Source organism: Stenotrophomonas sp. AS1, from assembly GCF_048957655.1.
GTDB lineage: Bacteria > Pseudomonadota > Gammaproteobacteria > Xanthomonadales > Xanthomonadaceae > Stenotrophomonas > Stenotrophomonas bentonitica_A.
The window spans coordinates 1-451,225 of the sequence record NZ_JARVXM010000007.1 but is presented as its reverse complement, the minus strand read 5'-3'; the positions used below and the strand labels follow the sequence as shown (position 1 = coordinate 451,225).

The 451,225-nt window shown below is 64.4% G+C and carries 431 protein-coding genes, 10 tRNA genes, 3 pseudogenes and 1 riboswitch (1 of these 445 cut by a window edge); of the genes and pseudogenes, 202 read left to right on the top strand and 242 right to left on the bottom strand.

Features of this window, described 5'->3' with window-relative positions; genetic code table 11:
- On the bottom strand, positions 1–1,347 hold the 5' end (the start) of the coding sequence (locus PV764_RS13930) for a YadA-like family protein (RefSeq protein WP_421116881.1). It extends 3,237 nt beyond the left edge of the window; 1,347 of the gene's 4,584 nt are visible here — the first part of the coding sequence; its start codon is at positions 1,345–1,347; its stop codon lies off the left edge, out of view.
- A 212-nt stretch (positions 1,348–1,559) separates the two neighbouring features.
- Positions 1,560–2,549 (bottom strand): helix-turn-helix domain-containing protein, encoded by a 990-nt coding sequence (locus PV764_RS13925; protein WP_399617643.1) that lies wholly within the window; start codon positions 2,547–2,549, stop codon positions 1,560–1,562.
- A gap of 808 nt (positions 2,550–3,357) precedes the next feature.
- Between PV764_RS13925 and PV764_RS13920 the strand changes: the two genes are divergently transcribed.
- From PV764_RS13920 to PV764_RS13855, 14 genes are all read left to right on the top strand, one after another.
- A complete protein-coding gene (locus PV764_RS13920) occupies positions 3,358–3,546 on the top strand; it encodes a Flp family type IVb pilin (RefSeq protein ID WP_019184693.1) in 189 nt (62 codons plus the stop codon).
- Positions 3,547–3,646: 100 nt separating this feature from the next.
- Positions 3,647–4,192 (top strand): A24 family peptidase, encoded by a 546-nt coding sequence (locus PV764_RS13915; RefSeq protein WP_019184694.1) that lies wholly within the window; start codon positions 3,647–3,649, stop codon positions 4,190–4,192.
- Entirely contained in the window at positions 4,189–4,677 is a 489-nt protein-coding gene (locus tag PV764_RS13910) for a pilus assembly protein TadE (RefSeq protein ID WP_019184695.1), read from the top strand. The genes PV764_RS13915 and PV764_RS13910 overlap by 4 nt, the downstream gene beginning before the upstream one ends.
- Before the next feature lie 19 nt (positions 4,678–4,696).
- A complete protein-coding gene (gene cpaB / locus PV764_RS13905) occupies positions 4,697–5,734 on the top strand; it encodes a Flp pilus assembly protein CpaB (RefSeq protein ID WP_046273549.1) in 1,038 nt (345 codons plus the stop codon).
- 19 nt (positions 5,735–5,753) lie between these two features.
- Entirely contained in the window at positions 5,754–7,121 is a 1,368-nt protein-coding gene (locus PV764_RS13900) for a type II and III secretion system protein family protein (protein ID WP_019184697.1), read from the top strand.
- A 25-nt stretch (positions 7,122–7,146) separates the two neighbouring features.
- Complete coding sequence (locus tag PV764_RS13895) at positions 7,147–8,424, top strand: AAA family ATPase (RefSeq protein ID WP_421116880.1); 1,278 nt, start codon at positions 7,147–7,149, stop codon at positions 8,422–8,424.
- Positions 8,409–9,761, top strand: coding sequence for a CpaF family protein (locus PV764_RS13890; protein WP_019184699.1), 1,353 nt, complete (start codon positions 8,409–8,411; stop codon positions 9,759–9,761). Before PV764_RS13895 ends, PV764_RS13890 begins: the two co-directional genes overlap by 16 nt.
- Before the next feature lie 2 nt (positions 9,762–9,763).
- Entirely contained in the window at positions 9,764–10,705 is a 942-nt protein-coding gene (locus PV764_RS13885; protein ID WP_284129197.1) for a type II secretion system F family protein, read from the top strand.
- Between the two features lie 30 nt (positions 10,706–10,735).
- Complete coding sequence (locus PV764_RS13880; RefSeq protein ID WP_019184701.1) at positions 10,736–11,686, top strand: type II secretion system F family protein; 951 nt, start codon at positions 10,736–10,738, stop codon at positions 11,684–11,686.
- 5 nt (positions 11,687–11,691) lie between these two features.
- Positions 11,692–12,600 carry a Flp pilus assembly protein TadD gene (locus PV764_RS13875; protein ID WP_284129196.1) on the top strand — a complete coding sequence of 303 codons (909 nt, stop codon included), beginning with the start codon at positions 11,692–11,694 and terminating at the stop codon, positions 12,598–12,600.
- A complete protein-coding gene (locus tag PV764_RS13870; RefSeq protein ID WP_284129195.1) occupies positions 12,597–13,055 on the top strand; it encodes a DUF3613 domain-containing protein in 459 nt (152 codons plus the stop codon). Before PV764_RS13875 ends, PV764_RS13870 begins: the two co-directional genes overlap by 4 nt.
- 4 nt (positions 13,056–13,059) lie before the next feature.
- Positions 13,060–15,231 carry a TadG family pilus assembly protein gene (locus tag PV764_RS13865; RefSeq protein WP_421116879.1) on the top strand — a complete coding sequence of 724 codons (2,172 nt, stop codon included), beginning with the start codon at positions 13,060–13,062 and terminating at the stop codon, positions 15,229–15,231.
- A 92-nt stretch (positions 15,232–15,323) separates the two neighbouring features.
- A complete protein-coding gene (locus PV764_RS13860; RefSeq protein ID WP_026070082.1) occupies positions 15,324–16,043 on the top strand; it encodes a DUF2968 domain-containing protein in 720 nt (239 codons plus the stop codon).
- A 120-nt stretch (positions 16,044–16,163) separates the two neighbouring features.
- Positions 16,164–17,543, top strand: a complete 1,380-nt coding sequence (locus PV764_RS13855) for a serine hydrolase domain-containing protein (RefSeq protein WP_019185092.1) — start codon at positions 16,164–16,166, stop codon at positions 17,541–17,543.
- A 17-nt stretch (positions 17,544–17,560) separates the two neighbouring features.
- Here PV764_RS13855 and PV764_RS13850 read toward each other — a convergent pair whose 3' ends face one another.
- The 7 genes from PV764_RS13850 to PV764_RS13820 all read right to left on the bottom strand — a co-directional run bounded on the left by PV764_RS13850 (position 17,561) and on the right by PV764_RS13820 (position 24,786).
- Positions 17,561–17,995: a hypothetical protein gene (locus PV764_RS13850; protein WP_019185091.1), complete on the bottom strand. Its 435-nt coding sequence runs from the start codon at positions 17,993–17,995 to the stop codon at positions 17,561–17,563.
- Between the two features lie 127 nt (positions 17,996–18,122).
- Positions 18,123–18,590, bottom strand: a complete 468-nt coding sequence (locus PV764_RS13845; RefSeq protein WP_019185090.1) for a GNAT family N-acetyltransferase — start codon at positions 18,588–18,590, stop codon at positions 18,123–18,125.
- A 106-nt stretch (positions 18,591–18,696) separates the two neighbouring features.
- Positions 18,697–21,420: a TonB-dependent receptor gene (locus PV764_RS13840; protein ID WP_019185089.1), complete on the bottom strand. Its 2,724-nt coding sequence runs from the start codon at positions 21,418–21,420 to the stop codon at positions 18,697–18,699.
- A gap of 197 nt (positions 21,421–21,617) precedes the next feature.
- A complete protein-coding gene (locus PV764_RS13835) occupies positions 21,618–22,385 on the bottom strand; it encodes a SapC family protein (RefSeq protein WP_019185088.1) in 768 nt (255 codons plus the stop codon).
- A 301-nt stretch (positions 22,386–22,686) separates the two neighbouring features.
- Complete coding sequence (locus PV764_RS13830) at positions 22,687–23,463, bottom strand: CDP-diacylglycerol diphosphatase (RefSeq protein ID WP_421116946.1); 777 nt, start codon at positions 23,461–23,463, stop codon at positions 22,687–22,689.
- 98 nt (positions 23,464–23,561) lie between these two features.
- Entirely contained in the window at positions 23,562–24,191 is a 630-nt protein-coding gene (locus PV764_RS13825; RefSeq protein ID WP_421116878.1) for a decarboxylase, read from the bottom strand.
- 100 nt (positions 24,192–24,291) lie between these two features.
- Positions 24,292–24,786 carry a DUF1543 domain-containing protein gene (locus PV764_RS13820; RefSeq protein WP_019185085.1) on the bottom strand — a complete coding sequence of 165 codons (495 nt, stop codon included), beginning with the start codon at positions 24,784–24,786 and terminating at the stop codon, positions 24,292–24,294.
- 170 nt (positions 24,787–24,956) lie between these two features.
- Here PV764_RS13820 and PV764_RS13815 point away from each other — a divergent pair, with 170 nt between their 5' ends.
- On the top strand, positions 24,957–25,262 hold the full coding sequence (locus tag PV764_RS13815) for a hypothetical protein (protein WP_019185084.1): 306 nt from the start codon (positions 24,957–24,959) through the stop codon (positions 25,260–25,262).
- A gap of 126 nt (positions 25,263–25,388) precedes the next feature.
- Here PV764_RS13815 and PV764_RS13810 read toward each other — a convergent pair whose 3' ends face one another.
- The 8 genes from PV764_RS13810 to PV764_RS13775 all read right to left on the bottom strand — a co-directional run bounded on the left by PV764_RS13810 (position 25,389) and on the right by PV764_RS13775 (position 33,381).
- The gene (locus PV764_RS13810; protein WP_284129189.1) at positions 25,389–26,000 is read right to left on the bottom strand and encodes an SMI1/KNR4 family protein; all 612 of its coding nucleotides are present in this window, start codon (positions 25,998–26,000) and stop codon (positions 25,389–25,391) included.
- Between the two features lie 84 nt (positions 26,001–26,084).
- The gene (dld, locus tag PV764_RS13805; RefSeq protein ID WP_284129188.1) at positions 26,085–27,797 is read right to left on the bottom strand and encodes a D-lactate dehydrogenase; all 1,713 of its coding nucleotides are present in this window, start codon (positions 27,795–27,797) and stop codon (positions 26,085–26,087) included.
- On the bottom strand, positions 27,794–28,954 hold the full coding sequence (gene lldD, locus PV764_RS13800) for an FMN-dependent L-lactate dehydrogenase LldD (protein ID WP_019185082.1): 1,161 nt from the start codon (positions 28,952–28,954) through the stop codon (positions 27,794–27,796). Before lldD ends, dld begins: the two co-directional genes overlap by 4 nt.
- Positions 28,955–28,957: 3 nt before the next feature.
- Positions 28,958–29,722 (bottom strand): transcriptional regulator LldR, encoded by a 765-nt coding sequence (gene lldR / locus PV764_RS13795; RefSeq protein WP_046272586.1) that lies wholly within the window; start codon positions 29,720–29,722, stop codon positions 28,958–28,960.
- 67 nt (positions 29,723–29,789) lie between these two features.
- Positions 29,790–31,448: an L-lactate permease gene (lldP, locus tag PV764_RS13790; RefSeq protein WP_421116877.1), complete on the bottom strand. Its 1,659-nt coding sequence runs from the start codon at positions 31,446–31,448 to the stop codon at positions 29,790–29,792.
- A 185-nt stretch (positions 31,449–31,633) separates the two neighbouring features.
- Complete coding sequence (locus PV764_RS13785; protein WP_019185079.1) at positions 31,634–32,068, bottom strand: VOC family protein; 435 nt, start codon at positions 32,066–32,068, stop codon at positions 31,634–31,636.
- Complete coding sequence (locus tag PV764_RS13780) at positions 32,065–32,523, bottom strand: MgtC/SapB family protein (RefSeq protein ID WP_019185078.1); 459 nt, start codon at positions 32,521–32,523, stop codon at positions 32,065–32,067. The genes PV764_RS13785 and PV764_RS13780 overlap by 4 nt, the downstream gene beginning before the upstream one ends.
- A 99-nt stretch (positions 32,524–32,622) precedes the next feature.
- Positions 32,623–33,381, bottom strand: a complete 759-nt coding sequence (locus PV764_RS13775; RefSeq protein WP_070470785.1) for an SDR family NAD(P)-dependent oxidoreductase — start codon at positions 33,379–33,381, stop codon at positions 32,623–32,625.
- Between the two features lie 208 nt (positions 33,382–33,589).
- Between PV764_RS13775 and PV764_RS13770 the strand changes: the two genes are divergently transcribed.
- Entirely contained in the window at positions 33,590–34,684 is a 1,095-nt protein-coding gene (locus PV764_RS13770; RefSeq protein WP_266084432.1) for an alkene reductase, read from the top strand.
- 100 nt (positions 34,685–34,784) lie between these two features.
- Here the strand turns inward: PV764_RS13770 and PV764_RS13765 are convergent, their stop codons facing one another.
- From PV764_RS13765 to PV764_RS13755, 3 genes are all read right to left on the bottom strand, one after another.
- Positions 34,785–36,680 carry a CocE/NonD family hydrolase gene (locus PV764_RS13765; RefSeq protein ID WP_421116876.1) on the bottom strand — a complete coding sequence of 632 codons (1,896 nt, stop codon included), beginning with the start codon at positions 36,678–36,680 and terminating at the stop codon, positions 34,785–34,787.
- 99 nt (positions 36,681–36,779) lie between these two features.
- On the bottom strand, positions 36,780–37,175 hold the full coding sequence (locus PV764_RS13760; protein ID WP_421116875.1) for a hypothetical protein: 396 nt from the start codon (positions 37,173–37,175) through the stop codon (positions 36,780–36,782).
- Positions 37,172–38,527, bottom strand: coding sequence for an MFS transporter (locus tag PV764_RS13755; protein ID WP_421116874.1), 1,356 nt, complete (start codon positions 38,525–38,527; stop codon positions 37,172–37,174). The genes PV764_RS13760 and PV764_RS13755 overlap by 4 nt, the downstream gene beginning before the upstream one ends.
- Before the next feature lie 106 nt (positions 38,528–38,633).
- On the opposite strand from PV764_RS13755, the gene PV764_RS13750 reads away from it, so the two are divergent.
- Positions 38,634–39,530: a LysR family transcriptional regulator gene (locus PV764_RS13750; RefSeq protein ID WP_046272568.1), complete on the top strand. Its 897-nt coding sequence runs from the start codon at positions 38,634–38,636 to the stop codon at positions 39,528–39,530.
- Between the two features lie 38 nt (positions 39,531–39,568).
- Here the strand turns inward: PV764_RS13750 and PV764_RS13745 are convergent, their stop codons facing one another.
- Both PV764_RS13745 and PV764_RS13740 read right to left on the bottom strand, forming a co-directional pair.
- Positions 39,569–42,397: a beta-glucosidase gene (locus PV764_RS13745; RefSeq protein ID WP_080341473.1), complete on the bottom strand. Its 2,829-nt coding sequence runs from the start codon at positions 42,395–42,397 to the stop codon at positions 39,569–39,571.
- A gap of 268 nt (positions 42,398–42,665) precedes the next feature.
- Entirely contained in the window at positions 42,666–43,109 is a 444-nt protein-coding gene (locus PV764_RS13740; RefSeq protein WP_019185070.1) for a winged helix-turn-helix transcriptional regulator, read from the bottom strand.
- Positions 43,110–43,184: 75 nt separating this feature from the next.
- On the opposite strand from PV764_RS13740, the gene PV764_RS13735 reads away from it, so the two are divergent.
- The 6 genes from PV764_RS13735 to PV764_RS13710 all read left to right on the top strand — a co-directional run bounded on the left by PV764_RS13735 (position 43,185) and on the right by PV764_RS13710 (position 50,895).
- Positions 43,185–44,525: an MFS transporter gene (locus PV764_RS13735; protein ID WP_284129186.1), complete on the top strand. Its 1,341-nt coding sequence runs from the start codon at positions 43,185–43,187 to the stop codon at positions 44,523–44,525.
- Positions 44,447–44,881 carry a VOC family protein gene (locus tag PV764_RS13730; protein WP_088433435.1) on the top strand — a complete coding sequence of 145 codons (435 nt, stop codon included), beginning with the start codon at positions 44,447–44,449 and terminating at the stop codon, positions 44,879–44,881. The genes PV764_RS13735 and PV764_RS13730 overlap by 79 nt, the downstream gene beginning before the upstream one ends.
- Positions 44,882–45,137: 256 nt before the next feature.
- A complete protein-coding gene (gene imuA, locus PV764_RS13725; protein WP_019185067.1) occupies positions 45,138–45,755 on the top strand; it encodes a translesion DNA synthesis-associated protein ImuA in 618 nt (205 codons plus the stop codon).
- A gap of 9 nt (positions 45,756–45,764) precedes the next feature.
- On the top strand, positions 45,765–47,180 hold the full coding sequence (locus PV764_RS13720) for a Y-family DNA polymerase (protein ID WP_421116873.1): 1,416 nt from the start codon (positions 45,765–45,767) through the stop codon (positions 47,178–47,180).
- A complete protein-coding gene (locus PV764_RS13715) occupies positions 47,177–50,278 on the top strand; it encodes an error-prone DNA polymerase (RefSeq protein ID WP_421116872.1) in 3,102 nt (1,033 codons plus the stop codon). The genes PV764_RS13720 and PV764_RS13715 overlap by 4 nt, the downstream gene beginning before the upstream one ends.
- Before the next feature lie 110 nt (positions 50,279–50,388).
- Entirely contained in the window at positions 50,389–50,895 is a 507-nt protein-coding gene (locus PV764_RS13710; protein WP_019185064.1) for a hypothetical protein, read from the top strand.
- On the opposite strand, the gene ptsJ is transcribed toward PV764_RS13710, so the two are convergent.
- A complete protein-coding gene (gene ptsJ, locus PV764_RS13705; RefSeq protein WP_421116871.1) occupies positions 50,862–52,190 on the bottom strand; it encodes a transcriptional regulator PtsJ in 1,329 nt (442 codons plus the stop codon). The two genes, PV764_RS13710 and ptsJ, sit on opposite strands and share 34 nt — an antisense overlap.
- Positions 52,191–52,278: 88 nt before the next feature.
- Here ptsJ and PV764_RS13700 point away from each other — a divergent pair, with 88 nt between their 5' ends.
- Together PV764_RS13700 and PV764_RS13695 are read left to right on the top strand one after the other, a co-directional pair.
- Complete coding sequence (locus tag PV764_RS13700) at positions 52,279–53,046, top strand: YggS family pyridoxal phosphate-dependent enzyme (RefSeq protein WP_019185062.1); 768 nt, start codon at positions 52,279–52,281, stop codon at positions 53,044–53,046.
- Positions 53,043–53,279, top strand: coding sequence for a hypothetical protein (locus PV764_RS13695; RefSeq protein WP_019185061.1), 237 nt, complete (start codon positions 53,043–53,045; stop codon positions 53,277–53,279). Before PV764_RS13700 ends, PV764_RS13695 begins: the two co-directional genes overlap by 4 nt.
- A gap of 271 nt (positions 53,280–53,550) precedes the next feature.
- On the opposite strand, the gene PV764_RS13690 is transcribed toward PV764_RS13695, so the two are convergent.
- Positions 53,551–54,453 carry an AraC family transcriptional regulator gene (locus tag PV764_RS13690; protein WP_019185059.1) on the bottom strand — a complete coding sequence of 301 codons (903 nt, stop codon included), beginning with the start codon at positions 54,451–54,453 and terminating at the stop codon, positions 53,551–53,553.
- A gap of 160 nt (positions 54,454–54,613) precedes the next feature.
- On the opposite strand from PV764_RS13690, the gene PV764_RS13685 reads away from it, so the two are divergent.
- Positions 54,614–55,684 (top strand): aldo/keto reductase, encoded by a 1,071-nt coding sequence (locus PV764_RS13685; protein ID WP_019185058.1) that lies wholly within the window; start codon positions 54,614–54,616, stop codon positions 55,682–55,684.
- A gap of 3 nt (positions 55,685–55,687) precedes the next feature.
- A complete protein-coding gene (locus PV764_RS13680; protein WP_037553735.1) occupies positions 55,688–56,212 on the top strand; it encodes a nuclear transport factor 2 family protein in 525 nt (174 codons plus the stop codon).
- Between the two features lie 61 nt (positions 56,213–56,273).
- On the opposite strand, the gene PV764_RS13675 is transcribed toward PV764_RS13680, so the two are convergent.
- The 3 genes from PV764_RS13675 to PV764_RS13665 all read right to left on the bottom strand — a co-directional run bounded on the left by PV764_RS13675 (position 56,274) and on the right by PV764_RS13665 (position 58,916).
- Positions 56,274–57,260 carry an MDR family oxidoreductase gene (locus PV764_RS13675; RefSeq protein ID WP_421116870.1) on the bottom strand — a complete coding sequence of 329 codons (987 nt, stop codon included), beginning with the start codon at positions 57,258–57,260 and terminating at the stop codon, positions 56,274–56,276.
- Positions 57,261–57,496: 236 nt separating this feature from the next.
- Positions 57,497–58,360 (bottom strand): S1 family peptidase, encoded by an 864-nt coding sequence (locus PV764_RS13670; protein ID WP_019185054.1) that lies wholly within the window; start codon positions 58,358–58,360, stop codon positions 57,497–57,499.
- 70 nt (positions 58,361–58,430) lie between these two features.
- Positions 58,431–58,916, bottom strand: coding sequence for a MarR family winged helix-turn-helix transcriptional regulator (locus PV764_RS13665; protein WP_421116869.1), 486 nt, complete (start codon positions 58,914–58,916; stop codon positions 58,431–58,433).
- A 47-nt stretch (positions 58,917–58,963) separates the two neighbouring features.
- Here PV764_RS13665 and PV764_RS13660 point away from each other — a divergent pair, with 47 nt between their 5' ends.
- Positions 58,964–60,448, top strand: a complete 1,485-nt coding sequence (locus tag PV764_RS13660) for an FAD-dependent oxidoreductase (RefSeq protein ID WP_421116868.1) — start codon at positions 58,964–58,966, stop codon at positions 60,446–60,448.
- Between the two features lie 7 nt (positions 60,449–60,455).
- Here PV764_RS13660 and PV764_RS13655 read toward each other — a convergent pair whose 3' ends face one another.
- The 5 genes from PV764_RS13655 to PV764_RS13635 form a co-directional block, all read right to left on the bottom strand.
- Complete coding sequence (locus PV764_RS13655) at positions 60,456–61,136, bottom strand: L,D-transpeptidase (protein ID WP_026070074.1); 681 nt, start codon at positions 61,134–61,136, stop codon at positions 60,456–60,458.
- 156 nt (positions 61,137–61,292) lie between these two features.
- On the bottom strand, positions 61,293–61,562 hold the full coding sequence (locus PV764_RS13650; protein ID WP_019185050.1) for a membrane protein: 270 nt from the start codon (positions 61,560–61,562) through the stop codon (positions 61,293–61,295).
- 346 nt (positions 61,563–61,908) lie between these two features.
- Positions 61,909–63,183, bottom strand: a complete 1,275-nt coding sequence (locus PV764_RS13645) for a hypothetical protein (protein WP_421116867.1) — start codon at positions 63,181–63,183, stop codon at positions 61,909–61,911.
- A 300-nt stretch (positions 63,184–63,483) separates the two neighbouring features.
- On the bottom strand, positions 63,484–63,687 hold the full coding sequence (locus tag PV764_RS13640; RefSeq protein ID WP_019185047.1) for a hypothetical protein: 204 nt from the start codon (positions 63,685–63,687) through the stop codon (positions 63,484–63,486).
- A 7-nt stretch (positions 63,688–63,694) separates the two neighbouring features.
- A complete protein-coding gene (locus tag PV764_RS13635) occupies positions 63,695–63,892 on the bottom strand; it encodes a hypothetical protein (protein WP_421116866.1) in 198 nt (65 codons plus the stop codon).
- A 225-nt stretch (positions 63,893–64,117) separates the two neighbouring features.
- Here PV764_RS13635 and PV764_RS13630 point away from each other — a divergent pair, with 225 nt between their 5' ends.
- From PV764_RS13630 to PV764_RS13615, 4 genes are all read left to right on the top strand, one after another.
- Positions 64,118–64,495, top strand: coding sequence for an H-NS family nucleoid-associated regulatory protein (locus PV764_RS13630; RefSeq protein WP_046272557.1), 378 nt, complete (start codon positions 64,118–64,120; stop codon positions 64,493–64,495).
- Positions 64,496–64,505: 10 nt separating this feature from the next.
- Positions 64,506–64,862, top strand: a complete 357-nt coding sequence (locus PV764_RS13625) for a bleomycin resistance protein (RefSeq protein ID WP_019185044.1) — start codon at positions 64,506–64,508, stop codon at positions 64,860–64,862.
- 46 nt (positions 64,863–64,908) lie between these two features.
- Entirely contained in the window at positions 64,909–65,835 is a 927-nt protein-coding gene (locus PV764_RS13620; protein ID WP_421116865.1) for a hypothetical protein, read from the top strand.
- Positions 65,836–66,026: 191 nt separating this feature from the next.
- Complete coding sequence (locus PV764_RS13615; RefSeq protein ID WP_421116864.1) at positions 66,027–68,081, top strand: TonB-dependent receptor domain-containing protein; 2,055 nt, start codon at positions 66,027–66,029, stop codon at positions 68,079–68,081.
- Positions 68,082–68,129: 48 nt separating this feature from the next.
- Here the strand turns inward: PV764_RS13615 and pnuC are convergent, their stop codons facing one another.
- The 5 genes from pnuC to PV764_RS13590 form a co-directional block, all read right to left on the bottom strand.
- The gene (gene pnuC / locus PV764_RS13610; protein ID WP_019185041.1) at positions 68,130–68,726 is read right to left on the bottom strand and encodes a nicotinamide riboside transporter PnuC; all 597 of its coding nucleotides are present in this window, start codon (positions 68,724–68,726) and stop codon (positions 68,130–68,132) included.
- Complete coding sequence (locus PV764_RS13605) at positions 68,723–70,888, bottom strand: TonB-dependent siderophore receptor (protein WP_421116863.1); 2,166 nt, start codon at positions 70,886–70,888, stop codon at positions 68,723–68,725. The genes pnuC and PV764_RS13605 overlap by 4 nt, the downstream gene beginning before the upstream one ends.
- A gap of 67 nt (positions 70,889–70,955) precedes the next feature.
- Positions 70,956–71,051: riboswitch (TPP riboswitch) on the bottom strand.
- 40 nt (positions 71,052–71,091) lie between these two features.
- Positions 71,092–72,228 (bottom strand): phosphotransferase enzyme family protein, encoded by a 1,137-nt coding sequence (locus tag PV764_RS13600; protein ID WP_421116862.1) that lies wholly within the window; start codon positions 72,226–72,228, stop codon positions 71,092–71,094.
- A 103-nt stretch (positions 72,229–72,331) separates the two neighbouring features.
- Positions 72,332–74,530, bottom strand: coding sequence for a hypothetical protein (locus PV764_RS13595; protein WP_046272553.1), 2,199 nt, complete (start codon positions 74,528–74,530; stop codon positions 72,332–72,334).
- Between the two features lie 72 nt (positions 74,531–74,602).
- Positions 74,603–74,992: a RidA family protein gene (locus PV764_RS13590; protein ID WP_421116861.1), complete on the bottom strand. Its 390-nt coding sequence runs from the start codon at positions 74,990–74,992 to the stop codon at positions 74,603–74,605.
- 141 nt (positions 74,993–75,133) lie between these two features.
- Between PV764_RS13590 and PV764_RS13585 the strand changes: the two genes are divergently transcribed.
- On the top strand, positions 75,134–76,051 hold the full coding sequence (locus tag PV764_RS13585; RefSeq protein WP_421116860.1) for a LysR family transcriptional regulator: 918 nt from the start codon (positions 75,134–75,136) through the stop codon (positions 76,049–76,051).
- A gap of 35 nt (positions 76,052–76,086) precedes the next feature.
- On the opposite strand, the gene PV764_RS13580 is transcribed toward PV764_RS13585, so the two are convergent.
- On the bottom strand, positions 76,087–76,464 hold the full coding sequence (locus PV764_RS13580) for a hypothetical protein (RefSeq protein ID WP_421116859.1): 378 nt from the start codon (positions 76,462–76,464) through the stop codon (positions 76,087–76,089).
- A 184-nt stretch (positions 76,465–76,648) separates the two neighbouring features.
- Between PV764_RS13580 and PV764_RS13575 the strand changes: the two genes are divergently transcribed.
- The gene (locus tag PV764_RS13575) at positions 76,649–77,773 is read left to right on the top strand and encodes a sensor histidine kinase (protein ID WP_421116858.1); all 1,125 of its coding nucleotides are present in this window, start codon (positions 76,649–76,651) and stop codon (positions 77,771–77,773) included.
- Positions 77,770–78,546 (top strand): LytR/AlgR family response regulator transcription factor, encoded by a 777-nt coding sequence (locus tag PV764_RS13570; RefSeq protein ID WP_421099809.1) that lies wholly within the window; start codon positions 77,770–77,772, stop codon positions 78,544–78,546. Before PV764_RS13575 ends, PV764_RS13570 begins: the two co-directional genes overlap by 4 nt.
- A gap of 29 nt (positions 78,547–78,575) precedes the next feature.
- Here the strand turns inward: PV764_RS13570 and map are convergent, their stop codons facing one another.
- The 9 genes from map to PV764_RS13525 form a co-directional block, all read right to left on the bottom strand.
- The gene (map, locus tag PV764_RS13565) at positions 78,576–79,343 is read right to left on the bottom strand and encodes a type I methionyl aminopeptidase (RefSeq protein WP_421116857.1); all 768 of its coding nucleotides are present in this window, start codon (positions 79,341–79,343) and stop codon (positions 78,576–78,578) included.
- Entirely contained in the window at positions 79,340–79,552 is a 213-nt protein-coding gene (locus PV764_RS13560; protein ID WP_019185031.1) for a ParD-like family protein, read from the bottom strand. The genes map and PV764_RS13560 overlap by 4 nt, the downstream gene beginning before the upstream one ends.
- A gap of 137 nt (positions 79,553–79,689) precedes the next feature.
- Positions 79,690–80,592, bottom strand: a complete 903-nt coding sequence (locus tag PV764_RS13555) for a cation diffusion facilitator family transporter (RefSeq protein WP_421116856.1) — start codon at positions 80,590–80,592, stop codon at positions 79,690–79,692.
- 28 nt (positions 80,593–80,620) lie between these two features.
- Positions 80,621–82,909 (bottom strand): Orn/Lys/Arg decarboxylase N-terminal domain-containing protein, encoded by a 2,289-nt coding sequence (locus PV764_RS13550; protein WP_046272549.1) that lies wholly within the window; start codon positions 82,907–82,909, stop codon positions 80,621–80,623.
- Between the two features lie 21 nt (positions 82,910–82,930).
- Positions 82,931–84,280: an arginine/agmatine antiporter gene (gene adiC / locus PV764_RS13545; protein ID WP_019185028.1), complete on the bottom strand. Its 1,350-nt coding sequence runs from the start codon at positions 84,278–84,280 to the stop codon at positions 82,931–82,933.
- Between the two features lie 51 nt (positions 84,281–84,331).
- The gene (locus tag PV764_RS13540) at positions 84,332–85,765 is read right to left on the bottom strand and encodes a DcaP family trimeric outer membrane transporter (RefSeq protein ID WP_019185027.1); all 1,434 of its coding nucleotides are present in this window, start codon (positions 85,763–85,765) and stop codon (positions 84,332–84,334) included.
- 473 nt (positions 85,766–86,238) lie between these two features.
- Positions 86,239–87,060, bottom strand: a complete 822-nt coding sequence (gene dsbG / locus PV764_RS13535) for a thiol:disulfide interchange protein DsbG (RefSeq protein WP_421116855.1) — start codon at positions 87,058–87,060, stop codon at positions 86,239–86,241.
- Between the two features lie 41 nt (positions 87,061–87,101).
- Complete coding sequence (locus tag PV764_RS13530; protein WP_019185025.1) at positions 87,102–87,902, bottom strand: redoxin domain-containing protein; 801 nt, start codon at positions 87,900–87,902, stop codon at positions 87,102–87,104.
- Between the two features lie 114 nt (positions 87,903–88,016).
- Positions 88,017–89,081 (bottom strand): GlxA family transcriptional regulator, encoded by a 1,065-nt coding sequence (locus tag PV764_RS13525; protein WP_019185024.1) that lies wholly within the window; start codon positions 89,079–89,081, stop codon positions 88,017–88,019.
- A gap of 211 nt (positions 89,082–89,292) precedes the next feature.
- Between PV764_RS13525 and PV764_RS13520 the strand changes: the two genes are divergently transcribed.
- The 10 genes from PV764_RS13520 (at position 89,293) to PV764_RS13475 (ending at position 93,300) form a co-directional block, all read left to right on the top strand.
- Positions 89,293–89,691: a heavy metal-responsive transcriptional regulator gene (locus PV764_RS13520; protein ID WP_019185023.1), complete on the top strand. Its 399-nt coding sequence runs from the start codon at positions 89,293–89,295 to the stop codon at positions 89,689–89,691.
- Positions 89,688–92,021 carry a heavy metal translocating P-type ATPase gene (locus PV764_RS13515; protein WP_421116854.1) on the top strand — a complete coding sequence of 778 codons (2,334 nt, stop codon included), beginning with the start codon at positions 89,688–89,690 and terminating at the stop codon, positions 92,019–92,021. Before PV764_RS13520 ends, PV764_RS13515 begins: the two co-directional genes overlap by 4 nt.
- A gap of 81 nt (positions 92,022–92,102) precedes the next feature.
- Positions 92,103–92,178, top strand: a tRNA-Ala gene (locus PV764_RS13510).
- 53 nt (positions 92,179–92,231) lie between these two features.
- Positions 92,232–92,307: transfer RNA gene (locus PV764_RS13505), tRNA-Glu, on the top strand.
- A 144-nt stretch (positions 92,308–92,451) separates the two neighbouring features.
- A tRNA-Ala gene (locus tag PV764_RS13500) sits at positions 92,452–92,527 on the top strand.
- Between the two features lie 52 nt (positions 92,528–92,579).
- Positions 92,580–92,655: transfer RNA gene (locus PV764_RS13495), tRNA-Glu, on the top strand.
- Between the two features lie 139 nt (positions 92,656–92,794).
- Positions 92,795–92,870 (top strand) — tRNA-Ala (locus PV764_RS13490).
- A 49-nt stretch (positions 92,871–92,919) separates the two neighbouring features.
- A tRNA-Glu gene (locus PV764_RS13485) sits at positions 92,920–92,995 on the top strand.
- Between the two features lie 104 nt (positions 92,996–93,099).
- A tRNA-Ala gene (locus PV764_RS13480) sits at positions 93,100–93,175 on the top strand.
- A gap of 49 nt (positions 93,176–93,224) precedes the next feature.
- A tRNA-Glu gene (locus PV764_RS13475) sits at positions 93,225–93,300 on the top strand.
- 41 nt (positions 93,301–93,341) lie between these two features.
- On the opposite strand, the gene PV764_RS13470 is transcribed toward PV764_RS13475, so the two are convergent.
- Positions 93,342–93,767 (bottom strand): GNAT family N-acetyltransferase, encoded by a 426-nt coding sequence (locus tag PV764_RS13470; protein WP_421116853.1) that lies wholly within the window; start codon positions 93,765–93,767, stop codon positions 93,342–93,344.
- A 114-nt stretch (positions 93,768–93,881) separates the two neighbouring features.
- Between PV764_RS13470 and PV764_RS13465 the strand changes: the two genes are divergently transcribed.
- Positions 93,882–94,838, top strand: coding sequence for an SOS response-associated peptidase family protein (locus PV764_RS13465; protein ID WP_421116852.1), 957 nt, complete (start codon positions 93,882–93,884; stop codon positions 94,836–94,838).
- Positions 94,839–94,845: 7 nt separating this feature from the next.
- Here the strand turns inward: PV764_RS13465 and PV764_RS13460 are convergent, their stop codons facing one another.
- Positions 94,846–95,226, bottom strand: a complete 381-nt coding sequence (locus tag PV764_RS13460) for a response regulator (RefSeq protein ID WP_399617469.1) — start codon at positions 95,224–95,226, stop codon at positions 94,846–94,848.
- Positions 95,227–95,350: 124 nt separating this feature from the next.
- Here PV764_RS13460 and PV764_RS13455 point away from each other — a divergent pair.
- A tRNA-Leu gene (locus PV764_RS13455) sits at positions 95,351–95,437 on the top strand.
- Positions 95,438–95,755: 318 nt separating this feature from the next.
- Here PV764_RS13455 and PV764_RS13450 read toward each other — a convergent pair.
- Genes PV764_RS13450 through PV764_RS13420 form a run of 7 tightly spaced genes read right to left on the bottom strand, consistent with a single transcriptional unit; the run spans position 95,756 to position 100,705 of the window.
- Positions 95,756–97,246, bottom strand: coding sequence for a tail fiber domain-containing protein (locus PV764_RS13450; RefSeq protein WP_421116851.1), 1,491 nt, complete (start codon positions 97,244–97,246; stop codon positions 95,756–95,758).
- Between the two features lie 9 nt (positions 97,247–97,255).
- Positions 97,256–97,999 (bottom strand): hypothetical protein, encoded by a 744-nt coding sequence (locus PV764_RS13445; protein WP_421116850.1) that lies wholly within the window; start codon positions 97,997–97,999, stop codon positions 97,256–97,258.
- Positions 97,999–99,207 carry a hypothetical protein gene (locus tag PV764_RS13440; RefSeq protein WP_421116849.1) on the bottom strand — a complete coding sequence of 403 codons (1,209 nt, stop codon included), beginning with the start codon at positions 99,205–99,207 and terminating at the stop codon, positions 97,999–98,001. Before PV764_RS13440 ends, PV764_RS13445 begins: the two co-directional genes overlap by 1 nt.
- Positions 99,207–99,680, bottom strand: coding sequence for a lysis system i-spanin subunit Rz (locus PV764_RS13435; RefSeq protein WP_421116848.1), 474 nt, complete (start codon positions 99,678–99,680; stop codon positions 99,207–99,209). The genes PV764_RS13440 and PV764_RS13435 overlap by 1 nt, the downstream gene beginning before the upstream one ends.
- A gap of 1 nt (position 99,681) precedes the next feature.
- Positions 99,682–99,900 carry a hypothetical protein gene (locus PV764_RS13430; RefSeq protein WP_421116847.1) on the bottom strand — a complete coding sequence of 73 codons (219 nt, stop codon included), beginning with the start codon at positions 99,898–99,900 and terminating at the stop codon, positions 99,682–99,684.
- Positions 99,897–100,223, bottom strand: a complete 327-nt coding sequence (locus PV764_RS13425; RefSeq protein ID WP_421116846.1) for a hypothetical protein — start codon at positions 100,221–100,223, stop codon at positions 99,897–99,899. Before PV764_RS13425 ends, PV764_RS13430 begins: the two co-directional genes overlap by 4 nt.
- Positions 100,223–100,705, bottom strand: a complete 483-nt coding sequence (locus tag PV764_RS13420) for a glycoside hydrolase family 108 protein (protein ID WP_343313700.1) — start codon at positions 100,703–100,705, stop codon at positions 100,223–100,225. Before PV764_RS13420 ends, PV764_RS13425 begins: the two co-directional genes overlap by 1 nt.
- 120 nt (positions 100,706–100,825) lie before the next feature.
- Between PV764_RS13420 and PV764_RS13415 the strand changes: the two genes are divergently transcribed.
- Positions 100,826–101,107 (top strand): hypothetical protein, encoded by a 282-nt coding sequence (locus tag PV764_RS13415; RefSeq protein ID WP_421116845.1) that lies wholly within the window; start codon positions 100,826–100,828, stop codon positions 101,105–101,107.
- Between the two features lie 78 nt (positions 101,108–101,185).
- Here PV764_RS13415 and PV764_RS13410 read toward each other — a convergent pair whose 3' ends face one another.
- Positions 101,186–101,356: a hypothetical protein gene (locus PV764_RS13410; RefSeq protein WP_421116844.1), complete on the bottom strand. Its 171-nt coding sequence runs from the start codon at positions 101,354–101,356 to the stop codon at positions 101,186–101,188.
- 130 nt (positions 101,357–101,486) lie between these two features.
- Here PV764_RS13410 and PV764_RS13405 point away from each other — a divergent pair, with 130 nt between their 5' ends.
- A complete protein-coding gene (locus PV764_RS13405) occupies positions 101,487–101,741 on the top strand; it encodes a hypothetical protein (protein WP_421116843.1) in 255 nt (84 codons plus the stop codon).
- Positions 101,742–101,982: 241 nt separating this feature from the next.
- On the opposite strand, the gene PV764_RS13400 is transcribed toward PV764_RS13405, so the two are convergent.
- The 5 genes from PV764_RS13400 to PV764_RS13380 form a co-directional block, all read right to left on the bottom strand.
- Entirely contained in the window at positions 101,983–102,423 is a 441-nt protein-coding gene (locus tag PV764_RS13400; RefSeq protein WP_421116842.1) for a hypothetical protein, read from the bottom strand.
- Positions 102,420–103,058, bottom strand: a complete 639-nt coding sequence (locus tag PV764_RS13395; RefSeq protein ID WP_421116841.1) for a hypothetical protein — start codon at positions 103,056–103,058, stop codon at positions 102,420–102,422. Before PV764_RS13395 ends, PV764_RS13400 begins: the two co-directional genes overlap by 4 nt.
- A gap of 16 nt (positions 103,059–103,074) precedes the next feature.
- A complete protein-coding gene (locus PV764_RS13390) occupies positions 103,075–103,365 on the bottom strand; it encodes a hypothetical protein (RefSeq protein ID WP_421116840.1) in 291 nt (96 codons plus the stop codon).
- 67 nt (positions 103,366–103,432) lie between these two features.
- Positions 103,433–103,906, bottom strand: a complete 474-nt coding sequence (locus PV764_RS13385) for a hypothetical protein (protein ID WP_421116839.1) — start codon at positions 103,904–103,906, stop codon at positions 103,433–103,435.
- On the bottom strand, positions 103,903–104,058 hold the full coding sequence (locus tag PV764_RS13380) for an Arc family DNA-binding protein (RefSeq protein ID WP_421116838.1): 156 nt from the start codon (positions 104,056–104,058) through the stop codon (positions 103,903–103,905). Before PV764_RS13380 ends, PV764_RS13385 begins: the two co-directional genes overlap by 4 nt.
- A gap of 111 nt (positions 104,059–104,169) precedes the next feature.
- Here PV764_RS13380 and PV764_RS13375 point away from each other — a divergent pair, with 111 nt between their 5' ends.
- Both PV764_RS13375 and PV764_RS13370 read left to right on the top strand, forming a co-directional pair.
- Positions 104,170–104,538, top strand: a complete 369-nt coding sequence (locus PV764_RS13375; RefSeq protein WP_421116837.1) for an Arc family DNA-binding protein — start codon at positions 104,170–104,172, stop codon at positions 104,536–104,538.
- Positions 104,539–104,588: 50 nt separating this feature from the next.
- On the top strand, positions 104,589–105,002 hold the full coding sequence (locus PV764_RS13370) for a hypothetical protein (protein ID WP_421116836.1): 414 nt from the start codon (positions 104,589–104,591) through the stop codon (positions 105,000–105,002).
- A gap of 146 nt (positions 105,003–105,148) precedes the next feature.
- On the opposite strand, the gene PV764_RS13365 is transcribed toward PV764_RS13370, so the two are convergent.
- The 30 genes from PV764_RS13365 to PV764_RS13220 all read right to left on the bottom strand — a co-directional run bounded on the left by PV764_RS13365 (position 105,149) and on the right by PV764_RS13220 (position 129,500).
- A complete protein-coding gene (locus PV764_RS13365; protein ID WP_421116835.1) occupies positions 105,149–106,876 on the bottom strand; it encodes a hypothetical protein in 1,728 nt (575 codons plus the stop codon).
- Entirely contained in the window at positions 106,876–108,078 is a 1,203-nt protein-coding gene (locus tag PV764_RS13360; protein ID WP_421116834.1) for a hypothetical protein, read from the bottom strand. The genes PV764_RS13365 and PV764_RS13360 overlap by 1 nt, the downstream gene beginning before the upstream one ends.
- Position 108,079: 1 nt before the next feature.
- Positions 108,080–108,751: a hypothetical protein gene (locus tag PV764_RS13355; RefSeq protein WP_421116833.1), complete on the bottom strand. Its 672-nt coding sequence runs from the start codon at positions 108,749–108,751 to the stop codon at positions 108,080–108,082.
- Positions 108,748–109,194 (bottom strand): hypothetical protein, encoded by a 447-nt coding sequence (locus tag PV764_RS13350; protein ID WP_421116832.1) that lies wholly within the window; start codon positions 109,192–109,194, stop codon positions 108,748–108,750. The genes PV764_RS13355 and PV764_RS13350 overlap by 4 nt, the downstream gene beginning before the upstream one ends.
- Positions 109,194–109,808, bottom strand: a complete 615-nt coding sequence (locus tag PV764_RS13345; RefSeq protein WP_421116831.1) for a hypothetical protein — start codon at positions 109,806–109,808, stop codon at positions 109,194–109,196. The genes PV764_RS13350 and PV764_RS13345 overlap by 1 nt, the downstream gene beginning before the upstream one ends.
- The gene (locus tag PV764_RS13340) at positions 109,805–110,314 is read right to left on the bottom strand and encodes a hypothetical protein (protein WP_343313677.1); all 510 of its coding nucleotides are present in this window, start codon (positions 110,312–110,314) and stop codon (positions 109,805–109,807) included. Before PV764_RS13340 ends, PV764_RS13345 begins: the two co-directional genes overlap by 4 nt.
- Positions 110,315–110,353: 39 nt before the next feature.
- Complete coding sequence (locus tag PV764_RS13335; protein WP_421116830.1) at positions 110,354–110,845, bottom strand: hypothetical protein; 492 nt, start codon at positions 110,843–110,845, stop codon at positions 110,354–110,356.
- Positions 110,846–110,902: 57 nt separating this feature from the next.
- The gene (locus PV764_RS13330) at positions 110,903–113,419 is read right to left on the bottom strand and encodes a hypothetical protein (RefSeq protein ID WP_421116829.1); all 2,517 of its coding nucleotides are present in this window, start codon (positions 113,417–113,419) and stop codon (positions 110,903–110,905) included.
- Positions 113,419–114,165: a hypothetical protein gene (locus tag PV764_RS13325; protein WP_343313671.1), complete on the bottom strand. Its 747-nt coding sequence runs from the start codon at positions 114,163–114,165 to the stop codon at positions 113,419–113,421. Before PV764_RS13325 ends, PV764_RS13330 begins: the two co-directional genes overlap by 1 nt.
- Complete coding sequence (locus PV764_RS13320; protein ID WP_421116828.1) at positions 114,162–114,899, bottom strand: hypothetical protein; 738 nt, start codon at positions 114,897–114,899, stop codon at positions 114,162–114,164. The genes PV764_RS13325 and PV764_RS13320 overlap by 4 nt, the downstream gene beginning before the upstream one ends.
- A 71-nt stretch (positions 114,900–114,970) precedes the next feature.
- Positions 114,971–115,468 (bottom strand): hypothetical protein, encoded by a 498-nt coding sequence (locus PV764_RS13315; RefSeq protein ID WP_421116827.1) that lies wholly within the window; start codon positions 115,466–115,468, stop codon positions 114,971–114,973.
- Positions 115,468–115,791 carry a hypothetical protein gene (locus PV764_RS13310; RefSeq protein ID WP_343313664.1) on the bottom strand — a complete coding sequence of 108 codons (324 nt, stop codon included), beginning with the start codon at positions 115,789–115,791 and terminating at the stop codon, positions 115,468–115,470. The genes PV764_RS13315 and PV764_RS13310 overlap by 1 nt, the downstream gene beginning before the upstream one ends.
- A gap of 46 nt (positions 115,792–115,837) precedes the next feature.
- A complete protein-coding gene (locus tag PV764_RS13305; protein WP_343313662.1) occupies positions 115,838–116,899 on the bottom strand; it encodes a phage major capsid protein in 1,062 nt (353 codons plus the stop codon).
- Between the two features lie 213 nt (positions 116,900–117,112).
- The gene (locus tag PV764_RS13300) at positions 117,113–117,358 is read right to left on the bottom strand and encodes a hypothetical protein (protein ID WP_421116826.1); all 246 of its coding nucleotides are present in this window, start codon (positions 117,356–117,358) and stop codon (positions 117,113–117,115) included.
- 129 nt (positions 117,359–117,487) lie between these two features.
- Positions 117,488–118,570: a hypothetical protein gene (locus tag PV764_RS13295; protein ID WP_421116825.1), complete on the bottom strand. Its 1,083-nt coding sequence runs from the start codon at positions 118,568–118,570 to the stop codon at positions 117,488–117,490.
- 12 nt (positions 118,571–118,582) lie between these two features.
- A complete protein-coding gene (locus PV764_RS13290; protein ID WP_421116824.1) occupies positions 118,583–120,634 on the bottom strand; it encodes a hypothetical protein in 2,052 nt (683 codons plus the stop codon).
- Positions 120,631–121,989 (bottom strand): phage terminase large subunit, encoded by a 1,359-nt coding sequence (locus PV764_RS13285; protein ID WP_390330002.1) that lies wholly within the window; start codon positions 121,987–121,989, stop codon positions 120,631–120,633. Before PV764_RS13285 ends, PV764_RS13290 begins: the two co-directional genes overlap by 4 nt.
- Positions 121,976–122,476: a terminase gene (locus PV764_RS13280; RefSeq protein ID WP_421116823.1), complete on the bottom strand. Its 501-nt coding sequence runs from the start codon at positions 122,474–122,476 to the stop codon at positions 121,976–121,978. Before PV764_RS13280 ends, PV764_RS13285 begins: the two co-directional genes overlap by 14 nt.
- Positions 122,476–123,090, bottom strand: coding sequence for a hypothetical protein (locus PV764_RS13275; protein ID WP_421116822.1), 615 nt, complete (start codon positions 123,088–123,090; stop codon positions 122,476–122,478). Before PV764_RS13275 ends, PV764_RS13280 begins: the two co-directional genes overlap by 1 nt.
- 30 nt (positions 123,091–123,120) lie before the next feature.
- Positions 123,121–123,696 (bottom strand): hypothetical protein, encoded by a 576-nt coding sequence (locus PV764_RS13270; RefSeq protein ID WP_421116821.1) that lies wholly within the window; start codon positions 123,694–123,696, stop codon positions 123,121–123,123.
- Between the two features lie 142 nt (positions 123,697–123,838).
- Positions 123,839–124,165 carry a hypothetical protein gene (locus PV764_RS13265; protein WP_421116820.1) on the bottom strand — a complete coding sequence of 109 codons (327 nt, stop codon included), beginning with the start codon at positions 124,163–124,165 and terminating at the stop codon, positions 123,839–123,841.
- Complete coding sequence (locus tag PV764_RS13260; RefSeq protein WP_421116819.1) at positions 124,162–124,443, bottom strand: hypothetical protein; 282 nt, start codon at positions 124,441–124,443, stop codon at positions 124,162–124,164. Before PV764_RS13260 ends, PV764_RS13265 begins: the two co-directional genes overlap by 4 nt.
- A complete protein-coding gene (locus PV764_RS13255) occupies positions 124,440–124,967 on the bottom strand; it encodes a hypothetical protein (protein ID WP_421116818.1) in 528 nt (175 codons plus the stop codon). Before PV764_RS13255 ends, PV764_RS13260 begins: the two co-directional genes overlap by 4 nt.
- Positions 124,952–125,332 carry a Ref family recombination enhancement nuclease gene (locus tag PV764_RS13250; protein ID WP_421116817.1) on the bottom strand — a complete coding sequence of 127 codons (381 nt, stop codon included), beginning with the start codon at positions 125,330–125,332 and terminating at the stop codon, positions 124,952–124,954. Before PV764_RS13250 ends, PV764_RS13255 begins: the two co-directional genes overlap by 16 nt.
- A gap of 196 nt (positions 125,333–125,528) precedes the next feature.
- Entirely contained in the window at positions 125,529–125,771 is a 243-nt protein-coding gene (locus PV764_RS13245) for a hypothetical protein (protein WP_421116816.1), read from the bottom strand.
- Positions 125,768–126,238, bottom strand: coding sequence for a recombination protein NinB (locus PV764_RS13240; protein ID WP_421116815.1), 471 nt, complete (start codon positions 126,236–126,238; stop codon positions 125,768–125,770). Before PV764_RS13240 ends, PV764_RS13245 begins: the two co-directional genes overlap by 4 nt.
- Positions 126,235–127,698: a replicative DNA helicase gene (gene dnaB, locus PV764_RS13235; protein WP_421116814.1), complete on the bottom strand. Its 1,464-nt coding sequence runs from the start codon at positions 127,696–127,698 to the stop codon at positions 126,235–126,237. Before dnaB ends, PV764_RS13240 begins: the two co-directional genes overlap by 4 nt.
- Positions 127,695–128,537 (bottom strand): hypothetical protein, encoded by an 843-nt coding sequence (locus PV764_RS13230; protein WP_421116813.1) that lies wholly within the window; start codon positions 128,535–128,537, stop codon positions 127,695–127,697. The genes dnaB and PV764_RS13230 overlap by 4 nt, the downstream gene beginning before the upstream one ends.
- A gap of 78 nt (positions 128,538–128,615) precedes the next feature.
- Complete coding sequence (locus PV764_RS13225) at positions 128,616–128,984, bottom strand: hypothetical protein (protein WP_421116812.1); 369 nt, start codon at positions 128,982–128,984, stop codon at positions 128,616–128,618.
- Positions 128,985–129,275: 291 nt separating this feature from the next.
- On the bottom strand, positions 129,276–129,500 hold the full coding sequence (locus PV764_RS13220; protein WP_421116811.1) for a hypothetical protein: 225 nt from the start codon (positions 129,498–129,500) through the stop codon (positions 129,276–129,278).
- An 84-nt stretch (positions 129,501–129,584) separates the two neighbouring features.
- Between PV764_RS13220 and PV764_RS13215 the strand changes: the two genes are divergently transcribed.
- The 24 genes from PV764_RS13215 (at position 129,585) to PV764_RS13100 (ending at position 140,477) form a co-directional block, all read left to right on the top strand.
- Entirely contained in the window at positions 129,585–130,016 is a 432-nt protein-coding gene (locus tag PV764_RS13215; protein WP_421116810.1) for a helix-turn-helix domain-containing protein, read from the top strand.
- Positions 130,016–130,336 carry a hypothetical protein gene (locus PV764_RS13210; RefSeq protein WP_421116809.1) on the top strand — a complete coding sequence of 107 codons (321 nt, stop codon included), beginning with the start codon at positions 130,016–130,018 and terminating at the stop codon, positions 130,334–130,336. The genes PV764_RS13215 and PV764_RS13210 overlap by 1 nt, the downstream gene beginning before the upstream one ends.
- 157 nt (positions 130,337–130,493) lie before the next feature.
- Positions 130,494–130,715, top strand: a complete 222-nt coding sequence (locus PV764_RS13205) for a hypothetical protein (protein ID WP_421116808.1) — start codon at positions 130,494–130,496, stop codon at positions 130,713–130,715.
- A 3-nt stretch (positions 130,716–130,718) separates the two neighbouring features.
- Positions 130,719–131,069: a hypothetical protein gene (locus PV764_RS13200; protein ID WP_421116807.1), complete on the top strand. Its 351-nt coding sequence runs from the start codon at positions 130,719–130,721 to the stop codon at positions 131,067–131,069.
- Positions 131,066–131,290 carry a hypothetical protein gene (locus PV764_RS13195; protein WP_421116806.1) on the top strand — a complete coding sequence of 75 codons (225 nt, stop codon included), beginning with the start codon at positions 131,066–131,068 and terminating at the stop codon, positions 131,288–131,290. Before PV764_RS13200 ends, PV764_RS13195 begins: the two co-directional genes overlap by 4 nt.
- A gap of 109 nt (positions 131,291–131,399) precedes the next feature.
- Positions 131,400–132,167 carry a hypothetical protein gene (locus PV764_RS13190; RefSeq protein ID WP_343313626.1) on the top strand — a complete coding sequence of 256 codons (768 nt, stop codon included), beginning with the start codon at positions 131,400–131,402 and terminating at the stop codon, positions 132,165–132,167.
- Positions 132,164–132,352 carry a hypothetical protein gene (locus PV764_RS13185; RefSeq protein ID WP_421116805.1) on the top strand — a complete coding sequence of 63 codons (189 nt, stop codon included), beginning with the start codon at positions 132,164–132,166 and terminating at the stop codon, positions 132,350–132,352. The genes PV764_RS13190 and PV764_RS13185 overlap by 4 nt, the downstream gene beginning before the upstream one ends.
- Positions 132,342–132,758 (top strand): hypothetical protein, encoded by a 417-nt coding sequence (locus tag PV764_RS13180; protein ID WP_421116804.1) that lies wholly within the window; start codon positions 132,342–132,344, stop codon positions 132,756–132,758. The genes PV764_RS13185 and PV764_RS13180 overlap by 11 nt, the downstream gene beginning before the upstream one ends.
- Positions 132,758–133,018 carry a hypothetical protein gene (locus PV764_RS13175; RefSeq protein ID WP_421116803.1) on the top strand — a complete coding sequence of 87 codons (261 nt, stop codon included), beginning with the start codon at positions 132,758–132,760 and terminating at the stop codon, positions 133,016–133,018. Before PV764_RS13180 ends, PV764_RS13175 begins: the two co-directional genes overlap by 1 nt.
- A gap of 161 nt (positions 133,019–133,179) precedes the next feature.
- Positions 133,180–133,713 (top strand): hypothetical protein, encoded by a 534-nt coding sequence (locus tag PV764_RS13170; protein WP_421116802.1) that lies wholly within the window; start codon positions 133,180–133,182, stop codon positions 133,711–133,713.
- A 92-nt stretch (positions 133,714–133,805) separates the two neighbouring features.
- Positions 133,806–134,225, top strand: a complete 420-nt coding sequence (locus PV764_RS13165) for a hypothetical protein (RefSeq protein WP_421116801.1) — start codon at positions 133,806–133,808, stop codon at positions 134,223–134,225.
- 90 nt (positions 134,226–134,315) lie between these two features.
- Entirely contained in the window at positions 134,316–135,209 is an 894-nt protein-coding gene (locus PV764_RS13160) for an ATP-binding protein (protein WP_390330026.1), read from the top strand.
- A gap of 2 nt (positions 135,210–135,211) precedes the next feature.
- The gene (locus PV764_RS13155; RefSeq protein WP_421116800.1) at positions 135,212–135,802 is read left to right on the top strand and encodes a hypothetical protein; all 591 of its coding nucleotides are present in this window, start codon (positions 135,212–135,214) and stop codon (positions 135,800–135,802) included.
- Positions 135,802–136,023: a hypothetical protein gene (locus tag PV764_RS13150; protein ID WP_102789481.1), complete on the top strand. Its 222-nt coding sequence runs from the start codon at positions 135,802–135,804 to the stop codon at positions 136,021–136,023. The genes PV764_RS13155 and PV764_RS13150 overlap by 1 nt, the downstream gene beginning before the upstream one ends.
- Entirely contained in the window at positions 136,020–136,253 is a 234-nt protein-coding gene (locus tag PV764_RS13145; protein WP_421116799.1) for a hypothetical protein, read from the top strand. Before PV764_RS13150 ends, PV764_RS13145 begins: the two co-directional genes overlap by 4 nt.
- On the top strand, positions 136,250–136,456 hold the full coding sequence (locus PV764_RS13140; RefSeq protein ID WP_421116798.1) for a hypothetical protein: 207 nt from the start codon (positions 136,250–136,252) through the stop codon (positions 136,454–136,456). The genes PV764_RS13145 and PV764_RS13140 overlap by 4 nt, the downstream gene beginning before the upstream one ends.
- Positions 136,453–136,674, top strand: a complete 222-nt coding sequence (locus PV764_RS13135; RefSeq protein ID WP_421116797.1) for a hypothetical protein — start codon at positions 136,453–136,455, stop codon at positions 136,672–136,674. The genes PV764_RS13140 and PV764_RS13135 overlap by 4 nt, the downstream gene beginning before the upstream one ends.
- A complete protein-coding gene (locus PV764_RS13130; protein ID WP_421116796.1) occupies positions 136,671–136,928 on the top strand; it encodes a hypothetical protein in 258 nt (85 codons plus the stop codon). The genes PV764_RS13135 and PV764_RS13130 overlap by 4 nt, the downstream gene beginning before the upstream one ends.
- Entirely contained in the window at positions 136,925–137,506 is a 582-nt protein-coding gene (locus PV764_RS13125) for a hypothetical protein (protein ID WP_421116795.1), read from the top strand. The genes PV764_RS13130 and PV764_RS13125 overlap by 4 nt, the downstream gene beginning before the upstream one ends.
- A complete protein-coding gene (locus tag PV764_RS13120) occupies positions 137,503–138,057 on the top strand; it encodes an HNH endonuclease signature motif containing protein (RefSeq protein WP_421116794.1) in 555 nt (184 codons plus the stop codon). The genes PV764_RS13125 and PV764_RS13120 overlap by 4 nt, the downstream gene beginning before the upstream one ends.
- Positions 138,050–138,214, top strand: coding sequence for a hypothetical protein (locus tag PV764_RS13115; RefSeq protein WP_421116793.1), 165 nt, complete (start codon positions 138,050–138,052; stop codon positions 138,212–138,214). Before PV764_RS13120 ends, PV764_RS13115 begins: the two co-directional genes overlap by 8 nt.
- A gap of 100 nt (positions 138,215–138,314) precedes the next feature.
- Entirely contained in the window at positions 138,315–139,139 is an 825-nt protein-coding gene (locus PV764_RS13110) for a DNA cytosine methyltransferase (RefSeq protein WP_421116792.1), read from the top strand.
- Positions 139,140–139,200: 61 nt separating this feature from the next.
- Positions 139,201–139,446, top strand: a complete 246-nt coding sequence (locus PV764_RS13105; protein WP_390330042.1) for a DUF4224 domain-containing protein — start codon at positions 139,201–139,203, stop codon at positions 139,444–139,446.
- Positions 139,447–139,448: 2 nt separating this feature from the next.
- Positions 139,449–140,477 carry a tyrosine-type recombinase/integrase gene (locus PV764_RS13100; protein WP_421116945.1) on the top strand — a complete coding sequence of 343 codons (1,029 nt, stop codon included), beginning with the start codon at positions 139,449–139,451 and terminating at the stop codon, positions 140,475–140,477.
- A 230-nt stretch (positions 140,478–140,707) separates the two neighbouring features.
- Here PV764_RS13100 and PV764_RS13095 read toward each other — a convergent pair whose 3' ends face one another.
- The 11 genes from PV764_RS13095 to PV764_RS13045 all read right to left on the bottom strand — a co-directional run bounded on the left by PV764_RS13095 (position 140,708) and on the right by PV764_RS13045 (position 152,853).
- On the bottom strand, positions 140,708–142,564 hold the full coding sequence (locus tag PV764_RS13095; RefSeq protein ID WP_421116791.1) for a methyl-accepting chemotaxis protein: 1,857 nt from the start codon (positions 142,562–142,564) through the stop codon (positions 140,708–140,710).
- 279 nt (positions 142,565–142,843) lie between these two features.
- The gene (locus PV764_RS13090; RefSeq protein WP_019184943.1) at positions 142,844–145,051 is read right to left on the bottom strand and encodes a PAS domain S-box protein; all 2,208 of its coding nucleotides are present in this window, start codon (positions 145,049–145,051) and stop codon (positions 142,844–142,846) included.
- A gap of 251 nt (positions 145,052–145,302) precedes the next feature.
- Positions 145,303–147,678: a Tex family protein gene (locus PV764_RS13085; protein ID WP_390330047.1), complete on the bottom strand. Its 2,376-nt coding sequence runs from the start codon at positions 147,676–147,678 to the stop codon at positions 145,303–145,305.
- 206 nt (positions 147,679–147,884) lie between these two features.
- On the bottom strand, positions 147,885–148,100 hold the full coding sequence (locus PV764_RS13080) for a hypothetical protein (RefSeq protein WP_019184137.1): 216 nt from the start codon (positions 148,098–148,100) through the stop codon (positions 147,885–147,887).
- 132 nt (positions 148,101–148,232) lie between these two features.
- On the bottom strand, positions 148,233–148,667 hold the full coding sequence (locus PV764_RS13075) for a hypothetical protein (protein ID WP_051010514.1): 435 nt from the start codon (positions 148,665–148,667) through the stop codon (positions 148,233–148,235).
- Positions 148,668–148,699: 32 nt separating this feature from the next.
- The gene (locus PV764_RS13070) at positions 148,700–148,903 is read right to left on the bottom strand and encodes a PspC domain-containing protein (protein WP_070425344.1); all 204 of its coding nucleotides are present in this window, start codon (positions 148,901–148,903) and stop codon (positions 148,700–148,702) included.
- Between the two features lie 47 nt (positions 148,904–148,950).
- Positions 148,951–149,334, bottom strand: a complete 384-nt coding sequence (locus PV764_RS13065; protein WP_421116790.1) for a YfeK family protein — start codon at positions 149,332–149,334, stop codon at positions 148,951–148,953.
- 61 nt (positions 149,335–149,395) lie between these two features.
- Positions 149,396–149,911, bottom strand: coding sequence for an SMI1/KNR4 family protein (locus tag PV764_RS13060; RefSeq protein ID WP_421116789.1), 516 nt, complete (start codon positions 149,909–149,911; stop codon positions 149,396–149,398).
- A 62-nt stretch (positions 149,912–149,973) separates the two neighbouring features.
- A complete protein-coding gene (gene phaC / locus PV764_RS13055; RefSeq protein ID WP_421116788.1) occupies positions 149,974–151,044 on the bottom strand; it encodes a class III poly(R)-hydroxyalkanoic acid synthase subunit PhaC in 1,071 nt (356 codons plus the stop codon).
- Positions 151,041–152,186 carry a class III poly(R)-hydroxyalkanoic acid synthase subunit PhaE gene (gene phaE / locus PV764_RS13050; protein ID WP_421116787.1) on the bottom strand — a complete coding sequence of 382 codons (1,146 nt, stop codon included), beginning with the start codon at positions 152,184–152,186 and terminating at the stop codon, positions 151,041–151,043. The genes phaC and phaE overlap by 4 nt, the downstream gene beginning before the upstream one ends.
- Before the next feature lie 52 nt (positions 152,187–152,238).
- Positions 152,239–152,853: a CDP-alcohol phosphatidyltransferase family protein gene (locus PV764_RS13045; protein WP_421116786.1), complete on the bottom strand. Its 615-nt coding sequence runs from the start codon at positions 152,851–152,853 to the stop codon at positions 152,239–152,241.
- Between the two features lie 377 nt (positions 152,854–153,230).
- Between PV764_RS13045 and PV764_RS13040 the strand changes: the two genes are divergently transcribed.
- Positions 153,231–153,884 (top strand): class I SAM-dependent methyltransferase, encoded by a 654-nt coding sequence (locus tag PV764_RS13040; RefSeq protein WP_399622577.1) that lies wholly within the window; start codon positions 153,231–153,233, stop codon positions 153,882–153,884.
- A gap of 73 nt (positions 153,885–153,957) precedes the next feature.
- Here PV764_RS13040 and PV764_RS13035 read toward each other — a convergent pair whose 3' ends face one another.
- The 3 genes from PV764_RS13035 to ppsR form a co-directional block, all read right to left on the bottom strand.
- A complete protein-coding gene (locus tag PV764_RS13035; RefSeq protein ID WP_026069931.1) occupies positions 153,958–154,446 on the bottom strand; it encodes an NUDIX hydrolase in 489 nt (162 codons plus the stop codon).
- A gap of 56 nt (positions 154,447–154,502) precedes the next feature.
- Positions 154,503–155,012 carry a DUF1249 domain-containing protein gene (locus PV764_RS13030; RefSeq protein ID WP_019184147.1) on the bottom strand — a complete coding sequence of 170 codons (510 nt, stop codon included), beginning with the start codon at positions 155,010–155,012 and terminating at the stop codon, positions 154,503–154,505.
- 144 nt (positions 155,013–155,156) lie between these two features.
- On the bottom strand, positions 155,157–155,978 hold the full coding sequence (gene ppsR / locus PV764_RS13025; protein ID WP_019184148.1) for a posphoenolpyruvate synthetase regulatory kinase/phosphorylase PpsR: 822 nt from the start codon (positions 155,976–155,978) through the stop codon (positions 155,157–155,159).
- 143 nt (positions 155,979–156,121) lie between these two features.
- On the opposite strand from ppsR, the gene ppsA reads away from it, so the two are divergent.
- A complete protein-coding gene (gene ppsA / locus PV764_RS13020) occupies positions 156,122–158,500 on the top strand; it encodes a phosphoenolpyruvate synthase (protein WP_421116785.1) in 2,379 nt (792 codons plus the stop codon).
- Between the two features lie 244 nt (positions 158,501–158,744).
- Positions 158,745–159,212 (top strand): REP-associated tyrosine transposase, encoded by a 468-nt coding sequence (locus tag PV764_RS13015; RefSeq protein WP_421116944.1) that lies wholly within the window; start codon positions 158,745–158,747, stop codon positions 159,210–159,212.
- A 227-nt stretch (positions 159,213–159,439) separates the two neighbouring features.
- Here PV764_RS13015 and PV764_RS13010 read toward each other — a convergent pair whose 3' ends face one another.
- The 5 genes from PV764_RS13010 to mntR form a co-directional block, all read right to left on the bottom strand.
- Positions 159,440–160,552, bottom strand: coding sequence for an alkene reductase (locus tag PV764_RS13010; protein WP_421116784.1), 1,113 nt, complete (start codon positions 160,550–160,552; stop codon positions 159,440–159,442).
- 117 nt (positions 160,553–160,669) lie between these two features.
- The gene (locus PV764_RS13005; RefSeq protein WP_046273417.1) at positions 160,670–161,539 is read right to left on the bottom strand and encodes an EcsC family protein; all 870 of its coding nucleotides are present in this window, start codon (positions 161,537–161,539) and stop codon (positions 160,670–160,672) included.
- Between the two features lie 105 nt (positions 161,540–161,644).
- Positions 161,645–162,214: an oligoribonuclease gene (orn, locus tag PV764_RS13000; protein WP_019184153.1), complete on the bottom strand. Its 570-nt coding sequence runs from the start codon at positions 162,212–162,214 to the stop codon at positions 161,645–161,647.
- A gap of 99 nt (positions 162,215–162,313) precedes the next feature.
- Entirely contained in the window at positions 162,314–162,838 is a 525-nt protein-coding gene (gene tadA / locus PV764_RS12995; RefSeq protein WP_070425351.1) for a tRNA adenosine(34) deaminase TadA, read from the bottom strand.
- On the bottom strand, positions 162,831–163,289 hold the full coding sequence (gene mntR, locus PV764_RS12990) for a manganese-binding transcriptional regulator MntR (RefSeq protein ID WP_019184155.1): 459 nt from the start codon (positions 163,287–163,289) through the stop codon (positions 162,831–162,833). Before mntR ends, tadA begins: the two co-directional genes overlap by 8 nt.
- Positions 163,290–163,529: 240 nt before the next feature.
- Here mntR and PV764_RS12985 point away from each other — a divergent pair, with 240 nt between their 5' ends.
- From PV764_RS12985 to PV764_RS12975, 3 genes are all read left to right on the top strand, one after another.
- The gene (locus PV764_RS12985; RefSeq protein WP_341987297.1) at positions 163,530–164,144 is read left to right on the top strand and encodes a peroxiredoxin family protein; all 615 of its coding nucleotides are present in this window, start codon (positions 163,530–163,532) and stop codon (positions 164,142–164,144) included.
- 123 nt (positions 164,145–164,267) lie between these two features.
- On the top strand, positions 164,268–164,447 hold the full coding sequence (locus PV764_RS12980) for a hypothetical protein (RefSeq protein ID WP_019184157.1): 180 nt from the start codon (positions 164,268–164,270) through the stop codon (positions 164,445–164,447).
- A gap of 60 nt (positions 164,448–164,507) precedes the next feature.
- Entirely contained in the window at positions 164,508–164,690 is a 183-nt protein-coding gene (locus PV764_RS12975; RefSeq protein ID WP_019184158.1) for a hypothetical protein, read from the top strand.
- Positions 164,691–164,736: 46 nt separating this feature from the next.
- Here the strand turns inward: PV764_RS12975 and PV764_RS12970 are convergent, their stop codons facing one another.
- The 4 genes from PV764_RS12970 to PV764_RS12955 are packed head-to-tail and all read right to left on the bottom strand — an operon-like array spanning position 164,737 to position 170,370.
- Entirely contained in the window at positions 164,737–165,855 is a 1,119-nt protein-coding gene (locus tag PV764_RS12970; protein WP_019184159.1) for a hybrid sensor histidine kinase/response regulator, read from the bottom strand.
- The gene (locus PV764_RS12965; protein WP_019184160.1) at positions 165,852–166,436 is read right to left on the bottom strand and encodes a chemotaxis protein CheB; all 585 of its coding nucleotides are present in this window, start codon (positions 166,434–166,436) and stop codon (positions 165,852–165,854) included. Before PV764_RS12965 ends, PV764_RS12970 begins: the two co-directional genes overlap by 4 nt.
- Entirely contained in the window at positions 166,436–167,284 is an 849-nt protein-coding gene (locus PV764_RS12960; protein WP_172838023.1) for a CheR family methyltransferase, read from the bottom strand. The genes PV764_RS12965 and PV764_RS12960 overlap by 1 nt, the downstream gene beginning before the upstream one ends.
- Positions 167,257–170,370: a response regulator gene (locus PV764_RS12955; protein WP_019184162.1), complete on the bottom strand. Its 3,114-nt coding sequence runs from the start codon at positions 170,368–170,370 to the stop codon at positions 167,257–167,259. The genes PV764_RS12960 and PV764_RS12955 overlap by 28 nt, the downstream gene beginning before the upstream one ends.
- A 153-nt stretch (positions 170,371–170,523) precedes the next feature.
- On the opposite strand from PV764_RS12955, the gene PV764_RS12950 reads away from it, so the two are divergent.
- From PV764_RS12950 to PV764_RS12935, 4 genes are all read left to right on the top strand, one after another.
- Positions 170,524–171,681: an ATP-binding protein gene (locus PV764_RS12950; RefSeq protein ID WP_019184163.1), complete on the top strand. Its 1,158-nt coding sequence runs from the start codon at positions 170,524–170,526 to the stop codon at positions 171,679–171,681.
- On the top strand, positions 171,674–172,042 hold the full coding sequence (locus PV764_RS12945; RefSeq protein ID WP_019184164.1) for a response regulator: 369 nt from the start codon (positions 171,674–171,676) through the stop codon (positions 172,040–172,042). Before PV764_RS12950 ends, PV764_RS12945 begins: the two co-directional genes overlap by 8 nt.
- A 112-nt stretch (positions 172,043–172,154) precedes the next feature.
- Complete coding sequence (locus PV764_RS12940) at positions 172,155–173,939, top strand: bifunctional diguanylate cyclase/phosphodiesterase (protein ID WP_046273397.1); 1,785 nt, start codon at positions 172,155–172,157, stop codon at positions 173,937–173,939.
- Positions 173,940–174,008: 69 nt separating this feature from the next.
- Positions 174,009–174,248, top strand: a complete 240-nt coding sequence (locus PV764_RS12935) for a DUF1653 domain-containing protein (RefSeq protein WP_019184165.1) — start codon at positions 174,009–174,011, stop codon at positions 174,246–174,248.
- 28 nt (positions 174,249–174,276) lie between these two features.
- Here PV764_RS12935 and PV764_RS12930 read toward each other — a convergent pair whose 3' ends face one another.
- On the bottom strand, positions 174,277–175,281 hold the full coding sequence (locus PV764_RS12930; protein ID WP_235318930.1) for a GAF domain-containing protein: 1,005 nt from the start codon (positions 175,279–175,281) through the stop codon (positions 174,277–174,279).
- A gap of 211 nt (positions 175,282–175,492) precedes the next feature.
- Between PV764_RS12930 and PV764_RS12925 the strand changes: the two genes are divergently transcribed.
- The 3 genes from PV764_RS12925 (at position 175,493) to PV764_RS12915 (ending at position 179,990) form a co-directional block, all read left to right on the top strand.
- Positions 175,493–175,720, top strand: a complete 228-nt coding sequence (locus tag PV764_RS12925) for a hypothetical protein (RefSeq protein ID WP_046273396.1) — start codon at positions 175,493–175,495, stop codon at positions 175,718–175,720.
- A gap of 163 nt (positions 175,721–175,883) precedes the next feature.
- Positions 175,884–177,098, top strand: coding sequence for an MFS transporter (locus tag PV764_RS12920; protein WP_019184168.1), 1,215 nt, complete (start codon positions 175,884–175,886; stop codon positions 177,096–177,098).
- Between the two features lie 144 nt (positions 177,099–177,242).
- A complete protein-coding gene (locus tag PV764_RS12915) occupies positions 177,243–179,990 on the top strand; it encodes a UvrD-helicase domain-containing protein (protein ID WP_421116783.1) in 2,748 nt (915 codons plus the stop codon).
- 16 nt (positions 179,991–180,006) lie between these two features.
- On the opposite strand, the gene PV764_RS12910 is transcribed toward PV764_RS12915, so the two are convergent.
- From PV764_RS12910 to PV764_RS12870, 9 genes are all read right to left on the bottom strand, one after another.
- Positions 180,007–180,795: a CHAD domain-containing protein gene (locus tag PV764_RS12910; protein ID WP_421116782.1), complete on the bottom strand. Its 789-nt coding sequence runs from the start codon at positions 180,793–180,795 to the stop codon at positions 180,007–180,009.
- Between the two features lie 55 nt (positions 180,796–180,850).
- Positions 180,851–182,791 (bottom strand): response regulator, encoded by a 1,941-nt coding sequence (locus tag PV764_RS12905; protein WP_019184171.1) that lies wholly within the window; start codon positions 182,789–182,791, stop codon positions 180,851–180,853.
- Entirely contained in the window at positions 182,778–183,638 is an 861-nt protein-coding gene (locus PV764_RS12900) for a sensor histidine kinase (protein WP_019184172.1), read from the bottom strand. Before PV764_RS12900 ends, PV764_RS12905 begins: the two co-directional genes overlap by 14 nt.
- The gene (locus PV764_RS12895; RefSeq protein WP_421116781.1) at positions 183,635–184,651 is read right to left on the bottom strand and encodes an ATP-binding protein; all 1,017 of its coding nucleotides are present in this window, start codon (positions 184,649–184,651) and stop codon (positions 183,635–183,637) included. Before PV764_RS12895 ends, PV764_RS12900 begins: the two co-directional genes overlap by 4 nt.
- A complete protein-coding gene (locus tag PV764_RS12890) occupies positions 184,642–185,043 on the bottom strand; it encodes an anti-sigma regulatory factor (protein WP_019184174.1) in 402 nt (133 codons plus the stop codon). The genes PV764_RS12895 and PV764_RS12890 overlap by 10 nt, the downstream gene beginning before the upstream one ends.
- Complete coding sequence (locus PV764_RS12885) at positions 185,040–185,411, bottom strand: STAS domain-containing protein (RefSeq protein WP_019184175.1); 372 nt, start codon at positions 185,409–185,411, stop codon at positions 185,040–185,042. The genes PV764_RS12890 and PV764_RS12885 overlap by 4 nt, the downstream gene beginning before the upstream one ends.
- 1 nt (position 185,412) lies before the next feature.
- A complete protein-coding gene (locus PV764_RS12880; RefSeq protein WP_046273390.1) occupies positions 185,413–186,273 on the bottom strand; it encodes an STAS domain-containing protein in 861 nt (286 codons plus the stop codon).
- Positions 186,274–186,628: 355 nt separating this feature from the next.
- Positions 186,629–187,669: a hypothetical protein gene (locus tag PV764_RS12875; RefSeq protein ID WP_046273389.1), complete on the bottom strand. Its 1,041-nt coding sequence runs from the start codon at positions 187,667–187,669 to the stop codon at positions 186,629–186,631.
- 117 nt (positions 187,670–187,786) lie between these two features.
- The gene (locus PV764_RS12870; RefSeq protein WP_421116780.1) at positions 187,787–188,593 is read right to left on the bottom strand and encodes a hypothetical protein; all 807 of its coding nucleotides are present in this window, start codon (positions 188,591–188,593) and stop codon (positions 187,787–187,789) included.
- A 112-nt stretch (positions 188,594–188,705) separates the two neighbouring features.
- Here PV764_RS12870 and PV764_RS12865 point away from each other — a divergent pair, with 112 nt between their 5' ends.
- From PV764_RS12865 to PV764_RS12820, 10 genes are all read left to right on the top strand, one after another.
- Entirely contained in the window at positions 188,706–190,046 is a 1,341-nt protein-coding gene (locus PV764_RS12865) for a peroxiredoxin family protein (protein WP_421116779.1), read from the top strand.
- A 113-nt stretch (positions 190,047–190,159) separates the two neighbouring features.
- Positions 190,160–190,741, top strand: coding sequence for a YceI family protein (locus tag PV764_RS12860; RefSeq protein ID WP_421116778.1), 582 nt, complete (start codon positions 190,160–190,162; stop codon positions 190,739–190,741).
- Positions 190,738–191,187, top strand: a complete 450-nt coding sequence (locus tag PV764_RS12855; protein ID WP_421116777.1) for a protein-disulfide reductase DsbD domain-containing protein — start codon at positions 190,738–190,740, stop codon at positions 191,185–191,187. Before PV764_RS12860 ends, PV764_RS12855 begins: the two co-directional genes overlap by 4 nt.
- A gap of 14 nt (positions 191,188–191,201) precedes the next feature.
- Positions 191,202–192,203 carry a cytochrome-c peroxidase gene (locus PV764_RS12850; protein WP_070474589.1) on the top strand — a complete coding sequence of 334 codons (1,002 nt, stop codon included), beginning with the start codon at positions 191,202–191,204 and terminating at the stop codon, positions 192,201–192,203.
- On the top strand, positions 192,200–192,736 hold the full coding sequence (locus tag PV764_RS12845) for a TlpA disulfide reductase family protein (RefSeq protein WP_284129153.1): 537 nt from the start codon (positions 192,200–192,202) through the stop codon (positions 192,734–192,736). The genes PV764_RS12850 and PV764_RS12845 overlap by 4 nt, the downstream gene beginning before the upstream one ends.
- A gap of 137 nt (positions 192,737–192,873) precedes the next feature.
- Complete coding sequence (locus tag PV764_RS12840) at positions 192,874–195,432, top strand: TonB-dependent receptor plug domain-containing protein (protein ID WP_421116776.1); 2,559 nt, start codon at positions 192,874–192,876, stop codon at positions 195,430–195,432.
- Positions 195,433–195,608: 176 nt separating this feature from the next.
- A complete protein-coding gene (locus PV764_RS12835) occupies positions 195,609–197,846 on the top strand; it encodes an ATP-binding protein (protein ID WP_421116775.1) in 2,238 nt (745 codons plus the stop codon).
- Positions 197,843–198,316 carry a response regulator gene (locus PV764_RS12830; RefSeq protein ID WP_019184186.1) on the top strand — a complete coding sequence of 158 codons (474 nt, stop codon included), beginning with the start codon at positions 197,843–197,845 and terminating at the stop codon, positions 198,314–198,316. Before PV764_RS12835 ends, PV764_RS12830 begins: the two co-directional genes overlap by 4 nt.
- Positions 198,309–200,711 (top strand): PAS domain-containing protein, encoded by a 2,403-nt coding sequence (locus PV764_RS12825; RefSeq protein WP_421116774.1) that lies wholly within the window; start codon positions 198,309–198,311, stop codon positions 200,709–200,711. Before PV764_RS12830 ends, PV764_RS12825 begins: the two co-directional genes overlap by 8 nt.
- A gap of 166 nt (positions 200,712–200,877) precedes the next feature.
- Positions 200,878–201,258, top strand: a complete 381-nt coding sequence (locus PV764_RS12820) for a response regulator (RefSeq protein ID WP_046273383.1) — start codon at positions 200,878–200,880, stop codon at positions 201,256–201,258.
- Between the two features lie 15 nt (positions 201,259–201,273).
- Here PV764_RS12820 and PV764_RS12815 read toward each other — a convergent pair whose 3' ends face one another.
- Positions 201,274–204,156: a PAS domain-containing protein gene (locus PV764_RS12815; RefSeq protein WP_421116773.1), complete on the bottom strand. Its 2,883-nt coding sequence runs from the start codon at positions 204,154–204,156 to the stop codon at positions 201,274–201,276.
- A gap of 370 nt (positions 204,157–204,526) precedes the next feature.
- On the opposite strand from PV764_RS12815, the gene PV764_RS12810 reads away from it, so the two are divergent.
- The 3 genes from PV764_RS12810 (at position 204,527) to PV764_RS12800 (ending at position 206,634) form a co-directional block, all read left to right on the top strand.
- Positions 204,527–205,486 carry a cation diffusion facilitator family transporter gene (locus PV764_RS12810; RefSeq protein WP_046273381.1) on the top strand — a complete coding sequence of 320 codons (960 nt, stop codon included), beginning with the start codon at positions 204,527–204,529 and terminating at the stop codon, positions 205,484–205,486.
- A gap of 85 nt (positions 205,487–205,571) precedes the next feature.
- Positions 205,572–206,315, top strand: coding sequence for an SOS response-associated peptidase (locus PV764_RS12805; RefSeq protein WP_052727526.1), 744 nt, complete (start codon positions 205,572–205,574; stop codon positions 206,313–206,315).
- Positions 206,316–206,463: 148 nt separating this feature from the next.
- Positions 206,464–206,634 carry a CsbD family protein gene (locus PV764_RS12800; protein ID WP_019184192.1) on the top strand — a complete coding sequence of 57 codons (171 nt, stop codon included), beginning with the start codon at positions 206,464–206,466 and terminating at the stop codon, positions 206,632–206,634.
- A 237-nt stretch (positions 206,635–206,871) separates the two neighbouring features.
- On the opposite strand, the gene PV764_RS12795 is transcribed toward PV764_RS12800, so the two are convergent.
- A complete protein-coding gene (locus PV764_RS12795; protein ID WP_421116772.1) occupies positions 206,872–207,795 on the bottom strand; it encodes an NAD(P)/FAD-dependent oxidoreductase in 924 nt (307 codons plus the stop codon).
- 250 nt (positions 207,796–208,045) lie between these two features.
- Here PV764_RS12795 and PV764_RS12790 point away from each other — a divergent pair, with 250 nt between their 5' ends.
- Both PV764_RS12790 and PV764_RS12785 read left to right on the top strand, forming a co-directional pair.
- Entirely contained in the window at positions 208,046–208,969 is a 924-nt protein-coding gene (locus PV764_RS12790; protein WP_421116771.1) for a DUF6624 domain-containing protein, read from the top strand.
- 137 nt (positions 208,970–209,106) lie between these two features.
- Positions 209,107–211,461 (top strand): arylsulfatase, encoded by a 2,355-nt coding sequence (locus PV764_RS12785; RefSeq protein WP_399621638.1) that lies wholly within the window; start codon positions 209,107–209,109, stop codon positions 211,459–211,461.
- A 120-nt stretch (positions 211,462–211,581) separates the two neighbouring features.
- On the opposite strand, the gene PV764_RS12780 is transcribed toward PV764_RS12785, so the two are convergent.
- The 7 genes and pseudogenes from PV764_RS12780 to PV764_RS12750 all read right to left on the bottom strand — a co-directional run bounded on the left by PV764_RS12780 (position 211,582) and on the right by PV764_RS12750 (position 219,520).
- Complete coding sequence (locus PV764_RS12780; protein ID WP_421116770.1) at positions 211,582–211,920, bottom strand: helix-turn-helix domain-containing protein; 339 nt, start codon at positions 211,918–211,920, stop codon at positions 211,582–211,584.
- Positions 211,921–212,090: 170 nt separating this feature from the next.
- Positions 212,091–212,507 (bottom strand): hypothetical protein, encoded by a 417-nt coding sequence (locus PV764_RS12775; RefSeq protein ID WP_421116769.1) that lies wholly within the window; start codon positions 212,505–212,507, stop codon positions 212,091–212,093.
- Positions 212,508–212,669: 162 nt separating this feature from the next.
- Complete coding sequence (gene fabF / locus PV764_RS12770) at positions 212,670–213,947, bottom strand: beta-ketoacyl-ACP synthase II (protein ID WP_421116768.1); 1,278 nt, start codon at positions 213,945–213,947, stop codon at positions 212,670–212,672.
- Positions 213,948–213,983: 36 nt separating this feature from the next.
- Positions 213,984–217,048: pseudogene (locus PV764_RS12765) on the bottom strand (efflux RND transporter permease subunit).
- A complete protein-coding gene (locus tag PV764_RS12760; protein WP_421116767.1) occupies positions 217,045–218,157 on the bottom strand; it encodes an efflux RND transporter periplasmic adaptor subunit in 1,113 nt (370 codons plus the stop codon). Before PV764_RS12760 ends, PV764_RS12765 begins: the two are co-directional and overlap by 4 nt.
- A gap of 62 nt (positions 218,158–218,219) precedes the next feature.
- Positions 218,220–218,849 carry a TetR/AcrR family transcriptional regulator gene (locus PV764_RS12755; protein ID WP_037553434.1) on the bottom strand — a complete coding sequence of 210 codons (630 nt, stop codon included), beginning with the start codon at positions 218,847–218,849 and terminating at the stop codon, positions 218,220–218,222.
- Between the two features lie 89 nt (positions 218,850–218,938).
- Complete coding sequence (locus PV764_RS12750; protein ID WP_421116766.1) at positions 218,939–219,520, bottom strand: TetR family transcriptional regulator; 582 nt, start codon at positions 219,518–219,520, stop codon at positions 218,939–218,941.
- 176 nt (positions 219,521–219,696) lie between these two features.
- On the opposite strand from PV764_RS12750, the gene PV764_RS12745 reads away from it, so the two are divergent.
- The 5 genes from PV764_RS12745 (at position 219,697) to PV764_RS12725 (ending at position 225,486) form a co-directional block, all read left to right on the top strand.
- The gene (locus PV764_RS12745; RefSeq protein ID WP_421116765.1) at positions 219,697–220,794 is read left to right on the top strand and encodes an alkene reductase; all 1,098 of its coding nucleotides are present in this window, start codon (positions 219,697–219,699) and stop codon (positions 220,792–220,794) included.
- Between the two features lie 58 nt (positions 220,795–220,852).
- Entirely contained in the window at positions 220,853–221,635 is a 783-nt protein-coding gene (locus tag PV764_RS12740; RefSeq protein WP_421116764.1) for an SDR family NAD(P)-dependent oxidoreductase, read from the top strand.
- The gene (locus tag PV764_RS12735; RefSeq protein WP_421116763.1) at positions 221,632–222,630 is read left to right on the top strand and encodes an NADP-dependent oxidoreductase; all 999 of its coding nucleotides are present in this window, start codon (positions 221,632–221,634) and stop codon (positions 222,628–222,630) included. Before PV764_RS12740 ends, PV764_RS12735 begins: the two co-directional genes overlap by 4 nt.
- 171 nt (positions 222,631–222,801) lie before the next feature.
- The gene (locus tag PV764_RS12730; protein ID WP_421116762.1) at positions 222,802–224,940 is read left to right on the top strand and encodes a TonB-dependent siderophore receptor; all 2,139 of its coding nucleotides are present in this window, start codon (positions 222,802–222,804) and stop codon (positions 224,938–224,940) included.
- Between the two features lie 183 nt (positions 224,941–225,123).
- Complete coding sequence (locus PV764_RS12725; protein WP_421116761.1) at positions 225,124–225,486, top strand: hypothetical protein; 363 nt, start codon at positions 225,124–225,126, stop codon at positions 225,484–225,486.
- A 5-nt stretch (positions 225,487–225,491) separates the two neighbouring features.
- Here the strand turns inward: PV764_RS12725 and PV764_RS12720 are convergent, their stop codons facing one another.
- Both PV764_RS12720 and PV764_RS12715 read right to left on the bottom strand, forming a co-directional pair.
- Positions 225,492–226,175: a thermonuclease family protein gene (locus PV764_RS12720; protein ID WP_421116943.1), complete on the bottom strand. Its 684-nt coding sequence runs from the start codon at positions 226,173–226,175 to the stop codon at positions 225,492–225,494.
- A 139-nt stretch (positions 226,176–226,314) separates the two neighbouring features.
- Positions 226,315–227,559 carry an MFS transporter gene (locus PV764_RS12715; RefSeq protein ID WP_421116760.1) on the bottom strand — a complete coding sequence of 415 codons (1,245 nt, stop codon included), beginning with the start codon at positions 227,557–227,559 and terminating at the stop codon, positions 226,315–226,317.
- Between the two features lie 104 nt (positions 227,560–227,663).
- Here PV764_RS12715 and PV764_RS12710 point away from each other — a divergent pair, with 104 nt between their 5' ends.
- Complete coding sequence (locus tag PV764_RS12710) at positions 227,664–228,629, top strand: AraC family transcriptional regulator (RefSeq protein ID WP_421116759.1); 966 nt, start codon at positions 227,664–227,666, stop codon at positions 228,627–228,629.
- Between the two features lie 815 nt (positions 228,630–229,444).
- On the opposite strand, the gene PV764_RS12705 is transcribed toward PV764_RS12710, so the two are convergent.
- On the bottom strand, positions 229,445–231,598 hold the full coding sequence (locus PV764_RS12705; protein ID WP_421116942.1) for a peptidase domain-containing ABC transporter: 2,154 nt from the start codon (positions 231,596–231,598) through the stop codon (positions 229,445–229,447).
- A gap of 20 nt (positions 231,599–231,618) precedes the next feature.
- Positions 231,619–232,497: an HlyD family efflux transporter periplasmic adaptor subunit gene (locus PV764_RS12700; RefSeq protein WP_421116758.1), complete on the bottom strand. Its 879-nt coding sequence runs from the start codon at positions 232,495–232,497 to the stop codon at positions 231,619–231,621.
- A gap of 697 nt (positions 232,498–233,194) precedes the next feature.
- Here PV764_RS12700 and PV764_RS12695 point away from each other — a divergent pair.
- From PV764_RS12695 to PV764_RS12685, 3 genes are read left to right on the top strand one after another with little or no spacing between them, the layout of a single operon-like run.
- Positions 233,195–233,368 carry a hypothetical protein gene (locus PV764_RS12695; protein ID WP_183073662.1) on the top strand — a complete coding sequence of 58 codons (174 nt, stop codon included), beginning with the start codon at positions 233,195–233,197 and terminating at the stop codon, positions 233,366–233,368.
- Between the two features lie 53 nt (positions 233,369–233,421).
- Positions 233,422–234,546 carry an ATP-grasp domain-containing protein gene (locus PV764_RS12690; RefSeq protein ID WP_421116757.1) on the top strand — a complete coding sequence of 375 codons (1,125 nt, stop codon included), beginning with the start codon at positions 233,422–233,424 and terminating at the stop codon, positions 234,544–234,546.
- Positions 234,543–235,175 carry a DUF6624 domain-containing protein gene (locus PV764_RS12685; RefSeq protein ID WP_421116756.1) on the top strand — a complete coding sequence of 211 codons (633 nt, stop codon included), beginning with the start codon at positions 234,543–234,545 and terminating at the stop codon, positions 235,173–235,175. Before PV764_RS12690 ends, PV764_RS12685 begins: the two co-directional genes overlap by 4 nt.
- 582 nt (positions 235,176–235,757) lie before the next feature.
- Here PV764_RS12685 and PV764_RS12680 read toward each other — a convergent pair.
- The gene (locus PV764_RS12680) at positions 235,758–236,264 is read right to left on the bottom strand and encodes a hypothetical protein (RefSeq protein ID WP_421116755.1); all 507 of its coding nucleotides are present in this window, start codon (positions 236,262–236,264) and stop codon (positions 235,758–235,760) included.
- A 533-nt stretch (positions 236,265–236,797) separates the two neighbouring features.
- On the opposite strand from PV764_RS12680, the gene PV764_RS12675 reads away from it, so the two are divergent.
- The 6 genes from PV764_RS12675 to PV764_RS12650 all read left to right on the top strand — a co-directional run bounded on the left by PV764_RS12675 (position 236,798) and on the right by PV764_RS12650 (position 245,681).
- Entirely contained in the window at positions 236,798–238,069 is a 1,272-nt protein-coding gene (locus PV764_RS12675; RefSeq protein ID WP_421116754.1) for an anti-CBASS protein Acb1 family protein, read from the top strand.
- Positions 237,966–238,361: a hypothetical protein gene (locus PV764_RS12670; RefSeq protein WP_421116941.1), complete on the top strand. Its 396-nt coding sequence runs from the start codon at positions 237,966–237,968 to the stop codon at positions 238,359–238,361. The genes PV764_RS12675 and PV764_RS12670 overlap by 104 nt, the downstream gene beginning before the upstream one ends.
- A gap of 48 nt (positions 238,362–238,409) precedes the next feature.
- Positions 238,410–238,649: a hypothetical protein gene (locus PV764_RS12665; protein WP_421116753.1), complete on the top strand. Its 240-nt coding sequence runs from the start codon at positions 238,410–238,412 to the stop codon at positions 238,647–238,649.
- Between the two features lie 1,080 nt (positions 238,650–239,729).
- Positions 239,730–242,183 carry a TerB N-terminal domain-containing protein gene (locus PV764_RS12660; protein WP_421116752.1) on the top strand — a complete coding sequence of 818 codons (2,454 nt, stop codon included), beginning with the start codon at positions 239,730–239,732 and terminating at the stop codon, positions 242,181–242,183.
- The gene (locus tag PV764_RS12655; protein ID WP_421116751.1) at positions 242,180–243,478 is read left to right on the top strand and encodes an ATP-binding protein; all 1,299 of its coding nucleotides are present in this window, start codon (positions 242,180–242,182) and stop codon (positions 243,476–243,478) included. The genes PV764_RS12660 and PV764_RS12655 overlap by 4 nt, the downstream gene beginning before the upstream one ends.
- Before the next feature lie 4 nt (positions 243,479–243,482).
- Positions 243,483–245,681: a DEAD/DEAH box helicase gene (locus PV764_RS12650; protein WP_421116750.1), complete on the top strand. Its 2,199-nt coding sequence runs from the start codon at positions 243,483–243,485 to the stop codon at positions 245,679–245,681.
- Between the two features lie 917 nt (positions 245,682–246,598).
- On the opposite strand, the gene PV764_RS12645 is transcribed toward PV764_RS12650, so the two are convergent.
- The 3 genes from PV764_RS12645 to trkA all read right to left on the bottom strand — a co-directional run bounded on the left by PV764_RS12645 (position 246,599) and on the right by trkA (position 250,021).
- The gene (locus PV764_RS12645; protein WP_421116940.1) at positions 246,599–247,036 is read right to left on the bottom strand and encodes a BLUF domain-containing protein; all 438 of its coding nucleotides are present in this window, start codon (positions 247,034–247,036) and stop codon (positions 246,599–246,601) included.
- Positions 247,037–247,112: 76 nt separating this feature from the next.
- Positions 247,113–248,519: a TrkH family potassium uptake protein gene (locus tag PV764_RS12640; RefSeq protein ID WP_421116749.1), complete on the bottom strand. Its 1,407-nt coding sequence runs from the start codon at positions 248,517–248,519 to the stop codon at positions 247,113–247,115.
- Positions 248,520–248,632: 113 nt separating this feature from the next.
- On the bottom strand, positions 248,633–250,021 hold the full coding sequence (trkA, locus tag PV764_RS12635) for a Trk system potassium transporter TrkA (RefSeq protein WP_421116748.1): 1,389 nt from the start codon (positions 250,019–250,021) through the stop codon (positions 248,633–248,635).
- A gap of 255 nt (positions 250,022–250,276) precedes the next feature.
- Here trkA and PV764_RS12630 point away from each other — a divergent pair, with 255 nt between their 5' ends.
- From PV764_RS12630 to PV764_RS12620, 3 genes are all read left to right on the top strand, one after another.
- Positions 250,277–251,530, top strand: a complete 1,254-nt coding sequence (locus tag PV764_RS12630) for a DUF2254 domain-containing protein (protein ID WP_421116747.1) — start codon at positions 250,277–250,279, stop codon at positions 251,528–251,530.
- 483 nt (positions 251,531–252,013) lie between these two features.
- The gene (locus PV764_RS12625; RefSeq protein ID WP_421116746.1) at positions 252,014–253,114 is read left to right on the top strand and encodes a hypothetical protein; all 1,101 of its coding nucleotides are present in this window, start codon (positions 252,014–252,016) and stop codon (positions 253,112–253,114) included.
- Between the two features lie 46 nt (positions 253,115–253,160).
- Positions 253,161–255,137 (top strand): BCCT family transporter, encoded by a 1,977-nt coding sequence (locus tag PV764_RS12620; protein ID WP_421116745.1) that lies wholly within the window; start codon positions 253,161–253,163, stop codon positions 255,135–255,137.
- Positions 255,138–255,213: 76 nt separating this feature from the next.
- Here the strand turns inward: PV764_RS12620 and nhaA are convergent, their stop codons facing one another.
- A complete protein-coding gene (gene nhaA / locus PV764_RS12615) occupies positions 255,214–256,386 on the bottom strand; it encodes a Na+/H+ antiporter NhaA (RefSeq protein ID WP_421116744.1) in 1,173 nt (390 codons plus the stop codon).
- 444 nt (positions 256,387–256,830) lie between these two features.
- A pseudogene (locus PV764_RS12610) lies at positions 256,831–257,313 on the bottom strand (chloride channel protein); the annotation flags it as partial.
- A 156-nt stretch (positions 257,314–257,469) separates the two neighbouring features.
- Here PV764_RS12610 and PV764_RS12605 point away from each other — a divergent pair.
- The 7 genes from PV764_RS12605 (at position 257,470) to PV764_RS12575 (ending at position 264,969) form a co-directional block, all read left to right on the top strand.
- A complete protein-coding gene (locus PV764_RS12605; RefSeq protein ID WP_421116743.1) occupies positions 257,470–258,363 on the top strand; it encodes a M15 family metallopeptidase in 894 nt (297 codons plus the stop codon).
- Positions 258,364–258,475: 112 nt separating this feature from the next.
- On the top strand, positions 258,476–259,102 hold the full coding sequence (locus tag PV764_RS12600; RefSeq protein WP_421116742.1) for a fimbria/pilus periplasmic chaperone: 627 nt from the start codon (positions 258,476–258,478) through the stop codon (positions 259,100–259,102).
- A complete protein-coding gene (locus PV764_RS12595) occupies positions 259,102–261,261 on the top strand; it encodes a fimbria/pilus outer membrane usher protein (protein WP_421116741.1) in 2,160 nt (719 codons plus the stop codon). Before PV764_RS12600 ends, PV764_RS12595 begins: the two co-directional genes overlap by 1 nt.
- 76 nt (positions 261,262–261,337) lie before the next feature.
- Positions 261,338–261,856 (top strand): hypothetical protein, encoded by a 519-nt coding sequence (locus tag PV764_RS12590; RefSeq protein WP_421116740.1) that lies wholly within the window; start codon positions 261,338–261,340, stop codon positions 261,854–261,856.
- Between the two features lie 112 nt (positions 261,857–261,968).
- On the top strand, positions 261,969–262,343 hold the full coding sequence (locus tag PV764_RS12585; protein WP_421116739.1) for a hypothetical protein: 375 nt from the start codon (positions 261,969–261,971) through the stop codon (positions 262,341–262,343).
- Positions 262,340–264,385, top strand: a complete 2,046-nt coding sequence (locus PV764_RS12580; protein WP_421116738.1) for a YadA-like family protein — start codon at positions 262,340–262,342, stop codon at positions 264,383–264,385. The genes PV764_RS12585 and PV764_RS12580 overlap by 4 nt, the downstream gene beginning before the upstream one ends.
- 155 nt (positions 264,386–264,540) lie before the next feature.
- On the top strand, positions 264,541–264,969 hold the full coding sequence (locus PV764_RS12575; RefSeq protein WP_421116737.1) for a hypothetical protein: 429 nt from the start codon (positions 264,541–264,543) through the stop codon (positions 264,967–264,969).
- A gap of 18 nt (positions 264,970–264,987) precedes the next feature.
- Here PV764_RS12575 and PV764_RS12570 read toward each other — a convergent pair whose 3' ends face one another.
- From PV764_RS12570 to PV764_RS12510, 13 genes are all read right to left on the bottom strand, one after another.
- Complete coding sequence (locus tag PV764_RS12570) at positions 264,988–265,485, bottom strand: type II secretion system protein (RefSeq protein WP_421116736.1); 498 nt, start codon at positions 265,483–265,485, stop codon at positions 264,988–264,990.
- A complete protein-coding gene (locus PV764_RS12565) occupies positions 265,482–265,679 on the bottom strand; it encodes a hypothetical protein (RefSeq protein WP_421116735.1) in 198 nt (65 codons plus the stop codon). The genes PV764_RS12570 and PV764_RS12565 overlap by 4 nt, the downstream gene beginning before the upstream one ends.
- A 106-nt stretch (positions 265,680–265,785) precedes the next feature.
- The gene (locus PV764_RS12560) at positions 265,786–266,292 is read right to left on the bottom strand and encodes a hypothetical protein (RefSeq protein WP_421116734.1); all 507 of its coding nucleotides are present in this window, start codon (positions 266,290–266,292) and stop codon (positions 265,786–265,788) included.
- 61 nt (positions 266,293–266,353) lie between these two features.
- Positions 266,354–269,176 carry a MobF family relaxase gene (gene mobF, locus PV764_RS12555; RefSeq protein WP_421116733.1) on the bottom strand — a complete coding sequence of 941 codons (2,823 nt, stop codon included), beginning with the start codon at positions 269,174–269,176 and terminating at the stop codon, positions 266,354–266,356.
- A gap of 91 nt (positions 269,177–269,267) precedes the next feature.
- On the bottom strand, positions 269,268–270,632 hold the full coding sequence (locus PV764_RS12550; protein WP_421116732.1) for a type IV secretion system DNA-binding domain-containing protein: 1,365 nt from the start codon (positions 270,630–270,632) through the stop codon (positions 269,268–269,270).
- A gap of 478 nt (positions 270,633–271,110) precedes the next feature.
- A complete protein-coding gene (locus PV764_RS12545; protein WP_421116731.1) occupies positions 271,111–271,740 on the bottom strand; it encodes a hypothetical protein in 630 nt (209 codons plus the stop codon).
- Positions 271,737–272,348, bottom strand: a complete 612-nt coding sequence (locus tag PV764_RS12540; RefSeq protein ID WP_421116730.1) for a hypothetical protein — start codon at positions 272,346–272,348, stop codon at positions 271,737–271,739. Before PV764_RS12540 ends, PV764_RS12545 begins: the two co-directional genes overlap by 4 nt.
- Positions 272,349–272,754: 406 nt before the next feature.
- Entirely contained in the window at positions 272,755–273,261 is a 507-nt protein-coding gene (locus PV764_RS12535) for a hypothetical protein (protein ID WP_421116729.1), read from the bottom strand.
- Positions 273,262–273,364: 103 nt separating this feature from the next.
- Positions 273,365–276,175 (bottom strand): type IV secretion system DNA-binding domain-containing protein, encoded by a 2,811-nt coding sequence (locus tag PV764_RS12530; RefSeq protein WP_421116728.1) that lies wholly within the window; start codon positions 276,173–276,175, stop codon positions 273,365–273,367.
- Positions 276,175–276,717 (bottom strand): hypothetical protein, encoded by a 543-nt coding sequence (locus PV764_RS12525; protein WP_062167816.1) that lies wholly within the window; start codon positions 276,715–276,717, stop codon positions 276,175–276,177. The genes PV764_RS12530 and PV764_RS12525 overlap by 1 nt, the downstream gene beginning before the upstream one ends.
- Positions 276,718–276,733: 16 nt before the next feature.
- Complete coding sequence (locus PV764_RS12520) at positions 276,734–277,552, bottom strand: hypothetical protein (protein WP_421116727.1); 819 nt, start codon at positions 277,550–277,552, stop codon at positions 276,734–276,736.
- 43 nt (positions 277,553–277,595) lie between these two features.
- Complete coding sequence (locus tag PV764_RS12515; RefSeq protein WP_421116726.1) at positions 277,596–278,207, bottom strand: hypothetical protein; 612 nt, start codon at positions 278,205–278,207, stop codon at positions 277,596–277,598.
- A gap of 14 nt (positions 278,208–278,221) precedes the next feature.
- A complete protein-coding gene (locus PV764_RS12510) occupies positions 278,222–278,668 on the bottom strand; it encodes a hypothetical protein (RefSeq protein ID WP_154329515.1) in 447 nt (148 codons plus the stop codon).
- Positions 278,669–279,051: 383 nt separating this feature from the next.
- Between PV764_RS12510 and PV764_RS12505 the strand changes: the two genes are divergently transcribed.
- On the top strand, positions 279,052–280,128 hold the full coding sequence (locus PV764_RS12505; RefSeq protein WP_421116725.1) for an HNH endonuclease signature motif containing protein: 1,077 nt from the start codon (positions 279,052–279,054) through the stop codon (positions 280,126–280,128).
- Here the strand turns inward: PV764_RS12505 and PV764_RS12500 are convergent.
- From PV764_RS12500 to PV764_RS12470, 7 genes are all read right to left on the bottom strand, one after another.
- Positions 280,118–280,876, bottom strand: coding sequence for a DUF4942 domain-containing protein (locus PV764_RS12500; protein WP_082746559.1), 759 nt, complete (start codon positions 280,874–280,876; stop codon positions 280,118–280,120). The two genes, PV764_RS12505 and PV764_RS12500, sit on opposite strands and share 11 nt — an antisense overlap.
- 66 nt (positions 280,877–280,942) lie before the next feature.
- The gene (locus PV764_RS12495; protein ID WP_065868166.1) at positions 280,943–281,266 is read right to left on the bottom strand and encodes a hypothetical protein; all 324 of its coding nucleotides are present in this window, start codon (positions 281,264–281,266) and stop codon (positions 280,943–280,945) included.
- Positions 281,267–281,441: 175 nt separating this feature from the next.
- Positions 281,442–281,957: a hypothetical protein gene (locus tag PV764_RS12490; RefSeq protein WP_421116724.1), complete on the bottom strand. Its 516-nt coding sequence runs from the start codon at positions 281,955–281,957 to the stop codon at positions 281,442–281,444.
- 4 nt (positions 281,958–281,961) lie between these two features.
- Positions 281,962–282,786: an abortive infection family protein gene (locus PV764_RS12485; protein WP_180845979.1), complete on the bottom strand. Its 825-nt coding sequence runs from the start codon at positions 282,784–282,786 to the stop codon at positions 281,962–281,964.
- Between the two features lie 12 nt (positions 282,787–282,798).
- Complete coding sequence (locus tag PV764_RS12480) at positions 282,799–282,978, bottom strand: hypothetical protein (protein WP_421116723.1); 180 nt, start codon at positions 282,976–282,978, stop codon at positions 282,799–282,801.
- A 126-nt stretch (positions 282,979–283,104) separates the two neighbouring features.
- Positions 283,105–283,935, bottom strand: coding sequence for a hypothetical protein (locus PV764_RS12475; RefSeq protein WP_197649817.1), 831 nt, complete (start codon positions 283,933–283,935; stop codon positions 283,105–283,107).
- A gap of 102 nt (positions 283,936–284,037) precedes the next feature.
- The gene (locus tag PV764_RS12470; protein WP_421116722.1) at positions 284,038–284,775 is read right to left on the bottom strand and encodes a hypothetical protein; all 738 of its coding nucleotides are present in this window, start codon (positions 284,773–284,775) and stop codon (positions 284,038–284,040) included.
- Between the two features lie 185 nt (positions 284,776–284,960).
- On the opposite strand from PV764_RS12470, the gene PV764_RS12465 reads away from it, so the two are divergent.
- The gene (locus PV764_RS12465) at positions 284,961–285,344 is read left to right on the top strand and encodes a hypothetical protein (protein ID WP_421116721.1); all 384 of its coding nucleotides are present in this window, start codon (positions 284,961–284,963) and stop codon (positions 285,342–285,344) included.
- Positions 285,345–285,429: 85 nt separating this feature from the next.
- On the opposite strand, the gene PV764_RS12460 is transcribed toward PV764_RS12465, so the two are convergent.
- From PV764_RS12460 to PV764_RS12450, 3 genes are all read right to left on the bottom strand, one after another.
- Positions 285,430–285,783, bottom strand: coding sequence for a hypothetical protein (locus tag PV764_RS12460; protein WP_197649814.1), 354 nt, complete (start codon positions 285,781–285,783; stop codon positions 285,430–285,432).
- 13 nt (positions 285,784–285,796) lie between these two features.
- Positions 285,797–286,015, bottom strand: coding sequence for a hypothetical protein (locus tag PV764_RS12455; RefSeq protein WP_197649813.1), 219 nt, complete (start codon positions 286,013–286,015; stop codon positions 285,797–285,799).
- 91 nt (positions 286,016–286,106) lie between these two features.
- Positions 286,107–286,340, bottom strand: coding sequence for a hypothetical protein (locus PV764_RS12450; RefSeq protein ID WP_197649812.1), 234 nt, complete (start codon positions 286,338–286,340; stop codon positions 286,107–286,109).
- A 344-nt stretch (positions 286,341–286,684) separates the two neighbouring features.
- On the opposite strand from PV764_RS12450, the gene PV764_RS12445 reads away from it, so the two are divergent.
- Entirely contained in the window at positions 286,685–287,920 is a 1,236-nt protein-coding gene (locus PV764_RS12445; protein ID WP_421116720.1) for a hypothetical protein, read from the top strand.
- 51 nt (positions 287,921–287,971) lie between these two features.
- Here the strand turns inward: PV764_RS12445 and PV764_RS12440 are convergent, their stop codons facing one another.
- The 5 genes from PV764_RS12440 to PV764_RS12420 all read right to left on the bottom strand — a co-directional run bounded on the left by PV764_RS12440 (position 287,972) and on the right by PV764_RS12420 (position 291,833).
- Positions 287,972–288,868, bottom strand: a complete 897-nt coding sequence (locus tag PV764_RS12440) for an ankyrin repeat domain-containing protein (protein WP_197649810.1) — start codon at positions 288,866–288,868, stop codon at positions 287,972–287,974.
- A gap of 192 nt (positions 288,869–289,060) precedes the next feature.
- Entirely contained in the window at positions 289,061–290,062 is a 1,002-nt protein-coding gene (locus PV764_RS12435; protein ID WP_421116719.1) for a hypothetical protein, read from the bottom strand.
- A gap of 116 nt (positions 290,063–290,178) precedes the next feature.
- Positions 290,179–290,691, bottom strand: a complete 513-nt coding sequence (locus PV764_RS12430) for a hypothetical protein (RefSeq protein ID WP_421116718.1) — start codon at positions 290,689–290,691, stop codon at positions 290,179–290,181.
- 384 nt (positions 290,692–291,075) lie between these two features.
- Positions 291,076–291,666 carry a ParA family protein gene (locus tag PV764_RS12425; RefSeq protein WP_197649805.1) on the bottom strand — a complete coding sequence of 197 codons (591 nt, stop codon included), beginning with the start codon at positions 291,664–291,666 and terminating at the stop codon, positions 291,076–291,078.
- Positions 291,663–291,833 carry a hypothetical protein gene (locus PV764_RS12420; protein WP_197649804.1) on the bottom strand — a complete coding sequence of 57 codons (171 nt, stop codon included), beginning with the start codon at positions 291,831–291,833 and terminating at the stop codon, positions 291,663–291,665. The genes PV764_RS12425 and PV764_RS12420 overlap by 4 nt, the downstream gene beginning before the upstream one ends.
- A 150-nt stretch (positions 291,834–291,983) precedes the next feature.
- Between PV764_RS12420 and PV764_RS12415 the strand changes: the two genes are divergently transcribed.
- Entirely contained in the window at positions 291,984–292,130 is a 147-nt protein-coding gene (locus PV764_RS12415) for a hypothetical protein (RefSeq protein ID WP_161771324.1), read from the top strand.
- Between the two features lie 476 nt (positions 292,131–292,606).
- On the opposite strand, the gene PV764_RS12410 is transcribed toward PV764_RS12415, so the two are convergent.
- Entirely contained in the window at positions 292,607–293,527 is a 921-nt protein-coding gene (locus PV764_RS12410; protein WP_414486262.1) for a hypothetical protein, read from the bottom strand.
- A 491-nt stretch (positions 293,528–294,018) separates the two neighbouring features.
- Here PV764_RS12410 and PV764_RS12405 point away from each other — a divergent pair, with 491 nt between their 5' ends.
- A complete protein-coding gene (locus PV764_RS12405; RefSeq protein ID WP_197649802.1) occupies positions 294,019–294,483 on the top strand; it encodes a hypothetical protein in 465 nt (154 codons plus the stop codon).
- Positions 294,484–294,516: 33 nt separating this feature from the next.
- Positions 294,517–294,756: a hypothetical protein gene (locus PV764_RS12400; protein ID WP_180846041.1), complete on the top strand. Its 240-nt coding sequence runs from the start codon at positions 294,517–294,519 to the stop codon at positions 294,754–294,756.
- A gap of 55 nt (positions 294,757–294,811) precedes the next feature.
- Here the strand turns inward: PV764_RS12400 and PV764_RS12395 are convergent, their stop codons facing one another.
- The gene (locus PV764_RS12395; protein WP_180846042.1) at positions 294,812–294,997 is read right to left on the bottom strand and encodes a hypothetical protein; all 186 of its coding nucleotides are present in this window, start codon (positions 294,995–294,997) and stop codon (positions 294,812–294,814) included.
- Positions 294,998–295,218: 221 nt separating this feature from the next.
- On the opposite strand from PV764_RS12395, the gene PV764_RS12390 reads away from it, so the two are divergent.
- Genes PV764_RS12390 through PV764_RS12380 form a run of 3 tightly spaced genes read left to right on the top strand, consistent with a single transcriptional unit; the run spans position 295,219 to position 297,022 of the window.
- Positions 295,219–295,437 carry a hypothetical protein gene (locus PV764_RS12390; protein ID WP_284129459.1) on the top strand — a complete coding sequence of 73 codons (219 nt, stop codon included), beginning with the start codon at positions 295,219–295,221 and terminating at the stop codon, positions 295,435–295,437.
- Entirely contained in the window at positions 295,434–296,474 is a 1,041-nt protein-coding gene (locus tag PV764_RS12385) for an ArdC family protein (RefSeq protein WP_421116717.1), read from the top strand. The genes PV764_RS12390 and PV764_RS12385 overlap by 4 nt, the downstream gene beginning before the upstream one ends.
- Entirely contained in the window at positions 296,471–297,022 is a 552-nt protein-coding gene (locus PV764_RS12380; RefSeq protein WP_421116716.1) for an ankyrin repeat domain-containing protein, read from the top strand. Before PV764_RS12385 ends, PV764_RS12380 begins: the two co-directional genes overlap by 4 nt.
- Positions 297,023–297,025: 3 nt before the next feature.
- On the opposite strand, the gene PV764_RS12375 is transcribed toward PV764_RS12380, so the two are convergent.
- The 7 genes from PV764_RS12375 to PV764_RS12345 all read right to left on the bottom strand — a co-directional run bounded on the left by PV764_RS12375 (position 297,026) and on the right by PV764_RS12345 (position 302,671).
- Positions 297,026–297,853, bottom strand: a complete 828-nt coding sequence (locus tag PV764_RS12375) for a hypothetical protein (protein ID WP_421116715.1) — start codon at positions 297,851–297,853, stop codon at positions 297,026–297,028.
- Positions 297,854–297,945: 92 nt separating this feature from the next.
- Positions 297,946–299,610, bottom strand: coding sequence for an ATP-dependent nuclease (locus PV764_RS12370; protein WP_421116714.1), 1,665 nt, complete (start codon positions 299,608–299,610; stop codon positions 297,946–297,948).
- Between the two features lie 72 nt (positions 299,611–299,682).
- On the bottom strand, positions 299,683–300,207 hold the full coding sequence (locus PV764_RS12365) for a DUF6988 family protein (RefSeq protein WP_421116939.1): 525 nt from the start codon (positions 300,205–300,207) through the stop codon (positions 299,683–299,685).
- A gap of 204 nt (positions 300,208–300,411) precedes the next feature.
- A complete protein-coding gene (locus PV764_RS12360; protein WP_421116713.1) occupies positions 300,412–300,891 on the bottom strand; it encodes a hypothetical protein in 480 nt (159 codons plus the stop codon).
- Positions 300,888–301,832: an SOS response-associated peptidase family protein gene (locus tag PV764_RS12355; protein ID WP_421116712.1), complete on the bottom strand. Its 945-nt coding sequence runs from the start codon at positions 301,830–301,832 to the stop codon at positions 300,888–300,890. Before PV764_RS12355 ends, PV764_RS12360 begins: the two co-directional genes overlap by 4 nt.
- Positions 301,833–301,835: 3 nt before the next feature.
- A complete protein-coding gene (locus PV764_RS12350) occupies positions 301,836–302,414 on the bottom strand; it encodes a hypothetical protein (RefSeq protein WP_164084983.1) in 579 nt (192 codons plus the stop codon).
- Between the two features lie 32 nt (positions 302,415–302,446).
- Positions 302,447–302,671, bottom strand: coding sequence for a hypothetical protein (locus PV764_RS12345; protein WP_164084982.1), 225 nt, complete (start codon positions 302,669–302,671; stop codon positions 302,447–302,449).
- A 215-nt stretch (positions 302,672–302,886) separates the two neighbouring features.
- Between PV764_RS12345 and PV764_RS12340 the strand changes: the two genes are divergently transcribed.
- The 5 genes from PV764_RS12340 to PV764_RS12320 all read left to right on the top strand — a co-directional run bounded on the left by PV764_RS12340 (position 302,887) and on the right by PV764_RS12320 (position 309,177).
- On the top strand, positions 302,887–303,264 hold the full coding sequence (locus PV764_RS12340) for a LexA family protein (protein WP_062171583.1): 378 nt from the start codon (positions 302,887–302,889) through the stop codon (positions 303,262–303,264).
- Complete coding sequence (locus tag PV764_RS12335; RefSeq protein ID WP_414486228.1) at positions 303,264–304,148, top strand: hypothetical protein; 885 nt, start codon at positions 303,264–303,266, stop codon at positions 304,146–304,148. Before PV764_RS12340 ends, PV764_RS12335 begins: the two co-directional genes overlap by 1 nt.
- Before the next feature lie 2 nt (positions 304,149–304,150).
- The gene (locus PV764_RS12330; protein WP_421116711.1) at positions 304,151–305,413 is read left to right on the top strand and encodes a Y-family DNA polymerase; all 1,263 of its coding nucleotides are present in this window, start codon (positions 304,151–304,153) and stop codon (positions 305,411–305,413) included.
- A gap of 119 nt (positions 305,414–305,532) precedes the next feature.
- On the top strand, positions 305,533–308,352 hold the full coding sequence (locus tag PV764_RS12325; protein ID WP_421116710.1) for a class I SAM-dependent DNA methyltransferase: 2,820 nt from the start codon (positions 305,533–305,535) through the stop codon (positions 308,350–308,352).
- A 45-nt stretch (positions 308,353–308,397) separates the two neighbouring features.
- Positions 308,398–309,177: an NYN domain-containing protein gene (locus PV764_RS12320; RefSeq protein WP_421116709.1), complete on the top strand. Its 780-nt coding sequence runs from the start codon at positions 308,398–308,400 to the stop codon at positions 309,175–309,177.
- 97 nt (positions 309,178–309,274) lie between these two features.
- Here the strand turns inward: PV764_RS12320 and PV764_RS12315 are convergent, their stop codons facing one another.
- The 7 genes from PV764_RS12315 to PV764_RS12285 all read right to left on the bottom strand — a co-directional run bounded on the left by PV764_RS12315 (position 309,275) and on the right by PV764_RS12285 (position 315,979).
- Complete coding sequence (locus tag PV764_RS12315) at positions 309,275–310,441, bottom strand: hypothetical protein (RefSeq protein WP_421116708.1); 1,167 nt, start codon at positions 310,439–310,441, stop codon at positions 309,275–309,277.
- Positions 310,442–311,136: 695 nt separating this feature from the next.
- Positions 311,137–311,862 (bottom strand): hypothetical protein, encoded by a 726-nt coding sequence (locus PV764_RS12310; RefSeq protein WP_421116707.1) that lies wholly within the window; start codon positions 311,860–311,862, stop codon positions 311,137–311,139.
- Positions 311,863–311,982: 120 nt separating this feature from the next.
- Positions 311,983–312,657 (bottom strand): hypothetical protein, encoded by a 675-nt coding sequence (locus PV764_RS12305; RefSeq protein WP_421116706.1) that lies wholly within the window; start codon positions 312,655–312,657, stop codon positions 311,983–311,985.
- 56 nt (positions 312,658–312,713) lie between these two features.
- Positions 312,714–313,088 carry an H-NS family nucleoid-associated regulatory protein gene (locus tag PV764_RS12300; RefSeq protein WP_311182132.1) on the bottom strand — a complete coding sequence of 125 codons (375 nt, stop codon included), beginning with the start codon at positions 313,086–313,088 and terminating at the stop codon, positions 312,714–312,716.
- A 103-nt stretch (positions 313,089–313,191) separates the two neighbouring features.
- Positions 313,192–314,655, bottom strand: coding sequence for a DUF6538 domain-containing protein (locus PV764_RS12295; protein WP_421116705.1), 1,464 nt, complete (start codon positions 314,653–314,655; stop codon positions 313,192–313,194).
- A gap of 87 nt (positions 314,656–314,742) precedes the next feature.
- Positions 314,743–314,832, bottom strand: a tRNA-Ser gene (locus PV764_RS12290).
- Positions 314,833–314,986: 154 nt separating this feature from the next.
- Complete coding sequence (locus tag PV764_RS12285; RefSeq protein WP_019184298.1) at positions 314,987–315,979, bottom strand: LysR substrate-binding domain-containing protein; 993 nt, start codon at positions 315,977–315,979, stop codon at positions 314,987–314,989.
- A gap of 126 nt (positions 315,980–316,105) precedes the next feature.
- Between PV764_RS12285 and PV764_RS12280 the strand changes: the two genes are divergently transcribed.
- On the top strand, positions 316,106–316,687 hold the full coding sequence (locus PV764_RS12280) for an FMN-dependent NADH-azoreductase (RefSeq protein ID WP_019184299.1): 582 nt from the start codon (positions 316,106–316,108) through the stop codon (positions 316,685–316,687).
- Positions 316,688–316,788: 101 nt separating this feature from the next.
- Here PV764_RS12280 and PV764_RS12275 read toward each other — a convergent pair whose 3' ends face one another.
- Positions 316,789–317,433, bottom strand: a complete 645-nt coding sequence (locus PV764_RS12275; RefSeq protein ID WP_421116704.1) for an OB-fold protein — start codon at positions 317,431–317,433, stop codon at positions 316,789–316,791.
- Between the two features lie 320 nt (positions 317,434–317,753).
- Between PV764_RS12275 and PV764_RS12270 the strand changes: the two genes are divergently transcribed.
- Positions 317,754–318,113, top strand: a complete 360-nt coding sequence (locus PV764_RS12270) for an SH3 domain-containing protein (RefSeq protein ID WP_019184301.1) — start codon at positions 317,754–317,756, stop codon at positions 318,111–318,113.
- A gap of 127 nt (positions 318,114–318,240) precedes the next feature.
- Here PV764_RS12270 and serS read toward each other — a convergent pair whose 3' ends face one another.
- Entirely contained in the window at positions 318,241–319,521 is a 1,281-nt protein-coding gene (gene serS / locus PV764_RS12265; RefSeq protein WP_046273366.1) for a serine--tRNA ligase, read from the bottom strand.
- A gap of 112 nt (positions 319,522–319,633) precedes the next feature.
- On the opposite strand from serS, the gene PV764_RS12260 reads away from it, so the two are divergent.
- Together PV764_RS12260 and PV764_RS12255 are read left to right on the top strand one after the other, a co-directional pair.
- Positions 319,634–320,269 carry an energy transducer TonB gene (locus PV764_RS12260; RefSeq protein ID WP_019184303.1) on the top strand — a complete coding sequence of 212 codons (636 nt, stop codon included), beginning with the start codon at positions 319,634–319,636 and terminating at the stop codon, positions 320,267–320,269.
- A gap of 148 nt (positions 320,270–320,417) precedes the next feature.
- Positions 320,418–320,996: an energy transducer TonB gene (locus PV764_RS12255; protein ID WP_421116703.1), complete on the top strand. Its 579-nt coding sequence runs from the start codon at positions 320,418–320,420 to the stop codon at positions 320,994–320,996.
- Positions 320,997–321,156: 160 nt separating this feature from the next.
- Here PV764_RS12255 and aroA read toward each other — a convergent pair whose 3' ends face one another.
- From aroA to PV764_RS12235, 4 genes are all read right to left on the bottom strand, one after another.
- Positions 321,157–322,470, bottom strand: coding sequence for a 3-phosphoshikimate 1-carboxyvinyltransferase (aroA, locus tag PV764_RS12250; RefSeq protein WP_019184305.1), 1,314 nt, complete (start codon positions 322,468–322,470; stop codon positions 321,157–321,159).
- A 116-nt stretch (positions 322,471–322,586) separates the two neighbouring features.
- A complete protein-coding gene (gene pheA / locus PV764_RS12245; protein WP_266085721.1) occupies positions 322,587–323,783 on the bottom strand; it encodes a prephenate dehydratase in 1,197 nt (398 codons plus the stop codon).
- 51 nt (positions 323,784–323,834) lie between these two features.
- On the bottom strand, positions 323,835–324,920 hold the full coding sequence (serC, locus tag PV764_RS12240) for a 3-phosphoserine/phosphohydroxythreonine transaminase (RefSeq protein WP_421116702.1): 1,086 nt from the start codon (positions 324,918–324,920) through the stop codon (positions 323,835–323,837).
- A 136-nt stretch (positions 324,921–325,056) separates the two neighbouring features.
- On the bottom strand, positions 325,057–325,857 hold the full coding sequence (locus PV764_RS12235) for an FHA domain-containing protein (RefSeq protein WP_070425432.1): 801 nt from the start codon (positions 325,855–325,857) through the stop codon (positions 325,057–325,059).
- A gap of 121 nt (positions 325,858–325,978) precedes the next feature.
- Here PV764_RS12235 and PV764_RS12230 point away from each other — a divergent pair, with 121 nt between their 5' ends.
- The 3 genes from PV764_RS12230 (at position 325,979) to PV764_RS12220 (ending at position 328,173) form a co-directional block, all read left to right on the top strand.
- The gene (locus PV764_RS12230; protein WP_019184309.1) at positions 325,979–326,254 is read left to right on the top strand and encodes a polyhydroxyalkanoic acid system family protein; all 276 of its coding nucleotides are present in this window, start codon (positions 325,979–325,981) and stop codon (positions 326,252–326,254) included.
- Positions 326,255–326,353: 99 nt separating this feature from the next.
- Positions 326,354–326,848: a phasin family protein gene (locus PV764_RS12225; RefSeq protein WP_070425433.1), complete on the top strand. Its 495-nt coding sequence runs from the start codon at positions 326,354–326,356 to the stop codon at positions 326,846–326,848.
- Positions 326,849–327,123: 275 nt separating this feature from the next.
- Positions 327,124–328,173: a restriction endonuclease gene (locus PV764_RS12220; RefSeq protein WP_421116701.1), complete on the top strand. Its 1,050-nt coding sequence runs from the start codon at positions 327,124–327,126 to the stop codon at positions 328,171–328,173.
- Positions 328,174–328,176: 3 nt separating this feature from the next.
- Here PV764_RS12220 and hutC read toward each other — a convergent pair whose 3' ends face one another.
- Entirely contained in the window at positions 328,177–328,920 is a 744-nt protein-coding gene (hutC, locus tag PV764_RS12215) for a histidine utilization repressor (RefSeq protein WP_421116700.1), read from the bottom strand.
- Positions 328,921–328,932: 12 nt separating this feature from the next.
- On the bottom strand, positions 328,933–330,309 hold the full coding sequence (locus PV764_RS12210) for a formimidoylglutamate deiminase (RefSeq protein WP_421116699.1): 1,377 nt from the start codon (positions 330,307–330,309) through the stop codon (positions 328,933–328,935).
- 63 nt (positions 330,310–330,372) lie between these two features.
- Here PV764_RS12210 and hutI point away from each other — a divergent pair, with 63 nt between their 5' ends.
- The 6 genes from hutI to PV764_RS12180 all read left to right on the top strand — a co-directional run bounded on the left by hutI (position 330,373) and on the right by PV764_RS12180 (position 339,551).
- The gene (gene hutI / locus PV764_RS12205) at positions 330,373–331,572 is read left to right on the top strand and encodes an imidazolonepropionase (protein WP_421116698.1); all 1,200 of its coding nucleotides are present in this window, start codon (positions 330,373–330,375) and stop codon (positions 331,570–331,572) included.
- A 23-nt stretch (positions 331,573–331,595) separates the two neighbouring features.
- On the top strand, positions 331,596–333,137 hold the full coding sequence (hutH, locus tag PV764_RS12200) for a histidine ammonia-lyase (RefSeq protein ID WP_421116697.1): 1,542 nt from the start codon (positions 331,596–331,598) through the stop codon (positions 333,135–333,137).
- A complete protein-coding gene (gene hutG / locus PV764_RS12195) occupies positions 333,134–333,967 on the top strand; it encodes an N-formylglutamate deformylase (RefSeq protein WP_019184316.1) in 834 nt (277 codons plus the stop codon). Before hutH ends, hutG begins: the two co-directional genes overlap by 4 nt.
- The gene (hutU, locus tag PV764_RS12190; RefSeq protein ID WP_421116696.1) at positions 333,964–335,631 is read left to right on the top strand and encodes a urocanate hydratase; all 1,668 of its coding nucleotides are present in this window, start codon (positions 333,964–333,966) and stop codon (positions 335,629–335,631) included. Before hutG ends, hutU begins: the two co-directional genes overlap by 4 nt.
- 117 nt (positions 335,632–335,748) lie before the next feature.
- The gene (locus PV764_RS12185; RefSeq protein ID WP_421116695.1) at positions 335,749–337,182 is read left to right on the top strand and encodes a serine hydrolase domain-containing protein; all 1,434 of its coding nucleotides are present in this window, start codon (positions 335,749–335,751) and stop codon (positions 337,180–337,182) included.
- 236 nt (positions 337,183–337,418) lie between these two features.
- Complete coding sequence (locus PV764_RS12180; protein WP_421116694.1) at positions 337,419–339,551, top strand: TonB-dependent receptor family protein; 2,133 nt, start codon at positions 337,419–337,421, stop codon at positions 339,549–339,551.
- Between the two features lie 42 nt (positions 339,552–339,593).
- On the opposite strand, the gene PV764_RS12175 is transcribed toward PV764_RS12180, so the two are convergent.
- Both PV764_RS12175 and PV764_RS12170 read right to left on the bottom strand, forming a co-directional pair.
- Positions 339,594–340,370, bottom strand: coding sequence for an SGNH/GDSL hydrolase family protein (locus tag PV764_RS12175; protein WP_399621425.1), 777 nt, complete (start codon positions 340,368–340,370; stop codon positions 339,594–339,596).
- Between the two features lie 43 nt (positions 340,371–340,413).
- Positions 340,414–340,989 carry a TetR/AcrR family transcriptional regulator gene (locus PV764_RS12170; protein WP_421116693.1) on the bottom strand — a complete coding sequence of 192 codons (576 nt, stop codon included), beginning with the start codon at positions 340,987–340,989 and terminating at the stop codon, positions 340,414–340,416.
- An 81-nt stretch (positions 340,990–341,070) separates the two neighbouring features.
- Between PV764_RS12170 and PV764_RS12165 the strand changes: the two genes are divergently transcribed.
- Positions 341,071–341,610: an acyl-CoA thioesterase gene (locus PV764_RS12165; protein WP_421116692.1), complete on the top strand. Its 540-nt coding sequence runs from the start codon at positions 341,071–341,073 to the stop codon at positions 341,608–341,610.
- A 31-nt stretch (positions 341,611–341,641) separates the two neighbouring features.
- Here PV764_RS12165 and PV764_RS12160 read toward each other — a convergent pair whose 3' ends face one another.
- The 5 genes from PV764_RS12160 to PV764_RS12140 all read right to left on the bottom strand — a co-directional run bounded on the left by PV764_RS12160 (position 341,642) and on the right by PV764_RS12140 (position 348,182).
- A complete protein-coding gene (locus tag PV764_RS12160; protein WP_421116691.1) occupies positions 341,642–342,313 on the bottom strand; it encodes an HAD family hydrolase in 672 nt (223 codons plus the stop codon).
- Between the two features lie 14 nt (positions 342,314–342,327).
- Positions 342,328–342,651, bottom strand: a complete 324-nt coding sequence (locus PV764_RS12155) for a hypothetical protein (RefSeq protein WP_421116690.1) — start codon at positions 342,649–342,651, stop codon at positions 342,328–342,330.
- 85 nt (positions 342,652–342,736) lie between these two features.
- Positions 342,737–345,034, bottom strand: coding sequence for a patatin-like phospholipase family protein (locus PV764_RS12150; protein ID WP_421116689.1), 2,298 nt, complete (start codon positions 345,032–345,034; stop codon positions 342,737–342,739).
- Between the two features lie 93 nt (positions 345,035–345,127).
- On the bottom strand, positions 345,128–345,574 hold the full coding sequence (locus PV764_RS12145; protein ID WP_421116688.1) for a hypothetical protein: 447 nt from the start codon (positions 345,572–345,574) through the stop codon (positions 345,128–345,130).
- 136 nt (positions 345,575–345,710) lie between these two features.
- Complete coding sequence (locus PV764_RS12140; protein ID WP_421116687.1) at positions 345,711–348,182, bottom strand: prolyl oligopeptidase family serine peptidase; 2,472 nt, start codon at positions 348,180–348,182, stop codon at positions 345,711–345,713.
- A 185-nt stretch (positions 348,183–348,367) separates the two neighbouring features.
- Here PV764_RS12140 and PV764_RS12135 point away from each other — a divergent pair, with 185 nt between their 5' ends.
- Both PV764_RS12135 and PV764_RS12130 read left to right on the top strand, forming a co-directional pair.
- On the top strand, positions 348,368–349,144 hold the full coding sequence (locus PV764_RS12135; protein WP_421116686.1) for a HipA family kinase: 777 nt from the start codon (positions 348,368–348,370) through the stop codon (positions 349,142–349,144).
- The gene (locus tag PV764_RS12130; protein WP_019184334.1) at positions 349,122–349,514 is read left to right on the top strand and encodes a DUF3037 domain-containing protein; all 393 of its coding nucleotides are present in this window, start codon (positions 349,122–349,124) and stop codon (positions 349,512–349,514) included. Before PV764_RS12135 ends, PV764_RS12130 begins: the two co-directional genes overlap by 23 nt.
- Before the next feature lie 29 nt (positions 349,515–349,543).
- Here PV764_RS12130 and PV764_RS12125 read toward each other — a convergent pair whose 3' ends face one another.
- The 8 genes from PV764_RS12125 to ligA form a co-directional block, all read right to left on the bottom strand.
- A complete protein-coding gene (locus PV764_RS12125) occupies positions 349,544–349,858 on the bottom strand; it encodes a hypothetical protein (protein ID WP_284129073.1) in 315 nt (104 codons plus the stop codon).
- A 121-nt stretch (positions 349,859–349,979) separates the two neighbouring features.
- On the bottom strand, positions 349,980–352,472 hold the full coding sequence (locus tag PV764_RS12120) for a membrane-bound PQQ-dependent dehydrogenase, glucose/quinate/shikimate family (RefSeq protein WP_421116685.1): 2,493 nt from the start codon (positions 352,470–352,472) through the stop codon (positions 349,980–349,982).
- Between the two features lie 200 nt (positions 352,473–352,672).
- A complete protein-coding gene (gyrA, locus tag PV764_RS12115; RefSeq protein ID WP_019184337.1) occupies positions 352,673–355,372 on the bottom strand; it encodes a DNA gyrase subunit A in 2,700 nt (899 codons plus the stop codon).
- A 217-nt stretch (positions 355,373–355,589) separates the two neighbouring features.
- Complete coding sequence (gene mtnA / locus PV764_RS12110; protein ID WP_019184338.1) at positions 355,590–356,651, bottom strand: S-methyl-5-thioribose-1-phosphate isomerase; 1,062 nt, start codon at positions 356,649–356,651, stop codon at positions 355,590–355,592.
- A gap of 43 nt (positions 356,652–356,694) precedes the next feature.
- A complete protein-coding gene (locus tag PV764_RS12105; protein WP_019184339.1) occupies positions 356,695–357,417 on the bottom strand; it encodes a DUF3011 domain-containing protein in 723 nt (240 codons plus the stop codon).
- A gap of 110 nt (positions 357,418–357,527) precedes the next feature.
- Positions 357,528–358,472: an EF-P lysine aminoacylase EpmA gene (epmA, locus tag PV764_RS12100; RefSeq protein WP_421116684.1), complete on the bottom strand. Its 945-nt coding sequence runs from the start codon at positions 358,470–358,472 to the stop codon at positions 357,528–357,530.
- On the bottom strand, positions 358,469–358,954 hold the full coding sequence (locus tag PV764_RS12095) for a GNAT family N-acetyltransferase (protein WP_046273336.1): 486 nt from the start codon (positions 358,952–358,954) through the stop codon (positions 358,469–358,471). The genes epmA and PV764_RS12095 overlap by 4 nt, the downstream gene beginning before the upstream one ends.
- 14 nt (positions 358,955–358,968) lie before the next feature.
- On the bottom strand, positions 358,969–361,431 hold the full coding sequence (ligA, locus tag PV764_RS12090) for an NAD-dependent DNA ligase LigA (protein WP_421116683.1): 2,463 nt from the start codon (positions 361,429–361,431) through the stop codon (positions 358,969–358,971).
- Positions 361,432–361,557: 126 nt separating this feature from the next.
- On the opposite strand from ligA, the gene PV764_RS12085 reads away from it, so the two are divergent.
- Complete coding sequence (locus tag PV764_RS12085; RefSeq protein WP_421116682.1) at positions 361,558–362,679, top strand: pyridoxal phosphate-dependent aminotransferase; 1,122 nt, start codon at positions 361,558–361,560, stop codon at positions 362,677–362,679.
- Positions 362,680–362,707: 28 nt separating this feature from the next.
- Here PV764_RS12085 and zipA read toward each other — a convergent pair whose 3' ends face one another.
- Both zipA and smc read right to left on the bottom strand, forming a co-directional pair.
- On the bottom strand, positions 362,708–363,445 hold the full coding sequence (gene zipA / locus PV764_RS12080) for a cell division protein ZipA (RefSeq protein ID WP_421116681.1): 738 nt from the start codon (positions 363,443–363,445) through the stop codon (positions 362,708–362,710).
- 47 nt (positions 363,446–363,492) lie between these two features.
- Positions 363,493–366,996, bottom strand: a complete 3,504-nt coding sequence (gene smc / locus PV764_RS12075) for a chromosome segregation protein SMC (RefSeq protein ID WP_421116680.1) — start codon at positions 366,994–366,996, stop codon at positions 363,493–363,495.
- A gap of 911 nt (positions 366,997–367,907) precedes the next feature.
- Here smc and PV764_RS12070 point away from each other — a divergent pair.
- Positions 367,908–368,342, top strand: coding sequence for a hypothetical protein (locus tag PV764_RS12070; RefSeq protein WP_019184346.1), 435 nt, complete (start codon positions 367,908–367,910; stop codon positions 368,340–368,342).
- 126 nt (positions 368,343–368,468) lie between these two features.
- Here the strand turns inward: PV764_RS12070 and rplI are convergent, their stop codons facing one another.
- From rplI to PV764_RS12050, 4 genes are all read right to left on the bottom strand, one after another.
- Positions 368,469–368,921: a 50S ribosomal protein L9 gene (rplI, locus tag PV764_RS12065; RefSeq protein ID WP_019184347.1), complete on the bottom strand. Its 453-nt coding sequence runs from the start codon at positions 368,919–368,921 to the stop codon at positions 368,469–368,471.
- Positions 368,922–369,077: 156 nt separating this feature from the next.
- On the bottom strand, positions 369,078–369,308 hold the full coding sequence (gene rpsR, locus PV764_RS12060) for a 30S ribosomal protein S18 (protein WP_002804494.1): 231 nt from the start codon (positions 369,306–369,308) through the stop codon (positions 369,078–369,080).
- An 11-nt stretch (positions 369,309–369,319) separates the two neighbouring features.
- Positions 369,320–369,760, bottom strand: a complete 441-nt coding sequence (rpsF, locus tag PV764_RS12055; protein ID WP_019184348.1) for a 30S ribosomal protein S6 — start codon at positions 369,758–369,760, stop codon at positions 369,320–369,322.
- A 168-nt stretch (positions 369,761–369,928) separates the two neighbouring features.
- A complete protein-coding gene (locus PV764_RS12050) occupies positions 369,929–370,267 on the bottom strand; it encodes a HesB/IscA family protein (RefSeq protein ID WP_019184349.1) in 339 nt (112 codons plus the stop codon).
- Positions 370,268–370,396: 129 nt separating this feature from the next.
- On the opposite strand from PV764_RS12050, the gene asnS reads away from it, so the two are divergent.
- The 11 genes from asnS (at position 370,397) to PV764_RS11995 (ending at position 380,124) form a co-directional block, all read left to right on the top strand.
- The gene (gene asnS / locus PV764_RS12045; RefSeq protein ID WP_019184350.1) at positions 370,397–371,791 is read left to right on the top strand and encodes an asparagine--tRNA ligase; all 1,395 of its coding nucleotides are present in this window, start codon (positions 370,397–370,399) and stop codon (positions 371,789–371,791) included.
- Positions 371,792–371,814: 23 nt separating this feature from the next.
- Entirely contained in the window at positions 371,815–372,120 is a 306-nt protein-coding gene (locus PV764_RS12040) for a hypothetical protein (RefSeq protein ID WP_019184351.1), read from the top strand.
- Positions 372,117–372,431, top strand: coding sequence for a hypothetical protein (locus tag PV764_RS12035; RefSeq protein ID WP_046273331.1), 315 nt, complete (start codon positions 372,117–372,119; stop codon positions 372,429–372,431). Before PV764_RS12040 ends, PV764_RS12035 begins: the two co-directional genes overlap by 4 nt.
- A 6-nt stretch (positions 372,432–372,437) precedes the next feature.
- Positions 372,438–373,076, top strand: a complete 639-nt coding sequence (locus PV764_RS12030) for an FMN-binding negative transcriptional regulator (protein ID WP_421116679.1) — start codon at positions 372,438–372,440, stop codon at positions 373,074–373,076.
- Positions 373,077–373,150: 74 nt separating this feature from the next.
- Positions 373,151–373,813, top strand: a complete 663-nt coding sequence (gene can / locus PV764_RS12025) for a carbonate dehydratase (protein ID WP_019184354.1) — start codon at positions 373,151–373,153, stop codon at positions 373,811–373,813.
- Positions 373,814–373,837: 24 nt separating this feature from the next.
- Positions 373,838–374,365, top strand: coding sequence for a 3-hydroxyanthranilate 3,4-dioxygenase (locus tag PV764_RS12020; protein ID WP_019184355.1), 528 nt, complete (start codon positions 373,838–373,840; stop codon positions 374,363–374,365).
- Positions 374,366–374,683: 318 nt separating this feature from the next.
- Positions 374,684–375,961, top strand: coding sequence for a kynureninase (gene kynU / locus PV764_RS12015; RefSeq protein WP_421116678.1), 1,278 nt, complete (start codon positions 374,684–374,686; stop codon positions 375,959–375,961).
- Positions 375,962–375,991: 30 nt separating this feature from the next.
- Complete coding sequence (locus tag PV764_RS12010; protein ID WP_019184357.1) at positions 375,992–377,359, top strand: FAD-dependent oxidoreductase; 1,368 nt, start codon at positions 375,992–375,994, stop codon at positions 377,357–377,359.
- The gene (gene sbcB / locus PV764_RS12005) at positions 377,359–378,798 is read left to right on the top strand and encodes an exodeoxyribonuclease I (protein ID WP_421116677.1); all 1,440 of its coding nucleotides are present in this window, start codon (positions 377,359–377,361) and stop codon (positions 378,796–378,798) included. Before PV764_RS12010 ends, sbcB begins: the two co-directional genes overlap by 1 nt.
- Entirely contained in the window at positions 378,795–379,481 is a 687-nt protein-coding gene (locus tag PV764_RS12000) for a DUF2461 domain-containing protein (RefSeq protein ID WP_421116676.1), read from the top strand. The genes sbcB and PV764_RS12000 overlap by 4 nt, the downstream gene beginning before the upstream one ends.
- A gap of 61 nt (positions 379,482–379,542) precedes the next feature.
- Positions 379,543–380,124 (top strand): DUF2939 domain-containing protein, encoded by a 582-nt coding sequence (locus PV764_RS11995; RefSeq protein WP_019184360.1) that lies wholly within the window; start codon positions 379,543–379,545, stop codon positions 380,122–380,124.
- A gap of 74 nt (positions 380,125–380,198) precedes the next feature.
- On the opposite strand, the gene PV764_RS11990 is transcribed toward PV764_RS11995, so the two are convergent.
- The 3 genes and pseudogenes from PV764_RS11990 to PV764_RS11980 form a co-directional block, all read right to left on the bottom strand.
- Entirely contained in the window at positions 380,199–381,146 is a 948-nt protein-coding gene (locus PV764_RS11990; RefSeq protein WP_026069966.1) for a 5'-nucleotidase, read from the bottom strand.
- Between the two features lie 79 nt (positions 381,147–381,225).
- The gene (locus PV764_RS11985) at positions 381,226–381,996 is read right to left on the bottom strand and encodes an NAD kinase (RefSeq protein ID WP_046273326.1); all 771 of its coding nucleotides are present in this window, start codon (positions 381,994–381,996) and stop codon (positions 381,226–381,228) included.
- Positions 381,997–382,327: 331 nt separating this feature from the next.
- A pseudogene (locus tag PV764_RS11980) lies at positions 382,328–387,223 on the bottom strand (NAD-glutamate dehydrogenase); the annotation flags it as partial.
- A gap of 374 nt (positions 387,224–387,597) precedes the next feature.
- Between PV764_RS11980 and PV764_RS11975 the strand changes: the two are divergent.
- The 3 genes from PV764_RS11975 to PV764_RS11965 are packed head-to-tail and all read left to right on the top strand — an operon-like array spanning position 387,598 to position 392,693.
- The gene (locus PV764_RS11975) at positions 387,598–388,227 is read left to right on the top strand and encodes a TetR/AcrR family transcriptional regulator (RefSeq protein ID WP_019184364.1); all 630 of its coding nucleotides are present in this window, start codon (positions 387,598–387,600) and stop codon (positions 388,225–388,227) included.
- Positions 388,227–389,504, top strand: a complete 1,278-nt coding sequence (locus tag PV764_RS11970) for an efflux RND transporter periplasmic adaptor subunit (RefSeq protein WP_019184365.1) — start codon at positions 388,227–388,229, stop codon at positions 389,502–389,504. Before PV764_RS11975 ends, PV764_RS11970 begins: the two co-directional genes overlap by 1 nt.
- A 15-nt stretch (positions 389,505–389,519) precedes the next feature.
- A complete protein-coding gene (locus PV764_RS11965; RefSeq protein WP_046274306.1) occupies positions 389,520–392,693 on the top strand; it encodes a multidrug efflux RND transporter permease subunit in 3,174 nt (1,057 codons plus the stop codon).
- 244 nt (positions 392,694–392,937) lie between these two features.
- Here PV764_RS11965 and PV764_RS11960 read toward each other — a convergent pair whose 3' ends face one another.
- Both PV764_RS11960 and PV764_RS11955 read right to left on the bottom strand, forming a co-directional pair.
- Positions 392,938–393,237 carry a hypothetical protein gene (locus PV764_RS11960; RefSeq protein WP_284129062.1) on the bottom strand — a complete coding sequence of 100 codons (300 nt, stop codon included), beginning with the start codon at positions 393,235–393,237 and terminating at the stop codon, positions 392,938–392,940.
- A 134-nt stretch (positions 393,238–393,371) separates the two neighbouring features.
- Complete coding sequence (locus tag PV764_RS11955; RefSeq protein WP_390330509.1) at positions 393,372–394,556, bottom strand: acyl-CoA dehydrogenase family protein; 1,185 nt, start codon at positions 394,554–394,556, stop codon at positions 393,372–393,374.
- Between the two features lie 111 nt (positions 394,557–394,667).
- Between PV764_RS11955 and PV764_RS11950 the strand changes: the two genes are divergently transcribed.
- The 5 genes from PV764_RS11950 (at position 394,668) to PV764_RS11930 (ending at position 402,200) form a co-directional block, all read left to right on the top strand.
- On the top strand, positions 394,668–395,597 hold the full coding sequence (locus PV764_RS11950) for an ArsR/SmtB family transcription factor (RefSeq protein WP_284129061.1): 930 nt from the start codon (positions 394,668–394,670) through the stop codon (positions 395,595–395,597).
- Positions 395,598–395,606: 9 nt separating this feature from the next.
- On the top strand, positions 395,607–396,713 hold the full coding sequence (locus tag PV764_RS11945) for a homocysteine S-methyltransferase family protein (protein ID WP_284129060.1): 1,107 nt from the start codon (positions 395,607–395,609) through the stop codon (positions 396,711–396,713).
- A 6-nt stretch (positions 396,714–396,719) separates the two neighbouring features.
- Positions 396,720–399,461: a methionine synthase gene (gene metH, locus PV764_RS11940; protein ID WP_265183210.1), complete on the top strand. Its 2,742-nt coding sequence runs from the start codon at positions 396,720–396,722 to the stop codon at positions 399,459–399,461.
- A gap of 90 nt (positions 399,462–399,551) precedes the next feature.
- Positions 399,552–400,757: an MFS transporter gene (locus PV764_RS11935; RefSeq protein ID WP_421116675.1), complete on the top strand. Its 1,206-nt coding sequence runs from the start codon at positions 399,552–399,554 to the stop codon at positions 400,755–400,757.
- Positions 400,758–400,829: 72 nt separating this feature from the next.
- Entirely contained in the window at positions 400,830–402,200 is a 1,371-nt protein-coding gene (locus tag PV764_RS11930; protein WP_343312607.1) for an amidohydrolase family protein, read from the top strand.
- Between the two features lie 16 nt (positions 402,201–402,216).
- Here the strand turns inward: PV764_RS11930 and PV764_RS11925 are convergent, their stop codons facing one another.
- The 6 genes from PV764_RS11925 to PV764_RS11900 all read right to left on the bottom strand — a co-directional run bounded on the left by PV764_RS11925 (position 402,217) and on the right by PV764_RS11900 (position 408,348).
- On the bottom strand, positions 402,217–404,301 hold the full coding sequence (locus PV764_RS11925; protein ID WP_284129057.1) for an acyltransferase family protein: 2,085 nt from the start codon (positions 404,299–404,301) through the stop codon (positions 402,217–402,219).
- Between the two features lie 67 nt (positions 404,302–404,368).
- A complete protein-coding gene (locus PV764_RS11920) occupies positions 404,369–405,061 on the bottom strand; it encodes a DUF2058 family protein (RefSeq protein WP_421116674.1) in 693 nt (230 codons plus the stop codon).
- 9 nt (positions 405,062–405,070) lie between these two features.
- Positions 405,071–405,310 (bottom strand): SlyX family protein, encoded by a 240-nt coding sequence (locus PV764_RS11915; protein WP_019185948.1) that lies wholly within the window; start codon positions 405,308–405,310, stop codon positions 405,071–405,073.
- Entirely contained in the window at positions 405,303–406,652 is a 1,350-nt protein-coding gene (locus PV764_RS11910) for a UDP-glucose dehydrogenase family protein (protein WP_070425477.1), read from the bottom strand. The genes PV764_RS11915 and PV764_RS11910 overlap by 8 nt, the downstream gene beginning before the upstream one ends.
- 22 nt (positions 406,653–406,674) lie before the next feature.
- Positions 406,675–407,655 (bottom strand): FKBP-type peptidyl-prolyl cis-trans isomerase, encoded by a 981-nt coding sequence (locus tag PV764_RS11905; protein ID WP_019185946.1) that lies wholly within the window; start codon positions 407,653–407,655, stop codon positions 406,675–406,677.
- A gap of 84 nt (positions 407,656–407,739) precedes the next feature.
- Positions 407,740–408,348 carry a glutathione peroxidase gene (locus PV764_RS11900; protein WP_284129056.1) on the bottom strand — a complete coding sequence of 203 codons (609 nt, stop codon included), beginning with the start codon at positions 408,346–408,348 and terminating at the stop codon, positions 407,740–407,742.
- 465 nt (positions 408,349–408,813) lie between these two features.
- Between PV764_RS11900 and PV764_RS11895 the strand changes: the two genes are divergently transcribed.
- From PV764_RS11895 to PV764_RS11865, 7 genes are all read left to right on the top strand, one after another.
- Complete coding sequence (locus tag PV764_RS11895; RefSeq protein WP_026070209.1) at positions 408,814–409,068, top strand: hypothetical protein; 255 nt, start codon at positions 408,814–408,816, stop codon at positions 409,066–409,068.
- Positions 409,069–409,070: 2 nt separating this feature from the next.
- A complete protein-coding gene (locus PV764_RS11890; protein WP_019185943.1) occupies positions 409,071–409,433 on the top strand; it encodes a GntR family transcriptional regulator in 363 nt (120 codons plus the stop codon).
- Positions 409,430–410,305 carry an ABC transporter ATP-binding protein gene (locus PV764_RS11885; RefSeq protein ID WP_019185942.1) on the top strand — a complete coding sequence of 292 codons (876 nt, stop codon included), beginning with the start codon at positions 409,430–409,432 and terminating at the stop codon, positions 410,303–410,305. Before PV764_RS11890 ends, PV764_RS11885 begins: the two co-directional genes overlap by 4 nt.
- Positions 410,302–411,330: a hypothetical protein gene (locus tag PV764_RS11880; RefSeq protein ID WP_019185941.1), complete on the top strand. Its 1,029-nt coding sequence runs from the start codon at positions 410,302–410,304 to the stop codon at positions 411,328–411,330. Before PV764_RS11885 ends, PV764_RS11880 begins: the two co-directional genes overlap by 4 nt.
- Positions 411,331–411,358: 28 nt before the next feature.
- A complete protein-coding gene (locus PV764_RS11875; protein ID WP_070470545.1) occupies positions 411,359–412,240 on the top strand; it encodes a DUF4097 family beta strand repeat-containing protein in 882 nt (293 codons plus the stop codon).
- Between the two features lie 28 nt (positions 412,241–412,268).
- Positions 412,269–412,877 (top strand): DUF2884 family protein, encoded by a 609-nt coding sequence (locus tag PV764_RS11870; protein ID WP_019185939.1) that lies wholly within the window; start codon positions 412,269–412,271, stop codon positions 412,875–412,877.
- Positions 412,878–412,972: 95 nt separating this feature from the next.
- On the top strand, positions 412,973–413,398 hold the full coding sequence (locus PV764_RS11865) for a hypothetical protein (protein ID WP_046273903.1): 426 nt from the start codon (positions 412,973–412,975) through the stop codon (positions 413,396–413,398).
- A gap of 167 nt (positions 413,399–413,565) precedes the next feature.
- Here PV764_RS11865 and PV764_RS11860 read toward each other — a convergent pair whose 3' ends face one another.
- Positions 413,566–414,978: a class II fumarate hydratase gene (locus tag PV764_RS11860; RefSeq protein ID WP_421116673.1), complete on the bottom strand. Its 1,413-nt coding sequence runs from the start codon at positions 414,976–414,978 to the stop codon at positions 413,566–413,568.
- Between the two features lie 295 nt (positions 414,979–415,273).
- Here PV764_RS11860 and PV764_RS11855 point away from each other — a divergent pair, with 295 nt between their 5' ends.
- The 7 genes from PV764_RS11855 to lpdA all read left to right on the top strand — a co-directional run bounded on the left by PV764_RS11855 (position 415,274) and on the right by lpdA (position 426,228).
- Positions 415,274–416,596 carry a hemolysin family protein gene (locus PV764_RS11855; RefSeq protein ID WP_019185936.1) on the top strand — a complete coding sequence of 441 codons (1,323 nt, stop codon included), beginning with the start codon at positions 415,274–415,276 and terminating at the stop codon, positions 416,594–416,596.
- A 37-nt stretch (positions 416,597–416,633) separates the two neighbouring features.
- Complete coding sequence (gene purB, locus PV764_RS11850; RefSeq protein ID WP_026070207.1) at positions 416,634–418,001, top strand: adenylosuccinate lyase; 1,368 nt, start codon at positions 416,634–416,636, stop codon at positions 417,999–418,001.
- 63 nt (positions 418,002–418,064) lie between these two features.
- On the top strand, positions 418,065–419,468 hold the full coding sequence (locus PV764_RS11845) for a cupin domain-containing protein (RefSeq protein ID WP_284129054.1): 1,404 nt from the start codon (positions 418,065–418,067) through the stop codon (positions 419,466–419,468).
- A gap of 11 nt (positions 419,469–419,479) precedes the next feature.
- Positions 419,480–420,388, top strand: a complete 909-nt coding sequence (locus PV764_RS11840) for a GNAT family N-acetyltransferase (RefSeq protein WP_421116672.1) — start codon at positions 419,480–419,482, stop codon at positions 420,386–420,388.
- A gap of 184 nt (positions 420,389–420,572) precedes the next feature.
- Positions 420,573–423,404 (top strand): 2-oxoglutarate dehydrogenase E1 component, encoded by a 2,832-nt coding sequence (locus tag PV764_RS11835; protein WP_284129053.1) that lies wholly within the window; start codon positions 420,573–420,575, stop codon positions 423,402–423,404.
- Between the two features lie 43 nt (positions 423,405–423,447).
- Complete coding sequence (gene sucB / locus PV764_RS11830) at positions 423,448–424,656, top strand: dihydrolipoyllysine-residue succinyltransferase (RefSeq protein ID WP_343312616.1); 1,209 nt, start codon at positions 423,448–423,450, stop codon at positions 424,654–424,656.
- A 135-nt stretch (positions 424,657–424,791) separates the two neighbouring features.
- On the top strand, positions 424,792–426,228 hold the full coding sequence (gene lpdA / locus PV764_RS11825; protein ID WP_019185930.1) for a dihydrolipoyl dehydrogenase: 1,437 nt from the start codon (positions 424,792–424,794) through the stop codon (positions 426,226–426,228).
- Between the two features lie 211 nt (positions 426,229–426,439).
- Here lpdA and PV764_RS11820 read toward each other — a convergent pair whose 3' ends face one another.
- The 8 genes from PV764_RS11820 to PV764_RS11785 all read right to left on the bottom strand — a co-directional run bounded on the left by PV764_RS11820 (position 426,440) and on the right by PV764_RS11785 (position 440,913).
- Positions 426,440–426,655, bottom strand: coding sequence for a hypothetical protein (locus PV764_RS11820; RefSeq protein ID WP_102787997.1), 216 nt, complete (start codon positions 426,653–426,655; stop codon positions 426,440–426,442).
- A gap of 162 nt (positions 426,656–426,817) precedes the next feature.
- A complete protein-coding gene (locus tag PV764_RS11815) occupies positions 426,818–432,466 on the bottom strand; it encodes a fibronectin type III domain-containing protein (protein ID WP_284129051.1) in 5,649 nt (1,882 codons plus the stop codon).
- Positions 432,467–432,697: 231 nt separating this feature from the next.
- Positions 432,698–434,122, bottom strand: coding sequence for a replicative DNA helicase (locus tag PV764_RS11810; RefSeq protein WP_019185928.1), 1,425 nt, complete (start codon positions 434,120–434,122; stop codon positions 432,698–432,700).
- 215 nt (positions 434,123–434,337) lie between these two features.
- Complete coding sequence (locus PV764_RS11805) at positions 434,338–434,898, bottom strand: NADPH-dependent FMN reductase (protein WP_421116671.1); 561 nt, start codon at positions 434,896–434,898, stop codon at positions 434,338–434,340.
- 165 nt (positions 434,899–435,063) lie between these two features.
- Positions 435,064–437,007, bottom strand: coding sequence for an asparagine synthase (glutamine-hydrolyzing) (gene asnB, locus PV764_RS11800; protein ID WP_421116670.1), 1,944 nt, complete (start codon positions 437,005–437,007; stop codon positions 435,064–435,066).
- A gap of 3 nt (positions 437,008–437,010) precedes the next feature.
- Positions 437,011–439,290, bottom strand: a complete 2,280-nt coding sequence (locus PV764_RS11795; protein ID WP_421116669.1) for a thiamine pyrophosphate-dependent enzyme — start codon at positions 439,288–439,290, stop codon at positions 437,011–437,013.
- A 109-nt stretch (positions 439,291–439,399) separates the two neighbouring features.
- Positions 439,400–439,951 (bottom strand): GNAT family N-acetyltransferase, encoded by a 552-nt coding sequence (locus tag PV764_RS11790; RefSeq protein WP_046274182.1) that lies wholly within the window; start codon positions 439,949–439,951, stop codon positions 439,400–439,402.
- A gap of 131 nt (positions 439,952–440,082) precedes the next feature.
- Positions 440,083–440,913, bottom strand: coding sequence for a glycine zipper 2TM domain-containing protein (locus PV764_RS11785; RefSeq protein ID WP_019185923.1), 831 nt, complete (start codon positions 440,911–440,913; stop codon positions 440,083–440,085).
- Positions 440,914–441,072: 159 nt separating this feature from the next.
- On the opposite strand from PV764_RS11785, the gene PV764_RS11780 reads away from it, so the two are divergent.
- A complete protein-coding gene (locus tag PV764_RS11780; RefSeq protein ID WP_046274184.1) occupies positions 441,073–441,297 on the top strand; it encodes a DUF6116 family protein in 225 nt (74 codons plus the stop codon).
- On the top strand, positions 441,294–442,055 hold the full coding sequence (locus PV764_RS11775; protein ID WP_421116668.1) for a TatD family hydrolase: 762 nt from the start codon (positions 441,294–441,296) through the stop codon (positions 442,053–442,055). Before PV764_RS11780 ends, PV764_RS11775 begins: the two co-directional genes overlap by 4 nt.
- 19 nt (positions 442,056–442,074) lie before the next feature.
- Here PV764_RS11775 and PV764_RS11770 read toward each other — a convergent pair whose 3' ends face one another.
- Entirely contained in the window at positions 442,075–442,887 is an 813-nt protein-coding gene (locus tag PV764_RS11770; protein ID WP_019185920.1) for a tRNA threonylcarbamoyladenosine dehydratase, read from the bottom strand.
- A 96-nt stretch (positions 442,888–442,983) separates the two neighbouring features.
- Between PV764_RS11770 and PV764_RS11765 the strand changes: the two genes are divergently transcribed.
- A complete protein-coding gene (locus PV764_RS11765; protein ID WP_019185919.1) occupies positions 442,984–443,424 on the top strand; it encodes a cytochrome c in 441 nt (146 codons plus the stop codon).
- A 118-nt stretch (positions 443,425–443,542) separates the two neighbouring features.
- Complete coding sequence (locus PV764_RS11760) at positions 443,543–444,028, top strand: glycine zipper 2TM domain-containing protein (protein WP_421116667.1); 486 nt, start codon at positions 443,543–443,545, stop codon at positions 444,026–444,028.
- Between the two features lie 85 nt (positions 444,029–444,113).
- Here the strand turns inward: PV764_RS11760 and PV764_RS11755 are convergent, their stop codons facing one another.
- Positions 444,114–444,317, bottom strand: coding sequence for a cold-shock protein (locus tag PV764_RS11755; RefSeq protein WP_019185917.1), 204 nt, complete (start codon positions 444,315–444,317; stop codon positions 444,114–444,116).
- A 232-nt stretch (positions 444,318–444,549) separates the two neighbouring features.
- Between PV764_RS11755 and PV764_RS11750 the strand changes: the two genes are divergently transcribed.
- The 3 genes from PV764_RS11750 to arsC all read left to right on the top strand — a co-directional run bounded on the left by PV764_RS11750 (position 444,550) and on the right by arsC (position 446,708).
- On the top strand, positions 444,550–445,035 hold the full coding sequence (locus tag PV764_RS11750) for a DUF456 domain-containing protein (RefSeq protein ID WP_046274186.1): 486 nt from the start codon (positions 444,550–444,552) through the stop codon (positions 445,033–445,035).
- A gap of 153 nt (positions 445,036–445,188) precedes the next feature.
- Positions 445,189–446,355: a phospholipase A gene (locus PV764_RS11745; RefSeq protein WP_046274187.1), complete on the top strand. Its 1,167-nt coding sequence runs from the start codon at positions 445,189–445,191 to the stop codon at positions 446,353–446,355.
- Complete coding sequence (gene arsC, locus PV764_RS11740) at positions 446,355–446,708, top strand: arsenate reductase (glutaredoxin) (protein WP_421116666.1); 354 nt, start codon at positions 446,355–446,357, stop codon at positions 446,706–446,708. Before PV764_RS11745 ends, arsC begins: the two co-directional genes overlap by 1 nt.
- Before the next feature lie 117 nt (positions 446,709–446,825).
- On the opposite strand, the gene PV764_RS11735 is transcribed toward arsC, so the two are convergent.
- From PV764_RS11735 to PV764_RS11725, 3 genes are all read right to left on the bottom strand, one after another.
- Complete coding sequence (locus PV764_RS11735) at positions 446,826–447,209, bottom strand: hypothetical protein (RefSeq protein ID WP_046274189.1); 384 nt, start codon at positions 447,207–447,209, stop codon at positions 446,826–446,828.
- A gap of 56 nt (positions 447,210–447,265) precedes the next feature.
- On the bottom strand, positions 447,266–447,901 hold the full coding sequence (locus tag PV764_RS11730) for a glutathione S-transferase family protein (RefSeq protein WP_284129045.1): 636 nt from the start codon (positions 447,899–447,901) through the stop codon (positions 447,266–447,268).
- A gap of 149 nt (positions 447,902–448,050) precedes the next feature.
- Positions 448,051–449,568: a fumarate hydratase gene (locus tag PV764_RS11725; protein WP_019185911.1), complete on the bottom strand. Its 1,518-nt coding sequence runs from the start codon at positions 449,566–449,568 to the stop codon at positions 448,051–448,053.
- A 154-nt stretch (positions 449,569–449,722) separates the two neighbouring features.
- Between PV764_RS11725 and PV764_RS11720 the strand changes: the two genes are divergently transcribed.
- On the top strand, positions 449,723–450,619 hold the full coding sequence (locus PV764_RS11720; RefSeq protein ID WP_284129044.1) for an RNA polymerase sigma-70 factor: 897 nt from the start codon (positions 449,723–449,725) through the stop codon (positions 450,617–450,619).
- Positions 450,620–450,654: 35 nt separating this feature from the next.
- A complete protein-coding gene (locus PV764_RS11715) occupies positions 450,655–451,098 on the top strand; it encodes a carboxymuconolactone decarboxylase family protein (RefSeq protein WP_026070203.1) in 444 nt (147 codons plus the stop codon).
- Positions 451,099–451,225: the final 127 nt, after the last annotated feature.

The following is a 451,225-nucleotide window of genomic DNA, read 5'->3' as shown; positions in this document are numbered from 1 at the left end:
CGTGCCGACCGGGCTCAGGTTGACCACCGGCAGGCCCAGCACGTTGGTGACCGAGTAGGTCTGCATCACGTTGGCGCTGCTCACCGCCAGGTTGCCATTGCGCACGTAGCCGTCGCCACCCAGCAGACCCTGCGCGGTGGGCCCGACCAGCTGCGAGAGCGAGCCGACCAGGCCACCGGTACCGATGATCAGGCCAGCGTTCGGATCGGCCGGGGCCGGTCCTTTCGGACTGCCCGGCGGCAGCGACGTCGGTGCCGGGAACACGGTGCCCAATATCGGCGTGGTGACCGCGCCAACCGCGCCGAGCACGGGCGTCGTGATCGCACCCACTGTCGTGCCGACGCCATCAAGGAGGCCGCCGACCGCACCACCGACACCGTTCAACAACCCTCCCAGTGCGTTGCCCAGCCCGTTCGGCGCCAGCGCCATCGAACTGGTCTGCACGGCGCTGACGCCGGCATCGACCAGCTTGGGATTGCGATCGGCCGCATCGACCACGTGGCCCAGTGCATCCACGCGCACACCACCGGCGACATTGCTGGCCAGCGACGCCTGGACCGCATCCGGGGCATCGGGCGTGACCGTGGCCTCGGCGATCAATGCCGCCTTGGCCTGCACCTCGGCGGCCGCAAGGCGCGCCTGGGCAGCCGCATCGACCTTGGTTTCCAGCGCCGCCTTGAGCGGGGCCGGCGCAGCGGCAACGGCCACGTTCGCTGTCGCGTTCGCATCGGCCCTCACGGCCAACCTGCCATCGGCGGTGGCAGCCAGTCGCGCATCCGCCTTGACCGGCGCCTGCACCGCTGCTGCCGACGGTGCCTGCGTGGCCACGGCGTCGACGGCGGCGTGTGCGTTCAGTGCTGCTCCGTTGCCGGTGCCGCCTGCAAGACCCAGGTCGGCCAACGCCGCCACCTGTGCGGTTGGTGCAGCGACGCGCCGGGGCAGCTCCGCACTCAACTGTGCGGCGGTCTGCACCTGCAGTGCCGGCCGACCGTGGGCCGCCTGTGCACCCAGGTTGAGGTTGACGTTGGTATCCACGCTCAACAGTGGCGTGGTGCCACGATCACGTGCGGCCGCCGCCAGCGCCACTTCTGCATCGAGCTTCACCGGCAACGGCGCGGTGTACTTGGCAGCCAGTGCCTGCAGGTCGTTGAGTGTCTGGTTCTCGCCTGCCCATGCACTGCCCGTGCACAGCGCCAGCGACAGACCCAGCGAGAGCACCGACATCGGCACCTTCAGGTGCACCACCACCGGCCCGGCGGCCAGGCTGCCGCGCGCAGTGGCGATTTCGGACACGACCACCAGGGCATTCAGCCGGTGGCTCCACACCAATCGAAAGATACGGTTCATCAGGTATTCCCCCGTGTACGGACGCGTTGAACATCACCGGTGCCTGACGGCACGTGGATGTCATTACAGTCGAGGGGTCAAACCGCGAGCACTTCATTCCGGCAGCGCAAGCGTGCGTTCCGGCAAGAAGACGGCGAAAACCGGCAGCGGCATGGACAATTTCGGCAGCTTGCCGAATATGTGCAGGGCAGACGGACGGATCGCGTCTCCAGTCAGGCCGGGCTGCCCATCTGCGCCGGTGCGCGCATCAGCGTATCGCGGGGGAGCTCGCCGAATACCCGGCGATAATTATCGGCAAACCGCGACAGGTCCCATAGCCCGCAACTCAATGCGATCGCCTTGACCGACTTGCGGCTGGCATCGGCCATCGACAGGCCGCGGCAGGCCGCGCACAGGCGCAGCATCGAGAGATAACGGTTGGGCGAGGTACCGAAAAGGTCTTCGAAGGCATACCGCAACGCGCGCTCGCTGACCCCGGCCGCGTCACAGATTTCATTCATATAGATATAACGACGCAGATTGAGCCGCATGAAATTCTCGGCGCGCTGGGCGATCAGATAATGCGTGCGCCGGCCCCGGCTGCAGGTGGGATGGTCATCGCTGCCGGCGCCCAGCAGCGCCTGGATATGGTCGTGCAGCAAGGTGTCCACGGCGTCGGCCGGCAGCGGCCCGCCCTGTCCAAGAAGTGTTTGCTGGACCTCACCGTAGCGTTGCACCAGTCGCGCTGCGTTGCTGCCCGCGCCGGCCTGGAACAGGGAAAGGGCCTGGCCCGAGGGCAAGGTGCTGCGCAGGCTCAGCTCGGTCAGCTTGCGCTGCACGCGCTGCATCGGCGCGAGCAGCAACGTCAGGTGGGTGCCGGCACTGAGCGTGAACTCGCTGATGCCCTCCGGCAGCACGGTCAACGCCATCCCGGCGGCCAGCGGCATGCCATGGCACCAGCTGACGTTCTCATCGGTGGCGTGGATCAAGCCGAGCAGGCACCAGTCCTGGGGCAGCATGAAACGACCGCGGAAATGAAACCCGCTCACCGCGGTGCAGAACAATGCCTCGTCGTGCACCTGCGATTCGATCGCGGCACGCGGGCCGTTGCCATCGAGCAGCACCATCTCCAGATCGCACACGCGCAGCACACCGCTGAGCGAGGCCAGGTCGAATGCCCGCAGCCCGCTGTCGATCTGGTCTTCCACCACACCATCTACCATGACAGTGATGCCCCCTTTGGCCTGGTTACCCGGTGCCTGCGCCGCATGGCCACCGGGTGCGCACTCCTGCGTTTGCTGCTGCGCATTCTGTTACGGCCAACCCGCCGTGGCGATGCCCGCCAGCCCGCCCAACCCATCGTTCGTGACTGCAGCTAAATCGTTCACTGATCGCAGCTAAATCATTCAGCCGATGCGGCAGCGATTGTCGGCGAAGCTTTCGATGCGCATTTTGGCAAGTATGCCCGAACTGGACGCCAGGTAAACAGAATCATAATCGCCGTCACAAATGTGTCCGGATCCGTTGAAACCCAACGTTGAAGCGCGCTCGCATGCTGTCAAACAATTGACATCACATCGCCCTCACATAATTTCTACCCGCACTTCACTTTGCCGCCATTACATCAGGCTCATGCAAGGCGGTCATGCGGTGCGAAGTTTCTAAAGTTGAAACCGCGCCTGCCGATTTTGTGTATTGGATCCCACGTGATTCGTCGAGCATCGTATTCAGGACGCGCGGCGATACCGTCGCGGCGATTGAAAGACAAGGGGAACGCCATGGACAGCAATCTTCGTACGCACTGCCCTCATTGCCGATGCCGCGCTTCGGCGGCAATGACCGCACTGTCCAGCGCGATCCGCCTCCAATGACGTTGCCGGGCTTGGCCCGGTCGATAGCGCAGGCCTGCAAGGGCCGCACCGCGCAGGACGCGCGGTCGGGATGGAGGTCCTGGCGGAGCCAGGCAACACCATCGGTACCAGGGGCTGTATCCGCCCGTTCGGGCTCTGATTGGGAAATGGAGAAACCGTCATGAATGCATCCGTTCGCAAGTTCCTCGTTGAAGAAGATGGCGTGACCGCGCTCGAGTACGGCCTGCTGGCTGCCGTGATCGCGGGCATCCTGGTGGCGGTAGGTAAGGACCAGATCACCGGATTCTTCGAGAATCTGTTCACCAAGCTGGGTGAAGTGGTCGACGACGCAACCGCAGCGGCGGCCTGATCGACTGTCGTTGACTGCCTGCGCTGTCGCCCGGCTCTCCCCGCGGCGACGGCATGGCACGCAAGTGTGTCGTACGACCGATTCGGGGGACATAACGCATATGGAACTCCTTCCCCTGGTGGCATTGCTGCTGGGCGTACAGGTCGCCATCCATGACCTGTACGCCCGACGGGTGTCCAATCGCGGGTTGCTGTTGGCCACGGGCGTGGCGCTGGTCGCGCTGGCGTGGCAGTGGTGGATGGCCGGCCGCGGATTTCCGGGCACGCACCTGCTCGGCTTCGTACTGGGATTGCTGTCGCTGCTGCCGTTCTATGCCATCGGCTGGATGGGTGCCGGTGATGTGAAGTATTTCGCCGTGCTCGGCCTGCTGCTTGGCGCGGCGCCATTGCTTCCGATCTGGATCATCGCCAGCCTGCTCGCCGGTGCACATGCCACATGCGTGATCGTCGCGCGGCGCATCGCGCCTGCGTTGTCCCATTCCGGTCCGCGTCCCGAGACGGACAATGCGGTCTCGCGTCGCCTGCAGCCGGTGATCGCGCAGTGGCGGCAGGCGCGCCAGGGCCGGGTCGGCATTCCCTATGCGGCCTACCTGGCCTTCGCCAGTATGTGGTGGGTCCTGCAGCAGCCATCCGGAGGTGCCGCATGAGCATCACCGCCGGCCACCTCGGCCGCCTGAGGCGCCAACGCGGCATCGCGACCCTCGAATTCGCGCTCATGCTGCTGTTCGGCCTGTTGCCGCTGCTGCTGGTCACCTATTCGGGCGTGATGATCATGGCCGCGCAGCAGACGCTGTCGGCAGCGTCTGCGGAAGGCGCACGTGCTGCGTTCCGCCATGCCACCCCGACCGAACGCCGTACCGCCGCCTGCGTGGCCGCGCGACGCTCCATGCAGTGGCTGCTCACGTACGCCAGGCAGACGCCCGATTGCGCCGCGGCTGGCGCGCCCCCGATCACCGTCTCCACGCCCGCGCCCTGCGCCGACCTGCCGGCCGCACAATGCATCCGCGTGGAGGTGAGCTACGACTACCGCGCCCACCCCTTCCTGCCCGGCACGGGGCGCGTGTACGGCTGGGTAATGCCAAGGGCGCTGCGCAGCACCGCGGTCGCCCAACTCGACCTCGGCGGCAACTGATGACCCTCCGGAGAACCGCATGCTCAAGTTGACCCGCATCGCCGCGATCCTGTTGATCGGCCTGGCGGTGATCCTGGCCATTGTCGCCTTCAGCGTGAGCCGCCGCGCCAGCGAGGCGCCGCCGGGCACGCCGGCGACCGCCACTGCTCCCGCACAACCTGCCACCTGGCCGGTGGTCGAGGCGGCCGGCGCCTTGCCGGCCGGGCGACCGATCACGGCCGAGGACCTGCGCATCGCCGGCCATCCGCAACGCCCGGTGGGCGCCTACACCTCGATCAACGCCCTGGTCGGCGCGGTACCGACCCAGGACATCCCGGCCGGCACCCAGATCCAGACCGCGCAGATCGCACAGGGCTTTTCGCTGCGCCTGAATCCCGGCGAGCGCGCACTCGCGGTGCCGGTGGACGAACTGGTGGCTGCAGGCAATCGCATCCAGCCGGGCGATTTCGTCGATGTGTTCCTCAACCTGCGCGCGTCGGGCGGGTTGCGCGACGACGGTGACGCGCAGACACGGCTGCTGTTGTCGCGGCTGCGCGTGCTCAGTTATGGCGCCGATGATCTGCAGAGCGTGGCCAGCGTACCCGCCGATGGCAGCGCGCCTGCGCCCGCCGACAGCCGCGCACAGGACATCACTGGCGCAAACGCGTCGGCCGGCGCATCACGCAATGATGGAACCACGCCACCGGCACGCAGCGCGGTGCTGGCGGTGCCGGTCGCCGAGGCGAACCGGCTGCTGCTCGGCGCCCAACAGGGGAAGCTGTTCCTGGCGTTGCGCAACCCGGCCGACATCGCGCTGCCGGACCAGGCCTTGTTCCCCACGCCCGGCCGCGTGCTCAGCCCGCGCCGCGAGCTGTCCGCCGAGGAGCGCCTCGCCCTGCAGCGCCCGGAAAACGATGCCTACGCCGGCATCGACACCGACGCCCTGGCCGGACGCGGGCGCAGTTCCACCGCGGCACTGCCCGTTCCCGGCAGCGCACCGCGGCGCGCGGCACCGCGCCCGGACCGCGGGATTGAAATCATCCGTGGCGACATTTCCTCCCACAGCGGGTCGCGTTAAGCCCATGCCGAGACAGCCCATGACCGAACGCCCCACCCTCACGCGCCGCCTTTGCCACGCCCTGTCACGCTGCCTGCTGGCCGGCGTGCTGATCGGCAGCCCGTTGCTGGCCAGTGCCGACGCAGAGCTGGTACTGCAGACGCGTGAGCAGCGACCGTGGTCGTTGCCGGCCAACCTGGAACGGGTCGCCATCGCCGACCCCAGCGTAGCCGACGTGGTGATGCTGCGTGGCCGCGAGGCACTGCTGGTCGGCAAGGCACCCGGCAACACAACGCTGCTGCTGTGGCGCAACGGCAATCGCGAGCCGGAACGGCTGCAGGTGGAGGTGCGCAGTGCCGTGCAGGGTGCGTTGACCGCCCAGGGCGGTGGCACCGGGCTGGTCGTGCAGGACGGCCAGGGCCTGCTGCAGGGCCTGAGCCCTTCGTTGCTGGACCACCAGAACAGTATCAAGGCCGCGGCGATGGCCGTGGGCAAAGAGGGCCAGCTGGCCGATATCTCCACCATCGCCACGGGTGGCGTGGTCCAGGTCGAGGTGAAGATCGTCGAGTTCAACAAGTCGGTGCTCCGCCAGATCGGCATGAGCTTCGGCAACAAGAACTTCAACCGCAACAACGGCTTCTATTACGGCATCACGCGCCCCGGCGCGACCCTGCCCGGCGTGCTGCCGGCGGGCGAATCGGCGGGGCCCGACGACGTCATCATCACCAACCCGCTGTCGTCGGCCTTCGGGCTGGTGTTCAAATCCCTCACCCATGGCTGGGACGCCAACATCGACCTGCTGCAGAGCAACGGCATGGCCCGCGTCCTGGCCGAACCGACCCTGGTTGCGTTGTCCGGACAGAGCGCCAGCTTCCTGGCCGGCGGTGAGCTGCCGATCCTGGAACCACAGGGGCTGGGCACCACGACGGTCACCTTCAAGCCGTTCGGCATCGGCCTGACCGTCACCCCCACCGTGCTCGGCCCGAACCGCATCGCACTCAAGGTGGCGCCGGAAGCGAGCGACCTGAACTACGCCGCCGGCATCACCTACAACGATGTGCAGGTGCCGTCGATCACCACCCGCCGCGCCGACACCACGGTCGAGCTGGGTGACGGGGAAACCTTCGTGATCGGCGGGCTGGTCAGCAACAACGTCAGCTCCAACGTGGACAAGGTGCCCCTGCTCGGCGATCTGCCGATCATCGGGTCGTTCTTCCGCACCCTCAATTACAAGAAGGAAGAAAAGGAGCTGGTCATCATCGTCACCCCGCGGCTGGTGCAGCCGTTGGCCCAGGGCACCGAGGTGCCGCTGCCGGGCCAGCGCGAGGCATCGCCGAACCTGCCGGTCTGGGGCGCCTGGCTGTTGAGCCCGGCATCGTCGGACCAACTGCCCGGATTCTCGCGCTGAGCCCAATGCCAGGAACCTTCCCGCCATGTCCGCCACCCTGCAGCTGGTCCAACCACGGGATGCTTCAATGAAGCTCGTGCTGTTTGCGCCGGACCGCGAACTGGCCACCCTGCTGTCGGCCTTGTTGCCGTCGCTGGGCACGGTGCAGTGGCTGGACAGCGCAGCGCCGGCCTCGGCGCTGGAACCGCTGCGCGACACCGGCTGCGTGGTGCTGCTGGACTACCGGCACGAGAACGCCGCCTTCTCCGCGGCCCTGACCCGGCAGCTGCAGGCCCAGGCCCCGGAGCTGCCGCTGGTGGCGATCGGCTCCACCCACGTCGATCACATGGACGGCGTGGTCGCCGCGTTGCGCGCCGGCCTGCGCGATCTGCTCGACCTGGACAGCGCACCACAGGACATGGAAGCAGTGCTCCGTCGCGCTGCCGCGCTCGCCGCGCAGGGCCGCAGCAGCGTTGCGGTGGCGCCGCCGGCGCGCGCACGCATGGTGCTGCTGCTGGGCGTCCGCCCCGGCGTGGGCAGCAGTACCCTGGCCGCGCATCTGGGCGTCCTCGCCGGCCAGGCCGCGCTGTCCAACCCGTCAGCGGCCGGCGATGCGGCACCGGCCGATGCCGGTACGCTGCTGCTGGACCTGGGCCAACCCACCGGCGACCTGTCGCTCTACCTCAACGTCGACCCCACCTTCCATTTCGACGATGCGCTGCGCAATGCCGCACGCATCGATGCCACGCTGGCGCGCACCGCGATGGCCCACCATCCAGCCGGCGTCACCCTGCTCGGCCAGCCACCCGGCATGGAAGGCACCGCATTGCCCGACCCTGGCATGTTGATGCAGCGCCTGCGCAGCGTCTTCCACACCGTCCTGTGCGACCTGGGCGGCGTGCCGCTGCGCCAATTGCCGGTGTCCCTGCTCAACAGTGCCGACGAACTCTGGCTGATCGCCGATCAGTCCATCGGCACCCTGGTCTCGCTGGACCAGATGCTTCGCCACCTGGCCCAGGTGGGCGCCCGCGATGCCCGGCTGCAGCTGATCATCAACCGCCATGACGATGCCAGCGGCCTGAGCCCGGCGCAGATCGCGGCACGCTTCGAACTGCCCCTGTTGGCAGTGCTGCCCGATCGGCCCACACTGCGTTCCAGTGCCAGCCATGGCCGCCTGCTGCTGCAGGACGCGCCGCGTGATCCGTATGTGCGTGCCCTTGCCCCGCTGTTGTCGCACCTGGATCCGACGGCCCCCGCGCCGGCCAGGGGCTGGCGGGAACACCTCGCCCTTCGCCTGAGTGGTTCCCCATGGAAGACAAAGTGACTCCGTTTCCGTCCACCACCGCCCGCGCCGAACCCGCTGCCGACGCCGAGCACGGCGTGCAGCCGTTCGAGCAGACCGAGCAGTACCAGAAGGTGCTGATCGCCGCGCACGAGCACCTGCTCAACAGCATCGAGGACGAGCGCATCGATATCGACGCGTGGGCACCGGACACCGTGTCGCGCTACGTGCACGCGCAGACCGCCGGCTTCGTGCACGAGTGGCGGATTCCGATCAACGAGGCCGAGAAGGACATCGTCGCCAATGCACTGGTGAAAGAGCTGACCGGCTTCGGTCCACTTGACGATCTGCTGCATGACCCGGAGATCGAGGACATCCTGATCAACGGCTACAAGGACATCCACGTCTCCCAGGGCGGCATGCTCAAGCGGGCGCCGCAGCGCTTCAGCGATGACAGCCATCTGCTGCGCATCCTGCGCCGGATCCTGGCCCCGCTCGGCCGCCGCCTGGATGAATCCAACCCGATGGTGGATGCGCGGCTGCCCAACGGCGGACGCCTCAACGCCATCATCTCGCCGTTGGCCGTGGATGGGCCGATGGTCTCGATCCGGAAGTTCCGCAAGGATCCGTTCACCCCGGACGAGCTGCTGCGCATGGGCACGTTCGATCGGCCGATGCAGGCGCTGCTGCATGCGATGGTGCTGGGCCGCTGCAACATCCTGGTCTCCGGGGGCACCAGCTCGGGCAAGACTTCGCTGCTCAATGCCCTGGCCAACTACATTCCCGCCAACGAGCGCGTGATCACCGTCGAAGACACCGCCGAGCTCTCGCTCAACCACCCGCATGTCGTGCGTCTGGAAAGCCGTATCGGCGGTGCGGACGGCAACGGCGCGATCAGCATCCGCGACCTGGTCCGCAACAGCCTGCGCATGCGCCCGGACCGCATCGTGGTTGGCGAAGTACGTGGCGCCGAAGTGCTGGAAATGCTGCAGGCGATGAACACCGGCCATGACGGCTCGATGGCCACCATCCACGCCAACTCGCCGCGCGATTGCCTGTACCGCATCGAGATGCTGGCAGGTTTTGCCGGGTTCCAGGGCAGCGAAGACAGCCTGCGCCGGCAGATTGCGAGCGCCATCGACTTCATCGTGCAGATCTCGCGGCTGGGCAGCGGCCGTCGCGTGCTGGTCTCGATCACGGAAATCACCGGCGTCACCGACAACATGATCGCCACCCAGGAGATGTTCCGCCACGAGGTGCAGATCGATGGCGACGGCAAGGAGTACGACCGCTGGGTCGGGCTCGGCTTCCAGCCCCATTCGCACAAGCTCGAGCCGTTCCGGCGGCAGCTGCGCGAAGCACTGGGCGGAGGCTTCTGAGGATGGCCTTCGTCCTGCTCCTGTGCAGTGCGGCGCTGATACTGGTGGCGCTGGCCGTAGAGCTGTGGGGCGGCGCGGCCGCGCGCGAGCAGCGCCGGCTGTCACTGCAGCACGCCGAACAGCGGCTGGCGCGACCGGACACCGCCCCGCGCCTGGCCGGCATCAGCGACGCCCCGCCCCCGACGATGCCGGTCACCAGCACCCCGGCCGGCCGGCCCTGGGACGCGCTGATGCGGCGCGCCGCGCTTCCCACCGGCTGGCGGGTGCCACTGCTGATCGTCGCCGCTGCGGCACTGCTGGCCTGGATCGCCAGTGCGCGGCTTGGCACGGTGTGGGCCGCGCCGATCGTACTGGTGCTCAGTGCGCTGGCGGCCTGGTTCTGGGTATCACGGCGGATCACCCGGCTGCAGGCCAAGCTGCTGCGCCAGCTGCCGGACTTCCTCGACAATCTGGTGCGCCTGGCCGGCCTCGGCAACAGCCTGCAGATGGCCTTCCAGACCTCGGCCGCGCAGATGCCGATGCCGCTGCGCGGCCTGCTCGACGCCACCGTGTCCTACACCCGCAGCGGCCTGGACCTGGACCGCGCCCTGGCACAGGCCGCCCAGCCCTATCGGCTGGAAGCCCTGAACGTGCTGTCGGTGGTACTAGGCGTGAGTGTCCGCATCGGCGGCCGCGCCGACCAGATCCTGCAGCGCATGGCCGACTTCATGCGCGACCTGGACCAGGCGCAGCAGGAGCTGATGGCCACCACCTCCGAGACCCGCATGTCGGCCTGGGTGCTCGGCCTGCTGCCGCCGATCAGCGCGGTGCTGATGGCGATCACCAGCCCGGACTTCTTCCAGCCGATCATCCAGGAGCCGCTCGGCCACAAGCTGCTGCTGTGGGCGCTGGGGCTGGAACTGATCGGTGGCTTCCTGCTGTACCGGCTGGCCAAGTCGATATGAGCGCCCGCCCTTCTTCCACCGGGAGTCTGCATGAGCACTAACGGCTGGTGGATCGCCACGTTGTTGGTCCTCGCCGCCGGCGTGGGCCTGCTCGGGCTGCGCGGCTGGGTGCTGAGCGGCCGCGAGCAACGCCACCAGGACGCCCTGCAGGCCGCCCTGCGGCCGCGCGATGCCGCCGGCGCCCCTGCCCCGGCACAGCAGCCGCCGGTCAGCCTGCGCCAGCGCTGGCTCGCTGCGGTCGCCGCGCTCGGCCAGCGTTTCAACGGCGGCCGCATCGAAGCCGCCCTGCTGGCACCGGAAGACCGGTTGCTGCTCGACCAGGCCGGCTGGAACACCAACGCCGGCACCGCGATCTTCCTTGCCCTTCGGCTGCTGATCGCCGTGGCCACGCTGGTCCTGGTGCTGGCCTTCAACCACAGCACCGGCTTCAGCCGCGCGATGGTGATCTTCGGCGCGCTGGCCTTCGGCATCCTGTTGCCGAAGTTCGCCCTGCGTGCGTGGGCGATGCGCCTGCGCAAGCAGGTCTCGGCGGAATTGCCGCTGCTGATCGACCTGCTGCGCCTGCTGCAGGGCGTCGGCTTCAGCATGGACCAGAGCCTGCAGACCCTCGGCGACAAACTGCGCAACGCGATCCCGGTCCTCGGCCGCGAGATCCACCAGGCCAACATCGCCTACATGCACGGGCGCAGCCGCGAGCAGTCGCTGCGCCGGCTGGGCGAGTCGTTCGACGACGAAGACCTGCGCAGCCTGGTGCAGCTGATCCTGCAGGTCCACGCACATGGCGGAGCGGTGCAGGAGCCGCTGCGCCAGTTCAGCATCCGCCTGCGCGAACAGCGCCGTTCCACCCTCAAGGAGAAGGTCGGCAAGCTCTCGGTAAAGATGACCGTGGTGATGATGTTGACGTTGTTGCCGGCGCTGATGCTGGTGCTGGCCGGCCCGGCCATCATCGCCCTCGCCTCCGCCCTGACCAAACTGGATTGAACGCCATGCACCACGCCGTGCTTTCCCGCCTTTGCCTGCTGCTCGCCGCGACTGCCCTCTGCGCGGCCTGTTCGAACGTGCGCAACGGTTACCGACAGGATCCGATGGCACTGGCCTCGCCCGAGGTGGCCCCGCAGGACGACAAACAGCTCTACCTCGAGCTGATCTCCAAGATGCAGCAGCAGGGCGCTTACTACGCCTCGCTGGCGCACGTGGAGGCGTATCGCCAACGCTATGGCGACAGTCCCCAACTGCGCCTGTTGAATGCCGATGCACTGCGCGAAACCGGCCAGCGCGAGGCGGCACTGGCCATGTACGGCAGCCTGACCAGCGGCCCGCAGGCGGCTGCGGCGTGGCACGGACTCGGCCTGATCGCCGCCCGCGACGGCGACGCGGCACGCGCCGAGCAGGCATTGGCGAAGGCCGTGCAGTTGCAGCCGTTGAACACCGGCTACCTCGGCGATCTGGGCTTCGCCCGGTTGCGCGCCGGCGACTGGACCCGCGCGCAGGAACCGCTGGCCAAGGCCGCCGAACTATCGCCCGGCAGTGCCAAGGCCAACGCCAACCTGGCGGTCTGGGCGCTGCTGCGCGGCCAGAACGACATGGCCGACACCATCATGCGCAACGCGCGCCTGACCGACAGCGCGCAGGCCGAAGTCCGCCGGCTGGCGGACCAGCTGCGCCAGCAGGCGGCCCCGGCGCCGTCGGTGCAGCGTGCACCCGCCAGCATCGCCACGGCGGCCGCCGCGCCCGGCAGCGGCGCCACGCCTGCACCACGCGCCGCTGCCGGGCGCCCGGCGCAGCGCAGGGTCGCCATCGATACCGATCACCGCACGCGTGCCGATGCGCGCCTGGCGCCGTCGATGCTCGAACGCTTCAGCACGCCCACTCCTGCCAGCGAGACCACGCCATGAACCAGTTGCGTCGCCTGCCCGTTACGTTCCTGCACGTTGGCCTGCCGTGGCTGCTGATGGTGGTAGCGCTGCCCGTGATGGCGCAGCAGGCACCGCTCACCGGGCAGATGCTTGGCGGACAGCAGGCCCCGCCGGTCGCCACTACGACGCTGCCGGCGCCAGAGACCCCGGCACCGGTACCGACCTACGTCGATCGCGCGCCGGCTTACACCGACGCCGCGCCCGGGCGCTACATGCCTCCCGCACCCGCGCCGCGCAGCGAGATAGGCCAGACCACCCGCGATCTGCTGCGGATGCAGGCCCAGGGAACCCACGCGGGGGCGCGCCTGCCGATCCTGGGTGACCAGGCCGCGGCCAGCTATGCGCGCTACCTCAAGAGCTTCGAGCACGAGATTCCCGAGTTCCTCAAGACCAGTGTGAAAAAGGACGTAGGCGGTTCCAACGACGGAGGTTGATGCCATGCACCAGTCCAGCGTTCGTGCGCCCCGGCCGTTCCGGCGGCGGCTGCGCGGCGGGATGTCGGTCACCATGATGCTGGTCCTGCTCGGTCTGGTCGGGATGCTCGGCCTGGTCGAAGTGGGCTATCTGTACTGGGCCAAGCGCGATGCGCAGAAGGTGGTCGACCTGGCCGCCGTCGCCGGCGCGCAGCGCCTGGACCTGTGCCGCGCGGACCTCAAGGACAACGGGGCTGCCCGCAGCAATGCAGAGCGGGACAACGGCTTTTCCGGCGCCCTGGTGATCCACTGCGGCAACTGGAATCCTGCACGCGGCGCGGGGGATCATTTCAGCGTGACGCCCGACGCGGCCAACCCGCTCAATGCGGTCAAAGTGGTCGCCACCCGTTCGGTGGTGCCGTTCTTCGGCCAGACCACGCGCCTGCCCACGATCCGTGCGCAGGCGGTGGCCACGCGTGCGCCGCCGATCGCGGTGTTCTCGGTGGGCTCGCAGTTGCTGCGGGTCAATGGCAATACGCCGCTGGGCAACGTGCTCAACCTGGTGGGCGTCAACCTGGACCGCACCACCCTGCTTGGCTATGACGGCCTGGCCCAGGCGAAGGTCACCCCGGGCGGCCTGCTGCAGGCGCTGGGCATTCCGGTCCAGGCCAACATCGGCATCGCCGAGTTCAACGCCCTGCTGGCCGCCAACCGGGTCTCGCTTGGCCAGCTGCTCGATGCGACGGCCACGGTGCTGACCAACAGCGGTGTCGCCCATGTGGATCTGACGGCACTGCGCAATGCGCTCGCGGCAAAGGTCGATCTGAACCAGCTCAACGTGCAGCTCGGCAGCACCGACACCACCGGCGGGCTGTTCGCACGCATCGTCGCGCCCGAAGGCCCCGCTTCGCCAGCGCTGCAGGCCGACATCAGCGCGTTGGACCTGATCACCACCAGCATCAGCATCGCCAGCGGCGGCAACGGCGTGGCGGTCAACAACCTCAACATCTTGGGCCTGGTGCAGACCCGCGCGGCGATCATCGAGCCGCCCTCGATCGCGATCGGCGGCGTCGGCACCCGTGCCTACAACGCGCAGGTGCGGCTGAAGATCAACATCGACACCGGCGGGCTGGCGCTGCTCGGGCCCGTGCTCAGCGGGCTGGGGATCCGCCTCAACCTGCCGATCTATGCCGATGTGACCAACGCGATGGGCACACTGGACGCGCTCAACTGCGGCGCGACCCCGCCAACCGCCACGGTGCGGGTGCAGTCCTCGCTGCTGCGCGCCTGCGTCGGCCGCGTGGCTGCCGCCAACGAATTTTCGCAGCGCAATGTGTGCGATGCCGGGCTGCAGAACGAGCAGTTGCTGACCCTGCTGGGCGCACCGCTGGTCACCGACAAGATTTCCCTCAATGCGCTGACCCGCGATGAGAGCGTCACCCTGGCGGCCGGAGAGACCGCCTCCACTTACTTCAACCAGGCCCAGGTCGGCACAGCCGTCTCCGGCCTGGTGAGCGAACTGCTGCGCGTGCTGAGCAACGTGGTCACCCCGGGCAAGCAGGGCAGCACCGATGCCGCCACCGCCAATCGTTTGGCGGATCAGTATCTGAAAGCCGCCAATCCGGGCAACGTTTTCTACGACGCCGAGAAGACCATTGCCCTGCTGCGACTCGGTGACCCGGCACGCGGCATCGGCGCCCTCGGCGACTGGGACGTCGTGGGCGGCGTACCGCACGCGTGTGGCGCGCTGAATCTTGGCACCTGTTTTGAAACCGGCTCGGTCTGGGACGGCTACAACGCCACCGTTACCGGAAAGGGAATGGGCGGGCTCAGTGGCCTGCTCGGCTCCCTGCTCGGTGGGCTGGTGATCAACCGCTGCAACAGCCTGTTCAGTACCCTGCTCAACTATAACAACTGCGTCAAATCCAATCTGGCCTCTTACCTGCAGACCCGGCCGGGCGGCCTGGAGGACCTCGCCGGCGGAACCGGAGTCACCGACCCGGGCACTGACCAGGTCCGCTGCAGCGGCCTGCTGTGCCTGGCGCTGACCCCAGTGCTGGAAACCCTCAAGCCGCTGCTCAACGGCGTCAGCACCCTGCTCTCGCAGACGCTGGCCCAGGTGCTCGGGCTGGAGCTGGGGCGGACCGACGTGCACATGCAGTCCATCCAGTGCACCCCGGCACAGTTGGTTTATTGACGTTGCGGCAAAGTGCAGGCCACGCGATTGTGCGTGCTAGACTCCGGCGGGGACTTTACTTCACTGATAATCCACTCGTGGATGGCCTGAATATGCGAGAGAGAAAAGGGGTTGGTTCCATCGTCGCGCACGCGCTGACCGGTGGGATTGTGTTGCTGCTGTCGTTGAGCGTCATTCCGCAGGCCCTGGCCGCGCGCGCACCGCGTGCCGAGCCGGCCGTGGAGACCGCCGTTCGCCCGGCGCCGGTGGTTCGCAATACCGTGGACGAACTGCGCCAGCTGGTCGACTCCAAGCAGCTCACCGAGCTGCGCACCACCTATAACGGCAGTTACGGTGCCAGCCTGCTGTTCAATACCAGCACGCTGAATTACTACGTGGCGCTGTTCCACGAGAAGGACTTCTGGCGCGTGATCAAGACCGATTCGGTCGACAACGCCGAGAAGGTCTACCGCACCTTCGTCGAACAGACCGAACAGCTGGCCCAGGTGTATATCGATACCACCCGCCTGCAGGCCGGCAAGCGCTATACCGAAAACCTGGTCGCCTACAACGAAGAGCGGCTGCGCAGCCTGCAGCAGGAAGCCGATCTCCAGCGCCAGCAGTCGCTGCAGGTCAGCGCCTCGCTGGAACAGGCCAAGCAGCAGGCGGTCAGCCTGAGCACCGACCTGCGCAGCAGCCACAGCGAACTGGACGCGCTCAACCAGCGCATCCAGATGCTGCAGGCCCAGCAGCTGAACCCGGCGCTGTCGCTGCCGTCAGCCGAGTCGGCCACGCCGGCACCGGCGCCGCAGGGCAACCCCGGCAACCCGTAACGGCATCACGCGCTCTGCCCCGGCAGGGCACGTCACGGACGGCGCCGATGGCGCCGTCTTTCATTCCGGTGCAGTACCCTTGGTGGCACAGACGTCCTGCGCATCAGCAAGGAGTGCCCCATGCCCGTTCCGCGCCCCCTCATCGCCCTGACCCGCGTGCGCGCCGCCTTGGCGTCATCCCGCGCCCGGCTGGCCGCGGCCCTGGTCGCGGTGCTCGCCCTGCCGGGCGCCGCCACTGCCGCTCCGGCCTCGCCCACCTCGCCGCCGCTGTCGGCCGAAGCGTCCGATCCCAGGCTGCTCGGCTGGATGCAGGGCGCGCCGCCGCCGGAAGACAAGCGCATCCGTTACACGGATGACGACTATTTCAGTTTCCCCAAGCTGCGCTGGACGGCCTGCCATTTCCGCCAGTTGATGCCCACCGTGGGCGTCAGCCGGGGCCCCGGCGCGGCCCGTGACCTGCCACGCCGACTGGATGCCGCGATCGACGCGCTGTCGTTCACGCCCACCGGCACCCACCGTCAGATGACCTGGGCACAGTCACTGTCGGCCAACTACACCGACGGCATCGTGGTGCTGCACGACGGGGTGGTGGTCTACGAGCGTTACAGCGGCTGCCTGGACGAGCAGGGCCAGCACGGTGCGATGTCCGTCAGCAAATCGATGACCGGCCTGCTCGGCGAGATGCTGGTCGCCGAGGGGGTGATCGATGAAACCCAGCGCGTCAGCGCGATTGTTCCCGAGCTGAAGGACAGCGCGTTCGGCGATGCCACGGTCAGGCAGGTGCTGGAGATGACCACGGCACTGCGCTACAGCGAAGACTACGCCGACCCAAACGCCGAGGTCTGGGCATTTTCCGCCGCGGGCAGCACCCTGCCCCCGGCCCCCGGCTACACCGGGCCGCGCAGCTATTACGATTACCTGAAGACCGTGCAGAAGCAGGGCCGCCACGGCGAGGCCTTCGGCTACAAGACGATCAACACGGACGCGCTGGGCTGGATCATCGCCCGGCGCACGGGGCAGTCGGTTGCACAGCTGCTGCAGTCGCGCATCTGGCAGCGCCTGGGCGCCGAGCAGGACGCGTACTACACCGTTGATTCCACCGGCACGCCGTTTGCGGGCGGCGGCTTCAATGCCGGCCTGCGGGATCTGGCCCGCGTCGGCCAGCTGCTGCTCGACGACGGCAAGGTCGACGGCCAGCCCATCGTGCCCGCCGCCGCGATCGGCCGTATCCGGGCCGGCGGCAGCAAACAGGCCTTTGCCAAGGCCGGTTACGCGCAACTGCCTGGCTGGAGCTATCGCGGCATGTGGTGGATCTCCCACAACGACCATGGCGCCTACATGGCGCGCGGCGTGCATGGCCAGGCGCTCTACATCGACCCCACCGCACGGGTGGTGATCGCGCGGTTCGGCTCGCATCCGGTCGCTGCCAACAGCGCCAACGACCCGACCACCCTGCCCGCCTTCGATGCGGTCGCGCGGTATCTGATGGCGCAGCCCTGAGCGTGCGTGCCGGCTGACTACCGGCACGCATCGTGCACCAGGTCATCCATTCGCCGGCTGAGCGCCAGGCTCGGCCGGCCGCCCGCTTTCCGGTACGTCGTCTCGCGCTGGCGTCGCGCGGCGGCGCAACGGGCGGGATCGGCATGCACGGAGATGACCGCCCCCCGGATCGCGGGCGTCGGGCGGACACTGCGTCGCGGCAGACGCTTCTGTCGCACGGCTGCAGCCTCAGCACGCCGCTTGGCCTGTAGTTCCTGCCGCACGGACTCGATATGGATCTCATTGGCCCAGGTATCGGCGGGCGGCGGCATCTCGCGGATGCGCTCGGTGCGTCCCTCGCACGGGGTGGACTGATAATGACGCGCGCCGTCGACCAGGCAGGTATGCACCTGTCGCGGCGGCAGATCCACCGCTGTGGCGCTCATCATCAGGGTCAGCCACCACGCAGGCATCGCATCGCTCCGTCCAGATGCGCCCAGCATGTTTCAGCGGCGGATCACCGAGCCGTGACCGGCTGCACAGTGAGCGGGCGATGCGCATGCCCCTGACACGCCATCACTGCCATGCCCTACCCAGGTGCTATGGCCTGGCGCCCACGTGCAGTTCCAGCACTTCGTCACCCAGGGCGTCGATCTCGCCGGTCGGCCGCCAGCCCAGGTAGCGATAGAAGCCATGCGAGCGCACCGCAGGATCCGCCGCACACCCCAGGATCAGCCGCGAATGGCCGGCCTCGACTAGATCGGCGATGGACATATCCAGCAGCCGCCGACCGATGCCCTGCCCTTCATGGGACGGCAGCATTGCCAGCACCACGATCTCGCCGCCGTCGCGATCGCCGAAGCAGTAGCCGACCATGTGCTCGCCTTCCAGCGCGATATGCCCCGGCAGTACATCGTCACGGATACCGGCCGCCCAGCTGTCTTCGGTGATGCCGAGTCCGGCAAGCTCGGCCGCGGAAAACGCATTTTCTCGGGTGCGCCCACGCAGATCGATGCAGGCAGCGGCATCGCCCGGCACGGCGCGACGGTAATGAATCGGGTGGGTCATGCGTGCTTCCTGCAACCGCCGGAACACTCGGCGGCGCGCAGTATATCGTCGCATGCGCTGTAGACCCAAACGCAGCGGGCCCGGCATTGCCGGGCCCGCGAGGGAATTACAGGAAGCGGTAATCGAACTCCAGCCACAGCTGGCGGCCGTAGGGGTCGTAGTTGCCGACCGGATAGAACGGCCAGCCGCCGCCGTTCTTGTCCGCCGGCGGGCGGCTGTCGCGCAGGTTGTTGACGATCAGGCCGAGCGTGGCGTTGTCGTTGAGCTTGCGATACAGGCTGGCGTTGTAGGTCATGTACGGCGCGATGCGACCACTGCCGTCGGTCTTCGGCAACGAGCCGTAACGCATGCCGTACAGGGTGGCGGTCCAGTCGTTGATCGCCCAGGTCACGCTGCCGTTGACCTTGCTGCGCCACTGGTAGGAATCCAGCGAGTTGCGCTGGTCCTGCACGTCATCGCCGGCGAACTGGCGGTAGCTGTGATCGATCACCAGCGAGTACGCCACGCGGGCGGAGAAACGACCATAGCGGCCCGCGTCCCAGCGCAGGGTCGACTTCAGGTCGATGCCGCGCACGGTTTCGGAGGCGGCGTTGATCGGGTTGATCAGCACGCGCACGACCTGGTTTGGCTGCACTGCCGCGTCGGCCGGGTTGCGGATCACGCGACGCAGCGCGTCCTGGCATTGTGCCGAGCCGATGTCGCGCGCGTCCCCACCCACGGTCTGGCCGAGGCGGCAATCGGCTTCGTCCTTGAGGATGCGGGTGGCATCCAGGTTGGTGACCTCATCGTCGATGCGGATGTCGTAGTAATCCGCCGTGAAGTCCAGATTGGCCGACGGCGACCACACGAAGCCCAGACCGTAGGACTTGGCGGTTTCCGGCTGCAGCTGCGGATTGGCACCACTGGTGTAGTCGATCGCCAGGCCGCTGAAATCGCAGTCGTCGTACGCCTGGCCGGCACTGCGGCAGCGCCAGTAATCGGTCATGCCGGGGTTGTAACCGCGCGTTTCGGTGGCGAACACGTAGTTCATGTCCGGCGCACGGAAGCTGGTTGCTGCACTCGCGCGCAGCAGCAGCGTATCGAACGGACGGAACTCCAGGCCGGTGCTCCAGGTGGCCTTGCCCAGATGATCGCCGGCAGCACGGTACTGGTCGTAGCGACCGGCCACGGTCGCGGTCAGGCGCTCCAGCAAGGGCAGCTGCAGCTCCACCCCGGCGGCATAGCGGTCACGCTCGCCACCGGCCGGAATGCCGGCGTTGAGGTTCCAGAACACGCCCTGTCCCAAGGCCGGGTCCGGGCGGTTGCGGTAGCCCTGGCTGCCGGCTTCGACCACGGCGGCCAGCGCTGCACGGCCGCCGGGCAGATCGAACAGCTGGCCGTTGACGCTGACGCTGGCGGTCTGCAGCCACGCAGCGTTGCGGCTCTCGTAGCGGTCCGACAGCCCCTCGTACTCGCCCGGGGTCAGCGGCTGGTACAGGCGCGACGGATCCGGGGCATACACTTCAACGCCATCGCGGGTGCCCAGTTGTGGTCCCAGCAGGTACGCATTGATGCCGACCAGCAGGCCCGGGCGCTGCGTCCTGTTCTCGTAGCGCGAGCGGCTGTAGGCCGCTTCGTAATCCCAGTCCGAGCCGCCGATGCTGCCACGGGCGCCGACGTTGAACGACCACGACTGCTCCAGGAAGCGGTTGGCATTGCGCTGCACGCCGCCGATCTCTTCGGGCGCGAAACGCCGATACCAGCTTTCCAGCTGACCGCTGTTCTGGTTGTAGAAATAATTGCGCGAAGAGGTCCAGCTCGGTGCGCGGGTGTTGTTGTAGATGCGCGCAGTGCCGATCGCCGCATCGGCGAACAGTTCCTGACGGTCATTCAAGCGCCAGGTCACCGCGCTGTACGCATCGATGTTGCGCTTCTCGGTCTGCACGGTCCAGAACGTGGGTGCGGCTTCATTGCTGCCGCAGTACCAGCCCTGGCGCGGATTCTGCGCGCGGAAGACGCTGCCGCCGTACAACGTGCTGGCGGCATCGCAGCCATCGGCACCGGGATCGATGTAGTTGTTGGTGGAGGCGTTGCGGCGATACGCCACGGCCGTCGCGAGCGGCGCCACGCCGCGCGGATCGTCGGTGAGCGAATCCATGAAGTCGCGCTGCGAACCGTAGATCGCTTTGCGGTTGGCGATCTCCAGGCCGAAGATCGCGTCCCAGTTCTCACCCGAACCGCCACCGACCGCCTGCAGGCGCTGGTTGTCGCCGCCACCCTGTTCGGTGGTGCCGGCGCGGACATTGATCCCGACGCCGTCATAGGTTTTCTTCAGGATGATGTTGACCACGCCGGCGATCGCATCGGAGCCGTACACCGCCGAGGCGCCCCCGGCCAGCACTTCGATCCGGTCGATCAGCGCGCTGGGGATGTTGGCCAGGTTGACCACGTTGACCGAGCCTTCGTAGGCCAGCGGGTAGTCCGACTGCCGGCGGCCGTTGACCAGCACCAGGGTGCGGTTGGGGCCAAGGCCGCGCAGGTTGATGGTGTTGGCAGCCGGGGTGAAGGTGTTGCCGAAATCCTCGCCCTGCACGTTGCCGGTGTTCTCGGTCAGCGCGCTGAGCGCCTCGAACGCGCTGCGGTAGCCCTGTGCCTCGATCTGCTCCTGGGTGATCACGGTAACCGGGGATGGACCTTCCACGCTGGCGCGGGGGATACGCGATCCGGTGACGGTGACGGCCTCCAGCTGGGTGGGTGCATCGGCCGCGTGGACCAGCGATACCGCACCAAGCAAAGGCAACAACGACACAACCAGGGCCCGCCGACGCAGCGGGCGATACAGCACAGACATGCAGATTTCCGGTAAAGACGTACGTGCCGGCGGGGTCAGGCCCGTGCCGGAGCGTAGTGAGGAGGGGCCGTGATTCTGCTGAACAGGCGGAAAAGGAGGAAATGACCGCCCGCGATATGCTTATCGATATTTTGCCTAAGCAATGAAAAACGGCGGCCCTGCGGCCGCCGTTTCCGTGACACGCCGTGCGCCCGGACTCAGGCGTCGGCAGGCAGCGCGCTCTGGCGGTTCACCAGCGCGCTGAAACGTGCCAGCGAGCTCAGGTGGTGGTGCACCAGCGCCAGCCAGCCACTGCGATGCCAGGCCACGACGGTGGCGTCCGGCAACGCGGCGAACTTTTCCACATCCACGACCTGGAAACCGTTGACCGACATCTGCCGGCCGTCAGCGAGGGTGACGTCGATGTTGCGGTCGATCAACAGTTCGTTTTCGATCAGCGCGGCAGTGAAGCGGCGGGTCTGGTCATGCTCGCGGGTGTAATCCCCGCAGAAGCGCATGGCGTTGTCGACGATCTCGGTGGCCTTGCCGTCCTGGAACAGCGGCACGCCGTCTTCGCTCTGGCCCTGGTTGACCTGCCTGGCGGCCGAATCCAGCGCGAGCACATACTCGTCCTGATCACCGGCCTGCATGAACACGAACGGATAGCGGCGCACGTAGGCCGGCACGTAGCTCTGCTCGTCCCACACGCCATCGGTGACGAACAGGTTGCGCTGTGCCAGGCCGACGGCGACCAGCGGCATCGCGTCCTTGCCGGTGAAAATGATCGGGTAATGCTGGGCCAGCGAACCGAATTCGCCGATCACGGCGGGGATCGCGTTGGTTTCCCCGGCAAAATGCGCGGTGTCCGGCACCAGGCGCCAGGCGGCGTGCAGATCCGAGCGCAGCGGAACGGGCGCCTGGTAGAACAGCGGACCGGTGGCCTGGGACGGCGCAGCGGCGGGCGGAGTCGTGGTTTCAGCAGTCATGGATTAAGTCGGATACGTCGCGCCAGTCAGCCCGGGCGCGAAAGCGGGAACCGCATTGAACGGCCACTATAACGTGCCACGTCCGTGGTTTTTATTTCAATCGCGCCGGATTCCCCGCGCCCCGCGATCGTCCGGTGATTCCACGGTAGTCCAGCACTGCCTCTGATCGGCGATACAGGCGCCGCCCGGGAAGCGAGATTCACGCCGCCAGGAGCAGGCCGGATCCAACACGGTGCGCACGTGCGACGTTTTTACCCGGCCATGCGCAAGCCGATGCTGCGCGCCCTGCCCTGGCACCGCCTCACAGCACACCGTCCAGCGGGCCGGCGGCACCGGTCAATACGGCGCAGGCGTGATCCTGCAGCTCCTCACCGCTGGCCTTGTTGCCCGCCGCCAGGTCCAACCGGGTGGCCAGCAACACGAAACCGGGCGCACCGGAGGGGGCCGTCTGCCCGGCGACCACCAGCGACCAGTTGCCGATATCGGCCGGATCGGCCAGATGTGCGGCCAGCAGACGCACCGGGTTCGCGGTGAGCTCGGCACCGGGCAGCTGGCGGGCGAGATAGGCATGCCCGCGCAACGGCTCCGGCAGCGGCTGCCAGCTGGCGCCGATGACCGGCTGCAGCCGGCGCAGCTGGGCCAGGACATCCGCGCGCAGGCAATCCACGTGGATGTGCAGTTGGTGCTGGGAGCGTCCATGGGGCGAATTCAGGGCCAGGCTGGCCACATCGCGCGGCAATGCCATTCCGAGTGCCTGCTCGGTGTGGCTGCGCGCGTTCCACGCGGCGGCGAAGTAGTTGGGGGCACCGGCACGCAGCAGCGCCGGGCTTTCAATGCCCGAGATGCGGTCCAACGGCAGCACCAGGAACTGGTAGTGGCCGTGCGAATCCTTGAGCAGCACATCGCGCCGCTGCGCCTGGGGAGAAACGGCCAAACAGCTGCCGCGAGGGGCGGCCTCGCCGGCGCAGTCGCGCTGGATGATGCCCCACAGGGCGTCTGGATTGGCAGGCGGTCTGGCCGGCGGCCGGGGCGGCGTGGCGCAGGCTGCCAACAGCAGCACCGCACAGGGCAAGGACAATCGGGCGATCACGGACAAGCTCGGACAGGAATGCGGGCCCAGCCGGCCGTGCCGATGGGCGGGCGCAATTGTACCGCGCCGTTTCTGTCGCTTCCGTGTCAGTAGGTGCTGTACGGCACCTCGACCAACACCGGTGCGGCCGGCGCCGGCGGCTGCAGGGTGTAGCGGTCCAGCGCGCCATTGTCATCGGCGAAGCGCTGTGACTGCACCTGCAGGCGGTAGGTGGTGGTACCGAACTTGACGCTGCCGCCGCCGGCATCCAGCGCGGCACCGGCCGGCAGCAGCAGGCCGCCGAGGTCGCTGTAACCGCCGCCTTCCTGCGAGAAGACATGGTCGACCAGGTCGCCCTCGCGCTTCATCGCAAACACATGCGGGTCGCCGTGGCGGCGGTTGTAGTCCTCGTTGCCGAGCAGATCGGCGATCCACACTCCGGGCAGCCGGTAGCTGGTTTCCAGCGCAATCGCATCGAGACGGTCACTGTCTACCACCAGGCAGCAGACCGCCTGCTTGTTTTCGCGGTCCAGGATCGCAAAGCGCTCGCCCTTGGCAACCTCGCGCGGCAGGATCGCAAACGGCTGGTTCCTCAGGACCGGTTCGGCGCCACTGGCCGAATGCAGGTTGCGCCAGCCACCGAACACCGGTGCGTCCGGCTCGGCCGCCACGGCGTTGCCGGCCATCGTCATTCCCAGTGTCACGATCAATGCGGCCGTGATCTTCCTGCTGTGCATGCGCCACTTCCGTTGGTTGACCTGTCGCGGCGACATCGCCGGACCTCACAAGACCGCGACACTATGCGCCAGCAGCGGGGCCGCGGGCAATCGGCGCCGCTCAGCCGATCACGATGTAGTCACTGACCAGGGTGATCCCGCGGTGCTCACCGCGCTCAAGCTGCACGTGGCGGCCACCGACCTGGTCGATGGCGATGCAGTCATCCACCTCCAGCAGGGCATCGGTATGCGGCTTGAACCAGCTGGCATCGCGCAGGGCCTTGGCCTTGCGTTTGGCCGCCTCGGCATCCGTGGCGACCAGCAGCCGGTAATCATGCGCCTCGCCCAGCGCGCCGGCCGCATACCCGCCGAGATTGAGGAAGTACAGGCGCGGCGCGCCCACGGCCGGGGCCGCGTCGCCGAAGCGCACCCGGTACGCCTCCACCCCATCCACCGCTAGCCAGCCATCGAGATGCAGCCCTTTCCGCTCACCGAACCAGTCCTGGCGCAGCTGCGGGTAGGCCTCTTCAATGGCATCGACGTTGGCGAAGGCCACGTCGTGGACCTCGATCCGGGCGCGGGCATGTCGCCCACCCAGCATGAACACGTGCAGCACCTGCGACTCCCGGCATGGCCGATCTGAGAGGCCGCCAGTGTAGCGCCGGTGGCCGTTGCGCCCTGCCCCATCAGCCGCGTGGGCTGCGTCCGACGGTCGCGGGGTGCCCACCACACGCCGATGCACACCGCGGTGGTATGGTCGGCGCCTGACCCCGCAGGAGCGACCCGATGGCATCCCTTTTCCGTTACCCCCTCGCCGCGATCACGCTCGCCGGCACCCTCTCGCTGGCCGCGTGCGTGAGCACGCCGGGCCCGGAGATCAAGGGTCCAGGCCTGTGCAAGGCCGATGCCCTGGGCTGGGCCATCGGCCAGCCGGCCGACGAGGCGAACATGCGCAAGCTGCTGGTGCAGAGCGGCGCCGGCCTGATCAACCCGATCGGCCCGGCCACGATCACCACCCGTGACCTGCGCCAGGATCGGCTGCGGGTGTTCATCGACAAGGACAACGTGATTACCGCCGTCCGCTGCGAATGAAGCCCCGCGGGTAGAGCCACCCCATGGGTGGCTGCCCTGAAACCTGCGATACGCCGGCACAGCCACCCATGGGGTGGCTCTACCGTGGCCTCACGCCGGTAACGCCGCTCAACGCTGAGCGGCTGCCTATTGGAAGATTGCCGGTAGTGCATATCCGCCATCGGCGCGGTTTGTGAGGCACTCCCCATCCCAGTCCGCCTGCTTCAGCCACTCAATGGCGTGGAGGAGAAAAGGGGAAATGTCGGGCGCGAGCAGGATCTTGGTGTCTTCATCCCTGCCAAAAACGATCATCTGCCCAACGCTACCGCTATGGTCTGGATCAAAATCCAGACCCATGTGATTCCCGCCGGCGTCACGGCTCAATGCAATCCAGTGCGGGTTGGTATACATGGGCTTGACGGCCCCCGGCGGTCGGGACGCCATGTTCCACGCAAATTCCTTGTTGAGCTCGTCCTCCTCAATACTCCGCCATCCATCCCAGGTAGATCGAATGCCTTGAGTGGACAACATCTGCATGCCGAACAGGACGCCAAACGCTGTTTGTCCATCATGGATTCTCAGCATGGCCTTGAGCAGCTCCGGAAGAGCCACTCCCAAATGGTGTTCGAGATCGATAAGCGCCTTCTCGCTGGCACCCGGTTGGAGTCCCATCTCGGCAAGGCAATCCTTCCGCGCGAGGATCGCCTTGATTTCGTTCCATGTTTCAGCCGCCTGATGCATGCGCACTGCCTTTCTCACGTTGGATCATTCCGTAGCCAACGCTAGATCCTTGTGGCTCCGCAGGAAATACAACAAATACGAATATGGCGCGACATTTTCGCGTCAGTGCATTCCACAGTCGCTCCAATGCCGGGTTCTGGGCGTCTGCCCGATGCCCGGGTTGAACGTATTGCTCGGATCCAGTTGCTGGTAGAACGCCGCCAGGGCCGGCTTGGCCGGGTACAGATGGCCCACGTTGTGTTCGGCCGGATACTCCGCGCCACGCGCGTCCAACAGCGCCCACATCGCGTGCTCGATGGCCAGCGGATCCTCGCCCTTGCGCACGATGTAGTCCTGATGGAACACATGGCACAGGAAATGCCCGTAATACAGCTTGCCGGCCAAGCGTGCGTCGAGTTCGGCCGGCAGGTGTTCCACCCACGCGCGGTCATCGCGCCGTAGTGCCACGTCCAGGGCCACGATGTCCTCGACCTCGCGCCGGTGCACCTCGCGATAACGCACGGCCGCGCCGGCCACCGCAAAGCGGTGCAGGAACGCCTTGCGCCCCTCCTCGGCCGTGCACTGGAAGAAGTCGCCCTCGCTGTCAGCGAAGTGAGTGCGCAGGAAGGTTTCGGCGGCGGCGGCATCCACCGCTGACACCTTGAGCAGCAGGTGGTGCTCGTAGCGGTCACGGAACTGGCCCATGCGCGCGGGCAGATGGCCCGGCAGGCAGCGCATCGCCCCCTGGATCACGCGGTCGGTGACCCCGCGCAGGCCAAGGCTTTCGAACCATCCATCGACGCGGCTTTTCAGCGCGAACGCCGCCGGCACCCTGGCCGTGCCGAAGCGATCGATGAGCAGGAAGGTGTCCTTGCCGTACCGTTCGCCGATGTCGTACGCCTCGCGGTGCAGGTACTCGCCCGAGATCGGCAGGCGCTCGAACGCGGTCAGCAGATGGCGGCGGATCGCGGTCAGATCCTCCATCGCATTGCTGCCGATGTAGAACACCTCGCCGGGCTCGCGCGCAAACGTATCCAGCCGCACCGCGAACACCGCCAGCTTGCCGGCCGAGCCGGAGGCTTCGTAGTGGCGCGAGGGATCGGCGTTGTAGCGGGCCGGCGTGGCTGCATCGACCTGGCGCACCTGCTCGGCATAGCGCGGGTCGGAGGCGGCGCGGTCGTTGCCATTGTCCACGTCGGCGGGCGCGTAGTCGCCGCCCTGCAGCCGCTCCAGGATCTGCTCGGCGGTATCGCCCAGCGCGATGCCGAGATGATTGACCAGCTGCAGCTTGCCGTTGGCATCGACCTGGGCGAACAACGCCAGTTCGGTATAGGCCGGGCCGCGTCGCACCAGCGAGCCGCCGGAGTTGTTGCAGACCCCGCCCAGCACCGAGGCACCGATGCACGACGAGCCGATCACCGAGTGCGGTTCGCGGCCCAGCGGCGCCAGCTCCTTTTCCAGCCGGTCCAGCGTCGCCCCGGGCAGGCAGACCACCTGGCGGCCCTCGTTGATCAGCTGCACACCGGTCAGGCGCAGCGTGTTGAGGATGACCACCGGGCGGTCATAGTCAGCACCATCCGGCGTGGAACCGCCGGTGAGGCCGGTGTTGGCCGCCTGCATGATCACGATCGCGTTGGCCGCCACGATGGCCTGCAGGGCGCGCCACTGTTCCAGCAGCGTGCCCGGGCGGACCACCGCCAGCACCGGGCCATCGCCGAAACGGTAGCCCTTGCGGAAGCGCCGGGTCGGCTTGTCGCCGCACAGCACGTGTGCGTCCCCGACGATCGCGCGCAGCTGCGCCAGCAGCGCTGCCGTGCCCTGGGATGCCGCGTTCATGGTGCGGCCGCGAGGCGACGCGTGGCGTCCACCAGCGAATCGCGGCTGATGTCGGCGATGGTCCTGGCGCCGGTGAGCGTCATCGCCACGCGCATTTCCTTGGCCATCAGGTCCAGCAGATTGGCCACGCCGGCCTCGCCCTGCGCGGCGAGCGCATAGACGAAGGCACGGCCGAGCAGCACGCTGTCGGCGCCGAGCGCGATCATGCGCACCACGTCCAGGCCGTTGCGGATGCCCGAATCGGCCAGGATCTTCAGCTCACCCTTGACTGCATCGGCGATCGCCGGCAACGCCCGCGCGGTGGACAGCACACCGTCCAGCTGGCGACCGCCGTGGTTGGAGACCACGATGCCGTCGGCCCCGAAGCGAACGGCGTCACGTGCATCGTCCGGATCAAGAATGCCCTTGATCACCATCGGTCCGCTCCAGAACTCGCGGATCCACTCCAGGTCTTTCCAGGAAATGGACGGATCGAAGTTGTTGCCCAGCCAGCCGATGTAATCGGCCAGGCCGGTCGGGCTGCCCCGATAGGTGGAGATGTTGCCCAGATCGTGCGGGCGGCCGAACAGGCCCACGTCCCATGCCCAGCGCGGGTGCGTCACCGCCTGCAGCATGCGCCGCGCCGGCGCGTTCGGGCCACTCATGCCCGAGTGCGCATCGCGGTAGCGCGCGCCCGGCGTGGGCATGTCCACCGTGAACACCAGCGTGGTCACGCCAGCCGCCTTGGCCCGCTCCAGCGCATTGCGCATGAAGCCGCGATCCTTGAGGACATACAGCTGGAACCACATCGGCCTATCGATGGCCGGGGCCACTTCCTCGATCGGGCAGACCGACACGGTGGACAGCGTGAACGGAATCCCCCGGCTCGCCGCCGCCCGCGCCGCCTGCACTTCACCGCGGCGCGCATACATGCCGGTCAGCCCGACCGGCGCCAGCGCCACCGGCATCGCCAGGCGCTCACCGAACAGCTCCGTTTCCAGGCTCAGATCGGACATGTTGCGCAGGATGCGCTGGCGCAGCGCGATCTCCGACAGGTCCGCGACGTTCCGCTTCAGGGTGTGCTCGGCATACGCGCCGCCATCGATGTAGTGGAACAGGAACGGCGGCAAGCGGCGTTGTGCCGCTGCGCGGTAGTCGGTGGAGGCGGAAATGATCATGGGTCAACCGTGGGAAGAAGGAAGCCGTGACGCACGTGCGCGCCGGGCCTCGTTGTCATCGAGCGTGCGCAGGGAGGTGTGCACGAATTCCAGGTGCGCGTGTGCGGCGGCACGCGCGCGTTCGGGGTCGCCGGCGAGCACGCCATCCATCATCTCGCGGTGCTGGACGGACAGCGGCTCGAAGGTGCGGGCGGAGGTATAGAGCTTCTCGCGGCTCTGCGAGATGTTGGTCTGCAGCAGCTCGAACAGGCCACGCATCACCTGCAGCAGCACCAGGTTGTGCGAGGCCTCGGCGATGGCCAGGTGGAAGGCCGCGTCGGCCTGTGCCTCGCCGGCCGGATCGTCCTTGCCATGCGCAGCCATCATGGTGTCGAAGGCCTGGCGGATCTTCGCGCGGTCTTCGTCGGTGGCGCGCAAGGCGGCGTGCCACGCAGTCGCCCCTTCCAGCGCGTGGCGGATTTCCAGCACGTCGAAGCGGTATTCCGGGTCGCCCTGGAACAGCGGCAGGTAGGGGATCAACGGCTCATCGATGGCCTGCCGGGCACGGGCCGCCGGTTCGCTCACGTAGGTGCCGCCGCCGACCCGCGCGCTCAGCAGGCCCTGGCTGGCCAGCTGCGCGATCGCCTCGCGCAGCGCCGTGCGCGAGACCCCCAGCTGCACCGCCAGCGGTCGTTCGGCCGGCAGGCGGTCACCCGGCTGCAGGTTCTGCTCTCGGATCAGGCCGCGCAGCTGCGCGGCCACCTTGTCGGACAGGCGTTCGTTCTTCATGCCGCCATTGTCGCCCGCGTGGCGGGCGATGGGGTCGATGCCGGTGGCCGGACTGCCGCGCATGGGCTCAGGGAATCATCCAGGTCAGCCAGTAGGCCTGCACCGTGGTGATGATGCCGACCATCACGGTGAAGATCAGGCTGTGCTTGACCGTGAAGCGGAACAGGTCCGATTCCTTGCCGGCCAGCCCGACCGCCGCGCAGGCAATCGCGATCGACTGCGGCGAGATCATCTTGCCGGTCACCCCGCCGGTGGTGTTGGCCGCGACCAGCAGCACCTCGGACACGCCGATCTGCTGGGCCGTGGTGGCCTGCAGCGCGGAGAACAGCGCATTGGAGGACGTATCCGAGCCGGTCAGGAACACGCCCAGCCAGCCGAGGAACGGCGAGAAGAAGGTGAAGGCCTTGCCGGTATGCGCCAGGGCCAGCGCCAGCGTGGCCGACAGGCCCGAGTAGTTGGCGATGAAGGCAAACGCCAGCACCATGCCGATGGAGTAGATCGGCACCTTGAGCTCCCGGGCGGTTTCGCCGAACGTGCGCAGCGCCGCGGCCGGGCGCATCTTCAGCAGCACGATCGCGATCACCGCGCCCAGCATGATCGCCGTGCCGGTGGCCGAGACCGCATCGAACGTGTAGACCGCCTCGTAGCCGGTCGGGACCGGCACGATCGGCGGCATTTTCAGCACCAGCTGATCCAGCGCCGGTACCGGAATCTTCAGCACCCAGTGCTCCAGCGCACCCCCGGTGGCGAACAGCGCCTTGAACGGCTTGATGCTCCAGATCGTGACCATCGCGGTCAGGATCAGGAACGGCGACCATGCCTTGACGATCTGGCCGGTGGAATAGCGCGGTGCCTCCAGTGCCTGGGCGGCAGCTTCTGCGCTGGTCTCGGTATCGAAGCGGAAGATGCGCACCGGCGTCCACTTGCGCAGGAACAGGGTCAGGCAGACCAGCGACGTCAGCGAGGCGGTGATGTCCGGCAGCTCCGGGCCGATGAAGTTGGAGGTCAGGTACTGGGCGATCGCGAACGAACCACCGGCCACCAGCACCGCTGGCCAGGTTTCCTTGATGCCGCGCCAGCCGTCCATGATCGCCATGATCCAGAACAGCACGATGACGGTGAGGAACGGCAGCTGGCGCCCGGCCATCTGCCCGATCTCGAATGCATCCAGCCCGGTCACCTGCCCGGCCACGATGATCGGAATGCCCATCGCGCCGAAGGCCACCGGCGCGGTATTGACGATCAGGCACAGGCCGGCGGCATACAGCGGCTTGAAGCCCAGCCCGACCAGCAGCGCAGCGGTGATCGCCACCGGCGCTCCGAAGCCGGCCGCCCCTTCCAGGAACGCGCCAAACGCAAAGCCGACCATCAGCATCTGCAGGCGCTGGTCTTCGGTGACCGACAGGATCGACGCCCGGATGATGTCGAACTGTCCGGTCTTGACCGAGACCTTGTACAGGAACACCGCGCCCAGAATGATCCAGGCGATCGGCCACAAGCCGTAGACGAAGCCATAACCGGCTGCTGCCAGCGCCTGCGACAGGGGCATCCGATAGAACAGCAGGGCCACCGCCAACGCGATCACCACGGTGATCGTGCCGGCCAGCCAGCCCTTCATGCGCAACACGGCCAGGGCGACAAAGAAGAAGGCGATCGGCAGCAGCGCGATCAGGCTGGACAGCCAGAGGTTGCCAGCGGGGTCATACAGTTGTTGCCAGGCCTGCATCGGCGGATCTCATCAAGACGGACAGGGGTCCGCGCGGTCAGCACCGCGCGAGCCGAGAACGTCCAACAGCGATTATTGGTAGTACCAATAACCAAAACGCCTGTTGGAACTGCCCGCATTGAAACGCCAAACGCGAGACGAGCCTATTAGACCATAGGTCTACGTCCGAATATTGGTCCTACCACTCAGCAGCCGCAGTCGTTCGAACGACCCTTGAGTTCCACCGAGTTGCCGTCCGGATCGCGCAGACGCAGCGAGAGGCCATCGCCCTCGGCACCGTAATTGCGCTCGGCCGGTCCACTGAGCTCTACCTGCAGTCCCTGCAGATGCACGCGCACCTGCTCGGCATCGAACGGTTCCACCCGCAGGCAGACATGCTCGACATTGCGCCCTTCCCGCCCGGGCGCCGCCCCGCCCTTGATTCCCAGCGGACCGTCCACGCTGATCAGATCGATCAGCGACTCACCGGCATGCAGATGCACCATGCCCAGCGACGGCCGTTCGCGGGCGACCGTGCAGCCCAGAACGTCACAGTAGAAGCGCACGGCGCGGGGCAGGTCCTGCACACGCAGCACCACATGGTCGATGCGCTGGATCTCGAAGGGACGTTCGCTGCTCATGACGACTCCAGTTTTCTGGCGATACGGCTGAATACCACCAGCACGATCAGGCACAACACACTCACCCCGACAGCGATCACATACTCGCCGATGCCAACCGCGATACCGATCGCGGCGGACATGATCAGTGAACTGGCAGTGGTAAGGCCGCTGACCTGGTCATCGCGCGAGCCCCGCAGGATCGTGCCGGCGGCAACGAAGCCGACACAGGCCACCACCGCCTCGATCAGACGCACCGGATCGACCTGCAGCAGGTCACGGTAGCGTTCCTCCTGGAAGTGTTCGGCAATGCTGTCGCCCAAGCCGACAATCAGTGCGGCTGCACCGGCGATCAGCATGTGCGTGCGCAGTCCGGCGGCGTGCTTGCCCATCTCGCGTTCGATGCCGAGCGTGGCGCCCAGCAGCATGGCCACGGCAATCCGCAGCAGGATCGATAGATCTTGTTCCAGTCCCATCTGCGTCTCTCATCCGGCAATGGACGGAGCGTCGCAGACAGGGGCGTCTGGGGACCGTGAAACCAGTGGCAGGCCCGGGTGAGCCTGCCACCACGTGTCTTACTGGGCCAGGTATCCGCCATCGATGGCGTAGTAAGTGCCGGTTGCAAAACCCGCATCCGCGCTGGCCAGCCAGGCCACCAGCGCGGCGACTTCTTCCGGCTTGCCGAGGCGTCCCAGCGCATGCTTGCTTTCCAGCGCCTGCTTCACCTTCGGGTCCATCTTGTCCAGCAACGGGGTGGCGATGAAGCCCGGGCCCACCGCATTGATGCGGATCTTGTCCGCCGCGTGTTCCCACGCCGCCGTCTGGGTCAGGCCGACCACGCCATGCTTGGCCGCGACATAGGCCGCCGAGTTGTTGAAACCGACCTGGCCCAGGATGGAGGCCATGTTGATGATGCTGCCGCCCTTGCCCGTGCTGCGCATCGCCTGGATCTGCGCCCGCTGGCACACGAATACGCTGTTGAGATTGACGTCGATGACGTTCCTCCAGCCATCCACGGGGTAATCGCCACTGGCCGCCGACGGCCCGCCGATACCCGCGTTGTTCACTGCGATGTCCAGCCCACCGAGTTCCTGCACGGTCTGCTTCACGGCTGCTTCCACCGCGTGCTCGTCGGTGACGTTCAAGGCGATGCCGATCGATTTCACGCCTTTGCTGCGCAGCGCCTCGGCGGTCTTCTCGACGGCGTCGGCCTTGAGATCCCACACCGCCACCGCCGCGCCGGAATCGGCCAGCAGTTCGGCCACGGCCAGTCCGATGCCGGAGACGCCGCCGGTGACGATGGCGACCTTTCCCTTGAGCTGATAATCAATCATCGCGTTGTTCCTCGGGTTGGAATAAGGCTGCGGGCACTGCCTGCCCATGCCTCGACCATACGCCGCGAAAACGTTACAGAACGTGCACAGCGTGCTCCGCAACAATCCTTCCCATCGCTGCAACGCACCTGCCCCTATGCTCGGGGTCGTACGCCCACATCCTTTCTTTCATCCGCCGCTGGCGGTCGCCCTCCCCCAAGGTAAGCCCATGACAGATTCCACTGACGGCCAATTGTTCTCCCCCACCCGTCTGGGGGCCATCGACGTCGCCAACCGCGTCGCGATGGCACCGCTGACCCGCAACCGCGCCATCAAGGACCGCATTCCCAATCCTCTGGCCATCCAGTACTACGAACAGCGCGCCAGCGCCGGGCTGATCATCGCCGAGGCCACCCAGATCAGTCCGTTGGGCCAGGGCTATCTGGATACGCCCGGCATCTACAGCCAGGACCAGATCGATGCCTGGAAAAAGGTCACCGACGCCGTGCACGCGCGCGGTGGCAAGATCGTGCTGCAGCTGTGGCACGTCGGCCGCATCTCGCACACCAGCCTGCTGCCCGAGGGCGAGGTACCGGTGGCGCCGAGTGCCCTGCGCGCCGATGCGAAGACCTTCACCGCCAAGGGCTTTGAAGATGTCTCCGAGCCGCGCGCCCTGCGCCTGGACGAGATTCCCGGCCTGATCCAGGATTATCGCCAGGCCGCACGCAACGCCATCACGGCCGGCTTCGACGGTGTGGAAGTGCATGCTGCCAACGGCTATCTGATCGACCAGTTCCTGCGTGATGGCAGCAACCAGCGCACCGACGAATACGGTGGCAGCATCGAAAACCGCACCCGCCTGCTGGATGAAGTGGTCAGCGCGATCGTTTCGGAAATCGGTGCAGAACGCACCGGCGTACGTCTCTCGCCGGTGACGCCAGCCAACGACGCTGCCGACTCCAACCCGCAGCCGTTGTTCGAACGCGCCGTGGAGCGTCTGGATGCCATCGGCCCGCTCGCTTTCATCCACGTGATCGAAGGCGCGACCGGCGGCCCGCGCGACAACATCGCCTTCGACTACGCCGCGCTGCGCGCCAAGTTCAAGGGCGCATGGATCGCCAACAACGGTTACGACCAGGCGCGTGCCGAAGCGGCGGTCGCCTCCGGCTATGCCGACATGGTCGCCTTCGGTCGTCCCTTCATCGCCAATCCCGATCTGGTCGAGCGCTTCCGTCTGGGCGTGGCGCTGTCCGAGCTGGACAAGGACACGCTCTATGGCGGTGGCGCGCACGGCTACACCGACTACCCGACCATCGACGGTTGAGTGTTGATCCTGGTGGGCCGGATGCACGTTCCGGCCCACCAGGGCGAGATGCGCTGCATCCTGGAAGTGCCGGCCGGTGGCCGGCACTTCCTTCAAGGGTTCAGTACACCGGCAACGAAATGAAGCTGGCCTGCTGCGGCGAATGCCAGACCTGCTGCGTTGCCTTCTGGTAATCGCCCGGCTTGGCGAGGTAGATGTTCGACACGAACGTCTGCGGGTTGCGGTCGTACAGCGGGAACAGACTCGACTGCACCTGCACCATCACCCGGTGGCCCCGCTGGAACACATGGTTCGCGGTCGGCAGACCGAATTTGTAATCCAGCACCTGGTTGCTCGTGATCGCCTTCGGGTCGCTGAAGCTTTCGCGGTACCGGCCACGGAAGATCGCCATCGAGACCGACAGCTCGTAGCCGCCCATCTCCGGCGTCGACGGGGTCTGGTCCGGATACACATCGATCAGTTTCACCACCCAGTCGCTGTCGCTGCCACTCGTGGCCGCCTGCAGATTCACCTGCGGTGCGCCACCGATCCGCAGCGGCTCGGTCAGCGGCTCGCTGACAAAGGTGAGCACGTCCGGGCGACCATCCACGAAACGCTGGTCCTTCACCAGCCAACTCGTCCACATATCGCGGTCAGCAAACCGCACCGGGCGCGGTACGAACGGCACCGGCTTGGCCGGATCGGATACATACGCCTCGAACGTGGCCTCCCCCGCCTGTGGTGCTTCAAAGGACAGCCTGCCGCCCGCGCGCAGGTACAGCGGCCGGGACTGCGCCGCGCTGCGCGGCCACTGCTGCAGCTTGTCCCAGTGGTTCTCCCCGGTGTTGTAGATCAACACCGGCGGTGTCTGCGCCTTGGGCGCGCCATCGACCAGGTACTGATCGAAGAACGGCTTGAGTACATCGCGGCGGAACTGCAGCGCGGTGTCGCCCTCGAACTTCAATGCGCCCAGGCTGCTGCCGTCATAGTTGACCTGGCTGTGCCGCCACGGCCCCATCACCAGATAGTTCAGCATGTTGCCGGTGTCACGCGGCTCCATCGCCGCATAGCTGTGCACCGCGCCCCACATGTCTTCCTGGTCCCACAGGCCCTGCAGCCACATCGTGGGGACCTTCAGTTCGGTTCTGGCCATGCGCGCGTCCAGCGCCTGTTCCTGCCAGAACGTATCGTAGCTGGGGTGTTCGATCAGCTTGTGCCACCACGGCAACTGGTCCAGCCCGTTGGCCCTGGCGTAATCACCGGCCGAGCCGGCACGCAGGAAGGTGGTGTAATCGTCATAGCCCACGCTGGGAATCGCCGGGCCCTTGCCGCGCTTGGCCAGCTGCCCGGTGAAGTAGCCGAAATTGACCTGCCGGAACGCGCCGTAGTTGAGCCAGTCGTCCCCCATCCAACCATCGATCATCGGGCTCTGCGGCGCGGCCACCTTCAACGCCGGGTGCGGGTTGGTCAGTGCCATCACCACGGTGAAGCCCTCGTAGGACGAGCCCAGCATGCCGACCTTGCCGTTGCTTTCTGGCACATGCTTGACCAGCCAATCAATGGTGTCCCAGGCATCGGTGGCGTGGTCGACCTTGGTGTTGTTGAGCGGCCCGCGCAGCGGCCGGGTCATCACGTAATCGCCCCCGGAGCCGTACTTGCCGCGGATGTCCTGGAACACGCGGATGTAGCCGCCATCCACGAACACTTCATCGCCCTGCGGCAGGATGTCACGCATGTTCGGCGAATCCATGCGCTTGGCACGATTGGCCGCATCGTAGGGCGTGCGGGTCAGCAGGATCGGCGCATTCCTGGCGCCCCTGGGTACCACGATCACCGTGTAGAGCTTCGTGCCATCACGCATCGGCACCATCACCACGCGCTTGTCGTAGTTGTCCTGCGCCGTGGGGGTCACGAAGCCCTTGGCCGGAATGTCCGGGGTCATCGGCGAGGTCTGCGCCGACACACTGGCGGCGACCATCAGACTCAACAGCGCAACTGGCAATACACGCACACGCATGGGCTCTCTCCCGGCAGTGAAGGCAACGTCCGGAGCCTAGCGCTGCCCGGCCCGCACCGGTAGATGCCGATCGGCCTGGCGCAGGGCCTTCATCCCCATTCAGCCGCCAACCACCGTTTCGTGCAAAGCCTGCCAGCGCAGCATGCCGTCGGTGCCGCCAACAAGAATGGCCAAGGACTCGCGCCGATTGCCGGTGCCCTGTGCGTCGCTCTGGTCTTCCCGATAGCGCACCGCGCATGCACCCGTGCCCAGCGGCAGGTACGTCATTGCATCGATGGTGATGCGCAATCCCGGCCGGCTGCCATGCGCGGCAGCGAAGAAGCCGGCCAGCGTGGGTTTGTCCAGGCGGACACCACGGATGCCGACCATGCTGAAGTCCTCGCTGAAACGGGCCAGCAGGGTATCGAGCGCCGCCACCGGCGAGCGGCCGGTGAACCAGTCTTCGATCAGCACATGCAGGTCGTGGATCTCATTGAAGGCAAGGGTGTCATTCATGAGGAAGTTCTCAAGGAAAGGGCGGACGCCGGCAGGCGCCACAAGGGAAGGAGCGGCAGCAGGCTCATGCCCGCCGCCAGCACCAGGGTGAGTGCAAAGGCGTGGTCCGGCGTCACCGAAGAGAGCACCGCCAGCACACAGGCCAGCACCGCGGCGGCCAGGCAGAAGCTGAGTTGGCGGTTGAGATTCCACAGCGCGCTGCCCGGCAGCAGCTCCGCATCGGCCAGCCTCTGGAAGGCGAGCGTCTGGGCGCTGCTGCTGCACAGGCTGCCACCCAGGCCCATCAGCGCGAAGGCCAGCACGGGAAGCCAGGGCTGATGGGCCTGCACGGCGATCAGCAGCACGATACCGACGGCCTGGCATCCCATCCCGGCACTCAGCAGTGGGCGCGCCCCGATGCGCGGCAGCCAGTGCCGTGCCGTGGCGATCGCACAGGCCGAGGCAATCGCCCACGGCAGCATGAAGCCACCGATGGCGGCGGCGCCGTAGCCTTGCCCATGCAGCAGCAACGTCGCCACCAGCTGGGTGCCGATGAAGGTCCCGGGCACCAGCAGGTAGACCGTCATCGCCAGCCGCAGCGACGCATGCCGCAGCAACGACCACTGCAGGACCGGATGATCCGTCCGGCGCGCACTGCGGGCATACAGCGCCAGCACCAGGGTGGCGACCACCAACAGGCCCGCGCCCAGCATCCGTTGCCCCGGCGCTGCGAGCAGTCCCAGCGCGACCAGCAACGCGCTCAGCCCCACGGAGCCCAGCAGCAGCCCACGCCGGTCCAGTGCCGGCACGGCCACCGGTGCACCCGGGCGCACCCACGCGGCCGTCAGCGCGAAGGCCAGCACGGCCAGCGGCACACTGACCAGCAGCACGCCCCGCCACGAGCCCCACTCCACCAGCAGGCCGCCCAGCGTCGGTGACAGCGCCGGCACCAGCAGTGCGACCGCCATGATGCGGGCGGTCAGTCGCGCACGATCGGCCGGCGGGCATTCGCGGTAGGCCATCGCCTGCCCCACCGGAATCAACAGCCCACCGCCCAGCCCCTGCAGCAGGCGCCACGCGATCAGCCACCCGATGCTCGGCGCGGTGCCTGCCAGCACGGCGCCCACGGTAAACAGGGCCAGCGAGAGACACAGCACCCGGCGCTCGCCCAAGCGCGCCGCCAACCAGCTGCCCAGCGGAATGACCAAGGTCAGGCCCAGCATGTAGCCATTGCCGATCCACGCCAGCTGCGGCACGGAGGCCTGCAGGTCTGCGGCGATGGCCGGATAGGCCACGGTGCCGATGAACATGTTCACCAGATCCAGCGAAAATCCCAGCAGGTACAGCGTTTCCACTCTGGCCCGGTATGTCATGGCGCGCTCCGATTTCGAGGCGGCAGCATGCGCGTCGGTAGCGGCTGGATATACGGGCAGGCGGATGCAAGACTGTCAAACCATTTTTGACAGTCAGAGCGCCCCCATGGTCAGCCTGGACCGCTTCGAGACCTTCAAGGCGATTGTCGATGCCGGCAGTCTGACCGCTGCCGCACAGCGCCTCGGCCAGAGCCGCGCCGTGGTGAGCTTCAACCTCAAGCGGCTGGAACAGGAACTCGGCGTGACCCTGCTGGTGCGCAATACCCGCAGCCTGGCCCTGACCGAGGCCGGCGAGCGCTTTTACCAGCACTGCACGGCGCTGTTGGCCACTGCCGAGCTCGCCATCGAGGAAGCACGCAGCGAACAGCTGCAACTGCGCGGCACGCTGCGCCTGACCACCACGCCGGAATATGCGATCGCCCGGGTCGTACCGGTGCTGGAATCATTCCGCGCCCTGCATCCCGAGCTGCGCCTGCACCTGTCCACCTCACCGGCGCCGGCGGACCTGATTCCCGAGCGGTTCGATCTGGCCATCCGCTTGGGGCGCCTGCAGGATTCGCAGCTGCGCGCGACCCTGCTGGACGAACACGCACTGTGCGCGGTCGCCTCACCGTCGTTGTTGGCCACGCTGCCCGATGAGGCCGCGCGCGATGATCCGGACTGGGTCCGCACGCTGCCAAGGCTGGGCTATCCGCGCCTGGCGGATCTCCCACTGGTGGCGCCCGATGGCAGCGACCAGCTGTTTGCCTGCAACCCCGCCCATGCGGTGGTCACGGTTGATAACGCCTCCACCCTGCGGGCGTTCGCGCTGGCCGGGGCCGGCGCGACCGTGTTGCCGCACTGGTTGATCGATGACGATCTGGCGCAGGGCCGGCTGCTGCCGATCCTGCGCCGTCATCGCTTCCCGCGCCAGGGGGTGTATGCGGTGTTTCCCAACACCGCCCAGCCCTCGCGCCGGGTCCGGCTGCTGCTGGCGCACCTGCGCGAGCACCTGCCGGGGTGACCGGAGGCACGCCCCACGGTCGTGCCCTGCCCGTCAGCTCAGCGGACCACCTGCCCGGCCAGCTCCAGCGGCACGCGCTGCACCGGTGCATTGGCCGCGCGCGAGAGCTGCACTTCGTACTGCCCACCGGCGATCTTCCACTGCTTGTCGGCGGTGTCGAAGCTGGCCAGCGTCTTCGGCTCTGCTTCGATGCGGATCCGGCGGCTTTCACCCGGCTGCAGCGTCACCTTCTGGAAGCCGATCAGGCGGATCGGAGTGGTGCTGCCCTGCGGCAGCTGCAGGTACAGCTGCGGCACATCCGCACCGGCGACCTTGCCTGTGTTGCGCACGTCCACGCTGGCGACCACGCGCTGGCCTTCCACCACCACCGTCAGGTTGTCGTAGCCGAAGCTGGTGTAGGACAGGCCATGGCCGAACGCGTACTGCGGGGTCAGGCCCTTGGCGGCAAACCACTTGTAACCGACGTTGGCGCCTTCGATGTCGTAGTCGATGGTGTCATCCGGCTTGTTCTTCGGGTTGAAGCCCAGGCCGTTGACGTGCGGGCGCGGCAGCTGGCTGACATCCACCGGCCAGGTCACCGGCAGGCGGCCGGACGGATTGACCTTGCCGGTCAGCAGCGCGGCGATGCCTTCGCCACCGCGGATACCCGGATACCAGGCCTGCAGGATGGCCGGCACCTGCTGCAGCCACGGCAGCTCGACCGGGCCATTGGTTTCCAGCACCACCACCGTCTTCGGGTTGGCCTTGGCCACCCCCGCGATCAGCGCGTCCTGGTTGTCCGGCAACTGCATGTGCGGCAGATCGACCGACTCGGCCGACCACTGCGTGGCGAACACGATGGCGACATCGGCCGCAGCGGCAGCGCGCGCGGCGGCCGCGACATCGCGGCCATCCACGTAATCGATCCGGGCATCCGGACGCTCGGCGCGCAGCGCTTCCAGCGGCGAGGACGGGTGGAAGATCACCGGGCCCGGCCAGGTGGTCGGCATCACGCCCGGCACCGCATTGGTGCCGCGGGCGGTCCAGCCCACCATCGAGGAACCACCACCGCCGATCACGCCCTTGTCGGCATGCCCACCGATGATGACGATGCGCTGCACATCCTTGCCCAGCGGCAGCAGGTCATCGGCATTGCGCAGCAGCACGCTGCCTTCTTCGACGGTGCGCTGCGCGGCCAGGAAGCCGGCCTCGTCATCGATCGGCTCGTGCACCGGCGGCAGGTCGAAGTTGCCGTGCGCGAACATGGTGCGCAGGATGCGGCCGACCATGTCGTCCAGGCGCGCCTGCGGCACGACGCCACCGGCCACGGCCAGGCGCAGCGGCTCATCGAAGTAGACCGCCTTGTCGAACACTTCACCGGCCGACTGCTGGTCCAGGCCGGCCAGGGCCGCCTTGGAGCCGCTGTGCACGCCGCCCCAGTCGGACATCACGAAACCGGGGAACTTCCATTCCTGCTTGAGCACCTCGTTCATGAGGTAATCGTGTTCGCAGCCGTAGGTGCCGTTGATGCGGTTGTACGAGCACATCGCCGAACCCGGCTTGCCGATGTCCATGGCGATTTCAAACGCCAGCAGGTCCGATTCGCGCATCGCCTGCTCGCCGATCTCGGCGCTATGGAAATTGCGCGAGGTCTCCATGTCGTTCAGCGCGAAGTGCTTCATCGTGGAGATCACGTGCTGGCTCTGCACGCCGCGGATCGACTCGCCCACCAGCACGCCGGCCAGCAGGGGATCTTCACCGGCGTATTCGAAGTTGCGGCCGTTGCGCGGGTCGCGCTGCAGGTTGACGCTGCCGGCCAGCAGGATGTTGAAGCGCTGCTGCCAGGCTTCGCGACCCATGGTGGCACCGCCGGCGAAGGCGATGTCCGGGTTCCAGCTCGATGCGGTGGACGGGCCGGACGGCATCGCCGTGGCATGGTCACCCTTGCGCAGGCCACCCGGGTTGGTCACGCCGACGCCGGCATCGGCCGACTGCTGCGCCGGAATGCCCAGGCGCGGCACGCCCGGCACGAAGCCGGCCGAACCAACCGCACCTTCGGGCAGCGGGCCGCCGTCCTTGCCCAGCCCGAAGTAGCTGTGCAGCATCTGGAACTTCTCGTCCACGGTCATCTGCGCGACCAGTGCCTTGGCACGGGCATCGGCGTTCAGGCCGGTGTCCATCCATGGCGTATCGCCACCGACCGGCGCGGTGTAGCCCAGGGTCAGCAGCGTGGCCGCGGTGGTGCCCTTCTTTCCGTCATGGGTGCGCAGCTTGATGGCGGCCGAGGTAGCCGACTGGAAGCCGTCGCTGAAGTAGCTTTCGTTGGCTTCCAGCGCGACACGCGACGGATCGAAGCCGGCGGTGGTGGCCGCATCGGCACTCACCGCGCCCAGCAGCACGGCCGGTGCGCCCAGGCGTGAGCCGGTGACCAGCGGCGGCAGCGCGGCGGCATCGGCGGCATCGGCGGCACTGGTGTACAGCGCGACCACATGGCGGCCATCGTTGAGGCGCAGGTAATTCAGCGACGGCTGTTCGGTGCCCGACTCGGCCTCGATCGGCAGGCGGGTCAGCACGACACTGCCGGTCTGCTGCGCGGCGGCCGGATCGGCGGTCACGAAACGATAGTGATAGCCCAGCGCATCGGCCAGACCCTGCAGCGGATCCACGCGGTCGGCGCGGCGCTCCACGTTGCGCACCGTCACGGCATCGACCTGCAGCTGTTCCAGCTGTGCGGCGACCACGGCCGCATCCAGCTCACCCGGGGTCTGTTCCAGGGTCAATACGGTGAACGCGTCGGTGGTGGCGGCCGGGGCAGCGGCCCAGGCAGAAGCGCTCAGCGAGAGCGCGATGGCGGCCGTCAGGGCCAGGGGCTTTGAAATCGTTTTCATGAGCGGACGAAACACCTTTGCTTGCGCAATAAATCCAGGGAGTCTTGCCGCAGAAGGGTGCAGCGCCATATCGGCGGGAACCACGCGCAGGGGCGCGGAACCGTTTACAACGCAAGGCGATGACGGCTACGTCCAGGCCCCTCCGCCCGTCGTGACAGCCGCACCACCCGGGAGGCCCTTGCCGGCACCTCACCCCGGAAGAGTGTCCGAGCGTGTTCATGCCTGTCAACAGGATGCTTACATTTGAGACAGCGAAACCCGGCCCGAATCAGGGCGACGGCGGCTTGATCAGCTGGGTGTCGGCAGCCGCCACCACCTGCCCATGCTGGTCACGCGGCTGCATCAGCGCCAAGGGCAGGCCATCGCTGTCGGCCTGCAGCACCGAGCGCGGCTCGCCCGGCGCGAACAGGAAGGCCTCGCCCCACTGCCGCAGCGCCACCACCAGCGGGAACAGCGCGCGGCCGCGTTCGGTGAGCACGTATTGCTGGTAGCTGCGCCCCTCCTCCAGCGGCTGCTGCGTCAGCACATCGGCCTCCAGCAAGGCCTGCAGGCGCTGGCTGAGCATGCTGCGCGACATCCCGAGGCGGCGCTGGAAATCACTGAAGCGCCCTACTCCATCGAACGCCTCGCGCACGATCAGCAGCGACCAGCGGTCGCCGACCAGGTCCAGCGCGCGCCCGACCGGGCAGGGTGTCATCGACTCGGTGGCCATCAGGATTCTCCGCTAATAGTTTCATTTTAGAACCACATCCTGCAGAATCAACTGGTTCTATTTTGAGACCTAATGATGGCGACCATCGCATCCGGCACTTCCCCCTCCCCGCTTCCCTCGTCCCTGCTGATGCTGTTCGCCTGCGCGGCCGGCCTGAGCGTGGCCAATGTCTATTACGCCCAGCCCCTGCTGGACGCCCTGGCTGCCGACCTGCAGATCAGCACCGGCCGCATCGGCACGGTGATCGCGGCGACCCAATTCGGTTCGGTCGCCGCCTTGTTATGGATCGTGCCGCTGGGCGACCGCGTGGACCGCCGCCGCCTGATGGCGGTCCAGACCGGCGGCCTGGTGCTGGCGCTTCTGGCCGTCGCGCTGGCCACGCAGGCCTGGAGCCTGCTGCTGGGGATGCTGGCGGTGGGCCTGCTCGGCACCGCGATGACCCAGGGGCTGATTGCCTACGCCGCCGCCGCGGCGGGCGAGCACGAGCGTGGCCGGGTGGTCGGCGCCGCACAGGCAGGCGTGGTGGTCGGGTTGCTGCTGGCACGGGTGGTGGCCGGGGCGGTGGCCGATCTGGGCGGTTGGCGCGCGGTGTACCTGCTCTCGGCAGTGCTGATGATCGTGACCGGCACCGTGTTGTGGGCACGGCTGCCGCGATTGCCTGTGTCGGCCGCACACGACGCGCGGACCGGCTTGTTCGCGCTGCTGCGGCAGCAGCCGGTGCTGCGCCAGCGCGGCGTGCTGGGCCTGCTGCTGTTCACCGTGTTCGGGGTGTTCTGGAGCAGCATGAGCCTGCCACTCAGCGCGCCACCCTATGCCCTCAGCCACACCGCCATCGGCGCTTTCGCGCTGGTCGGCCTGCTCGGTGCGTTGGCCGCGGCCCGCAGCGGGCACTGGAGTGACCGGGGCCATGCCGGGCGGGTCACCACCGGGGCCCTGTGGCTGATGCTGCTGAGCTGGGCGCCGATCGCGGCGATGTCCCATCACCTGGGCTGGCTGGTGCTGGGCGTGCTGCTGCTCGATCTGGCCGTGCAGGCGCTGCACGTCACCAACCAGAGCCGGATCCTGGCCGCCGCACCGCACGCGCAGGCACAGGTGATCGCCGCTTACATGCTGTTCTACGCGGCAGGCAGCGGGCTGGGCGCGTTGGCCGGCAGTGCGCTGTATGCCGCCTTCGGCTGGCCCGGGGTGTGCATGGCAGGCGCTGCCGTCTCGCTGCTGGCATTGCTGGCGTGGTGGGCGATGCGGGGTTATCACACCATCACCGGTGGTCATGAGCCCAGCCCGGTTCCCGGTGGATCGCGGATCGATAATGACCGCTCACGTCCCGGAGCGACCGCATGCCCCCACACCGCCACTTCGATCAACTCTGGCGCGACCGCAACGACACCTCCCGGCAACGCAGCCCGCGGGTGCTGATCCGGGTGTTCGTCGGCCCGGGCGAACTGGAAGCGCGGGTGGCGTTCTACGAGCAGTTGCAGGGCGTGGTCGCCGATGCGGGTTTCCCGTTCCCCGAGGCCGGCCTGCGCCTGGCGATGGTCGGGGCGTTCCTGCTGATCGAAGGCGCGCCGGACAAGCTGGCCCCGTTCACTTCCACCACCGGCACGCTGCTGGTGGATGACGTGCAGCCGTACTACGACCGGCTGGTGGCGGCCGGGGCGGAGATCATCTTCCCGCTGCAGGTCGTACCGACCGGCGCAGCCTTCAACGCCGTGCATCCGGACGGCACCGTGGTCGAGTACGTGCACCACCGGCCTGATCCGCAGGGGCGCTAAGACCCCGCTCCCTGTACATCGACAGGGCGCCCAGCCCCCATCCCGTGTAGATCCACGCCATGCGTGGAGGCTCTCGCTGAAGCATTCAGCACCTTCAACCGGTTCGGAATCCGGCTGTCGAATTCGTTAGCATTTTTACTAATTGCGGGTAGGATTGTCGGTCTCAGCCTTTGACACGCGTGCTGCCGATACTCGCCGCCATGCCCTTGTTTCCCGCCCGTTTCCGCCTGCTCCAGCCCTGCCGGGAGGCCCGCTGATGGGCGCCGTGCTGGCCCTGGACCGGCTGCTGGAAACCCGCCGGGTCTGGCGGGGGCAGCCACGTACGGCCTTCCCCGAGGTAGCGCCGCACCCGACCGGCCACCCGGCACTGGATGCCCGCCTGCCCGGTGGTGGCTGGCCGCCCTCGGCCCTGTCGGAAGTGCTGCTGGCCTCGCCCGGGGTCGGTGAGCTGGCGCTGGTCTGGCCGACCCTGGCGCGGTTGAGCCAGCAACAGCAGACCGTGGTGCTGATCGCCCCGCCGCACCTGCCGCATGCCCCGGCCTGGGCACGCGCCGGGTTGGCACTGAGCCAGGTGCAGGTGGTCCAGGCCAGCCCGCGCGATGCGTTGTGGGCGGCCGAACAATGCCTGCGCTCGGCAGCCTGCGCGGCAGTGCTGTGCTGGCCGCAACAGGCCGATGACCGCGCGCTGCGCCGGCTGCAGGTGGCCGCTGAAACCGGCCAGTGCCTGGGCTTTTCCTTCCGCGATGCCCGGCATGCGCGCAATCCCTCCCCGGCCGCGCTGCGCCTGCAGCTCGACGATGGCCAGGTGCGGGTGCTCAAGTGCCGTGGCGGGCTGGCACCGGCCCAGCCGCTGCCGCTGGCCGTGGCCCATTGAGCCGCCGCCGTGGATTGGGCCTGCCTGCTGCTGCCGCACCTGGCGCTGGATGCCGCCCTGCGCCAGCAACCCGATCCGGACGCGCCGCTGGTGCTGGTCACCGGCCCGGCGCAGCGGCGCGTGCTGCACGCGGTCAGCCCCTCGGCCCGGCAGCGCGGGCTGCGCCGCGGCATGCTGCTCTCGGCCGCCCAGGTGCTGACCCGCGACATGCTCAGCGTGGAGTACGACCCACGCGCCGAGCAGGCCACCCGCCACCTGCTGGCCAGCTGGCTGTACGGCATCAGCTCACAGGTCAGCCTGGATTTCCCGCATGCGATGGCGCTGGAAATCCGGGCCAGCCGCGCGCTGTTCGGTGATTGGCCGAGGGTCGAGCAGCGGCTCACCCGTGGCCTGACCGAACTGGGTTTCCGGCATCGGCTGGTGGCCGCACCGAATCCGCATGCCGCCAGCGTGCTGGCCCGCGTGCATGGCCGGCTCGGCGTGGCTGCACCCCAGCTGGACGCGGCCCTGGCCCAGGTGCCGATCGAACGCAGCGGGTTGCCGGCCGAGGCGGTCACGGTGCTCGCGCGCTCGGGCCTGCGCACGCTGGGCGCCGCGTTCGGCCTGCCGCGCGAAAGCCTGGCCCGGCGCTTTCCACCGCAGGCCCTTGCGCATCTGGATGCACTGCGCGGCATCAGCACACCACCGCTGCGCTATTTCCAGCCACCGGACCGCTTCGATGCGCGCATCGAGTTCGAGTACGAGGTCGAGTCCACCCAGGCGATGCTGTTCCCGCTGCGGCGCCTGACCGCCGACCTGGCCGCGTTCCTGTGCTCGCGCGATGGCGGCGTGCTGCAGTTCGACCTGTGGTTCGAACACGAAAACCACCCCGACACACGGCTCTCGATCGGCCTGCTCGCCCCCGAACGCGAACCGGCGATGCTGTTCGAACTGGCCCGCAACCGCGTCGATCATCTGCAGTTGCCTGCCGGCAGCCGTGGCCTGCGCCTGCAGGCCGAGCAGCTGCCGCCGTTCGTCCCGGCCGCACGCGATCTGTTCGACCCGCGCCCGCAGCAGGCGATGCCGTGGGAGCAGTTGCGCGAACGCCTGCGTGCGCGGCTCGGCGATGACGCCGTGCAGGGGCTGGGGCTGCGCGCCGACCATCGGCCCGAACGCGCGACCGGCGATGCCAAGAGCGCCCCCAAAGCACCGCCGCCGCCGCTGCCGATGCGCCCGGGCTGGTTGCTGGCCCAGCCGCAGGCGCTGCAGGATCCACACCTGCGCATCCTGTCCGGACCGGAACGGATCGAATCGGGGTGGTGGGATGCCGGGGACATCCGCCGCGACTATTACGTGGTGGAAACCACGCAGGGCCAACGCGGGTGGGCGTATACCGCCGCCGATGCACGCAGCGGGCCGTTCATGCTGCACGGCTGGTTCGCATGAGCGCGCCCCTGCCCGACTACGCCGAGCTGCATTGCCTGTCGGCCTTCAGTTTCCAGCGTGGCGCGTCCATCGCCGAGGAGTTGTTCGCGCGTGCCAAGGGCCAGGGCTACCGCGCGCTGGCGATCACCGATGAGTGCTCGCTGGCCGGCATCGTGCGCGCCTGGCAGGCCGCGCAGAAGCACGCGCTGCCCCTGATCACCGGCGCCGAATTCCAACTGGAAGACGGCCCGAAACTGGTGCTGCTGTGCACCGATCAGGGCAGCTACGCCGCGCTGTGCCAGCTGATCACCACCTGCCGCAGGCGTGCACCCAAGGGCGAGTACCGCTGCCTGCGCAGCGACATCGAGCAGTTGCACGCCGGCCTGCTGTGCCTGTGGCCGGCACCTGCCCCGGCCATCGAGGATGCGCAGTGGCTGCAGGCCTGCTTCCCGCAGCGGCTGTGGCTGGCGGTTGAACTGCACCGCGAGGCCGACGACCGCGCGCGCCTGCAGCGCCTGCGTCGTTTCGGCCGTGACCAGGGCATTCCATTGGTGGCCAGCGGCGATGTGCACATGCATGTGCGCCGCCGCCGCGCGCTGCAGGACACCCTCACCGCGATCGGCCACCACTGCACGCTAGGCGAAGCCGGCTGGCGGTTGTTCCCCAACGGCGAGCGCCACCTGCGCACCCGCCAGGCCCTGGCCACGCTCTACCCACCCGAACTGCTGGCCGAAACCCTGCGCATCGCCGAGCGCTGCCACTTCGATCTCAAGCAACTGCAGTACACCTACCCGCGCGAACTGGTGCCGGCCGGCCACGACCCGGCCAGCTGGCTGCGGGTACTGGTGGAAGAAGGCATGCAATGGCGATGGCCAGCGGGCGAGACGCCCCGGCAGCGCCACCAGATCGAACACGAGCTGGCGCTGATCCATACCAAGCAGTACGAGTCCTATTTCCTGACCGTGCACGACATCGTGCGCTTCGCGCGCGGCCAGCAGATCCTGTGCCAGGGCCGCGGCTCGGCCGCCAATTCCTCGGTGTGCTACGTGCTGGGGGTGACCGAGATCGATCCCAGCGAGATGGAGCTGCTGTTCGAACGGTTCATCTCCGCCGAGCGCGACGAGCCACCGGACATCGACATCGATTTCGAACACGAACGCCGCGAGGAAGTGCTGCAGTACGTGTTCAACCGCTACGGCCGCGAGCGTGCGGCACTGACCGCCGTGGCGATCAGCTACCGTGGCCGCAGCGCGGTGCGCGATGTGGCGCGGGTGCTGGGCCTGCCGCCGGACCAGGTCAACGAACTGGCCGCCTGCCTGGACCGCTGGAGCAGCCACGAGCCGCTGCCCGAGGCATTGCGCGAACGCGGCTTCGATCCGGAGACCCCGTTGATGCGGCGCGTGGTGGCGCTGACCAGTGAACTGGTCGACTTCCCGCGCCACCTGTCCCAGCACCCGGGCGGTTTCGTGATTTCCGAACATCCCTTGTCCACGATGGTACCGGTGGAAAACGCGGCCATGGACAACCGCACCGTGATCCAGTGGGACAAGGACGACCTGGACGTCACCGGCCTGATGAAGGTCGACTGCCTGGCGCTGGGTATGCTCACCGCGGTACGCAAATGCCTGGCGATGCTGGAAGCGCATGGCGGACCGCGGATGACCATGGCGAAGATTCCGCAGGGCGATGCGCCCACCTACGACATGATCTGCCGCGCCGATACCCTGGGCGTGTTCCAGATCGAGTCGCGCGCGCAGATGGCGATGCTGCCGCGCATGCAGCCACGCTGTTTCTACGATCTGGTGATCGAAGTGGCGATCGTGCGCCCGGGCCCGATCCAGGGCGACATGGTCCACCCGTATCTGAATCGACGGAAGCGGCTGAAGGAAGAAGGCATCGAAGAGATCGACTACCCGCCCGCCCTGGAGAAGGTATTCAAGCGCACCCTCGGCGTGCCGCTGTTCCAGGAACAGGTGATGCAGCTGGCCGTCGCCGCCGCCGGCTTCAGCCCCGGGCAGGCCGACGCACTGCGCCGCTCGATGGCGGCGTGGAAACGCCACGGTGGGCTGGAACCCCACCGCGACAAGCTGCTTGCCGGCATGGCCGCCAACGGCTACAGCCGCGACTATGGCGAGCGCCTGTTCGACCAGATCAAGGGCTTCGGCAGTTATGGCTTTCCGGAAAGCCACGCGGCCAGTTTCGCGCTGATCACCTATGTCAGCTGCTGGCTCAAGTGCCACCACCCTTCCGCGTTTGCCGCCAGCCTGATCAACAGCCAGCCTTTGGGCTTCTACACCCCGGACCAGATCCTGCAGGACGCGCGCCGCCATGGCGTGCCGGTGCTGCCGGTGGATGTGCGCTACAGCGCATGGGACTGCACGCTGGTGCCTCCCGCCTCGCCGGGCCGGCCGTTCGGCATCCGGCTGGGGCTGCGCCTGATCGATGGTTTCAGCGAAGATGTCGCCACCGGCGTGGTGCAGGCACGCACCCGCGCGCCCTTCGACAGCGTCGCCGACCTGAGCCAGCGCGCCCGGCTGGACCGTCGCCATCAAGGCCTGCTGGCCGATGCCGGCGCACTCAAGGGCTTGAGCGGCCATCGCCATCGCGCGCGCTGGGAAGTCTCCGGCGTGGAGAAGCCGCTGCCGCTGTTCGAGACCGCCCGTGCCACCACCGAAGCCGCCGTGCCACTGCCGCTGCCCAGCGCCTTCCAGGACATGCAGGCCGACTACAACACCACCGGCACCACGCTGGGCCGGCACATGGTCTCCTTCATCCGCAGCCAGCTGCGTCAGCGCCGTTGCCACCGTTCCGATGAACTGGCCGCGCTGCCACACGGGCGCAGCGTGCGCTTTGCCGGGCTGGTGCGCATGCGCCAGCGCCCGCAGACCGCCAGCGGGGTCACCTTCCTCACCCTGGAAGACGAATGCGGCATGGTCAACGCGGTGGTCTGGCGCAAGATCGCCGACCGGCAGCACCGCGTGCTGGTCGAAGCCCGGATGATGCAGATCGATGGCCGCCTGGAACGCGTGGACGGCGTGCAGCACCTGATCGTCCGCCAGATGCACAACATCGATACGCTGATCGACGGGGTGCATACCCACAGCCGCGATTTCCGCTGAGCCATCCCGTGACCGGGTTCACGGTCTGGTGGTAATTCCAGAATTTTCCGACTGGTGCCGTCAATGGCCTATCCGGTATGGTCGCAACCTTCCAAGGATCCGGAGAACCCATGTCGCGCGCCCTGACGCTTACCACGCTGGTCGTCTCCAGCCTTGCCCTGGCCGTCTCCGGCTGGACCGCGCTGCGCCTGCACCAGAGCCAGTCCGATGAGCGTGTCATCACCGCACGCGGCCTGGTGATCCGCGATGCCAGCGGCCAGGCAAGGGTGATCCTCGGCGCACCGGTGCCCGATCCACTCACCAAAGGGGTCACCCAGGGGCCGCGCGCCTCACCGCTGTCGGGCCTGATCCTGCTGGGCGCCGATGGTTCCGAGCGCGGCGGCTACGGTACCGCCGATGTCGGTGACGAGGCCATCCTTACCCTGGACGATGCCAGCGGCACCACCGAAGTGTTCAAGGTCACCGCCAATCCTGACCGGGGCGCGACCCTGGTGGTCAAACACCAGAACAGCACCGGCGCGATGCTGACCTCCTGGCAGGGCAAGCCGGAACTGATCTTCCTCAACGAGGACGAACAGTCGCACTACGTCAGCCCCAACGCTGCCGCTGCCCCCTGAACCCGGGCGGCCAGCGCCTCGCGCAGATCCCGGGCGAAGCGCCTTGCGTCGGTCGCGGTCAGCGTGGCGGTGGTGATCCGCACCCCGTGCACCGGCGTGTGGACCGAAAACACTTCGCCGCCGCGCACCTGCCAGCCGCGCTGGGCCAGGGCCATCACCAGCGGCTGGCTGTCACGCTGCAGCGGCAGCCACAGGTTCAACCCATCCATCTGCGCGCCCACCGCGATGCCTTCGGCCCGCAGCGCCTGCCGCAACACCTCCCGGCGCGCCACGTAATCATCCCCGGCCCGTTTCATCCGCGCTGCCACCCGGCCAGACCCCAGCGCCGCGGCCGCCGCGTCCTGCAGCAGATGGCTGACCCAACCGGTACCCGGTGCCATCCGCAGGCGTAACCGGGCTGCGGTTTCGGCATCACAGCCAATAAACGCCAAGCGCAGGTCCGGCCCCAATGACTTGGACAGCGAGCGCAGCAACGCCCAACGCCGGGTCGTTGGCGGAATCACCGCGTGATACGGCTGCCGGGACAACAATGCGAAATGGTCATCGACCAGCACCAGCACCTGTGGGTAGCGCTCCAGCACCTGGCGCAGCGCGCGCGCACGTCGCCGGCTGAGGCTGGCGCCGGTGGGATTGTGCGCACGCGGGGTCAGCAGTACCGCCCGCGCGCCGGCGGCCAGCGCCTGTTCCAGCGCCTGGGCCTGCATGCCCTCGTCGTCGATCGCCACCGCCACCGCGTGGTAGCCGGCCGCACGCATCGTATTGAGGCTGCCGAGGAAACACGGGTTCTCGACCGCCACGGGATCACCGGCCAGCAACCAGCAGGCCAGCACACGTTCGATCGCATCGACCGCGCCGTGCGCCAGCTCCAGCGCATAGCCGGCCGGACAATCCGTGGCCAGCTGCTGATGCGCCAGTTCAGCCAGCACCGGATCGATCGTCGCTGCGCCATACAGGCGTGGCGGCCGCGCCGGCAACAACGCACGCAGGTCCGGCAGGCAGCGCGGGTCCGGATTGCCACTGGCCAGATCGTGCAGTGCCGAGCCCGCCTGCGTGCCCTCCTGCGCCCCAGGGCTGGGCCGTGCACTGACCACGGTGCCGCGCCGGCCCTGGGTCTGGGCCAGACCGGCCGCGTCCAGTCGCTTGTAGGCCGACGCGACCGTGTTGCGGTTGATCCCCAGTGCGAGCGCCAGATCGCGGACCGGGGGCAGCAGCTGCCCGGGCACCAGCGCGCCACTGAGGATCTGCTGGCGGATGCTCTCGAACACCGCGCTGGCGGTCTGGCCGGTGATTTTCATTTTGTCCTATGCCAATATGCTCATCGTCACGGGACAGTGTTGCACGTGCGCTGCCGCCTTGCAGCCGTCCCCGCTTCCGGAGCTCCCCATGCCCATCGCTGCCCCCACCTGGCCCCAGGCCACCACTGTCGACGAGATCCGCCACAACCTGCAGGCGGTCCGCGAACGCATCGCCCGCGCCTGCGCGCTGGCCGGTCGCGATCCGGCCAGCGTGCGGCTGCTGCCGGTCAGCAAGACCGTCGATGAAGCCCGCCTGCGCATGGCGTGGGACGCCGGCTGCCATGAGCTCGGCGAGAACAAGGTGCAGGAAGCCCAGCGCAAGGCCGCGGCCATGGCCGACCTGCCCGGCCTGCGCTGGTCGGTGATCGGCCACCTGCAGACCAACAAGGCGCGCGACGTGGCGCGCTTCGCCAGTGAGTTCCAGGCGCTGGACAGCCTGCGCGTGGCACAGGCACTGGATCAGCGGCTGGAACTGGAGCAGCGCACGCTGGACGTGTTCGTGCAGGTCAACACCTCCGGCGAGGACAGCAAGTACGGCCTGGACCCGATCGAGGTCGCCGATTTCGTGAAGCAGCTGCCGGCCTTCTCCAACCTGCGCGTACGCGGGTTGATGACGCTGGCAGTGTTCTCGCCCGATCCGGAACAGGTACGGCCGTGCTTCGCGAGACTGCGCGACCTGCGCGAGCGGCTGCGCCCCACGCTGCCGGCGGGCATCAGCCTGGAGGAACTCTCCATGGGCATGTCAGGCGATGTCGAGATCGCCATCGAAGAAGGGGCTACCGTCGTGCGCGTCGGCCAGGCCATCTTCGGTGCGCGCTCCACCCCGGACAGCCTCTACTGGCCGAGCCCGGCATGAGCCACTATCGCTTGATCATCCATTGCCACGATCAACGCTGGGGCCAGTTCGACAGCGAGGGCCCGCAGGCCCGCGAGCACCTCATCGCGCTGGCCGCCCGACTCCCCGATGCGGACGGTTTCCGTCTGCAGTGGCAACAGGCGATCGGGGAGCAACGGCTGCTGCACAGTGGGCCGGACGGACTGAAGGTGCTCAGCAGCGAGCCGGTGTACCGGGACATGCCTGCGCCCTGAACGGCCGCAGCCCGGGTTCACTCCAGGGCGCCCATCGCACGCCGATGCGCCGGCCGACACCGGATGTGCCATGCTCGCCCCGTTGCAACCCACCTGGAGAGCGTCATCATGGCCAAAGGCCTGAACCAACAGAAAGAGCAGAAAAAGAAACCTGCCAAGACCGCCAAGGAAAAGAAGGCGGAAAAGAATGAAAAGAAGACCACCCGCGGTTTCGCACCGGTCTGACGGCGGCCGCCCGCAGTTGCGCGGGCATCATGGGAGTGCGGCCACACTACGGTGTCCCGCAGCTCCTCCCCTCCGCGAACCGCAGCCGCTGGGCATCGGTCGCCGGGGGCAAGCCGAACAGCCGTGAGTAGTCCCGGCTGAACTGCGAAGGGCTTTCATAGCCCACGTTGAAGCCGGCCTCGGCCGCATCCAGGCCATCACTGACCATCAGTCGCCGCGCCTCCTGCATCCGCAGCTGCGTCCTGAAATCCAGCGGACTCATCGCCGTGACCGCCTTGAAGTGCGCATGGAAACTGGAACGGCTCATGCCGGCGATCCCGGCGATCTCTTCGATCCGGCAGGCCTCCCGGAAGTGCGTGCGGATCCACAGGATCGCGCGGGCAATCTGTCCTTGCCGGCTGTCGTTGAGGGTCATCGCGTGCAGCACGCCGCCATCGGGGCCGCGCAGCAGCCGGTAAAGGATCTCGCGCAATGCGAGCGGGCCCAGTGCTCCGGCGTCTTCCGGTGAATCCAGCAAGCAGACCAGGCGCGTGGTGGCATCCAGCAGCCCGGGCGTCATCGCGCCGAGCGACAGACCCGCGGCTGCCCGGTGCTCCGCAGCGGGCCGCGGGTACTGCAGCGCAAGCTCGCCCAGCACCGCCGCGTCCAGATCGAGCTGCAGGCTCAGATACGGCTGCGCTGCCGTTGCCTCGATCACCGAGCCCATGACCGGCAGCCCCACCGAGGCCATCAGGTAGCAGGTCGGATCGTAGTAATAGACGCTGGTGCCGAGCATCGCACGCTTGCGGCCCTGGGCCACGAAGCAGACGGTCGGCTCGTAGATGACCGGCATCGGCAGCGTCGGCGTGCTGCATCGGATCAGCTTCACGCCGGGCAACCGGCACTCGAAGGTGCCGTCGCGCGGTGCATGCCGGGCGATGGCATCACGGAACAGGTCAAGCGAGGGCATGCCGTGGTCTCCGGACGCGCGCCTGCGCGGGCGCTCATCTTCCCTTGCCTTCGGACGATCGTGCAAGTTTCCCGGAGGACGGTGCTACCGGCTCCGGGCATTGCGGCGGAACACTGGGCGTCCACGCAGGCAATCGCTGCCCACCCCGGAGAACAACCGCATGACCTCCCCCACCTCGCTTGATCACTACCGCCTGCTCGGCCGTTCCGGCCTGCGCGTCTCGCCCCTGTCGCTGGGCACGATGACCTTCGGTGCCGACTGGGGCTGGGGCGCGGACGACGCCGAAGCCCGGCGCATCTTCGATGCCTATGTCGACCGCGGCGGCAATTTCATCGACACCTCGGTGAACTACACCAATGGCGCATCCGAACGCATCCTCGGCCGCTTCGCCAAGGCCCAGCGCGACCGCCTGGTGCTGGCGACCAAGTTCACGATGGCGCGCGATGCCACCAACATCAATTCCGGGGGCAACCACCGCTACAACCTGGTGCGCTCGGTGGAAGCCAGCCTGCGCCAGCTTGCTACCGACCGCATCGACCTGCTGTATGTGCACGCCTGGGACTTCACCACCGGTCCGGAGGAAGTGATGCGCGCGCTGGATGATCTCGTCCGCGCGGGCAAGGTGCAGTACCTGGGCATCTGCAACACCCCGGCCTGGCGCGTGGCCGAACTGCAGACGCTGGCCGATCTGCGCGGCTGGTCGCCGTTGGTCGCGCTGCAGATCGAGTACAGCCTGGTCGAGCGCACCGTGGAGCACGAACTGCTGCCGATGGCCCAGGCCATGGGGCTGGGCGTGCTGCCCTGGTCCCCGCTCGGCGGTGGCATCCTGACCGGCAAGTACACCCACGCCGATCTCTCCGATGAGAACAGTGCGGACGTGGCGAGCAGTCGCAAGGGCGTGATCGCGTCGATCGGCCATCTCAACGAACGCTCGCTGGCGATTGCCACGGTAGTGGGCGAGGTGGCCGAGGAGCTGGGCGTGACGCGCTCGCAGGTGGCCATTGCCTGGACGCTGGTCAATCCGGCCGTGGTCTCGCCGATCATCGGCGCCCGTACCGTCGCGCAGGCGGAAGACAACCTCGGCGCGCTGGAGATCGTCCTCAGCGAGGCGCATCTGGCCCGGTTGGATGAGGCCAGTGCACCGGCACCGATCTTCCCCGCCCGCTTCATCGGCCGGCCGATGGCCCAGCAGTTGATCTTCGGCACCTCCACGCTCAGCGGGCGGAGGTAAGCCATGGCATCCTCTCCCCTTGGCGGGATGCTCGCCATGGCCATCACGGTGGCCACGCTCGCCGTTGGGCCAGTCATCCCGGTCGCCGCGGCGGCTGAAGCCACCCTGCCGCACACGACGCACAACAAGCAGGTGGTGACCGAGGCCTTCGATCGCTGGGCGGCCGGTGGTACGGCGTTCTTCGACGAAGTGCTCGCACCCGAGGTCGTGTGGACGATCGCCGGCTCCAGCCCGAGCGCAGGCACCTACCGCGGGCGGGAGGACTTCATCGCCCGCGCGGTGCGTCCCTTCGTCAGCCGGCTACGCACGCCGGTCCGCCCGACCTCCCAACAGATCTGGGCGGACGGCGAGCATGTGATCATCCACTGGACCGGCAACGCGGTAGCCCTGGACGGCAAGCCGTATCACAACGACTACGTCTGGATCTTCCGCATGCGCGATGACAGGGCGGTCGAGGTACAGGCCTTCCTCGACCTGGTGCCTTACGAAGATGTCCTCCGCCGGATCCCCGCCAAGAAGGCACCCTGACGCCTCCGCACCTTTGCCGGTATGCCGGTCACCCGCGGTGGCTCCCATGGGCATTCACGCCTCAGGCGTTGACGTCGACCACGGTGCGGCCCTGCACCCGCCCCTGCAGGACCTGGCTGGCCAGCGCCGGCACCTCGGCTAGACTGATCATCTGCGTGGTGCGGGCCAGCTTGCCCAGATCCAGATCGGCCGCCAGGCGCGTCCACGCCTGTTCGCGTGCGGAATACGGCGCGTTCACCGAATCGATACCGGCCAGGGTCACATTGCGCAGAATGAAGGGCAGCACGGAGCCCGGCAGATCGGCCCCCTGGGCCAATCCGAAGGCGGCGACCACGCCGCGATAGCGGGTCTGCGCCAGCACGTTGGCCAGCGTATGGCTGCCCACCGCGTCGATCGCACCGGCCCAGCGTTCCTTGGCGATCGGCGCGCCCGGCTCGGACAGCGTCGCGCGGTCAAGAATCTCGGCGGCGCCCAGTTCCTTGAGGTAGGCGGACTCCTCCAGCCGGCCGGTCGATGCCACCACTCGATAGCCAAGCGTGGACAGCAGCGCGATGGCGATGGAGCCGGCACCGCCGTTGGCACCGGTCACCAGCATGTCCCCCTGGTCCGGTGATACACCGCCATGCTCCAGCGCCAGCACCGACAGCATCGCGGTGTAGCCGGCCGTACCGATTGCCATCGCATCGCGGCTGGTGAACGCCTCGGGGATCTTCACCAGCCACTCGCCGGGCACGCGTGCCTTCTGCGCATAGCCGCCGTGGTGGGTCTGGCTCAACCCCCAACCGTTGACCAGCACACGGTCACCAGCGGCGTAACCGGGATGGCTGGAGGTCTCGACCACACCGGCCAGATCGATACCGGGGATCAGCGGGAAGGTACGGATCACTGGTGAGCGACCGCTCAGCGCGAGGGCATCCTTGTAGTTCACCGTTGAGTACTCCACGGCCACGGTGACGTCGCCGGGCATGAGGTCCTGCTCGGTCAGCTGGACGACACCGGCGCTGATGGCATCGCCGGTCTTGGTGGCAAGGAGGGCGTTGAAGGACATGGGATCTCCGGTTGCGGTGCATGAGGGACAGTGCAGACCGGACCAGTGTGCGCACCTGGCCGTACCGTGGCGTTAAATCGCTGGGATCACTCCACAGTACAGAGCAGGGGCTCCACCCGGAGATCGGCAGGAAGATGGCCGGCATGTCGGGCACCACACCGGAGAACATGGAGCTGTTCCTGGTGACCTGCATCAGCAGTACGGCGGTGCCGAGGCCTACCTGAAGTCCATCGGCGTCAACGAGGCAGAGATCGATCAGCTGAAGGTACGGTTGGATCAGGTGGGCTGGTGTGTTCATCCATCACGCGCCGGATCCACTCCGCGTAATGACTCATCCGCACATTGCACGTCACCTGCTCGTATCGCCCGGGCCGGGCCGTCAGCACATTGCCCTGGACGACTTTCCACGACCCCTGCCCGGCCAGCAGCCACTGGCCATCGTGCTCGACGAGCACGGGGCCACCGCTGTCACCGTTGCCCAGCGCACCCTCGAGCGGCAGCGCTTCTGGTGGTGCATCGAAGACATAGCAGAGCCAGCGGTCGTAGGCACTGGTGATCCGGTTGAATGCGCGGCGAAGGTCGGTGCGGTTGGGGCCATTGGGAGAGTGCCCGGTAGCACCGGTACCCGTCGCGCCCTTCCCCAGGATCTTTGCCACCTGACCGGCCTCGTCGCTGCCGCTGTAAAGCACAACAGGCGCGACGTCGGTGACGGGCGTCTTCAACTTGATCAGGGCAACATCATCGCCCGAGGCCAGAAACACCACGATCAGCATCGCCTCGCCACTGGCCATGGCCTGGTCGATCAACGTCTGCGGCAGCGTGCGATAGCCGGGATGGGTGACGACGCGCTCGACGTCCCGGGCACTTTCATTGATCACCACCTGCTTGAGGTCGGCATGCATCGGCAGCGTGTGCGCGGCGGTGAGCACCCACTGCGGTGCGATCAACGCGCCGTGGCCTTCGCCGGGCATGTCCACGAGGGCGGGAAATTCGGTGGCGGGAACGCGGTACCGCGCATCGTCCACGTCGTCGCGGATGACGATGGCATGGGCGGTCGAGGACGCGACCGTGAGCAGGGCGAGAATCAGGAATCCTTTCACGTGTGATGCCTTGAGGGTCTGACAGGGGCGTCCAAGCGACGGGCGGTGGGCTGAAGTCTGCGCTGCGTCGTTACGGCTCCCGCTCACGGGCTTCCAGCGCGCTGGCGAACTGTGCCATCAAACGCACCAGCTCCGATACCTCCTGCGCGGGCCACGACGCGAAGATCTCCCGGCCGATCCGCTCGCGTGCGGCGTCCAGCCGATCGGTCATCTCCTTGCCCTTCGGGGCGATGGTCGCCTCCCGGATACGGCGGTCCTGGGGGTTGCCGCGACGCGTGACCAGCTCCATCGCCGCCAGTTTGGCGACCTGCCGGCTGATGGTGGTGTAGTCGCGGCCCAGCCGATCGGCCAGCTCAACCACTCCGATCGGCCCGACCCGCTCGATCACCACCAGCAGGCGGAACAGGGCCTGGTCCAGCGTCACCCCCGCCTCCTGGATGAGCCGCTCATCGTTGCGCGGCCGGTTCATCACGCTGGCGAGGCTGACCATGGAAAGGTGCAGCGACCTTAGCTCGGCCGAATTATGTGTATCTTGCACCTTCTTTTTCACCGGCATAGCATCCCTCCAATTAAGTGCATATTACACACACCTGGAGCGGAATGATGGGCGACACCCTTGATGTAGTGATCTGCGGTGCCGGCGCCGCCGGCCTCACCCTGGCCATCGAACTGGCCCGCCGCGGCGTGACATTCCGCCTGGTGGAGCAGCGGGAACAGCCCTTCCATGGCTCACGTGGCAAGGGCATCCAGCCGCGTAGCCAGGAAATCTTCGAGGACATGGGCATCATTGACAGACTGTTCGCCGCCGGCGGCCTCTATCCAGTCTCGCGGTCGCACCATGCCGATGGCACCGGCACGGACGCCGCGGTCATCGAGGCCGCCCCGGCAACACCGGCCGAACCCTATCGGCGGCCGCTGATGGTGCCGCAGTTCCTGACCGAGGCCGTGATGCGCGATCGCCTCGCCGAGCTGGGCCACCGGGTCGAGTTCGGGCACGCAGTGATCGGGTTGGAACAGGACGCCAACGGCGTAAGCGTCCGCCTTGCCACGCCAACGGGCGAGCAGACCGTGCGCACGCGCTACCTGGTCGGCGCGGACGGCGGTCGGAGTTTCGTACGCCAGGCACTGGACATCGGCTTCCCGGGCAAAACACTGGGCGTGCGCGCGGTGGTGGCCGACATCGTGCTGCACGGTCTGCCGCGCGATGCCTGGCACAGCTACAACGAAGACGACCCGCAGCGGCGGATCTCGCTGTGCCCGCTGATGGGAACAGCGCTGTTCCAGCTGCAGGCCCCCGTACCGCTCGACGGTGACGTGGACCTTTCCGTCGACGGGCTGGCGGACATGGTGCGCGTGCGTACCGGCCGCAATGATCTCGCGGTGCTCGATGTCTGTTGGGCCTCGGCGTACCGGATGAACGCGCGATTGGCCGACCGGTACCGCAACGGCCGCGTGTTCCTCATCGGCGACGCCGCCCACACGCATCCGCCCACGGGCGGCCAGGGCCTGAACACCAGCGCGCAGGACGCCTACAACCTCGGTTGGAAACTGGCGGCGGTGTTGAAGGGTGCGCCGCAGGCCCTGCTGGATACCTACGAGCAAGAGCGCCGCCCCATTGCAGCCTCGATGCTCGGGCTTGCCACGACGCTGCTCGCCCAGGCCCAGCGCGGCGACAACCGCCGCGGGCGCGACGTCCAGCAGCTCGATCTCGCCTATGGTGAATCGTCACTCACGCTGCCTGCCGAGGCCCGCAGCGGACGCATCGCGCCGGGCAACCGGGCGCCGGATGCGCCGCTGCAGGGCGCGGGTGGACAGCGCGTGCGCCTGTTCGACGTGCTGCGCGGAACGCATTGGACATTGCTGGGTCACGAAGCGGACCGCGGCGCAACACCGTCGAGAAAGGGGTTGCATGTCCATATCATCGGCCACCGCGGCGATCTGCGCGATACCCAGGGCTGCTTCGCCGATGCGTATGGATTGCACGCGGGCGAGTGGCTGCTGATCCGGCCCGACGGCTACGTCGCGGCTGTCGTCGACACGCCGCACCTGGCGGCGCTGCTGGCGCATTTTGAACGCCATGCGCCGTGACGACGCATTACTTGCCGGCAGGACCCGCGCGGGCTCCCTCATCGCCCTGGGTCGCCTCGCGACTCTTCGCGAACTCCGGGAAGGTCTCGGCTATCGATGCCTTGTCGGGCAGCACGTAGAACACCCCGCCCCGCTGGAACGTGGATTCAATGATCTGCTCGTAGAACGCCGGCGAGACATTGATGCAGCCATGGGTGACGCGATTGTCGTCCGGTGACGCCGATGCCAGGCGCTCGGCCCGTCGCTCTTTCGGGACACCTGTCGCTGTGGGGTGGATGGAGACGGCGGAATCGTAGTCGACCCACAGGACGCGGCCCGCGTCGATGGACGGCCCAAAGCCCCCCACGAAGCGCCCGGCGGGCGTCGTGCGATCCCGGCCTGGAATTTCGCGAAGGGCGAGTCCGGCGATGCCGGGCGCGATATGGTCGCCGGTGGCCGAGCCGAACAGCCCCGGGGCGGCGCCGCGAAGTTTGCCTTCGCCGTCGAAGACCAGGATCTGCGCAGCGGCCTTGTCCATGATGGCGAACGGATAGCCCTGGCTGTCCTTGGTGGCGACAACCCACCCGGCCAGGTCAATGACGGTGTTGGAGACTTCCTGGCCCGGCGGAAGTTCGTCGACGGCGGCGGTCGGTTTCGCGACAGCCTCGTCGGCATTGGCCACGCCAATGCTCGCGAACGCCAGCGCCAGGGTCAGCGCCCCGCGAAGGGCCAGGACGGCAGGAGATGAGTGCGTACGGATGGGACACTTCCTTGCAAAGGACATTGCACGACCAACGGAGACCAGTGGCCTGCACAGGCCACCGGTCGCCGATTCAGACGTTGCACACAAACGGTGCAGCAGCGATCAACCGCGCGGCTTGCGGCGGGGCGCCTGTTCGAGCTGCTGGACGCGACCTTCGATCTGATCCAGACGCTGGTTGGCCTGCTGCGCCGACTGGTTGGCCGACTCGGCACTCTGGGCGGCGCCCTGCACCTTCGTGTCGAGTTGATCCAGGCGGGAGTTGATGGTGGCGAACTCGTCTTTATACGTAGCGCAGGCACTCAGGCCCACAGTTGCGATCAACGCCACTGTCAGCGTACGCGCCGTTGTCAGTTGCTGTTTTGTCAGGAACATTGCACTGCCTCCTTCGTATGGGGTGTTCGGACGATAGCGGCCTCATCGCCAGAGCCATGACCGGGGTTCAGTTGAAGCCGAAAGACGTAGACGGAACGTGAAGAAACTGAACACTTCCGATCAGACTTCGCCGTTGGCCTGCGCGTCCATCGCAACGCGTTTCAGGTGCGGCAACATGGCAAAGGCAAGGCCACGCCGCTGCTCCGCACGCATCCCCTGCCGCCTTTTCCAGCAGAGCCGCCAACACCGCGTGGTCATCGTGACTGTCACGCAATCCGGCGTTGCCAACGGCATGCGCACGCCCTGCCTCGCCGGCAGGGTCGTACGAGTTTGACTGTCCGATACGTCACTCACCCGCATCGCCCGGATCACCCACGCCCAGTCCCCACACCTTCGTCAAACCCCACCCGTCGCAGCCCCGCTCCAGGCGCCATCCTTCGCGGAGTACGAGCGTCCAGCCTGGTCCCGTCCATCTGGAACCCGCGCCGTCCACTACGCCGCCGCTCACGCTGAGCAACGCCCAATCCCTGGACAGAAGCCCCCCGGATACTGCCGTCAACTCGCCCCACTCATCCCGTACCGTCAGCGGCGTATAGACCGTCCCGGCATCATCGAGCGGGAACAGCGAGCGGGGATCGAAGGAGATCGACGGGTTGCGCAGGGGCAGACGAACCGCATCGTTGCCGAGGAAACGCTCACGGTAGCCGGCACTGCGTCGCTCCCGCTCTTTTGCTCGCTCGCGCTCCTCTGCGCGTACCTCGTCGACGCCATAGCCGGCACCGCTCTGTGCGATGCCGGCCCCACGCCATGTGACGCCCAGCGCATCCGCCAGCAGCGCAGGCAACGTCGTGCCCGCAGACGCCCCGCGGCGCCACGCTGGCGACCAACGGTCGAGCAGCAGTCCGTACGCGGGCCCGGTCACGTACGCCGCCGAACGCACGAAACTCTGCGACGCATCCGCCTTGGCGAGTGCATCTACGGCGGCAGCTGTCGCATCGCCACCGTGGGTGGCCGCAGCGATCGCGCGTCCCGTGTACTCGGCCAGGCCTTCATTGCGCTCTACCTTGGCTTCTTCCTCCAGCGCGCGCGTCGGCGGTGCCGCGGCATCAGAACGCAGAGCCCTGTAGCCCAGCGCTGCTGCCGCGTGCTGGCGCGCTTGATGCTCGTCGCGCGTGGAAAGTGCCTGCGCCAGCGCGCGCATCTCCAGCCGCAACGCCGTGCGACCGGCCTCCCCATCCAGGTGTGCGGTGTCGCCCTCGGCGGCAGGCAGACCGAGGGCCGCTTGCACGCAGTGCCACTGCTCGTGCCAGAACAGCGTCGCCAATCCGTCCCGGTCGCCGGGAAGCGGCAGAAGCAGCAGGACGGCAGGGGCGCCATCGATCGTGATGCAGGTGTTGGCGGGCGGCTGGTCATTCCGCAGTACGACAGGCAGCGCGGCCCCTGTGGCGGTGTCTCTGCGCCAACTGCTCCCGGAGGCGCGGTCATGCACGATCACCGGCGCGTCCAGCGGCATGCGCCACAGCGCCTGTGCGGCCTGCGTGGAGGCGGGTGCGTCCGCCACGGTGGCGATGCGGGTCAGCGCCTCCTCCACGCCCTCCGGCGGACGCTGGGCTGCAGCCATGCATGGCATCAGCCAGAGACCGGCGACGCTGGCTGCAACGGCGGCAGCAACGCTGTGTCGCCGAGGAAGGTGCCGCTGCTGCCCGCCCGTTCTGCTGTGGACTTCCCTGCCCTCATCTCCGGCCTCTCCCTGACAGCACCCGCGCTGCGTCAGATCCGGACGGTAACCCACGCCAGCCCGCGATGTCATGACGTGCCGCTGGCGCGCTATCTCATGGCGCGCGCCGCGCGGCCACCCAGCGGGCGCCCAGGCGCCCGATACGCAGGCTTGGCGCGCCGGGCCCGGGCGATACCCTGGGGATCAGCGCCAGCCGCGATTGTGGTTGCGGCGGTCCTGGTTCCAGCGACGCTGGTCATGGCGGCGATCGTGATGGCTGGTGCGCTCGTAGCGGTGGCCACGGTCATAGCGACGATCACGGTCGTAGCGATCATTGCGGTTGTCGCGACGGTCCTTGGTGGTCACGTTGCCGATGGCGCCACCGGCCACTGCTCCGCCGGCGGTCATCAGCGGATCACCGTTGGACAGCACGTGCCCGGCTACGCCGCCCACGACGGCGCCCGTGCCCGGCTACGCCGCCCACGACGGCGCCGACCAGCGTGTTCTTGTCCTTGCGCGACATCGCATCCGCATTGCCTGCCGCGGTCACGCCAGCGGTCAGTGCCACTGCCAGGGCCAGGCCGCGGAAGCTGAAAAGGGTCGAGGTGATCATGGTGGGTTGCTCCTGGGGAACGGTGTTGAATCGAATCTGGTCGCCGAAGGTTGCCGGAACATTGCGTACCCACGGATGAACCAACCCCCTGTTCAGGTTTCGTGGGCAGGGCGTGTTACGCCATCGGCCGCTTCACGTACGCATTTGTTATGGTGCCCTCCGTCAGCCCCTCCTCCCTGGAATCCCATGCCCCGTACGCCTTCCACCGCCCCCTCCGCAGCAACGATGAATACCCGCCTGGCAGCGGCGGTCGCGCGGTCGGGACTGGACGAGCAGGCGCTGCTCAAGGCGGCGACCAAAGAGGCCTATGAGCGGGTGACTGTACTGCTGACCACCAGCTATGCCGATTTCAGCCCCGAGCAGCAGCGCCGGATCCGGGCGCTGCTGGACACCGCGCCTGCGGCCAGGCGCGAGAAAGCCCCCAAGGTCGCCAAGGCCCCGAAGGAAGATCTGCCGCCCCGTTTCTGGTTGCCGCACAGCGGCGCCACCTGGTCGGGCCGCGGGCGCGTGCCGAACGCGTTCCTGTCCTGGGAAGGCACGGTCGCGCATACCGAATGGAAGAAGACCCACCCCGATCAGCGCTTCCCCTCCTATCCTGGCTGAGGCCGCACGCATGCCCCAGACCGTCATTCCGCAACTGCGCATGACCGATGCCGCGATCAGCGTGGCGTTCTACCAGCGGCTCGGGTTCGCGATCGACTGGGAACATCGCTTCGCACCGGACATGCCGCTGTTCGTCCAGATCAGCCGTGAGGGCCAGCAGATGTTCCTCAGCGAACACGCCGGCGACTGCGAGCCGGGGGGCGCCGTGTATTTTCATGTGCCTGACGTGGACGCATTGCATGCCGCGTTCGTTTCGGCCGGCGCGCCGGTCTTCCGACCGCCGGCCGATGTGCCGTGGGGCGGGCGCGAAATGATGGTGATCGACCCGGACCACAACCGGCTGCGCTTCGCCACGCAGGGTGACTGATCGAAGCGACTATGATGGTCGCCATTGAACGAAGCAGTGGTTGCAGATGAGTCGCGGAATCAAGATGCGCAAGGCAGTGGGCACGCACGGCACCCTGCACCGGGTGGGCGACCTGCAGAAGCGTCATGACGCGCAACAGACCCTGCCAACGCTGCTGTGCGATGGGTGCAACGTGCCGGTGAGATTCGTTCCCGAGCACAGCAGGCCCGGCGTGGACCGCGCCCCGCCCCTCCATTTGCCCGCCTACCTCGCCCTGAACAAAGGCAGCGGGCATCTGCCCGGGTGTCGCTACAACGCGCCCGCCCATCTGCAGGCCCTGCTTGCCGCCGGAGCCGATGCCGAGTTTCTGACGACCCTGGATGATGGGACGCACGAGCTTCGCTTGCTCATCCTCCAACACGCCCTGAAACGCGGCAGTGCGGGCCCGACGCTGCTGGCAGACGCACCGCTGGACGGTTACCTGCGCAGCCTCACCGACCTGCTCACGCTGCAGGCGATGTGCGAGGACGACACGCTGCTGGCCTCGCAGCTGACCCTGCGCCTGGGCAAGAAGCGGGTGGACTGGACGAATTTCCTCTACCGGCAGGAGCGCTACGACGCGGCATGGGAGCGGCTTGGCGCCGCCTCCAGCGAGCTGCCGATGGCACTGCTCGGAACCGTGCGGTCACATCGTACGCCGCAGCCCGGTGACCCCCATGGCGTCACCTTCCTCAATTGTGCCCCGAAGTATCAGCACACCGGCGTTACCGACCGCCGGGATTTCTACGAAGTCAGCGTCGGGCACACCGATGCTGCGTGGCTGAAGTCTTTCCCGGTGGGTGCGGAGATCGTGATGTTCGGGTTGTGGCGCCAGGGCAGGAGCAGTACCGCCTCCCGGCCGCATCCGACCGATCCGCGCCGCACGATCACCAGCGTTACCCACAAGCTGGCCTTGCGGCCGAGCTTTTCCCGGCAATTGACCCTGGTGGAGTGATTCGCTCGGCCGGCATGGTTTTCCCGTGATCGACCGCGCGCAACGATAACGACATCCCAGGTTATGCAGATGTATCACTACATTTCAAATGCGAATGGTTCGTGATACGCTTGTTAAGATTTCTTGAAACCCCCACACGGACGTCCCCAGCCATCGCCAGCGGGCTCCCATAGCCACGGAGTATTTTCGCGATGTCGCACCCCTCCCCCTCTCCCCGTCGTTCCGCCGCCACCCTGGCCGTTGCCATTGGCCTGGTGGTGGCCACCCAGGCGCATGCCGATGCTTCGGCGGACGCCGCCGCCTCGCCCCGCCAGATGGATACGGTCGTGGTCACCGCCACCGGCGCCCAGCAGTGGATCAAGGACGCCCCGGCCAGCATCAGCGTGATCACCCGCGAGGAGATCGAACGCAAGCCGGTCAGCAGCATCGGCCAGCTGCTGAGCACCGTTCCCGGCGTGACCGGTGGCTATGCGCTGTCCGGCGCGCAGTCCAAGATCCGCCTGCGCGGCCTGCCCGAGCAGTACACGTTGATCCTCATCGATGGCCGCCGCCAGGGCAATTCCTCCGGCGTCAACTACCGCGATGACCTGGGCCCGCAGGATCTGAACTGGCTCTCGCCGGACATGATCGAGCGCATCGAGGTGGTCCGCGGGCCGATGTCCTCGCTGTACGGCTCGGACGCGATGGGCGGCGTGATCAACATCATCACCCGCAAGATCGCCAACGAATGGGGTGGCTCGGTCACCTACAACTACAGCAAGCCGGATTCCCCGACCCGCGGTGACACCACCCAGATGGGCGCGCTGTTCAGTGGCCCGCTGACCGAGAATCTGGGCCTGCGCGTCGGTGCCAACGTGACCAATCGGGAATCGGACACCGGGCGGCGGCAGACGCCGGGCAACAAGGCCGAGAACGCCAATGCCCTGCTCAACTGGCGCATCAACGATGACCACACCGTGGGCTTCGAAGCCTCGCGCGGCGAGCAGCGAAACAGCGGCGCTGGTGACGTCGGCGCCTGGGGCCTGTCCAAGCTGATGCAGACCGGCTATGTGGTCATGCACGATGGTCGCTACGGCGATGCCGCCACGTCCAAGACGACGCTGGTGCAGAACGATTACGAAGACAAGGGCAGCGCTGTCGGCAACCACTCCAAGGAGACGGTGTTCGATACCGCGTTCACCCGCAGCTTCCATTGGGGGTTCGAGCAGAGCTTGAACGTGGGCGGCCAGTGGAAGCGCGAGGAGCTCAAGAACGGCGATACCATCGGGACGGTGCCGGTGACCTGGACCGGCACGGGCCGGATCAGCCCGGTCAGTGAAGCCGATTCCTGGGCGCTGTTCGCTGAAGACCACATCACGCTGCACGAGCGTTTCATCTTGACCGTGGGCCTGCGCTGGGACAACACCGACAACTACGACGACAACCTCAGCCCACGCGTTTACGGCGTCTGGCACCCGTCCGATGACTGGACCGTGCGTGGCGGTGTCTCGCAGGGCTTCCGTGCACCGACGTTGAAGCAGGGCACGGCCGGCGCCGCGACACAGTCCGGCGGCAACGGCTGCACCGCCCTGACCGCCGAAGGGTGGACCAACCGCTCGGTCAGCGCCGATGGCACCACGGGCTGCTACATGGCAGGCAATCCCAACCTGGAGCCGGAAACCAGCACCAACTACGAGCTGGGCGTGGGCTTCGACAAGAACGGCTGGTCCGCCTCGGCCACCTACTTCCTGACCGATTTCGACGACAAGATCCAGCAGGTTCCGCTGCGCGAGATTCCCGGCCAGACCACCAGCTTCGTCAACGGATTCTGGTGGACGGTCGCGCAGAACATCCAGAAGGCCCGCACCCGCGGCGTCGAAGCCAGCGTCACGGTGCCCCTGCATGAGCGACTGAACTGGATCACCAATGCCACCCGCATGCTGGAGTCGAAGAACCGCACCACCGGTGCGAGCCTGCTGGTGGTGCCCAAGCTGACCGCCAACACCTCGCTGGACTGGCAGGTGACCGATGCGTGGTCGCTGAACCTGAGCGCGCAGCACATCGGCGAGCAGCTGGTGTCCTCCACCAGCGCCACCTTCGCCAAGGCGTACACCACCTGGGATCTGGTCACGGGCTACGACGTCAATGAGCACCTGACCGTGCGTGCCGGCGTGCTCAACCTCGGCGATGTCTCCACCATCGAGGAAGGCAACAACTACGACGGCGGTGCACGCACCTTCTTCGTGGGTGCCACGGCGCGGTTCTGACCGCGCCGGGTCGAGTGCAGACCTGAAGCAACGAAGGGCGGCGCGGACTTAACCGCGCCGCCCTTCTGCGTTGTGGAGCAGCGCGTCGTTGCGCGCCACCGTCCATGCCCGCAACCCCATCACGGCCAGGCCGACGAACACCAGATACAGCACGGCGGTCACGTGCAGGGATTTGACCAGGTACATGCCCACATACACGACGTCGACCAGGATCCACAGCCACCACGCCGCCGTGTGCCGGCGCGCCTGCCACCACTGGGCGACCAGGCTCAGCGCGGCCAGCATCGCATCCAGCCACGGCAGCGCAGCGTTGGTGTAGACATGCATCGCCGCGCCGAGGGCGAGGCCGAACACCACGCCGATGGACAGATCACGCCACAGGGCGACCCGCGCCAACGGCACGATCGCGACCCGGCCATCGTCCTCGACCTGGCCACGCCAGCGCACCCAGCCGTAGACCAGGAAGCCACCGAACACGATCTGCAGCAGCGTGTCCGAGTACAGCCTGGCTTCGACAAAGACCAGTGCATACAGCGCGACCGAGATCAGCCCCACCGGCCAGGCGAGGGTCACCCGTCGCGTCATCAGCCACACGCCGAGCATGCTGACGATGGCGGCCGACCATTCCAGGATGGCCGGGTTCATAGCGCGAAGGTGACCGACAGCCGGGCCTGACGGGGCGCGCCCGGGAACAGGTAGTAGTCGCCCGAGCTGCTGCCGGTGTCACGCCAGTAGAAACGGTTGAACAGGTTGTCCATCGAGAGGTTCCAGGTCACCGGATGCTCACCCACGCGGTGTTTGAAGCGCAGCCCGGCGTCGAACACGCTGTAGGCCGGTGCGCTGACGCGGCCATCAGCCGTGGCCACGTTGGAGGAGGCATAGCGCCAGCCGCCGGTCAGCCCCAGGCCGGTCACGAACGGCAGCTGGTACTCCGCATGCACGGTCGCGCGCGTCTTCGGCACGTTGATCAGTTGGTGCCCCTCGTAATCCGCCGTGCCCGCATCGCGCGCGCGGGCCCGCAGGACGCTCGCACTGGCGGCCAGCGACAGGCGCGCGGTCAGCTGCCCCTGTGCGGTGAGTTCCAGCCCGGTATGGGTCTGCTGCCCCTCCTGGACGAAGGTGTAGCCCGCATCGCTGCCGTCCGGCTTGGCGTACTGGAACGGCTGGGAGGTGCGGAACAGCGCCGCCCCCAGCGTCAGGGTATCGCTGGGCACGTACTTGACGCCCACTTCGGTCTGGCGCGACAGCACCGCAGGCAAGAACGTGCCTTCGTTGGAGGTCCAGAACGGCGCTTCCTGGCCAAGCGAGATGCCCCGCACGTAGCTGACGTACGCATTGACCTCATCGGTCGCCTTCCAGACCAGCGCGGTCTGCGGCAGGAACCGCGACAGGCGGCTGTGCCGCTCGGGATTGCCGCGCTTGTCGTAGGCACGCTCGTCCAGCCGGACGAAGCGGCCACCGGCCAACCACTGCCAATCACCGAAGCTCATCCGGTCCAGCGCGAACACCGCCGTCTGCGCACTGTCCAGGCGCCGCGCGGACGGGCCCGGCATCAGCGGCGACGGGTCGAACTGCGGCACCTGTGCATCATGGATGTTGGCCGTGCCGACGTACTCGTTGACGTTGCGGCGCTTGTCCACGGTGCGCTCGAATCGATCCGCGCCAATACTCAGTTCGTGCCGGATCTCACCGGTGGCGAAACTGCCACGCAGCTCGCCACGGAACTCCAGGTTGCGGCGGGTGTCGTCCGGGCTGCGGTAATCGTAGATGTCATAGTCGCCGTTCGGCGCGAAGTAGTTGCCTGGAACGCTGCCATCGGCGCAGCCGGCGGCGTAGTAGCAGCCGTAGGCAAAGGCGACGTTGTCGTCGATCACCGAGCGGCTGTAGCTGGCCGATACCCGCGATTGCCACGTCGGGCTGAAGTCGTAGGTATGCAATGCAGTGAGGTTGGTGCTGTCGATGCCGACCGGCCGCTGCCAGGCCTGATAGCCCAGCAGGTGCTTGCGGTCCACGCCGCGCGGCAGCTCGGTGGCGCCCAGCAGCTGATAGCCCGAGGCCGAGCGCTGCGCGCTGGTCTGGTAGTTGGCATCCACTTCCAGTTTGCCGCGCTCGCCGATCAGCCAGTCGGTGGCCAGCGAATAGAAGTTGCGGCGACCGTCGGCATGATCGATGTAGGAATCGCTGTCTTCCCAGGCGGCATTGAAGCGGACCCCGAAACGTGGCGAGAGCCAGTGGCCCAGATCCACGGCGGTGTAGCGCGAGCCTTCCGAGTCGGTGCCGAGGGTGACAGTGCGGACCTCGGCCGGGCGCTTGCCCACGTAGTTGATGATGCCGCCCGGGGCCATCACACCGGCGGCGAGGCCGGCCTCGCCCTTGAGGATTTCCACCGCCTGGATGTTCTCCAGCGCCAGCCGCTGCTCACCGGTGATGGCCAGCCCGTTGAAGCGGTAGCCGGTGCCGGTATCCAGCGGGAAGCCGCGGATCGCGATGTTCTGGTAGTAACCAACCGGCGCGTAGCTGTCGCCCAGCGAGGCATCGTTGCTGGCCAGCTCGGACAGCGTCCGGACCTGGCGGCTGTCCAGCAGGTCGCGATCGAGCACGTTCACCGAGGCCGGCGTGCTCTTCCAGTCGCCGGCGCCGAAGCTGCCGGTCTGCGTGGCGGTGGCTGCCGGCTGATGCGCCTGCACGCGCACGGCGGCCAGTTCCGTCGGCGAGCGCTCGGGCGCCTCGGCGAGTTCATTGGCATGAAGGGGCAGCGCGGCGCAGAGGGCGGCGGACAACAACGTAGGGCGGAAGCAGCGGTTCATTCGATTCGTCATCAGCTGGAGGAGACGAAGCGAAGGCGCGCACGCGCACCGACCCATCACGGCGGTATGCCTGCTGCTCAAAGCTCCCTACGCCGGTGCAAACCGGATCAGGTTCCAAGGGACTCTCTCAGCCTGGTTTCGCCAGGCACCCCCGCTTCTGTGACTATTTCACTACAAATGGTACGGATTTGCGAGCCCGCCCTTCAGGCAGCCGCGTGCAGCGCCTTCAACAGGCCCTGCCCGGCCGCGCTGCTGAACCAGTCAGCGTGGCCCAGCAGGAAGGTGTGGTAGGCAACGTCGGCATTGGCAGGCGAGTGCGTCACGCCCTGGAAGTACTCCACTTCCGACAGCGCGAAATCGAGCTGCACGATGGGCAGCAGATCAGCCAGCAGATGCACGCGCTCGGCCGACAGCGGCACGATCTCGCGGTAGCCGGCCAGCAGCGCCAGCGCGATATCCACGCGCACGGCCGCCTCGCCGCCTTCCAGCGCCAGCCAGGCAATGGCGTTGCGTTCGATGGCGGTCGCAAGGTCGAACAAGGCACTGGTTGGTGAGGCAAGACCCAGATCAAGCACGGTATCGACCACGGTGGCATCTCCTTGCTGGCGCCAGAGCAGATTGGAAACATGCCAGTCGTTGTGCGCCCACAGGCGCGGCTCGGCCTGCAGGCGCGCGGCCAGGCCGGCGTGCCACGGCGCAACGGCCCGCCGCAGATCACCCTGCCAGTCCTGCCGCGCGAGATAGGCGGCCAACCCGGGACGACCCGGAAGATCGGCCTGGATGGCGGCGATGGGGTCGGCGGCACGGATCAGATCATCCCGTGCGACCAGTAGATGGGTGCTGCGCTGGGGCGCGTGATAGCAGGCCGACGCGCTGTGCAGCTTGGCCAGCATCCGCCCGGCTTCGCGCGCCTGCGCGGTATCGGTCAGCGGCGTCCAGGAAGGTGCGTCGCGGTACAGATCCTGGCCCTGGCCGACGCTATGCAGCTCGTAGGTCCAACCCTCGTGCTCCACCGCCGTGGCGCCATCGCGGTCACCCAACACCTCGACCACCGGCACGCCGTGATCGGCCAGATGCTGGATGAAGCGATGCTCCTCGGCCAGGCTGGCTGCCGCGCGGACGCTGCCATGGTGGCGCTTGACGAACACCCGCTTTCCGTCGGTCTCGACGATGGCGGCGGCGGACATCGGCCGCGGGCTGTGCCACAGCAACCGGCCGGCGCCGGCCAGCGGTGCGAAGCGCCCGCGCAGCCAGCTGACCTCGCGTTCGGTGATGGCGGGCCAGTCGGCGGCCACCTCATCGTTGTTGAGGCCTTGGACGCGGTGGGTGCTGTTGCTCATGGAATGACGGGTCGATGACGGGCAAAGTGCGCGCTGTCGCCAGACAGTGGGCGCGGCGAGGATAGCAAGCCGGGCCCGGCAAGGGGGAGGCAGATGCCTGCCCTCAGCGCTTGCTGTCGCTCGCCTTTGCTGCGGCCGGCGTGGCCGGCAGCAGACGAGGCTGCTCGGCATACCAGTCACGCGCACCGGCGAGGTGCCACTTGCGCTGCTCGCCCTGCAGCTCGATGCCGGCGCCCAGCACGCCCCAGCGCAGATACAGGTCGCCCCGGCGCTTGCCATGACTCAGATCCAGCCGCGCCTGCAGGGACAGCCGCTCATTCTCGGCCTGCAGGTCCTCCACGATCAGCTCGCCACTGCGCCAGCGCAGCTGCCCACTGGCCTGCACCTCGCCGGAATCCAGCATCCCCAGCACCCAGCGCGGGTACTCGCTGCGCTGGGCGAATACCCCGAGCAACGGCCCGGCATCGCGCAGGCGCAGGTCGGCCAGCCCATCCACCTGGAATGGCGCCGCCGCATCGATGTGGCCGCTGCGGATCGCCACCTTGCCCCACCAGCGCCCGTCACTCTTTTCATCGCCTACATGGATGTTGCGCAGCTCCACCGTGGTGCCGCCCAGATCGAACTGGCGGCTGTCGAAATCCGCACGCTGCAGGCGCGCCTGGAGTTGCGCATCGCCGCGCATCGCAATACCGGCGACGCTCAGCCGGGCACCGGTGCCGCGCAGATCGGCACTACCCTTGCCGACCCGCCCGGAGGCATCCAGTGAGACATCCCCACTGAGCAGGCCGGTACCGCCGAGCAGGCGCACGTTGTCGTTGCCCAGGTAACGGTTGTAGGCGGTCAAATCCGGTACCCGCGCATCGGTGAAGCGGAGCTGGGCGCGCATGCCGTCGCTCAGCTGCTTCAGGCGCGCATCACCGCGCAGGTTCAGCGCAAGTTGCCGCCCATCGAACAACAGTGCCTTGGGTGCATTGGTCGGCGCGGCCTGGAAGCGCGGGATCTGTACCTTCAGTTCGGCCTGCGCAGGCGTGCCCTCGACAATCCGGCCCTGCGCCTGGGCATCGCCCCGCATGCGGACGCCGGCGACTTCGGCCACCGCCGCCACCTGCGGAATATCCACTGTGCTGCCCGGTGCGAGCTCGCCGTCGGCAAGAATGATGTCAGCCTTGAGCAGACCGCCACCGTCGAGATGGAACCACGGCTTTTTCACGAACAGATCGCTGATCCAGTTCAGCGACTGGAACTGCCATGCGCCCTGGACCTTGCCGGACAACCGCGGCAGCAGCTCGGCCGGCGCCTGGAACGGAATCTTCCGGCCGGTCACGCGGAGATCGGCGTTGAGCTCACTGCCCGTCTCCGGGTCACGCGGCAGCCGCGCCTGCACCCGCATGTCCTGCGCCACGTCCAGCTGCAGCGACAGCAGGCCGCGGTCATCTGCGTGTACGCCGGCGTGCAGTGGCAGCCGCCAGACCAGACGGCTGCCGGGACGCAGCGCGCCCTGCTCCAACGTCACATCGGCAGTGAGGCGCGCATTGGAGACCGCGCTGCCGACCTTCACGTGCGGGCCGCCGGTGTCGATGCGCAGCCCCTGGCTGCGCGCGTCGATCTGCAGCTGCGCCCAGGTGATCCCGAGCTTCTGCAGGCCCGGCGCGTCGTCACGGTAATGCCGCGGGAAGTGGAACCGTGCGGCGATATGGGCATCGTCCAGCACGTTCACGCCATCGAAGCTGACCTGGGCGTCATCGAAGCCGGCAGTGGAGTCGAACAGCTCCGAAGGCCCACCTTTGAGCTGCTTGAGGAACCCGACATTCCCGTGCCCCTGGCCGACGATCAGGAGCTTGCCGAAGCGCCCACTGCGGATCGTGTCGCTGTGGATCGCATCGAAACGCAGCGTCCAGCCACGGTCGCCGCGCGGCGGCGGCGGAATGGCGTTCTCGACCCGTTCGACCTCCGCTTCCACGCCCGTCGCGTCGATCCGCGGAATACGCACTTCCTTGCGCAACAGCGCCGGCAGGTCGATCCACGCACTGGCCCGATCGGCACGGAACACGTACTGGGTACGATTGGCCTGGCCGCGCATGCGGATGTTCCAGACCACGGCCTGCCCCGGCATCAAGGTCACCGCCGGGCCGGTCTGCATCGTGAATTTTTCAGGTTTGCGGTTGGTCACCGCATCGAACAGCGGCGTGTTGAGGAATACGTTGCCCGCCAGCAGGTACAGCGCATACAGCGCCAGCAGAGAGAGCAACGCCACGCGCCACGGCCGGGGCCAGCGCTGGACGCGCTCGGGAATCAGGGGCATGTGGATCCGCGACAGGAAGCAGGATGACGGCCCACTATCGGCAACGCGCAGCCGTCACCGCGTGAAGGCGTGCTACGGCAGCTTTGCGATCACCTTGATCTCCACGTCGAATCCGTACAGCCAGGTCACCCCGATGCCGGTCAGCGTCGGGTACGGCGCCTCGCCCCAGTAATCGGGCACGATCGCCCAGACCCGTTCGAAGATCTTTTCGGGATTGACCAGGAACACGGTGACGTCGACCACGTCCTCGAACGTGCAGCCTGCGGCGCCGAGCACGGCGTTGAGGTTCTCGAACGCGCGCCGCACCTGGGCCTCGAGCTCGGGTTCGGGCGAGCCATCCTCGCGGCTGCCGACCTGGCCGGACACGAACAGGAAGCCATTGGAGCGTACCGCCGGCGAATAGCGGTTGCGCTCGTACAGCGCCTGGCGACCCGGCGGGAAAACGACGTCACGTGTTGCCATGAACCACCTCTGCCTTGGGCCGATACCGGCCCATCAAGAATGAAAGGCCACGGTAGACCGACAGGGAGCACCGGATAAACGCGGTCTGCTGCCCAACATTGTTTGTAGAATCCAAACAATCATCCTCCCCGTGGAAAGCAGATGGACCGGTTCGATGCGATGCAGGCCTTTGCCCGGGTCGTGGAAACGGGCAGCTTCACCAAGGCGGCCGAGACACTGCACATGAGCCGCACCACGGTCACGCAACTGGTGCAGCAACTGGAAGCGCGGCTGCGGGTGCGCCTGCTGAACCGCACCACCCGGCAGGTGAATGTCACCGCCGATGGCGCGGCCTATTACGCGCGGGTGATCCGCCTGCTGGCCGACATCGACGACGCTGAAACCAGCCTGTCGACCGCGGCGGCGGCGCCTCGCGGGCGCCTGCGGGTGGACGTACCCGCCCCATTCGCGCGGCTGGTGCTGGTGCCGGCCCTGCCCGACTTCCTTGCCCGCTATCCGGAGATCCAGCTCGATCTGGGCGTCAGCGATCGCCACGTGGACCTGATCGATGAAAACGTGGACTGCGTGATCCGGGGTGGACGGATCACGGATCAATCGCTGGTCGCGCGCCATATCGGCGATCTGCCAGCCGGCATCCACGCCTCGCCCGCCTACCTGCAGCAAGCGGGCATCCCCGCGCATCCGCGGGACCTGGAGCGGACCCCGCATCGCGTGGTCGGCTACCTGCGCTCGCGCAGTGGCACGGTTCTGCCTTACACCCTCCAGCGCGGCGAAGAACAGGTCATCGTGAAGGGACACCACCTGCTCGCGCTCGATGATGGCAATGCGTATCTCGCCGCGGGCGTGGCGGGCCTGGGCGCGCTATGGCTCCCCGACTACATGGCCGCCCCCCATGTGGCCGCGGGCGAGCTGGTACGGCTGTTCCCGGAGTGGCGCATCGAGGTGATGCCGCTGCACCTGGCGTTCCCCCCGAACAGGCATGTCAGTGCCAAGCTGCGGGTGTTCATCGACTGGGTCGCGACGCTGGTGGAGCAGCACATGCCGCGCATGCGTCCGTAAGCGCGGGCGGCTGATGGCACTCGCCGCGCCCCCGGCTATCGGCCACGCGTTGGCGTCCGTGGTTCCTGCGCGACCGCACGATCACCCGGTGTCTTCTTCAGCGGTGCGATGACCAGTGTGTCGCCCCTGCAGACATCCACATCGCGGTAGACCACCCGTCGACCGTTGCGGAACGCGACACGAAGATCAAACCGGCAGCCTTCGTCGGCGAGGCGGACCGTAGTGCCGGTGCCCCCACCCGGCAGGGCGTCGATCGACCGCGGAACGAAGGCCTCGGTCCCGGCAGGCGCGACGTCCAGGGCCACGACACTGTCATGGGCCCGGTTGAGCAGGCCGAGGTAGCGTACCTCCGCGCCGTGCGCGGTACCGGCGAGCATCAGCGAAATGGTCAGGAAGGGGCGGATCAACGTCATGGCAGCGTCTCCAGGCGGGTGATGGACCCCTGCATCACACGCTCGCGCGCTCTGGCCGCCAACCGATCCGGGACGAATCGTCGCCACGACCAGGCCAATCGTAATGGGCCGTCATGGCGCTTCCCGCGCTCCCGCCGCCTGCCTAAGATGAGCGTCGCCAGAAACGCCTGGCCCGGAATCGACCATGTACATTCGCCTCGGCAGCACCCGGATCCGCTTGTCCCGCTACCTCGCCCTGTGGACGGTGGTGGCCGTGGTGTTCGCCCTGCAGACCTCGATCAACGCCGGCCTGCCGAACAGCCAACAACCTCTCTGGGATCTCCTGCGCTGGTCGCTGATCCAGTGGTACACCTGGGCTGCCCTGTCGCCCACGGTCTTCCGCCTCGCCGAGCGCTTTCCGGTACGCGGCAGCGGGCGCCTGCACGGGCTCGGCGCACAGGGGGTGGCCAGCGTCGGCATGACGTTCATCACAATGATCGTGGGCGCGCTGGTCTCTACCCTGTTCGAGCCCAGCGGTTTCTTCGAGCAGCTGGGCTACTTCCTGGAGCAGCACTTCGCCATCGGGCTGCTGACCTACTGGACCCTGTTCGCGATCCAGCAGGCCCTTCACTTCCACGCCGAGAAAGCGCGCCGTGAACTGGAAGCCAGCCAGTTGGCCACCGAACTGGCGCAGTCGCGGTTGCGCTCGCTGAAATCGCAGCTGCAGCCGCACTTCCTGTTCAACACGCTGCACGCGATCATTACCCTGCTGGACGAGGACAAGGTGTCGGCCGAGGACATGCTGCTGCGCCTGAGCGAGCTGCTGCGCGCGTTCCTGGAGGACTACGACGGCCAGGAAATCAGCCTGCGCCAGGAGCTGGACCTGATCGAGCTGTACCTGGGCATCCAGCGCACCCGATTCAAGGACCGGCTGACCACCCGCACCTACATCGGCCCGGAGACGCTGGACTGCGCAGTGCCCAGCCTGATCCTGCAGCCGTTGGTGGAGAATGCCCTGCGCCATGGCATCGGCCAGCGCGTGGGTAGCGACACCATCGAGATCGAGGCCCGGCGCGACGGCGATGCGCTGTGCATCGAGGTGCGCAACCGCAACAGCACTCTGTCGGTCGAGCCGGCCGCATCGGCCGGGCATGGCATCGGCATGTCCAACACACGCCTGCGTCTGATGGAACTGTACGGCGATGCCGCCGAGGTGAGGCTGGACATGATGTGGCCGGAAGGTGTGGTGTGCCGCATCCGCGTTCCGTTCCGGGAACTGGAGAGCGCCGACGATGCACCGGAATTCTTCCCGGGCACTGCGCCGGCATGAGCCTCACCGTTCTCGTGGTCGATGATGAGCCGATCGCGCGGCATGCGGTCATCCGGTTGCTGCGCGATGATCCTGAGCTTGAGATCGTCGGCGAATGCGGCGATGGCGTATCGGCGGTCAATGCCATCCGCAACCAGTCCCCGGACCTGGTCTTCCTGGACATCCAGATGCCGGCGATCACCGGCCTGGACGTGGTCGCCACCATCGGTGCCGAGCGGATGCCGGCCACCGTGTTCGTCACCGCCTACGAGCAGTACGCCGTGAAGGCCTTCGAAGCCAATGCCGTGGACTATCTGGTCAAACCGTTCAGCCGGGAGCGCTTCGCCGCCACCCTGCAGCGGGCCAAGGCGCGGCTGTCGGCGGCCCGCGGGGTGGGCGCGCAGGCCTCGACGCAGATCCTGCAGGCGCTGGACGCATTGCGGCAACGTGACGCGTATCTGCAGCGCATCCCGGTGCGCGTGGAGGAGCATGTGGTACTGGTGGCGGTGGATGACATCGTCTGGATCAAGGCCGCGCGCAACACGGTCGAGATCCACCTGGTCGACCGCGTGCATGAGCTGCGCGAGACCATGGCCACCCTCGCTGCCCGGCTGGACCCGCGGCACTTCGCCCGCGTGCACCGCTCGGCGATCGTCAATGTGCGCCGGGTCAAGGCGATCCATCCGTGGTTCAACGGCCACCACGTCGTGACCATGGACACCGGCCAGCAGCTGCGCATGAGCCGCTATCAGAACGAGGCGTTTCTCAAGCTGGTGTCCACACGCAGCGAATGAAGCTGCCGGGCATGGCCCGGCGGCCCGCCTCAGTCGGGCATCCGCTCGCCCGTGCGCAGGGTCAGCACCTCCACCCCGTCGGCGGTCACCAGCACGGTGTGCTCGGCCTGCGCCGAGAGCTTGCCGTCACGGGTGGTCACGGTCCAGCCGTCGTCGCTCATGTCGATGGCAGCACGACCCTGGTTGATCATCGGCTCGATGGTGAAGGTCATGCCCTCCTCCAGTTCCAGCCCATCGCCGCGACGGCCGTAGTGCAGCACCTGCGGCTCTTCGTGCATCTGCTGGCCGATGCCATGACCGCAGAATTCGCGGACCACGCTGTAGCCGTGGGCCTTGGCATGCTGCTGGATCGCGAAACCGATGTCGCCCAGCGTCGCGCCCGGGCGCACCACCCCGATCCCCTTCCACATCGCCTCGCGGGTCACCCGCACCAGCCGCTTGGCCGCGTAATCGACCTCACCGATCAGATAGGTCTTGCTGGAGTCGGCGATGTACCCCCCCTTTTCCAGCGTGATGTCGAGATTGACGATGCTCCCGCTGCGCAGGATGGCATCGGCCGAGGGCACTCCATGGCAGACCACGTTGTCGACGGACGAATTGAGCACGTAGGCGAAGCCATACTGGCCCTTGCTCGCCGGGCGCGCCTGCAGCTCATCGACGATGAAGCGCTCGACCCAGTCGTTCACCTGCAGCGTGCTCATGCCTTCCAGCGGCAGCGTGTCCAGCGCTTCGAACACCGAGGCCAATAGGCGCCCGGAGGTACGCATCAAGGCCTGTTCTTCAGCGGTCTTGATCATGCTTCGGCCACCCGCAAGGCGCCAGGTTCAACCCCTGCGGCTCGCAGTTCACGGTTGACGATCTCCTGATAGGTCGAGCCGGGATTCATTTCGCACAGCATGCCGATCTTGATCCAGAAACCGGCCTGGGCATTGATCGAGCGGCCCGAGACGCCGCTGGCGCGGCGCAGGTTGTCGTGCAGTTCGTCGTCGATGTTCACGATGCCCATGGGCAATCCCTCTCATACGGTATATACACATCATATACGTTTCGTATAGCGCTGTGCAGGCCCGCCCAGGGGTCGTCACCTGCCGTCTTCGCGCCACTGCGGTGCTGGGCGGTAGTGAGTGCGCGGTCAGGGATCGATCAGGTCCAGGCCGGATCGGCAGTAAAATCGATGGTCAACCAGAACTCACTGCCGCGCGCATCCAGGCGCTCGGCGATCTCATCACGCAGCCGGTCCACATTGCCGATGTTGCCGATCACCGTCTCCGGGTGGGTGAGGATGTGGATCTCCACGAACCGCATGCGGCCCATCTTGGCCACGTGGCTGGTGAAATCCAGATAGCCGTGTTCGGCGACGAAGTCCTTCATCACCGCCTGCACGCGCGCATCCAGCGTATCCGGCGCCACCTGCAGCACTTCGCGCATGGCCTTCCATGCACTGCGCAACGGCACCGGCAGTACCGCCACGCTGATCGCGGCCAGCACCAGCGGATCCAGATAGGGAATCCAGTGGGCATGCGCGCCATCGCGCAGCAACAGCGCGATCGCAAACGCCAGCACCACCGCCAGGCTCATCATGCCGCTGAGCAGCCAGGCGCGCACGTCCAGCCACAGCAGCGCCGAGTGCAGCTGCATCGCGCGGGTGCGCACGAAGGCCGCCATCGCCAGGTTGCTCACGCACAGCAGGGCCGCCCACAGCAGCGCAGGCCCGGCCTTGACCTCATGCCCGCCCGTGGTCAGCCCGATCACCGAGTTGGCCAGCGCATAGATGCAGGCCAGCGACAGGATCGCCCCGCCAAGCGCCTCCACCATCGGTTCCAGGTGCCAGTAGCCATACTGGAAGCGCGGGCTTTCTTCCCGCGCCACCAGCCGCAGTACCGACAGCGCCACCAGGGTCAGCGCCACGTCCACCAGGCTGTAGACGCCATCGAACAGGATGGCCTGCGATCCCACCAGCAGGCCACCGATGAAGCCGATGGCGCTGACCGCCATCGTCACCCCGATGGAGAATTTGAGGACCCGCTGCTCGCGTGCTGTATCCATCGCTGGCCGAGGGTCCTGCGCGCAGGCGTCAGACCTTCAGCACCTCCACCTTGTAGCTCGGCGCATCGCCGTCGGTGTCGATGATAAGCCCGTGCACATCCGACTCGAAGCCCGGGAAGCGCGCGTTCTGCTCACGGGCGATCCGCAGCGACTGGATGATCGGCTCATCGCTGGCGCCAAAGCGCTCGCCCGGCATGATGGTCGGGATGCCCGGCGGGTACGGCACCAGCATGGTGCCGGCGATGCGGCCGCTGATCTGTTCGATGTCGACCCGTTCGATCTGGCCGCGGACCAGATGGTCATAGGCTTCGGCGGGCGTCATCACCGGCTCGGGCAGATCCACGTACATGGCGCGCATCACTTCGGCCACGCCGAACTCGCCGTTGAAGGCGTGCAGCGCATCGCAGAGGTCACGCAGGCCCCACCCGGCGTAGGCGATCGGGAACTCGGCCGCGAGCTGCGGCAGTGCGCGGGTCAGCGGCGCATTGCTGTCGTAGAGCTCCTTGAAGGCCATCAGCTCGGTGACCAGGGTGCTCCACTTGCCCTTGGTGATGCCCATCGAGAACAGGAACAGCACCGAGTACAGGTTGGTCTTCTCCACCGTGATGCCGCGGGTCCACAGGAACTTGCTCAGCACTGCGGCCGGAATGCCGCGCTGGCCCATCTCGCCGTCCATCGAGAGCCCCGGCGTGAGCAGGGTCACCTTGATCGGGTCGATCAGCACGTAGTCGTCCACCAGGCCGTCGAAGCCATGCCAGTGCGCGTCCGGCTGCAGGTACCACTCGCTGCGCTTGGCCACCATCGGGGCCGGCGCATCGCCCTTGGCCAGCGAACGTTCCAGCTTGTCCGGCTGCCACACGCTGAACCACCAGTCGTCGCGGCCCAGATCCTCGCGCACATGCAGCATCGCGCGGCGGAAGGCAATCGCCTCGTCGTGCATCTCCTGCACCAGCGACTCGCCAGCGGCGCCTTCCATCATCTTGGAGGCCACATCGCACGCGGCGATCACGCCGTAATGCGGGCTGGTGGTGGTGTGCATCATGAAGGCTTCGTTGAAGCGTTCGGCATCCAGCGCCTGGGTCGCGGCGTTGCGCACGTGGATCATCGAAGCCTGCGAGAACGCGGCCAGCAGCTTGTGCGTGGAGTGCGTGGTGAAGATGATCGCATCCTGCTCGCGCGGCTTGCCCTTGGCCATGCCGTAATGGTTCTCATAGAACGGATGGAACGCGGCATAGGCATACCAGGCTTCGTCGAAATGCAGGAAATCGACCGCGCTGCCGATTTCCTCGGCGATCTTTTCGGCGTTGTAGCACAACCCGTCATAGGTCGAATTGGTGACCACCGCGATGCGCGGCTTGGAGCCGGCCTTGTAGGCCTTGCTGGCCAGCGGGTTGGCGGCGATGGCCTGCTGCAGCGACTCGGGCGTGAACTGGTCCAGGCTGATCGGGCCGATGATGCCGTGCGCGTTGCGACTGGGGGTGAAGTACACCGGGACGCCACCGGTCATGATCAGCGCGTGCAGCAGCGACTTGTGGCAGTTGCGGTCGACAAAGACCACATCGCCCCGCCCCACGGTCCCGTGCCAGACGATCTTGTTGGCGGTCGAGGTGCCATTGGTGACGAAGAAGGTGTGGTCGGCGCCGAAGTTGCGCGCCGCCTCGTTCTCGGCCTCCTTGATCGGGCCGGTGTGGTCGAGCAGCGAGCCCAGCTCCGGCACCGAGATCGACAGGTCGCTGCGCAGCGTGTTCTCGCCGTAGAACTGGTGGAACGCACGGCCGACCGGTGATTTGGTGAACGCCACGCCGCCGGCATGGCCAGGCGTGTGCCAGGAGTAATTGGACTCGGCGGTGTGGTGGATCAGCGCCTTGAAGAACGGCGGCAGCAGATTGGCCATGTAGTCTTCGGCCGCCCGCATCACCTGCCGCGAGATGAAGCTCTTGGTGTCTTCGAACAGGAAGATGTAGCCGTGCACGAACTTGAGCAGTTTGCTCGGCACCTTCTCGATGGTGCGGCGCTCGCCGTACAGGAACACCGGCAGGTTCGCGCGGCGTGCGGTCTGCTCGCGCAGGAAGCCCAGCAGGCGCTGGAACTGCTCCGGGTTCTCCTCGGTGCCGTCGATGGAGATCAGCACCGCCGAGGCGGCCACGTAGGTGCGCGCGCCGGCCTGGGCATCGGCCAGGGTCAGGCCGCACAGCACGCGCTGGTCATTCTTGCGCAGCTCGTCCACCAGCGCACGGATCAGGATGCCGCCGATGCGCGGGGATTCGTAGTCGTCGTCGATGACGATGATCGGGTAATCAAGGGACTTGAAGTACACAGGGATTCTCCTGGGGCAATATCACGAAAGCGTCGTGCGGACGGCGGCGTCGAGCGCGGGCAGCTGGCCGCGCTGGCGGCGGCGCTCCTCGCTGAAGAACGGGTAGAACACCGTGATGAACAGCACGAACAGGAAGGCGTACTGCACGATGTTGCCGGCCGACCCGAAGATCGCCCACAGGCAGTACACAACGGTGACGCTGGTCAGCAGCCAGAACGCGCCGGTGTGCACCAGCGTGTGCGAGCGCTCGACCACGAAGTAGCAGGCCACGCAGGAGTAGATGTACGGCAGCAGGGTCAGCACCACCGCCGCCGAGGTGATCACATCGAACTGGGCCGAGGCGGTCTTGGAGGTGGAGGTGACCAGCACCGCCAGGGTCATCAGCACCGCCACGATCAGCACGCCCTTGACCGGTACGTCGTCCTTGTTGGTCTTGCTGAAGATGCTCGGGAACAGGCCGTCATCGGAGGCCGCCTTGGCACTCTGCGCGGTCAGCAGGATCCAGCCACCAAGCGAGCCGGCCGCGCCCACGAAGGCGCACAGGCTCACCAGCGCCCCGCCCCAGCCACCGACCGCATTGGCCGCGGCCAGCGCGAACGGCGCATCGGAGACCTGCAGGTCGCCATTGGGCACCATGCCCATGATCACCGAGGAGCTGGCGATGTAGGCGATCGCAGCCAGGAACACGCCGCCCAGCGTCGCGCGCGCCACGTTCTTCTCCGGGTTCTCGACCACGCCGGCAGTCACCGAGGCCGATTCCACGCCGATGAAGGCCCACAGGGTTAACGCGGCGGCACTGGAGATCGCGCCGAAGTTGGACTCCCCGGAAACGTTGTACGCCCCCTTGAAGATGGTCGGGTCGAAGAAGAACCAGCCGAAGATCGCGATGCCCAGGATCGGCACCAGCGCAAAGCTGGTGGTCACCGTCTGCAGCTTGCTCACGAACGAGGGGCCGATCACGTTGGCGAAGCTCAACGCCCAGACCAGCGCCAGCACCGCGATGCAGCGCGGCAACGGCTCGGACAGGATCGGGAAGAAGTAGCTGAAGTAGCCGACTGCCGCGATCGGGATGGCGACGTTGCCGATCCAGTTGGCGAACCAGTAGATGGTGTTGGTCTGGAAACCCATGTAGGGGCCGAACCAGTCCCTGGCGTAGGCATAGGGACCACCGGCCTTGGGCGCCAGCTTGCCGAGCTTGGCAAACACGAAGGCCAGCAGCAGCGCGCCGGCGGTGGTGATCAGCCAACCCCAGATCGAGGCCGTGCCGATCTTGGCCAGGCTGGAGGGCAACAGGAACACCCCCGACCCCATCATGTTGCCGGCCACCAGGAAGGTGGCACCGACCACCCCGATCTTCTTCGCTTTTGCCATGACGCTTGCTCCTTTGCCAGGCAGGGACCCGGTCATGCCGGGCGTTGGGAGTTACTTGATAAAGTTGTATTGCAGGCTGCCCTGCAGCCGCATCGTGTCGCCGCGTTGTCCACTCTGCTGTTCCAGCTGCCCGTAGAGCAGCTCCATGCCCATCGTCCAGGACGGGGCCGGGCTCCAGAGCAGGTTGAAGACGCCGTAGCGGCTCTGGCGGAACGCATCGGCGGCCAGCGCATCGTTGCGTCCACTGGTGAGCTGGCCGTAGATCAGGTTCGAGCGCCACAGCGGCGACCAGTAATGGGTGTAACCAACGAAGCCGCCATACAGCGACAACGCCTGCAGCCGCCCGTCTGTGGTCACCACCGCGTCCATGCCCGAACCGGTCAGGTCGGCCGTATAACGGGCCAGGCCCTTGCCGCCGAGCATGCCGAACAACAGCAGGTCCTGTTCGCCCACCGCGGCCGAGCCGCTGAGCTGCAGGCCACCCGCAAAGCGCCGGCCATCGCCGGCATTGCCGTCGTACCCCAGGCTGCGTGCGACCGCACCCAGCTGCAGATGGCCCCAGTCACGCTCCATGCGCGCGGTTACGGTGACGTCCGGCAGCTGGTCCACCGGCATGATCCCCTCGGCGGGGTTGCTCAACTGGGTATCCGGATCCTCGGCCGCCACGGTCAGGGTGTTCCCCTTGCCCATTGCGAAGCTGTGGTGGATGCCGGCCACGAGCAGGTACCCCGCCCCACCCGGCCCGGCGAAATCCAGGGTGTCGGGCAGGCTGTCGGCATCCATGAACGTGGAATAGCCATAACCGGCGTAGGTATTGCCCAGTTGCCCGTAGGCATGGCGCAGACGGAACTGATAACTGTCGCTGCTGCCGAAGAAGTCGTTTTCCAGATAGAAGCGCAGGTTGCCATGCGTGGTCGGGCGCCGCGCTTCGAAGCTGAAGCGGGTCTGCTTGGCATGCAGCGTGAAGTTGGAGACATCCCCGTGCGCACTGCCGACCGGAATCGACGAGGTGACGAACTGTTCCTGGTCACCGGCTGCGCGCGAATCGGCGATCGCGTCGAGCTTGGCGTAGCCGCCGATGCGGATCAGCGTATCGGTATTGGGGATCGCGAAGAAGCCTTTCAGTTCGGGATCGGTCGGCCCGGCGGCGCTGTCCGGGCGGGAGGCGGCGCTGGAGGGATCGGCAACGGAATCGCGTTGCGGCAGAATCGCCTGGCCCATGCCCGGCACCTGGGCCTGGGCCGTCAGGGGCGCTGGCAAGGGGGCGGGCGTGACGCCCGTACCGGAGGCAGTCGCCGTCGTGATGGCCGGCGAGGCAGGTGGAGGCTGCCCGGATTCAATCGCCTGCAGTCGTTTCTCCATCTGCTCCAGCGTCTGCCGCAGCGTCTGGATATCCTGCCGCAACGCGGCGGCCGAATCCTGCGCGTACACCGGCGCCGCAGCGAGTGCTGCCGCGCATGCGACCGTCAATACAGACAAACGCATCACGTCCTCCTTGAACCGTACACAGTTCCACGTGTCGATTCCGGCAGGCGTCCATGACGCTGCAGGCAACCGGCACGCAGCCCGGCACTGCAATGCGCGCGACCTCCGCCTGCGCGTGGTCCGGTGGCGGTCAAGCCGGCGGACGCATCGCGTGCGTGGGTACGCTCGCACGGGATCCCCTCATCCCTGATGACAGCCACGCATGTGCGTGTCAGCCAGCGCCCTGAGTAACAATCGCAAAGTGAGAATGCCGTGAATGTTGTCAGGCAGTTTTCTGACTGGGCAGTCGCACGTCCGCTGCGTGTGGGGCAATCCATGAAATAGCGCATCGGGGCAGCTTAGCGACCGCCCCGTTTTCAGCCTTGATCCAAATCAAGCCGAATGCGTCAACGCATCCGAGCCAGGCCGCACGACGCCCAAACCAAGCGCGCCGGGCAGAGCCCGGCGCGGTGTGCAGTGATACCCGGTTCGCCTCAGCGCGGGCCGAGCACCACGGTCATGTCATCGCCCTGGGGCATGCCGGAACGGCGCTGTACCATGCCTTGGGCATCCTTGAACAGAATACCCGGCGTACCCTGGAAGCCCAGTTCGATCATCAGTACCTGATTGGCATCGAGCTTGTTGGCGACCTCCGCGGTCAGCGAAGCCGCCGGCTTGATCCCGCCGCGATCAAACAGCCGTTCGTTCTCCAGCAGCGCGGCGCTGGGGTTGAGCGCGGTGAGGATCGCGGCCGCCTTGGCCGGACTGTCCTCACGGATCACGCCGACCATCACGTGGCGCAACTGCACCTTGCCGGCGTCAACCCACGGCCGCGCCGCTTCCCAGAAACGATGGCAATACGGGCAGTTCGCATCGCTGAAGGTGTAGACCACGCGCGGCGCATCGGCGCGGCCATCACGGACCCACGCGCTTTCATCCAGCTTCTTCCAGCTGCGCTCGGACATCGGCTTGGCCACCAGCTTTTCCAATGGTGCCGCCCCCACATCCTCGCCGTTGGCATCGAACAGGCTGCCGACCACGACGTGCTTTCCGTCCGCCGTGACGTAGGCCGCCGCGGGCTGCTGCCCACCGACCACGCCGGCAAAGCCGCGCAGGCCACCGGGCGCGTCGAACTCGCCGATCACCTCGAAGCCGTGCTTCTCGATGCCTTTCAGCACCGCCGGGCGATCGGCACCGCCCTTGGCCGGCGCGGCATCAGCGGCGCTGGGCGTCTGCGCCTGGCTGCACCCGGCCAGGGCCATCAACAGCGAGACCGCCAGCACGGTGCCCAATGGGCGCGAGGACTTCAACTTCATGGTGACTCCTGGATTCAAGGAACATGACAACGTGACCACCCTTACAGGCTGTCGAGCTTGGATTGCAGGCCGGCGGCACTGAGTTCGCCCAGATGGATCTGCTGCAGCCGGCCCTGGCCGTCGAAGAACAGGGTAGTCGGATAGGCGTGTACCTGCAGCCGCTCGGCGGTGAGCGCAGCCTCGTCAAGCAGCACGTTGTCCAGCGTCAGCTGCTCGGCGGCGATGAAACCCTCGACCTCTTCGCGGGTCTCACCCTGGTTGACGAACAGGAAGCGGATGTCCGGGTGGCGCTGCTGCGCGCGAGCCAGCACCGGCATCTCGCGCCGGCAGGGGCCACACCAGCTCGCCCAGAGATTGACCACCACAGGGGTGCCCTGCGTGTCGGCCAATGCGATCGTCTCACCCTGCAGCGAAGTCAGGCTGATCGCCGGCAGCGTTACCCGCGATTGCTGCAGCCAGCCAGCACCCGCCGACAGTACCGCCCAGCTCAGCACGCCGGCCAGAGCGGCGGCCACGACCGGCCGCCGCAGCGACGGCCAGCGGCGCAGGCGCCAGGCGCCCCATCCCAGCCCCGCCACCATCGCCGGCCACACCAGGAAGCCGCCATCGCCAATGCGCAGTACGCCCCAGGGATCCTGCGCATAGTCGCCCAGGTGCCAGATCACGAACGCCGCACGTCCGGCCAGCAGCCCCAGCAGCAGCATGTCCACCACCAGCGACCGCGGACGCGGCACGCCTTCGATGGCCGGAGCACGCACCACACTGGCCACCAGCATCGCGATGGCCAGACCCACCAACACCCACACGACCGCAAGCGGTACCGGGCCTACACTGCTGATCATTGTTTTTCTCCGCCGCCGCCCGTGATCTGCCACGTGGCGACGGCTGTTGCATCGGGCCCGCTGGCATGGTCCCAGCAAGCCGACAGGGGATCAAGCACGCGACAGTCGTGCGATTCAGGCAGCCGGACGAATCGACTCAAGCACCCGGGCGACCGGGCGTGAGTGCGCCCGCTCACGCTGCTGGGCAGCAAGCTGGCGGCGATAACGTGCGGGAGTCAGCCCGACAATACGCAGGAACAGCCGGCGGAACGCGCTCTGGTCCGAGTACCCCACTGCCCATGCAACCTGGTCCACGACGCCGCCGGCCTGCAGCAGCAGCTGCGCCTTGGCGATGCGCAGGCGCTGGCAATACTCGATCGGGCGCATCCCGGTGGCTTTCAGGAACCGACGCTGCAGCGTGCGCGGTTCCAGCCCGGCCTGCACGCAGATGTCGTCGAGCCCCACACCCCGGGCAGCGATGCCATGCAGCCAGCGCTGTGCTTTGAGGATGCTGCGATCGCCGTGGGCGAAGTTGGGGCTGAAGCGTTCCAGATCATCCAGTTCCGTGCGCGGAATCATCAGCTGCAACTGCTGGATGACGGTGTTCATCACACTCTGTCCATAGACCCGTGCGATCAGGCGCAGGCTCAGATACTTCCATGCGTCCGGTCCGGCGGCGGTGAGCAGATCGCCATCGTCGACCAGGGTCCGTTCGCACGGCTGCCAGCTGGGCACCATCGTGCGCAGCGCCTGGCAACGGGCCGGATCGGGCACGCTGACCGGGCGGCCGGCCAGGACGCCCGCCGCGGCCAGCAGCAGGCCACCCTCGTCGCAGGCCGCCAGCAGGCTGCAGCCATCGTGGCATTCGCGCAGCCACGCCAGCAGGCGTTCATCCGGCGGTGCCATGGACCAGCTCGATTCGCTGCCGGGGATGACGATGATCGCCGGCAGTGCATCGCCGAACAGTTCGGCGCCAGCAACGCGCTGCATGCCCCGGCTGGACATCGTCCATCGCGTCACCAGCATCCGTGCGCCGGTGCGGCGCCCCGCGGCCACTGTGCGGTTGCAGCGCTGGGCAAGTTCGGACAGCACCGGTGCGGCGGCGCGCAGGCTGCCGGGGAATTCAACGACCGCCACTTCCATCAGGGTCGGCGCGTCCGGCCGGCGGTCCTGCTGCAGCGTGTTGCGGGGTGCGTCCATGGCCATTCTCCTTGAACAATGCCTGCCGACACGGGGCCGGGCAGAACAGGTCTGTACATAAGATGGCCTGAGGCTACGGGCGTCCCGCGAGGACGACCATGCAACTAATTGCAAATTTCACGCGCGATGAATCTTCAGTTGGGTTCCAGCAAGGCTTGACCCTTGACCAGACTCCAGGGTCCACAATGACCGGGTCATCCACGAGGTGCTCATGAACATTGGACAGCTCGCGCGCCAGGCAGGCGTGCCCATCGATACGGTGCGCTACTACGAGCGGCAGCAGCTGCTGCCCACCGCTCGCCGCAGCGCCGGCGGCTACCGCGTCTTCAGCGAGGCCGACCTGACCCGGCTGCAGTTCATCCGCCGCGCCAAGGCGTTGGGTTTCAGTCTGGATGAAGTCGCCGACCTGCTCGGCTTCAGCGATCAGCGCGGCCAGGACATGGCACAGATCCGCGACAGCGCAGTGAACAAACTCGCCGATATCGAACAGCGCATCAACGAGCTGCAGCGCATGCACCGGGCGCTCAAGCACCTGGTCGAGGCCTGCCCCGGGCACGGCGACAACGCGCAGTGCCCGATCCTGTCGGCGTTGACGGACATCCGCCAATGACGCACGCCCACGATCACCCCGGCGCCACGGCGACCGATGCCGGCACCGTCAGGGATCCTGTCTGCGGGATGATGGTCGACCCGGCCACCACGCCCCACCATGCCCGCCATGACGGCAACGACTACGCGTTCTGCAGCGATGGCTGCCGACGAAGGTTCATTGCCGACCCGCAGCGCTATCTGGCCGCACCTGCTGGCGTCGTCAAACCAGCCCCCGCCGGCACGCGGTACACCTGCCCGATGCACCCGGAGATCGTGCAGGACGGTCCCGGCAGCTGTCCTCTGTGCGGCATGGCGCTGGAACCGGCGATGCCCAGCCTTGAGGATGACGAAAACCCCGAGCTGACCGATTTCCGGCGGCGCTTCTGGTGGAGCCTGCCGCTGAGCGTGGCAACGATGGCCCTGGCGATGCTGGCGATGACGCCGGTACTGCACGGGTTCTCACCGGATCTGCGGGTGTGGATCGAGCTGGCACTGGCCACGCCGGTCGTGCTGTGGGCCGGCTGGCCCTTCCTGCAGCGCTGGGCGCAGTCGATGCGCAACCGCAGCCCGAACATGTGGACCCTGATCGGCACCGGCGTGCTGGCCGCCTTCGGCTACAGCGTGGTGGCTACCGTTGCGCCTGGGCTGTTCCCGCCGTCGTTCCAGCAGCACGGACATGTCGGCGTCTATTTCGAAGCGGCTGCGATGATCATCTCGCTCACGCTGCTCGGCCAGTTGATGGAGTTGCGTGCACGGGCGAAGACGTCGGCCGCGATCAAGTCCCTGCTCGGCCTGGCGCCGAAAACCGCGCGCGTGCTGCGCGAGGATGGTCACGAAGAGGACGTCGAGATCGCAGCGCTCCAGCCCGGCGACCGCGTGCGCGTGCGCCCGGGTGAGAAAGTACCCGTGGATGGCACCGTGATGGAGGGCCGCTCCTCGATCGACGAATCAATGCTCACCGGCGAACCCGTTCCGGTGGGCAAGACCGTCGGCGACAGCGTGATCGGCGCGACGCTCAACGGCACCGGCAGCTTGGTGGTGCGCGCCGACCGGCTCGGCGATGACAGCATGCTGGCGCAGATAGTGCAGCTGGTCGCGCAGGCGCAGCGCTCGCGGGCACCGATGCAACGCATGGCCGACACCGTCGCGTACTGGTTCGTGCTGGCGGTGTTGTCGGTCGCGGTACTGACATTCTTCGGCTGGGGCCTGTTCGGCCCGGCGCCTTCATGGACGCACGCAGTGCTGAGCGCGGTGGCGGTGCTGATCATCGCCTGCCCGTGTGCGCTGGGCCTGGCCACACCGATGACGATCATGGTCGCCACGGGCCGTGCCGCGCAGCATGGTGTCCTGTTCCGTGATGCCGAAGCGATCGAAGCCCTGCGCCAGGTCGATACGCTGGTGGTGGACAAGACCGGCACGCTGACCGAAGGCCGTCCCGCATTCCGCGATGTGCAGGCCGTGCCCCCCTTCCATGCGGACCAGATCCTGCAGTGGGCCGCCAGCCTGGACCAGGGCAGCGAGCATCCGCTTGCCGCCGCGATCGTTGCCGAAGCGAAGGCGCGCAGGATGACGTTGACCGCCGTGGCGGACTTCGACTCACTGACCGGCATGGGTGTGCAGGGCGTGGTCGATGACAAGGCGCTGCTGCTTGGCAATACCGCACTGATGGACGAACACGGCATCGCCCTGGATGCGTTGCGCGAAGGTGCAGCGCAGCTGCGCAGTACCGCGGCAAGCGTGATGTACCTGGCCGTGGATGGACAGCTCGGTGGACTGCTCGCCGTCGCCGATCCGATCAAGGCCTCCACCGCCGAAGCGATCAGGCACCTGCACCGCGATGGCCTGCGCATCGTGATGGCCACCGGCGATGGCACCGCCACCGCTGAAGCGGTCGCGCGGGAACTTGGCCTGGATGAGGTGCATGGCGAAATGCGCCCCGCCGACAAAGCCGCGCTGATCCGCACGCTGCAGGCGCAGGGTCGCACGGTCGCGATGGCCGGCGACGGCATCAACGATGCGCCTGCGCTGGCAAGCGCCGATGTCGGGATCGCGATGGGCAATGGCACCGACGTGGCGATGTCCAGTGCGCAGGTCACCCTCGTCAAAGGCGACCTGCGCGGCATCCTGCGTGCGCGCCAGCTCTCCACCGCCAGCGTGCGCAACATGCGGCAGAACCTGGGGTTTGCGTTTCTCTACAACGCACTTGGCATTCCGGTTGCAGCCGGTGTGCTGTATCCCCTGGGCATCGTGATGTCGCCCATGTTGGCGGCGCTGGCGATGAGTCTGAGTTCGGTGTCGGTGATCAGCAACGCGTTGCGCCTTCGCCATCAGCGGCTGCCAGGCGGATGAGTCGCAACGAATAGCGATATTTCTTCACTTTTTCCTTGCCAATCCAAAACGTCGTCGCTATGATTTCGCTCCTCACGACGTGGGGCCATAGCTCAGCTGGGAGAGCGCCTGCATGGCATGCAGGAGGTCGGCGGTTCGATCCCGCCTGGCTCCACCAATCCGATCATTAGGCCGATCAGATTGCAGTGACAAAATTTGAAGTTTTCGTGCGTCCCCATCGTCTAGAGGCCTAGGACATCACCCTTTCACGGTGGCGACCGGGGTTCGAATCCCCGTGGGGACGCCAGTTTCAAACAGACAGCCCTGACTTCGGTCGGGGCTTTTTGTTTTCAGTGGTGGGTTTTTTCCGCATGCATTCTTTCTTCGGTATTTCAGAAAAAAGACTTGGCGAACGCTTCACGGCCGCGTAGAATTCCGCCTCCAGCATCGTGGGGCCATAGCTCAGCTGGGAGAGCGCCTGCATGGCATGCAGGAGGTCGGCGGTTCGATCCCGCCTGGCTCCACCACTCCGGACATCAGGCCGTTCGGGTGTGCTGAACAATTTGATGAGTTTCATGCGTCCCCATCGTCTAGAGGCCTAGGACATCACCCTTTCACGGTGGCGACCGGGGTTCGAATCCCCGTGGGGACGCCACTCATCAGACGAACACCGAGGCCCGGCATGCCGGGTCTTTTTGTTCACCGCCACCTGCGGTTGCGTTACCTGGACGTGCTCAAAAAGACTTCCACAAACGTGAACAGGCAGATATACTAGGCGGCTTGCGGTACAACGTGGGGCCATAGCTCAGCTGGGAGAGCGCCTGCATGGCATGCAGGAGGTCGGCGGTTCGATCCCGCCTGGCTCCACCACTTCCCCGGACACAGGCCGTCCGATGGAAGCCAAAATTCGGTTTAACGCGTCCCCATCGTCTAGAGGCCTAGGACATCACCCTTTCACGGTGGCGACCGGGGTTCGAATCCCCGTGGGGACGCCAGCTTCAAACAGACAGCCCTGACTTCGGTCGGGGCTTTTTGTTTCATGAGCCTCTTCCCATCCGGCACATCCGCCGCTATGATAGGCGGCTCGCAGCACAACTGTGGGGCCATAGCTCAGCTGGGAGAGCGCCTGCATGGCATGCAGGAGGTCGGCGGTTCGATCCCGCCTGGCTCCACCACTTCTCCGGACACAGGCCGTCCGATGGAAGCCAAAATTCGGTTTAACGCGTCCCCATCGTCTAGAGGCCTAGGACATCACCCTTTCACGGTGGCGACCGGGGTTCGAATCCCCGTGGGGACGCCAGCTTCAAACAAACAGCCCTGACTTCGGTCGGGGTTGTTTGTTTATGGGCCCTGCGCTACGACCTTCGCCATCCCCACCGAGCGCGGCGCGGTCAAGGTAAAACCGAACTGCGCATACAGCCGATGCGCCTGCCCATCGGCGATCAGGCTCACATAGGCGCCGATGGCATTCGTGCGCAGCCAGGCATCGAGCTGGGCCATCACGGCCTTGCCCAGGCCCTGCCCCTGGCGATCCGGCACCACGGCGATATCCACCACCTGCAGGAAGCAGCCGCCATCACCGATGATCCGGCCCATCGCCAACAGGCGGTCTCCTTCGCGCAGGCTCACGCCGAAGACGGTATTGGGCAGGCCACGCGCCGCCGCTTCGGCGGTTTTCGGGCTCAGACCGGCCAGCACGCGCAGGGCACGGTATTCCTCCACGCTGGGCGGCAGGGGGATGCAATGAACACCAGCAGGCAGCGACATGACGCGGATCCGGCAATGAATGGACGCTCAGCATGCCCGAACGGATTCGCAGTATCTGCGACCCATCGGCCTATCCTGTCCCCTCCGCCCTCCCTGCGCGCTGCCGTCCCCGCCATGTGCTATTCCGCCCAGATCCGCGCCGACTACACCAAGCTGGTCCGTGAGTACGGCGCCATGATTTCGCTGGACGAGTTCGCCCAGCTTTACGCGCACGACGCCGGCAAGCAGCGCCCCAAAATGCCCAAGGCAATGGACGATGGCTTTGCCGGCGCCCGCACCGCGCAGGGCCAGGAGATCGTGGCCCGGATCCAGCAATGGCATGCCGAGGAAATGCAGGCACTGGATGAGGAGGTGCGCGTGCAGGGCGCACGCCTGCGCGTGGCCGAGGAGCAGTTGGCCGCACGCCCCACGCAGAAGGCACGCAACGAGGTACGCGTGGCCGGCAACCGGATCGAACGCGCGCAGACGCGCCTGTCCGACCTGCAGCGCGCCGGCCTGGTGCCGCGCGACAGCCGCATTTTCCCGGGGGTCTACGCCCCGGTGATCGTGTCCGAACAGGGCCAGCGCGTGATCAAACCGATGCGCTACCAGTGCCGGCTGCCGGACAAACCCGCGCGCAACGACGTGCTCTATCCCGGCACCTACAACGCTCGCCGTGACAGCTTGGAGGCCTACTGGAAATCCGCGTTCGGCCATCGGCATGGCGTGGTGGTGGTGCAGTCGTTCTACGAACACGTGCCGCGTCACGCACTGGAGCAGCGCCCGCTGCCGCCGGGCGAGAAAGCCGAGAACGTCGTGCTCCAATTCAGCCCGCAACCGCCGCGCGATCTGCTGATCGCCTGCCTGTGGTCGGAATGGGAAGGCCCGGAAGGCCGGCTGTTGTCGTTCGCCGCGATCACCGACGAGCCGCCCACGGAGGTGGCGCGGACCGGCCATGACCGCTGTATCGTGCCGATCCGGCGCGAACATCTCGATGCCTGGTTGAACCCCGACCCGGCAGACCTGGCCGCGCTGTACCGGATCCTGGACGACCGCGAACCGGTATCACTGGCGCACGCCGAAGCGGCGTGACGCCCACTCAGCCGGTGACCGAGTCCCCTGCCCGTGCGCGCCCCAGCGCGGCGTTCAATTCGGCCGTCAGGTAGGGCTTGGTCAGGATGATGCCCGAGCGGAAGGCCTCGGGCAGATGCTCGGTGGCCATGCCGGTGGCCAGCACGAAGGGGATCTGGCGGGCCGCCAGGGCCGCAGCCACCGCCTCACTGGTCTCGTTGTTGGCCAGCCGGTAATCCAGCAGCACCACCTGGGGCTGGGTCTCGCCGAGGAGGCGCAGTGCCTCCGGCACCGACGCGGCCAACCCCACCACCACGGCGCCGGACTGTGCCAGCTGCATCTGCAGCAGTGCCGCACTCATTTCGTCGTTCTCGACCACCAGCACCCGAAGATCCTGCAGCGCGCTCATGACGACTCCCTGTATGGTTCAGCGCGATGAGTATAGCGTCCTGTGTAGGTGAAACCCTGACGCCGACTTAAGCATTCAGGTCTGCACAAACCTCCACATCTTGTATACACTACGCGGCCAGCCAGCCGAAGTGGCGGAATCGGTAGACGCAGCGGACTCAAAATCCGCCGCCCTTAAAAGCGTGTGGGTTCGAGTCCCACCTTCGGCACCAATGGTTTGCGGGGTTTTCGAGCGGTGGTTTTCGCTCCGCAATAAACGAACCGCTCCGCAATTCGAACAGGCCTCGCTCGCGCGGGGCCTTTTCTTTGGGCGCTCAGCTACCCTTCTCCCACCACCTCGACCGACCCTTCCCCTTGCGCCTGGCCGACTCCTTCAACGAGGCGGCCAGCTGTTCCTCAGGGGTCCGGGTGTCGCGCATCAGCAGGTGGCCAAGGCCCGGCTCCAGCTTGGTGGGGTCCGGGCGGTGTTCGGTTTCGGGGGTGTCTGGCTTGTCTAGGGCGTCCATGCCCTCAGGATACGCCCGGGCGTCTCAGGGGTTGCGACCGGCCTCCAGCGCTGCCACCCGGGCCGACAGGCCGTCGATCTCTTGCGCCAGCGCTCGGACGATGAAGCACAGCAGCTCCTCCTTGCGGAAGCTGTACCGGTCGCCGGCCTCGCGCGCCTCCTGCACCAGCTCGCGGCCAGCTTCGACCGCTGGCGTGACCACGTTGCCGTCGTCGTCCAGCACGGCCTCTTGCGCCTCCCACTCGTGCCACTGCTCCGGCAGCGCCTCCCACTCGTCGTAGCAGATGAAGGAGTGGGCGAACGGGTCGAGGCCATTGGCCTCCATCACCGCGATGGCCGCCTGCACGGTCGGGCCGAAGTGCTTGCGCGCTTCCTTTCCCTCCGGCTCGCAGTTCTCGTCGCCGTGGACCCGGCTCAGCCAACGCCAGACGGCCGGCAGCCGAGCAATGGCCGATGCCGCCTTGAACTCGGCGTCTCGGAGCTGGCGGGGGTCTGTCTTCAGGCGGGCGTCGGAGGTGCTGATGGTGGGATTGGTAGCGAAGACCTGAGTCCAAAGCCGAGAGGACTCGCCTAGCGACTGGACGTTACTTACCACCGGCCGGTAGGAAGACGAAGTTGTTTCAGGCTTAACTTTTGGTGTCGCGTACAAGATGCCCGCAGGCGCAGTACTGACGGTATTGGCTGGGATAGACCTGCCGTTGTACACGGCGTTAGAAACGATCATGGGAAGGATGTACATCCCCCTGGTATAGGCGGGGCTACGTATCCAGACGTCAATCCCGGTGCTGACCCCGCCGGACATGGAGAGAGTTACACCTATGCTGATGGGCAGAAGGATCGTGCCATCGACTGAACGGATGTGGCTGACCATGTTGTCAACGACGGCTTGGCTCAGAACAGTGCTTGCGTCGTAGCCCTTGGCGGAGACATTGATGGTATCCACGCCGAATCGCGTGTTGGTCAAATTGCCTGACGAGGCGGTCAGCGCCAGTGCGGAGACAGAAGGGCCGGGCCACGGCATGTTGGCGATCTTTATCCAGTTATCCACAGTGTGGTTAATACCGTGGGTGTCCATCTGGACTGCACCCACAACAGCGCCCGTAAAGGTTGAGGTGCCTGTGTAGGTCTTGTTGCCGGCGATTGCCTCATCACCGACAACCCCTGCTGCCTGTATCGCATTGCGCCCTGCAGCCTGATTGGCGGCAGCCAGCGACGCGAGCCCCGTAGTTCCAACGGACGCCAGCGTCACCACGTTCGCCGCCGAGAAGTACGGGAAGGTGTTGGCGGTGCCGGCGACGCCGGAGAGCGCTCGGCCTGCTGCGGTGAGGCTGTACGCCCCCCATGCGCCGCCGGAGAAGAACGGGGCCTGATCGTTGGCAATCGCCAGCGGGGCCAGCCCGGCAAGGTTGCCGAGGGCGAAGTTGCCATCCGTGCCCGCCGCAGTGCGGGTCATCACGTTGTCGGTCGCTGCCGGGGCGGTGACCGGGAATACGGCGGGGTCTGCGTACTTGGGCATGGGGAATTCCTAGCGGTTGAAGTCGTAGCCGACCAGCGTGATCGACACCGAACCGGTGAGCAGGCCGAGGATCGGGCCGATAAGGGGCAGCGTCGCGCTGAGCAGCACCGTGAACTGGCGGTTGGCGTCGAGGGTCACGTCGAGCACCGGGCAGGAGCCTGGAATCGCGGCGTACTGGAAGGACGAGGCCGAGGGCGCGCCCACTTCCGACCGCGAGACGTACAGGCTGAAGTTGGTCGGGTTGAACACCTGCACGATGGCCCGGTCGGCGGTGACCGGCAGCACGGCGGACAGGTCGATGGTCTGCGGGGTTGTGGCCACCAGCCCGGACAGCAGGGTGATCGGAACCGACCCGGCGGACGTGGCTGCGTCGAGCATCACGCGATTGCCCATCTCGGACGGCCGGGTGTGCTTGCCGGGGCGCAGGACGCCGCTGGCGTTGGTGCGGCCGCTGATCAGGTAGCGGCGCGTGGCATCCCCGGTCTTGCACCGGGCGGTGCCCAGATACGGAGCGGCAGGCGGGACGGCGGACGCTTCCAGCCCCATCAGCCCACCGCCCATGTCGAAGGCGTACAGGTGGTAGAACGTGTTCGGCGTGGGGCTCACCAACGTCGTGGAGGCCGTGCCGTCGCTCAGCACCCGGCCAGTGCCCGGCACGTAGCACATGCCCGGCGACACCGAGACGGTCAGCCCGTCCAGCGCCACAGACGCCTGCAGGCCGCGGATGATCGAAATGGACGGATCGAGGGCCATCAGTTCGCGATGCTCCGGTCAGAGAAGCGGCGGAATCTGGTCCCGCTCGACACAGTGGCGTCGTACCAGCACGGCTCGCGCCCGCCCGCCAGATCGGTGATCAGCACCGGCTGTCCGTCTGCAACCGGCGTCAGCGCATTGGCCTGAGCCAGCGTCATCGGCGGGAAGCTGTAGGTCGGCGTCCCGGTGATCCACGCCCACGGGATGGCTGGCACGTTGGCGGTCAGTGGCCGGCCCTGCTGGTCGGTCAGCACGTTCCCGGCCTGATCGGTCAGCACCGGCAGCTCGAGCATCACGTATTTGCTGAGCGGACCGGTCAGCGGGTGCCATGCGAGGCCGCCGCGCGCGTAGTCGAAACCGTCGTTCGGTGCCTCTGGAAACGCTGCACTCGCCGGCGCAGCGCCAACGTCGCCAGCAGTCAGCACGACGTTGCCGGTCTTGCCGTTCACCGACTGCACCGGGGCTGCCGGCGTCAGCAGCTCGGTCCAGTCCGACATCGTCCCGGTCGTGCCGGTGTTCTTGATGAAGTTCTTGATGAGGTCAGTGCGGACCGCAACATCGCCTTCCTGGGCGTCCAGCGCCAGCTGCGCGGCCTGGCTGTTCACCACGAACGTCGAGGTGATCGCCAGCGCCGGCAGGTACTGGCTCGGGATCTTCGAGTCGGCTCCCAGCGGCGTCAACCCGTTCGGCTGGCCCTTCTGCAGGTTGATCCTGCCGTCCACCCGGCCATCGGTGTAGTAGAGGTTCGTGCCCTCGGCCAGATCCGTGGTGGTGGCCGAGGAAGTGCCGGACACCCTGCCCTTTGCATCGCGGGTCAGCTTCACCAGCGCCGCACCTACGCCGCTGTTCGGCAGGTCCTCCAGCGAGATGGTCGGGTTGCCGGCCGCGCCGTCGCCGTTGGTCACGTCGATACCCGTGCCCGGCTCCAATGACCGCTGGAACCACGCTCCGTCCCCGGCCCGGGTCGGGAAGCCCACCCCGCCCATGGCGGCCAGCGCCTGGATGTTGGCCGGGATCTCCCGGATCAGCTTCCAGAGGGTGGCCACCGCGCCCTGTCTCTCCGGCGGCGGGTTGATGATGTCCGAGGGCTTCAGCAGCTTCCCGTCCGTTCCGAACAGGTTCTTGCCCAGCGTTGCACCGGCATCGCCGTCGTCAAGCCTGACAACGCGCCCGAGCTGGTCTTTCAGCTTGACCTTGCGATCGGCCATCAGGGCGTCTCGGCGCGGTCCGCAGCGATCACGGCTTGGCAGGCGCGGAGCTGGTCGTCGGCGTCGCGGCCGGCTCGAACAACAGCCCCCGCAAAGTCTGCTCGGCGCTCGGCGGCCGCATCACGTTCGCCGGCGGCGGCGGCAGCGTCGGACAGACGCTGGGTCTCGCAGCTCGCCCACCCGTCGCGCAGCCGGAGGTCACCAGCACGCACGTCAGCCACAACAGCATCAGCGACGGCCGGGGCCGCAGCGCGATCTTCTTCATGCTTCACTCCGATGGCGGCCAGTTTGTCGGCCTGGGTGTGCTCAGTGGCACGGGTCTGGTTGACCTGTTCAACCGCCGCGGCGCTGGCGCTGGCCTGCTGCCGGGCATCAGCGCCCTCGGCACGATCGCCGCGCCACGCCCAGCCGGCACCGAACATGACAGCGGACCAGGCCACAAAGGCCAGCACAGCAATCAGCGTGCGATTCATTTCAGGCTCCCGGCGAGCGGCGCCCGCCCACGTTGAAGTAGTAGCCACAGACCATGCCGAGCGCGGTCGTCAGGCCGCCGACCAGGCCGATGAACACGTCCTTGTTCTGCTCGGGCAGCGGGATCGCCGCCAGCACCGCCATGGCCGTGCCCACCAGGAAGATGATCAGGATGGCGATGCCAGCGCGGGCAGCGCCGATGTTTCGGGTCGCGAAGCTCACGCGGCACCTGCCAGTGCGTGGATTTCCCGCAGCGCCCAGTGGTAGAGCGGCTGGTCGATGACCGTGACCCGGGTGATCTCCTTGCCGCGCACAACCCGCACGACCACCTCGGTGGACTGCTGGATCGCCAGCAGCACGAACGCGATCTTCTGCTTCGTGGAATCGGGCTCCTGCAGCACCGCCAGGGCGTCGCTCACCATCGCCCGGATGGTCGTGAGCAGCTCGGCGGTCGGGATCTTGGTCCTGCCGTCCAGCACCACCAGCACGCCCTGCAGCTGGCTGACCGGCGACAGCTTGGCCGTCTTCGTCCGTGCGGCGGCCATCAGTTGTCCTTGGCGGCGTACCGCAGGTTCCCGGCCACGCGCCGCGTCCATCCTTTGCCGAACGTGTCGAAGGTGCCCAGCTTGGCGTAGAACTCCAGCCGCTCGGCGTTGAACAGCAGCACCAGGTCCGCCGGGTCCTGTGCGGCGATGGCCGCCATGGTGCGCGGCCCGATGATGCCGTCGTCAGCCACGCCAGCAGCGCGCTGCATCCAACGAACCGCATTGCCGATTCCGTGGTTCACCGCAGCATCGACCGCCTGGAAAGCGAACGCACGGGGCAGGCTGTCGCCCTGGACCCGCTGCCAGAAGTCGCGCCGGTAGATCTCGATCGCGTCCTTCCGGGTGAGCGCGCGGATGTTCAGATGGGGATATGATCGCTTGCTGATGCCCCACTGGGTCTCGCCGCCCGGATCCCGGGGGTTGTTCACGTAGCCGCCCTCGTGCGCGAGGATTCGGTCAATGATCTGGTCGAACTGGCTCATGGATGGCCCCTGGTTTTGACGGGGCCATGCTGCCGGGGCTGAGGGGTGGTTCAACGGACCGGAGCCCGTCTGCCGGTAGAGTTGGAGGTGCGACACACCCAACCGCTACCGGAGACGAGCATGGAACGTGATGTCCAGCAGGGGATTGCCTACCTGATAGGGCGAGGCGTGGCAGCAGAGAAAGCGCTGCAGACGGCTATCAACAGCAATGCCAAGGGGACTGACCTGGCCGACATTCTTCGAATCAACCTGAAGATGACCCGCGAACAGCTCGCTTCCCACCTCGCGCCGGCCAAGCTCGGCCCAGAATTCCTTTCAGCTGCTGAAGAAGGATTCGATGCGGTGCGCGCAGCCGCGCTACGCGGCGCTGCCAACGGGAAATTCGTGATTCCAAGGCAGTAGCAGCTTCCATGCGGTCAGCATCGGAGACATCTGACATTGCGATCTTCAGCCGCTCGATGATGGGGTTGAAGTTGGCCATCAGAGCTGCCCTTGCTGCCGCCTGCCGATCACGCCGAGCAGCCGAAGCTGCTTCTTGGCCTGCCGGGCATCGCCCCGGCAAGCTGCTTTCTTCAGGCGCTCCCACATTGGGAGGGTGTTCGCATCCACGGTGCAGATGCGGCGAGTTCCGGGGCGAGGGTATGCGTCCATGGCTCCACCCTACCCCCGCCCCAGGGCCGGTCAACGGACGTGGCCAGGGGCCACGGTAAAATGAGGGTGCGGAATGAAGACGCCCCATGATCTATTTCCACGACATCCTCAACCAGCAACAGGATTTGCAATGAAAACGTACGCAAAAACGTTCATGTTCGCCAATTGCCAGAAATACGGCATCCCAAATGGCGTCCACTTCGCTCTGCAGCTCGGCCACGGGGTTGAGGTAATTCTCTTCCCCGACCCGCCGAACTTTGAGGCCCAACTGATCCCTGGCGAAGAGTTCGAAAAACTGTTGAAGGACGGGACGGTCGTAGACGCGGAGGCCCATATCAACGCCTTGCTGAAAGATGGGTTGAGCACCCTGCTTTCACGGGAGTGACGCGACCTCGACCGGCCGCCCCACGCGGCCGGTCAACGGAAGAGGGCCCGGTTGCCCAGGCCCTCCCTACTGCTCCGTGTCGTGTCGTGCCATGCCGAACCGCGCCTAGCCGTGCCATGCCATGCCTGCCGTGCTTTGCCACTCCGTTCCTTGCCAGTCCAAGCCAGGCCCAGCCAAACCATGCCTGCCCTGCCGGTCCGCACGCTGCCGATGCACGCCAAGCCATGCCACGCCTGCGGCGTCAGGCTGCTGGCTTCACCTCGTCCTTGCTGTCCACCTCTTCCAGCGCGCTCCATATGCCGGACAACTCCTGCAGCTGGCGGAACTTTCGCTCCGACGACCGCAATTCCTTGATGGCGTCAGCCAGAAGCTGAGCCCGCAGTTGCTGATCACTCAGCACGTCCGCCAACGCGCGATAGCCGCCATCGCCAGAGCGGTCACTGCCCAGAGAAACGAATGCGCGGACGGGCTTCGAATTCTTCGTCTCCACCGTCACGAACACTCGCAGCAACTGCCGGGCCTGCCAGATGCGGTGCTGCTGCGCCGCCTCCGTGTCGTCCCATTCGAACCAGCTGTGCATCGCCGATTCGGGGTCGGCCGCCTTGGCGACGACATCTGCCGGGCGGATCACGCCGCTCGCCATCAGCCGCTCCAGTTCCTCTCGGATCGCGTCGTTGTTCATGCCGCCATGTCCTGCTCAGTGGCGAGACGGAAAGTGCCCCAGCCCATGCCGGCACTCGCCTTGCTATCGGGCCTGCCCTCCCCCACGCCCACCTGCGCGCCAACGCGGGCAATCAGGTTGGACACGTCGGTGAGGCTGAACTGGTCTGCGTCGTAACGGATGCGGACATCAGCGGCCCACTCGTGCCACATCGGCCGTGTGCGCAGGTCCACCACACCGGTGGCGTTCCGAACGTGCAGGTCTACCCGCTTGTACGGCCCGGCGATCAGCTTCACCAGCGGCGTGCCGTCGTCCACGTCGTATCCGTCGGCTTCCACGAAGACAGAGAGCTTGCCGATCGTCATCTTGAAGCCGACCAGCCGGCAGGCAGAGATCATGCCTGCGCGGAAGGCGCCCGCCGGAATGCCCGGCCAACCCTCTTGGCTGTAGTGGACCGCGGCGTCACACAATTCGTCGAAATTCTTCGCGGCGCGGACCTTCTTCGACTTCGCCTGCGACCCGGCCTCCTGCGTCTCGCGGATCTGCTGCTTGGCCTTGGCCGAGAACTTCGCCTGCACGAACGGCGCGGTGCCGATGATGCGGAACGTGGCCACCTGGATGTTCGGGGCCGGAATCTGGATGCTTTTGGTGCTCATGGGTATCTCCGAAAGGTCAGGCCATCGCGGCCAGGTACTGACGCGTCGCGGCCTTCCGGCCCTCGTCCAACAGGCGGTACAGCTGCAGCAGTTCGCGTTCGCCGGGGTCCGACGGCTCCGGGGGCGGCAGAGCGGCGTTGAGCTCAACAGCCAGCGCCCACAGTTGCTCGTGGCTGAGCCCGGTGGATTTTTCTCGCTCCCGCTTCAGCTCAGCCGTTCGATCTGCGAGGCGTCGCGCCAGCGTCTCGAACTTGGACGGACTCTTGGGGAAGTTGACAGAGAGCGGCGTTACGGTAGTCTTGGCCATGATTTCCTCGGTGGAAGTCGTTTCTGAGACGCCTCGGTTGCCGCCGGGGCGTTTCGCTTTTTGGGGGTCATGAGACCCGGAAAGGCAGAGTGATCTGCGGGTCCAGCTGCTCCAGCCGGGCCACATGGACCAGCTTCCGCCCCCGCCAGTGGGCCAAGTCCTTGCCGCAGCGGGAGGCGTGTTCCAAATCGGCGCGGTATTCCACGTACGCCACTCCCCACTTCTCCAGCGCACCGTCCCCGGCAGAACCGGGCGCCATCCGGCGTTCCAGTTCCAGCCACCGGTCCACCAGCTTTGCCGTGAAACTTGGCGAGAGTTGCGCGACAACCACGATGCTGTCCCGCTTGCCCTGCTCGCCTGAGAACACAAAAACCAGGGCCCGACGGGTGGCGGTGGGAATTTCCTCACTTTGAGGAGAAGTGATTACACCTTGGGACACAAGGGTTTCGATGGTGCGCTTGACGTTGTCGTGCCGCAGGTTCACCAGATCCGCAATTTCGCGGCTGGTGATGCTCGGGCCCGGCGCCAGCAGCCCGTTCATGCTTCGGCCCCATGCGCCGCGCGCATGCGCTCTTCGAGCTCTGCGTTGAGCTGTCCGTTGATGGAGCGGTGTTCCTTCTTGGCCTGTTCGCGGAGCCATTCGTATACAGCTGCGGGGATGCGGAACTGGCTGCGTACCTGATCGTCTGCCATGGTGGTGCCTCTCTGTCTGTTTTTGCCTCCACCGTGGAGGCGCCTCCACTATAGAGGCAGACTTTTTGGCTTGTCAACACCAAAATGGAGGCAATTGAGGGGCACCGATCTATGGCAAGAAAACTCACACAGGCCGACTTCGTGAAGACGGCTCTTAGGCTTCCACCTGAACTCCACGCGCGGGTGCATGAATCTGCGGAAGCCAACGGCAGGACCTACAACGCGGAACTGATAGCCCGGCTGGAGCAGAGCTTCATCCCGCCGCCGTCCGTAGGCACCTCAGATGACGACCTGATCAAGAAATTCCACGCACTCGTCAACCCGGCTCTGGTGGAGATGGCACGCATCGAGAACGAGACGAGGAAGGAGCTTGCACTCAAAGGGGTGCCGCAGGCCGACATCGATGCCGCAATGGCTGTGAAGGTTGACCCAGCTGAGCTGCAGAAAAAGCGCGCGGGCAAGGGTTCAAAGAAGCCATAAGGCGACCCGCCCCGAGGGGCGGTAAGATCGCGGCACCAGGAGGGGTGACCATGAGCGAAGAGGGGCGGTATTTCATCATCACGCGGAGCGAGTTCACCAAGGAACTCCTCCCCGAGCGCTATTTGGGCCGCTTCCATCTCAGGCAACATGCCGAGTACAGGGCGAAGGCCAAGGCTCCAGACTGGGGCGAAATGGTCAGCATCCGGCAAGAATCGCCGCGGGAGGCTTTCACCTACAGAAGCGCCCGGGTATTGGTTCGCACCCTTCGCGTCACTGCTGGCGTCTTGCTCGGCCTTCTTGTCTACGGGTTTCTTCTGCATGGGGGTACCGGTGTTGGCGATACCCCCTTCTCTCAGCTGACGCTAAATGTGCTCATCGGAGCAGTTTTCAAAGGGGCATTTGCGGTTGCTCTAATCTGGTTGTCGTGGGTCATAGCGTTTGGCAGCGGCCCGAAGGATCCTTGATCGCATGCAAACGTCCACCACCATCGCCGCCATCCTTGCCCCCCTCTTGGGCCCTGTTATCTGGGGGCTACTTCACCTGCCGGGCAGGATCGCTGCCCGGCTCGTTTGGAAGTACATGCCCTACGGGCGACTGCGGGACCTGCTGCTCAGGGAGTCGGACCCCTTCGCCGCAACGCCTCGAGCTCCTCGACCGTCGGTGCGGCTCCAACCCTCCCGCCGACCACGTCAATAGACAGAGGGGCGGTAGCCAGGTTTGCGGCCGGCGGAAGGACGTAGGGCGCCGCCTGAGATACCCGGGCCAAGCCGGTCAGGGCTGCCTGATTCACTGGGCGAGCAGCTTGGATCGTCCGAGCGAGGACAGGTGAATTGAGCGCCCTACCGGCCAGCAGGCCAGCTCCAGCCGCTTGCAACCACGGGTTGTCCCGTGAGGCCAAGAATCCACCACCACCAAGTCCGAGCATGCTGTACACCAACTCTCGCTGAGCGGTCCCGGAGTTCGCGATCGGGTCTTTAAGGACGTTCTGCCCGATCTGCGCAAGCTCGCGCATTTCACCAGTGCTGCCATTTCGCACCAGCGGATAGAGGCTCGCCGGCCGGATGTTGCCGCCTGCGCCCGCAACCTGCTGGAGTGCGCTCTCCGCGGTGCGCATGTTCGCCCACTGTGCGTTCGCCTGTCGCAGAGCCTCGGCATCCGCGCCGCCTACTGAGCGAGCGGCCGAAGCGTCAACCTCTCCCCGGAGCGCTCGCACCAAGCGACCTGTAGCGCTGCCGTCCATCACGTCCGCGAGGTCGCCGCGCAGATTTTGATAGCGAGCGCCTGGCACCTGCCCGTCTTCGAAAGCGTCCAGCACGCGTTGCACCTGGTTCCGGACGACTTGGGCATTGTCGGGTGTCAAATTGGTGGCGGCACGGCCCTCAATTTCGAGCATCCGGCGAATTGCCTCGTCATCCAGCGTGATGTTGTTCCTCGCGTACACGTCGTTGTACGTCTGACCGATGCGCTGACGAGCACCTGCCATCACCGCGTCGTCCAGGTACGCCTCATCTGCACCGAAAGTGCGACCAACAGCTCGATTGAACGCTTCCTGCTGACGCCGCGCCATGCCACCTGCGCCACTCAGAGGGACTGCATCCATCGCAGATTGCACGGTCTTCAGAAACTGAGAGTCGCTGACCTGTGCCGCCCGAAGCGGGATACCTGCGTGCTGAGCTGCTTCGATCGACCGCTGCACTGCAGGAGAGAGTGCGTTTCTCGCGCGGTTGGCAACGGTACCGAGTCCGGCTGCAATTCCCTGGCCAGCTACACCTGATCCAGCACCCAGCAGAGCGTTCGTCAGCCGGCTCTCATCTCCCGAGACAGGCTGTGCTCCAGAGAAGGCCCCGCCGCGAGCGGCTGCGCCGGCATATGGCGCGGCGCGCCCGAGCAAAGTAGTTGCCCGCCCTGCTACGCCACCGACCGGGATGGCCACTTGCGCGACCTGGCCAGTGATGTTGCCGGCGGTACCCCAGCCGGTGTTCATCAGCGGAGCGTCCAGAGCCCTGCTTTCGTCGATATCGGCCTGTACGCCCGCCCGCCAGTCGGTGAGGTCCACCCCGGGGATAGCGTCGCCAATTGCACCGCCGACTTGGCGAAGGCCGTTCCACGTGTCGTTTACCGACTTCCCCATCCCGGCCATGAATTTCTCGTAGCCGGACATGCCCTCAGTTGGATCCAAAATTTCAGCAGGCGCTGCCGCTGGCTGCTCCGCTGGTGTTTCCGTCTGACCGGAGAACTGCTGCTGCGCGTAAGCAAGCACCTGCTCTTCGGTTGCGTCATCCGGCGCAGTGATCTCGAAGACGCTTCCGTCCGGCGCAGTGATCTCGAAGGTTGCCATCATTTCACCTTCCTGATGCCCCACCCTGCCGGGGAAGGCGGTGTGGCGGTGGTGTTGTCGGAAAAGTCGTCCATGCCCGTCGCTTCCCGCAGCGCGTCGGCGCTGTACCCCTGTGCCGCCCAGGTTCGCGCTTGCCGCTTCAAAGCGCGCTGGATGACCGCTTGCTGGGCGGCGAGATTTTTCTTGATCGTCGCTGGGGCCATGTTCGCGTTGATGTCCGCCTTGTCGAACTCAGCCTGCTCGCTCGGCGTCAGCGCCGCGCCGAACAGCTCATTGCGGACCACGTTTTTCTGGCGGTCGTACTTCTGCCACCAATCCGATTGGCCCGGCGTGGCCCCGGGCAGGCCCAGGCGCCCCATCAGGTTCTCAGCATTGCCGCCTACTTTGTTCCCCGCGAAGCTGTCCTGGAACGTGTTGACCAAGCCGTCTAGGTTCGCCAGCTTGTCCGCATCGCCAGCCAGTTTGTTGATCGTCGGCGCGTTCAGCGCTTTCCCGCCGCCATCTCGCGGTTTATCCGCAGGCCCGCCAGGAATCGGCTCGAGGTCGCCGCTCGGCAGATAGCGATAGCCGCTTGGGGCCTTTCCACCCCCTTCTCCACCGCCGCCGCCACCAGAGCCCGACTTGTAGGCCCGAATCATGTCGGTCTGCGCTTGGGCGCCGTTTTTCGCGATCTCCGAGCGGCCAACGTCCGTGGCGTAGGTTTGCTGGTCAGGCTGTTCGTAGGGATTGAAGGTGGTATTCCCCTGAATCTTCGTCATCTCGAGCGGCCCCTTGGCGAGGCCCATGCTGTAGGCGCCAGCGGCCGGCAGGTTGCCCTGCAGTGCCTGCGTGACGATCCCCTCTCGGTTTCCATACTCCTGGCCCGAAAGGCGGGCAGTAGCGTATTCGTTCGGGTTCAGATTGGACCCGGCGAAAGCACCGGCGACACGCGCGGAGCCGGGGTCCCAGCCAGCAGCGATCAGCTCTTCGGCCAGCCCCGCCTGCTTCTCGCGCGCCCGCTCGGCCTCCATCGCTTTCTCTCGACTGAGGCGCGCGGTCTGCACGAGCTGGTCAAGCTGGGCAGCCCTTGCCATGCCGCGGTCATACGCCTGCTCACGCCCTGCCCCGCTCAGGCCGGCCAGCGCCTGGCCGACGGAGGCCCAGCCCTGGCTCATCGGCGGCGGCGCGGCGTTCGCCTGGAGAATGCTCATCAGGTCGGCCATGTCAGTACCCCCAGCGCTTCTGCATGTTGTTGTTGAAGATCGCCGTGTTGTTCGCCCCGGTGATGCTGTTGGCCTGCTTGGAGAGGCCGGATGTGTCCATTCCGCCTCCGCCGCCACCAGCAGCAGCGCCGGCGTAGATGCTCGCGATCTGGGAGAACGCGTCCATCCCCGGATCTCTGCGAATGCCCTGCAACCGCAGGTTCGAGAGGAAGTCGTCACTGATCGATCGGTTGCCGATCAGGCCCAGCTTGGAGCTCAGCTGTGCGTTCTGCTGCGCCTCCCCCTGTCGCTGGCGCATCGGGGCGTCGATGCGGCTCATCAGGTTGGCGGTGTCGCCGGCGTAGTCGCTGATTCCCAGCGCGGCGTCGTTGGCGGCCTGGCGGTAGGCAGACGATACCCCGCCTACCTGCTGCAGCCCGCTGGTGGCCGAGCCCTGCGCGGCGCGCACCTGGTTGAGATATTGGTCGAGCATCGAAGAGCGCGAGGCGTCGCCGTTGTTGCCTGCCCGATCCGCCAAGGTGTCCATGACCTCCCGGTCAGCTTCCTGCTGGCGTGCCGAGCGCTGCTGGATTTGCCGGCCGAGCTCGTTGTCTTGACGCTTTTGGGTCTGCTGAGTGTTGTGGTAATTCGCGCCGGCGCCAATGAGGAGAACTGCAGTTGCGATCCAGGTCATTTCGTTTCCCCTTCGATTTCCAGAGCCGCGTCGTCCGGCATGATCACAATCGCCTCGATCTTGTCGAGGTCGGTTTCGTCGGTCAGGTGGCTGGTGATCAGCACGCTGTCGGCATGGGCGTAGATGGCCCGTTTCATTCCGGGCAGCGAGTCGATGACGTGCGTGCCCTGCAGCTCGACCATGCCGCGCTCGGTGCGCACGGTGACGTGGCCGGTGACGATCAGCGCGTGCCGGTGGCGGTGGCGCTTGCCGACCAGCAGCGTCCCGGCCGGCATGACCAGCTTCCGCAGGTACTGCCCCGGCAGGAACGAGTGCTCCACCACGAAATCGTGCTGCGGCAGCTGGGCGATGGCGGCCTGCAGGCGGCAGATGTCGGCCAGCGTGGGATTGCTGACCGGCGCCATCATCGCGTCCAGTACTGCCAGGCTGTCGGCGGCAGTCATCAGCGGAACCCTCCAGACCCGTAGCCAGGTGAATAGAAGCTCTGGCCGTAGCTCTGGAAGCCCTTGCGCTCATCGGCCATCGTTCGGCTGCGGTCGAAGATGGACGACAGCCCGCCAAAGACATCACCCAAGGCATTTGCCTTCATCGCACCACGGCTGCCCTGCAGGTTTGCCTGCATGGCCTGCGCGGCCTGCTGAGCGCCGCTGGTGAGGCCCATGCCGGTACTGGCCTGCGAGATCAGGTTCATGCGCGAGTTGTCGTCGGCGGTGCGCAGATCAGCCGCGGCCTGCTGCGCCAGCCGGTCAGCGCTGAGGATGCCGGACTGGTAGTTCTCGCCCAGGGTCCGGTTGGCATCGATCGACGCCGTGCCGCCGGTCAGCCCGTTGCGCGCCATGGCGAACTTCAGGCTGCGATCGGCCACCCCCTTCTGCTTCTCCAGCTCGTTGGTATAGAACGACCGCGACGCCCCGAGGAAGTCGTTGATGTCGTTCTGCCGCGCCGCCCCGCCGTAGATGGCGTTGATCTGGTTGACGGCCTGGTTGATGTTGTTCTGGCGCCAGGATTCCTCCTGCGCTGCCTTGGTCGCTGAACCGTTGCTTCCGCCGCCCATCATTCACCCCGCATTCTTGAAAAGTGGGCGATGTCCTCGCCCCTGAGTCCGTAGCCGCGCGAGACGCCCTCGGGGCGCATGCCGAGCGAGCGTTCGAACCACTCGATGGCCTTCTCCCGCGACGTGATGGCGCTGGTCTGCACGCGGTGCGCCTGGGTCTCCAGCAGCCGGTCGATCAGCCAGCGGGTGGCCTTGGTCATCGCGCGCCACTGCTCGGCCCAGCCCTGTTCGGATCCGACCATCCATGACTGCCAGACGCCCGGGGCAACCGGATGGAAGCCGCCGGCAGCGGCCGGCATGCCATCGCTTCCCACCACCGTGAGCGCGAAGGGCGCTGACTGCGCCCAGGTGTTCACCAGCCAGTGCGCTGCGGTGTCCGGGTTGTAGTCCGGCGTGCCCATCACCGCGAGCAGCTGCGCCTGTTCGGTCTCGCGCATGCATTCGGCCAGGGCAACCAGGTGCACCGGCCGGCACGGGATGACATTCGAGGGCAATCGGGCGGTCTGCATGGGCAGATTCTTCACTCGTGGCCCCGTCGTTCAACGGATTCACGACATTCCCCTCAGATCCTGCAAATACAAGCTGAAGGCGTTCCACTGCCACCGCTCGGAGCCGTTGTAGGTCAGCTTCACCGACAACGAGGGGGCAGAAAGGGGCATCGGGATGACCATTCCGGGCACCGTGTCGGCAGAAACGGCGTAGGGATCGGTGAAATACCCGCCATTGCTCTGGTCGTAGCCGAACGACACGGAAACATCGCCTTCGCCGACGATGTCGAAGCCGAAAAGGTTCTTCGTCACGCCTGGTTGCCCGAAATCCAGCCATGGCCACTGGATTTCGCCCTCGAAGGGCTGCACGCCGGCGCCAGAAACCTCATCACCGGTCAGATCCTCGTTGAGGACGTGGATATCGTCGCCCGAGCGCAGGTACAGGTCGTCGCCGGAGATGGCCCAGTCGTCGACATCGAAGGGGAAGACGTAGCGGGACCAGGCCCCGACGCTCCCCACGCTGCTGATGGAGTAGACAAAGAATTCAGACACGAGGCCCTCCTGGGGAAACTGAGCGGTTGCCGCCACTACTGAGCGCGGTGGTGTGCATCAGGAGCCCCCAACGTTGGGGTCGATCCACGCGATGCCCGTTACGTCAGTGAGGGCCGATGGCACCGAGCGCTTTTGCCATGTCCAACCGTGATCCTCGCTCCAATACAGGCCAGAGGTACCACAAGCCGCCATGACCACTCCCTTCCCGGCCGCCACCTGTGCAGCTTTGCCGATGGTGACAGGAAGCAGCTGCCACTCCACGGCATCCAAGCTTCTTGCTACCCGTCCGGTTTCGTTGAAGGCAAGCCAGTAGACGCCATCAAAAAAGAGTTCCACCCCGAGATTGCTGGATCCTGGCAACGGGAAGCTGAAGACCGTCGACGACCACGTCGCTCCGAAGTCGTCGGAGTACTTGATGTTCGATCCGAAAGTCAGGTTGTCGTTGTAGAGGATTGCAATTCGAGCTCCGTCGGTTGCAATTCGAATAGACCCGAACGTTGAGGAGCCTGGCGCGAAATCAACGCCTGCCGTCCAAGTGACGCCGAAGTCAGTGGAAACCCGCGCGTTGCGGGGCGAGCTGGCTACGATCACCAGCCTGTTGCCGATCGAAAGGATGTCGTTTGCACGCGCGTTCGTCCCTGTAGCCGGCGTTTCCCAAGGCCCGTCAGGGTTCGCCCGCCGCAACAGCGGATTCACCCCGCCGCAGACGAAGGAATATCCGCCAGCGACTGCCATCCTGCCGCCACTGGCGCTGATGCTCGCGCTACCCGGGTTAAGCCATGTCTGTCCTTGATTCTTCGAATAACGGTAGGCAGTCGTGGCCGGATCGGATAGATGGAAGACTCCACCGAAGGACCATGCATAGCGCGCCGCTACCCCGGCGCTCGCAGTTGGCTGCCACGTGCCGATCTTGTAGGGGCCGAGATACGCGGGAGACGTTGCACCGGGACCGCGCGCGAGCCAAACCGCCTCATTGCCCACGACGGCGCTGTCGGCCACCTTCGCGATGGTGCCTTGCGCATCCGTCACCGAAACTTCCCAGGCAAACGAACCTGCCTCAGCGAACGAGTATGCGTACGTTCCATCTGCATTGATCGTCAGTCCCGGAGGCGGCGTCCCGCTCGACACAGCCACCACGCTGTATGGCTTGATCCCTCCGACGACGGTGTATTTGCCCGTCCCAAACTGACCGACAAGCCCGCCGGGGACGTCGCCGACGATTTTCAGCGGTGCGGGGGGATAGCCCGGGAAGCAGAGCCAATACTGGCCAGCGCTCGGGTAGTAAAGCCCCAGTGCCTGCTCGCCCGCTCCCTTCATCAGGCGCATGATCGGCTCGACCAGCGGGTCGATCGGCATGCCCACATCACCGGCCTGGTAGTTGGTCGAGCTCGCCGCGATCCCGATAGACCGGATGCCCTGCGACGAGGCGAAGAACAGGTCGTTGGCTACCGGTGCGATGGAGCGGTGCTGCGTGCTCCCCAGCGGCAGCGCGTCGATCAGGGCCATGCTGGCCGGATCTTCGTCCACCTGCCACAGCTGGAACGCCTCGGAGTTGAACACCACCAGGTTGCTGCGGTACAGGCCCATCGCCGCGACCGGGTTTGCCCCGTAGTTCTGCAGCCCGGTGGGCAGATAGCCGGCGTCATCGGGCGTCGTCCAGTCGAGCGGGTTCACCGTCGCGCTGTACCGGACGATGTCATCGTCACCGGCGAACACCTTGCTCGCGGCGATCACCACGATCTTGCTGTTGGGGCAGTTCGGATCCTCGACGCGGCGCGACACCGCCTTCCAGTCGATCGTGCCGTCACGGACAAAGCCGCCGATGTCGGTCGGCCAGTCGGGCTCGATCGATCCGCTCACATACAGCGGCGATGCCTCCCAGGTGACGCGCGTGGAGGCGACCGCCTCCCAGATCACGTCGTTGTCGATCACCTGCTGCCCGAGGATGGGCGGCCATGCCGGCTCGTCGCTGGCCGAGAATCCGGACTCAGGCTGCACGGCCTTGTAGACCAGCCCATCCGGCAGACCCGCGAAGGTTCCTGACACGGACAGGTTGTCGCCGAAGATGGCGTGCGTGTGGTCGGCCACGGAGAACAGCGCGATACCGGCTCGGGCGTAGGCCGCGCCAGCAGGCCGGGTGGCCGTCAGCTTGGACTGGTGCCACGCACCGCCGCTGCCGTCGCTGACGACGTTGCCGCGCTCGGACAGGATCAGCAGGTCGCTGCTGTCGTACCAGCGCACCTCCACCCAGCCCCGCGTCGCGCCGGCGATCGACGCGCCCTGCTGGATCATCGCGGTGGCTTCGAAGGTGCTCCCCGTGCTGGGGACGACCAGCTTGGTCTTGTTGAGGGCCAGACCCTCGGGCACGGAGCCAGGCATCCGCACGCAGCTGCCATTGCCGGAGTAACCGCCGGTCGTGACGAACTCGGCGCCGCCGGTGAAGTCCCAGTTGACGTTGCCCGCGGCGAAGTCGCCGTTCTCCACCTGCGCGGCGGTCGCCGTCGGGGCAGTGATGGGCTGGACGATGTCGCCGGGCTGGTAGAGGGTCCCCGGGTTCCAGACAGGAACGGCCATCAGCTTCTCCCCGACCCGTAACGATCTTTGACGCTGGGCGGCACCGCCGGCGTGGTGGTCGTGTTCGTCTCGAGCGCGTTCTGGATATTGGCGTCCTCGAACACCGTCTCGCCGGCGTTCGTCGGCCAGGCCGGCTCGGTCGTGCCCGAGCGCGCGGTAGCGCCGCTGGTCTCGATGACCGTGTACTTGTAGCCGTTGTCGGTGGTCGGCACGACAACATCACCGACCGCGCGGCCGACATTGGCCGCCCAAGGCAGATAGGCGGAGGTGTCACCCTCCAGTCGGTACGCCAGGCCATTGCCGTTGGTCGGGCGCACCAGCGTGCCGGGAAAGTAGGTCTTGCCGGGCTGCCAGATCTCGCCCTTTTCCAGCCAGTAATGGAACACGTCACCGCCATCGAACTCGGCGACCACGTACAGGAAGCCCAGGAACGGCATCGCGAAGTGGATCTGCTTGATCGGCGCGGCGGCGTTGTCCGGGTGCCGCAGAACCTCGATCTCCACCTGCGGCGACGGCGAGGCGATCACGTTGTTGGCGAACACCACGAACTTGCCCTGGAAGAAGACCAGGCCCTTCGTGCCCTCAGGCAGCGAATGCGCGATGCGCGTGCCCGGCCGGCACTTGATCGTGCGCGCCGCGGTCACGTAGCCGTTGACCAGGTCGTAGACCGAATCCTGCGAGGCACCGCCCTTGGTGCGCAGCCGGGTGATGCCTGCCTTGACCGTCGATAGGGACTGCTGCCTCATGGCGAATCCTCCGGCCAGCCGCCCACCGGGATCGGGCGCACAGCGTTGCGCGGGTCCGAAGTGCCGGGAATGTAGCGCCGCGTGAGGTGGTCGCCACGCACCAGGTCGCGGACGTAGGACGACAGCTGCGATGCGTAGTTGCCAGCGTCGGGCTGGCCGTAGTGCGCCTTGGCGTTGGCCAGCGCCAGCAGGAACACCGCTTCCGGGTCCACCGTCGTGAAGTTGCCGTCGGCGGTCAGCGGCATCAGGCCGAACTGCCCCTTGATCCGCAGCTGCCAGGTATCGTCCACCGGTGCCGGCCACAGCTCGATGCACTGGCGGACCTCGTAGTGGCTGGGGATGCCCGGGCCGCGCGAGGTGTACATGACCGGATCAATGCCGCAGTACAGCGGGCGCCAGTTGCCGTCGCCCTGCGACAGGCCGGCCCAGCTGATCATGCGCGGATCCAGCTGCTTGGTGCAGCCGTCAGCGTTCGCGTCCAGGTCGTAGAAGCGCGTGCCGGGCACGAGGTTCCAGGTGTAGAACCGCTCGCGCCGGAGAACTGAGTAGCGCCGGAACAGCAGCTCCTGCGCACTGGTGATGAAGTCGGTGAGCAGCTCGGCCATCCCCGGAGGCGGGTTGTTGGCCTGCACGGCGAAGCCCAGGCGACGCAGCAGACGCTTCCGCATCTCCAGCAGCATGGTCCGGGGATAGTCGTCGTCGCACTCGCAGTTGTAGCTGATGGGATCTGCCATTGTCGTTCCCGAAGAAAAGACGGCCGACCAGGTCTCCCCGGCCGGCCGCCACCCTCGCCGCCAGCGGGGGATTACTGGTTGCCGGTGCGCTTCTCGCGCTCGGCTTCGATCGCAGCGTGGACGCCAGCGCGGTCCTTGCCGGCCGCTTCGTCTTCCGCCAGCTGGTCAAGCTCTTCGTCGGACAGGCCGCTCAGCGATGCGGTGATCTGCGCGATGGTGCCGCTGGCCAGGTTGCCGTCGTCCTCGCCGTCTTCGTCCTTGGCGCTGGCTTTGACACCGAGAGCCTTCAGCCGCTTCTCCAGGTCACGCACCTTCGGGTAGAGCTGCTTGCGGGCCAAGTCGCCCTCGCCCGTGGTCTGGTACTTGGACACCAGGCCGTCGAAGGCCTTCTGCACGTCGAAGTCTTCGACATCGAGGTCCTTGCCCTGCCCTTCGACTTCGTGGACCAGCTCTTCCCCGTAGATCTCTTCCAGGATGGTCTGTTCGTACTCCGGCACCATGACCGGGATTTTCGTGCTGGCATCGCGGTCGATCAGCAGCAGCACGTGCGGGATCTTGGTCTTGGCCATTACTGGACTCCTTCAAGCGTCAGCTCGGTGGCCGCCGCCGGCGCAGTGGTGACGTTGGCGCGGATGTAGTTGGGCAGGTCGGGGATCTCCACCGGGAAGGTGGTCGCCGAGTTGAGCGTCAGCAGCGTGGTGAAGGTGCCAGCCACGCCGGCCGCAGTCTTCGGCGCGCCCTGCAGCTGCACCACGCCGGTGCCGAGACCGCCAGACGGGCCAAACAGCAGGCCCTCACGGCCTTCGCCGCCCAGCAGCGGGGTGACGTCCAGGGCCACGACAGCGCCTGCGCTGACGGTAGCCGGGACCACGATCTTCTTGATGTTGGGCATTTCAGGTCTCCCGCCGGCGAGGGGCTGCCCCGCCGGCTGATAGGGGTCAGGCGATCGAGAAGACCGCGTTGCTGTTGCGCTTCTTCGTGGTCAGGCCGTAATCGGCCGTCTGCCCGAAGTAGTGCGTGTAGCGGTCATAGACGCGCGGCGGGGTGCGCTTGATCATCCAGCGGCCCTGGACCGGACGCAGGGTCAGGGTCTTGCTGTTGAGGAAGTAGCCGCGCTTGGTCCACGGGTAGGTGATCGCACCCAGGCGGGCGTCGATGACCTCGAAGGACGGATCCCACACCACCGGCACGCCCTTGAAGGCCAGCGCCTTGGTGGACGGGTCCAGGGTGATGCCGCCGGTGGTGTTCACGCCCATGGTGATCTGGCGCGACATCACCTTCAGGGCATCGGCCTGGATGGCGTCGTACATCGCCGCGCCCACGAAGATGGCGTTGGGCTGGCCCATCTTTCCGTAGGTGATGGTCTGGCGCCACAGGGTTTCCATGTGGCTGATCAGGTTGCCGGCGGTGGCCGTGCTGATGCCCATGTCGGCGAAGTTGCGCCAGTACGGCGAGGTGGCCGCATCGATGCCGCCGATGACACCCACGTTCGGGGTGGTGCTGACCAGCGCGTCCAGACCCGGAACGGCCTTCGGGTTGGTCGAGCCGTCCAGATGGACTTCGATGTCCCAGTTTTCCTGGAAGCCATCCTTCAGCGTCGACCAGTTCTCGTCGAGCAGGTTGACGATCTGGATCTTCTCGGCGTCCGACATGACGGCGTTCTTGTCGTCGGTCAGGATGATGCCGTTGTTGGCCAGCTCGGTCTCGTTCAGCGTGAAGCCGTCGTGCGCTTCGTAGTGCTGGAACGGTGCCTTCCGGACGGTGTCCTTCCGGTTGTAGGTGACCTGGTCGTCGCCGGTGTAGTTCTGGTAGTTCGAGTCGTTCGAGATGCGCACCTTCTCGTTGAAGATGCCGTTGCCGAAGGTCGAGTCCTTCTTGTTGGCGATCAGCCAGGACGCGAACGGGCGCTCGGTGGAGAACTGGTCGATGGGGTCGTTTGCCGCGTACGACTCCATCTGACGGTTGGCACCAGCCAGCAGCTGGGCAGTGGTCAAGGGCATGGTTGTAGCCTCGAAGGGAAAGAGAGGAGGCCCGTGGGGCCTTTGGTCTTTCCGCGCTCGAGGAGTGCGAACCCTCTTTCAGCACTACCGGTGGCGAACCCGGCTTACGTCACACGCGGTGTCGGCATCTGCCGATGGGGGCGACTATGCGCGGGGGGTCGGGACTGTCAACGGACAAAAAGAAACCCCGCCGGAGCGGGGTTCCCAGCAGCCTTACCAGCTGACTACAAACAACTCACTGTTGCTACCAGGTCCAATCTGATAGCCATCCTTCTTAAGCTCTTCAAAAAGCGCTTCGTAGCTGTGCGCCGGGTGCTTCTGGGACCGCGCGAACAGAACCGACCGGTCGCCGGCCTCCGCCTGCCTTTCAATTGACGAGTAGATGGAATCCCGCAGCTCGCTATGCAACCCAGACCCGCCAGCCTCTTCGCTTTTGCGACGTGCTTCATCAGCATTCATGCTCTATTTGCTTCCATTCAAGGCCGGATCATTCCGGCCTCGGGATTCTGCCACGTCACCCCCACATCCCGTACCGCACGATCAGGATGGCGTGGATCTGCCGGGCCAGCTTCGACGGCACGGGCCAGCTCATCGGCCCTGCGCCTGTGCTTCTGCCACGCCGAAGGCGAAGGCGTCGGTCGGGTTCTTCGGGGTGGCCGGCACTGCCGGGGCGGCGCTGGCGCGGGCCGGGTTGTTCGGGCGCGAGGCGACCGCCGGAGCTGCTGCAGGGATCGGCGGCAGGCGCTGGTAGGCCTGCTGGATGGCAGCGGCCCACTGTGCCGGCGGCATGGTGCTCTGGATGATCTCGACCGTCGGCGCGAGGTAGGCGAACTTCTGCTGGAACTGCGGGTCGGCGGTGCGCAGCTGGGCGCCGAGGTCAGCCACCGCCTGCAGGCCCATCTGCTCGGCCTGCTGCGACTGGCTGAGCCGCTGCTGGTTCTGCTGCTGCTCGTTCTGCAGCACGCCACGCTGCCGGTGCTGGACCAGCTCGACGGCGGCGGCCCGGTCCAGATCGCCGGTCTTCACCTTCTCGGCCAAGTCAGGATGGGCGGCGAGCGGATCGAAGCCCGGCGCTTCACGGCCCAGCTTCTCGCCCAGGAACTTCAGCTCGGCCTCCATCGTCTCGTAGGCGCGGTTCATGCGCACCGGGTCGCCGGAGTTGATGTCGGTCAGGTACAGCAGCGTAGCGCCGAACTGCTGCGGCGTGGTGCCGGTGGACTGGATGGTCTGCTCCCAGTCGGTCACCTTGCCGGCGCGTTCGCGGAGTGAGTCGGCCTCGCTGGCCCGCTCGGACAGCTCGCGGAAACGCTTCTGCGTGCGGTCGTTGGTGATGCCCAGGTCCTTGATCTCGTCCTCGACGGACTTCGGCGCCTCGGGCTGGGCCGGTGCAGCGGGCGCGGCGTTGGGATCAGCAGCAGCCGGTGCGGGAGGCTGGCCGCCCTCGCCTTCCACCGGTGCTGCCGGTGCAGCCGGATCGGCCACAGCAGCAGGATCAGCCGGAGGAACCACAACGGGCGGCGCTTCGGCCGTCTCGGCGGCGCGGGCTTCCTCCACGCCAGCGGCGAAGGCGTCCAGCTGCTCAGTGGCAGGCGCTTCCACCTGCTCGGTGACGGTCTGGTCGGTGTCAGGCGCAGGCGCGGCGGCCTGCAGGGTTTCGTTGATATCAGGCATGGTGGTCCTCGTTTAGGCGGCGGGGAGTTCGGGTTCAGGCGGCAGCATTTCGGGCGGCAGCTGCATGCCGGGGTCTTGCATCGCCAGGGCGGCGGGATCGTTCGCCGCGGGCAGCGGCAGGCCACCAGGCCCGGGGGCGCCTGGCATGCCGGGGACCATCGGCAGCTGCGGAGGCAACTGCGGGATGATCGAGTACGGGTCGATACTGGTGTCGCCGGTGCGCTTGATGGTCTCCACCACCAGCTGCTCCAGCTTGTCGGCGATGTCCTGCGGCGTGGATTGGCGCATCTGGCCGATCTGCAGCACCGCCTGCTGCAGCTGCGGCAGAAGCACCGACCACTGCTGCTGCTTCACGGCCGTGGCCGGCTTGCCCGACGACCCAGCCCGGATATCCACGGTCACCAGCGCCTCGATGAGCGAGAGCTGGTCGGTGTTGATCCAGAAGGCCTCAGGGCCGGCGATGTTCACCACGTCGTCCTGCGTGAGGCCGTTGGGCGACATGGCCAGCTCGGCCGTGTACTGGGCGAAGTCGCTCAGCACCTCGTCCAGGGTGTCGCGGGCGTAGCCGATGCGCGACTCGGTGCCCTGCTGCTGGATGTCGGCCTCGGTGGCGGTCTTGGCCACGGTGATGGTGGACGACAGCGCCTCCTGGATGCCCCAGATCAGCTCCAGTTCGGAGCGGATGGTGGACGTGTCGTAGAGCGCCGGGTCGATCTGGTTGTACTGGATCGGGAACACCACCGTGTTCGGCGAGGCCCCATTGAGGTTGAGCGGGATCATTTCTCCGATCCCGCCCGCCTTCATCTTGTTGGCTTCATCCGGATCTACCGCGCCGGCGTCGAAGCCCAGCTTCGGGATCGAGCGGCGGCGGTGCTCGCGGTAGTTGGTGCGGATCCGGTCGTACTCGTCCAGCAGCTCGCGGGAGCGGTCCACCAGCGACTGCGAGTGCCGGCGGCCGTCGACCCACAGCGGCGCCCACTGGAAGAACGGGTAGAAGCGGCTGGACGCCTGGTCCGGAGTCACCCATTCGCGCAGGTAGCGCTTCAGCCCCACCGCGATGGTGGCGAACTGCCGGGTCTTCAGGTTCCAGATCTCCCACAGGCAGACGCAGGCCTCATCGCCACTGGCCGTGGACTGGCCGGCACTGCCGGTCGAGTAGGCGTCCGCGTCGCTGTCGGTGATCTTGCCGGCGTCCTTCTCGGTGTCGGTCGGGCGGACGTTGTAGAACTTGGTGGCGCTGCCCAGCCGCTCAGCGTGCTCGGGGTACGCGGCCTTGGCATCGGCCAGCGGCATGAAGATGCGTTGCGCGTTCCACGGGCTGTTCACGTAGTCGCGCAGGCACGGCAGGGACACGGCGGACTGCATGTCCTCGGCGCGCACGAAGTCCAGCACGAGGGCACTGGAGATCACCGTCTCCACGCCCTGCTCCAGGCTGGCCATCTGCTGCTCGTACATGGCGCGCAGCTCGTCCGGGTTCGGAGCATCGCCTTCGGCCAGCTGGCGCTCGGTGTCCCCCAGCGCGGCGATCTGGGCCCGCAGCGTTCCGATCTGCTGGTCGGTGGCCGGGTCGCGGTCGGTCTCGCGGTGCCAGGCGGCTTTGAACCAGCCAACGCCCACGCTCAGGCCCGAACGCACGAAGGGATCGGCCACTGCCTTCAGCCTGCCCTTCTTCCACAGCGAGTCGATGACGATCTCCAGCGTGCGCGACAGCATCTTCGCGTCTTCGGTGCGGCTGGACCCGGCGCTGTCGGCCGGCTGGACGCTGGTCTCGGGGTTCCGGGCGTACAGGAAGCCGGTCAGGATGTTCACGTAGGTGGCGGCGATTGGCACCGACACGTCGAAGACCTGGGGATCCGAAGAGCCGCGGCAGTAGCGCCGGTCGCGCGCGTAGCCCTTGCGGGCATCCTTGTCGAACTCGCGGGCGAACTCGATCCGCTTGTGCCAGGCAGCTACGTCAGCCTCTTCCTGCAGGATGCGCTCGGCCTCGGCCGCCCGCTCCTGCTCGGCCATCGCGTCAGCGTCCAGCGCATCGGCGAAGGCGAATTCATTGGTATCGGGCGTCACAGGTTGTTTCTCCTACGGGCAGCGACGTCGTTGTCGTCATCGGGCCGGGATTCCAGCCATCTGCGGGTATGGGGCACCAGGGGGGCACTCCGTTCAACGGATGGGCGCTCGCGGGCGCTGGCCACGGCCGGGAACCTGGTGTGGATGAAGTAGCCCAGGGCATCAGGCCCATGGTCGAAGCCGGTCGTCTTGTCCGGCATGCCGTTGTCGTCGTAGGCCTGCTTCTCCAGCGCCTCGGTCAGCTTCGGACAGCCATAGGCGTTCACCAGCAGCCGGCGCTTGCCCTTGGCGTTACATAGCATGGCGTTCACGCTGACCACGCGCGCGCGGATGCGGGGGTTGGCCGCCGGCACGCGGACGGTGAAGCCAGCAGCGCGCAGCAGGCCCAGGTCGGAGATGCTGGCGTTGTTGGTGTGCGCGCTGCCGCCGCTGGCATCGGGATAGACCGTGATGCGCCGGTCGGGGAACCGATCCTTCAGCGCCTGGATCATGGCCGGCGTGTCACGAATACCGGTCAGCTCCTCCAGCGCCAGAGGCTGGTCGCCGCGGATCACGCACACGATGCCGGTCATGTTCATCACGTTGAAGTCCATGCCGACGTGCAGCGGCTCGTCCTCCGCGACCGTGGCCATGGTGCCGTTGAGCTTCCGGCTGAAGATGCCGTAGACCGACCCCGTGGTCAGGTTCACGAACAGCCCCCGGATGTACGCCAACACCAGCTGCTCGGGGTACGTCTCAAACAGGGACTCGATGTAGTCCTCCGGCAGGAAGGCCTCGTTGTCGTAGGTGCTGGCATGCACCTTGCCGTACAGCGCGGCCTTCTTCGGGTCGCTCCCGGGGATCTGCTCGAACTGCTCGTAGACGAAGTTGAACCCCTCTGGGGTGGTCGTCACGTCGATGCCGTTCTGCAGGCCAGGAGCCTTCACGCGCAGGCGGGCGATGATCTTGCGCCAAGCCTCGTGGGCCTTCTTCTTCTTCAGGGTGTCGATCTCATCGACCAGGGCCTTGCCGACCTTGAAGCCCACGATGCTGGCCGGCTTGTCCATCGACCGGCAGATGACCGTGGTGCGGTACTGCCTGCCCGCGTACAGGTGCACCTCCTTGTTCGACTGGTTGATCTGCGCTCGCAGGCCCCAGTCGAAGGCCACCTCCTCCACGGTCGGGTAGAAGATGTCGCGGATCTGGGGGTAGCTCGGGGCGAAGTAGCCGGCCGGGATGCGCGGGAACTGCCAGGCGTGCTGGCACAGCGACCCGCACCCGACCCAGGTCTTCCCTGAGCCAAATCCACCGACGAAGGCCCGGAACTTGTGCGGCAGCTGCAGGAACTCGGCCTGCGGCTCGTTAAGCGTCGGCACGCTTGCGGCCGCTCACGACGGTGACAGTGACCGCAGCTGGTGGCGGCGCGTCGTCGTTGAAGCCCTCCGGCTTGTCGCGCCAGTTCTCGGGCTTGCGGTTCTTCAGCCAGAAGATCATCGAGGTCGGGTCCGGCGGGTACTGCTTGTCCGTGGTGGTGACCACGACCTCCCCGTCCACGACCCGCACATCGTCCTCCCGGCAGCGGTAGCCGGTGGCGCGTTCGAACAGCGCCCGCTCCACTCGCAGGTCCGCCTCGGCCTTGCTGAGTTTTAAGGCTTCCGAAAACTCGGGGTGTTTCAGCTTCCACAGGCTCACCGTGGAGATGGCCACGTCGAAGAACTCGGCCACTTCGGGGTCTGTGCAGCCCTTCTTGCCCAGCAGAGCTGCCTGTCTGGCGAACTCCGGCTTGTACTTGCTCGGGCGGCCGCCTGGACCCTTGGGCTTGCCCTTCGGGGTCGGGGCCTGTTGTGTCTTCTTCCGGGGCATCACCTGCCCCCGTAGGTTCGAATGAACGTCAGACCTGCGGCCCGGGCATCGGCCATGACCTGGTCCGCCGAAGGTGTCTCGGCTCCCTTCAGGACGAAGAAGTAGGCTCCCTCCAGGACACCTGCCGGCATCAACCTGTCCCGGTAGCCTGCGATCTCGACGTCGTAGAACTCGGACAGGACCGGCTGAGAAATGACGTCGCCGCCTGAGGGAATGCGCACCTTTCCGTTTTTTGCTCGCCGGCGTGGCATCAGCCTGCCACGGCACAGTTGGGAGGTAAGCACCTCTCCGTGCCAGCTTCCGCCGTAGGCAATGCCCTTGATCTCTCTGTTCGCAGGGGTTGGTTCGGCAGTTCCCAAGGTGCAAAGGTCGGCGCCATCCGAAACGCCCGCCGCAAGGCGGCAACCCTGTGCTGCCTGCACGCTGTTGTCGACACCTGCGTGCTGGTCGCCCCGGTACTCTTTGACGCCCCGGGTGGCGCCTCCAACGTGGTTCTGCCAGCCCGGGATCGGCCGGTTGTCGGTCGGCCTGACCGTTCCATCGGCCTCAACGATCGAGGCGTGCGGGTCGGTCAGGGCATGCAGTCGGGATTCGGGCGTCTGGCGGTCGCTCATGGGCCTATTACGCGCCAGTGTCCAGTTGGATCAACGGAGGCCGGAGGCGACCATGTACTGCCGGCGGCTGCGATGCACCTTGGCCAGCTGGCACAGCGCCTCGGCGAATGCGCCATGGAAGCCCCACAGGTCAAGCTGCTCCGGCACGTCACGCAGCACCCGTCCCATGGACTCGAAGTGGAACACCAGGTCCTCGGCGATGTCCTCCCGGCTGGGGCATGCCGCACTGGCGCCGCTGCTCAGTCGCCCGGCGTACTCGCAGACGAACCATTCCGGGTGCTTGCTGGCCATGGTGTCCGCGCTGACCGACTCGCTACGCAGGGCGTAGACCCGGCCATCTGGATCCGCGAAAACCGCAGTGCCGCAGCCGCGCGCGCGCCGGACCTCCTTCACCCGGGCCAGGGTCCGCTCGGAGACCTGTTGGATGTCGGCGCGCACGGAAACCGAGCCGAGCGGCAGCGTCGGCCGGTTGAACTGCCGATGCGGCTGCTTGGTGGCTGGCTGCGGTGTGGCCATGGTGGGCGGCGGAATCAGGGTGCCGGCCCAGCTGCCGGAATGCGGCAGTAGGAACAGACCGCGCCGTTCGTGGTCGGAGAAAGCTCCCATGACCCGCAACCCGGGCACTTGCTGCGGACAGCGGCGGGCACCGAGGTCACTCGGGAAGGTGACGATCCCCGCTCAATGGAACTTCTCCACTCAGCGTTCGCGACTGCGGCGTTGATGGCCGCTGACGTGATCCCGATGCCCATCACGGCACCTCCGGGCGAGCGGCGAGCATGGCCGCGTGGCAAAGGCGCTGCGTTTCGACGACAAACCCTTCCGCGAACCCTGCAGAGTCCGACCACTGCTGCCCAGCCTCCTGGAAGACCACACGGCCAGCTGCCTCCATCATGGCCGTGGTCGGCTCCACGGGCACCAGCACGTAGCCCTCGGGCGGAGCGAGGGCGGCTTCCAATGCTGCGTTGACCGCGCGGGCCTGGTTTACCGTGATCTCTCCCGCTGACAATGCCGCCGTCAGCACTTCGCCGATGAGAGCTTCTGCCTTTTCCCTCGCCCTCTTCTCGATGTCGCTCATGCCGAAACCTCCGGGCTGCGATATGCCTTGATGATTGCAACCAGCCGGACGCTATAGAGGCGCAGCGGATCACGGCCCCAGAAGATTTCACGGTAGTGCTCGTGATACTCCACCCGCTTGTAGTCGCCCTCTTCGCCGACCGGCCAGCCCGATTGATTCAGCGCGCTGATGATCTCCATGCGCTGGGTATAGGTGCGGTTGTTGGCCCAGAGCCCTCGGAATGTCCACACCAGCACGGCAAAAGACAGGATGGTGATGATGGCGATAGTCGTCGTCATGCCGCCTGCTCCTGGTTGTCGGCGGTGATGTAGCTGCCGAGTTGGGTGTTCTCGTGCCACAGGGCGATCAGCAGCGCGTCGGCGCGGCCGTTGTCCTTCTTCTGGCTCAGGACCTTCTGCGCGCTGGGGAAGCGGGCGATGGCCAGTAGACGGGCCGCGTCCTTGTCCTGCCGGAGCAGGCCGAAGGAGCGCTTCCATTGCGCGGGCACCACACGGGTGGCCGGGATGCCGAGCACTTCCAGGATCGCCTGCAGCTTCCCGGCGGTCTGGCCGAACCGGAATGCGCTCGTGCCGCCGTCGCCCGGGCGCGCGCCGACCTTCTCGATGCAGGCCGACACGTAGGCCCCGGGGTGCGCGGCGCGCTGCTCGCGGATGAACAGCACCACCGCGCGGGCATCCACCTCGCCCCACCCGTCCACCTCGACGGTGGGCATGTCCAGCACCGGGCCGGGCTCGCCGTCGATCAGCGTGGCCACGGCGCCGGTGAGGCCCGGGTCGATCCCGAAAGTCAGGCGGCTCGCCATGAGGTCTTCTCCAGGTGCTTCTCGATGAGGGTGTTCTGCAGGTCCAGCAGGTAGTCGTCGTTGCCGACCTCCTGCCGGAAGCGGCGCGGCTGCTTGGCGTAGGACGGCCCGAAGAGCTGCTCGCAGGTGTCGGCGCTCATGCCGTTGAACGGCTCGCCCCGGTGGGACCACGGATTCAGGCCGATGGTGAAGTCGTGCCCACGCCGCTTCTGCCCGTGCTTGCCGCCCACGGTCAGGTGGTGGACCTCACACGGCACGAAGCCCAGGCCCAGCGCCTGAGCGATGATGCAGCCGATGTCCTTGATGGCGTCCATGCGCTGCTGCTGGGAGGCAGTCGGGGTGCTGGTGGAGCGTCCGCGCTTCATTGCAGCTCCCCCTTCGGCCGATCTACCCCGGCCAATTCGGTAAGCGGGCGGATTCCAGGTGCTGGCTCTTCGCCATACCTCCAGCGCTCTATCTCATCGTTTCGTTGTTGGGTGCATTTTTCACAACTGCCACCGTAGTACCTCGATTCCTCGACGGTCAGAGCGAAACCGCAGCGGAGGCAAGATGTCATCAGGCTCATTGCGGATACCTCGCATAATCAGCCTGCGAGCGGTAATCGGCATAGTCCACGTCGACGATCACCCCGTTTACGCGGCACAGGCTGCCGTTGTACTTGCCAGAGACACGGTGCCCACGAATTTCCGTGCAGCGGTCGTTACGGATCCCCGCCTGCTCGACGGACTTGTACATACCGAAACAGCAGAACAGCATCACTGCCGCGCCGACGCATAGAACCAGAACGATGAATGGGTCTCTCATGCCGCAGCCCTCGATTCATCCGCGAGCCGCTGGTCGCGCAGCGGCGCCACGTCGCGCAGCTTCACGTCGTTGTCGGCAGCCCACCACTGGGCGAAGCTGATCAGGTCGGCCATGTCGGCCACGGTCATGCGCCGGGTCTGCATGGACAGGTTCACGATGCTGGCCCCGTCCAGCGAGGGCACAACGTCGCCCTGCCTGCGGTCGCTCTCGCGCGCCCAGGCATCCACCAGCAGACGCTTCCAGCCCTCGGCGTCGATGCGGCGGTCGGCCCACTGCTTCTGCTGGGCGATCTCCCCGCAGATGGCGTGGAACATGGCGTTCTGCTCCAGGCTGCGGGTCGGCTTGTACTGCTTCACGGTGACGTGCACGTCCTGGCCCAGCTCAAGGAAGCTGCAGGCGAACTGCCAGGCTGCAGCCATTCGGGCGCGCGCATCGCCGGCGCGGAGGATGAAGGTTCCGAGAGTCATGACTGATCTCCTGATTTCGGAAGGAAAGACGCGATGCCCTTCCGCTTCGGCGCGGTGCCGGCGGCGAGCGCGCTGGCGCTGGTCTGCTGAGGCTCCCAGTACTCGGGCAGCGGCGAGAATCGGAAGTACTCGGGCTGGTACAGCTCGCGGACCATGCCGGTCGCGCCGTTGCGCTGGGCGGCCACGATGAGCTCGGCCGTTCCTTCCCAGCGGCTGTTCGGGTCGTAGATCTGATCGCGGTAGATGAAGATCACCGCGTCGGCGTCCTGCTCAATGGAGCCGGATTCGCGCAGGTCCGCCAGCATCGGCCGCTTGTCCGGACGCTTCTCCAGATCTCGGTTGAGCTGGCTGAGCAGCAGGATGGTCACCCCGATCTCACTGGCGCACAGCTTCAGCGCCATGGTGATCTCGCCGATGCCGCTAGCGCGGTTGTCGCCGTGCACGTACATCAGCTGCAGGTAGTCGATCACCACCAGCCCCAGGTCGGGGTGCTTGGCCTTGAACCGGCGGATCTGCGCGCAGACATGCTCAACACGAGCGCGGCGCGGGCGGCTGACGAAGATCGGAGCTTGCCGCAGATCCTTTGTGGCCTCGCTGGCGCTGGCCCAGTCTGCGTTGTCCAGCCGACCATTGCGGATCTTCTGCCCGGCAATGGTGGCGCGGTTCGCCAGCATGCGGTCGCCCAGTTCCTCTGGCTGCATTTCGAAGGTGAAGATCACCACTGGCTTGCGCAGCACCAGCGCCACGTGCTCGCCGAAGTTCACCGCCCGGGTGGTCTTGCCCATCTTCGGGCGCGCTGCCAGCACGATCATGTTGCCGGGCTGGAACCCACCAAGCAGCTGGTCCAGTTCGGGGTCGCCGGTGGTCAAGCCACTGATGCCGCCGCCGTTCTGTGCGCGCTCACCAAGGCGGTGGAACACCCGGTCCATCACCGGCGCGACCGACTCCAGCTCGCAGGGCTCGTTGTCCAGCAGGCCGCCGATGCGGGACTGCGCCTCGCCCACCAGCTCCACCGCACTGCGGCCGTCCGGGCTGAACACCGCGTCGATGACCTCCTGCGCAGCATCGGCCAGGGCGCGCAGCTTGGCCTTGTCCGCCACGATTGAGGCATAGCCGACGATGTTGGCCGCCGAGGGCGTGTTGTTGGCCAGCTCGATCAGGTACGCACCTCCGTGCACCATGTCCAGCTTCCCGCGCGACTGGAACCAATCACCCAAGGTCACCGCGTCGAACTCCACGCCGGTCGGCTGCAGCTCGGCCATGGCCTGCCAGATCAACCGGTGGTCGGCGCGGAAGAAGCTCTGCGCGGTGAGCAGGTCCGAAACCTCGTCCCATGCCCGGTTCCGCAGCATCAGGCCGCCAAGCACGGACTGCTCCGCGTCTAGGCTGTGCAACGGGTGCCGCTCCGAGTCGCCGCCGTACAGGTCGGCAAGACGGTCAATGTCGTGACGGGCGCTCACTGGGTCACCTCCGACATCGCGCGGTCCACAGCCTTGGCGATCACCGACTCCCGCAGCAGGTACTCGAAGTCAGGCTTCCAATTCTCATGGCCAGGGCCTCCCTGCTGCCGGCCGGCGAGGAAGTCATCCTCCGCCACCGTCTCGAAGTAGGCCTGCCAGAAATCGGGCGTCACACGCTCGTTGCCGAACATGCGGGTGCACAGCTGGCGCACCGTCGGCAGGGCCTTCTCCACCGACTTGACCCGGGGCTTGTTCAGCACCGTGCACGCTGCCAGCGCCCCGTTCGGTTTGGCGAGGATGGTGTTGTAGGCCGCTTGGGCATCCCCGGCGATCTGCGCGATGCGCTCGGCCTTGGTGACCTTGCCAGCCTGTCCACCCAGCAGGTCGGCCCCGCCAGCGTCAGCTGGGGGGTAAGGGGGGCTCTTTTCTTCTTCTCTTCTCTTCTCTTCTCTAGTCCGCTTTTTGTCCGCTTCGGATGCGGACGCTGGTGCGGACATATTGCGGACGTGCTTCTTCCTGTCTGCGTCCTGTGCGCGGCGCTTCGCCGATGCCCCGTTATGGTCGTCAAACCTTGGTACGACAAGGTTTTCGCCGTCTTCGAGCATCCATTCCACCGAGATCATGGCGGCCGAAAAGCCCGGCCATCCGATCAGATCGTCCAGCACGACCGGCGAGTAGCCGACCAGCGTGCCGTCGTCGGAATGCGCATCGAACAGACACCAAACGGCGTGCAGTCCGCCAATGACGCGAAGTCTGTCCGCTTTCAATGCGGACGCGATGCGGACAACTTTCGGACTCGTTGCGAGGTTGGAGCGCATCTTGATCCAGTCACCGGCCATGGTGACCTCCCAAGAGCGACAGGCAGGCTGCGGTGAACCACAGCACGCGGACGGCGAGCATGGCCTTCTCGGTCGCGTTCATGGCCACTTGATCCCGAGGCTCTGCGCCAGCGGTGCCATGGCACGGGCCAGGTTGGTGAACTGGGCGATGGCCTCGGCGTGCTGAGCGTCCGGGCAGGTCAGGAACTTCTCGACCAGGTAGTGCACCGGGGACACGTCGCCGGTCTCCTTGATGTAGCGCTCCAGCTCGTCGATGGTCATGCCGCGCGGCTTGCCCGAGGTGTCGCCGCCGGCCAGCTTCTCCGACAGCTTCGATGGCGCCAGATCCATCTTGCCGGCCACGGCGACCACGCCTCCGTTGTGCTGGACCTGCACTAGCAGCAGCTCGCGCAGGCTCCTGGATGTGTGGGTGAGTCCACCCTGGTAAGTGATGCTGAGGTGTCGCATGGATGCCCCTTTGCGGTTCTGGGGAAGCTGGGGGACGACGTGTTCCCCGGGATTCCCCTGGATGGTTCTGAAAATGGCCGCACCCCAACGGAGTGCAGCCAGTGTCGAAACGTGATCAGTCAGTCGGAACCAACGTCCTCACGCTCGTGCGGAGTGGAGGTAGGTGCTTCGTCCTGAAGCGGGTGGGACGGAAAGTGCAGGTGAAGCCAGTGGCCCAGCGGCGGCGCAGCGCGGTGATCGGCAGCGGCACCGTGGTGCCCTTCCCCACCGGTGGCCGGTGAGGTGGTCATGTCAGGGGGTAGCCATGGAGCGGCGGATGGGGGCTTTTCGGCGAGCGGCCTTGCGCTCAGCCTTGATGGCCAAGTCGACCAGGGCCTTGCCGGTCTCATAGGACGGGGTGACCACTTGCCGGCGGATGCGGTTGATCGTGGTCTGATTGACGTTCAGCTCGACGGCGATGGCCTGTTCGGTCATGCCGCCGGCCACGAGAGAAGCGATGGCGTCGGAAGGGTTCATGGGGACGATTATGCATCGTTGCATTTGCCAGTCAATGCATCGTTGCATTCGACCCGACGAACGGTCATCCCTGACCATTCCCGGATGACTTATTTAGCGAAGAACCTGCGGTTTCTAGCCCGCCGCGCCGAGATCAACCAGACAACGCTGGGCGAGCGGCTGGGGATCCAGCAGTCCACCATCCAGCGGATCATGTCGGGCGCAACTGAGTTCCCCAGGCTGGACAGCGTGCTTGCCATCGCCTCTTACTTCAGGTGCTCGCTGGACGATCTGGTCCATCACGACATGGAGCTGGAGGGGGCGCCAGTAGGGTCTCAGCCCGTGGGATTCGACGATGCCACCATGGCTCAGGCGGTGGAACTGCTTCACATGTTGGCCGAGCTGAGGCCCGATGACGCACGTTTCCGCCGGGTTTCATGGCGTGCGATCCAGGTCACGGCCAAGGCTATTACCAAGGCCGAAGGCTCCCAGAAGGACGCAGTGCGCATGATCTTGGAGGAATTGGCAGAGGAGTAATGCTTGTGGCGCTGGACCCGATCGCTTTGAAGACGCTTGCAATTGAACTGGCCGCGGCGCTGCCGCCGGTGCCCACAGAGAACACGATCGGGTCACCGCTGGATCTGTCCCCCAGGGCGAAGAAGATCCGCTCCATCCAGCGAATTGCTGATGCCCACGGCTGGCATTCGGCCATCACGCATTTCCTCGACATGAAGGACGCCTATTACCTGTCCGACCTGTCGGAGCCGCAGTTAGAGGACCTGCTGGGGCGCATGCACGGTTATGTGGACGCTGCCGAGATGGGTTGCAGCCTCGTCGACGCCCTGCCCGCCTACTGACAGGCGGGGGTCCTGACCCGATTTAGCTGAACCAGCACCTACCGTTCGTCGGCTCGTTCGATTCGAATGCATCTTTGCATTGACAATGAAATGCATCCTTGCATAATCACTCCATCGCCCCACGACACCCTCATCCGAGACGGGGCTGGAGAACGAGATGGACATCGCAACCGCCACCCAGCTGATCGCCGACTACCGCGCTGCCGACCTGATCGGTGATTCGGTTGCTCAGGCCGCCAACGCCGCCATCCGCCAGCCGACTGTTTTCGGCGACGAGCTGAACGATTCGAACCGTGGCCGCCTGCTCTCGCTGGTCTACGGCATCCGCACCTCGTCGCCGGTATACACCGGCCCGACCTTCACCGTGCTGGAGGCCTGAGCCATGGCCCTCCAGACCGGCAATGACCTGCACCGCAACGCCCAGCGCAGCTGGGACGACCGGGAAGATCCGCGCTTCGACACCGAACTGGCCGCCGAGCAGGCTGCTGACTTGGTACCGGCCCTGCGCGCCGACCCGGCAGCGTGCCGCGAGGCCGAGCAGTGGGTGGCCGGTTCGTTCGACGGTGAGCACTACACCGACGTGACCTTGGCACTGCACCAGCTGCACCACACGGACCCGTCGGACCTGATCGACTCGCCGCTGCTGGCCCAGCTGTACGCGCTGGCTGCGGTTGAGGCTGCGGCGATGGACGAGCAGCTGCTGGAGATGGCGACGCAGCAGGTGGCGGCATGAGCGCCGTACTGGACAAGTCGCTGCTGCAGCCCGGCGCGCTCCCACCGGTGCCTGTGAGGACCGGTGGCGACCGGATGGACAACGCCATCCGCGAGCACGGGATCGGCAACTTCTGCGAATGGTTCGGCCACGAGTTCGACGGCGAGTTCGCGAACTTCTCGGTCAAGGTGCTGCAGGAGCGCAACGAAGAGGCGTCACAAGCCAATGACGGTGCCGCATGACCGCCGCCGACCGCGCCGCGCACCGCTACGCCATCGGCCACATGGCCGCCTACTTCCTCGCGTTCTGCCTGGGAGTCCTCTTCACCGTTATCTGCCAAGGAGCGCTCACGTGAGCCTGTACAACATGCTGTTCGGAAGGAATCCGCAGACTTCGCTGTTGCTGGCTGTGATCGGCCTGCGTGAGAACGACGTTGAGCGGCTGCGTGATGTTTCGGTCGCCGATGACGGCAAGATCGAGATCTACACGCGGACCGGCGGGGGCAACCGCGAGGACTACCCGAATCTGATCATGCGCCGTGCGCCCGGCTGGGCTGGCAGTGTGGATGACGAATTCGACTGCACCTACTGCACGGACACCTTCGAGGTTCCGACGGATTGGGCTGCTGATGTTGCTGGCCTCAGCGATGTCCTGACCCATGGACTCCGCGCTGCCTTCGTCCAGCACTTGGCGAAGACCCTTCGACGCGAACCGACCGAGGATGACCTGCGGGCAAGCGCCTTCGAGTCGGAGAAAGGGAAGCTCGCCGCGACCGCACACATCAAAGCGAATGGACACACGTTTGTTCCGCTGTCGGACCCGGCGATGGAGGTGGCGTTGAAGCTGGCGGAAGCCAACGGGGGCCAGCTGCTCAGTTGCTGGGGAATCATGCCCTTGGCACTCGATGTGCGTCAGAACCACGTCCCCTTCCCGAACGCTGTTGACCCGAAGGTCAAGACGTCGCTGACCAGGGCCGAGATCGGCTACAGCTTCAAATGGGAGATCGACACCGATTATTGGGCGCACTGCGTCGAGCGCTTCTCGGCGGACTACCCGCTGACGATGGCGAAGATCGGTGAGTCCGTCGATAACCATCTGGCACGGCAGCCCCGGCAATGACTGACACCGACTTCATCCGCGCGATGCAGCGGGGCCTGCCTCCGATTGCGCCTCCGGCCACGCCCGGCCTGTCCGTCACCGAGTACCGCATGGACGGGGTGCTGCTGGGCAACGCGGATATCGAGATGAACAACCACGAGGCCCTGTGGGGCATCTGCGCAGAGGAAACGAACGATGACCAGTAAGCACACGCCGGGGCCGTGGGCCTTGGAAAGCGTTGATACGAGTGTTGGCAGTTGCCACAAGATCGGGCCGTTCCCCAGTGCCGGTGTCCGCAGTGAAGTACACGCCTGCGTCTACGCCGACCGGCTCCGCCTTGGGCTTGACGATGAAAGCCCCATCGCAGTCGAGCTGCTCGCCAACGCCCGCCTGATCGCCGCCGCTCCGGAGCTGCTGGCCGAGCTGCAGCGTGCACAGGAGTTCATTGACAGCATCCGCCAGGAACTGCATCAGCGCCGAGTTGCTGACTGGTATCCCGAGGGTGCACACAACGCCGCCGATCAGATGAGCGCGGACATGCGCCTGCTCGGCAACACCTGCGCTGACTTCGATACCAGCGCCGTCATCGCCAAAGCCACCGGAGTCATCTGATGAGCACCTGGCGAGAGCTGATTCTTGAACACATGAAGGAAGTCGGCGAATCGCCGGTTGACGTCGTCGGATGCACGCTTACAGAGGCCGAACTGGACATCGATTTCAGCCGTGGATATGGGGGTTCGGAAGGCAAGGCGTTCACTTTGTGGACGGAGCGCCGGGTTTATTTCCCTGCGGTTTATGACGGAGCCGAGTGGGTCGGCAGTGCCCCCCGCAACCCGTGTGATGAGGCTACCGAACACCAGGGAGGCCAGTGATGCGCCTCCTGACCGCCACCGGCTGCCGCAGCTGGTCCGACTTCGCCGCCTGCCTTGCCTGCTACGGCATCACCGCCGCGCTCGCGTGCGCGCTGTGCTGGCCGGCGGCCTGGTCCTGATTACCCCGCCGGCGCGCCCGGCTCCTTCGAGAGGCACCACCGATGTTTGAGCTCAACGACGCGACTGCCAAGGTCGCCAACTTCAACCCCCGCGCCGAGCGACACGGCGACGAAAACAAGCTGGCCGGCGACCTGAAACTGGTCGTGTGCGTTGCCAACGGCGTGCTGGACTACTTCCAGAAGGGCCTGCGCCAGTCGTTGTACCGCAAGGCCGCGCAGGGCGAGCAGCAGGACCTGATCGAGGGCGGCGACGGCCTGACGGCGGTCAAGTTCCCGAAGCTGGGCGCGATCCCGTGGGACGAAGAGTACCCGGGCTATGACCTGGTGATCGCCGGCGGCCTGGGCCTCACCGAGCCGCTGGTGATCAGCGACGTGACGCTGAAGAAGATTTCCTTCGAACCGCTGGAAGGCGGAAGCCTGCAGATGACGTTCAGCGCGGTGTTCCACCCGACGAAGTCCGAAGCCGGCGCGCTGTGCGAGCTGATCAAGAACGACGTGCAGCTGACCTTGGTGTCGCCGCTGAACCAGGGCAAGGGCGACAAGCCCGTGCAGGAAGACCTGACCGCCGCCGCGTAATCCCCCGCTGCCCGCTCCCCACGGGCAGCACCACCCGCGCCGGCCGGGATCCCCAACGCCGGCACCTATTCCCCGAGACCAAGGACAGACCCATGAAGATCAAGATCACCATCGGCGCCGACAGCGGCACCGCACTCATCCTCTCCGCCGAACACGCCGCGCTCGCCGCCTCACTGCTGGCCAACGCGACTGTGTATACGCGCGACGGGTATTACGACACCAGCGGCTGGAAGATCGCCGAAAAGGGTGTCCGCATCGAGTACACGGAGGGCGCCGAACTGGAGCCGACGCACCCGAAGGTTGCTGAGGCGCAGAAGGCCATGCAGACGGCCTATGCCGGTAAGCATGCCACTGACGCCAAGAACGCCGAGCTGCAGAAGCAGGTCGATGCACTGACCGCTCAGCTCGCCGGCATCCAGTCGGTGACCAGCTGCACCGTCACGCCGTCGGAGCCGGTGACCGAGGCCTCGGGCGAAACGGCCGGCACTGACGAAGACGACTTCGCGTACTGAACCCCGCAAGAACGCGCCCGCTCGCCCGGCAGCGGCTCCGAAAGCCGGGCACCCACTCCACCACCACCAACGCCTACGGGAGTTCTAACCATGGCACTTCGAATCATCCGCTCGACTGAACCGATCACCGTGTCCCGCCTCAACGTCTGCATCTATGCGGCGCCCGGTCTCGGCAAAACGTCCATCTCCTTCACCGCCGACAAGCCGCTGCTGCTGGACTTCGACCGCGGCGCGCACCGCGCTGCCAACCGCAAGGAGATTGTGCAAGTTGAGTCCTGGGAGGACGTGGCCAGCATCAAGGCCAGCGACCTGACCGACTTCAACACGATCATCGTGGACACTGCTGGCCGCGCGCTCGACGTGCTGACCGCCGATATCATCCGCCGCAACCCGAAGGCCGGCCGGGGCGGCGCACTGACGCTGCAGGGCTACGGCACGTTGAAGGCCGAATTCGTGGCGTGGTTGAAGCACCTGAACACTCTGGGCAAGGACGTGGTGCTGATCGCGCACATGGACGAGCAGCGTAACGGTGACGAGATCATCGAGCGCCTGGACGTCCAGGGCGGCAGCAAGGGCGAAATCTACAAGGCCGCCGACGCGATGGGCCGCCTGTCGATCCGCGACGGTCGCCGCATCCTGAATTTCAGCCCGACCGATGCTGCGTTCGGCAAGAACCCCGGACACCTGGAGCCGCTGGAGGTACCGCACCCGGAGCGGGAACCGAACTTCCTTGCCGAGGTCATCCAGCAGATCAAGGACCGGCTCAACGCGATGACCGAAGAGCAGCGCGAGGCGCAGGCTGTCCTGGAGAAGTGGCGCGAGACGCTGGCCGATGTGGAAGACGCCGCCGGCATCAACTCGCTGATCGAGAGCGCCAAAGAGAGCAGCCGCGCGGTGCAGGTGCTGCTTAATGACCGCGCCTCGGTGCTGGGCCTGACCTTCGACAAGAAGGCCGGCGAGTACATCGTCCCCAAGGCGGCCTGATCATGCTGGCCCGCGTGTCCAACATCGAAGCCTTCCGCCGCTGGCGGGAGGACGACGACCAGCCGGTTGAGCAGCTGGTCGAGTACATCACCGTGGACAATCCCACGAAGCAGATGCTTGCCGGTACCGCCTTCCATGAGGCATTGGAACACGCGGACGTTGGCAGCTATGACGTGCTGCAGGCCATGGGCTACACCTTCCACCTGCCCGACGCCGAGCTGGTGCTGCCCAGCATCCGCGAGGTTCGGGCGTACCGGGCCTATGGCGGCCTGACGGTGACCGGCAAGGTGGACTGCTTGGACGGGCGGCGCGTGGATGACCACAAGACCACGAGCCGCTTCGACGCTGAGCGTTATCTGGCCGGCTACCAGTGGCGCTACTACCTCGACCTGTTCGGCGCCGACGTTTTCCGCTGGAACGTATTCGAACTGAAGGAGGTGGGAGACCTCGAATACCAGGTGTCCCCGCCGCAGCTGCTGGAGGTGACCCGGTACCCACGCCTGCACGACGACTGCATGCAGCTGGCGCTGGACTATCTGGACTTCGCGCGCGAACACCTGCCGGCCAGCCACGCACCGCAGGTGGCCGCCTGATGGACGTTCGCCTCTACCCCTGTCACGCCAAATCCACCCGCCGCGCAGGCCTGGCACGTGCGGCCCTGTTCGCCCACGTCGTGGAGGGCAAGAGCTACACCACGCGCCAGATCGCCGACCGGCTGGATATCTCGACCGGAGCGGCGCTGGAGCGGGCCAAGCGCGGTCCCTTCCCCCTCACCTGGCACTCGCTGCAGCAGTCCCGGCTGGTGAAGTCATGAGCCGCAAGACCTGCACCGGCTGCTGCCGCTGCCTGCCGCTGGAGTCCTTCCCCAACGCGGGGAAGCGCGGCAAAGAGCCGACCTGCTTCATGTGCACCAACGACGCCCGCCGCCTGCGCACGCCACTGCCGGCGATCAAGCGCGACCCGGTGCAGGTTCAGATCAACAACGCGGCCTCGCTGTGGTTCTACCCGGCGCAGCCCACCAACCTTCTGAGGTACGCACCATGAGCAACGCAAACTACCCGGTATGCCAGCTGACCAAGCGCGAGCTGTTTGCGGCGATGGCGATGCAGGGCATGGGCAATTGGGTGCCAAACGCGGACCACGGGCCGTTCAATTGGGATAGCCCTCAAGCCGTTGGCGAGCTCAAGGCTCGGTGGGCAATCGCTCAGGCGGACGCCCTGCTGGCCGAGCTGGAGCGCAAGGCATGACCAGCATCCACGTAAAACCGCTGTTCGACACACCGACCCGACAGCAGAAGGAAACCGAGTCGCGCGAGATCGCCGCCGACCTGGAGCGGTTCCGCAAGGCTGGCGGTCGGATCGAGATCCTGGGAACCACCGCGATCGACAAGGCCGGCATCAGCCGCCGGCAGGTCGTCGAGGGTGGCGCGGATCGGCGCAAGGCCGCGAAGGCGGGCAAGCCATGAGCCGCCCCATGACCCGCCGCGCGCCCACCAAGAACACCGGCTTCAGCTGGGGCCGCTTCCCGATGGGCGACACCGGGATCGTCTGCTACCGCCTGTTCCGCCGCGACCTGACTGGCGCGGTGCACATCGAGCCCCTGCACTTCTACCCGCACGACCAGCGCCCCGCCGTTGCCCTCGCCCTGCGCGAGGCGTGCCACCGGCTGCGTGACCGCGTCGACGAACTGGACCTTTCCGCACTGGGAGTGACCGCATGAACACCGAACGCACCGAGAAGTTCGTCAACGCCATCGCCTGCGACCTGGAGGAAGGCGGGTTCCGGCAGGTCAGCGGCACCACGCTGCGCCGGACGCTGGCCACCGCTGTGAGCGCGGCGCTGCCGCTGCTGGCCGATGTCGGCATTCCGGCATCGCAGCCCGCAGAGCTGGCCGAGCAGCAGGGGGTGTCATTGCCGGCATTTCCGCGCACGTACTACGACGCCTTCGGAGACGGTAGCGAACCGCTATACACCGGCAAGCAGATGCAGGACTACGCACGCGCTGCCCTCGCCGCAACTGGCAAGCAGCAGGTCGGCGAGCCTGTCAATCACGCAGCTGAGATTGCCCGGAAGACGCGAAGCGCCCTTGAATTCGGGATGGCCTCACTTGGCAAGCAGCAGCAGGTTGGCGAGGTGCAGGGGGATGCTCGGGAGCAGTTTGAGACGTGGGCGGATTCTATCCCGCTGAACAGGGCGAGATTCGTACCGGAGAACGTGTACTGCGATGAGCGCACCAAGACGGCATGGTCTGCATGGCAAGCCGCCCTCGCCGCTCGCCAGCCGGGGGCTGTGGAATGAACCGCATCGACTTTGAGCGGCTCACGAGCCTGCTCCGTCTGGATGCAGATACGGGCCAGCTCCATTGGAAGGAGCACAGGCAGAGCGGAGCAGCACCCGGCGACGTGGCCGGATGGTTGGACGTCGGTCGATACATCCGGGTTGAAGTGGATGGCGTGCGTCTCTCGGCCCACCGCGTGGCATGGGCGCTGCACCATGGGCACTGGCCGCCGGATGACCGCCAGGTCGACCACATCAACGGATACAAAACGGACAACCGACCGGCGAACCTCCGGTTGGCGACGAATAGCCAGAACCAGGTCAACACCCCGGTTCGCCCTGGCACTCGGTCAGGCCTGAAGGGTGTGGACTGGATCAACCGCGTCGGCAAGTGGAGGGCAAAGATCATGGTCAACAAGGTGAATATCCACATCGGCTACTTCTCCGATAAGCATGAAGCGCACGCGGCCTATTGCGCCCATGCCGCCTCGCTGCACGGTCAGTACACCCATCCGGAATCCGTGAAACCAAACCAGAAGTCCGATGCAGCGCCGGGGGTGGCCAATGGCTGACTTCGCCATCCTCTGGCTGACGAAATACCTAGTGTTCGCGCTGATCGTCGCGTTCGGCCTGTCCGTCCTGTGGCTGCTGGCCGCTGCATGGCGCGCCGTGCGCTGGTGCTGGCGCCGGGCTGCGAGGCTGATGGCACCTGCCGGCGGTGCCGCATGATCCGCCGCCTCCTGTGCGCCCTGCGGATCCACCGCTACGCGACGCCCTGCGGGTCGGGTGGAATGCGCTGCAGCTGCGGGCGCGTCCGGTGGTGGTCTCCATGAACTACTACAACGAGTTCGACCCCTACGCCGCGCAGTGGCTGCGCAACCTGATCGCCGAGGGCCTGATCCCCGCTGGCGACGTCGACACCAGGAGCATTACCGATGTTCAACCCGATGACCTCGCCGGATACCGGCAGTGCCACTTCTTCGCCGGCATTGGCGGCTGGTCCCTCGCAGCCCGACTTGCTGGGTGGCCCGACGATCGAGAACTGTGGACCGGATCCGCGCCGTGCCAGCCGTTCTCCGTCGCGGGTAAAGGAAAAGCCCAGGCTGACGATCGGCACCTGTGGCCCCACCTTTTCCGGCTCGCCCGTTCCCGCCGGCCCGCTGTCCTCATGGGAGAGCAGGTTGCGGCGGCGGTTGGCAAGGACTGGATCGACGGAGTGTTCACTGATCTGGAAGGAATCGGCTACGCCTGCGGGGCGTCCGTGTCCCGGCTTGTGCCGTCGACGCGCCCCACCAGCGTGATCGCCTTTGGTTTGTGGCCCACGATGACAAGCAACTCGCCCGCCAAGAACGGAAACAACGAGGCCGGGAACAGCGCAGGTCAGGTGGCAATCCGGAAAATCATGCTGGGCTTGTGGTCGACTCTCCGGGCTTCGGATGGGGAGAAGGGTGGCCCGAATCAGAGCTTCGGAGCAGGGGGCTGTCCGCTTCCGTCGCAAGTGTTTCAGGTCGGCAGTTCATCGAATGCGCCGACGGAAAATGGCGCCGGCTCCCTCCACCCCGAGTTCGGTGGCTGGGAACTCGGGTTCCCGCCCGAGTGGGACGCTTGCGCGCCTATGGAAATGCCATCCAGGCGCAAGTTGCCGCGGAAGTGATCGGCGCCTACATGGATTGCTACCCCGATCCCGCCCCTACGAACTGACAGGAGAAATCAACATGGCCAGGCAGAGCAACGAGGCCACCACCACGGCGGTGTGCCTGTCACGCGAAGAGCTGCGGGACCTGTGCGGCACGCCCTACAGGGAGAAGCAGCTGGAATTCTTGATCCTCAACGGGATCTCGCACTACAAGGGGCTGGATGGCCGGCCGCGGGTGCTGTGGTCGACGCTGGAGGGCGCTTCCGAGGCGTCGGTGGCGAAGGCGGTAGCGATCGCAGAATGGAAGCCGAACAAGGTGGCATGACGATGGGCAGGAAACCGAAGAACGCCGGGGCGATCCCCCGGTTGCGCCAGCGGAAACAGAAGTCGGGGGTGGTGTTCTACTACTACGACAAGGGTGGCAAGCCGCGAGTCGAGATCCCGCTGGGCAGCGACTACGCTCTCGCGATCAAGCAGTGGGCTGAGCACGAGGGCGGTCGCAAGGCTCAGGCCGTGGCCGTGGTGACCTTCCGGATGGTGACCGACTCCTACCGCCGTGAGGTGATGATCACCAAGGCCGCGCGCACCCAGGAGGACAACCGGCGCGAGCTGGACAAGCTGCTGGCCTACTTCGACGACCCGCCCTGCCCGCTCGATGCGATCAAGCCGGTGAACGTGCGCGCCTACCTGACGTGGCGCACGCGCGGCGGCACCGGCATGGTGCGCGCCAACCGGGAAAAGGCCCTGCTGTCGCACATCTGGAACTTCGCGCGCGACAAGGGCTACACGGCCCTGCCGAACCCCTGCGCCGGCATCAAGGGCTTCAAGGAGACCGGCCGCGACGCCTACATCGAGGACGACCAGTACCAGGCCATCCGCGCCGCGGCCGACCCGGTGGTGCAGGACGCTATGGAGCTGGCCTACCTGATCGGCCAGCGGCCGGCGGACGTGCTCAGCCTGACCGAGATGGACGTTCGCGACGGCGTGGTCAACATCAAGCAGGGGAAGACGAAGGCCAAGTTGCGCATCGCCGTCGAGGGTGAGCTGGCGGTGCTGCTGGAGCGCCTGCGCGCGCGGAAGGCCGGCCAGGCCGTGCACAGCACCTATCTGATCGTCAGCGAGCGCGGCGAGCCGGTCAGCGTCACCGCCATGTCCAGGCGCTGGGCGAAGGCGTGCGCGGCGGCTGGGATCGAGGGGTTGCAGTTCCGCGACCTGCGCGCGAAGGCGGCCACCGACAAGGCCGATTCGGCCGGCGATATCCGTGAGGCGCAGCGGCAGCTGGGGCACACGACGGTGGCGATGACGGAGCACTACACGCGGCAGCGGCGCGGGCAGAAGACGACGCCGACCCGGTAGAAAATCGCTCCGCAACGGATTTCGCAGGCTTGTGCCGCAACGGTTGCAGCGTGACAGAAACTGACCGATTGCGGAGTGGAAATTGGGCTGAAACCCTTGTGGCGCAATGACTTTAGTTCGGACTCAAAATCCGCCGCCCTTAAAAGCGTGTGGGTTCGAGTCCCACCTTCGGCACCATGGAAAACCAGAACGCCCCGGATCGACGGATCCGGGGCGTTTTTCGTTGTGCGTCAGACCAGACGCAGTGCGGGCTGGCCAGCAGTGGGATTGAGGTGCGCCGCGCGAGGCGCACCCGCCCCCGCCACCCGGAACGCCGCCACCGTCTGCAGCAGCCGGGTGGACTGCTCTTCCATGCTGCGGGCAGCCGCCGACGCCTCCTCCACCAGCGCGGCGTTCTGCTGCGTGCTCTCGTCGATGTGCTCGACCACCTGGTTGATCTGCTCGATGCCCTCGCTCTGCTGCTGGGCGGCGGTGCTGATATCGGCCATCAGATCGCTCACGCGCTTCACGCTGACCACGATCTCGTCCATGGTGCGCCCCGCGCTCTCGACCTGGCGCGTGCCCGCCCCTACTTTCTCGACCGAGTCGCCGATCAGCTGCTTGATCTCCTTGGCGGCCTCGGCCGAACGCTGCGACAGCGAACGGATTTCCGAGGCGACCACGGCAAACCCGCGGCCATGTTCACCCGCGCGCGCCGCCTCCACTGCCGCGTTGAGCGCCAGGATGTTGGTCTGGAACGCAATGCCGTCGATCACCCCGATGATGTCGACGATACGGCGCGAGGAATCGTTGATCAGCGACATGGTCGAAACCACCTCGTGCACCACCTGCCCACCCTGCGCCGCCACCTCGACCGCGCCACCGGCCAGCTGATTGGCCTGGCGGGCATTGTCGGCGGTGCGGCGCACGGTGGTGGTCAGGCCCTTCATCGACACGGCGGTTTCCTCCAGCGAGGCCGCCTGTTGTTCAGTGCGCACGGACAGGTCGCTGTTGCCTTCGGCGATCTCGCTGGCGCCCACCGCGATGGTGTCCGCGGCCAGTTTGATCTGGGCGATGATGCCGGCCATCGTCTCGACCAGCGCATTGATGCCCTCGCACAGTTCGGCGATCGGGCCGGTCTTGTCCTGGGTGGCGATATGGCCGGTCAGATCGCCGGCCTGCGCTGCGGCCACCACTTCGCGTGTCTGCGCGACGGCCTGCTGCAGCGCCAGGGTGTCACGCACCTGCGCGGTGATATCGGTGGCGTACTTGACCACTTTGAACGGGCGTCCGTTCATGTCATAGATCGGGTTGTACGAGGCCTGGATCCAGACCTCGCGCCCGCCTTTGCCCAGGCGCTTGTACTGGCCAGCATCGTACTCGCCACGGCCCAGTTTCGCCCAGAACGCGCGGTACTCCGCGCTCTGGCGATGCTCGGGTTCGGCGAACATCGAATGATGCTGCCCGCGCACCTCCTCCAATGCGTAGCCCATGGCAGCGAGGAAGTTCTCGTTGGCGGCAAGAATGCGACCTTCAAGGTCGAACTCGATCACCGCCTGTGATTTGTTGATGGCCGCCAGTTGCCCGGCGAAGTCGGCCGCCTGGAATTTCTGCGCGGTGATGTCGGTCGCGAACTTGACCACCTTGTACGGCCGCCCGTTGCTGTCGAACACCGGGTTGTAGGACGCCTGGATCCAGATCTCGCGGCCACCCTTGCCGATCCGCCGGTACTGGCCCGCATCGAACTCGCCGCGGCCCAGGTTGGCCCAGAAGTCGCGGTACTCCCGGCTCTGCGCGTACTCGGCATCGACGAACATCGCGTGATGCTTGCCCTGGATCTCCTCCAGGGTGTAGCCCAGCGTCTGCAGGAAGTTGTCGTTGGCGTGGACGATGGTGCCATCGAGATGGAACTCGATCACCGCCTGGACCCGATGCAGGGCCTTGACCTGGTCCTCCAGCTCGGCCTGCCGTTGCAGGGCGGCCGATGCCGCAGCGCCTTGGGCGGTGCGTCGGGAAACGAACAATGCCGTGAGCGAACGCCACAACGAGCCGGCGTCGGCGTCGTTGCCACGACCTGGCACATACGTGTGCAAGTCTGAAGTAATCATCTCTGGACCTCGGTGTCCTGTTAGCGAATAGGTCAGCGCCGGGCGGTGGCCCGGTGGCGGTATTCCGTTGGCTGGGACTCACGAAGACCGCCAGTGGGGATGACGTCGCTTCGATGGACTTCAAACACCGGGCAAGCCGGTGAACATGAACCATGAAAAAGTTGTACGGCCAGATATCCACGTGAGCAGACAGGCAGCAACTGCGAGTCATATAACGGCGCGTGTTCTGAAAGCTTTAGGGCCAGCATCCCCGCCCTGTGATGCAGACTGGTCCGGCGCCTACTCGCCGCTTTCGCTGGCATCGAGGGCGTCCAGCGGGTCGACCGCACCCAGCGCCTGGGCTTCGACCTGCACGTTGTCGCGCCCCATCGCCTTGGCCCGGTAGCACTGGGCGTCGGCGGCGGCCACGGCATCATCCACGCTCATGCCCCCGAACAGCGGGGCGATCCCGATGCTGGCCCCCACGCTCAACCGGCGCTGATCCCAGGGGATGGACAACCCGCGCATCGCCTCGAGCAGGTCGCTGGCGATGCGCCGGGCACGCTTGAGCGAACAGCCGGCCAGGATCACCGCGAACTCGTCGCCGCCCAGCCGCGCCACGATGTCCGAATCGCGCACGCCGTGCCGCAGCACGCTGGCCACCGCCCACAGCACGGCATCGCCGGCCAGATGGCCGTGGGTATCGTTGACCGGCTTGAAGTGGTCCAGGTCGATGTACATCAACGAGGCCGACTGCCCGGTCCGCGCGACCCGGGTGATGGCCTGTTGCAGGTGCGCCTCGAAACCGCGCCGGTTGCTCAGTTCGGTCAGCGGGTCGATCTCGGCCAGATGCCGGGCTTCGCGCTGGCGGGCGCGCTGCTGGGTGACATCACGGATCACCCAGACCGCGCCGCTGACCTGCCCCTGCTCATCGCGCAGCCAGGCACGGGTAAGGTCGACCGGCAGCAGGTGGGCACCGACCGACAGCAACAGGTCCGAATGCAGATCGACCGCGTTGCTGTCCGGGTCGAGCAGCACGGCCACATCCAGCGGTGAGCGCGGCGCGTACTCGGTGGTGAGTTCCATCACCTCCTGCAGCTGGCTGCCGGCCAGGGCCTCGGCGCCCTCCCCGGCCAGCGCGCGCGTGGCCGCGGCATTGGCGTACTGGATGCCCCCGTGCAGATCCAGGGTGAGCACCATGTCGGCCACCGCATCCAGGGTGACGCGGGTGCGCTGCTCGGATTCGCGCAGCTGCTGGCCGCTGAGCCGCTGCGCGGTCACGTCCTGGATCTGCGAAACGAAATGCAGTGGCTCGCCATTCTCAGTGCGCACCAGCGAGACCGACAGCCGCCCCCAGACCAGGTTGCCGGCCTTGCCCAGATAGCGCTTCTCCATGTGGTAGTGCTCGCGACGGCCGGCCAGCAGATCACCGAGCAGGGCCAGGTCGGCGTGCAGGTCATCCGGATGCGTCAGTGTCTGGAAGTCGATCTGCAGCAGTTCGGCACGGGTGTAACCGAGGATGCCGCACAGCGAATCATTGACGTCCAGCCAACGCCCTTCCAGCGAGACCAGGGCCATGCCCAGCGCCGCCGAAGAGAACGCCCCGGCAAACTTTTCGGCCGCGACGAAGGCCTGCTCGCGCACCTGCAGCAGCGGGGTGAGATCGACCGCCATGCCGACATAGCCGATCCGGCTGCCCCCCGCGCCGTCCAGTGGGCTGATCGACAACCGCACCTGGCGCCGCTCGCCGTCCTTGCGCAGGAAGGTCCATTGGTGCGACCACGTGCCTTGGGCAGCGTGCGCGGTCAGTGCCTCGAAAATGGTCGGCATCCGCCCCTCCGCATCCATCTGGGGCTGCAGGTAGGCACGCATCTCGTCCGGATCATGGAACAGCCCGGGGTTGACCCGCCCGATCACCTCCTCGGGCCGGTAACCCAGCAGCTTCTGGGCGCCGGTATTGAACAGGCTCACCACCCCGTTGATGTCGGTGGCGATCACCGCAACCTCATCGGATGCATCCACCACCGCCTGCAGGCGCTGGCGCATGTTGGCCGCGTCCTGCCGGGCCTGCTGCAGATCGGTGACGTCGGCATGGGCACCGGCCATCCACAGTGGGTGGCCCTGCGCATCGCGTTCGTAGACGCGGCCACGGTCCTGCACCCAGATCCAGTGGCCCTGCTTGTGGCGCATCCGGCACAGGCTGTCGTAGTGCGGCGAGCGGCCCTCCAGATGCGCGCTGAGCAGCGCGTTGGATTGGGCCAGATCTTCGGGATGCACCAGCCGGAAGAAGGTCTCGGGCGTGATCGGGGCGAGTTCCTCGCGGGTGTAGCCCACGATCTCCGCCCAGCGCTCGTTGACCCGCATCTGCCCGCCCGGGATGTTCCATTCCCAGGTGCCGGCCGCGGTGCCGTCGATGATCATTTCAAGCCGATGGCGCTGCTCGGCCATCTCACGCAGCGCTTCGGCCGCTTCGGCAGCGTCGGAGGCGCCGGTCGGTGACTGGCTCATGGGCGCCCTCCGCGCCGGCAGGCCGCGCACAGCCCTGCCGCAGCGCGGTGATCGGCGCTGCGGCCCGCCCGGTTGCCCGGTCCTGCCTGGTCGTCTGTCATCTGGGCTCCCCGCCGTCCACCCACCCTACGGGCATTCAACGGGAAGTGTGCGTAAACATGCGTCAAACCAGAAGTGCCCACGGCCACCCAGACCCCCGAAAACGCCAAAGGCCGCCCGAAGGCGGCCCCTGGCAGGCAACGGCAGCAGGCTCAGCCGCCGCGCTTGGCCCGGGCGAAGGCATCGGCCAGCGCATTGTTGGCCGGCGGTGCCGCGCTGCCCGGACGGGGGCCGGACGGGCCGCCGCGGTTGCCGTTGCGCGGGCCATTGCCCGCCCCACCGTCGCGGCGGCCGCCACCGGCCGGGCGCGCGTCGCGCTCGCCCGGGGCCTTGGCCGGGGCCGGGGTGTCATCCAGGCGGCGGGTCAGCGCGATGCGCTTGCGCGCCACGTCGACCTCCAGCACCTTCACCTTGACGATGTCACCGGCCTTGACCACGTCACGCGGGTCCTTGACGTAGGTGTCCGACAGCGCGGAGATGTGGATCAGCCCATCCTGGTGCACGCCGATGTCCACGAAGGCACCGAACGCAGCCACGTTGCTGACCACGCCTTCCAGGACCATGCCGACCTTGAGGTCCTTCAGTTCCTCGACACCGTCGGCGAAGCGGGCCGCCTTGAACTCCGGACGTGGATCGCGGCCGGGCTTCTCCAGCTCTTTCAGGATGTCGCGCACGGTCGGCACACCGAAGGTCTCGTCGGTGAACTGTTCCGCCTTCAGGCCGCGCAGGAAGCTGCCGTCGCCGATCAGGGCCTTGATCGGGCGTGCGGTGGCCGCCACGATGCGCTCCACCACCGGGTAGGCTTCCGGGTGCACCGAAGACGCATCCAGTGGCTGGTCGCCATCGGCGATGCGCAGGAAGCCGGCGCACTGCTCGAAGGTCTTCTCGCCCAGGCGCGGCACTTTCAGCAGGTCCTTGCGGCGCTTGAACGGACCGTTGTCGTCGCGATGCCGCACGATGTTCTCGGCCACGGTGGATGACAGCCCGGACACGCGCGACAGCAGCGCGGCCGAGGCGGTATTGACGTGCACGCCGACGGCGTTGACGCAGTCCTCCACGCGCGCATCCAGCGCGCGCGCCAGGCGGTACTGGTCCACGTCGTGCTGGTACTGGCCCACGCCGATCGCCTTGGGTTCGATCTTCACCAGCTCGGCCAGCGGATCCTGCAGGCGGCGGGCGATCGACACCGCGCCGCGGATGGACACGTCCAGGTTCGGGAATTCCCTGGCCGCAAACTCCGAGGCAGAGTACACCGAGGCACCGGCCTCGCTGACCACGATCTTCTGCAGTTTGGTATCGCCCAGCGCCTTGATCACCTCACCGGCCAGCTTGTCGGTCTCACGGCTGGCCGTGCCGTTGCCGATCGCGATCAGTTCCACGTTGTGCTGCACGCACAGCTGCTTGATCGTGTGCAGCGACTGGTCCCACTGGCGGCGCGGCTCGTGCGGGTAGATGGTGTCGGTGGCGACCAGCTTGCCGGTGGCATCGACCACGGCGATCTTGCAGCCAGTGCGGATGCCCGGGTCGAGGCCGAGCACGGCCTTCGGGCCGGCCGGGGCGGACAGCAGCAGGTCCTTGAGGTTGTCACCGAACACCGAGATCGCCTCGGCCTCGGCTTTTTCGCGGGCCTGGTTGAACAGGTCCAGCAGCAGGTGCATGTGCAGCTTGGCGCGCCAGGTCAGGCGGCAGGCGTCCAGCAGCCAACGGTCGCCCGGGCGGCCGGCATCGCGGATGCCCGCGTTGTGCGCGACGCGGCCTTCGGCGTACAGATTGCCGGCCTCGGCATCGCTGCCCGGGTCCAGCTCCAGGAACAGGATTTCCTCGCGGCGTGCGCGGAACAGCGCCAGCAGGCGGTGCGACGGGATCTTCGCCAGCGATTCGGAATGTTCGAAGTAGTCGCGGTACTTGGCGCCCTGCTCTTCCTTGCCCTCGGCGACACGCGCGCGGATCACGCCGTTCTCGCCCAGCCAGGTGCGCAGCTCGCCAACCAGCGCGGCATCCTCGCCCCAGCGCTCCATCAGGATGGCGCGGGCGCCTTCCAGCGCTGCCTTGACGTCGGCCACGCCCTTGTCGGTATCGACGAAGGTCGCGCCGAAGACCTGCGGATCCAGACCCGGATCCGCCAGCAGGCCATCGGCCAAGGGCTCAAGGCCGGCCTCACGCGCGATCTGGGCACGGGTGCGGCGCTTGGGCTTGTACGGCAGGTAAAGATCTTCCAGGCGCGACTTGGTGTCCGCGCCGAGGATCTCGTTGCGCAGCTCATCGGTGAGCTTGCCCTGTTCGTCGATGCTGGACAGCACCGCGGCGCGGCGGTCTTCCAGTTCACGCAGGTAGGTCAGGCGCGTTTCGAGATTGCGCAGCTGGGTGTCGTCCAGGCCGCCAGTAACTTCCTTGCGGTAGCGGGCGATGAACGGAACGCTGGCGCCTTCGTCCAACAGGGCGATGGCGGCCAGGGCCTGGGCGGTCTGGGCACCGATCTCATCGGCGATGGTCTGGGCGATCTGCTGCGCGAGCTTGATGTCAGGCATTGCTTCCGGCCGGAGCCGCTTTGCGGAAAGAACCCATTCTGGCGATGCCGGGCGGCCGGGGAAAGCCGTTGACAGTCCGGTGAGAACCTGTCGCCCCGTGGCGGTGACCACACGAGGGGTCCTGCGTTCACGCCGGCATCCTTGCGTGGGGCCGGGATGCCGGCGCGGGCGCCCTTGATCAACGGGCGCCTTGGCGGTGCTGCGGGTTACCGGTAATGCACGGCAGCGCGTTGATGGACGATCTCATCGCGCATCGACTCCAGCGCCATCACCCGCACCTTGCCTACGCCCTGCAGTTCCATGAACCGCTCGGTGTAGATCTCAGGGCCCTGCTCGGTATCGGCCTGGGATTTGCTGAAGCCATGCGGCACCAGGCCCTTGTCGCCATCCTTGCTACCACCGACATAAAGAACGATTGCCATGTGATGTGTTCCTCCAGAAAAACGGTTGCTCATACAACGCTGCAAGCTTACCCCGTCAAACCTGACTGATTCGTCATGCAGGCTAATAACGTTTTTTTGCATGCAGATGACGTCGCGTTGCCGACGTTTTTCTTACACGGATTTAACGCGGAAATAACGCCACCGTGGCCACCACCCGCGGCCCTGCAGCGCGTACACATCGGCCGCGCGCTCGAACGGGTTGCGTGCACTGACCCCGCCGCACAGCAGGTACACCGGCAGATACAGCGGCCCCAGCACCAGGTACTGGTAGACGTGCGCGCGCTCGTGGTCGTGCAGGCCGATCACCGGCTCGGTGGCGTGACCGGCCTGGTGCGCGTAGGTCCGGCACGGCACGTCGAGCACCGGGCCGGTATGCAGGATCACGTTGCCCAGCGTGATCGCCCCGCCCGGCCCCCAAGGGAATTCACGGAACACGACCGCGCAGTCGCGCCCGTTCCAGGATGGACGTGCGCCAGCCAGCATCGCCGTGGTGCCCGCGGCGAGACCGATCAGGGTATTGGGCGAGGTCCACACCGCGCCCAGCATCTGCAATGCGCGCAGCAGCACCGGCGACAGGCTCAATCGGCCTCGTTGGGGATCAGCAGCCACAGGATCAGATAGACCAGGATGCCCGGAAACGCGGCCGAACCGATCGAGATCAGCACGAACAGCACCCGGACCAGGGTGACGTTCCAGCCGAAACGATGTGCAATGCCGCCCATGACGCCGGCGATCATGCGGTCGTTGAGCGAGCGGGACAGCGGGCGCGGCGATGTGTTCATGCACGGGGTCTCGAGCCGGTAGATGCCGACTCTAGCGCGAACCATGTCTACGGGGTGCGTTGGCGCAGGGCCGCCAACCGCGCGGTGAACCAGACCGCCGCGGTCTGCTCCGGCTGGCCCGGGCAGGCGATCCGGTACGGCTTGCCGCTCATGCTGCTCTGGCTGGCAGCGCGCTCGATGAACTGCTCGGCGGTGTCCACCTTGTCCTTCCTGAGCAGGTAGTCGTACTTGCGCTGAAGGTGCAAACGCGCATCGGCGGGACCGTACCAGCTGCCATTGCGCTGGAACTGGCACTGGGAGCCATCCAGGCTTCCGATCAACTGCGCGATCTCGCGCTGTGCCTGCGCGCTGGGCGCGGCCAATGCGCCTGACGTCGCCAGAAGAAGTCCCGCAGACGCAACTGCGAGGCAATGAATTCGGACAAATCCCATGGCGCTCCCAATTTGCTTGCCCTGATTGTAGGTGTCACGCGATGCCACTGGAAAACCTCATTCAACGTTCCATGCCCTGAATGTTTGCACGGAAGGACGGGAAATCGGGAGCAACAACGGTCACGCCATCAGTATGGAACTCGTCCTCAGCAACTGTGAACTTCACAATTCCCGTTTGTGTATCAAGCCAATATTTGTTATCACCGCAGTCACCGGCAAAGGGGATGTGGGTTTCGAGGAATTCACGCATTTCGGGGTAGTAAAAATGCACTGACCCAATGACTTCCGCTATCGACAACAGTCGCGGATTGGAGGGCATACCGGCCACCTCAATGTAATTGAATGCCTCCACTTCGAGCCGATTGTAATCCCCCGCAAGCACTTCGTAGAATGCGTCGCGATAGAACACTGCGCCGCCGTCGAAGTAGCCGCCATTGTGCTTCGAATAGAAATCGATGAAGTCGTCTCTGCCCGGGAACCTGCTAGGTACCATGGCTGCAATCAGTTCGACCGAGACCGCTGGCGACGAATCATTGAAGGCGACGTTGCTTCTGGCGAAACCGGCTGGCTGCTCCATACACGTATCCATCTGACGGGCACTCCAGCGTATCCATATTCCGCAATCGAGCAAGCTCGACTCTACACGTCCCGGGCCTTCAGCCAGTTGTCGATGGTCGCCGGCACTTCGCGCTGTGCGCGGCCGGAGACGTAGATGCCGATATGCCCACCGCGGAAACTGCTTTCGGTGTAGTCGGCGCTGCCGATCCGGCCGCGCAGCGCGCGTGATGCGTCCGGTGGCACCAGGTGGTCCTGTTCGGCGTAGATGTTCAGTACCGGCAACGTCACCTGCTGGAGGTCGACATGTTCCTCGCCGATGCGTACGCCATCGTGCATGAGCCCGTTGCCCTGGTAGAACTGCTTGATGAAATCACGGAACGCTTCGCCCGCCAGATCCGGCGAATCGAAGATCCACTTTTCCATGCGCAGGAAATCCTCCAGCGCGTCCTTGTCATCGAGGATGTCGAGCAGGCCGACGTACTTCTGCACGTTGAGCCGGAACGGCTTGAGCATCAGGTAACTGGCGTTCATCAGATCGGCCGGGATGTTGCCCAGCGTGTCCACCAGCAGATCCACGTCCACCTGCCGTGCCCAGTGCGAGAGCATGTTGTCCGGGGTGTGGAAATCGACCGGGGTGACCATCGTGATCAGGTTGGCCAGCTTGGCCTGGCGCAGCGCGGCGTAGCACAGCGCGAACACGCCCCCCTGGCAGATGCCGAGCATGTTGATCGGCTCACCGCCATTGTGCGCCTGCAGGTGGTCCACCGCGCCATCGACGAACCGCAGCAGATAATCCTCCAGCGTCTGGTAGCGCTCGGAGCGGTCCGGATAGCCCCAATCCAGTACATACACATCGTGGCCGAGCGCCAGCAGTTTCTGCACCAGCGAGCGGTCTGTCTGCAGGTCGACCATGTATGGCCGGTTGACCAGCGCATAGACGATCAGCAGCGGCGTCCGCCGTACCGGCGCCTGGCCGCCGACAAACCGGTACAGGGCGACCTTGCCATCGCGCCACACTTCCTCGCGGGTGGTGACGCCGTACTCGACATCCTCCACCGAGGGCAGCAGCGTCAGTCCATCCATCAGCTTGCGCTGCATGGCCAGGGTTTCCTGCAGCAGGTCTTCGGCGTTGAAGCCCAGGGGACCTTTCATGCGCTGCGTTTCCGGGGTTTGGCGGCGGCCTTCACCGGTTGGGTGGCTGTAGCGGTTTTCGCGGCTTCAGCGGCTTTCGCCGTCTTCGCAGGTTTGGGTGCCTTGCTCTGTTCTGGTGCCGCCTTCTTCGGGGCTGCCTTCTTCGCGGCTGCCTTCTTCGGAGCGGACTTCTCCGGAGCTGCTTTCTTCGGAGCTGACTTCGTCGGAGCTGCCTTCTTCGAGGCGGCCGGCCGGGTGGCGGGCCTGCCATCGCCTGCGCCGCCGGCCATGCGCCGCACCAGCCGCTCCAACTCGGCGATGCGGCGGTGTGCCGCATCCATTTCCGTGCGTGTCGGCAGGCCGAAGCTCTCGGTCAGCCGTTCGATTTCCTGCTGGGTTGCCGCGCGCAGCCGCATCTGGGCGTTACCGAGGGCGGCGTAGACCGCCTGGAACGGTTCGGACAGCGCGACCTTCGCGTAGGCCTCTTCGGCCGCGTCGATCCACAGATCGAACATCGCCCGTGCACTGGTCAACTGATTGCCCGGCTGTTCGTGTTCGGCCAGGCGCTGCTCGAACAGGGTGAACGCATCGTCCAGCGCCTGCTTGATCTGCTCCACGTAATCGCGCGAGTGCGCCTGGTAGTCCTGCTGCGCCCGCAGCAGGGCCTGCCAGCGGGCCTGATGCTCGCGGCCGGGGCCGAACGCCGGGCTCTGCAGCCACGGGCCGAGCTGGCGCTGCAGGGTTTCCAACAGCTGCAGCAGGTCCGGGCCTTCGGCCTGGGTATGACCACGGGCGCCCTGCAGCATCCACTGCAGCAGCCCGTCGCCCTGCCCCAGCACCGCCGTGCGCCACGCCTGCGCGACTTCGGCGCTGGTGGTGTCGCGGCCGGCGAACTGGGCCGCCACCTGCTGCATGGTGCCGTACCAGCCACCGGCCTGTTCACGGAAACGGTGCACGGCCTCGTCGGCCGGCCCACTGGCGGCGTTGGGCATCATCTGCGCCCACCAGTCGATCGCCTGCTGCCAGTTTCCGTGTCCCTCGGGGCCGGCCGCCTGGCCCGGCGGCGCTGCGGCGTGCCGCAGGGCATCGCCCCACGCACTGAAATACTGCCGCGCAAGGGCCTCTACGTCGCCTGCGCTGCTGCCGCTGCCCGCCGTGGTCATGACCGTCCTCCCATCTCGGGAAACGATGATAGCAATGCCGCGTCGCCGCGCCTCACGGCTTGGGAATGCGCAGGGTCTTGCTGATCATCAGCGAACCGGACAGCGCGAACAGCAACACCAGCGGGTGCAGCTGCCACGGCCCGAGCTGCCACTGGCCCAGCCACAGGTCAGGCCCGGTCGCACCGATGCTGGCGGCCACCGCCAGCACCACCACCAGCGCCAGGCTGGTCGGGATCGGGGTGCCCTCGAAGTACGGCACCTTGTCGCCTTCGCCGGCCAGCGCCTCGGCGGTCACGTTGTAGCGTGCCAGGCGGCTGACACCGCAGCAGACGAAGTAGCTCAGCACCAGCCAGTCCCAGCCGCCCTGCATGCCACAGGCGTAGGCCAGCGCGGCCGGCGCCACGCCGAAGGAAATGATGTCCGACAGTGAATCCAGTTCGCGGCCCAGCGTGGAGCTGGACTTGCGCCAGCGGGCGATGCGCCCGTCCAGGGCATCGAAAATGAAGGCCAGCGGGATCAGGGCCATCCCGAACAGCAGATAGCTGCGCTCGCCGTCCTGCAGGTAGCGCATGGCGGCAAAGACCGCCCCGGTGCCGCAGAACGCGTTGGCCAGGGTGAACCAGTCGGCCAGGTGGAACTCGCGCAACATCGAGAAGTGACGTTTCATGAAAGATCGGGTGGCGGCAATCGGAAGAGAGTACCGCGACCGGCCCGCGCCCGGACAGCCCACCCTACGCTGCCGTACCCCGGCCTTGCCGCGCCGTTCACGCAAGCACGACCTGCGGTGAATTTTTGGCCACCCATCTTGACAGCGAGCACCGGCGGGGGCCGACGCGGCTTATCCACAAACTTGCCCACGAGTCATCCACACCCCCTGTGGACAACTCAGTCTCATTGGCCGCGACGCTGGTGATTTGTTGATCACCGATCCTCATCGCCAGACGCAAATCGGCCTTCACGCCGCCGCCCATCGAGCGACCCGGTCGGCTAAGCTGGCCGATGGACTCCGCCGCCGCCCGGTCCTGCCGCCCACCGACAGGAGTCTTGCGCGTGCTTTCCCCCGATGATCTGGCGACCCAGTTGCGCCACCCGCATGGGATCCACGCGCTTGCGGTGGCCCAGTCGATGAACCGCAGCAACGGTGATCTCAACCGCGCCGCCCTGGCGCTGCTGTCGGTCACTGCCGGCGAGCAGGTGCTGGAGATCGGCCCCGGCAATGCCGCCTTTGCGCCCGAGCTGCTGCGGGCGCCGCACAGTCGTTACCTGGGCGTGGATGTCTCCGCGGCGATGGTGGCGGCCGGCAATGCACTGCTGGCCGGGCACGGTCTACAGGATCGGGCCGAGCTCCACCTCGGCGACGCCCATGCGCTGCCGCTGGACGAGGCCTGCATCGATGCGGCGCTGGCGGTGAACACCCTGTATTTCTGGGACGAACTGAAACTCCCGTTCGCCGAGTTGGCGCGCGTGCTGCGCCCCGGTGGCCGGCTCTGCCTGGCCTTCGGCGATGCGGCGTTCATGCGCACCCTGCCGTTTGCCGCACATGGCTTCCACCTGCACGAACTGGCTGAGGTCGAGCAGGCCCTGCGCAGCGCCGGGCTGACCGTGCAGGCCTGGCGTGCCCATCACGAAACCGGGCGCAGCAACGACGGGCGCGAAGTAAACAAACACTTCCATCTGCTGCTCGCCCGCCGGTTGTAGTGCCGGCCGCTGGCCGGCAGCCACGCACCTCCGTCTCCGCTCATGACGTGCCGGCCGCTGGCCGGCAACCACCCTACAGGCGGGTGTAACTCCACGACTGCATGGCGCCGTCGCGGTACGGCATCACGCCGTGGAAGGCGCGCGGCTCGTCGTCGAAGACCAGCGGCAGGAAGCTGCGATCGCCTTCCCACAACGGCAGGCTGTCGATCTTGTCCACGTCCACCCACTCCAGCGTGCCCTCCGGGTTGGAGGTCAGCGGCGTGCCGGTGAAGTCATCGATGACGAACACGAAGCCGAACCAGTCCTCACCGTTCCTGCCGAAACCCGGCCAGCTGATCGTGCCGCGCAGGCGCATGGTCCCGCACTCGATGCCGGCCTCCTCGCGGATTTCGCGGCGCATGCAGGCCGCGGCGTCTTCATCGCGCTCCATCTTGCCGCCCAGCCCGTTGTACTTGCCCAGGTGCAGGTCACCAGGGCGGGCATTGCGGTGGATCATCAGCACTTGCTTGCCGTCGGCGGACAGCACGTAGCCCAAGGTGGCCACGATGGGGGTATAGGGCATTTCGCACACGCTCGGGAACACAGACCCCGATTATGCGTGATCCGCCAGGCCGCGGCTCAGGGCACCAGGCTGGTGCGGCGTGCGTCGGCCGGTGCGGCCACCTCGCCATCGCGGCGCAGCGTGGCCACGCCGTGGCCGCGTTCGGCCAGGTATTCCAGCCATTTGCCGAGGAAGGTGTTCATCCGCATGCGGTGGCTGATCAGCTCGGCCGGCGGCGGGTACATCCCCACCACGTCCTGCCAGCGGCGGCCGACGTAGCAATGGGTGGTCTCGGCCTGCCGGGCATCACGGTACAGGCGCACATAGGCCGACGGGTCCGGCTGCCCGGTGACCGGGTCGGCGAAGTCGTAGGTCAGGCGCAGCTCGACCGTATAGCGGTGGCACTCGATGACATCCAGGCGCACATCCAGCCCATCGCCGATCGAGGAGACGTAGCTGCCGGGCACCAGTTCGGAGGGTGCGAACAGGCGCACCAGGTGCTGGTAGTTTTCCGCATACAGGCCCATCAACCAGCTCAGGCGGCTGAGCCGGGGAATGCGTTCGATACGGGGCGATGCCTGGGCCATGGGTCGATCCTACACGTTGATCTCCCAACGTGGGGGCGGCACCCCGCCGGCCAAAGGGGCGGCCCGCAACCGGTTCACGGACGCAGGGCAGCCCCGGCCCGGGACGAAGGAAGCGCCCCCTTGCTGTTCAAGGGGGCGCGCCGATCAATACATCTCGCGCTGCAGCCCCAGCGTGCCCAGTACCTTGCTCGAGATCTCCTCGATCGAGGTATGGGTGGTGCTCAGGGTCGGGATCCGCTCCATCCGGAACATGGTCTCGGCGGCGGCGACCTCGCGGCGGCAGGTCTCCAGGTTGGCGTAGCGCGAGTTCGGGCGACGCTCCTGGCGGATCTGCTGCAGGCGGTCCGGGTCGATGGTCAGCCCAAACAGCTTTTTCCGGTACGGACGCAGGCGCGGCGGCAGGCGATCCTGCTCCAGGTCCTCGTCGGTCAGCGGGTAATTGGCCGCGCGAACCCCGTAATGCAGGGCCAGGTAGATGCAGGTCGGGGTCTTGCCGGCCCGGGAGACGGCCACCAGGATCACGTCGGCATCGTCGTAGTTGATGGCGATGCCGTCGTCATGGGTCAGCGCGAAGTTCATCGCGTTGATGCGGCGGTGGTAGGTCTCGAAGTCCACCATGCCGTGCGCCTGGCCGACCCGGGAATGCCGGTTGACGGCCAGTTCCCGCTCCAGCGGCTCGATGAAGGGCGCGAACACATCCAGCATCAATCCGCCGCTTTCGGCCAGGATGATGCTCAGCCCGCTGTCCACGCAGGAACTGACCACGATGGGCCGGACCTGGTACCGCTCGCCCGCTGCACGGATCCTTTCACAGGCTTCGCGCGCTTTTTCCGGATCATCGATGAACGACATCCGGTCGGTGATGAAGCTGAACCCGGAGAACTGGGTCAGGAGGCTATGCCCAATGGTTTCAGCGGTGATACCGGTTCCATCGGACACGTAGAACACCGGTCGGATCGTCGACATACGGCTTTTACCCCCTCCGAAGCTTAAAAAGGCTGTCGATACAAGCTTGTGCCGACAGCGGTCTGCCCGGCATCATATCGGCTTCTTCCTACGGACGTGGCCATCCAGCCCGCCTCGGGCGATGGCCAAACGGAGCATCGCGCTTGAACGAGAACATCCTGTGGTTGCACGAACTGCGCCTGGCCGACCTGGCCCGCGTAGGCGGCAAGAATTCGTCGCTTGGCGAAATGATCGGCAACCTGGCCGGTCTGGGGGTGTCTGTCCCCGGCGGTTATGCAACCACCTCTGAAGCCTTCAAGGACTTCATCGCCCATAACGATCTGTCCAAGCGCATCTTCGACAAGCTGGCCACGCTGGACGTGGAAGATGTCGGTGCCCTGACCCTGGCCGGCAAGGAAATCCGCGGCTGGGTGATCGATGCCCCGCTCCACCCGGAACTGGACCAGGACATCCGCAGCGCCTACGCCAAACTGTGCAGTGAAAACGGCGGCGGCGATGTCGCCGTCGCGGTGCGCTCCTCGGCCACCGCCGAAGATCTGCCCGATGCGTCCTTCGCCGGCCAGCAGGAGACCTTCCTCAACGTGACCGGCGCCGACGATGTCGTGCTCAAAGTCAAGGAAGTGTTCGCCTCGCTCTACAACGACCGCGCGATCGCCTACCGCGTCCACCACGGCTTCAAGCACGAGGATGTGTTCCTGTCCGCCGGCGTGCAGCTGATGGTGCGCTCGGGCGTGGGGTCCTCCGGCGTGCTGTTCACCCTGGACACCGAGTCCGGCTTCCGCGACGTGGTGTTCGTCACCTCTTCGTTCGGCCTCGGCGAAATGGTCGTGCAGGGCGCGGTCAACCCCGACGAGTTCTACGTCTACAAGCCCACGCTGAGCGCCGGCAAGCCGGCCATCCTGCGCCGCTCGCTCGGCAGCAAGGCGATCCGCATGGTGTATTCGGATGTCCCCGGTGAGCGCGTGCGCATCGAAGACACCCCGGCCGAACTGCGCAACACCTTCTCCATCAGCGACGAGGACGTGCAGGAACTATCCAAGCAGGCGCTGGTCATCGAAAAGCATTACGGCCGCCCGATGGATATCGAGTGGGCCAAGGACGGTGTCAGCGGCAAGCTGTTCATCGTGCAGGCGCGCCCGGAGACGGTGAAGTCGCGTGGCCATGCCACCCAGATCGAACGCTTCGCGCTGAACCAGAAGGACGGCAAGGTGCTGGCCGAAGGCCGCGCCGTGGGTGCCAAGATCGGTGCCGGTACCGCCCGCGTGGTGCGTACCCTGGACGACATGGCCCGCGTCCAGCCGGGCGACGTGCTGATCGCCGACATGACCGATCCCGATTGGGAGCCGGTGATGAAGCGCGCCTCGGCCATCGTGACCAACCGTGGCGGCCGTACCTGCCACGCGGCGATCATCGCGCGTGAGCTGGGCGTGCCGGCCGTGGTCGGCTCGGGCAACGCCACCCAGGTGATCCAGGACGGCCAGGAAGTGACCGTCAGCTGCGCCGAGGGCGACACCGGCTTCATCTATGAGGGCAAGCTCGAGTTCGAGCGCACCACCACGGACCTGGGCAACATGCCGCCGGCGCCGCTGAAGATCATGATGAACGTGGCCAACCCGGAACGCGCCTTCGACTTCGGCCAGCTGCCGAACGCCGGCATCGGCCTGGCGCGTCTGGAAATGATCATCGCCAGCCACATCGGCATCCACCCCAACGCCCTGCTGGAGTACGACCGTCAGGACGCGGCGACCAAGAAGAAGATCGACGAGAAGATCGCCGGTTACGCGGATCCGGTCAGCTTCTACGTCGGCCGCCTGGCCGAAGGCATCGCCACCCTGACCGCTTCGGTGGCCCCGAACCCGGTGATCGTGCGCCTGTCGGACTTCAAGTCCAACGAGTACGCCAACCTGATCGGCGGCAGCAACTACGAGCCGCACGAAGAGAACCCGATGATCGGCTTCCGCGGCGCCAGCCGTTACGTCGATCCGAGCTTCTCGGCCGCCTTCGCACTGGAGTGCAAGGCCGTGCTGCGCGTGCGCAACGAGATGGGCCTGGACAACCTGTGGGTCATGATCCCGTTCGTGCGCACCCTGGAAGAAGGCCGCAAGGTCGTCGAGGTGCTGGAACAGAATGGCCTCAAGCAGGGCGAGAACGGCCTGAAGATCATCATGATGTGCGAAGTGCCGTCCAACGCACTGCTCGCCGATGAGTTCCTGGAGATCTTCGACGGCTTCTCGATCGGCTCCAACGACCTCACCCAGCTCACCCTGGGACTGGATCGCGATTCCTCGATCGTGGCGCACCTGTTCGACGAGCGGAACCCGGCGGTGAAGAAGCTGCTGTCGATGGCGATCAAGTCGGCACGTGCCAAGGGCAAGTACGTCGGCATCTGCGGCCAGGGGCCGTCCGATCATCCGGACCTGGCCGAATGGCTGATGCAGGAAGGCATCGAGTCGGTGTCGCTGAACCCGGACACCGTGGTCGACACCTGGCTGCGCCTGGCCAAGCTCAAGGCCAAGGGCTGATCCTCCCGGCCTTGAGATGACAAACAAAACCCCGCGCAAGCGGGGTTTTGTTTTGTATGCCGTCGGTAGAGCCGACCGTTGGTCGGCTGCTCCGTTGGTCGGCTGCTCCGTTGGTCGGCTGCTCGATCGGCCGGCTGCTCCGTCGGCCGGCTACACCATCGGTCGGCTGTACCCGCCCATCCCCCACACTCCAACGGCACATCGCCTGATGGGCGCCCCGCGCACCGATGGGCATCCTGACGGCATGCCCAGCCCACGCCTTCATCACGGCCGCCACTCCTGCATCGGCACCGTGTACGCGCTGACGACCATCACGCATGCGCGTGTACCCCATTTCCACCAGCCCGACCTGGCCAGGCATGTCATGCAGGTGCTGCATGCCATGGAAGACGAGCATCGGGTCTGCAACCTTGCGTGGGTGGTCATGCCAGACCACGTGCATTGGCTGATGCAGCTCCGGCAGGGCTCCCTGGGCGCATGCCTGCAGCGCTTCAAATCGCGCAGCAGCCTGCTCATCAATCGCCAATCCGCCCGCAACGGCCCTGTCTGGCAAGCCGGTTATTACGACCACGCACTACGCAAGGACGAAGACCTGCGACGCCAAGCCACCTACATCCTCGCCAACCCGGTCCGTGCCGGCCTGGCGGAGGTGATCGGTGCGTATCCCTTCTCGTGGTGCAGATGGCCCACCGAAGACCATCCGCCCGGGTAGAGCCGACTGTTAGTCGGCTGCCGCGCATCGCGTGGCGGATCACGTGTGCATGGCGCCGGATGGGTGGGCAGCTGACCAACGGTCAGCTCTACCGACCATGGATCGTGGGCCTAAGCGCCGGTAGAGCCGACCGTTGGTCGGCTGCCGCGCATCGCGCGGCAGATCACGTTTGCGCGGCGTCGGATGGGAGAGCAGCCGACCAACGGTCGGCTCTACGGGGTGTGCGTTCAGGCCTCGGCGGTTTCCGCCACCGGGTAGTCGGTGAACCCTTCCGCGCCGCCGCCGAAGAACGTGGCCTTGTCCGGGGGATTCAGCGGCAGGCCCTGCTGCAGACGCTCCGGTAGGTCCGGGTTGGCGATGAACGGCCTGCCGAAGGCGATCAGGTCGGCCCACCCCTTGGCCAGCGCCTCCTCGGCGCGTTCCACGGTGTACTTGCCGGCGTAGATCAGCGTGCCGCGATAGATCATGCGCAGTGCCTCCTTGAAGGCTACCGGCATGACCGGGGCGTCTTCCCAGTCGGCTTCGGCGATGTGCAGGTAGCCCACGCCGATCTCGTCCAGCAGATGCGCCGCGGCCAGGTAGGTCGCCTGCGGGGTGTCGTCCACCGCGCCCTGCAGCGTGGTCAGCGGCGCCAGGCGCACACCGACGCGCTCGGCCCCGATCTCCGCGGCCACCGCCGCGGTCACCTCGCGCAGGAAGCGCAGGCGGTTCTGCAGCGAGCCGCCATAGCCGTCGGTACGCTGGTTGGCCTGGGAGTCGATGAACTGGTTGATCAGATAGCCGTTGGCACCATGCAGTTCGATGCCATCGAAGCCGGCGGCGATCGCATTGCGCGCGGCCGTCGCGTAATCGCGCACGATGCCGGCGATCTCTTCGGTGGTCAGGGCCCGCGGCATCGAGTGCTGGACCATCTCGCCGACGCCGCTCTGCGGGCCCCGGCCGTCCGGATCGACAAACACCTTGACCCCTTCGGCCAACAGCGCCGACGAGGACACCGGCGCGGCGCCGCCCGGTTGCAGGGCCACGTGCGAGACGCGGCCAACGTGCCAGAGCTGGGCGACGATGCGACCGCCAGCGGCATGTACCGCCTCCGTCACGCCGCGCCAGCCGGCAACCTGGGCCTCATCGTGGATGCCCGGGGTCCAGGCATAGCCCTGCCCCTGCTGGCTGATCTGGGTGCCCTCGCTGACGATCAGGCCGGCCGAGGCACGCTGGGCGTAATAAGTGGCCATCAGCGCCGTGGCGACGTTGCCCGCACCGGCCCGCGAACGGGTCATCGGCGGCATCACGATACGGTTGGGCAGCGTCAGCGCGCCGCGGGTATAGGGAGAGAACAGCATGGCAATCCTTGATCGGGGGAGCCGCCGAAGCGGTGATGCCGACAAGGATGGGGACAGGGCCGCCGGCCCAACAGGCCTGCGGCGGCAAAACAGTTGTGCCGCCGATGCAACGATCGCTCAGTTGCGCTCGGCGGCCAGCAGGGAATAGGCAGCCCGCACGGTCTCGTAGCCGTAGCTGCGCTCCAGCCGGCGCACGATGAAGTGCCCGCGCGCCACGTCCTGGTAGTAGTCGGTGAACATGGTATTGAGCGTGGCGCCGGCCACCGCCCCGACGATCGGGACCGCCTGCGCGGCAAACTTCTCGGTGACCACCACGCCGAAGCGCGCCGCCACTTTCTCCACGATCTTGGCCAGCCATTTGCCGGCTTCTTTCGGGGTCAGGCCGATCATCACCGGGCTGCCGCCGACCGCGCGCCCGGCCAGCTCGGCCGACAAGTGGCGCATCACCTCGGCAGTGAAGCCACGCGTGATGTAGTAGCCCGTCTCGCTGGCGTCATCCTTGCCGGAGTTGCCACCCAGCGCGAACACCTCCAGGCAGGCATGCCGCGTGCTCATCTCGCGCAGGTCGAAGCCCTCGCTGCGGGCGACATCGGCCACCGAGCGCATCATGATCGTGGTGGACACGGGCAGTTCGATGAACAGCGTGGTGAAGCCGAACGCACCGCCTACCGCGCCCGATGTTGCCGCCGCCAGTTTGTGCCAACGCGTGGAGGCGGCCTTGCCAGGCGTGTTGTCCATGCTCCACAACGCGGCCTGGGCGGATTTGAACAGCGCCGCCTCGACCGCGCCGTGGATGCGGCGCGAAACCGAATCAGGCAACCGCTTGACCGCGAACTCCAGTGGCGAGCCGATCAGGTTGGCCATCTTGGCCGTCAGCGTGGGCGATTCCAGCAGCTCCACCGCACGTTGCAGATCACGCCAATCCTGCGAGGTCGGCAGGATCGAGGACGGCAGCGGCGGCGGTTGCGGCGAGGTGATGGCATTCATGGCCGCGATCATAGCGCCGCCGATGTTCATCGCTCGTCGCCTCGCCTGCCGTCAGCTGAACGATCCGGCACAGGCCGGCGTGCCGTGCCGATCCTGCTCGCTGGATCAGGCAGGCAGGCCCGACAGCGCCCCCATGAACTGGCGGTAATGGCGCAGCTCTTCGATGGAATCGTGGACGTCGCTCAGCGCGGTATGGCTGGCGGTCTTGCCGACGCCCGCCGCGACGCTCGGGGCCCAGCGCTTGGCCAGTTCCTTGATCGTGGACACGTCCAGATTGCGGTAGTGGAAGTACTTCTCCAGGCGCGGCATTTCACGGTGCAGGAAGCGACGGTCCTGGCAGATCGAGTTGCCGCACATCGGCGAGGCACCGGCCTTGATCCACTGCTGCAGGAACGCGATGGTCTGCGCTTCGGCCTGGCCCAGGGTCACCGTGCTGTCGACCACGCGCTGCCACAGGCCCGAGCGGCGGTGCTGGTTGCGGTTCCATTCGTCCATCGCCTCCAGCCGCTCCACCGGATGATGGATGGCGAACTCCGGACCTTCGGCCAGCACCTTCAACTGCGCATCGGTCACCACCGTGGCGATCTCGATGATCGCATCGTTATCGGTGTCCAGACCGGTCATTTCCAGATCGATCCAGATCAGTCGCTCGCCTTCTGCGCCGTTGTCGGCCATGTGTTCGCCTTGTGCTGGGCCGCCGCTTGCGCCGCGACCGGGATGGAGGAGGCGCCCATGATACCGCCAACGCGTCACGGCCCTGTCGCTGCAGCGGCGTTATTCCAGCAGCAGCGGCGGCTTGCCGCGCTTGGCGCGGAAGTAGTTGGTCAACCGGGTGCTGGCATCCTTGGCCAGCACCCCCCCGTGGATTTCCACGCGATGGTTGTGGCGCGGGTCGCCGATCAGGTCGAACACGCTGCCGCAGGCGCCAGTCTTGGGATCGGTGGCCGCGTACACCAGCCGCGCCACGCGTGCGTGCACGATCGCCATCGCACACATCGCGCATGGCTCCAGCGTGACGTAGAGCGTGCTGCCGATCAGCCGGTGGTTGGTGATCGCCCTGCCCGCTTGCCGCATCGCGACGATCTCCGCATGTGCGCTGGGGTCGTGGTCGGCGATGTTGAGGTTCCAGCCTTCTCCGAGCACGCTGCCATCGGCACCGACCAGCACCGCGCCGACCGGGATCTCGTTGAACTCACGCTCGGCCCGCTCGGCCAGCCCCAGCGCGTGGCGCATCCAGTATTCGTCCTGGTCGTGCACCGGCACGCCCAGCGGCGGCGGCGGCGCGAGGCGCTCAACCATGGCCGTTGGCCTTGCGTACGAACGCGTCGAACGCGGCCAGGGTCGCCTCGCTCACGTGATGCTCGATCCCTTCGGCATCGCGGCGCGCCGAATCGGCATCCACGCCCAGCGCCAGCAGGAACTGCTCCACGGTCTGGTGGCGGGCGCGCATCTCCACCGCCAGCTGCTCGCCGGCCGGGGTCAGGAACACGCCGCGGTACGGGCGCTGGATCGCCCAGCCCTCCTTGACCAGGCGCTTGAGCGCCTTGGCCACCGTCGGCTGCGCAACCCCCAGCCGCGTCGCGATATCCACCTGCCGGGCCTCACGGCCATCGGCGATCAGGTCCGCGATCAGCTCCACGTAATCCTCGACCAGCTCGGACCGGCGCGCTTCACGCACCTGCACGAAGCCCTCGACATGCACCTGGGCGTCGATCAGGGGCGAGACGGCTTTACGGGTCGAGGACGGCATGGTGGCTCCAGCAATGGCCGCTGGCGAAGGGCTTCGGCGCCCGGACAGTTTACCTCACGGGGGTTTGCGACTGATCCGGGCGGCCCGGCGGGCGCCGCGCGCGCCGATCTTTCGATAGGCACCGACCAGAATGAAACCCATGTCTCATTCATAGGATCTTGTATTTGACAAATGATTTTTGTTGCCGGATACATACACCACCTACTCAGCCATGGACCCGGCCGAAGGCCAAGGAGCAGCATGGACGCATCCGCATTCCGGAAGTACGGCAGCCTCGCTCTCATCGTTGTCCTGGCCGTGCTGATGACCGCGCTGGCGGTGCAGAACCGGCAGCTCCGCCAGGAGCAGGCGCTGCTGGTGAGCAAGGTCGAACAGATCTCCAAGGCCGCCCACGGCCTTCCCGAGGGCGCCCAGCCCGAGGCCCTCACCACCATGGCACTCGACGGCCAGGCGGTTACCCTGGCCGGCCCGGCCAGCGGTCGCCAGGTCCTGTACTTCTTCTCCCCTGCCTGCAGGTTCTGCCTGGCCTCGGTGCCGCAGATCCAGGCGCTGGACGCGGCCGGTCGCAACAACGGCAACCGCGCCTTCGAGATGGTCGGCATCAGCCTGCCGCCCCACGAAACCGCTGCCGATTACGCGCGCCAGCATGGTTTCGCGTTTCCGGTGGTGAACGATACCGATGACCGGCTCCGGCAGCGCTACACCGCGACCATGGTGCCGATGGTGGTCGTCATCCAGGACGGCAAGGTGATCTACCGCCATGTCGGCCAGCTCAAGGAGCGCTCGGTGGATGCGATCACCGGCGCATTCGTGATCAACGCCGCCCGCAACCAGGCGCCCGCGCCGGCAGGCTGAAGCCATCCCACGTCGCTGCCAAGGCGACGTAACCAGGTCCCTCCGCGCCCGCTCGCCGGGGGCGGATCGACAGTTCCGTCCGTGTTCCTGTTGCATCCGCGTCACCACAACAGGAGAAGCACCATGAAGTCCAGGAAGTTCCTTTCGGTCTTTGGCGGTATCGCTGTTGTCTGCGCCCTGGCGTTCGCATCGAGCCAGGCAGTGGCGACCTCCAGCCAGCCCAAGCAGCTGGATGGCTGTCCCTACAAGCCCGGCTGCACCTATGGCGGGCACAGCGAGATCCGGTGCTGCCAGCCGGTGTAACGCGTGACTGCGTGGCAACACGCGCCCCGTCAGCCTCATCCACAGAAGGAAAGACAGACCATGAAGTCGAAAACGCGGTTGTTGTCAGCCCTGAGCGGCGTCACCCTGATCTGCGCGTTGGCCTTCGCATCCAGCCAGGCGCTGGCTACCTCCAGCCAGCCCAAGCCGCTGGCCGGCTGTGAAGACCAGCCGGGCTGCACCTACGGTGGGCACGGGCTGTATCTGTGCTGCGAGCCGCTGTAAGCACGTCCACCATCCCGGCCCTGCGCCGGGATGGTTCTTTCCGGCCTCAGCGCGGCCGGCGCTGCAGCGCGGTCTCGAAGATCACCGCGCCCTCGATGTTGTGGGCCACCAGCGTGCCACCATGCGCACGGGCGAACTCGCTGGCGATGAACAGCCCCAGCCCCAGCCCGCGACTGTCGTGGAAACTGGCCTTGAACGGCTCGAACAACCGCGGCAGCAATGCCTCCGGAATCTGACCGGCATTGCGCACCTGCAGCCGCAGTGGCGCGCTGCGCTCGCCTTCCACCCGCACCACCACCGGCGCATCACCGCCATGCAGCACGGCGTTGCCGATCAGGTTGGACAGCAACTGCGCGAGGCGATCGGGATCGCCCTGCAGCTGGGCATCGCCCTGTACCTGCAGTTCGATGGTCGCCTGCGGGTGCGCACGGCTGATCTCGGCCACCACCGCCGAGGCCAGTTCAGCGAGGTCGCACTCGGTGGTATGCAGGCGCAGGCCGCCGGTACGGATCCTGGAGAAATCCAGCAGCTGCTCGACCATCCGCACCATGCGCTGTGCGCTGTTTTCCAGATGGACCAGGGTCCGCTGGACCTGGCTGTCATCGGGCAGATCCAGCGACAGCTTGTCGGCACACAGCAGGATCGCCGCCAACGGCGTACGCAGGTCGTGCGTCAATACCGCCATCATCGTTTCATTGAGCTTGAGCGCGTGCTCCAGCGCCTCGTTGCGCGCCTTGAGCAGCTGCTTCTGCTGGTAAAGCTCGATGAACACATTGACCTTGCTCATGATCACCTGCGGCTCGATCGGCTTGTGCAGGAAATCCACGGCGCCGGATTCGTAGCCCTTGAAGGCCCGCACCGGATCATTCGGCGAAGCGGTGAGGAAGATGATCGGCACGTCGCGGCTGCGTTGCGAGCCGCGCATCAGCTCGGCCAGCGAGAAGCCGTCGATCTCGGGCATGTGCACATCCAGCAGGGCCAGCGCGACTTCATGCTCCAGCAGCAGCTCGAGTGCTTCAGCACCGGACAGCGCACACAGGATCTCCAGACCCGGGCGACGCAACAGCGCTTCCATCGCGACCAGGTTCTGCGGGATGTCATCGACAATCAGCAGCTTCACGCAATCGGTGGTGGCAGTCGACCCGGCGGGCTCGATCAGGTTCATCGGGTAAGGCCTTTCATACGCGTGCAGATGGAGGTGAGCGGGAGCACCGCGTCGGCGCCGGCGTGTGCCAGGGCCGATGCGGGCATCATCGAGGAATAGGCCTCCTCAGGGCATTGGATCCAGGCTTCGCCACCGGCCTGGCGGACCGCGGCGACACCGTCGCTGCCGTCACTGCTGGCGCCGGTCAGCAGGATCGCCAACACGCCGCCGCCGAACACATCGGCGGCGCTTTCAAACAGGGGATCGATCGCCGGGCGCGAGAACAGCACCGGTGGATCGACCGACAGTGCCAGCGTGTCACGGTCCTCCACCAGCAGGTGGTAATCCGGCGGCGCGAACGTCACCGTACCGGCCTGCAGCGGTTGTTTGTCCTCGGCCTCGCGCACCGGCAGCGGGCAACCGGCATCGAGCAGGTCGGCAATGCGGCTGGGGCGGTCGCGCGGCAGGTGCAGCACCACCAGCACCGGCAGCGCCAGCGTGGCCGGCAGCGCCGACAGCAACGCCTGCAGCGCACTGACGCCACCGGCCGAAGCGCCGATGACCACCAGGTCGAACCGGCTGCGCTGGGAGGCCGTGCTCATCAGGCCAGCTTCCGGTACAGGCGCTGGTCGCGCGCGCAGGCTTCGAACAGATCCGCGTGCGCGCCGAACTGCAGCGACTCCTTGCTGCCCAGGCCCAGGAAGCCGCGGTGGACCAGGGCTTCATGGAACAGGCCGATGGCGCGGTCCTGCAGCGGCCGCTGGAAATAGATCAGCACGTTGCGGCAGGACACCAGGTGGACTTCGGAGAACACCGTATCGGTGGCCAGGCTGTGGTCGGCGAACACGATGTTGCGCTTCAGGCGGCGATCGAACACCACGCTGCCGTAGCCGCTGCTGTAGTAATCCGAGAGCGAGCCGGTGCCACCGGCCGCCAGGTAATTGCGGCTGAACTGCGCCAGCCGGTCCAGCGCGAAGGCCCCGGATTCGGCCGCCTGCAACGCTTCGGGATTGATGTCGGTGGCGTAGATGATCGCCCGGTCCAGCAGGCCTTCCTCGTGCAGCAGGATCGCCAGCGACCACACTTCTTCGCCGGTGCTGCACCCGGCGATCCACAGTTTGATCGAGGGATAGGTGCGCAGCACCGGCACGGCATGCTCGCGCAGCACCCGGAAGTACGGCGGGTCACGGAACATCTCCGACACCTGCACGGTGAAGTACTGCATCGCCTGGGCGAAGGTGTCCGGCTCGTGCAGCAGGCGGTGCTGCAGCGCGCCCATGGTCGGGCAGTCGAACCGGGCCATGGCATGGCGCATACGCCGCCGCAGCGATGCCAGCGCATAGTCACGGAAGTCGTAGTGGTAGCGCTGGTACACCGCCTCCAGCAACACCTTCAGCTCCAGATCGAACAGCTCCGCTTCATTCATCGGCGCGAGCACCACACGCGGCACAGCGACACCAGCTTGTCCACGTCGATCGGCTTGGCGATGTAATCGTTGGCACCGGCCTGGAGGCAATGCTCGCGGTCATCGGGCATCGCCTTGGCGGTCAACGCGATGATCGGCAGGTCGCGCCAGCGGTTGTCGGCGCGGATCTCGCGCATGGCGGTCAGCCCGTCCATCTCCGGCATCATGATGTCCATCAGCACCAGGTCGATTTCCGGGCGCAGCTTCTCCAGCGCCTCGCGGCCGTTGCGGGCGATGTCCAGGGTGACGCCGAGCGGCTCCAGCACGCTGGACAGCGCGAAGATGTTGCGCACATCGTCCTCGGCCAGCAGCACGGTACGGCCATCGAGCACCGCATCGCGGCGACGCGCTTCGCGCAGCAGGCGCTGCTGGTCGGTCGGCAGCGAGGCCTCCACGCTGTGCAGGAACAGGGTCACCTCATCGAGCAGGCGCTCGGGAGAGCGCGCGCCCTTGATGATGATGCTCTTGGAATAGCGGCGCAGGCGCTGTTCTTCATCGCGGGTCAGTGCGCGGCCGGTGTAGACGATCACCGGCGGGAACGCGACCGCATCATTGCCGGCCATGCGCTCGAGCAGGTCATACCCGGTGCCGTCCGGCAGCGCCAGGTCGGTGACCATGCAATCGAAGGTGGACCCGGCCAGTTCGGCCATCGCCTCGGTGATGGTGCCCACCGCGGTGATTTCCAGCTGGTCGCGGCCAAGCAGCAGCTGCAGGTTCGAACGCAGCTCGCTGTCGTCCTCCACGATCAGCAGGCGGCGCATGTCGCGCTGGCTGGTGGCTTCCAGCTGCTGGATCGCCCCGACCAGGCGCTCGCGCGTGGCCGGCTTGATCACATACCCGATCGCGCCCAGCTCCATCGCCACCTGCGAGCGCTCCAGCCCGGAGACCACGTGGACCGGGATATGGCGCGTGGCCGGGTCGCGCTTGAGGCGCTCGAGCACGCTCAGGCCGGAGACGTCGGGCAGGCCGATATCCAGCAGGATGCCGTTCGGGCGCAGCTCGGCAGCCAGGCTCAACGCCTCTTCGGCGGTGCCGGCCACTACGCAGTCGAAGTCCAGTTCGTGCGCCATCGAGACCAGGGCGCTGGCAAATGCAGTGTCATCCTCGACCACCAGGATCATCCGGCCGGCGCGGCTGCGGCGGCCGCGGTCATCGACCACCTTGTCCTGTGCCGGCGCCGGCGCGGGGGTGGGTTCGCCATGCGCCCGCCCCAGCGGTGCCGAAGCCGGCCGGGACGGCGCTGCTACGGCAGCCGGGCGCACGTCATGCACCACGTGCTGGGCGTTGCCGGTGCCGCCACCGGCCAACAGCGGCAGTTCAAGCGTGAAGCAGCTGCCGCGGCCCGGCTCGCTGGAGACGGTGATGCTGCCGCCCATGCGTGCGGCCAAGTCGCGCGAGATCGACAGCCCCAGCCCGGTGCCACCGTAACGGCGGCGGGTGCTGCCATCGGCCTGGCGGAACGCCTCGAAGATGACCGCGGTCTGCTCTTCGGGAATGCCGATGCCGGTATCGGAGACGGCGAACTGGATCCGCCCTGCCCCCGCACTGCGCACCTTCAGCGAGACGCTGCCGTGCTCGGTGAACTTGACCGCATTGGCCAGCAGGTTCTTCAGGATCTGCTGCAGGCGCTGGCTGTCGGCCAGCAGCTGGGTCGGCGCCTCCGGGGCAGCGCTGATCTCCAGGGCCAGGCCCTTCTGCAAGGCCATCGGCTCGAAGGTTTCCTTCAGGCGCTGCAGCACGCTGGACACGGCCAGGTTCTCTTCAACCAGCTCCACATGGCCGGCCTCGATCCGCGACAGGTCGAGGATGTCGTTGATCAACGCCAGCAGATCGTTGTTGGACGAGTGGATCGCCTGGGCGTATTTGACCTGCTCGGCGGTCAGCGTGCCGTCCTTGTTGTCGGCCAGCAGCTTGGCCAGGATCAGTGCGCTGTTGAGCGGCGTGCGCAGCTCGTGGGACATGTTGGCCAGGAACTCGGATTTGTAGCGTGAACTGGCTTCCAGCTCGTTGCTGTTCTGGACCAGTTGCGCCTGGGCCAGCAGCAGCGCCTGCTGGCGCGACTCCAGCTCGTGGGTGCGCTCTTCGAGCTGCACGTTGGTCTGCTCCAGCTCGGCCTGCTGCTGCTCCAGGTTGGCCTGGGAATGCAGCAGGCTGCGGCTCTGCTCTTCCAGCTCTTCGTTGGCCACCCGCAGCTCTTCCTGCTGGGTCTGCAGCTCCTCGCTCTGGCGCTGGGTCTCTTCCAGCAGCTCCACCAGCTGCGCATTGAGCAGCGACGCCCGCAGGGCGATGCCGATCGGCTCGGCGCACTGCAGCAGCAGTGCCATTTCCAGGCTGCGCGCGGGCGAGACGCCGGCACGGCCCAGCTCGATCACGCCGATCACCACGCCATCGGCCGTGATCGGCCCCAGCAGGCGTTGGTGAACGGTGGTGCGGCCCAGTGGCGTATCGATATCCAGCGGGCTGTCACTGTCCTCCAGGCGACGCGCGCGGCCTTCGCGGATGATCTCGCCCCATTGCCCGGCATGTGCCGGCAGGGTCTCGGGCAGCTGCGACGGCAGCGCGGAGCCGCCGACCAGCACCAACCGCTCGCCCTGCAGGCGGTACATCGCGCCGACATCGGCATTGAGCTGCGCGCACAGGGCGCGCATGGCCTGGTCAGCCAGCTCGCGCGGGGTGGGATCGCCCTGCAGGCTGGTGCCGACCACGTTCTCGCCGGCCTGCAGCCACAGCGCATCGGCCGCTTCACGGCGCGCACCGATGGCCTTCATCACGGTCAGCGCCATCATCAGGAACGCGACGCCACCGATGCTGCGATTGACGAAGGAAAACGCCGAATTGCTGCTCGCCGGCGCCACGTTGTAGCCCACCGCAAGCAGGATGCACGAGCCGATCGCCACCAGCAGCGGCACTTCCATGCGACGCTGGAACAGCGTGATCCCGACCGCCATGAAGTAGGTCAGCCAGACCGCATAGCCCAGCGGCACCACCATCTCCGTGCCCAGCGTGGCGGCCATCAAGGCGGCCGACGCAAGCCAGATCCAACGGTCACGGGAGGTAGGCGCAGAATTCATGCCGTGTTCCAGCTCAAAAGGGGCCTGATGGTACCCGAAGCGGTAAACGGGTGTTAAGCGCCAGAAGTCAGCGTGATTGCGGCACGTTCTTGACATTTTCTTCACATCATGGCCCCTACGGTTCGGTCCCTTATCGGGGAGTCGATAACCGTCGTGGTCCAGGCCGTATCCAGCGTTGCACCGCTTGCCGACGAAAGCCGGCAGCTGAAGCTGTTGATCGACAACGTGAGCGATCACGCGATCTATCTGCTCGATACGCAGGGCAACATCTGCAGCTGGAACCGTGGCTGCGAGCGGGTCAAGGGCTATACCGCCGAGGCCGTGATCGGCAAGCATGTCGGCCTGTTCTATACCCCCGAGGATCAACAGCTGGGCGTGCCCCAGCAGGCGCTGGCGTATGCGCGTGACCATGGCCGCTTCGTCGGCGAGGGCTGGCGGGTGCGCTGCACTGGCGAGCGGTTCCGTGCCGGCGAGGTGATCGAGCCGGTCCGCGAAGACGGCTGCCTGCTCGGGTTCGTCAAGGTCACCCAGGATGTCACCGAGCGCTACCAGGCCCAGCGCCTGCTGCAGGATGCGCAGCGCGCGCATGTCCAGCAACGGCAGCTGGACAACGTGGGCCGGCTGACCCGCGGCCTGGCCCATGAATTCAACAACCTGCTGACCACCATCGGCAACGCACTGGACCTGATCGCCCTGCGCCCCGGCGCCGACGACCGCACCCAGGAGCTGGTGGACCTGGCCCAGGCCGCCGCCGACCGGGGATCGCTGCTGACCCGCCAGCTGCTGGCGTTCTCGGCCGATCAGACCCTGGTGCGCGAGCCGGTGGTCGTGCAGGAGTTCCTGCGCGATGCCCTGCCCGTCCTGCGCCGCGCCTGCCCGGCCGGCATCGCGGTGCAGCTGGAATTGACGGCGGACCTGCCACCGATCGTCACCGATGGCGTACAGTTGCACAGCGCCGTGTTGAATCTGGTGCTCAATAGTGCCGAAGCGATGCCCCAGGGCGGCACGGTCACGATCACGGCCGAGGTCGAACAGCGACTGGCACCGGATCTGTCCCAGCCCATGCGCCGGCACTATGTCGCCATCGCGGTGACCGATGAGGGCGACGGTATGCCCCCGGACATCGCCGAGCGCGCCAGCGAGCCGTTTTTCACCACCAAGGAAGTCGGCAAGGGCAGCGGTCTGGGCCTGAGCCAGGTGTTTGGCTTCGTCTCGCAGTGCGACGGCTTCGTCGACGTACAAACCGCCCCCGGAAGGGGCACCACCGTCCGCCTGTTGTTACCTGTCATTGAGGAAGTCGAGCATGTCTGAGCCCCTACGCGTATTGATGGTCGAAGACCAGCAGGACCTGCGTGAACTGATCGGCCAGGCCTTGCAGGACTTCGGTATCGAAATCCACACGGCCGACGACGGTCCGACCGCCCTGCGCCTGATGCAGGACCCGGGCGGGTTCGATGTGGTGTTCAGCGATATCAGCATGCCCAACGGCATGAGCGGCGTGGAGCTCAGCGAGCACGTGGCCGACGTGCTGCCCAATGCGCGCATGATCCTGGCGTCTGGCTATGCGCGTTCGCAGCTGCCGCCACTGCCGGACCATGTCGAATTCCTGCCCAAGCCCTATCGCCTGCGCCAGTTGGTCACCTTGCTGCAGTCGCCGGACGCACCGCTCTGAGCCAGGGTTCCGCCCAGCCTGCGTGAACGCTTCATCCGCCTCGCCCCTGCTTCACACTGGTTCTGCATTGCCATCGTGATAGTAGCGATGAAGTCGGAACAGGGCGCGGTACATGCTGGACAGACGCAACGATGTTGACCGGATCGCGTTGATCGAAGCACTCAACGTGATGGACCCTGCGCTGGGCACGGCGCTGGACCCGATCACCGAACTGGCGGCCTTCACCTTCGGCGTGCCGATCGCGCTGGTGTCGATCTTCGATGCCGACCACCAGCACCTCATCTCGCGCGTGGGGCTGGCGCTGACCCGCAACGAACGGCATGCCTCGATCTGCGCGCACGCGCTGGGTTCCAGCCAGGTGCTGCAGATCGAGGATCTTCGCCAGGACCCGCGCTTTGCCGGCAATGCGCTGGTCGCCGGCCCCGAGCAGCTGCGCTTCCATGCCGGTACGCCGCTGATCACCAAGGGCGGCGTCGCGCTGGGTACCCTGTGCATCATGGGGCGTGAGCCGCGGCGGCTCTCTGCCGAAGAGCAGGTGCAGTTGCAGACGCTCGCGCGCGTGGTGGTCGCGCAGATGGAACTGAAGATGTCACTCGGCCGCCGTGATCAGGTCAGCGGCCTGCCCAACCGGCAGCAGTTCCAGGCCGACCTCACCGCCTTGTCCCGCCGCGGTGAAGGCCGGAGGTTCACGGCGGTGCTGCTGGATGTGTTCGACCTGCAGAGCGCCAATGACGCCGGCCAGGCCCTGGGCATGAAACCCGTGGAAACCCTGCTGCGCCAGGCGGCGCTGCGCGTGCAGGACGTGCTGCGTGATGTTACGCAGGTCTACCACGTGGGAGTGACCCGTTTCGCCTTCCTGCTGGCGGACCACTCGCATCACCAGACCGAGGGCCTGCTCGACCGCCTGCGCGTGCGCATGCGCCGGCCGCTGATGGCCGGCAGCATCCCGATGTCACCGCAGTTCCATGCCGGCGTCTGCGACTTCCGCGCGGTACGCGAGGAGACCGCGGATCTGGTCCGCAAATGCCTGGTCGCCATGCATCATGCCCTGCAGACCGATGCCTGCCTGTGCTGGTATTCGCAGGAACGCGACGATGCCCTGCGCCGCCGTTACCGGTTGGCCTCCGATGCCGGGCGCGGCCTGGCCCAGCACCAGTTCAGCCTGGTGTACCAGCCGCGCTTCGATCTGATCGATGGGCAGCCGGTGTCGGCCGAAGCCCTGCTGCGCTGGACCCATCCGATGCTGGGCCCGATCAGCCCGGGCGAATTCATCCCGGTGCTGGAGCGCACGGCGCTGATGCCGGCGCTCAGCCGCTGGGTCATCGATCACGCGCTGGCCCAGGCCGCGCACTGGCAGAAGACCGTGCCCGGCTTCAGCCTGTCCATCAATCTCTCTCCGCGCGACTTCGATGACCAGTGCGTGTGGAGCGTGCTGTCCGAGCGGCTGCATGCCTACGGCCTCGCCCCGGGCCTGATCGAAATCGAAATCACGGAAGGCCAGTGGCTCAACCACCATCCGGCGGCGCTGCCGCAGTTGCGTGAGATGGCGGCGGCCGGCGTGCGCATCGCGATCGACGACTTCGGCAGCGGCTACAGCAACTTCGGCTATCTCAGCGAGGTGCCGATCAGCCATATCAAGATCGACCAGACGCTGGTGACCGGGCTGGCGCGCTCACGCACCGCCCGGCTGAAGGTGGAAGCCATCATCAAGCTGGCCCGGCAGCTGGGCTACCGCACCGTGGCCGAAGGCGTGGAAAACGACGCCGAGCTTTCGCTGCTGCGGCTGTGGGGCTGCGATGAAGCGCAGGGCTACCAGCTGGCCCGGCCGATGCACCCCGACGCGGTGCTGCACCTGGTCAACGCCTGCCGCGCCGGCCCGTTGCCGGATGCCGGCTGACCCGACCGAACATCACCGCCAACCGGTGCGCGGGGCGATAATGGGCCGCCCGTCTTTGCTACCGCCGCCATGTCCGATCTTTCCCCGCTGCCCACCCTGCCGCTCGGCCACTACCGCCATTTCAAGGGCGGCAACTACGAGGTGATCGGGGTTGTACGCCACAGTGAAACGCTGGCGCCGATGGTGCTGTACCGGCCGCTGGATTCGGATGTCGGCCTGTGGGTGCGTCCGTACGAGATGTTCGTCGCACGGGTGGAGGTGGAGGGGCAATGGCGGGCGCGCTTTGCGCCGGTGGAGGCGGGCGACTGAGACGCCCCACGCCCTCCCTGACGGGCCTTCAGCCCGCCACAGCCCGCGCCCCGTCCACCAGCGCACGCAACTGCGTGGTCACCGCGCGGAACTGCTCCGGCAGCGCGGCCGCGTCGAGCGCGTCGAGCGCGTCCACCTGACGCGAGAGCACCGACAGCGCCTCGGCCATGCTGACCACCGGCTGCCCTTCCCCGGCCGGCGCATCCTGCACATCCAGCTGCGCGCCGATCAGCCCCGCCAGCACCTCGAAGCCTTTCACCGTCGCGGCGTCGAGTCTGGAAGGATTGGGATCCAACGCGCACAGCGTGCCGTGGAAGCCACCATCGCGGCGGAACATGGGGACCGAGATGTAGCTCTCGAACCCATACAGCGCGGGCGTGGGATGGCTGGAGAACACCGGATGGGTGCTGGCCTGGTCGAACTGGACCAGATGGCGATGCTCGCGTATCTCATCGCAGATGGTGGTCTCCAGCACCAGGTCATCGCCCGGGCGCAGACCGAAATCCAGACGATCATGCACGGCGCAGGCGGTCCACCGATCGGCGGTGACACGGGCCACCGCAACGAACCGCATGCCGGTCATCGCACTCGCCAACTCCAGCATGCCCGGCACGGCCGGCATCGCAAGCAGTGCGGCCACATCGTCCAGGCGCGGATCCGTGGCATGGGCCAAGGACGCCGCAGGCGCGCTGCCCGGACCATCGTCATCCAGCGGGTTCTCCATCGCGGCGAGGCGGCGGTCCAGCGCTTTCGCGTTGACCTCGTTGAACAGGCCACGCACCGAGGCCGACAACGCCCTGGCATCGGTGATCGCACCCACGAAATGGAGGCCCTGCCCGACCAGGCGGATCTGCTCGACGCCGTGATCCAGCCGCAATGATGGCCACGCCAGGCGGTGCAGGATGCGCAGCCAGTCAGCGCGCGGGGTGTCATCCAGCAACGCGGTGACAATCACCCGCTGCGAACGGGTCCCCGCCTGTGGGCCGGGCAGATCGAAACCGATAAGGGCAGGAAAGCCTGGACTGGAAGACATCGCAACCTCTCTGGCGGCATCGCGCAGCCATCGACGGGTGGCCTTGAAGCGAAATTGTCGCATGAATGGGCGAGACTGGCCGTGATCGACTAGTGATATGTCGTCTCCGCCCACCGGCCAATGCCGCTGGGCGCCCAATGCGGCCCGGGTGCAAAAGGCTACGGCTATCATTGAGGTGATCTAGCACCTCTCAACGACAGGGAAGTAAGACATGGGTCCTGCGGGTTCAGGGTTTTCGCTGCTGGTCGCGCTCATCGGCGCGCTGCTCGGGTTGTTGTGGCTGTTCGTTCCGTTTGCCATCTTCGGCATCAAGGGGCTGCTGCAACAGATCGTGGCCGAACAACGACGCACCAATGAGATCCTCAGCCGCGTGCACGGCGAGCGCCTTCCGCCGGCGGCGCCCGAGCCGCAGCCGTTCAGGGCGCGGCCGTATCCGTGAAAAGGCGGCGATAGCCAAGCGCGGCGGGCCTGTCCGCACGCTGCGGTACGCTGCTCACGGGGCAGCGCGCACCAGGCAGATCCAGCGTTCCATGGGCCCGGCTGATTAATGCTGCGTCGCAGCAGTACAATGCCGCGCTTCCCCGTTCGACGCGGCCGCCTGCATGAGCTCTTCCTCCGTCCCTCTGGCCGCCCGGCTCTCGCCGCGCGAGCGCACCCTGATCCTGCTGGCCTTGTCGCTGGGCGGCTTTGCCATCGGCACCAGTGAGTTCGCCAGCATGGGCCTGATGCTGGAGATCAGCCGCGGGCTGTCGATCAGCGAAACCCAGGTCGGCCACCTGATCAGCGCCTATGCCATCGGCGTGGTGGTCGGCGCCCCGGTCCTGGCCTTTGCCGGCGCCGGCTTCGCGCGCCGCAACCTGCTGCTGGCGCTGATGGGCTTCTACGCCATCGGCAATCTGGCCAGCGCGCTGGCGCCCAACTACGGCACGATGCTGCTGGCCCGCTTCGTCGCCGGGCTGCCGCATGGCGCCTACTTCGGCGTGGCGATGCTGGTGGCGGCGGCGATCAGCCCGCCAGCGCAGCGTGGCGCGGCGGTGTCCAAAGTGCTGCTCGGCCTCTCCGTGGCGATCCTGGTCGGCAATCCGCTCACCACCTGGCTCGGCCAGCAGGTCAGCTGGCGCACCGCGTTCGCCTTGGTGAGCGTGCTGGCGATCGCCACCGTGGCGATGATCGCGCGCTTCCTGCTGCCCGATCCGGATGAGGTGCGTACCTCGCCGATGCGCGAACTGCGTGCCTTCAATCGTCCCCAGGTGTGGCTGGCACTGGCGATCGGTTCGGTCGGCTTCGCCGGCATGTTCTGCGTGTTCACCTATCTCGCCCCGACGCTGGTGCAGGTCACCGGCCTGGCCGAATCGTGGATGCCGCTGGCCGTGGGCATCTTCGGCATCGGCGCGATCATCGGCAACGTCGCCGGTGGCTGGCTGGTGGACCGCTTCCAGTTCCGCGCCGCCGCCGTCGTGCTGGTCTGGTCGATCCTGGTGCTGCTGGCCTTCCCGCTGGCCGCGCAATCGGTGTGGAGCGTGTTCCCGATGATCATTGCGGTCGGCACCATGGGCGCCCTGGCGGCCGTGCTGCAGACCCGCCTGATGGACGTGGCCGGCGAAGCGCAGACGCTCGCCGCCGCCTCCAACCATGCCGCGTTCAATACCGCCAACGCACTGGGCCCGTGGTTCGGTGGCATGGCGATCGGCGCCGGCTTCAGCCCTGCGGTGACCGGTTACGTTGGCGCTGCCACCGCGCTGGGCGGGTTGCTGCTGTGGTGCGTGGCGATGCTGGTGGACCGCCGCGCGCGCAGCGTGCCGGTGCTGCAGCAGTAACGGTACGCCGCGAACGACCGCTCGATCCGATTCCCCGCCCAGGCGGGGATTTTTTTTATTTCCCCTATCATGGGCATCCGATCAAACCGCGCCACCCATGCTGTTCCGGCCACGGCCGCAACGAGGGCCGCACCTGGAACACCGATGACGTACGAATGGGCCCCGAGCGACTGGGGTCAACGCCTCACGCGATCGCCGCACTGGCGCCTGCGCCTGGAAGACGACCAGCTGCTACTGACCATTGACGGTCATCGGTATCACGCGCCGCTGGATGCACTGCAGGTGTACCCGCGCCTGCCCTGGGCACGACTGAGCCTCCATCGTGAAGGGCACCCACCATTGATCCTCGGCGGCCTGCCCGCCGCGTCCGCGCGCTTGCTGGTGTCGGCACTGGAGGAGCGAAGCGGCAAGCAGCGCCAGCGCGACCATGTCGCCTTGTTCCAGCAGTCCCTCACCGCCATCCAGCACTGGCTCGCCCAGGTGCAGGCGGCTACCGATCTGGCCGACGAGGAATCGCTGTGGCTGACCTGCGAGCAGCAGCAGGCACTGCTGCAGGCACGCCCCACCCTGCCCCTGGATGAGGACGCGCTGTGGACGGTGTTCGATGATGCCGACCTGCGCAGCCAGCTCGATGGCGACCCGGCCGCGATCGAAGAAGCGCTGATGCTGTGGCTGGCCGACTGGCCAACGATGTGGGCGCGCCGCAATGAGGTCCATCAGGCGCGCGAACGGGTCGCTAGCCGTGCGTTGCTGGACCGCGTCGAAAGCCGGCCACTCACCGATGAGCAGGCCCGCGCGGTGATCTGCTTCGACAACCGCGTCCAGGTGGTGGCCGCAGCAGGTTCGGGCAAAACCTCCACAATGGTCGCCAAGGCGGCGTACGCCATCGAACGCGGGCTGGTCGCGCCCGAGCGCATCGTCATGCTCGCCTTCAACAAGGAAGCCGCCACCGAGCTGCAGGCGCGTGCGGACCGCGCGTTCCAGCGCCTCGGCCTGGATCAGGTGCGGGTGGAAGCGCGCACCTTCCATGCGCTGGGCCGGCACATCATCGCCCAGGCCACCGGCCGGATGCCGCAGGTGCCGGACTGGGCGGTCGATGCCACCCAGGGTTTCCATCGGTTGGCCGAGATCATCGACCAGCTCAAGGACCGCTCGCTCGCCTTCCGTACCCAGTGGGACATGTTCCGGCTGGTGTTCGGCCGTGACCTGCCGGTCACCGGCGGGTCGCTGGACGCCGAGGAGTGGGACAAGGATGGGCAGGGGTATGTGCGTACCCTGCAGGGCGAGCGCGTGCGCAGCATCGAAGCGTGCGTGATCGCCGACTGGCTGTTCTACAACGGCGTGGCGTACACCTATGCACGCCGCGATGCATTCGATGCCGGGACCGATGCGTACCGCCAGTACCGCCCGGATTTCTATTACCCCGGCATTGCGCTGTATCACGACCACCTCGCCCCGGCGGGACACGACCGCGCGCCCGCGCCTCGCGCTGGCGAGCCGGGCGCCCGCGATGGCATCGAGCGGATCGAGACCACCCCGCTGCAGTTGCGCACCGGCGAACTGTTCGTGCGGTTGGGCGAGGCCTTGTCGCAGCGCGGTATCGAACTGGACCCGAATCCCGACCGCGACCTGCCCGAGGGCGGCGCGACGCCGATGCCGGACAGCGACCTGATCGGCCTGGTCCGCACCTTCATCAGCCACGCCAAGAGCAACGCGCTGGACGTGGAGGACATGGTCGAGCGCCTGCGCCGCCTGCCCGACGATCACTTCAAGCACCGCTACCGCCTCTTCCTCGCGCTGATCGTCCCGATCCTGGAAGGCTGGGACGATGCGCTGGTGGCCGAGGGCGGGATCGATTTCGAAGACATGCTCAACCAGGCCGCCGAGCACCTCGAACAGGGGCGCTACGTCGCTCCCTTCGACCTGGTGATGGCCGATGAATTCCAGGATGCCTCGCGCGCCCGTGCGCGGCTGTGCCGGGCACTGGTGCAGGCACCGGGAAAACACCTGTTCGCGGTCGGTGACGACTGGCAGTCGATCAATCGCTTTGCCGGCGCGGACGTGTCGGTGATGACCGGCTTCGTGGACTGGTTCGGTCAGGGCCAGGTGCTCAAGCTGCAGCAGACGTTCCGCTGCCCGCAGGCGCTGTGCGATGTGTCCAGTGCCTTCGTATCCCGTAACCCTGCGCAGATCCCGAAGGACGTCCAGTCGGTCACCCCGGCGTACGGCGCGGCGCTGCAGGCCTACCAGGTCGCCTCGCGCGACCGGCTGGCCGGAGCGGTCGAGCAGTATCTGGAGCGATTGCACCAGCAGCTGTTGTCCGGCCAGGCGCCGCCCGGCCGCGATGGCAAGGTCACGGTGTTCGTACTCGGCCGCTACAACGCAGACCGCGCGATGCTGCCGGCCACGTGGCGGGCACGGCATGGCCAACACATGGAGGTCAGCTTCCTCACCGCGCACCGCTCCAAAGGCATGGAGGCGGACTATGTGATCCTGCCCGGCATGCTGGACCGGCGCTTTCCCAACACCCGCGCCGATGATCCCGTGCTCGCGCTGGCGATGCCGGACAGCGATGCGTATCCACTGGGCGAAGAACGCCGCCTGTTCTACGTGGCACTGACGCGCGCGCGCCGCTCGGTGGCGATGTTCACCGTGCAGGGTCGGCGCTCGCCCTTCCTGACCGAGCTGGTCAATGACGGTGCGGTGCGCGTCACCTCGATGGCGGGTGAGACCATCCACGAGCAGGCCTGCCCGGCCTGCAGGGTGGGCGTGATCGTGCCGCGCACCGGGCCGTATGGCGCGTTCCAGTCGTGCTCGGGGTATCCGCGATGCGAGTACAAGCCGCCGAAGGCGGGGGGACACCCGGGCGTGCGTACCTTCGCGGGGGCCTGAGCGGCGCGCACATGGCTCAGCCCAGCGCAGCCACCCCCTCCGCATCCAACTGCGCAAGCAGTGCACGGCGGCCCTCCACACCCGGCATCACCCGCACCAGGTTGCGCAGCATTCGTAGATCCTGCTGCCAGCCCAGCTGATCGCCCAGCGTGTGCAGTGCCCGCGCCTGTCGGCCCGGGCGGCTGCGCTTGATCGAGGCAGCCAGCGCGCTGTCCAGCGTTGGCAGTGCTTCCAGCTGCATGCGCAGGCGGCGTACCCGCCGGCGCCAGCGGTGCAGATCCTCGGTATCGCGGCCGCGTGCGGCGCGCTTCTCCGCCTTGGCGGTACGACGCTCACTGCGCGCCAGTCCCTTGCGCAGGTCACGCCTTCCAAGGGACTCCCATGGCTGGGCCTGGAGATCCCGCACGATACGTCCCAGTGCCGCGTGGCGGCGTGCAAACGCCGGGTCGCGTGCGAGCGCCTGGGCCAGGCGTGCGTCGCGGCGCACCGTCAGCCGTCTGCCTACCTCCGCCCATGGCAGGGCGGGCTGCTGCGCGGCCAGGCGCTGGCAGGTGTCCACCACCACGTGGGCATCGCGCAATGCCGACAGCCCTTGCCCGAGGCGCCGCAGGGCCGCATCGGCCTGGTCTGTCTCAAAATGGCTGTTCTCCAGCAGTGCGAGCAGCGCGCGCAGCCGGCGGATGGTCTTGCGCGCACGATGCACGGCATCGTGGACATCGGGTTGGGGCGAAAGCGCCTCGGCGATGGCCGTGCACTCACGCGCCGCCAGTGCGCGGGCGGCCGGGCCGATTGCGGGTGGCGACATGGTGGTTTCCCCCGGAGGCGTCCGGGGATTGTACCCAGGCTGCGGCCGAAGCCTGTCAGCCCGGGTTGAACATCTGCCGCACGCCCCGCAGCAGTTCGTTGACACTGAACGGCTTGGGCAGCAGGGACATCCCCTGCCCGAGGAATTCATTGCGGACAGCGGCGCTTTCCGTATAGCCGGTGACGAACAGCACCGGCAGGTGCGGCCGCAGGGCCCGGGCCGCATCGGCAAGCTCGCGGCCGTTCATGCCGGGCAGGCCGACGTCGGACAGCAGCAGGTCCAGCTCACGGTCCGAATGCAGTTCCAGCAGCGCCTGCTGCGCGTTGATGGCTTCGACCACCTGGTATCCGGCTTCGACCAGCATCTCCCGGACCATCATCCGCACCGAATCGGTATCGTCCACCAGCAGGATGCGTTCGGCGCTGCCACGGGGCAGCTGTGCCGGTACCGATGCCTGGGTGACCGGCTGGAGCCGGCCCTCCGGCAGCAGCAGCTCGATTTCCGTCCCCTCGCCACGCTCGCTGGCGATGCGTGCGCTGCCACCGGACTGACGCGCGAACCCGTAGGTCATCGACAACCCCAACCCGGTGCCCTCGCCCTGCGGCTTGGTCGTGAAGAACGGCTCGAACACCTTGGTCAGCAGCTCGGTGGGAATGCCCACGCCGTTGTCCAGGACGGTCACGGTGATGTAGTGGCCCGGGGCCAGTTCATGGTCACGCTCGATCTGCGCACGTCCGGCGCGGATGCGGATCAGGCCTTGGCCGGCCAGCGCATCGCGGGCGTTGATGACCAGGTTGAGGATCACGTTCTCGAACTGGTTCGGGTCGGCCACCGCGATCAACGGCTCCGGGCCCAGCTCCAGTTCAAGCTCGATGTTCTCCCCGATCGAGCGCTGCAGCATGTCTTCCAGCGAGCGCACCCGCGCAACGACATCGAAGGTCTGCGGGTCCAGCGGTTGTTTGCGCGCGAAGGCCAGCATGCGCTGGGTCAGCGCCGCGGCACGGTGCGCCGAGCCGGTGGCGATCTCGACGTAGCGCGAGGCCTTGTCCCATTTACCGCTGGAGGCGGCGATCTCGATCATGTCCAACCCGGAGATGATCGTGGTCAGCAGGTTGTTGAAATCATGCGCGATGCCGCCGGTGAGCTGGCCGAGCGCATCCATCTTCTGCGCCTGCATCAGCTCGATCTCGGTGCGCTCGCGTTCGGCGATCTGGAAGGCCAGTTCGGACGTGGCGCTTTCCAGCTCCTGGCGCTGCTCGTTGGCACGCGCATGGTGCTCGGTCGTGTCTTCGATCAGCACCAGCCCCTGGCCGGCGGCCTGATAGGGGGTCACCCGCCACTCGGTCATGCGGATCGCACCGCCGACGCGAAGGCTGAAGGTTCCCTGCCAGCGCTCGCCCTCGGCGAGGGCGACCTTCAACGCACTCAGCGGCGCGGCCTGATCCTGAAGCAGCTGATCGAGTTGGCCCGGACCGATCTGCTGGCCCAGCAGACGGGTGAACGCGTCGTTGGCGTCGTGCGCGTTGAGGTCGGCATCGAGCACCGCGATGGGCGCATTGATATGGCGGAAGATTTCGCGGAAGCGCGCTTCAGTCTCGCGCAGCGCTTCCTCCGCGCGGCGGGCACGCAGCAGGCTGCGCAGCGTGGCCAGCAGCACATCCGGGTCCACCGGATGGATCAGATAGGCATCGGCGCCCGCGTTGAGGCCGGTGATCATGTCGCCGGTCGCGATCGAAGCCGCCGAGACGTGCACCACCGGCAGCAGCTGCAGGCGTGCGTTCTCGCGCAGCTGGCGGACCACATCGAAGCCACTCATGTCCGGCAGGTTCACATCCAGCACCAGCGCATCGAAATCATGCTCGGCCAGGCGCTCCAGCCCCTCCCCGCCGGTACCGGCTTCCTCGACATGGAACCCGTGATGCTCGAGCACCCGGCGCACCGCATAGCGGGTCGCTACGTTGTCGTCCACCACCAGGATGCGATCAGGGTTCGCCATTCGCGGCCTCCGTGGCCAAGGTCAGCGGCAACACCACATAGAAGTCCGAGCCTGCGCCGATTTCACTTTCGACCCCGACGTGCCCACCCAGCAGCTCGGCAAAGCGCTTGCACAGTGACAACCCCAGCCCGGTGCCGCGCAGCCGTTTCTGCAGCGGTGTATCCACCTGCACGAAATCCTCGAACAGGGTGGACTGCAGTTCGGCGGGGATGCCGATGCCGGTATCGCGCACGCTGAAGCGCACGGCGCTCTCCCCTTCCAACCGGGTCGACACCACCACCTGCCCATTGGGCGTGAACTTCAGTGCGTTGGAAATGAAGTTGCGCAGGATCTGCGCCAGCTTCTTGTCGTCGGTGTACAGCAACGGCATCACCGGCGGATCTTCGAACACCAGGTCCACCTGGTTGCCTTCCACCAGCGGGCGGAACATGCCACGCAGGGCCGAGAACAGGTCCATCAGGTCGAACCAGGCCGGTGAAATGGTGATCCGCCCGGCCTCGATCTTGGCCAGGTCCAACAGGTCGTCCACCATCTCGCGCAGCTCGCTGGTGGAGGCGCTGATGAAGCGCACCTGGCGGCGCTGCTCGTCGGTCAGCGGGCCGTCCATGCCGTCTTCCAGCAGCCGCGTCATGCTCAGGATCGAGCCCAGCGGCGTGCGGAACTCATGACTCATGTATGACAGGAACCGGCTCTTCAGCTCGGAGACCTCGCGCAGCTGCTCGGCCTGCTGGTCCAGCTCGGCATACAGCGCGAGCACGCCCTGGTTGGTTTCATCCAACTCGGCACGCAGCGCATCGGCTTCCAGGCGCAGCCGCTGCAGTTCCTCATCATTGGGGGTGACGCTCAATGCAGATCTCCAAGACGCAGGGCAACAATGCCGGCGTCATCCCGGCCACGATCAAAATCACGCTGCAGCACCGCCACGATCACTGCTGGATGACGGTGGAACAGGCCGGGGTAATCACGCAGGCTCCAACGCGCCTGTAGTCCATCGCTGTGCATGACCAGCAGCGTGCCTGTGGCCGCGTGAAAATGGAATGGTTGTGCCTTGCGGTACTGCACGCCGACGATCCCCGGGTGCGAGGCCAGCCCACGCGAACTGGTGGGCTCGCACAGGCTGGCGGCGATGTTGCCGATGCCGGCGAACTCCACCTGGCCCGTCGCCACATCCACGCAGGCCACCGCTGCCGCGCCACCCCGGGTGCCGGACATACCGGCATGCAGCACGCCGATCAACGCCGGTGCACCGCCCGCGGCAGAATGCGCGACCGCATCCACACCGGCCCACGCAGCATCGGCCGCAGGAAGCCCGTGGCCGAGGCCATCGATCACCGTGAGCGACACGGTCCGTGCGTCTGCGCGGATATGCCATGCATCGCCGCAGGCCAGCTCGTGGCGCATCGGCAGGCGCAGGGAGCCGTAAGCCACGTCGATGTCGCGCGGGGTGCGACTGGCGTAGATCCGCGCCACGACCACCGCCCCCTTGGCATCGGACCAGGCATCGAGCACGCTGGCCTGGCGCTGGATCGCCCCCAGCCCGAGGCCCTGGGTGCCGCCGGTCGAATACCCGTCCGGAAGGCACTCGGCCAGGGAAAAGCCCGGGCCGGTGTCCACGGTGCACAGCTCCACCCCGTTGCCGCCGCGACCACAGACCAGGGACAGGTACATGCGGCCACCGCGCCCATGTTTGAGCACGTTGGTCGCCATTTCGGTCGCCACCAGCGCCGCGCGACCGGCGTCCATTTCATCCAGGCCTACATGATCGGCCAGTGCCAGCGCTTCGCGCCGCGCCTGTCCGACCTGTGAGGTTTCTTCGACCACCACGACCCGCGTTACCTGGCCTGCGAAGTTCAGCTCCATTTGGTGATCGTGATGCGGGTGCCCTGCCCCGGCGCACTCTCCAGCTCGAATTCATCCACCAGCCGGCGCGAGCCGGACAGCCCCAGGCCCATGCCCGAGCCGGACGACCAGCCGTCGGTCAGCGCCTGCGCGACATCCGGAATGCCCGGCCCGTTGTCGGCGAAGACCAGCCGCACGCCCTTGCGCAGCCCCTTCTCGACCACGTCCCAGTCCATCGTCCCGCCGCCACCGTAGATCACGGCGTTGCGGGCCAGCTCACTGGCGGCAGTGACCAGCTTGGTCTGGTCGATCAGGCGCAGCTTGCAGGCCACGCACACCTGGCGCGCGGCCTGGCGGGCCAGCACCACATCCTGCTCGATGCGGATCGGCAGCGAACCACTGTTGGCACTCATGAGGCCGCTTCGTCTTCGTCGGTGCGCTGCAGCAGCTTCATCCCGCGCTCCACGTTGAGTGCGGTGCGCACGCCGCTGAGGGTGAGGCCGAGCTCCACCAGCGTGATCGCCACGGCCGGCTGCATGCCTACCACCACCGTGGTGGCATCCATGATCCGGGCCAGCGACGAAATGGTCGCGATCATGCGGCCGATGAACGAATCGACGATATCCAGCGCGGAAATATCGATCAGCACGCCGCGCGCGGAGGTGCTGCGGATCTTCTCGGTGAGGTCATCCTGCAGGGTCAGCGCGAGCTGATCGTGCATGTCCACCTGGATGGTCACCAGCAGCAGATCGCCCATCTGCAGGATCGGGATGCGTTCCATTTTAGCGGGCAGTCCGGGTCACGGTCTGGCCGGTGCGCTTGAGCGCCAGCGCCAGTGCGTCGGCGAGGTTGGCCTTGGTCACGATGCCCTGCAGGTCCAGCCCCAGGTGCACGATGGTCTGGGCGATCTGCGGCCGCACGCCACTGATGATCGCATCGGCGCCCATCAGGCGGATGGCGGTCACGGTCTTCAGCAGATGCTGTGCGACCAGCGTGTCCACGGTGGGCACGCCGGTGATATCGATGATCGCGATTTCCGAACCGGTATCCACGATGCGCTGCAGCAGCGATTCCATCACCACCTGGGTGCGCTGCGAATCCAGCGTGCCGATCATCGGCAGCGCGAGGACGCCTTCCCACAGCTTCACCACCGGCGTGGACAGCTCCAGCATCTCTTCCTGCTGGCGCTGGATCACGTCTTCGCGCGTCTTCTGGAACACGCTGACCGTGTGCAGTCCCAACTGGTCGATCAGCTCGGAGATCGCCCACAACTGGTCGCCCAGCTGCGCCGGATCATTCACGTAGCCCTGCTGGATCACCTCGAACAGCGGTCGCTTCAGCGAGAAGATGAAGCTGGCGGTCTCCGACGAGTTGAAGCCCTTCAGCACGCGCTCGCGGGAAAGTTCCTCCAGGAAGCGGCGGATGTCCTGCCACTCGACCCGTGCGATGGAGCTGACCTCCGTAGCCGACAGCGCCTCCAGGAACAGACGCCAGAACTCGCGGACCTGCTGGTCCAGCTCGCGGGAGGACAGGCGGCCGTCCTGGGCCTGGCTGGAACCGGCCAGATTGCCGGCCCATGCGGCCAGCAGGGGCTCTTGATGGCTGCGAATGAGATCGATCGTGCGCTGCTGCAAAGCCGCCATGGAAAAGGTCCTGAAAGAAGGGAAACACCGGGTGGACAGACGCCCCATCACCGATATGAATGGGGGTCGCAATCGTCCAAGCTTAAATGAATTCAGGAAGATTGGGCATGACGGCAGATGCTGATGGCGTGAAGGTTGTTTGCACTTCCCTGACTCATTCAGAAAGACCGGACCTGGGCTGTTCACCTCGCCAGTTTCCCGGCCGGGCCGCCACAACGCATCAGGCCGCCCGAAGGCGGCCTGATGGTGGAACGGTCAGCGCAGCAGCGCGAACAGGAGCAGCAGCGGAATCGGAATGCCGAGCATCCACAGCAGAATGTACTTCATGGTGTTTCCTCCCTTGGGATGGTCAGGTTCACAGGTCGCGGCGACGGCCGCCCCAGGTGGCACTCAGGCTGGCGATGAAGGCACCGATCAGCAGCGTGATGAACAGCCACAGCGCGGCATAGGCGGTCGCCTTGCGGGCATCGTCGGCCGCCTCCTTGGCCTGCTGCTTGGCGTTGTCCAGCGCAGCGCGCAGGCGGGTCTGGACATCGGTCACGCGGGCCTGTGCCTCGGCCTGGCTCATGCCGGTCTGTGCCGCCACCAGCTGGCCCAGGTACTGGGTATCGGCCGGGTCCATGGTGTCGGACTTGAGGCTGTTGACGATGATGCGATTGACCTCGGTACGCACCTCACGGCTGTCCGCACGACGGTCGGCACCCGGCATCGGGCGCGGCGGCGGCGGTGCGCCGTTGACCGGCGGTGCCGGGGGCGCCGCTGCATCGGCCGGACCCACCGGCGGCGCGGGCTGCGCTGAGGTCGGGTTGGCACGGAACAGCGAATCCACCCAGTACTGCACGTCACCCTCTTCGTTGCCCATTGCGGCCGAGCCTGCGCCCGCTGCGGCAATACCGCCGGCAGTGGACGCCGCCGCACCTGCGGTGGCACCGGCCACCTTGGCGCCAGCGCCGAGAATGCCGCCGATCGCGGAGGTCAGCAGTGCGGCGGTCAGCAGGGTGGCCACCGCCCACGACACGAAACCATGTGCGGTATCGCGGAAGTAGGTCTCATCGCCGTGCAGGTTGCTCCACTTCGTGCGCAGGCGACCGGCCAGATAGCCACCCAGCCCGGAGGCTGCGATGGCGGTGAAGGTCAACCAGGCAATGCTGGACCAGCCGAAGGTCTCGGCAGTCACGCCTTCAAACGACCACGGCGAGACCGACGACAGGCCCAGGCCCACGCCGAGAATCACCAGGATCAACGAAAGCGCGGCTGCGGCGATGGCACCGGCCAGGATCGCGCCCCATGACACGGCGCTCTCGCGCGGAAGATCCACCACCGGCGGTGGGGTGACCACGGCCACGGTCGCGGCAGCGACGGGCTCGGGGTGGGCGTAATCGCCTCGGGTATTCATAGCGGATGGCACTCCTTTTCATGCGCTGCGGATGCAGCTCGCATCGGCAGGCTGCGCTTCAGGTCGTGAAATACGCGAGACGCTGAAAACAAGACCGTGTGGACGGCCGCGCCAGACTCACACCCGCCGGCCAAGCAGCATGATCACGCCGACCAGCCCACCCAGCGCGCCGACAACCGCCAGCTCGATGGACGGCTCACGCAACCGCAATGCCATGACGATGCACAGCGCGCCCAGCCCGATGATCACCGCGCCGATGGCCGCCGCACGCGCCGAGCCATAGAAGTGAGTACGCCGGATCGGCTCGCTGAGCGCAGGCTGCCTGCGTTGCCAAGCCTCCAGCGCATGTTCGAATTCGCGCAGCAGGCGGTCACGGCTCTGCAGATCGGCTGCACTCACCATCAGTGTCGCCCGGCCCGGCCGCACCAGTTTGAGATAGTCATCGGTGCCCCAGCTGGACAACTGATCGAAGGGCACTGCGTCACGTCGCGAAAACATCAGGCCATCGGCCATGACCATCACTTCATTGCGCGTCGGAAAGCCCTGGAACGCCAACATCGGCGGCAGCACCAGGCACAGCAGTGCCACCACGATGGCGACACCGACCGGACCGCGATTGAGCACGATGAACATGAAACTGCCCGCAGCCAACAGAAATGCGAGCGGGACGGCCAGCTGGTGCCAGCGGGTATAAACCGAGACCTGGATACCTTCCCTTGGCTTCACGATGGGTTCCCTCCTTGGTATCGGCGCGGGGCCGGGCGCCTCGGGCACCATGGTCTTCGATGCAGGCCACGGCGGCAAATGCGCTGATGTCAAAACGGTTATCAGCCTGCCATCGTCGCGCCGGTGAATATGCTGATGAACATGCGTTCCAAGCCACGATGAACTTTTACGACATTCACGTGGCAATAATCCAGTCACGCCATGGATGGCACGTGACCGGCCAGGGATGGCCTTTCAGCGGATGCAGTGGAACGGGGGCTGCATCGCCGGCGACTTGGCGCGTCCAAGGGGATTATCTGGAAGCACTCTCATGACACTGGCATTATCCGGTCGCGTCGTCGCGGCCCTGTTCCTCGCCTCAAGCCTGTCCTTGGCCCTGCCTGCAGCGGCCGCAGCCACCGCCCCATTTCCTGCCGAAGGCGTGTGGCGCGGCGAATTCAATATCGATGGCGATCCCATTCCGTTCAACTTCGAAGTAAAGGGAAAGTGTGCGCAGGACGCGACCTTCACCCTGCTCAACGGCAGCCGCACCGACAGATTCAAGGTCACCCCGCGCGATGACGGGACCTTCTCGGTGCGGATGAACACCTACGATGCGGTGCTCGAAGGCAAGGTCTCCGAGGATGGCAAGCACCTGGTCGGCCAGTACAAGGACCTGGTGCCCAGCCGCAACGGGGCGCGCAACCTTGCCTTCACCGCCGAACAGGGCGCGGCATGGCGCTTCGTCAAGCCAGGCCAGGACGAGGCACCGGCGGCGGACCTCAGCGGCAAGTGGGCCGTGCAGACCATCGACAAGGCCGCCCGCCAGGACAAGCGCAACCAGGTCGCCCTGCTCAAACAGGAGGGAAATCGCCTCTCCGGCGTGTTCATGACCGTGGTGGGTGATACCCGCGAGCTGGAAGGCACCGTGCAGGGCAACCGTTTCTACCTGTCCGGCTTCAGTGGGCCCAGCCCGCTGCTGATCCGCGGCACGATCGATGAAGACGGCAACATCCAGGGCGCGTTCGGCAGCGGCATCTACAACGTGGTGAAGTTCGAGGCCGAGAAAAGCGACAAGGTGGAGCTGCCGGATCCGTACAAGCTCACCTTCCTCAAGGATGGCCAGGAACGCATCGATTTCAGCTTCCCCGATCTGCAGGGCAAGCAGGTCTCGCTGCGCGACGACAAATACCGCGGCAAGGTGGTCATCGTTGAAGTGATCGGTACCTGGTGCCCGAACTGCACCGACCAGACCTATTTCCTGGCCCCGTGGTTCAAGCAGAACCAGCACCGTGGCGTGGAGGCGGTGGCGGTCGCCTTCGAGCAGGAAGACAACTTCGATTACTTCAAGAAGACCCTGACCACCTTCAAGGATTACTTCGACATCCGCTACGACATCGTGTTCGGCGGCATCGCCGACAAGAAGGTCGCTACCGAGAAACTCAAGGGCCTCAATTACATGGCCGCCTTCCCGACCACGATCATCATCGGCCGTGACGGCAAGGTCCGCGAGATCTACACCGGCTACACCGGCACCGTGACCGGGGAGTATCACCAGGATTATGTGGCCCGCTTCAACAGCCTGCTCGATGGGCTGATTGCCGAGCCCGATCCGTATGCGGCAAGCGCCGCGACCGCAACCACGACGCCGGCACTGGCCGTCGCCCCGTAACCCTCCGCGGCGGCCTGCCCGCCCGCCGCGGCCATCCCTCCTGCGCTGCACGCCCGCACGGCCTCCCCGCGATGCCGCGGGCGGCTGCGCGCCACGACGAAGAGACCCGCCCCATGCGCACCACCGTGCTGTTGACCCTGCTCACCGCTGCCACCGCACCTGCCGTGGCGATCGCCGCGCCGGTGACCTACCAGCTCGACCCGACCCATACCGACGTGCTGTTCACCTGGAACCACAACGGCTTTTCTTTCCCGACCGGCCGCGCCGCGATCAGCAGCGGCACGCTGGTCTACGACGCCGCCAGGCCCGCCGCCTCGCAGGTACAGGTCGAGCTGCCGCTGGCCGAGCTGGCCACCCACGTGCCGAAACTCGACGAGATCGTGAAGAGCGACAAACTCTTCGATGTCGCCAGGTTCCCGCAGGCTGCCTTCCGCAGCACCTCGGTCGTGTCCCAGGGCGCCGGCCGCCTGAAGATCACCGGCGAGCTGACCCTGCATGGCGTCACCCGCCCGGTCGTGCTCGACGCCACCCTCAACAAGGTGGGCGAGCATCCCAGCCGCAAGGTGCCGACCATCGGCTTCAACGCCACGGGCGTGATCCGCCGCAGCGAGTTCGGGCTGGATGCGTTCCTGCCCAACATCGCCGACGAGGTGCAGCTGCACATCACCACCGAGGCGCAAGGGGGCAAGGAGTGAGGTACGGCATCCTTCCCCTGGGCGTTGCGTTGCTGCTGAGCGGTGGCAACGCGATCGCCGCCGATACGCCAAAGGTCGCCCTCAAGCCGCGGCTGGAGGCCGCGCCCGACGGGTCCCGCGAGCTGGTCATCGATGCCCGCATCGAACCGGGCTGGATCCTGTACGCCTCGGACTTCGAGCAACCGCAGATCGGCCCGCGCGCGGCGCGGGTGATCCTGGCGGACGGGGCGCAGACGCAGGGCCCGCTGCGCTCGGTCGATGCCCGCGAAGGCCACGGCCGCAGTTTCACCGGTGACTACCGCTACACCTATTTCAGCGAACAAGGGCAGCTGCGCCTGCCCGTGGCGGCGGGCGGCACGCCGGTGAACGGCACCCTGCGCGCGCAGGTCTGCTTCGAAGAGAGCGGCCTGTGCGAGCTGGTCCAGCAGGAGATCGTCGCGCGTTGAGCGCGGCGCCCGCCATGCCACGCCCTGCCCTGTCCCTCTCCCTGCTTGCGGCACTGGCCGGCGGCGCGTTCCTGGCGCCGGTGCTGTCCGCCGATGCGCCGACCTACGACGGCGATCTGTCCGACAACCCGCGCGCCCAGCTGGGCCGACAGCTTTTTTTCGATCCCATCCTGTCGCGTGACCGCACGGTGTCGTGCGCCAGCTGCCATCAGCCGGCCCGCGCCTTCGCCGATGACCGCGCGCTCAGCCTGGGCGTGGACGGTCGCCTGGGCACCCGCAACACGCCCAGCGTGATGAACAGTGCCGGGCGCACCCGCTTCTTCTGGGATGGCCGCAGCGAGACCCTGGAGGAACAGGCGCTCGCGCCGATCGCCAACCCGCTGGAGATGGACCTGCCGGTGGATGACGCGGTGGCGCGGCTGCGTGCCGATCCTGCGTGGGTGGCACGCTTCCAGGATGCCTACAGCGCCGCTCCCAGCGCGCGCACGCTGGGCCGCGCCCTGGCCGCCTACCAGAAGACTCTCAACACCGTGGACAGCCCGTACGACCGCTACGCGCTGGGCCAGGAGGACGCGATCAGCGACGCGGCCAAGCGCGGCCGCCTGCTGTTCATCACCAAGGCCCAATGCGTGAGCTGCCACGCCGGGGAGGACTTCACCTCGGACCGCTTCAAGAACATCGGCATCTACAACGGCCGCGAGTTCAACGACGAAGGCCGCGGCGGGATCACCGGCGATCCGGCGCAGAAGGGCGAGTTCAAGGTGCCGGGCCTGCGCAATGTCGCGCTGACCGCGCCCTACATGCACAACGGGATGTTCAAGAGCCTGCGCGAAGTGATCGTGTATTACGACGACCCCGGCAAGGTCATCCCCGATTCGATCGGCCGGGACGCGCAGCTGCGCGATCCGCTGCACCTGACCGAGGCGGAGATCGACGACATCGAGCAGTTCCTGCACACCCTTACAGACGACCGCTTCGCGTCGCGCGCGACTTCTTCGACGGCCTCACCTCCATGACCTCTTCCGCTTTGCGCCGCCTGGCGCTGCTGGCTACCGTGCTGATGATCGCGCTGCCCATGGCATCGTTCGCCGCCCCGCCCACCACGGCCGCGCCTGCCGGCCAGGCGGCACCGGCCCTGCACTGGACCGACCTCGGGGGTGCCCCGGCGTCGCTGGCGCAATGGCGCGGCCGCCCGGTGCTGCTCAACTACTGGGCCAGCTGGTGCGGCCCGTGCCTGAAGGAACTGCCCGACCTGCAGGATTTCTCGCAGGCGCAGACCTCGCGGCCGAACGGCGTGCACGTGGTTGGTGTCGCGCTGGATGATGTGGAATCGGCCAAGGCCCTGCGCGACCAGCTGCGCCTCACCTACCCGCAACTGGTGGAGGGCGACGGCCCGCCCGGCACCGCCGCCGCGTTCGGCAACCGCATCGGCACACTGCCGTTTTCGGTGCTGATCGATGCGCACGGCACCGTGCTGCAGGTCCACAACGGCCCGCTGCATCCTGCCGACCTCGCCCGCTGGGCTGCCGCCGCCGGCGGTGCGCCATGACCGGCACCGGACGTGCCGCCGCCGCTGCCGAGTGCTGTTGCACGGGTACGCCAGCCACCGGCTGATCCGGTCCATCCGCCCTCGCCTGCCTGCCGCATGCCGCTGTGCATCGGCCCTCCTTCTCCTGGGGATCTTCCATGCTGTCCACGCACCATCGCCTGCCGTTGGTTGTCGCCGTCCTGTCCGCGTTGTCCCTGCCCCTCGCCGCATACGGCGCAGCCGAGGTGGAGGTCGCCACCAGCGTGAGCACCGCCACCCTGGATACGGTCACCGTGACCGGCACCCGTGCACAGGGCCGCACCGTGCGCGAAAGCGCGGCGCCGATCGATGTCCTGTCCGCCGAGGACATCCGCGCCGCCAACGCAACCAGCCTGCTGGATGTGCTCAACACCACCGTGCCCAGCTTCAACCTGCCGCTGGAAACCGGGGATCTGAACAGCATGGTGCGTGCCGGGCAGCTGCGCGGCCTCAATGCCAGCCACGTGCTGGTACTGGTGGACGGCAAGCGCCGCCACGCCACCGCGCTGCTGGGCGCGGGTGGCTTCGGTGGCGCCGCGCCCGCCGATCTCGCCCTGATCCCCACCGGTGCGATCGAACGCATCGAAGTGCTGCGCGATGGCGCCTCGGCGATCTACGGTTCGGACGCCATCGCCGGGGTCATCAACATCGTCACCCAAAAGGCTGCCCGCGGCGGCAACGTCTCCTACCGCGATGGCACCTACTTCGCCGGCGATGGCCGCGCGCGCGTGGTGCAGGCCGATGCCGGGTTCGGGCTGGGCGACGGCGGCTATCTGCACCTGGCGGCGCAGCTGGACGACCAGGAAGCCACCGACTACACCAGCCCCGCACGCGATACATTCCTGTACTACTTTCCGCGCAACGCGGCCGGCAATGCGATCCGCCCCGGCGGCAACCAGGCCAGCAACCCGACGCTGCCACCCGGCGCGACGCCGGATCCGCGCGAGGCCACGCGCGACAACAATGCCTGGCGCAACCGGGGCATCCGCGCGTTCCGCACGAAGACCGCCACGGCCAATGCCAGTATTCCCCTCGCCGCGACGGTGGAGGCCTACGGGCTGCTGACCCTGGCCCAGCGTGATGCCTGGGCACCGCAGAACTTCCGCCAACCGCTGCGCAATGAGGTAGTACGCGCGATCGATCCGGATGGCTTTGCACCGACCGAGCACATCGACGAGAACGACGGCGCGCTCACGCTGGGGGTACGCGGCCAGTTCGGCGAGTGGGACTGGGACCTGAGCAGCGGCTACGGGCGCGATGCAATGGATATCAACCTGCACAACAGCATCAACCCCACCTACGGCCTGGACAGCCAGACCGATTTCTACATCGGCGACCTGCGCTACAGCGCCTGGACCCATAACCTGGATCTACGCCGCCAGCTGCAGACGGCGTGGCTGGCCGCGCCACTGGAACTCAGTGCAGGGGCGGAGTATCGCGACGAGCGCTACCGGATCGGCGCGGGCGACGTGCAGTCCTACACCCATGGCGGGCAGCGGGTGCTGGACGGCCCCTACGCGGGTACCGTGCTGGGGATCGGCCTGGGCGGCTCGCAGGCGCTGCCCGGCTACCGGCCCGAGGACGCGGTCGATGTCAGCCGCAACAGCGGTGCGCTGTACCTCGGCGTCGCGGCCGACCTGGGCGCGCGCTGGCGCGTGGACCTGGCCGGCCGGCATGAGCGTTACTCGGATTTCGGCAGCGAAACCACCGGCCGCCTCTCCACCCGTTTCGCGCTGCATCCCCGGCTCGCCCTGCGCGGCACGATCAGCAACGGGTTCCAGGCGCCGTCCCTGGCCGCGCAGGCGTACCGCAACACCTCCAACGGCAATTTCTACACCGACCACATCCTGCAGGCCGGTTCGCCGCAGGCCATCGCACTGGGCGCGCAGCCACTGCGCCCGGAAACCTCGCGAAGCCTCAGCCTGGGCATCGTGGCCGAGCCATGGCAGGGCGCATCGCTGACGGTGGATGCCTACCGCATCGATGTGGATGACCGGATCGCCCTGTCCACCACCTTCCGCGAGGGGCTGTATCCCGGCTCCGGCGTGCTGGTCACCTCGGTGGGACTCGGCGCACAGGATGGGGTGCGCTACTTCATCAATGCCGCCGATACCCGCACCGATGGCGTGGAAGCCACGCTCGAAGGCCGCGTCGATCTGGGCCGCAGCGGCACCCTGCGCTGGACCCTGGCCAGCAGCCATAACCGCGCCAGGATCACCGGTCTGGCCCCCACCCCCGCCGTGCTGGCCGCCTTCAATGTGCCGGTGTTCAGCACCGGATCGCAGAACGAGCTGCTCTACAAGGCGCCCAAGTCCCGGCAGGTGCTGGGTCTGGACTGGAGCCTGGGCCGCTACCGGGTCGGCCTGCGCCAGAGCCGCTATGGCGACATCCAGCGCTATGGTTCGCCGACCACGGTCGCCAGCAGTGGGCCGTATGCCGGCCAGGCCGAGATCGCCTATGACATCGGCGGCCTCTGGATCACCGATCTGCAGCTGGGGGCCACCCTGCCCGGCGGCTGGGACGTGGCGCTGAACGCCAACAACGTGTTCGACCGCAAGGTCACCAGACTGCCCGAGCCGCTGCTTGCCGCGAACGAATACTACCGGTATGCCAATGGCGGACCGGTCGATGGCTCGGGGGGGCTGTGGTCAGCCACCCTTCGTTACCGCTGGGACTGATCCGCGCGCAGCGCAAGGAACACCGTCGCATCCTCACAGATCCGGGCGCACGCCTATGCAAAAATAAGGGAACTGTGGCACACCGCGTCGCAGGTGACGGCGTGTGCTCCTGACAACCAGGCGCAGCCGTGCCATTCGTGCGGTGGCCAGTACTGGTAAAGATCAGGAGTCAATGAATGTCCTCGAGGAATTCCGGCGCAAGCGCCTTGGATCTGTCCAGCTGCGCGCGTGAGCCGATCCGTACCCCCGGTGCCATCCAGCCGTACGGATTGATCCTGGTCCTCGATCACACGACATTGACCGTCAACGCCCGCGCGGTGGCCGAGCCGGGCCTGCTGGAGGCGCTTGGCGATCCGCTGGGCCAGCCGCTGGATCAGGTGCTGGCCGGCACTCTGGCGCCATGCAGGCCGGTGCTGGAGGCATTGCAGGAGGGTGCCTCGCATTTCCTGGGCGCGCACCCGGTGGGCACAGCGGGCAACCACCACACCGTGGCCCACCGGATCGGTGATGACGTCATCATCGAGCTGGAGGCCCCGGTGCCGGGCGAACCGGGCTCGCTGGAGGACCTGTATCCGTCGATCCGCCGCTTCATGGCCGCGATCGAGCACGCGCCGACGACCCAGGCATTGTGCGAACTCGCTGCCACGCATATCCGCGAGCTGACCGGCTTCGACCGCACGATGATCTACCAGTTCGACAAGGACTGGAACGGCGCGGTGGTGGCCGAGGACCGCAACGACGTGCTGCCCTCCTACCTCGACCTGCGCTTCCCGGAATCGGACATCCCCGCCCAGGCGCGCGATCTGTACCGGCAGAACCGCGTCCGCCTGATCGCCGACAGCCATTACAGCCCCGTGCCGCTGGTGCGCGTACCGGCCCTCGCCGATGCGACGCCCATCGATCTGGGCCCGGCCATGCTGCGCAGCGTCTCCCCGGTGCACCTGCAGTACATGCGCAACATGGGCACGGGTGCCTCGATGTCGGTCTCGGTGCTGTCCGAGGGCGAGCTGTGGGGCCTGATTTCCTGCCACAACCAGGTCGCCCGCCGGGTGCCCTACCACGTACGTACGGCCTGCGAGTTCATCGGCCAGATCCTGTCGCTGCAGATCGCGGTGAAACAGCGCGCGGTACTGGTCGAAGAGCGCATCGCACGCCGCGCGATCCAGGTCCGGCTGCTCGGGCGGATGGCCGGTGATACCGACTTCATGGCCGCACTCGGCCGCGACCAGCAGAGCCTGCTCGCGCTGACCCAGTCCACCGGCGCAGCGATCGTGCACCGTGGCGAGTGCATCCTGCATGGCCAGTGCCCCGGCCAGCGCCACGTGATGCAGCTGGTGCAATGGCTGACCGCGCAACAGATCGAGGGCGACATCTTCTGTACCGACACTCTGCCGCTGGATTGGAAGGAGGCCGAAGCCTTCGCCGGCGTGGCCAGCGGCGTGCTGGCCATCTCGATCTCGCAGATCCACGACAGCTTCGTGATCTGGTTCCGTCCCGAAGTGGTCCGCACCGTGCGCTGGGGCGGCGACCCGCGCAAGGAAGAGACCGGACAGCCCCTGTCGCCGCGCACCTCCTTCGAGGGCTGGAAGCAGACCGTGCGCCAGCAGTCGCTGCCCTGGAACGACGTGGACCGCGATGCTGCGCTGGAACTGCGCACGGCCATCGTGGATATCGTGCTGCGCAAGGCTGAAGAGATGGCGGCATTGAACGAGCAGCTGTTGCGCAGCAACAAGGAACTCGAAGCGTTTTCCTATTCGGTGAGCCATGACCTGCGCGCCCCGTTCCGGCACATCGTCGGTTACTCGGAACTGCTGTGGTCCTCGGCCGGCGAAAGATTGAACGATTCAGAAAAGAGATTTCTCGACACCATCGTGGAGTCGGCAAAATCGGCTGGGACCCTGGTCGATGACCTGCTCAGCTTCTCGCAGATGGGCCGCTCGACGATGGGCCAGATCGCGATGGACATGACCGCCCTGGTGGAAGACGTGCGCCACAAACTCGACATGGAGTACGCCGGGCGCGCCATCGACTGGCAGATCGCGGGGCTGCCCAAGGTGCAGGCCGACCCCGGCATGCTGCGGCTGGTCTGGCAGAACCTGCTGGCCAACGCGATCAAGTTCACCCGCGACACGCCCGAGCCACGCATCGAGGTCGGGCATGAACGCAACGACACGGAGGACATCTTCTTCGTGAAGGACAACGGCTGTGGTTTCGACATGCGCTACGTGGACAAGCTGTTCGGCGTGTTCCAGCGGCTGCATCACGTCGATGAGTACGAAGGCACCGGTATCGGCCTGGCCAACGTGCACCGCATCATCACCCGCCATGGCGGCCGGACCTGGGCGAGAGGCCAGGTCGGCGCCGGCGCGACATTCTATTTCACCATTCCCTTTGCTACTGGAGACCACCTATGAGAGATCTGCGACCGATCCTGCTCGTAGAAGACAACCCGAAAGACGCTGAATTGACCATGGCCGCGCTCGCCCGCTGCCAGTTGCTCAATGACGTGACCCATGTGCGCGACGGCGTGGAAGCGCTGGAGTATCTCCGCTGCCAGGGGCGTTATGAAGGGGCCATGCATGGCGGCCCGGTGGTCGTGCTGCTGGACCTGAAACTGCCCAAGCTCAACGGGCTGGAAGTGCTCAAGGAAATCCGTACCGACCGTGCCCTCAGCAGCACCCCGGTGGTGATGCTGACCTCCTCGCGCGAAGAGCAGGACCTGATCCGCAGCTACGAGCTGGGCGTCAACGCGTTCGTGGTCAAGCCGGTGGACTTCAAGGAATTCCTTGAAGCGATCCAGGGCCTGGGCATGTTCTGGGGCATCACCAACCAGCCGCCACCGCACGGCACGCTGTTCGGCGGGAAGAGTAGACACGATGGCTGAGGCCGCCACAGCAAAGACCATCAGGATCCTGATGGTCGAAGACAGTGCACTTGATGCAGAACTGATCACCGCGCAGCTCAAGCGCGCCGGGGTGCCGTTCACCGCCGAGCGCACCTGGTCGCACCAGGGCATGCTCGATGCCCTGACCACGACGCCGTTCGATGTGATCCTGGCCGACCACGTCCTGCCGGGCTTCGATGGTGATGCCGCGCTCGCCCTGGCCAGCGAGATCGCCCCCCAGATTCCCTTCATCTTCGTCTCCGGCACGCTCACCGAAGAACTCGCAGTGCAGGCGCTCAAGCGCGGTGCGCGCGATTACGTGGTCAAGTCACGCCTGCAGCGCCTGCCCGATGCCGTGCTCAGGGCCATCGGCGAAGCGCAGGAGCGCCGCCGGCTGCAGCGCATGGAGGCCGAGCTGCATGAGAGCCACCAGCGGCTGAGGCTGATCACCGATTCGCTGCCGGCGCTGATCGCCTACTTCGGTCACGACCATCGCTACCGCTTCGCCAACAACGCCTATGTCGAGTGGCACGGCCGTACGCCGGAGAGCCTGATCGGCCGGCACACCCGCGAGGTGATCGGCGAGGACACCTTCAACAGCATCCAGCAGCACCTGGACCGGGTCCTGCTCGGTGAGAAGGTGAGCTTCGACCTGCTCTCGCTGCGCAGCGATGGCACGCCCCGCCACGCGCAGGTGGACTGCGTACCCGAGCTGGCGCCGGACGGCGCGGTGCTCGGCTATTACGCGATGGCGCGCGACATCAGCGAGCTCAAGCACGCGCAGGCGCTGCTCAGGGCCAACAACGAATCCCTGGAACGCCAGGTCGACGAGCGGACCTCGGCGCTGCACCGCAGTGAAAGCCGGCTGCAGGCGCTGTTCGAATCCAGCTTCCAGCACCAGAACCTGCTGACCCTGGATGGCCACATCATCGACACCAATTCGGCGTCGCTGGCGGCCATCCTCGCCGACAAGGAAGACGTCCGCGGCAGCCTCTACTGCGAGTCTGCCTGGTTCGCCGATACCCCCGGGGTACCTGGCGTGGTCTGCACGGCCATTCTCGAGGCGGCGGCCGGTACCGCTTCCCGCCATGAACTGGAGCTGCGCCTGCCCACCGGCAAGCGGACCTTCGATTTCTCCTTCCGCCCCCTGTTCGACCATCAGGCGCGGATCACTGCGGTCGTCTCCGAAGCGGTGGAAACCACCGCGCGCCGGCAGGCCGAAGAGGCGCTGCGGCACAGCCAGAAGATCGAGGCCGTCGGCCAGCTGACCGGTGGCATCGCGCACGACTTCAACAACATCCTGACCGTGATCGCCGGCAACATCGAATACGCCAAGATGCTGACCGACCGCCTGGGTGACGCCGCGGGCAATTCCTCGCGCTCGCTGGACAACGCGATGAAGGGCGTGATGCGCGCGGCCAACGTCACCCAGCGCCTGCTGGCGTTCTCGCGCCGGCAGCCGCTGAAGAACATGCCGGTGGACCTGAACGAAGAAATGCGCGGCATGCAGGACATGCTCAAGCGTTCACTGGGCGAGCTGGTGCAGATCGACATGCTGCACAGCCCGGATATCTGGTGCGTGGAGATCGACCCGAACCAGCTGGAGGCCTCCATCCTCAACCTGGCGGTCAATGCCCGCGATGCCATGCCCGAGGGCGGGCGCCTGACGATCGAGATCGACAACATCCATCTGGACAAGGACTACGCAGCGCAGCACCCGGATGTGCCGCCCGGCCAATACGCCATGATCCGGGTGCGCGACAGCGGCCAGGGCATGTCCGCCGAGGTGATGGGCCGGGTGTTCGAACCGTTCTTCACCACCAAGGAGGTCGGCCGCGGCACCGGGCTGGGCCTGTCGATGGTGTACGGCTTCGCCAAGCAGTCCGGTGGCCATGTGCTGCTCGACTCCATCGAAGGCAGCGGCACCACGATCACCCTGCTGTTCCCGCGCTCGGCCTCGGCCCTGCCCGGCACCCGCCAGGCCGAGGCGCAGGAAGCCAACGCCTACGAGGTGGAGGAGGAAACCACGGTGCTGGTGGCCGAGGACAATGACGATGTCCGTGCCTACACCGTGGATACCCTGCGCCAGCTGGGCTACCGCGTGCTCGAAGCGCATGACGGACCCTCCGCCCTGCGCCTGCTGGAGCGGCCGGACGTGAGCGTGGACCTGCTGTTCTCGGACATCGTGATGCCGGGCATGTCCGGCTGGGCACTGGCCAAGCAGGCGATCGGCCGGAAACCGGGGTTGCGGGTCCTGTTCACCTCGGGCTATCCGCGCGATATCGACGCAAGCGGCACGGTCGGCCGGACCATCGCGTTGCTCGCCAAACCGTTCACCCGCAGCGACCTGGCCCGTTCCATCCGGGCCTCCCTGCAGGACGAGAGCGCCGCCTAGGGCGGTGAGACCTTGGACCGAGGGTAATGAAAGAGGCTGCCGTCATCGGCGCCTCCCGGGGATCATGACGCCGGGCTGGCGCGCGATGCACGGCCGGCTAACGCGCGCGGGCGCTAAGGTGGAACTCCGCACAGGTGGCTGCATGCCACGAGGATCCGCGCCCGCAATGACTGCTGCCAGTTCCCACCCACGATGCCGCGTGCTTCTCGTCGAAGACGATGCGCCCATCCGGGAGATGACCAAGGACATCCTCAACGACGATGGCTTCGAGGTCCTCGACGTTGCCGATGCCGAGGCCGCGCTGGGGTGCCTCAGGCATGACGGCCCGTTCGACCTGCTGGTCTCCGATGTCGGCCTGCCTGGAATGGACGGCCGCGACCTGGCCACGATCGCCACCACGCTGCACCCGGCCATGCCCATCCTGCTGGTCACCGGCTATGCCGGGGCGGCCGGGGCCCGGCCGGACTTTCTCGGCGAGGACATCAAACTGCTGCGCAAACCCTTCACGCTCAAACAGCTGGTGAGCTCGGTCAGGTCCCTGCTCTGAGCGCAGCCAGCACCGTCAGTGGCTGCTGCCTGCAGTCGCCAACAGCGCGCGCGCACGCCGCTCCAGTTCGGCGGTGGTAAATGGTTTGGTCAGCACTTCCATCCCCTCCTCCAGCTGCCCGGCGCCCACCGCCGCCGACGCCGCATAGCCGGTGATGAACAACACGGGCAGCCCGGGACGGACCTGCCGCCCCGCATCGGCGACCTGCCGGCCATTGAGCCCGCCAGTGAGGCCAACATCGGTGATCAGCAGGTCGATGGGCTGCCCGGAGTGCAGCAGCTCGACCGCCTGGCCGCCCTCCGGCGCCTCCAGCACCCGATAGCCGGCGCCGCCCAGCACCTCGCTGAGCAGCGCGCGGATCGCCGCCTCGTCTTCGACCACCAGGATCGTCCCGACGCTGGGCGTGGATGTGGCGGGCGCATCCTGCTCGGTCTCCTGCACCGCATTGGCCGCGGCTTCGCCGATGAAGCGTGGCAGGTACAGCTCCACCGTCGTGCCCTGGCCGACCTGCGAATCAATCCGTACCTGGCCGCCGGACTGGCGGGTGAAGCCATAGATCATCGACAGGCCCAGGCCGGTGCCCTGCCCGATCGGCTTGGTGGTGAAGAACGGCTCGAAGACCTTCTCGATCACCGCCGCCTCCATGCCGGTTCCGGCGTCCTTGACGGCCAGCCGCACGTAATCGCCCGGGGGCGTATCCAGCGCTGCCGCAGCCTCGCCCTGCAACGTCACGTTCGCCGCACTGATGATCAGCGGGCCGCCCTCGGGCATCGCATCGCGGGCATTGATGCACAGGTTCAGCAGCGCATTCTCCATCTGCGGCACATCCACCAGCACCGACCATGGATCCGAATCGAGCTGCGTGGCGATCGCGATCGACGGCCCCAGCGTGCGCGAGATGATGTCCAGCATCCCGCGCACCAGGGCATCGGCCACCACCGGCGTCGGCGCCAGCGTCTGCCGGCGGGAGAAGGCCAGCAGCCGCTGGGTCAGCGCGGTGGCGCGCGACGCGCTGGACTGCGCCATCTCCAGGTACCGGCCCACATCATCGTAGCGACGCTGATCGATGCGCAGCTCCAGCAGCTCCAGCCCGACCGAGATGGCGGTCAGCAGGTTGTTGAAGTCATGCGCCAGGCCGCCGGTCAACTGGCCCACGGCCTCCATCTTCTGGCTTTGCCGCAACCGCTCTTCAGCCACCTGCAGCTCGGCGCTGCGCGCCTGCACCCGCTCTTCCAGGGTCAAGGTCAGCTCGCGCAGCTGGTCTTCGGCCAGGCGCCGCTCGGTCACGTCCGAGGCAGTGCCGAACCATTCGGTGATCTCGCCGTTGCCGTCCAGCAGCGGCACCGCGCGCATCTGCACCCAGCGCACGCTGCCATCGGCGAGCAGGCTGCGGTGTTCCAGCGCCAGCGGCTCCCGCTGCGCCAGCGCGCGGGCGATGGCCTGCTCCAGCAGGCCCAGATCCTCCGGATGTACGTAGCGCTCCTTCCAGTCGCTGAGCGCGGGCAGGCTGTCGTCCTGCGCGACCGGTCCAGTGGCCAGAATCTGGCGCATCTCGCGCCAGTCGGCGGTGACCGCATACAGCGACTGCGAGGAGGCGCTTACCAGCGCGCCGAGGCGTCGCTCGCTATGGGCCAGTGCATCGCTGGCGCGGCGCTCTTCTGTGCGGTCGCCCAGCACCTTGACGAAGCCCAGCGCGGCGCCATCTTCATCGCGCAGCACGGTCATGGCGCCGCTGGCCCAGAACCGCCCGCCGGATTTGCGTGCCAGCCAGCGCTCACCGCTGACCCCGCCCGATGCGATCGAGACGCTCTGGTTGTGGCGCAGGCGGTCGGCCTGGATGTCCTCCTGGGTATAGATCCGCTCCACCTTCTGGCCCAGCATCTCGGCCTCCGTCCAGCCGAAGATGTGCTCGGCACCGGCATTCCACAGGGTCACGTTGCCCTGCAGGTCCGAGGCGACGATCGCGTAGTCGCTGGCACTGTCGATGATCTGGCGATTGCGCGCCTCCACCTGCCGCATCGTGCGCTGCAGCTCGATGTGGGAGGTGACATCCAGGCCCTGCACGAACACGCCGGCAGTGCTGCCGTCTTCGCCGGCCACCGGCTGGAAGACGAGATCCAGCAGGCGCCGGGCCGATGAGGGATCGGACGGGAACGGCGCGTCGTAGACCATCTCGCTGCCGATGTACGGCTTGCCGGTGCGGTACACCTCGTCCAGCAACGGCATGAAACCCTGGTCGACGATTTCCGGCAGCGCCTCCCGGATCGACTTCCCGAGCACGTGGCGGTTGCCGACCAGGCGCTCGTAGCCCGGGTTGGCCAGCTCGACGCGATGCTCGGGCCCGTTGAGGAAGGCCATGAACATCGGCGACTTGTCGAACAGCGCGATCAGGCGCTCGTTCTCCTTGGCCAGGCGCTGCTGCGCCACGATGATGCTGGTCACCTCGTTGGTCACGCAGAACGCGCCGCCGACACTGCCGTCGTCCAGGAAGATCGGCGAGAAGGAGAACGTCCACCAGGTCTCTTCAGGCACGCCCTGGCGGCTCATCGAGACCGGCAGATTCTCGTAGCGGGAGGACCCGCCTGCGAAGGCAGCCTCGATCGGTGCGCGCACGGCGTCCCACGCATCCGCCCACAGCTGCCTCAGCGGCGCCCCCAGCGCCCCCTCCAGGCGCGGCCCCAGGATCGGGCTGTAGGCATCGTTGAAGAAGAATGTCAGGTCATCGCCCCAGACCACGTACATGCTCTCGGGCGAGGCCAGGATCAGGTTGACCGCATTGCGCAGCGCACTGGGCCAATGGTCGATCGAACCCACCGGCGTCGCCTGCCAGTTCCATCCACGCACCTGCTCGGCCATCGGGCCGGTGCTGCCGGGAAAACGCCCCACCCCTGCACTCATGCGCGCCGCTCCAGGACGGCCGGGGCACGCGCGCCGCGCAGCCGCGCGACAGACCAGGGAAGGACAGACATCATCGGGTCACCGAACCTTGAACTGAAAGGCATCGCAGCAGCAGGGGGAACGGCAGGCAGCGGTCGGCCGGCCGGTAGGGGGAGAGCAATTTAATCCACGCGGGGCCAACTCCATGTCAACGCCCGCAGCCGTAACGGACCGCTGCCCACGGCCACGGATTGTCCCGCGCCACGGGCGGCGGGTACAGCCCCGGCCGCTCAGCGCCGCAATGCCGCCCGGCCTGCCAGGCCCGGACGTGCACGCGCCCGGGACGCGCCGTTGGCGATGATGCCGCACCCTCCCCACCCCCGCCTCCGCCATGGCCAAGCCGACTGGCTCCCGTCTCGTGATCTATGCCGCGCTCGCCGGCAACCTGGCCATCGCCATCGCCAAGTTCGTCGCCGCCGGCATCTCAGGCAGTTCGGCCATGCTCAGCGAGGGCGTCCACTCGCTGGTGGATACCATCAACGAGCTGCTGCTGTTGTACGGCCTGCGCCGGGCCGAGCAGAAGCCGGACACCCTGCATCCCTTCGGCCATGGGCGGGAACTGTATTTCTGGAGCTTCATCGTGGCGCTGCTGGTGTTCGCCGCCGGTGCGGGCGTCTCGGCGTATGAAGGCATCCAGCACATCCGCAACCCGGAGCCGGCCACCAACCACCTGATCAGCTACATCGTGCTGGGCATCTCGCTCGTGTTCGAAGGCACCTCGTGGTGGATCGCGCTGCGCGAATTCCGCGCCACCAAGGGTTCATTGGGCTACTTCGAGGCATTCCGCCGCAGCAAGGATCCCTCCACATTCACGGTGCTGCTGGAAGACAGCGCCGCCCTGCTCGGCCTGGGCTTCGCGCTGGTCGGCCTGCTCGCCGCGCAGCTGCTGGACATGCCCATCCTTGATGGCGTCGCTTCGCTGTGCATCGCCGGTGTGCTGGCGGTCACTGCCTTCCTGCTTGCACGCGAAACCAAGGGGCTGCTGGTGGGCGAACCGGCGCACCCAAGCGTTGCCAAGCGCATTCTCGCCGTGGCCAACACCGATGCCGACCTGCGCCGTGCCAATGGCGTGACCACCATGCAGATGGGACCCGAACAGGTCGTGGCGATGCTGAGTGCCGAGTTCGAAGATGATCGCACCACGCCGCAGATCGAGGCGTGCATCACCCGGATCGAGAAAGCGGTGAAAGCCGAGTATCCCGAGCTGGTCGCCTTGTTCGTCAAGCCGCAGACGCCAGAAGTGTTCCAGGCGCGGCGGGCCGCGCTGGCCGAGCCGCATCCGGACACATGAGCGCCGAGCACAGCAGGCAGCGCCCGGGTGAGCAATGCCGGCGCTGCCTACGAGGCCATCACGGATATCGTCGGATGCTCGGCCCATGCGCCGTTTCGCACAAGCCATCGCCGACACCGAGTCACTCCCCGCCGGACTGCCTGCCGCGCTGGCGCGGACGCTGGCCGCCGGCCCGGACCACTACAACATCGCCAAGGGCAGCGTGGCCACGGTGCTGGCGCGCGACCACGACGGCTCCATTGCCGTGGCCGACATGGTGTGGGGGCTGGTGCCGCGCTGGTCCAAGGAACCGGCCACGCCCTATACAACGGTGACCGCACGGCTGGAGCGCGCGCCACGCAGCCGCATCTACGCGCAGGCCTGGGCACAGCGCCCGTGCGTGCTGCCCATGACCGGGTATTACAAATGGGACCGCGCGCGCCGGCCGCCGTGGCCGCTGTTCGTGCAGCGCAAGGACGGGCGTGTCCTGCTCGCCGCCGGCCTATGGGAACACTGGGAAAGCGAGGATGGCCAGCAGCTGGACAGCTTCACGGTCCTGACCGGGCCGAACCACGCGATTCCTGCCCCGCTCACGCCGGATGGACCGATCTTCATCGCACCGGCCACCGCACTGGACTGGTTGAGCGGCGCTTTCAAAACGCCCGCGGCACTGAACGCCCGCGCCACTACGCCCGCACTGGAGGCCTATCCGGTCAGCCGCGCGTTTCGTGATCCCGCGCGCAACGATTACACGCTGTTGGAACCTGTCGATCCGGATGCCGCCGCAGCCACCACCGAACCACCGCAATGGGATGGCGATGCGTGGGATGAGCGCGATGCGGATGAATGACGTGCAGCGCGCGTGAGCGTCAACCTTTCCGGCGCTTGAACGGATTCCGCGTCACCCGCGAATTTCACCTTCGCGCCACTGCCGTCCCGTCAGGGTGGAGATGCCCAGCAACACGGGCCCTCTCTCTAACTACATTGTGGAGTCAACCATGGACAAGAATCGCACTGAAGGCGCCAAGAACCAGGTCAAGGGCACCGTAAAGGAAGTCGTGGGCAAGGTCACCGGCGACAAGACGAAGGAAGTGGAAGGCAAGATCCAGAAGGGTGTGGGCGAAGTGCAGAGCGACGTGGGCAAGGCCCGCGACGACGCGCGCCGCTGAGTCTCATCCCACGGCTCTCTGACCGCATCAGCGGCAGAGGGCAGTGGGAGGTCAGCTGAGCGCAGTATCAGGTCAGCTGAGCGCAGTATTACGGGTGTTCTTACTCTGCCATGCCTTCCATCAGCCGTGTTCTCCACCGGCGTAGGCGATCCGCCCCCTGAGAAACAGCGCGGCATGGAACAAAGCCCGGCTGCTCCAATCCCGCTTCTTCCAACAACGCGACATCTTCCTCGGGCGCTATTCCAACAGCCCCATCAAGGAGTGGTGCACCGCCACGCCCGCCAGCGCGCCCTCGCCCACTGCCAGCGCGATGCTTCCTGCCATCCGGGCTGCGTCGCCGCAGGCAAACACGCCCGGCACCGTGGTCTGCTTGGCCGAATCGGTGGTGATGCACCCGCCATCCTTGAGTTCGCAGCCCAATTGCTCGCCCAGATCACTGGACAACCGCGAATGCGGTGAAATGAACAGCGCATCCACCTCCACCCGGCGCCCATCGGCGAGCACCACGGTGGCGCTGTCTTCCACCGCGCGGACGCGGGTCGATTCGATCACGACGCCGCATGCGTCCAGCCGTGCACGCTGTGCGGGATCGATCCTCGCGGAGGCTTCGCTGCAGAACAGCGTGATGTTGCCCCAGTCGCACAGCAGCAGCGCCTGCGCCGCACCACCATCCTTTGCGCAGCCGATCACCCCGATGCGCCCTTCGAACACCTCGTAGCCGTGGCAGTACGGGCAATGAAAAACGCTCCGGCCCCAACGTTCGCCGATGCCTTGGATGTCGGGCAGATCATCGGTTACGCCGTACGCCAGGATCACCCGATCCGCCAGAAACGCCTGGCCGGCGTCCACCTCGACCCGGAAGGTCCGGCCCCCTTTCGATGCAGGTACCGTTGCCGTAGCAGAACGGGCAATACCGGCGAGCCAGGTCAACGTGGGATAGCGCAACAACTCTTCGCGGGCCTGGGAAGCGATATCCGCTGGCGGCAGCCCCTCCCGCCCAAGGAACCCATGCGCGACGCGCGCATTCCGGTTACGCGGCGTCCCCCCGTCGATGATCAGCACCTTGCGTCGGGCGCGCACCAGCTGCAGCGCGGCGGACATGGCCGCGTAGCTGCCACCGATGATGATGACGTCGTAACGATGGGGAGGCAGATCGGCCATGGCGCTGTCCCGGGCGTTGGGAGAGTGACGAATGCGCCAGAGTGCGGGAGCCTGGATCAACGCCGTGCGTGCTGCGCGTGAGCCTGGGCATCACACTGCCCGCACGATCCGGCAGGCTGGAGGGACCGGCATGTTCTTCGACTGCTACTGCCCACGCCGTGATCGCACCGCTTCGGCTCGCGCACGCCAGGTTGAATTCCGGGGGCTGAAGCCGCTACGTTGTCGGTGCGTTCACCAGGGAAGATGATCCATGCACGGAAGGCCGATACGACCCATAGCGACCCGGGCGGCAACGCTGACGGCCGCCCTGTTCGCCGCCGCGGCTGCCGCCGCCGAGCCGGCCAGCTTCTTCACCGCGCTGGATGCCTACGGCAACAACGACTACGCCGCCTGCGGCGCCACCTTGAGTGACCTGTACACGCACGGCATCCCCTTCCCCGACGGAGGCGAGCTGCTGCTGATCGAATGCACGGCGGCAGCCGGCGATCATGCCGCGGCGTTTGCGTACGTCGATGCGCTGCTCGCCAGTGGTCGCCTGCCAGTGGAGGACCTGCGCACCAAACAGCGTCCCGGGCTGAATGCGCTGCGCGCCGATCCCGCATGGCCAGCGGTGCTGCAGCGGGTCATCGCCGAAGAAAAGAAGCACGAGGCGCTGCGCGATGCGCCGTTGAGGCAGGCCTTGCTCGCACGCGAGGCGAAGGACCAGACCGCACAACATGCCGCCATCGCCGCTGGTGGCGGCGATGCGTGGCGGCAGACGGCGCCGGTGAGCGAAGCCAATGCAACCTGGTTGAAAGCCGTGATCGCCGAGAAGGGGTGGCCAGGCATCACGCGGGTCGGCCGCGACGGGGCCAAGGCCGCATGGCTGATCGTGCAGCATGCCGACCATGACCCCGCGTTCCAGGCGCAGGCGTTGGCGTTGATGCAGACCGCCGCCGAGACCGGCGATGCCGACGCCGCGGATGTAGCACTGCTGACCGACCGGGTGCTCATCGCGCAGGGCAAGCCGCAGCGGTACGGCACCCAGTTCAAGAGCACCGCCGACGGCGTGATGGAGCTTCAGCCCACCGAAGACATGCAGACCCTCGACGCCCGGCGGCGCGCGGTGGGACTCCAGCCTCTGGAGGCCTACAAGGCAATGCTCTCGGACAGCTACGGAAAACCGGTGAGATAGGTTGGCCGGCCACCGGCGGTAAATCGATCCGGCGCGCCGTCGCCAGTACTTCTACCTAGGCCGTGGCCCGTCTATTTTCGGGTGCCAACACAGACCCCGCTGGCCACACTGGGGCCTCAGTCCATCGAGGCGTGACCATGAGCCAGGAACTCCCCGGCAGCATCCTTCCGATCCCCGACCAGGCCTACCAGGGCCCCCTGTCGTTCGACGCGAAAAAGCTTGGGGTCAAGCTTCCTCCCATCACGGCCAAGCGCCCGCCGGACGGCGCACCCAATGTCCTGCTGATCATGTTCGACGATGTTGGCTTCGGTGCCGCCAGCGCGTTCGGCGGACCCGTGCATACGCCCACCGCCGATCGGCTGGCCAATAGCGGCCTGCGCTACACCCGCTTCCACACCACCGCCCTGTGCTCGCCCACGCGCGCCGCGCTGCTCTCCGGCCGCAACCACCACGCGGTGGCCATGGGCCACATCACCGAGACCGCCACCCCCGCGCCGGGCTATCGTTCGACACGGCCCAATTCGGTCACGCCGCTGCCGGAAATCCTGCGCCAGAACGGCTACAACACCGCCCAGTTCGGCAAGTGCCACGAAGTGCCGGTGTGGGAGTCCGGACCGACCGGCCCGTTCGACCATTGGCCGGCCTTCAGTGGCTTCGAGCGTTTCTACGGCTTCATCGGCGGTGAAACCAACCAGTGGACGCCCGCACTGGTCGATGGCGTCTCTGCCGTGGAGGCGCCGCTGGATCCGGACTACCACCTGATGCCGGACCTGGCCGACAAGGCCATCGACTATGTCCGCCTGCAGAAGAGCCTGACGCCGGACAAACCTTTCTTCGTGTACTTCGCACCGGGAGCGACGCACGCCCCGCACCATGTCCCCAAGGACTGGATCGCCAAGTACAAAGGCGCGTTCGATCAAGGCTGGGATGCCATGCGCACCGCTACCTTCGCGCGCCAGCGCGAGCTGGGTGTCATCCCCGCCGATGCCGTGCTCACCCCGCGGCCGGAGGGCATTCCGGCGTGGGAGGACATGCCGGCCGAACTCAAGCCGATCCTCGCGCATCAGATGGAAGTCTATGCCGCCTTCCTCGAGTACGCTGACCACCATACCGGCCGCGTGATCGACGCGCTGGAGGAACTTGGCGTTCTCGACGACACGCTGGTGTACTTCATCATCGGCGACAACGGCGCCTCCGCCGAGGGCGGCATCAACGGCGCCTTCATGCTCACCACCGCCTCCAACGGCGGCGCCGAGTACGAGACCGCAGCATTCTGGCAGCAGCACCTGGACGAGGTGGGCGGACCCACGGCCTACAACCACTACGCCGTCGGTTGGGCGCATGCGTTGTGCACGCCCTACCAGTGGACCAAGCAGGTGGCCTCGCACTACGGCGGCACGCGCAACGGCACCATCGTGCATTGGCCGGCCCGGATAACCGGCAGTGGCGAACTGCGAAGCCAGTGGCATCACGTGATCGACGTGGCGCCGACCATCCTGGACCTCGCCGGGCTGGCACAGCCGCATACGGTCAACGGTGTCACCCAGGTACCGATGCACGGCGTTTCCATGGCCTACACCTTCAACGACGCCGATGCCGAGGAGCGCCACCTCACCCAGTACTTCGAGATCATGGGCAACCGCGGCATCTACCACAACGGGTGGACCGCGCAGACCAAGCACCGCACCCCCTGGGATGTGGTGGCCAAGGGCGTGGATTTTTCGCAGGACGTCTGGGAACTGTATGACACCACCCAGGACTGGACCCAGGCCGACAACCTGGCCGCCGCGCAGCCGGACAAGCTGGCCGAGCTGCAGCAGCTGTTCCTGATCGAGGCGGTTCGCCACAACGTCCTGCCAATCGACGATCGCGCCGCCGAACGCATGAATCCCGAACTTGCCGGGCGTCCCACGCTGACCACCGGCGACAGCCTGCGGCTGTACCCCGGCATGACCCGCCTGGGCGAGAACGTGGCGATCAACGTCAAGAACCGTTCCTACGCGGTAACCGCCGAGATCGAAGCGCCCGCCAGTAGCACGCTCAACGGCGTGATCGTCGCCCAGGGCGGACGCACTGGCGGCTGGTCGTTCTTTGCCGAAAACGGCAAGCTGGGCTACCACTACAACCATTGCGGACTGCTGCGGAAGACGGTGCTGTCCGAGGCCGACATCGGCACCGGCCGCCATCAGGTGCGGGTGGAATTCGCCTACGCGGGCGGCGGCATCGGGCGCGGTGGCACGGTCACCCTGTACATCGACGGGAAAGCTTCAGGCACCGGCGAGGTGGAGCGTACCCATCCGCTTTACTACTCCTTCGATGAGGGCCTGGACGTGGGCATCGACACCGGCATGCCGGTGTATGAGGGCTATGTGACCGAGCGCGGCAGGTTCAACGGGGTCATCCACTGGGCGGAGATCCAGCTGGATCAGGATGACCACTCGCACATGATCGATCCGGAGGCGCATCTGGAGGCGGTGATGCGGCACCAGTAGCGGCCAAACTGACAGGGCCGTCAGGGACCGCCCGGTGCCCGGCGGGAGGCCGGGCGTGGGTGTGGGAGCGAGTTGCTTCTGGACCCGCGCATGCTCCTCGGGCTGCGTGCGAACGAACGCCTACGTTGCCTTGCGCCGGACATTGGCGAGGAGCGCCTCCTGCTCCTTGGCGGACATCCTGCTGAACTGGCGGAGGAGCTCCGCGAGGTCATCCGTCTCCGCGTACAGATAGGCAACGGAAACCCCCAGCACAGACGCGATCCTCTGCGCTGTCTCGATATCGCAATTGTGCACGGCCCGTTCGTATCGGTTGATGCGAACGCCCGCCACGTCTTCCGGTAATCCCACAAGCACCCCCAACGCGCGTTGAGACAAGCCCTGATCTACCCGGCACGCCTTCAAGCGGCGGGCGAATACAGAGCGGATCGAGGTAGGTGTGCGGGTCATGGCAACAAGCATGACCCGGACCTACGCTGAACGTAAATTACGTTCAACGTACTCCGGGTGCAAGGCCAGAAACGTCATCGGCGCCACTGCTTTTCCATAGCGCCCCTCGGACATCGACCTTCCGGTCGACGATGGTCGACGTGTCGATACTTCCCGTGAGGAAGCCCTTCCCAGGACACGGGTCAGATCCTGATGTTCATCTTCCCGGATGCTTCGTTCCGACCCATCGGTGAACGCGGTATGTGCAGGGACACAGGCGGATGGGACCCGCCGTCAACAGCCATCGTCGACATCTCTGGAGAAACCGTGCTGCTCTGTTGAAAGCCTTCCTGCACCGCTGCAAGCAATCGGCTGGCACAGCGCACAGCGCTTCCCAGGGCCGGGTCCAGCCCGACGAGGTAGACGAAGCAGCCGTCGAACTTCGCCGACGCGGTCTCCAGGCCCTCCGAGTACATCATCTCCCGTTTGAGCGCCTTGAACCAGCGCTTGGGTGGCTCGGCGGCCAGCTCGATCACGACGGCGGCTTCGCCGAAGCCCAGCGGCATCGCTTCGATCCTCAGCACCTGGGGGTTTGACGGGGTCTTTTGTCTGGCGGCCATTGCCCTTCTCCTCTGGAACAATCACGGAAAAGTATCCTCAGCAGGCGCCAAGAACGCGTCAAAATCTGCTGACCGCCTGCGCTATTTCTCTGCAACTGCAGTGGCGCTGCGTAGCCGCGCAGGAAAAGCGCGACGGCGGCATCGCCTCTGGACTGACGGTGCTCACAGGCGCCTGAACAGCGCACTGGCATTCACTCCGCCAAACCCGAACCCGTTGGTCAGGGCGTATGCGATGTCCGCTTCTCGGGGCACACCGCCTACGATCGAGAGCCCGTCTGCCAGCGGATCCGGTTGGACCAGGTTGAGCGTCGCGGGGGCGACCTGATCACGCAGGGCAAGCACGGTAAAGATGGCCTCGATGCCGCCTGCCGCCCCGAGCAGATGGCCGGTGCTCGACTTGGTGGCGGAAATCAGAAGGTCGCCACGGGTGCCGAACAAGGCACGCATGGCAGCAAGCTCCGCCCGATCCCCGACCTGGGTCGAGGTTGCGTGCGCGTTGATGTGGTCGACCTGCTCAGCGGAAATGCCTGCCTGCGCCAACGCGATCTCCATCGCGCGGCGTGCCCCGCTGCCGTCGTCAGGGCCGGCGGTCAGGTGGTACGCATCCGAGGTCGTACCGTAGCCGACCAGTTCGGCCAGCGGCCTGGCGCCCCGCGACAGGGCGTGATCCAGTCGCTCGATCACCAGCAACCCTGCCCCTTCGGACATGACGAACCCGTCCCGCTGTGTATCAAACGGGCGGGACGCGGCTGTGGGTGTGTCGTTGAACGCGGTGCTGAGCGCCTTGGCGGCGGCGAAGCCGCCCAGGCTGACGCGGTGCATCGCCGCTTCCGCACCGCCGCACAATGCGATATCCGCTTCGCCGGACCGGATCAGGCGCGCCGCATCACCGATCGCCTGCACGCCCGCAGCACAGGCCGTAACGGGTGCGCCCTGCGGGCCCTTGAACCCGTACCGGATGGACGCCTGCCCCGCCGCCATGTTGGCCAGAAAGGTGGGCGCAGTGAAGGGCGACAACCGGCCAGGCCCACGGCTTTCGGTGGTGTGGACCGCATTGACGATGGAACCAAACCCACCGATCCCCGTCGCAATCACGGTCGCGGTCCGCAGCAGGCCACGCTCATCTGCTGCGCTCCACCCGGCCTGCGCGAGCGCTTCGTGGGCGGCCACCAACGCGAACTCGACAAACCGGTCCATCTTCTTCAGATCTTTCGGCGCGATGATGCCGCCGGAATCGAAGCCCGCCTCAGGATCCTGTTCCCGGTCCGGCACGCGGCCGCCTACGTTGCAGCCCGTTCCGGCCGAAAGCGCCTCGCCCAGCGGGCCAATCCCGGAGCGTCCCGCCAGCAGGCGCGACCACACCGTTTCCACTCCGCACCCGAGCGGGCTCACCACGCCCATCCCGGTCACCACGATGCGATCTTTCTCGGCAATGCGCATAACTCACTTCCCATATAAAAGAGGTCCCGGACGCACTCAGGCAACAGGAGGCGTTTCCGCTCGGACCTTGAACCAGATGGCATACATCGCCGGCAGGAACACCAGCGTCATCACGGTGCCGGCGATGGTGCCGCCAATCAACGTGTAGGCAAGCGTTCCCCAGAACACCGAATGGGTCAGCGGAATGAACGCAAGCACCGCCGCCAGGGAGGTCAGAATCACCGGGCGTGCGCGCTGGACGGTCGCCTCGATGATCGCGTGGAAGGTCGCCATCCCTGCCATTTCGTTCTCGTGGATCTGGCCGATCAGAATGAGCGTGTTGCGCATCAGGATGCCCGACAGTGCAATGAGTCCCACCAATGCGTTGATGCCAAACGGCTGCTGGAACAGCAGCAGGGTCGGCACCACGCCGATCAGGCCCAAGGGGCTGGTCATGAAGACCATGATCATGGCGGAGATGGAGCGCACCTGCAGGATGATGATCAGCAAGGTGACCGCCAGCATGATCGGGAACAGCGGCAGCATGGCGCTCATCGCCTTGCCGGATTCCTCAATGGAACCAGCCTGGGCAATGGCATAGCCGTCAGGCAGCGACGCGATGAGCGGCTCAAGCTGCCTGCTGATGGCCGCTGATACGTCCGGTGGCTGCAACGCATCGTCGATATCACCCCGCACGGTGATGGTCGGCACACGGTCGCGCCGACGCAGCACCGGCTCTTCCATGCGAACCTCAACGGCACCGATCTGCGACAGCGGTACGCGCTGGCCAGCGGCGCCAACCAAGGTGAAATCCGCAATGCGCGCGGGGTCCAGGCGCGTGTCCCCGCCCGATCGAGCGACCACCTCCACGGTCCGGATGTCCTCACGAACGGCGGTGACCGGCACCCCGCTCAGGAAGAACTGCAACTGCTGCGATACCGACGCCGAGCTCATGCCCATCGCCTGCAGGCGGTCCTGGTCCAGCGTGAGGTGCAGCGTGGGCGTGCGCACACCCCAGTCGGTGTTCACGGTCCGCATCATCGGGCTGGCGTGCATGATCTGCTCCACCTTGGCGGCAATGCCACGGATGACATCCGGATCCGGACCACTGACCCGATACGCCACCGGATACGGCGAGTAAGGCCCGAACACCAGCTGCGTCACGCGCACCCGGGCTTCGGGCGCCAGGCCCGCTGCCACGGCCTGGCGAAGCCTCGCCTTCAGGGCATCGCGCTGTTCCTGGCTGTCGGTGCGGACCACGATCTTGGCAAACGCAGGGTCCGGCAGCTCCGGCGAAATGGCGAGGTAGAAGCGCGGCGCACCCTGACCGATGTAGGCCGTGACGATCTTCGATTCCGCCTGCGCCGACAGCCACGTTTCGACCTTCCTGGCCGCCAGGCTGGTCTGTTCGATGGCGGTGCCATAGGGCATCTGCACCTCGACCAGCACCTCCGGGCGATCGGAAATGGGGAAGAACTGCTTCTTCACCGCCCCCATGCCAACCACCGAAAGCACGAACAGGCCGATCACCGACCCTGCGGCAAGCCACTTGCGCGCAATCACGCGCGCCAGGATCGACCGGAAGCGGTTGTAGCGCGGCGTGTCGTAGAGACTGCTGTGACCGCCCTCCACTGCCTTCAGGTCAGGCAGAAGCTTCACGCCCAGGTACGGCGTGAAGAACACCGCGACTACCCACGACACGATCAGCGCAATTCCGACGATCCAGAACATGTTGCTGGTGTATTCACCGGCGGTGGACCGGGCAAAGCCATGGGCATGAAGCCCACGGCCGTCACCAGGGTGCCGGCCAGCATGGGCGCTGCCGTATGACTCCACGCGTAGGCCGATGCCTTGACCCGGCTGTAGCCCTCCTCCATCTTCACCACCATCATTTCGATGGCAATGATCGCGTCGTCGACCAGCAACCCCAGGGCCAGGATCAGCGAGCCCAGCGTGATGCGGTCAAAATTCTTTCCGGTGGCCGCCATCACCAGGAACACCGTGGCCAGCGTCAGCGGTACGGCAGCTGCCACCACGATGCCCACCCGCCAGCCCATGCTGACGAAGCACACCACCATCACCACCAGCAGCGCGACGAAGAACTTCATCATGAACTCGTCCACCGACGCGCTGATGTTGACCGCCTGGTCGGTGACCTTCTCCAAGGCCATCCCCACCGGGAGGCCGTCGTTGATCTTCTTGACCTCGGCGTCGAGCGAGGCGCCCAGATCCAGGCCGTTCCAGCCGTCGCGCATGACGATCCCCAGCAGCATGGCCGGCTCACCCCCGTTGCGGATCAAGAAGGTCGACGGATCTTCATAGCCACGCTTCACGGTGGCGATGTCCTGCAACTTCAGTGTTCTGCCCTGCGCAACGATGGGGGTATCGCGGATCTTCTGCAGCTGATCCAGCGCGCCGTCGAGGCGGATGAAGATCTGCGGGCCCTTGGCCTCCACGGAGCCTGCAGGCGTCAAGGCATTCTGGCCGTTCAGCGCCGCGAACACCGCCTGCGGCGTGATCCCCAGGTTTGCCAGGCGTTGGTGGGAAAGTTCCACATAGATCCGCTCGGACTGCTCACCGATGATGTTGACCTTCTTGACGCCGGGAACATGCAGCAGGCGCTGACGAAGGGTTTCGGCGTCGCGTGCAAGCGCGCGGAATGGTTCGCCCTTTGCCTTCAATGCGAACAGCGCAAACGTGACATCGGCATACTCGTCATTGACCATCGGGCCGATCACGCCTGCGGGCAGGTTCGCGGCTTCGTCGGCCATCTTCTTGCGCGCCTGGTAGAACTCCTCCTGCACCGCGGATGGGGGCGTGCCGTCCTGCAGGGTCAGCGTGGTAAACGACAATCCAGGACGCGTATAGGTTTCACTACGGTCATACCAGCGCAGCTCCTGCAGGCGCTTTTCCAGCTTCTCGGCCACCTGGTCCTGCATCTCCGTGGGCGTGGCCCCCGGCCAGGCCGTCACCACGGTCATGACCTTGACGGTGAATGCCGGGTCTTCTGCGCGGCCCAACTGGAAGAACGACACGATGCCGGCAACCGAGACCAGGAAGATCAGAAAAACCGTGATGGCGCGCTCGCGCACCGCAAGCGCTGACAGGTTGAACCCACTCACGGGTGGGCTCCCTTGCCTGCTGTGGCGGTGGCCGTGGCGGTATCGGCCAGACGAACCACCTGCCCTTCGCGGAGCAGGTGCGCGCCCAGCGCGGCCACGCGGTCGGATGCTTTCAACGCGCCCTCAACCAGGGCCAGGTCGTCCCCCAGCCGCTTGACCACTACCGGCGTCCAACGGGCGCTGAGTGGCTCGCCCCCGATGACCCAGACGCCGGTTCCGGTGCCGGGATCGAACACCGCACCCAACGGGACCTCAACGCCCCCCGCCTCACCTGCGGTGCCTTCAACCGCTACCGTCACGGTAGACCCCAGCGGCAATGCGGTGTTGCCGTCCTCCAGGGTGTAGCGGGCTTCAAAGGTGCGGGTTGCAGGGTCTGCCGATTCGGAGAGCACGCGCAACCGTGCCGGGATCGTAACCCGCGCGCCAAACAGGGACGCCGATGCCGCCGAGCCGATCTGCGGGCGAAGCGTCTCGGGCAGTTGGACCACGGCTTCCCGACTGCCCGCACGGGCAAGCCGGGCGACGACCTGCCCCGCCGCCACTACCTGGCCGGGCTCGGCCAGAACGGCCATGACCACCCCGTCGGCATCGGCAACAAGCGCGGTGTACTGACTGGCGTTGCGTGCCACCCGGGCCTGGGCGTCGGCCGCCTTGAGCTGCGCAGCCGCCGCGTCTGCCGCCGCCTTCATCTGATCGTAGGCCGAGCGGGACACCACGCCCTTGGCTGCCAGGTCGCGATAGCGCGCCTCGTCCGCCGTGGCCTGCACGCTCTGCGCACGGGCCGCGATGACGGCCTGCTGCTGGGAGGCTGCAGCCAGGTTCAGGTCGAGCGGATCCATCCGATAGAGCACGTCGCCGCGCTTGACCGTCTGTCCCGTCTCAACGCGGCGCTCAGTGACCTTGCCTCCCACCCGGAAGGCCAGATCGCTCTGCACCCGTGCGGCGATGGTGCCGGTGAAGGTGCGCGCGTTTCCGGTGCCCGGTTGCACCTGCGCCACCCGGACGACCGGCGGTGCGGTTCGTGGGTCGCTTTCACCCGGCTTGCTGCAGGCCACAAGGAACAACGGAACAACACAGGAAATGGCTGTGAGTACAGAACGGCGCCGCATACGGTCTTCCGGAGTGGGGTATCCGGGCGCATTTTGTTCCTAGTGACCAATACAGTCAATAGTCACTTAGATGGAATCGCAAGGCTCCTCAGGACCAGTTGGTGCAGCGCCTCAGGCGCTTCCGCATGCAGGGCCGATACGTGGGGCAGCGTCACCGGGTTCAGGTAAGGCACCAGAACCTGGTAGACGGCGCGGCTGGTGTCGCCCAACGGTGTCGTGCTCTCGAACACCCCGGCAGCGCGACCTTCCTGGACGATGTCCTCCACCCGCTGGCGGATGCGGTGCTTGTACGCCTGGACGGAGGGCCAATCGTCCGTCGCGGCCGCGACCGCGATTTCATACAGTCGCCGGTCCTGGAGGAACAGGCGAAGACTGGACGCCACAATCACGGTGAACAGCGCGCGGAGCCTCTCCGGCGGCGCCTGGATCCCTTCCAACGCGTCATCTACATCGCGTTCGATCTGGCTGAGGCAGTTGGCGCAGATCACCTCACCGATCGCCTGCTTGGAGGTAAAGAACTTGTAGATGTACGCCTTGGAAAAGCCGATGGCTTTGGCCAGGTCGGACACCGTGGTCTTGTCGTAGCCGTAATGGCTGAAGTGCGCGGTGGCCGCCTCGATGATCTGGGTGCGCACATCGTGCTCGGCGGGGCCACGCCCGGCATCGGGCACTGCGGAGGTTGAAATAGGCATACCGCAAGGGTAGCGCTGCCAGATAGAGCGGGCAAATAGTGACCAATCGGGTATGGGTTCACCATCGCATGGGGTTCGCCCGACACGCGTCAGGGCGCAGACACCCCTGACATCCGCGCCAGCACATCCGCCCGGCAGACATCCAGAAGTTCGTCCGCCAGCGCCGAATCGTCCGGGCAGGACCGGGACAGCACCATCGCCCCAACAGCCTGCGCCATCAAGGCAATCCGCCGCGCGCGCGCCTGTTCGGCGGTGGCGGCGTCGGCCTGCTCTTCCGGCGTGGAAGAAACCGCCAGCTGCGCCTCGATGCCTGCCGCAAAGGCCGCCTTGACCGCCGCCGGCTGACGCGCCGCGTCGGTGCACAGCGCTGCCATGGTGCAGCCCTGGCCTGGTGCGTCCCGGTGCTCGCGGGAAAGGTAGTAGCGCACGAAGCTCTCCCGGTCCGTGCCGGCCGCGGCCTCGGCCGATTTGGCCAAGCCGCAGCTCGCCGCCTCGGCCATCAGGTCGGCCTTCGACCCGAAGTGCTTGTAGAAGCCGCCGTGTGTGAAGCCGGCAGCCGCCATCAGATCGGCCACGCCCACGCCGTCGTAGCCCCGCTCCCGGAACAGGGTGGAGGCGGTGTCGACGATGTGCGCCCGGTTGGCCTGCGCCTGTGCCTTGGTGACCTTCATGACCCGGTCTCTCTTCACGCTCTGCCTTGGTGAAGCGCACTTTACCACGATAGATGACCACCATCATCAAACCGTTGACATCTAAGATGACGGTCATCATCATTGCCGCACACCGTCAGCCACCGCCACCGCGGGGCGGGCCTTTCCCCCTCAACAATCACGACCCCGCGCCCACCATGACCCCCTCCCCGCTCTTCCAGCCCTACCCCCTCGGCCCGCTGACCCTGGCCAACCGCATCGTGATGGCACCGCTGACGCGCAACCGCGCCGGTGCAGGCTTGGTGCCCAGCCCGCTTGCCGCTACCTATTACGCCCAGCGCGCCTCCGCCGGCCTGATCATCACCGAGGCCACCCAGATCTCGGCGCAGGCCCAGGGCTACCAGGACACGCCCGGCCTCTACACCCAGGACCAGATCGACGGCTGGCGCGCGGTCACCGATGCCGTGCATGCCCGCGGCGGGCGCATCTTCGTGCAGCTGTGGCACGTGGGCCGCATCTCGCACGTGGATCTGCAGCCCGGCAATGCCGCGCCCGTCTCCGCCTCGGCCATCCGCGCGCAGACCAAGACCTTCGTCCACAACGGCTTTGTCGATGTGTCCGAGCCGCGCGCATTGGAGATCGACGAGCTGCCCACCATCGTCAACGACTTCCGCCAGGCCGCCGCCAATGCCATCGCCGCCGGTTTTGACGGCGTGGAAATCCACGGCGCCAACGGCTACCTGCTCGAACAGTTCATCAAGGACGGCGCCAACCAGCGCACCGACGCCTATGGCGGCTCCATCGAGAACCGCGCGCGCCTGCTGCTGGAAGTCACCGCCGCCGTCGCCGAAGAGATCGGCGCGGAACGCACCGGCGTGCGCATTTCCCCGGTCTCGCCGGCCAATGCCATCGCCACGGTCAGCAACCCGCAGCCGCAGTACGACTACATCGTCGACCAGCTCAGCGCGCTGGGCATCGTCTACCTGCACGTGGTCGAAGGCGCGACCGGCGGCCCGCGCGACGTGGCGCCCTTCGACTTCGATGGGCTGCGCGCCCGCTTCAAGGGGACCTATCTGGCCAACAACGGCTACGACGTGAACCTGGCCAGCGCCCACCTCGCCGAGGGCAAGGCAGACCTCATCGCGTTTGGCCGCGCGTTCATCAGCAATCCCGACCTGGTGGAACGCCTGAAGACCGGCGCGCCCTTGAACGCCTTGAACCCTGCCACGTTGTACGGCGGCGGCGCGGAAGGCTACACCGACTATCCCGCGTTGACCGATACCACGGCGCAGTAACCCGCCGACAGTTCCCTGCCGCACATCCCCGTTCGCCCCCCATTCCAAGAGACACCCCATGAGCCTGCTTCCCACCGTCCTCATCACCGGCGCCTCCAGCGGCATCGGCGCCGTCTACGCCGAACGCTTCGCCCGCCGCGGCCACGACCTGGTGCTGGTCGCGCGCGACACGGCGCGCCTGAAAACCCTGGCCGCCCGCCTGCGCCAGGACACCGGGGTCGCCGTAGACGTCCTGCCGGCCGACCTCACCCAGCGCGCCGATCTGGCCACCGTGGAAACCCGCCTGCGCGACGATGCCCGCATCGGCATCCTCATCAACAACGCCGGCATGGCGCAGTCCGGCGGCTTCACCGACCAGTCGGCTGACAGCATCGATCAACTGGTCACCCTCAACACCGTCGCCCTGACCCGCCTGGCCGCGGCCATCGCCCCGCGGCTGGCCAACGCCGGCGAAGGCGCGATCGTCAACATCGGCTCGGTGGTCGGCTTGGCGCCTGAGTTCGGCATGTCCGTCTACGGTGCGAGCAAGGCCTTTGTCCTGTTCCTGTCGCAGGGGCTCAGCCTGGAACTGTCGCCCAAGGGCGTTTACGTGCAGGCCGTGCTGCCCGCAGCCACCCGCACCGAGATCTGGGAACGTGCCGGTATCGACATCAACACGTTGCCCGAAGTGATGGACGTCGGCGAGCTGGTCGATGCCGCCCTGGTCGGCTTCGATCGCCGCGAAACCGTGACCATTCCGCCATTGCATGTGGCCGCCCGCTGGGACACGCTGGAGGCATCGCGCCAAGGCCTGCTCTCGGACATCCGCCAGGCGCAGGCAGCGGAGCGCTATCGCCCATGAAAGCCTTCCTCATCAACCGGTATGGCAAGAACGAAACGGGCCACATCGATGACGTGCCAACGCCAGCGCTGCGCGATGGCGATCTGCTCATCCGCGTGCACGCGGCCAGCGTCAACGCGCTGGACCCCAGGATCCGGCGTGGCGAATTCAAGGTGATCCTGCCGTATCGCCTGCCGCTGATTCTGGGCAACGACCTGGCCGGAACGGTGGAGCGCGTGGGCGCCGGCGTTTCCCAGTTCAAACCGGGCGATGAGGTCTATGCACGTCCCGACGATGACCGCATCGGCGCGTTCGCCGAGTTCATCGCCGTCAACGCCGCCTCTGTGGCCCTCAAGCCCGCCAACCTCACCATGGTGGAGGCCGCCTCGCTGCCGCTGGTCGCGCTGACCGCGTGGCAGGCTCTGGTCGACACCGCCCAGCTCAAAGCGGGGCAGAAGGTCTTCATCCAGGCCGGCTCCGGCGGCGTCGGCACCGTGGCGATCCAGCTGCCCAAACACCTTGGCGCGTTCGTGGCCACCACTACCAGCACGCCAAACGTTGGGTGGGTGAAGGCGCTGGGCGCGGATGTGGTCATCGACTACCGGCGGCAGGATTTCGCCGCGGACCTGCGCGACTACGACGTGGTGCTCAACAGCCTGGGCAAGGAGGAACTGGAGCGCTCGCTGCAGATCCTCAAGCCGGGTGGGCATCTGATTTCCATCTCGGGCCCGCCCACGCCCACCTTTGCCGCCGCGCGTGGCTTGGCTTGGCCGCTCAAACAGGTGATGCGCCTGCTCAGCCACGGCATCCGCAGCAAGGCCAGGAAGAAGGGAGTCACGTATACCTTCGTCTTCATGCGAGCCGATGGGGCGCAATTGAGCACCATCACCTCGCTTGTGGAATCCGGCGCGATCGCACCGGTCATTGATCGGGTGTTTCCGTTGCAGGACACCCAGGGCGCGCTGGCTTACGTGGAGAGCGGGCGGGCGAAGGGCAAAGTGGTCGTGGAGCTGTAACGCCGGAGCGGCTCAAGCGCGCGCTATCCCGTGGCCTTGCGCCGCACGTCCAGGAGCAACGCGAGTTGCATTATCGGGCGCTGCACCGCCTTGGGGGTGATGCATCCGATTGAGTGATTGAGGCTGCATGTTAATATTTCTCATTCGCAACTACGCCCCCCCCTGCCCCCGATGACCCGCCCGTCGCTTCGTCTCTCTGCCCTGGGCCTGCCCCTGACCTTCGCCTGCCTTTCGGCACACGCCGCTCCTCCCTCCTCCCCCGATGTGCAGCAGCTCGACGCCGTTCAGGTCCTCGGCCGCGCCCAGACCCTCTACCGGGTCGACGACGCCGCGGTGGGCACGCGGACGGATACGCCGCTGGCGCTGGTGCCGCAGTCCATCCAGGTGGTGCCGCGTGAGCTGATCGAAGACCAGGCGGCCCGCCAGATCACCGACCTGTACCGCAGCATCAGCGGCATCAGCTTCTTCAGCTACGCCGGCGTGACCCTGCGCGGCTTCCGCCAGGAAAACGTGCTGTATGACGGCCTGCGCGGCGACCCCTATGCCGGTTTTTCGGTCCCGCAGCTGTTCAACATCGAGCGCGTGGAGGTCCTGAAGGGACCGGCCGGCGCCCTGTACGGCGGCGGTGATGCCGGCGGCGTCATCAACTACGTGACGCGCAAGCCGAAAGCCACGCCCGAGCGCCGCATCGAACTGCAGGCCGGCAACAACGATTTCCGAGCTGCATCGATCGAGGCCACCGGGCCGATGAACGCCGCTGGCAGCGTGCGCTACCGCGCCGGGCTGTATGGCGACACCGAGCAGGGCGTGCGCTGGAACGCGGACAGCGAAAGCGTGATCGGTGATGCGTCGCTCGCCTTCGACGTGGGCGACACCGGCGAGTTGACCCTGCAGTTCACCGACATCACCCAGAACCTGGGCGGCAACCGCCTGCGTGGCGTGCCGGTGGACGACAACGGCAGCTTTCTCACCGACCGGCGCTGGAACCACAACGAAGCCACGGACTTTCTCGACATGCGCGCCAAGGTGGCGCTGGCGCAGTACCGCTTCTCGCCCAGCACCAACCTGGACGTGGATGTGGGTGCGCGCTGGTTCGAGAACAACGAGCACCAGATCTACCACGAGCCGATGGGGCTGATCGACCGCAACCGCGACGGCGTGCCTGAATGGATGACCCGCCAGCTGCGCAACCAGATCCGCGACAACGATGCCTTCACCGCCAACGCCAACGCAGTGTGGCGTGTCAGCACCGGCCGCATCGAGCACAAGGTGCTGTTTGGCGCCGATGTCTACCAGCAGGATGCCGACTTCACCGCGCAGACGGCCAACAGCGCGGACCTGGCGCGGGGTGCCGGCCCGGTGCCCGGCATCGACCTGTTCAACCCGGTGTATGGCGCAAGTTCGTGGCGCGACTACAACCTGGCCGCCCTGCCCTGGCGGAGCACGAGCACGCGCAGCAAGCGCTATGGCGGCTACCTTCAGGACGAACTGACGCTGACCCCGCGCTGGCATGTGCTGGCCGGACTGCGCTGGGACGGGTTCAAGGACGATGACCGCATTGCCGGCACCGCGGTGGATGGCAACGACATCAGCTGGCGGCTGGGCAGCACGTACACCGTGCGGGAAGGCGTCAATCTCTACGCCAACATCGCCAGCGGCTTCATGCCCCAGAGCGCGGCCAACCAGAGCGTCGAGGCGGGCGGCCCGTTCGATGCCGAGCGCAGCAGACAATGGGAAGTCGGGTTGAAATCCCTGCTGGCCGAGCGCGTCACCTTGAACCTGGCCGCGTACCGGATCGACCGCAGCAATATCGTGCAGGCCACCGGTGAGATCGTGGACGGCGTCAACCAACTGGCCGCCCTGGGCCTGGTGCGCAGTACGGGCATGGAGCTGGACCTGCTGGCCGATGTCACCGACCGCTGGGTGCTCAACCTCACCTACGCGTACAACGATGCGCGGGTAAAAGATGCCGGGAGCAACGGCATCACCAATGCGTCCGGCGATCGCTTCGCCAATGCGCCGCAGAACAAGCTAGGCCTGTGGACACGCTATGACCTGCCGGCAATCCATTCGGCCATCGGTTTCGGCGCCGATTACGTGGATGAGCGCGTCAGCCTGGATGGCCAACGGGTGAAGCCGTACACCGTGTTCGACATGAGCTGGAAGACCCAGTGGCAGCAGTGGCAGTTCCAGGCCAACGTCAAAAACCTGTTCGACAAGGTGTACGCCGCCAGCGGGTTCACCGAGCGCACCGGCCACTTCCCGGGTGAGCCGCGCCGTGTGTACGTGCAAGCTGCGTACACCTTCTAGGCCCGACCATGCGCCAGCCCGTGCCAGCGCCCCCCAATCGCCCGGCGAGCGCCGCCAGTGGGGCGCTGGCTGTGGCTGGCCCTGCTGCTGGTGTGGGCGTCACTGGTGCCGTTTGAGACCATGAAGTAGACGCACTCACCCGTCGAACGATGGCATCCTGCCCGTTCGCGCAGGAGAACAACGATGCGGACGACGGGAAATCTTCTTGCAGCAGCGGCTGTCACGCTGAAGGTCGGCGTGGTGTTCTGGGTGCTGGTGGCCTGGCGGACACCCGGCGGCGAGCCTTGGGATGCGCCGGCGTTCTGGACCGTCGTCTATCCCATCGCACTGGCTATTGCCGCGGTTCTAGGCGCCTGCTTCCCCCGCAAGGCGTGGCTGTGGGGACTGTTGCTCATAGTGTTGCAGGTGCCGGTGGTGGCCGTGGTCTCGGGCGTTGGCCCGTTGTTGCTGGCCGGACTGGTGTATGCACTGGTGCTGGCGTTGCCTGCGATGGCCATCGCGGCAGCGGCGGGCGCGATGCGTCGCCGCCTGCACGGGAGGGTTTGAGACGCTCAGCGCTTGGCCGGTTGCCACCCTGCCCGCACTGCGTCGGCAGGGCTGCAGAACATGCGCTCGCCGCGGCTCGTGTCGATATTTGTGCGCGCGTAGTCCCGCTGGCCCGGCACGTGGTAGATCTTGTTGCCTTGGCGGGAGATGTTGCCCTTGATTTGGCATCCGCCCGGCGCCGGCTGCGTGGCCGCCGGGGCGTGTCGCGCGGCCTGGTCTCGCTTGCTGCGACGATAGTCGGCTGGCATCTGGAACGGCCCCTGCCAGAGGTTCCGCTGGTGCTGGCGCGCGTCGGCTTCGTCTGCGATGAATGCCGTGGCGTACTGGCGGTACGCCACCGCCCAACCGGAGCGCACCATCCACCGATTGACCGACGCCCCCTGGACAAAGCACTCCGCCACGACCCTGCCGTAGCGGTCCGTGTCCTTGGGCTGGCAACAAACGGTTTTTTCCAGCAGATAGCCGTCCAGCGCGGCGGCTGACCGACGCCCACAGGGCCAAGTGCGCCCATCTTTACCGGTGCATTGCTGCGCGCTTTCCGGCGCATCGATGCCCCACAGGCGGATGCGCTGCTTGGCCACGGTGAGGGTGTCTCCGTCCGTGACCGTCGCGCGGCCAACCAGCTCTGCTGCCACACCAGAAAACGACGCAGAAACCAAAAACAACACCACCAGACCTTTCACCACCATCAACAACAACGTCCTTCAAGTGCACGCTCGGGAGCGAGCGCCAGTTAAAACAAGGCCGAGCACTTTAGCGGAAGCGGAGACAGGACGCCGACTACATCGACAGTCCTTCACTCCCGACGTGCATTCCTGGTGTGGTCGCCTAGATATGAAACGCCGGACCTGCCGACAACGCCGCCGAGCTCACCCTGACCCGCAACGCGATGAGCAGGCTGGCGAGGAGCATCACCGCCGCGGCAACGACAAGGACTGCAACGATGCCGCCCAGCCCGAACACCACGCCACCCAACGCGGCGCCCGCTGCGATGGACGACTGCACCGCAGCGACCACCATCCCGCCGGCACTCTCGGCCTGGTCAGGCACCGCACGCGCGACCCAGCTCGACCACGCAACCGGCACGCCGCCGAAGGCCAGACCCCACAGTGCTACCAGGATCGACAGCCCGCCAACGCCCACCGGCAACAGGAGCATGCCCAGCGCGGCTGCGCCAACCAAGGCAGGCATGATCACCAACGTGACTTTCAAACTGCGCTCCATGAGCCAGCCGGCTAGCAGGGTGCCAACGAAATTCGCCACACCGAATCCGAGCAGAATCAGCGCCAGGCCATCGGCGCTCATCTGCCCCAGGCTTTCCAACGTTGGGCGGATGTAAGTAAAGAGCGAGTACTGACCGGTGTGCGCCAGGACGCAGCCCAGCATGCCGACCGCAACGCCCGGGCGGCGCAGCAGCGCCACCACCGACTGCGGGACTGCCGCCTGGCGCGGGGCCATCCGGGGCAGCGTGAACCACTGGAACGCAAACGTGAGTCCACCCACCGCCGTCGCCGCCCAGAAGGCGCTGCGCCAACCCAGCAGCCCGCCGAGGTAGCTCCCCAACGGAACCGACACCACCGTGCCGACCGCAATCCCGCTGAAGATGATCGAGAGCGCGCGAGGCACGCGCTGAGGCGGCACCAACCGCATGGCCACGGCCGCTGCCATGCTCCAGAAACCGCCCAGCGCGATGCCCAGAAGGACGCGCATCACCAGCAGGACCCCCATGCTGGACGACAACGCCACCAAGGCGTTGGAGAGAATCATCAGGGCCGTGAAACTCAACAGCACCAGGCGCCTGTCTATCGAGCGGGTCAGCCGCGGCACCAGCAGGCCAGCGAACAGGGCCACAACCGCAGTGACCGTCACCGCTTGCCCGGCCAGCGCCTCCGACACCCCCAGGTCCGCCGCCATCGGGGTCAACAGGCTGGCAGGCAGATATTCCGCGGTGAGCAGCCCGAAGACCCCCATGGCCAGCGAAAACACCGCCACCCATGCCGATGAAGAAGGCTCCCCGCTTCCCCTGTCCACAGAATCAGGCGTGTTCGCGGCATCAACTACGTTATTGCTCATCACAGATCCCCGTGCATTCGTGCAGCCGAGAGTCTAGGGAGCCCAGCCAGGATGATCTATGATTGTCCGACCTGTATTTTTGATCGAAACCCCGGCCCGTCTCAATGAGCCACACGCCACTCCAGCCCACCGACCTGATCAGCGAACTGCTGACCGGCATGCGGCTGCATGGCGTTCAATACCGGCGCATTCAGACCGGGCCGACCTTCGGGCTTGGATTTCCCTCAAAGCCAGGCCATGCCTACTTCCATTACCTGGCAGTGGGCACGGCGATTTTTCGTGGCGCAGACGGCAGCCGACACCTGCTATCCGCCGGAGATGTCGTGCTTCTTCCCCGCGGAGACGAACACGCGTTGCTGTCGGGCGAGGACCATCCCGTCCAGTGCCTGGAAACGATCGACGCAGCCCCGTTGGGCGATGCAGTGAGCGGGATAGACACATGCCCGAGCACACATGCCGTGCCCAGCGCCGTGCTCTTCCACGGCTGCATGGTGTTCGATCTGGGCGGCATGCAGGGGTTGAGCAAGGTGATGCCGGCTGCGATGTTGTGCGATGGCAACGCCACGCAGTTCCCTGGGCTGTTGCCGATGGTCGACGCGATGAAGCGCGAGGTGTGTTCCGGACGCATTGGCTATGCAGGAATCCTCGCCCGGCTGGCGGATGCAGTGGCCGCCATGATTGTCCGTGACTGGGTCGAGCGCGGTTGCGACGGCGCCTCCGGCCTGGTCATGGCGATGCGCGACGCTCGTCTATCGCTGTCGTTGCTTGCCCTGCACAGAGACCCTGGGCGGGACTGGACTGTCGAAGCACTGGCTGCGGAATCCAACATCTCACGGTCTGTCTTTGCAGACCGGTTCCAGAGTGTGATTGGAACCGCGCCTCTGCGATACGTGACTGAGCTGCGTATGCAATTGGCGAGTCAGTGGCTGACCCAGCAAAACCTATCCATTGAAGTGGTGGCAGAGCGTCTTGGCTACGCGTCGCAGGCTGCTTTCAGTCGGGCTTACAAGCGTGTTATGGGGTATTCGCCTGGTGCGACTCGGCGGGGGCGCAGTTTGGCCTCTCCGTAGGGGGCAGTTTGGGGGCAGTCGTTCAAGCCGCCTAGCGTCGTTAACGGGCCGCAGTCGGTTAGCGATCCCATCGAAGCGTGCCGCGTCTGTTCGAATGCGATCAGCGGTATCGCGTCACGCCCCTTTCGGGGCGCTTCATGCTGATGACTGATCGGTGGCCTGGGATTGTTGGGTGCATCCATGCACCCAACTCTTCCGCGCTGCGCGCTCCAGGGCCAGCCATTCGGTTGTCCGGATTCGCTCCCGGCGAATCCGTCGAACCCGCCTGGCGTCGGCACCCTTTTCTCTCCGCCAGATACGCAAAACGCCGCTTCCGGGGGCGCTTTGCGTATCTGGCGGAGAGAGTGGGACTAGACGCGCCAAGCCCTACGCCATTGATCTGCCTACAGAACTCAGACCGGGCTGTGTCCTGGTGAATGTCCCCGGAGAATACCCGAGGCACATCAAGAAGTGCAACGTGACCAGTGATAGCTCGGAATTGCGACGCCGGGCTCAGGGGGCGGTGGCGGACAAAAATGGGGCGTCCTTGCACTTCATGAAGAGCCCAGCGCTCCTGGAGCTGCTGTCAGGTTGCTCCTGAGCCTTCGACGGCGCTGCCCTTTCGCCAAGTGGCGCGGACGACCTTCTTGAAGTCGCAGCCCTCTAAGAGCGTTGCCGTCCTGAGCTGGGGAAGGACTCAACGGGCGCTTCATCGCGGCTGGAGCACCAGTGCTACCGACCTTTCCTGGGTTGAGTTTCAGCAGCCTGGATCGATGGGACGCCAGAGATCCGAGGAACTATCGCTCCTAAGCAGGTGAACCAGACGAGCTGGCACCTTACGCTCTAGCCTCTTCCACAGCGCTCCGTGCAGCAACCGTTCCCGCCTTGGAGTGAGGCTCGCTTTCGCCATAATCATGGGATGCCGAAAGGTCAATTACGCGATCAGCATGGTCAATGGTTTCCTGCCGATGTGCCACGACGACTCTGGTGATGTTCAGCGTCCTTAGGTGCTCGTTGGTAATCTGCTCTGAGTGCTTATCCAGATGACTTGTCGCCTCATCTAAAACGAGGATCCGCGGCTTTCTAAAGAGTGCCCTGGCAAGCAAAACCCTTTGCTTCTGCCCACCCGACAGTGCACTCCCCATGTCGCCGACCAGGCTCTCATACCCCATCGGCATGTTCGAGATCTCGTCGTGAATGTTCGCCTTCTTTGCGGCGTCAACAATCTGATCAATTGACGCATCACTGTCAAAAAAAGCGATGTTCTCGGCTATTGTTCCCGCGAACAAGTTGTCGGCCTGCAGAACCGCCGACATGACCAATCTGACTCGCTGCACGCTTTCACTATCAATTCTTTGTCCACCAATCTCTATGTGTCCTTCGGAGGGAACATCGAGGCCCAACAGCAGCTTAAGGAACGTGGACTTTCCGCATCCACTTCTGCCTACAATGGCAACGGCTTCACCAGAAGCTATCGTGAGGTTCAAACCTCTCAGGACCCACGGGTCACTGCGAGAGTAGCGAAATCCAACATTAACAAATCGAATGGAATGATCGATAAGGGGCTCGCCCGAATATGGCTTCGGCAACGGGAGCGGCTCCTCGAGCGCAATATCTGAGAGCCTCTCAAGATGCATCTTGACAAGTTGAAGCTCGTTAATTTTATCGATAAACGCCGTTGACTTGGTCGTAAGCTGATCGGCAAAGGTTACGGCCGCAACCAACATGCCGACCGTGAACTGGCCTGAGACCACAAGGCTCGCACCATACGCCAAAAGCCCCACTTTCTGCAGCCCAAAAAGCCCAACATTTATACCGGATGACGTCTCGTTAATGCGCTGAGCTTCCATTGACCGCCTGCAAGCCTCTGTCGCAGCATCGGATAGACGGCCCCTTCGTAGCGGCTCAATGCCAGCTAGCCTGATTGGATTAATTCCCCGAATCGACTCTATGATCTCCGACTGCTGCCTAGCCATGTAAACCACGCTCTGCTCGTTTGCCTCCCATAGCTTTCGAAACATCGCGCGCCTGACTACAAAGTAGGCAATGATCACGGCAAGCGCGATGCCCGCAAAAGCAGGGCTGTAATACACGAGAATCCCTAGCGCCAACAGCCCGAACGCGCTATCTAACACAGCCGAGACGAACGCAGATGAAAGCGTGTTCTGAATCGCGTAAATTGAAGAGAACCTAGTAAGGATATCCCCGGCGGAGCGCTTTTCAAAGAAGGATGTTGGCAGCCTTAGCAAGTGTGAGAACAGGTGGGTAATCCACTGCGAATTGAGCGCAGCCCCAAGCCAGCTGACCAGCCAACCACGCGCGATGGTTAGGAGAGAGTGCACCAACGTAGCAATCGCAAACGCTATTGCGGCGATTGTCAATAGACGACCGTCACCTGTTGGAATGATGCTATCGATGGTCCACTGAAGCTGAAACGGAATAGCAAGCGCGATTAATTCGACGCCAAATGCGAGGAGGAAGAGGTGCGTGGCGCTTTTAAACAGACCACGTATTCGACCGGTGAGGGACTGCAGGCCGATTCGCCGGCGCTCCTGGATAGGACTGAAGTCTGCTGCTGGGGTTAACTCCAGAAGGACACCCGTGAAGCTCGCACTCACCTCTTCATAGCTCAGTCGAAGACGACCGCGCGCCGGATCGTGGACCGTTACGCCTTTTCTGTCTGCGCGCTCTATAACTACAAAGTGACTCATGTTCCAGTGCGCAATACAAGGCGCGTTGGAGCCAGGGAGATACTCCAGCCCGGCCCGAAGCGCTTTACTCGAAAGACCCAGCTGCGAACAGACAGAAATGATGTGCGAAAGCCCGACGCCACGAATTGAACCGCCAAAGCGCCGGCGTAACGCTGCAAGATCGACGTCATGCCCGTGATAGTTGGCAATCATTGCCACACATGCCAGACCGCACTCTGCGCTCTCCGTTTGCAAATAAAGCGGCAGCTTTCTTCTTGATCCCCATGATTGAGACGTCACGCTAGTCACTAAATGAGTCCTCAATTGATATTGAAGAGTGTGCGAACAATGCTTCTTGGCTTCGAAGCGATCCGCACGGAAACGACAGCACCAGGCTTCAATCCAGAAATCTGGCCCTGACTCCTCTCTCCATCTGGAGCAAGGGACACCCTGTAGTGCGGCGCATCAACGTCGAGCCCGCGCATTTCCCTAATTTGATTGGCAGAGTAGGGGCTGCTTGATGTATTCGCCACCGTCGCAGGGATGATGTGCGATTGCCCGAAGCTGCGTTTGATCACGATGCTTGCTCGCAGACCATCAACGGGGAAATCATTGACGCTAGCCGGGATCCATGCCTCCACGATCAGCGGGCTCTCATCATCAACGATGGACATCAGCGGGGGAGAGCTCGGATCCACGAACTGCCCAGCCAGCACGTTTGTCGCCGAGACTCGACCTTTTACAGGCGAGCGAATGAGCGCTCCACGAGCGATATCATTGTCAATGATGGAGTTCTTCACGTCGGCCAACGCTTGAACCAGCTGCGATCTCTCTTGCGCGGCAGTTGACTCCACGCGACCTCGTTCCGCCAGCAGTGCCGAGAGCTCTTGCTCTTGTTGGAGCAGCTGATCTTTCGCATCGGCTGTCTGGCTGACCAACTGCAGAGCCGTATCGTATTGCTGCTCAATCTGATAGCGACTGAGAGCCTGAGTTCCCGCATTACGCCAGGACTCGTAGAGCTTCATGGCGGCATCGGCCCTCTGCTCTTGAATCCGCAGCCTGTCGCGAAGTCTGCGTATCCGCTCCTCGGCAATGTGAACTCTCCTATCTGCGTCATCTGAACTGGAGACGGTGGAGAAAGGCAATAGCTCAAGGGCGTTCTCAATCGACCGGCGCTTCTCCCGAAGTGCTTTCTCCATCTCAGCTTCACTGGACCCGCCTAGACTCGTTCGGTGAAGCTCTATCTCAGCCAAAGGCGTTCCAACTTCGACTGCGACGCCCTCCTTCACCAAGAGCCTGACCACAAAGCCGGAAGATGGCGACTTGATGGAAATAATTCCAGTCGCTGGCACCACAACACCCTGGGCCGGAAGCTGCCTTGAATATGAGCCAACCAGGAGTAGGCCCAATAGAGTCATGCAGACTGCTACGGATGATAAGGATACGATCCAAGTGCCTACGGGAGGCGTCAAATTGATCGCTTCTGAATGGCTCTGTCGAGCGTATGCCTCTTTGCGAAACAGGCTTCCAGTCACTGTATCCATCGCTGCGTTGACGCCTAGCATCCATGTCCATAAGGACTCTTATCACACACGCCGGAAAGCTTGCAACAGATTCGGCATACTTCAAACCGGTCGCAGTTGACTCACTCAAGCCATGAGTGTGACTAGCATCTCAAAATGAGAAATTCTCATTTCTTCTCGCCACGCGCCCTTGCCAATGCCGTCTCGCCCTTGGGCCACAGATATTATGCGGTTTTTGGCGCTCAGCCCGGCCAACGCAACAGGGCTGAATGGTCCGGGCGGGGCTTGACACCAAGCGGCCTCAACGGGTAGTCATAAAGCGCCGAGTCATTCGACGCGGCTTAATCACATGCAAAGGAATAAGGAAATTATCATGCTGAATAAAGTGATCACCAAGGAGCTGTCTCGTGAATTCGCGCCGGCGCGCGAGCTGTCTCAGGAAGAGCTGAACGCCGTCAATGGTGGCGATTTCGGCGGCGAGGTGACCTACACCCACACCTTCAGCAACCAGGTGGAAGTGAAGGTGGAAGTCTCGAACGGCAAGTAATCGCCACGGGCACTGCGTGGAGATACGCAGTGCCCTCTTCATGGAGAGAAGTCGTGATTACAGTTGTTTCATCCTTTTTAGATCTTCATGCAGCGGCGATAGTGTGGTCGCTCAACAAAGCCGGCGTTTCCGCAGAGCTCGTGGAAACTTTCTTCGGCCTAGATCAAGAAGGTTCCGGCGTTTCGGTCACCGCAGGCTCAGGCGAAGAGGATCAGAACTCTGTTACCGTGGAGCTAGGTCGATCATTTTCTGAACAGAAGTTGATGTATTTCCGAGGTGATTACACTCCGCGGGTCGACATGCTTGAAGGGGAAGAAGACTTCCTGTTCGTCCGGCGCGAGAAGTCCGTTCACCAGAACTGGCTTTTGCAATTGTCTGTGGACGTAGGGACGCAGATTTTTGTCAATGCACCTTGCTCTGCAATTCGAGCAGATAACAAGATGCTTCAATTGAAAGCCGCGTGCGACGTCGGCCTTTCGCCACCCAAAAGCTACTTCGGATCAAGCATTGATCGAGTAAAGGAAATATTTGGCAGCACAAGCAACCTGGTCATTAAGCCGTTTGAGCCGTTCAGCTGGCGCTATGCCGACGGAAGGACTAGGTGCGCCTTTGCATCAAGGGCGAGCTTTCGTCTACTGGACAACTACGAGGCCGGGACGATCTTGACAGCTCCGGCGATATTCCAGGAAGAGATCGTCAAGGAATTTGACGTTCGCGTTTTTGTCTTTGGCGATCAAATTCACGCCTATAAGATTCACCAGACCTCTGGTCGGCTAGATTCTCGAGAAGATCTGACTGATAGCAAGGTGACCACGATTAGCAAGATGAACCTTCCTGTAGACGTGCAACAAAGGATAGGTCTTTTGATGTCAAGGATGGGTGTCGAGGTAGCCTGCATGGACCTCGTTCCAGATAGAAATGGAAAATACCATTTTTTGGATCTAAATCCGTCCGGCAACTGGTTGTTCCTGGAATCCAAGGTTCCGAATTCAAGTCTTCTTTCAAAATTCTGCTCATACCTTGCAGGCCGGGCCGGCACCCCTCTTCTCCAAGAGCCTCCTAGTTACACAGACTATAAGGCTTCCGTTGACTTTGGGGAGGTGCAAGATCGCATAAATTTGCTCGGAGCAAAGTTCTCGACCAGACAACGAAATGATCAGTGGGTGGAGCAGTCATGAAACCACGGGCGGCATCTCTACTTCTTATTGCTATTGGTTTGGGAGCCTGGACGGTGACTGCATCGAACTTGTCAAATGGGTCTAGCGAGGTCGCGGGCCATCCAACTGACAAACGATCATTAGCGAAGGTAGCGCAGCAGCTGATTGCTCTCGGCGAAGAAGATCAGCGTGATCGCGCGAAGGCCATGACGCCTGGATTTGATGACGCGCGACTTGCAGAGGCAGACCGGCGCCGCGAGGTAGCATGGCTAGAGATCACCTCCGGAAGGCTGCTGGGTCTGAGCGAAGTTGGTGAAGCCGCTGTCTCCGCACAATTTCTATTGCTGCAACACTCTGGCGACCGCACCCTACAGGCGGATATGGCCCGCCAGATGCAAGAGCTTGTAGACCAGGGAGACTTCCCGAAAGATGCCTTCGCTACATTCATTGATCGCCAGCTGGTCTACGAAGGAAAGCCACAAAGATTTGGCACCCAGGCAAATGAGTCTTTTGAACTATATCCAATTGAAGACGAAGGCAATGTAGACAAGCGACGTGAATCCATGGGACTTCCGCCTATCGCTCAGTTGCGCGCAAAGCTGCAGCAAATCAAGAATGCCGTGGCGTCCGGTAAAGGTCTTGGCGAATAGCTTTGTGAGGCAGTCCTGGGATCACTGCCCCAAGCCGAGCAAGTCAAGCCGAAACGGCACCATGCGGCCATGCCGTTCGTCGATCTGCCGGCTTTCATGGCCAGGCTGCCGGAACGAGATGCCAAGTCGCGGCGGGCGCTGCGCTTCACCATCCTCACCGCAAGCCCCGACCGAGGAGGTCACGTGATCCTCGTGGGCGTAGTTCGACCTAGAGGCCATGCTGTGGACCGTTCCCGCCTCGCGCATGGAGGGGGGCGGGAACATGTGGTCCCGCTTTCGCTAGCGGCAGTACAGATTCTCGCAGGTCTACCTCGTTCATCGCCGCCGTTTGCACTGTCGGAGAACGCAATGCTTTACCTACACCAGAAGCCCGCGCCTAAGGGATTTGGTCTGCCATTCACCGTCCATGGCTTCCGGTCCAGCTTCCGTGACTGGGCCGCAGAGCAGACCGACTTCTCTCGGGAGGTTGCGGAGATGGCTCTGGCACACGCGATTAAGGACAAGACAGAGGCGGCTTACCGTCGTGGAGCGCTCGTGGAGAAGCGCCGAGGACTTATGAATGCATGGGCCGGATACATCTGCTCAGACGGATAACTCCGTCTCATATATTGACTTAAGGTATCCACTTAGAGCGACACCTGCGAACTCGATGACATCAGAAAAACCGAGCATAGTTTTCGTACTGATGCCAATCCCCATCGCGATCTCAATTGAAGCTTTCTTGACATCGGCGAATGCGCCCTGCACAGCTTGACTATCAATCCGCCCCAACAGCACGTTGATTCGACGGATATGCTGGCTATAAAGTTCGGAGAGAATCGAGTCTATTTGAGACTTTCCAGTTTTCCCCTCCGCTTCACGCATCTCGTCAATGTGTCGAATTTGTCCGGTGGCTCGCGCGAACTCGACCAGTATTTCTTGAAGCTCAGTCGCCGCTTTAATCTGAAACTCCCGGTGCTGCTGTCGCCACTCAAGGTGCACCTTCTCGCGCTGTGCCGTCGCCGCTGATCTGCTGGCCAACCAGCTCGTGCCTATGCTGGCAAGTGCCCCGACCAACGTACCAACAAATCCCCAAGCCGCTGCCTCCATCGAATTGATCTCCTTTTCGGGTGCATTCTACTTCTCGATCAGGCAGCTTCGTCACCCGACATCGGATCGCAGCGCCTAGCAATCCCGTCGAACCGCGCGGCCTCGGCGCGGAGCCGGTCAGCGCCGCGTCGGCGAGTCGCCCTCGCTCGCCAGTCCCCGCCTCGCTCCAAGTCCAGGGCATCCGCCTGCTGCCATAGGGAGACAGCCTTCGCGCGCGCCCAGCGCGCCTTACCATCGGTCGCTTTCGTCATAGCGGAGATGATGAATGCGGGTTGTCTCAGGGGACGATACGGAGGCAACGCCACCTGACCACGGTCGCGTCACGAGCGACTTGTTAGTAATTTCACTGATGTGCCCGCCGTCTCCAACGGTGAGACACCTACCGGCCAGAGTTCGCTCCCATGCAGTCCATCACCCCACCCCACACACCCGCTGCCTTCATCGGGCCCGCCTAGATCGATGGCCCGGCGCATTTCGTCCCCTTGGCCGGCGTGCGCGCTCGGCTTGGATTTCCCTCGCCCGCCGATGACTTCATGGACGAGTCGATCGACCTTCACCGACTGCTGGCCCGTAGTCCGTCCGCCACGTTCCTATACCGCGCCGATGGCTGGTCGATACTGGGCGTAGGTATCAGCGACGGAGATATCCTGGTGGTTGACCGCTCCGTGACGCCGCAGGCCGGCGACCTGGTCATCCCGGTCTGGGATGGCAACCGGCCAACCTCCAAGGTGCTCAAGACCTTCGAACACCACCTCGAGCTCCACTCGGCCAATCCCCAGTTCCCTCCCATCGTTCTGGACCAAGGCACGGAGGTGAGGTCTTCGCGGTGGTGGGTGTGGTGCGCCAGATTCAACGGAGGCGCGGCCATGTTCGGCGTCGTTGACGGCAACAACTTCTACGCTAGCTGTGAGCGCGTGTTCCAGCCCAAGCTGCGCGGCGTCCCCATGGTGGTGCTGAGCAACAACGATGGCTGCGCCATCGCTCGCTCGGCCGAGGCCAAGGCACTGGGCATCAAGATGGGCCACCCGGCCCACGAACTGAAGCTGCAGCGCCTACAGCTGGCCATGATGGCCAAGGGCATCAACGGCACCCTGATCATGGATGCCGCCGAAGAGTACGAGCAGAAGCAGCTACAGTTCGGCGGCCTGACGGACGTGCTGATGTCGTTCATGCAGATGGCGTCGGGCGCTGCCGATATTCCAATGACGCGCCTGATGAGCCAGTCACCTGGCGGCCTCAACGCCACCGGCGAGAGTGACCTGCGGAACTACTACGACCGGATCAGCTCGGGCCAAGAGCTGGTGCTGAGCCCAGCTCTGCAAGTCCTGGATGAATGCCTGATCCCCTCCGCGCTAGGCACCCGCCCGGAAGAGGTGTTCTACAACTGGCGCAGCCTATGGCAGACCACCGACAAGGAGCGGGCCGACATCGGCAAGACCACCACCGAGAGCATCAAGATCGTTTCGGAGACGAAGCTGATCCCCGACGACGTGATGACCACGGTGGCAGTGAACATGCTCACCGAGGCAGGCGTGGCGCCCGGTCTGGAATCGGAATGGCCGAGTACGCGCTGTCGGCGTCCGAAGGCCACGATCCGGACGACGACGAAGAGACGCGGGCGGCAGCCACGCCGGTTGTCGATGCGGCACCTGGCTCGCTCTATGTCCGCCGCGACGTCCAGAACGTCGGCGAGATCGCTGCCTGGGCGAGGGGGCAGGCATCACAGATCTGCGCGACGAGCTACACGTCACCATCGTCCACTCCAGCCAGGCATTCGACTGGATCAAGGCCCACAACGCCAATGATTGGGGTTCGGACGGCAGGGATGAGCTGGTGATCCCCGAGGGTGGTCCGCGCGCGGTCGAGCCGCTGGGTGGCATGTCGGCGGTGATCCTGTTTGCTTCATCCCAGCTGGTCTGGCGCCACAAAGGCATCATCCGCGCGGGTGGACCTCACAACTTCGAGGACTACACGCCGCACATCAGCCTGACGAAGGCGCCCATCGACCTCTCCAAGGTAGAGCCGTACCGAGGGCGCATCGTACTTGGTCCAGAGATTTTCAAAACACTAGACGAACACGCCTCGCCGACTTCGTGAAAACCTTAAGAGGTGAATTGTGGTAAATAGGCCACTCCACACTCACGGATGAACGCTTTGACTACAGTACCGGTTGCAGACTATGCGGGCGCGCAGATTGAACTGAATAAATACGCGGCAGCCCCAGCTCCGATAACTATCGTGTGGAAGGTGGAAAGCCTCCTGCTTAGCGCAGAGCAGGAGCAGGATCTGCTCGCCATCCATAAGCAGATCACCCAACTCCAGAAAGCTGGTCATAACATACAAATACGGCAGGACGCAGGCGTTTACTCAATAATCGCCACCTGATTCGAGCCTCAGCACTTCATCAAAAAGCCCCGCACTGCGGGGCTTTTGCGTTTCCGGAGATTTCAATGTTCCTCTCCGATCGAGTCCCGCTGTCGGCAGTCCGCCACACTGCGGATGGATACCTCGTGGCCGACGGGCCAACACACACAGGTCCACGGGGTGGACAGAAGGATGTCTACGGCTACCCGTGCACTATCCCTCCTCGGAGGTTTCGCGCTCGCTTCTTCCAGATTCGGGATCCGCATTCAGCGAACGCCCAAAACTTGCCCGCGCGGGCACAGGCTGCGGTAGATAGGCCTGCCACCAGCGACCTCCCCTATGGAACTCAAGCCGGCACTGGTTCGCTTAGGACTCGCTTCGGTGCGGCAAGCAACTTCTGGGGCTAACGCCGGGGGGCCACACGGCTTCTTGTCTGCGTACAGCCGCTGGCCGTATCAATCTCTACCTCCCACTGGCGATACTATGTGCTTCAAGGAAGCGCCGTAGGCAGGGGGCCACATGGCGAGAAGGAAGCAATCCGCCGCGGGCTGGATCGTCGGTGTCTTGGTCGTTATTTGGCTGATTCCAAAAGAGATTTGGATCGGTCTCGGCATCGCCATGCTCATAGGATTAGTCCTGTGGATCTGGCTCAGATGGCGGACTGAGAAGAAGGAAGACCCAGCTATAGCACCGCTATCAGAGCCCACCCTGGCAGAGCTGATCCAGTCTTCGGCGCCCAAAGAGCCCGTCAGGCGGCCGACGCCCATCCGCGACGAGGCAGCTATTGCTCCTGTCGAGCCACTGAGAGCTTCTGGCCCGCCAGCCTCCCACTCCTCAGGCTCGGGTGGATCACCGTCCCAAGTGCCCGGACCGGTTTCGCACGGGTCGGCCGCCGGGGGACCAAGCGCAACTGAAATGGCCCTTTCGCCTCGGGACGCGGGGACGTCCCCGAGGGTTCTTACCAGTGCCGCCCTTGCCATGGCCGATGAGCGCACCCTAGGCCCGGACTTCTCGGTCTCACAGCTAGAGCCAAGCAATCTGAGCCGGGAGACCTCCACTCATTCCGGCCCCCGTAAGAAAGCTGGAAATCTGGCAGAGGCAATGAAGGCCGTGGCCGAGCGCTCTGCTGCAGGAAAGGCTGCCCAGACCTTTACGGAACAGGTGCAGGTCCAAATTCCCGCAGCATCAGACGTAGCTCAAAGGCTCGCAGCAGCTTTGGCGGCCCGTGGGGCCCAGGCGACTGGCGCAAGCCGGCAAGGAAACTTGAAGGAAGCGAAAGCCTATATTGCCGAGCACAGAGCTTCCTACACGGACCCCACCCAAGTGGAGACGGAACTGAAGACCAGCGCTCACGATGATCGCGGACCGTCTCAAGGTCAGCAGGCGCCGCCCGCCATCGCCAGAGCTGTCCCTCCACCATTACCGTCAGCAACAGGGCCCGCTACCGGAATGGAAGAACTGCATCGCGTCGTCATCGCTTCTGACACTCCCTCAAAGGAGTTCACCGTCCCTCGCCCGCCCGAAGGCTGGGCGAAGACCCGATGGCTAGGCGCCGATGAGACGGTCGAGATCGGGGGCGTAGCCATTCGAGGCGGCCTCTTCTACACGGGCGTCAAGCTCGACTCCCCTAACGGCGACACCGAGCCCAGCCTTGTCAACAGCGTCTTGGCCGTCGCCCCATATGGCGATTACAGGGGCTCCACCAACTACTGGCTGGCCTACGCTCAGCTGTCGCCCAGCGAGCGGCGGGCCTACCTGACCTGGCTGGCGTCGGACCGAACCGACAGCAATTGTTCAATCAACTATGTCCGTCTCTACTTCTTCGGCCTGGAGCGCCGCGTCCTGCTCGACTCGGTAACCGACCCAGAGTCGAGAAAGGACTGGCCAGCTATCAAGCAGGCCCTCCGAAAGCTGGGCTCCGCCTATGGCGAGATCTACGGTCCTATCCGTGGATACACCAACAGCTTGTTGGACTGGATGGAGCTGGATTCGGCCGAAGAGAAGCTCTACACAAAACCAGTTCCCCCGTTTGATCGCTCCTACGAGCTCCCCTTCTACGTCCGCTTGGCGCTGGGCCAGTGTTCGCTTGACCGGGCGCCCATCCCTGCTCCCCTGGCTCTGGCCTGGATTCGGCTAAATCCGGAGGTTTCGCTGCGAACTGCGGCAGTCCGGTGCGCCGATGAGTTCGATCGCCTATTTGTAGAGCGGTATCACGAGCTGTTTGGCAGCGGCATGGTGCTTCCCAAGAACCGCACCAAACTGAAGTTCGCACGGCAACCAGCTTCGCCCGCCCTGTATGGCGCCTCCCTCAAGCCCAAGACGTTCGGAGACGTTCCTGACGTCACGGCCCTTCGTGCCCCACTGAAGGGCCTGCTCGAGGTTGTTCAGCAGTGTACCGACGAGCTCGGCCCCTACAGCCGATTGGTTGGCAGATCTTCTGATTCAAAGGATGCGCTGGAAGCGTTGCTTTTGCTGCCGCCCAGCATTTGGCCTGAGAGCCAAAGGAACATCCTTCGTTCAATTGCAGAGGACGTCCAACCAGGCAACATGACGATCAAGTTGGCAGAGCTGAGCGCTCGGTTCGGCCCAAGCCTCGGCCCGCTTGGCAGGGAAAGGGTTCGCGATCTCGCCCGGGTATTGGAAAGCGTGAATGCCGGGATGGAGCCAAATGTCTTGGAGGGAGCACGTGCTCCGTCTGAAGCCGATCCGATCGTGATCTTTGCGCTCCTACCGGGTCAGTCGCACAAAACAGACGCCGCGGCTTATCAAACAGCCATCCTTACCTTGCAGCTCGCCTCGGCGGTCGCCCAGTCGGACGGTTCCTTCAGCGCGCAGGAGCTGGCGCACCTCTCCCTAGAAATCGACGGCTGGTCTCACCTTAGCGTGGCAGATCACGGGCGACTGCGTGCCCACCTGGACTTGCTTGTCGCGTCGCCCATTTCCCTGCCATCACTGCGGAAAAAGCTCGATCCGCTGGACAGTGCAACCAAAGAGGCCATTGCAGCTTCCATGGCCACTCTCGCCCAAGTGGACGGAATGGTGTCGCCGGAGGAGGTGCGCTTTCTGGAGAAGGTCTACAAGGCCCTGGGTGTCGAACCCAAGCGGGTCTTCAGCGACATCCATGCCCCGAGATCGGGCAAAACCCAGGCCCAGTCCACTCAGTCCGCCTCGTTCCAGCTGGATCCAGAGCGCATCGCCGCGCTGCAGCGCGACACGGCCAAAGTGTCCGCCCTCCTTGCGAACATCTTCACGGAGGACGAGCCCAACTCTAGCCACGAAGATGCTCCCTCTGCATCTGTGGAGGAAAGGCCTGAAGTCAGCAACGGCCTACTAGGCCTGGATGAGTCTCACAGCGCATTGCTCCGACTGATGCTGTCTCGCCCGAGCTGGACGCGTGCCGAGCTCGAGGACGGCGCTGCAGACCTTGAGTTGATGCTGGATGGTGCGCTGGAGCAGATCAATGATGCCTCCTTCGACGCCTATGACATCCCCTTCTCCGACGGAGACGATCCGTTGGAGGTCAATCCCGAGTTCATTGAGAAGATCGAGCAATGAGTAGCCCTATTCGAACCAAAGACCGCGACGCGGTCGTCCAGTCTCTTCGCGCTGGCGTTGTCCCCCGCGCAGGACAGCACCTGATTCAAGTTGGCCGCGCTCGCGAGGTGGAGACACTGGTCGGCGACATCGACCGGCTCGCCGATGGTGGATCCTCCTTCCGCCTAGTGATCGGAGAATACGGCTCCGGCAAGACGTTCTTCCTCAACCTGGTTCGCGCCATTGCCATGGAGCGAAAACTTGTCGTAGCCAGCGCGGACCTGAACCCGGATCGCAGGCTTCATGCATCCGGAGGGCAAGCGCGTTCGCTATATGCGGAGCTGATGCGGAATCTGGCGACGCGAACCAAGCCCGAAGGCGGCGCATTGCCCGCAGTGGTTGAGAAGTTCATTGCCACCGCAAAGTCCGAATCCAAGGCAAAAGACGTTCCTACCGAACAAGTCATCCGCGCCAAGCTGGAACAACTGACGGAGCTGGTCAACGGCTACGATTTTGCGGATGTCATTGCGGGTTACTGGCGAGGGTTCGAGGAAGGCAATGAACAGCTGAAATCCGATGCCATCCGCTGGCTTCGTGGTGAGTTCACGACCCGTACGGATGCCAAGGCCGCGCTCGGCGTCCGCACAATTGTTGACGACGCATCCGTCTATGACCAGCTCAAGCTCATGGGCAGGTTCATCCACCTCGCCGGCTATAGCGGGTTGCTCGTATGCCTAGATGAGTTGGTCAACCTGTACAAGCTGGCCAACGCTCAGGCACGAAACTCCAACTACGAGCAGCTTCTGCGCATGCTCAACGACTCGCTCCAAGGAACGGCAGTTGGCTTAGGCTTCGTGTTGGGCGGAACTCCTGATTTCCTGATGGACACTCGCCGCGGCGTCTACAGCTACCAAGCGCTGCAAAGCCGCCTCGCACAGAACACCTTTGCCACAAACGGCTTGGTCGACTTCAGCGGACCTGTGGTCCGCCTCTCCAGCCTTACTGCAGAAGACTTCTACGTTCTTTTGACCAAGATCCGCCACGTCTATGCCGGCGGCGACCAAGCCAAGTATCTCCTTCCTGACGAGGCCGTTCATCAGTTCATGGAGCATTGCGCCAACCGCATCGGCGACAGCTTCTTCCGCACCCCTCGGACCACCATCACTGCCTTCATCAACCTGCTTGCTGTGCTTGAGCAAAATCCTGGCACCGACTGGCGGTCCTTGATCGGCGCGGTCGAGGTCAAGCCTGACCTTGGCGGCCAGGGCGACCTTGATGTGGTCGAAGATGACGAACTGACCTCTTTCAAGCTGTGAGCTCATGAGCACCTCCAGCGCCTTCCATTCGCTTCATCCCGGCATCCAACGCTACCTGTGGGCGGAGCAATGGGAAGCATTGCGGGAGGTGCAGGAAATGGCCATCCCGGCCATCCTGCCGACAGATCGCGATGTCGTCATCGCAGCCAGCACAGCATCAGGAAAGACCGAAGCGGCGTTCCTTCCGGCCCTGACTCACCTTTTGAACGGCGATACAGATGGGCTGATCGTCTACATCAGCCCCCTCAAAGCACTGATCAATGACCAGTTCGGGCGACTGGATCGCCTATGCGAAGATCTGGATATCCCCGTTTGGCCATGGCACGGAGACATCGGCTCAACTACAAAGCAGCGCTTCTTCAGGAAGCCAACGGGCGTGTTGCTGATCACCCCGGAATCCCTGGAAGCGATGCTGTGCAATCGCGGCACGTCTGTGGCGGGAATCTTCAAGGGAGCAGCCTTCGTTATTGTCGATGAGCTCCATGCGTTCATCGGAAGTGAGCGAGGAAAACAACTTCAGTCGCTCATGCATCGCATGGAGGTCGTCCTGGGACGGAGAGTGCCTCGGATTGGGCTATCGGCAACTCTGGGAGACATGCAAGCCGCGGCGACCTTCCTCCGCTCGGACGGCAGGGCCACAATCGTCGATGCCCCGTCGGGCAACAACGAACTCCAGCTGATACTCAAGGGGTTTGAAGAGCCTCCTGCCCCCCAAGATGCCAAGCACGAAGAAGTGGCGCCGCTAGCCGTTGCCAAGCATCTGCATGAGGTGCTTTGCGGCACGAACAATCTGATTTTTCCCAACAGCAGACGCGAGGTAGAGCGCTACACCCACCTCCTGAACGAGATCAGCGAGCAGGCCAATCGACCGCGGGAGTTCTGGCCGCACCACGGCAATCTTTCCAAGGAGATTCGCTCAGACACGGAAGCCGCGCTGAAGCAGAAGGAGCGCCCAGCAACCGCGATCTGCACGAATACGCTGGAACTGGGGATCGACATAGGCGCCGTAAAGAGCGTGGCTCAGATTGGGACGCCCCCTTCAGTCGCCAGCCTCCGGCAGCGCATGGGCCGATCAGGGCGGCGCAAAGGCGAGCCGGCCATCCTCCGCGGATACGTCATCGAGGATGCGATCGACTCCAACTCCGACCTAAAGACCCGTCTAAGGCTGGACACCGTTCAATCCATCGCTTCTGCATTGCTCCTCATCGACAAGTGGTTCGAACCACCCGTCGCCGGCGGCGCTCACCTGTCGACGCTGGTGCAGCAGCTTTTGTCTGCAATCGCCCAGTATGGCGGGCTGCGCGCCCCCCAAGCTTATCAGCTGCTGTGCGCGTCCGGCGCGCCGTTCCAAGGGCTCTCAAGCGAATCCTTCGTAGAACTCCTGCGCCATCTTGGGAAGCAGGACGTGCTCACCCAGGATAGCTCCGGGTTACTCCTCCATGGGCCGATCGGCGACACGCTGGTCAATCACTACTCCTTCTATGCTGCTTTCGTGGCGGACGAGGAGTTCCGTATTGTCGCGGCGGGGAAAACCCTGGGAACCTTGCCAATCACGCAAATGCTCGCGGCCGGCCAGCGCATCCTCTTTGGTGGACGCACCTGGCTAGTGGAGCAAGTCGATGAGGCACAGAAGACGATCTACGTCCTGGCAGCCAAAGGTGGAAGCCCCCCGATCTTTAACGGAAGCGGAGGGCGTGTGCATACCCGTATACGTCAGACGATGCGTGCGCTCTACCGCGGTGAACTACGTCCAACATTTCTGGACGCTACGGCGAGCCGCTTCTTGGAGGAAGGCAAGAGCGCCTATGAGCACCTGGGGCTCGACGAGAACGTCCTACTGGACCAAGGAAGCCATTTCCTCCTCCTCACATGGGCTGGGGACGCTGCCAACGAAGCCATTGCGTGCCTCCTCGGCGCGAGAGACTTCAACGCACAGGCCGGAAGGCTCGGAGTTGAGGTAACTAGAGGCTCGCAGACCCGCAACCAGCTGCTGGAAGCAATCGCAGCAATTGCGTCGCAGCCTGCGCCAAGTAGCGAGGAACTGCTGGTCAAAGCCAAGAACCTCGCCATCCAAAAATGGGATGCGCTACTGCCCCCGCGCCTTCTCAAGCATTCCTACGCTTCGCTACGTTTGGACGTGGATGAAGCTTTCAATTGGCTGAGAGCGACTGGCTTCAACGTGCCACCGACGCCCCAACCATGAGAAACGAACGGGCATAAGAGCTGGCGTCTCCCAGATTGTCGCGGGAGCGACGCTCCCTGCTGGCGACTGATCGGTGGTCTGGCCGTGTTGGGTGCATCCATGCACCCTACCCTTCCGCCCGGCGCGCTCCAGGGCCAGCCATTCGGCTGTCCGGATTCGCTCCCGGCGAATCCGTCGAACCCGCGTGGCGTCGGCACCCTTTTCTCTCCGCCAGATACGCAAAACGCCCCTTCCGGGGCGTTCCGTGCTGATTGTGATCGGTGGCCTGGGATTGTTGGGTGCATCCATGCACCCAACCCTTCCGCGCTGCGCGCTCCAGGGCCAGCCATTCGGCTGTCCGGATTCGCTCCCGACGAATCCGTCGAACCCGCTTGGCGTCGGCACCCTTTTCTCTGCGCCAGATACGCAAAACGCCCCTTCCGGGGCGCTTTGCGTATCTGGCGGAGAGAGTGGGACTAAACGATCCCAGCACTAACCCATTGATATTAATGAGGAACTCTAGCCGGAATGTGTCCTGGTGAGTGTCCTGGAAGTCTAGCTGCCACAGGGCTGCTCTAGCAACTTCCTGAGCTCTCAAAGCTAGCGAGCGCAGCCCGCAATGAGATCAAGAGGGGGTGGCTGGGCTGGGTCTGACCACTATCTCGACGTCCTCCTTTCGGAGCGGGCCGGACAGCGGTGGGATCGCCTGGGCACCAACTGCGTGACGCGCCGTTCAGACCCTTTACCACAACAGCAATCCCGTGCTCACAGAGCTTCATTACCACCCGATCCAGCGCATCTGCAACGGTCAGATCCAGAAGTGGGCGCCCATCAGGTCATTATTGGATATGCTCACGGACTACCCGGCCGAATTGATCCACCGCACAAGAAGACCCGCATGGTTAGACCTTCTGCAAGCAATAGCCTCGGCCGAATCCTTAGCCGCTTGGTTTCATGAGCCATCGCGGCGACGAAAAGGACGTCACAGTTTGCTCAAGAAGATGCAATGCTCTTGCAGCACGGTCTCTTTTCCGGAAAAGAACGCCGCGCAGCTCCAGGGCCTGAGCCATGACTTCTTGCGTCACAGTCAAGCAAACGAGGCGGGGCTCAGGAAAACGGCGATAAGACGTAAGACCACGGTCAATAATCGTGGTATCTCGATGGGAGCTTGCTCGAACCAGTCTTTGATAGATTACATCCAAGCCTGACTTCGGACCTTCTAGATACTGCAAGAAAATTGCACCATCATAGACAACGGTGCCCGTAACACCCCACCCTGCATTCGCCCGCCCCGCCTCTTTCCAAAGCTCGGGAAAGTTCTTGCTTTCTAGCCCCGGGGCGACAAGGCTCGTGAAGATCAAATACGAGTGCGGCATTAGTCGAGCGGCATGTGGGGAGAAAGGGGCTTTCGGCACGGGGAAATTAAGCATCCGCACATGCACAAACTATACGTCATCCCCGCCAGAAGCGAGGCAGGAAGATGATCAACACCGTGAAGAGCTCGAGTCTCCCCAGCAACATTGCGAACGACAGCACCCATTTGGCTGCGCTTGGCAGCGAAGCGAACGTCCCTGCTGGCCCAATGGTCTCCCCTAATCCCGGCCCTACGTTGGACAGCGCCGTGGCCGCGCCGCTGGCGCTGGTTAGGAAGTCCAACCCTAGCCCAAGCAGCACGACCGTAATGACGGCATAGCAGACCAAAAACACCGTTAAAAACGCCACCACTGAGCCAATCACCTCGTCGGAAAGCGGCTTGCCGTCGTAGGACCGAGGAAAGACCCCATTGGGATAAAGCAGGCGTAGGAAGTGGACGCGAAGCATCACTGCCATGACCTCGAAGCGAAAGATCTTGATGCCTCCGCTCGTGGAGCCTGTGCACCCGCCAACAAACGTCAACAGGAAAAACACCCCTACGACGGCCGCTCCCCACTGGCCATAGTCCGTTACGGCATAGCCTGTGGTGGTGACCACGGAAACCACACTGAAAGCCGCGTATCGATAAGCCTGCTCAAATCCATATTGGCCGGATGCAGCCAACCACGTTCCAATCCCACCCACCGACACTGCCAGAAGCCCCAGCAGAGATTTGACCTGGCGATCAAAGAACGCCCTCCGGTCCCCAGCCAAGAACCGCACATACAAGACGAAGGGCAAGGTCCCTGACAGCATGAAGAGCGTGGCAAGCCACTGGATCCCGTTGTCTTGCCATCGACCGAACGATTGATCTGAGGTCGAATATCCGCCCGTCGCAATCGAGGTGAGCGCATGCACGATGGCATCAAAGGGGTTCATGCCTGCCAGCCAATAGGCCAGACCGGCCACAACCGTCAGACCAATGTAGGCATACCCGATCGTCGAGGCGATCTGCCGAACCCGGGGCATGGCCTTTTGCGAGCGATCTGAAGACTCCGTGCGAAACAGCTGCATGCCGCCCACGCCGAGCGCGGGTAAGATGGCAATGGCAGTCGCGATAATGCCGATGCCACCCATCCATTGAAGCAGCCCTCGCCAAAGCAACAAGCCTGGGGGCGCGGTATCAAGACCCGTCATGACCGTGGCGCCGGTCGTAGTAATGCCGGAGATCGCTTCAAAAAATGCGTTGGCAAGATGTCCGCGAAGCTGCGGGTGTTCCGAGAAGAGAAACGGCAGCGCACTCACGGCGGACACGGCAGCCCAGCTCAGTGGCGTCAGGGCGAAGGCCTGTCTCAATGTCAGGCCCGACTTGCCCCACTTCCCTCGAGAGCGCCAATAGCCCCAGCTCAGCGCACTGCCACAGGCGGCTGAAACCAAAGAGGCCATCCCAAACGCCAACCAATCCCGGTTGTCGTAATAGAGATCCGCAACCATGGGCAGCAGCATGAAGGCAGCTGTTGCCAACAGGACTTGCCCAACGATCGCCGCAACCAGACGAAAGCCATTGTGCGGTATTGACGTCTGACCTGGTGCCCAACGCATCCCGCTACTGTTGGCTTTCAAAACGACCGCCCGCCCGCTCCGCCAAGAAGCTTCTCTGCAACATCGATCTCGCCATATGCCACGACCAGCACGACCCTGTCACCCGAATTGATCCGGGTCTCGGCTGTCATATCAAGTGGGTGGTCTTCTCGAATGACGGCACCAACTTTAATGCCTTCCGGCAGACCAAGCGCGCCGATGGTGTGCGTTAAAAGTGGCGAACTTCCGGCACCAATCGTGGCTTCAATGACTTCACCAAAGTCCTCGCGCAACGTCTGCAAACCGACAATGGCCCCTCGACGGACGTGCCGCAGCACGGTCGAGACTGTCACCGCGCTTGGACTGACGACTGCGTTGATGCCCATTCCGGGAAGCAGTGTGGCGTAGGTGCTCTTGTTGACCAATGTCACCGCCTGGCGGCAGCCCAATTTGCGCGCCAAGAGCGAGCAGAAGATGTTGGACTCGTCATCGTTGGTGACGGCAACCAGAGTTTCCTTTTGCTCGACCCGAGCCTCTTCAAGCACTGACCGATCCAGCGCATCGCCATGGAGCACAACAACATCGCTGCCAAGTGTTTCGGCCGCGTAGCGTGCCCGATCCCGATCCCGTTCAATGACCGTCATACGCGCCTTCGGAAGCAAGGCGCGGATGTTTCGAACCAGGTGGATGCCCACATTGCCAGCACCTGCGATCACAAGTTCGGCAACGGGGCGCTCGCGGTGCCCGAAAAGCGCCATCGTGGCCTTGCGCCGCTCTGACCGCGCGAGTATGTAAAGTTCGTCAGCCAGCTCAACCCGATCCTGCTGTGTGGGAATGAACGTAATGCCCTTGCGGGTTATGGCAAGGACCGTGATGTGCTCAAACTTGCCATTGGACTCAAGGTCACAGACGCGCTCACCCATCGCCGGACAATCTGGATCCGTCACACCGACTCCGAGCACCTCCAACTGCCCGCGAGCCAAAGGGAGGATCGTAAAGGCACCTGGCGTGCGAAGCCGCCTGGTAATTCCCTCGGCAACCTCAGCCTCCGGGGAAATGATCACATCAATGGGCAGATGCTCAGCCGCAAACAGGCCGTTTGCATCGCGCGCGGTGTATCCCACATGGCGAAGACGGGCGATTCGGCGCTTTACTTTAAAAAGCGAGTAGGCGACTTGGCAGGCGACCATATTGACTTCATCCGAACGCGTCACAGCGATCAGCATGTCAGCATCCATCGCGCCAGCTTCCCGGAGCGTATCCGGGTAAGAGGCATGTCCGACGACCCCGCGAATGTCGTGGCTTTCATCCGCCCGCCTGATCAGCTCGGCATCGGTGTCAATGATCGTGATCGCCACACCTTCCGAGGCCAACTGGCGCGCAATCGTCATCCCCACCTGGCCCGCGCCACACACAATAATTTTCATGGATAGAGGGCTGACAGGACAGGCGCCAATGTCAAAAACCCAAGCTCCGAATCGCTCTTAGAAGGTCAATTTTAAAGGCCTCGGGCAGGGAGTGCCACCGTCTGGCATTGGCGCCAGAGCCGCTGGATTGCAGCCTGCTCACCCGGTATTGACGCGCAAAGGCCTGATCGACTGGGATACTGCCCGCACAGACAACAGAGTAAGCATCCGATGATGACAAAGTGGCGGCTGGCCCTATTCAGGATCAGCAAGAGGATGTGGTTCCGATCCACCCTCTACGGCGTTTTAGGCGTGGCTACTGCCTTGGCCGGTGCGGGCGCTAAATTCGTGCTGCCGGAGGGGCTGGCAACGCAGATTGGTGCCGACTCAGTTGGCAACATCCTTGGCATCCTCGCCGCCTCAATGCTGACAGTGACCACCTTTGCCCTATCCACCATGGTCGCGGCCTACGGCTCGGCGTCGACCAATGCCACGCCGCGCGCGTCCCGGCTCCTGATTGAAGATACGCGAGCGCAAGGCACGCTGGCCACATTCATCGGTGCGTTCTTGTTCTCCATCGTCGGGCTCATTGCGCTGAGCACCGGCATCTACGGGGACAGCGGCAGACTTGTTCTCTTTGGCGCGACCATTGCGGTCATCATCGTCATCACCGTCACGCTTCTTCGCGCCATCGAGCAATTTTCCCGCTTTGGACGACTCGGCGAAACGGTCGATCTTGTCGAACAAGCCACCTTGAAATCCATGAAGCAGCGTGCAGAAGAGCCCTTCCTTGGCGCTACGCCCTACTCCGGCGTCGCTCCGAGCAGCACGGTCGATGTCTTCGCTGCGGATGTGGGCCATGTTGAACACATTGATGTGCAGCGCCTCAACACGGTTGCAGAACAACACCAGCTCATCGTCTATGTGAACTGTCAGCCCGGCACCTTTGCAACCCCAAACCGTGCGCTGCTCAGTGTCTGGGGCACCCTCCACGATGACCAGAGAACGCAACTGCTCGCAGCTTTCACCATCGGCGGCTCTCGTCGAATAGAGAACGATCCGCGTTACGGCTTGGTCGTCCTTGCTGAGATTGGTGTGCGAGCGCTGTCGCCGGCCGTCAATGATCCAGGGACGTGCATTACGGTCATCGGCACCTGTGTGCGTCTGCTGCTCAGATGGGATGCCTTGTCATCCGGATCCGAGGCCAAGGACGTTCAATATCCGTTCGTGCACATGGCTCAGCTTGATGTGGATGACCTGTTTGAAGATGTGTTCGCCCCCATATCGACTGATTCAGCAGGGTCGCTTGAAGTCAACATCAGGCTCCAAAAAGCTTTCGCCGCACTGTCTGCTGGATGCTCATCCGCCACGCGCCAGGCGGCGCGGCGCTACGCCGATCTGTCTCTGGAGCGGGCCTTGCAGACCCTTAGCTTCTCTCAGGATCGCGACAAGCTTCGAACAATCGCCACCGTAGAACACAAAAGGGCGCAACAGGCTGTCGCCCCCCAGGCCGCAGCGGAACCGAACTGATGTCGATGGAGCTCAATCGGATCTATCTGCGTCATTCAATCCTGACCGCATCTGGAACTTGGGCCAAGATTTCTAGTAGGAATGAGGCGCTGAGATTGGGTTGGTCGCTTCGAATGGAAATAGGCAGATCAATTTTTTTCGCGACACTCACCAGCGACGGGATCTCTCTATCGAGATCCAACCACCACCCCTCAGGCAACCGTATTCCATTTCCGTCGCGATCGTAAAACCGCACTCGATTAGGCACATTGCTCTCCTTCAATTGGCCGCACGCGCGACGTATCACTACTTCCGACAGTCGCCCGCCACGCCCTCCCCTCGTTTTCACGGGCATCATGGTTCTATACCGCCCCAATGCGTCCCAGTTGCTGCCTAATCATGCCGCGCGCACCATGCGGAAGATATCCGTCGCTTGGGTGGCTCGCGTTAACGCGCTAGACTTGGACGCTTTCATTCGCAAAATGGAGGCCACGGGACACTATCGTGAAGGTATTTCCCCTGATTTTTTTGTGTGCTGCGGCAACGGCCACAGACACAATCCATGCTCAAGAAGCGCCCGACACTCAGGTTGAACCGTTTGTCGATGTGGGTGGTGCCGTCCGGTTCAATTATGGCTGGCTGGACTACGGCCCCACAAGCCGTTTGCAACTTGAACTGCTTCGCGCAGACGTCAAAGCCGGCGCTGGTCCCCTTTTCTTATCGGCCCAATATCGCTGGTATGACGGCTTCGATGCCGTCCACCATGCCTACGCCGGATGGAATTTCAACGACCAAACGCAGCTCAAAGCGGGCATTCAGCAGGTCCCCTTCGGACTTCTGCCTACCGTTTCCCAGAGCTTTTGGTTTGGCTCAGGCTACTACCTTGGCATTGAAGACGATTACGATCCGGGCGTGACGGTTAGCCATCGGAGTGGCGACCATCACTGGATAGCTGGCTGGTTCTCGGGGGATGAATACGGAAGCGGCTCCCGCTACGACCGATACTCCTTTGACGTGGCCCAGACCGCTGATCTGCCCTACAAGGAGCGGGGGCGCGTTCATTTCAGATACGAACACGCGAGCTCCTTGCGTGACGGTGAGCTGCTGCTCGGGGCCTCTGCATTCAGCGGTCAGGTTCAGAACACCACCACCCGCCGCCACTATGGCCATCAGGGTGCAGCGCTGCATGCCCAGTGGAAACGCGATGGCTGGACGACTCAGCTGCAATGGGCTCGCTACCGTTACAGCGTGCCAGGCGACAGGATTGCGATGTCAGCATTTCTTGCCCCTTTCGAGATTGCGTCGGAAGCCGATGTCCCCAGCGCAAACGTGGCCTACTCCTTCGGTGAGAAGCGTTGGCTTGATGACATCACCTGCTACAACAACCTCAGCATGACGCGCCCGGTCGGACGCAGCCAAGGGGTGAGGGAGTCATGGCAGAACGTCACCGGATGCAGCCTGCAAAAAGGGATCATGTTGACTTACGTGGACTGGATTGCTGGCAAGAACATGTGGTTTGCAGGCGGCGACGGCATCGGAATCGATGACGGCGGCCCCTCCCGCTGGCATAGCCGACTCAACCTCAACATCGGGTTCTACTTCTAAGCGCAAGCCGCATTGCAGCTTCAACGATCATCAATCGGAGGAATTTATGCAGAGCCCAGCTCCGCCGTCCACTCCTGTTCGCCAGCGCATCTTGCCGCAGGTGTTCATTCCCACTGCGGCCATCGTGCTTTTACTGCTGGCGCTATCCGTCTTCGTTCCAGAAAAAGCAACGACTTGGTTCACAGCGGCCAAGAACTGGACCGCCAATGACGCGGGCTGGTTCACCATCTTATCGGTCGCAGGCTTCCTGGTCTTTGTGGTCGGTGTCGCGATCAGTGGCTACGGGCGAATCAAGCTCGGCCCAGACCACAGTCGCCCCGATTACAGCTATGCCTCGTGGTTTGCCATGCTCTTTGCCGCAGGCATGGGCATTGGCCTGATGTTCTTCGGGGTGGCAGAGCCGATCATGCACTACGCCACCCCGCCGACAGGCACGGCCGAGTCTGCCGAGGCAGCTCGCCAGGCGATGCGTATCACCTTCTTCCATTGGGGCGTGCATGCGTGGGCCATCTACGCCGTTGTTGCCCTGGCACTGGCCTACTTTGCCTACCGCCACAACCTACCGTTGCGGGTGCGATCAGCGCTCTATCCACTCATTGGAGAACGCATCCACGGACCTATCGGCCATGCGGTCGATACGTTTGCAGCGCTTGGCACCATCTTTGGCCTGGCCACGTCGCTTGGCCTCGGGGTGATGCAGATCAACTCAGGACTGAACTACTTGTTTGGCCTGGAAGTGAGCACCCTCGTCCAGGTGTCGTTGATCGGCATCATCATCCTGGTGGCCACGGGGTCGGTCGTCGCGGGACTCGACAGTGGTGTCCGTCGCCTGTCTGAGATCAACATGATCATGGCTGTGGCACTTCTTGCATTTGTGCTTGTCTGCGGTCCCACGGTCCACCTGATGCAGGCATTTGTCCAGAACACCGGCATGTATGCCTCCCAGCTCTTCTCAATGACCTTCAACCTGTATGCCTATGAGCCCAGTGGCTGGCTTGGCGGCTGGACGTTGTTCTACTGGGGTTGGTGGATTGCGTGGTCGCCCTTCGTTGGGATGTTCATCGCCCGTATTTCGCGAGGCCGCACGGTGCGTGAATTCGTGGTTGGCGTCTTGCTGGTGCCGCTGGGCTTTACGTTCCTTTGGATGACCATCTACGGCAACTCGGCCTTGTTCATGGTTCGCTCCGAAGGTGTTCAAGAGCTCGTCAAGGCAGTGTCAGATGACAGCTCAATGGCGTTGTTTGAGTTCCTGCGCCACCTTCCTCTGACGATGATCACCTCCTCGCTTGCCGTTGTCCTCGTCGCACTGTTCTTTGTCACCTCCGCTGACTCCGGCGCCCTGGTCATAGACATGCTGACCTCCAAGGGCGAGGAAGAGTCTCCGGTTTGGCAGCGCATCTTCTGGGCACTACTGGTTGGTGGCATCGCTGTTGCCCTGCTCATTGCAGGTGGCCTTGAATCACTCCAAGCTGCGACTATTGCCAGCGCCCTCCCCTTTACGATCGTCATGATCTTGATGTGTTGGGGGCTTCTCAAAGCCATGCATCTGGACGCAACCAAGCGCTCGATTTCTCGTGATGCACGATTGCTTCCGGGCACCAGCGATGACTGGCGCGCCAGGCTTAAGCTGCTCGCGCATAACCCCGTCAAGATCGAGGTCGTCGGCTTCATCAAGGATCAGGTGCTGCCCGCGCTCCAAGAGGTCGCGGTGGAGCTGCGCAAGCAGGATCTTCCGGTTGAAGTCACCCAAGGGGAGGATGGGCGCGCCTGGCTTCGCGTAGGCCATGGCGAGGAAATGGACTTCTTCTACTCGGTGCGTCCCCAGCCTTACGAGCCGCCCACCTTCGCGTTGCAGGACCCGCGTCGCCCGGTGAGCGAGGGCACGCGCCACTATCGGGCTGAGGTCTACCTGCGCGAAGGCGGGCAAGACTACGACGTTATGGGCTGGCCAAAGGTGCAGTTGATCCACGATGTGCTGGACCAATACGAGCGCCACCGCCAGTTCCTGGATCACGTTCGCTGATCAATGCCCCGGCCAACCGGATTCGGTTGGCCGGGACTTGGGCCAAGATGCCTTAGATACAGATCGGCAACCTGTTCTAGCTTCGGGGTGCAAACCTCAAGACGACCGCTCCCAGCAGCGCGGAAAGCAGCGATCCAAGCAAGATGCCGACCTTGGCATCCTCAACGAACGTAGGATCCAATGGGAACGCGAGCGAGCTGATGAAGAGGCTCATCGTGAAACCAATGCCGCAGAGCAAACTCACGCCGTAGATTTGTAGCCATGATGCGCCCGCTGGCTTTTCAGCAAGCCCGGTCTTGACCGCAAGGGCAACGCCTCCGAACACGCCAATTTGCTTGCCGACGAAGAGCCCAGCAGCGATTCCCAACGGCAGCGGGGCCAAAATGGCGCTCATCGAAATCCCAGACAGATCCACACCGGCATTGGCAAAGCCAAAGATCGGCACAATTACGAAGCCAACCCAAGGAGCAATGCCGTGCTCCAAGCGAACCAGTGGCGACTTAGCACTGGCGCCGTAGGGGATCAGAAATGCACCGACAACGCCTGCAATCGTGGCGTGGACACCTGAAAGAAGCGTGGCATACCACATGGCCAAGAGCAGAACCAAGTATGGCCAGAGCCGTTCCACACCGTTTCTCTTTAGCGCATACATGGCAAGCCCCGCGCCGATTGCAGCCGCCAAAGCTCCGATGTCGAGGGAAGAGGTGTAAAACAAGGCAATGATTGCCACTGCACCCATGTCGTCGATGATGGCCACCGACAACAGCAAGAGCTTCAAGCTGGGAGGCGCGTGCCGCCCCAGAAGCGCCAGCACCCCCACCGCAAAGGCAATGTCTGTGGCCGCAGGAATGGCCCAACCGTTAGACAGGGAGGGCTCGTGCCGAGATGCGGTCAGGAAGATCAGAGCAGGAAGCGCCATGCCGAGCAGCGCAGGCACAGCCGGTAGTCTGCGCTGCTGCCAGGAGGACAACCGCCCACTGATAAGCTCGCGCTTGATCTCCAAGCCCACAAGAAGAAAGAAGATCGCCATCAACCCGTCGTTGATCCAAAGATGCGGCGTCATCGGCCCGAGTTTCTCACTGAGAGCCGGGCCGGCATGAGCATGCAGAAATGCAAAATAGCTTCCCGCTGCTGGACTGTTGGCCAGCAAGATGGCGACCATCGACGCCATCATTAGTGCCACACCCGCAGATGCCTCGTTAGCGAGCATGCGGGCAAAGATGCTGCGCGGTCGGTCTATGGTTGTCATCGTGCTCCCTTAAAGCAAGGAGCGAACAAACCGGACAGGCACGACCAGACTCGACGCACCTGAATGGTTCGTCAGCTCATGGTTGATCGAGGTATGGGAGATGCCATCCAGCCCAAGAATTTGAGAGCTGTGAGACATCGAGATGGTCGGAACTTTTGGGGTATCAGCATGCGTAGACTCGGAAAACGACAGGTCGTTCTCCGTAATCGGGACCTAACCCCGGGCGCACGCAGCACACGCCGTAAGTCAATTTTACGGCCCACACACCAAGGGTCAAGCGCCTATCCGTCGGACGGGCTGTCCGTGTTCAGACAGCAGATATCGCGCTGCCTCAGCGGCGGAAGGACTGAATACGGGGCAATCCACCCAAAACATCATTAAACCGCCCCTACCTTTTTCGCTAATGAGTCCTTGCGTGTAACGCATTTTGCATCGAGGCGGTCATCATTTGTCCGGCTGAGGATTCTGCGGAACATGATCACCGTTTAGCACGTTCATATGCGTCAAGCGCTGGGCTAGACCCCGATAGATCGGAACATGGCACACGAGCCCTTAGACCAGCGAGCCAATAGCACCGTGGCCAGGATGGGCAGCAACATACCATTGGAATCGGTGAGTTCCAGAGAAATCACCGCCGACGTAAGTGGGGCTTGCGTCAAGCCGGTCAGCTAGGCACACATACCGAGCACCACTAATGCACGCGGGTCTACGGAGGGCATTAGCACCGACAGGTTATTACCAACTCCTGCCCCGATCGCAAGCGCTAGCGAAAACAGGCCACCCGGAATGCCGACGACGTAGGATGCCAAGCTAGCGACGAACTTCATGGCCCCGAAATCGTGGCCCGCTACTGCGTGGCCTTGCACCAGACAACTTGACTGCTCATACCCCCCCAAGAGCACCGTTTCCGAACGTCGTTGCCCCACCTCTTTGTGCAGACAGCCATTTAAAGAGGCTGTCTGCGCTCGCCCGGATAGATGGCAGAGACAATCGAATGACAAGCAAATATTTGATTCCATAACCGTTGACATTTCGTGATCCCGGCTTATTTGTGATTAACACTCAAATAAAACCGGAGATCCAATGCGCAAACTGCTTTTTAGCTTACTCATACTCCTTGCACCAACAACTGCTCTTGCTGCTCAAGAACCTTATTGGTCAAAACTCACTTCATCGAATTTCCTGGTGAGTCCGAGCACAGCTCATGCTCAATTCTTTGATCAAAAATCAACTGGCATCATTTATGGATCTTCAACTCCTGCTTCCTATGGAGAAGTCGTGTCAAAGAGCATCTCGTTCCAAGCCGAAATACCAAGATCAAAGAAGAAGCCACGTGGACGGATCTATCGATTCTTCCATCCTGGCCAAGAACGGATCCGGGAAGGTGTTCATCCTGATCTCAGAGAAAAGATCGAAGCAATTCAGGAGGTGATGGTAGCGGAAGGGTTTGATCTGAGACCTATAGAGGGATATCGAAGCCCGGAACGACAAGCCGCCCTGCTTGCGTCAGTATCAGGCGTCACCAGTGTTGGGGCCTGGTCAAGCTGCCACAACTATGGCTTAGCCCTGGATGCCGCTGTATACGTGGGTGGAAAGCCGAGCTGGGATCTGAGCGACCCTCATGTCATAGCGGGATATCAGCGGTTCGGCGAGCTGGCTGAAATTCTTGGATTGAACTGGGGCGGCCGGTGGACTTCTCCAAAAGACTACCCGCACGTTGAGATGAAAGCCGAGTGTGGTCAGTCCAAATGGGCGAAACGACACGGGCAAACCCTACCTAAGTTCACCGCGAGCACTGGCGAACCATCATCTCTAATTCTTGAACGAGCGCTGATTTCGACATGGTGCCCAATGGGCTTGGAGGCAACTTGTATCGCAATGGGAAAGGAACGATTTGCTTTGTGGGGGTGGACTGTTCAGAGCCAAAGCAGAGCATGCATGGCAGCGCTTGACGTCTATCGTTACTCTTTTTCTTAATCATAATTTAGAGCACAAAGCCGCACATCGTTGCGGCTTTTTATTGCACACAGCTTGACAATCTTTGGACCCGGGTTATTTGTGAAGGACACTCAAAAAATCCGGAGATCCAATGAAATATCTACTATTAAGCGCAGCACTAGCGCTCTGTCCATTTGCATCAACTGCAATGCAAGTCTCACCATTAGCTCAAACCATCAACCCGAGTAAGAACAATGGCTCATTGACTGTCGTCAACACGTCGAATGACAAGAAGGAATACCAGCTCCAAGCGTTTAAATGGACCTTGGTTGATGGAAAGCAGACCCGCACACCAGTTGACGCTATCCGTTTCGCTCCAAGCTCCTTCTATCTCGAAGCAGGCAAATCTCAAGTGGTCCGCTTCATCAACACCGAGACATCCAGCAGTGAGCTTGCTTATCGCGTCGTCGTGAAAGAGAAGAACGTCAAGAAGCTGGAGACGACTGGGATTGAGCCCGTCTTCAACATGAACTTCCCCCTTTTTTGGCGTGCATCTGATAGAGCCACAGTCACCGCTAGAGCGTCTGAATCAGCCATCGTTCTTCGCAATGCAAGCCCGATTACTGCCCAGATCGCGAACCTCAACTATGGCAGCCATCGTCGTGATGGTCTGGTCGGCTACTTGCTCCCGGGCGAAGAAATGATCATCTCCAAGGGCAACGCGACATCAGTCAGAGCGCTGATCAATGGCGTCGCTACTGAGCTAGTGATTGAGTAATGGCCTGGCGCGCCTTTGCGCTAGCCCCTCTTCTTTGGTGTTCGAATTCATATGGTGCTGAGAGCATCTATGCCATTGCGATCAACGGCAAAACCGTCGATGAGGCACTTCTAGCAGCAACAACCGAAGACGGCGATTTGCTCGTGCCATCCGTAAAGCTCAAGAGCTACGGCTTGGTCGGCGACTTCGCCTCTATCCAAAGTATGAAAGCACTCGGTGTCGGGGTGGAAGTGAACGGTGAGAAGCAGCTCGTCGCTCTCACAGTGCCTGGCAAATATTTCAAGCCTCAGGTTGTTGGATCAGTGGATGTGCTTGTCGAAGCAGACCCTTCACCAAGAGGCGTCTTGATCAACCAGGACATGGCAATTATCCGCTCCTATCGAGGCGACTGGGCAGCATCCTGGGGCTATGACATGCGAACAGGTCTCGCAGGTGGTGTGCTGATCAACACGGGGCAATTGAACGTTCAATCGGGTGGTTCTACCAACACCCGAGGGTTGACCACCTGGACTAGGGACCTCCTTAAGAAGGGGCTCTCGGTGGAGATCGGGGATGTCTTTACGCCTACGCTAGGCATCACGTCCACGTCGAATTTGCTGGGCTTCAAAGTCGGCACGGAGCGCGAGCTTAGGGGCGATCTCTACCCCGTCCCAGTCATCGCCGGCATCGCGGATAGCCGGACAACTGCGGAGATCTATCTCAACAATGAGAGGCAACGCCAGCTCAACCTGGATCAAGGCCCCTACTCCATCGAGCAGGGCTCGATGCTCAATGGCTTGAACTCGTCGTCTGTCGTGTTGAGAGACCAGTTTGGCCGCGAGCAGATCATCCAGAGTGACTTCTATTTTACCAACCGTGCCCTGCGTCCTGGAGCGTCCGAATGGGCTGTGACAGGCGGTCTCAGCCGCTTCGGATCGACTGGCAACGACTACCGAGATCTTGCGCTCGCGGGCTTCTACCGCAGGGGGCTGAGCCCTTTTCTTACGCTCGGTTCCTCTGCACAAATGATGGGGAAGAACGCGAACCTGGGGCTGGATGCAACTGTCGTCCTCGGAACCGCTGGTGTCCTCAATCTAAGCAGCTTGGCAAGCCAATCAGATGGGCAAAACGCCCTGTCCTACTCCGCTGGATACAGCTATCAGACACGCAGTTGGTCCATCAACGCCCAGACTCAAAAGCGCTCTACGGACAGCTGGCAGCTCAGTGACCAATGGCGCGGCGGATCTGTCATCACCAGAAGCAACTTGGCGAGCCTCTCATACACCCATCGCCCGTTACAAGTTGGATTGTCCTGGTCTTCGAACATCTACTCAACGGGAGCTCAGAACGAACGCCTGAGCCTCATCGGGCGCTACTCAGGTGCCAAGAGCACCCTGAGCGCCCAGCTCTATCGAGACCGCGATGAGAGCGGCTTCTATGTGTTCTACACCCGTCAGTTTGGTGCCCGACAGCGGGCGAGCATGTCTTTCAGTGATGACCACAAGAGCCTGGCATTCAATGGCAAAGCCGGAAGGATCAATTATGGAGTTGGGTCCTCTGATGCAGGCTCCTACGCCAATGCCGGGCTCGACACCCGCTCAGGGCGCTTCCAAGCACAGTCCACAACTCGAGATGGTCAAACGAGCCTGTCAGGCCGCTATGAAGGCTCAGTCTGGCTGGGCGAAGGTGGAGCACTTGTTGGCCGCACTCTCAGCCGCTCCTTTGCTCTCGTCGAAGTTGCTGATACATCAGATGCGAAGCTCAACGCCAATGGCTCGAACCAAGTCACAAATAAGAGCGGTTACGCATTGTTCCCCCTGTCCGCCTATCGAACGTCGAACGTTGGCCTAGACGTAAGCTCTTTGCCTCTCGATGCACAGATCAATCAACGGACCCAGACAACGACGCCAACGCGCTTGTTTGGAAGCAAAGTGACCTTCGCAGTCTCTTACACCAAACCGCTAGAACTGCGAGCGATGTTCCAAGGGAAGATCGTGCGTGGTTCGGGGGTCGCGGTCGCAGACGACTTGGAAGTTCCAATCGCAGATGACGGCCGAATATTCCTTCCCACCTACAACCCTGGCAGGGGCATCACGATCAAAACAGATAGCGTCACTTGCAGTGGTGTCCTTCCCATCGATAAGGACGACAAAGATCTTGTGCAAATTCAGTGCGAATGACTTGCGCAATTTTAAATTAGCCTTAGCTTCGATTGGATCCTAAGCAATTCCGCTTATCAATGAAGGAGATCAATCGATGTTAAAGAATAAAATTACTATTGCTACTGGCTTAGCATTTGGCATGGCAATGGCAGCGGCAAATCCGGCTTTTGCTGCAACTGACACTCAGACAATGAACGTCACTGCCGTTCAAGCAGCGATCTGCACCATGGCCATCCCGCAAGATGTCTTCATGCAGCTGGGAGACAAAGATGAAGGAAGCATTATTGTTGCGCTCTCTGCGATCCAAGATCTGACTGTCACCTGCAACAAAGACCTCCCCTACACGGTTGAGATGGATACCGCCGACGCGTCCGGCAACTTTGTGATGACTGACGCCGCCACATCCAAAGAGATCAAGGCGCGCGCAAGCTTTGGCCTGAGCGGTCCGTCGAACTGGCAACCTTTTAGCACCACTGCAAACAACGCCGCATTGAGCTCTGTGGGGACTGGCGCGGAGCAAGTGTTTAGCACTCGCATCACTGTCAACACTGACGCAACGTATGCAGCCGTTGGCACTTACACGGCTGAACGTCAAATCACGATTTCTTACTGAGATCATCTCGCCAGAAAAGAAAGCCGCCTTCGGGCGGTTTTTTTGTGATCAACGTCTTGCGCTTTAGATTTTTTCTGTTTTGTTGAAGGCAACTCAACGAAACGGAGATCCAGTGTTTAGATTATTTATCCCACTACTTGCCCTTTTATCGGCACCAGCCTTTGCAACAGTGATCACAACAGTTGATCCTCAAGCATTCAATGCGGCCGTCAAGCCAACAGTCACCTTTCAAAACGGCATTTGCACAGTCGAAGGCGCACTGATTGTTGCCAATGAACTGGTCTCTGATGCGCATATCGTCATTCGAGCAAATCAGGGAACGTCTCCCGTAGCGGAAGCACGCACAGGCAGAGACGGGCGCTACTCCGTTTCCTTCGCATCAAAGAAAGGAGCGAGCTTCCAAGAAGTCGTGATCTCCAAGCCAGACAAAGCCGGAAAAATCAGCGCAGTGCCTGGCCCTATGTTTGTTTGTGGGGTGAAGCAATGAATGCCTTCCGCAAACTCTCACTTGCGCTGTCGTTCGCACTTGCAGCCTTCGCCCATCCGGCCATTGCTGACACAGTCGGAGATCAGATCTACATCAAGGGAACCGAGGCAGCCACTTGTGCACAGAACGCTTATGCGGGCTGCCTCGTTCTCGGAAACGGTGCAACCGCCTGGGTGGGTGCCTGGACACTAGCAAACGGCATGGAGACCGGAACAGCAACGGTCCTCGGTAACAGGTCAAGCAACACCTATGGAGGCGTTGCCATTGGTGACACAACCTCATCAAGCTATGGTGGAACTGCCATTGGCAACTTCTCGCAGGCAACGACTACCGCAGTAGCCATTGGGTTCAACGCTAACGCTTCGACGCTTTCGAGCATTGCCATCGGATCTGGTGCGGTCGCAAACGGCAGCGTGTTCGGTTCTGCAATCGCCATTGGCGGTCAAGCTACTGGCGCCCGCACAATCGCTATTGGTGGCGAAGCGTCCTCCCAAAATGCCGTCTCCTTAGGCCACGGCTCGACGGATGGCGGTGCAAATACTGTCTCTGTGGGTGACAGCAGCTTGCGTCGCCGAATCGTCAATGTCGCAGCTGGCCAAGCTGCAAATGACGCAGTGATCGTGAGCCAGATTGCACCACTTGCTGCATCATTGGGCGGTGGAGCGAGCTTCACGAACGGTGCTTTCACCGCTCCAAGCTACGCTCTTTCGACCGGCACTTATACAACTGTCGGAGCTGCCTTGACCGCCCTGGACAACAAGCCAAGCAGTGGATCGGCCTCACCATATTTCAAGGCGACATCCCCTGTCTCTGATGGTTCAGACACCACACAAGCCACAGGTCAGTCGGTCGTAGCAGCAGGTCCCGGGGCCAAGGCAACCGGCACATACAACACTGTAATTGGCGCTGATAGTGGCGCGTCCGCCTACGGGGCAACGGTCATCGGAAGCCTCAGTTCTGCGGGTGATTCTGCCTTTGCGGGTGGACATCAAACCGTTGCAGGCGACGCGTCGGTGGCGTTGGGTGCTTACGCTAAGGCCGGCCAGGACTGTATCGCCATCGGCTATTCCGCATCGTGCACTGAGTCAATGACCGCGAGCTTTGGCAGCGCCGCAGGTCAGCCTGTCCGGCTGACGAACATTGCTAGTGGTCAAGGCGAGAATGACGCAGTCAACATGGGTCAGCTCAACAGTGTGGCGGTCCAAGTCACCAATACCCAAAGCGCTCTCTCATCGACCACCAGCTACCTAGGTGGCGGTGCCAACTACAACGCGGTCACGAACACCATCACAGCTCCAAGCTTCAACTTCCTGAGCGGTGCGAGCTACAACACTGTCGGCGATGCGCTGGCAGACCTGGATGGCCGGGTGACAGGCTTGGAGAACGCACCTGGTGGCGGTGGATCCAACACTCCTGGACCGCAGGGCGAGAAAGGTGAGACAGGAGCTCAGGGCGACAAAGGCGATAAGGGCGATCCAGGTCAAGATGGGAAAAACGGCTCGGCCAATGTGGCAGCTGGCAAGAACATCGAAGTCCAGACGCAAGTAGATGGGAGCACTACTGTGAGCCTTTCAGATCAAGTCGAGCTGAGCGAAGAAGGATCGATCAAGGTAGCCAAGACCATCATCAATGGTGAGGGAATCAATGCCGGTGGCAACCGGGTGACAGGCGTCGGAAACGGCTCTATCAGCCAAGGTTCCACCGATGCGATCAATGGAGGCCAGCTCTATGACATGCAGCAACAGTGGTCGGATCGTTGGGAAGACACCACACGGCGCGTCGGAAATTTGGAACGTGAGGTCAAGATCCAAGGGGCGCAGTCCGCAGCATTCGCAAGCATGATGGGTGCCCAGACTTCTGGCGTCATCGGCGAAGTGCATGCGACAGCCGGCGTTGGCTTCTATGGCAACAAAGCTGCTGTGGCTGTCGGTTGGAAGGCCCGTGTGAGTGACAGGGTCAACTTGTCGGCAGGCTTCTCCAAAGGGATGGGTGGCGGATCCATGCAGGGTGGTATTGGCATCTCAGTCAACCTCGGCCGCTAATAATTGTTCAAACCTGGGGAGATCCGATCTCCTTCTTCCCAGGCGGGGGCTCCCTTTTTGAGTGAGGGGGGCCCCCATCTTTTTCCCCGCAGAAGCATTGACAACAGCCCAGATCACCTTTGACTGAGGACTACTCAATTACAAAGGAGGCCCTGATGAAGCTGTATCTATTATTTCTACCACTGGTGTTAGCCATCTTTTTCAACGCTGAAAACGTAAAAGACAGCAATCAGCTCAAATTTCAAAGCGGCCCGTCCCCCAAAATCATTGAACAGATGAAACGCGATCTGCCGAGACTCAGATTACAAACGAAGCAAGCTTTTGAAGAGAGCTTGATTGTCAGCGATTACGCTGAAAAGCACACCGAAAATTCGTTGTGTGTCAGTGCGTCACTCGATAGCAAGCGTCTGGCGAGAGAGGCAGCTGCTGACTACTTCCTGGCTAGTGCATATTTCGAGGGGGCCGCTGATAGGCTAGCCAAGCTCAGGCACGGGTTTGCTAACTCACAGCGATCTATTGATGTATCACGGACGTGCAGAGGGGCAAACAGTCCTGACAACTATTTCACCACAGGCCGCAAATAGGATTGCTGCTTTTGTGTTCTAGCTGCGGTCAAATGCTACTTCGCCACCCTCAGCACAGCTCTCGGCCAACGCACCGTGATTGAGAGAACGGCGAGAGTAAACCAGCACGCCATTGACGTGGACTTCCGAAAACGCCCTGACAGAGCTCTGCACCAGCCCTAGGCAAAGGTTCGCCTGGACTGCAGTCGCGGTGATTCGGAAGCCCTGCCCTGCATTGAGGGTTGAAAGCTCGATGTTGCCAAGGGTCCGAGAGTGAAGACCTTGGCCGTCTACCCAGGCTGACGGTGCCAACTTGCGCTCAACGGCGTTTGCTGCATTGACGCTTTGGTAGCGCCCTTCTGCGACGGCGAAGTCCGCAGCGATGGTGTCAGCCAGTTGGGTAAGACTCGCCGTCTCCTGTTGGATCCTAGTGCCAGCGGAAGTTGGGCCAAAGACCATCCAGGCAGCGAGGCCTACGATGGTAGCTAGACCCACGACCAAGCTGAGCTCGACGAGTGCAAAGCCGCGAGACTTCATCTCTTCGCTCCTGCCCGTTCTGCAACCATGATCTTTTTGAAGCGCATGAGGCATAGGGTCAGTGCAAGGACAGCTGATGCCATGTATGCAGAGAGCTGAGTGCCCGTTGCTCCATAGTTCGGCCAGAGCACGAGCATTGTGACGAAGCTCGCCACAACGGCTGCGAGCAAAAGTGGATGTGGAATGTTTTTCATGGCGATCTCCTTTGATGGTTCTCTTCATCAAAAGCCAGATCACACGTTTGTCAATGAATGGACAAAAAAAACCGCCCGAAGGCGGTCAAGGTGAAGCACGGATCTATTAGATGAAATGAGGATACTCAAAAATAAAGCCACCGTCAGGATTGGTGAACTCACAGCCTTCGACAAAATGGAAAACGCGATCTCGGCCAACCTTCTTTCCTTCGGCTGACATCCGCATCTGCTCGACCGCGTCGTTGAGCATTTGTGCAAAAGCCTTTTCATCAAGCCCACGGAGTTCGGACTCATCGCGACGGAGGTCTTCAATGACATCCTTCATGACACACATCGCCGCTGCGTAGCTCTCAACGAACCCCTGCATCCGGACAGTTTCGCACTTGGACTTCAAGAGCGCCTTCTTGGTGATTTCAAGCTCGCTCGTGGCGTTGCCCAAGTTGATGCCAAGCTGCACGTTCTCGAACTGTGCAGTGCGGGCCTGTCCCCGATAGTCCCGGGCCCGGTCGGCCTGGTGAGCGACTTGGTCGCCATGGATGCTATCGAGTCCTTGATCGACCGCCTCCTTGTTTTGCTGGTTCAAGATGTTGGAGAACTTGGTAAGAAAGCTCATGTCCATTCCTTTGACCAGGCCAATCCCGGCAAGGGAATGCTGCACCATATCTAGAGCAGAATCAACGTGTTAACGCCATCCTAGCCTGCCTAATCCGACGAGCGGTCAAACGCTCAACGAAGCCGGAATTGACCTTCAATTTTTGCCCCAGTCGCTGACCCAGCTGCTCAAACTCGTTTTTCAGGTCCGGCTGCTTCGCCCGCATGGGCTTTTTCACCGCGATGGCGTTCTCTTTGAGCCGCTGCTGCCCAAGCTTTCCCTTGATCTGGTCGAGGCTCATCGAGTCGGCAAACAGGGTGTAGCTGCCTTTCGTCAGCCGGGTAAAAGCCACCAGGGCGCTTTGGTTGTCGGTCATCCCGGAGTGGCCCAGATGGAAGATATCGGTCTTTCCTTGCCCTTGGGCCTTGTGGATCGTCGAGCAGTAGGACAGATCAAGAGCACTGTATTCATGCGAATCAAAGCGGATCGTCTTCGTGACCCCGTTGCGCTCGATCTCAATGCCAAGGCTCACCCCGCCAGCACTGCCCCGCTTGATGCTCTTCACCGTGCCTTTCGTTCCGTTGATCACTCCAAGTTCCTCGTCTTTGACGTTGAAGATGACCTGATCACCCCGGCTCAACGTAAGGTCACGAAACACCTTATTTTTGCCAATAGATCGGAACGTGCAGTCCTCTTTGTCTACCTGACCACGTGCCTTCAATTCCTGCCGAACCCGTCGATTGAGATCCTGCATATCTTCGTTCGAGTGAGCAAGAATGAGACGCTCTTGGGTAGGTGCAGAACTGTTGAAATAGGCTTTGATACAAGCCTTTTTGGCTTGCTCAGCAGTTGCCCACTCGTCTACCTGGCCGTTGTCTGCAAGCGCTTGAAAGATCTTCTTGCTCTTCTCAATGATGTCACCGCGTGACTGCACTTTGTCTGCGTTTCGGACCTTGCCATCAGCGCCGTAGTTGTAGAAAAGCCCTGCTGTATGTCGGTCCTGTGCGTTCTTCTGACGGCGGATCTCCGTGAGCTTTGCGTCGCCAATTGCCTCTTTTGCAATGGACATGCCCGAGCCCGCACCCACCGGTTGGATTTGCTCCTGGTCACCCTGCAAGATGAGCTTTGCTCCTGCTTTTTGGCAATAGGCCATCAGGTCCCGAGTCTGGCGGCTGTCCACCATTCCTGCCTCGTCCAGGACGACGACGTGCTTATCCGTCAGTTTGAGCTTGGACTTGCCCAAATCACTGATCAGCTTGGCAACGCTAGTGCACACAAGGCCCGATTCCTGGTGAAGCTTTTCGGCCGCCTCGTTCGAAACACAGGCTCCAAGCACGGTGCGCCCATCGGCTTTGAAGGCCTCTGCATAGATCTGGCTCACTGTTGTCTTTCCTGTTCCAGCAAGCCCGGAGAGCACGCCCACGCCCCCTGTATTGATGGTGAGGTGCTCAACTGCCTCACGCTGCTCTGGACTGATCTGGAAGCCTTTTGCGGCTTCGAAGGCTTGGATGGCGTCGTTAAGCTTATCGAGCGGCATGTGCTGGGAGATCTCGCCCTCGCGACTCAAAGTCTTATGGAGGATCTCCTGCTCCATCGACACCATCCAGGGTGCTGCAAAGCGCTGCTCTGTATGCCGGCGAGCTAAGGTTGAGCCCATGTCGTCCGTGTGGATTCGCTCAGGGCACACACGAACAAGATTGTTGCGCTGTATGAAGTCCGGCACCATGGCGTCCAGCTGAATTGAGTCGATCATTCCCGAGTTAGCCTGTCCCAACCGAAAACGGAGCTCTTTTTCATCAAAGATTGCTTCGTTCTCGTGGAGAAGCTCCAAGATCTCTTCGTCAGTAGCAGGGACGAACTCCCTGGTGATCTCCTGCCGCTTGATCTCAGTAACGGTCGTCAGAAGCTCGGGGTGCTGCTTCTTCAACTCAATAGCATCCTGTTTCCAGGCTTCAACCAGCTCAAGGAAAGTGGGTTCATCCTTGTGCTTGCGTGTTGCAAGAGACGCTTGCTGCATCGTCCCGCCATTTTCTTGCTGATGTTTCAAGATGTCTTCGCGACGACTTGACCAGAGCTTTGAAAGCCGTTCTGTGCCAGGAATCTCCCATGTGCGAACACCCGTCTTCTCGCCCAGGGCATTGACCTCGACGTGCTGTTCAATCTTGTAACCCAAGGCTTTCAAGCCCGCAGCGAGCTCGTTCTTGTAGATCTCATCAGCCGCTTTGCGATGAGCGAAAATCTCGTAGCTATCGTATGTGCCCCACTTCCCATCGACCCCCTTCGCAACGGCATACGCAAGCGCATGGGTGTGAATCTGAGGGTCCAGATTCCTTGAACTTAGATGCTGATGAAAAGAGACGATCAATCCATCGACTGGGATGACAGTCTTGCCACCTTGATCACGCCGGGTCTCGACCTTGCTTTCGATGTAGACAAAGGCCCGCTCGACAGCCCTGCGTTGAACTTCCAGTATCTTCTCTCGCTCATCCTGATCTGCCAGAGCAAACACGGTAGACAATGACTTTGGCGCACTAAACGTCAGCTCATAACCAACACGATGACCGCCCTGCTCAATCATGACCTGGTTGCCATCCTCGTCCCAGAGCGGAGCACCCTTCGCATCGAACTTTGGCTTTAGGACCGGCTTTTCGCCAGCATTCTGGCAAAGCGGTTCATGAGTGAAAGGATGAAATCCGTCGCATAGAGAGAGCATATGCTTACCATCCACAGCAACGCCAGCGAGCTTCATTTCATGCGCGAGCTTTCCGCCCCAATATGACGCCGAGATCTCTTGAGTCTCGCCGTTGTAGTAGCGAATCAAGCCTTCGGTAGCGAGCAGGTATTCAACGACTGCCTTGCCGTCTTTGTTCCTGCCTTGCGCTGTAAGTGCGGTGATTGGAATCAAGTCTGATCTCCTCTAATGTGATGTGATCAGTCAAAGGCATTCAGAGCAAACGTCAAGATCAAAGGACGTGGTTGGGTGTGGATGCTTTGCATCATTCTCGAAAGAACTGATCGATCTCTTCTTTCGTCATCCCCACCCGCTTTGGCTGAGCGCTAAGAGATGCAGCCTGGGTAGGTCCGGGAATGGCTAGGTTGTTGCGCTGGTGAGGTTGAGTCATCCATCGCGCTGGAACTTGACCTGGGCGCTTGGTCCTCATGACGACACCGGGGAAGTCTAGGAGTAGTGGGTCACCCCCCATCTGGACAATTGCCTTCACCCCAAATCCATGCGGGCCATATTGCTTGCCTTTGCGCGGGCCAAGGCGGTCCGTAAGCTCACCCGGGCTGACCAGCGCCCTGCTCTCTTCGTGCACTGCGGCCTTCTCATCATGCGTTCGATACGCAACACGATGCTTGCCAAGTTGCTGAGCGGCCTTCTCTCTTGTCTCACCGATCTGCAACTGACAGATGATGTGGGTGCCGACCATAGACGACATCGTTTCGGCGAACTTATCGCCATAGACCTGGGCTACTTGGGCGATGTTCTGATAGCACCCTATGAAGACCACTCCTTTGCTTCGGCCTTTGTCAATCAATGGACCGATGTTGATCTTGCCAGCCGATGCCAACTCATCGAACACGAAACCGATGAAGCGATCCTTCTCCGCATCTGGGAGCTTGGGCGAGATGATCTCAGGGACTGCAAGATTGACCAAAGCGCTGATGTAAGCCTTCGTCATGCCCTCCTCTCGCCCGCTTTGCACTATGACTTGCTTGCGTCCTTTATAGCCATCCTGAGCCCATTCCGTGATGGCAAAGCGGCGATTCTCTTTGCGCACGGGCCAGGCCATTGCGAGGTCATCAATCATCTTGGTTTGAGCCACAAGCGTAGACAGCAATGAGGCTGTGGTCTGGCTCTCCGTGTTCTCTACCAAGCTACTCGCAGAAGCAAAGTGCTCCTGGATCATTGGAAGCATCGCCTCAGCGGACTGATTTTTAAGCAATGCCAAATCAGTCCATGTCCACACGCCGGGCTTTTCCACTTGCAGGGATCGGATAGCAGCGACGAGCAGCTGCCTTGCTGCCATCGACCAGAAATCACCATTTTTTTGATCAGGGCTCCCAGGGATGAGGATCTCTGCAAGCATCGCGGCTTGCAGTGGATAGCGACAGTCAGCCGCTATGTCCCAATAATACGACCGCTCATCGAAGGGACAAACAATGATGGGCTTACGGAAGTAGCTCGTGAAGTCGCCCTTCGTGTCGAACAAAAACAGCTTATGATCCGCCCGGATGATCTGCTCAATGATAGGCAAGAGGATCTGGGTCTTGCCGCTTCCCACTGAGCCCTGCATTAGGACGTGTCGTGACCAGTGGGACTTGGGTAGGTGCAACTCTGGGTGGAGCTTCAAGCTCATCCTAGCCATCCATCCTCCGTGATCTGCTTCGGCGTCATCGACCGGCGACGTGCCTCTCGGATCGCCTCCCTCCCTTCCAGGAGCCTTGGGCCCGATACATGCCAAGTGTTGGACCGGGGTTCCAGCGCCTTTGCACCTACCCACATTGCCACTGCCAGACTGACGGCCAGTGATGGGCCAACACGAATCCAGACCTTCCAGGGTTCCCACATGAGGCTGACGTATTCATGTGCTCTAGTTGGATAAACAGTCCCAAAAGTGAGCTTGTTGAGGATGGCAGCAGGAGCCCCCACCAGGTCAAAGGACAGGCTCGGGGTCAGTGGGCTATCAGGCAGCTGCCAGGCGAGCCAGGTGAGGCCTGGATAGGCAGTTAGGATCAAGATCAGGAACAGGGCTACGGCATGGTTAACCCGGCGAACGGGTTGGCTAGGCGGGATGGAGTTCGGGACCTTGCCGAACGTGTTGTAGACCGCAGCCTTCATAGACGCCTGGAAGCTTGTGGCTGCGCCAACACATGCAAAGTGGATCGTTCAAGAGCGGCTCGATCATTGCTTGCAGCCAACGACCTGACATCGTCAGCAGTGATCAACGGTGACCCTGCCAGACTCTCGCAATTCAGTAAGGCGACGACGAGATCCGCATTCCCGGAGGAGACATCGAGGCTATCGATCTTTGACAGGCAGAGCAGTAGGTCCCCAACAACATCCGCGTCATACTCGTGCTCAAGCGAACGCGCTATGGAGTAATAACGCATGAGCAGTTGCAAGTAGCTGCCTTGCTCAGTCAAAAATTCGGGATTGGCACCATCAACGACCAGATCCCTCATTTCACGGAACAAGCAGGACTCAGGGCCCTGATGCTGGGACTTGGCAGCCATTTCGGCTAACTCGATGTCCTTTTCTTCGGGATGTAGCTCCGGGCAGCACATTGACAGCTTTTCGGCGAGACCCTCAACGACAAGCGCCCTCTCGGGCCCACGCCAGCTCACCTGCCTCGAACCACCCATGACGTCGATCAGCCGTTCGTCATGACTATGACGAAGGATCCAAAAGCCGCCCCAGTTGGATGCCCTGCGCGCACTAAGCAACCTCTTAAGGATGTTCTTCATAAGCGCACAGGCTTTTTAACAGCCACTTGAGATTTCGGCACTTCTGCCTCCAACGCCGAGCGATCAATAATCGAGTTCAGATGATCTGATTCGTAGTCAATGTGCTCCGGGTTCACCATCCAATAGATCGGCAAAATCATAGCTTTCGCGGCCTCAGGTGATGCATTTGCACCATGGTTGAAGGCTTTTATTGCCAGGTCAGGGATGCCTTCACTAACTGACTTCCACAACTGGTAGCGATTTTCAGCCGTAAGAACGTCCATGAGATTGCGACCATTGCTTAAGCGGGCATTTAGGTCCGCTCTGCCGATCAACCTGATGAGCTCATCAACATATCGAGATGAATCATAGCGATGATCGCCAATCCATTCGCTGGGATGATCGAGCATCGACAAGTAGTGCTTGAAAGTGAAGGTGCTGATGTCTTCATTTACCGGCACGCCCACCTTGTGCAGGTTCACGGAATTAGCAACATTGACAAGCAAGACTTGCCATGGATTTCCGCGCGCCTGCATTGCAATCAGTTCACGACTAAAAACAGGAGTGCGCTTTAAGATAGTAATCACTGGATCTCCGAGTATTTGAGTTACCCTCAATACAAAGGCCATATCTATTACTTGTCAATTAATCGGAAATAAAAAAGGCCCCGGAGGGCCTTTTGATTAGAAATCGACATTGACAAGATCAACTCTCGATGACAGCAGCCTTAGAACATCGTCCTGGGATCTCCTGTTGGCGTTACAGTTGTCAGACAGCTTTAGGAAACGCCACCTATTGAAATCCATATCACTGGTCGTTAGATCAATGTAATTCACATAAAACCAATGAACAAGATCTGAGTTGGATTCTAATTTGTATTTTCTGATGTCCGCTTTTAGCTCTTTGATCAGCTCTTTTGAATTCATGAGTTATCTCCTTTTTTGTATTGACCTCAATCGGCTAGTTCAGTAAAAGCCCAAAAAGAATAATGTCAAGCGATGGAGGTATAAGAAAAAGGCCCCGAAGGGCCTCTTTTTACATGGACTGTGCTTTGGGCTTTTGCTCCCAGGGCTTTTCAGACTGAGTGATCGTTGGCTTGGCAGTGAAGTTCTCCATCTCGCCCTCGACAGGAACGCGGCCCTTCTCACGCATGAAGGCATTGAATTTCTCTTCGTGTTGCTTCTCTTCGTCGATGCCATCTCGGTTGATGAACTGCTTCTGATAGCCGTCGTTGTTCTGACTGCGTGACACGCGCTCCGCGTTCTGCGTTTGCGCATGTATGATTTCTTCAATTTGGTCAGAGCGATAGACCGACAGCTTGCTTTGGAAATCAACCTGACTAACCTTCGATTTCAGTAGCTCTGGATCGGCGCTTTTGGAAAGTGAAGTGAGTTCAGTTTTCAGAGCATCGCCCGCTTGTGAATTGATCTTGTGCTCTTCTTGCTTAAATGACTTGACCTGATCAGTCATTGTGGCCTGTGGACCAGGATTGTTCTGGTAGAACTCGTTGCGCCTCTTTTGTGCTTCTGCAAAACTTGTCATGAATGGTCTCCATAATTGGGGTAAAACCAACATAAGGCAGTTTGGGATCTTGTAAAGCAATTAGCCCCGATTGCTCGGGGCTAATTCTATGGAGACTGAGCAATCAGGCCCTACTGTTCTCTCTCATGAAATCCTCCACTTGATCTGCCTCTAGTCCTCCGACCTCACAGATCTCTGTTCGCGTCGAACCGGCGCGCGACACGACGATCAATGCCTGGCCCTGGAACAGCGTGTTGGCAAAGTCGTCATCGTCCATCACCCAAGACAACTCAGTGCCCTGCACTGTTTCAAGATCAAAGTTCTTGATTCGTGCAACGTCTTCAAAGCGGTGGGCCGCATCCTTAACATCGATTTGTCTGGGAGCGGAGTGGACATAGGAGTTCTGGATCGCGCCGACTCCCTTCTCTCTCAGCTTCTGCATGAAGACAGCATCGGGATGTTCGGGATCAACCAGAGCGCTGTTGGCGTAGCGTTGGAGCATTGCCTGGTTGTTGATCCCGACTGATGCAGTCTTGTAGGGCGTGAGTCTTGCCCTCCCTAACATCTCTTGGAAATACTTGTAGGTGCTATGAGAACTCTCGTTCTGCATAAGAACTTTGGTAGCAAAGAGTTCGAACAAGTTGTGTGCACCATGCTCGCTGAAATTCGCAAGGAACGAGCTGATGTTCTGAGTCAAGAAAACGAAGTAGCAACCCAAGCTTCGCGCCATTGCGATCAAGTCACGCTCCGCTTCACCGATCACAGACTGAGCCTCATCGATGAAGTTAAATACTGGATTGTGCCCTTCAAGGTCAGCCCAATTGATAGGGCGATTTTTGATCAGGTTGTAAACGCGCATCCGAACGATGTCCGCTGTGATCTGTCCACCCACGCCATGGACCATGGTTGGCAAGTTGACACCGATCCAGAGCTTTTCGGTCAATACGCCCTGAAAGTCGATGCCTGTCTCTGTGTCCGCCCATAAAACGCCATCCGCGTTTTTGAGGTGTCGCCCACGGAAGACGTCGTTCAAGGCGTTGTCGATGTTCGAGGTGATGCTGGTGCGGGTTTCAGGTGCCATCACTGCCCAGATGTTTGCGAAATACGAGACTGACCCTTTGATCTGGTTGGCTGCATCCGCCACATTCAGATAGCCAGATTTTTCAATGAAGTCGAACGCGCCCCGGAACTCTTCGTGGAGCTCGAACCCTTTTTCCGTTTGCTTGATCTGATTGACCACGTTTAAGAAGCGCTGGATCTGACCAATTGTCCAATAACACGAGCGCGGCTGTTTCAAAGATGCTTCCAACTTGCGGATATTTGCATTGGTCTCTGCAATCGCATTTCTTGCATGCTTTAATCGCTCTTGATCACCTTCCAACTCAGCCAGTCGCTCAATTGCAGTGAACTTGATCAATTGCTGTTCTTCGTCTGAGATCAGCAGCGCCGTGTTTGTGCGAACAAACTTCTCAGCTTCGCATGCCGCTTCAACAATCATGGCAACGTGCTCTAAGACGATGAAACCCATGCTTGTCCAGAAGCTGCTCTCGTCCTCCGACATTTTGCCTTTGCGCTTCAACTCTCTGAACGCTTGGACCAACTGTTGAGCGTTCATTCCTTGGCTTAGAGATAGGTTGATGCCAGGCTCAATCACGATATCCATCAAGCTCATTACTTCTCGAACGAGCACGTTTTTTCCGTCACCGACAATGGCTCCTGCCCATTTAGTCAACTTGACCAAGGCCATGATTTTTCGAAGCCAGAAGGTCTTGCCGCCACCAGACTTGCCGATCACCAGGATGTGCTGAGAGGTGTCCTTTAGAGAAGCCACAAGCATTTTTCCTGGGACTGGCGCAAAACGATACATCTTGTTGAACAAGAAGCCAGTGGCTTTTCCCAGTGGGATGAGCGGCGACTTATCGTTAAGCGCACGCAATGCCTGGGCGATCCACTGCTTCTTCATCATTCCGCGAGCAGTCTTCTCATGACGTCCGATTGTGAAGTGATTGCTGTTTGACGATGTCTCAGACGTGCGAGTTTCACGCTCAATCTGTGTGTAGCGAATGCAATACAAATTCGGCACTGCAAAGATAAAGATCAAGCTCAATGGTGCGGGAAGAAGCGAAACAGCCACGGCATAGACAACGAATGAGACTTCGACCTTCAACGCTCTCGCGAATAGGTCGAGTGATTTCTCATGCTTGGTTCCCTGCTTGCTGCTGAAATAGCAGCAAGCAAATGTGAGGGTAACGACAACCAAGAACGCTATTCCCATCGGAATCAAACCCGGCCCGAACAGGAGACTTCTTAAGGCTGCCACGCGCTCATCGCCCAACGATTGGATGCCAACAAATAGTGGTCCGACCAGCAAGCAGAAGAAAGAACCAATGGCATGAGAGGCTGACTTGTCAACACGAATAGCTTTTAGATATGGCACTGCTGCAAGAAGAGCCAGGTATCCATAAGCTCCGAAGAAACGACTAAGAATGAAGGCTACGCAAGCGATAACGGGAAGCGCTGCGAACATCAATGGCATCGCTGAGGAGACGGATCCAGTGATCGTGTCTTGAGGTAGCACTACGCCGTCCATCGGCTTGCCAGAGCGCGTGATCTTAGAATTTTCAAAGCGAACGATCATGTCGTCAGTGGCGTCAGGCATCCACGGTTCAAGATCCTTCGAATGCTTCAAATCATCGCTTACGTGCCAGGACCCATCAGGGAATTGAATCGCCCCATATGCTTCTACAATGGCCTGATCTTCTTCATTGACATCTACCAGGATGTTGCTTGGGACTTTAACGAAGTCATCGAATGCGCCGACCACTTCATGAATTTCTTCATTGGTGCGCTCTTGTATTGACGCTTCAACATCAACAAATCGCTTCAACCCCGGAATTTTTCCGAGAACGCTCAGAACTTGGAATATGGAGGGCATCATAGTTCACCCGCCTTTTCCATAACTTCTTGGCACTTCGGATTTACATCTGATCCAGTCTCGATTGATTTCTGATACTGCGCTTTGCACGCCGCATATGAAGGTGATAGACCGACCGCGCTACCTACCTTGCTTCCGAGAGAACCCAGGCCCATCATCATCATGAAAGCAAATAGCATTGCAGTGATGAGGGCTGTGCTAAGCAAGCACGCATAGACACCGACATAGCTGGCCTCGACTCGTCGACGTATGTCGGCTCTTTGACAGTCTCGTCCCCATCCCGACTGAGTCATGACCCCGTCCAGCGGGTAGCGGTCTTTGTGGAAGTAGTAGTAGGTGCGAATCACATCGGGGTGCAACGGACCCAGACCCTTGCTTTCAACGCTTCCGATAAGCAACCTTCCATGAAGGTGCATCCAGCGCGAGCCGTCTGCGCTCTTGACCTTTGTTCTGAATTGACGGAATAGACTTTCGAACACACTGATCTCCTGTTTTTTTGAGTGGTAGATCAGCAATAAGCCAAAAAGCAAAAAGCGCAACACGAAGGCTGCGCTTTTTTTATTTTAATTGTTCTGCGAAGTGATCGAGATCATTGTTAGCTTTGTCTACCCAATCACTTCCCTTTGTATTGGGTTGTTCAATCTGTTGTCGCATCTCTGAACGTTTTTTGGGTGCGCGAACAATCGCAATGGGTGCAGGTGATCGGTCTACCTTCTGGAGCTTCGGTTCAACCGACTTTGGCTGCTCCTCGACACTCGGCGTCACAGACATCTCATGCACAGGCTCTATGACCTGGACGGGCTCAGATGCTTTGGGCGCTTCCTGGACCTGAGGTGCTGGCGCAACAGGCAGTGGGGAAGGCACATCGACCTGGTGCAGCTCAGGGGTCTTCTCGCTCTCGTGCTGAGTCCAGAACCATACACCTGCTCCTGAAAGAGCGGTGAAGACTGCTATGGAAGCCAGGATCTTGAAAGTGGGCTTCGATAGCGCTTGGGGATTGGCAACAGCTGTGTTCTCGATGGCCGGGTTTTGCTCTTCCCGATCAAGCTCAGCATTCTGGATCCGCTTACCATCCTCCTGTTCTGCTCGCTTCGCATCCTGTGCTTGCTTCCATGCACCTGCCTTTGCTTTGCCCCGCTGCGCTTGTTCCTGGGCAAGCTTGGCAGTCTTGGCCGCAAGCTCTTTGGCAAATTTGGTCGTGGTTTGTGCAGTGGCCTTGGCCGCGACCTGGGTCTTTTCCAAGCGCTGATCCATCTTCCGATCTTGAACTTGCTGCAAGTTTAGAGGAGTTGGAAAAGATGACCCGTCTTCTTTTTCAGCTTTAAGCTTTGCAGCTTTTTCCAATAATTTTCTTCGCTCGTAATCACTGATACTCATCTTGATCTCCTTTTGAGATAAGAAGAGCCCCGAAGGGCTCCACTTATTTCAGCTCCGGCAGTGGAGAGACTAAGATGCGGTCAGTCGGAACTTTGCCGCACTGGTTGTCGAGCTTGTGCTTAGTCAAAGCATTGCGTCCGTTCAACTCGCCGACAACAGCCAAGCACCCTGCTCCACCTTCGGTTCGAACAGTCAGCTCATTTTTTGAAGACTTCAAGATCGTGCCGAGCTTATCGAAGAAGGCTTTGGTCTTGTCGTCAGGCTTGACCACCGATGCGGGGTCATACTCGATCACTAGGCCTTGGAATTTTTCCGTAGCCTTCCCATCAGCAGAGGTCTCGGTCTTCACGCCCACTGTTGCTTTCATGCCTGCCAGGCGAGCTGCATCTGCGGCTTCTCTGGCTCGTGCGAGCTCTTGCTTGTAAGCAAAGCCTCCACCGATCAATCCGCCCGCCGCACATCCTTTCAGCGCACCGTCTTTGCCTGCGAAAATGGCCCCGAGCGCCCCACCCGCTGCACAGCCAATTCCTGCACCTTTAGCGACTGTGCCTTTGTTGATCGGAGATGCGCTTCCACCGGCAAGTTGGTCGATGGTGGCGCATCCAGTGAGCGAGGCAGCAAGCATTGCGATCATCGTTAATTTTAGTTTGTTCATTTATATCTCCTTTGTTAGTTAGGGTTGTTATTAGTTTTGGTGACGCCTTGACTCTGCATCCCATTCAATATTTCTCGGCTCGACCTCACTGCCGGCATCGCTTTTTCTTGGATCGGCTCACCGTTCAATGCATCTGAAAGATTGCGAACAAAGGCCTTAGTCAGATCAGTGCTTCGTTCGATGTGCCGCTCGGATGCCTCGTTCATTGCCTGGACTCCTGCACTTAGATCTGCAAGAAGTTCTCTACGAACCTCTGTTAGTCGCTTTTCCTCGCGACCAGCAAAGCTCCTAAGCTCTTGCATTGTTTTTTCATGGAGCTCGTTGAACAGTTGATCGTTCAACAGTCCATCGACAGCTAGTCGCACCAACTCATTGACGCTTGTTCTTTTCCGAATTGCCATTGCGCTGAGTGATCTCAATTGATCACTCTCAAGTAATACATTTCTTTTGATCAGCTTCATAAATTCTCCGTTTGGCATAAATTGACCGTAAGGCGATTCCGTGAATTGGCAAGGGGTCTGCTTAAAATTATTTAGCGAAAGATGCTGCGGTGAATCGAAGGCGTTAAAAAAGCCCCTCACCGGGGGCTTCTTTTAATCCTTGCGCTGAAAAGCTCTCAGAGGCTCTACACAGGGCGCGCGGGGGTCAGCGCGGAACACCCCAAGGTGCGTCATGTGTATGATCTAGACTTGTGAAAATGACGATGCCTTTGCCGTTCCGCCAGCCGACGCTTCTGCCTTTTCTTTTCGCTCCTGGTCGTTCTTTTCGATGCTGACTCTTGCGCCGATCTCAATTTCTGCTTCACTGAAATGAGATCAAGCAAGAACGGGAGACGACAAATTTTATGGAGACGACAGACAAAAGTAGGATCGAGCAAGTGAACGAAGCGAAGCAAAGTTCTCTTGATGATCCGATTGCGATTTTCAGCCAAGCCATCTCTGAACTATCAGCTCGACAGTCATTCAATCTGCCAGCAAAGCTTCGCCAGCAGTTGAGATCGATGCAGACCTCTTGCCCCATCTGCGCATGTGACTTCTCCCAGCAATCATCAATCGTCGTTGCTCAGATCGTTCCCGTTGAGCTTGGCGGACCAGACGACTTCTCCAACTGCTTCCTGTGCTGTGAGCGCTGCAATCGAAGGCGCGGCACTTCAGATCTGCTCAGCCTTGGCGAACCGTTCTGCAGCCCAGCTGCTGCCCCACCCCTTCCATCGCACGGCCGCGTCCTGGGCTTTTCCCCAACGGACCTGATGCATAGCCGCTTGGAGCTGTTAGCACGCTCTGCCAACCACTGGACGCCTCACACCCGCAATTCGATGAAGTGCACTGTGCTGAGGCACCTGGCTAAGCGGTGGGCTGAGCCGCGCTTTCGTGTCTTCGCACACCACTCTTCTGACCTGGCCCTGATCGGCTTCGGGGCGCGCTCAGGTGACGCTCAGAGCTTGGGTGCTGCTCGTGTGCTGACCAAGTTTCAGGGTGCCCGCCTAGCGCTGGTGGGAGAAGCCGTGAGCGTCTACCAGGTAGATCCAGGGCGCTTCCTACCCTTGATCTGGTCACTCATCGAGCTCAACGCACTCGTCGTGCCTGTGCCCCTCCCAAGCAATGACGCGGTAGCTCCCGGTAGCGAGTGGCAAGACTTCTGGCCGGACCATGTTCGGTCAGTCGCTGCACTCAGGTCCCGCCTGAGGCCTGGTCATGCCAGCAAGTTCGGTGAGCTCGCCCGCTGCCCTGATGCAACACGCGCGCTATCTAACAAGCCTGACGCACTGCGGAAGCGTCGGAAAAGTGCCGCAAAAGTTGAGACCAACCGCAGCCAGCGGCTCGCTCTCTATCACCAAAATCGGATCAAGGATGCTCTCCAAGACGGCGCTTGCGCCGTCCTGGAGGCTCGGCTAGTAGCACTTCAAGACCTCATAACTTAATTTCGGGAGGCAGTGCATTGGAAAAGACCCTCCCAATCTCATTATTCAATCTTTCTAATAGATCCAGTCGCTTAAACTTGATATGTCCGTTCTTGTTTTTGAATACCTTCAATGAGAAGTAATCATTCCAAGGTGCGTCCTCCCAGCAATTCTGTGTAAGCATCCTAAATGTAGTGATTCGATGATCGAACTCCGGCTTTCCATCAAGTGAGCACATGACCCTTGCCAAATCATCGATAACATTGACACTTGATTGATCAAAGCCACCAGTCCAGTCAGACAACTTAACAATGCACTTTTCCGCGAGATAGTGATGCTCATTGCACTTATAATCACGACTAAGTTCCAAAAAAATATCCCTTAGTCCGTCGTCTCGCATTTGCTCCCGCGATTCATAGTATTCGCGAAAAGTGGCCTCAACATTATCTGAACTGAACTCAGGAACTGGATCATACCCACCCAATCCTCGCGTCCATTCATCGCGCCTTGCATCATTAAGAAACGACCAAAGTCCACTTTGTTCCATCAAGTAGCGCCATGCTGACCGATCAATAGTGTCGATCAGCTCGCTCTCTGTGCGACTGAGATATCGTTTGCCCTCGTGCAATCTCCGATCAAAAAGCTTGCCATCCTTGGCCATTTTTATCGCATCTTCAATTTCATCAAAGCCTCTCCTAATCCTGTTGCAGATCTCGGCCCTGCCTTGGATGTAGCCGGAAAAATCAAGCCCTGGGAGCAACTCATTCATGCTTCCCCCCTTTTTTCAGAGTCAAAATAAGCTTTAGTTCGCCCTTGCAGAAGAGCAGCGGTCGAATTACTCAACATACATGACCTCCTCCAACTCGACAGTCATGGTCATCGACTCCCCAAAAGCATCGTTATCAACTACCGTCACATTGATTTTCACAAGTGCAGTCCCAATTTGGGTATAGAAGGAAAATGAAAGGTCCGCACTCTCATCCGATGTGCATCGAAGCTGCTCAAGAGCTTTCATACTGACAATGATGAAAACCTGCGAATACTCCAACTGAATATCGTCTCCATAAGAATAATTCTGGACCACGTGTGCAAGCTCCACGTCCATCAGAATGTTATTCCTGCCGGTTGAATCAAGTTCACTCAAATTGATGTAGCTCATTAAGCTCTCCACTTATCTGACGCCATGCCAGACTTCGATGAGAACTGTATTTTCATTGGAGGTTTTGGTCCACGTGAAAGGCGTCCCTTTCCATAAATGCTTGTTCAGCATCGGCACCCGGCATAAAAAAGCCCCGCAAAAGCGAGGCTATCAGCTCAGCTGGAAGGCTGAAAAACTACTGTGGCTGCAAATTTCTCGCAGAGATTTGATCAATCCAAGTTGCTTGGGCAATCCCGGCAACTGCTTCAATCGGGCAATCGACATAGCGAACATTGATGTGCTCTGTCCCCTGCTTTTCCAATGTGACCAACCCGAACGGTCCATCTACATCGAAGAGATGAAAGTCGCCATGGATAGCACCGCACGCTTGGCAGCGGTTGACCAGATAGCGCGTGCCCGATCCCTTCGTCGTCGCCATAAGCATCCAGGGCGCAGCTGCTGAGATGTGCTGCGCGGCTGGAAGGTTGATCGACTCCACAAATCTGAGAACGGCTGCGTCTGCGACGGACAGCTCTTCGTCGTCATCAAAGCGCTCAACGAAGCTTGGCACCCAAAGAGCGCTGACCGATGTCGCTGCCACGCATGTCCAGCACTCGTGATCTGTCGTCAGCACTGCAAAACTGGGGCTTAGGATGACTGAGCTGAGCTCCGGCAACGCCGCTAATACTGCTTTTCGGTCTGGTTCGATCATGTCCCTATCTCCCCTTGGCCAGGGCTTTCCGGGCCTGCCAAGTTTCCACAACAAACAGGCACAAAGAATGAGCTGAGTGGACAACGAGACGGGCGTGCCTTGGAGCGACCTTGTAGGCGCGTTTGTGCTGGCCGTGGGCACTGCCCGCATGCGTTCGATAAGCACCGAGGCCATCAATGATGGAGCTTAGCCCCGACAGCACACGCTTCAAGTCATCGTCTTCCAGCTGCTCAGGCGACAGCTTCAAGTGCTTAGCAACGACAACCCACAGGGGCTTCACTGTCTGACTCGTGGGTAGATCCAGGCGCTCAGTGGCGATGTAGTGCTTACAGAGAGCTTCGACAATGGCGCATGCTGCCGTGACGGCAGCAGCCGGATCACTGTCAATGAATCTCACCGCTCGCTCAAACTCTTCCTCCACTTCTGCGACCGAGAAGTCCTTCAAAGCATCGCCGAACGCCTTGCTTGGAGCTGTGACAGAGTGAGCGCCCAGAATGCGGCCGCCAAATCCATAGGACAGTTGATAGCGAGCAAGAATTTCGTTGATTCGCTTGCGAGCAGTGAGCTCTTTGTCGGGGTCCCAGGTCGAGACCTCACCATCCATCAGCGTTTCAATGAGCTTGCCAAGGATCGTGAAGGCCTTAGAGACATCCTCCTTCCCTTCTCTCACAAGCCAATTTTGAACCTTATCAACGCAATTTCCCTCAGGAACATCGCCAGAAGCGCCTGCTTCATAAAGCATCGTCTCCAAGCGTCGGTGACTGTAGTAGTAGGAGCCAACGACATCACCAATGGTGGCAGCCAACGGCTTGGGGAACTCTTTCAGCATGGCTTGGTCCGGTCAGTAAGGGGTTGGCATGGCCAATAATGCAGCCTGTCCGTAGAGCATAAATGCAGCGCCGAGCGCATAGATCAGCCATCCATATGCTGGGCGCACAAATGCGACAAGAATTAACCCGAAGATCATCGGGATCGCCGTGATCCCGAGGTAGTAGCCCCAAGTTGACGGAATCGTGCTCACCGAACTTGGCGACTCCTGGAACTCCACAAGTAGCCCGAAGGCGAGCCAAGACGCGAGAGGCCCCAAGAACAGAAGAGCTAGCCCGTGCACGAACCGCGTTCGCCTGCGAATTTTAGACTGTGGCATCTAGAGCACCTGCCGATAGACCACACGCTTGTGCTCGTCGTTGGTGTAGCAGACCAGTGATGTCATCTTGCCAAAGACGCCTATCTTTTCTACGTCCCATTCGTTCTTATATTCCGGATAGGTGTGCAGATGCATGGTGTCTCCCTTGACGAAGTCAGGTCGCTCAAAGGTCACACCGTAAGCCATGGCAATCGGGCCGTAATTTTTAGCTTCCTCTACGGCCACTGGACACCTCGAGGGCAACGCATAGCTTGCGTATTGGGAGGAACGCTTAGCGATCTTACGAACATCTTGTGGGGACATGAGCACCGAATACTCGGTGTCTGTCTTCTTCTCAAACAGTTGGGTCTGTCCGTAGACCTCCCGCCTGTTGACTAGCGGCGCACCCTCGACACTAGCCAGGCGGCAAGCCAATGTGTTCTTCAAGGTGGTGAAATCGTAGTCCGTGCAAAAGCTTGGATCCGCTGTATACGCCCCTTGATCAGCATCATATTTGACCTTCGTCGTGAATTCGAAGAGATAGACTTTGCCGGCATCAATGCCAACAGGTAGAGATAGCTCCGCTTTCCGCTTCTCATAGTCCGCGGTGGTTTCGAACTCGCCTTTTGCCACCTGGTTGCGCGCCCGGATGAGTTCCTGGTAGAACCGGATGGGAGGATTCAAACGAACCGTCTCACCATCGAAGGCTTTGCCTACCCAAGGCTCCTCTGTAATGACAATCGGAGGCTTGTTTGCCACGTGACCGGAGGTTGTTGAAGCCGCGTCCTGCTGACAACCTACAAAAAAGACGCATAGTGCGGCCAGGACGGCCGGTGAAATGGTAGAGCGCACGAACTTCCCCTGTTCCCTTGACGACAACCGCATTGTAAGCGCTACGTGAAGACTAGGGGTGTCAGAAAAATCTGACACTCGGCCGATGCACCGTGTGCTAGCTCAAAGACGACGGGAACTGGTGACTCGCGTTACAGATGCCGGACCAAGACTATGCTGGCTTGCAACGCATTCCTTGAAGCTCGGGGGAATTTCCACTGAGTTTGTCTGGAACTCTTTTTGGGTCAACGTAGACTCATCAGCGCCTTTAGTATGTGAGCACCTTTCCACGACACGCCACTGATCCTCCATGTTCTCGTCATCGTATTCGACTCGATCAAGCCGAAGGCTGCTATCTGAGATGATGTATGAAGTTCCGTTCTCATCTGAAATCACAGCTCCGGCCAGACCAAGATGATAGGCGGTTCGGCCGCGTATGCTCTGCAAATCCCAGGCTGGATCTTCTCCATTGGCATATTCAATAAGCTCATCGTTGCCACTACAGTCGTCAAACTCAATCGCGCATGTCCACAGGTTCTCCCACTGTTCTTTATCGTAATCGAATTCAAGGCAGGCTTTCTCGAAAGCAGATCTAATATCTTCCCCCCTAATAATTAACGGGTTTCCATGCCTGTCAGACATGTAGTCAATAGAATTGGTTGGTGATACATCCAGGTTGTGAAGCATATCGGTAGTGAGCATACTCCACTCATCTTTAAGCTCTATTCGATACGTTACGTCACCAAAGTGATCTAGAGCGTTATCAGAAAAGCACAGTCCACGAATGACGTTATCCTTCGTAAAATCATCTAATGGAATTTTGCAAAGATTTTCATTGTCAGTGCAGTGATATAAAAACATGAGATCTCCTAATTATTTGAACAACCTCATTAAAACGCAAAACTATTCTTTAGCAATGGTTTTTAGCGCTTTCTCTCAAGAATTCGCTCGCCATAGGTGGCATCGCAATGAGCGCTCACGGCGGTAGACTGCTGCACATGCAATGAGTGATCTACGCACCTAATTCAGTCCGCCCAGGAGGGCAGATGTCTGTCATTACAATGATCGCGGGTGCTGTCAGCACCGCTTCGCTTATTGCCTTGATCCACTACGTTTGCAGTGCCTACTTCCAGCCACAAGCGTTCGTTCGCCGCGCCCACGTCCAATCGGGCATGTCACCGCTAAAGTGGATCTACTCTGGCCTGGCGTGGGTGGGACTTGCGATCATGTTGTATGGAGGCACACAGAGCGCACTCTTCTGGATGCCGGACGACTGGGGCTGGACAGACGAAGACGGAGATGTGCAGCCACTTAGATCCTACTTCGCGGTTGCGGCAGCAATGCTGCTGACGTTTCCTGCCTTAGGCTTCATCTACCGTGCGGCAGCAGATCGATGGGATGCCATTGAGCGGAAGAGCCCTGGTTCGTGAGCAAGCGACTCGGGCCCGCCCGGGGCGATCAATGATCGCGTGCGAAGCACCCAAGGCGCGGTGGGCCAGCGGCCCATGATCCTGGTCAAGCCGCTCGAAGCTCTCGAGCGAAGTCCATCCTTGATTTGATGAGCTGCCGGACATCCCAGCGCCGGCGTTCCTCTCTCTCTACCAGCCTTTGCTTGACCCTTTCAACAGCGCGCCATTTATGGTCGTCAATCGCTTGGCTCTGCAAGAAAAGTGAGCCTTTTCCTGAAATCAGCACCGTGTCGCGTCCGTAGACATTGACCAGCCCCTTGCGTGCCGCTCTGTCAAAAGCATGATCAAAATCAGATTGAGCATAGCCCGTTAGTTGGTGAAGGAATTCAGCTGGAGAGCAAAGACCAAAGCTCTCTTTAGCTGCAAGGCAAACTTGGACATCAGAAATATAAGCGTTCATGAGATCTCCAGGATTAGACGAATCGGCGGACGGATTTGGTGCCATCGAAGCAGCAGAACTCAACACGAGTCTCTATTTGCGCCTCACTTGTCCGGTTGGTCGTCATCAGTCCTTTGAAGCGCTTCCAATAGATCCCCAGCGAAAGTTTGGGAAGTCCTAAACCGTCTTTTCCGATGCGCTCTCTCAGCTGTTCGGGTGTGGTGATGTCTTTGAGTTTGATTTGAGTGTTCATAAGTGATCTCCTTACCTTGTATTCATTGAAAGGCAGATCGAACTTTTGTCAATAGATGCAGCAATTAAAAAACCGCCTTTCGGCGGTCTTTTTATACATAGCAGTTGAGCTCTCGCTCTGGCTTTTGACCCAATGGCATAAACAGCCCTTTTTCTGTGTAGATCCAAAGCTCTTCGTCTACGACATTTGTAGACGCTGCCTCATCCCAGACAAGCAATTTCTCCTTGATGCTTGCTCCAGTTGAAAGAAAGACTCCCTCTTTGATCGAAATAACTCCGGCCTCACGAGTCTTGCAGATGAGTCTTTGAATTGCGTTGATTTTCATGTGATCTCCTTAATTTGAGTGGATGACTCAAGCAAAAGGCAGATCAAGCTTTTGTCAAGCCTTTAAGGTCGAATTAGCGCCCTTAACTGGGCGGGCTGGGGCTCGCTCAAATCACAGCCAGCTCCTGAGAACGTGGGTGCAGGAAGACCAAGGGCTCTTGCCACCCCATATAAATCATATAGCTCGCAACGCCAGCTCATTGTGCAATCTGTCGTCTTGATATGCACTTGAGTGACGTAATGGCAATGCAACTTATGACGTGGCAAGATACACGCAAATTTCGACTCCAATGTGCATAAAACCCTTAACACTGGATCTCCAAACCGAGCAAAAGGACGTTACAAATGGCTCAAAAAAATAAAAACGAAAACACCGTGGACACTAAAATGCTCTTAGATTCCGCCATGGACTTAATCCATGAGTGCAGCCCGCATGAAGCAGTCCACTCAAAGAAATTTACCATTGATACAAAAAACAATAAAGCGTATTGCGTCAACGATGTCATTTCATTTTATATTTCACTGGACTCAATCTACAGCGGACACAAAAAAATCAGCTCACGATTCAGTCGAGCAACGGCTTTAAAAATCATTGAAAAGGCAATCTTTGATAAAAAAGTCGCGGGAGAGTATTTCTCGGACACCGGCACCGTGGAGCTCCTCAAGGTTTTTACAGATGCTCAGCCAGACGACGTAAAGGTAATTGCCCCGATATCAGGAATAAGGATTGATTCAGAAGGACCACTTGTCATCGGTCCGTTCGAAATTGGACATTCACAATCGCTGAAGTTCCCCATATCAAATGATAATGAATATTACATAAGCTCAGCCATTAAAGACAGCTATGACAATGAAAAATCCATAGCAGTCGCGCATGACGAATTTGAAGAATTTATCAACTTAATTTTCCTCATCGCCGGCAAAAAAGACAATTCAGTATTCATCAAAACTGACCTGCTCTCATACAGAAGCATGTCGCATCAGCAGATGTATGTTGATACAACCTCCTATCAAGTTCATAAGGGAAAAGTAGATTTTCCATGCGCCTCAATTAAAAATAAGATTGTTGAAAAGTTGCCTGTAGACAATGAATTCTTCGCAGCGAATGATAAATTCAATGCCCTATGGGATCTATATAAAAAAAGAAAAAATAAAGAGCGCATTTCCGACTTTGAGTCAAGGATATTGAACTGCTCAATCTCGCTTGGCGAAGCACTTAAAAGTCAAACAGAAAAAAACTCAGTTATCCACACCTGCATTGCCCTAGAGATCTTACTGTCCTACGACGAAGGAAGCCTCTTCCAAAAGAGCATCGGGGATCGACTGGCCGAAACATTCGTTTTCATCGTTGCAAAAGACAAAGAATCAAGAATTCAGATGGGCGCCTTACTAAAACAAGTGTATCGGATGAGGTCCGCTCTTGTTCATGGGGGGAATAAGGAGATTGATCAAAGCTATGTCACAATAATTCAATACTCGAGAGCCGCGATCGCTGAGCTGCTAACGTCCGATAAGTATAAGGACGTTAAGAAAATTGGCGATCTGTACGATATGGTGAAATCCGCCCAGAACTCCTACTAGCCATATCTTTTGGCCCACTCATTGTTTCTTCCATAATTATGGGAAGACCCGTTAGAGCCGCCGCGCCATGGCGCGCTGGATTTCTTGGCTGCCCCGCCCCTCCGTCATCGCCTGGTCAGTGCACTCATGGAAGCTTGGTGGCATTTTAATTGTGGATGCATTAAGTTCTTCCCTCGAATGCGATGCATCTATCTTTGCCACCGCCTCTCTTATCAATTCTTGCGCGTTCTTATTATCACTTAATGTGTCAACAGCGAGTTGGGTATCAGATAAAGGAATTAACAATTCGACAATCGCCCCATGCCCATTTTTAGCAGCGAAGGCTAGAGCGCTCGACTCCATTACATCAGATACGGAAATGAGCACTTCAACTACTTCCTCATGTCCATTACAAGAAGCCCAGCCCAATGCAGCTGAATTCAGCGCCTTAGGTTCTGAAACTGGAATTAGCATCCCGACAATACTTTTGTGTCCGATCATTGCGGCCGCACGCAGTGCATATGAGCACATGTCTTTTGCATTAGAAAAAGGAATCAGCATTTCGACTACTTCGGCGTGTCCATTAGAAGCCGCACCCCCCAATGCATCTGAATTATCTGCTTTTGGATCTGAAACTGGAATCAGCATCTCAACGATTTCTTTGTGTCCATTTGCCGCAGCGAATCTCAGAGCACTGGAGTCGTGGGACATTGGATCAGAAACGGGGATCAGCATCTCAACGATTTCCGTAAAACCGAGCGATGCTGCACATCGCAACGTTATCGAAGCATTTGCCTTCGGCTTATAAAAAGGAAGTAGCACTTTGACTACTTCCGTGTGACCGTTTTCCACAGCCCATTGCAGAGCAGACGGTCTTTTAACACCCGGATATGGCGCTGGAATAAGTTTCTTGACAGCGTTAATGTCCCCCCGACGTGCGGCCTGGATTAGTTTTTCTGTTTGAGTCATGGCAATCTCCCTTTTGTCCAATAAAAGGCAGATCGAGCATTTGTCAAGCTTTCAGGATCTAATCAGTGCCTCTAAATCAGAGGGTTGGTGCTTACCCGACCGCCAGCACCTGGGAGCGCAGCGCAAGGCGACGGATGGCAGACATAAAAAAGCCCCGGCGAAGGGGCTCTATCTTGAACTTGGGTAGGTGCGTCAGAGCCTTCGTGCTTGGGCTCTCTGAGTTGCCGCCGTGCCCTGGCTCTCAGACTTAGCTTGATTAACGCATTCTCGGAAATCCGGTGGCATTTGAAGTGTTGTTGAATCGAGCTCTTCCCTCGCTTGCTTTGCCAACACACCCTGCATAAGTCCCTCAGCTTTTTCAAATTGCTCTGCTGTCATGTATAACTTGAAAAAGCTGCAATCCAAGTTGGGCCGCATATTCTCTTCGACAAGATCCCATTGATTTGTCAAAAATCCATAAAGCACTTTTAATCTATCATCGGAGCCAGCCACCTCCTCAACCCAGGCCATAACATCTTCCTGGTCGTCATCAGCATTGCATTCAGAAAACTCGAAAATTACATCACCCTTTTCCTCTACATTTGCGTAGGAAAGCAACCATCCTGCCAAGTAGCCCTCGTCGAATTCAAACGCATGACGTATTCCCGTCGAATCAACATTTGGAGCCCAATCTTTTTTTTCAAACGCTTCGATAATTGAATCCACATCTGCGCGAACCTCCTCACTGTTATAATTCAGATGCATGCCCAACAATTCATCTAGAAACACTTTTGATCGCGCATCGTAGAATTCCTGAGTAAAGCTACAATTTTTATTAAAGATTTCCTCAACATCTATCTCGGCCTCAAGAATTGGGTGTGCTTTACATAATATTTCAATTCTTTCGTAATCACCATCGGATGAAAAATCTTTCATCAACCGCTCCAAGTATGAATCCGCCCAATCCCGCTCTTTCAACAGATACGCAAATGTATCGGAATGCATCCCATAGACTGCCGCATCCATAGCGCCTGACAGTTCGTCATCTGTGATCTCATAATTTTCGTGCAAATAGACAAACTTGCTGTGATCTAACGAGGCGCTTAAATTGTAGAGCTTTCCAAATTCATCTCCTTTCAACTTTAATTCATCGATGATTTCGATAAAATCGTTTAGCTCGTAACCTTCAATTAATTCTTTTTCATCAAATCCCATAACCTTCTCCTGGTGAGTGTGTTTTTTCAGTAAAAGGCCGAACGACTTTTTGTCAATACCCAGGAATATAAAAACTTCAACCAATTGCGGCTATCCCGTAAAGGAAACGACGGTCCTCACAACCGCCGCACCTCAACTCGCGCATTTGGAACTGGTGTCGCCCGATGCAGGAAATAGGCTTCCAGGCGTTTAGATGCCGCAAACCAAGCTCTCTCCCAGCAATAGCTCACAGCTTCCCCAGGACAGCAGTGCAGATAGAGAAGCTCCATGAGGCCCTGATGCTGCTCCTCCGCAGCAATCGCCATGGCTTTGCTGTATTCGCTGGGGCTACCTAGCCCAACGCTCCCTGCCCTCGCCCACTCGATCATCCGCAGGATCAGATCAGGGTCTGTGCCTTGGCGCAGGTGACACCAATGCTCGATGGCCAGCGGGTCAGAGAGTGGATAGAGAACTAGGGCGGCTTGGAGTCGAGCGTTCATTGCTGCGACCGCCAGAGCTTTCGAGTCCTGGACCTTTGGGTCCACCTGGTCCAGCAGCTCACGCAACGTGACCAGGTCACCTGTTCTGGCAGCTTCGATGAACTGGTCTTCCGTTGAGCTACTCAGATGCGTCACCCGCTGATCGAGCACGAGTGACCTTCAAGACCTTCCGCTCGCTCCTCAGCACTTGCGCCCCGTATTCCGCAAGGGCTATCAGCCCGGTGGTCCAAGGCTCGCTAGGGTCTTCCAGGAGCTCCTGGATCGTCGCTTTGAGGCGCGGCGGCACGGTAATCATTGAACGATTTGTGCGAACGCCCTCAGGAGTGCGGTAGTCGCGGAGCCGGGCCGTGCGATGGAGCTGCAACTGGGGTTCTGCTCTTTTCCGACTGTGGACAGCCAGGTCAAAGTAGGACTGCCGGCACTCGTGATCCCCTGGCTCCGGTGCAGACCTGAGCTTGACGTTGACCCGCTTCTTGCTGCGATGTCGGGGCTTGTGGATGACATCCAGGGCAGTGTCGAGGTCTGGAACCTTCCTCATAGATCCGCCCAGGCTCGGCTGTCAAAGCCTCTCACTGCACGCGCAATCGCTTTGATGTCCTGCTGAGCGTGGCTGGCTCTCACCCCAACACGATCAAAGACCGTCTCCCCGTAACCATATGAGGAAGCAAAGATGGCGCGATCCCTCACGATCAGTGCCCCAGCAGGAAGCTGTGCGAAGCGCTGGCGATGCTCTGATCGGTCCGGATTGAAACGGTTGGCCACAATGATGTGAGGCAAGCTTTTCTTGCGCACGAGCTCCATTGTTTTCAAGAACACGACAAAGCTCACTGCATCGAGCAAGGTAGGGATGATGTAGACGTCAGCGTCGGGCAGGAGACCATTCTCAGGAAGCTTTGGGGCGGTGTCGAAGATATGGAAGTCGTGCTGTGCCCGTGACTTCACGACACCCACGGTGAAGGGCGTCTCCCCGGCCAGCCTTGCCCAGGCCAACGATGAGCCCTGGGCATCTAGGTCGGCGACATAGACGCTGGAACATGGGTAAGTGCACTGTAAACAGTGAGCGAGATTGAGAGTGAGAGTCGTGCGCCCTACTCCTCCCTTTCCATCGAGCATGTAGATCTTCATGAGAGCACCGCTTGGACTTGTGATGCGCGCTGACGGTTCCAATGACACATCATTCGTCTATCTCGATCTTTAGCTCGGTTCTTTAAACGCGATGCTCGCTCTTCTTTTTGGTTTAAATGAATCTGATAAAACTTGGTTGTTGTATCGATGTCATATTTAATTTTCATGATGATCTCCAGTTGGGGTTATCCCTAACTTGAATAAAAGGCAGCTCCAACTTTTGTCAACAGTTTTGACTCCAAATACTTGACAAAATTGCGATCAGCCTTTCAATAAATGAAAGGCACTCAAAGCCTCATCATCAAAAGGAGATCATCATGTTCAAATATCTTTTCAACCACGAAAGCCTTTTCATTTCACTAGGCTCGATGGCAACGCTTGCGGCCTTTGCCTTGCTTGGATGCTACGCAGCGCTGTCCGGAATTGGCCGCTTGATCAGTAGTGCCCTGGGAACGGGCGCATGAGACGGCTGATTACATGGCTAGTTCTTATCGCTTGCTTGATGATCGGACTTGACTACTTCTCAGCTAAGGCTATTGGAAGCATTCGAACGATTGAGTCGTCTCTTGCGAGAATTGGATCCAGATAAAGTAAAGGCCACTTAGAGTGGCCTTATTCTTGCCAAATTGGAGATATGGAATTCAAAGATCTCTCTCCAGAAGGGGCCTCAAATTCAGTGCAGAAGCAACAAGCGATTGAGAGACAGAGAACCGCCGACGAACCTCTGCGTAGGGCATAGACGGATGATCCGCAATAAACCTCGCCACCGTAATACGAGTCTCCTTAATTATTTCTCTCCGCATGCAAGCATTAGACTTCGCCGCGATCTGATGCACACGCTGCCTGCTTATTCCAAACATGCGGGCCAGGTCTGAATGTTTCTCCTTTCCATTCTTTAGCCTTGAAACCAATTTCGCTTTCTTGTTCCTAGTCATGCGCTTCATAGTGGGTTGACCCGTTGGTTCCGGGCCTGATCAATAAGATTGCGCTTTCTACCCTGCGCGATCTTCATATCAGCGGATTTGGGAATTAGCACTACCTTTGTCGCGCCCTTCTCAGCTGTCAGCTTGTCGTCGCCGTTAATGGCCCAGGACTTGACCAAAGGATCGTTACCTGTGCTGACAATGGCCATAGACTTCTTAAGCTCGTAACGAAACTTCTTGAGCTCTTTTTCAGAACCACTTAGCACCCGCAACTCATCAACCGAGACAGGATAGATCACTCTGTGAGATGACAAGTAGTCGTGCAGCCAAAGCGCCAATTGATTTTTTCCGAGTGCGACCTTTCTTTCCAAGTCATTGCAGATGACTTCATTGCCAAGCAGATCCATGACCTTCGGGTTGATTTCGATCTCGAAATGGCCTGTCTTCTCGTGACGCAGTGCTCCAACCAGCATCGTTCCAAAATATCGGTGTGTGTCCGTCTGATACCTGACGGTCGCTCCGACAAGATCTTCAAGCCGCTGGAGAATAAGATCTCTGTTCGTGCCACTTCTTGAAGACATGCCAAGCATATCGATGAGACGATCTCCACTGACTCTCACGACGCATGAGCCCTGCTCTCGCGTTAGCAGCAGAATTGATTGCCACACAATCGCGTGCAGCTGATTCAGTCGCGGCCCTTTGTAAGCAATCTTAGTTCCCAAAACGTGATGTGCGGCTATGCTGCCGGACTCAATCCGCTCACCATTAAACCGTGCCGTCCCGAAAAGTGCAGACCTGACAAGTCCCATTGGAACCGGTGCAAGCGCAAGCTGTTTTTTATCTTTCATTTTCATCCCCTTATCTGCTCCAACCACAAATAAGGCGAATATGATTTTTGTCAATAACGAAAGGCTTAAAGAGTGGAGACAGCGCTTCATTGACACTGCGCACTTACGCGGACCTGATGCGCACTTGTGCGGACCAAATGCGCACTTACTCGGACCAAATGCGCACTTGTGCGGACCAAATGCGCAGTTACGCGGACCCAATGCCTCCGAAAGCCTTGGCACATAAGGCTTGCGCTCGCTTAAGGCTTTAAGGTTTAAAGGTTAAAGGGCGCTGCGCGCTTTTTTCGCTATCGCTCAGGGAAAAATCAAAAGCCAAAAGCAAAGCAGTAATTTCTTGTCACCCCTTCCGCCTTTGCCCCCTGGGAGGGGGCGGCGGGTAAGCTGGGGCTATCGCTTCACCTGGCAGCTGCGCTGCGGCTTCGCCCCAATGGGACTTGAGGGGCCGCTTGGCTCGGCCTGATGATGGGCGATAGCCCGTTCCACAGCCAGCCCCCTGGGGGGCATTGGCGCAGGGGGGTTGAAGTCGGGGGTGATCTACGTTGTGATCTGCTTGCTCGCTTTGAGCAACAAGGGGATCAAGGATGAAATCACACATCGTATTCGCAGGAATTTTGCTGCTGAGCATCGCGCACTCGTCCCATGCCCAGGATCTTGGGAACTTGGCTTTCGACAGGTTCAACAACACGGCCAAGGGCCTGTGCGGCCCAAGCATCATCGAATACACAGGGGTCAATCAAAACCGAACTGATGGCCGCGTTGGCGGATGGAACTACGATGGAGAGGTGACGATGAAGGTCACGTCCGGGCAGAAGGTCATCACCCCGCCCTTGGGTGTAGGAAGAATCACTGCCGTGTGCCTGGGAGAGTCTCGGCCGATCTTGGTGGTCATCGAAGACAAGGCACCTTCCAAGCGATTTTTCAAAGCTTACGACGCGCGGAGTCTCGCCCCAATCAGCGAGAAGGAAGGTTGCAATTTCGTGTGTATGGAAGAAGCTGGCGTCAAGATCCCACCGAAGCTTGCTTCGTTTGATCCGCCGATTGACTGACCCCAACGACGCACTCACTCAAGAAGAACGCCGATGTCTTTTTCAGAACACTTGCAATTGAAGGACGGCGAGACGCTTCGCCTAGACAGCTCGCGCGAGACAGGTTTTATGGGAAACGTAGACGTCGACAATTATTCAATCCTGAGCGCCGAAGGCGAAGTGGTCGGCAAGGTTGAATACACTGTTGACACTGCCGTCAAAGGCTTGAAGGTGACATACAAGGTCGTCCAGACTGATCTTGAAGGCAAGACTGTCCTGCAGAAGTTCTGGTAGAACCTGCCGCGCTGCAGACGAAGAAAGCCCCGGAAATTCGGGGCTTTTTTATTGCTCAGCTCCAGCCGTGATCGACTCGATCCAGGTCGTAGTCGCGACCAATTTGGTGAGCGGCTTCAAGAGCTGAAAGATCGCCATAGCGCTGTTTGAACTCGGCTTCTGAGAAGCCCGCTTCGTCGATGCTGATGCCAAACATGTTGGTGAAGTGCTCGTTTGCTTCTTTGAAGAATTTCGTGCTCATCATCTTGCTCCAATTGAGCCAATTGCTCGCGATAAGAGCAAGGGAAGCGGCAAGAACGCATTGCACTGAAAGCCGGAACAAGGTGGAGGAGCGCTAGCGCTTGCAATGTGTTGAGCGACCAATCTTTGTCGCTGGCTATTTGCGAATTGGACCAAATTAATTGCGCTAGAAGCCCTTGCCAAACGAGTCAGTTGCCTTAGCTTGGTCAAGAGGAGGCACTTATGACTGATGAAGATCTGTATTTCGAAGAAACGGCGCTAACGCCAGAGGATATCTACCTGCCCTTCAAGCGATTCGTCGCAGAACGGCACGGGGACGGCCTGCTGTTCAGCGTAGCAACTGATCAGACTGAGGCCGAAGGCCATTTCAACGACTTCGAGATCATCGATCTTGTCGATCTGGCTCTCATGCAACACCGCAGCATTTGGATTGGCGCATGAGCAAGACAGACGACTACGCGCGCCAATTTGCTGATCTCGTGATCCGCAGCCTGGAGAACCACACAGCGCCATGGACAAAGCCTTGGAAGCCCGGCGAAGTCCCGGCAGGGCCCCACAACGGCGTCACCAATCGTAGCTACCGGGGCAGCAATTTCATGAACTTGCTCCTGACGCAGCAAGAACGGGGCTATCAGTCTGCGGAGTGGCTGACGTTCAAGCAGATCGGGGAAGCTGGTGGCAAGGTCCGCAAGGGGCAGAAAGGCACTTCGATCCAATTCTGGAAGACGTCGGAGCCGACTGCCGAGCAACTCGAAGAGGATCCAACAGCAAAGACGCGCATGCAAGTCTTCTACTTCACAGTTTTCAACCGCGATCAATGCGAGGGACTGCCAGATCCAAAGCCTCAGCTACAAGTTTCTGAGCAATGGCGACATGAGAAGTGCGAGCAGCTGATGACTGACTCGGGAGTTCCGTTCAACTTCAATGGCGGTGATAGGGCTTACTACCGTCCTGACATCGATCAGATCTTCATGCCTTCGAAAACTGCGTTTAAAAGCCAGGACGGCTTCTATACAACAGCCCTTCACGAGCTAGGCCACAGCACCGGCAATAAAAATCGGTTGGGGCGTGATTTATCGGGCAAGTTTGGTAGTGAGAGCTATGCTATCGAAGAGCTGCGAGCCGAGATCTTCTCCTACATGACCGGCGAACGCTTGGGTATTGGACATGACCCTGGTCAGCACACGGCCTACATCAAATCCTGGATCAAGGTCCTCAAAGATGATCCCAAAGAGATCCTCCGCGCGTGTGCGGATGCAGAGAAGATCTGCAATTTCTTGAAGGTCGAGCGCTATCAAGAACTTGAGCAGAACAATGTCCAGGCGCAGGAGCTAGCGGGTCAAGAGCCCCGTCAAGAACGGCCGGTGCGTAACGCGAGGGCGAAGACTGTCGATCCGTTGGCACCCGAACTGCTCGACGATCAGATCAAAGACATGAAGGCGCGGCGCAAAGCCAAAGAACTGGCGGTAGCGCTATGACTGAACGACTGCCACAGATCCATAATTCAGACCTGGAAGAGAGCCGGCAGTGCTACACACAGCCCGGGCAAGACCCCCGCCCCAAGCTCTTCGATTTTGGCAACCTAAGCCCAGAATCCCAGGCCATTTACGATGCAAGCCGCGCCGGATCGCGGTTCGATCACCTCATTGATCATGCCTTGCTTCTCGCTCGCATTCGGGGTGACAAAGAACAGCTTGTCTACGCCTCTGAGGCGGATGACACGCTCCCCGGCACCGCCCTCCTGGACGCTGTCGAGAACGGGCGCTGGAACGAAGCCCGGGGCCTTATCCGCTCACATGTCGACGTCAATGCCACCAACACGCTTGGACAGACAGCCTTGCATCTCGCTGACGACCTTGGCGTGATCGATGCCCTACTCCGCTTTGGTGCGAAGCAAGACATTGTCGATAACTATGGCAACACACCGATACAAGCCGCCATGGAGCGCGGTGATCGCGATGCACGGCACCTGATGGTGAAACATCGATATGGAGCCGATCCGAGCCCCAGCGCGATGCGCCGATGATGTTCAACGCTTAAGTCGGTTCTTTAGGACTTGACCCCTCGGTGAGCTCAGCTTGGCGACGTATGCAGCTTCTCCCAGCAGCGCAACCATGTTGCCGTCCCGATGCGGCATCTCAGGCCAAATCTGATCGGGGATCTGATCAAGGTAGATCGGTAGTTCAACCTCATCGTCCGGGCCGAGAGAAGCATAGAAGTCAAACGACGGCGGCTGCCAGCCATCTAACGGCAATGCCTTATTGACGATGATTGCGAATGCTATGGGATAGCACTTCATGATCATCACTTGCGAGGCAGTCTTAGTCCCGATGTAAGTTATAAACAGATCACGCGCGACCGTTCGTCCAGCGAATGGATAGACCCAATAGCAGACTCTACAATTTCGCAAGAAGGTCGATTGGTCGTTGAGCACATACTCGCCAAATTTCTGCGGGTCTCCCTCGTTGTAGCGATCGATGCCTAGCGCACAGAGGTGACCTAACACTGCCCTGGCTACGAGTTGCGGCTTGACTCGAACGGTCTGCGATCCATCAAGCAGGATCGGTGTTCGCAACATCGCAGTCACCTGGTCTGCCATCGCCACTAGGGCCTTGTCGTAGCGTGACAACACGACGCCATTGCAGCGCTGACAAAGGCTTCTGAACTTGATGCCGTCTGGCATCTTGGTGCCGGGAGGCGCCTTCTCTGCACCCAACTCAGAAACGAGATGGTTGAGTCGCAGGGCGATGTTTTGCGCCAGCGCTTTAGGCGGGATGTGATCTTCGGTCAAAGGCCCTACGGCGCCACAGATATTGCACCTACCCGACTTCGGACCGATGACGTTCAGAACCGGCATGCTTGATCTACCTCGGGCAGGAAAAAGTGAAAAGAAAGACTGATAAATTTCAAGGCCGTTGCCCTAGCCCTGATATCTCGGACACCCTGTGACTATTGGGCAATGAGCTGCTCAATGGCGTTCTTGAGGCTTGGGGCAAGCTCGGGGAAGCCGCTGTGTCCCTCTACACTCGCCTCTGAGTAGACGTTCCCAGGGACCCTGTTCTTCAACTGACCCATCACAAACTTCCCCTTCGCCCCCTTCAATGGTCGATGTTGCAGCGCCGCCCAAACATCTGCATTCGTAGGGCTACCGCCTGCTCCATGAAGCTCTTGATTCGCTGCGACACGCTGTTTTGCGAACTGGTCTGAGATGGGCACGGTGCTGTTCGCGATGATGTGATCCACCCATCCCTCACATGTAGCGAGCGTTTCGCCAGTAAGCGATGACAGGAAGCTTGGGTTGCAGAACTCAGACTCGATGTCGGATTGGTCTGTAAGCCACAGGGCAATGCCCTCTGCTGCATAACTATCCACCAATTGCGCCGCCTCGTCGTCAGTCAACGAATCGCGGTCTCGGTGAACCAAGACTTTGAACTTGCCACCTAGTGACTCCCTGAGCTCTACCGCCTCAGCCTTGGTCAGCAGATGCTTGTAGCCCCGGCCTGGGAGAACAGTCACAGACCGCTCGATCTCGGGCCACTGTCGAATGAGCTTCTTTAATAGCTCGTTCTTCGCGTCTTCGCTGACGATGATCACCTGCTTACCGAACGCCCCCCAACCCAGCGCCAGTTCGACCACAGACCGGTCGTCGGATTTGATCTCACCGTCTGCAAGCCAGACCACATTAGCGTCAACCGGTGCTCCTCTTACGATGAAGGGAGAGTGCGTTGACATGACGATCTTGATCTCCTGCGCTCTTGCTATCTCCAACAAGCTGCTTGCCAGCTTCTCTTGAATCGTTGGATGAAGATGGATATCAGGTTCGTCAATAAGCAGAATTTTGGGCTTAAAGAGCAGGATGTAGCAGAAGATCTGAATCAGTTGCAGGAAGCCCGTCCCAAGCAGCTCCAACGGCGTCCAACGACCGTTTAGCTCTGCGTGCGCATGGATGTCGAAGTCCTTAGACTCATCGAACACGATCTTGAGCTTGATCGCTCCCAAAAGCGGCTCCAACCACTCTTCGATCTTGACGATGTCAGCAGCCGGCAGCAGGTTTAGCGCATTTCGCAGATAGACGTTCGAATCGCCGAACGAGCAGGCTTTGAGCACAACGCGCTTAGAATTCTTGTGCTCAACATTCGGGATGCCCGAAATCCCAGGAATGAACCCGCTAAAGAAGACATCCTGACCACGGAACAGGGGGCGAACTGATTCAGGCAATTCACCCTGAACAGAGATGCCCGCGTTCCTAGCAGAGCGCATGACGAGCTTGGCCGTCACGATGTTAGGGGGCACAACTACAGCTGCGTCGTCGAGAAAGCGGAACTCAACTTTTGAGGACGGGCTGTTACCTTTGTTCCCCCAATCTGCACCGTGGCCTAGCTTCCAATACTGATCACTCGGCAGATAGTCCAGGTCATTGATGCTGACCATTGCCGTTGATTCGGCGCGAATTCGATCTACCTGCCGCATCAGGCATGAGGCAAGATGAAGTGCCTGCAAGATGGAAGACTTGCCGCTGCCGTTGGATCCCACCAAGATGTTGAGATCTGCAATTGGCAGCTCGATTGCATCGATCCGTTTGAACTTTTCCACCTTGATTGATTCAAGCTTCATCCTATCCACCACCCCTGATTTAAAAGAAAGCCTTGAGACGATCTGTTCTAAAAACTTTTTCTTGCTAATACACTACGCCGAGGGTTCGCCAAACGCGAACTCCGATCCGAAAGCGTCTAGCGCCCGTTGCGCTCCCTCGGGATTGCTCTCCCCAGCGACCAGGATCGTGATGAGAACAGCTGTCATCCCAATCGCTTCGATGCTTTCCAACGCATAGAAGATATCGTTATCCAAGTAGGAAGCCCCTACTTCGTTTGTTGCAAGGTAGGGGATGGCTATCTGGTTGCCACCATGGGTGAAGCTGTGGAGATGGTTGATCCCAGCCTGGAATTGCTCACTGAAAATTGGGAACTGATTGAAGGGCCCTTCGGCTTCTATCGCCTCTACCATCGTCTTCGTGCTGGGCAGTTCGTCTTTCTGCATGAAAGCATCAGCCTGCTCCTCTGTCGCTCCCAGGAAGAACCAACAACCGCGCCGGAACTTCTCGTTCATGGGCCGCACCAGACTTAGTGCACTGCCCACGAGGTCTGGGCCATAGTTCCCGATCAAGAGAGTCGCTGCTCTTGCATCATCGTATGCGGCGGCTAAGAGTGCCACTGCGATGCGGTGCGCAAGCGTCGCGTCTCCGGCCAGTTGCAACCCCGCCCTGATCTCTGCCGCACGGATCAAGGCCTGGTTGACCTCAATGGACCTCTGATGGCTTCTTGTCACGGAATGACGATCCTATGTTGGCTCGAAAAAAGCAGCTTGGTCTTTTCATCGTTAGGAATTCGGATGGGGTTGGCCCACCGGTTCGTGAACCTAAGGAATTTTCCAGAGCCATTCCTTGCCGCTATTGCTAACTGGATGCAGAGGAATTGCGCCCTTGCCTAACATGAATTTGTCCACCTCGTCTCTATGTTTGCCTTTGCTGCGAATGACGATCTCTGTGCATTTCAGATACTCTTTAGCTACGCGACCAACCCCGTGGAGCATGGCCGTTCCGAACCCCTTGCCAGACCGATCCTTATTAGTCCGGAAATGCCCAACCCAGAGTCTTGATTTAGATTGATCATGACTAATTTCTTTGATGTATCCGATGTCTGCCGCTCCAACAGATACATAGATGTCCAAAAAAGACGCGTTAATGGCCTTTTCCCAAGGGTTCCTACCATCGTTGGCTTGCGTCCTGGAATGCGCTTCGAGACGCTGTTCGAGCTCGTCACGGAGCTGTTGTTCTGTGAGTGGTTGAGCAGGAGGCTTTGAGAACATCCTGCGGAACTTGGAGATTATTTTGTTCACGCAGCAAGCCTATGTTCGTAAAAGGGATGTTGCTTATCGTCCATGATGTCCTGCATGCTCTGTAAATTGTTTGGGTCGGGATTGAGCCAAGCCCTGATGTGCTCTGGCTTGAGATTGATGACGGTGCGGTCATGACCGGCTTCTGCAACCTCAGGCTCCGGATCGTCAGTCACAGCAGCGCAGCTGTAAAGATCAGGCGCTTCACCTTTGGGATCTGTCCAATGTGACCACAGGCACGCGATGAACATCGGCTCATGCGTGCTGGGGTTGAACTGAACTTCACGCGTGACACCGTCCCGTTCGACCATCTCATAGAATTGGCTGGCAACGATGAGGCCGTGCGTGTATCCAAATTGTTTGCGCCAAAAGCGGGTCAAGTTGTCCCGGCGAGCGTTGTATGTGCCCGAGACCTTGCCATCCTTTGTGCGGTCAACGCTAGCGGGTTTTCCAGCAGGACGGCAGTGATAGCGCATTGGCCGCACGACAAGCTTTCCCTTCTCAGAAATCAGCACGGGCACATACCAGTCCGGCCACATGCGATTGTCCTTGACCGGATCGAGCTCAACGCGCTTAGCGTCGGCGATCCATCGCTTCATTTGCTTGATCTTGTTCGTTGCAATGCGCTGCTCGTTGAGTGCCGTCTTCGTCTCTTTGACCGCAAGCTTTCTTTCGGCATCCGCAAGGCGCTTTGCCTGCTTGAACATCTCTTGTTCGCTATCGCTGATCAAGCTGCTTTGGTAGTCCTGCACAAGCTGTTGGATCTGCTTTTCCAGATCGGTCTTCGGCTTGTCGAAGCCGCGATCCATGCCCTTTGGGATTTTGATTTTCGGGGAACTCTGGCGAGCGAGGTAGAGCTTGGCGAACTCTTTGATGTCGACGTCAGCATTGAACTGATCGACATAGCGGTGGTAGTCCGTCCAAACTTCTGCTGAGTAGCACATGGCCTATGCTCCGAGTTCTGACAGAATTTTTCTCATGCAAGCCTCAGTCGCTTCGACATCATTGAACGCCATGAGTGGCGCGAGATCGAGCGAAAGCGCCTGGTTCTTGTCCGCAATTTGAAAAAGGATCCGCGTCACCGAGTCGAAGTCGGCATCAAGCTGCTCCCAACTAATCTTGGCTTCGTCAAAGAGCTCTCGATGCTGCTCGCGCTGGGTCGAATTATGAGAGAAGAGCTTGTTGCGAAAGACGCGATATTTCTCGTAGATCACCGCAGCTTCTGCTTCTAGCTCTGCCGGCACTTCTGTGCCATCCGCTCGGATCAAGCGAGCGAGCTCGTGGATCGAAGCACTTCCCTTGCTGTCTTCCAGCACCGCCACCAATCCCACGAACGTAGCGAGCTGGCATGACCAAAGGATGGGCAGCGTAACGTCCTCCAAACCGCTGAGCCGGTCGGTCAGTCGCCTGGGGCTGTCTTCACCCATTGCAAGATTGAGTGCTTTGCTAATCGCGTAAGCCTGCCGTGTTTCTACGAGCCTGGAAGTGATCAGGCGATAGACCACCACAGTCTTCGATTCTTCCATGTCCATACGTGCGCCCCTCTTCCCTAGACCGCCTAGCCCGGCTCATCTTCGCAGGCTATGCCGTGCCTGGTGAGCATGGCACTGATGCGTTGAGCGACCAACACCTGGTGAGCTCCCGCGTTGTCTTCAATGACGTCTGCCAGGCCTGCGAAGGCTGCCCAGAAGTCGCCCGAGCTGGGGTGGGCCTGGATCAGCAAGGGAAGGTCGGTTTCTAGCGCGTTGAGTTGAGCTTCCAGCGTATTCAGGTTGGCAGGCATCGGGCCGGTCCTTCTTCATCAATGACTTATGGAATTTGTTAGTAATTTCACTAACACAGTTCTAAGCTAGCGCCGTAGCAGCATGCTGAGGCCTGTCAGTCTCAGCCCGTGATTCAGCTTTCTCGGACTCTCCCACTATGCACCCCATCGCCCCTCCAAGCCTCCTGGGCGCTTTCAGCCCCTTCGCACCTACCCATGCCCTACCCGTGCTCAGCATGCGCGTGAGCTGTGGCTTCCCAAGCCCTGCGGAGGACTTCTTCGGGGCTGAGGACACGCTATGTCTCAATCAGCACTGCATTAGCAATCCAGTGGCCACGTTCTTTGCCACCGCTGAGGGGGACAGCATGACTGGGCTCGGGATCGACCAGGGCGACACGCTGGTCGTTGACCGCAGCCTGGAACCCAAGCACGGGGACATTGTCCTGGTGCTGTGGGAAGGGGGGTTCATGGTCAAGCGGCTTGCCATGAGCCGGAATCGTCTGGCGCTCCACTCGGGACACCCGGACCACCCTCCTATCCTGGTGCCCCCAGACATTGAACTGGATGTCTGGGGTGTGGTGACTTGGTCTTTTAAAAAGCAGCTGAGGCGATGATGCGCGAGCGTATTGAGCAGTGGAAGAGCATCTTCCAAACCGACGAGAACAGCATCTGCAAGCAGCTATCCGGAATGGCTTGGGACCTTGCCGTGTTCACCTGCCTAGTGGAAGCCATCGACCAAGCTCCAGATGGCCCTCAAGGCAAGCAGCTAAACGGAGTCATGGTCAGCATGCTTGCCAACGGTTTTTGGCACAGCGCGTTCCTGGGCGTCCGTAAACTGGCTGACAAACATCCTATTGGGGGTGCACGGGGCGTCTGCTCGATTGGAGGCCTCATCGCTGATGCGAAGGCGGCTCGTCAGCTCATCACTAGACGGGTTTTTGTAGAAGAGATTGCCGGCCTCAACTATGACTACGTAGCCACTCGTGCACGGTTCGAAGAGTTCGTTCGCGCTCATCCCGCTGGCACAATCGTCTCCGGCCGGAGGTTCGATGAAGAACTATCGATCCGTAGGCATCTCGAGTTCGACACGCTGAGCGGAACGACCGAGCAAAACAGAACGGCTGATGATGTGATTCGAGAAGACTTCTTTGTTGCGCTGGAACAGCGTATGGCAAGGCTTGAAGGTGTGGTTACGCACACGCACATCGACGTGGCTCATGCGGCTACGGAAGCAAGTCGGGCAGGAAGGCAGTTGGAAAGCTGGCAGCTTACGGATGCAAAAAATGCATTCAGGGACCTTGCGCAAACGGCAGAGATCCTAGGTAGCGCCCTTTGCTATGATGGCATTGGCTCGGTCCTTCCAAGGCCCCAGTTCGATCAGTTTGAGCACATCGAGCAACCACTTTTCAGCGGCGACCCCGCAGTTCTTCACGCGAAGTGGGATGAGCTGTCGGCTGAGATCACTCGATGGCACGATGTGAGCGAGATCAGGCTGTGAGCATGATCGCTCTCCAAGACGGGAACAACTTCTACTGCTCTGTTGAAGCAAGCTTCGATCCGAGGCTTCGCGGTAAGCCTGTGTGTGTGGCAAGCAGCGGGGATGGCTGTGTCATTGCAAGAGATGCACTGAGCAAAAAACTCGGTGTGCCGATGGGTGCCCCAATCCACCAGATCCCACCAGACGTGCGCCGGCAGATCACTTTTCGCTCTGCAAATTTCGCGCTCTACGGTGACATCAGCGCCAGGATTGCGTCGATCTTAAGAGGCCTCTTTCCTGCAATCGAGCAATACAGCATCGATGAAAACTTCATTGACCTGGCAGGCATCCCCTCAAAGGATCACGAGCGTCTCGCAGCAGAAGCGCGAGCCCGAATTTTCAAGTGGACCGGCATTCCCTCATGTGTAGGCATTGGACCGACGAAGACGCTGGCGAAGCTCAGCAACAAGAGGGCCAAGTCCTCCATTTCGGGTGTCGTTACGACGATGCCTGACGACCCTGCCCTGCTCACATACCCAGTTGAGGATGTTTGGGGTGTGGGAAGGAAGCTCACTGCAAGGCTGGGTGCCGATGGCATCCTGACGGCTGGTGATCTCGCTGCCACTGACGTAGACACTCTGCGTTCTCGATATGGTGTTGTGCTGGCACGCACGCAGCGTGAATTGCAGGGTATCCCATGTGCAGAGCTCGAAGAGCACGAGCCACAACGCAAGGAAATTATGGTGTCTCGCACGTTTGGCAAAGACATCACGTCACAAACCGAGCTGATGCAAGCCATTGCCACCTTTGCCCAACGGGCTTGCGAGAAGCTTCGTTCAAGGCAGCTGCAAGCAGCGGGCGTCTGGGTCTTCATCCAGACGAACCCTTTCAAGCAAAATTTGCCGCAATACAATCCATCAAAGTCGTTTCGTCTGCTGATGCCGTCTGCTGACACCAGGGAAATTTTGATGGTCGCCCAGGGGCTGGCCAAGGCCATGTTCCGTCCAGGCTACGGCTACAAGAAAGCAGGTGTCAGCTTGCTTGATCTGAGCCATATGGACATCCAGCAAGGGGATCTGTTTGCAGGGATCGACCAGCGCAGCAAGGCCATTATGGAAGTGATGGACCGGACCAACCAGAAGTTCGGCCGGGGCTCCATGGGCTTCGCTTCGACGGCATGGCGACCGAAAGGCAAGAGCCTGGAAAAGCCCGCCTGGTCAGTCAAGAGGGACATGCTCTCGCCGGCTTACACCACAGATTGGAAGCAGCTCATCCGGGTAAGGTAGGCGTTGCCCGCAGGTAGATCTTTCTTTTCCTCGTTGACGGCCATAGGCTTGCTCATCGGGTGCCCAAGGCGGTCAGTCTCGGCCGCAATGGGTCCCACATCGAGGGAGCGAGAACAGAAATGACGCCGCACGATTTCATCAAGAAGTGGGCTAATGGAGGCGACGAACGCAGAGATGCACAGCCTTTCTTTGAAGATCTCTGTCGTCTAGTGGGTCATCAGACTCCCAGGGAGGCCGATCCGGACCACACTTGGTTCACCTATGAGTATGGCGCCACTAAGACTAGCGGGGGCGAAGGCTGGGCCGATGTCTGGAAAAAAGGGTATTTCGGATGGGAGGCAAAAGGCACGCACAAGAGCCTCGACAAAGCCTATCAGCAACTGAAAATGTATGCTGACGCACTACAAAACCCGCCCTTGCTCGTCGTTTCTGATCTTCAGACAATCATCATCCATACCAACTTCACAAATACGGTAAAAAAGGAATATAAATTTACCGTAGATCAGCTGGCAGAATACGAAACGAGGCAGTTGCTAGATGCGGTGTTCAAGAATCCAGAAGCACTAAAGCCTGGCGTGACGCGAACCGCGATCACTAGAGAAGCCGCACAGAAATTCACTATGTTAGCGAAGGCTCTGCGGGAACGTGGCCATTCACCACAGCCCGTTGCACACTTCCTAAACCGCCTACTTTTCTGCATGTTCGCGGAAGACATTGGGCTGCTGCCAAACCATCTTTTTACCAAGATGGTGACTGGCTCCCAGGGCAACTCCGATCTTTTTGAGAAGCGTAGCCGCGAGCTGTTTTTAGCGATGCACAAGGGCGGAGACGTCGCTTACGAGAACATTGACTGGTTCAACGGCGGCTTGTTCGAAGACGATTCAACAATTGTGCTCGACTCTGCTGAACTGAAACTTCTTCTAGATGCATGCCGTCTTGATTGGTCGGAAATTGAGCCAAGCATCTTTGGCACCTTGTTTGAGCGCGGGCTAGATCCCAACACGCGCACTCAGCTTGGAGCTCATTACACCGACACCGCGACGATCATGAAGATTGTTCATCCGGTGGTTGTAAAGCCGTGGCTCGATGCATGGGAGAGCGAGAAGGTTGAGCTAAGCAGGTTGCTCGACAAGGCTAAAAAATCCATCTCAAAGCCTGCGCGAGATAGATTTAACCACTTCTTGGAACGTCTCAGAGCCTTCACTGTCTTGGATCCGGCTTGTGGAAGTGGCAACTTTCTCTACTTGGCGCTTCATGCGCTTAAAGACATAGAGAAGCGAGTTTTGATCGAGGGAGAAGCTCTCGGCCTGGGCCGCCAGCTGCCTGCACTTGGACCCCGGAGCGTGAAGGGTATAGAGATCAATGCTTATGCGGCTGAACTCGCTCGCATCACGATTTGGATCGGCGAGATCCAATGGATGATACAGAACGGGTTTGGTGCGAATCGCAATCCGATTCTCCAGCCCCTCAATCAGATCGAGTGCAGAGATGCGCTTCTCACGGACGACGATAAGGAAGCGAGGTGGCCAGATGCTAACGCGATCATTGGTAACCCACCATTCCTGGGCGGCTCAAAGCTGCTAGGCGAGCTCGGCAATGAATACGTTGAAAAGGTCCGATCTACTTATCACAAGAGAGTCCCTGCTGGGGCCGATCTGGTTTGCTATTGGTTCGAAAAATCCAATGACCTATTACGGAAAGATCCGGATTTACGTGTCGGGCTCGTCGCCACGAACAGTTTGAGAGGCGGGGCAAACCGGGAAGTTCTAAATCATATCGTCCGCGACGCCGAGATATTCGATGCGTGGAGCGATGAGGAATGGTTCAATGAAGGCGCAGCGGTTCGCGTGTCGCTCGTGTGCTTCAAGAAGAAGAGTGGTGAAGCGGCCACCCTTGACGGAAAAAGCGTGCTGTCTATCTACCCTGACTTGGCAGGTGAAACCGTCTCGAACAACGTTGATCTTACAAAGGCATTGAAGCTTAAGGCAAACAGGGACATCGCTTACTCAGGGACAAAAAAGGGTGGGAACTTTGAAATCCCGGGGGTGATCGCACGTAACTGGCTGAGCCAACCCAATCCCAACGGGAAGCCTAATTCTGACGTCCTGAGGCCCTGGGTGAACGGAACTTGGATCGCACGTGGCACGCATGATCTTTGGATAATTGACTTCGGCACAGAAATGTCGGAGAGCGAGGCAAGTCTTTATGAGGCTCCGTTCGAGTGGGTAAAGGAAAAGGTTCTCCCCGTTCGTGCTGTCAATAGACGTGCGGCTCGCCGAGACAGCTGGTGGCTGCACTCTGAGGTCTGCGTTGGCATGCGCAAAAAGCTCACTGGCCTTAGTCGTTACATTGCGACCCCGCGTGTATCCAAGTATCGCCTGTTTGTGTGGCTTCACCCGAGCCAGCTGATCGATGATGGCGTCTACTGCTTTGGCAAAGAGGACGATTTGACCTTTGGCATTCTCAATTCAAGGTTCCATGAAGTGTGGTCGTTGAGGATGTGCACGTATCTTGGGGTAGGCAATGATCCACGATATACACCAACTACATGCTACGAGACCTTCCCCTATCCGGATGGCCTTACGCCTGATCTAGATCTTGAAGAATGTGCCAGCGATGAGCGTTCTGTTGCCATAGCTAACGCTGCCAAAGCTCTGGACGATGCGCGGAACATGTGGCTCTACCCTCCCGAATGGACTGAGCGAATTGGCGAGAATTCAGCCGGGTATCCGGAACGGATTGTTACCCGAAGCGGTCACGAACTCGACATGAAGAAAAGGACCCTCACCAACCTCTACAACGCTAGTCCTGCCTGGCTCCAAGCGATGCATGCGACGCTTGACCAGGCGGTTGCCAAGGCTTATGGACTTGATTGGCCGATGACTGACGACGAAATTGTTCATCATCTTTTTAAGCTCAATCAGAGCCGGCAACAATAAAAAGAAGGCAATCGTCGCTACCCACAAGCATTGGAAGGAGCATCTATGGCGAGTCAGCCGATTGAAGCCACCGTCGCGGTCATGATTGACTGTGACAATGTCGCACCCGACATCATTGATTTCGCCCTATTGATGGCAGCGCAGGCCGGTAGAGTTGCGCTGCGACGCGGGTATGGAAACAAGACGACACTCAACAGTTCATGGGAACAAGCATTGGTCCGACAGGCATTTACCCCATGCCTTCAATACCAATACGCTTCAAAGAAGAATACAGCTGATATTGCGCTTGCTCTTGATGCTCAAGAGGCACTGTTCGACAGGCGTGCGGAGGTCTTTTGCTTGGTAACGAGCGACTCGGACTTTGCATATCTCAGCCGCAGACTGCGAGAACGCGGCGCTACGGTCTTCATTGTGGGCGAAGCAAAGACCCCAGATGCACTGCGCAATGCGTGCGACCGGTTCTTCGAATGGAGCCCTGAGCAAGCCGCTGCGCAAGCACCTGATGCGGAGACTCCGGAGGCCAAGCCTCGGGCCCCTACCCAACCCAAACCCGTCGCTGCGCCCACCCCGTCTGCCAAGATCAAACGTCGCCCACGGTTCGTCGTGGAAGCGGTGGCGCTCCTGGCGGCGGCGACGCCTGATGGGCGAGTCAGCGTGAGCGCTCTGAGCCAGTATTTGAAACGTGCCGACTCTGCCTTTTCGCCCAGTGCGTATGGGCATTCCGGGCTTGTAGACATGTTAAAGACCTACGATCTGCTCACTCCGCACCTTGAGGAGGGTGGACATTGGACGGTGAGTCTCGCTGCTGAGCCTGACGCGGAATAGTCACGAGGTAGGAGCACGGGATCGACTTGCAGCAGCATGCCAGCTGCTCCGTAGACCAACGATGCCTGTGGGGTCGTCGGTCTACACGATGCGGCCACTAGCCGTGAAAGTCGATCACAGGCAGGTCTTGCAGACGCTTGATGCTTTCAACTATTTCTTCTGAAAACTGAAAGAACTTGTCAGGGTCACGGACTCGATAGCAGAGCTCATAGAACATGCCATATGAGATCACGTAGCAAGGGATGCTGCGCTCCACCATCAGCACATTGAGGATCTTCGCGTATTCTTCGCTCTCTCGTTCGAAGACTTCTTTGATGATCGTGATCGCAAAGAGCTGCTTCTGACTGATATCGATTGACTTCTCTTCGCCGTTGAGGATGTAGCGAAGCGTTCCGTTCCCTGCTTTGATGTAGCTTTGTGCACCCCGAACCTGTGCCACAGCTTTCTTGAAAGCGGTCATCGCATTGGTTTGCTTCCGACTGAGCTTCTGCTTTGCGATGCGCTCAACGTTCGGACTGTCTTTGGCTTGGATGATGAGCACTCGATCATCTGTCACCACCAAGACGTCACAAATCTCTTCCTTATCAGTTGTTCGTAGTGGTCCGTGGTAGATCTGGCTTTGGGGAAAGCACATCGCCAAGCACTTGATGATGTCTTCTTCCTGAAAGTTCCCAGGTTCTTCCCGCTCCAACATCGAGATGCTGTATCCCTTAGCCCCATGGTGTTGATGGAGCGGATACCGAGCATCTTGTATCGCGAGGCTCTCCCCAAACGAGTTGTGGACCAGCTTGACTGTCAGCGCCTCTTCATCGTCCTGGGGGGTTCGAAGGCCGAACCAGTCGCCGACTCCATGCAGCATGTTCTGAGCCTCGACGAAGTCCGACCCAAGCAGCTTCAACCCATCCAGATGCTTCTTGGCGACGTCTGGGACATCAATCTCGGCTTCGTAGACCAAGAACTCTCGTCCATGCTCATCGAAGAAATGGACGTTGACGGAAGGACTCGTCAACGCCGCCAACAGCTGGCGACTCTCGACGTCATCGACCAGAGGTGTGCGAATGATAAATGGTTCGTCTTCGTCGTCGAAGAACGCGAAGACCAAAGCTAGCGTCTCTCGTCCGCCAAGGTCCGCAGGGCACACATACACCTTGAAAAAGCCACTAAGCTTCGCGGCTAGAAGGACTTCCTTCGTCGCTTTGACGATCAAGAAGGGACTACCGCCATCAGGATCAGGAGCTGCCATCATGCCAATGGGGAAGCTCAAGACCTGGTGGTAAATCTCGGGGTGGAGGACGGTTAGCATAGAGCGAGGATAACGCCCTACCCTCTGCTTGTGTAACAGCGGGATCTAGCGACCGAGCAGCTGTGCGAGAGTGTCTATCACGTCTGCCCAGAAGCCCTTTGTTGCACCAGGCCATGGCAGGGTCTTCGCGAGCTTTAAGCTATTAGGCGTCTGCTGACGCCTGCAGTCCACGACAATTCCTGGGGGCTTAGCGAAGATGCGATGCCCGCGTGAGGCAGCGACATAGCGCCAGGCCCTCTCGTGATCTTCAGCGTCAAGCTGGGTGCCCTGAATCGTCGATAGGTGTTGGAACTCGAAAGCGCTTGGCCAACCACCAGCAATTGACTCGTGCTCCTTGCGCCTGCGTTCCATATTAACCGTCTGGCCGATGTAGACTGCCCCACTTTTAAACTTTAGAGCGTATAGATGCCGCTCTCTTGTATGGTATTTCTGATCTCGCTTATACCGCACTGGATCTCCTGATTTGCTGAGTTAGACTCAACAAAACAGAAAATCCAGAATTGGCAATGGCTAATAGACGATCAATCACTGAAAAAGATTAGGGTGTGTGTGTTACCGCACACACACCCCGGGTGAGAGGACAAGGAGAGAAGCCCCTCACACCCATCAGAAGGCATTTTCCACAGGTGTCAAGCGTTATCCGTGTGGTTACACATTCACTGCCGAGAAGCGACGTGTCCACGATGCAAAAATTCCTCAAAACGCGGAGGCGGGAGCGTCCGAAGTTCCTCTACTGTCGCTTTAAGCGAATTATAGTCATCATAAGAGTCGTCGGGACGCGCAACCAAGCATGCCCCGTTATCAAGCAAGAATTCTATTAGGAATTCCAGGCATGGTCGGTCTTCATCTGCGGGGCCACTGTGGAGGTAACGATCCAACAAATCATGAAGCTCATTGTCGCTCTTGAGGTGGAAGAAGTCGGCATCCTCAAAATTTGCCCCACTTTTCAACAACAGAGCGACTGCACCAAACTGTTTGTGGGAATACGCCGTATCGACGGGACTGCCAAAGCCAAAATCAGTTCCACTCATTTCATTGATGTCAGCGCCATAGTCCAAAAGTAGCCTGATCTGATCAAGCTCTCCAGAGCAAGCAGCGTTCGTCAAAGGCGTGGGGTATTTATGATAGCCGGTATAGCAATCAACGAAAGCACCTTCCTCTAGTGCAACCTTCAACTCTTCGAGCGATCCGGCCGCGATCAACCGTTCACATGCGGCAACGCGCTGCTTTTCTTCGCCCGGAAATTGAGCGATCCACGCCTTGAACTTTGGTATGAGCAGTGTCACCAAGTGACCATTGGCGTTGATCGTGCCACTTTGGTCATAGTATGAACTCGGGAATTCCCGTGTCTTTGCGCTCTTCTTAGCAAACCATCCGAACATTGGAGCTCCTTGAATAAGTGTATCTTCTTATCAAAAGGCTCAGCCCAATAAAGTCAATGTTTGACGATCAAAAAAAGCCCCTTTTCAGGGGCTTCGAATGCAGGGCATGGGTAGGTGCAACTACCTTCTTACCGTTGAAGCGTCAAGCTCTGCCCGATCAGCGAGCGCTTTGCTTTGCGCCTGCTCTCGATCCAGCCACAAGAGAGCCCGGCGATACTTGGCTTCAAGATGCTTGCGGTAGGCTTCAATGTAAGCGGCCTTTTCTTCATGCACCGCCCAGGGCTTCTCAATTGCCTTTTCAGGCGTGAGTGCCACGACACGACATCCAGCCCGTAAGGTATCTGACAAGAGCTCGTCTGAGACAGAGGTGATCAGGCTATTGCAAAGAACAACCGGCCTGCCGGTAATCTTGTCTTTGAAGACGATAAAGAGGTTTGGGCTGGGACGAAGATCGAGTCCAGCGCTGCCTTCGATTTCCTCTTCTACCCCGCTCTTTTTCTTTAAGACCGTTGCCCACCATCGCAAGATCTGATCTTTGCGAGCTGTGTGGCTTTTGGACAGGAAGAAAGGATCATCATATTTCTTTCGGGCTTCTCGCAATGCACTGCTTGTGATACCCAAGAAGAAAGCAGTCATGGATAGGGTCAACAAAGCATCACCGCCCATCTCATGAAGCTTCTTGCGCACCGATGCATAGTCCTGAGTCGCCTTTATCCTTTTGCGCTCCTCTTTATCTGCGAAGAGCGACTCCAACGCGTTCTTGAAGCCTTCTGCCTCAGCTTTCTCGTTTGTCATTCGTGGCATATAAAAAAGCCGACATTGCTGCCGGCTTTCCTAGGTTCAATGAGACATCAAGACTTGTGCGGGTATGCCGGATATTCGTGATCCGGGTTGGCTTTCTTCCACTCCTGGAAGGCAATCGGGGTGCGGCCACGACCGCTCCACTTCTCGCCGGTCGGCAGCTCATATTTGGGCTGCACACTGCCCTTCTCCTGGGACTGCTTACCGCCCTTCTTGGCTCCGCGCACCTTGTCAGACGGGAAGAACGACTTCAATTCAGCCTTTTGTTCGGCAGTGAAGTGCTGGAAGAACTCAGACATCTTGCCGTGGATATCTTCAAAGTGCTTCGTTGCCTCGGCAGCGAGCAACTTCTCCTTATCCTGCTCAAGCTTTTGCAGAGCATCACGAAGTTCTTTCTCTTTCTTCTGGATTTCTGCGTAAGTCATTGCCATTCGTGTGCACTCTTTGGTTGATCAAAGGAATTCGGGATGCATCCTGATCATATCGAACTGGCATAAAACTGGCAACGTTCTGAACTGATCTTTTAGCTCAATTCATTGAGTCCGGACCAAGTCTCAACTTGTAATTTAGCGCCGCAAGGCCGGGCGAGTGCTTGCCCATACCATTGAGCTTTTCTGCGGCAGTGAAGTCCCTGCTGTATGTCGCATGGTGCTCATCATCGAGCTCGTGACCCACAATTTGAGCGCGAAGTTCAGAAGACACACCAAGTCCTTGCAACTCTTGAATGAAGGTTTTTCTCAACGAATGGAAGCCACGCTTAGCCTTCGGCCAGTCTTTGCCAATGACAGACAAGTGCCGGCTGAATGCCTTGGTGATCCAATTTCCTTGCCCGTTGAGAGCAGTGCCTTTGGCTTGGGGGAACAGGCGCTTATGTCCTGCCGCTCGTCGGTGCTCAACCCAAACAAGAAGGCCTAGTTCAATCAAAGCTGGATGCAGAGGCACAGTGCGAAGACTAACCTCGGTCTTCACCTTCTGATTTTCACCTTCATCCGAAATTCGGATACAAGCCAATTTCCCCTCATTGAACACGTCTGTCACCAGCAACTGGCCCACCTCAGAAGCACGAGCACCGGTGTAGAGCCCGATCAGCGAGGCCCATTTGGCGTTTTGGGAGAGCTTTTCGAAGTTGCTGGGTGAGAAGATCGTCTGGATCTGCTCATGGTCATATGCTTTAAAACCAAGCTTCCTGCGCGCACGCTTCTCGCGGAGCGAATAGCTCACATGCCCGGTGGCCGGGTTATCGCCCTTCGGGTAGAAGCCTGACGCAATTGACCAATCGAAGAAGCCGCCCTTTCCGCCTACATAGCTTTGTTTATTCGTGAGCGTTGGCGTGGATGCACCGTTGTCGCGAAGGTGCTGATACCAGCGCGCCAGGTCAGGTCGGGACACAGTGTGGAGCTTGGACTTCGGCCCGAGGAATGAAACCAACGATTCCACCGCTGCAAGCTTGATCGTGTAGGTCTTGGGTAGCGTGCGCGGTTTGATGCTTGCAAGCCACGCATCGCGAGCCTTCTCGAGGCTAATGGTTTCGGTGACTTGGGGTCGAGAAGCGTGTGTCCGCCGAACGGGAGTGGGGTCAAGGACGCCGATTGCTGCGACTTCCGCAGCATTCGCTTGGGCTTGCGCTTGACGGAAGAGCTTTACGTCTTCCTCGCTATCCATCTGCCACCGCTCTGTGATCGTGCCATCGGCGGCTTGAGTCCGATGCAAAGTGAGATCATTTCGACCTGCACCTTTGCTCAGCCGCTCAACAAGATCTTCCAGATCCTTTTTACCGAACTTCTCCACACTTCTTTCTCGCAGCAAGTCATAGGCCTGAGCATAGCTTGACGCGAGAACGGTTGCGCGCATACGAGCGCAGCTAGTGTCGGCAGTGTTTAGAGCGCGTTTGATGAGCCTGAGACCCACAACTGCGTGTAGATCACCAGGAACACGCTGGCGGAAAGAGAAGTTGCCGGAAGCAGCTCGAACGAGATTGTGAGGGATGCGCATGGCGGGAGATGTGTCCCGACTTGTGTCCCATTTAACAATCAATCAAATCATGCAAATAATCATATAAATCAATTACTTGCGATGATGTGGCGGAGAGAGTGGGATTCGAACCCACGGAAGGAATGACCCTTCGCCGGTTTTCAAGACCGGTGCCTTAAACCGCTCGGCCATCTCTCCGTATCGGCAGCGCTTCCGCGCCCCGCGTGCCCAGGTCATTGCAACCCAAGCAACCGGCCAGGGCAGCGCCCCGTCCGGCATGGCTCCCCGGCATGGGCCGGGGGTCGCATTCTCGCATTTCAGGTGGGATTTGCCCACCCGCCGGCTGTCGGGCTCAGCCCGCATCCACCGCCAGGGCACCCAGCGCACTCGCCTTGATCTTCTCCTTGGCCCGCTCGCACGCGCCACCGCAATCCAGGCGCGAAGCCTCCAGCTGCGGCGGCAGGTGCTCGGCCAGGAAGTCGATGAACACGCGCACCGCCGGCAGCAGGCCGCGGCGGGAGGCGAAGACGGCATGGCAGATACCCTGCGGCAGCGACCAGTCCGGCAGCACCACTTCCAGTTCGCCGTTGCGCACGGCGTCGGCGCAGACGGTTTCCGGCAGCATGGTGATGCCAAAACCGTCCTTGACCATGCTCTGCAGCAGCGGGAAATCGAAACCAGCCACGCGCGGCTGCAGGTCCACGCGGCGGACCGCGCCTTCCGGGCCGTGCAGTTCCCAGCGTTGGCGGGCTTCGTCTTCGCTGATGCTCAGGGTGACGTGGTTGGTCAGCTCGTCCGGGTCTTTCGGGCGGCCGGCGCGATCCAGGTACTTGGGGCTGGCGACCAGCAGTTCCTGGACCTGGCCGAAGCTGCGCATCACCAGGCTGCCATCGTCATCCAGGCGCGAGCGCACGCGCAGGGCGACGTCGTAGCCTTCGTTGATGATGTCCACGCGGCGGTTGCTGATGTTCAGCTGCAGCCGCACTTTGGGGTACTGCGCCAGGAAGATCGGCAGCAGCTTGGGCAGCTGCATCTGCGCGAGCGAGACCGGCACGCTGGCGCGCACCAGGCCGCGCGGCTCGGCGCTGAGGCGGTCCACCACCTCTCGCGCAGCCTGGGCCTCGGCGAGCATGGTCTGCGCGTGGCGATGCACGCTGGTGCCGACGTCGGTCACCGCGAAGCGGCGCGTGGAGCGCTGCAGCAGGCGGACGCCCAGATCAGTTTCCAGCTGGCTGATACGGCGACTCAGGCGGGATTTGGGGATGCCGAGCGCGCGTTCTGCTGCGGCGAAGCCACCATGATCCACCACCATGGCGAAGTAGTAGAGGTCGTTGAGGTCTTGCATACCGAAGTTCCAGATATAGAACAATACGTGGTATTCAACCACCTTTATTCCAAACAGGCAACAACCTAACCTGATCTCCGTCGGCGGCGCCTTGCCCCGCCCCTCCCCAGATAACAGGTGATTGCCATGAAGCTTCTTCACATCGACGCCAGCGTACTTGGCGACAACTCGGTTTCCCGCCAGCTCTCCGCCGCCGTGGTCCAGCAGTGGCGCGACCAGGTGCCGGGTCTGGACGTGAGCTACCGCGACCTCGATGCTCAGCCGGTCCCGCACCTGCGCAGCTCGTCCCTGGCCCAGTCCGATCCGGCCGAAGTGGCTGACGCCGAGCAGGTGCTGGCGCAGTTCCTGGCCGCCGACGTGGTGGTCATCGGCTCCCCAATGTACAACTTCAGCGTCGCCTCCACCCTCAAGGCGTGGATCGACCGCCTGGCCGTGGCTGGGCGCACCTTCAAGTACACCGAGAATGGCCCGGTGGGCCTGGCCGGCGGCAAGCGCGTGATCGTGGCCAGCAGCCGCGGCGGCCTGCACACCGGTGCCCCGACCGACTTCCAGGACCCCTACCTGCGCCAGGTCTTCGCCTTCTTCGGCATCGACAACGTTGAGTTCGTGCGGGCCGAGGGCATCGCCTACTCGCCGCAGCACCGCACCGATGCGATTGCCCAGGCCCTGGCCGCGCTGCCGCAGCCGGAAGAACTCGCCGCAGCCTGAGCCGCGCAGGACCCACGCCGTTCCCTCCCCCTCGTCGTGACGGTGTGGGTGTGGCAGAGATGGCCCCTCCCGGGGCCATCTTTTTTGGACGCGGCTCGGCCTTACTGCAGTTCGCAGTCGCGCGTCATCGGTGATCCCAGGATCATGCCGTTGCCCGTGCAGGCCGCGAGCACAGTGTCGCCTTTGCCGAGCGCGCCGGCCTCTTCCCTGGAGAGACCGGAGATCATCACCTGGTCGACGCTTCCGGCCTTCAGCTGCACCTGCGGCTTATCCATCAGATCCGTCTGGATGCTGGCAACTTCGCCGGTGATCAGCAGCCGCTTGCCTTTGTAGAGGACGTCGGCGGCGACCTCATTGGCCTCGTAGTCCCGATGGAGCTGGCGTGCCGTGATTTCGACAGGCGCGATGGTGATGTCCTGCTGGCGGCCCTTGCCCGCGTTGGCCTGGGCATCGAGGGCCGGCTGACCGATCGCGCTGACGGTGCCGGCGAACACCACGACGCCCACGAGGTAGACCAGCGGGGAGGCGACGAGGGACAGCAGGAGCTGGGCGATGCCTTTGCCGGCGCCGCCCTTGGCCATCGCCACGACGGCCAGGATGAAGGCGACCATATTGAGCGGCCAGCCGAGGAACATCCCGAGCCCCGGGAACGGGATCAGGAAGCACAGCCAGGCAATGCCCAGCATCAGCCATGCAGCGATGCCGGCGGGATTGGAGGATGGGAGGGGTGCGGCCGCTGTGTTCACGGGGCGTCCTGTGGAAGTAGATGTCGGTGCCCAGCCTGTTCGCTGTGTGCCGGAGAAAATGGGCATCGATCACACCACCACGTGCGGGCCGTATGGGTCGCCTACCGGATGCTCATCCGCGAAGCCCCGTGCCTGCCGTCTCTGCGGCCCTCCACGCCGAGTGCCACCCACTCGGCTACCAACCTCCCCTACATTTCATCGCGGCGTTTTCTGACCTGCTTCTCTTCCTCACTTGAAGCCGCATTGCTGACGCAATCAACGCTGCAGCGTCGCGGCAATGGCCGCTAAGCTGGGGGCTCTTTACACATGGCTGATTCCGCATGGATTACCGCGTCATCCAGACCCACCGCAGCGAGTTCCCCCACCCGATCACCCTGCAGCCCGGCGATCCGCTGCAGGTCGGTGAGCGCTACCAGGGGCCCGAAGGCTGGGACAACTGGTATCTGTGCCAGACGCCGGGACAGGCCGCCGGCTGGGTCCCGGCGCAGGTGATCGGCCGCAACACGCAGGGCGATGCGATGGCGGCCGAGGCTTACTGCGCGCGCGAACTGGACGTGGATGTGGGTCAGCACGTGCGCGGTGAGCGCGAGCTCAACAGCTGGGTGTGGTGCGAGCTGGTTGGCGGCACCACGTCTGGCTGGGTGCCGTTGGGCGTGTTGGCGCCGATGACGGACGGGTAGAGCCAGCCCATGGGTGGCTGCAGGTGATGCATGACCGGTACGGAAGCCACCCATGGGGTGGCTCTACCGAAGCACCAACAAAAAACCCGCCTTGCGGCGGGTTTTTTACACGCGTCACGGCGCTGGATCAGCCGATGACATCCAGCCCGCCCATGTAGGGCTTGAGCACGTCCGGCACGGTGATGCTGCCGTCGGCGTTCTGGTAGTTCTCCATCACCGCGATCATGGCGCGGCCGACCGCCACGCCCGAACCGTTGAGCGTGTGCAGCAGTTCGGGCTTGCTGGTTTCCGGGTTGCGCCAGCGGGCCTGCATGCGGCGCGCCTGGAAATCACCACAGTTGGAGCACGAAGAGATTTCGCGGTAGGTGTCCTGCGAGGGCAGCCACACTTCCAGGTCATAGGTCTTGATGGCGGCAAAGCCCATGTCGCCGGTGCACAGCAGCACCTTGCGGTAAGGCAGGCCCAGCTTTTCCAGCACGACTTCGGCACAGCGGGTCATGCGCTGGTGCTCTTCATCGCTCTGCGCCGGGGTACAGGCGGCGACCAGTTCCACCTTCTCGAACTGGTGCTGGCGGATCATGCCGCGCACGTCGCGGCCGCCGCTGCCGGCTTCGGCGCGGAAGCACAGCGAATGGGCGGTCATGCGCAGCGGCAGCTGCTCGGCGTCGATGATTTCATCGCGCACGATGTTGGTCAGCGGCACTTCCGAGGTCGGGATCAGGTAGCGGGTGGACTCGCCCACGGCGGTCTTGAACAGGTCGTCCTCGAACTTCGGCAGCTGGCTGGTCCCACGCAGCGACTCGGCATTGACCAGGGTCGGGACGTTGGTCTCTTCATAGCCGTGCTCACCGGTATGCAGGTCGAGCATGAACTGCGCAAGCGCGCGGTGCAGGCGCGCGATCGGGCCACGCAGCACGGTGAAGCGCGAGCCGGACAGCTTGGCCGCGGTCTCGCCATCCAGCCAGCGGTTGCGGGCGCCAAGCTCGACATGATCAAGCACCGGGAAATCGAACGCGCGCGGGGTGCCCCAACGCTTCTGCTCGACATTCTCCGATTCATCCTTGCCCGCCGGCACATCCTCGGCCGGCAGGTTCGGGATGCCCAGCGCGATGGCTTCGATCTTCTCGCGCAGCACATCCAGGGCCAGTTCCGAGGCTTTCAGTTCATCGGCGAACGCGGCCACCTCGGCCATGATCGCCGAGACGTCTTCGCCCTTGGCCTTGGCCTGGCCGATGGCCTTGGAACGGCTGTTGCGCAGGCTCTGCAGCTCCTGGGTACGCACCTGGATCCGCTTGCGATCGGCTTCCAGCGACTCCAGCCCGGAGACATCCAGCTCGAAACCGCGCGAGGAGCGCAGGCGTTCGGCAAGGTCGGCGGGCTGTTGGCGGAGCAGGGCTGGATCGAGCATGGCGGCAGAGGGGTCTACGGATTCGGAGGGGGATTATCGCCTGTTATGCGTTTTTCTGCCGCCGGTTCATCCCCGGCGTGGCAGAATCGCGGTGATCCATACGGTATGCCCCATGTCTGCTTCCCGCTCGACTTCTGGCAAGAACATCACTTTCCAGCTGCCCCGCCGCAGCCTCAAGATCGCCGCGATCGCCTTCGGTGCGGGCGTGCTGCTGTTCCTGGTGGTGTGGCTGAGCAGCCGCAAGGACGGCTTCTACAAGGCCGACCCCGCCGCGCAGACCCCTGCCCAGGTGGCCGAGGTCGAGCCCCTGCCCGAGCCGCTGGCCGCTGCGGCCGGCTCCAGCGACATGCCCGACGCCAAGGCGCCGCCGGCCAATGAAGAAAAGCCGCAGCTGGTGGAGACCGCCCCACCGCCGCCGCCGGCTGCGCCCGCCGCACCTGCCGCGCCCGCTGCGCCTGTGGCGATGGCACCGAGCGACCGCCCGCAGCCGATTGCCGACCAGTCGCCGCCGCCCAGCTACCCGCCAGCCGCACTGCGCCGGGGGGATCGCGGCACGGTCGTGGTCCGTGTGGATGTGGATGCCACGGGCTATCCCTCGGCCGTGACCTTGATTCAGCGCAGCGGTTCACGCGACCTTGATCGTGCCGCGTCCGATGCAGTGCGCCGCTGGCGCTTCCAGCCGGCGCAGAGCAATGGCGTGCCGGTGCCAGGCAGCTTGGAAGTACCGTTCGACTTCACTCCGCAGTGATTCATCACCGCATCACGCGGTGATTTTGCAACGGCTCAGCAAACTGAACCTTGATGGCAATGCAGTCGTCGCGTTGACGGTGCGCTGACACATCCGCAACCGGGTACGCGCAAGACTGCGGGTGTCACATCGACACCAGGAGTCAGCCATGAGTGTTACCCATGCCCCGGACATGCCCCGCTCGCCGCAGCATCAGCGCGACGTGATCGATGAGCCCCACAATCGCCGTACGTCACCCGGGTTGTGGGTGGCGTTGATCGTGGCGATGTTCGCCGCTGCGCTGGTGTGGCTGCGGTATGCCACCCCGGGCGATACCAACGACGCGCCGGTCGGCCAGCGCATGTTGCCCGCCACCGAGACCGCACCGGTAGCGACGACGCCGGCCCCGGCGGCGCGCCAGGCGGCTCCGGCTGCCGAGCAGCGCAAGGCGACCCCGGCCGTGCGCAATCGTGAGGCCCGCCCGCTGGCGAGCAATGCCAAGCCGGCCTACCCGCGCACGGCGCTGCGCAGCGGCGTGCAGGGCAGCGTGGTGGCCAGCCTCAACGTGGATACCCGCGGCCAGGTGACCGATGCCAACATCGTGCAGCGCAGCGGTACGCGTGATCGCGATCTGGACCGTGCGGTGCTGACCACCGTGCGCGACTGGAAGTTCGAGCCGGCCATGCATAACGGCCGCGCCGTCGCCAGCGTGGTGCGCGTTCCGGTGGATTTCCGTACTGAGCGTTAAGCAGCTGCGCTGAGGCGGGAACGAAAAGGGAGGCCAATGGCCTCCCTTTTTTGTTCCGTGAAGTACCGCGACCATGCCAGGTCAAGGTAGTGCTGGGCGCTGCCCGGCAACAACGCATACCCGACGTCTGGACGCAGTAGCGGCAGAACCCGGCATTATCTCAGCCGGCGCGAAGCCCGAAACCTGCGCCGGTCGCCAGACCATCGAAATCCGGGAACGAGGTCGCTACGTTGGCGATGTCATTGACCCGCACCTCGCCCGTGCTGAGCTGGCCGGCAATGGCGAAGGCCATCGCGATGCGGTGATCGCCATGGCTTTCGATGGTGCCGCTGCCCAGCGCCGCGCCGCCATGGATCGTCGCGCCGTCCTCGGTTTCGTCCACCTGCACGCCCAACGTGCGCAGGCCGGTCGCCATCGCGGCCAGGCGGTCCGATTCCTTGACCCGCAGCTCGGCCGCGCCACGCACCACCGTGTCGCCCTGCGCGGCGGCGGCGGCGACGAACAACGCCGGGAACTCATCGATCATGTCCGGCACCAGCGCCTCGGGAATCTCGGCGCCGTGCAGGGGCGCGTAACGCACCACCAGATCGGCCACCGCTTCCCCACCCTGCTCGGCGTGGTTCTCTTCGGTGATGTCCGCGCCCATCAGGCGCAGCGCGGCCAGCAGACCGGTGCGGCGCGGGTTGAGGCCGACCGCGCGCAGGCGCAGTTCGGAGCCCGGGATGACGCTGGCGGCCACGAGGAAGAACGCCGCCGAGGAGAAATCGGCCGGCACCACGATATCGGTCGGGCGCAGGCGCTGGCCACCGCGCAGCCGGGCCTTGCCCGGCGAGAACTCGATATCCACGCCGAACGCGCGCAGCATGCGTTCGCTGTAGTCGCGGGTCGGGTGCGGCTCGATGACCGAGGTTTCGCCCTCGGCATACAGCCCGGCCAGCAGCACGGCGGATTTGACCTGCGCACTGGCGACCGGCGAGGCGAACGCGATGCCGCGCAGCGTCTGCCCGCCCTGTACGCGCAGTGGCGGCGTGCCATCGGCCTCGGTCTCGATCTTCGCGCCCATCTCGCCCAGCGGGCCGGTCACGCGGCGCATCGGGCGGCGCGACAGCGATTCATCGCCGACCATCACCGAATCGAACGGCTGCGCGGCCAGCAGCCCGGCCAGCAGACGCATGCCGGTGCCGGCGTTGCCGCAATCCAGTGGTGCGCTCGGCGCCTGCAGGCCATCCACCCCCACGCCATGCACGATGCGCTGCGACGGCGACGGGGTGTCGATGCGCACGCCCATCTGCGAAAAGATCGCGGCGGTGGCGCGGGTGTCTTCGCCTTCCAGGAAGCCATCGATGCGCGACACGCCATCGGCCAGCGCGGCGAACATCACCGAACGGTGCGAGACGGACTTGTCGCCGGGAATGGTCAGGCTGCCCTGCAGGGGCTGGCCCTTGTGGGCGATCCAGTACGGAGATGCGGTCATCGGAAATCCTATGGGGCGGGGCCGCCGCAGCGGCGATGCAACGGTGTGCGGAAAGGCCGCAGCGCCCATGCGGGCGCCGGGCCGGCGTAGCGCGCAGGGCGGCTACGCCGTTCGGATCAGGGCACGGCGACCGGATAGGAGCCGAGGATCTTGATCTGCGCCGAGTGGGCTTTGAGCTCGGCCAGGGCTGCCTGCATCGCCTCGTCGTCAACGTGGCCAGCCAGGTCGATGAAGAAGCCGTACTCCCACTTGGCGTTGTGCGAGGGACGCGACTCGATCCGGTTCATGCTGATGCCATGCCGCGCGAACGGGCTGAGCACATCGAACAGCGCGCCGGGCTTGTCGTGGATGAACACCAGCACCGAGGTGCGGTCGTGGCCGGAGGTCGGGAAGATGTTGCGGCCGATCACCAGGAAGCGCGTGGTGTTGTCCGCATCGTTCTGGATCGGCTTGGTCACCACTTTCTTCAGGCCGTACACATGCCCGGCACTCTCGCCGCCGATCGCCGCGGCGTCATCGGCATTGCGGGCGCGGCGCGCACCTTCGGCATTGCTGGATACCGGGATCTTCTCGGCCTTGGGCAGGTTGGCGCGCAGCCACGAGGAGGTCTGCATGAACGACTGCGGGTGGCCGTAGACGCGCTCGACATCTTCCAGCCGGCCGCTGCGCGACATCAGGTACTGCTGCACGCGCAGTTCCACTTCGCCACAGATCTTCAGGTTGGAGGTCAGGAACATGTCCAGCGTGATCTGGATGGTGCCCTGCCCGGAGTTTTCCACCGGCACCACGCCGAAATCGGCGTTGCCTGCTTCCACTTCCTGGAAGACCTCTTCGATGCTGGCCAGCGGCAGGCCAAGCGCCGAGCGGCCGAAGTGCTTGAGCACGGCCTGCTGGCTGAAGGTGCCTTCCGGACCGAGGTAGCCGATCTTCAGCGGCTCCTGCTGGGCCAGGCAGGCCGACATGATTTCGCGGTAGACGTGGACCAGCACTTCATCGCTGAGCGGGCCCTCGTTGCGGTCCACCACCATGCGCAGCACCTGGGCTTCGCGCTCGGGGCGGTAGTAATCCACGGCGGCGGCGAGCTTGCCCTTGGCCTTGCCGACCTGGTGGGCGAAGTTGGCGCGCTCGGCGATCAGTGCCTGGATGCTGCGGTCGATATGGTCGATCTTGGCGCGCACGTCCGACAGCACGGGCGCGGCAACGGCCGGCGCGGTATCACGCTTGGCGGCCTTGGCCTTCTTCGCGGGGGCAGCAGCCTTGGGCGTGGTCGGCGCCGGCTTGGCGGCCTTGGGCTTGGCGGGTTTGGTGGCCATCTGGGTTCCAATTGCAGTGGGGCGGCAGGCGCCCCGGGAAAAACGAATGCGTCAGCCGTTGCGCTGCTGGAAATCGCGCATGAAGGCGGCCAGCGCCTGCGCGCCCTCCACCGGCATGGCGTTGTACAGCGAGGCACGGATGCCGCCGACCGCCTTGTGCCCCTTCAGCGCCAGCAGGCCGGCGGCTTTGGATTCACTGACGAAACGGGCATTGAGCGTGTCGTCGGGCAGGAAAAACGGGATGTTCATGCGCGAGCGCGCGGCCGGCACCACGTTGTTGTGGTAGAAGCCGCCGGACTGGTCGATCGCCTCGTACACCAGACCCGACTTGACCGCGTTGCGACGCGCGAATTCTTCCACGCCACCTTCGGCCAGCATCCACTGGAACACCAGGCCGGCCAGGTACCAGTTCCAGGTCGGCGGGGTGTTGAGCATGGAATCGCGGGCGACATGCGAGCGGTAATCGAAGATGTCCGCGCGCGGCTGGCCGCTGCGCTCGAGCAGGTCGCGGCGCACGATCACGACCGATACGCCGACCGGGCCGAGATTCTTCTGCGCCCCGGCGTAGATCAGGCCGTACCGGCTGACATCCAGCGGTTCGCTGGCGATCGACGAGCTGAAATCGGCGAACAGCGGCACCGTGCCCACGTCGGGGGTGTCACGGAACTCGACGCCGTGGATGGTTTCGTTGGCGGTGATGTGCACGTACGCGGCATCGTCGGAGAGCTGCCAGCTGGCGCGTGCCGGGATGTCGTGGAAGCCGTTGGCCTCGCTGCTGGCAGCCACGTTGACCGAAACATACGGGCTGACCTGCTTGATCGCGGTCTTGCCCCAGTGCCCGGTGAGCACGTAATCCACGGTCTGGCCGGGCTGGGCGAAGTTGAGCGCGAGCAGGGCCTGCTGGGTGGTCGCGCCGCCGGCCAGGAACATCACCGCGTAGTCGTCCGGAATGCCGATCAGGCGGCGCAGATCGGCCTCGGCCTGGGCGGCGACGGCCATGAACTCCGGGCCGCGGTGACTCATTTCGACAATGGAGGCGCCCGCGCCGTTCCACTCCAACATTTCTTCCTGCGCCTGGCGCAGGACCGATTCCGGCAGGGTTGCAGGGCCGGCACTGAAATTGAACGCGCGCGTCATGTCACACCTATGGGGCAAGACCCCTAGTATGCCGCAGCGCACCAGCCTTTAGGCCTTGCAGGACAAGGCGAATTTGGTTGCAAACGAATCTAATGGCCCACGCCAGGTGTGCCTGGTTGCCGGCCAGGGGCCGGCACTACCTCGCCCCGAACCAGAGCAGGCCGCTGATCGCTGCCGCGAGCAGCAGCGCACTGACCAGCAGCCACGGCCAGCGGCTCACCCGCTTGGGCACGGCCACCGGTTCCGGGCGCTGGCGCGCTTCGAAGCCGTCGTCTTCTTCCTCGACCACGATGCGCTTGCGGCCGTCATGCGGCACCTCGAGCACGAAGCGGTGCTGGGCATCGAAGACCAGCTGGTCACCGGGCTGCAGCCAGCAGTGGCGAACGGTGACGCCATTGACCCGGGTTGACTCGCCGGCGCCCAGGTCGCGCAGCAGCAGGCGCTCGCCGTGCTGCTCAAGGCGGGCGTGCTGCTCGGCGAAGGCCGGGTCGTCGATGACGATGTCCGCCTCCGGCCCGCGCCCGATCACGCGCGGGCGATCCAGGGTGAAGCTGCGCCCGTGGTGCTGGCCGCCGACGCCACGCAACAGACGCTGGTCATCGCCACCGTCATCGCTGCGCGGCGGTGCGTGCGCAACGGCCTCGCAGTCGCCCTGCACCACCATCTCCACGCCATCGGCGTAAACGGCGTCGCCCGCGCGCAGCAGCGCCATCCGCCGCACCGGGCGGCCATTGACGTGGATGCCGCGGATGCCGCTGGCGACCTGCAGCCACAAGCCGCGGTCGTCCAGGCAGAACTGGGCCAGCAACAAGGTGCCGGGAGTGTCATCGCCAAGCCGGACAGTGCCCGAAGCATGACGCACGATGCGCTGCACCCCGGGCCGCAGCGGCTGGTCGGGGTGTTGGCGTTGAGTAAAGTGGACTAGCAGGTTCTGCACGCGGCGCAGCCTAGCAGGTTGAATGTCAGGGAAGAAGAAGTGTGACGCAGACCTTGGAGTTGTGCCTGAGGATGCGCACAATGCACGCCCGAATCCGCGCCGTTGTCCGCCAGGAGACTGTATGTCCACCATCGATATCCGTCACGCCCACTCCCTGCCCGCCGAAAACGCGCGCAAGGCCATCGAAGAAGTCGCCGCCAAACTGTCCGAGCGTTTCGGCCTGCAGTCCAGCTGGGTGGGCGACGTGCTGAACTTCAGCGGCTCCGGCGTGGATGGCGCGATCGCGCTGCAGCCCGGCCAGGTGCAGGTCACCGCCAAGCTCGGCTTCCTGCTCTCGGCCATGAAAAGCATGGTGGAAAGCGAGATCCAGCGCGTGCTGCAGGAAAAGCTCGGCTGAACCGACACCCGGCCCGGCGCTGCACAGGCGCCGGCCATCACATCGCTTGAAGCCGGCGATGCATACGATCCAAGGGTGTCCACCCACAGGGATCGCCCCATGAATTCACCCAACGACTTCGACGATCGCATCCCCGGCGAGAAGCCCTCGCTGCAGGATCAGGCCGAGCGCTTCTCGCGCAAGCTGACCGATTCGGCCCAGCAGATCTGGCTGGCGGGCCTGGGCGCCTTCGGGCGTGCGCAGGCCGAAGGCAGCCGCGTCTTCGACAACCTGGTCAAGGAAGGCGAGAACATCGAGGCCCGCAACCGCGAGCAGGCCGGCGATACGCCGCGCTGGCGCGACAATGTCGAGGAACACCTCGGCGAGGCCCGTGAAAAGGCCAGCGGCACCTGGGACAAGGTCGAGAAGGCCTTCGATGACCGGGTCCAGGGCGTGCTCAAGCGCCTGCACATCCCGACCGCCGAGGATGTCGCCGCGCTCAACGCCCGGATCGACGCCCTCACTACCCGGGTCAACCGCGCCGAGGCCCGCAATGCCTCCCCGTCGGCCGATCCGTCGCCGGGGACGCACCAGTCGCCGACCTCCGACGCCTGACTGAACTGATCCGACCTCGTTTGTTGCAAAGCAGCACGACTTTGTTGACAATCGAAATCGACCCGCCAATCGCTTCCACCGCCGTTTGTTCCCTCCCCTCACGGCTCTGGATTGGCGGGTTTTTTGTGGGCGCTCGATCGGCCGCACCGCCACAAAGTGAGACGGCCGTCACCGACGTGATCGCCGGATGCCCATGCGTGCGACAACGACGCGCCGCTGACGTGCAAAGGCGCATATAAACTGTCTATCGCACTTCCCTGTTCATATCCCCCTGCATGCTCTCCTGGATTCTGGCCCTGCTGTTGGCCCTCATCGCCTGGTTCCTGGCCACGGCCTACTTCTGGCTGATCAAACGGAAGCGCAAGGAGACCCAGCTTGGCCTGAATGCCCTGGCCGGCATGCACTGGCGGGAATTTTCGCTGATCGTCCGGCGTGCGATGCACGAGCAGCGTGGCCTGCAGGACGTGCCCGATGAGGCCGTGGACAGCCGCCAACCCCGCAGCGATTTCCTCATGCACGACGGTCCGCAGCGCTGGCTGCTCTCCTGCAAGCACGGGCGCGCTTACCGGATCGGCACGGCGGCGGTGAATGAGCTGGGCGCCGCCGCGCGCCTGGCCGGTGCCCGCGGCGGGATCCTGATCACCGAAGGCAAGGTCGAGCGCGATGGCCGCATCGCCGCTGAAAAGCAGAATGTCGAGGTTCTGGACGGCCCGCTGCTGTGGCCGCTGCTGCAGCCGTATCTGCCCGGCGACATGGAGTCCCGCGTACAGGCCGGTGCGCGTCGCGAGGCGATCCGCCGGATTTCGATCGCGGCGCTGGGCGCGGCGACACTGGGCTTGATGGTCGGGCTGGGCTCGCTGACCGCGGGACTGGAAAGACAATGGGCCGACGACGAATCCGCAACGACCGCGCCTGCCGCCATGACGCCCGCCACAGCGGTCCCGGCGCCGGCCGATACCGCCCCCACCGCCCCCACCGCCCCCACCGCCGCACCGGCACCACCCGCGGCAGCGCACGAGGGTCGTCCAGGCCCGGCGACCGATGCTCCCGCGGCTGCGATGGACGCCAACCCCGACAACGCCACGCTGGACCGCTATCAGCACGAACTGTCACGCAACGTGGCCACCCGCCCCGGCGTGGCCAGCGGCATCTGGCTGACGCGGCAGACGCTGGCGATCAACCGCACCGGCGAGATCGATGCCATCTGGCCGCTGATCTGCGAGGAAGTGACCCGCTACCCGGCGCTGCGCACCGTGCGCATCCAGCTCAACCCGCGCCCCGGCGTGGATGAGCCGGTCCGCTGGCGGCAATGCACCACGCTGTAACGGTCAGCGCGCGCCCGGCGAGAACCGGGCGACCAGGTCGTAGGCATCGCCCAGGAACATCTGCCGCACGCAGGTGATCGGCTGCTCGCCGCGCCAGGTGAGGCGGTCGATGACCAGGCATGCCGTGCCGGGTTTGACCTGCAGCAGCGTAGCGGCCGCGTCATCGGCGCCCCACGCGCTGATCCGGTGCTGGGCGCGCGTCCACGACACGTTCTGCAGCAGCCAGCTGCCGGGCGCCGTCGTCTCGAAATCCACCTCCAGCACCTCCGGCACGCCGACCGGACTGATCAGGCGATGCTCCAGTGCCAGCGGCCGGCCATCGGCCAGGTGCAGGCAGCGGATCGCCAGCAGCTTTTCGCCGCCGGCCAGGGCGGTTTCCTCCGCGACCTGCTCGCGCGGGCGGCGGTAGGCGCGCTCCAGCAGCTGGTAGCCATATACATGCCCGCGCGCTTCCACCGCCATCGCGATATCGGGGATCTCCAGCGCCACCTGTTCCAGGTGCGGCGGCTGCCGGGCGACGAACGAGCCCGCACGGCGGCGGCGCTCGATCATGCCGCTCTCGGCCAGCGCGGTCAGCACCTTGTTCACGGTCATCCGCGAGCAGCCGTACTGCTCCATCAGCTCGTGTTCGTAGGGGATGCGGAAGCCAGGCTCCCACTGTCCACTGAGGATGCGGCTTTCCAGATCGGCGCGGATGCGCTGATTGAGGGTTGCTGCTTTCTTGCCCGTCACTCTGGATTCCTGCATGGGAGGGTCGGATCAGACCCTCAACAACGGTCGAAGTGCCGCGGCGAACCGTGCGGCCACCGCCTCGCGTTGCGGGTGGCGACCGTCACGGACCAACTGGCGCCCCTGGCGCCATACCGATCGCACGGCGCCATTACGTGCGGCGAACACCCAGCTGTCAAGCAAGGCATCGCCGTCGCGGGCGATCAGCGCCGGGTGATCGGGATCGAGCTCGACCAGGTCGGCCGGTGCGCCGACCTGCAGCCCGCTGGCCACGCCCAGCGCCTGCGCAGCACCGTTCAACGACTGCTCGTACAGCCAGCGGCCGGTGGACTGGCCATCGCCCGGGGCCAGCACGTTGCGCCCACGCAGATGCAGGCGCTGGCCGTACTCGAGCAGGCGCAGCTCTTCGGCCGCGTCGATCAGGACGTTGGAGTCGGAACCGACACCGAACCGGCCACCGGCGCGCGCGAACGCCTGCATCGGGAACAGGCCGTCGCCCAGGTTCGCCTCGGTGATCGGGCACAGCCCGGCCACCGCGCGACTGGCCACGATCTGCTGCAGCTCCGCCCCGGTGATGTGGGTGGCGTGCACCAGGCACCAGCGTGCGTCCACCGGCGCGTGTTCGTACAGCCACTGCACGGGGCGCATCCCGCTCCAGGCCACGCAGGCATCGACCTCGCGGGTCTGTTCGGCGATGTGGATGTGGACCGGGCCGGTGTTGAGTGGCAGCAACGCCGACAGTTCCTCGCCGGTCACCGCGCGCAGGCTGTGCGGGGCGAAACCGAGCACCGCATCGTCCTGGCCCTGCAGCGCGCGCGTACAGCCCTGCAGCAGCTCGGCAAAACCATCCACATCGTGGATCAGCCGACGCTGGGCCGGGTTCGGCGCGGCGCCACCGAAATCGGCATGCGCATAGAACACCGGCAGCAGGGTCAGGCCGATCCCGCTGGAACGGGCGGCAGCGGCGATGCGCTCGGCCATTTCGGCACGGTTGGCGTAAGGCGCACCGTCCGGCCCGTGATGCAGATAGTGGAACTCGCCAACCCGGGTGAACCCGGATTCCAGCATCTCCACATAGGCCTGCTCGGCGATCGCCTGCATGGCCTCGGGCTGCAGATGCGCCAGGAAGCGGTACATCAGTTCGCGCCAGCTCCAGAAGCTGTCCCCGCTGTTGCCACCGATCTCGGTCAGCCCGGCCATGCCGCGCTGGAAGGCGTGGCTGTGCAGGTTGCCCAGGCCCGGCAGCACGATCGCCAACGCGGCATCACCCGCCTCGGCCGGCACCCCCGGGGTCACCTCGACCAGCATGCCGCCCTGGCTGGCGATGCGCACATCGCGCGCCCAGCCCTGCGGCAGCAGCGCGTGGGCGGCGTGGAAACGGAGGATCGGTGCGGGGTTGGCTGGCATCACTGGACATCCCGGAAGAGGCGCCTATATTGTATAGACATATACACCGATGTGGTTGCTGCCATGCACTGTGACACCCTCTGGTACCACGCCAACCTGATCACCGTCGATGGCCCGGGGCTGGGCGTGATCGAGGATGGCGTCATCGCCGCGACCGATGGGCGCATCGTGCATGTCGGCGCGGCCGGCACGGCCGATCATCTGCAGCCGGCCCAGCGCATCGACGGTGGCGGGCGCTGGATCAGCCCCGGCCTGATCGACTGCCACACCCACCTGGTCTATGCCGGCAACCGCGCCGGTGAGTTCGAGCAGCGCCTGCAGGGCGTGAGCTATGCCGACATCGCCCGTGCGGGCGGCGGCATCGTCTCCACCGTGCGCGCTACCCGCGCCGCCAGCGAAGCCGACCTGCTCGCCGCCAGCCTGCCCCGCCTGGACGCCATGCTGGCCGAAGGCATCACCACGCTGGAGATCAAATCCGGGTACGGGCTGACCCTGGCCGACGAGACCAAACAGCTGCAGGTCGCGCGCGAACTGGGCCGCCAGCGCGCGGTCGAGATCGTGCCGACCTTCCTCGGCGCGCATGCGATCCCGCCGGGCCGCGAGGCACAGGAGTACATCGACGAGGTCTGCAACGTCATGATTCCGGCCGTTGCCGCCGCCGGGCTGGCCGAAGCGGTGGACGTGTTCTGCGAGAACATCGCCTTCAGTGCTGCGCAGGCCGAGCAGGTGTTCGTCGCCGCGCAGCAGCACGGCCTGGCGATCAAGATCCACGCCGAGCAGCTGAGCAACCAGCACGGTGCGGCCCTGGCGGCGCGTCACGGTGCGCTGTCGGCCGACCATATCGAACACCTCGACGGCGACGGCATCGCCGCGATGCGCCGCGCCGGCACCGTGGCGGTGCTGCTGCCGGGTGCGTTCTATTTCACCCGTGATACCACCCTGCCCCCGATCGCCGAACTGCGCGCGGCGGGTGTGCCACTGGCGCTGGCCACCGATTCCAACCCCGGCACCTCGCCCCTGACCAGCCCGCTGCTGGCGATGAACATGGCCGCCACCCTGTTCCGCATGACCGTGGAGGAATGCATCGCCGGCTTCACCCGTGAAGCCGCACGCGCACTCGGTCGCCAGGACCGGATCGGCCGGCTCGCCGTCGGCCTGGACTGCAATTTGGCCGTGTGGGATATCGACGCGCCTGCTGACCTGGTCTACCGCATGGGCTTCAACCCCCTGCACGCCCGCGTGATGCGCGGCCAACCCGTCTGAACCTAGTGATGTCTGGAGATTTCATGAGCACTACCCTGACCCTGCACCCCGGCGCCGTCACGCTGGCGCAATGGCGCGCGATCCATGACGGCGCGCGGGTGCGGCTGGACCCGGCTTCGGCCGCCGCCGTGCTGCGCAGTGCGCAGACCGTGGCCGACATCGTCGCCAAGGGCGCTCCGGTGTATGGCATCAACACCGGCTTCGGCAAGCTGGCCAGCGTGCGCATCGAGCGCGAGGATCTGGAAACCCTGCAGCGCAATATCGTGCTCTCGCACGCGGCCGGCGTGGGTGAGCCGATGCCGGCGCCGGTCGTGCGGCTGATGATGGCGCTGAAGCTGGCCAGCCTCGCCCAGGGCGCCTCGGGCATCCGCCCGCAGACACTGGCCCTGCTGGAAGCGTTCCTGCAGCACGATTTCATTCCGGTGATTCCGTGCCAGGGCTCGGTCGGCGCCTCGGGCGATCTGGCCCCGCTTTCGCACCTGGCCAGCGTGATGATCGGTGTCGGCGAAGCCTTCGTCGATGGTCAGCGCCTGCCCGCTGCCGAGGCACTGGCCAAAGTCGGCCTGGCCCCGCTGGTGCTGGGTGCGAAGGAAGGCCTGGCCCTGCTCAACGGCACCCAGTACTCCACGGCCTACGCACTGGCCGGCCTGTTCGCGATCGATACCGTGTTCCGTGCGGCGCTGGTCACCGGCGCGCTGTCGGTGGAAGCGGCCAAGGGCTCGGACACCCCGTTCGACCCGCGCATCCACAGCATCCGCGGCCAACGCGGGCAGATCGCCACCGCGGCCGCGCTGCGCACCCTGATGCAGGGCTCGGCGATCCGCGAATCGCACCGCGACAACGACGTGCGCGTGCAGGACCCCTACTGCCTGCGCTGCCAGCCGCAGGTGATGGGCGCCGCGTTCGACGTGATGCGCCAGGCCGCGACCACGCTGGCGATCGAAGCCAACGGCGTGTCCGACAATCCGCTGGTGTTCACCGATACCAACGAGGCGCTGAGCGGCGGCAACTTCCATGCCGAGCCGGTGGCCTTCGCGGCCGACATGCTGGCCATGGCGGTGTGCGAGATCGGCTCGATCAGCGAGCGCCGCACCGCGATGCTGGTCGACCCGGCGCTGTCCGGCCTGCCGGCCTTCCTCACCCCGAAGCCCGGCCTCAACTCCGGCTTCATGATTCCGCAGGTCACCGCCGCTGCGCTGGTTTCGGAAAACAAGCAGCGCGCCTATCCGGCCAGCGTCGACTCGATCCCGACCTCGGCCAACCAGGAAGACCACGTCTCGATGGCCGCCCACGGTGCGCGCCGCCTGATGGCGATGGCCGAGAACGCGGCCAACGTGATCGGCATCGAGCTGCTCGCCGCCGCGCAGGGCTGCGATTTCCATACACCGCTGCGCTCCAGTGATGCGCTGGAGGCCGTGCGCCAGCGCCTGCGCGCACAGGTACCCACGCTGGAAGACGACCGCTATTTCCATCCGGACATGGTGGCCGCGACCGATCTGGTCCGCAGCGGCGTGCTGGCCGACGGCCTGGGCGACATCCTCCCGCCGCTGGAGCCGCTGTCATGACCGCGCACCCGGACTGGCTGCAGATCCACCGTGGCGATGCACCGTTGATCGTCAGCTTCCCGCATACCGGCACCGAGCTGCCCGATGCACTGGCCGCGCAGTTCATCTCGCCGTGGCTGGCCCGCCGCGATGCCGACTGGTGGGTGCACGATCTGTACGCCTTCGCGCAGCAGATGGGCGCCACCACGATCCGCTCGGCGGTGTCGCGCTCGGTCATCGATCTCAATCGCGACCCCAGCGGGACCTCGCTGTACCCGGGCCAGAACACCACCGGCCTGTGCCCGCTGACCACCTTCGACAACCAGCCGCTGTACCGCGATGGCGACGGCCCGGACGAGGCCGAGATCGCACGGCGCCGCGCTACCTGGTTCATGCCCTACCACGACGCCCTCGCTGCGGAGATCGCGCGCCTGCGTGCACAGCACGGCACCGTGGTGGTGTATGACGCGCACTCGATCCGCTCGCATATTCCGCACCTGTTCGATGGCCAGCTGCCGCAGTTCAACCTGGGCACCAATGGCGACACCACCTGCGACAACGCGCTGACCGATGTGGTCGACAACCTGTGCGCGATGAGCGGCATGAGCCATGTCCGCAACGGCCGTTTCAAGGGCGGCTACATCACCCGTCACTACAGCGACATCCCTGGCGGCGTGCACACGCTGCAGATGGAGCTGGCCTGCCGCGGCTACATGCACGAGCCCGAGGCCGTGGATGAGCACAGCTGGCCCACGCCGCTGGATCCCGATCACGCCGCCCCGCTGCGCGCCACGCTGCAGCAGGTGCTCGATGCCTGTCTCGACTTCGCTACGTCCCGGAGTGCTGCATGACCCGTCTCGATTCCACCCGCACCATCCTCGCCCCGACCGGCACCACGCTCACCTGCAAGAGCTGGCTGACCGAAGCCCCGCTGCGCATGCTGATGAACAACCTGCACCCCGACGTGGCCGAGCGCCCGCAGGAGCTGGTGGTCTATGGCGGCATCGGCCGCGCCGCGCGCGACTGGGAAAGCTACGACAAGATCGTCGAGACGCTGCAGCGGCTGGAGGATGACCAGACCCTGCTGGTGCAGTCCGGCAAGCCGGTCGGTGTGTTCCGTACCCACGTGGACGCCCCGCGCGTGCTGATCGCAAACTCCAACCTGGTGCCGCGCTGGGCCAATTGGGACCACTTCAACGAGCTCGATAAGAAGGGCCTGGCCATGTACGGCCAGATGACCGCCGGCAGCTGGATCTACATCGGCGCGCAGGGCATCGTGCAGGGCACCTACGAGACCTTCGTCGAGATGGGTCGCCAGCACTACAACGGCAACCTGGCCGGCAAGTGGCTGTTCACCGGTGGCCTGGGCGGCATGGGCGGCGCGCAGCCGCTGGCCGCGGTCATGGCCGGCGCCTCGTGCCTGGCGGTGGAATGCCGCAGGAGCAGCATCGAGATGCGCCTGCGTACCGGGTATCTGGACACCTGGACCGACAACCTCGACGAAGCGCTGCGCCTGATCGAAGAATCCTGCACGGCGAAGAAGCCGCTCTCGGTGGGCCTGCTCGGCAATGTCGCCGACGTGCTGGACGAACTGCTGGTGCGCGGCGTCAAGCCGGACCTGCTGACCGACCAGACCTCCGCGCACGACCCGGTCAACGGCTACCTGCCGCAGGACTGGACCGTGGAAGAGTGGGATGAAAAACGCGTCTCCACGCCGAAGGACGTCGAAGCGGCCGCGCGCGCCTCCATGGCCAACCACATCCGCGCCATGCTCGCCTTCCACGCACTCGGCGTGCCGACCGTGGATTACGGCAACAACCTGCGCCAGATGGCGCTGGAAGAAGGCGTGGACGATGCGTTCGACTTCCCCGGCTTCGTGCCCGCCTACATCCGCCCGCTGTTCTGCCGCGGCATCGGCCCGTTCCGCTGGGCGGCGCTGAGCGGCGATCCGGAGGACATCGCCAAGACCGACGCGAAGGTCAAGGAACTGATCCCGGACAACCCGCACCTGCACCGCTGGCTGGACATGGCCGCCGAGAAGATCAAATTCCAGGGCCTGCCCGCGCGCATCTGCTGGGTCGGCCTGGGCGACCGTGACCGACTCGGCCTGGCGTTCAACGAGATGGTCGCCAATGGCGAGCTGAAGGCGCCGGTGGTGATCGGCCGCGATCACCTGGATTCGGGCAGCGTCGCCTCGCCGAACCGCGAGACCGAAGCAATGGCCGACGGCTCCGATGCCGTCTCCGACTGGCCGCTGCTCAACGCGCTGCTCAACACCGCCAGTGGTGCCACCTGGGTCTCGCTGCACCACGGCGGCGGCGTCGGCATGGGCTTCTCGCAGCATTCGGGCATGGTCATCGTCTGCGATGGCACCGACGCGGCGGCCAAGCGCATCGCGCGCGTGCTGTGGAACGACCCGGCGACGGGCGTGATGCGGCATGCCGACGCGGGGTATGAGATCGCGGTGGCATGTGCGAAGGAGAAGGGGCTGGATCTGCCTGGGGTTCTGGGCTGATGCGGGGCGGCCCCGGCCCCACGGTCGGGGCCTTTCGTGACCGGGGGTGACTTCCGCCGCATTGACCGGGGTGCCAGCGCTTCCTACTGTGCGGGCTCACCCACGCGGATGCCCGCAATGCGTCGTTTCGCCTTTGTCGCGGTCCTGCTGTTCGCGGTATCGACGCCGTCGGGCACCGCGCGCGCCGCGGAGTTCGACGCCCGGATCACCCGGCAACTCCACACAAACGCCGATCGCTACGGCATCGCCGGCCAGGCAGTGCTGATACGGCATAACGGCACGCTGCTTGCGCAGGCCGTCGCCGGAGAGGCCGACCTCACCACGCACCAACCAGTGACACCCGAGACGGTGTTCAACGCTTACTCGCTGGCCAAACTGCTGGTCAGTACCTTGGTCATGCAACGGGTGGAAGCCGGCAGGGTCGAGCTGGACGTACCGGCCAGCCGCTATCTGGCCGATCTGCCCAAGGCCTGGGAGGCGATCACCGTGAGGCAGTTCCTCGACCATGCGTCCGGCGTTCCCGAGTACTTCCAGTACCGGGATGGTGAGGTGATCACCTCGCAGGGCAACCGCCGCTTCCCGGCCACGCCAGCAGAGGTGTTCAAGGCACTCGCCGGCGCGCCACTGCAGTTCACGCCGGGCACCGCCAACCGGTACACGCAGACAAACTATCTGGTCCTCACCGCGCTGTTGGAAGCGCAGTACCAGCAGCCCTATACGCAGATCGTCGAAGAACGTGTGCTGCGCCCGCTGGGATTGGCGCACACCTCGCTGGGTCCGGCGGGCGCCGCGCAGGAAAACACCGCCATCGCCTACACCGGCAAACAGGGCGCGCTGCAGCGCGAAGACGACATCGCATGGCCCGCCTATGCCTACGGGCATGCCGCACTGCATACCACCCTCGGTGATCTGGATCGCTTCCTGCTGGCCCTGGCCCGCGGTGAGCTGGTGGGTCGTACCACGCTGCAACAGCTGTGGCAGCCACAGGTGCTGAGCAACGGGCGACGCAGCGGCTTTTCCACGGGTTGGGAACTCGAAGAAAGCGGCGAGTACCGCTTCGTGGGGCATGACGGTGGCACGCGGGTACGTGCACGGATAGCCTTCCTGGACGGCTTGGGCGGGGATACCTACAGCTTTATCTACCTCACCAACGGCAGTGCGACGAATGTGTGGTCGCGCACGCTGGTGGACAGCACCATGGCGGTGGTGGCCCCGATGCAGTTCCCTCGCGAGGCCCTGTCGGAAAGGCTGATCACCTACGCACTGGAGCCGCAGACGGCCGCACGCACAACCGCGTTGAAACAGTGGCTCATCACTACCGGGCGCGGTGATCAGCCGATGCTGGAGCAGGACATCAACCGCGTGGGCTACGCGGTGGCCGAGAATCTGGGCCATGCCACCGCGATGCCGCTGTTCGCCTTCAACGCGACGCTGTTCCCGCGCTCGGCCAATGCCTGGGACAGCTTGGCAGAAACTTATGCCGCCTTGGGCGACGCGAAGCAGGCCGAACGGCTGTACGCCAAGTCGAAAGCGCTGGCAGCGGCCCGGTAGTGCCGGCCGATGGCCGGCAACCACGCGGTCATGGGTCTCACGCAACGGATCGCGTAGATCCTGGCGAGCCGGCCAGCGGCCGGCACTACCGACACCCGGTCGTCGGTGAGCGCTTGGCTCCATACGCCCCACAAGGGTGACGAACACCCCCACATCCTGTTAACTTGCGCGCCCCACATGAAGTTGACAGGGTGCCGCGGCGACGCGGGCCGTGTCCGCACTGATATCGCGCACGAATGACTGCCCTCTCGAATCGCTCCACCGCCCCTGCCCTGTCGCTGCTCGCCGCCGCCCTGCTGGCCAGCCTCGCTACCACTGGCATCGCCCACGCCGCGCCTGCTGGCCAGGCCGTCACCCTCGACGCGGTGAACGTCACCGCCGCCGATGCCACCGAGGCTGTGCGCCGCGCGCTCGACCGGGTGCCCGGGGCAGGCAACGTCGTCGATATGACCCAGGTCGGCCAGGGCCGCGTCGCCGGTACTGCCGATGTACTGGCCTACCAGCCCGGCATCAGCGCGCAGAGCGCCGGCAATGAAGGCGTCAAGGTCTCCATCCGCGGTTCGGGCCTCAACCGGGCGCCCGGTGCGCATGCCTCCGGCCTGTCGGTCTCGCTGGATGGCCTGCCGCTCACCGGTCCGGGCGGCACGCCGTACGAGCTGCTGGAGCCGCTGTGGCTGAGCCGCGTGGAGGTGCTGCGCGGTGCCAACGGGTTCGAGCGCGGCGCGCTGGCGCTGGGCGGTGCGGTCAACTACATCACCCGCAGCGGCCGCGACACGCCCGGGCTGGAGCTGCACTACGAAGCGGGCGCACGCGGTTACCAGAAGCGCGGGATCAGCCTGGGCGGAGTGCGGGACGCGGTTGATTACTTCCTGGCCTACACTGATACCGAGTACGACGGCTATCAGCAACACGCCGCCGGCAAGGGCAAGGGCGCCGTGGCCAACATCGGCTGGCAGCTCACGCCGGATCTGGAGACGCGCTTCTTCCTGCGCTACCGCGAGACCGATCACGAAACCCCGGGGCGCCTGACCCGCGCACAGATCCGCAACGACCCACGTGCCGCCAACCCGGCCAACCTCGCCATCGATGCGCGCCGCCCGCAGCCGGGCAGCACCTGGATCGGCAACACCACCACCTACACCATCGATGCAGATTCGTCGCTGCAGGCTGGCCTCGTGTACCACAAGTACCCGATGGACTTGAACGAAAGCCTGTACCGCCAGCAGCTGGACTACGCCAACCTCAACGGCACGCTGGACTACCGCCGCCGGCACGCGCTGTTCGGGCATGACAGCGTGACCACGATCGGCCTGCGCGTGACCCATGATCTGGACGCGAACGTGCGCGAGACGCTGCGCTTTGCCAGCAACGGTTACGCGGCCGGCACGCACACCCGCGACTTTGAGCATTACGGCACCGACAGCGTGCTGCACGTCGGCAATGATCTGGCGCTGAGCGACACGCTGCGCCTGCAGACCGGGCTGGCGTTGATCCACACCCGCCGCGATGTGCAGGTCACCTGGCCGGCGACGGCGGAGAAACTGTCCGAGCGCCAGTGGGACTACGCGCCGCGGCTGGGCTTCACCTGGCAGCAGACGCCGCAGACGCAATGGTTCGGCAACCTCAGCCGCTCGGTGGAACCGGCGCATCCGTGGTCGATGATCTGGGGATCGAACCAGTACTTCGCCGCCGGCAATGGCGCCTCCACCGGCCACCAGCGTGCGCCGGTGGAACTGGACAACCAGACCGCGACCACGCTGGAACTCGGCGCGCGGGGCGACAGCGCGATTGGCCGCTGGGAGCTGACCGGCTACTACGCGCGCCTCAACCACGAACTGCTCACCGTGGAAGTGCAGCCGGTGCCGAACCTGTTCATCGCCGAATCCAACGCCAGCCCGACCGTGCACCGTGGCATCGAAGCCGGCCTGGACAGTGCGCTGTGGCAGGGCGTCGGCGGGCGGCTTTCATTGCGCCAGGCCTACACCTTCAGCGACTTCCGCTACCGCGATGATGCACGCTTCGGTAGCAACCGCCTGCCCGGCCTGCCGCGCCACTACTACCAGGCCGAACTGCGCTACGACCACCCGGCCGGCTTCTACGCCGGGCTGAACACCGAGTACGCGTCGAAAATGTTCGTCGACTATGCCAACAGCATGGCCGCCGACAGCCACGTGATCTTCGGCACCCGCATAGGCTACGACGCCCCCGGAGGCCGCTGGCAGGCCTGGGCGGAACTGCGCAACCTGAGTGACCGCCACTATGCCGCCACGGTGACCCCGGGCTACGACGATGCCGGCAAGGATGTCGCCCGTTCCACGCCCGGTGAGGGGCGCGGGGTGTATGCCGGGGTGCGTTGGCGATTCGATTGACGTTATTGCGCCACCTTTTGGCCAGTCGGCTGCCACCGGGTATCAGCGCGCCAGTGCCTTGGTGACGGCCGCTTCGGCCAACGGCACCATCCGCGCATAGCCGGCCGGCGTGGGATGCACGCCATCGGTGGCCAGTTCCGGGTCCAGGCCGCCATCCTTGTTTGTCATGGCCGTGTGGTAATCCAGATAGACCAGCCCCTGTTGCTCCGCATAGGCGCGCAATGCCCGGTTGAGCGCGGTGACCTTGCCGGCGGGCTGCACGCCGGGTTGCCACGGGTAGTCGCTGACCGGCAGCACCGAGGCCAGCACGATGCGGATGTTGTGCGCCTGCGCCAGTTCCACCATCGCGTGCAGGTTGTCTTCAATCATCGCTTGCGTGGCAGGTCCGGTGTTGCCGGCGATATCGTTGGTGCCTGCCAGGATCACCACCACGGCCGGCTTCAGCGCGATGACATCCTGCTGGAAGCGCACCAGCATCTGCGCCGTGGTCTGCCCGGAGATGCCGCGGTTGACGTACGGCTTGCCCGGGAAGAAGCGCTCGCTGCCGGTTGGGCCCCAGCCTTCTGTGATCGAGTCGCCGTAGAACACCACGCGCTTCGTCCCCGGCGCGACCGGCGTCAGTGCGGCGTTCTCGGCGCGGTAGCGCTGCAGCTGCGGCCAGTCCAGCAGGCGCTGCTGCATCTCCGTGATCTGTGCGGGCGTCGCCTTGTCGGCAGGCACCAGATACAGCGGATTGATCGCAGGACCATCCTGCGCCTGGGCCAGTGGGTGAAGCGCGCACAGCACCAAGCCGGCGGCAAGGGCGAAGGGACGGGTCAAGGCTGGCACGGTGCGGCGCTCCGGTAAGGGCAAGCCAGCAGTCTCAGCGATCAGCCACCAGCGATTCAAGCTGCAGCGCGACGCGATCGAACGGGCCGATGTCACGCATCGCCCGGCACATCGCCACCGCGCCCTCCACGCTGGCGACGATCATCGTCGCCAGCGCGTGCGCCTGGCCGTGCGTACGGGCGTCGGTGCACAGCGCCTCGCTCAGCCGGGCTTCCCAGCAGGCAAACACGGCGGCGGCCGCCCGCTGCGCATCGTCGGGCGCCGCATCGATCGGCTCTTCAACCGCAGCCGCCAGCACCGGGCAGCCCGCATGGAAGTCCGAACGGATCAACCGCTCGCGCCACATCGCCAGAAACAGCGAAAGCCCCTCGGCACCACCGGCCTGCAGGCAAGTGGCCAGCACGCCGTCGACTTTGGCGCCGGCCAACGTGGTCGCCTCGGCCAGCACCTGTTGCTTGCCGCCCGGGAAATGGTGATAGGTGGACCCGAATGGCGCCTGCGCGCGTTTGGCCACTTCGCGCACACTGGAGGCATTGAGCCCATACGTAGCCAGCATTTCCGCTGCCGCAGCCACCACACGTTGCGGGGCATCGGAATGGCGTGCGCTCATGGCCGGATTCCTTGCTAAGACAGGTGTCATAGACTAGCGTATTTGCATTATGACAACTGTAATAGAAATGACGGCCCGCTCATGAATCTCTGGTTCCGCCTGCTGCTCCTGCTGCTGTCCACCCCATTCAAGCCGAAACTGGCCGCGCCGTTTGCGGTTTCGCGACTGAACTTCCGGGTGCTGCCCAACGACATCGACAGCAACCTGCACATGACCAACGGCCGCTATTGGACGATCTTCGACCTGGGCCGGCTCGATCTCGTGTTCCGGATGGGCCTGGGCCGGGTGGCATGGCGCTCGAAGTGGGCCCCGATCGTCAGTGGCGGCAGCATCCAGTTCCGGCGCGAGCTCAAGCCTTTCCAGCGCTTCGTCTTGGAAACGCGGCTGGCCGGTTGGGTCGGCACGCGCATCATCATGGAGCAGCGGGTACTGATCGGCGACGAGGAAAAGGTCGCCACGCGTGCCCTGCTGATCACCGGCATCTACGACCGCCGGCACCGCCGGTTCGTCTCCACCGATCAGATGATGGAGGCCATCGGTGCGCCGGTGGTGCCCTCGCCCGAGCTGAGCAAGGCGGCGCAGGCGCTGCTTGCCGCGGAACTGGCGATGAAAGAGGACTGAGGCGGCGCACCCCGACCGGGCATCCCAGCGGTCAGGCTGCGCGCCACGGCAGGATGTCCGCCTTCGTCATCATCGCCTGCTCGATCACGCGCAGGCACGTTTCCCCCGGGCTGACCAGATACCACTGCTCGCTGTTGCGCAGCAGCGGGAGGTCGGCGCGATGATCGGTATAGGCGATGCGCCACGGCGGCGGATAGCCACGTTCGGTCAGCATCGGAATCTTGTTCTCGCCAAGACAATGGTGCTCGCTGATCCACCCGCCCAGGAACGGCCGCAATGTCGAGGCGACCAGCGGCACGTCCTGCAGACCTTCGCGCCCAAGCAGCGCACGTGCGAGCGGCTCCCAGCAGCCGGTGGCGATGACGACCTCGTCGCCCTGCGCCAGATGCTGACGCAGTCGTTCCACGCCCTGCGCCAGGAACACCGGCTCCGGTCCTGCGAACACCTCGTCGGCATGCGCGACCGCCAGCGCCACCAGCGCCTCACGGCTGCGTCCGAAGGTGGCCATCCAGACCGCAAAGCGCACCGGCCGCCGGCGCGTGCGCGGCAGTGCCCAGAGCGGAACCAGCACCGGCAGTGCCAGCAGCACCCCGGCGATCCGCCATGGCTGGCGCCGCAGCAGCGTTTTGAAGAACCGACTGGCGGTCTCCCAGCGGGTCAGCGTCAGATCGAAATCGAAGACCACTACGGTACGTTCGGACATCCGTGTCACTCCGTTCAGAAGACGCCCTGCACGCGCAGCTTGCCATCATCGGTGGGCGTCAGTACCAGCCCATAAGCCTCGTTTTTGCGGCTGAATCCTGCCGAGCAGATCGCGTCCCAGCCCCGCCCGCAATCCACCTCCGGATGCGCGGCGAAGCTGGGGTCGCCCTCGTTGTCGGGCGCTTCGGCGACCCACCCTGCCTCGAGCAACAGCGCTTTGGCCTGCGCGTATGGCATGCCGACGGTGACGCCGATCTCCGTCCAGGCAGGGGGCAGCGCGGGGGCATCTGCGGCGTGCACGTGGCTGACAGAGAACAGCAACAACAGCGCCAGGAACATCGATTTCATCAGCATCACGTCGCGGGATGGGGCTGCACAGGATAAAGCGCAGGATGATCCCCGGGCACACATCGCCCCGGCCACGTCAGAATCCATCCAGCGTCCGCAGCAAGGAACCGAAGGTCAGATAGAACGAATTGTGCCCACCCTGTGCGCGGCCGTAACCGAGGAACACCGGCCCCAGGAACGTATCGGCGCCGAGGAACAGGCTGCCGGCCGTCTGCATGCCATCAAGGCTGACGTCCTCGCGTCGCTGCCAGTAACCGCCCCACTCCACGCTGCCGCCGACGTACAGCGGAATCGTCAGCAGGGAATCGGCGTGCGCGACGCGGCGGTAATACACCACACGGGCCAGTGCGGTCTGCGGCGCGAAGATGGATTCTTCCGGGTAGCCGGACAGATTTCCCAGCCCGCCCAGAAAGCCGTAGGTGGCCAGCAGATCATCGCCGCCGTGCGCCGAAGAAGCGCGCAGCCCGCCGAGCCAGCGGTCGTGCCCGTGCGCCCATGCCCCATCCCACTGCACCCGCGTGACTGCGGCCGAGTTATCGGTGCCCAGCGCATCCAGGTAATGCTGGCGGGTCAGTGACAGGCGTTGGCCGCGGCTCGGGAAGGCGGAGCTGTCGATCGAATCGTGGCGCAGCTGCCAGCCGACGCTGCCCATATCGGCACGGTAGTTGCCCAGTTCGCTGGGATTGCCGACATCCAGCCGCAACCGCTCGCGTCCCCGCTCACCGAACAGCGCCAGTTCCCAGTCGGGGTGCGGCGAGTAGGCCCAGCGCAGTCCACCCAGCCACTGGCTGTAGCGGAACTCGGCCAGTGCGCCACCGCGCATCAGCGCCAGGTCCAGATCGGTGGCACGGTACTTGGCATAGGTGGACAGCGCATGCCGGCCGCTGCCGCCGAATGGCCGGTAATACTCGGCAAACGCCTCCTCGACTTCGCCCAGCCCGACGCGCAGTTTGAGCTCGGCGCCCTGCTCGCTGAGCCCAGTACGGGTCAGCTCGGTGATGAGCTGGTAGTTGCTGCTGCCATCGAAATCATCGGACAGGCGCAGCGCGAAGTGCAGGAAGTCCGGCCCCCAGCGTTTGTCCTGCGGTGCGAGGATCAGGCCCTGTTGCCCGTCGCGCTCATCCAGCCGCCATTGCACCTGTTCGTAGCGGCCTTCGCCGTAAGCGGTGGCGACCTTCTGCTCCACGCGATCCGGTTCCAGTGGCTGGCCCACTTCCGGCTGCAGGCGCTGCTCGATGTAGCGCGCGGTGCGCGTCCTGTCGTGCAGCACATCAATGAAGGCCACGATCGGCGTCTCGTAGGCCGGCGGGCGATGCTGTCGCTGGAAGGCAGCGTAGCGGCCGTCGTCCACCTGGAAGCGCCGGACGGAGACTACCTCGGCCTGTGCGGCCTGCTCTCCCACTCCCACCGCCTGCGGTGAACGGTTGAAATCCTGGCTGCCCATGTCGCCCAGCGGCGGCGTGATCAGCAGATCCTGCGGCCCCAGGGTGGCCAGCTGCGCGAGTACTTCGCGCTGCATCAGCACGCTGGCCATCTGGTGGCTGATCGCCAGCGGCGAATCCAGTTGCGCCTCGGTCATCAGCGGCGAGCCGACCCGCGACACGATCAGTCGCTGCGCCCCCAAGCGGCGCGCCTCATCGATGGGCACGTTGTCGACCACACCGCCATCGACCAGCAGATGATCCTCATAACGCACCGGCGCAAACACGCCCGGCACCGACATGCTCGCGCGGATCGCCAAGGCCAGATCGCCCTGCGCGAACACCACCTTCTCGCCGCTGACGATGTCGGTGGCGATCGCCCTGAAGGGAATCGGCAACGCATCGAAATCGCGCACCTGCCAGGTCGGCAGCAACAGGCGACGCAGCAGCATTTCCAGTTTCTGGCCCTGGATCAGGCCCTGCGGGAACGCGATCCTGCCGTTGCTCAGGCCGACCTCCACGCCGCCCAGCAGACGCAGATCATCTTCCTTGCGGCGCATGCTGCGCTCGTCGCGCGGCGGCTTGTCGCGCAGCACCTCGGCCCAGTCGATCCGGTCCAGCACCGCCTCGATCTCGTCGGCGGTGTAGCCCGAGGCATACAGCCCGCCGACCACCGCGCCCATCGAGGTGCCAACGATGCAGTCGATGGGTACGCGCTCACGCTCCAGTACCTTGAGCACCCCGATGTGGGCCGCGCCGCGCGCACCGCCGCCGCCGAGCACCAGGCAGGTGCGGGGGCGGTCCGGGTCCTGCACCAAAGGAGCAGGGTGCACTGGAGCGCTCTGCGCGACCGCCAGCAGCGGAGCACACATCAGTGCCGCCAAGGCGAACAGCCCGCCGCGGAGATCACGCCGCAGGGCGGTGCCGGTGGCTTGTGTCGGTGTCTGCTGCATTCGATCCCTCGCTCCCGGTACCCGTCACCCCTTGGAGCGCACTTTGCCTGCCGCGCCCGGCGAGGTCTAGCCGCGGTGCCTGGGTCCTGTATCTCAACTGCCGTTGGAAACAAACCCCACCATCGCCACAACGAGGCAGACCATGCCGCCTGCCAGCGGCAGATACGTTGCCCATACCGGCGCGCCCTGGCCGAGCGCGAACGCGACGAACGACTCCCGCACGCTTCGGCCGGTCAGAAACGGAATGATGACCAGCGCAGAGAGGGGCAACAACGAGGCGAGCCCGAACGCCAGGAATGCCGGGCGGTGATCGTTGCTGGTGAATCCACCCAGCGGGTACAAGGCCAGACCCCCCAGCAGTCCCACGAAGAGCAGGATGTTGGCGGTCCAGATCGTGGTCCGGTGACGGCGCCGCAGGGCGGCCCGGGACCAGCCACGGTAGTGCGTCTGCAACCCCCTCGCCCAGTACGCCACCAGCCACGTTGCGATCAGGCCGCCAGCGACACCGCTGACCGTCGGTCCCCAAGCGTGGATGTCCATGCTCACGTCCTTGTGCGTTTTTCGGCAGTGTAAGGCTGCGGCCGGCCTTGTATGTAAAAACGGCCGCCCATCACGGGCGGCCGTTACTCTGATGCCAGGCGCTGCCGAGGGCAGCCGACGTTACCGATGCCTCGGCTCAGCGTTTGGCCGGCGGCGCATTCTTCACATAGGTATCGAACCAATTCAGCATTTCCGATACCAGCTGCTCGTTGGATTCGAGCGCGGTATACCAGTGCGGTTCGTGCGGCAGCATCACCAGGCGCGTGGTGCCGCCGTTGCCGCGGATCGCCTGGAACAGCTTGCGCGACTGGAACGGCTCGGTGCCCGGGTTCGCATCGTCCTCGCCGTGGACCAGCAGCAGCGGCAGCTTGATCTTGTCGGCGTAGAAGAACGGCGAGGCCTTCAGGTACACGTCCTGCGCCTGCCACACCGAGCGGCGTTCGTTCTGGAAGCCGAACGGGGTGAAGGTCTTGTTGTACGAACCACTGGTGGCGACGCCTGCCTTGAACAGATCGGTATGCGCGATCAGGTTGGCGGTCATCAGGCCGCCATGGCTGTGGCCGGTGACGCCGATCCGGTTGCGGTCGACCACGCCCAGGTCCACCGCCTTGTCCACCGCGGCTTTGGCATCGGCCTCCAGCTGTTCCAGATACGTGTTGTAGGCGGTTTTGGGGTCGCCGACGATGGGGAACGAGGCGTTGTCGATGATCGCGTAGCCGGCCAGCAGCATCAGCCGGTACGGCGCCAGACGGGTGAAGGTCTGCTGCGAACCGGAGACCTGCCCCGCCTGTGCCGCGTTGGCGAAATCGGCCGGGTAGGCATACAGGATCGCCGGCACGCGCTGGCCTTCCTTGTAGCCCGGCGGGGTGTACAGGGTGAACGACAGATCCACGCCGTCAGCACGCTTGTAGGTGACCAGGCGCTTCTGGATCTGGCGCACTTCCGGCGTCGGATCCACCAGGTGGGTCAACGCGGCCGGCTTGGACACGACCTGCGCTTCGCCCGGCTTGGCGTCGGCGACGTCCTCGCCAAGCAGGCGCACGAATGCATTCGGCGCATCGGTCACCGACTGGTGCCACGTGAGCAGGTGGCCCGGGATGGCGCTGAAGCCGATGAACTGCTCGTAGGCATCGGCATCGCTGCGGAAAAGACGCTCCGTCTTCAGGCTGCGGAGGCTGAGCGCATCCAGGAAGGGCCGATCCCCCTGCGGCGAAGCGCCCTGCCCGCGCAGGAAGACCGTGTTGCCTTCCTGACGCACCACGTAGGCGCCGTTGGGCAGGCGCTGGTACACGAAATTGCCCGGGTCCTCGTACAGCTCATCGCTGGAGAGATCCCACAACAGCCGGCCTTCCTGCTTGGGGTTGTCGACGTTGACGATGCGGGTCTGGCGCCAGTGGCGGTTCTCGTCGTTCTCGTCGAGGAAGGCAACGTCCGGCTGCGCGGTCCAGGCCAGGCCTTCGAAACGCTGCGCGGTGCGGGCGATTTCGGTGGGCTTGGCGGTGAACGGCGCCTTGAGCATCAGCACGCGGTCGCGATGCGGAACGGTGACTTTCCAGTCGCCCTTGTCCAGGGCTTCGGCATAGACCAGCGTGGCCGGATCGGTGGCGCGCCAATCGAAATCGCGCGGGCCTTCCGGCACGCCGTGCACCGGCACGCGGTCGGCCAGCGGCAGGCTGGCGATCGGCGTGCTGCGGCCGCTGGCGATATCCAGCACGGCCACGTCATTGGCGAAACGCTGGTAGGTCACCGCATGCGAGAACGGTGCCTTGAGTGTTCTCGTCAGCACATGCACGCCATCCGGGGCGGCCCCGATGCTGTCCAGCAGCGCCGGGGCACCGACGGTGCGCACGGTGTTGGAGGCGGTATCCACCACTGCCAGCTGCGACTGGCCGTAATAGGCGAACAGCGCTTCATCGTAGGCACTGGTCAGCGTATCGCGGGCTTCGTAGGTGCTGCTTTCGCCAGCCGTTCCCAGCGACTCCTGGATGTCCGGGCCGATCGCACCTTCGGCGCTCGGCGCCGGTCCCTGCTTGGCAGGCACCAGCTTGACCAGCAGCTGCTGGCTGCCGCCGAGCCACTGCACGGTGCTGCCGAAGATCGGGTTCAGCGCGACGTTGGGCACCTGGCGGACCTGGCCAGTGACCGCATCACCGATCCACAGCTGCACGCTGTCATCGACCACGTTCTGGAAGGCGAAGCGTTGGCCGTCGGCCGACCACTGCGCCATGCCGGCGCACCCGCCGGGCAAAGCGACCTTGGTGGAGCGGCCACTGGCGGTGTCGACCACGGTGAAGTCGCCCACGCACGGTGGAATGCCATAACCACCCGGGGTGTCGTGGCGGCTGCGGTTCTTCAGCTCCAGGCGCACGCCGGCCAGCTTCAGATACGGCTGGGCGACGCGGGTGATCGACGGATAGGTCTGCGTGGTGGTCAGCAGCAGGCGCTGGCCGGTCGGGTCGACGCTGGGCGTCGGCGGCGGCGGTGCCTTGAGCACCTTGAGCAGGCTCTCCGGTGGCGTGGCGTAACCGGCAAAGGCCGGTGCAGCGAGCAGCAGCCCGAAGGTGGCAACGGCAACGGCCGCAGCCAGCGAAGTACGACGGATCAGCATCCTTATCCCCTTGCAGTGTCAACGAGTGCCCGCAACAGGGGCATGACCCGAATCTAGCACCGCCGGGACCGGTGTGAATGGGCCGGAAGGGCCAACCGCCCGACACTGCAAAGCGAGGCCTTCCACCGTGCCGGGTAGCGCCCCCTTACGCGGCACGCCCGGCCTTGGCCCGGCTAGAATGCCCCATGCGAACCGTGCACGCCCTCCGATATGTCACCCCGCTGCGCGAAGGCGGCTCCCTGCCCGCCGTGGTCGAGACCGACGACGACGGCATGGTGGTGCTCAAATTCCGTGGCGCCGGCCAAGGGCCGAAGGCGCTGATCGCCGAACTGATCGCCGGCGAAATCGCCCGCACGCTCGGCCTGCCGATTCCGGAGATCCTGTTCGTCGAGCTGGACCGCGAGTTCGCCCGGACCGAACCGGACCCGGAAATCCAGGATCTGATCCGTGCCAGCGAGGGCCTGAACCTGGGCAGTGATTACCTGCCCGGGGCGATCAACTACGACCCGGCGGCCATGCAGCCCGATGCCGAGCTGGCCTCGAAGATCGTGTGGTTCGACGCGTTCACCAGCAACGTGGACCGCACCGCGCGCAATCCCAACCTGATGGTCTGGCATCGCAGGCTGTACCTGATCGACCATGGCGCAGCGATGTATTTCCATCACGACTGGGCCAGTGCCGGGGAGGCCTGCAGTAAGCCGTTCGTGCTGATCCGCGATCATGTACTGCTGCCCTTCGCCACGCAGATTGCCGAAGTGGATTCTGCGCTCGCGGTGATGCTGCCGGATGCCGAAATCGAGCGGATCGTCGGCCTGGTGCCGGACAGCTGGCTGGTGGACGAACCCGCCTTCGACAGCCCGGCGGCTTACCGCCAGGCGTATATCGATTATCTGCAACACCGCCTTCGCGTACGCGCGGCTTTTGTACAGGAGGCCGTCCGTGCCCACACTGCACACCTATGACTATGCGGTGATCCGCGTAGTGCCCCGCGTGGAGCGCGAGGAATTCATCAACGTCGGGGTGATCGTGTCCTGCCCGGGCGCAAAGCACCTGGAAGCGGCGATCGAGCTGGATGTGGAGCGGCTGCGTGCCTTCGCGCCGACGCTGGATATCGAGGGCCTGCAGCCGTGGCTGGATGCGATCGTGGCGATCTGCCGCGGTGACGCGAACGCCGGGCCGATCGCGCAGCTGCCTGCGCGTGCACGTTTCCATTTCCTCACCGCCAAGCGCAGCTCGGTGGTGCAGATGTCGAGCACGCACGTGGGCCGTACCGCAGAGCCGACAGGCGTGGTCGAGCATCTGATGCGGAAGATGGTGCGGGTCCCGGCGTAGCACCGTCGGCGCGGCGGCCCCGTCACCATTCAGACCGGCCAGCGGCACCACGAAAACGGATAGCCATGCAGACCGCTGGCCAGCCCCGCCCGCATCGGGAGGGACAGCCAATGCACGCGGTCGGGCATGATGGCCCAGGCGAAAGATTCCGTGCGCCTTTCCGCATCGGAAGCACGCAGCCAGCGCGCGACATCCTGCGCATTACCGTGATGATGAAACAGCGGGAATTGATGGGTGGCGACAGCGGTGACGATGTAGCAGGCATTTAACAGCGGACATCGCCCATATCGAACAGAGGAACTCGGCATCCGGCCAGCATGGCAGTGCGTGCCGTCCAGGCTCACCGGGAGAGAACGCGGCCCGTTGTCAGATTTCTGCGCGAAGCGCTGTAGTCGCGCAACGAGCGGCCGGGCGCTGCCCGGCCTTGCGTCAATGGAACGCCGGCCACATCCGACGCGGCGTCCCTCACCCCTTCGGCAACGCGTAGGCGATCACGTAATCGCCGGCCGGGGTTTCCATGAAGTGATGACCACCGGCCATGATGACCACGTACTGGCGCCCACCGAACTCGTAGATCATCGGGTTGGCCTGGCCGCCGGCCGGCAGCTTGGCATGCCAGAGTTCCTTGCCGGTTTTCAGGTCGATCGCGCGCAGCAGATCGTCGGTCGCCGCGGCGATGAAGATCAGGCCGCTGGCCGTGACCACCGAACCACCGTTGTTGGGCGTACCGATCTCGATCGGCAGGCCGGAGCGGATGCCGAACGGCCCATTGCCGCGGGCGCTGCCGAACGGGCGGTCCCACAGGGTCTTGCCGGTACGCAGGTCGACCGCGCGGATGCCACCGTAGGGCGGCTGCTTGCACAGCAGCTTGGTGAACGGCAGGCGCCAGCCGGCGTTGACGTCGATGGCGTACGGCGTGCCCACCTGCGGATCGCCCGCGCCTTCGGCGCCGCCCTTGTCGGCGGTCACATCCTCGCGCGGCAGCCACCCCAGTTTGTCCGCCTTCTCGCGCGGCACCAGCCGGTTGTAGTTGGGCATGTCGTTGTAGTTGGCAACGATCACGCCACGGCGCGGATCCACGGCCACGCTGCCCCAGTCCGAGCCCCCGTTGTAGCCGGGATACTCGATGGAATGACGGTCCGCGGTCGGCGGCGTGTAGAAACCTTCGTAACTGGCCTTGCGGAACTGGATGCGGCAGACCAGCTGGTCGATCGGGGTCATGCCCCACATGTCGCGCTCGGTGAGGTCCGGCTTGCGCAGCGTGTGATACAGCGAGAACAGCTGGGTGGGCGAGCGCTGTTCCGGCTCGACGCCGCCCGTGGGCACCTTGCGCTCTTCGGCTGGGGTCAGCAGCTTGCCGGTGCGACGGTCGAGGATGTACATGTCGCCCTGCTTGGTCGGCAGCAGCAGGGCCGGGACTTTGCCGGCGGCGGTCGGATAATCGATCAGGGTCGCCTGCGAGCCCATGTCGTAATCCCAGACGTCCTTGCGCACCGCCTGGAAGTGCCAGGCCGGCTTGCCGGTGTTGACGTCGATCGCCACCAGCGAGGTGGCGTAACGGTTTTCGTTTTTGGTGCGCGAGCCACTCCAGTAATCGCCGGCCGAGTTGCCCATCGGCAGGTAGACCAGCCCAAGTTCGTCGTCGCCGGTCGCAGTGGTCCACATGTTGGGGGTGCCGCGGGTATAGGTCTCACCCGGCGGCGGTGCGCCGTTGCGCTCCGGGCGGACCATGTCCCAGGCCCAGCGCAGTTTGCCGGTAACGGCATCGTAGGCCTGGATCACGCCGGACGGCGCGTCGCGGCGCTGACCGTCCAGCACCTGGTGGCCGGTCACGATCACGCCCTGCACGATCGCCGGCGGCGAGGTGATGGAGACATAGCCGGCCGGGCTGTCGCCCATGCCCACGGTGATGTCGACCTGGCCGTTGTTGCCGAAACCGGCGCACGGCTTGCCGGTGGCGGCATCGACCGCGATCAGGCGGCCATCCAGGGTGCCTTCGATGATGCGCGCCGCACAGGCGCCACGCGGCACCTGGGTCAGCACGGGCACGCCGCTGGGGACGGCGAGATCCGCTGCGACGTCATTGAATGCAGCATCCTGCGCGGTGGCCGGCACTTCGTAATAGGAGACCCCACGGCAGGCGGCGGTGTACGGGATCGACTTGTCCTTGATCTTCGGGTCGTAACGCCAGCGCTCGGTGCCATCGGCGGCGTTGAGCGCGACCAGTTGGTTGCGTGCGGTGCACAGGTAGAGGCTGTCGCCGACCTTCAGCGGCGTGGTTTCCGCACCCCAGCGCTTCTCCGGCAGGTCGCCAGTGCGGAACAGCCAGGCCTGCTCAAGCTTGGCCACGTTGTCCGGGGTGATCTGCTGCAGCGGCGAGAAACGCGTTGCCGCGTTGTTCCGACCATAGGCGGCCCAGTCGCCGTCCACCGGGCGGTCGGCCGGTTGCAGGGGCGCGTCGGCCGTGGGTGCCAGGCCGGTGCTGGTCATCGGTTCGGGGAAGGCGCCCTGTGCCTCGGTAACACCATGTGGCACGAAGGCCAGGGTGAAGGCCGCAACGAACACCAGCGCCAGCACGCCGGCGATGCCCCGCGAGACCTTGCGCGACACCGGACGATCCAACGTCGGCAGCAGCAGCGACAGCACGAAGCCGATCGCCACGATCAGGCCCAGGCGCGGCACCCAGCGCCAATAGTTGCTGCCCGACTCCCACCACGTCCACAGCAGCGTGCCGACGAACACCAGCGCGAACCACAGCGCGCCGCTGTAGCGGCCCCGCCACAGCTGCACGCCGGAGATCAGCAGGCCGACGCCGGCCAGGACGTAGTACCAGGAACCACCGAGGCTGGCGAGCCAGGCGCCGCCCGCGGTGAATACAACGCCCAGCAACAGAATGACAATTGCCAGCACAGCCACCAGCCAATGGCGGGGGCGGCGGGTCTGCGTCGTGGTGGACATCGGTTTCTCCTGAAGCGCGAAGATCGCCGACGTTGCCGCCGGCCCCGCGGCTCTTATCCCACCGGGGTCGTGAACGTTGCGCGTTCTTTGCTGCAGCCGCCAGCGTCGGCACAGCCGACGATGAAAGCGTGCAATCTCCCTGCCCCACAACGAAAAACGCCGGCATCTGCCGGCGTTTTCCGTGTCACTGCCGCAGGGGCTTACGCCTCCGGCGGTGCCACCACCGGGCTGGCCTCGACGGCCGCCGGTGCATCTTCTTCCACACCCTCATCCAGCGAGGCATCCATGCGTTCAACCGCCTGGAGCTTCTCTTCCTTGGACAGACGGATCAGGGTCACGCCCTGGGTGTTGCGGCCGACGCGCGAGATTTCCGAACCGCGGGTACGCACCAGGGTGCCACCATCGGAGATCAGCAGCACTTCGTCGCGCGGGCCCATCAGCACCGCACGCACCAGCTTGCCGTTGCGCTCGGTGGTCTGGATGCCGATCACACCCTGCGTGCCACGGCCCTTGCGCGGGTAATCCGGCAGCGGGGTGCGCTTGCCGTAGCCGTTCTCGGTCGCGGTCAGGATGTAGAGCGCGTTGTCATCGTCGGCGCCGTTCTCGATCACGGCATCGCCGCTGTCGATCACGGTCTCGTCGACCTGGCTCTCATCCTCGTTCTCGTCTTCGCTGCCGCCGGCACTCTCGGCCACGATCAGGCTGACCACTTCCTCACCCTTGGGCATCTTGATGCCGCGCACGCCGGTGGCGGTACGGCCCATCGAGCGGACCTTGTCCTCACCGAAGCGCACGGTCTTGCCGTTGGAGGCGAACAGCAGGATGTCGCGCTCGCCATCGGTCAGGCCGACGCCGACCAGCGCATCGCCCTCATCGAGGTTGATCGCGATCTTGCCGCGCGCCAGGCGGAAGGCGAATTCGCTGAGAGGGGTCTTCTTGACCGTGCCGTTGCGGGTGGCGAAGAACACGAACTGGCCTTCGGCGTACTCGCGTACCGGCAGCACGGCCTGGACCCGCTCACCGGCTTCCAGCGGAATCCAGTTGATGATCGGGCGGCCACGGGCGTTGGAGCCGGCCTCCGGCAACTGGTGGACCGGCAGCCAGAACACCTTGCCCGCACTGGTGAAGGTCAGCAGCGTGTCATGCGTGTTGACCAGCCACAGCTGTTCGATGAAATCCTCTTCCTTGGTCGAGGCGGCGCTGCGGCCACGGCCACCGCGGCGCTGGGCCCGGTAGGCACTGACCGGCTGGCGCTTGGCATAGCCGGCGTGCGACAGGGTGACCACCACGTCTTCCGGGGCGATCAGGTCGAGGATGTCCAAGTCTTCTTCGCTGTGGCGGATCTCGGTGCGGCGCTCGTCGCCGAACTCCGTACGCACGTTGATCAGCTCTTCGCGGATGACCTGCAGCAGACGGTCCGGATCTTCCAGGATATGGATCAGCCCGGCGATCGTTTCCAGCAGCAGCTTGTACTCGTCGGTCAGGCGGTCCTGCTCCAGCCCGGTCAGGCGATGCAGGCGCATTTCCAGGATCTGGGTCGCCTGGATCTCGGTCAGCTGGTAGCCGCCCGCGAGCAGGCCCACACCCTTGGGCAGATCATCCGGACGCGAGGCTTCGGCACCGGCGGCGCCCAGCATCGAGCCGACCAGGCCCGGCTCCCACAGGCGGGCGAGCATGCGTTCGCGCGCCTCGGTGGGGTTCGGCGAGGTCTTGATCAGTTCGATCATCTCGTCGATGTTGGCCAGCGCGACGGTCAGGCCTTCCAGCACGTGCGCACGCGCACGCGCCTTGCGCAGTTCGAACACGGTGCGGCGGGTGACCACTTCGCGGCGGTGGCGCACGAAGGCCTCGAGCATCTGCTTGAGGTTCATCAACTGCGGGCGGCCATCGACCAGCGCCACCATGTTGATGCCGAACACCGACTCCATCTGGGTCTGCTGGTAGAGGTTGTTCAACACAACTTCCGCCGACTCGCCGCGCTTGATCTCGATGAAGATGCGCATGCCGTCCTTGTCGGACTCATCGCGCAGTTCGCTGATGCCTTCGAGCTTCTTTTCCTTGACCAGCTCGGCGATCTTCTCGATCAACCGGGCCTTGTTCACCTGGTACGGGATCTCGGTGACGATGATCGATTCGCGGCCGTTGTCAGCCACTTCGACCTCGGCCTTGGCGCGGATGCGCACACGGCCACGACCGGTCCGGTACCCGGCGACGATGCCGGCGGTGCCGTTGATGATGCCCGCGGTCGGGAAGTCCGGGCCCGGGATGAACTCCATCAGGCCGTCGACGTCGATCTCGGGGTTGTCGATCAGCGCGATGCAGGCGTTGATCGATTCGGTCAGGTTGTGCGGCGGGATGTTGGTCGCCATGCCCACCGCGATACCGGCCGAACCGTTGACCAGCAGGTTCGGGAACCGGGTCGGCATGACCGTCGGCTCCAGTTCCTTTTCGTCGTAGTTGGGCTGGAAATCGACCGTTTCCTTGTCGATGTCGGCCATCAGCTCATGGGTGAGCCTGGACATACGGGCTTCGGTGTATCGCATCGCCGCGGCGGAGTCGCCGTCGACCGAACCGAAGTTACCCTGGCCATCGACCAGCATGTAGCGCAGCGAGAACGGCTGTGCCAGACGCACCAGCGTGTCGTACACCGACTGATCGCCATGCGGGTGGTACTTACCGATGACGTCACCGACGATACGCGCCGACTTGAAGTAAGGCTTGTTGGCGTGCGCGTTGAGTTCACTCATCGCGAACAGCACGCGGCGATGCACCGGCTTGAGGCCATCGCGCGCATCCGGGAGTGCGCGCCCCACGATCACGCTCATCGCGTAATCGAGGTAACTCTTGCGCATCTCGTCTTCCAGGTTGACCTGGATGATTTCCTTGGCGGTTTCTGCCATTCGGGTTCCGTTGTCTGGTAGCGGTCCAGTCCGTCACGACCGCCCTTTCGGGGCGGTTGCGCCGGAATCTCGATTAACCGTTGGATTCTACCACAGCGGGCCATTTTCCGCCCGCTTTTACGGGGGTTTTACCGGCAAGAATCAGGAACTTACGGGGGCGTTGGCGGGCGCTTGGGCAGGCCACGACCGTCGGTCGTGGCACGCGCCGCAGCCGGCCTCAGCCGAACGCGGCCTGCATGTTGGCCACCGTCGGGTTCAGGATCACCCCGCGCTCGGTCACGATGGCGTCGATCAAGCTGCCCGGGGTGACGTCGAAGACCGGGTTCCAGGCGGCGATGCCCTCGGCCACGGTGCGGGTGCCGCCCACGCCGTAGAGCTCGCCAGGATCGCGCTGCTCGATCTCGATCTGCTCGCCGTCGGCAGTGTCCATGTCCACCGTGGAGGACGGCGCCACCACCATGAACTTCACGCCGTGGTGGCGGGCGGCGATGGCCAGCTGGTAGGTGCCGATCTTGTTGGCGGTGTCACCGTTGGCGCAGATGCGGTCCGCGCCCACGACCACCCACTGGACCGCACCGGTCTTCATCAGGTGCGAGGCGGCCGAATCGGCGATCAGGGTGGCATCGATGCCATCCTGCTGCAGCTCCCATACGGTCAGGCGAGCGCCCTGCAGCCACGGCCGGGTCTCGCCGGCGAACACGCGGGCGATGCGGTGCTGGGCCATGCCGGCGCGGATCACGCCCAGCGCGGTGCCGAAGCCGGCGGTGGCCAGCGAGCCGGTATTGCAGTGGGTGAGCACGCCGCTGCCGGCCTCGATCAGGCCGGCGCCCAGCGCGCCCATGTGGCGGTTGGCGGCCAGATCCTCCTCGGCGATTGCCTGGGCTTCGGCGGCCAGCACCTGCTGCCAGTCGGCACCGGCCGGGGCCAGCGCGCGGCGCATGCGGGCCAGCGCCCAGGCCAGGTTCACGGCGGTCGGGCGCGAGGCGTTGAGGCGTTGCAGGGCCGGCTCCAGCTTCAACAGCGCTTGGGCGCCATCGTCGGCCTGGACCTCATTGGCCGCCAGTACCACGCCCCAGGCGGCGGCAATGCCGATCGCCGGTGCGCCGCGCACGGTCAGCGCATGGATGGCCTCGGCAACCGCGTCGCTGTCGCGGCACTCCACGTGCTCGACGATGAACGGCAGTTTGCGCTGGTCGAGCAGCTGCAGGCTCTCGCCGGTCCACAGGATCGGGCGGATATGGTCGTAACGGGCGTAGTCGATGTCGGTGGATGCGTTCATCGGGCCATTGTAGCGGCGTGCCGATGCAGGCGGAATCGCGCGCTCAGTTGACCGCGAACTCGGCGCGGCAGCCCTTGTCGACCCAGACCCCACGGCTGTCCCAGCCCCAGCTGCTGCCCTGCTCGCAGGGGGTGCCGGAGAGCTGCTTGTTGAGCGTGACACCGTGGGTGATCCCGGCACCACAGAAGCGGCGCTGGCGCGACTTGGATTCGCAGACCAGGATGCGTGGCACGTTGAGGAACCCGCTGCCATCGGCGGCACCGACCTCGAACTCGCCCTGGCAACCGCGGGTCACCCAGATCTCATTGCGGCGATAGCCCCAGCTGTGGCCTTCGCGGCACGGCAGCGAGGTGAGCTGGCGCAGCAGACGCACCGGCGCGCCCTGCAGCACGACCGGGCAGCTCTGCGGGCGCCCGTTGGATTCGCAGCGCACCACCCGGCGCGTGCGGCGTTCACCGTCGGCACGCGGCGCGGCAGCCGCGGTACGCGCGCGGAACTCGGCGCGACAGCCCAGGGTCACCCAGACGCCGGAACGGTCGGTGCCCCATTCCGAGCCTCGCACGCAGCTGTTGTCGGAGAGCTGGCGGATCAGATCGACACCGCCTTCGGTGGGGACATCGCAATGCACCCACCCCATGTCGCGCGATTCGCAACGCACCACCTGGCCGGCATAGCCGCCGGCCTGCGCGAGCGCCGTTTCAGGCATCAGCGCAGTCCACAGCAACACCGGCCACAAGGGCATGCCCGCGCCTACCAACAGCTTCATCAACACGATCCCCGCCACGCCTGAACAATCACATGACCCACCTTCGGACATCCGGTGTGATCAGAGCATCATCATGCAGCCCGTGCAAGACGCGGGTGCGTCAAAACGCCTCAGGCGTGGGCGAAATCGAAGGCCAGCACATCGGCGATGCGGCCGGTGCGGTTCATCGCCATCAGCAGCCGGTCCACGCCCACCGCCACCCCCGCGCAATCGGGCAGCGCCGGCAGGGCCGCCAAGAGGTGTTCATCCAGCGGCGGCAGCACGTCACCGCGCGCGGTACGGATGGCATGGTCGCGCTCGAAACGCGCGCGCTGTTCAGCCGCGTCGTTCAGCTCGTGATAGCCGTTGGCCAGCTCCACGCTGCCCAGGTACAGCTCGAACCGTTCGGCCAGCGGCGGCGTGCCCGGCCGAATTCTCGCCAATGCCGCCTGGGTCGCCGGCCAGTCATGCACCACCGTCATGGTGTCGTCACGGAAGTGCGGTTGGATGCAGTGGGTCATCAGCAGATCGAGCCAGTCATCCCGGGTCAATCCGTCCGCATCGATGCGGACCTCGGCCAGCGGTGCCTGCAGGTCTTCCAGGCTGGCCTGGAACGGGTCCAGCCCGACGTGCTGCTGGTAAAGACCACGGTAATCGATGACCTCCAGCGTCGCCTCGCGCTGGACCAGCTGCAGCGCATCGCGCACGAGAGCGGCGGTCTCGTCGATCAGGCGACGGTGGTCCCAGCCGACCCGGTACCACTCCAGCATGGTGAACTCGGGATTGTGGCGGCCGCCGGCTTCGCCGTTGCGGAACACACGACCCAGTTCGTAGCAGTCCCCCACCCCTGCCGCGAGCAATCGCTTCAGCGGGAACTCCGGCGAGGTGCGCAGCCAGCGTTGCGCGGTGCCCGCATCCACGTGCCCGCTGAAGCGGGTATGGAAGCTGTCGATGTTCGGCTCGGTATTGCCCGCTGCGGACAGGATCGGCGTTTCGACCTCGAGCACGGCGCGTGCGGCGAAGAAGCGGCGGATCAGTGCGTTGAGCGCGGCACGCTGGCGCAGCGCGGCGATCACGCGCGCGCGTCCTTCAGGCGCTTCGCCAGCGGCAGGGTCAGCAGATCGCGGGTGTCATCGACGTAGCCGGTGGCCAGGTACAGGCGTCGCGCCAGTTCGTTGTGATGGTTCACTTCCAGGCGCATGCGCTCCACGCCACGTGCGTTGGCGCGCTGTTCGAGGATGGCCAGCGCCTGCTTGCCGCGGCCCCGCCCACGCGCGGCATGGCTCAGGTACAGCTCATCGAGCAACGCAAAGTGGCCGCCCTGCTCCAGGCTGAAGCCCATCGCCAGTGCTCCATAGCCCACCACCGCGCCGGCCTCGTCCAGCCACAGCAGCACTTCACCGTTGCGCGGATCTTCCAGCAACGCGGCCAGCGCGTTCCGCACACGGGTGTCTTCGAAGTCGAGTTTGTCTTCGGCGTAGAAATCACGCATCAGCCCGATCAGCAACTCGGTGTCGGCGACGGTGGCCAGGCGGAAATCGAGGGGAACGGTCTGCATGCGGTTTCTCTTGTTCAGTGCTGCGCGAGGAAGGCGATCAGCTGGTCTTCGTCCCAGACCGGCACGCCCAGCTCCTGCGCCTTGGTCAGCTTGGAACCGGCCTCGGCACCGGCGACCACGAAGGAGGTTTTTTTCGACACACTGCCAGCCACCTTGGCGCCGAGCGCTTCCAGCCGGGCTTTGGCCTCGTCGCGGTTCATCTGCGTCAGCGTGCCGGTCAGCACGGCGGTCTGTCCATCCAGAGGGCCTGCGACCTGGTCGGCCTGCTCCGGCGCCAGTGCCAGCAGCTTCCGGCGGTATTCCTCGGCCTTGAGCAGCATCGGGCCGTGGCCTTCGCTGTCGAGCCAGTCGGCCAGCCCGAGGGCTACCTCGTTCGGCAGGCCAGCGGCCACGAAACGCACCGGCTCGGCGTCCAGCACCGAGGCCGCATCCGGCAACATGGCCACCAGCTTCTCCGCGCGCAGCCGGGTGATGCCCGGAATCTCCGCTTCGACCAGCAGCTGCGCGAAATCCAGCCCCTCGCGCAACTTGGCGGTCGGCGGGTGCACATCGCTGATGCGCACCTGGCCGACCTGCAGCAACGCATCGATCGCCTCCTGGTTGCCGGCCTGTTCGAAGAAGTGGCCGAGCGAACGCGCCACTTCGCCGCCGATGTCGGGCACGCGCTTGAACAGCGGCCAAGGCAGATGACGGATCAGTTCGAGATCGCCGAACCAGGTCGCCAGGGCCTTGGCGGTGCTCTCGCCGACATGCTCGATGCCCAGCGCGAACAACAGCCGCTCCAGCGTGGTGGTGCGGCTGGCGTCGATCGCGGCGATCAGGTTGTCGGCCCACTTGGTCGCGATCTTCTTCGTGTTCCAGGCGAACGTGGCCGGCATCGCCAGCGCCTGCGCGCGCCATGCCTCGTCGCTGCCATCGAGCTTGAGGATGGCCCTCAGGTAATCGCCGCTGCCTTCCGGCGGCAGGTGCAGGCCGATCTGGCTGGCCAGCGCCTCGGGCGATTCGGCATCCAGCACCAGCTTGAGCTGCAGCAGCTGATCGCGCTGCAGGCGGTACAGATCGGCTACGCCGCGCACGATACCGGCGTCGACCAGGGTCTCGATGTACTTGCCGCCCAGGCCGTCGATATCCATGGCGCGGCGCGACGCGAAGTGCGCGATGGCTTCCTTGCGCTGCGCCGGGCAGCTCAGCTCACCCGAGCAGCGCCAGGCGGCCTCGCCCTCTTCGCGGACGATCTCCGAGCCGCACACCGGGCACTGCGAGGGCATCTGCCACGGCGTGGTGCCGGCGGGACGACGGTCGGCGATCACGCTGACCACTTCCGGGATCACATCACCGGCGCGGCGCACGATCACCGTATCGCCCACGCGCACATCCAGGCGCGCGATCTGGTCGGCATTGTGCAGCGTCGCGTTGGATACGATCACGCCGGCCACGGCGACCGGCGCCAGACGCGCGACCGGGGTCGCGGCACCCGTGCGGCCGATCTGGATCTCGATCGCCTCCACCGTGGTGGTCTGTTCCTGCGCCGGGAACTTGTGCGCGATCGCCCAGCGCGGTGCGCGCGCGACGAAGCCCATCTGTTCCTGGCCGGCGCGATCGTCGAGCTTGTAGACCACACCGTCGATATCGAAGGCCAGGCCATCGCGGCGTTCGCCGATGTCGCGGTAATAGGCGAGCAGCCCGTCGGCGCCCTCCACCACCTGGCACAGGTCACTCACCGGCAGCCCCCACGCGCGCAGCTGCGCCAGCGTGGCCGAATGCGTAGGCGGCAGCTCGCCGCCTTCAACCTGGCCGGTGCCGTAAGCGTAGAAGCTCAGCTTGCGCCTGGCGCTCATCTTCGGATCGAGCTGGCGCAGCGAGCCGGCGGCGGCGTTGCGCGGATTGGCCAGCACTTTGCCGTCATGCAGGCGCGCATCGGCGTTGTAGGCCTCGAAGTCGGCACGGGCCATGTAGACCTCGCCGCGCACTTCCAGCACCGCTGGCCAGCCCTCACCCCTGAGCACCGGCGGGATCACACTGATCTGGCGGAGGTTCGCGCTGACATCCTCGCCGGTGGCGCCATCGCCACGGGTCGCCCCCTGCACGAAACGGCCCTCCTCGTAGCGCAGGCTGATCGCCAGGCCGTCAAGCTTCGGTTCGGCGGAAAAATACAGCGTGCTGCGACGCAGGCGCTCGCTGATGCGGCGCACGAAATCCTGGACTTCCTCATCACTGAAGGCATTGCCCAGCGACAGCATCGGCACCGCGTGACGGACCTCGGCGAAACGGGAGGACGCCTTGCCACCGACCTGCCGGGTCGGCGAATCGGCCGCGGCCAGCTCCGGGTGTGCCTGCTCGATCGCCTCCAGCTCGCGCACCAGCAGGTCGTACTCGACGTCGGGGATCAGCTGCTCGTCGCGCTCGTGGTATGCCTTGCCGGCATCCTCGATCTGGCGGCGCAGGACGTCGGCACGTGCGGCGGGGCTGGGGGTCATGCGGGAGGCGATCCTGGTGGGGCATTCAATTTTACCCCTCCCCCCGCTCCTGCGCGCAGTGAAGAACGCTTGCCGCCGATCCGCCGTGGCGCTAGCGTGCGCCGAACCCCTTGTTTCCGGTGCCCCGTGACGCCTGCCCCCACCACTTCCCGTCGCTCGTTCCTGCAGTTGGCCGGTGCCGGCCTGGCGTTGTCCGGCCTGGGCGTGCTGCCTGCATCCGCCGCGCCGTCGCGTGCGCTCCCCGCCAGCACAGGACCGGTGCTGCTGAACTTCAACGAATGCCCGTATGGGCCATCACCGGCTGCGCAGGCGGCGGCGCGCGACATCATCGCCAGCAGCGGGCGGTATCTGTTTGCTCTGGCCGGCGAGCTGCGCGATCTGTTCGCCCAGCAGGAAGGCATCGACAAGGATCACGTGCGGCTGTATCCGGGCTCGAGCGAGCCACTGAACCGGGCGGCCGTGCTCTGGACCTCGCCTGGTGCGGGGCTGGTGGTCGCCGATCCCACCTTCGAGGCGCTGGGCGATCTTGCCGCGGCGCGTGGGGCCACGGTGGCCAGGGTGCCGCTGCGCGCCGACGGGGCACACGACGTGCATGCGATGGCGGCGGCTGCCGCGACGGTCAATGCCGGCCTGCTGTATCTGTGCAACCCCAACAATCCCACCGGTTCGATCACCCCGGCGGCCGACATTGCCTGGCTGCTGGCCAACAAGCCGGCCCAGACCCGCGTGCTGGTGGACGAGGCCTACCTGCAGTACAGCGAGCAGCGCTCGGTGATCGGCCAGGTGATGCAGCGCGACGATGTGATCGTGCTGCGCACCTTCTCCAAGCTCTACGGCATGGCCGGCCTGCGCCTGGGGGTGGCGGCCGCGCATCCGGACCGGCTGAAGGAACTGGCCAGCCTGGGCGACAACCCGCTGCCGGTCACCGCGATGGCGGCGGGACTGGCGAGCCTGCGTGATCCGGGATTGATCGCGCAGCGCAAGGCGGAGAATGCCCTGGTACGGCAGGAGACCATCGGCTGGCTCGGTAAGCGCGGCTTTAGCTGTGTGCCGTCGGAAGCAAACTGTTTCGTGGTCGATGTGCAGCGCGACGGCGCGGCGTTCTCTGCGGCGATGGCCGAACAGGGCGTGGTCATCGGGCGCAGCTGGCCGATCTGGCCGCAGCGGGTGCGCGTGACGGTGGGCACCGCGGCCGAAATGGCGCGGTTCCGTGCGGCCTTCGACACGATGGTCAGCCAGAACAGGTAGAGCCGACCGTTGGTCGGCTCTACGGCAATCACCAGCGCGGGGCCTTGGTCAGCGGCGGGGCCTGGTGCTGGCGGTCGTAGGCGCGCAGCTCATCACGGATGTGCGCGATGCGCTGGCGACCCAGGGCATTGCGGCTGTCATCGAGCACGACGCCATCGAGCAGCTCGCCCATGCGCTGCACGGTCGGCAGCATCTTTTCCCAGGCGTCCAGCGCGGTCAGCGGCGCCGGCAGGGTCAGGAAGAAGGCGATCGCCGGCGTTTCCATCTCGCGGATGTTGGCCATATCGAAACTGCCCGGCTTCATGATGCTGGCCATCGAGAAGATCGGGCCGCGCTCGGGGTGGCCTTCGACCAGGCGGTGGAAGACATTCATGTGGCCGAACACCAGGCCGGTCTTTTCCGCAGCAACGACGATGTCCTCGCCACGCAGCTGCTCGCCCGCGCGCGCAGCGACGAACAGCGAGACGATCTTGTCGAAATCCTGCGTCGCACGCTTGCCCAGGTCGCTGGCCGGCGCGGCGTCCACGTCCGGCAGGCCCAGCTCGGGCTGGGTGACGCCGTCTTCGCCGACAACGGGAGCAGCGCCCTCGGCCGGGCTCTCGCCCTCGCCCAGCACGGGCTCACGGCGCTTGCCGCTGGTGCTCTCGGCACCTTCGACGCGACGGCCCTGCACTTTCTTTTTCGGACGGCCAAACAGGAAGATCGCAGCGATCAACAGCAGGCCGGCGGCCAGGATGCCGATGCGGAGCAGTGCCATGTCGGACATTCGGGGGGGTCTCCGGCTAAATCATTCAGGTACTTAAGGATGGCACGTCAAGCCGCGCCCGCCAATCGTGCGGCTTCCTCCAGGTCGACACTGACCAGTCGGCTGACGCCCGGTTCGCGCATGGTCACGCCGGAGAGCTGGTGGGCAGCTTCCATCGTGGCCTTGTTGTGGCTCACAAACAGGAACTGAACCTTCTCGCTCATTTCCTTGACCATGTTGGCCAGGCGACCGACGTTGGCTTCGTCCAACGGCGCGTCCACCTCGTCCAGCAGGCAGAACGGTGCCGGGTTGAGCTGGAAGATCGCAAACACCAGCGCCACCGCGGTCATCGCCTTCTCGCCACCGGACAGCAGCGAGATGCTCGACACCCGCTTGCCCGGCGGCCGCGCCATGATCGCAACACCGGTGTCGAGCAGGTCTTCACCTGTCAGCTCGAGGTAGGCGTGGCCACCACCGAACAGGCGCGGATACAGCTGCTGCACACCGGCGTTGACGCGGTCGAAGGTGTCCTTGAAGCGGCCGCGGGTCTCGCGGTCGATCTTGCGGATCGCGTCCTCCAGGGTTTCCAGCGCGGTGGTGAGGTCGGTGTTCTGCGCATCCAGGTACTCCGAACGCTGCGACGCCTCGCCGTATTCCTGGATGGCGGCCAGGTTGACCGGCTCCAGCCGGCGCATGCGGCCATCGATCTGGTGCACGGCCTGTTCCCAGTCGGTGACCCGCGCATCCTCGGGCAGGCTGTTGATCACGTCCTGCAGCACGAAGCCGGCCTTCTCCACCGAGGCCGACAGCTGGTCGGCACTGAGCACCAGTGCCTGCTGGTCGAGCTTGCGCTGGGAAATGCGCTCGCGCTGCGCCAGCGCCTGTTCGTCGCGCTGGTGGCGGGTCTGCTCGAACGTGCGCAGTTCGGCATCGATGCCATCGAGCAACGTACGGGCTTCGCCCAGCACGCGGTCGGCACGCACGCGCTCGCCCAAGGCGTTCTGGTGTTCGGCTTCGAGCGCCTTGACCGGCGAATCACCTTCGTCCAGCTGCGAATGCAGTTCACCCAATCGCGTATCCAGCTGCCCACGCTGGGTACTCATGCGCTCCAGCGCCTGGCTCAGCGAGGCGATCTGCGCGCGTTGCGATTCCAGCGTCAAGGCGAGCGAATGCGCCGCCTCGCGCACGTTGCGGGCCTGGTCGCGGGCCTGGTCGCGGGCATCGGTAAGCTGGCGACGCTCGCCTTCCAGCGCGGCGCGGACCGATTCCAGGTCGCCCATGCTGGTGACCGCATCGTCCAGCCGCGAACGTGCTTCGCGCACCTGCTCGCGACCGGCATCCAGCGTCTCCAGCAATTGCACCAGCTCGCCTTCGATGCGGTCGATGCGGGTGCGTGCGGCCTCCACCTTGCCCTGCTGGCTCTGCAGCTGGCCACCGAGCTCGGAAACGCTGCGATGGGCCAGGTACAGCTGGCGCTGCGCGTCTTCGCGTTGCTGCTCACCGGCCAGCAACTGGTCACGGAAGCCGGACAGCTGCTCTTCCAAGGCCGCTTCGCGGTCCTGCAGTGTTTCAATCTGCTCGCGCAGGGTGACGATCTCGCGTTCGCGCAGCAGCGCGCCCTGCTTGGCCGCGCCGGAGCGCGACACGCGCACCCAGCCCTCGCCCAGCCGCTCGCCACCGCGGGTGATGACCGAGTCGCCCTCGCCCAGCGTCGCCTGCAGCGCACGGGCGGACGCGAGATCCTCGGCGGCATGCAGGCGTGCCAGCAGCCGACGGATCGCCGTCGGGCCCTGCACTTTCGCGGCCAGCGAGGTCGGCGCGACGTCCAGCGCGTCCTGCTCGGCCGAGACCAGCGCGATACGGCCTTCGCCGAGTTCGCCCAGCGCGTCCACCAGCGATGCCGGGGAATCGACCAGCACGCCCTCGATCAGCTGGCCGAGCGCGCTTTCCACGGCGTTTTCCCAGCCGCTCTCCACGGTCAGGCGTTCGCCGACACGCGCGCCCGAATCCAGCCCACGTGCCTTCAGCCAGGCCACCGCGGCGCCCTGCTCCTGGCCTAGTGCGGCCTGCTGCAGGGTCTCCAGTGACGACAACCGGCCGCGGGCGGCCTGGGCCTGCTTGCGGATCTCGGCCAGCTCGGTCTGCCCGGCGCGCTGGCGGTCCTGCAGCCCGGCCACGGCATGCTTGCGTTCTTCCACCTGCTCGTTGAGCGTGTCCAGCGAGGCCTTCTGGGTCTCGTGCTGGAGGTGCAGTTCTTCGAACACCTCGGCCAGGGCGTCCAGATCCAGCCCGGCGCGCTCGGCCTGCAGCGACTCGCGGCGGCGATCGGCTTCCAGCACCTGGCGATCCAGATAATCCACGCGGGTGCGCTCGACTTCGCCTGCGCGTGAGGCTTCGGAGGTGCTGCGGGTATGGCTCTCCCAGCGCTGCTGCCAATCGGCCAGTCGGGCCTCGGCATCACGCAGGGCTTCCTGCTTGATCTCATTCTCTTCCTGCAACTGCTCCAGGCGCGGCTCGGCATCGTCCACTGCCTCGCGCAGCACCATCAGCTTGGCCTCATCGCCACTGATGTGCTGGCCCAGATCGGCCAGTGCCTGCTGCGCCTCATCGCGCGCCTTGTTCAGTCGCTGCGACATCTCGCGCTGATGCTGGATCTGCTGCTCCAGGCGGGCCAGCGTGCTGCCGACCTGGTAGACCTCGGCCTGCGCGGTGTTGAGCGCATCGGAGGCCTCTTCGCGGCGCAGGCGGCTGGTTTCGATGCGGGCTTCGGCATCGCGCTGCTCGGCGATCAGCTGCTGCAGGCGGGTCTCCTCGCGCGAGAGTGCTTCGCGCAGGCCGCCCAGGCGGCCATCCAGCCCACGGTATTCCAGCGCCTTCCACTCGGCGTCCTTGACCTTGCGCTCTTCCTGCAGCGCCTGGTACTGCTCGGCCTGGCGCGCCTGGCGCTTGAGGTGCTCAAGCTGTTTGCCGATCTCCTCGCGCAGGTCGTTGAGGCGGTCCAGATTCTCGCGGGTATGCCGGATGCGGGTCTCGGTTTCCTTGCGGCGCTCCTTGTACTTGGAGATGCCGGCAGCTTCTTCCAGGTAGACCCGCAGATCTTCAGGCCGCGCCTCGATGATCTTGCTGATCATGCCCTGCTCGATGATCGAGTAGCTGCGCGGCCCCAGGCCGGTGCCGAGGAACAGGTCGGTGATGTCGCGGCGGCGGCACTTGGTGCCGTTGAGGTAGTAGTTGCTGCTGCCGTCACGGCTGACGGTGCGCTTGACCGAGATCTCGTTGAACGAGGCGTACTCACCGGTGATGGTGTGGTCGGTGTTGTCGAAGATCAGCTCGACGGCGGCCTGCGAGACGGGCTTGCGGGCGGAGGAGCCGGAGAAGATGACGTCGGTCAGCGAGTCGCCACGCAGGCGGCTGGCGGAGCTTTCGCCCATGACCCAGCGCACGGCGTCGATGATGTTCGATTTGCCACAGCCGTTTGGGCCCACCACGCCGGTCATGTTGGTCGGCAGGTGCAGCGTGGTCGGATCGACGAAGGATTTGAATCCGGACAGCTTGATCGTGGACAGACGCATGGCGTGATTGGGTTCCGGGCAAGGGCCTACGGCCGCCACCATAGTGGATGTCAGGTCAGCCAGCACCTCAAGCCCTTGATTTCAAACGAATTCAACAAGGCCAAGGGTGACGCAATGAAATGAGTATAGCTGGGCCAATGTTCCACGGGCGGGATGACCGGGCGTGGAGATCCCGTCGAGTTGATTCCGATGTCGCTTTGAGCCCGGCGCGACGGACTCCCCTGGCCACCGTTAAAGCGCAAGTCATTGATATTTATTGGTTACTGAACCGAGTCGCAGCCCCGCACAGCAGAAGCTGTGCAGAATGGACGGATGTACCGAGCGCTTTCATTTACCCCCACCTACGACGCGGCGACTGTTCCCGTGCTCGGAGGAAGCGCCTGGCTGGATGCCCGCGCCCCTTGGCCAACCAGCATTCATGGACACGCGTTGCTTCACCTGGCTAGTTTTCCTACCACATTCATTCGAAACCACGTCCCCGGATTGAACCTGGCCCCCGGGCTGACCATTTCTGTCTTCACGCCGTACCTCGCCTCGGGTGAGCAGAGATTCGAAGAAACCATGAACCACGGAGGTCGCGTGATTGCTCACTGGCCCGGGCATGAACAGGCAACCTCTTGCTGCGCGCCAATTGGGCCGCTCCGCATTTGCGCCGGCACGGCGATGGCCGAGGGCGAGACACCTCACGGAAGTTCGAAGATTGGTGGGCAGCCGTACTGGCTGCAGGATGACGAATCTCGGAGGGCCAGGCGTTCGTCCTTCAGTTCGACGAATTCGATCTTGATAAAGCAGCTCCAACACATCGAGGAATTCTGGCCGGTGGAATGGGCTATCTGTTGCTTGATCGCAATATTCAGTCAGCTTCGACGAACTGCGGTCGATTCGTCATCCAGACGACTTGAGAGCTGGCCATGCAGATACAGATCAGTGGCCAGTATGGCGACCCGCAGTCATGGGACCTTTTCGTGCCCCTCCAGAGACAGCTGAACATATGCTTCGAACGGCATGTGACGGGCAGCTATCTGCGGACCATCATGAAGTTTTCCATCGCGTTTCGCGTCTCTGGAATGGTCCAGGATTTTGAATCGAAAGGACCAGAGCGTTTGAAGCTGCTTGGCAAACAACACATATTGACGATGGATTTGGTCTATCCCTGTCAGCCTTGGAAGAGCATCGACAGGAACTCACTCGTGCCCGTTGTATCAGCAGATGTCGCCACATGCATCGACATGATGATCGGACGTGCGCGTCGCGCGGGAGAACTGCTCCAATACGAGCAACTGCGGATGGATGCCGCCAGTGCACTCGCGGAGTTTGAGCGCCACTTTCTGGGCGAGGTTGTCTAGCAAGAGTTCCTGCGGGACGGACAGCAAGTCGAGCATGGCTCGACTCTACATATCCAGCGCTCGCCCAAAACAAAACGGGCACCCTCGCGGGTACCCGTTTCAGTGACGCCCGCCTTTCGGCAGGAATCAGGCCTTTTCGGCTTCCACAACCACCTTGACGGTGGTTTCCACGTCGGCGTGCAGGTGAACAGTCACCTCGTACTCGCCCACGTTGCGGAAGGCGCCTTCGCCCAGGATCACTTCGCTCTTTTCCAGTGGCAGGCCGGCAGCGGTGAAGGCTTCGGCGATATCGCGCGGGCCGACCGAACCGTACAGCTTGCCTTCCGTCGAAGCGTTGGCAGCGATGGTCACGCTCTTGCCTTCCAGCTGCGCCTTGCGGGCTTCGGCATCAGCGTGGATCGACTGGGCCTTGGCTTCGTAATCAGCGCGCTTGGCTTCGAACTCGGCCACGTTGGTCGCGGTGGCCGGAACGGCCTTGCCGGTCGGGACGAGGAAGTTGCGGCCGTAGCCCGGCTTCACGTCGACCAGATCGCCCAGACCGCCGAGGTTGGTGACCTTCTGAAGAAGAATCAGCTTCATGGTGTAGCTCCAAATATGTATTCGTTAGCGAGGCCCAGGCCCCGCAGCGATGGCTGTCCGAATATCCGAACGGCAGATCCTTCACACCGCCCGACGCTTCACAGCGCGGGCGGCGGGGATCTGCGAAAGCGGCGACCAGCAGGCCGCCCGCCTTCATCAGACGTCGTGGTTGTCGGTGTACGGAATCAGGGCCAGGAAACGGGCGCGCTTGACGGCCGTTGCCAGCTGGCGCTGGTACTTCGACTTGGTACCGGTCACGCGGCTCGGCACGATCTTGCCGTTCTCGGTGAGGTACTGGCGCAGGGTGTTGAGATCCTTGTAATCGATCTCCTTCACACCTTCGGCCGTGAACTTGCAGAACTTGCGACGACGGAAGAACTTGGACATGTCAGTGCTCCTTAAGCGGCCGAAGCGGCGTCTTCGCCGGCATCGGTGTCAGCGGCGGCGGGGGTGGTTTCACCTTCTTCGTCATCACGACGACGACGCTCGCCACGCTCGGGCTTGTCACCCTTCTCGTCCTTGCTCTTCATGATCAGCGACTGCTCGGTGTCAGCTTCGTCACGCTTGATGACGAGGTTGCGCAGCACGGCGTCGTTGAAGCGGAAGCTTTCCACCAGCTCGCTCAGCACGGCCTGGTCGCACTCGATGTTGAGCATGACGTAGTGGGCCTTCACCAGGTTCTGGATCGGGTAAGCCAGCTGACGACGGCCCCAATCTTCCAGACGGTGGATGGTGCCGTTGCCGTTCTCGACCAGCGCCTTGTAGCGCTCGATCATGGCCGGGACCTGTTCGCTCTGGTCCGGATGGACCAGGAACACGACTTCGTAATGACGACTCATGTGTTTTTACCTTTCGGATGTGGCCCTTTGAGGGCCGGACAGCCCCCCGCAGGTGAACGCGGTGGGGCAAGGGTCCTGCCCGGAATCAGGCAGGAAGCCTCGCATTGTGGCAGCAGAAGGGGGCACAAGGCAAGCCGGGCGGGCTGAACAGGCCCGGCGTGCGGGCGATCAGGCCTTGTCGGCCTCGGTCGTGAAGCTCTCGCCGCAGCCACATTCAGCGGTGGCGTTCGGGTTCCTGAACGTGAAAGTCTCGCTCAGCCCGTGCTTGCCGAAGTCGATTTCGGTGCCGTCGACCAGCTCGAGGCTGGTGGCATCCACATAGATCCGGACCCCATCCTGCTCGAAGACGGTGTCGCCCTCGCGCTCATCGCGGGCCAGATCGGTGATGTGGCCCCAGCCGGAACAACCAGTGCGGGTCACGCCGAAACGCAGGCCCAGCGCGCCGGGCGTCTGCTCGACGAACTTCTGCACACGGGCAAAGGCAACAGGGGTAAGGCTTACGGCCATGACAGGCAACTCCAGCGGATCGTGATCATTATAGGCGCCCCGGACCGCAAGAAATGCCTCGCAAGCCGAACACCGCACCCGTTAAACTCCGTGTTCAGAGATCGAGTCGATCAACAGAGGATTCAAGTCATGACGGTGGTCAGCGTTGAACATGCGCTTGCCGGGAAGATCCCGGAAGGCGGCGAGGCAACAGTACGCGGATGGGTCCGCACGGTGCGCGGCTCTGCGGCGCTTGCCTTCGTCAATGTCACCGATGGCTCCTGCTTCGCCCCCATCCAGGTGGTGGCCAATGACACCCTGGCCAATTTCGACGACATCAAGAGCCTGACCCCGGGCTGCTCGGTGATCGCCCGCGGCACCCTGGTCAAATCCCAGGGCAAGGGCCAGTCCTTCGAGATCCAGGCCAGCGACATCGAGATCGTCGGCCTGGTCGAAGACCCGCTGACCTACCCGATCCAGCCCAAGCCGATGAGCCCGGAGTTCCTGCGCGAAGTGGCGCACCTGCGCCCGCGCACGAACCTGTTCGGTGCGGTCACCCGCATCCGCAACTGCCTGGCCCAGGCCGTGCACCGGTTCTTCCACCAGAACGGCTTCAACTGGATCAGCACCCCGATCGTGACCACGTCCGATGCCGAGGGCGCCGGCCAGATGTTCCGGGTCTCGACGCTGGACATGGCCAACCTTCCGCGCAACGAAAAGGGCGAGGTGGATTTCAGCCGCGATTTCTTCGGCAAGGAAACCTTCCTGACCGTGTCCGGCCAGCTGAACGTCGAGGCGTACTGCCTGGCGCTGAGCAAGGTCTACACGTTCGGCCCGACCTTCCGCGCCGAGAACTCCAACACCACCCGCCATCTGGCGGAGTTCTGGATGATCGAGCCGGAAATCGCCTTCGCCGATCTGGCCGAAGATGCGCGACTGGCCGAGCAGTTCCTGAAGTACCTGTTCCGCGCGGTGCTCGATGAGCGTGGCGACGACCTGGCCTTCCTGGCCGAGCGCGTGGACAAGAACGCGATCACCAAGCTGGAAGGCTTCATCAATGCTCCGTTCGAGCAGATCGACTACACCGAAGCGGTCAAGCTGCTGCAGAACTCGGGCAAGAAGTTCGACTTCCCGGTCGAATGGGGCCTGGACCTGCAGACCGAGCACGAGCGCTGGCTGACCGAAGAACATATCGGCCGCCCGGTGGTGGTGACCAACTACCCCGAGCACATCAAGGCCTTCTATATGCGCCTGAACGACGACGGCAAGACCGTCGCGGCCATGGATGTGCTGGCCCCGGGCATCGGCGAGATCATCGGCGGCAGCCAGCGCGAAGAGCGCCTGGATGTGCTCGATGCACGCATGGCGCAGTTCGGCCTGGACCCGGCGCACTACGGCTGGTACCGCGACTTCCGCCGCTACGGTTCGGTGCCGCATGCCGGCTTCGGCCTCGGCTTCGAGCGCCTGGTGGTATACGTCTGCGGCCTGAGCAACATTCGCGACGCGATCCCCTACCCGCGCGCACCGGGCAGCGCCGAATTCTGATCGACCTACGGAGGCACTGAACCATGACCCTGTTCTTCGCGCTGTGTTTCGTCGGCGTGGCGATCGCCGGGTTCAGTGCCTTCGTGATCTTCTGGCCGCTGACCCTGGTCCACATCCGCGACCGCCACCCGGCGCTGGCCAATCGCTTCGGCGCGGGTGCCTTCCTGCGCCCGGACGCGCTGCGCTGGCTGCTCGGCCGCGACTATCGGCAGAGCAGCGACCGCTCGCTGACCGGCCTGGCCACGCCGGCCTGGCTCTCGCTGCTCACCCTTCTTGCCGGACTGGGCATGGCTGCCCTGCTCTGGCTGCTTTCGATGGTACTGACATGAACGACGACACCTCCCACCACGACGAGTGGTTCCTGGCCAGCCTGGGCAACACCCTGATCTGGGCGCGCCTGCGCGTGCGCCCGGCCGGTACCGCCGAGGTGCTGGACAGCGACGGCAACACGCTGAGCTACGACAGCGAAGACACGGCTCGCTCGCAGCTGTTCGACGCCGAGTTCGTCGCCTACGACGGCCTGGATGAAGAGGACGCGCTGGTGCGCGGCTTCTCGCTGCATGAAGTGCAGCCGCCGCAGGCCGACAGCGACGATGCCCTGCACGGCCGCATGATCCAGAGCCTGGGCGCCCGCGCGTAACCGACGATGTTCATCCCGTCCGCCTTCGTCGAGACCGACCTGATCTGGCTGGACCGGCTGCTGGCGCGCGATGCGTTCGTCACCCTGGTGACCAACGGCGCCGACGGCTACCCGCAGGCCACGCGCCTGCCGGTGATGTACCGGCGCGATGCCGATGGCATCCTGATCGAAGGCCACTGGGCCAAGCCGAATCCGCAGGCCGGCCACGCCGGCCCGGCCTTGATGCTGGTGCACGGCCCGCATGCATACGTATCGCCCGGCTGGTATCCGGATAAAGTCGCGCAGGCACGTGTACCGACCTGGAACTATGCCGCCGCGGAACTGCGTGGCGTACTGGAACCGGTCACCGATGATGAGGCACTGATCGCGATGCTGGACGGCCTCAGCGCGCACTATGAGGCTGGCGTCGGCGGCGACTGGGACCTGCTGCCGATCGAGCCGCGCCAACAGCGCATGCTTGGCGGCATCGTCGGCTTCCGTTTCCGCCCGGCGCAGGTGCAGATCAAACTCAAGCTCAGCCAGAACCATCCCGAGGCCAACCAGACCAGCGTGATCGACGCGCTGTCGGCACTGGACGCCCCGGCATCACGCGAGCTGGCGCAGTGGATGCGCTGGCGCCGCGAGGGCGGCCCAGCCGCCGACTGACCCTCCCCACTCCTGCGACGACGCGGCCACCCTGGCCGCGCCTTGCCCCCACCCGACGTCAGGGACCCCGCACGATGAAAGACATCCACAAGCTGCTGCAGAACAACCGCGAATGGGCGGACCGGATCGAGAAAGAGGATCCGGAGTTCTTCCATCAACTGGCCAAGCAGCAGCACCCGGAATACCTGTGGATCGGCTGTTCCGATTCGCGCGTGCCCGCCAACCAGATCATCGGCATGGCGCCGGGCGAAGTGTTCGTGCACCGCAACGTGGCCAACGTGGTGGTGCACACCGACCTGAACTGCCTGAGCGTGATCCAGTACGCCGTGGATCAGTTGAAGGTGAAGCACATCCTGATCGTGGGCCATTACGGCTGCGGTGGCGTACACGCCAGCTTGAACAACACGCGCGTGGGCCTGGCCGACAACTGGCTGCGGCACGTGGGCGATGTGGCGCAGAAGCATGCAGCAATCATGGATGCGATCGAAGAGCCCGAACTGAAGCATGCACGCCTGTGCGAGTTGAACGTGATCGAGCAGGTGGTCAACGCCTGCCGCTCGACGATCGTGCAGGACGCCTGGGCGCGTGGCCAGAAGCTGATGGTGCACGGCTGGGTGTACAGCCTGAAAGACGGCCGGGTGCGCGAGATGGGCATCGACGTGGGCGCACCGGAAGAGCTGCAGGCCGCATACGAAAAGGCCCTGTCCTATGTTCCGCGCCACGGTCGGCGCGACTGATTCTTCCTCTTTCGGACAGCGCCCATGCTTGCCTCCCCCATCAATCTGCTTGCCTGGATCGAAGAGCACCGGCATCTGCTGAAGCCGCCGGTCGGCAACAAGATGATCGAGAACGGCGACTTCATCGTGATGGTGGTCGGCGGCCCGAACAGCCGCACGGATTTCCATTACGACGAAGGCCCGGAGTGGTTCTATCAGCTCGAGGGCGAGATGACGCTGAAGGTGCAGGAGGATGGCGCGGTACGCGACATTCCGATCCGCGCGGGCGAGATTTTCCTGTTGCCGGGCGGCGTGCCGCATTCGCCGCGCCGCCCGCCGGGCGGTGTGGGCCTGGTGGTGGAGCGCAAGCGGTTGGCGCATGAGCGCGATGGGTTGATGTGGTTCTGCGAGCAGTGCAATCACAAGCTGTACGAGGAGTTTTTCGCGCTGGAGAACATCGAGACGGATCTGCCGAAGGTGTTCGATCGCTATCACTCCTCGCTGGCGTTGCGCACGTGCGATGCGTGCGGGCATGTCGATCCGCTGCCTGAGAAGGTGGCTGTTGAGGGGTGATGGTTCGCTCGCTTCAAGGCGTCAGAGCTTGAGAGCCGGCGGTTGAGGTGACTGCGAGTGCATGCAGCAACTGTGTTGCTGGAGGGAGTTTGGCCCTTCCAGCAGACCCACCCACATCGGCCCGTCCACTGGAACGTCACTGCATACGCTTTGGCTTTGGCTTTGGCTTTGGCTTTGGCTTGGCTTTGGCCCCGGCCTCCAGCTTGAGCGCCAGCTGGCAGCTGGCAGCCCACGCCAAAGCAGCACAGCAAGCCTGATTCAGCCCACACCCCCACCACCCGGATAAACTGTCGGCTCACTGACACCGCCGGTTGCACCATGTCCGAGATCCTCAGCCGCACCCATGCCGTTGCCCTGGACGCCGCCGATCCGCTGCGCAGCCTGCGCAACGAATTCGTCTTTCCCCAGCACAACCACCGCGACCAGACCTACTTCGTCGGCAACTCGCTGGGCCTGCAGCCGCGCGGGGCACGTGCGGCCGTCCAGGAAGTCATGGACAAATGGGCCTCGCTGGCCGTCGAAGGCCACTTCACCGGCGACACCCAGTGGCTGCACTACCACCGCCTGGTGAGCGAACAGCTTGCCCGCGTCGTGGGCGCCCTGCCCAGCGAAGTTGTGGCGATGAATACCCTCAGCGTCAACCTGCACCTGATGATGGTCAGCTTCTACCGGCCCACGGCCGAACGCCCCGCCATCCTGATGGAGGCCGGCGCCTTCCCGACCGATCGGCACGCAGTGGAATCGCAGCTCCGCTTCCATGGCTTCAGCCCGGAGACCGATCTGATCGAAGTGCAGCCCGATGAGCCGAACGGCACCATTTCGCTGCAGGCGATCGAGCGCGCCATCACCGAACACGGCCCACGCCTGGCGCTGGTGCTGTGGCCCGGCGTGCAGTACCGCAGCGGCCAGGTGTTCGATCTGGAAGCCATCACCCGCATGGCACGCCTGCAGGGCGCCCGCATCGGCTTCGATCTGGCCCACTCGGTCGGCAACGTGCCGCTGCAGCTGCACGACATCGCGCCGGATTTCGCCGTGTGGTGCCATTACAAGTATCTCAACGCGGGTCCCGGCGCCGTCGCCGGCTGTTTCGTGCACGAGCGCCACCACCGCGACGCGACCCTGCCACGGTTTGCCGGTTGGTGGGGCCATGAAGAAGCCACGCGCTTCAAGATGGCTCCACAGTTCGTGCCCGCCGTCGGCGCCGAAGGCTGGCAGCTCAGCAACCCGCCGGTGCTCGGCCTGGCCCCGCTGCGCGCCGCGCTGGACCTGGTCGACAAGGCCGGCGGCATCGACGCCCTTCGGACGAAGTCGCTGCGCCTGACCGGCATGCTGGATGCGCTGGTGCGCGCGCGCCTGTCCGGCGTGCTCGAGGTGCTGACCCCGTCCGAACCGGAACGCCGCGGCTGCCAGCTCTCGCTGCGCGTGGCCGGTGGCCGCGAGCGCGGCCGCAGCCTGTTCGAGTACCTGCAGACCGTGGGCGTGCTCGGCGACTGGCGCGAGCCCGATGTGATCCGCATTTCGCCGACCCCGCTCTACAACCGCTACCTCGACCTGCACCACTTCGTCGAGGAAGTGGAAGCCTGGGCTGGCCTCTAAGCCGCCCTCCCCGCCCCCACGGACATTGACTTGATCGCTACCCCCTCCCGCTCGCTGAGCATCATCGGCGCAGGTCTGGCCGGTTCGCTGCTTGCCATCCTGCTGTCCCGCCAGGGCTGGCAGATCACCTTGTATGAGCGCCGCGGCGATCCGCGCGTGAGCGATTACGAGTCCGGTCGCTCGATCAACCTGGCGCTCGCCGAGCGTGGCCGCCATGCGCTGCGCCAGGCCGGTGTCGAAGACGCGGTCATGGCCAAGGCGGTGATGATGCGCGGACGCATGATCCACCCGCGCGAGGGCGAGCCGCAGCTGCAGCGCTACGGCCGCGATGACAGCGAAGTGATCTGGTCGATCCACCGCAAGGACCTCAACACCACCCTGCTGCAGCTGGCCGAGGATGCGGGCGCGACCGTGCATTTCCACCGTCGCCTGCATACGGTGGATTTCGATGCCGGCTACGCGCGCTTCATCGATGACCGCGACGACCAGCCGCACGATATCCGCTTCGATACCCTGATCGGCGCCGACGGTGCCGGCTCGGCGCTGCGCGCGGCGATGAACCGCAAGCAGCCGCTGGACGAGCGCATCGCCTTCCTGGATCACTCCTACAAGGAACTGGAGATCCCGCCGACGGCTGACGGTGGTTTCCGGATCGAAGCCAATGCGCTGCACATCTGGCCGCGCGGGCACTACATGTGCATCGCGCTGCCCAACGACGAAGGCACGTTCACGGTCACGCTGTTCCTGCCCAACGAGGGCGACCCGAGCTTTGCCACCACCAACAGCGGAGCCGAGGCCGAAGCGCTGTTCGCGCGCGACTTCCCCGATGCACTGGCGCTGATCCCGAACCTGCGCCGCGATTGGGAGCAGCACCCGCCGGGCCTGCTCGGCACGCTGCACCTCAAGCATTGGCATATGAAGGGCCGCGCGGTGCTGATCGGCGATGCCGCGCACGCGATGGTCCCGTTCCACGGCCAGGGCATGAACTGCGCCTTCGAAGACTGCATCGCACTGGCCGCGCACCTGCTCGAGCAGGACTCGCTGGCCGAGGCGTTCGCGGCCTTCGAAACCGACCGCAAGCCGAACGCCGAGGCGATCCAGCAGATGGCGCTGGAGAATTATCTGGAAATGCGCGACCGCGTGGCCGATCCGCAGTTCCTGCTGCAGCGCGAACTGGAACAGGCGCTGCAGGCGCGGTGGCCGACCCGCTTCGTGCCGCATTACACGATGGTCACCTTCCTGCGCACCCCGTATGCCGTAGCGCTGGCCCGCACCGAGCTGCAGCGGCGCATGCTGGAGGATGCCACCGCCGGGCACGACAGCCTGGCACATATCGACTGGGCCGCCCTGGAGCGCCTGGTCCACGAACAACTGCCAGTCCTGGAGGGCGCGCACTGATGGCCGACAGCTTCCTGTTCTATGACCTGGAAACCTTCGGCCAGGACCCGCGCCGCACGCGCATCGCGCAGTTCGCCGGCATCCGCACCGATGCTGATCTGAACATCATCGACGAGCCGGTCAGCTTCTACGTCAAACCGGCCGACGACCTGTTGCCCTCGCCGGTCGCCACGCTGATCACCGGCATCACCCCGCAGCATGCCCTCAGCGCCGGCGTCACCGAGGCCGAGGCGTTCGCGCGCATCAACGACCTGATGTCGCGGCCGGGGACCTGCACGCTGGGCTACAACACCCTGCGCTTCGACGATGAGTTCGTCCGCCACGGTCTGTTCCGCAACTTCTATGACCCCTACGAGCGCGAATGGCGCAACGGCAACTCGCGCTGGGACCTGCTGGACATGATGCGGCTGCTGCACGCGCTGCGCCCGGACGGCATTGTCTGGCCGCAACGCGAGGATGGCGCGACCTCCTTCAAGCTGGAACATCTGGCCGTGGCCAACAACGTCCGCCAGGGCGATGCGCACGAAGCATTGTCCGATGTGTACGCGACGATCGGGCTGGCGAAGCTGTTCAAGCAGGCGCAGCCGCGGCTGTGGGACTACGCGCTGAAGCTGCGCGACAAGCGTTTCGTCGGCGGCCTGCTGGATGTGGACGCGATGCAGCCGGTGCTGCACATCTCGATGCGCTATCCGGCCCAGCGCATGTGCGCCGCGCCGGTGCTGCCACTGGCGCGCCATCCCTTCATCAACAACCGCATCATCGCGCTCGACCTGGACGGTGATATCGAACCGTTGCTCGAGCTGCCGCCGGAAACCATCGCCGCGCGCCTGTACACCCGCGCGGCCGACATGGCCGAGGGCGAGCAGCGCGTGCCGCTCAAGGAAGTGCACCTCAACAAGGTGCCGGCGCTGGTCGCATGGAACCATCTGCGCCCGGCCGACCATGCACGCCTGGGGATCGACCCGGCCGCGATCGAGGCCAAAGCCGAGCGGCTGCGCCAGATCGGACCGGCGCTGGCCGAGAAGGTCCGCCAGGTGTATTCGGGCGAGCGCAGCCTGGCGCCCAGCGATGTCGATGCCTCGCTGTACGACGGCTTCCTGGCCGACGGCGACAAATCCCTGATGTCGCGGATCCGCACCAGCCCGCCGGCCGAGCTGGCCAGCTTCGCCGAGCGCCTGCGTGACCCGCGCATGCCCGAACTGCTGTTCCGGTACCGCGCCCGCAACCATCTGGACACCCTGGACACCACCGAGCGCTCACGCTGGAACGATTATCGTCGCCAGCGCCTGCTCGGCGATGCGTCGCTGGGCGAACAGACCCTGCCGCAGTTCACCGCGCAGCTGGATGCACTGGCCGCAGAGCATGCCGACGATGCCGGCAAGCTCGCCCTGCTGCAGCAGTTGCGCGACTGGGGCACCCACCTGCAGAGCAGCCTATGAGCACGTATTTCAGCCCGGCCACGTTCACGTTCCTGCGTGGCCTGGCCCGCAACAACGACAAGACCTGGTTCAACGAACACAAGCCGAAGTACGAAGAACATGTCCGCCAGCCGTTCCTGCGCCTGATCACCGATCTGCAGCCGGACCTGGCCGCAGTCAGCGAACATTTCCGCGCCGACCCGCGCACCGTGGGTGGCTCGTTGTTCCGCATCTACCGCGATGCGCGCTTCTCCAACGATAAATCGCCCTACAAGAGCTGGCAGGGCGCGCGCCTGTTCCATGAGCGGCGCAAGCAGGTGCCGGCCCCGTCGTTCTACATCCATCTGCAGCCAGGCGAGAGCTTCGTCGGCGCGGGGCTGTGGCATCCCGAGCCGGCCACCCAGCGCAAGGTGCGCCACTTCATCGTCGACAATCCCGGCAGCTGGAAGGCGGCCGCGCATTCCCCGGTGCTGCGCAAAACGTTCGATTTCGAGGAAAGCGAGAAGCTGGTCCGTGCCCCGCGGGGTTTCGAGCCGGATTTCGAGTTCATCGACGATCTCAAGCACCGCAACTGGGTGTTCTGGCGTTCGCTGGACGATGCCACGATGACCGGCCCGCGGCTGCGCCAGACCATCGCGGCCGACCTGGTCACGCTGGCGCCATTCGTGGACTACCTGTGCGCGGCGCTGGACCTGGAATTCTGAGTTTCACGTGCGCTGACGTCCGCTGCGGCAAGCTGGGCACCATGACGACAAGGCAGACCCGATGAAGAAACTGCTCTGGTTGCTGGTCACCGTGCTGCTGGTGCTGGCCGGCATTGTGTTCAGCGGGCCCTACGTGACCGTGCACGGCCTCAGCCGCGCGATCGAACAGCGTGATACCGCCAGGCTCGACCGTTACGTGGATTTCCCGATGCTGCGCGCCAACCTGCGCGCCCAGCTCAGCGACTACGTGGTCCGTCGCGCCGGTCCGGACATGCAGTCCAGCCTGTTTGGCGCGTTGCTGCTCTCGGCCGGCGACCGGCTCAGCGCGACCGCCGTGGATGCGCTGGTGACGCCGACCGGCATCGGCGCGCTGCTGGAGGGCCATACCCTGTGGAAGCGGGCCAGCAATGACCTGGACAGCCCGAGCAACGATGCCTACGCGGCGCCACGGCCGGCGCGCCCGCTGAAGGGGGCGACCCACCATTTCGACTCGCTGTCGCGCTTTACCGCCACCACCTACACGCCGCAGGGCGCACCGGTGGTGTTCATCCTGCAGCGTTCGGGCCTGCGCTGGCGGCTGGTGGACATCCGCCTGCCGCTGAATCCGGACACCACCGCCCCGTCGGTCCTGCCGATCCGGTAGGTACCCATCGTTGGTGGGTACATCGGCGCCACCGTTGGTGGATACCTGGGCCCCACGTGCATCCGGGCGCTGCATCAACCGCCGTTGGCGACCCCGTGCGGCACATGCCCAGCCGCCACGCTCTGGTGCTGCAGCGCGCTGTCGATGTTGTGCTGGGAATCATCGAAGAAGATGTCCGCGCCGAACGCTTCCAGGAACGGCCCCTTGTGGCGGCCGCCAAGGAACAGCGCTTCGTCCAGACGCACGCCCCACTCGCGCAGGGTGCGGATCACGCGTTCGTGCGCCGGCGCCGAGCGCGCCGTCACCAGGGCGGTGCGGATCGGGGCATCCTCGCCCGAGGGGAACACGGCCTGCAGCGTATGCAGGGCCGAGAGGAAATTGCGGAACGGGCCACCACTGAGCGGCTCGCGGGCGTTTTCCCGCTCGTGGCGACCGAACGCTTCCACGCCCTGCTCGCGCGAAATGCGCTCGCTTTCATCGCCGAAGATCACCGCATCGCCATCGAAGGCGATGCGCAGCTGGCCCAGCGGACGGCCCAGATCGACCTGCTCGGCCGCGGCAATCGTCTCGCCCGGCGGCTTGGGCAGGATGGTGGCCGCGGCGATCCCGTGCAGCAATGCGCGGCGCACCGATTCCGGGTTGGCCGACAGGAACAGATCGGTGCCGAACGGCTTCACGTACGGCCAGGTCGGCTCACCTGCGGTGAAGGTCGCGCGGATGATGCCCAGGTCGTAGTGCTGGATCGAATTGAAGATGCGCAGGCCGGTGTCGGCCGAGTTGCGCGAGAGCAGGATCACTTCCACCCGCGGCTGTTCCGGCGACTGGCCCTGGTTGAGCGCCAGCAGCTTGCGCACCACCGGGAAGGCCACGCCGGGGCGCAGCACATCGTCTTCGTGCTTGCGCTGATACTCGGCATAGGCATCGACGCCTTCGGCCTCGAACAGCGCATGACCCTCTTCCAGATCGAACAGGGCCCGCGAGGTCACGGCAACGGTCAGCAAACGGGGGGTGTTGTCGCCCATGGCAATCAGCAATCCAATGCGGCCGCAGCGGCCGGCCATCCATTCTCCCACAGAGCATGGCCGCCACGGCCAAGCGCTCTCAGAACATGAACTGCTCGCTCAGGATCCGGTCTTCCAGATTGTGCTCCGGGTCGAACAGCATGGTGACGCGGCGCTCGCGCGATTCGCGGATGGTGACTTCCACGACATCGCGGGTTTCGTGCGAATCGGCGGTGACGCTGACCGGGCGCTTGTATGGGTCGAGCACGCGGAAACGCACTTCCGTGTCGGCCTTGAGGATCGCACCGCGCCAGCGGCGTGGGCGGTACGGGGCCAGCGGGGTCAGTGCGATGGTGTGCGAGCCCAGCGGCAGGATCGGGCCGTGCGCGGAATAGTTGTAGGCGGTGCTGCCGGCCGGGGTGGCCACCAGCACGCCGTCGCCGATCAGCTCGGCCACGCGTTCCTGGCCATTGAGGTCGATGCCGATGTGCGCGGCCTGGCGGGTCTGGCGCAGCAGCGAGACGTCGTTGTAGGCCAGCGAGCCGGTGGTGGTGCCCGACTCGGTCAGCGCCAGCATCTCCAGCGGGCGCAGGTTGGCCGGCTCGGCCGCGGCCAAGCGTGCCGGCAGGTCGTCATCACGGAACTGGTTCATCAGGAACCCGACCGTGCCCAGCTTCATGCCGAACACCGGTTTGCCCAGCGCGCCATAGCGATGCAGGGTCTGCAGCAGGAAGCCATCACCGCCCAGCGGGCACAGCACCTCGGCCTGCTCGGGCGCGAAGTCGCCATAACGCGCCCGCATCTGCGCCAGCGCAAGCTGCGCCGCTTCGGTGGAGCTGGCCAGGAAGGCGATACGGGGGGAAGCGCTCATCAAACATCCGGTGGGGCGGGTTCGCCAGAGCATACCCGCCACGTCCCCGGTAGGCCACGACCGTTGGTCGTGGCCTAGTGTTGCGGTCATGTCGACGTCCGCACCGACCAACGGTCGGTGCCTGCCGGATGCCGGCCACCGACATAAAAGAACGGCCCCGCGTGAGCGGGGCCGTTGATCAGTCATGCACCTGCCAGATCCAGAAACACACCTCTGGAGCAGAGCCCCCCTGAGTCAGGGGGGCGCGCCGAAGGCGCGGGGGTCTGGACGCAGGGTTTGCATGGGGCCCACGGTTTGCAGGGCAAACCGTGGGGCGTCAGCCCGAATGCGCTTACGCACCATGCGAAGCCAGCTGGCCCAGGCGCTGCACCGCGACCGAAACGGTCGGGTAATCCAGGGTCTTCTGCTCGGCCAGTTCGGCCAGCATCGCCAGGGTGAAGCGCAGGCTGCTGTCATCGCGGCCCATCCAGGCGGCGACCTTGGCTTCGGCGCTGCTGCCCTTCATCGACAGGACCTGGGCAGCCAGGTTGCGATGGTGGGCGGCCAGCTCGTCGCGCAGTACGCCACGGGCCACGGCGTGCCAGCGGCCATTGACCTCCAGCGCGTCGATCTGCTCGAACAGCCACGGCAGCTGCAGGGCATCGCCCAGGCGGAAGTGGACCTTGGAGACGTCCACCGGCTTGAGCTTGCGGGTGCGGGCCAGCTCGATGATGTCGAACGCCGGCTCCAGGAACTGCAGTTCCGAGAGCTGCTGCGACAACGCCGGCGGCAGACCCTTGTCCTTCCACTCCTGCACGCTCGCCTCGTAGGCCGGGCGCTGCGAATCCGGCAGCACGCCCGAGGCGTCGCGGATGTCGTTGAACGCAGCCTGGTAGCGGTTGACGGCTTCGGTGATGCCCGGCATGGCACCCGGACGCGACAGCAGCCAACGCACGAACGAGCGCTGCAGCTTCCAGATCACTTCCAGCGCGTCGATCTGCACCGACTCCGGCAGCGTGCCGTCGAGGGCGTCGATCTGTGCCCACAGGGCGCGCGCGTCCAGCGTTTCACGGCTGATCGTGTAGGCCTTGGCGACCTCGGCCACGGTGCGGCCGGTGTCTTCCTGCATGCGCATCAGGAAGGTGGCGCCCATGCGGTTGATGGTCTGGTTGGTCACGGCCGTGGCGATGATTTCGCGCTTCAGGCGGTGACGCTCCATCGCGTCGGCGTACTTCTTCTGCAGGGGCGTGGGGAAGTAACGCTGCAGTTCCTTGGACAGGTACGGGTCTTCCGGGATGTCCGACTCGAGCAGCTGCTGGAAGGCCACCAGCTTGGAGTAGGACAACAGCACCGACAGCTCTGGACGGGTCAGGCCCTGGCCACGCGCCTTGCGCGCGGACAGCTCCGCATCCGAGGGCAGGTACTCGATCTGGCGATCCAGCAGGCCCTGCTGTTCCAGCGTGCGGATGAAGTGCTGCTTGGAGCCCAGGCGCTTGACCGCCATGCGTTCCATCAGGCTCAGCGCCTGGTTCTGACGGTAGTTGTCCATCAGCACCAGCGCGGCCACTTCGTCGGTCATCGAGGCCAGCAGCTTGTTGCGCTGCTCGACGGTCAGCTTCTTGGCCCGCACCACATCATTGAGCAGGATCTTGATGTTGACTTCGTGGTCGGAGGTGTCCACACCGGCCGAGTTGTCGATGAAGTCGGTGTTGAGCAGCACGCCGGCCTGGGCAGCTTCGATGCGGCCCAGCTGGGTCATGCCCAGGTTGCCACCCTCGCCCACCACCTTGCAGCGCAGCTCGCCGCCATTGACGCGCAGCGCGTTGTTGGCGCGGTCGCCGACATCGCTGTGCTGCTCGCTGGCCGCCTTGACGTAGGTGCCGATGCCGCCGTTCCACAGCAGGTCCACCGGGGCCTTGAGGATGGCGCTCATCAGGTCGTTGGGCGACATCGCCTTGACGTTCTCGTCCAGGCCCAGCACCTCACGCACCTGCGGGGTGATCTCGATCGACTTCAGCGTACGCGGGTACACGCCGCCGCCCTTGCTGATCAGCTTGGCATCGTAATCGGCCCAGCTGGAACGCGGCACGGTGAACAGACGCTCGCGCTCGACGAAGGTCGTGGCCGCATCCGGGTTCGGGTCCAGGAAGATGTGGCGGTGATCGAACGCGGCGACCAGGCGGATGTGGCGCGACAGCAGCATGCCATTGCCGAACACGTCGCCGGACATGTCGCCCACGCCGACCGCGGTGAAGTCCTGGCTCTGGCTGTCACGGCCCAGCGCACGGAAGTGGCGCTTGACCGACTCCCACGCACCGCGCGCGGTGATGCCCATGCCCTTGTGGTCGTAACCGACCGAGCCACCGGAGGCGAAGGCATCGCCCATCCAGAAGCCGTGCGCCACGGCCAGGCCGTTGGCGATGTCGGAGAAGGTCGCAGTGCCCTTGTCGGCGGCCACCACCAGGTACGGGTCGTCCATGTCATGGCGCACGACATCCACCGGCGGCACGATCTTGTTGTTGACGATGTTGTCGGTGATGTCCAGCAGGCCCTGGATGAACAGCTTGTAGCAGGCCACGCCGTTGGCGAAGATCGCATCGCGGTCGCCGTTCACCGGCGGGGTCTTGGCGAAGAAGCCACCCTTCGCACCGACCGGCACGATCACGGTGTTCTTGACCATCTGCGCCTTGACCAGGCCCAGCACCTCGGTACGGAAGTCTTCGCGACGGTCCGACCAGCGCAGGCCACCACGGGCCACGGCACCGAAGCGCAGGTGGGTACCTTCCACGCGCGGGCCGTACACGAAGATTTCGCGGTACGGGCGCGGCTTGGGCAGGTCCGGCACCAGCGCCGAATCGAACTTGAAGCTGATGACGTGGCCCGGGCGGCCCTCGGCATCGGTCTGGTAGTAGCTGGTGCGCAGGGTCGCATCGATCACGCCCATGAAGCTGCGCAGGATGCGGTCTTCATCCAGGCTGGAGACGCGATCCATCAGCTTCAGCAGCGCATCGCGCGCGGCGTCCATCTGCACGGTGCGGTCGCCCTTGCGTGCATCGACCACGGTCTTGAGCACTTTCAGGGTGGCTTCGTCACCGCCGGCAAGCACGGTCAGGTGTGCGCGCAGCTGGGCCTGGCCCTCGGCGATCGCATCCTTGCTCTCGTTGCCGGTGGCCGGGTCGAAGCGGGCTTCGAACAGCTCCACCAGCAGGCGGGCCAGCAGCGGGTAACGGGTGAAGGTGCCTTCCACGTAGGCCTGCGAGAACGGCACGCCGGTCTGCAGCAGGTACTTGCAGTAGCCGCGCAGCATCGCCACCTGGCGCCAGTGCAGGCCGGCAGCGAGCACGAGGCGGTTGAAGCCGTCGTTCTCGGCATCGCCATGCCACACGCGGGCGAAGGTCTCGCCAAAGGCTTCATCGACGCTCGGTGCATCGATCGCACCGGCCACCGATTCGACTTCGAAGTCCTGCACGTACACCGGCGCGTTGTCGACCGTCAAGCGGTACGGACGCTCGGCAATCACGCGCAGGCCCATGTTTTCCATCATCGGCAGCGCGTCGGACAGCGGGATGTCATCCAGCTGGCGATACAGCTTCAGGCGCAGGCCTTCACCACCTTCGCGCTGCACGGCCTGCAGGCTCAGGCGCAGATCGTCCGGGCCGGTCAGCGCATCCAGCTGGCTGACGTCGTTGGCGGCGATTTCGGTGCTGGAGTCTTCGATGTAACCGGCCGGCAGCGCCTTGCCGATACGCGCGGCGATGCGCAGGCCTTCGCTTTCACCATGACGGGCGACCAGCGCTTCGCGCAGATCGTCCTGCCAGTTGCGCAGCACCTGGGCAAGCTTCTGCTCCAGTTCGCTGGTGTCCACTTCCAGGGTCTGGCCAGCCTTCGGGCGCACGATCAGATGCACCTGGGCCAGCGGCGATTCGCCGAGCACCACGGAGCTGTCCACGTACTCACCCTGCAGGGCGTCCTTGAGCATGGCTTCGATGCGCAGGCGCACATCGGTGTTGAAGCGTTCGCGCGGCAGGTACACCAGCGCGGAGATGAAACGGCTGTACTTGTCACGGCGCAGGAACAGGCGGCTGCGCACGCGCTCCTGCAGGCCCAGCACGCCCATGGCGGTGCGGAACAGTTCGTCCTCGCTGGACTGGAACAGTTCTTCGCGCGGCAGGGTTTCCAGGATGTGGCGCAGGGCCTTGCCGCTGTGGCTGCTCGGCGCCAGGCCGGACTTGCTCATCACGTATTCGTGGCGCTGGCGCACCAGCGGGATTTCCCACGGGCGGCGGTTGTAGGCGCTGGAGGTGAACAGGCCCAGGAAGCGCTGTTCGCCGATGATCTTGCCCTTGGCGTCGAACTCCAGCACGCCGATGTAATCCATGTAACCGGAGCGATGCACGCGCGAACGGGCATTGGTCTTGGTCAGGATCAGTGCGTCCTTCAAACCGGAGGTGGCATTGAGCCCCTGCGCGGCGAGGGTCTTGACCGGGCGCGCGGCGGACTTGTCCTGCCCGCGCATCAGGCCAAGGCCGGTGTCGTTCAACGGCGCCAGCACATCTTCCTTGCCCTGCTTCTCGACGCGGTACTCGCGGTAACCGAAGAAGGTGAAGTGATTGTCGGCGGCCCAGCGCAGGAATTCCTGTGCTTCGGCGCGCGAGGCGGCATCAACCGGCAGCTGGCGGCTGCCGAGATCGTCGGCCAGGCTCTGCGCCTTGGCACGCATCGCGTCCCAATCGCGGACGATGGCACGCACCTCGTCCAGCGCCTTGATGATCGCCTTCTCGACGTCGGCCATGGCTTCGGCCGGCTGACGGTCGATTTCCAGCAGCATCACCGATTCGGCGGTGCCGTCGCTGACCGTGGTCAGCTTGCCGGCCTTGTCACGCGCGAAGCGGATCACCGGGTGACCCAGCACGTGCACGCCAACGCCGTGTTCGGCCAGCGACATCGTGACGGTGTCGACCAGGAACGGCATGTCGTCATTGACGATCTGCAGCACCGTATGCGGCGACTCCCACCCGTTGCCCTTCAGCGTCGGGTTGAACACGCGGACGTTGGCCTTGCCGGGCTTGCGCACACGCGCGAATTCCAGCGTGTCCGCTGCCAGTGCGGCCCACTCCTCGGCGCTGTGGTGCGGGAACTCGTCCGCCTCCATGCGCTTGTAGAAGTCGGCGGCAAAAGCCACTGCCTCGGCCTGCCCGGCCGACGGGTAGCGCTTGCGCAAGGCCGTGTACACCGGCTCCAGCGAGAAGCCCACTGGCGAAACAGTCTGCGTATCGGCTGGTTTGGATTTGTTTTTCACGGTCTTGGCTGCTGGTTTTTGCGGTTTCATGACGGAGCGGTGCGTGTTGCTCAGTTGGGAAAATGAAATTGTAGGCCTACCGCACAGAAATACCTTGCTGCAGGACGGAATAAGGTGATTCGGGTTGGGTCCCGTTTACATCGGCGATGTCAATTCGGCGACGTACGGATCAGCGCATCGGCGCTTCCTCCGTCGCAGCATCGGCCGCTTCGGTTGCAACTTGACGTTGGTCATCAAAACGCACCGAAAGACAAGGCTTCTACAATTCTGAACTGGACGGTATAGTCCACCGCGTGACTCCCCCACACCCCGCCGCCAGCACGATGGACGCGCGCGATCATCGCGTGTTCGATGCTGTGCGCGAGTTGCTGGCCAGCCAGGGGATGCAGCTGAGCATGGACGCGGTGGCCCAGCACGCCGGCTGCTCCAAGCAGACCCTCTACAGCCGCTATGGAAGCAAGCAGGAACTCCTGCGCCGGGTGATGCAGCGGCATGTGTGCCGCGCGACCGCCGGGCTGCGCTCACTGGACGGTGATGACCTGCGTGGCAGCCTGCTGCAGTTCGCCAACGATTACCTGGATCACTTCAATCAGCCCCACGTGGTCCAGGCCCGGAGGCTGATCGCGACAGAATCCAGCCAGTTCCCCCAGGAAGCCCGCACCCTTTACCAGGACGGCGCCGGGGCACTGGCGCTTCATGTTTCTGAATGGATGGCAACCCGGTCCGCGCAAGGCCAATTGAGGCATGACGACCCGCACTTCATGGCTGAACTGCTATTGAGCATGATCGCCGGCTTGGATTTCGAAAAACAGCGCTTCCACATCCCCCATCGCGCTGACGCCACCGTGCGGCGCCGCTGGGCAGAATTCTCCGTCGACAGCTTCCTGCGCGCGTTCGCTGCGCCCGAAGCCGCCACGGCTTCGCATTCAAACCAACACCGGAGCTTCTCCTGATGATCGCCCCACTCCGCACCCTTGCCCTGACGTGCGCAGTCGCCCTTGCGTTGACCGCCTGCAAGAAGGAAGAGCAGCAGGCCCCGCCGCCGCCGGAAGTGGGCGTGATCGAGGCCAAGCCCCAGACCCTGCCCCTGCAGCGTGAGCTGGTCGGCCGTCTGTCGCCGTACCGCAGTGCCGATGTCCGGGCCCGTGTGCCGGGCGTGCTGCTCAAGCGCGTCTACCAGGAAGGTTCGGATGTGAAGGAAGGCCAGGTGCTGTTCCTGATCGATCCGGCACCGCTGCGCGCTGCGCTCAACGCCGCGCAGGCCGAGCTGACCTCGGCCCAGGCCACCGCCGCGAACGCCAAGGCCGCGGCCAACCGCGCCCGCTCGCTGGCCCCGCAGGCCTATGTCTCCAAGTCCGATCTGGACGCGGCCGAAGCGACCGAGCGTACCGCCGCCGCGGCGGTGCAGCAGGCCCAGGCCTCGCTGGCCAGCGCGAAGATCAACCTCGGCTATGCCGAAGTGCGTTCGCCGATCAGCGGCCGCGCCGGCAAGCAGCAGGTCACCGAAGGCGCACTGGTCGGCCAGGGCGATGTCACCCTGCTGACCACCGTGGACCAGCTCGACCCGCTGTACGTGAACTTCTCCATGAGCGTGGATGAGCTGACCCAGATGCGCGCGGCCCAGGCCAAGGGCGCACTGGCCCTGAGCGGGGACGGCAAGTCCACCGTGCAGGTGAAGCTGGCCGACGGCACCGTCTACGACCAGCCGGGCACGCTGGACTTCTCCTCGACCACGGTCGACCCGGCCACCGGCGCGGTCTCGCTGCGCGCGGTGCTGCCCAACCCGCAGCAGATCCTGCTGCCGGGCGCCTTCGTCAGCTTCCAGGCGACTCTGGGTGAGCGCAACAACGCCTACCTGGTGCCGCTGCAGGCGCTGCAGCGCGACACCACCGGCGGCTACGTGCTGGTGGTCGGCAAGGATGGCAAGGTCATCCGCAAGAACGTGAAGAGCGAAGGCCAGCAGGGCAGCAACTGGCTGGTCAGCGGTGGCCTGGATGCCGGCGACCAGGTGATCGTGGCCGGCGTGCAGAAGGTCAAGGAAGGCGCCCCGGCCAAGGCCGCCCCGTGGAACCCGGCCGCCGGCAACGGCAATGGCCAGGCTCCGGCGGGTGCTGCTCCGGCAGGCGCCGCTCCGGCCGATGCCGCCCAGCCTGACGCCGCTGCCGCCCCGGCCGATGCCGCCGCCACGAAGTCCGACGCCGCTCCGGCTGCCGAACCGAACAAGCAATAACGGGAATCCTCCGTCATGCCTAAATTTTTCATTGAACACCCGGTATTCGCCTGGGTGGTCGCGATCCTGATCTCGCTTGCGGGCGTGATCTCGATCCTGGGTCTGGGCGTGGAGTCCTACCCGAGCATCGCACCGCCCCAGGTGACGGTGAGCGCTACCTACCCCGGCGCCAGCGCCGACACCGCCGAAAAGTCGGTCACCCAGGTGATCGAGCAGCAGCTGACCGGCATCGATCACCTGCTGTACTTCAGCTCCTCCTCGGCCTCCAACGGCCGCGTCACCATCACCTTGACCTTCGAAACCGGCACCGATGCCGATATCGCCCAGGTCCAGGTGCAGAACAAGGTGTCGCTGGCGACCCCTCGCCTGCCGACCGAGGTGACCCAGCAGGGCGTGGTGGTGGCCAAGGCCAACGCCGGCTTCCTGATGGTGGTGGCCCTGCAGTCCGACAGCGCCTCGATCGACCGCGATGCCTTGAACGACATCGTCGGTTCGCGCGTGCTCGACCAGATCTCACGTATCCCCGGCGTGGGCAGCACCCAGCAGTTCGGTTCCGAGTACGCCATGAACATCTGGCTCAACCCGGAAAAGATGCAGGGTTACGGCCTGTCGGCCACCCAGGTGCTGGCCGCGATCAAGGACCAGAACGTGCAGTTCGCAGCCGGTTCGCTGGGCTCGGACCCCTCGCCTGAAGGCCACTACTTCACCGCGACGGTCTCGGCCGAAGGCCGCTTCAGCTCGCCGGAAGAGTTCGAGAACATCATCCTGCGCGCCAACACCGATGGCTCGCGCGTGCTGCTCAAGGACATCGCCCGGATCGCCTTCGGTGCGAACAACTACGGCTTTGATACCCAGTACAACGGCAAGCCGACCGGTGCCTTCGCGATCCAGCTGCTGCCGGGCGCCAACGCACTGAACGTGGCCAACGCGGTCACCGCCAAGATGGACGAACTGGCCCCGAGCTTCCCGGCCGGTGTCAGCTGGTTCTCGCCGTACGACAGCACCACCTTCGTGAAGATCTCGATCGAGGAAGTGGTCAAGACCCTGATCGAAGCGGTCGCGCTGGTCTTCCTGGTGATGCTGATCTTCCTGCAGAACTTCCGCGCCACGCTGATCCCGACCCTGGTCATCCCGGTCGCGCTGCTGGGCACGTTCCTGGGCATGAGCATCATCGGCTTCACCATCAACCAGCTGACGCTGTTTGCGATGGTGCTGGCGATCGGCATCGTGGTCGATGACGCGATCGTGGTGATCGAGAACGTCGAACGCATCATGACCGAGGAGAAGCTGCCGCCCAAGGCCGCCACCCAGAAGGCCATGACCCAGATCACCGGTGCGGTGGTCGCCATTACCGTGGTGCTGGCGGCGGTGTTCATTCCGTCGGCCCTGCAGGGCGGCGCCGCCGGTGAGATCTACAAGCAGTTCGCGCTGACGATCGCCATCGCGATGGCCTTCTCGGCGTTCCTGGCGCTGGGCTTCACCCCGGCACTGTGCGCGACGTTCCTCAAGCCGACGCACAACGACAACCCGAACATCGTCTACCGCACCTTCAACAAGTACTACGACAAGGTCAGCAACACCTACGTGGGCCACATCACCTCGGCGGTGAAGCATGCCCCGCGCTGGATGATCCTGTTCGTGGTGCTGACCGTGCTGTGCGGCTTCCTGTTCACGCGCATGCCGGGCAGCTTCCTGCCCGAAGAAGACCAGGGCTATGCGCTGGCGATCGTGCAGCTGCCGCCGGGCTCGACCAAGTCGCAGACCAACCACGCCTTCGCCCAGATGCGCGGCATCCTGGAAAAGCAGGATGGCTTCGAAGGCATGCTGCAGGTGGCCGGTTTCAGCTTCGTCGGTTCCGGTGAAAACGTGGGCATGGGCTTCATCCGCCTCAAGCCCTGGGCGGACCGCGACATCACCGTGCCCGAGTTCATCAACAACATGAACGGCGCGTTCTTCGGCATCAAGGAAGCGCAGATCTTCGTGGTCAACCTGCCGACCGTGCAGGGCCTGGGCCAGTTCGGCGGCTTCGACATGTGGCTGCAGGACCGTGGCGGCGTGGGCTATGAGCAGTTGACGCAGGCCCGCAACATCCTGCTCGGCAAGGCGGCGCAGGAAAGCGACCTGCTGACCGGCGTGCGCCCGAACGGCCTGGAAAACGCCCCGCAGCTGCAGTTGCACGTGGACCGCGTGCAGGCGCAGACCATGGGGCTGTCGGTGTCGGACGTGTACAGCACCATCCAGCTGATGCTGGCCCCGGTGTACGTCAACGACTTCTTCTATGAAGGCCGCATCAAGCGCGTGACCCTGCAGGCCGATGGTCCGTACCGCACCGGTGCGGAGTCGTTGAACAGCTTCTACACGCCCAGCACGCTGCAGACCAACGCCGACGGTACGCAGGCGATGATTCCGCTGAGCACCGTGGTGAAGTCCGAGTGGGTGTCCGCCCCGCCGTCGCTGAGCCGCTACAACGGTTACTCGGCGGTCAACATCGTCGGCTCGCAGGCGGAAGGCCGCAGCTCGGGCGAGGCGATGCAGGCGATGGAACGGATCGTCAACGACGACCTGCCGGCCGGCTTCGGTTACGACTGGTCGGGCATGTCCTACCAGGAAATCCTGGCCGGCAACGCCGCGACCCTGCTGCTGGTGCTGTCCATCGTGGTGGTGTTCCTCTGCCTGGCCGCGCTGTATGAAAGCTGGTCGATCCCGGTGGCGGTGCTGCTGGTGGTGCCGCTGGGTGTCCTGGGCGCGCTGGCCTTCTCGCTCGCACGTGGCCTGCCGAACGATCTGTACTTCAAGATCGGCCTGATCACCGTGATCGGCCTGGCCGCGAAGAATGCGATCCTGATCGTGGAGTTCGCGGTGGAGCAGCGGGCCGCAGGCAAGAACCTGCGCGAAGCGACCATCGAAGCCTCCCGCCTGCGTTTCCGCCCGATCCTGATGACCTCCTTCGCCTTCATCATGGGCGTGGTGCCGATGGCCATCTCCACCGGTGCCGGCGCCAACGCACGTCACGCGATCGGTACCGGCGTGATCGGCGGCATGGTGTTCGCCACCTTCCTGGGTCTGCTGATGATCCCGGTGTTCTTCGTGGTGGTCCGCCGCATGCTGGGCGACAAGCTGGACGAACCGTCCAAGGAGTTCCTGGAACGCCAGGGCGAAGCCAACACGGCGCACCGTCCGGATCGTTAAGGGACAGGGGCAGCCCCGGTTGCCCCACCGCAGGTGACCACCGTGGGTGGTCACGCTGAAACGAAAAAGCCCCGGCGCGAGCCGGGGCTTTTTTGTGTGTCATGCATGCCGGGTCACACCATGTGTGGCTGACCGGAAGCGATCCCGGTAGTGCCGGCCGCTGGCCGGCTCCTCCGGTTGCTCGGGAAGGGCCGCCTGGTTGCCGGCCAGCGGCCGGCACTACCTGGCGAGCAGCTGCCGGCGATCAATTCACGCGGATGGCGCCCCATACCGCGCAGACGACCACGATCGCCAGCGACGGCCACTGCATCGGCATGTAGAAGAAATGGTGACGGGCAGGCTCGCCGGGCGCGCGCGCACCGTGATTGAGAAATGTCCCCAGCAGCACATTGATGAACGCCCCGGTGGCGAAACCGAACAACAGCTGCCGCAGCGACGTATTGCCGTGGTCGACGCTCGGATCCGGCCACAGCCACATCAACAGCAGCAGGGCCGCGATGGGCGTGAGCAGCGTCAGGAACCCTGCGCCTCGATAGATCACCATGGAATCTCCTGCAGAACGGAACCGCATATTCTGCACTACGCGTGCCGACCAACGGTCGGCACCTACCTGGCTGGCGGTCGCGAGGCGACGGCCGTCGCCAGCAGGCCACGACCGTGGGTCGTGGCCGTCGAACCTCAGCGCAGACCCGTCTCGTTGCGCGCGATTACCAACCGCTGGATCTCCGAGGTGCCCTCGTAGATCTCGGTGATCTTGGCATCACGGAAGTAACGCTCCAGCGGCATTTCCTTGGAGTAGCCCATGCCGCCGTGGATCTGCACCGCCTGGTGGGTGATCCACATGGCCGCTTCGGAGGCGGTCAGCTTGGCGATCGCCGCTTCATTGCTGAAACGCTTGCCCTGGCCCTTCACCCATGCCGCGCGCAGGGTCAGCAGCAGGGCTGCGTCCAGCTTGCATTTCATGTCGGCGATCTTGGCCTGGGTCATCTGGAAGGTGCCGATCGCCGCGCCGAAGGCCTTGCGGTCCTTCACGTATTCGATCGTCGCCTCATACGCGGCACGCGCAATGCCGATCGCCTGCGAGGCGATCCCGATGCGGCCGGCGTCTAGCACGCCCATGGCGATCTTGAAGCCCTCGCCTTCCTTGCCGACGACATCCTCGGCGGCCGCCACGTAATCCTGGAACTCGATTTCGCAGGTGGCCGAGGCACGGATGCCCAGCTTCGGCTCGGTCTTGCCGCGGTGGAAGCCGGCCTTGTCGGTGTCGATCATGAACGCGGTGATGCCACGCGCGCCCTGGTCCGGATCGGTCATCGCAAACAGCACGATGTACTTGGCGACCGGGCCGGAGGTGATCCAGCTTTTCTTGCCGTTGATCACGTAAGTGCCATCGGCCTGCTTGACCGCCCGGCAGCGCATCGCCGTCGCATCCGACCCGGACTGCGGCTCGGTCAGCGCGAACGCGCCGATGGCCTCGCCCTCGGCGATGGCGCGCACGTACTTCTGCTTCTGCGCTTCACTGCCATGGGTCAGGATGCCGTTGCAGAACAGCGAATTGTTGACCGACATGATCGTCGAATGCGCAGCGTCTCCGGCGGCGACCTCCACCATCGCCAGGACGTAGGCGATCGGGTCCATGCCCGCGCCGCCGTATTCTTCAGGCACTTCGATGCCCATCAGACCGTTCTCGCCCAGCAGGCGGATGTTCTCCAGCGGGAACTCGCCGGTACGATCGTGGTGTTCGGCGCTGGGCGCGATTTTTTCCTGCGCGATACGGCGCGCAACGTCCTGCAGCATCAACTGCTCTTCGGTAAAGCTGAAATCCACAACACCCTCCCGGGTACAGAGTGAAAGGGGCCGCAGTGCGCGCGGCCCGGTCGGGCGATTGTACGGGGGGCGGGGAGAGGACGCCTGACTTGACCGCACCGCCGCCAAAGGACGAAAATATCTCTATATCGCGATAGGTAGATATTTATGGATCTCGAGGACTGGTCCGTCCGGCTGAAAGTGTTCGCCGACGCCACCCGGGTGCGCCTGCTGGCGCTGCTGGAACAGGAAGAACTCACCGTGGCCGAGCTGTCGGCCATCACCACGCTGGCCCAGCCGCGGGTGTCCACCCATCTGGCCCGGCTCAAGGAAGCCGGCCTGGTCCGCGACCGTCGCTCGGGCGTCTCGGCGTATTACCGCTTCGATGACGCCGCGCTGGATCCGGCGCAGCGCGCATTGTGGCATGCCCTGAGCACCGGCAGCGACGATCCGCTGCTGCGCAAGGATGCTGAACGCGTGGCCGCGGTGATGGCCAGCCGCGCCGCCGACCAGAACTGGGCCGACAGCGTCGCCGGCGACATGGAACGCCATTACTCCCCCGGCCGCACCTGGGAGGCGCTGGCGCGCACCGCGCTGCCGCTGCTGGAAACCGGTGACGTGCTTGATATCGCCTCCGGTGACGGCGTATTGGCCGAACTGGTCGCCCCGCATGCCAAGCGCTATGTCTGCATCGACACCAGCGCGCGCGTGGTCGCCGCCGCCAGCGAGCGCCTGCGCCGGCTGGCCAACGTGGAAGTGCGCGAAGGCGACATGCACGCCCTGCCCTTCCCCGACCAGAGCTTCGATCTGGTGGTGCTGATGCACGCACTGACCTACGCGGCCAAGCCGGCCCAGGCCGTCGCCGAGGGCGCGCGCGTGCTGCGCCCGGGCGGTCGCCTGCTGCTGTGCAGCCTGGCCCGTCACGAACACCGTGCGGCCGTGGACGCGTATGGCCACGTCAACCTTGGTTTCAGCGACAAGGAACTGCGCAAGTTCGTGGAGAAGGCCGGCCTGGTCGTCTCCAGCCTGGAAACCGTGACCCGCGAGAAGCGCCCGCCGCATTTCGAAGTCATTTCGCTGATTGCCAGCAAGCCCTGAGGTCTGCCCATGCCATCCCTGCCCTGGCTCCACCCCGACCGCGTGCATGCGCTGGAAACGGCGCTGGCCCAGCGCATCCTGATCATCGATGGCGCCATGGGCACGATGATCCAGCGGCACGGGCTGGAGGAGGACGATTACCGCGGCGAGCGTTTCGCCGGGGGGTACGACCATCACCACGGTCCCGGCTGCGACCATGCCGCATCCGGCGAGGCGCCGCAGGGCCATGACCTCAAGGGCAACAACGACCTGTTGCTGTTGACCCGCCCGGAGGTCATCGGCGGCATCCACACCGCCTATCTGGAGGCCGGTGCCGATCTGGTCGAGACCAACACCTTCAACGCGACCTCGGTCAGCCAGGCCGACTACCACCTTGAGCACCTGGTCTACGAGCTCAACAAAGCCGGTGCCGCCGTGGCGCGGGCCTGCTGCGATGCGGTCGCGGCGACCACGCCGGGCAAGCCCCGCTTCGTGATCGGGGTGCTCGGCCCGACCAGCCGCACCGCCTCGATCAGCCCGGACGTGAACGATCCGGGTTTCCGCAATACCAGCTTCGATGCGCTGCGCGAGACCTATCGCGAGGCCATCGATGGGCTGATCGACGGCGGTGCCGACACCCTGATGGTGGAAACCATCTTCGACACGCTCAACGCCAAAGCCGCGCTGTTCGCCATCGAAGAAGTGTTCGATGCCCGCGGCGGGCGGCTGCCGGTGATGATCTCCGGCACCATCACCGATGCGTCCGGGCGCACGTTGTCCGGGCAGACGGCAGAGGCGTTCTACGCCTCGGTCGCGCACGGTCGGCCGCTGTCGATCGGGCTGAACTGCGCGCTCGGTGCCAGCGACATGCGGCCCCACGTGGAGACGCTGTCGACCGTGGCGGAGTGCCTGGTCAGCGCACACCCGAATGCGGGCCTGCCCAATGCATTCGGCGAGTACGACGAAACCCCGGAAGAAATGGCGACCACGCTGCGCGAGTTCGCCAGCGCCGGCCTGCTCAACCTGGTGGGCGGCTGCTGCGGCACTACCCCGGCGCACATCCGCGCGATCGCCGAGGCGGTGGCCGATCTGCCGCCGCGCCGCCTGCCGGCGCCACCGCTGGAAGATGCGGCATGACCGCACCTGCTCCCCGTTCCCGTTGTCGTTGACCTTCCTCCGCCAGCCCGTGCCAGCCTGCCCATGACGTCTTCCCGCCACACCCGCCTGTCCGGTCTCGAGCCGCTGGTCATCACCCCGGACCTGCTGTTCGTCAACATCGGCGAGCGCACCAACGTCACCGGCAGTGCGCAGTTCCGCAAGCTGGTGAAGGAAGAGCGTTACGAGGAGGCGGTGGAAGTGGCGCGCCAGCAGGTCGCCAATGGCGCGCAGATCCTCGATGTGAACATGGACGAGGGCCTGATCGATTCCGAAAAGGCGATGACGCGCTATCTGAATCTGATCATGTCCGAGCCGGACATCGCGCGCATTCCGGTGATGGTCGATTCGTCCAAGTGGAGCGTGATCGAGGCCGGGCTGAAGTGCCTGCAGGGCAAGAGCGTGGTCAACTCGATCTCGCTCAAGGAAGGCGAAGCGCAGTTCATCGAGCAGGCGCGCAAGGTACTGCGCTACGGCGCGGCCGCGGTGGTGATGGCCTTCGATGAGGACGGCCAGGCCGATACCTGCGCGCGCAAGGTCGAGATCTGCACCCGCGCCTACCGGATCCTGACCGAACAGGTCGGCTTCCCGCCGCAGGACATCATCTTCGACCCGAACATCTTCGCCGTCGCCACCGGTATCGAGGAACACGACAACTACGCGGTCGACTTCATCGAAGCCACCCGCATCATCAAGCGCACCCTGCCGCACTGCCATGTCTCCGGCGGTGTCTCCAATGTGTCCTTCTCCTTCCGCGGCAATGAAACCGTACGCCAGGCGATCCACTCCGTGTTCCTGTTCCATGCCATTGGCGCGGGCATGGACATGGGCATCGTCAATGCCGGCGCGATGCCGATCTACGATGACCTGGACCCGGAACTGCGCGAGCGCGTGGAGGATGTGATCCTCAACCGCCGCAGCGACGGCACCGAGCGCTTGCTGGAGATCGCCGAGCGTTACAAGGGCAAGAAAGGCGAAGTGCGCGGCGAAGATCTGGCCTGGCGCGAGAAGCCGGTCAACGACCGCCTTGCGCATGCGCTCGTACACGGCATGGACGCCTGGGTCGAGCAGGACACCGAAGAAGCGCGTGCGCGCTCGACGCGGCCGCTGGATGTGATCGAGGGGCCGCTGATGGACGGCATGAACATCGTCGGTGACCTGTTCGGCGCCGGCAAGATGTTCCTGCCGCAGGTGGTCAAGTCCGCACGCGTGATGAAAAAGGCGGTGGCCTACCTGCTGCCCTACATCGAGGCCGAGAAGGCACGCAGTGGCGACACCGCCAAGAGCAACGGCAAGATCATCATGGCCACGGTCAAGGGCGACGTGCACGACATCGGCAAGAACATCGTCGGCGTGGTCCTGGCCTGCAACAACTTCGATGTGGTCGATCTGGGCGTGATGGTGCCGGCGCAGAAGATCCTCGACGCCGCGCGTGCTGAAAACGCGGACATCATCGGCCTGTCCGGGCTGATCACCCCCTCGCTGGAAGAGATGAGCCACGTCGCCCGCGAGATGGAGCGGCAGGGCTTCACGATGCCGCTGATGATCGGCGGCGCCACCACCTCGCGTGCGCACACGGCGCTGAAGATCGACCCGCATTACAAGGCGCCCACGGTGTGGGTGAAGGATGCCTCGCGCGCGGTCGGCGTCGCGCAGTCGCTGATCTCGCGCGAGCTGCGCGATGCCTTCGTGGCCGCCAATGAGGCCGACTACGCCGACATCCGCCAGCGCCACCGCAACCGTGGCGATGCCAAGCGCCTGGTGCCCCTGGCCAAGGCACGCGCCCAGCGCTTCGTGGGCGACTGGGCGAACTACACGCCGCCGACGCCGCGCAGGCCGGGCCTGCATGTGCTCGACGATTACCCGTTGGCCGACCTGGTCGAGGTGATCGACTGGACCCCGTTCTTCCAAGCCTGGGAACTGGCCGGCAAGTTCCCGGCGATCCTGACCGACGAGATCGTCGGGCCCCAGGCGACGGATCTGTACCAGGATGCCCGCGCGATGCTCTCCCGCATCGTCGAGGAGAAGTGGCTGACTGCCAAGGCGGTGTTCGGGCTGTGGCCGGCCAACAGCGTCGGCGATGACGTGCACCTGCGCACCGACAACGGCCCGGCCGTGCTGCACTTCCTGCGCCAGCAGGTCGACAAGCCGGTCGAGCGCCCGGACTTCTGCCTGGCCGATTTCATTGCCCCGGCCGACACGGGCAAGCAGGACTGGATCGGCGCGTTCGCCGTGACCGCCGGCATCGGCATCGACCCGCACGTGGCCCGTTTCGAGGCCGACCATGACGACTACAACGCGATCCTGCTCAAGGCACTGGCCGACCGCCTGGCCGAAGCCCTGGCCGAGCGCCTGCACCAGCACGTACGCATGGATTACTGGGGCTACCAGCCCGATGAGCAGCTGGACAATGAGTCGCTGATCGCCGAGAAGTACACCGGCATCCGCCCTGCCCCGGGCTATCCGGCCTGCCCGGAGCACAGCGAGAAGGCCACGCTGTTCCACTTGCTCGACGCCGAGCGCACTGCGGACATGCAGCTGACCGAGAGCTTTGCGATGCTGCCCACCGCGGCGGTATCGGGTTACTACTTCAGCCACCCGCAGAGCCAGTATTTCGTGGTCGGCCGGGTCTCGCGCGAGCAGGTGGTGGACTATGCCAAGCGCAAGGGCGTGGACCGCGTGCAGGCCGAACGCTGGCTGGCCTCCAACCTGGATTACGATCCGGAATGACCGCGTCACCCGACCCACGGTCGGGTGCTACCGGCATAATGCACGGGTAGGCACCCACTGTTGGCGGGTGCGCGCCCTCCGAGACCCTGCATGACCGCCCTCCCCCGCGACGCCGTCCCGGCCGTCCGCCTCTCGTCGTTCTACCTGGTCTACTACGCCGCCCTCGGCGCGTTCACGCCCTACTGGTCGCTGTTCCTGACCTCGCGCGGCATGAGCGTCACCGCGATCAGCGTGATGATGGGGCTGTGGTATGCCACCCGTATCGTCGCGCCGACCACGTGGACCTCCATTGCCGCCGCCTCGCCGCGCCCGATCTTCTGGCTGCGGCTGGGCTGTGTGCTCACGCTGCTGACGTTCTGCGCCTTCCTGCTGCCGTTGCCGCAGCCCTGGCTGTACCCGGCGATGATCGCGTTCTGCTTCTTCTACAACGCAGTGATGCCGCAGTTCGAATCGATCACGCTGACCCACCTGGGCAGCGACAGCCATCGCTACGGACTTATCCGGGTGTGGGGCTCGCTGGGTTTCATCGTGGTGGTGATGCTGTTTGGCTGGATCATCGAAGGTGACGGCGGCGCCGGCAATGCACACCTGCTGCCGTGGCTGATGCTGCCGCTGTTCGGCCTGCTTACGGCCTCGGGCTTCGCCAACCGCTATGCGCGCAACCTGCAGCGCAGCGACGGCGATGTCACTGGTTTCTGGCAGATCGTGCGCAAGCCGCAGGTACTGGCGTTCTTCCTGGCCGCCTTCATGGAGCAGCTGTCGTTCGGCCCGTACTACACGTTCTTCTCGGTCTACATGGACCACCACGGCTACGCGACTTCCACGCTGGGCGTGTTGTGGACGGTCGGGGTGGTGTTCGAAGTCGGCGTGTTCTTCACCATCGGCCGCTTCTTCCGCCGCTATGACGCCAGCTGGATGCTGCTGATCGCCCTGCTCAGCTCCACCGTGCGCTGGGCGATCACCGCACTGTTCCCGCAGAACCTGCCGGTGATGCTGGTCGCCCAGACCGCGCATGCACTGGGCTTTGCGGCCTTCTTCGCCGCTGCGATGCAGATGCTGGCCACCTACTTCCCCGGCCGCCTCAATGGGCACGGCCAGGGCGTGTTGTACGGCTTCTCCTCGGGTGTGGGCGGTGTGCTCGGTGCGTTGATCGCGGGCCAGCTGTGGCCGATCGATCAGGGCCGCACCGCATTCCTGGCGGCCAGCGGATTCGCGCTGGCCGGCGCCCTGCTGTGCTTCTTCGCGATCAGCCTGCCGCTGTTGCGGGCCGCCAGCCGGAAGCCCGGGGCCGTGTAGCGCCACGCCGTGCGTGGCCCTGCCGTCACGTTGGTGCCGGTACGCTCGGGATTCCCCAACCCCGGAGTCCCCATGCGACGTTCCCTTCGCCTGCCGACCCTGTTCACCGCCCTCGTGGCGGCCTGTGCCACCGCGAACGCAGCCCCCCCGATCATTCTCGACAACGCCCGCGTGTTCGACGGCGAACGCGACCTGGGCATCACCACGCTGACGCTGCGCGATGAGCGCATCGCACACATCGGCCCACCGCCGCCCGCACTGGCCAAGGGTGCCAAGCGCATCGACTACCAGGGCAAGATGATCCTGCCCGGCCTGGTCAGCAACCACATCCACGTCGGCAATACCGACGGGCTGGAGCATGGCGACCGCTTCTACACCCGTGATCACGTGCTCCGCGACCTGCAGCAGTTCCAGCGCTACGGCATCACCACGGTGACCGCGCTGGGCATGAACGGCGCTGCGTTCACCACGATCCGCGCCGAAGTCCGTGACCAACCCACGCTCGGTGCGCAGCTGTACGGCGCCGGTGGCGGCATCGGCGCGGCCGCAGGCGCCCCGCCGGCCAAAACGATGGGGCTCGAGCACGACCCCGTGGCACGCCCGACCACGCCCGACCAGGCCCGCGCCGCAGTCCGCGCGCAGCAGCAGGCCGGGGTGGACGTGATCAAGCTGTGGGTGGACGACCTCGGTGGCCGCTTCCCGATGATGGCGCCACCGATCTACCGCGCGGCGATCGATGAGGCGCACCAGCACCAGCTCAAGGTGGCCGCGCACATCCACGACCAGGCGCCGGCAGCGGATCTGGTCGAGGCCGGCGTGGACATCATCGCGCACGGCATCCGCGATACGCCGGTCGCCCCGGCGCTGGTCAGCGCGATGCGCGACAAGGGCGTGTGGTACATCCCGACGGTCAACATCGACGAGGCGAATTATCTGTACGCAGAGAACCCGCAGTGGCTGCAGCAGCCGTTCGTGGCCAACGCCCTGCCGGCAGCCGTGCGTGAGCGCTGGCAGCAACCACAGTGGCAGAAGGCGCAGCTGGCGGGCGATGGCATCCCCAAGGCACGCGCAGCGGTGGCCATGAACCTGCGTAATCTGAAAACGCTGCACGAGGCCGGTGTGAACATCGGCTTCGGTACCGATGCCGGCGCGATGCCGCAGCGCGTGATCGGCGTCGCCGAGCATCGCGAGCTGGAGCTGATGACCCAGGCCGGTTTCACCCCGGCGCAGGCGTTGCAGGTAGCCACCGCCGACGCCGCACGCCTGCTTGGCCTGGACGATCGCGGTCGGATCGCGGTCGGTCGCCGTGCGGATCTGCTGGTTCTGGGGGCCAACCCGCTTCAGGACATCCGCAACAGCCGCCGGATCGATGCGGTCTGGCAGGCGGGCCAGCAGGTCGCCGGCCCGATCGAGGCCGAAGCAGGCACGGCTGCCCGCGACTGATCGCGGGCGATGGGATTCAGGGGGCGGCGGCCGGCGCCGTCGCCTCCAGGCGCTTCAGCCGGGCCTGGAAATCAGGCAGCAGCAGTCGATTGCCATAGCCGCTGAGATGATCGCCATCGAAGAACAGCGGCTTGCCCTCGCGGGTCGGCAGGCACTGCTCGCCGGGGCACAGCAGCGGCATCGGATCCCAGATCGACGCCCCCGGCAGCGCATCCGCCACCTGCTGCAGGCCGGTCAGCACCGGCGCACGCAGCTGCTCGATCTCGCTGCGCGGCACAGTCATGCCATTGACGCAGATCGGGTTGTGCCGGTTGAACACATCCGAGCAGCGGTACGGCGGCGCGGGCAGTACCGGCTTGGGCGCTTCCAGCACGATGTGCACGCCGCGCTCGGCCAGCGGGGTGAGCTGAGCAATCCAGGACGCGACCTCGGCCCGGCGACCGGCATCGGCCGCCTCGCTCAGATGTTCGGCACGTACCTGCGCGATATCGAACACGGTGTACTGCTCGGACAGACGCGGCAGCCGCAGCCCGGCCAGCAACACCACATCGCCCGGCTGCGCACGGGCCTGGATATCCTCCAGCACGTTGCGCACATACGCATCACACGCCGGATTGGGGCCCTGCCAGGCACGCAACCCGACCAGCGCACAGCCCCCGCTGCCGTACAGCCGGATCGTTGCGCCATCCAGCACGGCCAGGCGCTGCAACATCTCGTGGTAGGCCAGCGCATGCGAATCACCGGCCACGAACAGCTGGCGCGTGGAGGCGGCGCGTCCCGGGCACTGGCCGCGCTCGTACAGGCGTGCCTGCCCGCCCTGCACCGGCACGTTGCTGACCCGCACGCGGCAGTCCGGGATTTCCTTCTTGAGCCCCTTGGCATAGGGATACCAGTCCAGCGGGGCGCGGCTGACCACGCTGAGCGAGGTGTACTGCTGGGTCTTGACCAACGCCGTCTGCAGCCCGGCGCCAAGCACCAGCGCGGCCACCCCGACCGCGACCCAGCGTGCGTTGCTGATGCGCCAGCGTCCGCCATGCCGCAGGGGCTGTTCCACCCAGCGCCAGGACAGCCAGGACAGCAGCGCCACGCACAGCAGTGCGGCCGCGCCGGTGGCCACCGTCTCAAGGCCCACCGTCCAGCGGAACAGCACGAAAACCGGCCAGTGCCACAGGTACAGCGAATAGGACAGGCGGCCGATCGTCACCATCGGCGTGGTCGCCAGCGCGCGGCCGATCCAGCCCCCTGGCGCGCGCTGCAGCAGACCAAGCAGGCCCAGCGTGCCCAGCACCGGCCAAAGCCCGTCGATCCAGGGCGAATGACCCGGACGCGCGGACCACAGCCCATAGCCCAGTGCGCCAACGCTGAGCAGCAACAGCGGCGAGCGCCAGCTGATGCCGCGCGGCGATGCCGTCAGCGGCGTGAACCGGCCGCTGAGCGACAACACCTGGAACAGCAGCACGCCAGCGCCCAGCTGCCAGAACCGCGTGGTGGTCAGATAGAACGCATCGATCTCATGGCCGCCCTGGCGCGCACGGAACACCGCATACCCCAGCGATGCCGCGACCGCCACGCCGAACAGCCCCAGCGATACCCAGCGCCCGCGCGGGCCTTTGGCCCAGGCCAGGAACAACAGGGGGAACAGCAGGTAGAACTGCTCTTCCACGCCCAACGACCAGGTGTGCGTGTACGGGTTGAATTCGGTGCGCGGTGAGAAGTAATCGTTGCCGGTACTGGCCAGCACCCAGTTGCTCAGCCCGACGAAGGCCATGCGCCCGGTCTTGTCGCTGGTTTCGCTGAGCCACGATTCGGGAATCAGCAGCGCGCTGAGCATTGCCGTGAACAGCAGGCAGACCACCAGCGCCGGGGCGATGCGGCGCATGCGGCGCGCATAGAAACGGGCCAGCCCGGCCCAGCCGCTCACCGCCGGCAGGCGATCCACCGAGGCACTGACCACGAAGCCGGAGATGACGAAAAACACGTCCACGCCGGTGAAGCCGCCGGGCAACCAGCTGGCCTTGAGGTGGTAGAGGATGACCGCCAGCACTGCGATCGCACGCAGGCCATCGATGTGCGGGAAATACCCGGGACTGCGTTCCTGCATGGCCCTGCTCCTGACATGCAACGGGCGCCTGCCGGCGCCCAGTGCATTCAACAATGGTGGCGTCGGCTTACCAGACCAGGTCGTCCGGCACCTGGTACTGCGGATCGGCGTACGGATCTTCGCCAGCCGGTGCATCCGGATCGACCTTCAGCGCCACCGACGGTGCGAACACCGCTTCGGCCTCGGCCAGCACGGCGGCAGTGACCAGCACGTACCGGCCGTTCTGCTGCAGCACACCAAGCTCACCGGCATTGAGCGCCTTGAGCTGATCGGCGGTGACGTAGATACGCTTGATCTTGCCGCCGTACGGGAAGTGGCGCGCGATGTCGGCTGCTTCAGCATTGAGAGACTTGCCTTCCAGCAGGACCTCCAGCTTGGCCTTGGCCTCGCGGCGGATACGCGCCTCTTCCTGCTTCAGGTGCTCGGCCTCGATGCGGTCGTCCTTTTCCTTCTGCGCACGGATCGCATACGCCTTGGCGAGATCGATATCCTCGCGCGAGCGCGGCTTGCCAGGCGCGCCCTGCGGCGGGCGGGCGCCGGCAGGACGGCCCTTGCCCGGTGGACGGCGATCACCGTCACGCGCGGGCCGCTGGCCCTCGCCGGGCTTGCCGGCCGGGCGTGCGCCCTGCGGCTTGCCGGCCGGTCGGCCATCGCGGCGCGCATCGGGCCGACGGTCCGGCTTGCGGTCGTTGGTTCGTTCGGGTTTGGGCGCGGCTTTGAAGCCAAGGCCCAGCAGCTGGTCGCGGAGAGTATCGCTCATGACGTCAGATCAGTAATGCGGAGGCGGCGGCTCTTCGGCCGAATCGGAATACAGCGCAGTGCGGACCTTGCCGAGGTCTTCAAGCAGGATGCGGGTCAGGTCGGCATTGCGATTGCCTTCCATGCGTGCATCGGCCAAGGCCTCGCTCAGTTCGGCCAGCGCCTGCTCCTGGAAGGAGACGCGCATTTCCAGCTCGATCAGGCGTGCTTCCAGTGCCTGTTCGCGCTCGGAGGGTGTGGACTCATGCATTCAACGAACGTCCCCGGCCAATGCCGTAGTAAGCCAGGCCCGCGGCTTCGATTTCCTGCGGGTCGTACAGATTGCGGCCGTCGAACACGACCGCATCGCTGAGCATCTCACGCAGGCGGATGAAATCCGGGCTGCGGAACTGCTTCCATTCGGTGACCACGACCAGCGCATCGGCGCCGTCGAGGGCGTCATAGGCATCATCGCAGAACACCAGGTCATCGCGCTCACCGAAGATGCGGCGCGCTTCGTCGGTCGCTTCCGGATCGTAGGCGCGCACCCGGGCACCGGCTTCCCACAGCTGCGCCAGCAGGCGGCGGCTGGAGGCTTCGCGCATGTCATCGGTGTTCGGCTTGAAAGCCAGGCCCCACACCGCGAAGGTCTTGCCGCGCACGCCTTCATCCTCGCCACGGTCGTAGTGGCGCTGGATCAGCGCGTACAGATGGCCCTTCTGATGTTCGTTGACGGCTTCCACCGCGTTCAACAGCTTGGGCTCATGGCCGTACTGCTGGGCGGTCCGGGCCAGGGCCTGCACATCCTTGGGGAAGCACGAGCCGCCGTAACCGGCGCCGGGATAGATGAAGTGCCAGCCGATGCGCGGATCCGAGCCGATGCCCTGTCGGACCTGCTCGATGTCGGCACCGACCTTCTCGGCGATGTTGGCGATTTCGTTCATGAACGAAATCTTGGTCGCCAGCATCGCATTGGCCGCGTACTTGGTGAGCTCGGCCGAGCGCACGTCCATCTCCACCACGCGGTCGTGGTTGCGGTTGAACGGCGCATACAGGCGGCGCATCAGCGCGACCGAGTCGGGATTGGACGCGCCTACCACGATGCGGTCCGGCCGCATGCAGTCGGCGACCGCGTCACCTTCCTTGAGGAATTCGGGATTGGAGACCACGTCGAACGCGATCTCCACGCCGCGCTCGGCCAGCGCCTGGGCGATGGCCTCACGGACGTTGTCGGCCGTGCCTACCGGCACGGTCGATTTGTTCACCACCACCACCGGCGCGGTGATGTGCCGGCCGATGGTGCGGGCCACGGCCAGCACGTACTGCAGGTCGGCACTGCCGTCCTCGTCCGGTGGCGTGCCCACGGCAATGAAGATCACCTGGCCATGCGCGATCGCGGTGGCGGCGTCGGAGGTGAAGACCAACCGCGACGCAGCGTGGTTGGCCTTGACCATCGGCTCCAGGCCGGGCTCATAGATCGGGATGATCCCGTTGTTGAGCCCGTCGACCTTGGCCTGGTCGATGTCGACACAGATCACCTGATGGCCAACCTCGGCCAGGCAGGTACCCGTGACAAGACCGACATAGCCGGTACCGAAAATCGCAACGCGCATGGGCGGTGGGGCTCCAGATCCGTTACGGCAGAACGTTCAGCAGCTCGACGTCGAACGTCAGCGTCGCGTTCGGACCGATCGGACCACCCGGGGTGCCCTGCTCGCCATAGGCCAGCTCGCCCGGAATCCAGAAGCGGTACTTGGAGCCGGTCGGCATCAGCGACACGCCTTCGGACCAGCCCTTGATCACCTGGTCCAGGCCGAACTCGATCGGCTGGCCGCGCTGGTAGCTGCTGTCGAACACGGTGCCGTCGAGCAGCTTGCCTTCGTAGTTCACGCGCACCTTGCTGGTCGGCATCGGACGCTCGCCCGAACCCGGACGCAGCACCTGGTACTGCAGACCCGAGGCGGTGGTCACCACGCCCGGCACGGTCTTGTTCTTGGCCAGGAAGTTGTTGCCTTCCACGCGGTTGGTACCGGCCTGGGCGGCGGACTTGGCGTCCATCTCGGCCTGCTTGCCCTTCATGAAGCCTTCCAGCGTGGCCTTGGCCTGCTCGGCGGTCATCTTCGGGGTGCCGTTGTTGAAGGTGGTGCTGACCGCATCGAACAGCGCGTCCAGGTCCAGATCGTCCTTCAGCGGCGCCAGCGACGGGCCCACGGCGAAGCTGCCCAGCATCAGGCCGACCTTCTCGCGGTCCACCTTCGGCGGCGCGGTGCCCGGGGCAACGCCCGGAACCGGCTGGCCGCTCTTGGCCATCACGGCCTGGCGCAGGGCGGCGTCGGTCTTCTGCGCCTCTTCCTGGCTGATCAGCGGCTGCTTGCCTTCAAAGGCATTCGTCACGCCGCGGCGCAGGGCGGCCAGGTCGATCTCGCTGGAGATCGGACCGAACGAATTGGCGACATCGATACCGATGGCGTAGCCAAGCTTTTCGCGTTGGGTATTCAAAGTGGAAGTCTCCTTGACAGCCGCGCGGGCGGCTGGTTGTTGCGACATCGCGGTACCGGTGGCACCCATCGCCAGAATCAGAACCGACGCCGCGGCGCCGCGCATTCCCATCTTCATTCGCTGCATTCCTGGAAGTGACTGGACGCCGACGTCGGCGCGAAAGCAACCATTGTCGCACGCGCGTCCGAGATGTCGATATCGTCAGTGCTTGTTGGCCGTGACAGACAGTTCACGTTCGATCGCCGCGACCAGTTTCGGATCGTCCGGCGTGACCTTGCTCGGGAACTGCGCCACCACCCGGCCATCGCGGCTGATCAGATACTTGTGGAAGTTCCAGCCGGGCGACACGGCCGTGGCCGTGGCCAGGCTGCGATACAACGGCGTCGCCTCCGGCCCGGTGACGACCACCTTCTGGAACATCGGGAACTTGACGCCATAGGTCAGCGTGCAGAACTCCTGGATCTGGGCTTCGTCACCCGGCTCCTGGCCCTTGAAGTCATTGGACGGGAAGCCCAGCACCGAGAAACCACGCGCGGCGTACTTTCGCTGCAGCGCTTCCAGGCCTTCGTACTGCGGGGTGAATCCGCACTTGCTGGCGGTGTTGACCACCAGCAGCACCTTGCCGCCGTACTGCCTGGCCAGATTGACCTCGCCCTTGCCGGCCAGCGGGCGATAGCTCACATCCAGCAGATCGGCCGCCTGGGCAGAGGCGCCCACCAGCAGGCCGGCCGCCAGCAACAGCACGGACCACCGCGCCCGGCGCGGAATGCGGCCGCAGCGGATGGGCGACAACAAAGACACGTGATGCATCGCGACACTCCAGAGTGGGGAAGAACGAAGGCCTGAATGCGCCCGGCGAGGGCGGCCAGGACGGCGGCGGGCACTATATCACCGGTGTTTTTGCCGCCGGACGCCGTTGGTCCGCCGGCAGGACGCCTCGCCGCAATGCGCCGTGGCCGGGCACGGCCCCGTCGATGCTGCCCGCCGCATTCAGCGCCGTTTTGCCGCGTCTGGCGGTGTGGACCGACAGGCCAACCTCACCGATTCGATCACCTGAATACGGCGCCCACTTGCCATACCATTGACATCAATGAATGTGCGCTGGCCCGCATCGGCAGCTCACGTGCAGATATATGTCTTTATATTCAATAACTTGGGAAACCATGGAGGCTGTCACACGCCCCCTGCCATCAGTTGGGTTGCTCGCCCTGTTGATCTTCGGCGTGCCGGTGTTATAGTTGCATACAACACCAGTCACCTAGACAGGGGAAGCCCATGAACCGCATGCGCCACCACCACGCCGCCAAAGCCGTCACCGCCGCCTCGGCGTTGCTGCTGCTGGGCTGGTTCGGCATCCCTTCCGGTGACGCTGGCAGCCCTGCCAGCGCCAATGTGTTTGAAGGCCCGCAGGACGCAGGCGTCATCGAGGCAGGGACCGCCGACGGCGCCCCCACGCCTCCCCGCCGGCTGCACAGCTCCCTGTCCATGCCTTACTTCTCATTCGCGCAGTCGCTGAACCCACGGAGCTGACCATGAGCGATATTCAATGGAGCGATGGTGCTCCGATCTACCGCCAGCTGAAAGAGCGCGTGATCGCCATGATGCTTGACGGCATCATCAAGCCGGGCGACGCCCTGCCTTCGGTCCGGCAGGTTGCCGCCGAGTACCAGCTCAATCCCATCACCGTTTCGCGCGCCTACCAGGAACTGGCTGATGAAGGCCTGGTCGAGAAGCGCCGCGGCCTGGGCATGTTCATGACCGAAGAAGCGGCCACGCAGCTGCGCAGCAGCGAGCGCGACCGGTTCCTCAATGAAGAATGGCCGCTGGTCCTGGAACGCATCCAGCGCCTGGGCCTGAACCTCGACGAATTGCTGCCCCAGGGGAAATCCTCATGAATGCCGTTGCAAGTGATGTCGTCATTTCCGCTCGAGGCCTGCGCAAGGCCTATAAACAGACCGTGGCACTGGACAACACCAGTTTCACGATCGCGCCCGGCCGCATCACCGGCCTGATCGGCCCCAACGGCGCCGGCAAGACCACCCTGCTCAAGGCGCTGCTGGGCCTGACCTCGGTGGAAGGCGAGCTGCGCGTGCTCGGGCTGGACCCGACCGTACAGCGCAACGCCCTGATGAACGATGTGTGCTTCATCGCCGACGTGGCGGTGCTGCCGCGCTGGATGAAGGTGCGCGAGGCCATCGATTTCGTCGCCGGCACCCACCCGCGTTTCGACCGGGCGCGCTGCGAACGCTTCCTGGCCTCCACCAAACTGCATCCCAAGCAGCGCGTGCGCGAACTGTCCAAGGGCATGATCGTGCAGCTGCACCTGGCGCTGGTGATGGCCATCGATGCCAAGGTCCTGGTGCTGGACGAACCGACCCTGGGCCTGGACATCCTGTACCGCAAGGAGTTCTACCAGCGCCTGCTGGAGGACTACTTCGACGAGCAGAAGACCATCATCGTCACCACCCACCAGGTGGAAGAGATCGAGCACATCCTCACCGATGTGATGTTCATCCGCGATGGCCGCATCGTGTTGACCACCGACATGGAAGACATCGGCGAACGCTATACCGAAGTGCTGGTGTCGGCCGATGCGGTGGAGGCCGCACGCGCGCTCAAGCCGATCGACGAACGTGCCCTGCCCTTCGGCAAGACCGTGCTGCTGTTCGACGGGGTGCCACGCGCCCAGCTCACGCCCCTGGGCGAAATCCGCAGCCCGGGGCTGGCGGATCTGTTCGTGGCCATCATGAAGGGAACCTACGCATGAACACCGTCAACCATCCCATCAGCAAGGCCAGTGCGTTCAAGTGGCTGCTCAAGCGTGAGTACTGGGAAAACCGCGGCGGCTTCCTGTATGCGCCGGTGATCGCCGGCGGCATCTCGCTGGTGATGAGCCTGCTCGGCATCGTGTTCGGCCTGGTCGCCATGCACCGTGCGGTCAAGAGCGGCGGCATCCACATCGACAACGAAAGCGTCAACATCAACGGCCTTGACCTGAGCCTGCTGACCAGCAAGCTCGATGCCAAGGACCTGCACGACCTGGCCAATGGCCTGGACCTGACCCTGATCCTGAGCTCGGGCTGGCCGCTGATCGTGCTCGCCTTCGTGGTGTTCTTCTACTGCCTGGGCGCCCTGTACGACGACCGCCGCGACCGCAGCATCCTGTTCTGGAAATCGCTGCCGCTGTCGGATACCGCCACGGTGCTGTCCAAGGCCGTGAGTGCGCTGCTGATCGCCCCGATCATCGCGGTGATCGCCTCGGCCCTGACCATGCTCGGTTTCCTGGTGATGATCTCGATCGTGGTGATCGCCCACGGCGGTGATCCGATGATGCTGATCTGGGGCCCTGCCAGCCCGCTGACCATCATCGCCGGCCACCTGTCCTGGATTCCGGTCTACCTGCTCTGGGCGCTGCCGACCGTTGGCTGGTTGCTGCTGTGCTCGGCCTGGGCCAAGACCAAGCCGTTCCTGTGGGCGGTGATGCTGCCGCTGTTCGCCGGCATCATCGTCAGCACCACCAAGGTGATGACCCTGTTCGACCTGACCGGCGGCTGGTTCTGGAAGCATATCGTTGGCCGCCTGCTGCTCAGCGCGGTCCCGGCCAGCGACCAGTTCTACCGCGGTGAGTCCATGTTCAGTGGCAACGGCAACATGGACAACCTGGTCAACGAACTGGGCCCAAGCCACCAGCTGGCCGCCCTGGCCATGCCGGAACTGTGGATCGGGGCTGCCGCCGGCGTGGTGTTCCTGTTCCTAGCCATCCGCCTGCGCCGCCGCGCTGGCGAAATCTGATCCCCCGCCCTTCTTCGAGGAGCCACCCATGATCCGCAAGCTCGCTGTTGCTTCCCTGTTGCTGCTGCCGCTGACCGCGCTCGCCAATGAACCGCAGTGCAAGTTCAACGAACCGCGCGACCTCAAGCTCGACCTGGCCGGTGCCAAGGCCGTGGTGTTCGAAGTGAACCAGCACGACCTGGTGCTGCAGGCCGGCCCCGGTGCGGCCCAGCTCGGCGGGCGCGCCTGCGCCTCCAACGCGGACTGGCTGCGCCAACTCACGGTCACCCAGCAGAAGGTCGGCGACAAGCTCGTCGTCCGCCTGCAGCGCGAAGGGCGCAGCCTCACCATGAGCGGCAGCAGCTATGCCTACCTGGACCTGCGCGGCACGGTGCCGGACACGCTCCTGGTCCAGATGAAGGTCGGCTCCGGCGATGCCAGCGTCAGCGGTGCGCATTCGCTCAGCGCCGATGTCGGCTCCGGGGATATCAAGCTGGAGAACATCAAAGGGCTGGTGACCGCGGCAGTCGGCTCGGGCGATGTCATCCTCGATGGGGCCGGTGCACTGAACCTGCTCTCGGTCGGCTCGGGTGATTTCAAGGCCCGCAACGTACGCGGCGACGCCAAGGTCGGCACCATCGGCTCGGGCGACTTCGAGCTGGATACCGTCGGCGGCAATGTCGAGATCGGCGTGGTCGGCTCCGGCGACACCGACGTGCGCCAGGCCAAGGGCAACGTGCGGATCGGCACCGTCGGCTCCGGCGATACCGAGCTGCGCGACATCGGCGGCAGCGTCACGGTGGAACGCCATGGCTCCGGCGATGTGACGGCCCGTGATGTCGGTGGCGACCTGCGCGTCGCCAACAGTGGCAGCGGCGATATCCGCCACAGCAATGTACGCGGCCGGGTTGAACTGCCGCGCGGCAAGTAAGCCTCTTTACCCTCAACGGATACGGACCATGACAACTCGACTGCTGCTGCCTGCCCTGCTGTTGTGCCTGCCCATCGCAGCCTGTACCGCCCCGGACAGCGGAAAGGGCAAAGCCCCCGCCGACCAGAGCGCCGCCGCCCCGGCCACCAGCGCGCTGGATACCGACAGCATCGGCAAGACCGTGCAGGAAGCCACTGACAAGGCCCGCCGGGAAATCGCCCAGGGCAACATCTCCATCTCCAATGGCAAATCTCCCAAGGCCGAGATCAGCCCCCAGGGCGACCTGCTGATCGATGGCAAGGCGGTGCCGGTGGATGCCCACCAGCGTGCGCTGCTGCAGGACTACCGCAAGCAGGTCGAGTCGCTGGCCAGTGCGGGCATGGAGATCGGCGTGGCCGGCGCCAATCTCGGCGTGAAGGCGGCCGGTGAGGCGATCAAGGGCATGTTCTCCGGTGACACCCAGGGCATCGAAGCGCGGGTGAACGAGGAGGCCAGGAAGATCGAAGGCCAGGCCCAGAAGCTGTGCGGCCTGCTGCCCGGGATGATGGCCAGACAGCAGGCGCTGGCGGCCGCGCTGCCGGCCTTCCAGCCCTACGCGACCATGGACCAGAAAGACATCGACGACTGCGGCAAGTAAGCGGCCCCTGCCTGCGACGATGCGTCGCAGGCAGGCCCTTCCCGGCGCCAGGGGACTACAATCTGCGTTCCCGCCGCACGCGTTGTTGCCTGCTCATGAAGAAGCTGAGTCTGTTGCTGTTCGCCCTGTTCTGCCTCGTCGCCACCGGTTGCGACCAGGAGTACCGCAATCACCGCGCCGAGCGCAGCAAGCCGAAGATCACCGTCAGCGACGGCATGGTCACCGTGCGCCGCGCACCTGCGCCGAACATCATCATCCTGCCCAACGGGCACATGAAGATCGATGAGATCGAGATCCCGCTCAACGAAGAGCAGCAGGCGATGCTGCAGGGCATGTTCGGCCAGTTGCAGGTGCTGCGCCAGAACACCTTGACCGATGCTCCGCCGGACCCGGCCAAGCGCTCGGTGAAGATCCAGGTGCCCGATGGCATGCAGCCGATCCCGCCGGACCTGACCACGAAGATTCCCGAATTCAAGGATTACACCGAGACCTTCGGCAATCTGCAGGCCGACCGCCACTGACTGAGCCCCGCAGCGGCCGGCAGGCCCCTGGGCAAATGTCCCCCGTCCGCCGCCTGGCAGCGACGACCTCCTCCTTGATTTTGCCCTGGGGCCGACGGCCGCTACGGGGCTCACGCAGAAAAAAACGGGCCATTCGGCCCGTTTTTCGTTTCAGGTAGTACGCGCGCTCAACCGCCCCCGCCGCCGCCGGCGTGGATGCCACCAGCGGTCAGCGCGGCCGGATCGAGCAGCTTGCGCAGTTCGGCCTCGGACAGACCGCTGTCTTCCTTGGCCACCTCCAGCACCGGGCGCTGTTCCTTGTAGGCACGCTTGGCGATCGCGGCGGCTTTCTCATAGCCGATGATCGGGTTCAACGCGGTCACCAGGATCGGATTGCGGTCCAGTGCCTCGCGGACGCGATCCTCGCGCACCTTCAACCCGGCGATCGCGGTATCGGCCAGCAGGCGGGTGATGTTGGCCAGCAGATTGATGCCATCCAGCAGGTTCGCGGCGATCAACGGCAGCGTCACGTTCAACTGGAAGTTGCCGGTCTGGCCGGCCACGGTGATCGCGGTGTGGTGGCCGATCACCTGGGCGCACACCATCACGGTGGCTTCGGGAATCACCGGATTGACCTTGCCCGGCATGATCGAGCTGCCCGGCTGCAGCGCCGGCAGTTCGATCTCGCCAAGTCCGGCCAGCGGACCGGCATTCATCCAGCGCAGGTCGTTGGCGATCTTGATCAGTGCCACCGCCAACGCGTTGAGCTGGCCGGACAGTTCAACCGCATCGTCCTGCGCGGCCAGGCCTTCGAACTTGTTCTCGGCGCTGTCGAACTTGATGCCGGTCTGCTGCTTGAGCTGCCTGGCCACCTGCACGCCGAAACGCGGGTCGGCATTGATGCCGGTGCCGATGGCGGTGCCGCCCAGCGGCAGCCGACGCAGGCGCTTGAGGCTGTCTTCGATGCGCTCCTGGGCAGAGGACAACTGCGCCGACCACGCACCGAATTCCTGTTCGAAGGTCAGCGGCATCGCATCCATCAGATGGGTGCGGCCGGTCTTGACCACCTTGCGCAGCGCGCGGCCACGCTTGTCGATAGTCTTGCGCAGGTGCACCAGCGAAGGCAGCAGCTGCTCATGCACGCCCAGCAGCGCCGAAACGCGCAGCGCGGTCGGGATCACGTCGTTGGAGCTCTGCCCCTGGTTGACGTGATCGTTGGGATGCACCGCGGTCTTGCCCGCCTTGCCGGCACGGTTGGCCAGCGTGGCGATGACCTCGTTGGCATTCATGTTCGAGGAAGTGCCCGAACCGGTCTGGTACACATCGATCGGGAAGTGCGCGTCATGGCGCCCATCGGCGACTTCGGCAGCGGCCGCTTCGATGGCCTTGCCGATGTTGCGCGGCAGATGGCCCAGCTCGACGTTGACGTTGGCCGCAGCCCCCTTGACCAGGCCGAGCGCGCGGATGAAACCGCGCGGCATGCGCTGGCCCGACACCGGGAAATTATCGACGGCGCGCTGGGTCTGCGCGCCCCACAACGCATCGGCGGGCACCTGCAGTTCGCCCATGCTGTCGTGTTCAATCCTGAAACCCTTGCTCATTGCTTCAACTCCGCACATCTTTCGTGGATGAAAGGGAACCTGCGGCTGGCAACGGGCCTGATTCCCTGGCTGGCGGCTCTGATCACGATACTCCCAAGCACCGTTGAAACCCAACCACGCGGTGGATCGGCTAGACTCGGGATTCGTTTTCATTCAGACAGACTGCCGCCCCCATGGGTGACGATCCCGACAGTAGTACCGGGCGTGCGAGCGCGCACGCACCGATGACCGCCCTCGCCGCCCTGGCGACCGCGGGTGCCATTCCGCTCCAGGCAGCAGCGCTGCGGGGCCGCGGATGATCGGCAATCTCCTGCTTCTGCTGCTGGCCCTGCTGCTGGTGGTACTCAACGGCTTCTTCGTGGCCGCCGAGTTCGCCCTGGTGAAGCTGCGCCATACCCAGGCCGTCGGCCTGGCCGAGAACCATGGCTGGCGGGGGCGGCTGCTGCTCAACGTGCACTCGCACCTGGATGCGTACCTGTCGGCCTGCCAGCTGGGCATCACGCTGTCCTCGCTGGGCCTGGGCTGGGTCGGTGAGCCGGCCTTCGCACACCTGCTGCAGCCGTTGTTCGACACCTTGGGGCTGACCCCGGAAGCCTCGCGCCTGACGTCCTTCATCATCGCCTTCAGCCTGATCTCGTTCCTGCACATCGTGTTGGGCGAACTGGCGCCGAAATCGATGGCGATCCGTCGCCCCGAGGCGATGTCGCTGTGGACGGCCGCGCCGTTGTACCTGTTCTATTGGGCCATGTACCCGGCCATCTGGCTGCTCAACAACAGCGCCAATGCGCTGCTGCGCCTGGCCGGCTGGGGCGATGTGGAGCACACCTCGCACCGCTATTCGCGCGAGGAGCTCAAGCTGATCGTGGGTCGCCAGCAACCGGTCGGCAGTGCGCCGGACCAGGACCTCACCTTGATGAGCCACGCGCTGGAGCTGCCCGAGCTGGTGGCCGGCGACCTGATGCGCTCCCGCGACCACATGCGCTCGTTCCGCGAAGGCATGCGCCTGGCCGACGTCATGGCCGAGTTCGCCGAAAGCCGCTACAGCCGCTACCCGTGGTTCGACCGCGATGGCGAGGAAGTGCTGGGCATCCTGCACATGAAGGACCTGCTGGTCGAGATCGCTCGAGGCAATCCCACCGACGACCTGCGCCCGCTGCTGCGCCCGGCCAACCTGATCGCGCTGGAAACCCCGGTACCGCTGGTGCTGGAGCGCTTCCGCACCGGCACCACCCACCTGGCGCTGTGCGTGGAAGAACATGGCCGCATCCTGGGCTATTTCACCCTGGAAGACCTGCTGGAAGTGGTGGTCGGGGATATCGAGGACGAACACCCGCATATCGTCAAGGACGCCCCCACCCGTGGCGCCGACGGCACCCTGCTGGTGGCCGGCTCGACCTCGATCTTCCGGCTGGAGCGGCTGCTGGGGCACGACCTGAGCGCGCCTGACCACCTCAATTCGGTCGGCGGGCTGATCGTGCACCAGCTCCAGCGGCTGCCCGAGGAAGGCGAGCAGCTGGAGATCGACGGGCACCAGTTCACGATCAAGCGCATGGCCGGGCACCGGATCCAGGCCGTGACGGTGCGCATGGCACAGGCCGAGGACGCCGGGGCAGCGTAGAATGGCGGCCCCCGCTGCCACCGATCTGCGCCCTGCCATGTCCGAATTCGCCCTGCTCGCCCTGTCCCCGCTCGATGGCCGCTACGCCGGCAAGGTCGACGCCCTGCGCCCGATCTTCTCCGAATACGGCCTGATCAAGGCCCGCGTGAAGGTGGAAGTGGAATGGCTGCTGGCACTGGCCAATGAGCCGGGCATCGTCGAACTGGCGCCGTTCTCGGCTGCCGCCACCGCGCGCCTGCGCGCCTTGGCCGACGACTTTGCCCCGGCCCACGCCGCGCGGGTGAAGGAGATCGAGCGCACCACCAACCACGACGTCAAGGCCGTGGAGTACTTCATCAAGGAGCAGCTCACCGCCGATGCGGAGCTGGGCCCGGCGCTGGAGTTCGTGCATTTCGCCTGCACCAGTGAAGACATCAACAACCTCAGCTACGGGCTGATGCTCGAGCAGGCCCGCCGCGAAGTGCTGCTGCCCTCGCTGGACAACATCGCCGGCGTGCTGCGTGCCCTCGCCCATGCCCAGGCCGCCCAGCCGATGCTCTCGCGCACCCATGGCCAGACCGCTTCGCCGACCACCCTGGGCAAGGAAGTGGCCAACGTCGTGGCCCGCCTGGAGCGCCAGCGCCGCCAGATCGCCGCCGTCGAACTGACCGGCAAGATCAATGGCGCGGTGGGCAACTACAACGCGCACGTCATCGCCTACCCGGACGTGGACTGGCCGGCCTTCGCCCAGCGCTTCGTGGAAAGTCTCGGCCTGGTGTTCAACCCGTACACCACCCAGATCGAGCCGCACGACAACGTCGCCGAGATCGGCGATGCCGCGCGCCGCGCCAACATCATCCTGATCGACCTGGCGCGCGACGTCTGGGGCTACATTTCGCTGGGCTACTTCAAGCAGAAGCTCAAGGAAGGCGAAGTCGGCTCCTCGACCATGCCGCACAAGGTCAACCCGATCGACTTCGAAAACGCCGAAGGCAACTTCGGCATCGCCAACGCCCTGTTCGAGCATTTCAGCGCCAAGCTGCCGATCAGCCGCTGGCAGCGCGACCTGACCGACTCCACCGTGCTGCGCGCGGTCGGCACCGCCTTCGGCCATACCCAGGTCGCCCTGGACTCGCTGGCCAAGGGCCTGGGCAAGCTGACCGTCAATCCGGAACGCCTGGATGCCGACCTGGACGCCGCATGGGAAGTGCTGGCCGAAGCGGTGCAGACCGTCATGCGCCGCCATGGCCTGCCCAACCCGTACGAACAGCTCAAGGCGCTCACCCGCGGCCAGGGCATCACCACCGAATCGATGCAGGCCTTCGTTGAATCGCTGGACCTGCCCGCCGACGCCAAGCAGAGCCTGCGCGCCCTGACCCCGGGCGGCTACATCGGCCTGGCAGCGGACCTGGCCAAGGCGATCTGAAGGCATGGGCGCCGCCCTGCTGCGCCCCCGAACTACCGTCTACACGCTCCAAGGATCTCCCCCATGGCCGCACGCAAGATCAAAACCCCCGTCATCGAAATCCAGGCCCGCCCCGGCCTGCCGCTGGGCATGCCCGCCGCTACCTTCCTGCGCGATTACTGGCAGAAGCGCCCGCTGCTCATCCGCGGCGCCTTCCCCGATTTCGAGACCCCGGTGCAGCCCGAAGACCTCGCCGGTCTGGCCTGTGAAGAAGGCGCGCTGTCGCGGCTGATCACCCACGACCGCGCCACCGATGGCTGGACCGTGCGCACCGGCCCGTTCCAGGAAGAAGAATTCCCCGGCATGCCGGACCACGACTGGACCCTGCTGGTCCAGGACGTGGACAAGTGGGACGCCGACGTGCGCGCCCTGATCAGCCACTTCGATTTCCTGCCGCGCTGGCGCATGGACGATGTGATGATCAGCTTCGCCGCCACCGGCGGCTCGGTCGGCGCCCATGTGGACCAGTACGACGTCTTCCTGCTGCAGGCTTATGGCCACCGCCGCTGGCAGATCGACGCCAGCGAATCCATCAAGGGCAAGCGCCCGCCGCTGGACTTCCGCGACGACGTCGAGCTCAAGCTGCTGCGCCGCTTCAAGCCGACCCACGACTGGGTGCTGGCCCCGGGCGACATGCTCTACCTGCCGCCGAACGTGCCGCACAACGGCGTTGCCGAAGACCCCTGCCTGACGTTCTCCTTCGGCATGCGCGCCCCGGCCTCGGCCGAACTGATCAGCGACTACCTCGATACCCTGATCGAGGGCGCCGACGAGTCCATCCGTTACCAGGATCCGGACCTGAAGGTGCCGGAGGATCCGAACGAGATCGACGTGGTCTCCATGAACCGCGTCGTCGAAGCGCTCAACGCCATCCGGATGAACGATCCGGACAAGCTCGGCGACTGGTTCGGCCGCTTCATCACCACCTACCGTGCCGCCGGGGAAGTGATGGCGCAGGGCGAACCGCTGCCGCGCGAAGAGATCGAGGCTGCCCTCGCTGCCGGCGTGGAACTGCATCGCCATCCCTGGGCCCGCCTGGCCTGGCGCCGTGCCAAGCGTGGCGCCAGCCTGTACTGCAGCGGCCTGGACTTCGCCCTGCCGGTCAAGGATGCCCAGGCGCTGGCCGGCGCCGAACAGATCGACGCGGCGCTGTACCAGAAGCTCTCGGCCAAGGGCCGTGATGCCGTGCAGGCACTGGTCGCCGGCGGCTTCTACCAGCTGGTGGAAGACACCGGCCTGGAGGACGAAGACGACTACGTTGCCGAGTACGATATCGTCGACGGCACCGAGGCAGTCGACGTGGTCGATGACGAGGCTGTCGAGGCCGACGTGCACGAGGTGACCATCCATGACGACGGCATCGAGGTGATCGTCGATTTCGACGACAGCGACGAGACCGACGGCAAGGACGAGCCCCAGCGCGGCTGACCGCCCCCGCCATGACCGGCCCCGGCTTCCACGTTGATGTGGTCGACTACCCGGCGCAGCACGCCGCGCTGCACCGGGTCCGGTTCACCGTGTTCGTCGACGAGCAGCAGGTCCCCGCCGAACTGGAGATCGACGCGCTCGACCCCCGGAGCGTGCATGTCCTGGCCTGCGACACCGCCGGCACCCCGATCGGAGCCGGACGGCTCACCCCGGACGGCCGGATCGGCCGCATGGCGGTACTGGCCGCCTGGCGTGGCAAAGGCGTCGGCGAAGCCCTGCTACTGGCCCTGGTCGACCAGGCCCGGGCCCGGGGCTGGCGCGAGGTCGGGCTGCATGCGCAGCTGCCGGCCCGCGTGTTCTATACCCGGCAGGGCTTTCTGCCGGAAGGCGAGATCTTCGAAGAGGCCGGCATCGCCCACCAGCACATGCGGCTGGCCCTGTCCGGTGCAGTCGCGATCGAGCGCGCCAAAGAGGCCGTGGCGATCACTACGGCGCTGATCCACCGCGCCCGCCGCCAGCTGTGGATCCATAGCCGCCAGCTCGACCCCGGCCTGCTCGATGCACCGCCGGTGCTGGAAGCGTTACGCCGCTACGCCACCGCCCGCCACGACAAACAGGCCTGGCTGATCGTCCACGACAGCGCCGCCATCCGTCAGGCCGGCTCACCCGTGCTGAGCCTGCTCCAGCGGCTGCCGAGCGTCTTCCGGGTGCGCGAGGTGAGCGATCCGATCGACCGCGCGACGCCATCTGCCTGCCTGCTCAACGATACGGGCGACTACTACTTTCGTCTGAGCGGCCACCGCTTCGATGGCGAGGCCGGGCTGGCCCAACCGGCACGTTCACGACCGTTGCAGGAAGGTTTGCAGCGCGTATGGGAACGTTCGCGTGATTGCAGCGAACTGCGGGCACTCGGCCTGTAGCCCACCGCGCGGCCCCGAACCTGTCTGGGAATGACACCGCGGTTCCCGCACTGGGCCGTACGGTGCCCCTTCCTGTCGCGTTGGGGGTACAATTTGGGGCGTTAGATACCGCCCGCGCAGGCTATTCACTTTTCCCTGCCGGATCATCGAAGCCTTACCCCACAAGCGAATCCGACTCTCCATCGTGGACAATCAACTGAAGCAGTTTGCGCAATCTTCGCAGCTCGCCGGCGGCAACGCCTCCTATATCGAGGATCTGTACGAGCAGTACCTCGTTTCTCCGGACAGTGTCGATCCCAAATGGAAGACCTACTTCGACGGCTTCCAGGGCCGCGAAGCCGGTGATATTCCGCATTCGGCCGTCATCGCCCACATTGCCGACGCCGCCAAAAACGCCATCAAGAGCGGCACCGCTGATGGTGCCGGCGACGAGCGCGAGCGCAATGTCGGCCGCCTGATCACCGCTTACCGGTCGCGTGGCCACCTCGGTGCCCGCCTTGACCCACTGAGCCTGACCGCGCCGACCAATCCGCCGGACCTGGGCCTGCCGTTCCACAGCCTGTCGGAAAGCGACCTGGGCAGTGAGTTCAGCACCGGCGGCGTCGCCGGCCAGCCGCGCATGAAACTGCGTGACCTGCTGGAGCGCCTGAAGAAGACCTACACCGGCTCGATCGGTGCGGAATTCATGCACATCTCCGAGGTCGAGCAGCGCCAGTGGCTGTACCAGCGCCTGGAAATGGCCGGTGGCAACTACAACCTGGACGCAGACACCCAGCGCCGTACCCTGGAGCGCCTGACGGCTGCCGAGGGTCTGGAGCGCTACCTGCACACCAAGTACGTGGGCCAGAAGCGCTTCTCGCTGGAAGGCGGCGATTCGCTGATCCCGATGATGGACACCATCATCCGTGACGCCGGCAAGGATGGCGTCAAGGACGTGGTGATCGGCATGGCCCACCGCGGCCGCCTGAACGTGCTGGTCAACACCCTCGGCAAGAGCCCGCGCAAGCTGTTCGACGAGTTCGAAGGCAAGTTCGAGCACGACGACCACGCCTCGGCCGGCGATGTGAAGTACCACATGGGCTTCTCGGCCGACGTCGCCACCACCGGCGGCGCGGTCCACCTGGCGCTGGCGTTCAACCCGTCGCACCTGGAAATCGCCGATCCGGTCGTGGCCGGCAGCGTCCGTTCGCGCCAGGAACGCCGTGGCGATACCGCCCGCAAGCAGGTGATGCCGATCCTGATCCACGGTGATGCGGCCTTCGCCGGTCAGGGCGTGGTGATGGAGCTGTTCCAGATGTCCCAGGCCCGCGGCTTCGCCGTTGGTGGCACGGTGCACATCGTGGTCAACAACCAGGTCGGCTTCACCACCTCCAATCCGGAAGATTCGCGCTCCACGCTGTACTGCACCGACGTGGCCAAGATGATCGCCGCGCCCGTGCTGCACGTGAACGGCGACGATCCCGAAGCGGTCGTGTTCGCCGCCAAGCTGGCCTTCGAGTTCCGCCAGAAGTTCAGCAAGGACGTGGTCATCGACCTGATGTGCTACCGCCGCTGGGGCCACAACGAAGCCGATGAACCGGCGATCACCCAGCCGCTGATGTACCAGGTCATCCGCAAGCACCAGACCACCCGCGAGCTGTACGCCGCGACGCTGGAAGCCGCCGGCGTGATCGAAGCCGGTGGCGGCAAGGCCCTGGTCGATGCGTACCGCAACAAGCTCGATGCCGGCGAAGTCACCACCGAGCTGGCCCAGGTCGAGAAGACGCCGGCCACCAGCAAGATGTACGTGGACTGGCCCAAGCTGCTCAACGGCAAGCTGTCCGACGCCGTCTCCACTGCCGTGGGCATGGAGAAGGTCAAGCAGCTGGCGCAGATGATCAACACCGTGCCGGAAGGCGTGGAACTGCACTCGCGCGTGGCCAAGGTCTATGACGACCGCCGCAAGATGGCCGCCGGCGAGATCCCGGGCGACTGGGGCTTCGCCGAGAACCTGGCCTACGCCACCATCCTCGACGAAGGCAACAACCTGCGCCTGGTCGGCCAGGACGTCGGCCGCGGTACGTTCACGCACCGCCACGCGATCCTGCACGACCAGAAGACCGACAACTACTACCTGCCGCTGCGCCAGCTGGTCGAGTCGCCGGAACAGGCCACCATCATCGATTCGCTGCTCAGCGAAGAAGCCGTGATGGCCTATGAGTACGGCTTCTCCACCACCGATCCGAACACCCTGTGCATCTGGGAAGGCCAGTTCGGCGACTTCGCCAACGGCGCCCAGGTCGTGATCGATCAGTTCATCGCCGCCGGCGAAGCCAAGTGGGGCCGCATCACCGGCCTGACCCTGCTGCTGCCGCACGGTTATGAAGGCCAGGGCCCGGAGCACAGCTCCGCACGCCTGGAGCGTTTCCTGCAGCTGTGCGCGCTGGAGAACATGCTGGTGTGCGTGCCGTCGACCCCGGCGCAGGCGTACCACATGCTGCGTCGCCAGATGCGCATGACCACCCGCAAGCCGCTGATCGTGATGTCGCCCAAGTCGCTGCTGCGCCACAAGCTGGCCGTGTCGACCCTGGACGAACTGGCCAACGGCGAGTTCCAGCACCTGATCGGCGATGCCAACGCAGACGCCAGGAAGGTCAAGCGCGTGGTGCTGTGCTCGGGCAAGGTCTACTACGACCTGCTGGAAGACCAGACCAAGCGTGGCCAGGACGATGTCGCCATCATCCGCGTGGAGCAGCTGTATCCGTTCCCGCGCGTGGCACTGGCAGCAGAGCTGAAGAAGTACGGCAAGGCGGCCGATGTGGTGTGGTGTCAGGAAGAACCGCAGAACCAGGGTGCCTGGTACCAGATCCGTCACCACCTGCAGGCGTGCCTGGCCGATGGCCAGAGCATCCATTACGCAGGTCGCGCCCGTTCGGCATCGCCGGCCGCTGGACACATGGCTGACCACATCATCGAGCAGCAGAAGCTGATCGCCGATGCCCTGGTCAACCCGTTCAACGACTCGGTCGCTGAATAACTCTCCCCCTCATTCTAGAAAAGACAAACCAGGAAGCTCCCGCATGGCCACCGAAGTCAAAGCCCCGGTACTGCCCGAATCCGTCGCCGACGGCACCATCGCCACCTGGCACAAGAAGGTCGGCGATGCCGTCAAGCGCGATGAAAACCTGCTTGATCTGGAAACCGACAAGGTCGTCCTGGAAGTGCCGTCGCCGGTCGATGGCGTGCTGAAGGAGATCAAGTTCGAGGTGGGCGCCACCGTGACCTCCAGCCAGGTCGTGGCCATCATCGAAGAAGGTGCGACCGCTGCTGCTGCGCCGGCCGAAGAGAAGAAGGCCGACGCCCCGGCCGCTGCTCCGGCACCGGCCGCTGCCGCGCCGGCCGCTGCCGCAGCGCCGGCCCCGGCGGCCAAGTCCGCTGCCGATTCGCTGCCCCCGGGCGCCCGCTTCACGGCCATCACCGAAGGCGTGAATCCGGCCGACGTGGACGGCACCGGCCGCCGCGGCGCGGTGACCAAGGAAGACATCGTCAACTTCGCCCGCAACGGTGGCGCCGGCAAGTCCGGTGGCGCACGTCCGGAAGAACGCGTGCCGATGACCCGCATCCGCAAGCGCATCGCCGAGCGCCTGATGCAGTCCAAGAACGGCACCGCGATGCTGACCACCTTCAACGAGGTCGACCTGTCCAAGGTCTCGGCCGCGCGCAAGGAGCTGCAGGACGAGTTCGTCAAGGCGCACGGCATCAAGCTGGGCTTCATGAGCTTCTTCGTGAAGGCCGCCGCCAACGCACTGCAGCGCTTCCCGCTGGTCAATGCCTCGATCGATGGTGACGACATCATCTATCACGGCTACTCGGACATCTCGATCGCCGTGTCGACCGAGAAGGGTCTGGTGACCCCGGTGCTGCGCAACGTCGAGCGCATGTCCTTCGCCGATATCGAAAAGACCATCGCCGACTACGCCAAGAAGGCCCGTGACGGCAAGCTGAGCCTGGAAGAACTGCAGGGCGGCACCTTCACCGTGACCAACGGCGGCACCTTCGGTTCGCTGCTGTCGACCCCGATCATCAACCCGCCGCAGAGCGCCATCCTGGGCATGCACGCCATCAAGGAGCGTCCGATCGCGCAGAACGGCCAGGTCGTGATCGCGCCGATGATGTATCTGGCGCTGTCCTACGATCACCGCATCATCGACGGCAAGGACTCGGTCCAGTTCCTGGTGGACATCAAGAACCAGCTGGAAAACCCGGGCCGCATGCTGTTCGGCCTGTAAGACCTCCCACCCCTCCGCGCCCGCGCGGAGGGGTTCTGGTTTTACGGCACTGCACCGCACTGCCCTGCTCTCTCCCCCGGCGCCTGCGCGCCACCGGCTTCAAGCGAAGCTCGGGAATGCAACAAGGAACTATCAATGGCTGAACAATTCGACGTCGTCGTCATCGGTGCCGGTCCGGCCGGCTACCATGCCGCCATCCGCGCCGCGCAGCTGGGTCTGAAGACCGCCTGCATCGATGCTGCGCTGGGCAAGGACGGCAAGCCGGCCCTGGGTGGCACCTGCCTGCGCGTGGGCTGCATCCCGTCCAAGGCGCTGCTCGATTCCTCGCGCCAGTTCTGGAACATGGGCCACATCTTTGGCGACCACGGCATCAGCTTCAAGGATGCCAAGATGGACGTCGAGGCGATGGTTGGCCGCAAGGACAAGATCGTCAAGCAGTTCACCGGCGGCATCGCCATGCTGTTCAAGGCGAACAAGGTCACCGCGTACTACGGTTTCGGTGAGCTGCAGCCGGGCAACATCGTCAAGGTCAAGCAGCACGACGGTTCGGAAGTCGAGCTGAAGGGCACCAACGTCATCATCGCCGCCGGTTCGGACTCGATCGAACTGCCGTTCGCCAAGTTCGATGGCGAAACCATCGTCGACAACGTCGGCGGCCTGGATTTCACCGAAGTGCCGGCTCGCCTGGCCGTGATCGGTGCCGGCGTGATCGGCCTGGAACTGGGCAGCGTCTGGAAGCGCCTGGGTTCGGAAGTGACCATCCTGGAAGCGCTGCCGGACTTCCTGGCCGCTGCCGATGCCGAAGTGGCCAAGACCGCCTTGAAGGAATTCAAGAAGCAGGGCCTGGACATCCGCCTGGGCGCCAAGGTCTCCAAGGCCGAGGTGACCGGCAAGGGCAAGAAGAAGGAAGTCGCCCTGACCTACGCCGATGCTGAAGGCGAAAAGAGCCTGGTCGTGGACAAGCTGCTGGTGGCCGTCGGCCGTCGCGCCGCCACCAAGGGCCTGCTGGCCGAAGGCACCGGCGTCAAGATCAACGAGCGTGGCCAGATCGAAGTGGACGCACACTGCCACACCGGCGTCGATGGCGTCTGGGCGGTCGGTGACTGCGTGCGCGGCCCGATGCTGGCGCACAAGGGCTTCGAGGAAGGCATCGCCGTGGCCGAGCTGATCGCGGGCCTGCCGGGCCACGTCAACTTCGACACCATCCCGTGGGTGATCTACACCGAGCCGGAGCTGGCCTGGGTCGGCAAGACCGAGCAGCAGCTCAAGGACGAAGGCATCCCGTACAAGGCCGGCAGCTTCCCGTTCGCCGCCAACGGCCGTGCCGTGGCGATGATCGAGCCGTCGGGCTTCGTGAAGGTCCTGGCACACGCCGAGACCGACCGCATCCTGGGCATGCACCTGGTCGGCGCGAACGTCTCCGAGCTGGTGCACGAAGGCGTGCTGACCATGGAGTTCAGCGGTTCGGCCGACGACCTGGCGCGCATCTGCCACGCCCACCCGTCGCTGTCGGAAGTGGTGCATGACGCCGCGATGGCCGTGAGCAAGCGCGCGATCCACAAGGCCAACTGAGCCTTGTTGGTGGCGTAACGAAAAACCCCGCTTCGGCGGGGTTTTTTGTGGGCGACAGGCAGCGCCGGCCGCTGCCCGGCTCCTCGCCTTGGTAGTGCCGGCCGCTCGCCGGCTCCCCGTCATTGGTAGTGCCGGCCGCTGGCCGGCTCCCCGTCATCCCGACAGCAAGAGCCGCCGGCCAGCGACCGGCACTACCCGATCCCATTCCTGTTCAGGCCGTTGCGACGCGCCCGCCACCCAGCAGCCGCGCCGGAAGCATCAACAGCGCGCGCAGGAAGGCAAACAGCGCCGAGAACGTGATGCCGACCAGGCGGAACGGCAGGCTGACCAGCCACACCAACGGCCACGCCACCAGGGCCAGGAGCGCCAGCGGCCAGCACAGCACGAACAGCAGGCACCACACGCCCAGCGCGAACAGGGTCTTCATCGTCGGTCTCCTTCGACTCGGGGCAACGTCGCCCACCGGGCCACGTTGCCCCGCGCCGGGGAACGCGACAAGCGCGCTGCGACGAACCACGCCCCAGCGCGGATGAAACTGCCGCTGCGGCGATGAAACCGGCGTGCCGACCGTGGCCGGCGCGCCGCCCACTCACGGTACCGGCGGTGACTCCACCGCGCCGCCCTGCCCGCCCGAGCTCAGGCGCAGGCCGATGCTGCTGGCACGATCCGCGCCGCGCGCCTGTTCATGGCCCAGCAGCAACGACAGGCTCCAGCCACGCTGGATCGCCAGATCCACGCCGGCCTGCAGCGACAACACATCATCGTTGTAGCTGCGGAGTGCTACCTGGTAGTCCTGCGGCCGTGACCACGTCGCGTAGTTCAGCGAAGCCATCCCGCGGTCCTGCAGCGCCCGCCGGTACTCGATGCTCCAGAACGGACGCAACCGGCTTTCGGCCGATACCTGCGCACTGCCCTCCACCCCGATGGCCAGCGCGCGGTTTTCCACGGTCTGGCGGCCATAGGCGAGATCCAGCACGCCCAGGCCGTGCTCGCGGTAGGCATCCAGGGTGGTACGGCTGGCATCCCAGCGGGCGTACCCGGTCAGTCGGGTTGCCGCCAGCATCTGCTCGTAGCCCAGGCCGAGCGAACCGAACCACTGAGTGCCATCGCGCCGCGCCTGCGCCTGCGCATCGGCATCGGTGCTCCAGCGCTGCAGATCGAACTGCAGGTTGCCGGTGGCGATCATCGCGTCCACGTACAGGTGCGCGTTGCCACGCCACAGTCCGTACAGCGCCAGCGAGCGCTGGTCGGCGCGCAGGCGGGTGCGATCGTCGTCCTGGTCGCTGTCGCTGCGGCCCACGCTGCCGGCCACGCCGAGCAGCGTGCGTTCGCCGAGACGGCGGTCCACACCGACGCTCAGCCCGTCGCTGCGCAGGTCATAGCGGCCACCTGCGGTGGCCCCGCCGCGGCCGTAGCTCGCGGTACCCGCGGCCCAGGTTCCCCAGCCGGCCGGCAACCACGCCGCGCCGGTACCGAGTGCGCTGCCCAGCGGCAGCGATGCGGCGTTGGGGCCGCCACCGCCACTGGACACCGACAGCGTGTTGCTGGCGGGGTTGCCGCCGTCGCGCAGCTGGCGCAGGCGATCGCGGATGTTGCCCTGTTGCGCGGCGGCGAAACGGACGCTCGCATCCACCTGCGCCTGCAGCAGTCCGGTGACGCCCGGGTCGCGGGTCGGGTCAGGGCGCACATTGACCACCAGCCGCAGTTCCACGCGGGCGGCGGCGTAACCACCACTGGCGGCCTGCTGTGCGGTGATCACGGCGCTGCCTTCAGCGTGTACCTGGACTGTGCGGCCGTCGATGCTGGCCACCGCCGGCGCACTGCTGTGGAAGGTGAACGCACCGGGGCTGACACTGGTCGGCAGCGGCAGCTCGAAGCTGCCCTGCTCCAGCAGACGCGACATGTCTGCCGGCCAGGCCAGCTCCGGCACCGCGGCGGCGATGTCCACGTCCAGGCGCTGCTGTGCCGCGACCTGGTGGTTGGCGTCGCCGGCCTGGTCGGCGGTCAGGCTGCACCGCCCGGACGCCAGCATGACCACGCGCGGGCCGTCCACGCTGCACACCGCCGGGGTGGTGCTGGCGAAGATGATCGGCTGCCCCGAGGCGCCGCCCTGGGCGCTCAACAGGAAGCTGCCTCCCGCGCTGAACACCGGGGCGCCGGGATCGGCGACGAAGGCGCTGATGGCCTGCGCGGCCTGCGCGACCACGAAGCGGTAGCCGAGCGCGGCGGTAAAGCCATGCGCATCGCGGACCTCGACCTGCACCTCGAACGTGCCGGCCTGGATGGCGGTGCCCTCAAGCAGCCCATCAGCGGTCAACCGCACGCCCGGCGGCAGCGCGCCGGACAGCAGCCGGAACGCATACGGGGCGACGCCGCCACGCACTGGCAGGCGCGTGCTCACTGCCTGCCCCAGGGCGACCTCCGGCGGTGCAGTGTCGCCGGGGATGATCTGCGGCGCGTCCACCAGCAGCACCATGCTGCGGCGGGCCTGGAACGGGCCGTCGCCGGTGCTGCTGTCGGTAACCTCGACATCGACCGCAAAGCGGCCCGCAACCACTGGTGTGCCGATCAGTTGCCCGCCCGGCGTCAGCGCCATCCCGGCCGGCAATGCGCCCCCCACCAGCGCATAGCGGTAGGGCGCACTGCCCCCGCGGCTGAGCAGCTGCAGCGTGTAGGGGCTGCCGGCGGTGGCCGCGTCGGGCACGATGTCATCGATCGCTACACTCGGCGCGGCCACGGTGATCGTCACGGTCGCCGGTGCGGAGGTGCTGAAGGCATCGCTGGCGGTGTAGTCCACGCTGTCGGCGCCGGCATAACCGGCGTGCGGGGTGTAGCGCAGCGTGGTGCCCTGCACCTCCAGCGTGCCATGCTGCGGCGCGCGGACAACGTCGATGCGGGTGACGGCACCCTGCAGCGTCAACGGCAGCACGATGCCCGCTGCGCCGTAGGCGATGCCGATGCGGCTGTCCGCCGCGCCCAGGACCGGCAACGGAGTGACCGCCGCCGAAGGCGCCGAGGCCGCGCCTTGGCCGTGTTCGCTGCGTGCGACCACGATGAAACGATACGCGGTGCCGTTGGCCAGCCCGGTCACGGCAATCGGCGAGCCGCTGCCGGTAGCGCTGATGCCGCCCGGTTGCGCGCTCACGGTGTAGTCGAGGATCGCGCCGCTGCCGGCGCGGGCCGGCGCAATGAAATGCACCAGCACCTGGCCATCGGCGGCCACGCCACGCACATCGGCCGGCGCGCCCGGCAGCTCGACGCCGACCAGCACCGCCACCGTGCTGCCGACACCGTGCAATGCGGTCGCCGCGTCGGTGCCTTGTACATTGCGCAGGCTGCCTGCAGCGGCCTGCAGCGCCTCCACGGCGATCCCATCCTCATCGAGGTCATCGGCCTGCACGGTGTAGCCAAAGCGCAGCACGGTGCCCTGCGCATCGGCCGCCTGCGCGAGCAGCACGGCCTCGCGCTGCTGTGCGCCGATACGCAACTGCAGTACCGGTGGCACGCCGACCTGCAGCGGCTGGTCGAAGCCGACCTGGAACGCAAGCGTCTGCCCCGCCAGATAGCGGCCCGCTGCAGGCGGAGTGACCCGCAGCACGCGCGGCGCATCCAGCACGGTCAGCGCGTCCGATGGCGCCGAGGCCGCGCCGCTGCCCACGCGGTTGATGGCGGTAACGGTAAAGCGCTGCGCGACGCCGGCAGGCAGGCCACCGATGCGCAGCGGGCTGCCCGCGCCGCGCACGCTCTGCCCGCCTGGCAGCGCCTGCACCAGGTAGCCGGTGATCGGGCTGCCACCGTCGAACGCCGGGGCCACGAAACGGATCTCGGCAGTCTGGCTGGACGCCAGCACGACCTGCACGATCGCTGGCGCACCCGGTGCCACCGCCCGCACTTCGAAGCGATGCGAGACGCGTACGGCGGCACGGGTGGCGGCATCGCCGGGCTGGTCGGCATCGATGCCGCAGGTGCCGGCCGCCAGCAGGGTCAGCGTGCCGTCGGGGCCCACGCTGCACACCGCCGGTGTGGTGGCCGTCCACTGCACCGGCAACTGGCTGCTGGCGGTGGCGGTCAGCCGCGGCGACGTGCCGAGGTCCTGCGGGCCCGGATCGGCGAACTGGATCTGCTGGTCGGCCATCGGCACCACCGGTGCCGACAGCGCCGAGGCCGCGCCCGTGCCGGCCGCGTTGCGCGCGGCGACGGTGAAGCGGTACGCCGTACCGTTGCGCAGGTTGGTCAGCACCGCCGGCGATTGTGCCACCGGTACCTGCAGGCCACCGGGCTGCACGGTGACGATGTAATCCAACACCGTGCCGCCGCCGTTCTGCTGCGGCGGATCGAAGGTCACCGTCGCCGTACCGTCGTCCGCACGGACGGCGGTGATGGTCGGCGCATCAGGCGCCACGGCCCCCACGGTGATGCCAGCGGTGGAACCGACGCCGGCCAGGACCAGCACCGCATCGACGCCGTCGGCGTTGCGCAACCTGCCCCCGTTCAATCCGAGCGATTCGATCGCGATCCCGTCCAGATCCCGCTGCCCGGGCAGTACGGTGTAACGGAAATCAAGCGTGGTGCCGCCCGAGCCGGCGTCGTACTGCGCCGCCACGCGCTCGCTGCCGATCACCAGCATCAGCTGCGGCGTACCCGTCACCTGCACCGGCTGGTCGAAGACAAGCTGGAAGTCGAGCGACTGGCCGGCAACATAGCGACCCCCGGCCGGTACCTGCACCGCGCTGATCCGCGGCACGGTCGGCAGGGTGACCGGGTTGGAGGCCACCGACATCGTCCCGGGACCGCTGGCCGTGCGTGCGCGCACATGGAACGTGTAACGTCCCCCTGCCTGCAGGCGCTCCACCCGTATCGGGCTGGCGGCACCGGAAACCACCGATGCACCTGGCAGGGTGATCACCTCGTAGGCTGTGATCGCGCTGCCGCCATCACTGCCAGGCGGGTCGAAGAATACGTCCACGCTGGTGGCGCCCGCGCGTTCGGCGCGCAACATGGTGGGTGCCGACGCGGTGCCGGGCACCACCATGAAACTGCGCGCTACCGGCGTGGCTGCGGTGATGCCGGCCGTGCCGGGCTGCTCGGCGAGCACGGTACAGGTGCCGGTGCTGAGCAGGCGGACGCTGGCAGGCGCTTCGGCCTGGCACACCAACGGAGTCTGGCTGCTGTACTGCACCGGCAGCCCGCTGCTGGCCGTGGCGGTGAGCGACAACAGGGTGCCGACCGGCTGTGGGGCCGGCAACGGGAAGGTGATGGCCTGGCTGGCCTGCGGGGTGACCGTGTTGCTCGGGTCCGAGTCGACACTCACCTCGGTGCCGTTGTCGGCACGCACGCGGAACTGTACCGGCACGCCATTGGCCAGCCCGGTGACGGGGATCGGCGAGGCGCTGCCGGTGGCCTGCGCGCCGCCGCTGGAGATCACGACGTAGTGCGCGATCGGCGCCCCGCCGTTGCGGGCCGGCGCCTGGAAGCTGATGCTGGCTTCGCCGTCTGCGGCGGAGGCGACCACCCGGGTCGGCGCGTCCGGTACACCCGCCGCGACGCTGCCCGCGTAACCCGAACTGGCGCTGGCCCTGGTCGCATCGGCCACGGTGATGGTGGCACTGAAGCCACCGGCCTGTTCGGGCACCCCGTGCACGCGGCCATCGGGCTCCAGCACCAGGCCGGCAGGCAGTTGCCCTGCCGTGATCGTGAAGGCGTAGGGCGCGGTGCCGCCGCGAACCCCCAGGGTCTGGTCGACGTTGCGGCCCACGGTCATCACTGGCGGCGTGATGGCGTCCAGCGTGAGCGGCGCGGCCGAGGCGTTCTCACAGCGTACGACCGCGTTCATGAGGTAGCCGCCGCGGGTACTCACGGAAAGGTACAGGCCGTTGGCCACCAGGTATCCGGCCGGCGTACTGCCCGTATGAGGGCCTGGCGTCCCGGTGAAACTGCGATAGTCGTATGCCACCGAGGAAAAGTTCGCCGCACGCAGGATGACGCTGTCCGACTGGGTCAGGTTGATACGTGGGTCCAGCCCGCTGTCGAGGAAGGTGACGGAGACGATGTCACCCGGCAGGAATTTCGTGGGCTGCTGACTGGTCGTCATCGTGACGCCACCGCTCAACGCGTTGACCGCCGCACACCCCTGTGATTCGGCCATGGCCATGCCGCTGCCCAGCACCAGCTGCAGCACACCGGCGCCCATCCAGATGGCGGCCCGCGCCAGCCTGCCCTTCCCTGCCCCTGACAGCATCCGCACTTCCCCTTGCCCGTCCGTTCAGCGCGCGCCGCCGTGGTCCGGTCGGCAACGCCGTCGCTGTGGTGATCGTCGAGATGGGGAAACGCACACGGCCGCACACCGCGTGGCGGTGGCGACATGGCTGGATTCCCCTGGTACCGGGTGCGGTAACGGCCCGGCGCAGGGGATCTTTAGCGGTTTGTGGGCGCCATCACAGTGCAGGCCAATGCGCGATGCCCCGGCCGCTTACTCGAACGAACCCACCGAATCGTGCGACAGATTGTCGAAGCGGGTGTATTCACCGAAGAACTTGAGCTTGCACGAGCCGGTCGGGCCGCCTCGGTGCTTGCCGATGATGATCTCGGCCAGGCCCTTGTCCGGGGAGTTTTCCTTGTTGTAGTAATCGTCGCGGTAGATGAAGACGATCATGTCCGCATCCTGCTCGATAGCGCCGGATTCGCGAAGATCGGCCATCACCGGGCGCTTGTCGGTACGCGTTTCCAGCGAGCGGTTGAGCTGGGACAGGGCGATCACCGGCACGTTGAGCTCCTTGGCCAGGCCCTTCAACGAACGCGAGATTTCCGAGATTTCGGTCGCGCGGTTTTCGCTGTTGCCCGGCACGCTCATCAGCTGCAGGTAGTCGATCACGATCAGGCCCAGGTCGTGCTCGCGCTTGAGGCGGCGGCACTTGGAGCGCAGGATTTCCGGCGACACGCCCGGCGTATCGTCAATGAAGATCTTGGTTTCCTTCAGCATCCGGATCGCGCCGGTGACGCGGCTCCAGTCCTCGTCTTCCAGCTGGCCGGTACGCAGGCGCTGGGCGTTGATGCGGCCATTGGAGGAAATCAGGCGCATCGCCAGCTGCGAGGCCGACATTTCCATCGAGAACACCGCCACGCCCTTCTTGGATTTGATCGCGGCGTACTCGGCGATGTTCAGCGCGAAGGTGGTCTTGCCCATGGCCGGACGCGCGGCCAGGATGATCAGGTCGGTCGGCTGCAGGCCGGCGGTCATCGCATCGAAGTCGGCATAGCCGGTCGGCAGGCCGGTGATGTTGCCGCCGTTTTCGAAGCGGATGCGCAGCTCTTCGAAGGCATCCTTCAGCGCGCCGGGCATCGCCACGAAGTCGGTGCGGCCGCGCGCGCCCTGCTCGGCGATCGCGAACACGGACTTTTCCGCGGCCGAGAGCAGCTCGCTGCTCTCGCGCCCTTCAGGCTGGAAGCCATCGTTGACGATGTCGGTGCCGACCTGGATCAGCTGGCGCAGCACCGCCTTGTCGCGCACGATCTCCGCATAGGCGGCGATGTTGGCGGCCGACGGCGTGGTGCTGGCCAGTTCGATCAAGTAGGCGCCATCGCCGACCAGCTCCATCTTGCCCTGCGATTCGAACCACTCGCCCAGGGTCACCGCATCGAACGGGCGGTCGCGCTCGGACAGCTCGCGGATCGCGCGGTAGATCATCTGGTGATCGCGGCGGTAGAAGTCGGTTTCGGTCAGCTGGTCGTTGACTCGGTCATAGCTTTCCGGGGCCAGCATCAGCCCGCCCAGCACCGCCTGCTCGGCCTCGATCGAATGCGGCGGCACGCGCAGGGCGTCGATGCGCATTTCATCGCGATCAAAGCGGTCACCGCGGTCTTTGCGGTCGGAACGGAAACCAGAACGGGCGGACATGGGGGGGCGTACTTCCTGCAGTGTGAGGCGTGGGACATGGTAGGCACGCGGGGAGCCCCGCAGCCATGCACAAACCTGTGGATAAGCAGTGGATGAGCTGGGGATACCGGCGCCTGCCGGAACGATCGGCCGGGGCCGTCGCATTGCGTGCGACGGACGCCATTGCGACGCCCGTCCACGCCATTATCGCAGAAGCGCCACCCTCCCGCGGTGGATCAGTGCGTGTCGCCGTGGGTGCCGACCCAGGCGATGAACGTGTCCACGAAGCCCTGCAGGAAGTCCTTGGTGCCCTCGTTGCTGATCGTGCCCTGCTCGTCGATCAGCCCTTCCTTGAAGTGCAGGAAGGCCTCGGGCTGGCCCAGCACCGGCATGTCCAGGTAGGCCAGGATGTTACGCAGGTGCTGCTGGGCCAGGGCGGTGCCGATCACACCGATCGAGGCACCGATCACCGCCGCAGGCTTGCCGGCGAAGGCACTGTCGCCATACGGGCGCGAGCCGAGGTCGATGGCGTTCTTGAGCACGCCCGGCAGCGAGCGGTTGTATTCGGGGGTGACGAACAGCACCGCATCGGCGTCACGGATCTGCTGTTTGAGGCGGACGCCCTGGCTGGGGTAGTCCTTGTCGAAATCCTGGTTGTACAGCGGCAGGTCGCCGATCTCCACGTAGGAGAACGACGCCTTGCCGGCGGCCAGCTTCTCCAGCGCGCGCGCCAACGCCTGATTGTGCGAGCCCTTTCGCAGACTACCGACGAGTACCGCGATCTTGTATTCGGCCATCACGTTTGCTCCGTTGGGGGGAAAGGTCCAGCCTAGGCGGACCTACCTTCGGCAACGGTGAAGGCGACGTCAGCCACGCATGGCGCGGCGCTACGGCCGACACCACATACGGTAGAGCCACCCCATGGGTGGCTGCCTTCCGTGTCCCGACCCGCACGCGTAGCGCTATGCGCGCGTCACGTCGGCGCGTGCGCTGCGCCAATGCGCCTGCCAGGCCTGGAACATCAGCACGTTCCACAGGTGTGTGTGCCATTTGCGCTCGCCTTGCTTGAACTGCTGCCACAGCGGGGCGACCGCCTCGACATTGAACACGCCCTCCTCGGCCAGCCGCGCCGGATCCAGCAGTTCATCGGCCCAGCCGCGCAGGTCGCCCTTGAGCCACGCGCTGACCGGGGCACCAAAGCCACGTTTGGGGCGGTGCACCATGTCCTGCGGCACGTAGCGGCCCAGCACGCGCTTGAGCAGGTACTTGCTCACGCCATCGCGCTGCTTCATCGCCATCGGCAGCGACCAGGCAAACTCGGCCACGCGCCAGTCCAGCAGCGGTGCACGGGCTTCCAGGCTGACCGCCATGCTGGTGCGGTCCACTTTGCACAGCAGGTCATCGGGCAGGTAGGTGCTGAAATCAGCCAGCATCATCGCGTCGGCCGGCGAGCCGGCACCGTGCAGCGGATCGGCCAGGTCGTAGAAGCTGCCGGCCGCCTGCGCGCCACGTACCGCAGCGACCGGGTCGCGCCAGCGGGAAATCCGGTTGCGGTAGACATCGCCGATGCCGCGCGCGCCCGACTCGGCCAGCAGCGCGGCCAGCCCACCGGTGCGCGAGGCCTCGCCCTGCGTGTGTGAATGGCTGGCCATCCAGCGCCGCAGCGGCGCCGGCACCTTGCCCAGCAGCCGCCAGTTGCGCATCGCCCGCTGGTAGCGGGTGTAACCGAAGAACAGTTCGTCGCCGCCGTCACCGGACAGCGCCACCGTCACGCCCTGCCGCGCCAACCTGGCGACCAGCGCCGTGGGCACCTGCGAGGCATCGGCGAAGGGTTCATCGAACATCGCCGGCAGGCTGGGCACCACGGCCAACGCATCGGCGCCGCTGACATACAGCTCGGTGTGATCGCAGCCCAGGTGCTGGGCCAGCGCCTTGGCCAGCGGCGCCTCGTCATGGTCCGAACCGGTAAAGCCGATGCTGAAACTGTGCACCGGCTGGCTCGATTGTGCCTGCATCAACGCCGCCACCACCGACGAATCGGTACCGCCGGAGAGGAACACGCCGACCGGCACATCGGCCACCATGCGCAGCGCCACCGCGTCGCGCAGCACCGCATCCAGGCGTTCTTCGGCCTCGGCATCGTTGCCCGTGAACGGGGCGGCCAGCGCCTGCTGCATGCGCTCGCGCGCATTCCAGAACGGCTGCTGCAGCTGATCCGGACGGTGCGCGGCAGCGCCGGCGGCCACCGCCTCGGCATCCAGCCGCAGCACCCGGCCGGGCATCAGCTTGAAGCAGCGCTCGTGGATGCAGTGCGGCGCGGGAATGTAATCCAGCCGCAGCAGCAGCGTCAGCGCATCGCGGTCGACCTCGTTGTCGAAGGCCGGGTGCTGCCACAGGGCCTTGAGCTCGGAGCCGAACACCAGCGTCTCACCGGCCCAGCCGTAGTACAGCGGCTTCTTGCCGACCCGGTCGCGGGCCAGCCACAGACAGCGCTCGGCGCGGTCCCACAGCGCGATGGCGAACATGCCGTTGCTGCGCTGCAGGGTTTCCTCGAAGCCCCACTGGGTGATCGCGGCGAGCAGCACTTCGGTATCCGAATGGCCGCGGAAGGCATGCCCCAGCGCTTCCAGCTCGGCGCGCAGCTCGGCGAAGTTGTAGACCTCGCCGTTGTAGACCAGCACGTAGCGGCCATCGACCGAGGTCATCGGCTGATGGCCCAGCGGCGACAGGTCCAGGATGCTCAGCCGGCGGTGCGCCAGCGCGATGCCGGCCGAGGCATCGGCCCATACCCCGCTGTCATCCGGACCACGGTGCACCAATGCGTCGCCCATGCGCCGCGCCTGTTCTTCCAGTGCTGCCTGCTCCCTTGCCGGAGCGGGCAGCAGCATGCCTGCCAATCCACACATGTATCAATGGTCCTGCGCCAGCGCGAGGGCGGCGTTCAATACCGCATTGTCGCTTGGAAGCACGCACAATGCTGCCCCCGCCAGTGGCGTGTAGGTATCGGCCCCGCACACCCGCTGGATCGGCAGGTGCCCCAGCCCGGCCTCGACCAGGGCGGTGATCACGCCCTCCCCCACCCCGGCGCTGTGCCGGCCCTCATCGACCACCAGCACGCGCTGGGCATCGGCGGCCTGGCCGCTGATGAACCCGGCGTTGAGCGGCACCAGCCAGCGCAGGTCGACCACCCGCACCTGCCAGCCCAGCTGCTGCTCGATCGCCCGCGCCGCACGCAGGCTCATCGGCACGCCGTTGCCATAGGTGAAGATGACCAGGTCACTGGCCTCCGGCGCGTAGACCCGGCCCTCGCCGAGCACCAGTGCCTGGTCCGGTGCCGGATACGGGAACAGCCATTGGCCATCGCCCGGCGCGTGCAGGTCCTTGCTCATGTACAGCGCGATCGGCTCGAGGAACACCGCGACCCGGCCATCGACCGTCGCCAGCGCGGCCAAGGTGCGCAGCATCATCGCCGCATCGTCGCCGCGCGAGGGACAGCCGACCACCAGGCCGGGGATGTCGCGCAGCGCGGCGATGGAGTTGTCGTTGTGGAAATGCCCGCCGAAGCCCTTCTGGTAGCCGAGCCCCGCGATCCGCACCAGCATCGGGTTGCGGTACTGGTCATTGGAGAAGAACTGCAGCGAGCACGCTTCCCCCCGCAGCTGGTCGGCCGCGTTGTGGAGATAGGCCAGGTACTGGATCTCGGGAATCGGCAGCATGCCCAGGTTGGCCAGGCCCTGCGCCATGCCCAGGATCATGGTTTCATCCAGCAGGGTGTTGAACACCCGGCGCGGGCCGAACGCCTTGAGCAGGCCCTTGCTGACCGTATACACCCCGCCCTTCTGCGCGACATCCTCACCGAACAGCAGCGTGGCCGGGTACTTGGCCATCAGATCGTGCAGGGCCTGGTTGATCTGGATCGCCAGGTGGCGCGGCGGTTGTGTTTCGGGCAGCTGCGCCGCACCGCCAAACGCAGCGACGCGCGCCTCATCAGCGGCCGTGCGCGTGGCTTCTGCCTGGACGGCCGCCGGCGAGTACGGCGCCAGCGGCGCCACGACCTCGGCCAGATCGGTCAGCTTCGGCCGTCGATCCGCTTCGGCGGCCGCGGCGAAACAGCGCGCGCGCACGCGTTCGTAGAGATCGAGCACCTGCGCGGCGGTCATCCAGCCGGACTGCATCGCGATCGCCGCCGAGCGCAGCAGGGGATCGCTCGCTTCTGCCGCGCACAGCTCCGGCAACGGCCGCCATTCGATTTCGAAATCCGTACCGGCGTGGCCCATCAAACGCGTGGTGCGCAGGTGCAGGAAGGTCGGCCGCCGGGTCTGCCGGCAATGGGCCAGCGCGCGCTCCACCTGTGCATGCCCCTCCACCAGATCCAGGCCGTCAGCGTAGAAATAATCCAGGCCCGGGCGGTGCGCGAAACTCTGCGCGATCCAGCCATCCGGGGTCTTCACCGAGATGCCGATGCCGTTGTCCTCGCAGACGAACAGGATCGGTGCCGGCAGCCGCTGGTACGCCGCCCACGCGGCGGTGTTGAACGCAGTCTGCGCGGTGGCGTGGTTGGCCGAGGCATCGCCGAAGGAGCAGATCACCACGCTGTCGCCGGGGATCGGCAGCGTGTGGCCGATGCGTCGCCCACTTTCGATGGCCAGCGCCGTGCCCAGGGCCTTGGGCAGGTGCGAGGCGATGGTGGAGGTCTGCGGCAGCACCCACAGTTGTCTGCTGCCCCACACCTTGTGGCGCCCACCGCTGGCCGGATCGTCCCGGCTGGCCGCGAACGAGAGCGCCGCGTCCATCACCGGGTCCATGCCCGGCAGCTTGCGGAAGCGCTCGGCCATGAAACCGCCGGAGCAGTAATGCAGGAACGCCGGATCGGTATGCCGCGCCAACCGTGCCACCAGCGCATTGCCCTCATGGCCGGACGAACCGATCGTATAGAAGACCTTGTTCTGCACGCGCAGTACACGCGCCATGAGGTCCAGGTGGCGGCTGATCAGCTGTGATTCGAACAGTTCGGCAAAGCCCTGCGCATCCAGGGTGCTGCCGGGCAGGATCGGCGCGTCGGGTGCCGGCGTCGGCGCGGGATCGCCGCGCCACTGCTGCACGAAATCAATGAAGTTGGCGTCGCAGATTTCGGCCCGGTTGAGGCCCTTCATGCGCGCGGGAATCGGATCGGGAACCACGGCAAACATGCATCAGCCTCCGTGACGTGTTGCATAGGCGGACAACCGGATGGGGCGGCCTGCCCACGATGCCGAGTCTGGCCTCACCCCATCGCATTTGCCAAGCGCGGGTGCAGCATCACCGCTGCGTGGCCCGACGCTGCTGCCACTGCTGCCGTGACTGGCCCCAGATCTCGATCGGCTTGCCGGCGTGCGGCGGCGGCAGCTCGCCCATGCGCAGCAGCGAGCTGCCGAGCTTGCGCGCGACCACCTTGGAGTTTTCGTTGGCCGCATCGATGGTGTGGATGATCTCTTCCCAGCCGAGCGTGTCGAACGCCCAGTCCATGCTGGCCACCGCCGCTTCGGGCGCATAGCCCTTGCCCCAGCTCTCGCGGCGGATGCTCCAGCCGACCTCGGTGCCCGGCCAGTCCAGCGGTTGCCACGGGCCCATGCGGCCAACCCACTCACCGCTGCTTTTTTCGATCACCGAGAACATCGAAAACCCATACAGGTGCCAGCTGCCCACCAGGCAGCTGAAACTGCGCCATGCCTGGGAGGGGGCCTGCACGCCACCCAGGTGCTGCATCACCTCCGGGTCCGAGCAGAAGCGCAGGAAATCATCGAAATCCTCGGCGCGCGGCGGGCGCAGGATCAGGCGCTCGGTCTCCAGCTGGAGGTCGAAAATGCTCATGGCGTCCTCGTCTGTTGCGTGTGTACCGCCATGATCGCAGACGCAGCCACCGGCATGCCGTGCCCCGTTCCCCACAACGCAACACGCCGGCAGTTGCCGGCGTGTTGGTGGTGCGTTCGAACGGCTGCGCTTTACTGGTTGTTCGCGCCCAGCGCGGCGGTCTGGGTGACCAGCTGACCGTCGATCACCGGCAGGCGATCGCTGCTCGGCTTGTTGTCCATCTTCACGGTCTTTTCGGCGCCGTCGTAACGGTAGGTCACGTTGTAGCCGGTGACCGCATTGGTGGTGCCCATCGGGATGCGATTGCCCGGCTTGCTGGCCATGCGCATGGTGCCGGTGGTGCCATCCTCATTGCGGTAGGTGACGTTGTAGCCGGTCACCCGGGTCGACTCGGAGGTCGCGGTTTCGGTGTGGCACTGGCGCTCGGTGCGGTTGACCACACGGCCACCCACATGGCGCTTGTCCACCTGGTTGCCGATCATGCCACCGGCAACCGCACCGGCGGCCGTGGCGGCCTTGCGGCCATTGCCACCGCCGACCTGGTTGCCCAGCAGGCCGCCGATCACGGCACCGGCGACGGTACCGCCAACGTTGCCGTCGCGTTCGGGCAGGCGTTCCTGGACCACCACGTCCTGGCAGACTTCATGCGGCGTCTGCGTGCTGGACGTCTCGCGCACCGGCTCGGTGCCGATCACGGTGGCATAGGCCTTTTCCTTCCTGGTCAGCGGATCGACCTTGACGATGTCGGCGTATTCCAGCTTGCCGGCCTTGTCTTCAATGGCCAGCTGGTCGGTGCGCGCGCCATCGTCGGCGAGTGGCGTGGTGTCCAGGGTGGGCCGGGTCTGAGCAGCGGTCACCGCATCGGGCGAGGCACTGCCGCCCTTCATGAAGGCAGCAGTGGCGATCCCGCCGACCAGCAGCGCACCTGCAGCGACCAAAGCAGTAGTAGTTGTACTTTTCATAACCGGCTCCCTGCGGACGATCCGCAACGTTCTTGAGTGAATTCCAGCACGGCCAGCCTGAACGGAATCTCGACGGATCGTGAACATCCTCCCGCCCATTCAGGTTCGGTGAGCCCCAGGCTCGTGATAGCGTTTACAGCATCTGCCCAGGAGTGCCCCATGTCCAATCCCATACTGTTGCCGGTGCTGGAATGGGCGCGTCGGCTGCGCTACCCCACCCTGTTCAAGATCACGGCCGCGCTGTTCGCGGTGACCCTGGTGATCCCCGACCCGCTGCCGTTCGTGGATGAAATCCTGTTCGGCCTGGGCACGCTGCTGCTGGCCAACTGGAAACGACGCGGCGACTCGACGCCACCGCCATTGCCGAGCAAGCGCCGCGCGTGAGGTTGGTCGACAGTCATTGCCACTTGGATGCGGGGGAGTTCGATGCCGATCGGCCTGAGGTGATCGCACGCGCCCGCACGGCGGGTGTTTTCGCGCAAGTGGTGCCGGCCGTCACCGCCGCCAGCTGGCCCGGGCTGCGGGAGGCCTGCAGGCTGGCCGACGGATTGCACCCGGCATACGGACTGCACCCGATGTTCCTGGATCAGCACCGCCCCGAGCACCTGGACGAACTACGCGCTTGGCTGGAGCGCGAGCGCCCCTGCGCGGTTGGCGAGTGCGGGCTGGATTTCTTCGTCGAAGGGCTGGACCCGGACACCCAGCAGCATTACTTCCTCGGCCAGTTGAGGCTGGCGCGCGAATTCGACCTGCCGGTGATCGTGCATGCGCGCCGCGCGGTGGATGCGGTGATCGCGGCGATCAAGCAGATCGGGGGCCTGCGCGGCGTGGTGCACAGCTTTTCCGGCAGCCCCGAGCAGGCGCGGCAACTGCACCAGCTCGGCTTCCTGATCGGGCTGGGCGGCCCGCTGACCTATGACCGCGCCCAGCGCCTGCACCGCCTGGTGGCCAACATGCCCCTGGAGCAGCTGCTGCTGGAGACCGACGCACCGGACCAGCCGGATGCAGGCATCCGCGGCGAGCGCAATGAGCCGGCGCGGTTGCCGGTGATCCTGGAGGCGGTGGCGCGGCTGCGCGGGGAGCCGGCCGCGGCGATTGCCGCGCAGACCACGGCCAATGCCGAGGCATTGTTCGGCCTGTGAGTGGACCGGTCCGCCCGGATCAAGCCTCGACGGCCGCTGCACCCTTCTTCGGCTTCATCAACATCTCCAGCGCCTTGCCCACCGCCGCAAACGCGAACGCACCGGTGATGTGGGTGGCCGCGCCCAGGCCCGCGCCGCAGTCCAGCTTCAGCGCCGCGTCCGCGCCGAGGTTCGGACGGATGCCACAGACGCTGCCGTCAGCCTGCGGGTACTTCACGTTCTCCAGCGAGTACACCGCCGGCACGCCGAAGTAGCGCGAGGCGTTCTTGGGGAAGTTGAAATCACTGCGCAACTTCTTGCGGATCAGCGCCATCATCGCGTCGTGCTCGGTGCGCGACACGTCCCGGATCCGCACCAGGGTGGGATCGGTACGGCCGCCGGCAGCGCCCACGGTCAGGATCGGCAGCTTGCGGCGGCGGCACCAGGCAATGGTCTCGACCTTGACCCGGAAGCTGTCGCACGCATCGATCACCAGATCGAAATCGCGGTCCAGCAGCTCGACCATGTTGGACACGGTCAGGAACGAGGCGATCGCATCGACGCTGATGTCCGGGTTGATCGCGCGGCAGCGCTCGGCCATCGCCTCGGCCTTGTTGCGGCCGTACTGGCCGGCCAGCGCGGGCAGCTGGCGGTTGGTGTTGGAGACACAGATGTCGTCGGCATCGATCAGGGTCAGATGCCCGACCGCCGTGCGCGCCAGCGCTTCCACCACCCACGAGCCAACCCCGCCCATGCCCACCACCGCCACCCGGCGGGTGGCGAGCAGATCCACGGTGCCTACCCCATACAACCGGTCGATGCCGGCAAATCGTTCGCGCAGTACGTCGTTCATGCGGACATTTTAATGCGCGCAGGCCAGCGCCGGTACGCGCCGTGGACAGGACGCGTCGTACCATCGCCGCAGCCATCCCTCAAGGAAGCCTTCACCATGAACGACCCCGTGACGCCATCCCGCCGCCCCTCCGCCGCCTATCGCTACCTGTTCGTCGGCCTGCTCGGGCTGGTGATCGGCCTGATCGCCACGGTGATGGTCTCGCGCGCCATCCAGGCCCGCCAGGACCCCTTCCCGGATGCGCTGATGCACGTGATGAACCGCCAGGTGGAGCTGCTGCAGGCGGCGCAGGCGCAGAACCGCTGCAGCCTGGCCGATACCGTGCCGCGGCTGCAGACCCTGCGCTCGCTGTCCAATGATCTGGACCTGGCCTTTCCCGGCCTGAAGGACAGCCAGGGCTTCCAGCAGCACGCCAGCGCCCTGCGCGCCACGCTCAACGAGGCATTGGCCGCGCCGCCGACCGACTGCCCGGGTATGGCCACGCTGGTGGAAAAGATCCAGACCGACTGCAAGGCCTGCCACCAGGATTTCCGCTGATTCATCTTCCAGCCACGCTGGCAGCCCGGGATTGGCACGCTGTTCACGCAGCACAGGAAACGATCTGCCCCATGCGCACCAGACGCATTCGACCACCCCTCTGGCCAGGAGATACACCATGAAGATTCAACTGATCGCCGCCGCTGCTGTTGCCACCGTCGCCCTGGCTGGCTGTGCCACCACCTCGCCGGGCTACGGCAGCAGTGTCTACAACAACGGCTACGGCAATTCCGGCGGCAACTACAACACCAACCGCTGCGCTGACTGCGGCATCGTGACCCGCATCAACCAGGTCGCTTCGGGCCGCAGCGCGCCGAGCGCGACCGGCGCGGTCCTGGGTGGCATCGTCGGCGCGGTCGCCGGCCATGAAATCTCCGACCACACCGGTGGCAGCCGTGGCAACAAGAACATCGCCGCCGCCGCAGGCGCGGTGGGTGGTGCACTGGCCGGCAACCAGATCCAGAAGAACGTGACCAGCGATACCTTCGACATCACGGTACGCATGGATGACGGTCGCACGGTCGTGGTCAACCAGCGCGATCTGGGCGGGATCCGCGAGAACACCTATGTCCGCGTGGTCAACGGCAAGGTGATCCTGCGCTGATCTGCCCCGCACACGGCGTGCAATGAAAAGGGCCCGCTTGCGCGGGCCCTTTTCATGTCTCAACCAGGCAGGACCCGGCGTGCGCTCAGAGCGGCTTGACCTTGTCGGCCTGCAGGCCCTTCTGGCCAGTCACCACTTCGAACTCGACCGCTTGACCTTCCTTCAGGCTCTTGAAGCCCTGGGATTCGATCGCACGGAAGTGCACGAATACATCTTCGCCGCTCTCACGGCTGATGAACCCGAAACCCTTCGCGTCGTTGAACCACTTGACGGTGCCCTTCTCAGCCATCTCAGCTACTCCCTAACTGTCTTGTTGTTGGATACACCCGTACAGGCGGCTGACAGCAAGGGGGAAGCGAGGTGCAACGATGCAGCGGATCCGGAAGATCTACCATCATCAGGCCACGATCCACGGTGACCTTGCCAAGCTCAGCGCCTGCAACTTAACCCGAGCAAAACGAAAAAGCAACTAGCCAAAAGCTTGCGATGTCAACCCCATTTCAGGAACCATACTGGACAGCATGGACCCTTCATTCATCTTGTATCTGCTAGCCGTCCTCCTGGTGCTGGTTGGCATCGCCGGCATCATCCTCCCCGCCCTGCCCGGCATTCCGCTGGTGTTCGCCGGCCTGCTGCTGGCCGCATGGGCCGATGGCTTCGTGCATGTGGGCTGGCTGCCGCTGACGCTGCTCGGCCTGTTGACGCTGGTTTCCTTCGCCGTGGACATCCTGGCCACCGTGGTCGGCGCGCAACGCGTAGGTGCCAGCCGCAAGGCCCTGTGGGGTACGTTCCTGGGCAGCATCGCCGGCGTGTTCTTCATGCCGATCGGTCTGTTCGTCGGGCCGTTGGCCGGCGCCCTGCTGGGCGAGTACTGGCACACACGCGAGCTTGGGCGGTCCACCAAGGTGGGCCTGGCGACGTGGCTGGGCATCCTGCTCGGATTCGCCCTGAAGCTGGCGCTGGTGATCGCGATGCTGAGCCTGTTCGCCTTTGCCTGGATCTTCTGACCGCCCACGACACGCGGACGTTCACACCCCGAGCACACCACTGACCGGCATAAACCCGGTCAGATCCATGGCATCGCGTGCTGGCAGGAATGCCGGGCAGCGGCGACACTGTGCGATCAGACCCATTCATTTTTGTCACGCGGCCCTGCTCCCATGACCCTGCCCTATTCCCGCTCCGCCCTGTTCACTGCCCTGGCCTTGGCCGGCACCGCCCTGCCCGCTGCAGCACAGGAGGCGGCACCGAAGCCGGCGTCACCGGAGGCCTGCGCCCTGGTGGACACCGACGCGGCGCGTCTGGCGTGCTACGACACGCTGTTTGGTCGTACGCCGGACGTGACCTTGGCCGCCGATGCGGCGGCCACCGCCGCAAAGCAGGAACGCCGCGAAGAGCGCCAGGCCGCACGCGGGGCCGAGGCCGATGCGCCTGCGGCACAGCGGGTGAAGCAGCGTCTTGGCGAAGTGTTCAAGAACGACGGCCATCAGGACGCCCTGGCCAACGCCGGCAAGGGCTCGCTGCTGGACAGCCGCTGGGAACTGGCCCAGGACTCCAAGCTGGGCGCCTTCCAGCTGCGCGCCTACAAGCCGGTCTACCTGCTGCCCGCCTTCTGGACCAGCGACAAGAACCAGATGCCGCAGTCGCCCAACCCGGTCAATACGGTCACCACCTCGCAGCAGCTGGACAGCGCGGAACTGAAGTTCCAGCTCAGCTTCAAGACCAAGGTCGTGGAGAACCTGTTCGGCGACAACGGCGACATCTGGGCCGGCTACACGCAGAGCTCGCGCTGGCAGGCCTACAACGCCGACAACTCGCGTCCGTTCCGTGAGACCAATTACGAGCCGGAAGTGATGCTGATGTTCCGCAACGGCTACTCGATCGGCGGCTGGCGCGGGCGCATGAGCGGAATCAGTGTCAACCACATGTCCAACGGCCGCGCCGATCCCCTGTCGCGCAGCTGGAACCGGGTGATCGCCACCGTCGGCCTGGACCGCGAGAACTGGGCGCTGGTCCTGCGCCCGTGGTATCGCATCCCGGAAGACCGCAAGGACGACAACAACCCGGACATCTCCGATTACATGGGCCGCGGCGACGCCACCCTGACCTGGAACAAGAACGGTCACGAGGTCTCGCTGATGGCGCGGCACTCGCTGCGTGGCGGTGATCGCTCGCACGGTGCGCTGCAGCTTGATTACGGCTTCCCGATCAGCAACCTGCTGCGCGGTCACGTGCAGATCTTCGATGGCTACGGCGAGAGCATGATCGACTACAACCACAAGGCCACGTATGTGGGCCTGGGTGTGTCGCTGCTGGAGTGGTATTGATGGCGGTGACGATCTGGCACAACCCGCGCTGCAGCAATTCACGCGGGGCGCTGGAACTGCTGCGTGAGCACGGCATTGAGCCGGTGGTGATCCAATACCTTAAGACGCCGCCGGACCGCCCGACGCTGGCTGCGTTGATCACGCGCATGGGCATCGCCCCGCGGGCGTTGCTGCGCAGCAAGGAGCCGGCCTACGCTTCGCTCGGGCTGGACGACGAGGCGTTGTCCGATGCCGCGCTGATCGACGCGATGGTCGCCCACCCGGAGCTGATCAACCGCCCGATCGTGGAGACTCCGCGCGGGGCACGTCTGTGCCGGCCACCGGAGACGGTGCTGGAGATCCTGCCTGCGTAAGACTGCGCCTCAGCTGCCTCCACAGCGGCTGGTACACCGGTTGTTATCCTCGCCGCAGGTCAGTGCGGGCAGCCGGTTGCGGCAACAGCACTGCCGGTCAGCTTTGCAGGCAGGCGGTCAGCGCTCCACCATCGTCCCGCCACAGTCAAGTGCACAGAGCTCCCAGCGCTCCCTGCATGGCGAGGTGTTGGCCGTGGGAGTGATGCAGCTCGTGCCGCCATTGGCGGTTTCGCAGCGGTGCCGGTCGCTCTCGCTGGTATACGCCGAACAGCGGCTCGCCAGCCGCTGCTGGCTGAAGGCACACGAATCGCCCTCCGAACGCGCCACCGCCTCTGCCTGCCAGGTGCACTGATCCCGCCGCGCATCGCAGGTCTGCATGCACTGCTGTCCCGTAGCGCTGATCGGGCGCTGGATCTCGTAGCCCGCGCACCCGGCCAGCCCCGCCATCACCAGCAACGGCAACAGCCACAGCACGCTCCCTTTTACGCCCATCGCGATCATCCTTGAACGGCACACGCCCGACTTTAGCAGCACTTCTTTCCGACCTGCCATCGACCTCAGCGCCAGTCGGTGATGCCCTCGCGCCGGTAGACCTCGGCGAACGCCGGCCGTGCTTTCAGACGATCGGCGTAGGCCTTCAACGCCGGCCAGGTGTCACTCGGCGTGGGCATGTTGCGCGACCAACGCATCAGCATCACCAGCATGAAATCGACGACGCTCAACGCGTCGCCCAGCACATACGGCCCGCGCGTGGACAGATGCTCGGCCAGGTGCTGCCACGCGCCTTCCAGCCGCTCGCGCGCCCGCTGGCGGGTCGCCTCCGCATGCTCGGGGCCGGCCATTTCCTGCGGGTAGAACCATGCCCGGTACGCCGGCTGCACGGTGTTGGCACACCAGAACATCCAGCGGTAGGCCTCGGCGCGATCGGCAGTCCCCGGGGCTGGCAGCAGGGCCGCTTCCGGATGGCGGTCGGCCAGGTGCAGCGCGATCGCTGCCGCTTCGGTCAATACCTGCCCGTCCAGCACCAGCGTCGGCACCAGGCCCGCGGGATTCAACGCGAGATACGCGGCATCCTTGTGCTCGCGCTTGTCGAAATCCAACAGCACCAGATCGTGCTCGATCTGCAGTTCCAGCAACAGCCAATGGACGACCAGGGCGGCGGTACTCGGCGATCCATACAACGTGGTGCGCATGCGTGGGTGCCTCTCAGGGGAAGGCCCGCATTATGCGGGCGGCACGCGCAGGGGTGGGCAACGAAAAACGGCGCCCTCGGGCGCCGTTTTCGTTTCAGCAGCGTATCGACCCGTGGCCGATACCTGCCGTATTGCCGCGACCGGAAGCCTCAGGCAACCACGACCGGAATCTTGCCGATGCGGGCCTGCCATTCGCGCGGGCCGGTCTGGTGCACGGACTCGCCGGTGGAATCCACCGCCACGGTGACCGGCATGTCCTGCACGGTGAACTCGTAGATCGCTTCCATGCCCAGATCGGCGAAGCCGACCACCTTGGCTGCCTTGATCGCCTTGGACACCAGGTACGCCGAGCCGCCGACCGCCATCAGGTAGGCCGATTTGTTGTCACGGATCGCTTCGATCGCCGCCGGGCCGCGCTCGGCCTTGCCGACCATGCCCAGCAGGCCAGTCTGTTCCAGCACCTGGCGGGTGAACTTGTCCATGCGGGTGGCGGTGGTCGGGCCGGCCGGGCCCACCACTTCGTCGCGCACCGGATCGACCGGGCCGACGTAGTAGATGAAGCGGCCCTTGAGGTCGACCGGCAGCGGCTCGCCCTTGTCCAGCATTTCCACCATGCGCTTGTGCGCGGCGTCGCGGCCGGTCAGCAGCTTGCCGTTGAGCAGCAGGGTCTGGCCCGGCTTCCAGCTGGCGACGTCTTCCGGAGTGATCGTGTCCAGATCGACACGGGTGCCCTTGGAGGCGTCGTAGGTGATCTGCGGCCAGTCTTCCAGCGAGGGCGGGTCGAGCATCACCGGGCCACTGCCATCCAGGGTGAAGTGCGCATGGCGGGTGGCCGCGCAGTTCGGGATCATCGCCACCGGCAGATTGGCGGCGTGGGTCGGGAAGTCCTTGACCTTGATGTCCAGCACGGTGGTCAGGCCGCCCAGGCCCTGCGCACCGATGCCCAGCGCGTTGACCTTGTCGAACAGCTCCAGGCGCAGCTCTTCGGCGCGGTTGGAGGCGCCACGGGCCTTGAGCTCGTTGATGTCGATCGGCTCCATCAGCGATTCCTTGGCCAGCAGCATCGCCTTCTCGGCGGTGCCGCCGATGCCGATGCCGAGCATGCCCGGCGGGCACCAGCCGGCGCCCATGGTCGGCACGGTCTTGAGTACCCAGTCCACGATCGAGTCGGACGGGTTGAGCATGGCGAACTTGCTCTTGGCTTCCGAACCGCCGCCCTTGGCCGCGACGATCACCTCCACGGTGTCACCTGGCACCACCTTGACGTTGACCACGCCCGGCGTGTTGTCCTTGGTGTTGATGCGCTTGCCGGCCGGATCGGCCAGCACCGAGGCGCGCAGCTTGTTGTCCGGGTAGTTGTAGGCGCGGCGCACGCCTTCGTTGGCCATGTCCTCCACGCCCATGGTGGCGTCGTCCCAGCGCACGTTCATGCCGATTTCCAGGAACACGGTGACGATGCCGGTGTCCTGGCAGATCGGCCGGTGGCCTTCGGCGCACATGCGCGAATTGATCAGGATCTGGGCCATCGCCTCCTTCGCGGCCGGCGACTCTTCGCGCTCATAGGCAGCGTTGAGGCTCTTGATGTAATCGACCGGGTGGTAGTACGAGATGTACTGCAGCGCGTCGGCGATGGACTGGATGAGGTCTTCCTGCTTGATCGATGTCACGACTTGCTCGCTTGCTGGAGGCTGGCGGGGGTTGAACCGCCGATTTTAACAACTACCGCCCGGCGGCGTTGAGAATCGCTCGCGGTGGCGGGGTTTGGTGCACAGTGGGCGCCCCGCCTTGTCACAGCGGCCTGCCCGGCCGCGTCCTCCTGGCATGACCCCGACCGATACCTTCCAGACCCACCGCCCCCGCCTGTTCGCCCTGGCCTACCGCCTGCTGGGCAGCCGCAGCGACGCCGAGGACATCGTCCAGGACGCCTGGCTGCGCTGGCAGGGCGCCGACACCGGCGTGATCCGCGACCCGGAGGGCTGGCTGGTGACGGCCACCACCCGGCTCGGCCTGGACCGGCTGCGCGCCCTGCGCAGCGCGCGCGTGGAGTACGTCGGGCCGTGGCTGCCCGAGCCGCTGGAGATCGCCCTGGACCCGGACCCGCTGCAGGACCCAGCCGAGCGCCATGCCCTCGCCGACGAGGTCTCGGTGGCTTTCCTGGCGCTGCTGGAGCAGCTCAAGCCGGATGAGCGCGCCGCCTTCCTGCTCAAGGATGTGTTCGACTACGACTACCCGGACATCGCGCCCCTGCTGGAGCACTCCCCCGCCAACTGCCGGCAACTGGTGCACCGGGCGCGGCAGCGACTGCAGACGGGCGCCCCACGCTTCACGGTCTCGCCCGCCCAGCACCGCGACCTGCTGGCGCGCTTCATGGACGCCTCGCAGCAGGGTGATCTGGAAGCGATCCGCGCCCTGCTTGATGCCAATGCCGAGATGATCTCCGACGGCGGTGGCCGCGTGACCGCAGCGATCCGCCCCCTGCTCGGCGCCGAGCGCATCGCGCAGCTGTACTGGGCGATCGCGCGCCGCAACGGCCAGCATCCGGCGCAGCTCGGCCAGGTCAATGGCGAGCCGGCGATCCTGCGTTTCGCGGGCGACCAGCTGCACTCGGTGACGATGATCACGGTCGATGCCGGACGGATCGTGCGCGTGCTCAGCGTGCTCAATCCGGAAAAACTCACCGGCCTTGTCACAGCGCGCGATGCTGGCGCGTCCTCCTGATGAAGACGGCCATTGCGGCCGTCATGGAGTCCCCGATGTCCACCTCACCGCGCGTTCCATACACCCGCCTCGCCGCCGAGGCCTTCAAGGGCCTGCTCGCCACCAGCAAGGCCGTGCACGACAGTTCGATCGACCCCGTATTGATGGAACTGGTGTTCCTGCGTGTCTCGCAGATCAATGGCTGCGGCTACTGCATGGACATGCATGCCACCACCCTGCGCAAGGGCGGCATCGAACCGCGCAAGCTCGATACGCTGCCAGCCTGGCACGAGAGCCGCTTCTTCGATGCGCGCGAGCGCGCCGCGCTGGGCTGGGCCGAGGCGCTGACCCGCTTGAGCAGCGCCGCCCCGTCCGATGCCGCCTACGACGCCCTGGCACCGCATTTCGATGAGAAGGGCATCAGCGACCTGAGCATGGGCATCGCGGTGATCAACGCCTGGAACCGCCTCGGCGCCGGCCTGCTGCCGCCGCTGCCATAAGCAACGGGTAGTGCCGGCCGCTGGCCGGCTCCGCATGATCGTCATGCTGCACGGGTAGTGCCGGCCGCTGGCCGGCTCCGCATGATCGTCATGCTGCACGGGTAGTGCCGGCCGCTGGCCGGCTCCG

What these genes read in the sequence shown, in the direction of transcription:
- PV764_RS13925 (WP_399617643.1), bottom strand. Translation starts at nt 2,549, where the DNA reads ATGGTAGATGGTGTGGTGGAAGACCAGATCGACAGCGGGCTGCGGGCA.
- PV764_RS13920 (WP_019184693.1), top strand. Translation starts at nt 3,358, where the DNA reads ATGAATGCATCCGTTCGCAAGTTCCTCGTTGAAGAAGATGGCGTGACC.
- PV764_RS13915 (WP_019184694.1), top strand. Translation starts at nt 3,647, where the DNA reads ATGGAACTCCTTCCCCTGGTGGCATTGCTGCTGGGCGTACAGGTCGCC.
- PV764_RS13910 (WP_019184695.1), top strand. Translation starts at nt 4,189, where the DNA reads ATGAGCATCACCGCCGGCCACCTCGGCCGCCTGAGGCGCCAACGCGGC.
- cpaB (WP_046273549.1), top strand. Translation starts at nt 4,697, where the DNA reads ATGCTCAAGTTGACCCGCATCGCCGCGATCCTGTTGATCGGCCTGGCG.
- PV764_RS13900 (WP_019184697.1), top strand. Translation starts at nt 5,754, where the DNA reads ATGACCGAACGCCCCACCCTCACGCGCCGCCTTTGCCACGCCCTGTCA.
- PV764_RS13895 (WP_421116880.1), top strand. Translation starts at nt 7,147, where the DNA reads ATGTCCGCCACCCTGCAGCTGGTCCAACCACGGGATGCTTCAATGAAG.
- PV764_RS13890 (WP_019184699.1), top strand. Translation starts at nt 8,409, where the DNA reads ATGGAAGACAAAGTGACTCCGTTTCCGTCCACCACCGCCCGCGCCGAA.
- PV764_RS13885 (WP_284129197.1), top strand. Translation starts at nt 9,764, where the DNA reads ATGGCCTTCGTCCTGCTCCTGTGCAGTGCGGCGCTGATACTGGTGGCG.
- PV764_RS13880 (WP_019184701.1), top strand. Translation starts at nt 10,736, where the DNA reads ATGAGCACTAACGGCTGGTGGATCGCCACGTTGTTGGTCCTCGCCGCC.
- PV764_RS13875 (WP_284129196.1), top strand. Translation starts at nt 11,692, where the DNA reads ATGCACCACGCCGTGCTTTCCCGCCTTTGCCTGCTGCTCGCCGCGACT.
- PV764_RS13870 (WP_284129195.1), top strand. Translation starts at nt 12,597, where the DNA reads ATGAACCAGTTGCGTCGCCTGCCCGTTACGTTCCTGCACGTTGGCCTG.
- PV764_RS13865 (WP_421116879.1), top strand. Translation starts at nt 13,060, where the DNA reads ATGCACCAGTCCAGCGTTCGTGCGCCCCGGCCGTTCCGGCGGCGGCTG.
- PV764_RS13860 (WP_026070082.1), top strand. Translation starts at nt 15,324, where the DNA reads ATGCGAGAGAGAAAAGGGGTTGGTTCCATCGTCGCGCACGCGCTGACC.
- PV764_RS13855 (WP_019185092.1), top strand. Translation starts at nt 16,164, where the DNA reads ATGCCCGTTCCGCGCCCCCTCATCGCCCTGACCCGCGTGCGCGCCGCC.
- PV764_RS13850 (WP_019185091.1), bottom strand. Translation starts at nt 17,995, where the DNA reads ATGCCTGCGTGGTGGCTGACCCTGATGATGAGCGCCACAGCGGTGGAT.
- PV764_RS13845 (WP_019185090.1), bottom strand. Translation starts at nt 18,590, where the DNA reads ATGACCCACCCGATTCATTACCGTCGCGCCGTGCCGGGCGATGCCGCT.
- PV764_RS13840 (WP_019185089.1), bottom strand. Translation starts at nt 21,420, where the DNA reads ATGTCTGTGCTGTATCGCCCGCTGCGTCGGCGGGCCCTGGTTGTGTCG.
- PV764_RS13835 (WP_019185088.1), bottom strand. Translation starts at nt 22,385, where the DNA reads ATGACTGCTGAAACCACGACTCCGCCCGCCGCTGCGCCGTCCCAGGCC.
- PV764_RS13825 (WP_421116878.1), bottom strand. Translation starts at nt 24,191, where the DNA reads ATGCACAGCAGGAAGATCACGGCCGCATTGATCGTGACACTGGGAATG.
- PV764_RS13815 (WP_019185084.1), top strand. Translation starts at nt 24,957, where the DNA reads ATGGCATCCCTTTTCCGTTACCCCCTCGCCGCGATCACGCTCGCCGGC.
- dld (WP_284129188.1), bottom strand. Translation starts at nt 27,797, where the DNA reads ATGAACGCGGCATCCCAGGGCACGGCAGCGCTGCTGGCGCAGCTGCGC.
- lldD (WP_019185082.1), bottom strand. Translation starts at nt 28,954, where the DNA reads ATGATCATTTCCGCCTCCACCGACTACCGCGCAGCGGCACAACGCCGC.
- lldR (WP_046272586.1), bottom strand. Translation starts at nt 29,722, where the DNA reads ATGAAGAACGAACGCCTGTCCGACAAGGTGGCCGCGCAGCTGCGCGGC.
- lldP (WP_421116877.1), bottom strand. Translation starts at nt 31,448, where the DNA reads ATGCAGGCCTGGCAACAACTGTATGACCCCGCTGGCAACCTCTGGCTG.
- PV764_RS13785 (WP_019185079.1), bottom strand. Translation starts at nt 32,068, where the DNA reads ATGAGCAGCGAACGTCCCTTCGAGATCCAGCGCATCGACCATGTGGTG.
- PV764_RS13780 (WP_019185078.1), bottom strand. Translation starts at nt 32,523, where the DNA reads ATGGGACTGGAACAAGATCTATCGATCCTGCTGCGGATTGCCGTGGCC.
- PV764_RS13775 (WP_070470785.1), bottom strand. Translation starts at nt 33,381, where the DNA reads ATGATTGATTATCAGCTCAAGGGAAAGGTCGCCATCGTCACCGGCGGC.
- PV764_RS13770 (WP_266084432.1), top strand. Translation starts at nt 33,590, where the DNA reads ATGACAGATTCCACTGACGGCCAATTGTTCTCCCCCACCCGTCTGGGG.
- PV764_RS13765 (WP_421116876.1), bottom strand. Translation starts at nt 36,680, where the DNA reads ATGCGTGTGCGTGTATTGCCAGTTGCGCTGTTGAGTCTGATGGTCGCC.
- PV764_RS13760 (WP_421116875.1), bottom strand. Translation starts at nt 37,175, where the DNA reads ATGAATGACACCCTTGCCTTCAATGAGATCCACGACCTGCATGTGCTG.
- PV764_RS13755 (WP_421116874.1), bottom strand. Translation starts at nt 38,527, where the DNA reads ATGACATACCGGGCCAGAGTGGAAACGCTGTACCTGCTGGGATTTTCG.
- PV764_RS13750 (WP_046272568.1), top strand. Translation starts at nt 38,634, where the DNA reads ATGGTCAGCCTGGACCGCTTCGAGACCTTCAAGGCGATTGTCGATGCC.
- PV764_RS13745 (WP_080341473.1), bottom strand. Translation starts at nt 42,397, where the DNA reads ATGAAAACGATTTCAAAGCCCCTGGCCCTGACGGCCGCCATCGCGCTC.
- PV764_RS13740 (WP_019185070.1), bottom strand. Translation starts at nt 43,109, where the DNA reads ATGGCCACCGAGTCGATGACACCCTGCCCGGTCGGGCGCGCGCTGGAC.
- PV764_RS13735 (WP_284129186.1), top strand. Translation starts at nt 43,185, where the DNA reads ATGGCGACCATCGCATCCGGCACTTCCCCCTCCCCGCTTCCCTCGTCC.
- PV764_RS13730 (WP_088433435.1), top strand. Translation starts at nt 44,447, where the DNA reads ATGCCCCCACACCGCCACTTCGATCAACTCTGGCGCGACCGCAACGAC.
- imuA (WP_019185067.1), top strand. Translation starts at nt 45,138, where the DNA reads ATGGGCGCCGTGCTGGCCCTGGACCGGCTGCTGGAAACCCGCCGGGTC.
- PV764_RS13715 (WP_421116872.1), top strand. Translation starts at nt 47,177, where the DNA reads ATGAGCGCGCCCCTGCCCGACTACGCCGAGCTGCATTGCCTGTCGGCC.
- PV764_RS13710 (WP_019185064.1), top strand. Translation starts at nt 50,389, where the DNA reads ATGTCGCGCGCCCTGACGCTTACCACGCTGGTCGTCTCCAGCCTTGCC.
- ptsJ (WP_421116871.1), bottom strand. Translation starts at nt 52,190, where the DNA reads ATGAAAATCACCGGCCAGACCGCCAGCGCGGTGTTCGAGAGCATCCGC.
- PV764_RS13700 (WP_019185062.1), top strand. Translation starts at nt 52,279, where the DNA reads ATGCCCATCGCTGCCCCCACCTGGCCCCAGGCCACCACTGTCGACGAG.
- PV764_RS13695 (WP_019185061.1), top strand. Translation starts at nt 53,043, where the DNA reads ATGAGCCACTATCGCTTGATCATCCATTGCCACGATCAACGCTGGGGC.
- PV764_RS13690 (WP_019185059.1), bottom strand. Translation starts at nt 54,453, where the DNA reads ATGCCCTCGCTTGACCTGTTCCGTGATGCCATCGCCCGGCATGCACCG.
- PV764_RS13685 (WP_019185058.1), top strand. Translation starts at nt 54,614, where the DNA reads ATGACCTCCCCCACCTCGCTTGATCACTACCGCCTGCTCGGCCGTTCC.
- PV764_RS13680 (WP_037553735.1), top strand. Translation starts at nt 55,688, where the DNA reads ATGGCATCCTCTCCCCTTGGCGGGATGCTCGCCATGGCCATCACGGTG.
- PV764_RS13675 (WP_421116870.1), bottom strand. Translation starts at nt 57,260, where the DNA reads ATGTCCTTCAACGCCCTCCTTGCCACCAAGACCGGCGATGCCATCAGC.
- PV764_RS13665 (WP_421116869.1), bottom strand. Translation starts at nt 58,916, where the DNA reads ATGCCGGTGAAAAAGAAGGTGCAAGATACACATAATTCGGCCGAGCTA.
- PV764_RS13660 (WP_421116868.1), top strand. Translation starts at nt 58,964, where the DNA reads ATGGGCGACACCCTTGATGTAGTGATCTGCGGTGCCGGCGCCGCCGGC.
- PV764_RS13650 (WP_019185050.1), bottom strand. Translation starts at nt 61,562, where the DNA reads ATGTTCCTGACAAAACAGCAACTGACAACGGCGCGTACGCTGACAGTG.
- PV764_RS13645 (WP_421116867.1), bottom strand. Translation starts at nt 63,183, where the DNA reads ATGGCTGCAGCCCAGCGTCCGCCGGAGGGCGTGGAGGAGGCGCTGACC.
- PV764_RS13640 (WP_019185047.1), bottom strand. Translation starts at nt 63,687, where the DNA reads ATGACCGCCGGCGGAGCAGTGGCCGGTGGCGCCATCGGCAACGTGACC.
- PV764_RS13635 (WP_421116866.1), bottom strand. Translation starts at nt 63,892, where the DNA reads ATGATCACCTCGACCCTTTTCAGCTTCCGCGGCCTGGCCCTGGCAGTG.
- PV764_RS13630 (WP_046272557.1), top strand. Translation starts at nt 64,118, where the DNA reads ATGAATACCCGCCTGGCAGCGGCGGTCGCGCGGTCGGGACTGGACGAG.
- PV764_RS13625 (WP_019185044.1), top strand. Translation starts at nt 64,506, where the DNA reads ATGCCCCAGACCGTCATTCCGCAACTGCGCATGACCGATGCCGCGATC.
- PV764_RS13620 (WP_421116865.1), top strand. Translation starts at nt 64,909, where the DNA reads ATGAGTCGCGGAATCAAGATGCGCAAGGCAGTGGGCACGCACGGCACC.
- PV764_RS13615 (WP_421116864.1), top strand. Translation starts at nt 66,027, where the DNA reads ATGTCGCACCCCTCCCCCTCTCCCCGTCGTTCCGCCGCCACCCTGGCC.
- pnuC (WP_019185041.1), bottom strand. Translation starts at nt 68,726, where the DNA reads ATGAACCCGGCCATCCTGGAATGGTCGGCCGCCATCGTCAGCATGCTC.
- PV764_RS13605 (WP_421116863.1), bottom strand. Translation starts at nt 70,888, where the DNA reads ATGAACCGCTGCTTCCGCCCTACGTTGTTGTCCGCCGCCCTCTGCGCC.
- PV764_RS13600 (WP_421116862.1), bottom strand. Translation starts at nt 72,228, where the DNA reads ATGAGCAACAGCACCCACCGCGTCCAAGGCCTCAACAACGATGAGGTG.
- PV764_RS13595 (WP_046272553.1), bottom strand. Translation starts at nt 74,530, where the DNA reads ATGCCCCTGATTCCCGAGCGCGTCCAGCGCTGGCCCCGGCCGTGGCGC.
- PV764_RS13590 (WP_421116861.1), bottom strand. Translation starts at nt 74,992, where the DNA reads ATGGCAACACGTGACGTCGTTTTCCCGCCGGGTCGCCAGGCGCTGTAC.
- PV764_RS13585 (WP_421116860.1), top strand. Translation starts at nt 75,134, where the DNA reads ATGGACCGGTTCGATGCGATGCAGGCCTTTGCCCGGGTCGTGGAAACG.
- PV764_RS13580 (WP_421116859.1), bottom strand. Translation starts at nt 76,464, where the DNA reads ATGACGTTGATCCGCCCCTTCCTGACCATTTCGCTGATGCTCGCCGGT.
- PV764_RS13575 (WP_421116858.1), top strand. Translation starts at nt 76,649, where the DNA reads ATGTACATTCGCCTCGGCAGCACCCGGATCCGCTTGTCCCGCTACCTC.
- PV764_RS13570 (WP_421099809.1), top strand. Translation starts at nt 77,770, where the DNA reads ATGAGCCTCACCGTTCTCGTGGTCGATGATGAGCCGATCGCGCGGCAT.
- map (WP_421116857.1), bottom strand. Translation starts at nt 79,343, where the DNA reads ATGATCAAGACCGCTGAAGAACAGGCCTTGATGCGTACCTCCGGGCGC.
- PV764_RS13560 (WP_019185031.1), bottom strand. Translation starts at nt 79,552, where the DNA reads ATGGGCATCGTGAACATCGACGACGAACTGCACGACAACCTGCGCCGC.
- PV764_RS13555 (WP_421116856.1), bottom strand. Translation starts at nt 80,592, where the DNA reads ATGGATACAGCACGCGAGCAGCGGGTCCTCAAATTCTCCATCGGGGTG.
- adiC (WP_019185028.1), bottom strand. Translation starts at nt 84,280, where the DNA reads ATGGCAAAAGCGAAGAAGATCGGGGTGGTCGGTGCCACCTTCCTGGTG.
- PV764_RS13540 (WP_019185027.1), bottom strand. Translation starts at nt 85,765, where the DNA reads ATGCGTTTGTCTGTATTGACGGTCGCATGCGCGGCAGCACTCGCTGCG.
- dsbG (WP_421116855.1), bottom strand. Translation starts at nt 87,060, where the DNA reads ATGAAGTTGAAGTCCTCGCGCCCATTGGGCACCGTGCTGGCGGTCTCG.
- PV764_RS13530 (WP_019185025.1), bottom strand. Translation starts at nt 87,902, where the DNA reads ATGATCAGCAGTGTAGGCCCGGTACCGCTTGCGGTCGTGTGGGTGTTG.
- PV764_RS13525 (WP_019185024.1), bottom strand. Translation starts at nt 89,081, where the DNA reads ATGGACGCACCCCGCAACACGCTGCAGCAGGACCGCCGGCCGGACGCG.
- PV764_RS13520 (WP_019185023.1), top strand. Translation starts at nt 89,293, where the DNA reads ATGAACATTGGACAGCTCGCGCGCCAGGCAGGCGTGCCCATCGATACG.
- PV764_RS13515 (WP_421116854.1), top strand. Translation starts at nt 89,688, where the DNA reads ATGACGCACGCCCACGATCACCCCGGCGCCACGGCGACCGATGCCGGC.
- PV764_RS13470 (WP_421116853.1), bottom strand. Translation starts at nt 93,767, where the DNA reads ATGTCGCTGCCTGCTGGTGTTCATTGCATCCCCCTGCCGCCCAGCGTG.
- PV764_RS13465 (WP_421116852.1), top strand. Translation starts at nt 93,882, where the DNA reads ATGTGCTATTCCGCCCAGATCCGCGCCGACTACACCAAGCTGGTCCGT.
- PV764_RS13460 (WP_399617469.1), bottom strand. Translation starts at nt 95,226, where the DNA reads ATGAGCGCGCTGCAGGATCTTCGGGTGCTGGTGGTCGAGAACGACGAA.
- PV764_RS13450 (WP_421116851.1), bottom strand. Translation starts at nt 97,246, where the DNA reads ATGCCCAAGTACGCAGACCCCGCCGTATTCCCGGTCACCGCCCCGGCA.
- PV764_RS13445 (WP_421116850.1), bottom strand. Translation starts at nt 97,999, where the DNA reads ATGGCCCTCGATCCGTCCATTTCGATCATCCGCGGCCTGCAGGCGTCT.
- PV764_RS13440 (WP_421116849.1), bottom strand. Translation starts at nt 99,207, where the DNA reads ATGGCCGATCGCAAGGTCAAGCTGAAAGACCAGCTCGGGCGCGTTGTC.
- PV764_RS13435 (WP_421116848.1), bottom strand. Translation starts at nt 99,680, where the DNA reads ATGAATCGCACGCTGATTGCTGTGCTGGCCTTTGTGGCCTGGTCCGCT.
- PV764_RS13425 (WP_421116846.1), bottom strand. Translation starts at nt 100,223, where the DNA reads ATGGCCGCCGCACGGACGAAGACGGCCAAGCTGTCGCCGGTCAGCCAG.
- PV764_RS13420 (WP_343313700.1), bottom strand. Translation starts at nt 100,705, where the DNA reads ATGAGCCAGTTCGACCAGATCATTGACCGAATCCTCGCGCACGAGGGC.
- PV764_RS13415 (WP_421116845.1), top strand. Translation starts at nt 100,826, where the DNA reads ATGGAACGTGATGTCCAGCAGGGGATTGCCTACCTGATAGGGCGAGGC.
- PV764_RS13410 (WP_421116844.1), bottom strand. Translation starts at nt 101,356, where the DNA reads ATGGACGCATACCCTCGCCCCGGAACTCGCCGCATCTGCACCGTGGAT.
- PV764_RS13405 (WP_421116843.1), top strand. Translation starts at nt 101,487, where the DNA reads ATGAAAACGTACGCAAAAACGTTCATGTTCGCCAATTGCCAGAAATAC.
- PV764_RS13400 (WP_421116842.1), bottom strand. Translation starts at nt 102,423, where the DNA reads ATGAACAACGACGCGATCCGAGAGGAACTGGAGCGGCTGATGGCGAGC.
- PV764_RS13395 (WP_421116841.1), bottom strand. Translation starts at nt 103,058, where the DNA reads ATGAGCACCAAAAGCATCCAGATTCCGGCCCCGAACATCCAGGTGGCC.
- PV764_RS13390 (WP_421116840.1), bottom strand. Translation starts at nt 103,365, where the DNA reads ATGGCCAAGACTACCGTAACGCCGCTCTCTGTCAACTTCCCCAAGAGT.
- PV764_RS13385 (WP_421116839.1), bottom strand. Translation starts at nt 103,906, where the DNA reads ATGAACGGGCTGCTGGCGCCGGGCCCGAGCATCACCAGCCGCGAAATT.
- PV764_RS13380 (WP_421116838.1), bottom strand. Translation starts at nt 104,058, where the DNA reads ATGGCAGACGATCAGGTACGCAGCCAGTTCCGCATCCCCGCAGCTGTA.
- PV764_RS13375 (WP_421116837.1), top strand. Translation starts at nt 104,170, where the DNA reads ATGGCAAGAAAACTCACACAGGCCGACTTCGTGAAGACGGCTCTTAGG.
- PV764_RS13370 (WP_421116836.1), top strand. Translation starts at nt 104,589, where the DNA reads ATGAGCGAAGAGGGGCGGTATTTCATCATCACGCGGAGCGAGTTCACC.
- PV764_RS13365 (WP_421116835.1), bottom strand. Translation starts at nt 106,876, where the DNA reads ATGGCAACCTTCGAGATCACTGCGCCGGACGGAAGCGTCTTCGAGATC.
- PV764_RS13360 (WP_421116834.1), bottom strand. Translation starts at nt 108,078, where the DNA reads ATGGCCGACCTGATGAGCATTCTCCAGGCGAACGCCGCGCCGCCGCCG.
- PV764_RS13355 (WP_421116833.1), bottom strand. Translation starts at nt 108,751, where the DNA reads ATGACCTGGATCGCAACTGCAGTTCTCCTCATTGGCGCCGGCGCGAAT.
- PV764_RS13350 (WP_421116832.1), bottom strand. Translation starts at nt 109,194, where the DNA reads ATGACTGCCGCCGACAGCCTGGCAGTACTGGACGCGATGATGGCGCCG.
- PV764_RS13345 (WP_421116831.1), bottom strand. Translation starts at nt 109,808, where the DNA reads ATGATGGGCGGCGGAAGCAACGGTTCAGCGACCAAGGCAGCGCAGGAG.
- PV764_RS13340 (WP_343313677.1), bottom strand. Translation starts at nt 110,314, where the DNA reads ATGCAGACCGCCCGATTGCCCTCGAATGTCATCCCGTGCCGGCCGGTG.
- PV764_RS13330 (WP_421116829.1), bottom strand. Translation starts at nt 113,419, where the DNA reads ATGGCCGTTCCTGTCTGGAACCCGGGGACCCTCTACCAGCCCGGCGAC.
- PV764_RS13325 (WP_343313671.1), bottom strand. Translation starts at nt 114,165, where the DNA reads ATGAGGCAGCAGTCCCTATCGACGGTCAAGGCAGGCATCACCCGGCTG.
- PV764_RS13320 (WP_421116828.1), bottom strand. Translation starts at nt 114,899, where the DNA reads ATGGCAGATCCCATCAGCTACAACTGCGAGTGCGACGACGACTATCCC.
- PV764_RS13315 (WP_421116827.1), bottom strand. Translation starts at nt 115,468, where the DNA reads ATGGCCAAGACCAAGATCCCGCACGTGCTGCTGCTGATCGACCGCGAT.
- PV764_RS13310 (WP_343313664.1), bottom strand. Translation starts at nt 115,791, where the DNA reads ATGCCCAACATCAAGAAGATCGTGGTCCCGGCTACCGTCAGCGCAGGC.
- PV764_RS13305 (WP_343313662.1), bottom strand. Translation starts at nt 116,899, where the DNA reads ATGCCCTTGACCACTGCCCAGCTGCTGGCTGGTGCCAACCGTCAGATG.
- PV764_RS13300 (WP_421116826.1), bottom strand. Translation starts at nt 117,358, where the DNA reads ATGAATGCTGATGAAGCACGTCGCAAAAGCGAAGAGGCTGGCGGGTCT.
- PV764_RS13295 (WP_421116825.1), bottom strand. Translation starts at nt 118,570, where the DNA reads ATGCCTGATATCAACGAAACCCTGCAGGCCGCCGCGCCTGCGCCTGAC.
- PV764_RS13280 (WP_421116823.1), bottom strand. Translation starts at nt 122,476, where the DNA reads ATGCCCCGGAAGAAGACACAACAGGCCCCGACCCCGAAGGGCAAGCCC.
- PV764_RS13275 (WP_421116822.1), bottom strand. Translation starts at nt 123,090, where the DNA reads ATGAGCGACCGCCAGACGCCCGAATCCCGACTGCATGCCCTGACCGAC.
- PV764_RS13270 (WP_421116821.1), bottom strand. Translation starts at nt 123,696, where the DNA reads ATGGGAGCTTTCTCCGACCACGAACGGCGCGGTCTGTTCCTACTGCCG.
- PV764_RS13265 (WP_421116820.1), bottom strand. Translation starts at nt 124,165, where the DNA reads ATGAGCGACATCGAGAAGAGGGCGAGGGAAAAGGCAGAAGCTCTCATC.
- PV764_RS13260 (WP_421116819.1), bottom strand. Translation starts at nt 124,443, where the DNA reads ATGACGACGACTATCGCCATCATCACCATCCTGTCTTTTGCCGTGCTG.
- PV764_RS13255 (WP_421116818.1), bottom strand. Translation starts at nt 124,967, where the DNA reads ATGGCGAGCCGCCTGACTTTCGGGATCGACCCGGGCCTCACCGGCGCC.
- PV764_RS13250 (WP_421116817.1), bottom strand. Translation starts at nt 125,332, where the DNA reads ATGAAGCGCGGACGCTCCACCAGCACCCCGACTGCCTCCCAGCAGCAG.
- PV764_RS13245 (WP_421116816.1), bottom strand. Translation starts at nt 125,771, where the DNA reads ATGAGAGACCCATTCATCGTTCTGGTTCTATGCGTCGGCGCGGCAGTG.
- PV764_RS13240 (WP_421116815.1), bottom strand. Translation starts at nt 126,238, where the DNA reads ATGACTCTCGGAACCTTCATCCTCCGCGCCGGCGATGCGCGCGCCCGA.
- PV764_RS13230 (WP_421116813.1), bottom strand. Translation starts at nt 128,537, where the DNA reads ATGGCCGGTGACTGGATCAAGATGCGCTCCAACCTCGCAACGAGTCCG.
- PV764_RS13225 (WP_421116812.1), bottom strand. Translation starts at nt 128,984, where the DNA reads ATGCGACACCTCAGCATCACTTACCAGGGTGGACTCACCCACACATCC.
- PV764_RS13220 (WP_421116811.1), bottom strand. Translation starts at nt 129,500, where the DNA reads ATGAACCCTTCCGACGCCATCGCTTCTCTCGTGGCCGGCGGCATGACC.
- PV764_RS13215 (WP_421116810.1), top strand. Translation starts at nt 129,585, where the DNA reads ATGACTTATTTAGCGAAGAACCTGCGGTTTCTAGCCCGCCGCGCCGAG.
- PV764_RS13210 (WP_421116809.1), top strand. Translation starts at nt 130,016, where the DNA reads ATGCTTGTGGCGCTGGACCCGATCGCTTTGAAGACGCTTGCAATTGAA.
- PV764_RS13205 (WP_421116808.1), top strand. Translation starts at nt 130,494, where the DNA reads ATGGACATCGCAACCGCCACCCAGCTGATCGCCGACTACCGCGCTGCC.
- PV764_RS13200 (WP_421116807.1), top strand. Translation starts at nt 130,719, where the DNA reads ATGGCCCTCCAGACCGGCAATGACCTGCACCGCAACGCCCAGCGCAGC.
- PV764_RS13195 (WP_421116806.1), top strand. Translation starts at nt 131,066, where the DNA reads ATGAGCGCCGTACTGGACAAGTCGCTGCTGCAGCCCGGCGCGCTCCCA.
- PV764_RS13185 (WP_421116805.1), top strand. Translation starts at nt 132,164, where the DNA reads ATGACTGACACCGACTTCATCCGCGCGATGCAGCGGGGCCTGCCTCCG.
- PV764_RS13180 (WP_421116804.1), top strand. Translation starts at nt 132,342, where the DNA reads ATGACCAGTAAGCACACGCCGGGGCCGTGGGCCTTGGAAAGCGTTGAT.
- PV764_RS13175 (WP_421116803.1), top strand. Translation starts at nt 132,758, where the DNA reads ATGAGCACCTGGCGAGAGCTGATTCTTGAACACATGAAGGAAGTCGGC.
- PV764_RS13170 (WP_421116802.1), top strand. Translation starts at nt 133,180, where the DNA reads ATGTTTGAGCTCAACGACGCGACTGCCAAGGTCGCCAACTTCAACCCC.
- PV764_RS13165 (WP_421116801.1), top strand. Translation starts at nt 133,806, where the DNA reads ATGAAGATCAAGATCACCATCGGCGCCGACAGCGGCACCGCACTCATC.
- PV764_RS13160 (WP_390330026.1), top strand. Translation starts at nt 134,316, where the DNA reads ATGGCACTTCGAATCATCCGCTCGACTGAACCGATCACCGTGTCCCGC.
- PV764_RS13155 (WP_421116800.1), top strand. Translation starts at nt 135,212, where the DNA reads ATGCTGGCCCGCGTGTCCAACATCGAAGCCTTCCGCCGCTGGCGGGAG.
- PV764_RS13150 (WP_102789481.1), top strand. Translation starts at nt 135,802, where the DNA reads ATGGACGTTCGCCTCTACCCCTGTCACGCCAAATCCACCCGCCGCGCA.
- PV764_RS13145 (WP_421116799.1), top strand. Translation starts at nt 136,020, where the DNA reads ATGAGCCGCAAGACCTGCACCGGCTGCTGCCGCTGCCTGCCGCTGGAG.
- PV764_RS13140 (WP_421116798.1), top strand. Translation starts at nt 136,250, where the DNA reads ATGAGCAACGCAAACTACCCGGTATGCCAGCTGACCAAGCGCGAGCTG.
- PV764_RS13135 (WP_421116797.1), top strand. Translation starts at nt 136,453, where the DNA reads ATGACCAGCATCCACGTAAAACCGCTGTTCGACACACCGACCCGACAG.
- PV764_RS13130 (WP_421116796.1), top strand. Translation starts at nt 136,671, where the DNA reads ATGAGCCGCCCCATGACCCGCCGCGCGCCCACCAAGAACACCGGCTTC.
- PV764_RS13125 (WP_421116795.1), top strand. Translation starts at nt 136,925, where the DNA reads ATGAACACCGAACGCACCGAGAAGTTCGTCAACGCCATCGCCTGCGAC.
- PV764_RS13120 (WP_421116794.1), top strand. Translation starts at nt 137,503, where the DNA reads ATGAACCGCATCGACTTTGAGCGGCTCACGAGCCTGCTCCGTCTGGAT.
- PV764_RS13115 (WP_421116793.1), top strand. Translation starts at nt 138,050, where the DNA reads ATGGCTGACTTCGCCATCCTCTGGCTGACGAAATACCTAGTGTTCGCG.
- PV764_RS13110 (WP_421116792.1), top strand. Translation starts at nt 138,315, where the DNA reads ATGAACTACTACAACGAGTTCGACCCCTACGCCGCGCAGTGGCTGCGC.
- PV764_RS13105 (WP_390330042.1), top strand. Translation starts at nt 139,201, where the DNA reads ATGGCCAGGCAGAGCAACGAGGCCACCACCACGGCGGTGTGCCTGTCA.
- PV764_RS13100 (WP_421116945.1), top strand. Translation starts at nt 139,449, where the DNA reads ATGGGCAGGAAACCGAAGAACGCCGGGGCGATCCCCCGGTTGCGCCAG.
- PV764_RS13095 (WP_421116791.1), bottom strand. Translation starts at nt 142,564, where the DNA reads ATGATTACTTCAGACTTGCACACGTATGTGCCAGGTCGTGGCAACGAC.
- PV764_RS13090 (WP_019184943.1), bottom strand. Translation starts at nt 145,051, where the DNA reads ATGAGCCAGTCACCGACCGGCGCCTCCGACGCTGCCGAAGCGGCCGAA.
- PV764_RS13085 (WP_390330047.1), bottom strand. Translation starts at nt 147,678, where the DNA reads ATGCCTGACATCAAGCTCGCGCAGCAGATCGCCCAGACCATCGCCGAT.
- PV764_RS13080 (WP_019184137.1), bottom strand. Translation starts at nt 148,100, where the DNA reads ATGGCAATCGTTCTTTATGTCGGTGGTAGCAAGGATGGCGACAAGGGC.
- PV764_RS13075 (WP_051010514.1), bottom strand. Translation starts at nt 148,667, where the DNA reads ATGCTGGGCGCGGTGTGGACCTCGCCCAATACCCTGATCGGTCTCGCC.
- PV764_RS13070 (WP_070425344.1), bottom strand. Translation starts at nt 148,903, where the DNA reads ATGAACACATCGCCGCGCCCGCTGTCCCGCTCGCTCAACGACCGCATG.
- PV764_RS13065 (WP_421116790.1), bottom strand. Translation starts at nt 149,334, where the DNA reads ATGGGATTTGTCCGAATTCATTGCCTCGCAGTTGCGTCTGCGGGACTT.
- PV764_RS13060 (WP_421116789.1), bottom strand. Translation starts at nt 149,911, where the DNA reads ATGGAGCAGCCAGCCGGTTTCGCCAGAAGCAACGTCGCCTTCAATGAT.
- phaC (WP_421116788.1), bottom strand. Translation starts at nt 151,044, where the DNA reads ATGAAAGGTCCCCTGGGCTTCAACGCCGAAGACCTGCTGCAGGAAACC.
- phaE (WP_421116787.1), bottom strand. Translation starts at nt 152,186, where the DNA reads ATGACCACGGCGGGCAGCGGCAGCAGCGCAGGCGACGTAGAGGCCCTT.
- PV764_RS13045 (WP_421116786.1), bottom strand. Translation starts at nt 152,853, where the DNA reads ATGAAACGTCACTTCTCGATGTTGCGCGAGTTCCACCTGGCCGACTGG.
- PV764_RS13035 (WP_026069931.1), bottom strand. Translation starts at nt 154,446, where the DNA reads ATGCCCTATACCCCCATCGTGGCCACCTTGGGCTACGTGCTGTCCGCC.
- PV764_RS13030 (WP_019184147.1), bottom strand. Translation starts at nt 155,012, where the DNA reads ATGGCCCAGGCATCGCCCCGTATCGAACGCATTCCCCGGCTCAGCCGC.
- ppsR (WP_019184148.1), bottom strand. Translation starts at nt 155,978, where the DNA reads ATGTCGACGATCCGACCGGTGTTCTACGTGTCCGATGGAACCGGTATC.
- PV764_RS13015 (WP_421116944.1), top strand. Translation starts at nt 158,745, where the DNA reads ATGCCCAGCCCACGCCTTCATCACGGCCGCCACTCCTGCATCGGCACC.
- PV764_RS13010 (WP_421116784.1), bottom strand. Translation starts at nt 160,552, where the DNA reads ATGCTGTTCTCTCCCTATACCCGCGGCGCGCTGACGCTGCCCAACCGT.
- PV764_RS13005 (WP_046273417.1), bottom strand. Translation starts at nt 161,539, where the DNA reads ATGAATGCCATCACCTCGCCGCAACCGCCGCCGCTGCCGTCCTCGATC.
- orn (WP_019184153.1), bottom strand. Translation starts at nt 162,214, where the DNA reads ATGGCCGACAACGGCGCAGAAGGCGAGCGACTGATCTGGATCGATCTG.
- tadA (WP_070425351.1), bottom strand. Translation starts at nt 162,838, where the DNA reads ATGGTTGAGCGCCTCGCGCCGCCGCCGCCGCTGGGCGTGCCGGTGCAC.
- mntR (WP_019184155.1), bottom strand. Translation starts at nt 163,289, where the DNA reads ATGCCGTCCTCGACCCGTAAAGCCGTCTCGCCCCTGATCGACGCCCAG.
- PV764_RS12985 (WP_341987297.1), top strand. Translation starts at nt 163,530, where the DNA reads ATGGACGCATCCGCATTCCGGAAGTACGGCAGCCTCGCTCTCATCGTT.
- PV764_RS12980 (WP_019184157.1), top strand. Translation starts at nt 164,268, where the DNA reads ATGAAGTCCAGGAAGTTCCTTTCGGTCTTTGGCGGTATCGCTGTTGTC.
- PV764_RS12975 (WP_019184158.1), top strand. Translation starts at nt 164,508, where the DNA reads ATGAAGTCGAAAACGCGGTTGTTGTCAGCCCTGAGCGGCGTCACCCTG.
- PV764_RS12970 (WP_019184159.1), bottom strand. Translation starts at nt 165,855, where the DNA reads ATGAACCTGATCGAGCCCGCCGGGTCGACTGCCACCACCGATTGCGTG.
- PV764_RS12965 (WP_019184160.1), bottom strand. Translation starts at nt 166,436, where the DNA reads ATGAGCACGGCCTCCCAGCGCAGCCGGTTCGACCTGGTGGTCATCGGC.
- PV764_RS12955 (WP_019184162.1), bottom strand. Translation starts at nt 170,370, where the DNA reads ATGAATTCTGCGCCTACCTCCCGTGACCGTTGGATCTGGCTTGCGTCG.
- PV764_RS12945 (WP_019184164.1), top strand. Translation starts at nt 171,674, where the DNA reads ATGTCTGAGCCCCTACGCGTATTGATGGTCGAAGACCAGCAGGACCTG.
- PV764_RS12940 (WP_046273397.1), top strand. Translation starts at nt 172,155, where the DNA reads ATGCTGGACAGACGCAACGATGTTGACCGGATCGCGTTGATCGAAGCA.
- PV764_RS12935 (WP_019184165.1), top strand. Translation starts at nt 174,009, where the DNA reads ATGTCCGATCTTTCCCCGCTGCCCACCCTGCCGCTCGGCCACTACCGC.
- PV764_RS12930 (WP_235318930.1), bottom strand. Translation starts at nt 175,281, where the DNA reads ATGTCTTCCAGTCCAGGCTTTCCTGCCCTTATCGGTTTCGATCTGCCC.
- PV764_RS12925 (WP_046273396.1), top strand. Translation starts at nt 175,493, where the DNA reads ATGGGTCCTGCGGGTTCAGGGTTTTCGCTGCTGGTCGCGCTCATCGGC.
- PV764_RS12920 (WP_019184168.1), top strand. Translation starts at nt 175,884, where the DNA reads ATGAGCTCTTCCTCCGTCCCTCTGGCCGCCCGGCTCTCGCCGCGCGAG.
- PV764_RS12915 (WP_421116783.1), top strand. Translation starts at nt 177,243, where the DNA reads ATGACGTACGAATGGGCCCCGAGCGACTGGGGTCAACGCCTCACGCGA.
- PV764_RS12910 (WP_421116782.1), bottom strand. Translation starts at nt 180,795, where the DNA reads ATGTCGCCACCCGCAATCGGCCCGGCCGCCCGCGCACTGGCGGCGCGT.
- PV764_RS12905 (WP_019184171.1), bottom strand. Translation starts at nt 182,791, where the DNA reads ATGGCGAACCCTGATCGCATCCTGGTGGTGGACGACAACGTAGCGACC.
- PV764_RS12895 (WP_421116781.1), bottom strand. Translation starts at nt 184,651, where the DNA reads ATGGAGCTGAACTTCGCAGGCCAGGTAACGCGGGTCGTGGTGGTCGAA.
- PV764_RS12890 (WP_019184174.1), bottom strand. Translation starts at nt 185,043, where the DNA reads ATGAGTGCCAACAGTGGTTCGCTGCCGATCCGCATCGAGCAGGATGTG.
- PV764_RS12885 (WP_019184175.1), bottom strand. Translation starts at nt 185,411, where the DNA reads ATGGAACGCATCCCGATCCTGCAGATGGGCGATCTGCTGCTGGTGACC.
- PV764_RS12880 (WP_046273390.1), bottom strand. Translation starts at nt 186,273, where the DNA reads ATGGCGGCTTTGCAGCAGCGCACGATCGATCTCATTCGCAGCCATCAA.
- PV764_RS12875 (WP_046273389.1), bottom strand. Translation starts at nt 187,669, where the DNA reads ATGAATACCCGAGGCGATTACGCCCACCCCGAGCCCGTCGCTGCCGCG.
- PV764_RS12865 (WP_421116779.1), top strand. Translation starts at nt 188,706, where the DNA reads ATGACACTGGCATTATCCGGTCGCGTCGTCGCGGCCCTGTTCCTCGCC.
- PV764_RS12860 (WP_421116778.1), top strand. Translation starts at nt 190,160, where the DNA reads ATGCGCACCACCGTGCTGTTGACCCTGCTCACCGCTGCCACCGCACCT.
- PV764_RS12850 (WP_070474589.1), top strand. Translation starts at nt 191,202, where the DNA reads ATGCCACGCCCTGCCCTGTCCCTCTCCCTGCTTGCGGCACTGGCCGGC.
- PV764_RS12845 (WP_284129153.1), top strand. Translation starts at nt 192,200, where the DNA reads ATGACCTCTTCCGCTTTGCGCCGCCTGGCGCTGCTGGCTACCGTGCTG.
- PV764_RS12840 (WP_421116776.1), top strand. Translation starts at nt 192,874, where the DNA reads ATGCTGTCCACGCACCATCGCCTGCCGTTGGTTGTCGCCGTCCTGTCC.
- PV764_RS12835 (WP_421116775.1), top strand. Translation starts at nt 195,609, where the DNA reads ATGTCCTCGAGGAATTCCGGCGCAAGCGCCTTGGATCTGTCCAGCTGC.
- PV764_RS12830 (WP_019184186.1), top strand. Translation starts at nt 197,843, where the DNA reads ATGAGAGATCTGCGACCGATCCTGCTCGTAGAAGACAACCCGAAAGAC.
- PV764_RS12825 (WP_421116774.1), top strand. Translation starts at nt 198,309, where the DNA reads ATGGCTGAGGCCGCCACAGCAAAGACCATCAGGATCCTGATGGTCGAA.
- PV764_RS12820 (WP_046273383.1), top strand. Translation starts at nt 200,878, where the DNA reads ATGACTGCTGCCAGTTCCCACCCACGATGCCGCGTGCTTCTCGTCGAA.
- PV764_RS12815 (WP_421116773.1), bottom strand. Translation starts at nt 204,156, where the DNA reads ATGAGTGCAGGGGTGGGGCGTTTTCCCGGCAGCACCGGCCCGATGGCC.
- PV764_RS12810 (WP_046273381.1), top strand. Translation starts at nt 204,527, where the DNA reads ATGGCCAAGCCGACTGGCTCCCGTCTCGTGATCTATGCCGCGCTCGCC.
- PV764_RS12805 (WP_052727526.1), top strand. Translation starts at nt 205,572, where the DNA reads ATGCGCCGTTTCGCACAAGCCATCGCCGACACCGAGTCACTCCCCGCC.
- PV764_RS12800 (WP_019184192.1), top strand. Translation starts at nt 206,464, where the DNA reads ATGGACAAGAATCGCACTGAAGGCGCCAAGAACCAGGTCAAGGGCACC.
- PV764_RS12795 (WP_421116772.1), bottom strand. Translation starts at nt 207,795, where the DNA reads ATGGCCGATCTGCCTCCCCATCGTTACGACGTCATCATCATCGGTGGC.
- PV764_RS12790 (WP_421116771.1), top strand. Translation starts at nt 208,046, where the DNA reads ATGCACGGAAGGCCGATACGACCCATAGCGACCCGGGCGGCAACGCTG.
- PV764_RS12785 (WP_399621638.1), top strand. Translation starts at nt 209,107, where the DNA reads ATGAGCCAGGAACTCCCCGGCAGCATCCTTCCGATCCCCGACCAGGCC.
- PV764_RS12780 (WP_421116770.1), bottom strand. Translation starts at nt 211,920, where the DNA reads ATGCTTGTTGCCATGACCCGCACACCTACCTCGATCCGCTCTGTATTC.
- PV764_RS12775 (WP_421116769.1), bottom strand. Translation starts at nt 212,507, where the DNA reads ATGGCCGCCAGACAAAAGACCCCGTCAAACCCCCAGGTGCTGAGGATC.
- fabF (WP_421116768.1), bottom strand. Translation starts at nt 213,947, where the DNA reads ATGCGCATTGCCGAGAAAGATCGCATCGTGGTGACCGGGATGGGCGTG.
- PV764_RS12760 (WP_421116767.1), bottom strand. Translation starts at nt 218,157, where the DNA reads ATGCGGCGCCGTTCTGTACTCACAGCCATTTCCTGTGTTGTTCCGTTG.
- PV764_RS12755 (WP_037553434.1), bottom strand. Translation starts at nt 218,849, where the DNA reads ATGCCTATTTCAACCTCCGCAGTGCCCGATGCCGGGCGTGGCCCCGCC.
- PV764_RS12750 (WP_421116766.1), bottom strand. Translation starts at nt 219,520, where the DNA reads ATGAAGGTCACCAAGGCACAGGCGCAGGCCAACCGGGCGCACATCGTC.
- PV764_RS12745 (WP_421116765.1), top strand. Translation starts at nt 219,697, where the DNA reads ATGACCCCCTCCCCGCTCTTCCAGCCCTACCCCCTCGGCCCGCTGACC.
- PV764_RS12740 (WP_421116764.1), top strand. Translation starts at nt 220,853, where the DNA reads ATGAGCCTGCTTCCCACCGTCCTCATCACCGGCGCCTCCAGCGGCATC.
- PV764_RS12735 (WP_421116763.1), top strand. Translation starts at nt 221,632, where the DNA reads ATGAAAGCCTTCCTCATCAACCGGTATGGCAAGAACGAAACGGGCCAC.
- PV764_RS12730 (WP_421116762.1), top strand. Translation starts at nt 222,802, where the DNA reads ATGACCCGCCCGTCGCTTCGTCTCTCTGCCCTGGGCCTGCCCCTGACC.
- PV764_RS12725 (WP_421116761.1), top strand. Translation starts at nt 225,124, where the DNA reads ATGCGGACGACGGGAAATCTTCTTGCAGCAGCGGCTGTCACGCTGAAG.
- PV764_RS12720 (WP_421116943.1), bottom strand. Translation starts at nt 226,175, where the DNA reads ATGGTGGTGAAAGGTCTGGTGGTGTTGTTTTTGGTTTCTGCGTCGTTT.
- PV764_RS12715 (WP_421116760.1), bottom strand. Translation starts at nt 227,559, where the DNA reads ATGAGCAATAACGTAGTTGATGCCGCGAACACGCCTGATTCTGTGGAC.
- PV764_RS12710 (WP_421116759.1), top strand. Translation starts at nt 227,664, where the DNA reads ATGAGCCACACGCCACTCCAGCCCACCGACCTGATCAGCGAACTGCTG.
- PV764_RS12700 (WP_421116758.1), bottom strand. Translation starts at nt 232,497, where the DNA reads ATGGAGAAAGCACTTCGGGAGAAGCGCCGGTCGATTGAGAACGCCCTT.
- PV764_RS12695 (WP_183073662.1), top strand. Translation starts at nt 233,195, where the DNA reads ATGCTGAATAAAGTGATCACCAAGGAGCTGTCTCGTGAATTCGCGCCG.
- PV764_RS12685 (WP_421116756.1), top strand. Translation starts at nt 234,543, where the DNA reads ATGAAACCACGGGCGGCATCTCTACTTCTTATTGCTATTGGTTTGGGA.
- PV764_RS12680 (WP_421116755.1), bottom strand. Translation starts at nt 236,264, where the DNA reads ATGGAGGCAGCGGCTTGGGGATTTGTTGGTACGTTGGTCGGGGCACTT.
- PV764_RS12675 (WP_421116754.1), top strand. Translation starts at nt 236,798, where the DNA reads ATGGACGAGTCGATCGACCTTCACCGACTGCTGGCCCGTAGTCCGTCC.
- PV764_RS12665 (WP_421116753.1), top strand. Translation starts at nt 238,410, where the DNA reads ATGAACGCTTTGACTACAGTACCGGTTGCAGACTATGCGGGCGCGCAG.
- PV764_RS12660 (WP_421116752.1), top strand. Translation starts at nt 239,730, where the DNA reads ATGAAGGCCGTGGCCGAGCGCTCTGCTGCAGGAAAGGCTGCCCAGACC.
- PV764_RS12655 (WP_421116751.1), top strand. Translation starts at nt 242,180, where the DNA reads ATGAGTAGCCCTATTCGAACCAAAGACCGCGACGCGGTCGTCCAGTCT.
- PV764_RS12650 (WP_421116750.1), top strand. Translation starts at nt 243,483, where the DNA reads ATGAGCACCTCCAGCGCCTTCCATTCGCTTCATCCCGGCATCCAACGC.
- PV764_RS12645 (WP_421116940.1), bottom strand. Translation starts at nt 247,036, where the DNA reads ATGCCGCACTCGTATTTGATCTTCACGAGCCTTGTCGCCCCGGGGCTA.
- PV764_RS12640 (WP_421116749.1), bottom strand. Translation starts at nt 248,519, where the DNA reads ATGCTGCTGCCCATGGTTGCGGATCTCTATTACGACAACCGGGATTGG.
- trkA (WP_421116748.1), bottom strand. Translation starts at nt 250,021, where the DNA reads ATGAAAATTATTGTGTGTGGCGCGGGCCAGGTGGGGATGACGATTGCG.
- PV764_RS12630 (WP_421116747.1), top strand. Translation starts at nt 250,277, where the DNA reads ATGTGGTTCCGATCCACCCTCTACGGCGTTTTAGGCGTGGCTACTGCC.
- PV764_RS12620 (WP_421116745.1), top strand. Translation starts at nt 253,161, where the DNA reads ATGCAGAGCCCAGCTCCGCCGTCCACTCCTGTTCGCCAGCGCATCTTG.
- nhaA (WP_421116744.1), bottom strand. Translation starts at nt 256,386, where the DNA reads ATGACAACCATAGACCGACCGCGCAGCATCTTTGCCCGCATGCTCGCT.
- PV764_RS12605 (WP_421116743.1), top strand. Translation starts at nt 257,470, where the DNA reads ATGCGCAAACTGCTTTTTAGCTTACTCATACTCCTTGCACCAACAACT.
- PV764_RS12600 (WP_421116742.1), top strand. Translation starts at nt 258,476, where the DNA reads ATGAAATATCTACTATTAAGCGCAGCACTAGCGCTCTGTCCATTTGCA.
- PV764_RS12595 (WP_421116741.1), top strand. Translation starts at nt 259,102, where the DNA reads ATGGCCTGGCGCGCCTTTGCGCTAGCCCCTCTTCTTTGGTGTTCGAAT.
- PV764_RS12590 (WP_421116740.1), top strand. Translation starts at nt 261,338, where the DNA reads ATGTTAAAGAATAAAATTACTATTGCTACTGGCTTAGCATTTGGCATG.
- PV764_RS12580 (WP_421116738.1), top strand. Translation starts at nt 262,340, where the DNA reads ATGAATGCCTTCCGCAAACTCTCACTTGCGCTGTCGTTCGCACTTGCA.
- PV764_RS12575 (WP_421116737.1), top strand. Translation starts at nt 264,541, where the DNA reads ATGAAGCTGTATCTATTATTTCTACCACTGGTGTTAGCCATCTTTTTC.
- PV764_RS12570 (WP_421116736.1), bottom strand. Translation starts at nt 265,485, where the DNA reads ATGAAGTCTCGCGGCTTTGCACTCGTCGAGCTCAGCTTGGTCGTGGGT.
- PV764_RS12565 (WP_421116735.1), bottom strand. Translation starts at nt 265,679, where the DNA reads ATGAAAAACATTCCACATCCACTTTTGCTCGCAGCCGTTGTGGCGAGC.
- PV764_RS12560 (WP_421116734.1), bottom strand. Translation starts at nt 266,292, where the DNA reads ATGAGCTTTCTTACCAAGTTCTCCAACATCTTGAACCAGCAAAACAAG.
- PV764_RS12550 (WP_421116732.1), bottom strand. Translation starts at nt 270,632, where the DNA reads ATGAGCTTGAAGCTCCACCCAGAGTTGCACCTACCCAAGTCCCACTGG.
- PV764_RS12545 (WP_421116731.1), bottom strand. Translation starts at nt 271,740, where the DNA reads ATGAAGAACATCCTTAAGAGGTTGCTTAGTGCGCGCAGGGCATCCAAC.
- PV764_RS12540 (WP_421116730.1), bottom strand. Translation starts at nt 272,348, where the DNA reads ATGGCCTTTGTATTGAGGGTAACTCAAATACTCGGAGATCCAGTGATT.
- PV764_RS12535 (WP_421116729.1), bottom strand. Translation starts at nt 273,261, where the DNA reads ATGACAAGTTTTGCAGAAGCACAAAAGAGGCGCAACGAGTTCTACCAG.
- PV764_RS12530 (WP_421116728.1), bottom strand. Translation starts at nt 276,175, where the DNA reads ATGCCCTCCATATTCCAAGTTCTGAGCGTTCTCGGAAAAATTCCGGGG.
- PV764_RS12520 (WP_421116727.1), bottom strand. Translation starts at nt 277,552, where the DNA reads ATGAGTATCAGTGATTACGAGCGAAGAAAATTATTGGAAAAAGCTGCA.
- PV764_RS12515 (WP_421116726.1), bottom strand. Translation starts at nt 278,207, where the DNA reads ATGAACAAACTAAAATTAACGATGATCGCAATGCTTGCTGCCTCGCTC.
- PV764_RS12510 (WP_154329515.1), bottom strand. Translation starts at nt 278,668, where the DNA reads ATGAAGCTGATCAAAAGAAATGTATTACTTGAGAGTGATCAATTGAGA.
- PV764_RS12505 (WP_421116725.1), top strand. Translation starts at nt 279,052, where the DNA reads ATGGAGACGACAGACAAAAGTAGGATCGAGCAAGTGAACGAAGCGAAG.
- PV764_RS12500 (WP_082746559.1), bottom strand. Translation starts at nt 280,876, where the DNA reads ATGAATGAGTTGCTCCCAGGGCTTGATTTTTCCGGCTACATCCAAGGC.
- PV764_RS12495 (WP_065868166.1), bottom strand. Translation starts at nt 281,266, where the DNA reads ATGAGCTACATCAATTTGAGTGAACTTGATTCAACCGGCAGGAATAAC.
- PV764_RS12490 (WP_421116724.1), bottom strand. Translation starts at nt 281,957, where the DNA reads ATGATCGAACCAGACCGAAAAGCAGTATTAGCGGCGTTGCCGGAGCTC.
- PV764_RS12485 (WP_180845979.1), bottom strand. Translation starts at nt 282,786, where the DNA reads ATGCTGAAAGAGTTCCCCAAGCCGTTGGCTGCCACCATTGGTGATGTC.
- PV764_RS12470 (WP_421116722.1), bottom strand. Translation starts at nt 284,775, where the DNA reads ATGTTTTTATATCACTGCACTGACAATGAAAATCTTTGCAAAATTCCA.
- PV764_RS12465 (WP_421116721.1), top strand. Translation starts at nt 284,961, where the DNA reads ATGTCTGTCATTACAATGATCGCGGGTGCTGTCAGCACCGCTTCGCTT.
- PV764_RS12460 (WP_197649814.1), bottom strand. Translation starts at nt 285,783, where the DNA reads ATGAACGCTTATATTTCTGATGTCCAAGTTTGCCTTGCAGCTAAAGAG.
- PV764_RS12455 (WP_197649813.1), bottom strand. Translation starts at nt 286,015, where the DNA reads ATGAACACTCAAATCAAACTCAAAGACATCACCACACCCGAACAGCTG.
- PV764_RS12450 (WP_197649812.1), bottom strand. Translation starts at nt 286,340, where the DNA reads ATGAAAATCAACGCAATTCAAAGACTCATCTGCAAGACTCGTGAGGCC.
- PV764_RS12445 (WP_421116720.1), top strand. Translation starts at nt 286,685, where the DNA reads ATGGCTCAAAAAAATAAAAACGAAAACACCGTGGACACTAAAATGCTC.
- PV764_RS12440 (WP_197649810.1), bottom strand. Translation starts at nt 288,868, where the DNA reads ATGACTCAAACAGAAAAACTAATCCAGGCCGCACGTCGGGGGGACATT.
- PV764_RS12435 (WP_421116719.1), bottom strand. Translation starts at nt 290,062, where the DNA reads ATGGGATTTGATGAAAAAGAATTAATTGAAGGTTACGAGCTAAACGAT.
- PV764_RS12425 (WP_197649805.1), bottom strand. Translation starts at nt 291,666, where the DNA reads ATGAAGATCTACATGCTCGATGGAAAGGGAGGAGTAGGGCGCACGACT.
- PV764_RS12420 (WP_197649804.1), bottom strand. Translation starts at nt 291,833, where the DNA reads ATGAAAATTAAATATGACATCGATACAACAACCAAGTTTTATCAGATT.
- PV764_RS12415 (WP_161771324.1), top strand. Translation starts at nt 291,984, where the DNA reads ATGTTCAAATATCTTTTCAACCACGAAAGCCTTTTCATTTCACTAGGC.
- PV764_RS12410 (WP_414486262.1), bottom strand. Translation starts at nt 293,527, where the DNA reads ATGAAGCGCTGTCTCCACTCTTTAAGCCTTTCGTTATTGACAAAAATC.
- PV764_RS12405 (WP_197649802.1), top strand. Translation starts at nt 294,019, where the DNA reads ATGAAATCACACATCGTATTCGCAGGAATTTTGCTGCTGAGCATCGCG.
- PV764_RS12400 (WP_180846041.1), top strand. Translation starts at nt 294,517, where the DNA reads ATGTCTTTTTCAGAACACTTGCAATTGAAGGACGGCGAGACGCTTCGC.
- PV764_RS12395 (WP_180846042.1), bottom strand. Translation starts at nt 294,997, where the DNA reads ATGAGCACGAAATTCTTCAAAGAAGCAAACGAGCACTTCACCAACATG.
- PV764_RS12390 (WP_284129459.1), top strand. Translation starts at nt 295,219, where the DNA reads ATGACTGATGAAGATCTGTATTTCGAAGAAACGGCGCTAACGCCAGAG.
- PV764_RS12385 (WP_421116717.1), top strand. Translation starts at nt 295,434, where the DNA reads ATGAGCAAGACAGACGACTACGCGCGCCAATTTGCTGATCTCGTGATC.
- PV764_RS12380 (WP_421116716.1), top strand. Translation starts at nt 296,471, where the DNA reads ATGACTGAACGACTGCCACAGATCCATAATTCAGACCTGGAAGAGAGC.
- PV764_RS12375 (WP_421116715.1), bottom strand. Translation starts at nt 297,853, where the DNA reads ATGCCGGTTCTGAACGTCATCGGTCCGAAGTCGGGTAGGTGCAATATC.
- PV764_RS12370 (WP_421116714.1), bottom strand. Translation starts at nt 299,610, where the DNA reads ATGAAGCTTGAATCAATCAAGGTGGAAAAGTTCAAACGGATCGATGCA.
- PV764_RS12355 (WP_421116712.1), bottom strand. Translation starts at nt 301,832, where the DNA reads ATGTGCTACTCAGCAGAAGTTTGGACGGACTACCACCGCTATGTCGAT.
- PV764_RS12350 (WP_164084983.1), bottom strand. Translation starts at nt 302,414, where the DNA reads ATGGAAGAATCGAAGACTGTGGTGGTCTATCGCCTGATCACTTCCAGG.
- PV764_RS12345 (WP_164084982.1), bottom strand. Translation starts at nt 302,671, where the DNA reads ATGCCTGCCAACCTGAATACGCTGGAAGCTCAACTCAACGCGCTAGAA.
- PV764_RS12340 (WP_062171583.1), top strand. Translation starts at nt 302,887, where the DNA reads ATGCGCGTGAGCTGTGGCTTCCCAAGCCCTGCGGAGGACTTCTTCGGG.
- PV764_RS12335 (WP_414486228.1), top strand. Translation starts at nt 303,264, where the DNA reads ATGCGCGAGCGTATTGAGCAGTGGAAGAGCATCTTCCAAACCGACGAG.
- PV764_RS12330 (WP_421116711.1), top strand. Translation starts at nt 304,151, where the DNA reads ATGATCGCTCTCCAAGACGGGAACAACTTCTACTGCTCTGTTGAAGCA.
- PV764_RS12325 (WP_421116710.1), top strand. Translation starts at nt 305,533, where the DNA reads ATGACGCCGCACGATTTCATCAAGAAGTGGGCTAATGGAGGCGACGAA.
- PV764_RS12320 (WP_421116709.1), top strand. Translation starts at nt 308,398, where the DNA reads ATGGCGAGTCAGCCGATTGAAGCCACCGTCGCGGTCATGATTGACTGT.
- PV764_RS12310 (WP_421116707.1), bottom strand. Translation starts at nt 311,862, where the DNA reads ATGTTCGGATGGTTTGCTAAGAAGAGCGCAAAGACACGGGAATTCCCG.
- PV764_RS12305 (WP_421116706.1), bottom strand. Translation starts at nt 312,657, where the DNA reads ATGACAAACGAGAAAGCTGAGGCAGAAGGCTTCAAGAACGCGTTGGAG.
- PV764_RS12300 (WP_311182132.1), bottom strand. Translation starts at nt 313,088, where the DNA reads ATGACTTACGCAGAAATCCAGAAGAAAGAGAAAGAACTTCGTGATGCT.
- PV764_RS12295 (WP_421116705.1), bottom strand. Translation starts at nt 314,655, where the DNA reads ATGCGCATCCCTCACAATCTCGTTCGAGCTGCTTCCGGCAACTTCTCT.
- PV764_RS12285 (WP_019184298.1), bottom strand. Translation starts at nt 315,979, where the DNA reads ATGCAAGACCTCAACGACCTCTACTACTTCGCCATGGTGGTGGATCAT.
- PV764_RS12280 (WP_019184299.1), top strand. Translation starts at nt 316,106, where the DNA reads ATGAAGCTTCTTCACATCGACGCCAGCGTACTTGGCGACAACTCGGTT.
- PV764_RS12270 (WP_019184301.1), top strand. Translation starts at nt 317,754, where the DNA reads ATGGATTACCGCGTCATCCAGACCCACCGCAGCGAGTTCCCCCACCCG.
- serS (WP_046273366.1), bottom strand. Translation starts at nt 319,521, where the DNA reads ATGCTCGATCCAGCCCTGCTCCGCCAACAGCCCGCCGACCTTGCCGAA.
- PV764_RS12260 (WP_019184303.1), top strand. Translation starts at nt 319,634, where the DNA reads ATGTCTGCTTCCCGCTCGACTTCTGGCAAGAACATCACTTTCCAGCTG.
- PV764_RS12255 (WP_421116703.1), top strand. Translation starts at nt 320,418, where the DNA reads ATGAGTGTTACCCATGCCCCGGACATGCCCCGCTCGCCGCAGCATCAG.
- aroA (WP_019184305.1), bottom strand. Translation starts at nt 322,470, where the DNA reads ATGACCGCATCTCCGTACTGGATCGCCCACAAGGGCCAGCCCCTGCAG.
- pheA (WP_266085721.1), bottom strand. Translation starts at nt 323,783, where the DNA reads ATGGCCACCAAACCCGCCAAGCCCAAGGCCGCCAAGCCGGCGCCGACC.
- serC (WP_421116702.1), bottom strand. Translation starts at nt 324,920, where the DNA reads ATGACGCGCGCGTTCAATTTCAGTGCCGGCCCTGCAACCCTGCCGGAA.
- PV764_RS12230 (WP_019184309.1), top strand. Translation starts at nt 325,979, where the DNA reads ATGTCCACCATCGATATCCGTCACGCCCACTCCCTGCCCGCCGAAAAC.
- PV764_RS12225 (WP_070425433.1), top strand. Translation starts at nt 326,354, where the DNA reads ATGAATTCACCCAACGACTTCGACGATCGCATCCCCGGCGAGAAGCCC.
- PV764_RS12220 (WP_421116701.1), top strand. Translation starts at nt 327,124, where the DNA reads ATGCTCTCCTGGATTCTGGCCCTGCTGTTGGCCCTCATCGCCTGGTTC.
- hutC (WP_421116700.1), bottom strand. Translation starts at nt 328,920, where the DNA reads ATGCAGGAATCCAGAGTGACGGGCAAGAAAGCAGCAACCCTCAATCAG.
- PV764_RS12210 (WP_421116699.1), bottom strand. Translation starts at nt 330,309, where the DNA reads ATGCCAGCCAACCCCGCACCGATCCTCCGTTTCCACGCCGCCCACGCG.
- hutI (WP_421116698.1), top strand. Translation starts at nt 330,373, where the DNA reads ATGCACTGTGACACCCTCTGGTACCACGCCAACCTGATCACCGTCGAT.
- hutH (WP_421116697.1), top strand. Translation starts at nt 331,596, where the DNA reads ATGAGCACTACCCTGACCCTGCACCCCGGCGCCGTCACGCTGGCGCAA.
- hutG (WP_019184316.1), top strand. Translation starts at nt 333,134, where the DNA reads ATGACCGCGCACCCGGACTGGCTGCAGATCCACCGTGGCGATGCACCG.
- hutU (WP_421116696.1), top strand. Translation starts at nt 333,964, where the DNA reads ATGACCCGTCTCGATTCCACCCGCACCATCCTCGCCCCGACCGGCACC.
- PV764_RS12185 (WP_421116695.1), top strand. Translation starts at nt 335,749, where the DNA reads ATGCGTCGTTTCGCCTTTGTCGCGGTCCTGCTGTTCGCGGTATCGACG.
- PV764_RS12180 (WP_421116694.1), top strand. Translation starts at nt 337,419, where the DNA reads ATGACTGCCCTCTCGAATCGCTCCACCGCCCCTGCCCTGTCGCTGCTC.
- PV764_RS12170 (WP_421116693.1), bottom strand. Translation starts at nt 340,989, where the DNA reads ATGAGCGCACGCCATTCCGATGCCCCGCAACGTGTGGTGGCTGCGGCA.
- PV764_RS12165 (WP_421116692.1), top strand. Translation starts at nt 341,071, where the DNA reads ATGAATCTCTGGTTCCGCCTGCTGCTCCTGCTGCTGTCCACCCCATTC.
- PV764_RS12160 (WP_421116691.1), bottom strand. Translation starts at nt 342,313, where the DNA reads ATGTCCGAACGTACCGTAGTGGTCTTCGATTTCGATCTGACGCTGACC.
- PV764_RS12155 (WP_421116690.1), bottom strand. Translation starts at nt 342,651, where the DNA reads ATGTTCCTGGCGCTGTTGTTGCTGTTCTCTGTCAGCCACGTGCACGCC.
- PV764_RS12150 (WP_421116689.1), bottom strand. Translation starts at nt 345,034, where the DNA reads ATGCAGCAGACACCGACACAAGCCACCGGCACCGCCCTGCGGCGTGAT.
- PV764_RS12145 (WP_421116688.1), bottom strand. Translation starts at nt 345,574, where the DNA reads ATGGACATCCACGCTTGGGGACCGACGGTCAGCGGTGTCGCTGGCGGC.
- PV764_RS12140 (WP_421116687.1), bottom strand. Translation starts at nt 348,182, where the DNA reads ATGCTGATCCGTCGTACTTCGCTGGCTGCGGCCGTTGCCGTTGCCACC.
- PV764_RS12135 (WP_421116686.1), top strand. Translation starts at nt 348,368, where the DNA reads ATGCGAACCGTGCACGCCCTCCGATATGTCACCCCGCTGCGCGAAGGC.
- PV764_RS12120 (WP_421116685.1), bottom strand. Translation starts at nt 352,472, where the DNA reads ATGTCCACCACGACGCAGACCCGCCGCCCCCGCCATTGGCTGGTGGCT.
- gyrA (WP_019184337.1), bottom strand. Translation starts at nt 355,372, where the DNA reads ATGGCAGAAACCGCCAAGGAAATCATCCAGGTCAACCTGGAAGACGAG.
- mtnA (WP_019184338.1), bottom strand. Translation starts at nt 356,651, where the DNA reads ATGAACGCATCCACCGACATCGACTACGCCCGTTACGACCATATCCGC.
- PV764_RS12105 (WP_019184339.1), bottom strand. Translation starts at nt 357,417, where the DNA reads ATGAAGCTGTTGGTAGGCGCGGGCATGCCCTTGTGGCCGGTGTTGCTG.
- PV764_RS12095 (WP_046273336.1), bottom strand. Translation starts at nt 358,954, where the DNA reads ATGCAGACCGTTCCCCTCGATTTCCGCCTGGCCACCGTCGCCGACACC.
- ligA (WP_421116683.1), bottom strand. Translation starts at nt 361,431, where the DNA reads ATGACCCCCAGCCCCGCCGCACGTGCCGACGTCCTGCGCCGCCAGATC.
- zipA (WP_421116681.1), bottom strand. Translation starts at nt 363,445, where the DNA reads ATGTCCGACATGGCACTGCTCCGCATCGGCATCCTGGCCGCCGGCCTG.
- smc (WP_421116680.1), bottom strand. Translation starts at nt 366,996, where the DNA reads ATGCGTCTGTCCACGATCAAGCTGTCCGGATTCAAATCCTTCGTCGAT.
- PV764_RS12070 (WP_019184346.1), top strand. Translation starts at nt 367,908, where the DNA reads ATGCAGATACAGATCAGTGGCCAGTATGGCGACCCGCAGTCATGGGAC.
- rplI (WP_019184347.1), bottom strand. Translation starts at nt 368,921, where the DNA reads ATGAAGCTGATTCTTCTTCAGAAGGTCACCAACCTCGGCGGTCTGGGC.
- rpsR (WP_002804494.1), bottom strand. Translation starts at nt 369,308, where the DNA reads ATGTCCAAGTTCTTCCGTCGTCGCAAGTTCTGCAAGTTCACGGCCGAA.
- rpsF (WP_019184348.1), bottom strand. Translation starts at nt 369,760, where the DNA reads ATGAGTCGTCATTACGAAGTCGTGTTCCTGGTCCATCCGGACCAGAGC.
- PV764_RS12050 (WP_019184349.1), bottom strand. Translation starts at nt 370,267, where the DNA reads ATGGCCGTAAGCCTTACCCCTGTTGCCTTTGCCCGTGTGCAGAAGTTC.
- asnS (WP_019184350.1), top strand. Translation starts at nt 370,397, where the DNA reads ATGACGGTGGTCAGCGTTGAACATGCGCTTGCCGGGAAGATCCCGGAA.
- PV764_RS12040 (WP_019184351.1), top strand. Translation starts at nt 371,815, where the DNA reads ATGACCCTGTTCTTCGCGCTGTGTTTCGTCGGCGTGGCGATCGCCGGG.
- PV764_RS12035 (WP_046273331.1), top strand. Translation starts at nt 372,117, where the DNA reads ATGAACGACGACACCTCCCACCACGACGAGTGGTTCCTGGCCAGCCTG.
- PV764_RS12030 (WP_421116679.1), top strand. Translation starts at nt 372,438, where the DNA reads ATGTTCATCCCGTCCGCCTTCGTCGAGACCGACCTGATCTGGCTGGAC.
- can (WP_019184354.1), top strand. Translation starts at nt 373,151, where the DNA reads ATGAAAGACATCCACAAGCTGCTGCAGAACAACCGCGAATGGGCGGAC.
- PV764_RS12020 (WP_019184355.1), top strand. Translation starts at nt 373,838, where the DNA reads ATGCTTGCCTCCCCCATCAATCTGCTTGCCTGGATCGAAGAGCACCGG.
- kynU (WP_421116678.1), top strand. Translation starts at nt 374,684, where the DNA reads ATGTCCGAGATCCTCAGCCGCACCCATGCCGTTGCCCTGGACGCCGCC.
- sbcB (WP_421116677.1), top strand. Translation starts at nt 377,359, where the DNA reads ATGGCCGACAGCTTCCTGTTCTATGACCTGGAAACCTTCGGCCAGGAC.
- PV764_RS12000 (WP_421116676.1), top strand. Translation starts at nt 378,795, where the DNA reads ATGAGCACGTATTTCAGCCCGGCCACGTTCACGTTCCTGCGTGGCCTG.
- PV764_RS11995 (WP_019184360.1), top strand. Translation starts at nt 379,543, where the DNA reads ATGAAGAAACTGCTCTGGTTGCTGGTCACCGTGCTGCTGGTGCTGGCC.
- PV764_RS11990 (WP_026069966.1), bottom strand. Translation starts at nt 381,146, where the DNA reads ATGGGCGACAACACCCCCCGTTTGCTGACCGTTGCCGTGACCTCGCGG.
- PV764_RS11985 (WP_046273326.1), bottom strand. Translation starts at nt 381,996, where the DNA reads ATGAGCGCTTCCCCCCGTATCGCCTTCCTGGCCAGCTCCACCGAAGCG.
- PV764_RS11975 (WP_019184364.1), top strand. Translation starts at nt 387,598, where the DNA reads ATGGACGCGCGCGATCATCGCGTGTTCGATGCTGTGCGCGAGTTGCTG.
- PV764_RS11970 (WP_019184365.1), top strand. Translation starts at nt 388,227, where the DNA reads ATGATCGCCCCACTCCGCACCCTTGCCCTGACGTGCGCAGTCGCCCTT.
- PV764_RS11965 (WP_046274306.1), top strand. Translation starts at nt 389,520, where the DNA reads ATGCCTAAATTTTTCATTGAACACCCGGTATTCGCCTGGGTGGTCGCG.
- PV764_RS11960 (WP_284129062.1), bottom strand. Translation starts at nt 393,237, where the DNA reads ATGGTGATCTATCGAGGCGCAGGGTTCCTGACGCTGCTCACGCCCATC.
- PV764_RS11950 (WP_284129061.1), top strand. Translation starts at nt 394,668, where the DNA reads ATGGATCTCGAGGACTGGTCCGTCCGGCTGAAAGTGTTCGCCGACGCC.
- PV764_RS11945 (WP_284129060.1), top strand. Translation starts at nt 395,607, where the DNA reads ATGCCATCCCTGCCCTGGCTCCACCCCGACCGCGTGCATGCGCTGGAA.
- PV764_RS11935 (WP_421116675.1), top strand. Translation starts at nt 399,552, where the DNA reads ATGACCGCCCTCCCCCGCGACGCCGTCCCGGCCGTCCGCCTCTCGTCG.
- PV764_RS11930 (WP_343312607.1), top strand. Translation starts at nt 400,830, where the DNA reads ATGCGACGTTCCCTTCGCCTGCCGACCCTGTTCACCGCCCTCGTGGCG.
- PV764_RS11925 (WP_284129057.1), bottom strand. Translation starts at nt 404,301, where the DNA reads ATGCAGGAACGCAGTCCCGGGTATTTCCCGCACATCGATGGCCTGCGT.
- PV764_RS11920 (WP_421116674.1), bottom strand. Translation starts at nt 405,061, where the DNA reads ATGAGCGATACTCTCCGCGACCAGCTGCTGGGCCTTGGCTTCAAAGCC.
- PV764_RS11915 (WP_019185948.1), bottom strand. Translation starts at nt 405,310, where the DNA reads ATGCATGAGTCCACACCCTCCGAGCGCGAACAGGCACTGGAAGCACGC.
- PV764_RS11910 (WP_070425477.1), bottom strand. Translation starts at nt 406,652, where the DNA reads ATGCGCGTTGCGATTTTCGGTACCGGCTATGTCGGTCTTGTCACGGGT.
- PV764_RS11905 (WP_019185946.1), bottom strand. Translation starts at nt 407,655, where the DNA reads ATGAAGATGGGAATGCGCGGCGCCGCGGCGTCGGTTCTGATTCTGGCG.
- PV764_RS11900 (WP_284129056.1), bottom strand. Translation starts at nt 408,348, where the DNA reads ATGCATCACGTGTCTTTGTTGTCGCCCATCCGCTGCGGCCGCATTCCG.
- PV764_RS11895 (WP_026070209.1), top strand. Translation starts at nt 408,814, where the DNA reads ATGAACCGCATGCGCCACCACCACGCCGCCAAAGCCGTCACCGCCGCC.
- PV764_RS11890 (WP_019185943.1), top strand. Translation starts at nt 409,071, where the DNA reads ATGAGCGATATTCAATGGAGCGATGGTGCTCCGATCTACCGCCAGCTG.
- PV764_RS11885 (WP_019185942.1), top strand. Translation starts at nt 409,430, where the DNA reads ATGAATGCCGTTGCAAGTGATGTCGTCATTTCCGCTCGAGGCCTGCGC.
- PV764_RS11880 (WP_019185941.1), top strand. Translation starts at nt 410,302, where the DNA reads ATGAACACCGTCAACCATCCCATCAGCAAGGCCAGTGCGTTCAAGTGG.
- PV764_RS11875 (WP_070470545.1), top strand. Translation starts at nt 411,359, where the DNA reads ATGATCCGCAAGCTCGCTGTTGCTTCCCTGTTGCTGCTGCCGCTGACC.
- PV764_RS11870 (WP_019185939.1), top strand. Translation starts at nt 412,269, where the DNA reads ATGACAACTCGACTGCTGCTGCCTGCCCTGCTGTTGTGCCTGCCCATC.
- PV764_RS11865 (WP_046273903.1), top strand. Translation starts at nt 412,973, where the DNA reads ATGAAGAAGCTGAGTCTGTTGCTGTTCGCCCTGTTCTGCCTCGTCGCC.
- PV764_RS11860 (WP_421116673.1), bottom strand. Translation starts at nt 414,978, where the DNA reads ATGAGCAAGGGTTTCAGGATTGAACACGACAGCATGGGCGAACTGCAG.
- PV764_RS11855 (WP_019185936.1), top strand. Translation starts at nt 415,274, where the DNA reads ATGATCGGCAATCTCCTGCTTCTGCTGCTGGCCCTGCTGCTGGTGGTA.
- purB (WP_026070207.1), top strand. Translation starts at nt 416,634, where the DNA reads ATGTCCGAATTCGCCCTGCTCGCCCTGTCCCCGCTCGATGGCCGCTAC.
- PV764_RS11845 (WP_284129054.1), top strand. Translation starts at nt 418,065, where the DNA reads ATGGCCGCACGCAAGATCAAAACCCCCGTCATCGAAATCCAGGCCCGC.
- PV764_RS11840 (WP_421116672.1), top strand. Translation starts at nt 419,480, where the DNA reads ATGACCGGCCCCGGCTTCCACGTTGATGTGGTCGACTACCCGGCGCAG.
- sucB (WP_343312616.1), top strand. Translation starts at nt 423,448, where the DNA reads ATGGCCACCGAAGTCAAAGCCCCGGTACTGCCCGAATCCGTCGCCGAC.
- lpdA (WP_019185930.1), top strand. Translation starts at nt 424,792, where the DNA reads ATGGCTGAACAATTCGACGTCGTCGTCATCGGTGCCGGTCCGGCCGGC.
- PV764_RS11820 (WP_102787997.1), bottom strand. Translation starts at nt 426,655, where the DNA reads ATGAAGACCCTGTTCGCGCTGGGCGTGTGGTGCCTGCTGTTCGTGCTG.
- PV764_RS11815 (WP_284129051.1), bottom strand. Translation starts at nt 432,466, where the DNA reads ATGCTGTCAGGGGCAGGGAAGGGCAGGCTGGCGCGGGCCGCCATCTGG.
- PV764_RS11810 (WP_019185928.1), bottom strand. Translation starts at nt 434,122, where the DNA reads ATGTCCGCCCGTTCTGGTTTCCGTTCCGACCGCAAAGACCGCGGTGAC.
- PV764_RS11805 (WP_421116671.1), bottom strand. Translation starts at nt 434,898, where the DNA reads ATGGCCGAATACAAGATCGCGGTACTCGTCGGTAGTCTGCGAAAGGGC.
- asnB (WP_421116670.1), bottom strand. Translation starts at nt 437,007, where the DNA reads ATGTGTGGATTGGCAGGCATGCTGCTGCCCGCTCCGGCAAGGGAGCAG.
- PV764_RS11795 (WP_421116669.1), bottom strand. Translation starts at nt 439,290, where the DNA reads ATGTTTGCCGTGGTTCCCGATCCGATTCCCGCGCGCATGAAGGGCCTC.
- PV764_RS11790 (WP_046274182.1), bottom strand. Translation starts at nt 439,951, where the DNA reads ATGAGCATTTTCGACCTCCAGCTGGAGACCGAGCGCCTGATCCTGCGC.
- PV764_RS11785 (WP_019185923.1), bottom strand. Translation starts at nt 440,913, where the DNA reads ATGAAAAGTACAACTACTACTGCTTTGGTCGCTGCAGGTGCGCTGCTG.
- PV764_RS11780 (WP_046274184.1), top strand. Translation starts at nt 441,073, where the DNA reads ATGTCCAATCCCATACTGTTGCCGGTGCTGGAATGGGCGCGTCGGCTG.
- PV764_RS11770 (WP_019185920.1), bottom strand. Translation starts at nt 442,887, where the DNA reads ATGAACGACGTACTGCGCGAACGATTTGCCGGCATCGACCGGTTGTAT.
- PV764_RS11765 (WP_019185919.1), top strand. Translation starts at nt 442,984, where the DNA reads ATGAACGACCCCGTGACGCCATCCCGCCGCCCCTCCGCCGCCTATCGC.
- PV764_RS11760 (WP_421116667.1), top strand. Translation starts at nt 443,543, where the DNA reads ATGAAGATTCAACTGATCGCCGCCGCTGCTGTTGCCACCGTCGCCCTG.
- PV764_RS11755 (WP_019185917.1), bottom strand. Translation starts at nt 444,317, where the DNA reads ATGGCTGAGAAGGGCACCGTCAAGTGGTTCAACGACGCGAAGGGTTTC.
- PV764_RS11750 (WP_046274186.1), top strand. Translation starts at nt 444,550, where the DNA reads ATGGACCCTTCATTCATCTTGTATCTGCTAGCCGTCCTCCTGGTGCTG.
- PV764_RS11745 (WP_046274187.1), top strand. Translation starts at nt 445,189, where the DNA reads ATGACCCTGCCCTATTCCCGCTCCGCCCTGTTCACTGCCCTGGCCTTG.
- arsC (WP_421116666.1), top strand. Translation starts at nt 446,355, where the DNA reads ATGGCGGTGACGATCTGGCACAACCCGCGCTGCAGCAATTCACGCGGG.
- PV764_RS11735 (WP_046274189.1), bottom strand. Translation starts at nt 447,209, where the DNA reads ATGATCGCGATGGGCGTAAAAGGGAGCGTGCTGTGGCTGTTGCCGTTG.
- PV764_RS11730 (WP_284129045.1), bottom strand. Translation starts at nt 447,901, where the DNA reads ATGCGCACCACGTTGTATGGATCGCCGAGTACCGCCGCCCTGGTCGTC.
- PV764_RS11720 (WP_284129044.1), top strand. Translation starts at nt 449,723, where the DNA reads ATGACCCCGACCGATACCTTCCAGACCCACCGCCCCCGCCTGTTCGCC.
- PV764_RS11715 (WP_026070203.1), top strand. Translation starts at nt 450,655, where the DNA reads ATGTCCACCTCACCGCGCGTTCCATACACCCGCCTCGCCGCCGAGGCC.